Annotated in this window: 396 protein-coding genes, 9 tRNA genes and 1 pseudogene (2 of these 406 running past the window's edge); 156 read left to right on the top strand and 250 right to left on the bottom strand. The window is 43.7% G+C overall.

Translation table 11 applies throughout. The annotated features are described in order from the left end of the window. Positions 1 to 1,024: the 3' portion of an MBL fold metallo-hydrolase gene (locus E2R65_RS08120; RefSeq protein WP_134335978.1), read on the top strand. Its footprint begins 311 nt before the window's first position; the window shows 1,024 of its 1,335 coding nt (coding positions 312–1,335); its start codon lies off the left edge, out of view; its stop codon occupies positions 1,022 to 1,024. Positions 1,025 to 1,076: 52 nt separating this feature from the next. Here the strand turns inward: E2R65_RS08120 and E2R65_RS08115 are convergent, their stop codons facing one another. Then, a complete protein-coding gene (locus E2R65_RS08115) occupies positions 1,077 to 1,412 on the bottom strand; it encodes a hypothetical protein (protein ID WP_134335977.1) in 336 nt (111 codons plus the stop codon). A 183-nt stretch (positions 1,413 to 1,595) separates the two neighbouring features. Between E2R65_RS08115 and E2R65_RS08110 the strand changes: the two genes are divergently transcribed. Further along, positions 1,596 to 2,891, top strand: coding sequence for a hypothetical protein (locus E2R65_RS08110; protein WP_134335976.1), 1,296 nt, complete (start codon positions 1,596 to 1,598; stop codon positions 2,889 to 2,891). A gap of 241 nt (positions 2,892 to 3,132) precedes the next feature. Here the strand turns inward: E2R65_RS08110 and E2R65_RS08105 are convergent, their stop codons facing one another. The 4 genes from E2R65_RS08105 to E2R65_RS08090 all read right to left on the bottom strand — a co-directional run bounded on the left by E2R65_RS08105 (position 3,133) and on the right by E2R65_RS08090 (position 11,392). Then, positions 3,133 to 6,393 (bottom strand): TonB-dependent receptor, encoded by a 3,261-nt coding sequence (locus E2R65_RS08105; RefSeq protein WP_134335975.1) that lies wholly within the window; start codon positions 6,391 to 6,393, stop codon positions 3,133 to 3,135. Positions 6,394 to 6,579: 186 nt separating this feature from the next. Further along, positions 6,580 to 8,028, bottom strand: a complete 1,449-nt coding sequence (locus E2R65_RS08100) for a hypothetical protein (RefSeq protein ID WP_134335974.1) — start codon at positions 8,026 to 8,028, stop codon at positions 6,580 to 6,582. Positions 8,029 to 8,122: 94 nt separating this feature from the next. Next, a complete protein-coding gene (locus E2R65_RS08095) occupies positions 8,123 to 10,912 on the bottom strand; it encodes a TonB-dependent receptor (protein ID WP_229704658.1) in 2,790 nt (929 codons plus the stop codon). Positions 10,913 to 11,029: 117 nt separating this feature from the next. Next, positions 11,030 to 11,392, bottom strand: a complete 363-nt coding sequence (locus E2R65_RS08090; protein ID WP_134335972.1) for a helix-turn-helix domain-containing protein — start codon at positions 11,390 to 11,392, stop codon at positions 11,030 to 11,032. A gap of 312 nt (positions 11,393 to 11,704) precedes the next feature. Here E2R65_RS08090 and pruA point away from each other — a divergent pair, with 312 nt between their 5' ends. Continuing rightward, positions 11,705 to 13,342, top strand: coding sequence for an L-glutamate gamma-semialdehyde dehydrogenase (gene pruA / locus E2R65_RS08085; RefSeq protein ID WP_134335971.1), 1,638 nt, complete (start codon positions 11,705 to 11,707; stop codon positions 13,340 to 13,342). Between the two features lie 129 nt (positions 13,343 to 13,471). Here pruA and E2R65_RS08080 read toward each other — a convergent pair whose 3' ends face one another. The 4 genes from E2R65_RS08080 to E2R65_RS08065 form a co-directional block, all read right to left on the bottom strand. Next, entirely contained in the window at positions 13,472 to 14,146 is a 675-nt protein-coding gene (locus E2R65_RS08080) for a carbonic anhydrase (RefSeq protein ID WP_134335970.1), read from the bottom strand. A 28-nt stretch (positions 14,147 to 14,174) separates the two neighbouring features. Further along, a complete protein-coding gene (locus tag E2R65_RS08075) occupies positions 14,175 to 14,918 on the bottom strand; it encodes a YoaK family protein (RefSeq protein WP_134335969.1) in 744 nt (247 codons plus the stop codon). Between the two features lie 182 nt (positions 14,919 to 15,100). Further along, positions 15,101 to 16,705, bottom strand: coding sequence for a SulP family inorganic anion transporter (locus tag E2R65_RS08070; RefSeq protein WP_134335968.1), 1,605 nt, complete (start codon positions 16,703 to 16,705; stop codon positions 15,101 to 15,103). A gap of 147 nt (positions 16,706 to 16,852) precedes the next feature. Beyond that, positions 16,853 to 17,188, bottom strand: a complete 336-nt coding sequence (locus E2R65_RS08065; RefSeq protein WP_134335967.1) for a hypothetical protein — start codon at positions 17,186 to 17,188, stop codon at positions 16,853 to 16,855. Positions 17,189 to 17,295: 107 nt separating this feature from the next. On the opposite strand from E2R65_RS08065, the gene E2R65_RS08060 reads away from it, so the two are divergent. The 6 genes from E2R65_RS08060 to E2R65_RS08035 all read left to right on the top strand — a co-directional run bounded on the left by E2R65_RS08060 (position 17,296) and on the right by E2R65_RS08035 (position 23,250). Further along, entirely contained in the window at positions 17,296 to 18,837 is a 1,542-nt protein-coding gene (locus tag E2R65_RS08060; protein ID WP_134335966.1) for an acyl-CoA carboxylase subunit beta, read from the top strand. Between the two features lie 92 nt (positions 18,838 to 18,929). Beyond that, positions 18,930 to 19,295: a hypothetical protein gene (locus E2R65_RS08055; RefSeq protein ID WP_134335965.1), complete on the top strand. Its 366-nt coding sequence runs from the start codon at positions 18,930 to 18,932 to the stop codon at positions 19,293 to 19,295. Positions 19,296 to 19,485: 190 nt separating this feature from the next. Beyond that, a complete protein-coding gene (locus E2R65_RS08050; protein WP_134335964.1) occupies positions 19,486 to 19,905 on the top strand; it encodes a GNAT family N-acetyltransferase in 420 nt (139 codons plus the stop codon). Positions 19,906 to 20,119: 214 nt separating this feature from the next. Continuing rightward, positions 20,120 to 21,235: a M42 family metallopeptidase gene (locus E2R65_RS08045; protein ID WP_134335963.1), complete on the top strand. Its 1,116-nt coding sequence runs from the start codon at positions 20,120 to 20,122 to the stop codon at positions 21,233 to 21,235. 65 nt (positions 21,236 to 21,300) lie between these two features. Next, on the top strand, positions 21,301 to 22,203 hold the full coding sequence (locus E2R65_RS08040) for a nucleotidyltransferase family protein (RefSeq protein WP_134335962.1): 903 nt from the start codon (positions 21,301 to 21,303) through the stop codon (positions 22,201 to 22,203). Positions 22,204 to 22,875: 672 nt separating this feature from the next. Next, the gene (locus tag E2R65_RS08035; RefSeq protein WP_134335961.1) at positions 22,876 to 23,250 is read left to right on the top strand and encodes a response regulator; all 375 of its coding nucleotides are present in this window, start codon (positions 22,876 to 22,878) and stop codon (positions 23,248 to 23,250) included. Here E2R65_RS08035 and E2R65_RS08030 read toward each other — a convergent pair. Beyond that, positions 23,247 to 24,362, bottom strand: a complete 1,116-nt coding sequence (locus E2R65_RS08030) for a hypothetical protein (protein ID WP_134335960.1) — start codon at positions 24,360 to 24,362, stop codon at positions 23,247 to 23,249. The two genes, E2R65_RS08035 and E2R65_RS08030, sit on opposite strands and share 4 nt — an antisense overlap. 218 nt (positions 24,363 to 24,580) lie before the next feature. On the opposite strand from E2R65_RS08030, the gene E2R65_RS08025 reads away from it, so the two are divergent. From E2R65_RS08025 to E2R65_RS07995, 7 genes are all read left to right on the top strand, one after another. Continuing rightward, positions 24,581 to 27,748: a tetratricopeptide repeat protein gene (locus E2R65_RS08025; protein WP_134335959.1), complete on the top strand. Its 3,168-nt coding sequence runs from the start codon at positions 24,581 to 24,583 to the stop codon at positions 27,746 to 27,748. A 13-nt stretch (positions 27,749 to 27,761) separates the two neighbouring features. Further along, complete coding sequence (locus E2R65_RS08020) at positions 27,762 to 29,609, top strand: TonB-dependent receptor domain-containing protein (RefSeq protein ID WP_134335958.1); 1,848 nt, start codon at positions 27,762 to 27,764, stop codon at positions 29,607 to 29,609. Between the two features lie 38 nt (positions 29,610 to 29,647). After that, positions 29,648 to 30,766, top strand: coding sequence for an HU domain-containing protein (locus tag E2R65_RS08015; protein ID WP_134335957.1), 1,119 nt, complete (start codon positions 29,648 to 29,650; stop codon positions 30,764 to 30,766). A 44-nt stretch (positions 30,767 to 30,810) separates the two neighbouring features. Further along, positions 30,811 to 31,527 (top strand): MotA/TolQ/ExbB proton channel family protein, encoded by a 717-nt coding sequence (locus E2R65_RS08010; RefSeq protein ID WP_134335956.1) that lies wholly within the window; start codon positions 30,811 to 30,813, stop codon positions 31,525 to 31,527. Further along, positions 31,524 to 31,925 carry an ExbD/TolR family protein gene (locus E2R65_RS08005; protein ID WP_134335955.1) on the top strand — a complete coding sequence of 134 codons (402 nt, stop codon included), beginning with the start codon at positions 31,524 to 31,526 and terminating at the stop codon, positions 31,923 to 31,925. Before E2R65_RS08010 ends, E2R65_RS08005 begins: the two co-directional genes overlap by 4 nt. 93 nt (positions 31,926 to 32,018) lie before the next feature. Continuing rightward, positions 32,019 to 32,834 (top strand): TonB C-terminal domain-containing protein, encoded by an 816-nt coding sequence (locus tag E2R65_RS08000; protein WP_134335954.1) that lies wholly within the window; start codon positions 32,019 to 32,021, stop codon positions 32,832 to 32,834. Positions 32,835 to 32,931: 97 nt separating this feature from the next. Then, positions 32,932 to 34,236 carry a bifunctional folylpolyglutamate synthase/dihydrofolate synthase gene (locus E2R65_RS07995; RefSeq protein WP_134335953.1) on the top strand — a complete coding sequence of 435 codons (1,305 nt, stop codon included), beginning with the start codon at positions 32,932 to 32,934 and terminating at the stop codon, positions 34,234 to 34,236. Between the two features lie 373 nt (positions 34,237 to 34,609). Here the strand turns inward: E2R65_RS07995 and E2R65_RS07990 are convergent, their stop codons facing one another. The 6 genes from E2R65_RS07990 to E2R65_RS07965 all read right to left on the bottom strand — a co-directional run bounded on the left by E2R65_RS07990 (position 34,610) and on the right by E2R65_RS07965 (position 41,737). Beyond that, the gene (locus tag E2R65_RS07990; protein WP_134335952.1) at positions 34,610 to 37,015 is read right to left on the bottom strand and encodes an ABC transporter permease; all 2,406 of its coding nucleotides are present in this window, start codon (positions 37,013 to 37,015) and stop codon (positions 34,610 to 34,612) included. An 85-nt stretch (positions 37,016 to 37,100) separates the two neighbouring features. Beyond that, on the bottom strand, positions 37,101 to 38,303 hold the full coding sequence (locus tag E2R65_RS07985; RefSeq protein WP_134335951.1) for an RsmB/NOP family class I SAM-dependent RNA methyltransferase: 1,203 nt from the start codon (positions 38,301 to 38,303) through the stop codon (positions 37,101 to 37,103). After that, positions 38,300 to 39,487, bottom strand: a complete 1,188-nt coding sequence (locus E2R65_RS07980) for an ABC transporter substrate-binding protein (protein ID WP_158285239.1) — start codon at positions 39,485 to 39,487, stop codon at positions 38,300 to 38,302. Before E2R65_RS07980 ends, E2R65_RS07985 begins: the two co-directional genes overlap by 4 nt. Before the next feature lie 31 nt (positions 39,488 to 39,518). Continuing rightward, positions 39,519 to 41,048, bottom strand: coding sequence for a glutamine-hydrolyzing GMP synthase (guaA, locus tag E2R65_RS07975; RefSeq protein ID WP_134335949.1), 1,530 nt, complete (start codon positions 41,046 to 41,048; stop codon positions 39,519 to 39,521). A 124-nt stretch (positions 41,049 to 41,172) separates the two neighbouring features. After that, entirely contained in the window at positions 41,173 to 41,571 is a 399-nt protein-coding gene (locus E2R65_RS07970; RefSeq protein WP_134335948.1) for a type II toxin-antitoxin system VapC family toxin, read from the bottom strand. Continuing rightward, entirely contained in the window at positions 41,546 to 41,737 is a 192-nt protein-coding gene (locus tag E2R65_RS07965) for a hypothetical protein (RefSeq protein WP_134335947.1), read from the bottom strand. Before E2R65_RS07965 ends, E2R65_RS07970 begins: the two co-directional genes overlap by 26 nt. 138 nt (positions 41,738 to 41,875) lie before the next feature. On the opposite strand from E2R65_RS07965, the gene E2R65_RS07960 reads away from it, so the two are divergent. Continuing rightward, on the top strand, positions 41,876 to 42,310 hold the full coding sequence (locus E2R65_RS07960) for a nucleotidyltransferase substrate binding protein (protein ID WP_134335946.1): 435 nt from the start codon (positions 41,876 to 41,878) through the stop codon (positions 42,308 to 42,310). Next, a complete protein-coding gene (locus tag E2R65_RS07955; protein WP_134335945.1) occupies positions 42,307 to 42,627 on the top strand; it encodes a nucleotidyltransferase domain-containing protein in 321 nt (106 codons plus the stop codon). The genes E2R65_RS07960 and E2R65_RS07955 overlap by 4 nt, the downstream gene beginning before the upstream one ends. On the opposite strand, the gene E2R65_RS07950 is transcribed toward E2R65_RS07955, so the two are convergent. The 9 genes from E2R65_RS07950 to E2R65_RS07910 all read right to left on the bottom strand — a co-directional run bounded on the left by E2R65_RS07950 (position 42,624) and on the right by E2R65_RS07910 (position 54,651). Continuing rightward, on the bottom strand, positions 42,624 to 45,083 hold the full coding sequence (locus E2R65_RS07950; RefSeq protein ID WP_134335944.1) for a DUF5686 and carboxypeptidase regulatory-like domain-containing protein: 2,460 nt from the start codon (positions 45,081 to 45,083) through the stop codon (positions 42,624 to 42,626). The two genes, E2R65_RS07955 and E2R65_RS07950, sit on opposite strands and share 4 nt — an antisense overlap. A 117-nt stretch (positions 45,084 to 45,200) precedes the next feature. Beyond that, complete coding sequence (mgrA, locus tag E2R65_RS07945; protein ID WP_134335943.1) at positions 45,201 to 46,190, bottom strand: L-glyceraldehyde 3-phosphate reductase; 990 nt, start codon at positions 46,188 to 46,190, stop codon at positions 45,201 to 45,203. Between the two features lie 233 nt (positions 46,191 to 46,423). After that, on the bottom strand, positions 46,424 to 46,996 hold the full coding sequence (locus E2R65_RS07940; RefSeq protein ID WP_134335942.1) for a MarC family protein: 573 nt from the start codon (positions 46,994 to 46,996) through the stop codon (positions 46,424 to 46,426). A gap of 4 nt (positions 46,997 to 47,000) precedes the next feature. Beyond that, positions 47,001 to 48,173, bottom strand: a complete 1,173-nt coding sequence (locus tag E2R65_RS07935) for an MFS transporter (RefSeq protein WP_134335941.1) — start codon at positions 48,171 to 48,173, stop codon at positions 47,001 to 47,003. A gap of 73 nt (positions 48,174 to 48,246) precedes the next feature. After that, positions 48,247 to 49,767: an amino acid permease gene (locus tag E2R65_RS07930; protein WP_134335940.1), complete on the bottom strand. Its 1,521-nt coding sequence runs from the start codon at positions 49,765 to 49,767 to the stop codon at positions 48,247 to 48,249. Between the two features lie 310 nt (positions 49,768 to 50,077). Continuing rightward, the gene (locus tag E2R65_RS07925) at positions 50,078 to 50,335 is read right to left on the bottom strand and encodes a type II toxin-antitoxin system RelE family toxin (protein WP_134335939.1); all 258 of its coding nucleotides are present in this window, start codon (positions 50,333 to 50,335) and stop codon (positions 50,078 to 50,080) included. After that, positions 50,328 to 50,534 (bottom strand): hypothetical protein, encoded by a 207-nt coding sequence (locus E2R65_RS07920; RefSeq protein WP_134335938.1) that lies wholly within the window; start codon positions 50,532 to 50,534, stop codon positions 50,328 to 50,330. The genes E2R65_RS07925 and E2R65_RS07920 overlap by 8 nt, the downstream gene beginning before the upstream one ends. A 56-nt stretch (positions 50,535 to 50,590) precedes the next feature. After that, positions 50,591 to 50,872, bottom strand: coding sequence for a hypothetical protein (locus tag E2R65_RS07915; protein WP_134335937.1), 282 nt, complete (start codon positions 50,870 to 50,872; stop codon positions 50,591 to 50,593). Positions 50,873 to 50,901: 29 nt separating this feature from the next. Next, positions 50,902 to 54,651, bottom strand: coding sequence for a S8/S53 family peptidase (locus E2R65_RS07910; RefSeq protein ID WP_134335936.1), 3,750 nt, complete (start codon positions 54,649 to 54,651; stop codon positions 50,902 to 50,904). 412 nt (positions 54,652 to 55,063) lie between these two features. Between E2R65_RS07910 and E2R65_RS07905 the strand changes: the two genes are divergently transcribed. Both E2R65_RS07905 and E2R65_RS07900 read left to right on the top strand, forming a co-directional pair. Then, positions 55,064 to 61,423, top strand: coding sequence for a DUF2341 domain-containing protein (locus E2R65_RS07905; protein ID WP_134335935.1), 6,360 nt, complete (start codon positions 55,064 to 55,066; stop codon positions 61,421 to 61,423). A 10-nt stretch (positions 61,424 to 61,433) separates the two neighbouring features. Further along, positions 61,434 to 61,670, top strand: a complete 237-nt coding sequence (locus E2R65_RS07900; protein ID WP_134335934.1) for a hypothetical protein — start codon at positions 61,434 to 61,436, stop codon at positions 61,668 to 61,670. 84 nt (positions 61,671 to 61,754) lie between these two features. Here E2R65_RS07900 and E2R65_RS07895 read toward each other — a convergent pair whose 3' ends face one another. After that, entirely contained in the window at positions 61,755 to 62,381 is a 627-nt protein-coding gene (locus E2R65_RS07895; RefSeq protein ID WP_134335933.1) for a DUF4136 domain-containing protein, read from the bottom strand. Between the two features lie 118 nt (positions 62,382 to 62,499). Then, complete coding sequence (locus tag E2R65_RS07890; RefSeq protein WP_134335932.1) at positions 62,500 to 64,149, bottom strand: NAD+ synthase; 1,650 nt, start codon at positions 64,147 to 64,149, stop codon at positions 62,500 to 62,502. Between the two features lie 146 nt (positions 64,150 to 64,295). Between E2R65_RS07890 and gldB the strand changes: the two genes are divergently transcribed. Continuing rightward, a complete protein-coding gene (gene gldB, locus E2R65_RS07885) occupies positions 64,296 to 65,345 on the top strand; it encodes a gliding motility lipoprotein GldB (protein ID WP_308472298.1) in 1,050 nt (349 codons plus the stop codon). Between the two features lie 218 nt (positions 65,346 to 65,563). On the opposite strand, the gene E2R65_RS07880 is transcribed toward gldB, so the two are convergent. The 4 genes from E2R65_RS07880 to E2R65_RS07865 all read right to left on the bottom strand — a co-directional run bounded on the left by E2R65_RS07880 (position 65,564) and on the right by E2R65_RS07865 (position 69,416). Beyond that, positions 65,564 to 66,142, bottom strand: a complete 579-nt coding sequence (locus E2R65_RS07880; protein ID WP_134335931.1) for a dihydrofolate reductase family protein — start codon at positions 66,140 to 66,142, stop codon at positions 65,564 to 65,566. 200 nt (positions 66,143 to 66,342) lie between these two features. Beyond that, positions 66,343 to 66,531: a hypothetical protein gene (locus E2R65_RS07875; RefSeq protein WP_134335930.1), complete on the bottom strand. Its 189-nt coding sequence runs from the start codon at positions 66,529 to 66,531 to the stop codon at positions 66,343 to 66,345. Between the two features lie 64 nt (positions 66,532 to 66,595). Next, positions 66,596 to 67,603 carry an NAD-dependent epimerase/dehydratase family protein gene (locus E2R65_RS07870; RefSeq protein WP_134335929.1) on the bottom strand — a complete coding sequence of 336 codons (1,008 nt, stop codon included), beginning with the start codon at positions 67,601 to 67,603 and terminating at the stop codon, positions 66,596 to 66,598. Positions 67,604 to 67,931: 328 nt separating this feature from the next. Next, on the bottom strand, positions 67,932 to 69,416 hold the full coding sequence (locus tag E2R65_RS07865; RefSeq protein ID WP_134335928.1) for an alpha-amylase: 1,485 nt from the start codon (positions 69,414 to 69,416) through the stop codon (positions 67,932 to 67,934). Positions 69,417 to 69,572: 156 nt separating this feature from the next. Between E2R65_RS07865 and E2R65_RS07860 the strand changes: the two genes are divergently transcribed. Together E2R65_RS07860 and E2R65_RS07855 are read left to right on the top strand one after the other, a co-directional pair. Continuing rightward, positions 69,573 to 69,893: an MmcQ/YjbR family DNA-binding protein gene (locus E2R65_RS07860; protein WP_158285238.1), complete on the top strand. Its 321-nt coding sequence runs from the start codon at positions 69,573 to 69,575 to the stop codon at positions 69,891 to 69,893. 69 nt (positions 69,894 to 69,962) lie between these two features. Further along, positions 69,963 to 70,166, top strand: coding sequence for a YtxH domain-containing protein (locus E2R65_RS07855; protein ID WP_134335926.1), 204 nt, complete (start codon positions 69,963 to 69,965; stop codon positions 70,164 to 70,166). 85 nt (positions 70,167 to 70,251) lie between these two features. On the opposite strand, the gene E2R65_RS07850 is transcribed toward E2R65_RS07855, so the two are convergent. Genes E2R65_RS07850 through E2R65_RS07835 form a run of 4 tightly spaced genes read right to left on the bottom strand, consistent with a single transcriptional unit; the run spans position 70,252 to position 81,545 of the window. Further along, positions 70,252 to 70,587 carry a hypothetical protein gene (locus tag E2R65_RS07850; protein ID WP_134335925.1) on the bottom strand — a complete coding sequence of 112 codons (336 nt, stop codon included), beginning with the start codon at positions 70,585 to 70,587 and terminating at the stop codon, positions 70,252 to 70,254. 17 nt (positions 70,588 to 70,604) lie between these two features. Beyond that, entirely contained in the window at positions 70,605 to 72,581 is a 1,977-nt protein-coding gene (locus tag E2R65_RS07845) for an OmpA family protein (protein ID WP_134335924.1), read from the bottom strand. Between the two features lie 11 nt (positions 72,582 to 72,592). After that, positions 72,593 to 73,597 (bottom strand): PorP/SprF family type IX secretion system membrane protein, encoded by a 1,005-nt coding sequence (locus E2R65_RS07840; protein ID WP_134335923.1) that lies wholly within the window; start codon positions 73,595 to 73,597, stop codon positions 72,593 to 72,595. A gap of 46 nt (positions 73,598 to 73,643) precedes the next feature. Further along, positions 73,644 to 81,545, bottom strand: coding sequence for a gliding motility-associated C-terminal domain-containing protein (locus E2R65_RS07835; protein WP_134335922.1), 7,902 nt, complete (start codon positions 81,543 to 81,545; stop codon positions 73,644 to 73,646). 310 nt (positions 81,546 to 81,855) lie between these two features. Here E2R65_RS07835 and E2R65_RS07830 point away from each other — a divergent pair, with 310 nt between their 5' ends. From E2R65_RS07830 to E2R65_RS07800, 7 genes are all read left to right on the top strand, one after another. Continuing rightward, positions 81,856 to 82,233, top strand: coding sequence for a hypothetical protein (locus tag E2R65_RS07830; protein WP_134335921.1), 378 nt, complete (start codon positions 81,856 to 81,858; stop codon positions 82,231 to 82,233). 64 nt (positions 82,234 to 82,297) lie between these two features. Beyond that, positions 82,298 to 82,954, top strand: coding sequence for a hypothetical protein (locus tag E2R65_RS07825; protein WP_134335920.1), 657 nt, complete (start codon positions 82,298 to 82,300; stop codon positions 82,952 to 82,954). After that, positions 82,921 to 83,718: a sensor histidine kinase gene (locus tag E2R65_RS07820; RefSeq protein ID WP_134335919.1), complete on the top strand. Its 798-nt coding sequence runs from the start codon at positions 82,921 to 82,923 to the stop codon at positions 83,716 to 83,718. The genes E2R65_RS07825 and E2R65_RS07820 overlap by 34 nt, the downstream gene beginning before the upstream one ends. A 7-nt stretch (positions 83,719 to 83,725) precedes the next feature. Beyond that, positions 83,726 to 84,394: a response regulator transcription factor gene (locus E2R65_RS07815; protein WP_158285237.1), complete on the top strand. Its 669-nt coding sequence runs from the start codon at positions 83,726 to 83,728 to the stop codon at positions 84,392 to 84,394. Between the two features lie 240 nt (positions 84,395 to 84,634). Continuing rightward, positions 84,635 to 84,895 carry a hypothetical protein gene (locus tag E2R65_RS07810; protein ID WP_134335917.1) on the top strand — a complete coding sequence of 87 codons (261 nt, stop codon included), beginning with the start codon at positions 84,635 to 84,637 and terminating at the stop codon, positions 84,893 to 84,895. A 39-nt stretch (positions 84,896 to 84,934) separates the two neighbouring features. Then, positions 84,935 to 87,490, top strand: a complete 2,556-nt coding sequence (locus E2R65_RS07805; protein WP_134335916.1) for an NACHT domain-containing protein — start codon at positions 84,935 to 84,937, stop codon at positions 87,488 to 87,490. Between the two features lie 755 nt (positions 87,491 to 88,245). Continuing rightward, positions 88,246 to 88,319, top strand: a tRNA-Ala gene (locus E2R65_RS07800). A gap of 73 nt (positions 88,320 to 88,392) precedes the next feature. Here the strand turns inward: E2R65_RS07800 and E2R65_RS07795 are convergent. Then, the gene (locus E2R65_RS07795) at positions 88,393 to 90,633 is read right to left on the bottom strand and encodes a sodium-translocating pyrophosphatase (RefSeq protein WP_134335915.1); all 2,241 of its coding nucleotides are present in this window, start codon (positions 90,631 to 90,633) and stop codon (positions 88,393 to 88,395) included. Between the two features lie 148 nt (positions 90,634 to 90,781). Between E2R65_RS07795 and E2R65_RS07790 the strand changes: the two genes are divergently transcribed. The 4 genes from E2R65_RS07790 (at position 90,782) to E2R65_RS07775 (ending at position 95,328) form a co-directional block, all read left to right on the top strand. Next, the gene (locus E2R65_RS07790) at positions 90,782 to 92,218 is read left to right on the top strand and encodes an APC family permease (protein WP_134335914.1); all 1,437 of its coding nucleotides are present in this window, start codon (positions 90,782 to 90,784) and stop codon (positions 92,216 to 92,218) included. Further along, entirely contained in the window at positions 92,190 to 93,605 is a 1,416-nt protein-coding gene (gene dacB / locus E2R65_RS07785) for a D-alanyl-D-alanine carboxypeptidase/D-alanyl-D-alanine endopeptidase (RefSeq protein ID WP_134335913.1), read from the top strand. Before E2R65_RS07790 ends, dacB begins: the two co-directional genes overlap by 29 nt. 178 nt (positions 93,606 to 93,783) lie before the next feature. Continuing rightward, a complete protein-coding gene (locus E2R65_RS07780) occupies positions 93,784 to 94,623 on the top strand; it encodes a bifunctional helix-turn-helix domain-containing protein/methylated-DNA--[protein]-cysteine S-methyltransferase (RefSeq protein ID WP_134335912.1) in 840 nt (279 codons plus the stop codon). A gap of 108 nt (positions 94,624 to 94,731) precedes the next feature. After that, a complete protein-coding gene (locus E2R65_RS07775) occupies positions 94,732 to 95,328 on the top strand; it encodes a tetratricopeptide repeat protein (RefSeq protein WP_134335911.1) in 597 nt (198 codons plus the stop codon). 51 nt (positions 95,329 to 95,379) lie between these two features. Here E2R65_RS07775 and E2R65_RS07770 read toward each other — a convergent pair whose 3' ends face one another. Next, positions 95,380 to 96,336: an MBL fold metallo-hydrolase gene (locus tag E2R65_RS07770; protein ID WP_134335910.1), complete on the bottom strand. Its 957-nt coding sequence runs from the start codon at positions 96,334 to 96,336 to the stop codon at positions 95,380 to 95,382. A gap of 28 nt (positions 96,337 to 96,364) precedes the next feature. Here E2R65_RS07770 and E2R65_RS07765 point away from each other — a divergent pair, with 28 nt between their 5' ends. Continuing rightward, positions 96,365 to 96,670, top strand: a complete 306-nt coding sequence (locus E2R65_RS07765) for a hypothetical protein (protein ID WP_134335909.1) — start codon at positions 96,365 to 96,367, stop codon at positions 96,668 to 96,670. A 3-nt stretch (positions 96,671 to 96,673) separates the two neighbouring features. Here E2R65_RS07765 and E2R65_RS07760 read toward each other — a convergent pair whose 3' ends face one another. Then, positions 96,674 to 97,768: an AI-2E family transporter gene (locus E2R65_RS07760; protein ID WP_134335908.1), complete on the bottom strand. Its 1,095-nt coding sequence runs from the start codon at positions 97,766 to 97,768 to the stop codon at positions 96,674 to 96,676. Positions 97,769 to 98,000: 232 nt separating this feature from the next. Here E2R65_RS07760 and E2R65_RS19960 point away from each other — a divergent pair, with 232 nt between their 5' ends. Together E2R65_RS19960 and E2R65_RS19715 are read left to right on the top strand one after the other, a co-directional pair. Beyond that, positions 98,001 to 98,645: a CatB-related O-acetyltransferase gene (locus E2R65_RS19960; RefSeq protein WP_134335907.1), complete on the top strand. Its 645-nt coding sequence runs from the start codon at positions 98,001 to 98,003 to the stop codon at positions 98,643 to 98,645. 53 nt (positions 98,646 to 98,698) lie between these two features. Beyond that, positions 98,699 to 98,875, top strand: coding sequence for a DUF6496 domain-containing protein (locus E2R65_RS19715; protein WP_183500321.1), 177 nt, complete (start codon positions 98,699 to 98,701; stop codon positions 98,873 to 98,875). A 43-nt stretch (positions 98,876 to 98,918) separates the two neighbouring features. On the opposite strand, the gene E2R65_RS07750 is transcribed toward E2R65_RS19715, so the two are convergent. The 14 genes from E2R65_RS07750 to sucD all read right to left on the bottom strand — a co-directional run bounded on the left by E2R65_RS07750 (position 98,919) and on the right by sucD (position 115,626). Beyond that, positions 98,919 to 99,431: a hypothetical protein gene (locus E2R65_RS07750; RefSeq protein WP_134335906.1), complete on the bottom strand. Its 513-nt coding sequence runs from the start codon at positions 99,429 to 99,431 to the stop codon at positions 98,919 to 98,921. 26 nt (positions 99,432 to 99,457) lie between these two features. After that, positions 99,458 to 100,438 carry a Gfo/Idh/MocA family protein gene (locus E2R65_RS07745; RefSeq protein ID WP_134335905.1) on the bottom strand — a complete coding sequence of 327 codons (981 nt, stop codon included), beginning with the start codon at positions 100,436 to 100,438 and terminating at the stop codon, positions 99,458 to 99,460. Between the two features lie 14 nt (positions 100,439 to 100,452). Further along, positions 100,453 to 102,468: an NAD-dependent DNA ligase LigA gene (ligA, locus tag E2R65_RS07740; protein WP_134336012.1), complete on the bottom strand. Its 2,016-nt coding sequence runs from the start codon at positions 102,466 to 102,468 to the stop codon at positions 100,453 to 100,455. A 94-nt stretch (positions 102,469 to 102,562) separates the two neighbouring features. Continuing rightward, positions 102,563 to 103,399, bottom strand: a complete 837-nt coding sequence (locus tag E2R65_RS07735; RefSeq protein WP_134335904.1) for an endonuclease/exonuclease/phosphatase family protein — start codon at positions 103,397 to 103,399, stop codon at positions 102,563 to 102,565. 153 nt (positions 103,400 to 103,552) lie between these two features. Further along, entirely contained in the window at positions 103,553 to 105,622 is a 2,070-nt protein-coding gene (locus tag E2R65_RS07730; protein ID WP_134335903.1) for a vWA domain-containing protein, read from the bottom strand. Positions 105,623 to 105,704: 82 nt separating this feature from the next. Beyond that, the gene (locus E2R65_RS07725; RefSeq protein ID WP_134335902.1) at positions 105,705 to 105,947 is read right to left on the bottom strand and encodes a DUF3253 domain-containing protein; all 243 of its coding nucleotides are present in this window, start codon (positions 105,945 to 105,947) and stop codon (positions 105,705 to 105,707) included. Between the two features lie 159 nt (positions 105,948 to 106,106). Next, complete coding sequence (gene fabG / locus E2R65_RS07720; RefSeq protein WP_134335901.1) at positions 106,107 to 106,850, bottom strand: 3-oxoacyl-[acyl-carrier-protein] reductase; 744 nt, start codon at positions 106,848 to 106,850, stop codon at positions 106,107 to 106,109. A gap of 91 nt (positions 106,851 to 106,941) precedes the next feature. Continuing rightward, on the bottom strand, positions 106,942 to 107,691 hold the full coding sequence (locus E2R65_RS07715; protein WP_134335900.1) for a hypothetical protein: 750 nt from the start codon (positions 107,689 to 107,691) through the stop codon (positions 106,942 to 106,944). A gap of 99 nt (positions 107,692 to 107,790) precedes the next feature. Beyond that, positions 107,791 to 107,997, bottom strand: coding sequence for a cysteine-rich CWC family protein (locus tag E2R65_RS07710; protein ID WP_134335899.1), 207 nt, complete (start codon positions 107,995 to 107,997; stop codon positions 107,791 to 107,793). Between the two features lie 163 nt (positions 107,998 to 108,160). Next, positions 108,161 to 110,536 carry a ribonucleoside-diphosphate reductase subunit alpha gene (locus E2R65_RS07705; protein ID WP_134335898.1) on the bottom strand — a complete coding sequence of 792 codons (2,376 nt, stop codon included), beginning with the start codon at positions 110,534 to 110,536 and terminating at the stop codon, positions 108,161 to 108,163. Between the two features lie 157 nt (positions 110,537 to 110,693). After that, on the bottom strand, positions 110,694 to 111,668 hold the full coding sequence (locus E2R65_RS07700) for a ribonucleoside-diphosphate reductase small subunit (RefSeq protein ID WP_134335897.1): 975 nt from the start codon (positions 111,666 to 111,668) through the stop codon (positions 110,694 to 110,696). A gap of 681 nt (positions 111,669 to 112,349) precedes the next feature. Next, the gene (locus E2R65_RS07695; RefSeq protein WP_134335896.1) at positions 112,350 to 112,724 is read right to left on the bottom strand and encodes a methionine-R-sulfoxide reductase; all 375 of its coding nucleotides are present in this window, start codon (positions 112,722 to 112,724) and stop codon (positions 112,350 to 112,352) included. A gap of 313 nt (positions 112,725 to 113,037) precedes the next feature. Next, positions 113,038 to 114,510 (bottom strand): serine hydrolase domain-containing protein, encoded by a 1,473-nt coding sequence (locus E2R65_RS07690; RefSeq protein ID WP_204986290.1) that lies wholly within the window; start codon positions 114,508 to 114,510, stop codon positions 113,038 to 113,040. 237 nt (positions 114,511 to 114,747) lie between these two features. Next, entirely contained in the window at positions 114,748 to 115,626 is an 879-nt protein-coding gene (gene sucD / locus E2R65_RS07685) for a succinate--CoA ligase subunit alpha (RefSeq protein WP_134335895.1), read from the bottom strand. A gap of 181 nt (positions 115,627 to 115,807) precedes the next feature. Between sucD and E2R65_RS07680 the strand changes: the two genes are divergently transcribed. Together E2R65_RS07680 and E2R65_RS07675 are read left to right on the top strand one after the other, a co-directional pair. After that, complete coding sequence (locus E2R65_RS07680; RefSeq protein WP_134335894.1) at positions 115,808 to 116,593, top strand: carboxypeptidase-like regulatory domain-containing protein; 786 nt, start codon at positions 115,808 to 115,810, stop codon at positions 116,591 to 116,593. 192 nt (positions 116,594 to 116,785) lie between these two features. Next, complete coding sequence (locus E2R65_RS07675; RefSeq protein WP_134335893.1) at positions 116,786 to 117,286, top strand: hypothetical protein; 501 nt, start codon at positions 116,786 to 116,788, stop codon at positions 117,284 to 117,286. A 79-nt stretch (positions 117,287 to 117,365) separates the two neighbouring features. On the opposite strand, the gene dctA is transcribed toward E2R65_RS07675, so the two are convergent. The 3 genes from dctA to E2R65_RS07660 all read right to left on the bottom strand — a co-directional run bounded on the left by dctA (position 117,366) and on the right by E2R65_RS07660 (position 120,090). Then, entirely contained in the window at positions 117,366 to 118,598 is a 1,233-nt protein-coding gene (gene dctA / locus E2R65_RS07670; protein ID WP_134335892.1) for a C4-dicarboxylate transporter DctA, read from the bottom strand. A gap of 107 nt (positions 118,599 to 118,705) precedes the next feature. After that, entirely contained in the window at positions 118,706 to 119,545 is an 840-nt protein-coding gene (locus E2R65_RS07665; protein WP_134335891.1) for a sulfite exporter TauE/SafE family protein, read from the bottom strand. A gap of 92 nt (positions 119,546 to 119,637) precedes the next feature. Then, positions 119,638 to 120,090: a DoxX family protein gene (locus E2R65_RS07660; RefSeq protein ID WP_134335890.1), complete on the bottom strand. Its 453-nt coding sequence runs from the start codon at positions 120,088 to 120,090 to the stop codon at positions 119,638 to 119,640. Between the two features lie 50 nt (positions 120,091 to 120,140). Here E2R65_RS07660 and E2R65_RS07655 point away from each other — a divergent pair, with 50 nt between their 5' ends. Continuing rightward, entirely contained in the window at positions 120,141 to 121,979 is a 1,839-nt protein-coding gene (locus E2R65_RS07655; RefSeq protein ID WP_134335889.1) for a UbiD family decarboxylase, read from the top strand. 262 nt (positions 121,980 to 122,241) lie between these two features. After that, on the top strand, positions 122,242 to 123,120 hold the full coding sequence (gene dapA / locus E2R65_RS07650) for a 4-hydroxy-tetrahydrodipicolinate synthase (protein WP_134335888.1): 879 nt from the start codon (positions 122,242 to 122,244) through the stop codon (positions 123,118 to 123,120). Positions 123,121 to 123,921: 801 nt separating this feature from the next. Here the strand turns inward: dapA and E2R65_RS07645 are convergent. The 16 genes from E2R65_RS07645 to mraZ all read right to left on the bottom strand — a co-directional run bounded on the left by E2R65_RS07645 (position 123,922) and on the right by mraZ (position 142,313). Beyond that, complete coding sequence (locus E2R65_RS07645; protein ID WP_022830046.1) at positions 123,922 to 124,101, bottom strand: histone H1-like protein; 180 nt, start codon at positions 124,099 to 124,101, stop codon at positions 123,922 to 123,924. Positions 124,102 to 124,409: 308 nt separating this feature from the next. Then, the gene (locus E2R65_RS07640; RefSeq protein ID WP_134335887.1) at positions 124,410 to 125,654 is read right to left on the bottom strand and encodes an aminotransferase class I/II-fold pyridoxal phosphate-dependent enzyme; all 1,245 of its coding nucleotides are present in this window, start codon (positions 125,652 to 125,654) and stop codon (positions 124,410 to 124,412) included. A 140-nt stretch (positions 125,655 to 125,794) separates the two neighbouring features. Continuing rightward, complete coding sequence (gene ftsZ / locus E2R65_RS07635) at positions 125,795 to 127,399, bottom strand: cell division protein FtsZ (RefSeq protein ID WP_134335886.1); 1,605 nt, start codon at positions 127,397 to 127,399, stop codon at positions 125,795 to 125,797. A gap of 203 nt (positions 127,400 to 127,602) precedes the next feature. Then, a complete protein-coding gene (gene ftsA, locus E2R65_RS07630) occupies positions 127,603 to 128,952 on the bottom strand; it encodes a cell division protein FtsA (protein ID WP_183500323.1) in 1,350 nt (449 codons plus the stop codon). 5 nt (positions 128,953 to 128,957) lie between these two features. After that, positions 128,958 to 129,884 carry a cell division protein FtsQ/DivIB gene (locus E2R65_RS07625; RefSeq protein ID WP_134335884.1) on the bottom strand — a complete coding sequence of 309 codons (927 nt, stop codon included), beginning with the start codon at positions 129,882 to 129,884 and terminating at the stop codon, positions 128,958 to 128,960. Further along, complete coding sequence (gene murC / locus E2R65_RS07620; RefSeq protein WP_134335883.1) at positions 129,877 to 131,232, bottom strand: UDP-N-acetylmuramate--L-alanine ligase; 1,356 nt, start codon at positions 131,230 to 131,232, stop codon at positions 129,877 to 129,879. Before murC ends, E2R65_RS07625 begins: the two co-directional genes overlap by 8 nt. Positions 131,233 to 131,406: 174 nt before the next feature. Continuing rightward, entirely contained in the window at positions 131,407 to 132,510 is a 1,104-nt protein-coding gene (gene murG / locus E2R65_RS07615) for an undecaprenyldiphospho-muramoylpentapeptide beta-N-acetylglucosaminyltransferase (protein WP_134335882.1), read from the bottom strand. Between the two features lie 105 nt (positions 132,511 to 132,615). Next, positions 132,616 to 133,764: an FtsW/RodA/SpoVE family cell cycle protein gene (locus tag E2R65_RS07610; protein WP_134335881.1), complete on the bottom strand. Its 1,149-nt coding sequence runs from the start codon at positions 133,762 to 133,764 to the stop codon at positions 132,616 to 132,618. A 51-nt stretch (positions 133,765 to 133,815) separates the two neighbouring features. Then, entirely contained in the window at positions 133,816 to 134,157 is a 342-nt protein-coding gene (locus E2R65_RS07605) for a four helix bundle protein (RefSeq protein ID WP_134335880.1), read from the bottom strand. 54 nt (positions 134,158 to 134,211) lie between these two features. Next, positions 134,212 to 135,597, bottom strand: coding sequence for a UDP-N-acetylmuramoyl-L-alanine--D-glutamate ligase (gene murD / locus E2R65_RS07600; RefSeq protein ID WP_134335879.1), 1,386 nt, complete (start codon positions 135,595 to 135,597; stop codon positions 134,212 to 134,214). A gap of 63 nt (positions 135,598 to 135,660) precedes the next feature. Further along, positions 135,661 to 136,902, bottom strand: coding sequence for a phospho-N-acetylmuramoyl-pentapeptide-transferase (gene mraY, locus E2R65_RS07595; RefSeq protein ID WP_134335878.1), 1,242 nt, complete (start codon positions 136,900 to 136,902; stop codon positions 135,661 to 135,663). 106 nt (positions 136,903 to 137,008) lie between these two features. Continuing rightward, entirely contained in the window at positions 137,009 to 138,460 is a 1,452-nt protein-coding gene (locus E2R65_RS07590) for a UDP-N-acetylmuramoyl-L-alanyl-D-glutamate--2,6-diaminopimelate ligase (protein ID WP_134335877.1), read from the bottom strand. Continuing rightward, on the bottom strand, positions 138,457 to 140,547 hold the full coding sequence (locus tag E2R65_RS07585; protein ID WP_134335876.1) for a penicillin-binding protein: 2,091 nt from the start codon (positions 140,545 to 140,547) through the stop codon (positions 138,457 to 138,459). Before E2R65_RS07585 ends, E2R65_RS07590 begins: the two co-directional genes overlap by 4 nt. Further along, complete coding sequence (locus E2R65_RS07580; protein WP_134335875.1) at positions 140,544 to 140,957, bottom strand: FtsL-like putative cell division protein; 414 nt, start codon at positions 140,955 to 140,957, stop codon at positions 140,544 to 140,546. The genes E2R65_RS07585 and E2R65_RS07580 overlap by 4 nt, the downstream gene beginning before the upstream one ends. Then, complete coding sequence (rsmH, locus tag E2R65_RS07575) at positions 140,954 to 141,856, bottom strand: 16S rRNA (cytosine(1402)-N(4))-methyltransferase RsmH (protein WP_134335874.1); 903 nt, start codon at positions 141,854 to 141,856, stop codon at positions 140,954 to 140,956. The genes E2R65_RS07580 and rsmH overlap by 4 nt, the downstream gene beginning before the upstream one ends. Continuing rightward, entirely contained in the window at positions 141,849 to 142,313 is a 465-nt protein-coding gene (mraZ, locus tag E2R65_RS07570) for a division/cell wall cluster transcriptional repressor MraZ (protein WP_134335873.1), read from the bottom strand. The genes rsmH and mraZ overlap by 8 nt, the downstream gene beginning before the upstream one ends. A gap of 159 nt (positions 142,314 to 142,472) precedes the next feature. Here mraZ and purU point away from each other — a divergent pair, with 159 nt between their 5' ends. Beyond that, positions 142,473 to 143,297 carry a formyltetrahydrofolate deformylase gene (gene purU, locus E2R65_RS07565; RefSeq protein WP_134335872.1) on the top strand — a complete coding sequence of 275 codons (825 nt, stop codon included), beginning with the start codon at positions 142,473 to 142,475 and terminating at the stop codon, positions 143,295 to 143,297. A 151-nt stretch (positions 143,298 to 143,448) separates the two neighbouring features. On the opposite strand, the gene E2R65_RS07560 is transcribed toward purU, so the two are convergent. From E2R65_RS07560 to E2R65_RS07535, 6 genes are all read right to left on the bottom strand, one after another. Beyond that, positions 143,449 to 144,969 carry a glycoside hydrolase family 32 protein gene (locus tag E2R65_RS07560; RefSeq protein ID WP_134335871.1) on the bottom strand — a complete coding sequence of 507 codons (1,521 nt, stop codon included), beginning with the start codon at positions 144,967 to 144,969 and terminating at the stop codon, positions 143,449 to 143,451. A gap of 208 nt (positions 144,970 to 145,177) precedes the next feature. Beyond that, entirely contained in the window at positions 145,178 to 145,609 is a 432-nt protein-coding gene (locus E2R65_RS07555; RefSeq protein WP_134335870.1) for a tail fiber domain-containing protein, read from the bottom strand. Positions 145,610 to 145,673: 64 nt separating this feature from the next. After that, positions 145,674 to 146,000 carry a hypothetical protein gene (locus E2R65_RS07550; protein ID WP_134335869.1) on the bottom strand — a complete coding sequence of 109 codons (327 nt, stop codon included), beginning with the start codon at positions 145,998 to 146,000 and terminating at the stop codon, positions 145,674 to 145,676. A gap of 83 nt (positions 146,001 to 146,083) precedes the next feature. Beyond that, a complete protein-coding gene (locus tag E2R65_RS07545; RefSeq protein ID WP_134335868.1) occupies positions 146,084 to 146,497 on the bottom strand; it encodes a VOC family protein in 414 nt (137 codons plus the stop codon). Between the two features lie 430 nt (positions 146,498 to 146,927). Next, positions 146,928 to 147,170 carry a hypothetical protein gene (locus tag E2R65_RS07540; RefSeq protein ID WP_134335867.1) on the bottom strand — a complete coding sequence of 81 codons (243 nt, stop codon included), beginning with the start codon at positions 147,168 to 147,170 and terminating at the stop codon, positions 146,928 to 146,930. A 378-nt stretch (positions 147,171 to 147,548) separates the two neighbouring features. After that, complete coding sequence (locus E2R65_RS07535) at positions 147,549 to 149,405, bottom strand: CocE/NonD family hydrolase (RefSeq protein ID WP_134335866.1); 1,857 nt, start codon at positions 149,403 to 149,405, stop codon at positions 147,549 to 147,551. A 251-nt stretch (positions 149,406 to 149,656) separates the two neighbouring features. On the opposite strand from E2R65_RS07535, the gene E2R65_RS07530 reads away from it, so the two are divergent. Beyond that, positions 149,657 to 150,892: an endo-beta-N-acetylglucosaminidase H gene (locus tag E2R65_RS07530; protein ID WP_204986289.1), complete on the top strand. Its 1,236-nt coding sequence runs from the start codon at positions 149,657 to 149,659 to the stop codon at positions 150,890 to 150,892. 67 nt (positions 150,893 to 150,959) lie between these two features. On the opposite strand, the gene E2R65_RS07525 is transcribed toward E2R65_RS07530, so the two are convergent. The 6 genes from E2R65_RS07525 to E2R65_RS07500 form a co-directional block, all read right to left on the bottom strand. Continuing rightward, positions 150,960 to 151,421: a DUF2314 domain-containing protein gene (locus E2R65_RS07525; RefSeq protein ID WP_134335865.1), complete on the bottom strand. Its 462-nt coding sequence runs from the start codon at positions 151,419 to 151,421 to the stop codon at positions 150,960 to 150,962. Between the two features lie 63 nt (positions 151,422 to 151,484). Beyond that, complete coding sequence (locus E2R65_RS07520) at positions 151,485 to 152,678, bottom strand: phosphoglycerate kinase (RefSeq protein ID WP_134335864.1); 1,194 nt, start codon at positions 152,676 to 152,678, stop codon at positions 151,485 to 151,487. 96 nt (positions 152,679 to 152,774) lie between these two features. Beyond that, positions 152,775 to 153,209 carry a GNAT family N-acetyltransferase gene (locus E2R65_RS07515; RefSeq protein WP_134335863.1) on the bottom strand — a complete coding sequence of 145 codons (435 nt, stop codon included), beginning with the start codon at positions 153,207 to 153,209 and terminating at the stop codon, positions 152,775 to 152,777. Further along, positions 153,206 to 154,204 (bottom strand): type I glyceraldehyde-3-phosphate dehydrogenase, encoded by a 999-nt coding sequence (gap, locus tag E2R65_RS07510; RefSeq protein ID WP_134335862.1) that lies wholly within the window; start codon positions 154,202 to 154,204, stop codon positions 153,206 to 153,208. Before gap ends, E2R65_RS07515 begins: the two co-directional genes overlap by 4 nt. Before the next feature lie 53 nt (positions 154,205 to 154,257). Continuing rightward, entirely contained in the window at positions 154,258 to 155,361 is a 1,104-nt protein-coding gene (locus tag E2R65_RS07505; RefSeq protein WP_134335861.1) for an MraY family glycosyltransferase, read from the bottom strand. Between the two features lie 56 nt (positions 155,362 to 155,417). Next, complete coding sequence (locus E2R65_RS07500) at positions 155,418 to 156,179, bottom strand: glycosyltransferase family 2 protein (protein ID WP_183500325.1); 762 nt, start codon at positions 156,177 to 156,179, stop codon at positions 155,418 to 155,420. A gap of 75 nt (positions 156,180 to 156,254) precedes the next feature. On the opposite strand from E2R65_RS07500, the gene E2R65_RS07495 reads away from it, so the two are divergent. The 36 genes and pseudogenes from E2R65_RS07495 to E2R65_RS07315 all read left to right on the top strand — a co-directional run bounded on the left by E2R65_RS07495 (position 156,255) and on the right by E2R65_RS07315 (position 194,735). Further along, positions 156,255 to 157,031, top strand: coding sequence for a polysaccharide biosynthesis/export family protein (locus E2R65_RS07495; RefSeq protein ID WP_134335860.1), 777 nt, complete (start codon positions 156,255 to 156,257; stop codon positions 157,029 to 157,031). Further along, positions 157,031 to 159,448, top strand: coding sequence for a GumC family protein (locus E2R65_RS07490; RefSeq protein ID WP_134335859.1), 2,418 nt, complete (start codon positions 157,031 to 157,033; stop codon positions 159,446 to 159,448). Before E2R65_RS07495 ends, E2R65_RS07490 begins: the two co-directional genes overlap by 1 nt. Before the next feature lie 15 nt (positions 159,449 to 159,463). Then, on the top strand, positions 159,464 to 159,979 hold the full coding sequence (locus E2R65_RS07485) for a UpxY family transcription antiterminator (protein WP_134335858.1): 516 nt from the start codon (positions 159,464 to 159,466) through the stop codon (positions 159,977 to 159,979). 129 nt (positions 159,980 to 160,108) lie between these two features. Next, entirely contained in the window at positions 160,109 to 161,890 is a 1,782-nt protein-coding gene (asnB, locus tag E2R65_RS07480; protein ID WP_134335857.1) for an asparagine synthase (glutamine-hydrolyzing), read from the top strand. Next, entirely contained in the window at positions 161,883 to 163,004 is a 1,122-nt protein-coding gene (locus E2R65_RS07475; protein WP_158285236.1) for a glycosyltransferase family 4 protein, read from the top strand. The genes asnB and E2R65_RS07475 overlap by 8 nt, the downstream gene beginning before the upstream one ends. After that, on the top strand, positions 162,997 to 163,857 hold the full coding sequence (locus E2R65_RS07470; RefSeq protein WP_134335855.1) for an ABC transporter permease: 861 nt from the start codon (positions 162,997 to 162,999) through the stop codon (positions 163,855 to 163,857). The genes E2R65_RS07475 and E2R65_RS07470 overlap by 8 nt, the downstream gene beginning before the upstream one ends. Further along, positions 163,857 to 165,110, top strand: coding sequence for an ABC transporter ATP-binding protein (locus E2R65_RS19810; RefSeq protein ID WP_134335854.1), 1,254 nt, complete (start codon positions 163,857 to 163,859; stop codon positions 165,108 to 165,110). Before E2R65_RS07470 ends, E2R65_RS19810 begins: the two co-directional genes overlap by 1 nt. Beyond that, complete coding sequence (locus E2R65_RS07460; RefSeq protein WP_134335853.1) at positions 165,111 to 166,148, top strand: class I SAM-dependent methyltransferase; 1,038 nt, start codon at positions 165,111 to 165,113, stop codon at positions 166,146 to 166,148. Continuing rightward, a complete protein-coding gene (locus E2R65_RS07455; RefSeq protein WP_134335852.1) occupies positions 166,145 to 166,957 on the top strand; it encodes an alpha-1,2-fucosyltransferase in 813 nt (270 codons plus the stop codon). Before E2R65_RS07460 ends, E2R65_RS07455 begins: the two co-directional genes overlap by 4 nt. A 9-nt stretch (positions 166,958 to 166,966) precedes the next feature. After that, positions 166,967 to 167,878, top strand: coding sequence for an exostosin domain-containing protein (locus E2R65_RS07450; protein WP_134335851.1), 912 nt, complete (start codon positions 166,967 to 166,969; stop codon positions 167,876 to 167,878). Beyond that, a complete protein-coding gene (locus E2R65_RS07445) occupies positions 167,868 to 169,043 on the top strand; it encodes an acyltransferase family protein (protein ID WP_134335850.1) in 1,176 nt (391 codons plus the stop codon). The genes E2R65_RS07450 and E2R65_RS07445 overlap by 11 nt, the downstream gene beginning before the upstream one ends. Before the next feature lie 4 nt (positions 169,044 to 169,047). Next, the gene (locus E2R65_RS07440) at positions 169,048 to 169,974 is read left to right on the top strand and encodes a glycosyltransferase family 2 protein (protein ID WP_134335849.1); all 927 of its coding nucleotides are present in this window, start codon (positions 169,048 to 169,050) and stop codon (positions 169,972 to 169,974) included. Beyond that, positions 169,974 to 170,843, top strand: a complete 870-nt coding sequence (locus tag E2R65_RS07435; protein WP_134335848.1) for an alpha-1,2-fucosyltransferase — start codon at positions 169,974 to 169,976, stop codon at positions 170,841 to 170,843. The genes E2R65_RS07440 and E2R65_RS07435 overlap by 1 nt, the downstream gene beginning before the upstream one ends. Further along, the gene (locus E2R65_RS07430; RefSeq protein ID WP_134335847.1) at positions 170,818 to 171,573 is read left to right on the top strand and encodes a class I SAM-dependent methyltransferase; all 756 of its coding nucleotides are present in this window, start codon (positions 170,818 to 170,820) and stop codon (positions 171,571 to 171,573) included. The genes E2R65_RS07435 and E2R65_RS07430 overlap by 26 nt, the downstream gene beginning before the upstream one ends. Further along, on the top strand, positions 171,567 to 172,577 hold the full coding sequence (locus tag E2R65_RS07425) for a glycosyltransferase family 2 protein (protein ID WP_134335846.1): 1,011 nt from the start codon (positions 171,567 to 171,569) through the stop codon (positions 172,575 to 172,577). The genes E2R65_RS07430 and E2R65_RS07425 overlap by 7 nt, the downstream gene beginning before the upstream one ends. Next, positions 172,574 to 173,464 carry a glycosyltransferase gene (locus E2R65_RS07420; protein ID WP_134335845.1) on the top strand — a complete coding sequence of 297 codons (891 nt, stop codon included), beginning with the start codon at positions 172,574 to 172,576 and terminating at the stop codon, positions 173,462 to 173,464. The genes E2R65_RS07425 and E2R65_RS07420 overlap by 4 nt, the downstream gene beginning before the upstream one ends. After that, positions 173,461 to 174,513, top strand: a complete 1,053-nt coding sequence (locus tag E2R65_RS07415) for an acyltransferase family protein (RefSeq protein ID WP_158285234.1) — start codon at positions 173,461 to 173,463, stop codon at positions 174,511 to 174,513. Before E2R65_RS07420 ends, E2R65_RS07415 begins: the two co-directional genes overlap by 4 nt. Beyond that, complete coding sequence (locus E2R65_RS07410; RefSeq protein WP_134335843.1) at positions 174,506 to 175,525, top strand: glycosyltransferase family 10 domain-containing protein; 1,020 nt, start codon at positions 174,506 to 174,508, stop codon at positions 175,523 to 175,525. The genes E2R65_RS07415 and E2R65_RS07410 overlap by 8 nt, the downstream gene beginning before the upstream one ends. Continuing rightward, positions 175,522 to 176,505 (top strand): glycosyltransferase family 2 protein, encoded by a 984-nt coding sequence (locus tag E2R65_RS07405; protein WP_134335842.1) that lies wholly within the window; start codon positions 175,522 to 175,524, stop codon positions 176,503 to 176,505. The genes E2R65_RS07410 and E2R65_RS07405 overlap by 4 nt, the downstream gene beginning before the upstream one ends. A 62-nt stretch (positions 176,506 to 176,567) precedes the next feature. Beyond that, a complete protein-coding gene (locus E2R65_RS07400) occupies positions 176,568 to 177,647 on the top strand; it encodes a glycosyltransferase family 61 protein (RefSeq protein ID WP_158285233.1) in 1,080 nt (359 codons plus the stop codon). Positions 177,648 to 177,693: 46 nt separating this feature from the next. Then, positions 177,694 to 178,671, top strand: coding sequence for a hypothetical protein (locus tag E2R65_RS07395; protein WP_134335840.1), 978 nt, complete (start codon positions 177,694 to 177,696; stop codon positions 178,669 to 178,671). A 2-nt stretch (positions 178,672 to 178,673) separates the two neighbouring features. Next, positions 178,674 to 179,585, top strand: a complete 912-nt coding sequence (locus E2R65_RS07390) for a glycosyltransferase family 2 protein (RefSeq protein ID WP_158285232.1) — start codon at positions 178,674 to 178,676, stop codon at positions 179,583 to 179,585. Positions 179,586 to 179,593: 8 nt separating this feature from the next. Continuing rightward, entirely contained in the window at positions 179,594 to 180,592 is a 999-nt protein-coding gene (locus E2R65_RS07385) for a glycosyltransferase (RefSeq protein ID WP_134335838.1), read from the top strand. Next, positions 180,589 to 181,611 (top strand): glycosyltransferase, encoded by a 1,023-nt coding sequence (locus E2R65_RS07380; RefSeq protein WP_134335837.1) that lies wholly within the window; start codon positions 180,589 to 180,591, stop codon positions 181,609 to 181,611. The genes E2R65_RS07385 and E2R65_RS07380 overlap by 4 nt, the downstream gene beginning before the upstream one ends. Next, the gene (locus tag E2R65_RS07375; protein ID WP_134335836.1) at positions 181,604 to 182,824 is read left to right on the top strand and encodes a glycosyltransferase family protein; all 1,221 of its coding nucleotides are present in this window, start codon (positions 181,604 to 181,606) and stop codon (positions 182,822 to 182,824) included. The genes E2R65_RS07380 and E2R65_RS07375 overlap by 8 nt, the downstream gene beginning before the upstream one ends. Next, complete coding sequence (locus E2R65_RS07370; RefSeq protein ID WP_134335835.1) at positions 182,824 to 183,846, top strand: acyltransferase family protein; 1,023 nt, start codon at positions 182,824 to 182,826, stop codon at positions 183,844 to 183,846. The genes E2R65_RS07375 and E2R65_RS07370 overlap by 1 nt, the downstream gene beginning before the upstream one ends. 2 nt (positions 183,847 to 183,848) lie before the next feature. Next, complete coding sequence (locus E2R65_RS07365) at positions 183,849 to 185,132, top strand: glycosyltransferase (RefSeq protein WP_229704655.1); 1,284 nt, start codon at positions 183,849 to 183,851, stop codon at positions 185,130 to 185,132. After that, positions 185,129 to 185,755: a class I SAM-dependent methyltransferase gene (locus E2R65_RS07360; RefSeq protein WP_134335834.1), complete on the top strand. Its 627-nt coding sequence runs from the start codon at positions 185,129 to 185,131 to the stop codon at positions 185,753 to 185,755. The genes E2R65_RS07365 and E2R65_RS07360 overlap by 4 nt, the downstream gene beginning before the upstream one ends. After that, on the top strand, positions 185,703 to 186,893 hold the full coding sequence (locus E2R65_RS07355) for an acyltransferase family protein (RefSeq protein ID WP_158285231.1): 1,191 nt from the start codon (positions 185,703 to 185,705) through the stop codon (positions 186,891 to 186,893). The genes E2R65_RS07360 and E2R65_RS07355 overlap by 53 nt, the downstream gene beginning before the upstream one ends. Beyond that, positions 186,890 to 188,050, top strand: coding sequence for a glycosyltransferase family 4 protein (locus tag E2R65_RS07350; RefSeq protein ID WP_134335832.1), 1,161 nt, complete (start codon positions 186,890 to 186,892; stop codon positions 188,048 to 188,050). The genes E2R65_RS07355 and E2R65_RS07350 overlap by 4 nt, the downstream gene beginning before the upstream one ends. Next, positions 188,040 to 189,434: an exosortase Y-associated Wzy-like protein gene (locus E2R65_RS07345; RefSeq protein ID WP_134335831.1), complete on the top strand. Its 1,395-nt coding sequence runs from the start codon at positions 188,040 to 188,042 to the stop codon at positions 189,432 to 189,434. The genes E2R65_RS07350 and E2R65_RS07345 overlap by 11 nt, the downstream gene beginning before the upstream one ends. Beyond that, positions 189,431 to 190,570, top strand: a complete 1,140-nt coding sequence (locus E2R65_RS07340; RefSeq protein ID WP_134335830.1) for an XrtY-associated glycosyltransferase XYAG1 — start codon at positions 189,431 to 189,433, stop codon at positions 190,568 to 190,570. The genes E2R65_RS07345 and E2R65_RS07340 overlap by 4 nt, the downstream gene beginning before the upstream one ends. Beyond that, positions 190,567 to 191,187: a class I SAM-dependent methyltransferase gene (locus tag E2R65_RS07335; RefSeq protein WP_134335829.1), complete on the top strand. Its 621-nt coding sequence runs from the start codon at positions 190,567 to 190,569 to the stop codon at positions 191,185 to 191,187. Before E2R65_RS07340 ends, E2R65_RS07335 begins: the two co-directional genes overlap by 4 nt. Further along, positions 191,184 to 192,609 (top strand): annotated as a pseudogene (xrtY, locus tag E2R65_RS20040) (exosortase Y). Before E2R65_RS07335 ends, xrtY begins: the two are co-directional and overlap by 4 nt. Then, the gene (locus E2R65_RS07320; RefSeq protein ID WP_134335826.1) at positions 192,596 to 193,147 is read left to right on the top strand and encodes a WcaF family extracellular polysaccharide biosynthesis acetyltransferase; all 552 of its coding nucleotides are present in this window, start codon (positions 192,596 to 192,598) and stop codon (positions 193,145 to 193,147) included. Before xrtY ends, E2R65_RS07320 begins: the two are co-directional and overlap by 14 nt. 7 nt (positions 193,148 to 193,154) lie before the next feature. After that, on the top strand, positions 193,155 to 194,735 hold the full coding sequence (locus E2R65_RS07315; RefSeq protein ID WP_134335825.1) for a hypothetical protein: 1,581 nt from the start codon (positions 193,155 to 193,157) through the stop codon (positions 194,733 to 194,735). Here the strand turns inward: E2R65_RS07315 and obgE are convergent. From obgE to E2R65_RS07295, 4 genes are all read right to left on the bottom strand, one after another. Continuing rightward, positions 194,719 to 195,735, bottom strand: coding sequence for a GTPase ObgE (gene obgE / locus E2R65_RS07310; RefSeq protein ID WP_134335824.1), 1,017 nt, complete (start codon positions 195,733 to 195,735; stop codon positions 194,719 to 194,721). The two genes, E2R65_RS07315 and obgE, sit on opposite strands and share 17 nt — an antisense overlap. 114 nt (positions 195,736 to 195,849) lie before the next feature. Beyond that, positions 195,850 to 196,422 carry an adenylate kinase gene (locus tag E2R65_RS07305; protein ID WP_134335823.1) on the bottom strand — a complete coding sequence of 191 codons (573 nt, stop codon included), beginning with the start codon at positions 196,420 to 196,422 and terminating at the stop codon, positions 195,850 to 195,852. A gap of 59 nt (positions 196,423 to 196,481) precedes the next feature. Then, positions 196,482 to 196,555, bottom strand: a tRNA-Arg gene (locus E2R65_RS07300). Positions 196,556 to 196,657: 102 nt separating this feature from the next. After that, positions 196,658 to 197,119, bottom strand: a complete 462-nt coding sequence (locus E2R65_RS07295; protein ID WP_134335822.1) for a redoxin domain-containing protein — start codon at positions 197,117 to 197,119, stop codon at positions 196,658 to 196,660. Between the two features lie 144 nt (positions 197,120 to 197,263). Between E2R65_RS07295 and E2R65_RS07290 the strand changes: the two genes are divergently transcribed. From E2R65_RS07290 to atpC, 3 genes are all read left to right on the top strand, one after another. Further along, complete coding sequence (locus E2R65_RS07290; protein ID WP_134335821.1) at positions 197,264 to 198,256, top strand: NAD(P)H-quinone oxidoreductase; 993 nt, start codon at positions 197,264 to 197,266, stop codon at positions 198,254 to 198,256. Between the two features lie 219 nt (positions 198,257 to 198,475). Beyond that, positions 198,476 to 199,981, top strand: a complete 1,506-nt coding sequence (gene atpD, locus E2R65_RS07285) for a F0F1 ATP synthase subunit beta (RefSeq protein ID WP_134335820.1) — start codon at positions 198,476 to 198,478, stop codon at positions 199,979 to 199,981. 145 nt (positions 199,982 to 200,126) lie between these two features. Continuing rightward, the gene (gene atpC, locus E2R65_RS07280; RefSeq protein WP_134335819.1) at positions 200,127 to 200,372 is read left to right on the top strand and encodes an ATP synthase F1 subunit epsilon; all 246 of its coding nucleotides are present in this window, start codon (positions 200,127 to 200,129) and stop codon (positions 200,370 to 200,372) included. An 86-nt stretch (positions 200,373 to 200,458) separates the two neighbouring features. On the opposite strand, the gene E2R65_RS07275 is transcribed toward atpC, so the two are convergent. Further along, positions 200,459 to 201,382: a DUF6263 family protein gene (locus E2R65_RS07275; protein ID WP_134335818.1), complete on the bottom strand. Its 924-nt coding sequence runs from the start codon at positions 201,380 to 201,382 to the stop codon at positions 200,459 to 200,461. A gap of 380 nt (positions 201,383 to 201,762) precedes the next feature. On the opposite strand from E2R65_RS07275, the gene ilvD reads away from it, so the two are divergent. The 12 genes from ilvD to ilvA all read left to right on the top strand — a co-directional run bounded on the left by ilvD (position 201,763) and on the right by ilvA (position 215,185). Continuing rightward, positions 201,763 to 203,472 (top strand): dihydroxy-acid dehydratase, encoded by a 1,710-nt coding sequence (ilvD, locus tag E2R65_RS07270; RefSeq protein WP_134335817.1) that lies wholly within the window; start codon positions 201,763 to 201,765, stop codon positions 203,470 to 203,472. Between the two features lie 96 nt (positions 203,473 to 203,568). After that, positions 203,569 to 205,323, top strand: coding sequence for a biosynthetic-type acetolactate synthase large subunit (ilvB, locus tag E2R65_RS07265; RefSeq protein WP_134335816.1), 1,755 nt, complete (start codon positions 203,569 to 203,571; stop codon positions 205,321 to 205,323). Positions 205,324 to 205,366: 43 nt separating this feature from the next. Next, a complete protein-coding gene (ilvN, locus tag E2R65_RS07260; protein ID WP_121246094.1) occupies positions 205,367 to 205,972 on the top strand; it encodes an acetolactate synthase small subunit in 606 nt (201 codons plus the stop codon). Between the two features lie 150 nt (positions 205,973 to 206,122). Next, positions 206,123 to 207,181 carry a ketol-acid reductoisomerase gene (gene ilvC, locus E2R65_RS07255; RefSeq protein ID WP_134335815.1) on the top strand — a complete coding sequence of 353 codons (1,059 nt, stop codon included), beginning with the start codon at positions 206,123 to 206,125 and terminating at the stop codon, positions 207,179 to 207,181. A 90-nt stretch (positions 207,182 to 207,271) separates the two neighbouring features. Continuing rightward, a complete protein-coding gene (gene leuC, locus E2R65_RS07250) occupies positions 207,272 to 208,684 on the top strand; it encodes a 3-isopropylmalate dehydratase large subunit (RefSeq protein WP_134335814.1) in 1,413 nt (470 codons plus the stop codon). Positions 208,685 to 208,717: 33 nt separating this feature from the next. Then, positions 208,718 to 209,149 carry a GxxExxY protein gene (locus E2R65_RS07245; protein WP_134335813.1) on the top strand — a complete coding sequence of 144 codons (432 nt, stop codon included), beginning with the start codon at positions 208,718 to 208,720 and terminating at the stop codon, positions 209,147 to 209,149. A 58-nt stretch (positions 209,150 to 209,207) separates the two neighbouring features. Next, the gene (gene leuD / locus E2R65_RS07240) at positions 209,208 to 209,798 is read left to right on the top strand and encodes a 3-isopropylmalate dehydratase small subunit (protein WP_134335812.1); all 591 of its coding nucleotides are present in this window, start codon (positions 209,208 to 209,210) and stop codon (positions 209,796 to 209,798) included. A gap of 79 nt (positions 209,799 to 209,877) precedes the next feature. Next, positions 209,878 to 210,663, top strand: a complete 786-nt coding sequence (locus E2R65_RS07235) for a methyltransferase domain-containing protein (protein WP_134335811.1) — start codon at positions 209,878 to 209,880, stop codon at positions 210,661 to 210,663. A gap of 45 nt (positions 210,664 to 210,708) precedes the next feature. Continuing rightward, a complete protein-coding gene (gene leuB / locus E2R65_RS07230) occupies positions 210,709 to 211,785 on the top strand; it encodes a 3-isopropylmalate dehydrogenase (protein WP_134335810.1) in 1,077 nt (358 codons plus the stop codon). An 83-nt stretch (positions 211,786 to 211,868) separates the two neighbouring features. Further along, positions 211,869 to 212,627 carry a class I SAM-dependent methyltransferase gene (locus tag E2R65_RS07225; RefSeq protein WP_134335809.1) on the top strand — a complete coding sequence of 253 codons (759 nt, stop codon included), beginning with the start codon at positions 211,869 to 211,871 and terminating at the stop codon, positions 212,625 to 212,627. 137 nt (positions 212,628 to 212,764) lie between these two features. Next, the gene (locus tag E2R65_RS07220; RefSeq protein ID WP_134335808.1) at positions 212,765 to 213,931 is read left to right on the top strand and encodes a 2-isopropylmalate synthase; all 1,167 of its coding nucleotides are present in this window, start codon (positions 212,765 to 212,767) and stop codon (positions 213,929 to 213,931) included. Positions 213,932 to 213,934: 3 nt separating this feature from the next. Then, positions 213,935 to 215,185 (top strand): threonine ammonia-lyase IlvA, encoded by a 1,251-nt coding sequence (gene ilvA / locus E2R65_RS07215; protein ID WP_134335807.1) that lies wholly within the window; start codon positions 213,935 to 213,937, stop codon positions 215,183 to 215,185. Positions 215,186 to 215,381: 196 nt separating this feature from the next. On the opposite strand, the gene E2R65_RS07210 is transcribed toward ilvA, so the two are convergent. Then, positions 215,382 to 216,896 carry a phytoene desaturase family protein gene (locus tag E2R65_RS07210; RefSeq protein WP_240043113.1) on the bottom strand — a complete coding sequence of 505 codons (1,515 nt, stop codon included), beginning with the start codon at positions 216,894 to 216,896 and terminating at the stop codon, positions 215,382 to 215,384. 132 nt (positions 216,897 to 217,028) lie between these two features. On the opposite strand from E2R65_RS07210, the gene E2R65_RS07205 reads away from it, so the two are divergent. Genes E2R65_RS07205 through E2R65_RS07190 form a run of 4 tightly spaced genes read left to right on the top strand, consistent with a single transcriptional unit; the run spans position 217,029 to position 219,379 of the window. Continuing rightward, entirely contained in the window at positions 217,029 to 217,862 is an 834-nt protein-coding gene (locus E2R65_RS07205) for a phytoene/squalene synthase family protein (protein ID WP_134335805.1), read from the top strand. Positions 217,863 to 217,887: 25 nt separating this feature from the next. Beyond that, entirely contained in the window at positions 217,888 to 218,457 is a 570-nt protein-coding gene (locus tag E2R65_RS07200) for a hypothetical protein (RefSeq protein WP_134335804.1), read from the top strand. A 2-nt stretch (positions 218,458 to 218,459) separates the two neighbouring features. Further along, complete coding sequence (locus E2R65_RS07195) at positions 218,460 to 219,143, top strand: lycopene cyclase domain-containing protein (protein ID WP_134335803.1); 684 nt, start codon at positions 218,460 to 218,462, stop codon at positions 219,141 to 219,143. Further along, on the top strand, positions 219,143 to 219,379 hold the full coding sequence (locus E2R65_RS07190) for a cytochrome b5 domain-containing protein (RefSeq protein ID WP_134335802.1): 237 nt from the start codon (positions 219,143 to 219,145) through the stop codon (positions 219,377 to 219,379). The genes E2R65_RS07195 and E2R65_RS07190 overlap by 1 nt, the downstream gene beginning before the upstream one ends. A gap of 204 nt (positions 219,380 to 219,583) precedes the next feature. On the opposite strand, the gene E2R65_RS07185 is transcribed toward E2R65_RS07190, so the two are convergent. Then, positions 219,584 to 220,120, bottom strand: a complete 537-nt coding sequence (locus tag E2R65_RS07185) for an RNA polymerase sigma factor (protein ID WP_134335801.1) — start codon at positions 220,118 to 220,120, stop codon at positions 219,584 to 219,586. 271 nt (positions 220,121 to 220,391) lie between these two features. Beyond that, complete coding sequence (gene murB, locus E2R65_RS07180; RefSeq protein ID WP_134335800.1) at positions 220,392 to 221,411, bottom strand: UDP-N-acetylmuramate dehydrogenase; 1,020 nt, start codon at positions 221,409 to 221,411, stop codon at positions 220,392 to 220,394. A gap of 509 nt (positions 221,412 to 221,920) precedes the next feature. On the opposite strand from murB, the gene E2R65_RS07175 reads away from it, so the two are divergent. The 3 genes from E2R65_RS07175 (at position 221,921) to E2R65_RS07165 (ending at position 223,991) form a co-directional block, all read left to right on the top strand. Continuing rightward, a complete protein-coding gene (locus E2R65_RS07175; RefSeq protein ID WP_134335799.1) occupies positions 221,921 to 223,243 on the top strand; it encodes a sugar MFS transporter in 1,323 nt (440 codons plus the stop codon). Between the two features lie 123 nt (positions 223,244 to 223,366). Then, positions 223,367 to 223,579, top strand: a complete 213-nt coding sequence (locus tag E2R65_RS07170; protein ID WP_134335798.1) for a hypothetical protein — start codon at positions 223,367 to 223,369, stop codon at positions 223,577 to 223,579. Continuing rightward, positions 223,569 to 223,991, top strand: a complete 423-nt coding sequence (locus E2R65_RS07165) for a putative toxin-antitoxin system toxin component, PIN family (RefSeq protein ID WP_134335797.1) — start codon at positions 223,569 to 223,571, stop codon at positions 223,989 to 223,991. Before E2R65_RS07170 ends, E2R65_RS07165 begins: the two co-directional genes overlap by 11 nt. On the opposite strand, the gene E2R65_RS07160 is transcribed toward E2R65_RS07165, so the two are convergent. The 5 genes from E2R65_RS07160 to E2R65_RS07140 all read right to left on the bottom strand — a co-directional run bounded on the left by E2R65_RS07160 (position 223,981) and on the right by E2R65_RS07140 (position 228,685). Next, positions 223,981 to 224,421: a sterol desaturase family protein gene (locus tag E2R65_RS07160; protein WP_134335796.1), complete on the bottom strand. Its 441-nt coding sequence runs from the start codon at positions 224,419 to 224,421 to the stop codon at positions 223,981 to 223,983. The genes E2R65_RS07165 and E2R65_RS07160 overlap by 11 nt on opposite strands. A 114-nt stretch (positions 224,422 to 224,535) precedes the next feature. Then, on the bottom strand, positions 224,536 to 225,939 hold the full coding sequence (lpdA, locus tag E2R65_RS07155) for a dihydrolipoyl dehydrogenase (RefSeq protein WP_134335795.1): 1,404 nt from the start codon (positions 225,937 to 225,939) through the stop codon (positions 224,536 to 224,538). A 177-nt stretch (positions 225,940 to 226,116) separates the two neighbouring features. Further along, positions 226,117 to 227,172 carry an alpha/beta hydrolase gene (locus E2R65_RS07150; protein ID WP_134335794.1) on the bottom strand — a complete coding sequence of 352 codons (1,056 nt, stop codon included), beginning with the start codon at positions 227,170 to 227,172 and terminating at the stop codon, positions 226,117 to 226,119. Positions 227,173 to 227,309: 137 nt separating this feature from the next. After that, the gene (locus E2R65_RS07145; RefSeq protein WP_240043112.1) at positions 227,310 to 228,086 is read right to left on the bottom strand and encodes a helix-turn-helix domain-containing protein; all 777 of its coding nucleotides are present in this window, start codon (positions 228,084 to 228,086) and stop codon (positions 227,310 to 227,312) included. Positions 228,087 to 228,220: 134 nt separating this feature from the next. Next, positions 228,221 to 228,685 (bottom strand): hypothetical protein, encoded by a 465-nt coding sequence (locus E2R65_RS07140; protein ID WP_134335792.1) that lies wholly within the window; start codon positions 228,683 to 228,685, stop codon positions 228,221 to 228,223. A 615-nt stretch (positions 228,686 to 229,300) separates the two neighbouring features. On the opposite strand from E2R65_RS07140, the gene E2R65_RS07135 reads away from it, so the two are divergent. The 3 genes from E2R65_RS07135 to E2R65_RS07125 all read left to right on the top strand — a co-directional run bounded on the left by E2R65_RS07135 (position 229,301) and on the right by E2R65_RS07125 (position 234,472). Continuing rightward, on the top strand, positions 229,301 to 231,163 hold the full coding sequence (locus E2R65_RS07135) for a CocE/NonD family hydrolase (RefSeq protein ID WP_134335791.1): 1,863 nt from the start codon (positions 229,301 to 229,303) through the stop codon (positions 231,161 to 231,163). Between the two features lie 711 nt (positions 231,164 to 231,874). Next, complete coding sequence (locus E2R65_RS07130) at positions 231,875 to 233,539, top strand: M1 family metallopeptidase (RefSeq protein ID WP_134335790.1); 1,665 nt, start codon at positions 231,875 to 231,877, stop codon at positions 233,537 to 233,539. 234 nt (positions 233,540 to 233,773) lie between these two features. Then, a complete protein-coding gene (locus tag E2R65_RS07125; RefSeq protein ID WP_134335789.1) occupies positions 233,774 to 234,472 on the top strand; it encodes a head GIN domain-containing protein in 699 nt (232 codons plus the stop codon). Positions 234,473 to 234,583: 111 nt separating this feature from the next. On the opposite strand, the gene trxA is transcribed toward E2R65_RS07125, so the two are convergent. Next, positions 234,584 to 234,904, bottom strand: a complete 321-nt coding sequence (trxA, locus tag E2R65_RS07120) for a thioredoxin (protein ID WP_134335788.1) — start codon at positions 234,902 to 234,904, stop codon at positions 234,584 to 234,586. A 440-nt stretch (positions 234,905 to 235,344) separates the two neighbouring features. Between trxA and E2R65_RS07115 the strand changes: the two genes are divergently transcribed. After that, entirely contained in the window at positions 235,345 to 236,316 is a 972-nt protein-coding gene (locus E2R65_RS07115) for a cellulase family glycosylhydrolase (RefSeq protein WP_134335787.1), read from the top strand. 146 nt (positions 236,317 to 236,462) lie between these two features. On the opposite strand, the gene dnaE is transcribed toward E2R65_RS07115, so the two are convergent. Then, positions 236,463 to 240,053 carry a DNA polymerase III subunit alpha gene (gene dnaE / locus E2R65_RS07110; protein ID WP_134335786.1) on the bottom strand — a complete coding sequence of 1,197 codons (3,591 nt, stop codon included), beginning with the start codon at positions 240,051 to 240,053 and terminating at the stop codon, positions 236,463 to 236,465. 273 nt (positions 240,054 to 240,326) lie between these two features. Here dnaE and E2R65_RS07105 point away from each other — a divergent pair, with 273 nt between their 5' ends. The 3 genes from E2R65_RS07105 to E2R65_RS07095 are packed head-to-tail and all read left to right on the top strand — an operon-like array spanning position 240,327 to position 248,182. Next, on the top strand, positions 240,327 to 245,444 hold the full coding sequence (locus E2R65_RS07105) for a translocation/assembly module TamB domain-containing protein (RefSeq protein ID WP_134335785.1): 5,118 nt from the start codon (positions 240,327 to 240,329) through the stop codon (positions 245,442 to 245,444). Next, on the top strand, positions 245,441 to 247,693 hold the full coding sequence (gene tamL, locus E2R65_RS07100) for a translocation and assembly module lipoprotein TamL (RefSeq protein WP_134335784.1): 2,253 nt from the start codon (positions 245,441 to 245,443) through the stop codon (positions 247,691 to 247,693). The genes E2R65_RS07105 and tamL overlap by 4 nt, the downstream gene beginning before the upstream one ends. A gap of 57 nt (positions 247,694 to 247,750) precedes the next feature. Then, the gene (locus E2R65_RS07095) at positions 247,751 to 248,182 is read left to right on the top strand and encodes an aspartyl protease family protein (protein ID WP_134335783.1); all 432 of its coding nucleotides are present in this window, start codon (positions 247,751 to 247,753) and stop codon (positions 248,180 to 248,182) included. An 85-nt stretch (positions 248,183 to 248,267) separates the two neighbouring features. On the opposite strand, the gene gyrB is transcribed toward E2R65_RS07095, so the two are convergent. After that, positions 248,268 to 250,226 (bottom strand): DNA topoisomerase (ATP-hydrolyzing) subunit B, encoded by a 1,959-nt coding sequence (gene gyrB, locus E2R65_RS07090; protein ID WP_134335782.1) that lies wholly within the window; start codon positions 250,224 to 250,226, stop codon positions 248,268 to 248,270. Between the two features lie 181 nt (positions 250,227 to 250,407). Here gyrB and E2R65_RS07085 point away from each other — a divergent pair, with 181 nt between their 5' ends. After that, complete coding sequence (locus E2R65_RS07085; protein ID WP_183500330.1) at positions 250,408 to 251,004, top strand: OmpH family outer membrane protein; 597 nt, start codon at positions 250,408 to 250,410, stop codon at positions 251,002 to 251,004. 97 nt (positions 251,005 to 251,101) lie between these two features. Beyond that, positions 251,102 to 251,581, top strand: coding sequence for a nucleoside deaminase (locus E2R65_RS07080; RefSeq protein WP_134335781.1), 480 nt, complete (start codon positions 251,102 to 251,104; stop codon positions 251,579 to 251,581). Between the two features lie 21 nt (positions 251,582 to 251,602). Here E2R65_RS07080 and E2R65_RS07075 read toward each other — a convergent pair whose 3' ends face one another. The 31 genes from E2R65_RS07075 to E2R65_RS06925 form a co-directional block, all read right to left on the bottom strand. Beyond that, complete coding sequence (locus E2R65_RS07075) at positions 251,603 to 251,947, bottom strand: DUF6122 family protein (RefSeq protein ID WP_134335780.1); 345 nt, start codon at positions 251,945 to 251,947, stop codon at positions 251,603 to 251,605. Between the two features lie 27 nt (positions 251,948 to 251,974). After that, positions 251,975 to 252,754: a 3-deoxy-8-phosphooctulonate synthase gene (kdsA, locus tag E2R65_RS07070; protein WP_134335779.1), complete on the bottom strand. Its 780-nt coding sequence runs from the start codon at positions 252,752 to 252,754 to the stop codon at positions 251,975 to 251,977. Beyond that, the gene (kdsB, locus tag E2R65_RS07065; protein ID WP_134335778.1) at positions 252,741 to 253,481 is read right to left on the bottom strand and encodes a 3-deoxy-manno-octulosonate cytidylyltransferase; all 741 of its coding nucleotides are present in this window, start codon (positions 253,479 to 253,481) and stop codon (positions 252,741 to 252,743) included. The genes kdsA and kdsB overlap by 14 nt, the downstream gene beginning before the upstream one ends. A 4-nt stretch (positions 253,482 to 253,485) precedes the next feature. Further along, the gene (locus tag E2R65_RS07060) at positions 253,486 to 254,421 is read right to left on the bottom strand and encodes a KpsF/GutQ family sugar-phosphate isomerase (RefSeq protein WP_134335777.1); all 936 of its coding nucleotides are present in this window, start codon (positions 254,419 to 254,421) and stop codon (positions 253,486 to 253,488) included. Positions 254,422 to 254,544: 123 nt separating this feature from the next. Next, positions 254,545 to 256,491, bottom strand: a complete 1,947-nt coding sequence (locus tag E2R65_RS07055) for a polysaccharide biosynthesis protein (RefSeq protein ID WP_134335776.1) — start codon at positions 256,489 to 256,491, stop codon at positions 254,545 to 254,547. A 346-nt stretch (positions 256,492 to 256,837) separates the two neighbouring features. Beyond that, the gene (locus E2R65_RS07050; protein ID WP_134335775.1) at positions 256,838 to 257,803 is read right to left on the bottom strand and encodes an NAD(P)-dependent oxidoreductase; all 966 of its coding nucleotides are present in this window, start codon (positions 257,801 to 257,803) and stop codon (positions 256,838 to 256,840) included. 26 nt (positions 257,804 to 257,829) lie between these two features. Next, positions 257,830 to 258,663 (bottom strand): aldolase/citrate lyase family protein, encoded by an 834-nt coding sequence (locus E2R65_RS07045; protein ID WP_134335774.1) that lies wholly within the window; start codon positions 258,661 to 258,663, stop codon positions 257,830 to 257,832. Beyond that, positions 258,651 to 259,277 (bottom strand): sugar transferase, encoded by a 627-nt coding sequence (locus tag E2R65_RS07040; protein ID WP_134335773.1) that lies wholly within the window; start codon positions 259,275 to 259,277, stop codon positions 258,651 to 258,653. The genes E2R65_RS07045 and E2R65_RS07040 overlap by 13 nt, the downstream gene beginning before the upstream one ends. Positions 259,278 to 259,307: 30 nt before the next feature. Then, entirely contained in the window at positions 259,308 to 260,510 is a 1,203-nt protein-coding gene (locus tag E2R65_RS07035; protein ID WP_134335772.1) for a glycosyltransferase family 4 protein, read from the bottom strand. A gap of 28 nt (positions 260,511 to 260,538) precedes the next feature. Then, a complete protein-coding gene (locus E2R65_RS07030; protein WP_134335771.1) occupies positions 260,539 to 261,558 on the bottom strand; it encodes a glycosyltransferase family 4 protein in 1,020 nt (339 codons plus the stop codon). A 36-nt stretch (positions 261,559 to 261,594) separates the two neighbouring features. After that, positions 261,595 to 262,707: a glycosyltransferase gene (locus E2R65_RS07025; RefSeq protein WP_134335770.1), complete on the bottom strand. Its 1,113-nt coding sequence runs from the start codon at positions 262,705 to 262,707 to the stop codon at positions 261,595 to 261,597. A gap of 1 nt (position 262,708) precedes the next feature. Continuing rightward, positions 262,709 to 263,968, bottom strand: coding sequence for an O-antigen ligase family protein (locus E2R65_RS07020; protein WP_134335769.1), 1,260 nt, complete (start codon positions 263,966 to 263,968; stop codon positions 262,709 to 262,711). Then, a complete protein-coding gene (locus tag E2R65_RS07015) occupies positions 263,965 to 264,882 on the bottom strand; it encodes a glycosyltransferase family 2 protein (RefSeq protein WP_134335768.1) in 918 nt (305 codons plus the stop codon). Before E2R65_RS07015 ends, E2R65_RS07020 begins: the two co-directional genes overlap by 4 nt. Next, on the bottom strand, positions 264,883 to 265,437 hold the full coding sequence (locus E2R65_RS07010; protein WP_134335767.1) for an acyltransferase: 555 nt from the start codon (positions 265,435 to 265,437) through the stop codon (positions 264,883 to 264,885). Between the two features lie 11 nt (positions 265,438 to 265,448). Next, on the bottom strand, positions 265,449 to 266,072 hold the full coding sequence (locus E2R65_RS07005) for a CatB-related O-acetyltransferase (RefSeq protein ID WP_134335766.1): 624 nt from the start codon (positions 266,070 to 266,072) through the stop codon (positions 265,449 to 265,451). After that, a complete protein-coding gene (locus E2R65_RS07000; protein ID WP_134335765.1) occupies positions 266,056 to 267,384 on the bottom strand; it encodes a hypothetical protein in 1,329 nt (442 codons plus the stop codon). Before E2R65_RS07000 ends, E2R65_RS07005 begins: the two co-directional genes overlap by 17 nt. Beyond that, positions 267,368 to 268,648 (bottom strand): lipopolysaccharide biosynthesis protein, encoded by a 1,281-nt coding sequence (locus tag E2R65_RS06995; protein ID WP_134335764.1) that lies wholly within the window; start codon positions 268,646 to 268,648, stop codon positions 267,368 to 267,370. The genes E2R65_RS07000 and E2R65_RS06995 overlap by 17 nt, the downstream gene beginning before the upstream one ends. Positions 268,649 to 268,682: 34 nt before the next feature. After that, positions 268,683 to 269,762 (bottom strand): pseudaminic acid synthase, encoded by a 1,080-nt coding sequence (gene pseI, locus E2R65_RS06990; RefSeq protein WP_134335763.1) that lies wholly within the window; start codon positions 269,760 to 269,762, stop codon positions 268,683 to 268,685. A gap of 4 nt (positions 269,763 to 269,766) precedes the next feature. Continuing rightward, on the bottom strand, positions 269,767 to 270,714 hold the full coding sequence (locus E2R65_RS06985) for an ATP-grasp domain-containing protein (protein ID WP_134335762.1): 948 nt from the start codon (positions 270,712 to 270,714) through the stop codon (positions 269,767 to 269,769). After that, positions 270,711 to 271,409 carry a metallophosphoesterase family protein gene (locus E2R65_RS06980; RefSeq protein WP_134335761.1) on the bottom strand — a complete coding sequence of 233 codons (699 nt, stop codon included), beginning with the start codon at positions 271,407 to 271,409 and terminating at the stop codon, positions 270,711 to 270,713. Before E2R65_RS06980 ends, E2R65_RS06985 begins: the two co-directional genes overlap by 4 nt. Further along, positions 271,406 to 272,092 carry an SDR family NAD(P)-dependent oxidoreductase gene (locus E2R65_RS06975; protein WP_134335760.1) on the bottom strand — a complete coding sequence of 229 codons (687 nt, stop codon included), beginning with the start codon at positions 272,090 to 272,092 and terminating at the stop codon, positions 271,406 to 271,408. Before E2R65_RS06975 ends, E2R65_RS06980 begins: the two co-directional genes overlap by 4 nt. A gap of 2 nt (positions 272,093 to 272,094) precedes the next feature. Continuing rightward, positions 272,095 to 272,739, bottom strand: a complete 645-nt coding sequence (locus tag E2R65_RS06970; RefSeq protein WP_134335759.1) for an acetyltransferase — start codon at positions 272,737 to 272,739, stop codon at positions 272,095 to 272,097. Continuing rightward, entirely contained in the window at positions 272,732 to 273,700 is a 969-nt protein-coding gene (pseG, locus tag E2R65_RS06965) for a UDP-2,4-diacetamido-2,4,6-trideoxy-beta-L-altropyranose hydrolase (protein ID WP_134335758.1), read from the bottom strand. Before pseG ends, E2R65_RS06970 begins: the two co-directional genes overlap by 8 nt. Before the next feature lie 25 nt (positions 273,701 to 273,725). Continuing rightward, positions 273,726 to 275,501, bottom strand: a complete 1,776-nt coding sequence (locus E2R65_RS06960; RefSeq protein ID WP_134335757.1) for a cytidylyltransferase domain-containing protein — start codon at positions 275,499 to 275,501, stop codon at positions 273,726 to 273,728. 4 nt (positions 275,502 to 275,505) lie between these two features. Further along, on the bottom strand, positions 275,506 to 276,699 hold the full coding sequence (gene pseC / locus E2R65_RS06955) for a UDP-4-amino-4,6-dideoxy-N-acetyl-beta-L-altrosamine transaminase (RefSeq protein ID WP_134335756.1): 1,194 nt from the start codon (positions 276,697 to 276,699) through the stop codon (positions 275,506 to 275,508). A 3-nt stretch (positions 276,700 to 276,702) separates the two neighbouring features. Continuing rightward, on the bottom strand, positions 276,703 to 277,713 hold the full coding sequence (pseB, locus tag E2R65_RS06950; RefSeq protein WP_134335755.1) for a UDP-N-acetylglucosamine 4,6-dehydratase (inverting): 1,011 nt from the start codon (positions 277,711 to 277,713) through the stop codon (positions 276,703 to 276,705). Between the two features lie 30 nt (positions 277,714 to 277,743). After that, positions 277,744 to 278,736 carry an SDR family oxidoreductase gene (locus E2R65_RS06945; protein ID WP_204986287.1) on the bottom strand — a complete coding sequence of 331 codons (993 nt, stop codon included), beginning with the start codon at positions 278,734 to 278,736 and terminating at the stop codon, positions 277,744 to 277,746. A gap of 1 nt (position 278,737) precedes the next feature. Further along, the gene (locus E2R65_RS06940) at positions 278,738 to 280,060 is read right to left on the bottom strand and encodes a nucleotide sugar dehydrogenase (RefSeq protein WP_134335753.1); all 1,323 of its coding nucleotides are present in this window, start codon (positions 280,058 to 280,060) and stop codon (positions 278,738 to 278,740) included. A gap of 60 nt (positions 280,061 to 280,120) precedes the next feature. Continuing rightward, a complete protein-coding gene (locus E2R65_RS06935; protein WP_134335752.1) occupies positions 280,121 to 282,496 on the bottom strand; it encodes a GumC family protein in 2,376 nt (791 codons plus the stop codon). A 19-nt stretch (positions 282,497 to 282,515) separates the two neighbouring features. Further along, positions 282,516 to 283,295, bottom strand: a complete 780-nt coding sequence (locus tag E2R65_RS06930) for a polysaccharide biosynthesis/export family protein (protein WP_158285230.1) — start codon at positions 283,293 to 283,295, stop codon at positions 282,516 to 282,518. Positions 283,296 to 283,551: 256 nt separating this feature from the next. After that, positions 283,552 to 283,944 carry an RNA-binding S4 domain-containing protein gene (locus E2R65_RS06925; RefSeq protein ID WP_134335750.1) on the bottom strand — a complete coding sequence of 131 codons (393 nt, stop codon included), beginning with the start codon at positions 283,942 to 283,944 and terminating at the stop codon, positions 283,552 to 283,554. An 80-nt stretch (positions 283,945 to 284,024) separates the two neighbouring features. On the opposite strand from E2R65_RS06925, the gene E2R65_RS06920 reads away from it, so the two are divergent. The 6 genes from E2R65_RS06920 (at position 284,025) to miaA (ending at position 289,695) form a co-directional block, all read left to right on the top strand. Then, positions 284,025 to 284,840, top strand: coding sequence for a 2,3,4,5-tetrahydropyridine-2,6-dicarboxylate N-succinyltransferase (locus E2R65_RS06920; RefSeq protein WP_134335749.1), 816 nt, complete (start codon positions 284,025 to 284,027; stop codon positions 284,838 to 284,840). Positions 284,841 to 284,948: 108 nt separating this feature from the next. Further along, positions 284,949 to 285,935 carry a glycosyltransferase family 9 protein gene (locus E2R65_RS06915; RefSeq protein WP_134335748.1) on the top strand — a complete coding sequence of 329 codons (987 nt, stop codon included), beginning with the start codon at positions 284,949 to 284,951 and terminating at the stop codon, positions 285,933 to 285,935. Then, positions 285,928 to 286,494, top strand: a complete 567-nt coding sequence (locus tag E2R65_RS06910) for an L-threonylcarbamoyladenylate synthase (protein WP_134335747.1) — start codon at positions 285,928 to 285,930, stop codon at positions 286,492 to 286,494. Before E2R65_RS06915 ends, E2R65_RS06910 begins: the two co-directional genes overlap by 8 nt. A gap of 52 nt (positions 286,495 to 286,546) precedes the next feature. Beyond that, on the top strand, positions 286,547 to 287,959 hold the full coding sequence (locus E2R65_RS06905) for a CCA tRNA nucleotidyltransferase (RefSeq protein ID WP_134335746.1): 1,413 nt from the start codon (positions 286,547 to 286,549) through the stop codon (positions 287,957 to 287,959). Between the two features lie 38 nt (positions 287,960 to 287,997). Further along, positions 287,998 to 288,642, top strand: coding sequence for an IS1096 element passenger TnpR family protein (locus E2R65_RS06900; RefSeq protein WP_134335745.1), 645 nt, complete (start codon positions 287,998 to 288,000; stop codon positions 288,640 to 288,642). Between the two features lie 132 nt (positions 288,643 to 288,774). Then, a complete protein-coding gene (miaA, locus tag E2R65_RS06895; protein WP_134335744.1) occupies positions 288,775 to 289,695 on the top strand; it encodes a tRNA (adenosine(37)-N6)-dimethylallyltransferase MiaA in 921 nt (306 codons plus the stop codon). A 399-nt stretch (positions 289,696 to 290,094) separates the two neighbouring features. On the opposite strand, the gene rfbA is transcribed toward miaA, so the two are convergent. From rfbA to E2R65_RS06755, 28 genes are all read right to left on the bottom strand, one after another. Next, positions 290,095 to 290,961 carry a glucose-1-phosphate thymidylyltransferase RfbA gene (gene rfbA, locus E2R65_RS06890; RefSeq protein WP_134335743.1) on the bottom strand — a complete coding sequence of 289 codons (867 nt, stop codon included), beginning with the start codon at positions 290,959 to 290,961 and terminating at the stop codon, positions 290,095 to 290,097. A 128-nt stretch (positions 290,962 to 291,089) separates the two neighbouring features. Continuing rightward, positions 291,090 to 291,947 carry a dTDP-4-dehydrorhamnose reductase gene (gene rfbD, locus E2R65_RS06885; RefSeq protein ID WP_134335742.1) on the bottom strand — a complete coding sequence of 286 codons (858 nt, stop codon included), beginning with the start codon at positions 291,945 to 291,947 and terminating at the stop codon, positions 291,090 to 291,092. A gap of 50 nt (positions 291,948 to 291,997) precedes the next feature. Beyond that, a complete protein-coding gene (fcl, locus tag E2R65_RS06880; protein ID WP_134335741.1) occupies positions 291,998 to 292,933 on the bottom strand; it encodes a GDP-L-fucose synthase in 936 nt (311 codons plus the stop codon). Between the two features lie 112 nt (positions 292,934 to 293,045). Then, positions 293,046 to 293,357: a DUF3467 domain-containing protein gene (locus tag E2R65_RS06875; RefSeq protein ID WP_183500332.1), complete on the bottom strand. Its 312-nt coding sequence runs from the start codon at positions 293,355 to 293,357 to the stop codon at positions 293,046 to 293,048. Positions 293,358 to 293,425: 68 nt separating this feature from the next. Further along, positions 293,426 to 297,712 (bottom strand): DNA-directed RNA polymerase subunit beta', encoded by a 4,287-nt coding sequence (gene rpoC / locus E2R65_RS06870; RefSeq protein WP_134335739.1) that lies wholly within the window; start codon positions 297,710 to 297,712, stop codon positions 293,426 to 293,428. Between the two features lie 137 nt (positions 297,713 to 297,849). Further along, positions 297,850 to 301,653: a DNA-directed RNA polymerase subunit beta gene (gene rpoB, locus E2R65_RS06865; RefSeq protein ID WP_134335738.1), complete on the bottom strand. Its 3,804-nt coding sequence runs from the start codon at positions 301,651 to 301,653 to the stop codon at positions 297,850 to 297,852. Positions 301,654 to 301,866: 213 nt separating this feature from the next. Then, entirely contained in the window at positions 301,867 to 302,250 is a 384-nt protein-coding gene (gene rplL / locus E2R65_RS06860; protein WP_067061371.1) for a 50S ribosomal protein L7/L12, read from the bottom strand. 57 nt (positions 302,251 to 302,307) lie between these two features. Then, a complete protein-coding gene (gene rplJ / locus E2R65_RS06855) occupies positions 302,308 to 302,826 on the bottom strand; it encodes a 50S ribosomal protein L10 (protein WP_134335737.1) in 519 nt (172 codons plus the stop codon). A gap of 2 nt (positions 302,827 to 302,828) precedes the next feature. After that, on the bottom strand, positions 302,829 to 303,527 hold the full coding sequence (gene rplA / locus E2R65_RS06850; RefSeq protein ID WP_134335736.1) for a 50S ribosomal protein L1: 699 nt from the start codon (positions 303,525 to 303,527) through the stop codon (positions 302,829 to 302,831). Positions 303,528 to 303,550: 23 nt separating this feature from the next. Further along, positions 303,551 to 303,994 (bottom strand): 50S ribosomal protein L11, encoded by a 444-nt coding sequence (rplK, locus tag E2R65_RS06845; protein WP_134335735.1) that lies wholly within the window; start codon positions 303,992 to 303,994, stop codon positions 303,551 to 303,553. 200 nt (positions 303,995 to 304,194) lie between these two features. After that, on the bottom strand, positions 304,195 to 304,737 hold the full coding sequence (gene nusG, locus E2R65_RS06840) for a transcription termination/antitermination protein NusG (protein WP_134335734.1): 543 nt from the start codon (positions 304,735 to 304,737) through the stop codon (positions 304,195 to 304,197). 14 nt (positions 304,738 to 304,751) lie between these two features. Continuing rightward, the gene (secE, locus tag E2R65_RS06835) at positions 304,752 to 304,946 is read right to left on the bottom strand and encodes a preprotein translocase subunit SecE (RefSeq protein ID WP_134335733.1); all 195 of its coding nucleotides are present in this window, start codon (positions 304,944 to 304,946) and stop codon (positions 304,752 to 304,754) included. A 17-nt stretch (positions 304,947 to 304,963) separates the two neighbouring features. Further along, positions 304,964 to 305,034: transfer RNA gene (locus tag E2R65_RS06830), tRNA-Trp, on the bottom strand. A gap of 119 nt (positions 305,035 to 305,153) precedes the next feature. Beyond that, the gene (gene tuf / locus E2R65_RS06825; protein ID WP_134335732.1) at positions 305,154 to 306,341 is read right to left on the bottom strand and encodes an elongation factor Tu; all 1,188 of its coding nucleotides are present in this window, start codon (positions 306,339 to 306,341) and stop codon (positions 305,154 to 305,156) included. A 62-nt stretch (positions 306,342 to 306,403) separates the two neighbouring features. Further along, positions 306,404 to 306,475 (bottom strand) — tRNA-Thr (locus tag E2R65_RS06820). A 94-nt stretch (positions 306,476 to 306,569) separates the two neighbouring features. After that, a tRNA-Gly gene (locus E2R65_RS06815) sits at positions 306,570 to 306,642 on the bottom strand. Between the two features lie 82 nt (positions 306,643 to 306,724). After that, positions 306,725 to 306,805, bottom strand: a tRNA-Tyr gene (locus tag E2R65_RS06810). Between the two features lie 65 nt (positions 306,806 to 306,870). Next, a tRNA-Thr gene (locus tag E2R65_RS06805) sits at positions 306,871 to 306,943 on the bottom strand. Positions 306,944 to 307,187: 244 nt separating this feature from the next. Next, positions 307,188 to 307,535, bottom strand: coding sequence for a ribosome hibernation-promoting factor, HPF/YfiA family (gene hpf / locus E2R65_RS06800; protein WP_134335731.1), 348 nt, complete (start codon positions 307,533 to 307,535; stop codon positions 307,188 to 307,190). A 12-nt stretch (positions 307,536 to 307,547) separates the two neighbouring features. Continuing rightward, positions 307,548 to 308,462, bottom strand: a complete 915-nt coding sequence (locus E2R65_RS06795; RefSeq protein ID WP_134335730.1) for a tyrosine-type recombinase/integrase — start codon at positions 308,460 to 308,462, stop codon at positions 307,548 to 307,550. Between the two features lie 88 nt (positions 308,463 to 308,550). Continuing rightward, the gene (gene rpsU / locus E2R65_RS06790) at positions 308,551 to 308,745 is read right to left on the bottom strand and encodes a 30S ribosomal protein S21 (RefSeq protein WP_121246023.1); all 195 of its coding nucleotides are present in this window, start codon (positions 308,743 to 308,745) and stop codon (positions 308,551 to 308,553) included. A 95-nt stretch (positions 308,746 to 308,840) separates the two neighbouring features. Further along, positions 308,841 to 309,524 (bottom strand): peptidase associated/transthyretin-like domain-containing protein, encoded by a 684-nt coding sequence (locus E2R65_RS06785; protein ID WP_134335729.1) that lies wholly within the window; start codon positions 309,522 to 309,524, stop codon positions 308,841 to 308,843. A 109-nt stretch (positions 309,525 to 309,633) separates the two neighbouring features. Beyond that, the gene (locus E2R65_RS06780; RefSeq protein WP_134335728.1) at positions 309,634 to 311,595 is read right to left on the bottom strand and encodes a M1 family metallopeptidase; all 1,962 of its coding nucleotides are present in this window, start codon (positions 311,593 to 311,595) and stop codon (positions 309,634 to 309,636) included. A gap of 135 nt (positions 311,596 to 311,730) precedes the next feature. Beyond that, a complete protein-coding gene (locus E2R65_RS06775; protein ID WP_134335727.1) occupies positions 311,731 to 312,075 on the bottom strand; it encodes a Spx/MgsR family RNA polymerase-binding regulatory protein in 345 nt (114 codons plus the stop codon). 45 nt (positions 312,076 to 312,120) lie between these two features. Then, on the bottom strand, positions 312,121 to 312,402 hold the full coding sequence (locus tag E2R65_RS06770; protein WP_134335726.1) for a Txe/YoeB family addiction module toxin: 282 nt from the start codon (positions 312,400 to 312,402) through the stop codon (positions 312,121 to 312,123). Further along, positions 312,378 to 312,575 (bottom strand): DUF2683 family protein, encoded by a 198-nt coding sequence (locus E2R65_RS06765; protein ID WP_134335725.1) that lies wholly within the window; start codon positions 312,573 to 312,575, stop codon positions 312,378 to 312,380. The genes E2R65_RS06770 and E2R65_RS06765 overlap by 25 nt, the downstream gene beginning before the upstream one ends. Before the next feature lie 83 nt (positions 312,576 to 312,658). Then, positions 312,659 to 313,219 (bottom strand): aminoacyl-tRNA hydrolase, encoded by a 561-nt coding sequence (gene pth / locus E2R65_RS06760; RefSeq protein WP_134335724.1) that lies wholly within the window; start codon positions 313,217 to 313,219, stop codon positions 312,659 to 312,661. Between the two features lie 42 nt (positions 313,220 to 313,261). Next, entirely contained in the window at positions 313,262 to 313,705 is a 444-nt protein-coding gene (locus E2R65_RS06755) for a hypothetical protein (RefSeq protein WP_134335723.1), read from the bottom strand. 992 nt (positions 313,706 to 314,697) lie between these two features. Between E2R65_RS06755 and E2R65_RS06750 the strand changes: the two genes are divergently transcribed. From E2R65_RS06750 to E2R65_RS06740, 3 genes are all read left to right on the top strand, one after another. Next, a complete protein-coding gene (locus E2R65_RS06750; protein WP_134335722.1) occupies positions 314,698 to 316,449 on the top strand; it encodes a family 43 glycosylhydrolase in 1,752 nt (583 codons plus the stop codon). A 143-nt stretch (positions 316,450 to 316,592) separates the two neighbouring features. Continuing rightward, entirely contained in the window at positions 316,593 to 317,093 is a 501-nt protein-coding gene (locus E2R65_RS06745) for a hypothetical protein (RefSeq protein WP_134335721.1), read from the top strand. Positions 317,094 to 317,143: 50 nt separating this feature from the next. After that, positions 317,144 to 318,100, top strand: coding sequence for an acetyl-CoA carboxylase carboxyltransferase subunit alpha (locus E2R65_RS06740; protein WP_134335720.1), 957 nt, complete (start codon positions 317,144 to 317,146; stop codon positions 318,098 to 318,100). A 235-nt stretch (positions 318,101 to 318,335) separates the two neighbouring features. On the opposite strand, the gene E2R65_RS06735 is transcribed toward E2R65_RS06740, so the two are convergent. Next, positions 318,336 to 321,476, bottom strand: coding sequence for a glycosyltransferase family 117 protein (locus tag E2R65_RS06735; protein ID WP_134335719.1), 3,141 nt, complete (start codon positions 321,474 to 321,476; stop codon positions 318,336 to 318,338). Between the two features lie 213 nt (positions 321,477 to 321,689). Here E2R65_RS06735 and E2R65_RS06730 point away from each other — a divergent pair. From E2R65_RS06730 to E2R65_RS06715, 4 genes are all read left to right on the top strand, one after another. Further along, positions 321,690 to 321,760 (top strand) — tRNA-Gln (locus E2R65_RS06730). A 153-nt stretch (positions 321,761 to 321,913) separates the two neighbouring features. Next, a complete protein-coding gene (locus tag E2R65_RS06725) occupies positions 321,914 to 322,858 on the top strand; it encodes a ribose-phosphate pyrophosphokinase (RefSeq protein WP_134335718.1) in 945 nt (314 codons plus the stop codon). A gap of 145 nt (positions 322,859 to 323,003) precedes the next feature. Further along, the gene (locus E2R65_RS06720; RefSeq protein WP_134335717.1) at positions 323,004 to 323,588 is read left to right on the top strand and encodes a 50S ribosomal protein L25/general stress protein Ctc; all 585 of its coding nucleotides are present in this window, start codon (positions 323,004 to 323,006) and stop codon (positions 323,586 to 323,588) included. A 143-nt stretch (positions 323,589 to 323,731) separates the two neighbouring features. Then, a complete protein-coding gene (locus E2R65_RS06715; RefSeq protein ID WP_134335716.1) occupies positions 323,732 to 324,121 on the top strand; it encodes a transmembrane 220 family protein in 390 nt (129 codons plus the stop codon). Between the two features lie 36 nt (positions 324,122 to 324,157). On the opposite strand, the gene E2R65_RS06710 is transcribed toward E2R65_RS06715, so the two are convergent. Beyond that, entirely contained in the window at positions 324,158 to 326,587 is a 2,430-nt protein-coding gene (locus E2R65_RS06710) for an AsmA family protein (RefSeq protein WP_134335715.1), read from the bottom strand. A 115-nt stretch (positions 326,588 to 326,702) separates the two neighbouring features. On the opposite strand from E2R65_RS06710, the gene E2R65_RS06705 reads away from it, so the two are divergent. From E2R65_RS06705 to E2R65_RS06695, 3 genes are all read left to right on the top strand, one after another. Then, complete coding sequence (locus E2R65_RS06705; RefSeq protein WP_240043111.1) at positions 326,703 to 327,326, top strand: YdeI/OmpD-associated family protein; 624 nt, start codon at positions 326,703 to 326,705, stop codon at positions 327,324 to 327,326. 80 nt (positions 327,327 to 327,406) lie between these two features. Further along, complete coding sequence (locus tag E2R65_RS06700; protein ID WP_134335713.1) at positions 327,407 to 328,201, top strand: HipA family kinase; 795 nt, start codon at positions 327,407 to 327,409, stop codon at positions 328,199 to 328,201. Then, positions 328,179 to 328,565 (top strand): DUF3037 domain-containing protein, encoded by a 387-nt coding sequence (locus tag E2R65_RS06695; RefSeq protein WP_134335712.1) that lies wholly within the window; start codon positions 328,179 to 328,181, stop codon positions 328,563 to 328,565. The genes E2R65_RS06700 and E2R65_RS06695 overlap by 23 nt, the downstream gene beginning before the upstream one ends. Before the next feature lie 2 nt (positions 328,566 to 328,567). On the opposite strand, the gene E2R65_RS06690 is transcribed toward E2R65_RS06695, so the two are convergent. Beyond that, positions 328,568 to 329,293 carry a hypothetical protein gene (locus tag E2R65_RS06690; protein WP_134335711.1) on the bottom strand — a complete coding sequence of 242 codons (726 nt, stop codon included), beginning with the start codon at positions 329,291 to 329,293 and terminating at the stop codon, positions 328,568 to 328,570. A 184-nt stretch (positions 329,294 to 329,477) separates the two neighbouring features. Between E2R65_RS06690 and E2R65_RS06685 the strand changes: the two genes are divergently transcribed. Beyond that, positions 329,478 to 330,317: a ThuA domain-containing protein gene (locus E2R65_RS06685; RefSeq protein WP_134335710.1), complete on the top strand. Its 840-nt coding sequence runs from the start codon at positions 329,478 to 329,480 to the stop codon at positions 330,315 to 330,317. Between the two features lie 5 nt (positions 330,318 to 330,322). Here the strand turns inward: E2R65_RS06685 and E2R65_RS06680 are convergent, their stop codons facing one another. Next, positions 330,323 to 330,547 (bottom strand): DUF4287 domain-containing protein, encoded by a 225-nt coding sequence (locus tag E2R65_RS06680; RefSeq protein WP_134335709.1) that lies wholly within the window; start codon positions 330,545 to 330,547, stop codon positions 330,323 to 330,325. 156 nt (positions 330,548 to 330,703) lie between these two features. Continuing rightward, a complete protein-coding gene (locus E2R65_RS06675; RefSeq protein ID WP_134335708.1) occupies positions 330,704 to 331,396 on the bottom strand; it encodes a hypothetical protein in 693 nt (230 codons plus the stop codon). Positions 331,397 to 331,547: 151 nt separating this feature from the next. Here E2R65_RS06675 and E2R65_RS06670 point away from each other — a divergent pair, with 151 nt between their 5' ends. Together E2R65_RS06670 and E2R65_RS06665 are read left to right on the top strand one after the other, a co-directional pair. Next, on the top strand, positions 331,548 to 332,135 hold the full coding sequence (locus tag E2R65_RS06670) for a TetR/AcrR family transcriptional regulator (RefSeq protein ID WP_134335707.1): 588 nt from the start codon (positions 331,548 to 331,550) through the stop codon (positions 332,133 to 332,135). Positions 332,136 to 332,206: 71 nt separating this feature from the next. Continuing rightward, entirely contained in the window at positions 332,207 to 332,947 is a 741-nt protein-coding gene (locus tag E2R65_RS06665) for an SDR family oxidoreductase (protein WP_134335706.1), read from the top strand. Positions 332,948 to 332,998: 51 nt separating this feature from the next. On the opposite strand, the gene E2R65_RS06660 is transcribed toward E2R65_RS06665, so the two are convergent. Together E2R65_RS06660 and E2R65_RS06655 are read right to left on the bottom strand one after the other, a co-directional pair. After that, the gene (locus E2R65_RS06660; protein WP_134335705.1) at positions 332,999 to 334,045 is read right to left on the bottom strand and encodes an endonuclease/exonuclease/phosphatase family protein; all 1,047 of its coding nucleotides are present in this window, start codon (positions 334,043 to 334,045) and stop codon (positions 332,999 to 333,001) included. Between the two features lie 67 nt (positions 334,046 to 334,112). Next, positions 334,113 to 334,862 (bottom strand): DUF72 domain-containing protein, encoded by a 750-nt coding sequence (locus tag E2R65_RS06655; RefSeq protein WP_134335704.1) that lies wholly within the window; start codon positions 334,860 to 334,862, stop codon positions 334,113 to 334,115. A 90-nt stretch (positions 334,863 to 334,952) separates the two neighbouring features. Here E2R65_RS06655 and E2R65_RS06650 point away from each other — a divergent pair, with 90 nt between their 5' ends. Continuing rightward, the gene (locus E2R65_RS06650; RefSeq protein ID WP_134335703.1) at positions 334,953 to 335,417 is read left to right on the top strand and encodes a hypothetical protein; all 465 of its coding nucleotides are present in this window, start codon (positions 334,953 to 334,955) and stop codon (positions 335,415 to 335,417) included. A gap of 141 nt (positions 335,418 to 335,558) precedes the next feature. On the opposite strand, the gene E2R65_RS06645 is transcribed toward E2R65_RS06650, so the two are convergent. The 10 genes from E2R65_RS06645 to E2R65_RS06600 all read right to left on the bottom strand — a co-directional run bounded on the left by E2R65_RS06645 (position 335,559) and on the right by E2R65_RS06600 (position 346,469). Then, positions 335,559 to 336,908 carry a Gfo/Idh/MocA family protein gene (locus E2R65_RS06645; RefSeq protein ID WP_134335702.1) on the bottom strand — a complete coding sequence of 450 codons (1,350 nt, stop codon included), beginning with the start codon at positions 336,906 to 336,908 and terminating at the stop codon, positions 335,559 to 335,561. A 15-nt stretch (positions 336,909 to 336,923) separates the two neighbouring features. Next, the gene (locus E2R65_RS06640) at positions 336,924 to 337,619 is read right to left on the bottom strand and encodes a carbohydrate-binding family 9-like protein (protein WP_134335701.1); all 696 of its coding nucleotides are present in this window, start codon (positions 337,617 to 337,619) and stop codon (positions 336,924 to 336,926) included. Next, a complete protein-coding gene (locus tag E2R65_RS06635) occupies positions 337,619 to 338,743 on the bottom strand; it encodes a phosphotransferase enzyme family protein (protein WP_134335700.1) in 1,125 nt (374 codons plus the stop codon). The genes E2R65_RS06640 and E2R65_RS06635 overlap by 1 nt, the downstream gene beginning before the upstream one ends. A 210-nt stretch (positions 338,744 to 338,953) precedes the next feature. Continuing rightward, positions 338,954 to 339,988, bottom strand: a complete 1,035-nt coding sequence (locus E2R65_RS06630; protein ID WP_134335699.1) for a LacI family DNA-binding transcriptional regulator — start codon at positions 339,986 to 339,988, stop codon at positions 338,954 to 338,956. Between the two features lie 135 nt (positions 339,989 to 340,123). Then, on the bottom strand, positions 340,124 to 340,663 hold the full coding sequence (locus E2R65_RS06625; RefSeq protein WP_134335698.1) for an ankyrin repeat domain-containing protein: 540 nt from the start codon (positions 340,661 to 340,663) through the stop codon (positions 340,124 to 340,126). A 313-nt stretch (positions 340,664 to 340,976) separates the two neighbouring features. Further along, positions 340,977 to 342,167 carry an FISUMP domain-containing protein gene (locus tag E2R65_RS06620; protein ID WP_134335697.1) on the bottom strand — a complete coding sequence of 397 codons (1,191 nt, stop codon included), beginning with the start codon at positions 342,165 to 342,167 and terminating at the stop codon, positions 340,977 to 340,979. A 144-nt stretch (positions 342,168 to 342,311) separates the two neighbouring features. Continuing rightward, complete coding sequence (locus tag E2R65_RS06615) at positions 342,312 to 343,706, bottom strand: di-heme oxidoreductase family protein (protein WP_134335696.1); 1,395 nt, start codon at positions 343,704 to 343,706, stop codon at positions 342,312 to 342,314. 28 nt (positions 343,707 to 343,734) lie between these two features. Continuing rightward, positions 343,735 to 344,799 (bottom strand): imelysin family protein, encoded by a 1,065-nt coding sequence (locus tag E2R65_RS06610; RefSeq protein ID WP_134335695.1) that lies wholly within the window; start codon positions 344,797 to 344,799, stop codon positions 343,735 to 343,737. A gap of 5 nt (positions 344,800 to 344,804) precedes the next feature. Then, a complete protein-coding gene (locus E2R65_RS06605; RefSeq protein ID WP_134335694.1) occupies positions 344,805 to 345,230 on the bottom strand; it encodes a QcrA and Rieske domain-containing protein in 426 nt (141 codons plus the stop codon). A gap of 3 nt (positions 345,231 to 345,233) precedes the next feature. Further along, positions 345,234 to 346,469 carry a hypothetical protein gene (locus E2R65_RS06600; RefSeq protein WP_134335693.1) on the bottom strand — a complete coding sequence of 412 codons (1,236 nt, stop codon included), beginning with the start codon at positions 346,467 to 346,469 and terminating at the stop codon, positions 345,234 to 345,236. A gap of 132 nt (positions 346,470 to 346,601) precedes the next feature. On the opposite strand from E2R65_RS06600, the gene E2R65_RS06595 reads away from it, so the two are divergent. Beyond that, positions 346,602 to 347,204 carry a DUF1684 domain-containing protein gene (locus E2R65_RS06595; RefSeq protein ID WP_134335692.1) on the top strand — a complete coding sequence of 201 codons (603 nt, stop codon included), beginning with the start codon at positions 346,602 to 346,604 and terminating at the stop codon, positions 347,202 to 347,204. A gap of 28 nt (positions 347,205 to 347,232) precedes the next feature. Here E2R65_RS06595 and E2R65_RS06590 read toward each other — a convergent pair whose 3' ends face one another. Next, positions 347,233 to 348,195: a hypothetical protein gene (locus E2R65_RS06590; protein WP_134335691.1), complete on the bottom strand. Its 963-nt coding sequence runs from the start codon at positions 348,193 to 348,195 to the stop codon at positions 347,233 to 347,235. Positions 348,196 to 348,273: 78 nt separating this feature from the next. Here E2R65_RS06590 and E2R65_RS06585 point away from each other — a divergent pair, with 78 nt between their 5' ends. After that, a complete protein-coding gene (locus E2R65_RS06585) occupies positions 348,274 to 349,518 on the top strand; it encodes a Na+/H+ antiporter (RefSeq protein ID WP_134335690.1) in 1,245 nt (414 codons plus the stop codon). Positions 349,519 to 349,634: 116 nt separating this feature from the next. On the opposite strand, the gene E2R65_RS06580 is transcribed toward E2R65_RS06585, so the two are convergent. From E2R65_RS06580 to E2R65_RS06515, 14 genes are all read right to left on the bottom strand, one after another. Further along, positions 349,635 to 351,044 (bottom strand): efflux transporter outer membrane subunit, encoded by a 1,410-nt coding sequence (locus E2R65_RS06580; protein ID WP_134335689.1) that lies wholly within the window; start codon positions 351,042 to 351,044, stop codon positions 349,635 to 349,637. 12 nt (positions 351,045 to 351,056) lie between these two features. Next, positions 351,057 to 354,212 carry an efflux RND transporter permease subunit gene (locus E2R65_RS06575; RefSeq protein WP_134335688.1) on the bottom strand — a complete coding sequence of 1,052 codons (3,156 nt, stop codon included), beginning with the start codon at positions 354,210 to 354,212 and terminating at the stop codon, positions 351,057 to 351,059. A gap of 31 nt (positions 354,213 to 354,243) precedes the next feature. Further along, entirely contained in the window at positions 354,244 to 355,422 is a 1,179-nt protein-coding gene (locus E2R65_RS06570; protein ID WP_134335687.1) for an efflux RND transporter periplasmic adaptor subunit, read from the bottom strand. 92 nt (positions 355,423 to 355,514) lie between these two features. After that, positions 355,515 to 356,102, bottom strand: coding sequence for a TetR/AcrR family transcriptional regulator (locus E2R65_RS06565; RefSeq protein WP_134335686.1), 588 nt, complete (start codon positions 356,100 to 356,102; stop codon positions 355,515 to 355,517). An 82-nt stretch (positions 356,103 to 356,184) separates the two neighbouring features. Further along, the gene (locus E2R65_RS06560) at positions 356,185 to 358,593 is read right to left on the bottom strand and encodes an alpha-L-rhamnosidase-related protein (RefSeq protein WP_134335685.1); all 2,409 of its coding nucleotides are present in this window, start codon (positions 358,591 to 358,593) and stop codon (positions 356,185 to 356,187) included. 186 nt (positions 358,594 to 358,779) lie between these two features. Beyond that, positions 358,780 to 359,742 carry an LLM class flavin-dependent oxidoreductase gene (locus E2R65_RS06555; protein ID WP_158285229.1) on the bottom strand — a complete coding sequence of 321 codons (963 nt, stop codon included), beginning with the start codon at positions 359,740 to 359,742 and terminating at the stop codon, positions 358,780 to 358,782. Beyond that, complete coding sequence (locus E2R65_RS06550) at positions 359,732 to 360,766, bottom strand: pyridoxal-phosphate dependent enzyme (protein WP_134335683.1); 1,035 nt, start codon at positions 360,764 to 360,766, stop codon at positions 359,732 to 359,734. Before E2R65_RS06550 ends, E2R65_RS06555 begins: the two co-directional genes overlap by 11 nt. Before the next feature lie 5 nt (positions 360,767 to 360,771). After that, positions 360,772 to 362,007, bottom strand: coding sequence for a hypothetical protein (locus E2R65_RS06545; protein WP_134335682.1), 1,236 nt, complete (start codon positions 362,005 to 362,007; stop codon positions 360,772 to 360,774). Further along, a complete protein-coding gene (locus E2R65_RS06540; RefSeq protein ID WP_134335681.1) occupies positions 361,991 to 366,625 on the bottom strand; it encodes a non-ribosomal peptide synthetase in 4,635 nt (1,544 codons plus the stop codon). Before E2R65_RS06540 ends, E2R65_RS06545 begins: the two co-directional genes overlap by 17 nt. Then, on the bottom strand, positions 366,618 to 370,451 hold the full coding sequence (locus tag E2R65_RS06535) for a non-ribosomal peptide synthetase (protein WP_134335680.1): 3,834 nt from the start codon (positions 370,449 to 370,451) through the stop codon (positions 366,618 to 366,620). Before E2R65_RS06535 ends, E2R65_RS06540 begins: the two co-directional genes overlap by 8 nt. Positions 370,452 to 370,458: 7 nt before the next feature. Beyond that, the gene (locus E2R65_RS06530) at positions 370,459 to 371,463 is read right to left on the bottom strand and encodes a TauD/TfdA family dioxygenase (RefSeq protein ID WP_134335679.1); all 1,005 of its coding nucleotides are present in this window, start codon (positions 371,461 to 371,463) and stop codon (positions 370,459 to 370,461) included. After that, positions 371,460 to 380,534, bottom strand: coding sequence for a non-ribosomal peptide synthetase/type I polyketide synthase (locus E2R65_RS06525; RefSeq protein ID WP_134335678.1), 9,075 nt, complete (start codon positions 380,532 to 380,534; stop codon positions 371,460 to 371,462). The genes E2R65_RS06530 and E2R65_RS06525 overlap by 4 nt, the downstream gene beginning before the upstream one ends. A gap of 8 nt (positions 380,535 to 380,542) precedes the next feature. Continuing rightward, entirely contained in the window at positions 380,543 to 380,860 is a 318-nt protein-coding gene (locus tag E2R65_RS06520; protein ID WP_134335677.1) for an acyl carrier protein, read from the bottom strand. Positions 380,861 to 380,940: 80 nt separating this feature from the next. Continuing rightward, a complete protein-coding gene (locus E2R65_RS06515) occupies positions 380,941 to 381,210 on the bottom strand; it encodes a hypothetical protein (RefSeq protein ID WP_134335676.1) in 270 nt (89 codons plus the stop codon). Between the two features lie 473 nt (positions 381,211 to 381,683). Between E2R65_RS06515 and E2R65_RS06510 the strand changes: the two genes are divergently transcribed. Beyond that, entirely contained in the window at positions 381,684 to 383,501 is a 1,818-nt protein-coding gene (locus E2R65_RS06510) for a fatty acyl-AMP ligase (protein WP_134335675.1), read from the top strand. Then, entirely contained in the window at positions 383,488 to 383,664 is a 177-nt protein-coding gene (locus E2R65_RS06505) for an MbtH family protein (RefSeq protein ID WP_134335674.1), read from the top strand. The genes E2R65_RS06510 and E2R65_RS06505 overlap by 14 nt, the downstream gene beginning before the upstream one ends. 27 nt (positions 383,665 to 383,691) lie before the next feature. Here E2R65_RS06505 and E2R65_RS06500 read toward each other — a convergent pair whose 3' ends face one another. The 7 genes from E2R65_RS06500 to E2R65_RS06470 form a co-directional block, all read right to left on the bottom strand. Further along, positions 383,692 to 384,489, bottom strand: a complete 798-nt coding sequence (locus E2R65_RS06500; protein WP_134335673.1) for a Fic family protein — start codon at positions 384,487 to 384,489, stop codon at positions 383,692 to 383,694. A 188-nt stretch (positions 384,490 to 384,677) separates the two neighbouring features. Continuing rightward, positions 384,678 to 385,688, bottom strand: a complete 1,011-nt coding sequence (locus E2R65_RS06495; protein WP_134335672.1) for a Kelch repeat-containing protein — start codon at positions 385,686 to 385,688, stop codon at positions 384,678 to 384,680. 54 nt (positions 385,689 to 385,742) lie between these two features. Next, positions 385,743 to 387,110, bottom strand: coding sequence for a DUF4270 family protein (locus E2R65_RS06490; RefSeq protein ID WP_134335671.1), 1,368 nt, complete (start codon positions 387,108 to 387,110; stop codon positions 385,743 to 385,745). A 229-nt stretch (positions 387,111 to 387,339) separates the two neighbouring features. Further along, positions 387,340 to 388,518 carry an outer membrane beta-barrel protein gene (locus tag E2R65_RS06485; RefSeq protein ID WP_134335670.1) on the bottom strand — a complete coding sequence of 393 codons (1,179 nt, stop codon included), beginning with the start codon at positions 388,516 to 388,518 and terminating at the stop codon, positions 387,340 to 387,342. A gap of 254 nt (positions 388,519 to 388,772) precedes the next feature. Next, positions 388,773 to 389,483 (bottom strand): LytR/AlgR family response regulator transcription factor, encoded by a 711-nt coding sequence (locus E2R65_RS06480; protein WP_134335669.1) that lies wholly within the window; start codon positions 389,481 to 389,483, stop codon positions 388,773 to 388,775. Positions 389,484 to 389,645: 162 nt separating this feature from the next. After that, a complete protein-coding gene (locus tag E2R65_RS06475; RefSeq protein ID WP_134335668.1) occupies positions 389,646 to 390,368 on the bottom strand; it encodes a LytR/AlgR family response regulator transcription factor in 723 nt (240 codons plus the stop codon). Next, positions 390,365 to 391,420, bottom strand: coding sequence for a sensor histidine kinase (locus tag E2R65_RS06470; protein ID WP_134335667.1), 1,056 nt, complete (start codon positions 391,418 to 391,420; stop codon positions 390,365 to 390,367). Before E2R65_RS06470 ends, E2R65_RS06475 begins: the two co-directional genes overlap by 4 nt. A 209-nt stretch (positions 391,421 to 391,629) precedes the next feature. On the opposite strand from E2R65_RS06470, the gene E2R65_RS06465 reads away from it, so the two are divergent. Together E2R65_RS06465 and E2R65_RS06460 are read left to right on the top strand one after the other, a co-directional pair. Next, positions 391,630 to 393,954: a TonB-dependent receptor gene (locus E2R65_RS06465; RefSeq protein ID WP_134335666.1), complete on the top strand. Its 2,325-nt coding sequence runs from the start codon at positions 391,630 to 391,632 to the stop codon at positions 393,952 to 393,954. An 11-nt stretch (positions 393,955 to 393,965) separates the two neighbouring features. Continuing rightward, positions 393,966 to 394,772, top strand: coding sequence for a DUF4249 domain-containing protein (locus tag E2R65_RS06460; protein WP_229704653.1), 807 nt, complete (start codon positions 393,966 to 393,968; stop codon positions 394,770 to 394,772). A gap of 68 nt (positions 394,773 to 394,840) precedes the next feature. Here the strand turns inward: E2R65_RS06460 and E2R65_RS06455 are convergent, their stop codons facing one another. From E2R65_RS06455 to E2R65_RS06440, 4 genes are all read right to left on the bottom strand, one after another. Continuing rightward, positions 394,841 to 396,535: an IPT/TIG domain-containing protein gene (locus tag E2R65_RS06455; RefSeq protein ID WP_134335665.1), complete on the bottom strand. Its 1,695-nt coding sequence runs from the start codon at positions 396,533 to 396,535 to the stop codon at positions 394,841 to 394,843. Between the two features lie 107 nt (positions 396,536 to 396,642). Beyond that, positions 396,643 to 397,833, bottom strand: a complete 1,191-nt coding sequence (locus E2R65_RS06450) for a DUF1624 domain-containing protein (protein ID WP_134335664.1) — start codon at positions 397,831 to 397,833, stop codon at positions 396,643 to 396,645. A 66-nt stretch (positions 397,834 to 397,899) separates the two neighbouring features. Continuing rightward, positions 397,900 to 398,565, bottom strand: coding sequence for a phosphatase PAP2 family protein (locus tag E2R65_RS06445; RefSeq protein WP_134335663.1), 666 nt, complete (start codon positions 398,563 to 398,565; stop codon positions 397,900 to 397,902). A gap of 4 nt (positions 398,566 to 398,569) precedes the next feature. Continuing rightward, complete coding sequence (locus E2R65_RS06440; protein WP_134335662.1) at positions 398,570 to 400,306, bottom strand: thiamine pyrophosphate-dependent enzyme; 1,737 nt, start codon at positions 400,304 to 400,306, stop codon at positions 398,570 to 398,572. Positions 400,307 to 400,492: 186 nt separating this feature from the next. On the opposite strand from E2R65_RS06440, the gene E2R65_RS06435 reads away from it, so the two are divergent. Beyond that, entirely contained in the window at positions 400,493 to 401,878 is a 1,386-nt protein-coding gene (locus E2R65_RS06435) for an amidohydrolase family protein (protein ID WP_134335661.1), read from the top strand. A gap of 78 nt (positions 401,879 to 401,956) precedes the next feature. Here the strand turns inward: E2R65_RS06435 and rplQ are convergent, their stop codons facing one another. The 29 genes from rplQ to rplC all read right to left on the bottom strand — a co-directional run bounded on the left by rplQ (position 401,957) and on the right by rplC (position 417,408). Next, entirely contained in the window at positions 401,957 to 402,523 is a 567-nt protein-coding gene (gene rplQ / locus E2R65_RS06430) for a 50S ribosomal protein L17 (protein WP_134335660.1), read from the bottom strand. A 199-nt stretch (positions 402,524 to 402,722) separates the two neighbouring features. Then, positions 402,723 to 403,715, bottom strand: coding sequence for a DNA-directed RNA polymerase subunit alpha (locus E2R65_RS06425; RefSeq protein WP_134335659.1), 993 nt, complete (start codon positions 403,713 to 403,715; stop codon positions 402,723 to 402,725). 162 nt (positions 403,716 to 403,877) lie between these two features. Continuing rightward, positions 403,878 to 404,486, bottom strand: a complete 609-nt coding sequence (gene rpsD / locus E2R65_RS06420; protein ID WP_134335658.1) for a 30S ribosomal protein S4 — start codon at positions 404,484 to 404,486, stop codon at positions 403,878 to 403,880. 66 nt (positions 404,487 to 404,552) lie between these two features. Beyond that, entirely contained in the window at positions 404,553 to 404,942 is a 390-nt protein-coding gene (rpsK, locus tag E2R65_RS06415) for a 30S ribosomal protein S11 (RefSeq protein WP_134335657.1), read from the bottom strand. Between the two features lie 131 nt (positions 404,943 to 405,073). After that, positions 405,074 to 405,451: a 30S ribosomal protein S13 gene (gene rpsM / locus E2R65_RS06410; RefSeq protein ID WP_134335656.1), complete on the bottom strand. Its 378-nt coding sequence runs from the start codon at positions 405,449 to 405,451 to the stop codon at positions 405,074 to 405,076. Positions 405,452 to 405,522: 71 nt separating this feature from the next. Further along, the gene (rpmJ, locus tag E2R65_RS06405) at positions 405,523 to 405,639 is read right to left on the bottom strand and encodes a 50S ribosomal protein L36 (protein ID WP_082855993.1); all 117 of its coding nucleotides are present in this window, start codon (positions 405,637 to 405,639) and stop codon (positions 405,523 to 405,525) included. 8 nt (positions 405,640 to 405,647) lie between these two features. Further along, positions 405,648 to 405,866, bottom strand: a complete 219-nt coding sequence (infA, locus tag E2R65_RS06400; protein WP_022833270.1) for a translation initiation factor IF-1 — start codon at positions 405,864 to 405,866, stop codon at positions 405,648 to 405,650. Positions 405,867 to 405,929: 63 nt separating this feature from the next. Continuing rightward, positions 405,930 to 406,721: a type I methionyl aminopeptidase gene (gene map / locus E2R65_RS06395; protein WP_134335655.1), complete on the bottom strand. Its 792-nt coding sequence runs from the start codon at positions 406,719 to 406,721 to the stop codon at positions 405,930 to 405,932. A 6-nt stretch (positions 406,722 to 406,727) separates the two neighbouring features. Then, positions 406,728 to 408,071 carry a preprotein translocase subunit SecY gene (gene secY / locus E2R65_RS06390; RefSeq protein WP_134335654.1) on the bottom strand — a complete coding sequence of 448 codons (1,344 nt, stop codon included), beginning with the start codon at positions 408,069 to 408,071 and terminating at the stop codon, positions 406,728 to 406,730. A 5-nt stretch (positions 408,072 to 408,076) separates the two neighbouring features. After that, the gene (gene rplO / locus E2R65_RS06385) at positions 408,077 to 408,523 is read right to left on the bottom strand and encodes a 50S ribosomal protein L15 (protein WP_134335653.1); all 447 of its coding nucleotides are present in this window, start codon (positions 408,521 to 408,523) and stop codon (positions 408,077 to 408,079) included. Positions 408,524 to 408,528: 5 nt separating this feature from the next. Continuing rightward, positions 408,529 to 408,708 carry a 50S ribosomal protein L30 gene (rpmD, locus tag E2R65_RS06380; protein ID WP_067059736.1) on the bottom strand — a complete coding sequence of 60 codons (180 nt, stop codon included), beginning with the start codon at positions 408,706 to 408,708 and terminating at the stop codon, positions 408,529 to 408,531. Positions 408,709 to 408,714: 6 nt separating this feature from the next. Beyond that, complete coding sequence (rpsE, locus tag E2R65_RS06375) at positions 408,715 to 409,233, bottom strand: 30S ribosomal protein S5 (protein ID WP_134335652.1); 519 nt, start codon at positions 409,231 to 409,233, stop codon at positions 408,715 to 408,717. 12 nt (positions 409,234 to 409,245) lie between these two features. Further along, on the bottom strand, positions 409,246 to 409,590 hold the full coding sequence (gene rplR, locus E2R65_RS06370) for a 50S ribosomal protein L18 (RefSeq protein ID WP_121245921.1): 345 nt from the start codon (positions 409,588 to 409,590) through the stop codon (positions 409,246 to 409,248). A gap of 5 nt (positions 409,591 to 409,595) precedes the next feature. Beyond that, positions 409,596 to 410,153 (bottom strand): 50S ribosomal protein L6, encoded by a 558-nt coding sequence (gene rplF / locus E2R65_RS06365; protein WP_134335651.1) that lies wholly within the window; start codon positions 410,151 to 410,153, stop codon positions 409,596 to 409,598. Between the two features lie 19 nt (positions 410,154 to 410,172). Next, on the bottom strand, positions 410,173 to 410,571 hold the full coding sequence (rpsH, locus tag E2R65_RS06360) for a 30S ribosomal protein S8 (protein WP_129876202.1): 399 nt from the start codon (positions 410,569 to 410,571) through the stop codon (positions 410,173 to 410,175). 156 nt (positions 410,572 to 410,727) lie between these two features. After that, complete coding sequence (rpsN, locus tag E2R65_RS06355) at positions 410,728 to 410,997, bottom strand: 30S ribosomal protein S14 (RefSeq protein ID WP_067059741.1); 270 nt, start codon at positions 410,995 to 410,997, stop codon at positions 410,728 to 410,730. Further along, positions 410,990 to 411,559 (bottom strand): 50S ribosomal protein L5, encoded by a 570-nt coding sequence (gene rplE, locus E2R65_RS06350; RefSeq protein WP_121245918.1) that lies wholly within the window; start codon positions 411,557 to 411,559, stop codon positions 410,990 to 410,992. The genes rpsN and rplE overlap by 8 nt, the downstream gene beginning before the upstream one ends. Beyond that, positions 411,559 to 411,903, bottom strand: a complete 345-nt coding sequence (gene rplX, locus E2R65_RS06345; protein WP_121245917.1) for a 50S ribosomal protein L24 — start codon at positions 411,901 to 411,903, stop codon at positions 411,559 to 411,561. The genes rplE and rplX overlap by 1 nt, the downstream gene beginning before the upstream one ends. A 1-nt stretch (position 411,904) precedes the next feature. Next, on the bottom strand, positions 411,905 to 412,273 hold the full coding sequence (gene rplN / locus E2R65_RS06340; protein ID WP_073405786.1) for a 50S ribosomal protein L14: 369 nt from the start codon (positions 412,271 to 412,273) through the stop codon (positions 411,905 to 411,907). Position 412,274: 1 nt separating this feature from the next. After that, positions 412,275 to 412,529: a 30S ribosomal protein S17 gene (gene rpsQ / locus E2R65_RS06335; RefSeq protein ID WP_134335650.1), complete on the bottom strand. Its 255-nt coding sequence runs from the start codon at positions 412,527 to 412,529 to the stop codon at positions 412,275 to 412,277. Positions 412,530 to 412,549: 20 nt separating this feature from the next. Then, positions 412,550 to 412,759, bottom strand: coding sequence for a 50S ribosomal protein L29 (gene rpmC, locus E2R65_RS06330; RefSeq protein ID WP_134335649.1), 210 nt, complete (start codon positions 412,757 to 412,759; stop codon positions 412,550 to 412,552). Between the two features lie 111 nt (positions 412,760 to 412,870). Then, on the bottom strand, positions 412,871 to 413,293 hold the full coding sequence (gene rplP / locus E2R65_RS06325; protein WP_134335648.1) for a 50S ribosomal protein L16: 423 nt from the start codon (positions 413,291 to 413,293) through the stop codon (positions 412,871 to 412,873). A 164-nt stretch (positions 413,294 to 413,457) separates the two neighbouring features. Continuing rightward, positions 413,458 to 414,321 (bottom strand): 30S ribosomal protein S3, encoded by an 864-nt coding sequence (gene rpsC, locus E2R65_RS06320; RefSeq protein WP_134335647.1) that lies wholly within the window; start codon positions 414,319 to 414,321, stop codon positions 413,458 to 413,460. Between the two features lie 6 nt (positions 414,322 to 414,327). Then, on the bottom strand, positions 414,328 to 414,756 hold the full coding sequence (gene rplV / locus E2R65_RS06315; RefSeq protein ID WP_134335646.1) for a 50S ribosomal protein L22: 429 nt from the start codon (positions 414,754 to 414,756) through the stop codon (positions 414,328 to 414,330). 3 nt (positions 414,757 to 414,759) lie between these two features. Beyond that, entirely contained in the window at positions 414,760 to 415,026 is a 267-nt protein-coding gene (gene rpsS / locus E2R65_RS06310) for a 30S ribosomal protein S19 (protein WP_067059750.1), read from the bottom strand. Positions 415,027 to 415,028: 2 nt separating this feature from the next. After that, a complete protein-coding gene (gene rplB, locus E2R65_RS06305; RefSeq protein ID WP_134335645.1) occupies positions 415,029 to 415,856 on the bottom strand; it encodes a 50S ribosomal protein L2 in 828 nt (275 codons plus the stop codon). Positions 415,857 to 415,864: 8 nt separating this feature from the next. Further along, positions 415,865 to 416,155 carry a 50S ribosomal protein L23 gene (rplW, locus tag E2R65_RS06300; protein ID WP_121245911.1) on the bottom strand — a complete coding sequence of 97 codons (291 nt, stop codon included), beginning with the start codon at positions 416,153 to 416,155 and terminating at the stop codon, positions 415,865 to 415,867. A gap of 1 nt (position 416,156) precedes the next feature. After that, positions 416,157 to 416,789, bottom strand: a complete 633-nt coding sequence (gene rplD / locus E2R65_RS06295) for a 50S ribosomal protein L4 (RefSeq protein ID WP_129876194.1) — start codon at positions 416,787 to 416,789, stop codon at positions 416,157 to 416,159. A 1-nt stretch (position 416,790) separates the two neighbouring features. Continuing rightward, the gene (gene rplC / locus E2R65_RS06290) at positions 416,791 to 417,408 is read right to left on the bottom strand and encodes a 50S ribosomal protein L3 (RefSeq protein ID WP_121246354.1); all 618 of its coding nucleotides are present in this window, start codon (positions 417,406 to 417,408) and stop codon (positions 416,791 to 416,793) included. A 234-nt stretch (positions 417,409 to 417,642) separates the two neighbouring features. Between rplC and E2R65_RS06285 the strand changes: the two genes are divergently transcribed. Then, complete coding sequence (locus tag E2R65_RS06285; protein WP_134335644.1) at positions 417,643 to 419,166, top strand: rhomboid family intramembrane serine protease; 1,524 nt, start codon at positions 417,643 to 417,645, stop codon at positions 419,164 to 419,166. Positions 419,167 to 419,181: 15 nt separating this feature from the next. On the opposite strand, the gene E2R65_RS06280 is transcribed toward E2R65_RS06285, so the two are convergent. Continuing rightward, complete coding sequence (locus E2R65_RS06280; RefSeq protein ID WP_134335643.1) at positions 419,182 to 420,441, bottom strand: prephenate dehydrogenase; 1,260 nt, start codon at positions 420,439 to 420,441, stop codon at positions 419,182 to 419,184. Between the two features lie 223 nt (positions 420,442 to 420,664). Here E2R65_RS06280 and E2R65_RS06275 point away from each other — a divergent pair, with 223 nt between their 5' ends. From E2R65_RS06275 to E2R65_RS06265, 3 genes are all read left to right on the top strand, one after another. Further along, positions 420,665 to 421,399: a hypothetical protein gene (locus tag E2R65_RS06275; RefSeq protein WP_134335642.1), complete on the top strand. Its 735-nt coding sequence runs from the start codon at positions 420,665 to 420,667 to the stop codon at positions 421,397 to 421,399. 6 nt (positions 421,400 to 421,405) lie between these two features. Continuing rightward, positions 421,406 to 421,852 (top strand): EVE domain-containing protein, encoded by a 447-nt coding sequence (locus tag E2R65_RS06270; RefSeq protein ID WP_134335641.1) that lies wholly within the window; start codon positions 421,406 to 421,408, stop codon positions 421,850 to 421,852. A gap of 99 nt (positions 421,853 to 421,951) precedes the next feature. Continuing rightward, positions 421,952 to 422,362: a VOC family protein gene (locus E2R65_RS06265; protein WP_134335640.1), complete on the top strand. Its 411-nt coding sequence runs from the start codon at positions 421,952 to 421,954 to the stop codon at positions 422,360 to 422,362. A 197-nt stretch (positions 422,363 to 422,559) separates the two neighbouring features. Here E2R65_RS06265 and rpsJ read toward each other — a convergent pair whose 3' ends face one another. From rpsJ to rpsL, 4 genes are all read right to left on the bottom strand, one after another. Continuing rightward, positions 422,560 to 422,865: a 30S ribosomal protein S10 gene (gene rpsJ / locus E2R65_RS06260; RefSeq protein WP_022830652.1), complete on the bottom strand. Its 306-nt coding sequence runs from the start codon at positions 422,863 to 422,865 to the stop codon at positions 422,560 to 422,562. 139 nt (positions 422,866 to 423,004) lie between these two features. Continuing rightward, positions 423,005 to 425,119 carry an elongation factor G gene (gene fusA, locus E2R65_RS06255; protein ID WP_134335639.1) on the bottom strand — a complete coding sequence of 705 codons (2,115 nt, stop codon included), beginning with the start codon at positions 425,117 to 425,119 and terminating at the stop codon, positions 423,005 to 423,007. Positions 425,120 to 425,220: 101 nt separating this feature from the next. After that, entirely contained in the window at positions 425,221 to 425,688 is a 468-nt protein-coding gene (gene rpsG, locus E2R65_RS06250; protein WP_134335638.1) for a 30S ribosomal protein S7, read from the bottom strand. A gap of 19 nt (positions 425,689 to 425,707) precedes the next feature. Continuing rightward, positions 425,708 to 426,121, bottom strand: a complete 414-nt coding sequence (rpsL, locus tag E2R65_RS06245; RefSeq protein WP_100340149.1) for a 30S ribosomal protein S12 — start codon at positions 426,119 to 426,121, stop codon at positions 425,708 to 425,710. A gap of 651 nt (positions 426,122 to 426,772) precedes the next feature. Here rpsL and E2R65_RS06240 point away from each other — a divergent pair. Beyond that, positions 426,773 to 426,848 (top strand) — tRNA-Gly (locus E2R65_RS06240). 85 nt (positions 426,849 to 426,933) lie between these two features. Continuing rightward, positions 426,934 to 427,185 (top strand): hypothetical protein, encoded by a 252-nt coding sequence (locus tag E2R65_RS06235; RefSeq protein ID WP_134335637.1) that lies wholly within the window; start codon positions 426,934 to 426,936, stop codon positions 427,183 to 427,185. Positions 427,186 to 427,243: 58 nt separating this feature from the next. On the opposite strand, the gene E2R65_RS06230 is transcribed toward E2R65_RS06235, so the two are convergent. After that, positions 427,244 to 428,416 (bottom strand): acyl-CoA dehydrogenase, encoded by a 1,173-nt coding sequence (locus E2R65_RS06230; RefSeq protein ID WP_134335636.1) that lies wholly within the window; start codon positions 428,414 to 428,416, stop codon positions 427,244 to 427,246. A 406-nt stretch (positions 428,417 to 428,822) separates the two neighbouring features. Between E2R65_RS06230 and E2R65_RS06225 the strand changes: the two genes are divergently transcribed. Continuing rightward, the gene (locus E2R65_RS06225; RefSeq protein ID WP_134335635.1) at positions 428,823 to 432,050 is read left to right on the top strand and encodes a SusC/RagA family TonB-linked outer membrane protein; all 3,228 of its coding nucleotides are present in this window, start codon (positions 428,823 to 428,825) and stop codon (positions 432,048 to 432,050) included. A 20-nt stretch (positions 432,051 to 432,070) separates the two neighbouring features. Further along, the gene (locus E2R65_RS06220) at positions 432,071 to 433,717 is read left to right on the top strand and encodes a RagB/SusD family nutrient uptake outer membrane protein (protein ID WP_134335634.1); all 1,647 of its coding nucleotides are present in this window, start codon (positions 432,071 to 432,073) and stop codon (positions 433,715 to 433,717) included. A 224-nt stretch (positions 433,718 to 433,941) separates the two neighbouring features. On the opposite strand, the gene E2R65_RS06215 is transcribed toward E2R65_RS06220, so the two are convergent. Both E2R65_RS06215 and E2R65_RS06210 read right to left on the bottom strand, forming a co-directional pair. Then, positions 433,942 to 435,243 (bottom strand): alpha-L-fucosidase, encoded by a 1,302-nt coding sequence (locus E2R65_RS06215; RefSeq protein WP_134335633.1) that lies wholly within the window; start codon positions 435,241 to 435,243, stop codon positions 433,942 to 433,944. 19 nt (positions 435,244 to 435,262) lie between these two features. Continuing rightward, a complete protein-coding gene (locus E2R65_RS06210) occupies positions 435,263 to 435,592 on the bottom strand; it encodes an L-rhamnose mutarotase (RefSeq protein WP_134335632.1) in 330 nt (109 codons plus the stop codon). A 131-nt stretch (positions 435,593 to 435,723) separates the two neighbouring features. Between E2R65_RS06210 and E2R65_RS06205 the strand changes: the two genes are divergently transcribed. Both E2R65_RS06205 and E2R65_RS06200 read left to right on the top strand, forming a co-directional pair. Then, positions 435,724 to 436,239, top strand: a complete 516-nt coding sequence (locus E2R65_RS06205) for a GNAT family N-acetyltransferase (RefSeq protein WP_134335631.1) — start codon at positions 435,724 to 435,726, stop codon at positions 436,237 to 436,239. A 62-nt stretch (positions 436,240 to 436,301) separates the two neighbouring features. Beyond that, positions 436,302 to 438,863, top strand: a complete 2,562-nt coding sequence (locus E2R65_RS06200; RefSeq protein ID WP_134335630.1) for a phosphocholine-specific phospholipase C — start codon at positions 436,302 to 436,304, stop codon at positions 438,861 to 438,863. Here E2R65_RS06200 and E2R65_RS06195 read toward each other — a convergent pair. Beyond that, positions 438,856 to 440,526: an ArnT family glycosyltransferase gene (locus tag E2R65_RS06195; protein ID WP_134335629.1), complete on the bottom strand. Its 1,671-nt coding sequence runs from the start codon at positions 440,524 to 440,526 to the stop codon at positions 438,856 to 438,858. The two genes, E2R65_RS06200 and E2R65_RS06195, sit on opposite strands and share 8 nt — an antisense overlap. Before the next feature lie 151 nt (positions 440,527 to 440,677). Between E2R65_RS06195 and E2R65_RS06190 the strand changes: the two genes are divergently transcribed. Beyond that, a complete protein-coding gene (locus E2R65_RS06190) occupies positions 440,678 to 441,409 on the top strand; it encodes a hypothetical protein (protein ID WP_134335628.1) in 732 nt (243 codons plus the stop codon). Positions 441,410 to 441,421: 12 nt separating this feature from the next. Here E2R65_RS06190 and E2R65_RS06185 read toward each other — a convergent pair whose 3' ends face one another. The 3 genes from E2R65_RS06185 to E2R65_RS06175 all read right to left on the bottom strand — a co-directional run bounded on the left by E2R65_RS06185 (position 441,422) and on the right by E2R65_RS06175 (position 444,092). Then, on the bottom strand, positions 441,422 to 441,907 hold the full coding sequence (locus E2R65_RS06185) for a hypothetical protein (RefSeq protein ID WP_134335627.1): 486 nt from the start codon (positions 441,905 to 441,907) through the stop codon (positions 441,422 to 441,424). Positions 441,908 to 442,381: 474 nt separating this feature from the next. After that, positions 442,382 to 443,464, bottom strand: a complete 1,083-nt coding sequence (locus E2R65_RS06180; protein WP_134335626.1) for a DUF3810 domain-containing protein — start codon at positions 443,462 to 443,464, stop codon at positions 442,382 to 442,384. Between the two features lie 112 nt (positions 443,465 to 443,576). Continuing rightward, entirely contained in the window at positions 443,577 to 444,092 is a 516-nt protein-coding gene (locus tag E2R65_RS06175) for a DUF2911 domain-containing protein (RefSeq protein WP_134335625.1), read from the bottom strand. A gap of 265 nt (positions 444,093 to 444,357) precedes the next feature. On the opposite strand from E2R65_RS06175, the gene E2R65_RS06170 reads away from it, so the two are divergent. Then, the gene (locus E2R65_RS06170; RefSeq protein ID WP_134335624.1) at positions 444,358 to 446,010 is read left to right on the top strand and encodes an ArnT family glycosyltransferase; all 1,653 of its coding nucleotides are present in this window, start codon (positions 444,358 to 444,360) and stop codon (positions 446,008 to 446,010) included. Positions 446,011 to 446,034: 24 nt separating this feature from the next. Here E2R65_RS06170 and E2R65_RS06165 read toward each other — a convergent pair whose 3' ends face one another. Beyond that, positions 446,035 to 446,226: a hypothetical protein gene (locus E2R65_RS06165; protein ID WP_134335623.1), complete on the bottom strand. Its 192-nt coding sequence runs from the start codon at positions 446,224 to 446,226 to the stop codon at positions 446,035 to 446,037. A 60-nt stretch (positions 446,227 to 446,286) separates the two neighbouring features. Beyond that, entirely contained in the window at positions 446,287 to 448,752 is a 2,466-nt protein-coding gene (locus E2R65_RS06160) for a TonB-dependent receptor (RefSeq protein ID WP_134335622.1), read from the bottom strand. A gap of 351 nt (positions 448,753 to 449,103) precedes the next feature. Between E2R65_RS06160 and E2R65_RS06155 the strand changes: the two genes are divergently transcribed. Both E2R65_RS06155 and E2R65_RS06150 read left to right on the top strand, forming a co-directional pair. Further along, positions 449,104 to 450,132, top strand: a complete 1,029-nt coding sequence (locus E2R65_RS06155; protein ID WP_134335621.1) for a fatty acid desaturase — start codon at positions 449,104 to 449,106, stop codon at positions 450,130 to 450,132. A 68-nt stretch (positions 450,133 to 450,200) separates the two neighbouring features. Next, the gene (locus E2R65_RS06150; RefSeq protein WP_134335620.1) at positions 450,201 to 451,103 is read left to right on the top strand and encodes a hypothetical protein; all 903 of its coding nucleotides are present in this window, start codon (positions 450,201 to 450,203) and stop codon (positions 451,101 to 451,103) included. Here E2R65_RS06150 and E2R65_RS06145 read toward each other — a convergent pair. Both E2R65_RS06145 and E2R65_RS06140 read right to left on the bottom strand, forming a co-directional pair. Continuing rightward, on the bottom strand, positions 451,100 to 451,831 hold the full coding sequence (locus E2R65_RS06145; RefSeq protein WP_134335619.1) for a hypothetical protein: 732 nt from the start codon (positions 451,829 to 451,831) through the stop codon (positions 451,100 to 451,102). The genes E2R65_RS06150 and E2R65_RS06145 overlap by 4 nt on opposite strands. A 22-nt stretch (positions 451,832 to 451,853) precedes the next feature. Beyond that, positions 451,854 to 452,741, bottom strand: coding sequence for an AraC family transcriptional regulator (locus E2R65_RS06140; RefSeq protein WP_134335618.1), 888 nt, complete (start codon positions 452,739 to 452,741; stop codon positions 451,854 to 451,856). Positions 452,742 to 452,914: 173 nt separating this feature from the next. Between E2R65_RS06140 and E2R65_RS06135 the strand changes: the two genes are divergently transcribed. From E2R65_RS06135 to E2R65_RS06115, 5 genes are read left to right on the top strand one after another with little or no spacing between them, the layout of a single operon-like run. Next, on the top strand, positions 452,915 to 453,601 hold the full coding sequence (locus E2R65_RS06135) for an RNA polymerase sigma factor (protein ID WP_229704652.1): 687 nt from the start codon (positions 452,915 to 452,917) through the stop codon (positions 453,599 to 453,601). Next, positions 453,598 to 454,881, top strand: coding sequence for a hypothetical protein (locus tag E2R65_RS06130; protein WP_134335617.1), 1,284 nt, complete (start codon positions 453,598 to 453,600; stop codon positions 454,879 to 454,881). Before E2R65_RS06135 ends, E2R65_RS06130 begins: the two co-directional genes overlap by 4 nt. 7 nt (positions 454,882 to 454,888) lie before the next feature. Beyond that, the gene (locus tag E2R65_RS06125; protein ID WP_134335616.1) at positions 454,889 to 455,431 is read left to right on the top strand and encodes a YceI family protein; all 543 of its coding nucleotides are present in this window, start codon (positions 454,889 to 454,891) and stop codon (positions 455,429 to 455,431) included. A gap of 11 nt (positions 455,432 to 455,442) precedes the next feature. Continuing rightward, positions 455,443 to 456,390 carry a DUF5777 family beta-barrel protein gene (locus E2R65_RS06120; protein ID WP_134335615.1) on the top strand — a complete coding sequence of 316 codons (948 nt, stop codon included), beginning with the start codon at positions 455,443 to 455,445 and terminating at the stop codon, positions 456,388 to 456,390. A gap of 11 nt (positions 456,391 to 456,401) precedes the next feature. Further along, complete coding sequence (locus tag E2R65_RS06115; protein WP_134335614.1) at positions 456,402 to 456,848, top strand: QcrA and Rieske domain-containing protein; 447 nt, start codon at positions 456,402 to 456,404, stop codon at positions 456,846 to 456,848. Positions 456,849 to 456,909: 61 nt separating this feature from the next. Here the strand turns inward: E2R65_RS06115 and E2R65_RS06110 are convergent, their stop codons facing one another. The 4 genes from E2R65_RS06110 to E2R65_RS06095 form a co-directional block, all read right to left on the bottom strand. After that, positions 456,910 to 458,157: an NAD(P)/FAD-dependent oxidoreductase gene (locus E2R65_RS06110; protein WP_134335613.1), complete on the bottom strand. Its 1,248-nt coding sequence runs from the start codon at positions 458,155 to 458,157 to the stop codon at positions 456,910 to 456,912. Positions 458,158 to 458,259: 102 nt separating this feature from the next. Then, entirely contained in the window at positions 458,260 to 459,261 is a 1,002-nt protein-coding gene (locus E2R65_RS06105) for a 4-hydroxyproline epimerase (RefSeq protein WP_134335612.1), read from the bottom strand. Positions 459,262 to 459,341: 80 nt separating this feature from the next. Next, a complete protein-coding gene (locus E2R65_RS06100; RefSeq protein ID WP_134335611.1) occupies positions 459,342 to 460,913 on the bottom strand; it encodes an aldehyde dehydrogenase (NADP(+)) in 1,572 nt (523 codons plus the stop codon). A gap of 90 nt (positions 460,914 to 461,003) precedes the next feature. After that, a protein-coding gene (locus E2R65_RS06095; protein ID WP_134335610.1) for a dihydrodipicolinate synthase family protein crosses the window boundary here: on the bottom strand, positions 461,004 to 461,373 show its 3' portion. Its footprint extends 578 nt past the window's final position; the window shows 370 of its 948 coding nt (coding positions 579–948); its start codon lies off the right edge, out of view — the gene reads right to left on this strand; it ends in the stop codon at positions 461,004 to 461,006.

Below are 461,373 nucleotides of genomic sequence, written 5' to 3'. Positions count from 1 at the left end.
CATAAATACCCCCGGCCACTCGCCCGATTCTATTTGTGTGTTATTAGAAGATGAGACCGGCCGCCATTGCGCCGTATTTACCGGCGACACCCTGTTTGCAGGCGATGTTGGCCGCCCCGATCTGCGCGAAAACGCCGGCAATATTACCGCCAAAAAAGAGGAACTGGCCCGCCAGATGTACCACAGTACCCGCGATAAGCTGATGGTTTTACCCGCAGATGTTACGGTTTACCCGGCACATGGCCCCGGCTCGCTTTGCGGTAAAAGCATGAGCCCCGATCTGCAAACCACCATTGGTAAAGAATTGAGGGATAATTATGCCCTGCAACTGATGAACGAGCTGGATTTTGTGAAAGTACTTACTGCCGACCAGCCCTTTATGCCCAAATACTTTGGTTATGATGTAGAAATGAATAAAAACGGCGCGCCAAATTTTGAGGAAAGCATAGGCATGGTTAACCGCCCATCTGCAGGTATTATATTTGAAAAGGATGCTCTCATCATTGATACACGTATTAAAGAGGCTTACCGGAACGGGCATGTAAACCATTCTATCAATTTGCAGGACGGCGAAAAATTTGAGACCTGGCTGGGCTCTGTTATTGGCCCTGATGAGCCATTTTACCTGATAGCCGCTACTGATGAAGAACTGGAGATCATCATTAAAAAAACGGCAAAAATAGGTTACGAGCAAAACATTACCGCAGCCATACTTACCCCTGTAAATGCAACGGAACGATCACCTAATATTGACTACGCCGATTTTAAAGCCCATACAAACCACTATACAATTATCGACGTGCGGAACTGGGCGGAGATAAAAAGCGGCAAGATCTTCAGTAATTCCTTGACTATCCCATTACCCGAATTGCGCGAACGCGTTGGCGAAATACCTGCCGATAAACCTATAATAGTGCATTGCGCTGCCGGCTACCGCTCGGCTGCTGCTGTGGGGATCATTGCTTCGGCCATAAACAACGTACCAGTTTATGATTTAAGCGATGCGATAAACGAGTGGAAATAAAGCCCGGTTTTGTTTCTTAATGCTGCTGTTTACAGCCTGTTAGGCGCCCCTATTAAATACTCCATAACCCCGGCTGATCGCGGTAATGGCTTATGTTTTCAATAATTTCTTCCACTTCATGCGATGTCAGTTCTTCGTAGCCGTCGGCAGTGTAAGTAAATAATTTTCCGGGGTCTTCAAACGTAATAAAGCCCAGATAGGTTGGGTCGGTTTTTGTTTCGAGTAAAAGTTCACTTTCCTGGCGGTGCTCCTGTTCTTCGTTCAGTTCACCATTATTATATATATTATAAGTGTAAGTTAACACGGGGTGCCCGTTTACCTCTGCCTGGGTATTAGGTATAACCTTTATAGCTCTATCGTTTCCAACGGTAAAAAATATAGGCGTCATAATAATTAAATCTCCTTATAAATTACAACTCTTAATTTAAAAGGTTTGCCGGATACGGTTGATTTTAAAATATAAAAAAGACGAAAACAGCTGAAAAAGAAAAATTATTGATCTATAAAAATTTAAACGCTTTAAAAATAAACCGTTTATTTATTATTTTAGGGCTACACTAACCCTGATACAATGACCACCACCACCGTTGCCGAACCTGCCTACTGGTCGCCCGGGCGCAAAATAGCCCTGCGCTTTTTCTTTATCTTTTTTATCCAGTACATTATTTTTAACCCCAACGGCGTACTCCCTAATATAGATAAGCTATATGAAATATATATCGAGCCTATCCACAAATTAATTGTTTGGATAGGTGCGCACATACTCCGCTTAGATAAACCTATAACCGTATTTACCAACGGCAGCGGCGATACCACTTATGATAACGTGCTGCTGCTGTTCGGCTTCTTTTTAGCTGTTGCCGGTAGCCTGATATGGACCCTTGCCGACCGTAAAGCGCGTAATTACAACAACTTGTTTTATTGGCTAACTGTAATTGTTCGTTATTATGTGGCCATTACCATGGTAACCTATGGCTGTGTAAAAATAATTAAACTACAATTCCCCGGCCCCACGCCCGACAAGTTGCTGCAGCCTTTTGGTAATGCATCGCCCATGGGTTTAGCCTGGACATATATGGGCTACTCTACCGGGTTTAACTACTTTACAGGTATGGCCGAATTTTTATGCGGCATATTATTATTCTTCCGACGCACGGCTACATTGGGTGCCATCATCGGGTTGGTAGTGGCCGGCAATATTATGGCTATAAATTATTGTTTTGATGTGCCGGTTAAGCTGCTATCTACCATGCTGGTTGTGATGTGCGCCTACATCCTGAGCAAGGATTTCATCAGGCTGCTAAACTTTTTCATTTTGAATAAACCCGCCCAGCCCGCCAATCTGGGTCGCCATCAGTATAAAAAACGCTGGAAAAACATTACCCTAACCACTGTAAAATATATACTGGTTATTTATACTGTTGCCATGAGTTTTTATGGGGATGTGCAAGCCAGGACCCAATACGGCGACCTTGCTCAAAAGCCGCCTTTGTATGGCATCTACAACGTGCAAAGTTTTATCCGGAATAAAGACACTATCCCGCCGCTTAAAACCGATACCACGCGCTGGGATAAACTGGTAGTAAGTTACGAAGGCAGGGCAAAAGTAATTATGAGCGACGACACCAGCCGTACGCATGATTTTAAAATAGACACTGTTAAGCATACTATTGCCATGTATAGCTACTCGGATACTTCGGCTAAATCCTTTTACAAGTACAGCCAACCAAACAAAGACCTCTTAGTACTGAAAGGCACCCTAAAAAAAGATTCGGTAACCATCAATCTTAAAAAATTCGACATCAATAAATTCAGACTGATCAATCGGGGTTTCCATTGGATAAACGAGTATCCGTATAACCGGTAATATCAAATATTGGCTCATCAGGGTGTTCACGTTCACGGCGTGAACACTCAACAATATCAGCAAACAACTCATTATCAAATATCTAAAAAATAGTGTGCTGCGAATATAGCGCCACCAAAACATGTAAACAAAAAGCGGGTAACATAAGGCATTCTAATCCCAGGTAAAAAACAAGAACGCCTGCCGGTTACCCGGCAGGCGTTTTGATTAAATATAAAGAACGAGTGAAAAAGAATTTCCGTTAGAATGCGTAGCGCAAACCAAATTGCATTTGCCAGCGCGATGCGAACAGATCGACTGAATACGGCACACCCGGATCTGCAAAGGTGTATTTAGGATAAGTTGTTGCTGCCGAACCAAATGACGGTGTTGTTTTTGGCGTTAAGCCAACACTTGCAGTTGAATTGAACGTATTAGCCGAGAAATAATACTGGCCCCAGTTTTTGTTCAACAAATTGGTTAGGTTAATAATATCATAGGTAAAGGTTAGTACCTGCTTGCGTTTACCGCTGCCAAACTTAAAGTCCTGCGCAAAGCGGAAATCGAGGTTATTGTTCCACGGGGTGAAGGCGGAGTTACGCTGGGTAAACTCACCGCGGCGCGTTTTCAGGTATTTATCCTTATCTATAAAGTTATCAAATGCGGCTGCCTGCTGTACTGCTGTTGCACCGCCTGCAATGTCGCTAAAAAAGTTTACGGTTTCGCCTACTTTAGGGATGTAAGCTAAACTAACCTGCTGCCCGGTACCGTCAATCGCTTTTGGATAGATCCCGTAGCTGTATGGGTTACCTGTTTGTGCGCTCAGGAAGAAAGTAAAGTTAGCCGTGTATTTTTTTTCTCTATCCCAGTTAAGCACATAATTAATGTTTGATACAATGCGGCTGCGGATATCAAAGTTTGAATTAGCCAGGCCGGGGTTATTGGGATTAAGCGCCTGGTTTAGCTGCCAGTTAGATTCCATAGAGTTACGGATACCGTTGGTAACATCTTTAGAATGCCCGTAAGTATAAGCTACAGATGCGTTTAACCCAAACGGGAAGGATTTGGCAACCTGTGCTGTTAAGCTGTAACGGTACCCCTGGTTGGTATTTGATAACAGGTAAGCATTGGTATAAGATGTATTAACTTTTTGATTAACAAATATCGGCTGCTGTTTATTGGCATCATAAGGATAATAAGTAACACTATCCTTGGTATTTACCTGCTGAAACTTAAGATCGTGAATCACTTTGGTATAAATGGCCTCTACGGTAAACTTCCATCTGTCGGCAGTGGTATAATCATACGCTAAATTTGTGCGCCATACCTGCGGCATTTTAAAATGGTTGTCAATCAAATCTACCTGTGTTGGGCCTGTTGCGCTTGTATTGGCAGCGGGGTTTGTTTGCTGGTTAACATAGCCTAAACCACCATTGGCAGGTGCCTGTACCGGGTTTGTACCCGGTGTAATTGGCGCTGCAGTTGTTGGGCTGCGGTCATAAGCGCCATAGGTATTACCGTTGTTGTAAAACGCATAACCAAACCATGCAAAGGGCACACGGCCGGTAAATAAGCCGCTACCACCACGCAGTATGGCTGTTTGGTCGCCATTGATATCGTAGTTAAAAGATACGCGGGGGTTTATTTCTACGTTGTTTAAATAATTGTTTTTAATATCTGCAGGTTTGGTATAGGTAAAGGTGTTGCCGTAATTAAGGTCAACCGGGGCGTTGATGGTTTTGGTACTTAAGGGTTGTTTGTTAGGTACACCCGCATAATCAAAACGTACACCGGCGGTAAGTTTAAAATTATCGCTCAACTGGATCTCGTCCTGCCCGTAAAAGCTCATTAAGTTTACTTTAAACTGCGCTGAAGGGTTAGCTAAAATATAATCGCGCGTGTTATTAGTATAGTTATAATTAGCACGTGTACGCGATGGGTTATTGGCTAAAAAGTTGGCCACGCTGCTGTAGGCGATACGCCCGTTCCAGGCGTTTACAAAGTTGTAGGTAATGTCATAAAACTCATTATGCGTACCAAATGTCCAGGTGTTTTTGCCCGATGTAAGGGTTAAGTTATCCGTAAATTCGGTAGTTTTTTGGCGCATATCAAATATGGCGGCTTCCCTGTCGGTGCCTAAAAATATGGTTGTACCCGGGGTGTTACCGGTTATTTCTATCTGCGGCAGGGCCGGGTTTGAGTTTGGTGTACGGAAATCATGCACGTTAGAGTAACCTACAACCAAACTGTTGTTTAATGAATTACTTAACCTTGATTTTAATTCGGCTACGGTAGAGCTGCTGTTGTTATGCGATGTGTAATCGATATCGCTGAAACGGAAGTTTTGCTGGTCGCGTTCCAGGTTTGTAGCGGTAGACGAGATGGTGTTATTGCGAATGGTTAACTGGTTTTTATCGTTGATGTTCCAATCTAAACGGTTAAAGTATTTGTTTGACCGTGAGAAGATGGAGGTGTTGCCATAAGTACCGGCATCAAAACCATAATCGGCCATTTTGTTTTTAATATTGATGGCATCCTGCAGGGTAAGGATCTTGGCAGAAGCTGCCGTGCCGGCTGCTGCAATAACAGGGTCTTGCCGGCGGGCAATTTCTTCGTTGGTAAAAAAGAATAGTTTGTTTTTTAGGATGGGGAAGCCCAAACGGATGCCTGTTTGATAATCATGAAAAGTTGACGGCAGGCTTGAACCATCGCCGCCGGATGCTGCCTTGGCGTTATTGGGCCCTACCAGGAAAGCGCCGCGGCCATAACCGTAAACCGACCCGGTAACGTCATTTGTACCGCTGCGGGTTACTGCGTTGATACTACCACCAAGCACGTTGCCTATTTTAATATCATAAGGCGCAACCAGCACCTGGATATCCTGTATAGCATCTAACGATACCGGGCTGGTACGGGTACTGCTGCCCACCTGCCCCGATGCATTGTTTTGCCCACCTAATGACGGACTGAAGCCGATAGCATCGTTATTGATTGCACCATCAAGTGTTACGTTGTTGTAACGGTAATTGGTACCCTGAAAAGAATTGTTATTGCTTTGCGGGGTTGCACGGGTAAGATCTTGCAGGCTACGATTGATAGACGGCATATTTTTGATTTGGTTTTGGCTGATGCGTGTGCTGGCGCCTGTTTTGGTGCCGCCTGCATTACCTACAATACGCACTTCTTTTAACGTAGTGGTTTCATCGGCCAGAATAAAATTATAGGTTGCACTGCCTAAAGATAGCGTAACATCGGCATGCTCATCTTTTTTATAGCCCACAAAACTGGCACTTAAAGTATAAGGGCCACCTGGGTTAACATTAGGTATGGTATAGCGGCCATCGGCATTCGTTTGCGACCCGTAGCGGGTGCCGGTGCTGTTGTTTAAAACAGATATGGTTACGCCCGGCATGGTTATACCTTTGGCATCAACAACCTTGCCGCTGATAACAGCCGTTGTGATCTGCGCTTTAACACCAGCTGTTATCAGCAGGGCTAAAATGATCAGGTAAAATTTTTTCATTTTTTTGAAGGGGTTTTATTTCCGTCAAAAGTGCCCCGGTAATATTACGCGCCTGTTAAGCAAGCATTAGAATGGCATTAGAATAGCTTAAGCAATGTTAAATTAATGTTTACTGAATTTAACTGCAAACCACAAAAAAAGCGGCTACCCGTTTGGATAGCCGCTTTTGAATAGTATAGTTTTTAATTAATTTACAGCACCTGGTGTAGTGTATGGTAACACTTGCGGGTTGTAGTTAGCCCAGCCAGCGCTCCAGTCATCAGTACCAAAAGCACCGCGGTAAGCTACTTTATCAAAGAAAGTATCGGCAATTTTTGTATCGCTATAAATTGCACCTGTTGCAGCAATTGAACCTGTTTTAACAGTAAATACAGGTGTGCCGGGCAATGCAAAATCTGATGAGAATTTAAAAGGATCGTTGATCAAAGCATCAGCATATTTAGCGGCATCAAAAACATTGTTAAGCCTTAAAGTTGCTTCAAATAATGATTTGTTTTCGCCCTTTACTTCATTGCTTTTTTTATTGCAACCATAAATAATGTTGTTGGCAAAACCTATACGGCCGGCTACAAAGTTTGCAGATGTTGCACCGGCTGTGGTTACTTTAGAATCATCAATGTAAATACCTTCCTGGAAACCAGAGAATACAGAGTTAAAGATGCTTTCTGAAGAGTTACGACGGATCTGTGCTGCATGCTGGTGGTTAGCATTTACCGTAGGTAAAGTTGCACCTGCAGTTGAAGGCAATACCGGGCCTAACAGCGTCATGTTTGAAAATATAGCCGTAGTTTGCGGTGTTTTGTTTGAACCGTCTTTATCATTGTCAGATTCGAATGCGTTTGAACCGGATACATCGGCAATTGTTGGGTAACGTTGTGCTAAACCAAACTGCACTTTACCAGAGAAACCGTTGTCCGTATCAAAATCATCATCTAAGCTGCCGATAGCTAACAGGTGTTTTGCGTTTACAGAACCACCAAACCACTCGTAAGCGTCATCGCCAGAACGATAAACTTCTACGTACTCAATAGTAGTACCAGAACCTACGCCGCCAAAAGTGATACCGTTAATTTCGTTATCAGGAGAAAAAGGTACACCTGCATACTCAACACGTACATATTTAATAGTACCCGAGTTGTCGTTAGCTACAGTACCACCGTACTGAATGTATTTGGCAGCATTGCCTTTAGCATCTAAACCACCTTCGATGTTTACGTTATCACCAGAGTTTACAGGTGCTTTACCTAAAAGGATTAAACCGCCCCAGTCGCCTGCGGCACGTGTGCCGGCAGCAAATGATGAAGTAAATACTATAGGCTTGCTGGCTGTACCAACTGCCATGATCTTAGCACCCCTGGTAATAATTAAAGTACCTTTGGTTGCTTTGTCGCCTTTAACAATTGTACCCGGCTCAATGGTAAGTGTAGCGCCTTCTGTAACGTACACAAAGCCTTTAAGGGTATAAATTTTGTCTGCTGTCCAGGTAGTGTTGGTAGCAATATCACCACTAACCTCAACCGAAGTGCTGGTTTGTACGGGTGGTACAACAACCGGATCAATAGTAGCTTCCTTTTTAGAGCAAGAACTTGCCAGGATAACTGCGCTTAGCGCTAAAAATAATAATGGTTTTTTCATGTTTGCTTATTGTTCGATTTTTATCAAATTTCGGCTACTTGTATTAAGCCTGCATTAAGCGGCGTTTAACAAATAACTTATTGTAAACTATTTCTTAAAATGTGTAATTAAATGACAGTGCGTAGTTTGAACCTATGTTATAGTTTCTGAAGATGTTGCCCTGGCCGGATGGAACGTATGGTTTGCCATCAAGCTCATAGGTAAAATTGTAGTTGTTATGCAAAATATCGCTGCCGCTGAATTTGATCTCGCCGCGGTTTTTGATCACCTTGTAACCCACCTGAAAATCTAACACATTACGCGGGCTTTCATACACGCTTGAGTAGGTTTGGCCACCGGCGTAAAAAATTCTTTTACCAAGGCGGTTAAACAATAGGTTTAAGGATAATTTGTTATCTAATTCGGTGTGGGATATACCGGCATTGATCACATAAGGCGATTGGCCTACCAGCGGGCGTTTCTTTTCTAAACGCTCATCTTTTGCCGATACAACATCGGGGTTGGTAACCTGCGATTTGTTGAAAGAAAAGTTAGCATACGCTGTGGTATTTTTAAAGAACTTGCTGTCGTTAACAAAATCAAGTGCTTTGCGGGCCTCCAGTTCAAAGCCATAAACATAGGCAGATTTTGAGTTAAAGTAACTGATGGTGGTTGATGAGTTTTGATCATCTATATAAGGCTCGATAGCATTCTGAAACCTTTTGTAGAAGGCCGATACCGAAAATATCTGGCCTGCCGACGGGTAAAATTCGTACCTTAAATCGGCATTATCAATGCTTGTTCTTTTCAAAGCAGGTTCGCCCTGTACGGTTGCCAGCAACTCATAATCATAGTAGGCAAAATTTGCAAGCTCCCTAAACTCGGGGCGGGCAATAGTGCGTGCGTATGATGCCCTAAAGTTTGCTTTAGGCGTTAAAGCGTAGGTAAAGTTTACAGAGGGCAAAAAGTCAAGATTATCTAAGTTAACCTTTGCTTTGGTTTTGTCGGCACTCTCCAGGTTAAGGTCAAACTTTTCTACACGCAAGCCATAAACTATACGTACTTTTTCACCAATCTTGCTGTCTAACATAGCATAGGTTGCATTGGTTAAACTATTAGCGGTGTACCTGTCTGTAGGGTTTGATAATTCATCCAGGTTGTATAAACCTGCATTAATGGCGTTTTGGCCAAACAGGGTTTCAATAGGCCTGGTTAAAATATCGCTGGCATTTGGATAGTTAGGGTTGTTGGTATTAAGCACCAAACCTAAAAACCTTGCACCAAATGTCCTGTCGCGGTATTGCGAGTTAAGGCCCACTTTAAGCGTACTTTGTTTAAACAGATTTACCGGCAGGCTGTAATCAACCTTACCCGAGTAAATATTCTCGTTCAGGTGCGAAAAGAAACGGGCGTTCTCTTTTTGTAAACCTGTAACCTGGGCAACGTAATCGCCGCCGTTAAGGCTTTTGTAGTTTACTTTTCTTTGATCGGGCTGGTCGTTCACAATATTGCTGTAACCCAGGTTCCATTTAATTTTTGAATTTTTTTCGCCCAGGGCATGCTCACCTTCTACTGTTGATTTGAACAAGGCTTTAGTAAGCAAATCATAAGCGTAAAAACGGTTATCGCTTGATGTGCTTAAGTTTGTACCCGTACGGTAAGTAAACTGATCATCTAAAATACGGTTGTATAAGTTTTTAAAGGTGATCTTGTTTTTACCGAAGCTGTAGGCAAAATTTGCTAAAGCACCAACGTTGGTAGAGAACTTATATAAACTGTTATGATAATCATAATCATTAAACCGCTGGATCAGATCAGGTGTAATGTTTTGCGAATTACGGTAGGTTAAAGCTACTGTAGTACCAAAACGGTTTTTGTTTGCGCCTATCTCTTTTACGTTACCAATGGTTAACTGGTAATTTTGTGTAGGCAGCGCTTTGTTTGTATAAACGCTAAAATCGTTATTAAGGCTGTTGATGGATTGTATATTACGTGTACCGGTTACCTGTTTATTAACAATCTGTTCGGTACTTGGGAAATTTGCAACCAGTTTACGGCTGCCATCGTCAAAAGCAAAATAATCGCTTGTGCTGCGGTAACCGCTTTTAAAATCTTTAAATGTACTTAAGGTATTATAGCCCGCGCCAACGCCAATGGTAACAAAATTTTGGTCGGGAATATCTTTGGTCATAATCTGCACGTTACCGCCTGCAAAGTCGCCTGCTATATCAGGGCTTGCTGTTTTACTGATAACGATGTTATCAATAAGGTTTGACGGTACAATGTCAAAAGAGAAAGCTTTGCGGTTAGGCTCGGTACTTGGCAGCGGTGCGCCATCAAGCGATGCGGTGTTGTAGCGGTCGCTCAAACCACGTACAACCACAAACTTATTGTCTTGTATGGTTGTGCCGCTTACACGCTTAAGTACATCGCTGGTATTCCTGTCTGGTGATTTACGGATCAGTTCTGAAGATATCCCATCAGATATAGATACACTGTTTTTTTGAATGGCATACAGCGCACCTACTGATTCCTGACGGTATGTGGCTTTGATCACCACCTCATTCAGGGCTTTTGACTCGGCCTGGCCAACGGTTATATCAAGCGGGGTATTGCCGCCCGCCTTAACTTCAATATCAGAAATGGTTTTACTTTGATAGCCAATGTATCTTACCAGTATGGTGTATCTGCCGGGCTCAAGGCCGCTTATTACATAATGGCCCTCAACATCGGTAGCGGCAGCTTTTGTGGTGCCTTGTATGTTAACGGTTGCCCCTATTAAGGTTTCGCTGGTTTTTTGATCGATAACCTTACCAGAGATGCGGCCTGTGGTTTGGGCAAATAAATTGCCCGCACTTAGTGCTAAAACGAATAGAACGATGATTGCGGATAAAACTTTTTTCACGTGTATTAATTTAATACCGCAAAACTATTACCGCGATGTTAGTTGAATGTTATGCGTTTATTACCATAAACGCCACTTCATATTATCCCAATGTTAACGAGGGGCTTAAACACGCTGTTAACCAGCTTTTTGCTTATCAGTTAAGTTATGCTGCTTCAATTCCTGCAGCTCAATTTCGTAGGCCCGCATACGGGCGTGCAAAATATCTACCTCGGTGCGCATCATCTGGATTTCGGTAATGAGTTTGGCCGAGTCCTGCTTATGGATCATTTTATCACCGGTACCCAATATGAGCCACTCGGGCGAGTATTTTAACTGGAAACACAATTTACGGATAAGATAGTAACTGATATCCTGTTTCTGATTGATCACCTTACTGATAAAACCCTGGTCTACCCCAATCGTATTAGCCAATGCCAACTGACCGCCATGCTCTTTCACAATAACCTTTATCCGTTTTACAACTGCTTCGTCAGACATGATACAATTATAAACATTTTTGGTAAAGTAGGCACGTTTGCTTAAAACTTGTAAAAAAGATTGCACCTACTGTTCATATTCACGCGCATGAACATCGTGAACATTTGTAACATATTGATAATAAAAACTTTAAATAAAATAAGCTTTTCTTAAAAACCAATCTACCTGAATTAGATTATTTCATATATCATATCGTAATTAACGGCTTTAATATTTTCATATCAATCTCACGTCACAATTTTAATTTGCCTGGCTGCCTATTGGCACATCTGCGCCTAAACCCCTATCTTTGCGCTCTCAAATAAATCATCTATGTTAAAAGGATTTTTTAATGTTCCGGCGCCTGTAAACGAGCCTGTTTTAAACTACGGCCCGCGCAGTGTAGAACGTGCAGCGCTTAAAGCGGCTTTAACCGAAGCCCGTGCCCAGCAAATTGATATACCCATGTACATTGGCGGTAAAGAAGTGCGTACCGGTAAACTGGTAGAACTGCGCCCGCCGCATGATCATAAGCACCTGTTAGGCACCTTCCATTACGGCGATAAAAGCCATGTTACCGCCGCTATTGATGCTGCCCTGGCTGCTAAGGCAGATTGGGAAAACCTGCCATGGGAACAGCGTGCCGCCATATTTTTAAAAGCTGCCGAACTGATTGCCGGCCCATACCGCTACAAAATAAATGCGGCTACCATGCTTGGCCAAAGCAAAAACGCTTACCAGGCCGAAATTGATGCCGCCTGTGAATTTATTGACTTTTTGCGCTTTAACGTGCAATACATGACCGAAATTTACCAGCAGCAACCACCCGTATCGGGCAAAGGGGTATGGAACCGTTTAGAGCAACGCCCTTTAGAAGGTTTTGTGTTTGCTTTAACGCCTTTTAACTTTACCGCTATTGCAGGAAACCTGCCGGCATCTGCCGCCATGATGGGTAACGTAGTAGTTTGGAAACCTGCGGATACGCAGGTTTATGCTGCCAACGTAATTATGCAGGTATTAATTGAAGCAGGCCTGCCTGCCGGTGTAATTAACCTGATATATGCAGACGGACCAGAGGTTGGCGATGTGGTATTTAACCACCCGGATTTTGCAGGGATCCACTTTACAGGCTCTACCAAGGTATTTCAGCACATCTGGCAAACTATTGGCACCAATATTCATAAATATAAAACCTACCCGCGTATTGTAGGCGAAACCGGTGGTAAGGATTTTGTGCTTGCCCACCCAAGCGCCAATGCTGATGCCGTTGCCGTAGCCTTGTTAAGGGGCGCTTTTGAATATCAGGGGCAGAAGTGTTCGGCTGCCTCACGTGCTTACATCCCGGCAAGCCTTTGGCCAGCGGTGCAGGAGCACACGGTACGCGAAATGGCTACCTTTAAAATGGGCCCTACCGAAGATTTTGAGAACTTTATTAATGCGGTTATCAGCGAGGTATCGTTTGATAAACTGGCCAAATACATTGATGCTGCCAAAGCAGATAAAGATGTTGAGATTATTGCAGGTGGTAATTACGATAAAAGCCAGGGCTGGTTTATACAGCCAACCGTTTTAAAGGTTAACGACCCTTATTATGTTACCATGTGCGAAGAGTTATTTGGCCCCGTACTTACCGTTTATGTTTACGAGGACAGCGAGTGGGACAAGATTCTGGATATTGTAGATAAAACATCTATTTATGCATTAACAGGTGCTATTTTATCGCAAGACCGCTATGCTATTGCAGAGGCTACACAACGCCTGCGTAACGCTGCAGGTAACTTCTACATTAACGATAAACCAACCGGTGCGGTTGTAGGCCAGCAGCCATTTGGCGGCGCGCGCGGATCTGGCACTAACGATAAGGCCGGTTCTATGATTAACCTGCTGCGCTGGGTATCGCCGCGTACCATCAAAGAAACCTTTGATTCGCCTAAAGATTACAGATATCCGTTTTTAGAGAAAGAGAATTAACAGAAATAAAAACTGTTAAAAACTAAACCAGATAATCATCTGGAAAACAAAACAGGCCGGAAAAATTTCCGGCCTGTTTTGTTTTAGGCATTTGCTTGCCCTGGATCAGGTTATCCTGATCGCTGATCTTTATTTAGATTCGAATCTGAAGATCTCGTCCATTTGCGAGTTATTGCTGGCACTTACCTCCATATCTTTAATGATACCGGTAGACAAGGCATATACCCAACCGTGGATGCTTAATTCCTGGCCGTTTTGCCACGCATTCTGCACGATTGAATTTCTGCAAAGGTTGCTCACATTTTCAATTACATTCAACTCAACCAAACGGTTTCCGCGCTGGGTATTATCCTCAATCGCGTTCAACTCATCGGCGTGTAAGCGGTAAACATCTTTTATGTTTCTTAACCAGTTGTCAATCAAACCAAATTGTTTGCTGCTCATGGCTGCCAGCACACCACCACAACCATAGTGGCCGGTAACAATTACATGCTTAACTTTTAATACGTTTATGGCATAATCCAGTACACTCAGCATGCTCATATCTGTATGGATAACCATGTTGGCTATGTTGCGGTGCACAAATATTTCGCCGGGGTTAGTGCGGGTGATCTGGTTGGCAGGTACACGGCTGTCAGAACATCCTATCCATAATATTGGTGGTTTTTGGCCATTTGCCAGGGTTTTAAAATAATTAGGGTCTATCTTCAGGGTGTCTTCAACAAATCTTTTGTTCCCTTCCAGCAAACCTTCGTAAGTAATATTGCTGGTATCGTGTATTAATTCACTTTCTTTTGCACACATAATTTTTTCTTTTTAATTTGATAAGTACTTAAATATTATTTTTTTGCGGGTATATCAATTGATACGTTTTGTGGTAAAATATGGGCAACAGGTCATAAAACAAAATAGTAAGCAGTATAACAGGCACTACATAAAAAACTTTAAACTCGTACAGGTTAAAGAAATAGCCGCCTAACAACCCGCCAAAAATAAAAAATCCAAGTATAGTTAATCTTACAACTATTTTATTTTTCACTTCCTGGCTTTCTTCTGTTTTAGGATGCATCCAATCGGCCAGTTCGCTTCCTAAATCTGTAAACAAGCCTGTTAAATGCGTTGATTTTACCAACCCGCCTGATACATTTGAGGCAACGCTGTTTTGCAAGCCCATGGCAAAAAGCAAAGCGCCTATTACTATCTGCCGCTCCTGCTGCGTTTCGCGATAAAAATTATTACCATATACCGCTACAAAAAAAAGTATAAATATCTCTATAACAATAGGGATAGAATGCGCTTTGTAGCTGCTGATATGCATAACCGATTTCATGATAAAATTGGATACAAATGCACCCAGCATAAACATCAGCATCCATATACCGAATATGATAATAGAATCAAAATCGCGCTCCACAATGTTTTTTGCAAAACTGGCCACATGCCCGGTAACATTTGATGTAAATGCCAGGAAGGCAAGTAAGCTGCACACATCAATTATACCAGCTACAAATGCTGTAGATGATGCCAGCATCAGGTTTTGTTTTAAGGTTCGCTTGTCTTTTATTTGCCTCAGCATAATTTATTTATGTAAATTCTTAACAGCTGTGTTAACACTTATTTGCATCTACTGTTTTACATTACCACAAAAGCTGTGCTTTAATTAAAAGGCCGCGGCTACTATCAAATTTATTTGCGGTAACTCTGCCAGTTGAACAAGCCTGCTGCCCTTTATTGTTATCGTATTCACAGCTATTTTAACTATTCGGGTTTGTAAACCAGGTCTTTTAAAGGCGGGATATCATACCGTTCTTTAATTTCATGCAGCTGCACAATAATGCCTTTGGTGTAAGCATTATGCCTGTAATTGTTAATAATTTCCAGCACATCCGGGTCAATATAGCGCGAGTTGGAACCATCTATAACCACATCGCTGCCTTTTGGCAAGCCGGTTAGGGTTATTTGTATGGCCGCTTTGTTAAGAAAAGACACCTCTTCGGCCAGTTTTATGCGGATGGTGTTTTTATCGCCGTTACGGCCAATGGTGTAAAAGTAGGGGTTACGCATATTAGTACGTAAAATATAAAACACACCTACCAACATCCCAATGCCCACACCTATCAGCAAATCGGTAAGCACAACGGCTACAATCGTGATCACAAACGGAATAAACTGATCAAGCCCTTTATGCCACATGTGTTTAAATAAGCCTATCCTTGCCAGTTTATAACCTACTGTTAACAGTATGGCTGCTAAACATGACAATGGGATTTTATTTAATACAGATGGTATGGCCAGCAGGCAAACCAGGAGTAAAACACCATGAAAAACAGCGCTTACCTTGGTACGCGCACCCGCATTTACATTTGCTGATGAGCGTACGATAACGGCTGTCATGGGTAAACCACCAAGCAAGCCGCTTACCAGGTTACCTGCACCCTGGGCCACCAATTCGCGGTTTGTGGGCGAGATCCGTTTAATAGGATCTATCTTATCAACCGCCTCTAAACTCAGCAGGGTTTCCAGGCTGGCTACAATGGCAATGGTAGCCGCGGTTATCCAAACCTGCTTATTGCTTAATCCGCTAAAATCCGGCGATTTAAACAAACCAAAAAACTCATTTGTGCTGTGCACCAAAGGTATTTGTACAAACTGTTTATCTAAAAGCGCAAGGCTGGTGCCTGCAAAAACCGAAGCCAGTACTGTGCCCAGTACCACAACCAGTAAAGGCGCAGGTATCATAGCAAGCTTTTTAACTTTAGGCCAGTATATCATTATCGCTAAAGAAACCAATGCAATAATTACCGCCCCGGAGTTTATTTTACTAAAGGCGCTAAAAATGCCCGAAAACGTATTCTCGGTATCCATCTGGCTAAAACCCTCGTCGCCCTCATAATCTTTATCATAGCCAACAGCATGCGGAAACTGCTTCATGATCAGGATGATACCGATTGCAGCAAGCATCCCCTCGATAACCGATGATGGAAAGTAGTTGGCAATGGTGCCTGCCTTAACCAGGCCGAGTATGATCTGCATGGCACCCGCAATGGCAACACAAAGCAAAAAAGATTCGAACGAGCCAAGTTTGGTGATGGAGTTTAATACAATAACCGTTAAACCGGCCGCCGGGCCCGCTACACTTAGCTGCGAACCACTGATGGTACCTACTACTATCCCGCCAATGATACCCGCCAGAATACCCGAAAAAAGCGGGGCGCCGGATGCCAGGGCTATCCCTAAACACAGGGGCAGGGCTACTAAAAAAACTACTAAACCTGCAGGCAGATCTTTCTTTAAATTTTTAGCCAGAAAATACTTCTTCAGGTTAAGGTCGCCGGCGGTAACACCGCCTTGCTTGATTTGCATAAAACAATGATTTTTTATAATGAAACTTTAGTAAACAGCTTGTATGCCAACACCAACCCGGCAAACAGCACATTGCATGCTACTGAATTAAAAAAACAGCAGTATGCATTTAAATCACCGGATACAAAAAATATCCGGCTATCACAATTAAACGTTTGGAGGCGGCGTTGGTACCACAGGGTGATACACCTGCCGGTACAAAGAGTTCTCTTGATTGTGCAGGATATTGGTTTCAACAATAAAAGGCCTGTACACAATCAGGTGAGTAAAAAAATTCTCGTCATAAAACTTCTTTTCTTTAAAGGCATCCTTTTCCGGATCTTCCTTCTCGTTCTTGGTTTCATGCTCCAACTGCATGATCACCGCACGAACAGTTTTATTATCAAGGCATAAAAAAACAGGCGTAACAGATATGGCCATCTTTACAACAAAGATACCCAGGAACAAAGCCGCAATTGCGTTTTTGAAAATTCTGCTTTTCATGCACTACAAAGATATAATTTTTTAGAATTACAAAGCATCATTACATCGTTTAAAGCTATTCTTACAATATAATTACTAATTTTATCGCTTTACCAATTAACCGTATCGTGAACAAAAAGCTGGATATTTTACAAAAAAAGCGCGAGCAGGCGCTGCAGGGCGGCGGCGCAGTACGCATTGAAGGGCAGCACAAAAAAGGCAAATTAACCGCCCGCGAAAGGCTGCACTTTTTGCTTGACGAAGGGTCTTTTCAGGAGATAGGCATGCTGGTTTCGCACCGCAGTACCGATTTTGGGATGGAGAAAGAAAAATATCCCGGCGATGGCGTTGTTACCGGTTATGGTACGGTTAACGGCCGCTTGGTGTATGTTTTCTCGCAGGATTTTACCGTTTTTGGCGGTTCCTTATCAGAAACACATGCCGAAAAGATCTGTAAAATAATGGATCTGGCCATGAAGAACGGAGCCCCCGTAATTGGCCTGAACGATTCTGGTGGTGCACGCATCCAGGAGGGTGTGGTATCTTTAGGCGGCTACGCCGATATATTTTACCGCAATACCATGGCCAGCGGGGTAGTGCCGCAAATATCGGCTATTATGGGGCCCTGCGCGGGTGGTGCCGTGTACTCCCCTGCCATTACCGATTTTATTTTGATGGTAGAGCATACCAGCTACATGTTTGTTACCGGCCCTAATGTGGTAAAAACGGTAACACACGAGGTGGTAACGTCAGAAGAATTGGGCGGCGCCAATACCCACGCTACCAAAAGCGGCGTTACCCATTTTGCCTGCGCTAACGAAATAGAGGCCATTAACCATGTAAAAAAGCTGCTGAGTTACATGCCGCAAAACTGCGAGGACCGTGCCCCTGCCCTGCTTTACGAGGTTAAGAACGAGGAACGCCCCGCATTGACAGATATATTGCCTGAGAACGTATCGCAGCCTTATGATATCCGCGAGGTGATTGAGCAGGTGATAGACGACGGATCTTTTCTGGAAGTGCACAAAGATTTTGCCGAAAACATTGTGGTAGGCTTTGCGCGCCTGGCAGGCCGCAGCATTGGTATCGTGGCCAATCAGCCGGCGTTTTTGGCTGGTGTGCTGGATATCAATTCATCAACCAAAGGTGCACGCTTTGTGCGTTTCTGCGATAGCTTTAATATCCCGCTGCTGGTATTTGAAGATGTACCGGGCTTTTTACCGGGCACAGATCAGGAGTGGAATGCCATTATCACCAATGGCGCCAAATTGCTTTACGCTTTCTGCGAGGCTACGGTTCCGCGCATTACGGTAATTACCCGCAAGGCTTATGGCGGTGCGTATGATGTAATGAACTCCAAACACATTGGCGCAGATATGAATTACGCCTGGCCAAGTGCCGAGATCGCCGTAATGGGTGCCAAAGGCGCTGCCGAGATCATTTTTAAACGCGAAATAACCACCGCCGAAGACCCGGAAGCCAAATGGCGCGAAAAGGAAGAGCAATATGCCACCATCTTCGCTAACCCCTACCGCGCCGCCGAGCGTGGTTTTATTGACGAAGTGATTGCCCCGGCAGAAACGCGCATCAAGCTCATCCACGCCTTTAAAATGCTGGAAAATAAAGTGGTGAATAATCCGAAAAAAAAGCATGGGAATATTCCGTTGTAATTGCGGATGTTTAACTTCGAATCTAATAATAATTGATTGTAATAATCAATTATTTACACCATCGTCTATTTAAATAGAAAATATAAAAAAACATGGAAGATAGCCTTGATAAGTTTGGAAAATTTCTGGTTGAAAACTTTCGAGATAAGGGAATATATTATGCGGAATCATTGTTGGCTGGAATTTGGAAAGCACCATCTTTACAAGATATCCAAACGGGTCTTAGCCACTTATCTATAACACAAAAGGAAGCTGTCAAAAAAGCTATTATCTCAACTTTGGATTCAGCAATGCATGATTTCCTATTTGCCTTGCAAGTGCAGGCAGAATATAAAAATGAGATTCAAATCACAGTTGACAAAAATAACATCGTTGACTTAAGTGATGGTATTCATGGAGAAGCTTATTCTGACGACGGCTGGTATGCAAAATATAGCAAATATGAAGTGATTGAATAATTCATTGCCCCGCTTTTAAGGCATAGATCAAAAAATCACCAAATGGCTTTAGCCTAAAATTTGGCTGAAGCCATTATTATTTGTGGGCTATCCGTTGGCTAAAGCCAACGGCAATGATACATTTCACTTCCGCATTTGAAATTCAACAATTGATGTTCGATATTAAAAAACCTTTACCTTTATTATACCTATGCTTTCCATCGAACAAATAACTCCTCATCTTACCTGGCAATTACGCCGCGACGTGCTTTACCCGGGCGAGTATAAGCATGATATGGAGATGGAAGAAGATAACCACGGTTACCATTTCGGGGCTTTTACAAATAATAAATTGGTGGCCGTTGTTTCGCTGTTCCAAAACGGCACCGATTGGCAATTCCGCAAGTTTGCTGTTGATGCAGGCTTACAAGGGCAGGGTGTTGGCAGGCAGCTGTTAAATTACATTACCAATTTTGTGCTGCAAGAACACGGCAAAAGGCTTTGGTGCAACGCGCGGTTAAGCGCAACCGGGTTTTATTCCAAATTCGGGTTCACACAAACGGGGCAAAATTTTATCAAAAAAGGTATCGGGTATGTGGTTATGGAAAAAAACCTGCAGCCCCTTAAATAAGTAAAGATCAGCAGGCCTTGCGCCAACTGATCTTTATAACTAACTAATGTAACTGATCTTATTATTTACGCTGCAAAGGTGGGCTTACAGTATAAAGTGTGTGTTAACTAATAAATAAGGTTGCATTGCTTTTTACAGATATTGCTTCATTACCAACAGCTTTATTATATTTGCCCAAAGGCTATCCCTACAGGCCCAATCATATATACTTATAATGGCAAAAAAAAAACCAGAAGCTGAACAGCAAGCAGCTGTAGTAAACGACGCATCATTAGCATTTTTCGAAAAATATATCAATAACCCATCCCCAACCGGCTTTGAATGGAAAGGACAAGAAATTTGGCTGGATTATTTAAAACCATACATCGACGATCACTTTGTTGACAATTACGGCACCGCTGTTGGGGTAATTAACCCACAGGCCGAATACAAGGTTGTGATAGAGGCCCATGCCGATGAGATCTCGTGGTTTGTAAACTATATTACTAACGATGGGCTGATCTATGTGATCCGTAATGGCGGCAGCGATCATCAGATAGCGCCATCAAAACGGGTAAATATCCACACCGATAAGGGTATCGTAAAGGCCGTATTCGGCTGGCCTGCTATCCACACCCGCCTGGGCGGCGAAAAGGAAGAAGCGCCCACACTTAAAAATATTTTTTTAGATTGCGGCTGCACCAGCAAAGATGAAGTTGAAGCCCTGGGCATCCATGTAGGTTGTGTAATTACCTACGAGGATGAATTTATGGTACTTAATAACCGTTATTATGTAGGCCGTGCATTAGATAACCGTGCCGGTGGTTTTATGATAGCCGAAGTTGCACGTTTATTAAAGCAAAACAACGTTACCCTGCCATTCGGCCTGTATATTGTAAATGCTGTGCAGGAAGAGATTGGCCTGCGCGGTGCCGAAATGATAGCCCACCGCATCAAACCAAACGTAGCCATTGTTACCGATGTTACGCATGATACCGGCACGCCAATGATCAATAAAATAACCCAGGGCGACCTGGCCTGCGGTAAGGGGCCTGTTATTTCTTACGCCCCCGCGGTACAAAACAACCTGAATAAATTACTGATAGAATCGGCACAAAAAGCGGGCATACCGTTCCAGCGCCAGGCGTCAAGCCGTTCTACCGGTACCGATACCGATGCTTTTGCATACTCTAACGATGGGGTACCATCGGCCCTGATCTCTCTACCGTTACGCTACATGCACACCACGGTAGAGATGATCCACAAAGATGATGTGGATAACGTGATCCGTTTGATCTATGAATCGTTACTGAACATTAAAAACGGGCAGGATTTTAGATACATTAAATAACAGGGCGAGTTTAAGCCCTGACAAATCATTAATTCAATAACACACTAAATCAATAATTATTTAGGATGAAACCAACATTATTAATTTTGGCCGCTGGTATGGCCAGCCGCTATGGCAGCATGAAACAGGTTGACGGCTTCGGCCCAAACGGCGAAACCATTATAGACTACTCTATATACGATGCTATAAAAGCAGGCTTTGGTAAAGTGAGCTTTATCATCCGCGAGGAATTTGCAGAGCCGTTTAAAGCGATATTTGAGCCTAAATTAGCAGGACGCATTGAAACTGATTACGTTTTCCAAACTTTTGATCTGGAGCCCTTTGGCATTACCGAAAAAATTGAGCGTGCAAAACCCTGGGGTACTGCACATGCTGTACTGGCTGCCCGCAACCAGGTAAACGAGCCTTTTTGCGTTATTAATGCCGATGATTACTATGGCTATGATGCATTTGAAAAAATGGCTGCTTTTCTTAATACCGAAGTGGCCGACGATAAATACGCCATTATTGGTTACCAGATAGACAAAACACTGTCAGACCACGGCACGGTATCACGCGGGGTTTGTGCAGTTGATGATAACGGTAACATGACCGAGGTAAACGAGCGTACAGAAGTTTATTTTAAAGAAGACGGCACCGTGGCTTATAAAGATGCAACCGGCGAACATGCTTTAGCCAATGACACACGGGTATCCATGAATTTTTGGGGCTTTACACCGGCTGTTTTTAAACAAAGCGAAGACCTGTTCAAAAAATTTGTGGAAGCCAACAAAAATAACCCTAAATCAGAATTTTTTATTCCGCTGGTGGCAGATGAACTGATCAAAAACGGAACGGCATCATTTAAAGTGATCCCTACCGCTACCAAATGGTTTGGTGTAACTTATAAAGAAGATAAACCAATTGTTCAAAACTCCATATCAGAACTGGTTACCAACGGCACATACCCAACCAATCTTTGGGATTAAACTAAAAAGGTTAAGTATTTTTAAAATCCCGCTCATAAGGCGGGATTTTTATTTACAAATACATTTAGCTTACAATCAATTTAACATTTTAAAACACGGCCTTATTAATACAAACTAAAAAAACACAATCGCAAAATTACCTTACAATCTTATTTTTTTAATTAAAAATATAGTTGTTAAATTTTATTTTAAGCTTGTATATTTTAATATTAATTTAACATCGCAAGCAATAAGCAGCAATCTTAAACTAACCCCTAACTGAACAAAATGGTTACAAAAGCATTTTGCAAATTGGCTTATATTTGGATGCTTAAATTAAAAATAGCTTTACTATAGCATAACATTGTTGTAACATAGGTTACCTATTGCAAACTGCTGAGTAATTAAATACGTATATAAAACACATTATAGTACACACACTTTGAGCCATATAGCTAAATCACCCAGCACACATTGCCCAAAATGCGGTAATTTATTTCACCACCAGCTACACCGAAGCTGGCTTGTTAAAAATCTGCTCTTTTTCGTCCCTTTAAAAAAATACTTCTGCGCCAACTGCAAAACAGCCCGGTATATTTTAAAAAAGCAAGATTAACCGCCATATAATTTGTTTTGGTATAAGTATTGCTTGTGTATAAATATTATATACACAGATACTTATAGAGATAGGCAATGAGACGGATTTTAGCTGTAGACGATGATCATGATATACTGGAAGTACTACAATTTATACTTGAGGATTCGGGTTATAAAGTAGACACTCTTTCCGATGGTCATAAATTAATGGATACTATACGGGACAAACACCCCGACCTGATACTGCTTGATATTATGCTGGGCAATATGGATGGCCGCGAACTTTGCAAAACAGTAAAAAAGCAAACCGAAACCCATAATATTCCAATCATCATGATATCGGCAAGCCACAATATCAGCAGCACCCTCAATCAGGATGGTGCACCAAATGATTTTGTAGCTAAACCATTTGATATTAATACACTTCTTAATTCTATCAAAAAACAGCTTTCATCAAAAAACGCGGCTTAAAGCGCTTTAGTTTTGATTTTAAGCTCTGCCAGCTCTTTATCAATGCGATTGTTCCACATTTGCTGCTGATAACTGTTTATGCTGTGTGCAGTTTCGTTATCATATAGCTTCTGCATCTTGTTCATTTCGCGCAGGGCATCCAGATAACCCATACTTATAATAGCATCGTAACTGTCGGGTGTTGGGTTTTGTGCTAATATCTCTTTTTTATAATGCTCGGCAACCAGCTTGGCAATGTCAAAATGCCGCTGCTCGTGGTTAAGGTTGTAGGGTGTTAATGTGCCCGGGCTTACCCAGCAAGCACTTTTTGGCGCATATACCTTCATTGCGAAAGTGAGATATATCGTGGCGTTTTCAACTTTCTTTTCTTCCTCATACCCTATCCCTGCAAATATCTCGGCACCATGCCTGCTATCTGTCTGCATTTTACCTTTAAAGTCATCCCACTTTAAAGGCCTGTTGGTAGCATAATATATGGTATCACCTTCCGCAGGTTCGTTGTAATCTTTAAACGTGATCTTAAAGCTCCTGGCTAACTTGATATTACCCGGCGCCTGTGCATTCATCCAATTATTTAAATAAGATAGGCTGTTGTTTAAAGCACTTCTTAACAAAGGTTCTATTTGCTGTGCAGGCCCCGCTTTACGCCGGTAACTGGTTGTAGTATGATAATCAACCAGGTGTATGGGGTCCTCTCCTTTTTGCAGATAAAATGCCATACTTAGTTTAATCTCTCCTTTTACCACACCCGGGGCAGCAATTACTTCACTTACATTTAAATCATTCAGCTTTATGATCACCGGTCGCAGGCTTTTATCAGTCGTCATACTGGTGATTATAAAATTTTTAATGGCGGCCATGCCATCTTTTATATCAACAGGGTATGCTTCGGGTGGTTTACCGGGGGCTAAGGTATAAGATTGCAGAGCGCCAATAGCGGTGTTATCCTTTCGGCCATCTTCTACAGCGGCTACATAAAACTCTTTAGGCGTAATTTGTAAAGGCTGCTTTTGCAGGGTAATGCAGGCCACGGGCAGGCTGCCGGTTTTAAATGCAGTTGCCCAAAACGTAAAACCCAATAAAGTTATTACAAACAGAAACTTTTTAAGCATATACCAGTTAAACGTTTCAAGTTTTTTATTATTCTCAGGTTCAGTAATCTGAATAAATAATGACAATTACTTACTCTATCTAAATTTTAAAGTTTTCCACAGGCATACCATCGGCAAATGGCTATCGTTTAAAAAAAGTGCTTATCCACATTTGTTAATTACTAATGTGGATTGCATTTTTGCGTTTAGCTAATTTAGCAACATCATTACTGCGCTTTATGATTAAACTTAAATACATTACCCTTATTGCACCGGTATTTTTAGCATTACCATCGCTGGCGCAACAAAACCCATCGTTCCAAACCAACCGCGTTTATCAAAATGCAAACAACCTGCTGGCAATGGGCAAATATGCAGCTGCTGCCGAGCAATACCGCCTGGTTGAACAAACAAAGTTAAAAACCAGCCAGCAATCAAAGTTCGAGTCGGAGCTTTCCCTGCTGAAAGAAAATGCACAATACTATGAAGCCCTTTGTGCTTTAGAATTAGGTAATGATGATGCCGAAAGTATGTTTACCCGCTTTATTAAAGAGCACCCGGAAAACCCGCTGGCCAAGCAGGCCTATTTCCAGGTAGGCAGATCATATTTTAAACAGGGCAAGTATAACGAGGCCCTGACTTGGTTTAATAAAGTTGATGCAGGCGACCTTACCGGCAGCCAAAACACCGAATACAAATTCAGAAAAGGTTATGCCTATTTTGTAACCAACGATTATAAAAACGCCCAGCTTTTATTTGGCGAAGTAAAAAATAAGCGTTCGCCTTTTACAGATGATGCCACTTATTACTTTGCCTACATAGCTTATCTGAATAAGGATTACCACCTGGCATTGCTAAATTTCGAAAAGCTTAAAAATTCTAAAAAATACGAAAGCAGCTACCCATATTACATAACTGCCGTTTACTTTTTAGATAAGCGGTATGATGATGTGATCAATTACGCTATCCCTATCATCAACACCACCAAACAGCAAAACGAAACCGAGATGCTGCGTATTATTGGTGCATCGTATTTTGCAAAAGGCAATTATGATAAAGCAGTTGAATATTATAGCCGTTTTGAGGATGCCGACCAGGGCCGTACGCAAAACACGCAGGATAGCTACCAGATAGGTTACGCTTATTATAAAGTAGGCAACTATGGCAAAGCTGCCAGTGTGTTAGAAAAACTGGTTACCCAAAATGATAATTATACCCAAAACGGCAGCTACACCCTGGGCGATGTGTTCCTGAAAATGAACAACAAACAAAGCGCCCGTAATGCTTTTATGGTAGCATCAAGGTTAAATTACGATAAGCAGCTGCAGGAAGACGCACTTTACCAGTATGCCAAATTATCTTACGAGCTTGATTTTAATAACGAAGCGCTGATAGCAACCCGTGCGTATTTAAAGAATTACCCCAGATCTACCCGTAACGATGAGGTAAAGATACTTTTGGGCGAGGCTTTGCTGAACTCTAAAAATTACAAAGAAGCTGTTGAGATACTGGAACCGATACCAAATAAATCTCAAAGCGCACAAATAGCCTACCAAAAAGTTACTTATTACCGCGGTTTAGAGTTTTATAATGAACGCGCTTTTGAGAATGCCATTGGTATCTTTTTGCGCTCGCTGCAAAACCCGGTAGATAGCAAGGTAAAGGCTTTAACGCTGTACTGGATGGCCGAATCTATGTACGAGGTGCGTAAATACACCGAATCTGTAGAGAATTTTGAGGAGTTTTTGGCCATGCCTGAATCTAAGGAAACAGAAGTAGCCAACTTTGCCAATTATGCCCTTGCCTATGCCGCTTTTTATGATGAGCAGTATAAAAAAGCCGCTACCTATTTTGAGAAATTTTTACGTGGTGATGTAAAGGACCAGGCGACAGAAAACGATGCCATCAGCCGTTTGGGCGATAGCTACTTTGCTATTAAAAGTTATGGCAGCGCTTTAACCAATTACGACAAAATTATTGTCCGCCACAGCCAAGGGCAGGAATATGCCCTGTTTCAGCGCGGTATCATCCAGGGGCTGCAGGGTAACCCCGATGCCAAGATCAGTACGCTTAATAACCTGTTAAGCCAGTTCCCAAATTCAGATTATGCAGATGATGCGGCTTTTGAAATAGCTTACGCCTACTTCCTTAAAAATGACGGAGACCGCGCCAAGGCCGATCTGAATGCCATGATACAAAAGTATCCGCGCAGCAGTTACATTCCGCGTGCCTTAACCACAATTGGGCTGATAGATTATAACGCCGGTAACGATGACGAAGCTACCAACTCGTTTAAACGCGTGGTAGCCGAATATTCATCAAGCGATGAAGCCAAACAAGCCCTTAAACAGGTGGAGAAGATCTATACGGATAAAGGCGACGCGCAAACGTTTATTAATTATGCAGGCACAACCGGCATTGGCAACTATACCGCCGCCGAGCAGGAAAGCATTATGATAACTGCCGCCAACAACCTGTATTTAAAAGGCGACTGGCAGGGTACCGTAAACGCTGTTAACGCCTACTTTGATAAATTCCCAACTAAACAGATTTACGAGAAACAGGCCAGGTTTATCCGCGCACAGGGCTTAAGTAACCTGGGCAAGGCAGATGAAGCCGTGGTAGATTATAACGTTATCCTGAACGACTGGACAAGCGCCTACAGCGAAAAAGCGCTGATCAGCATGGCTAAACTATACATCAGCCAGAAAAAATATAACGATGCCATCGTATTCCTGAAAAGGCTGGAAACCAACTCAGAATACAAAGCCGATTACAGCTTTGCTATCAATAACCTGCTGTTAAGCTACTCGCAGATAAACATGCCGGATGATGTGCTAAAATACGTTAAGCTGGTACGCGATTACGAAAAAACATCGCAGGAAGATAAATACAAAACAGGTTTGTACGCAGGCAAGGCCTACCTGCAGCGTGGCGACACTACAGCCGCTGTTAAGGAGTTTAATTACACCGTAACCAATACTAAAACAATTGCCGCGGCCGAGGCAAAGTATAACATTGCTTATGTAGAATATCTGCAGGGTAAATATAAAACATCGCAAAAAACCTGTTTCGACCTGGTAAAAGACCTGCCGAATTACGATTACTGGGTGGCTAAAACCTACATCCTTTTAGCTGACAATTATGTAGGGCTTAAGGATAATTTCCAGGCCAAGGCTACGCTAAACAGCATCATAGATAATTATAAAGGCGATGATGATATTTTGCCGATAGCCCGCCAGAAAATGGCCCAGCTTGACCCCAAAGCTAAACAGGAGAAACCGGCAGAAGAAAAACCGGCAGAAACGCCGCCGCCGGCAGAACAAACACCGCCGGTTACTACAGAGCCTGCCAATACAACTCCGGCTACACCGGAACCAACTAAACAGGAAAACAAAGAACAATAGAAAAAGACAAGCAATGAACCAAAGACACACCATAACACTGCTTACCTTATTAACGGTATTTTTCTTTGTTCCGGCCAGCGCACAAACAAAGAAAACAACAGATAAAAAACAACCTGCCAAAACTACGGCAAAGCCTGCTGCAAAAGCAAAAGCACCTGCTAAAAGCACTACGGTGGCTAAAGCCGGCGCTAAAAACTTAGGCGAAGCAGCCTCAAAAGTACCTGCTGCCGATACCACCAAAAAAGGCGGGCAAGCCGGCAATACGCCTAATAACGGCAGCAGCCTGGCCGAAGAAATTGTGGTAACCACATCTTACAAACCGGTATTAGCCGAGGCGGTAAAAATTCGCCGCAACCCCGATCTGGAGGATAAAACACCCTACAAGGCGCCTTTAAGCTACAAGCCTATTGATAAAAAGCTATCGCAAGATAATAACATACGCCAGCTGGAAGCCATGAAAAGGCCTGCCGAACAAGATTCTGTTCAGCTGAACAACTTTGTTAAGGCAGGTATTGGAAGCATGAAAACCACCTTTGCCGAAGGTTATTTTGGCAACGGCAAGGATGAGGCCCTGCAGGTTGGCGGATACTTTAAACACTTTGCCCAATCAGGCAGCTCATTAGATAAACAAAACGATAGCCGCCAGGAAGTAGGCGTGTTTGGCAAAAGCATCAATACAGAAAACACACTTACAGGCCGTTTAACTTACAAACGCCGCCAAACTTATTTTTACGGGATAGATGAAGATAACCCGCCTGCCAGCTTCGTTCCGGCCAAGCAAACTTTTAGCACGTTTGGCGCCGAAGGCGAGATAGCCAAAAACTTTAAAGACGAAGAGAACGCATTTACCTACGCGGCCAAATTTAAAGGCTACGTTTTCAGCAACGCCTTTAGCGCCCGCGAAAACAATGTAGTGGTGAGCGGCTTTTTAAACAAAACGGTTAAGCAATTTTATGCCGGCTTAAGTGCATCTTTAGACCTGGCTACCCAAAAAGACCTGGCCTATTCCAACAACAACAGCATCGTAAGGGCCAATCCTTATATTAAATTCCAGGGAGATAATTATAAGATAGATGCGGGCGTTAATATTGCCAAAGAATTTGGCGTATCATCCCGCTTTTTCATCTTCCCTGCTGCTAAGATAGAGTTTCAGGTGGTGCCAAAATATGTGCGCCTTTTTGCAGAAGCCAAAGGCGATGTAAACCGGGCGTCTATTAAAGATTTTACCGAGATCAATCCATTCCTGGGCGAGAACATTAACCTGGTAAATTCGGTAGATAAGCTGGATATATCTGTTGGTTTAAAAGGCACGCTTGCACCGGGCCTGGGCTTTAAAGCAGCGGTGTACCGCAACAGTATTAAAAATCTGCCGTTATTTGTAAACAACTTTGCTGCAACATTTAATAAATACCAGGTTATTTATGATAATGGCGATGCGCGCGTAAGCGGCTTTAACGGCGAACTTGATTTTAAAGCCAGTGAAGATGTAAATGTTTACGGCAGGGTTGAATTTAAGGATTACAAAATGGCCAGCGAAGCACAGCCCTGGAACCTGCCTAAATTTATCCTGACGGCGGGTACCAGCATCCATATTAACGATAAGGTAGATATTAACGGATCCCTGATGTTCCGCGGCAGCACGCAAGATCCGTTAGTAGTGGCCGGCAGCGCGCCGGGCACACCCGTTTATACCAACGTACCATCATTTGCAGATCTAAGCGGCGGTGTTACCTATAAAATAAACAAACAGTTTTCGGCATTTGCACAGGCAAATAACATCCTGAATGCAAGCAGCAAAACATGGGTTTATTATCCAAACTATGGGTTTAATATATTTGGCGGGGTAGGCTATGCATTTTAAGCTTTTTGATGTTTTATAATTATCCGTACTTTTAGCGAATGGATGTAGGCAATTTTATAAGCGAACTGCTGGCGCAACAAGGCGAAGTGAATGTACCGGGTTTGGGTTATTTTGCGCATACCCGTAATAATGGCCACTACAACGAGCAGCAGGCGATACTTTATCCGCCTGCTTACCACGTGCAGTTCGATCCGGAATTTACGGACGATCAGATACTGGCACAACACATTGCAGACCGGAAGAACATATCGCTGGCATCATCAAAGTACTTTACCGAAAAATACATTAACAATATAAAGCTGCAGGCACAGGATGCAGAAATACCAATGGCCGACCTGGGTTGGTTTTATACCGAAGATGACCAGCTATATTTCAGAGCCAATACAAGTACCAATACCGATCCTGATTTTTTTGGTTATCAGCCAATAACATTGCCCAAACTGGGCGCTGCCCGCGCAGAAGAAACACCCGCTGCATATGAACCGGCACAGGAATATGCTGCACCGGTTGCCATTCCGCAGCCACAAAAACAGCAGGAACAACCGCCCGAAGGTTACCGTTACGAAACGGATGAAGAGCACGAGGAGCATTTAATAAGATTGGTGCGCAAGCGTAAAATAACATCAACCCTGGTATTTGTAACATTAACTTTACTGCTTACAGCTTTGGTTATTTACCTGGTAAACCGTTACGACCCTACAATATTTAACCGGGATACCAATAAAGTAAAAGTAACCAAAACAGAACCGGTGATTAATGCCAAAGTAACCCCCATAGAAATAGAGGATACAACAGCAAAAGATACCGTAAAAACAGCCGTTAATACAGATAGCCTGACAGTTGCTGCTAAAGCAGCGCCGGTAACAGATACCGCAGCTAAAATAAAAGCACCTGTAAATAATACCATAACAGGGCCGCGTTATGAAATTTTAGCCGGCGCCTTTTACACGGCAGCAAAGGCAAAACTGGAGATACAGAAATATGAAAAAATGGGATTTGAAGCCTATATAGCAGATGGCGTACCGGGTAAAAAAGTAAATGTATCCTTGGGTACGTTTAAAACCAAGGCCGAAGCCAATGCTGCTTTTGATAAAATAATTAAAACCGGTAAAATAAAACCTAAAGACGTTTACGTTTTACCTGTAAATATTAGATAAACGCCCGCAGGGTAATACTTTAAATTAAGAATTAATCAAAAACTATGATGTTATTATTGCAGGTTGCAGCAGACACCACCGCAAAATTAATTGATACCGCAAACCACGCCGCAACCCAACAACTGGCAAAAATACCCGAAGAAGAATTACGTTTTGGCGATTTGCTGATAAAAGGCGGCTGGGTAATGATACCGATAGGCGTATTAGCCGTATTGGGCCTCGTAATATTTTTTGAACGTTTTTTCACTATCCGCAAGGCATCAAAAGACGAATCGCACTTAATGAGCCAGGTTCGCAGCAGCATCCACTCCGGCGATCTGCAGTCGGCTATTGCTATTTGCCGCAACAGCAATTCGCCGCTTGGCCGGATGCTGCAAAAAGGCCTGCTGCGTATTGGCCGCCCTATTAAAGATATTGAGGGCGCTATTGAAAACGTGGGGAAACTGGAAGTATCCAAACTGGAAAAAAATATTGGCATCATCGGTATCGTGGCCGGTATTGCGCCCATGTTTGGTTTCCTGGGTACCATTGCCGGGGTGATCAAGATCTTTTACGATATCTCTAAAACAGATAATATCAGCATGGGGGTTATCTCCGGCGGTTTATATGTAAAAATGGTTACATCGGCAGCGGGTTTGTTTGTAGGGATCATTGCTTACGTATGCTACCATATTTTAAATATGATGGTTGATAAGGTGATACTGAAGCTGGAAACGGACGCTATTGAGTTTATTGACCTGTTAGAAGAACCAAGCAAATGAATTTAAGAAAAAGACATAAAGGCGCATCAGCAGAAGTGCATACTTCGGCCATGAACGATATCATGTTCTTCCTGCTTTTGTTCTTCCTGATTGCGTCAACGGTAACCAACCCCAACGTAATTAAACTGATGCTGCCCAAATCATCCAGCGGGCAATCGGTATCCAAAAAAACCATCAATGTATCTATAGATAAAGATCTGAAGTACACCATTGATAAAAAAGAAGTACCGGTAGATCAATTACAGCCTACATTACAAAGCTACAAAGCGCTGGCATCAGAATTAACAATTGTATTGTATGTAGACCGTACCGTAGCTATACAGGATGTGGTACAGGTAATGGATATTGCACAAAAACTAAATATAAAACTGGTACTGGCAACAGAACCGAAGGGATAAACAGAGGGGTAAAAGTTAAAGCTGAAAGGTTGAGAGTAGCTTGTATGCCATTACCTTTAATGCTTAACCTTTCGCCTTTAACCTCAAAAATAAATGGACTACAGGGAAGAAAATAATTATCCGAAGGCATTCCTGGCAACAGGTATCATACTTGGCGTGGTGATGGCCCTGTGCTACTTTATTGTTTTCCAGATGCCGCAGCCGCATGAGGAAGGCACAGGTGGGATCCTGGTAAACTATGGTACTGTTGACGAAGGCATGGGTAATGATTATATGAGCATTGAAGAACCATCCGTTGCCGAAAAAGCTAACAATACCAAGCCGGATAAGGTAACCCCCACCCCGCCAACCGAAGAGAAACAGCAGGTTGATAATAGTGATAAGAATGTAGTTACCCAAACTACCGAAGATGCGCCCGAAGTTACGGCAAACAGCAAAGCGCCAAGCAAAACGGTAGCTACGCAGCCTACCACCAAAACAGTTGCTAAACCAACCGTTAACCAAAACGCGCTATATAAAGGTAAAACCAATAATGGTACCGGCGAGGGCGATGGTACAGGCAGCACACCGGGTAACCAGGGTAAAACCACAGGCACCACGCTTACCAATAATTACAACGGCACAGGATCTGGCAATGGAGGGAATTTAAACCTTACACAGCGCAGTTTTGTAAGTGCCCCAAAAGTTGATGCAGGTAACCGTTATACAGGTAAGGTAATAGTAGATATTATTGTGGATAGGAATGGCAATGTGATACAAGCCACAGCAGGTGGGCGTGGCACAACTATTACAGATGCGGGATTATTGCAAAAATGCGAAGACGCCGTAAAACGCTCACGCTTCAACACCTCTGATACAGCCCCCGAAAGCCAGAAAGGCACGCTTACCTTTGTGTTTAAAGTGAATTAAAAATTTAGTCCGTAAACCGATGGACGGCAGGCCATAGCCATAATTATTTATAATTTTGCATACTAAGCCATAGCCATAAACCTATGGACTATGGACTATGGACTACAACGCCACCCTCAACTATCTTTACACCCAGCTACCCGTTTTTACCCGTGTAGGCGCATCTGCTTACAAGGCAGACCTGACCAATACCATTGCTTTACTTAATATACTGAATAACCCCGAACATAAATTCAGGAGCATCCATACAGGGGGTACAAATGGTAAAGGATCAACATCGCACATGCTGGCGGCCATATTACAGGTGGCGGGTTATAAAACCGGCTTGTACACATCACCGCATCTTAAAGACTTCCGCGAGCGCATCCGCATTAACGGAGAAATGATCAGCGAGCAAACAGTTATTGATTTTGTAGCTAAACATCAGCCGGACTTTGAGCAGATTAAACCATCTTTTTTTGAGATGACGGTTGCACTGGCCTTTGATGTTTTTGCAAAGGAGCAAGTGGATATTGCCGTGATAGAAGTTGGTTTAGGCGGCCGGCTGGATTCTACCAACGTTATCCATCCCCTCCTATCCGTTATCACTAACATCGGCTGGGATCACATGAACTTACTGGGCGATACCTTACCTAAAATAGCCGCCGAAAAAGCAGGGATCATCAAACCCTTAACACCTGTAATTATAGGCGAACACCAGCCTGAAGTGGCAGATGTATTTATCAATAAAGCCGAAAAAGAGAACGCGCCGTTAACCTTTGCATCAAAAACCTGGAGAATAGAACTGCTAAAAGGGCAAATTCGCCAAGAGGAACAAGCCGAAATACTGGAGGTTGAAACTACTTACGTTTCTACCGGTGCAAGCCATGTTATTCAACTTGATCTTAACGGTTCCTATCAAACAAAAAATCTTAAAACGGTGCTTTCCGCTGTGGAAGAACTGCGTATGCAAGGTTTCAACATTACCGGCGAACATATTACCACGGCACTTAAACAGGTAAAAAAACTGACCGGCCTGCACGGTCGTTGGGAAACTATCAACCAAAATCCGCTAACCATCTGCGATACCGGCCACAACCCCGAAGGTATTGCGGAAGTACTTAAAAATATTGCATCTGTCCGGTACGATCAGCTGCATTTTGTGATAGGTATGGTAAATGATAAAGATATCAGCAAGGTGCTATCTATGCTGCCAGCCGATGCAACCTACTATTTTTGCCGGCCGGATATCCCCAGAGGGCTGGAAGCGGAAGCCATTAAAGAAAAAGCCGCCGGTTTTGGATTGATGGGTGAAGCTTACCCATCCGTAAAAGAAGCCCTGCAAGCAGCACAAACCCATGCAACCGATAAAGACCTGGTATTTGTTGGGGGCAGTACTTTTGTGGTGGCAGAGGTAGTTTAATCATCGCCTGAATCAAAATTTACAGGATTTTTAAATGAACAGAATTGCTATCTCTCATTTTGGAAATTCTAAATTCCCCTTACTGGTATAGGTTTAGCGTAGCGTAACCTGTACCTAAAACCTGGTAAGCTTTCAGCTTACGCAAGCAGAATGCTTGCCTTGTTTTTGGTAGAAGTTTAAAACTTCGACCAGTAGCGGCTCGTACGTGCCATAGATACAAAAAAACGGCCCGCGCGTCATTGCGAGGTACGAAGCAATCTCTTGAAGCAAATCCTTCATGCAAGGTGTTTAATTATCCTAAAGAGATTGCCATGCTATCGCTCGCAATGACACAGGGGAATCAAAAACTCCCTCTTCAGGGGGCTTGGGGGGGCTACTCCGCCCTTAAACTCTTTACCGGGTTAGCCAATGCCGCCTTAACCGTTTGCAAGCTTATCAGTATAGAGGTGACTATGATCAAAGCCGCTACGGCTACAGCAAATGGCACTGCCGTTAAACTGATCTTATAGGCATACCCGTTTAACCATTTGCTCATCATCCAATAAGCCAGCGGGCAGGCTATCAGCCCGGCTATGATCACCGTACCCAAAAAATCTTTCAGGAAAAGCAGTATTACATCCTTAACAGACGAGCCCAGTACCTTGCGGATGCCAATCTCTTTAGTGCGTTTTTGGATGCTGAGAGAGATGAGCCCCAGTACGCCCAATAATACAATAACGATGGCGAGGCCGGTTGCCAGGTACGATGCCTTTTTGAGTTGTAATTCGGTTTTATACATTTTGGCGAGGGCATCATCCATAAAGGCATATTCAAACGGTGCGCCGGGCAAAACTTCGGCCCATTTTTTTTGGAGGGCAGCCAGGCTATTTTCAATATTGCCGGGCTTTAGCCTGATAGAAAAGTACCTGTAAAAGGGCGTTTGGTTGATATTGATAAAAGTCATCGGCTGGATCCGGCCAGACATGCCGCCGAAAATAAAATCGCCCACTACACCACAAATAGTTAGCGGCGCCATCCCTGCCGCGTTAAACTGCTGCCCGATAGCATCTTTGGCTTGCTTGTAACCCAGTGCTTTTAACTGCGTTTGGTTGATCACCACCTTGCCCGAATCTGCCTGCATATACTGCGGTTTAAAAAATTCCCCAGCTTTAATATCGAGGCCATACGTAGCGGCAAACTGGTTATCGGTTAGTAATAACTGCGATGAAAACGCTTGTGCAGGGGCATCCGTTAATTTGTAGGCCTGCAGGTTGCCGCTATTGCCGCCATCCATGATCTCCCAGGATAACGATACCGAACTTACCTGCGGCAACTGTGCCAGGCGGTACCGCTTATCCTCCATTTTTTGAACGCCGGGCTTGCTCCAATCGCGCGGCAACTGGGCGTAAACCACATAGTCTTTATTATACCCCAGGCTTTTACTGAAGAAGAGGTTGATCTGTTTGGAGATAACCAAAGCGCAGATCAGCACCACCGCAGCCGTACCAAACTGAAAAGCAATAAGCGATTTACGGAACATTACGTTATCTTTCACCCTGTCTAACTTCCCTTTCAGCGAATCGATTGATTTTAACGAGGATAGCACCAATGCCGGGTAAATACCCGCCAGCAAGCCAATTATCAAAGCAAGTGTAACGGGGATCAGGTAAAAATAGATCGGGAAGGATAACAGTCCGTTAATATCGGTAGCTAACAGGTTGGCAAAGAAGGGCCTTGCCAGGGCATACATCCCCAAAGCTATCAGGGTGGCAATCAGCACCATTAATACCGATTCGGTGAGGAACTGCCAGATGAGTTGTTTGCGCAAGCCACCTAAAACCTTGCGAATCCCCATTTCCTTCATCCGCTGCGACGAGCGGCTGATACAGATGTTCACAAAGTTGATAACCGCCATCAGCAGGATGAACAGCGCAATGGCCGATAGCGTGTACAGCATTTTTTTAATAGTGCCGCCACTATCATTGATGTAAAAGGATTTTAACGATACCAGGTAAGGTGTAAGGTTCTCTGCTATCTGCGGCGGAGCATTGCGTTTGATAAGGCTCTTCATGGGGGCCGTCAAAGCTTCGGGCTTAACGCCTTTTTGTAATTGTAACAGGCCAACAATGGCGGTGTTGTTCCAGCCGTCCAAACTGCGGCCCAAAAATTTGGCGGCAGCGGCTGGCAAAAAGAAATTGCTGTTGCTGGCATCGTTAATTTGGGTAACCGAATTTTTGCCCAACTTTTTCAATACCCCGGTGATGGTAAAATCGTGCCGGGTACCGGTGAAACTTTCGATGGTTACGGCCTGCCCAACCACATCTGTTTTGCCAAAATATTTGATGGCGGTTGCCTGCGTTATCACGGTCGAAAAAGGGTCATTTAAGGCCGTTTCAGGGTCGCCAAAAAGTAGTTCAAAACCATACATTTTAAGGAATGTGCTGTCCCCCACCTGCAGGCTTTCGCGGAAGTGTTTATCACCTTTAGATACGTTGGAGCTTACCCCATCCCAATGGTAATAATTGGCAACCAGGTTTGGGTATTCCTCTTTCAGTGCTTTAGGCATTGCTGCAAGGGCGGTAAGGGTATAACCCATATTTGGGTCTCTCCACCGGCTTTGTATAATATATTGGTTATCAGAGTTTTTAAGATCGGAATTAACATTTATTTCATGCCATACGTAGGCGGCAATCAGCAAGGTGAACGCAATGCCAACCGATAGGCCGAAGATATTGATGAGCGAGAATAGCTTATGTTTCCAGATGTTTCTCCAGGCAATGGTAAAGTAGTTTTGCAGCATAACGACGGGTTTGTATGCTCTAAAATAGGCCTTAACTACCAATAAATGAAAAGATTAACATTTTTTAACTCATGAAGCCAGGAACTTATTCTCCCGCCTCCTGAGTCTTATCTTCCTGCTTCCCTTCCTTAGCTATCATCCGGGCTACAAACATCGTGTCCGCCTTGTGCTCGTAGCCGGTAAGTACTTTCATCTCCTCAAGCTGCAGGCCCAAGTCTTTGATAATATAATTCACAACGTCCTCATTCTCTGCCTTAAAGGCCGAGCAGGTGATATAAATAAGTGGTTTGCCGGGCTTTAAATGCTTGGCTACGTTGGTTACGATAGCCTGCTGCAGGCGCTTAAAAAAGTCGGTTTTGGCAATCTCGAACTGGCTGATCATCTCTGGCGTACGCCCCCAGGTACCCGATCCGCTGCACGGTGCATCCAGTATAATGCCGTCGAATGCATAGTTATATAGTAGCTGCTCGTTGTTTTCGGTCAGGTCCATTACCTTTTTCTGGTACTTACGCAGGCCGGCATTCTGGAAACGTTCATCCAGATTGGATAGTACAGACTCGCGAATATCTGATACAACTAACTTAATATCTGGCTGTAAGCTATTGAGCAATAATGATTTACCGCCGGATGCTGCACAGGCGTCCCACCAGCTATCCCATTTTTGGGGCTTAAAGTAATTGGCTGTTTGCTGCGAGGAAAGGTCCTGCACTTCAAACCAATGCTGTTTCGGGAAGATGGTTTCCAGCCGGGTACCGTTAGGCATCGACAGGCAGTTATTACCTTCATCCTTAAAACTAACAGCGGCTTTGGTCAATTCAGCTTTTACCTGTGCCTCAAAGCCCTTGGCTATCCGGATAAACAGATCTGGCTGGATAAAAAACGATTTCAGGAAGGCATCCCTGTCAATTCCTGCAGAAAGCTTTGGCACCCAGGGGAATACATCTTCCAACTTAAAATCGGGATAAGTTGTTTTGATCAGATTAATCTTTTCATCAATACCAAAACCAATACATGCCGCCCAGTCGGGCTTAAAATGCTGTAAAAACGAATTGGATTGGGTGTTGCACAAAAATTCGGCTACCATTAAACGGTCTTCGGCTGGTAAGTTGGGTAGTGCGCGGCCTAAACGAAAGTAGTTGTATATCAACCTGCCGGCAACGCGCCTGTCGGTAGATCCCATTTGTTTATTCTGACGATAAAAGCCGGGTAAAAATTTACTTAAAGGCGTATCGGCAGGGTATTCGCCCAATATTCGCTGAAACGTCTTTAACTGGTTTATGGCTTTCATTGCACTTTCTTTAGATCGAAGTTTTGATATTTTAAGATATCTACATGTGTATTTATCCAGCCCAGGCCCGGCTTTTTTACAAAATGGAAGCTATTGTGCAAACCGGTAAAATCTTTTAATTCGGGTTTGTTCATATCCTCGCCTTCGGCTAAAAGCTGCCCAAAGTAAAGGCCCTGGTCAAAGCCTTTTATAGCAAAATCGGTAGGTTCGGTATGATAAGTGCGGCGATAATTGCGTAAAAACGTATTGGTTTCGGCACTCTTGTAATCTACTTTATCAGATGAAGTAATGTGCGTATTAAGGCGTTGCAGCAGCGCGGCTTTCAGGAAAGCGAACTTTTCCCAGTTTGGGTGCCCAAATACCGTTACCGGGAACTTGTTAGACAAGGTATCTAAAGAGCGCAGTGTAACCATCAAAAACGACTGCTTGGTTGATGGTATTACAAATACATTTTGCACCTTATTATTTAATTGTTTAGCTAAAGGTGTGAGGTTGCCACGCACAACGGTGAGGATAATAACCTGTATCTTTCGTTTGCTGAGGCTATCTAATGTGTGCTTAAAAGGCGCAGCATATAGCTTTTCTTCGCTAAAGCCGGATGTTAGTATAAATACTTTTTGGGGTTTCAGTGATTTAGCAACATAAGTAGCTGCCCCCATAGCATGATACTCCAGCGGGGGCGTCATGGTGATCAGGTTAGGATTTCTGAACGTAGCTGGTGCTGCCGGCGATAGCGGCGATATAACGGGCTTACGCGGCTTAGTAAGCATCGCTGTAAAAGCTTTTACATCATCGGGAAAAATAGGTCCAACTATCAGCTCCGCATTTTTTACCTGCGGGTTTAAACCCAGGCTATGTGCCTGTGCCGCATTGCCCTTACTATCAAATATCTGTATTTTAAAGTTTGCCCCATCGGCAGTTGCAGAATCCAGGCCAAGTTTAAAACCCTGGTAATAATCAACCGACATGTTAGCTGCGTTTAAATTTGCAGAGGTGTAGCTTTGGCCTGTAGCGGCGTGGTCAAGGTTCAAGGGCAGTACAAGCGATATGGGTGATACCCTGGCCTCCGGTGTTTTTACCGGAGGCTTGTCAGCAGGTTTATCTTTTTTAACTACGGGGTTTTCAGTTGTTGTTTTTACAGTGTTTGAAGGTACAGTTCGTACCTTAGGCGAACATGCACCCATTATCAGCGCCGTTAAAACAAATATTAACCACTTATTCCCACTCAATGGTGGCCGGTGGTTTCGAACTGATGTCATATACTACCCGGTTAATTCCTTTAACGTTGTTAATGATCTCGTTAGAGATCTTGGCCAGCAGATCATAAGGCAGGTGGCACCAATCTGCCGTCATGCCGTCTAATGATTCTACTGCGCGCAGGCAAATTACATTCTCATAAGTACGCTCATCGCCCATTACACCTACCGATTGTACCGGTAAATAAATGGCGCCCGCCTGCCAAACTTTATCATAAACACCGGCCGAGCGTAAATTGTTGATATAAATCGCATCTGCCTGTTGTAAAATGTCAACTTTCTCGGGCGTAATATCGCCTAAGATCCTGATAGCCAAGCCCGGACCGGGAAAAGGGTGGCGGCCAAGTATGTTAGGATCTATACCTAAAGCGGTACCCACACGGCGCACTTCATCCTTAAACAGCGTGTTTAAAGGCTCTACAACCTTCAGCTTCATAAAATCTGGCAACCCGCCTACATTATGATGCGATTTGATAGTTGCTGACGGCCCCTTTACTGAAACAGACTCGATAACATCCGGGTAGATGGTACCCTGGCCTAACCAGCTTACACCCTGTACCTCATGTGCGGCATCATCAAATACCTCGATGAACACGCGGCCAATGGCTTTCCGTTTTTTCTCGGGATCAGTTAAGCCGGATAAGGCATCGTAAAAACGTTGTTTAGCATCTATTCCCTTTATATTAAGGCCCATGTGCTGGTACGAATCCAATACCGATTGGTACTCGTCCTTACGCAATAAGCCGTTATCAACAAATATACAATGCAGGTTTTTACCAATGGCCTGGTGCAGCAATACCGCCGCCACAGAAGAATCTACACCGCCTGAAAGACCTAAAACTACCTTATCATCGCCCAATTTCGCCTTCAGTTCGGCAATGGTGGTTTCGATAAACGAGTCCGGGGTCCAATCCTGGCTGCAACCGCAAATGTCTACCAAAAAGTTTTGCAGCAATTGTTTGCCATCGATACTGTGGGTAACCTCGGGATGAAACTGGATGCCGTAAGTTTCGGTACCGGTGATATGGTAGGCTGCAACTTTTACACTATCCGTACTGGCAATCACCTCAAAATCATCTGCAATGCGGGCAATGGTATCCCCATGCGACATCCACACCTGCGAGCCAAGCGGTACATCCTTAAACAGGATGGTATCCGGCTTAATAAAATCCAGATTAGCGCGGCCATATTCGCGAGTGCTTGATGCTAAAACCTCGCCGCCATGAAAATGAGCTACGTATTGCGCACCATAGCAAACGCCCAAAATAGGCAGGGTTTTATGGTGTTTGGCAAATTCAAAATGAGGGGCATCGTCCTGGCGTACAGAATACGGGCTGCCCGAAAGGATAATACCTTTTACGCTTGCGTCAACTTCAGGAACTTTATTAAAGGGATGGATTTCACAGTAAATATTGAGCTCCCTGACACGGCGCGCGATAAGCTGGGTGAACTGCGAACCGAAGTCAAGAATGAGGATTTTTTCTTGCATGGGCAAAGATAGGATTGCAAAGGCAAAATTCAAAAGTAAAAAGTCAAAACTTAGCGTTATAGTTACGGGATATCTGTATAAGCCCGTTAAAGACTATAATATTTTGATTAACTTTTTATTTATCCTATTTTTTAGAAGCCGTAAGGTTAATTCCGTCATGATAAAGGACAAGGTTTATATCATTAATCTTTTGGAAGCCCTTATCAGCAGTTATAAATGGTATGTTTAAAGTTAACGATGTTGCAGCTATTAAAGCATCTGGTAACTCAATTTTGTATTTTCTTGTTAAGCCAATATAATTTTCTTTGATTGCATTACTCATTTGAATTATAGAGCAATCATTTAAAAAATTAAGTAGTTCAGCCTCGTGTTTTTGTGTAATCGATTTATAACCTAACAATTCCAGTTCAGATATAAATGATATATATAATTCTTTTCCTTGTAAGTAGTCTTGTAGCTCTTGACTTCCTCTTAAGAGGTAAATTACAATATTGGTATCAATCAATATCTCTTTTCCACTCATTTCTCATTTTTTTTTGAGCTTCCATACCGTCTTCCAAATCAGGAATTATACCATTATATTTTTTCGCATCGAATCCGCCTTTACTTTTTTCTTTGTAAAGAATTTTATCTATCGCTTCAATGTCTTCTTTACTGGCGCCCTTTTTTAATACTAATACCATGGCCATGTTTTGTTGTTAAACAAATTTAACGAAAAGTTTTATGCTTTGTTACGATTAATTGTGGTATGCGTTTTAAAAAATAGTTTAAACCAAGTCAGCTTATTAGTTTATAGTGTAAATTAGCACATTGTATAATTATAAGTTATGACTTCAAAAAAAGATATTCGCTGGATTCAAAGATTTTCTAATTACCGTAAAGCATTAAACCAGTTAGAAAAATTTATTTTGAAGGGGGATCTATCAGAACTTGAAGAGCAAGGGTTAATAAAAGCTTTTGAATACACTTATGAATTAGCCTGGAATACGCTTAAAGATTATTTAGAATATCAAGGTATAACAAATATAATCGGATCGAGAGATGTGATAAGAGAAGCCTTTAAATCTGAATTAATAGTTAATGGGGATAGTTGGATGCAGATGTTGCAAAGCAGGAATTTAACTTCGCATTCTTACAATGAAGATACAGCCGATGAGATTGTTTCTGCCATATTGAATAATTATTTTGACGAATTCAAAACTTTGGAATCAAAATTAGAAAGTCTTAGGTCGGGTACCCAGAATGATTTATTTAAAGCATGAAGTACGGGTTATCAAGTAAGAATTTGACCAGTATAACTAAGGTTTTGAGGCAATTCCCTGCTATAAAAGCTGCATATTTATATGGATCAAGAGCGAAAGGCAATTATAAATCATCATCTGATATTGATATCATGCTTAAAGGAAATGAACTTGATCTGTATCATCTAACACAAATAATGAATGAATTAGATGATCTCCTTCTGCCTTATCAGTTTGATGTTGCTATATACCATCATGTAACTAATAAAGATATACTTAGCCATTTGGATAGGGTTGGAGTAGACTTATTTACTTCGGTTCCTTATTCATCGCCCTAAAAACTCATCCCAATCCTTATCGCCTGGTTAACCCCGCCAAATTTGTTGTTGAACGATGTACCGTACATCACCCTAAGCCCGATATTGGTTTGGAAGCCTACGCCCAGTTCGGTGTAGTTTTTTAGGGTTGGGGTGCTGAGGTAATTTATATTGATGATTTCCTGTAATTTGAGGTTACGGATAAGCGGGATCATGTTGGTGAGCAACCCGCTAAAGTTATGCTCTAAGTGACCTTCCAGATACTTATCGCCGGTGCTGAACTGATAGTAATCTAACAGCAGGAACTTGCTGAGGCCGCCCTGGTAAAACAGTACCTGATTGCCGCTAAAATGCCTGTAATCGGTGTAGTAAATATTTTTGGTATTGAAGAATTTACCCGCGCCAATGTAAAACGAGGTTTTACCGTAAAAGCCCATCGGGATCTCGGATTTAGACAGATCTGCAGATAACAGGTTATAATCGGCATCAGAACCAAATACATTTTTAACCGCCTTTACAAACGTTAACCCCAAGGTTGGGTATTTGGAAGGGATGTAGCGCCTGCCGGTAGGGTAAGTTTCATAACGGTTACTAAAATCATAAGTAGTGCGCACGCTCAGTTTAAACGATTGATTCTCGGGGAACAAGGGTGCATCCACATTGGGCGAAAGCGGGTTGTTGGTAGTGAACTGGTGCCTTTTAGGATGAAAGAAACTGTAATCTGTTGTATTAGAAAGGTATTTGCGGTTTGCCCATTCGGCGCCAGCACTTGCCTGCCAGCCGCCATAAATGCGTTTAGATATGGTAGCCGAAGCATATTGCTTTTGATAAAACTTCTCGAAATTTTGCCTGTTTAAAAGCGTGTAGGCGGTGTTCATGAACGCGCTGATCGGTTCGTGGTTGTTCAGGTCAATCACATCACTTCCGCCTGCCAGGCTCAACGTGGCAGATCCTAAAGGCATAGTGATACCGCCTGTGGCATTAAATAGTTTATTAGAAAAACCATAGCGCACCTTGCCGTAAACATTGAAATAACGGTTATTTAAACTGTCTATCTGCTTGGTGAACGAGCCGCCGTAGCCCAAAGCCAAGCCTTCTACCGTGTTATAAGTAACCGAACTTAAAAGCGAATTGAAGTTGTAATATTCGTGATCGAACCGGTTGCGATGGCGGTAGCCGCCCAACAGGAATTTGCCAATACTAAATTGATTATTCACCTTATCCAGCGAATCCAGATAGGGCTTTGATTCGCGTTTGGCAGCCAGTACGGCCTTCTTTTGATAGTCGGTTTTTTCCTCCGCTGTCAGTGGGATGGGCCTTTGCTGTTCCCAGTAGGCCGAATCTTTTTTGTTTACACCCCGGGTAATGCGCAGTACCTCTTTAAACTGGTTTTTATCCAGTTTGGGCTCAATATCATAGTCTTTATAAATAGATATGAAGTAACCGCCAAATTTAAAGCCGAACAGGCCGCCGGTAAATTCAAATTTGAGGGAAGCGGGCATCCAGGCCTTATCGCTTACAGGGAAAAACTGCTGGTTAACTTTCAGGGTATCTACAAAGTTGATGTTTGATTTTTTGGTGATGTACAGCCCCAGGCTTTGCATGCGCCAGCTATCATCCATAATATAAATGTAGCCGCTAAAACATGGGGCGTAAGGGTTGCGGGGTATCACCTGGATCTTGTTGATCGTTTCGCCATTTTCAACGGTAAAACCTAAATATTTGTATTGGTAATAAGCTAACGCATTATCTGCAATGGGCGATATCAGCGGGCGATTGCTAAGGCCTTCCCATACCTGCAGGTTTTCATAAAAATTTACCCGCATATCAGATACACGGTTAAAACTGAATGCCCGGTTACTACCCGAAAACTTAGACGAGATCATTTCCTCATGTACTTTATCCGGCCGTTCAAAACTGAATTTAGACTGCGATTCCGACAGGTAGATGATCCCCCTGCGGTTGGAATCGAGACCGTTTTCGCGGGCCATTTTTTGTACATCAAAGCCCAGGAATTTTTTTGGGGCACCCAGCAGCTTTTGCAAGCCCTTAATATACACCTCGCAGGTGTAGGCGTTAACCTCGTTCAGATAGGTTTTACGCTTTTTTATCGCCTTGCGGATGATGGCATAAGCAGGGTCTTCGGCGCCCGCGCGGATGGCCACTTCTTTTAATTGATAATCTTCGGCATTTAATACAACATTGATAGTTTGGTCGTTCTTCAATTCAACCTTGCGGTTTTGCTGTTTATAGCCCATTGCCCGATACTGCACATCATACTGGCCGGTTTTTAAAGTTAAGGTGTAGCCTCCCTCGCTGTTGGCAGATGTACCCCTGCTGCTGTTTTTAACATAAACCGTAGCAAACGGAACGGCATGGCCTGCAGCATCTATTATTTTACCGCTAATAATAATATCCTGGGCAAAAAGCGTTGATGTAATGAGCAGAAATAAGGCAAACAGGAGAAATGGCTTCATGCAAACGGATTTGGGCAAAAGATAAATAAAGATTTTAGATACCGATGTTAATGTTTGTTAAACAAAAAGGCATATTTATTTCTAAATACGCCTTTTTGATAGTTAAGCGGCAGATACTTATTTCAGGATCTGCTCTATTTTTTCTAATTCCTCTGATGAAAAATTAAGATTATTTAAAGCTTTTAGAGAATCAGCCAGTTGCTCGGGTTTACTCGCACCAATCAGCACCGAGGTTACCCGGTTATCTTTAAGCAGCCACGCCAGGGCCATTTGGGCAAGTGTTTGGCTGCGCTGTTCGGCCAGGGTATTTAGTTTTTTGATCTTGCCGATAACTTCCTCAGTTACCTGGCTTTCCTGTAAAAAGCCGGTTGATTTTGCCGCGCGGGAATCCTGCGGGATGCCATGTAAATATTTATTGGTTAACAGGCCTTGTGCCAATGGCGAGAACGGGATGCAACCTACGCCGTCTTTTTCCAGCACATCCAGCAAACCGGCTTCGGCATCGCGCACAAACATCGAGTATTTAGGCTGATGGATCAAACAAGGTGTACCCAGTTGCTTTAATATAGCAATAGCTGCATCTGCCTGCGGTGCGTTGTAGTTAGACAGGCCTACATATAAGGCCTTACCTTGCCGAACGATCAGGTCTAATGCGCTCATGGTTTCTTCCAGCGGCGTTTCCGGGTCCGGGCGGTGATGGTAAAATATATCCACATAATCCAGCCCCATGCGTTTAAGGCTTTGATCCAGACTGGATACCAGGTATTTTTTAGATCCCCAGTCGCCATAGGGGCCATCCCACATAGTATAACCGGCTTTGCTGCTGATGATCATTTCATCGCGGTAGCCGGCAAAATCTTCCTTTAGGATCTTACCAAAATTAGTTTCGGCGCTGCCCGGCGGGGGGCCGTAATTATTCGCCAGATCAAAGTGGGTAATGCCGCTGTCAAACGCCAGGTGCAGGATCTTGCGATAGTTTTCCATCACATCCACATGGCCAAAGTTGTGCCACAGGCCCAGTGAAATAGCCGGTAATTTTACACCGCTTTTTCCGCAGCGGCGATATTGCATTTTATCATATCTTCCAGAAGATGGCAGGTAGGTCATTGGTTTTTAGTTTATTTGCTAAAATACTATTTTGATCAGAATTTGTAGAATTTAAGAATTTTCAGAATAAGAGATAGCAATTCTGTTAATTCAAACATCTGCTGCCGCGAGATTAGCGTAGCGTATCTCGTGGTATGGCATGGGCAAGCATTCTGCTTGCGTAAGCTGAAAGCTTACCTGATTACCGGTCCAGGTTACGCTATGCTAAACCTGGACCAGTAATTGGACGCTACCTACAAACCCGAATTACTCCTAAACAACTTTATTGCGATAGCTAACAAAATAACCCCGAAAGCTTTACGCAGGATGTGCAGGCCGGTTTTACCCAATAGTTTTTCCAGCCATTTTACATTTTTAAGCACCAGGTAAACAAATGAAGTATTTAGGATAATGCCTACGATGATGTTTTGGGTTTGATATTGTGATTTAAGTGATAATAGGGTTGTCATGGTGCCGGCACCGGCTATCAGCGGGAATGCCAACGGCACAATAGAGGCCGCCTGAGGCATTTCTTCTTCTTTAAAAAAGCTCACTCCCAATATCATTTCCAATGCGATGATAAATATTACAATAGAACCCGCTATAGCGAATGACGAGATGTCCAAGCCTATCACAGCCAATAATTCATCCCCTGCAAACAAGAAACCTATCATTAAAACCAATACCGCTATACTGGCCTTCTCCGATTCGATATGCCCTACCTTTTGGCGTAGCTGTATAATCACCGGGATGGCGCCGAGAATATCGATAATGGCAAAAAGGATCATCGTTACGGATAATACCTCTTTAAAGATCAGTGGATGCATAAGCTTAGGATTGTTTTTCTTTACTTATTAAACGAATACTAAACAAAAGTGCAATTAAAATATATAAAGATGATAAAAAGAAAATACTATGTATAGATATAGCCGTTATTAAGCCCGCAGTAACCGGCCCAAAGGTTTGCCCGATGGATGCGTACGATTGGTTTACACCCATCACCTCGCCTTTTTCGTTCCCCTCGTTATGGTCGGCTATTATAGCATTCAGCATGGGGTTGCGCAAGCCGTTGAACAAGCCATAGATGCCTATCGAAACCGCAAACAGCACCAGCCCGGTGGCAAAGCCGGCCAGTATCATCATCCCCAGGCAGCAAATGGTAGATATCAACAATATTACGGCCTGCGATGAGATCACCTTTTTAACCGCCGGCACCAGCATCTGCATTAAAATACCGGTAATGCCAAAGCCGCCATAAAACAGGCCTATCTGCGTTGGGGTAAGCTTTAATTCATCCACACCAAATGTTTGGAAACCGATGATCATGGTAAACTGCGCCATGGTAAGCAAAAAACCGGTAAAAATTGCGGTGCCGATAACCGGCTTTTTTAACACGGTATATAAAGCCTTAAAGCTGAATTTATGATCCTGATCTGTTTTGCCGGCGCCCTTATTTTGGTTGGTTTCCTTTAAAAAGAACAGGGTTAATAGCACCCCTATCATGGCAATACCAGCCGCAAAAAAGAACGGCACCTGCATACCAAACCTGCTGAGTAAACCGCCTACGGCAGGCCCTATTACAAAGCCAAACCCAAATGCCGAGCCCAGTATCCCAAAGTTTTTGGCCCTTTCCTGCGGCGATGAGATATCAGAGATCATAGCCTGGGCTACAGAGATGTTACCTCCGGTTAAACCATCCAGTATGCGCGCAATAAAAAGTACAATTATGCTATTCGCAAGGCCGAAAATAATGAACGATGCGCAGGTGCCGATGAGGCTGATAACCAGAATGGGTTTACGCCCGAACTTATCTGACAGCGACCCTAAAACCGGCGTGGCAAAAAACTGTGCAATGGAAAATGCAGCGGTAAGCAGGCCGATGGTATGCTGGGTAACGCCAAACTTTTTACCATAAGGATACAGCAGGGGTATAATAATACCAAACCCCATAGAGTTGATGATGGCAATTACAACAAGTACCCAAATTATCCGGTTCACTTTCATCCCACTACAAAAGGCTTTAAACCAAAAAAGGTTCTGCAAATGCAGAACCTTTTTTAATATGGTAACGATTAAATTACTGTTTTTCGAAATCAGATGCCTTTGGCAATATATCTGATACGTTGCCCAGTTTACTGTGTTTTTTACTGTAACCAAAGTAAATAAGTAAACCTGCTACCATCCAGATCAACGCGCTTATCTGCGTTTCGTGTGGTAAACCAACGATCATACCGGCACATACAATGATACCCAGAATTGGCACTAATGGCACAAGCGGGGTTTTAAACGGACGAGGCAGGTTAGGGTCGGTTTTGCGCAATAATATCACACCCACACAAACCAGGATGAAAGCGAACAAGGTACCTATAGAAGTTAGATCGCCCGCTACGCTACCCGGTACAAATGCAGCAAATGCGCCCACAAATATAAAAAGGATCATGTTGCTTTTGTATGGCGTACGGAATTTTGGGTGAAGATCTGAAAACACTTTAGGCAATAAACCATCTGTAGACATGGTGTAGAACACCCTCGACTGGCCCATTAACATCACCAAAATAACTGATGAAAAACCTGCCAGGATAGCTACGGTAACCATAGTTGATAACCAGCCGTAACCGTGCATGTAGTTACTGATAGCGTAAGCTACAGAAGCCTCTTTACCAGATTTCATAAAATCTGTATAAGGTGCAACACCCGTTAACACCCACGAAAACAGGATGTATAGGATGGTACAAACCACTAACGAACCTAAAATACCGATAGGCATATCGCGTTTTGGGTTTTTAGCCTCTTGTGCCGCAGTTGATACCGCATCAAAACCAATGAATGCAAAAAATACCACACCGGCACCACTGATGATACCACCCCAACCATGGTTGAAGAATGGCGCATAAGAATACGGTTTGCCATTTTGCTGGATAATATCCGGTGCGTTAGCAGGTATAAGATAAGGCGTATGGTTAGCCGGGTTAATAAACTGCCAGCCTATAGCTATAAACACCAATACGATAGCTACTTTAATAAATACGATGATACCGTTTACAGTAGCAGATTCCTGCGTACCTTTTATCAATAAAAGCGATAAGATAACCAATATCAATAAGGCAGGCAGGTTAGCAATACCGTGTACGCTTTGCCCGTTTACCATAACAGATTCCATTGGAGAGTGGCACCACTCATAAGGTATGCTGCCCCCGAGGAGCTTATTGGCATACTCGCTCCAGCTGATGGATACAGTTGCCGCGCCCAGTGCGTATTCTAATATTAACGCCCAACCTATGATCCAGGCAACAATTTCGCCCATGGTAGCATAAGCGTAGGTGTAAGCGCTACCTGCAATAGGGATAATAGAAGCAAATTCTGCATAGCAAAGGCCCGCGAAAGCGCAACCTATAGCAGCCACAATAAATGACAAGGTTACCGCAGAACCGGCGTGCTCGCCGGCAGCAGCGGCCGTTCTTACAAACAGCCCGGCACCAATAATTGCACCGATACCCAACGCAATAAGGCTACCTGCCCCAAGCGTACGCTTCAGGCTTCCTTCGGCGTCAACCGCGTTGGTTAGTTGTTCAATAGATTTTTTTACAAATACCTTCATGTTTTAGTTTAATAATAAGATTCAGTTTTAATATCTTGAAATCAGTTGTCCAAACGTACTTAAATTTATTGAAAACTTAAAGTGCAGAATGTAACAAGGGTATGGTAGTTTTTTACAGAATTAAAGGCTGTGAGTGTGAATGGATTGATGATAGTTTTTGCCCCAATAAATTATGCTGTTGAAAACACTAAGGCCTGCATTTGTCAAGATAAAAATGCCGGCAAGGTAATAGCGGGGCGTGGAGTGTAGCACATATTTACATCAACATAGGTTGATTTTTAAAATCGCCAATAGCAGATGTAAATTTGTTTTATCTATAAATATCTTTTCGATGCCCCAAAGTAATAATGCTGATAATTAGCTCGTCATCAATTATGTTATAAATGATGCGATAGTTACCAACCCTGATGCGATATCCTTCTCTACCTGTTAGCTTTTTATATCCCTGAGGCCTTGGGGCTTGCCCTAATGATGCAATAGCATCAAAAATAGGTACAGCAAAAGCATCCGGAATTTTGTCTAATTGCTTCTGAGCTTTTTTAGATAAAACAATAGTATAATCAGGCATTACTTTTTTTCCTGGTCTTTAGGTATTCAGAAAATAAAATGCGCTCTCCGGTATCATTTTTTATAGCCTCATCGTAAAGTTTAACATCCTCCAGGTCTTCTAATTCTTCCATAATTGAATTAAACTCACTAACAGGAAGTACAACTAACGATTCGTTACCATTACTATCTTTAATATATTGCGGATGCACTGTAAGCATAATAGCGTATTTATGTTACACAAATTTACAAATCACAATAGTCATTAACAATAGTATTATCCCGGCAGGGCCCTTAAAATAAACCAGGGTGTAAGTATAAAGTTCATCAGCATCATGGTTATACCCAGAGCTTTGTTAAACCTGCCATCTGTCCGTATCAGCAAAACGCCGATAACTATTCCTCCCGAAAGTAGCATTGCCGCATCAAAGTACAGCAGGTAGTCGGTAGTGGGTGGCTCTATATCCAGTTTTAGCACGTCGAAAAGATCCGGCAAATACAGGTAAATATCGTACAGGCAAAGGATGTAAAGGATATAACTTGGCAGTGGTTTCTTCATCAGTACCTATATATATAAACTTACCCCCTTTAGTTAGGCTCAACAATAACCACCTTGCGGGCATATACCTTATTACCAACATTTATTTTTACCATGTAAACGCCTGGCTGCATGTTAACCGTTGGTATAACGGCGCTAAAATTACCCGCCTCCGTTTTTTGCTTATTTTGATACACCACCTGCCCCAGGGTATTTACCATTGCCAGCGCTACATCACCCGCTTGTTTGGCTTCAAAAACCACGTTGATATATGTTGTGGCAGGCACCGGAAATATGGTTAGGCCGATATCAGTTGTTTTATCGGGATTTTTGGCCACGATGGCATAATTAAATTCGTCTGCCAACGCCGTACAGCCATTGGTAAGCGTTACCTGCGTTTGGTATTTACCGCTAACCGGCGGCGTATATTTGGTATCTGTTGCACCGGCTATAAGTACGCCGTTTAAAAGCCATTGGTTGCCCGCTGCGATACTTGAAATAAGCGCATCGCCGCTTTGTGTAATAACCGGTTTGGTAACCGTAACAGCAACCCTCCCTGCCGATGCGCAACCCGGACTGCGCACCTGCATATCATACAGGTAATAATAAAAATTCTTATAATACGCAGTATCGGCTTCATTAGTGCCGGATATGGCCTGGTTACCCGCAATACTAAAAACGTCGCCAATTTTAAAAGGGTACCCCGTTACCCCGCTGTTACTGCGAAACAGGGTAGCGCCGTTTTCATAAGTGGGGGTAATTACATAATTACCAGCGGCAGGCAATAATAAATTAAGCTTGTAAACTTTGCCCTGGTCTGCCGGGTCGTCGGGCTGCGCATTGGGCTGTGCTGTAGTGCGCGTGGCTGTTACGTTTAGCGTTACCGATGCCACTACCTCCCCATTATCATTTGTAGCTGTAAAAATAACGCGGCCGGGGTTGCCAACATACAGGCGCGCGCTTTCTATATTAACCGGTATCTGGGTATTTACGATGATCCCCGGCGTAAACTGGTTGTAGCTGCCTGATGTAAAAACAGCTTTGGTAGCAGGGCCTGCCTTACCGCTAAAATCATTTAAGCCGGCGTAATAGGTGTTGTTTACAGGTGCATCGGTAACGTTTGCCGGCGAGCCATACCCTACCGGGATAGCATCTGATGCCGTTTTATACCAAAGCAGCTGGCCGTCGCCCTGGCCGGTTAACTGGTATGTTTTGGTGTTGACGCAATAATAAGCCAGCAGATCTGCAGCACCCGGCGCCGAACCGATCACAATAGTGCCGGTTGTTTTGTTATTGGCCGCTATCGGGTCGCCATTAAGCTTTGTTTCTACGGTGATGCTGTAGGTTGCACCCACCACCGTATTAAATTTACTGCTTAGGGTAAAATCGGTTTCCTCTTCTGGGCTTAAGGTGCCGGTATAAGTTTCATTATAGGTGCTCACCGTGTTATCCGGGGCTGTAACGGTTACGGTAACCGGCACGTTGCTAATGCTTGCACTGCCAAAGTTTTTAAGCCTTACGGTAACCGCTACGGCCGGTTCGCAGGTAACATTTGAATTGACGATGGCAATTGCCCCGGCATCAATAGCCGGTTTTGTAAACTGGATGCGGTAATCCTGTGTTTCGCCTTTAGCATAGGTGCCGCATGCGGTAATTGATGCAGGGTCGGTAGTTTCGTTCAGTATAATGCGCAGCAGGCTGATGTTGCCCGGTATAACCGATGCAGGCACGGCTATATTACCGGTTAGCGTGCCTGTGCTGCCCATCACAGCGGTGGTGGCAGCCAGTTCACCGGCATCAAATGTGCCGTTACCGTTCCAGTCGGCAAATATTTTTGCGGCTTTGTTAAAGTTTGCCCCGCAGGTGCCCAGCGTAATACTGAACGGATAGGTTTTACCTTCTTCTAACTGGATGGTTTGGCTGGTATGGTCGGTGTAACCGGTGCATCCGGCAGGCTCCGTAGCGTTTATGTTCGACAGCGAGAAAGCGGTAACCTTTGCATCCGCCGTTGATAACGGCGCCGATGCACAGTAGGGATTACCACCCGCCCCGGTAACAATAACCGAATAAGGCTGGCTGCCCGATCGCAGCGTACCTTTATGCGATATGGTGATAGTATATTTTTTACCCGGTATAGCGCCGGCAATGTACACCTGCTCTATATTATCCCTGATGTTATCGCCATTGGTCGCCGCTGCCGGGGGGTTATCGGGCATAAGCACCCAGGGGGTGTAGGTGGTTGCGCCATCGGCTATACGCAGATCAAGGTCATTCACCAGTTTTGGGGTGCGGTCGTTGATGGTGGTGCCTGTAGTTGGGGTACCTTCCGGGTCTGTCCAAGATATGCTGACAGACAGCGGCCCATCGCCCGAGGCAACCACATCCAGCGTGCGGGTTTGCCCCTGCGCCAGGGTATTTTCGTTGATCATACTTTTTACGCCGTTATCTGTAATGGCCTGTGCGGCTTTTTTCATATCCAGCACCCCCCATCCGTAAATATAATCGGGGCCAACATTGCCGGCATCAAAGGCTGTGTGGCAGGCCAGGCCCTTTAATGTGGCAGCCCGCATAAACGCACCGTTATTTTTTTGCGCATAATACTCCTGCAATAAGTATAAAGAACCCGTAATATTTGGCGCCGACATAGAGGTGCCCGACAAGGTGAGGTATGAACTGGCACTTTGTGTACCGGTAGATACAATATTTTCGCCATCGCCAACCAGGTCGGGCTTAATACGGCCGTCATCCGTGGGGCCCCAGCTGCTAAAGAAAGAGATAGCCACATCTGCGCGGTTTACCGGGCCGTTGGGCAGCGCCCCTACCGAGCCTACCGTGAGGATATTTTTGGCATTACCGGTGGTAGTGATAATATCATAACCGTTGTTATTACTGATGTTTGCCGGCCTTGCCCCTTTGTTTACAAAGGTTGGGTTTGTGCGGCTGGTAAACCCGTAATAAGTATCGCCTATGGCCGGCCCGTTGCTTGACCGGCTGTTACCGGCCGACTCTACAATTAAATAATAGGGCGCATTGTAGGCTATCTTATCCCACGATTGCACGCGCAAATCGTAAAAGCCAAAGTTATAATCTTCATTATCGCCGGGCAGGCCATACCATTCCCATCGGTTATCGGCGCTGTTAAAATCCCAGCCGCCAACGTCGCCGTAGGAGTGATTGGAAAGCAGCAGGCCGGATGCCGCCGCGCTCATTTCGGTAACATCGTCATCAAAATCCCAGGACGACAGCGTGGCCGCGTCAAACGCCATCCCCTTTACCGGAGCGTAAACGCCTTTAGCTATCATAGTACCTGCCACATGGGTGGCATGGTCTATTACACTTGCTGTATTTTTAAGGCTGATGGCTTTGCCTGCAAACTCGCGGTGGGCCGCATATACGCTGCCGCCATCCCAAATGCCCAGTTTATTACTGAGGAAGGCGCTGCTGCCACTCAGGTTTAAGCCCAGTGTGCCGCCGGGCTGCACCGTATTGGTGCCGGTGGTAGCTGCGGCAATGGTATTGTTATGTGTAATAAGATATACCGGGAAACCATAGCGGTTGATGCTTTGTAATGATACCACGTTACCGGCCCTTGTTACACGCCAGATTGGCCAGCCCCTTGAAGGCGCCAGCAATAAGGCTTTTTGATGGCCTGTATTAAAGCTATCGCGCGAGCGGGCAGACAGTATCTCCAGTTGTTTTTGCTTAATGGCGTTAACAGGTATTTGCTGCTGGCTAAACCCCGGCAACCACAAAAACAATAAAAATGTATAAAGCAAAAAGCCCAGGTATTTTTTACCCATATATTAATTTGATACTGGTTATAAAAATATAGTTTTAAATATGATCCTTATTAAAAATAAAGGCATTTTTTTCACCGGAGTAATGTTTGATCTTAATTAAAAACCTTTCTTTTGAATTACGTTTTTCTCGCTCAATTAAACCTTTTGCCAAATAAACATGTGTTAATAATTACATAGTTAAATTGTAGAATAACCTACCCAAAACGCGCATATATTTCTACAAAAGTATTTTGGGCTTATGGCTGTATTTGCAGCTTTAAAGCAAACCTTTTTAGCAACTTATACGTACATAGCCAAATAAACGCATTATTTATTATAACGCGTATTAAAGTGTTGTTTTTGTTTCATTTGCACTATTATTGCATTACGCGCGCACAGATTGATTTAAACGATTGATTAAACTCCTAAAGATTTGAAAAAATTACTACTTAGATATTTCCTGGCCATCGGTTTCATCTGCTTATCTGTATCATTAAGGGCACAGGTATTATTTACCTCTTTGCAGGGCAATGCCCCTACTTATGTAAGGGGGGTATCTAATGCGGTTGTTTATGGCCTTTCAGTGTTTGTACCGGCAGGTAGCACATTTACCGGCGGACCTGCTAATATTGCCTCATCTCAAGGTTTAAATGGAGGACAGGTAACATCTGTAAGTTTAAGACAAACTGCATCTGCAAATCCAAACCTTGCTGCTTCTGCACCACTTAATACTTATAGTGCAAACCCTGGTGGTCTTGGAATACAACTTGGAGGATGGCCGAGTTTAACCGGCGCAGCAGGAACCGGCTCTACTTTTTATTTTTATATCTTAATTAACTTTTCAACTACAACTAATGCATTATCGCCATTTAATTTCTCTTTACCTTCTGCGGCACAAATAACTCAAAACGGCTTTTCGGGTGGTATAACGGTAAATAATACCAATTCCCAAACTTATAATTTTAGTACACCGCCCTTAAATCCTGTTTTTTCTTACGCTACACCCCAAACCTTTACCGTGGGTACTGCTATTACCGCGCTTGCACCAACCCATAGCGGCGGGGCAGTAGGTACATATTCCCCTCAAGTATTTTCGAGCACTATTGCCGGTCCATCAGGCGTGGATGTGAGCCCTGTTACGGGCAATATTGTTGCGCTAAGTAATTTTTCTAACACACTAAGTTATTTTTCACCAACAGGTACCATTATTGCCACAAACCCATATTTAACAGGAACTTATACTTTAGTCAATCCAAAGCAACTTATATTTGATGGTAATGCTAATTTATACATATCCGACTATGGGAACAACAGGATTGTTAAAGTTACTCCTGGCGGGGTGGTCAGTTACATTACCGGTATAAGCCAGCCACTCGGCCTGGCTGTAGATGCATCAAATAATATTTATGTAGCCAGTTCTAATACAGGCAATGTTTATCGGATAGCTGCAGGTGCCACAACATCCACCATCTTTAAATCAGGCTTTACAGCGCCATCGGCGGTGGCTATTAACAGCGCAGGCGATCTGTTTGTAGGGCAAAATGGTGTAGTTAACAAAGTAGTATCGGGCACAACCACCATTGTGAGTTTTGCTACCGGCTTTAGTGGCAGCCCAAGTACTTTAGATTTCGATCCGGGAGGTAATTTAACAGTGGTTGATGGCGGGAATAATGCTATCAAAAAAGTAACGCCATATGGAACGGTAACTACCGTTTTAACAGGCTTAAACGGGCCCAGCGGTGTTGCTTATGATGCTGCGGGTAATATATTGGTAACCAATTACAATTCCACCAATGTGCAAAAATACACTGGCAGTTATTATAGTATTAGCCCCGCTTTGCCCGCCGGGTTAACCCTTAACCCTGTAACCGGTATAATCACCGGCACGCCAACTGCAGCCACCACGGCTACAAGTTACACAGTAACGGGTACAAATGCTAATGGTAGCGGTACTGCGATAATAAATATCACTGTTAACCCGCTTCCACCAACAATTTCTTATGTATCGCCGCAAACTTACACGGTTAATACGGCTATAACCGCATTAAACCCAACCACTACCAACAGCCCAACCAGCTTTACAACAACAGGCTTACCTGCAGGCCTAAGCTTAAACCCTACTACCGGGCAAATTACGGGTACCCCAACTACCATTAGCACAGCAACCAGCTATGCCATTACTGCTACTAATATAAGCGGAAGCGCTACCTTTAATTTATCTATAACGGTAAACCCGCCGGCGCCGGCATTAAGCTATGCAACGCCGCAGTTTTATACGGTAGGCACAACCATAACGCCTTTGGCACCTACACTTACAGGTGGCGATGTAGGCGCTTACGGGGCGCCTGCTACTTTTGTTAATATTACACAAAGCAACGGGGTAGCTGTAAACCCTGCAACAGGTTATGTATATGTAACCAGCACCAATAATAATGCTACCTATATTTACAATGCTACAGGCACACTTCTTTTTACCCAAAATGCGGCAAAATATGGTTATAACAGCCCTGCCGGGGTAGTTGTAGATGCAGCAGGTACTACCTATGTGGCTAACAGGGGTACAGGTACCATTGTTAAAACAACATCGGCCAACTACGTAACTATTTTAACCGGCTTTACCGAACCTACAGGGGTAAGCCTTGATGCTGCCGGGAATTTATATGTTGTAGACAGAAACTCGGCGGTAGCTAACGGCGGTAAAGTTTATAAAGTAGCTACCAGTGCCATTACCAGTGCAACCGACGGAGGAACAATAGCTGTTGGTGCACCTTATATTGCTACCGGTTTAAATTCGCCCTGGGGTGTAACGGTAAACAGCGCGGGTGATATTTACGTATCAGAGCCCGGCCCCGGTAACAGCAGCAACAAAATCTACAAGTATGCATCGGGCACTACCACACAAACCACATTTGTATCAACCGGCCTGAGCTCGCCAAGGAGTATGGATATTGATGATGCCGGAAACATTTATGAAGCAGAAGCAGGTATTGCAGCCGGCGACCGCTCTATTAATATGATAAGCCCCGCAGGTGTTGTTACCAAATTATTCACCACCGGAGATTCGCCTACTGCTGTAGCCGTGGATGCATCCGGCAATCTGTATTTTACAGGTTACAATTTTGGCAGTATATTAAAGTCTACCGCATCCGGCTATGCTATCAGCCCTACGCTACCAGCAGGTTTAATTTTTAATAATTATACTGGTGTTATCAGCGGTACGCCAACTGCTGCAAGTGCTGCAGCTAACTACACGGTTACCGCTACAAACGCGGCAGGTAATGCCACTGCGGTGGTAAACATTACAGTTAACCCCAATACCTTTTTAACCGGTTATGCTTACCGCCTGCCACTTACCCTGAATACCACCGGCTTAGGCATAAATGCCAACCTAACCAGGTTCCCGGTGTTATTAAAAATTGTTGATCCCGGCCTTATTATTACAACCGGCGGATGCAGCAACCGGGTACAATTCCCTAACGGCCCGGCCTATGATTTTGCCTTTACAGACCCCAGCGCACCGCTAACCGAGCTGCCTTACCAGATAGAATCTTACGACCAAACCACGGGCACCATATTTGTTTGGGTACAAATACCAACCATTTACCGCACAAATAATAACAGCCTTAACTTTTTTTACGGCAATGTTACGGCCCCGGCCACACATACCACTGCATTTTACCAAAACACCTGGAAAACCGTTAACACTACTTCATCAAACTACAAAGCGGTTTGGCACTTTGGCGAGGTACCCTCTACCACTACTGCAACGCTTATAGATGCAACCGGCTCGGGTAACGACCTTACGGCAAGTGCTACAAACATTACCCGGTCAAACGCCCAGATACTAACCGGCACAACGCTTAACGGGGGTACCGTATCCAAAACTACGGCAGCTGGCCTAACCGCCCTAAACACGCCGATAACCATGTCTACCTGGATGTATTATGGCGCTTACCCGGCTTATGCTGCGAATGCCATGGTATTACAAAACGGCACATCTTATTCACAAATTGCTTTCAGGGGTACCGCTAATTCATCCATAAGTAACAACTCAAATGGCGGCGCCATTGTGGTAAGCAGTGATCTTACCCCGGCCTCGGGCGCCTGGCATTATGTGGTTTACAGCTATAACGGCACTACAAACTCCATTTATATAGATGGCGCCCTTGCTAAAACAAGTACTACAGGCACTAACATAGGCACACCCAATACCATTGTATTTGGCAGCTACAACGTTGGCGGTAATGAGAACTTTACAGGAACGATAGATGAATCGCGGGTGATCAGCACCGCCCTATCTGCAGACTGGGTAAAGGCCGAGTTCAATAACCAGTCGGACCCCGGCGGCTTTACCATTGAAGGCACCACCACTGCCGACCCTGTAAACGTTACTACCATACCGGGCGGCGTTACCTATACTTATAATGGCAGCACTTATCAATCTAACATAACGGGCGCATCGGCCACACCATCGTTTAACGGTAAAGAGAATTTTATCATATCCGGTGCAACTACCCTTACATCGGCCATGACCTTATACGGGCTGACTGTTAACAGTGGCATCAGCCTTGGCGTTAACGGGCAAACCTTAAATGTAGGGTGTAACATCGTTAACAATGGTGCCATAACCTACGGCAGCACCAATTCAGCCATCAACTTTAACGGTTCGTTAGCCGCACAAACCTATACTGCTGCTGCAACAGGCAATACCACGTCTATCGGCAGTTTAACCATCAATAACTCTGCGGCAGGTACCATTACCCTAAGCGGCGGCCCAGTTGATATTTACAATGCACTCACCCTGCCATCGGGTAAACTGGTTATCGACCCAACAACAATCTTCACCTTAAAATCTACCGCTACAGCTACGGCTTATGTAGGCACATTGCCGGCCGCATCTACCATAACAGGTACGGTAAGTGTTGAGCGATATATTACAGGGGGTACCATTAATTACAGAGGTTACCGTTTAATATCGTCGCCGGTTTATGCAGCCACAGTTGGCGGCAACAGGGTAACCAGCGTTAATTACTTAAAAAACACATCTTACCTTACCGGCACTACAGATGTGGGCACAAACGGCTTCGATCTGGCCGGCAACCCAACCCTGTACCTGTTTAGGGAAGACAGGGTACCGCTAACAACCTCGTTTACCAACGGCAGTTATCGCGGCATCAATACCATCAGCACCACTCCAAATTATAATATTGATATTGATGGCGGCCCTATTAATATCCCGGTTGGTAACGGTGTGCAATTCTTTTACAGGGGCGATAGAAATGTGGCTACCATTACAGCGCAAAGAAATGTAAATTATGTGCCAACCAGCGCCGTAATAACGGCAACAGGCACTTTAAACACCGGGCAGATCACGGTAAAAAACTGGTACACGCCAAATTCAGCTAACCTGGGTTATACCACTACCACTACTACCGTAAGGGGCTACAACCTGGTTGGTAACCCCTACGCCAGCACTATTGATTGGGATACGTTTAACACTACCACATCTACCAGCGGTATTTATGGCGTTAACATAGGCAACACCATTTATGAGCTTAACCCGCGTACCAAAAACTTTGCCACCTATCAAAAAGGTGTTACACCGGGTACAGGGACAGGCACAAATAACGGCAGCCGGTATATTGTAAGCGGCCAGGGCTTTTTTGTGGTGGCAACTTCTGCAGCGGCACAGCTTATCTTTAACGAGTCGGCAAAATCTACGGTGCAAAATACGGTTAACACTACCCTGCTGATGGCAGATAAAGCAACCGTTAGAAGCGTAGCAGCAGCCAACACCGACCCGGACACGCACGTGCGCTTACAGTTGCTTAAAGATACCGTGAACAATGATGACATTTACATTGGCTTTCAAAGCAACGCAACCCCGGCTTATACTTTTGATGAAGACGCTGCTTACCGCCCGGGTATCGGGGTGATCAGTTTATCAAGCCTATCTGCAGATAACGTTTCGTTAAGTATCAACAGGCTGCCGCTGCTGCAAAAAAATCAAAAAATACGTTTAAAGGTAAACGCTACCGAAAGCGGCGTGTACCAATTGAATTTAACCGAGCAAAAAAACATCCCCGATCTGTATGATATCTGGCTGATGGACAGCTTCAAAAAGGATTCATTGAATATCCGCCTGTATAAATCTTACAGTTTTAATATCGAAAGAGCCGACACCAACACTTACAGCTCGGCGCGTTTTAGCCTTATTATCAGGCAAAACCCTGATAAAGGCTTAAGATTGCTTAACTTTACCGGCACCAAGGCTAAAGCAGGCGCGCAATTGCTATGGGTTACCGAAAACGAAAGCAACTACACCAACTTTACGGTAGAAAAAAGCATAGATGGCGGTAAAACATTTAACGTAGTTGGCGGCTTGCTTTCATCAGGCATTGGCAGGTACACCTTAACAGATCCTTCGCCGATAACGGGTGTAAACCAGTATCGGTTAAAGCAGGATGATGTTAACGGTAGCATCAGCTACTCTAAAAGCATTAATATTATATATGCCAACGTTAACGATATTACCGAGAACAAAAACTTTATGGTGTTCCCTAACCCGGTAAGCAGCACCATTAATTTAAGCGTGGTGGGGCAGCAAAGCAATAGCACGTCATACACCATCGTTATATCTAACAGTAATGGCGAAATTGTAAAATCGGTTACGTCGCCACAGCCCAACTGGCAGGATAACGTGGGTAATTTAATACCGGGCAGCTATTTTATAAGGGTTACCAATAATAAAACAAAAACAGATTTAGGCATTGCAAAATTTATTAAGTTATAAGATTAAAGGGATGATGAGAATAATTAAGAAGGGATTAGTGCTGTTATGCCTTTTAACCATTAATATGGCAGCGTTTGCGCAAACAGCTACAGACCCACCTGTTGGCAATTGCAACGGAAGTGATATTGATGATGTTTGTGAAATACCGCTTGATACCTGGGTGTACCTGCTGGTTGCCATTACCGTTATTTACGGGGCTTATAAGATGCATCAAAAACAAAAAGCGTTAAATGCTATACAACTATAATATTTGTGAGCATAAAAGCGCTTACAAGGTTGCCTATATTTTATAAAATATAATAGACACCTGCTTTTAGAACGTTGGTAACGTTTATGATCTTGTTAATGGCGGGGCAAGGTCTAATTGTTTAATAATACCTTCAACAATTTTGGGTATATCATTCATGGTTTGTTTTGGGTTGCGCAATTCGCCAACACCATAACCGCGCCATACGATGCGCTGGGTTTTACTATCTACCAGATCTATAATAATGGTACCTTCTTTATAATGTACTTTTTGTGCATAAGTAGGGCCGTAACCACCCCACGGGCCACCCCAGCCGCCGTATCCAAAGCCCCATCCCCACGGGCGGTACCATCCGCCGCCCCACCCCCAGCCGCCATAAAAGCCGCCGTAGTAAGGGGTATAAAATTCCATTTTAGAGCCGCGGCCGGTAACTGTTGCATAGTGCACCAGCAAATCGGGGTTTTGCTGCGCCATCACCAGGCCCTTGCTTGTTAAAGCCTGTTCTGTGGCCTTCTGTATCTTGCCGTTGCCAATTTCATCCAGCGGGCGCCATTGCTTGTTACGGCTGGTTGTTGGGCCTGCCAGGGCAAACGTACGATAAGCAGATAAATTAGTTTTGTTTTGGGCTGCAGTATAATAATTATAACTGCTGCAGGCCGACAGGGCAGACATACAAGCCACCGCCAGCATTAAGTGAATATATTTTTTCATGGCCTTACCAAATATTTATATTGCTTTAGACTAATAAGTAAACAAAGGTTTAACAGTTTTATTGCAAATCAAAAAATAATTATTCTCAGTAATCCTCTACCCCGTTTTTAGCGTGTAGTTACATCAAATATTTGCCTACTATCGGCATACGCCTGCCCATGCCAAATGCCTTGGGCGATACCCTTAATATTGGCGGCGTTTGGTAACGCTTATGCTCGGCCAGGTTAACCAGGCGCAGCACTTTATGCACTACGGCATTATCAAAACCCTGCTTTATGATTTCTGCGGATGAACAGCGGCGCTCTACATATTGCACCAGTATGGCATCCAGTATATCATACTCCGGTAACGAATCGGTATCCTTTTGGTCGGGCCTTAGCTCTGCCGATGGTGGTTTTACGATGGTATTCTCCGGGATGATCTCCCGCTGGCGGTTAATATAACGGGCCAGCTGAAAAACCTGCGTTTTAAACACATCGCCAATAACAGAAATTCCGCCGCACATATCGCCATAAAGCGTACCATAACCTACGGCAGCCTCGCTTTTGTTGGAAGTATTGAGCAGAATGTAGCCAAACTTATTACACATAGCCATCAGCAGTACCGCCCTGCTGCGCGATTGGATGTTCTCTTCGGCAATGTTAAACGGCAGATTTTGGAATTGCGGGTGCAGCGAGTTTTCAAACGCATCCGTAATTTTTTCTATAGCGATGGTTTCAGATTTGCAGCCCAGGTTAGCCACCAGGTCTTCGGCATCCTTTAAAGAATGATCGCTGGAGAATTTGGAAGGCAGCAAAACAGCCATTACATTTTGCGGCCCAAGCGCCTCGGCAGCCAGCGCGCACACCACGGCAGAATCTATCCCGCCGGATAACCCCAGAATGGCCTGCTTAAAGCCCGACTTATAAAAATAATCCTGTATGCCTAAAATAAGCCCCTGGTATATCTGCTCTATATCGCTTGCGCGGTTGGCCTTTTGGGTAGTTTGATGTTCAAAGCTGATGCTTCCGTCATCATGTAAATTGTAATAGGTTACAGCTTCCGAAAAATAAGGTAGCTCATCGGCTATTTTGCCATTTTTATCAAACACTAAAGATCCGCCGTCAAAAATCAGTTCGGTTTGTGCGCCAACGTGGTTTACATAAAAAAGGGGCAGGTTATACCGCCCGGCATTATCGCTTAGTATGGCAATTCGCTCTTCATCATGGTTATAAGCAAAAGGCGATGCCGCAATATTGATCATCACATCCGGCTTTTGCTTAATCAGCGTATCCATGGGGCGGGTAATGTACAGCGGGTTCTCAATAGTGTTCCAAAGGTCCTCGCAAATGGTCAGTGCAATACGCTTACCTTTAAAATCTATGCAATTAAATGTGGTTGATGGTTCAAAATACCTGTACTCGTCAAAAATATCGTAGTTGGGCAAAAGGGCCTTGTTTACAACAGCCTTTATCTCGCCGTTATCTATAAAATAGGCCGAGTTGTTCAGATCTTTACCTTCGGGATTATGGTTGGGTGTTGGCAGGCCAATGATGCAGGCTATCCCGGTACAGGCTGCAGCTATTTGGTGGGCGGCGGCATCACACAGGCTTATAAATTCATTAAACTCCAAAAAATCACGCGCAGGATAACCACATACGCATAACTCGGCAAAAACAACCAGGTCGGCCCCGTTCTGTTTTGCTTCCCGGATGCTGGTAATTATTTTCTGGGTGTTAGATTCAAAGTTACCAATATGATAATTAAGCTGGGCTAATGCTATTTTCATGTTATTAATGAGTGGTAATTGGTGGGTGGCGAGTGGGTGAAAGGTCTAATCAGAAACGGTTAACCATTTACTGATCATTACTTAACTACTCACTATTCTCCCCCTTTAATGCAAATAAAAAAATTATTTTTGCTAAAACGTTATTTATGATGTCTAATTCATGTAAAACAACAGTTATATACTTAAGTTTTTTACTGTGCCTTATTTTTACGGCCTGCAAGCGCAATAAAAAAGTTGATGTAAGCAACATACCGGTAAATGTTAAGATAGAACGCTTTGACAAAGATTTTGACCAATTGCGTACCCACCCGCTCACACCTCAAATAACCCTGCTGCAAAATAAATACGGCTTGTTTTACCAGGATTTTATTGAACGTATAATTAAAGCGGGCAGTACGGCAGATACCAACTATTATAAAAACCTGCGCGATATTTTTGCAGGCCAGGCTTATACCGATCTTAAGCATGATGTTGACGCCGTTTATCCCGACATGGATAAGCAGGATGCAGAACTAACGGATGCCTTCCGCAGGATAAAATACTATTACCCGCAAAAGCGTTTGCCAAAGGTATATGCCTACCTATCGGGTTTTAGGGCGCAAACCACTATTGGCGATGGTTATTTTGGTATTGGTTTAGACCTTTTTTTGGGTGCCGATTCGCGATTTTACCCGGCGCTGATAGAGAATTTTCCGCATTATATATCGCGCAGGTTTACGCCCGATAACATTACCCCGCGTGTAGTAGAAGGAATTGCCCGCGAAGATATGTTCCCCGAGGATGACCGGGACAACTCCCTGCTGGCAAAAATGATCTACAACGGCAAGATATTGTACTTTATGGATCAAACCCTGCCCGATGTAGCCGATTCTACCAAAATTGGATACACTGCGCAACAGATAAAATGGTGCGACGACTTTAAGGCCAACATCTGGGGATTTTTTTTAGAAGAGAACCTGCTTTACGAAACCGATTTCCAGAAAATTCAAAAGTACCTGAATGAGGCCCCCTTTACCCCCGGCCTCGGCGACAAGAACGATTCGGCCCCCAAACTGGCCGTATGGACCGGCTGGCAGATTGTAAAACAATATATGGACAAGCACCCCGATATTACCCTGCAGCAGCTTATGGCCAACAGGGATGCCCAAAAGATCCTGAACGAATCAAAATACCGCCCTAAAAATGCCGAGGAATAATTGTATAGACGCGATGCATCGCGTCTATGGCAGACTCGGTTATGATATTCAATTAAGCAGGTTATAATGCTATTTAAAGGCGCGAAGTATCGCGCCTCTACGGTCATGTTCAACAACATTAATAACCACAATTGTAAAGGCGCGATACTTCGCGCCTCCGGCAGTACGGTTATGGATTTTTAATTAACATGGGTTATAACGCGGTTAAGAAAAGCGATCTATAGTGCCTGTGCAGGTAAGTATTTGCTTATCGTTTTACCGCTTTTGAACGAGATGGTGCTCTCCAGATTGAGGATCTTTCTTTCCTTAAAAATAGAAAGGCCCTTACCAATAGCAACCGGGTTCCTGATAATGTAATACTCATCAATAAGATCCAGGTCAACCAGCGATCTTACAAAATCAGCACCGCCATAAACCAAAATATCTTTACCCTCTTTTTGCTTTAGTTGTTTCACCGCTGTAGCCAGGTCGCTATGCTCTGTTTCTAAATTCCTGCCAATAATATTCTTTTCTGTGCGGCTAAAAACGATTTTGCGCATGTTTACCATGGTTTGTGCAAAAGAATGCATGGGGCTATCGGGCTGATTGTCTGCCACATTTTCCCAATAATCAATAAACTCACGGGTCATTTTACGGCCTAATAAAATAATGTCGCTACTTTCAGCAATATCTATCACCGTTTTAAAGCTATTAGGGTCTGGTGCAGCACCCGGAAGAAATTGCCAGTCTAACTCACCTTTGGGACCGGCTACAAAACCATCAATGGTCATTTGTATCTGTAACTTTAACTTCCTCATAAATTAATTTTAATGCTATAATTGCTTGTCTATATCCAAATATCAGTAAACAATATAAGCATCTTGCGGTACGATCGCGACAAAAACAGGGCGTGCTTTACTTACCTGGGCTATCTTTTCAGAAAAATGACGAAAGAGCGTACAAACAAAAAAAGCGCTGCCAAAACTGGCAGCGCTTTAATTATATCATGATGCATTACTTATTTAAGAATCCCAAAAACTGCTTTTAAGCATAAGCCGGAAGCTACTAACAAGATCAGGTTAGAGATCAGCGTAGCGTGAGGAAACTCTACAAAGCGTAAGTAAACACCTACTAAACCAATAACAACCGTCAGAACTAAGAATTTATAGTGACTTACTGAATTTGCGTTTTCTGTTGAATTTTGCATTTGCTTAATTATTTGGCACAAAAATATAAATGTTTACCGAAAAACCGATAATCTTTTTCAGGAATTAAACAGCCATTGATTTCTTGCTCCAGCCCTGCGGCAGATTTTCTTCTATCTCTATGTTGTCAAACTCGGCGCTGGCCCTGGAGCCAACCACTTTTGCCCAGGCGGCCATTTTGGCTATCCCTTCTTCCAGGCTTACATTTTTACTGTTGCCAAATACACCGGCTGCTTTTGAATGTTCGCTGTGGGCATGCATAACTTCTTTACGTGCTTCCAGATGGGTAACTTTGGGTTCCACACCCAGCTCTTTGGCAACTACCTGTACCAGTTCGTTCACCGTGTAGGGCTTATCGGCACCAACGTTAAATACCTGGTTATACGCAGCAGGTACATTTACACAGTTGGCAATATGCGGGGCAACATCGTCAATATAGCTGAATGCGCGGGTTTGTTCGCCATCACCAAATATGGTCATGGGTTTTTGCTGCATTATCTGGTTCATAAAAATACCGATAACGTTACGGTATTTATCGCCGATATTTTGGTTCTCGCCATAAACATTATGCGGGCGAAAGATCACCGAATTTAAACCGAACATGTGTTTAGCCGCCTTCAAATCCATCTCTACTGCGTATTTGGCTACACCGTATGGGTCTTCGGGCTGTGGCACCATGCTCTCTAACATGGGCAGTTGCCCTGCACCATACACCGCTATTGACGAGGTAAACACAAAACATTTAATCTTGTATAAAACTGACAGGTTGATAAGATTAACAGAACCGATAAGGTTATTATTATAATTAAACCTGCGGATAAAGTGCGACAAGCCTTCGGCAGCGTAGGCAGCCAGATGGTAAACATAATCAAACCGGTGCTTCTCAAACAAGGCCTCCAGCAGTTCAACATCGTTGATAGAGCCTTCCATAAACTCTACGCCTTGCGGTACATGGTCTTCAAAACCACCGCTAAGATCATCCAGCACAATCACTTTGTGCCCAAGGTTTAAACAATGTTTTGCTACATGTGAGCCAATAAAGCCGGCCCCGCCTGTTACCAATGAAGTAATCATAATTTAGATATCTGTTTAGTATAAATCGGTTATAGGGTAATAAAAGCGCTAACCCTTTATGCTGCTATAGTGGCAAAAACCAGGCCGCATACCTTATTTTTTTTATCAGCAACCAGTTAAAAAATCGCTTATCCGAATTTTTGACTGCAAATGGCGATTTAATGTTGTTTGCAATGGCGAAACTATGTTAACCCCTGCTATATGACGGCTATTATTTTACTAACAACTGCCGCTATAAACCACGCGTTGTTTAAGCATAACACTTGTTGTTGATTTTATTCCCCAAATATGTGTTCGGCGGGGCCTGTAAAAGCTATTACAACTAATACTAATTTTTAACCGCCCAAACGCATACCGAGCCTGCCCTTACCAAAAAATCGGCCCAGCCATCGTCGCCAATGGTTATTTCGGCATCGTGCTTGCCCAGGTAATCTACAAAAGTTTTACCGGCATGGCGCTGGCCAACTTCCATTGTTTTGTTGCCCTCTTCGCCGTTTGATATTACTACAGCGCAGCCAGAGTTTTGATGCTCGTCGTCGCCCTCGCGGGTCCAGCCTATGCAATTCGGGTGGTCAAAATAATCGCGCTGCTGGCCATAGGCAACATACTTGCGAATGTGCAGCAGGCTTTCCAGTTCGGCTACGGGTGCCAGTATAATTTCGTGCTCGTTGCCATCGTCGCCCTTATCGGTGTATTTAGATCCGTAAAGATCCGGGTAAAACAGGCAGGGGTAGCCGCCTTCGCGCAACAATATCAGCGCATAGCCTATGGGCTTAAACCAAAAATCTACCGGCTGGGTAAGCGATTGCAGGGGTTGGGTATCATGGTTTTCTACCAGTGTTACCGCTTTATCCGGTTTAAGCGCAACCAGTGTGTTATCAAATATGGTTGTCAGATCATAACTACTGCCCTGTACAGAAGCCTCATGCAGATTATTATGCAAAGGCGCATCAAACAGCGACATGCGGCCGCCCGTTGCCTCCAAATATTCTTCTAACAGGCCTACTTCATAACTCCAGTATTCGCCAACGGTAAATAGTTCCTGCCCGGTTTGGCTGCGCATATGGTCAAGCCAGTCATTATAAAAATCAAACGAAATATGTTTAATGGCATCCAGGCGCATCCCGTTAAAGCCAATGGTATCATGGTACCATTTTCCCCAGCGCTTCAGTTCATCGCGCACGGCGGGGTTGCGGGTATCAATATCATCCATCATCAGGTAATCAAAGTTACCGTTCTCATCCCCTACTACATCTTCCCACGCCTCGCCATACTGGTTCTGGATGCTAAAGATGGCGGTCTCTTGTGTGCTGCTGTCAAAATCCACACCGGTAAAGCATTGCCAGTCCCACACAAACTGCGAATATTGACCCTGCCTGCCCGGAAAAGTAAATTTGGTGAACGATTCTATCTCGTAAGGTTCGCTTATAAATTCGTTACGATTATCGGGATTTACTTTACGCACGGTAAAGCGTTCGGCTTCATCGGCGCCACCCATGTGGTTAAGTACCACATCAACGTAAACATTAAGGCCTGCTTCTTTAGCAGCATTCACGGCATCAAGCAACTGTTGCTTTGTACCGTATTTGGTACGTACAGATCCTTTTTGGTCAAATTCGCCCAGGTCATAAATATCGTAAACATCATACCCTACCGAGTAACCGCCCGCCGCACCTTTTTGCGCCGGCGGCAGCCAAACGGCATCTATCCCTATATTTTTTAAACGGCCCGATTCATTTTTTAAATGATCCCAAAGGGTGCCATCGCCCGGGGAATACCATTCAAAAAACTGCAGCATTGTAAAATTTTCCATGTATCTAATTTTATGTCCCTACAACCTTAATATGGCCTTTAAGTTTTAATCTGCCGCAAATTTGCCCTGATATGCTTAAAGCAATAATTTTTTTCGATGTGATTAAGTTTGCTTAACTTGCCTTATGGCAACGGATGCCTTTTATTTCTGCAATTTTTGCGTAGCACGCTGCTGCACCTGCCTGGGGTTACCGAGAAACTATATTTTGGCACCCCCGCATTTTATGTAAACAAAAAAATATTTGCACGCATTAAAGAAGACGGGGAAAACCTGGTTTTAGGCACACTTGATCGCGACAAATGGATGCATGCCAAGCCGGATGTTTACCACATTACCGCCCATTACCTTAACTATAATTATATGCTGGTACGTTTAGCACATGCCGACCCACAAGAATTAAAAGAACTGCTGCTAACCGCCTGGCGCAACAGGGCTACTAAAAAGTTGATAGAAGCGTATCAAAAAAATATAACGTAACAAAGCCCTCCCTTTGGCATCATACTTGCAAATGAATTAGTACAAACATTTACTTAAATTAACAACATCATGGGCTTATTAAGATTTATAGCAGTTGGCGCAGCCATTGGGTATGGGATAAACTATATTACTAAAAAAGGCCCTAACGGCCGCTCTATCCTTGATGATATTACCGAGGATGCACCGGAATGGTTTGAAAAAGCCAAAACCTACGCTACCGAAAAGGTAGAGCAGGCTGTACAACAGGCCAAGCCTGATAACCGTGGTTATTAAGGCAATTATTACTTTTTATGAAACAACAAGCCATCCCAATATTAAAAAAATGGGACGGCTTGTTTATTATTAAGGGAAAAGGTTGTTATTCGTTGCCTTCGTAAAAACCAGGGGCTATGGCTACAGACAACAGAGTGCTCATGTGCTTATCAAATAATTTCTTCCACCAAAACTGGTAGTTCCGGGGATAAATAATTCGGTCTGAGTGATCTTTACGGCATAGCTCTTCAAAAGCAAGTAGTTTATACATCACCTTGCGGGAATGATCAACCACCGCGTGCGAGCGTTTGGTATAACCCAGCATACTGTTGATTTCCCGATTGGTTTTACCACGCAGTATCCAGTTAAAAATATCAATGTGATGCGTAGAAAATCCTTTGGTTTTAAGCGTTGGCCGGGTAATGGCAATTGCGTTTTTCATAGTTTGTTCCTCTCCTTCTATTCTAATTTTAACACTTTAAATTCTGTTCGCCTGTTTAGCTGCCTTCCATCGGGGTTATCTTTGCCATTGGGCAATATATTGGGGGCAATCGGCCTGCTTTCGCCATAGCCTTTGGCGTAAATACGCCCTTCGGGAATGCCCAGGCTAACAATATAATCTACACAAGCCTGCGCACGGCGCTGCGATAAGCCCATGTTATACTTGTCAGATCCCTTTGAATCTGTATGTGCAGCCAGTTCAATACTTATTTTGGGGTTATCTTTCATGATGGTGGCCAACTCGTTCAGTACGGTTTTTGATTCGGGCCTTAGGGTGGCCATATTATAATCATACAGCACATTTTTAATTACGATGGGCTTATCAACCTTAAAGGCCTGCAGGCAGATCTCTGGATTGAACAACGTATCGCCGCTCATCTTGCCAGACGATGGTACCGGAAGCACCTTGGTAAAGTACCCCTGTTTTTCGAGCACCAGCGTATATGGCCTGGTATTTTTCACATCAAAACTATAGCGGGCGGTGTTATCTGTAACTATTTGTTTAACGGTTTGCCTGGTCAGCGAATCAACAAAGCTTACCTTAACCCCGGCCAGCGCGGTACGGGTATCGCAATCTAATACCAAACCGGTAAGCAGGTGGCGTTTATCCGTCACCTCGAACAAATTCAGGCAGCAATCCGACTCGCGATCGCTGCTGATATAAAATTTATTTTGGTCGACGTTATCAGGTACGTAATACAGATCATCCTTGGCCGAATTCATGGGGTAGCCCATGTTTGCAGGTGCTGTCCATTTACCATCAGCATCGTAGCTTTCAAAAAAATCAAATCCACCCAAGCCTAAAAACCCTTTAGAACTGTAGATAAGCCTTTTACTTTGCGCATCGTAATAAGGCGCCTGCTCATCCATACCGGTGTTAATATCGCTGCCCAGGTTGGTTGAGTTGGTTGGGTTACCATCGCTGCCCAGATCGGCCACCCAAATATCGTCGCCACCCTGCCCGCCGGGTTTGGTAGATACAAAATACAGGCGTTTACCATCTGCCGTTACAAATGGCTGTATGGCATTAAAGCCATCTGCATTAACATTGGAGTTAAGCTTTAGTGGCGTGCTCCATTCTGTACCGGTTAACGTGCTGGTGTAAATACCATAAGTGCTTTTGCTGCCCGCCTTATACCAGCGGGTAAAATACATACGCTGCCCGTTCGGAGAAAATGCCGGCGTTCCATATTCCAGGTCCTTAATATTATCATCACTTTTAAATTTAATGATCTGCGGCTGCCCGCCATCTTTATTTGGCAGCATGTAAATGCGGTTGATGTGCGTTTTCTCGTCCTTTACAAACCGCGATGAGGTAAAATAGCTGTTGCCATCGCGCTGCCACATGGCGTAATCAGATCCATCTGAATTCCAGGAGCCTTTGCGTTTAACAGCCTCGGCCATAATGGGATATTTATACTGATCCTTTGCAAAATTACAGGTTTGGATCTCCTTTTCGGCGATGGTTTTATATTTGGCATCGCCATTATAAGCCATATTAAACTGGCTCAACTGCTTTATGGCCTCATCAAAATGCTGATTGGCACGTAAGCATACGCCATACCAAAGCCTGCTTAGAGGGTATTTTGCTTCGTTATTTTCGGTGATCACCCGGTAATACCAGGGCTCGGCTTCCAGGTAGTTCTCGTATCCGCGGTAAGCTTCGCCCAGGCGATAGCAAATGTAAGCGCGGTCTGTAGTTTTGCTCATTTTGGCACCATCTTTTGCCGCTTTGCCACCGCCGCTGTAAGGGATAGACTGGCGGGTAACCAGGCTCATACCTTCGGCTGCCTTGCGGTAATAATAGGCGGCTTCGTACCAATCTTTATTATTAAAGGCCTTATCGCCCAGGGCGCGCGGGTTATCTTTGCTATACTGGGCATTGGCCGCAACACCCAGAATAAGTATTAACAGGGTAAATAATATTTTTTTCATATTGATAGGGTTTATAGCCTTGGGCAAATTGGTTCGGGTTCCTGGATCCGCTTGCGGAAAACATAACTTAAAGACAGTTCTAACCCGCCCTGCCCAAAGGTTGCACGGTTAAGCGATGAGGTATTAAAATCATAACTGGCCCCTATAATAAGGCTGTTTACACGATACCCCACATTTGCTACAGCCGCATCTTTAAAACGGTACATCCCCCCTATAATAAACCCCTTATCGTTATTCATTTTAAATTCAGAATAAGCGCCAACGGCTTTTTCTTCGGCCTTTTGCTGCCGCATATACACGGCATGCGGTATAAAATCAAAAAAATCTGATGCTTTGATGCGTACCCCGGCATGGGCTGTCCACCGGATAGGCAGTATAGCCGCTGTGCCGCTGTTGGTTGCTATAGGGTCTTTAGACCGTGTTAGGTGTGATGCGCTTAAGCCGCCAAAAATGTTTGCACTGTGCAAAGGGTCACCGTCGTAATAAAAAACACCCGCACCTGCATCAAAAATGGTTGCATTAGAGTTGAGGAAGTTTTCGTTACTGGGCAGTGTAGGGTCAAACCCGCTGCTGGGATTATACTGGCTGCCATACTGCGCTTTGCTGGGGTCGAAACCGCGGTTTATTAATCCCGCCTGCACACCAAAACTCAACTTTTTAAAGCCATCGTTTGATACTGCAACAGCATAACCGAACGAGCCGTAAGCTGCAAAGTAATTATAGCCAACATCGCCGGCGGCCTGGTTAATTACGTTAAAACCCAGCCCCACCTTATCTGTAGGCCGGTAATCTACTGATAGGGCACCGGTTTGGTAAGCATTATTGATATTAGCATACTGGTTTTTAAAATTGGCATTAATACGCAAATCACCATTCATTACCCCCGTAAGTGCGGGGTTAAGATAAAGCGGGTAGGCGTAGTATTGCGAAAAGTGAGGATCTATCTGGGCTATCAGGCGGTTGGCTGCCCCAAACTGGAGCAGCGCCGCTATCATCATGATCGTTAATTTTTTCATGTGCAGGTATATATTAGGTGATGTATTATCTAATGAGTTAATCCGGTTATCGTATCAGGGTAACGGTGCCTTTCTTCTTTACTACCTGGCCACTATTGAGCGTTATTTCCACATAGTACACGTACACACCCACCGGCTGTGCCTTGCCCTTGTAAGTACCGTCCCATCCGCTGTTCAGGTTGGTAGACCTGAACTGCTGCTCACCCCATTGGTCGTAAACCGAGAAGCTGAGTTTTTGAATGGTGTTGCCATACACATAAAGGATATCGTTATTGCCATCCCCGTTTGGCGTAAAGGCATTCGGTACAAATATGCCATCACCAAACGGATTGCTTGCCGTACCCGTTACTGCTATGGAGTTTGCACCTAGCAGACAAGGCAGATCGCCCAAAGCACGTACAATAATGGTTACCGATTGATTGGGATTTAAGCCTGTAACGGTATGGCTTAACCCTGCCGCACCCGAGCTTGGGGTGATAAAGGTTAAACCGTTATCTAAACTCACCTCATAACCTGTAGCATTAGGTACCGCTGTGTAAGCAAATGTTACGCTTGATGTGGTAGTGGTTAACACACTCACCGTTGTAGCAGGCAGCGGGCCAAGAATGGTAACCGTAACCGGTGTGCGGGTTAGGGATGCGCAACTGGTAACACTGCTAACCGCCTCTGCATAATAGGTAGTAGTAGCACTTAATACCGGCGTGGTAAAGCTGGCACCCGTAAATAACGCGGTACCGCCCGTTGCTGCAGCATACCATTTTATGGTAGTATTTGCAGCTGCCGTTGCCAGCAATGTTGTACTGCTGTTAGGGCATATCTGCGTGCCGTTGCTACTTACAGCCGGTGCCGCAGGCGCCTGATTAACCGTTACCGTTACCATAGTGCGCGTAGTTGAAGGGCAGCCGCCATCATTAACAGCTTCTACATAATAGGTTGTAGTATTGCTTAACAACGGTGTAGCGAAGCTGGCGCCTGTAAAGGTTGGTGTACCACCGGTTGCTACCGTATAAAAATTATAGGTGTAACCTGCCTGCGCATCGGTAACGGTTAAGGTTGCTGATGCACCCTGGCAAGTGCTAACCGGGTTGCCGTTTGCTACTACCGGGGCTGCCGGCGATGGACGGGTGTTAACCTGCATCTGGGCCAGGTTGGAACTGCTACAACCTGCCGAATTAAATGCCGCTACATAGAAGTTTGTTGTAGCTGTTACAGGGCCGGTAACATAGGTGGCGCCTGTAAACAGCACGGTAGTTTGCCCAGGCGAATCATACCACCTGTAAGTGATACCTGCCTGAGGCGAGGTAACACTTAGAGTGGCGCTGCTGCCAGGACAAACACTCACGTTTGGCGAGCCTACAGTTGGGTCGGCAGGTAACGGGCTAACCGTTACAGATACCGGGGTACGGGCCGATGGGTTGCAAGCACCTGCACTTGCGGCTTCTACATAAAATGTAGTATTTACCATGATAGATGCCGTAAACTGGGTGCCGGTATATAATAAGGTACCGCCTGTTGGCGCATTATACCAGCGATAAACCAAATCTGGCTGCGGGCTGGCAATGCTGATGGTAAAGTCGGCACCTTCGCAGGCCACCAGGCCGCCTGCCGGCGCTTGTACCTGCGGTGGATTTGGCGCAGCTGTTACGGTAATATCTGTACGGGTGCGGGTTGCGCTGATACAGGTACCGTTTGATGCTTCAACAAAGTAAGAGGCATCTGCTGTAATATTATTAATGGTATAGCTGGTGCCTGTAAACACAGGTGTACCGCCTGTTGCAGCTGTATAAAAACTATACTGCTGGCCGGCAACCGGGTTATTAACGCTAATTGTTACACTGCCGCCAGCGCAAACCTGCGTTGTTACAGCATTTAATATTGGTGCGCTGATCTGTGCGGTTACCGTAACATTAACCGGGGTACGGCCGCCGTTGTTGGTGCATCCGCCGGTGGTGCTTACTGCTTCTACATAAAAAGTAGTATTCTGTGTAATCGGGTCTGTAGTAACGGCTGCACCGGTGTAGGCTATGGTTCCGCCTGTTGCTGCGGTGTACCAGTTATAAGTAACACCGGCTTCGGGGTTTTGTACAGTAAGATTTGCCGGGCTGCCGCTGCATACGGTTAAGTTAGCTGCCGACACCCCCGGCTTGGCAGGGCGCGGGTTTACGGTTACCGTTGCTGTGGTACGTGCCGGGCTGGTACAGCTGCTATTGGTTAATTCGGCATAATAGCTGGTATTGTTAACCGGCGATACGGTGTAGCTTGGGCCTGTAAACAGCAGTGTGCCGTTGGTTTGGGCATTATACCACCTTACAATTGCTGTACCGGCGTTGGTAACGGTAAAGGTTACGTTATCGCCTGCGCAAATTGTAGCGGTGGTTTGGTTTAATACAGGGTTAACCGGCGTAGGTGTAACATTTGCAGTTACTGCCACACGGTTAGGGTTGGCACAGCCGTTTGATGTGCGGCTGCTGCCTACATAATAAGTTTGTGTATTATTTAATATACCGGTTGTAAAAGTTGTGCCGGTGCCTGCAACCGTATTGCCTGTGGCAGTGGTATAAAATGTATAAGTAACACCCGGCCTTGGGTTACTCACAGTAAACGTTGCTTTACCGCCCGAACATATGTTTACCGTAGATGCCGCCACTGTTGGTGCATCTACCTGTTTGCTGGCATAATAGATACTAAAGGTGTTTAAGGCCGCTAAAGCGCTGTTAAACCGCACTTCTATCCTATCGTAAGCGGCACCCGGTGCAAAGCGGATCACCGCTATGGTATTACCGGCCAGTAAACGCAGCCTGATAGCGCTGCTGCTGATACTGGTGCGGTCGCCATTGTAGGTAGCGCCGTTATAAGATGCTACCTGGATGCGACTAAGTATCCCGGCAGACAGCAGGCTGGATGCACCGCCTATTTTGATCGTAACGCTATCCCCTGCCAAACCGCCATCGCTAAATATCAGTGTTTGGCCAACGTATGAACCTACAGCCACCGGCAGGTTGATCTGGCTGGCGCTTGTAGTATCCGCGTCAACTGCCTGGTTAGGATTGGTTACGCTGCAACCGATACAGGCCAGGCCTGCATTTACATCAAATGTTTGGGTTGATGCAAAATCGCACGAAGTGGAAAATATTGGGTTTACAGTAACCGTAACAGGTGTGCGGCTTGGGCTGGTACAGCCGGATGCTGCCAGCACACTTTCTACATAATAAGTAGTAGTTGAGGTTAATACCGGCGTAGTAAAACTACTGCCCGTAAATATAGCGGTACCGCCGCTGGCTGATGTGTACCATCTGAATGTTGCGCCTGCAGTGGTTGATGTTGCCGTTAACGTAGCGGTTTGGCCAGAAGTGACCTGGCCGCCGGCAGGGTTAATGGTTACTGTTGGGGCAACCGGTGTTGGGTTAACCACTACATCTGCCTTGGCCCTGGTGCTGCTTGTGCAGGCACCCAGTGTAGCATCTACATAATAAGATGTATTGGCAGTTAAAGCAGGTGTGGTAAAGGTTGCACCTGTAAATACAGGCGTGCCGCCCGTAGCTGCGGTGTACCAGTTAAAGATAACGCCCGGCTGGGTTGATGTTGCGGTTAGCACGGCTGATGTACCCGCACAGGTTTGCGTTGGGTTTTGTGATACAACCGGCACCAGTGGAGTGGCAGTTACATTAGCTGTTACTTGCGTGCGGGTAGAACTGCCGCACTGGCCCGCGCCTTGCGCCTGTACATAATAAATTGCCGTGGCAGTAAGCGGCCCTGTAATAAAGGGATTGCCTGTAAATACCGGCGTGCCGCCTGTTGGCGTGGTGTACCAGGCAAAAGTTACACCCGCAACTGCATTTGCAGTAAAAGTAGCCGGCTGGCCGGAGCACACGGTAACTGCAGGTGTATTCACTACTGGCGGCGCAGGTGTTGGGGTAACATTAACCGTTACCGGCGTGCGGGTGGTTTGGGTACAGCCATCGGCAGTCCTGCTGGCTTCTGCATAATACGTTGTGCTGGCGTTTAATACCGGCGTGTTAAAGGTTGCGCCTGTAGCAATTGGCGAACCGCCCTGTGCAGTGGTGTACCATTTTACGGTTACATGGGCAGGCACGGTAGCCGTAAGGGTAGTTTGTGTGCCCTGGCAAGCTGTTACGCCTGGTGCGGCAACAACCGGTGCAGGCACAACCTGTGCGGCATCATAAATATTAAGCGCGCTTAATACCCCGGCCACCCCAGAGTTTAGCCTGATCTCTATCCTGTCGAAATCGGCGTTAGCTTTAAAAGCTACGCGGAAACGGCTTGTACCGCTTAAAAGATTTACCGTTATTAGTGCGCCGTTTAAATTGGCACGGTCGTTATTAAAAGTAGCGCCATTATAGGTTGCCAGGCTTATTTGAGATAATACGCCCACACTAGCCAAAGCACCCGGAACACCTAATTCCACTATTACGCTGTCGCCGCTGCGGCCTGTATTGGCAAAACGGAGGATCTGCTCGGCATAACCGCCTACCAAACCAACAGGTACATTTAGCTGGGTAAAGGTATTGCGGTTATCATCTATAGATCCGTTGGGGTTGCTGATACCGCAAAGCACGCAAAGCAAACCGCTGGTGTTATTAGTTTGGCTGATGGCAGCATCGCAGGGAACGGGATTATTTGATACCGAATTTAGTGTGATAGCACCCGGCGCCCTGGTAGCAGATTTTACTCCGGTTGCCGTAACCACAGCTTCGGCATAGTAAGTAGTTGGTGTAAGCACCGGCGGTGTATTAAAGGTTGCACCGGTATAAACTATGCTGCCGCCAGTTGGGGCAGTGTACCAGTTAAAGGTAACTCCCGGCGTGGTTGATGATGCGGTAAGCGTGGCAGATGTACCGGGGTCAACCGCTTGTGTGGGCGGCGTAACAGTTACATTGGGCACTATTACCGGTGTAACGGTAACGGGCACAACAGTCCTGTCTGGTGATGGGCAGCTGCCCAATACGGCCTCGGCATAATAAGTTTTATTGGCAGATAGTACCGGGGTGATAAAGGTATTGCCTGTAAACACCGGCATACCTCCTGTTGGCGCTTCGTACCAGTTTACGGTAGCGCCTGTAGCTGCCGTTGCTTTAAACGTAGCTGTTTGCCCTGCTATAATGGTTGCATTTGGCGGTATTACGGTTGGCTTTGCGGGCGGATCGTTCACGGTTACCGTAATAGGCGAACGTGTTGGACTAACGCATGTGCCCCTGCTGTATTCGGCATAATAAGTAGTAGTGGTGCTAAGGTTACCGGTGGTATAAGTTATACCTGTAGCAACAGCGGTGCCGCCTACCGGGCTGGTGTACCATTTAATAGTACCGTTGGCAGGTGAACTTACCGTTAATGTTGCCGGGCTTCCGCTACAGATCTGCGGCGACCCGTTGGCAAATACCGGGGTTGGATATTGTTGTGCCGCATAATAAACATTCAGCGAGGTTAACAGCGTAGCTACACCGGATGCCAAGCGGATCTCGGCCCTGTCATAAGCGGCAGTTGCAGGCACAAAAACAGCATAACGGTTGCCGCCGCCCAAAAGGCTTATTTTTATTAAAGCGTTATTAAGCGGGTACCTGCCTACTAAGGTAGCACCATTGTAAAGCGCTATGCTGATCTGGCCAAGTACGCTGGCATCAGCTAAACCAACAGGGGTGCTTAATACCAGTTTTACGGTATCGCCCGCAAAACCAGCCTGCGGAAACTGCAGTGTTTGCTGTGCGTAGCCACCGGTAAGCCCGGCCAGTACCGTTATGGTTGATGCCGTTGTGGTATCGGCATCTGTTGCCAGTGCAGCATTGGTAATGCTGCAGCCTATGCATAAACCATTAACAGCCGGTACCTGCACGCTGGCAAAAGTACAAGGTGTGTTATTGTTGATAGTAACATTAATAGTAACAGCTGTACGGTTTACCGATTGGCATCCCGCGGCATTAAAACCGGCTACATAATAAGTAGTGTTGGTATATAATTGCGGGGTAATGTAGCTGTTGCCGGTAAAAACAGGCGTAGCTGCATTTGCCGATGTGTACCAGCGATAGGTAACCCCGGTTTGCGCATTAGTTACATTAATGGTGGCCGTTTGCCCTGCAGCTACCGTTAAATTATTAGCAGCCAATACAGGGTCGGCTGGTTTTGGGGATACGGTTACATTAGCCTGTACCCTTGTGCTGCTTCCACAGCCGGTAACATTTACAGCTTCAGCATAGTAAATGGCGTTGCTGGTTAGCGCCGGCGTGGTAAAATTAACGCCGGTGTATAACGACGTACCACCTGTTGCAGTGCTATACCAGTTATAGGTTTGCCCCGCCACCGGAGAGGCTATCGACAATATGGCTACATCGCCGGTACAAATGGTAACATTATTTGCAGTTAGGGCTGGTGTTGCCGGTAAAGTACTTAATGTTGCCGTAACCACAGTACGGGTTGGGCTTGGGCAGGTGCCGCCTGTTACAGCTTCGGCATAAAAGCTGGTAGTTGCGTTAATGGCACCTGTTGTAAAACTGTTGCCTGTGGCTACAGGCGTACCGCCGGTTGCTGCAGCATACCAGTTTATGGTAACACCCGATACCGGCTGCGCTGTAAAAGTTACCGTACCGCCGGGGCACACACTGCTATTGCTATTGGTAATAACCGGTGCGGCAGGTATTGGGTTTACAGTAACGGTAACGGCTGTGCGCTCAGATGCATCGGTACAGCCCGCACGGGTTGCAGATACATAATAGGTTGTGGTTGCCGCTAATACACCCGGCGAAAAGGTAGCGCCTGTAAATACAGGTGTACCGCCCGTAGCGGCAGTGTACCAGTTAAAGGTAGTATTAGGTACAGCTGTTGCCGTAAGTGTAACCGTACTGCCCGCACATACATTAGCGTTATTGGTAACTACATTATTAAATTTTATAATGGGGCGTGGTATCAGCTTTTCGGCCTCAAAAAGGTTTAAGGTTGATAGCACATTGGCTACACCGCCACCCAGGCGCAGCTGCACCCTGTCATACGTTTTAGTGGGCGCATAGGTAACGGTAAGCTTACGCCGGCCCGCAGCCAGATCAAGCAGCCGCACGTTTAATAACGCCGAGTTAAAGGCCACAGCATCATTATTGCTGGTATTGCCGTTAAACGTAGTTATAGATATATTAGTGAGCACACCCGCATCTATCAATGCCTGTGGTAAAGAAAGTGTCATCCGGATAGAATCACCCAAAACTGAAAGCCTTTCGTAAATAATGGTTTGCTGTGCATAAGCGCCTACTGCTGCAACACCCGCATTTAAGGTTGATGCCGTATTGATATTACCATCTATTGCATTGGCAGGGTTAGCCACCCCGCCTACGTTAACACCTAAATTTAATAGGGCCGATGATATACCGTGCAATTCATCATAAGCATTGTTACAGGCAACGTTTGCCGGGCCGTTGTAAAAAGCCTCATACAAATAAATACTGCTTAAAGCGCCAACAAGCCCGCCGTTTAGGGTAACCCTTACCCTATCATAAGTTTGGGTGGGCGTTATGGTAAGTTGTACCTGGTTATTGTTGCTTACCGCGCTAACCAGTGTACCTGCCGATATAGCACCGCCAACGGGGTTATTACCGTTATAAGCCCTGATGCTGATGCCGCCAAGGGCTGTAAGATCAAGCAGGTTATCGCCCGACCCCAGTTTGAGGGTTACCGGTGTGTTGGCCGCAACTTTTGCCGCCCCCGGAAAGATCAGCTCCTGGTATGTAACGGCAGCAACGCCCAGCGTTACATTTAAGGTGGAGTAGGTTTGCAGGTTGCCGTCAATAGCGCTGCCCTGATTGTTAACCACGCAGCCCAGGCACAGCAAACTTGCGGCACTGCTTTGCTGTGTAGTTGCAAAATTACGCTGGGCATAAATATTTATTGATGTGAATAACAGCAGCAGTAGCGAGGCTAAATATCTGCTAAAAAAGGTAGAGGTTTTCATGCATATAGTGTTAGGTAATGTAATACAGTACCCTAATTACGCTATAAGCTTAAAATTTATCTGAAAACACTTTGTTCAGTTGTGAACGTAACACTCCACCCCGTTCAGCCGTTTAATAAGTTGTTCATTTTATTCATTAATTTTTAACTTACCTATCACTTCTGCCAATTTGGTAAATTGCCTAAGCATTTTTTCAAATACCTTGCTTCAGTACTATAAAATTTCTTTAAACAGTGTTGTTCTTATTACGCATCAAAAATTGCACCATTTTACATTTTTAACAATTTAATAACTTAAACCTTAACACTTTATGAGCACTACAAACGATCCGGACGGAACAATACCCGTAACAACCGCAAAAGAATGGGCAGCAAACTGGCGAGATTACCTGAAAACGGCAAACCCCGATTTTATTACCCGTTCATTTGTTATCCCTATTGTGGATTTTAAGAACATTTTACTTTACAACCCCGATGCTGAAGCGGTAAAGGCCTTTATCGGGCTGGAATTTGCGGGCGATGCACTTAGCGCAAAACTAATGCTGGTACCGGTTAATGGTGGAGAAGAGGTATTATACAAACATCTTACAGATGAGAAGGTTGGCAACCCGCCAAGCAATGTATATGACCTTACTACGGCATGCCCGCCAACATGCGGACCGGGCACGGGAGAATCTTTAGACGCATAATTTTCAATTTATTTCCGGTTATGTTTATAAGCTTTGATATATTTAAGGCTTATAAACATAACTTATGTCTGACATGTACCTGATATACGTATGGTATATTGTGCCGGCAACTATACTTATTCCGGTTTTCAGCGCCATCTTAAATTACCCGGCCCTTACCCGGCCACTTAAAATCATTTTTGGGTTTCTGATCTTTTCTGGCATAATCAATCTGGTTAATATAATTGCCAGTAAAAACGGGTTTAACAGTATAGCGTTAATTAACCTTTACACCATTTTTGAGTTTATTTTTCTGGCATCTTTTTACAGTAAGTTTTTTGAAAAAAAAGGGCGGCGTGTTATTGCCGTACTAATGGCTGTATTTACATTATTGTGTATTGTAAATTATCTGTTCATTCAAAATAAAATTGAATACAACACTTACACCAGGCCACTGGATGCAATCATACTTATCGTATTTAGCCTGTTATTTATTGCAAAACAAAACGAAGACGACGAAAGCTGGACAGCTAACAAGTATAATTGGATAAACGGCGGCATATTGCTTTACTATGCAAGCTGCCTGTTTATGTTTATTTTTTCGAACTATTTATTGGTAGTAAGTAAAACAGTTACCCAAATTGTTTGGAGCATACACGATACGATACTGATATTTGAATATATTTTATTTGCCGTTGGATTTAGTAAATGCAGAACACAACAGATAACATCTACATATTAGTTTTTTTAGCGATGGGCGGCACATTTTTGCTCGTTGCATCTTTCATCTTTTTTTCCATCCGCAATCAAAACAGGTTGTTAAAACAGCGGCAGCAGTTTCAACAAGCCCAGATAGCGCATCAAAAAGAATTACTTAAGGCCGTCATCGAATCGCAGGAGGCAGAACGTAAACGCATAGGGCAAGATCTGCATGATGATGTAGGCACCACCGCATCCGGCCTGAGGCTGCTGATAGAAATGTTTAAACCAACAGGCGGCGAAGATAAAAACCACCAGGATTTTAAACAATCCAGTAAAACCATTATTGATAAAATAGTAAAGGACGTACGTAATATATCGCATAACCTATCCCCAACAACATTACGTTATTATGGGCTGATTGCGGCTGTTACCGAGCATTGTACCATTATCAACCAGTCGGGCAAATTAGAAATATCGCTAACAAATAACGCAGAAAGGGAATTAGACCAATTGCACCTTAACACAGCTACGGCGCTTTATCGTGTTTTAGAAGAACTTTTAAATAATACCATTAAGCATTCGGGGGCAAGCAAGGCCAATATAGGGCTTGTTACAGATACGCAAAACTTGCATATAACTTATGCCGATAACGGCAAAGGCCTGCCAACTGATACCGAAACGGTAAAAAAAGGTATGGGTATGCAAAACATCGAAAGCCGGTTGTTAAATATCAATGCCACCTACTCGCTCGAACCCTACTCGGGGAAGGGGTTCCGTATAAAAATTGAATGTCCCTTAAACTGATATGCGCATGAGCCAGATCAATATAGCTATAGTTGATGACCAGAACCTTTTTAGGCAGAGCCTGGCTTTGCTGATAAATTCTATCGAAAATTTCAGCCTTGTTGCAGAATGCTCGGGCGGGCAAGTTTTTATCAATGCGCTTAATAAGTTTAACATGGCTGTAGATGTAGCCATTATTGATATGGATATGCCCGGTATGAATGGCATCGAACTCAATAAATATCTGCAGGCAAATTATCCTAAAATAAAAGTAATTGTACTAACCGTACATGCCAGCGAAACCCTTATCACGCAAATGATTGGTTGCGGCGCATCTGGTTACCTGGCTAAAAATTGCGACAGGGACGAATTGCTGCTGGCTGTTAACACCGTACATAAAACAGGGTTTTATTTTAATGCCGAAGTAATTAAGGCCCTGCGTACCACCGCCGGCCATCGCTTACCTGTGCAGGATAATTTAAACGGCTTGCGGGTAAGCCTGTCTAAACGCGAGCGACAGATCTTAACCCTGATTTGCCAGGAGTTTAATAATGCCGAAATTGCTACCGAACTTAACGTAAGCATCCGCACAGTAGAGGGGCACAAAAAAAGCCTGATAGATAAAGCTAACTGCCGCAATATTGCCGGGTTAGTGCTGTTTGCATTAAAATATAGGCTGTTTGAATCCCCTTTATAAAACCACGTATAATTACGTGATTTTAAAATCACGTAATTACCACACAACTGTTAATCTACAATACTTTAAATTAATAATTTAATTTAAGCATAAAAAAGTACACATTGAATTTAAATTCGCCTTTTTTATTTCCTTTTAAGCAAATATTGAATTACTGATAAATTTCATACATACTTTTTTAAGTAACCGAATGATTACATTTACGTATAAATTAAAGTATTTCTGAAAACTTCTACCGAAATGGATCTTGTATTTATTAGTAATCAAATAAAGTATGACATATTAAATATTTGCGGTTTGCCGGTGAAGAACTCTTATAACCTTTTGACAGACACCCCTTTAATGTCTATGGGTTATGATAAAGATGAAGAACTGTGCAGAAAGCTCGAAGAGAAGCTTTGCCGCGTAGCAGAAGAATATAACACAGGTAAAAAAGTTGCAAAAGGGGATGTATCAAAAAACTTAACCGTACGGCAATGTATTCAGCTTGTTATAGCATAACAGAACTTATTAAGATAAGCAGATTAATAATTGTTGCGTATGACTTCATTATTACCTCAATACATTGAAGTACTAAAAACAGCGGTTCTTGAAAAATCCGGGTTTAGTACAATAACCCCATGTGATTGTAAGGCTATATCCAACCTGATATACAATCAAACCAAATTCAGCATTAGCGAAACTACCCTCAAAAGGATCTACGGGTTTGCTTACAGTAAGTTTAAACCATCCTTATTTACTATAAATGTAATGGCCAAATACTGCGGCTATCAGGGTTGGGATGATTTTTGCCACCAGCAGGAACAAACCCCGCAAACTTCTGCAACAAACAACGCCAGTTGGGAAAGGCTTAAAATAAACGCCAGCAAGATCACCAATTTTACCCTGCAGGTTTTACGCAATAAGGCAGGGATACCATACAACTTAACTATTAAAAGGCAGCATGTAAATCATCATTTTGATGAATTTTTAGCAGGCGATTACACAGCTACCCTACTTGCCGCACCGGCCGGGCATGGCAAAACCATTGCACTCTGCCACTGGCTTGAAGAGCGAATAAATTTAAACGCGCAGGGTAACTCAGACGATGTTATCCTATTTTTTAGCACAAGCGCTTTAATGAGCGCATTTTTAAGCGGGCGCGATCTTAACCAATGGCTATTAGCATTACTGGGATACTCTGCAGACGAAAATATAACCGCTTTATTTGACGATCAGCAAAAAAAAGGAGGAGATTTCTTCCTGGTGATTGACGATCTGGATGAACACAATTATAAACCCGAGCAGTTTAAACTTTTACTTAGCCAGCTAACAGATATATTTTCGCTGTACCAGTCGTACCCGTGGTTTAAACTGATTGTCACTATGCGTTCAGACACCTGGATAAATAACAGGCATGATGTAGATAATGGCAGTAATAAATGGTTTAAGGGCTTCATTGGCAATGCAAACTGGGCCACTAATGTACCGCTGTTTAGTGTACAGGAGATAAAAGAACTTTCGCATACTATAAACCCGGGGGCCAAAAGCGGCTTATCTGCCGATATAGCAACCGATCTTAATCACCCCTTATATTTTCAGTTTTATTATAAGGAACATAAAGATAATTTTTCGTTAAGCGATATAGATCATGTTTGCATTTATGAACTGATATCTACCTTTATACTCAATAAGGTTTACCTCGGCCATTACTCTGCCGAAAAGATTTTATTGCTTAAGGGCCTTATCGAACGTATGGATTTTGTTAACCAGAATTATGATGTAACAAAAACCAGCGTTAACGCGCTGATAAAGCAATACCCGCAAGCCTATAACGAACTTACAGGCGTAGGCTTTATCAGAGAGCTGAATAATAGCACCGATCTGCAGTATCAGACCAACATCGAATTCAGTAATCATAATTTTTTAGAGTATGCTATCTCAAAAACACTTTTGCAAGCCAATAACTTTGTTTTTGACACCCACTTAATAAAAGCGATAAACACACAATTTGAGGAAAGCAAACATAAGTTACCCGTATTAAAATGGTGCCTGCTGTATGCCATCAGAACAGATCAGCAGCTTGGTTTTGACGTGCTGTCACAAACCAAGCTCTCCCTCAAAGAAAAATCAGACCTGATCATTTTTCTGGGCGATATGCTCGACAAGCAATGGGCCTCTGCAAACCGGTCAGAATCGTTAACACAATACTTTAAAAAAGATTGCAGCCCGGCGCTTTTCAACTACTTTTTTGGGATAGAGTTTATTAACCTCAACTATAAAAAAACACTACACAGCCTGCTTAAGTTCGGCCTTTCTAACCGCAAACGCATCCTGGTATATACAATGCTGGCTTCATCGGCAGTAATGCGGCTGGATATGAACGACCTGGAGTTATACCTGGCAAAATTAAAAGCCATACCAGCAGAAGAATATAACAGGTTTGCGATTAATCCGCTTAAATGCCTGGATACACTTTATGCCTTTTTTAAGTACGGCGAATTTAAAAAAGAGGTATTTGCCGAAATCACCCACTTTTACTTTAACCCACCCAAAGAAGGTAATTATTTTGAGGACAATGCCTCAAATGATATGATATATCTGCTGGGAGCCTATACATCCTTAATTGCACAGGCCCCTTTAAAAACGTTGCGTTATATCAACATTTTAGAGAAGAACTATAAAAAGATCAACCTGCAAAAAATAGATAGTTATACCTATTTTTTAGGTGTGGTTATGGGCAACTGCTATTTCCGCCTGGGCCAAATTCAAAAAACAGAAGAATTGTATGCCGCTTTTAACACCGTTTACAAACGCAATAACGATTCTTTTACAAATTACATGAAAAATATGTTTTATGCCTTAAGGCTTAAAACCAACTTGCTGTTAAAAAAATACGCCCATATTATCGAAGATACCACATCGCATATGCAGGTAGCAGGAGAGAACAGGCTATCAAAATTGTTTATGCTGGCTATTATCATTAATAACAAGGATATAGAAGAGGTTTATCCGCAGTTTCATAAACAATGCCTTTACGAGCATGGTAAATTGCTGCGAGAAACTAACGTAACAACAATTTTGGCGCTTAAAAGTACACCCGCTTACAATACTTAATATCCAATCCAATCACAATTGCAAAAGGCGCCTTACAAATGTAAGCGCCTTTGTTTTTTAATGACTGATTTTGCTAATAGCTTACAAAGTTCTATCTATTAAAACCATATCAAAAGTGCTGAACAATTAAATATGATACACCTTATTTAGTTTCAATACTTTAAGTATAAAATTTATCTATATAAAAGTATTTTATTAAACATATTGAATTAAATCGGCCTAATTACTACTTATATGCACCAAAATCAATCAAACAATCATGCAAAACCATAAAAATTTCTTTCTTTCGACCATAAAAAATTCAAAATGGAAAGCATTCATTAAATTCCAAGCAGAATAAAGATAATTAACAAAATTTAACATTTAAATTAACATTAATTTAAACATTTATTAAATAGATTATGTTATAATTGCAAATGCAATAAAGGAATTCAAGCATAGAATTAAAAGTTACAAAAAAATTACAAATTAATTCTTTGCAATTAAAAAGTTAGTGTTACTTTTACACTATTAAAAATAATAAAATAGTCTTCTCATAATTTAGGTTTATAATTGGTTAGTAAAGGCCCCTGCCCATCAGGGGCTTTACTTTTTTACAATATTTCCATTACCCTATTAACGCAGAAAACGTAATCCTTTTATTTCTTACGAAAAAGCATACCATGCTATAGTATTAATATCAAAAATATAATTCAAAAAAAGTTGCACTTGAGTTTTAAGTTACTATTGTAAATGATATATTTGCAGCCCGCAACGGGGGATTAGCTCAGCTGGCTAGAGCGCTTGCATGGCATGCAAGAGGTCATCGGTTCGACTCCGATATTCTCCACAAGCAATAGAGGCCGTATCATAAAAATGATACGGCCTCTGTATTTTAACCCTGCCGGATTTTAGTGATAATATTAGATCTTTTTATCTGCATGGATCTGGTGCACATTCATCGATTGCACCTTTTCTTGCTTCTGCATCATTTTATTGGTAGCATCCGCCGTGTTTAAGTGCGGCGCAATAACCAAGGATACAATAGACATCAGCTTGATCAGGATATTCATAGACGGGCCAGAAGTATCCTTGAACGGATCGCCCACGGTATCGCCTGTTACCGATGCTTTGTGCGGTTCAGATTTTTTGTAATAGATCTCGCCATTGATCTCCACCCCTTTCTCAAATGATTTTTTGGCGTTATCCCAGGCACCACCTGCGTTGCTTTGGAAGATGCCCATTAACACACCCGATACGGTAACACCAGCCAGCAAACCGCCCAATACCTCGGGGCCGAACAAGAAGCCGATAACAATAGGCGTGATCAAAGCGATGAGGCCAGGGGCAACCATCTCGCGGATAGAGGCTTTGGTAGAGATTTCCACGCATTTTTCATACTCGGGGCGGGCTTTGTATTCCATAATACCCGGGATCTCGCGGAACTGACGGCGAACTTCCTCAACCATGGCCATAGCCGCACGGCCCACTGCCGAGATACACAATGCCGAGAAAATGAACGGGATCATCCCCCCCACAAATAAACCTGCCAACACGTTGGCTTTATAAATATCAATGTGCTCGATACCAGCCACACCCACAAAGGCTGCAAATAAGGCCAGTGAGGTTAACGCAGCAGATGCAATGGCAAAGCCTTTGCCTGTTGCCGCAGTAGTGTTACCTACCGCATCTAAATTATCTGTACGGCCGCGTACTTCTTCGGGTAGGCGGCTCATTTCGGCTATACCACCGGCGTTATCCGCAATAGGTCCGAAGGCATCAATAGCTAATTGCATAGCGGTGGTTGCCATCATACCGGCGGCTGCAATAGCTACACCGTATAATCCCGCAAAAAAGTAAGACCCGTAAATACCTGCTGCCAGCACAATAATAGGCAGTACGGTAGATTCCATACCTACAGCTAAACCGCCAATAATATTGGTTGCATGCCCCGTAGCCGATTGCCTGATGATGCTCATTACCGGGCGTTTACCCATAGCGGTATAATATTCGGTAATGATAGACATGAGTGTGCCCACTACTAAACCTACCAGGATAGAACCAAATACACCGTTTTTAGTAAACACTAACGAACCGGCTTTAATGGCACCCGAGGCATCTTCGTCACGCACCATGTGGAAACTATCGGCAGGCAACATCCATTGCACCAAAAAATAAGTAGCAATTGCTGTTAAAATGATAGATGCCCAATTACCTAAATTCAGGGCGGCCTGTACGCTATCGGTTTCTTTTTTAATTTTCACCAATGATGCACCCACGATAGAAAATATCAAACCTAAACCGGCAATAACCATCGGCAGTAAAACCGGGGCAATACCACCAAAGTTATCATGAGATACAATTTCGCGGCCCAGTACCATGGTAGCCAGCATCGTAGCCACATAAGAACCGAACAAATCGGCGCCCATACCGGCAACGTCGCCTACATTATCACCCACGTTATCTGCAATGGTAGCAGGGTTACGCACGTCATCTTCCGGGATACCTGCTTCAACCTTACCTACTAAATCGGCACCTACGTCGGCTGCTTTGGTGTAGATACCGCCGCCAACACGCGCAAATAAAGCGATAGACTCGGCACCTAACGAAAAGCCTGCCAATACATCCAATGCTTTAGCCATAGCTTCTCCGTTAACATTTTCGCCTTTGCTGGTTACATACATAGTGTAAAACACAATGAATAATGAGCCTAAGCCGATAATAGCCAAACCTGCAACGCCCAAACCCATCACCGTACCGCCCGTAAACGACACTTTTAGGGCCTGCGCCAGGCTTGTTTTAGCCGCCTGCGTGGTACGCACATTTGATTTTGTAGCGATGCGCATCCCCAGGTAACCTGCAAATGCAGAAAGAAAAGCGCCGATCACAAATGATATCACGATAACCGGGCTTGATTTGTCCCCAACCGTTGTACCGCTCCATGCTAATAATATACCTGCCACCACTACAAAGTAGCTTAGTATTTTCCATTCTGCGCGCAAAAACGCCATTGCCCCATCTGCAATGTAGCCCGCCAGTTGGTTCATAGAGGCATCGCCTGTTTCCTGTTTGGTAACCCATGCCGATTTGATGGCCATCACGACGATCCCTACCAGTCCGAAAACAGGGATCAGATAAATTAAGTAAGTGTTCAAAAGATCCATAAGCTATAATTAGTTGTTTATAAGTGTGCGGTACTGCTGCGCAAAGCGCTGTTTATAATTTGGTTGTCGCAAAATAGTAAATTAATTTCTTTACAATAGCCTGTCAATTTAAAGTTTTTGATAGTTTAGTAGTTTAAACTAAACCCTAATGTTAAAAGACACTGCTCAACCCAAATTAAAACACGAATTAAGCCTGCTCGACGGCACCATGCTGGTATCAGGTTCTATGATAGGCTCCGGTATATTTATTGTAAGTGCCGATATAACCCGCAACGTGGGTTCGGCCGGCTGGCTGATAGCCGTTTGGATCATCACCGGCTTTATGACACTTACTGCAGCCCTAAGCTATGGCGAATTAAGCGCTATGTTCCCTAAGGCGGGCGGCCAGTATGTTTATCTTAAAGAGGCGTACAATAAATTAATAGCCTTTTTATACGGTTGGAGCTTTTTTGCCGTGATACAAACCGGCACTATAGCGGCTGTTGGTGTCGCCTTCTCTAAGTTTACCGCTTATATGATACCGGCAGTAAGCGAAGATAATATTTTATTCGATGCGGGTTTTACCAAGATAAGCGCAGCACAGGTAGTATCCATTGTACTGATTGTTTTACTAACCTACATTAACACCAGGGGGGTAAAGGGTGGCAAGCTGATCCAAACTACTTTTACCATGACCAAACTGATCAGTCTTTTTGGTTTGATAGGTTTTGGCTTTTTGGCCTTTAAAGGCGATATCTGGACTGCCAACTGGACCAACGCCTGGGATTTACATAACCTGAACAAAGACGGCAGCGTAACCGCCCTAACTGCAGGTACAGCCCTGGGGGCTATTGCAGCAGCCATGGTAGGTTCTATCTTCAGTAGTGATGCCTGGAACAGCGTAACCTTTGTAGCCGGCGAAATGAAAAATCCTAAACGCGATGTGGCCTTAAGCATGATGTTTGGTACCATTATCGTAACGCTGATATATGTATTGGCCAATGTGGTGTACACCGGCGTACTGTCCCTGCATGAAATTACCATTGCCGATAAAGACCGTGTGGCCGTAGCAGCATCGCATGTTATTTTTGGCAATGTGGGTACGTATATTATTGCGGTGATGATCATGATCTCGACCTTTGGTTGTAATAACGGGCTGATACTATCAGGCGCACGTGTGTATTACACCATGGCTAAGGATGGCGTGTTCTTTAAAAAGACAGGTACCTTAAACCGATATGGCGTACCGCAGTTTGGCTTATGGATCCAGGCGGGTGTTGCATCGTTATTATGCCTAAGCGGCCGCTACGGCGACCTGCTGGATATGATATCATTTGTAGTGGTGATATTTTACATGCTTACCATTGCCGGTATTTTTATTTTACGTGCTAAACGCCCGGATGCAGAAAGGCCCTATAAAGCAATAGGTTATCCCATCCTACCTGCTATCTATATCGTTATGGGTATTGCATTTTGCATTTTGCTATGCATCTATAAATGGCAATATCCCGTTTACGGTTTAGTTATTGTTTTAGTAGGCATACCGCTTTATTATATATCACAACGCAACGTTACGCATGAGGATAAGCCCGAAGTACTTAGTTAGTTTTTTATTTATAGCCAACATTGCGGGCGCGCAAAGCCTGCAGCAAAACCTACAAAAAGCGTTTACCCGCCTGCAGCAAGATAGCCAGTGCCGGTATGCATCGGTATCCTTAACAGTGCTGGATGCCAAAACCGGCGAACAGGTTTTTGCCGCCAATCCGGATATGGGCCTGGCTCCCGGCTCTACCTTAAAAACGGTTACCAGTATCACTGCTTTTAATGTTTTAGGGAAAGATTACCAGTACCAAACGCAATTAGGTTATACCGGCACCTTGGGTGCAGATGGTACATTGAATGGCAATATCATCATCAAAGGCAGCGGCGATCCTACCCTGGGCAGCTGGCGCTGGGCCACCACACGCGAGGGTGTGGTTTTAAATACCATGGTTACCGCGCTTAAAAAAGCGGGCATCAAAAAAATAAACGGACGTGTTATTGGCAATAACGGTAATTTTAAAAGCCAGTCTGTTCCCGATGGATGGATCTGGCAGGATCTGGGCACTTATTATGGCGCAGGTATTGCCGGGCTTTGCTGGCGCGAAAACCAGTTTGATATTCTGCTGCGCACAGGTGCTATGGGTAACACGATTGGCATAGCCGGTACCTATCCCGAAACCAACTACCTCCAGTATAAAAGCGAATTAACCAACGGCGCCGCCAAAACCGGCGACCTGGCTTATCCCTACTTGCCCGCTTACGGCAGCAAGGTAATGTACCTGCGCGGCACCTACGCTATCGACCAGACCAAGAAACGCGTTGCAGCCGCCATCCCTGATCCTGCTTATGATGCCGCCCTGCGCCTGAATAATACATTGAAACGGATTGGCATTACCGTAAGCACCGAGCCTACATCATCGGTTATGCTGGCAGATAAAGGGCAAACTGTAACAGCGGCTACTACCAATGTTACCAGTATTTTATCGCCCGAGTTAAGCAAGATAGTTTACTGGCTTAACCAAAAAAGCGTAAACCTGTATGCCGAGCAGCTATTGGCAACCATGGCGGGCAAGGCAGGCAAATCCGTCTCCACAAATGATGGTGTTGATGCGATGAAAGATTTTTGGCAAGCAAAGGGTATCGACAAACGTTCGATGAACATATTTGATGGCAGCGGCCTTTCTCCCGAGGACAGGATCACTACTTCTACCATGGCGCGCATCCTGCAATCTGCACACGGGGCAGCTTGGTTTAATGATTTTTACGAGAGCCTGCCCGTTTATAACGATATGAAAATGAAAAGCGGCAGCATCAACAGCGTGCAGGCCTACGCCGGTTTCCAAACACATGATGGCCGCCAGCTTTGTTTCTCTATCATGGTGAACAACTATTACGGCCCGGGCAGCGGTATCAGGGCTAAGATGTTTAAGGTATTGGATGAGTTGAAATAAGAGCCCCCTAACCCCCTGAAGAGGGAACAGAAAATAGCCACGTCATTGCGAAGTACCTCGCAATGACGTGGCTATTTAATTCTGCTCATCCTTAAATCCCTTAATCGTGTCCAATTCCGCAACTTTCGGGTTTTATGGGCTAAATCACCAACCTACATTTGTGTTATAATCAACAATTATGGAAACACAAAACAATATCAATTATGATCGTATTGCCGAGGCGATAGACTACATAAAACTCAACTTTAAAGCCCAGCCCAACCTGGATGAAGTGGCCGAAAAGGTAAACCTTAGCCCTTTCCATTTCCAGCGTATGTTTACCGATTGGGCCGGCATCAGCCCAAAAAAGTTCCTGCAATACCTCAGCTTAGAATACGCCAAAGGCATCCTGAAAGAACAGGCCACCCTGTTTGATGCCGCGTTTGAAACGGGCTTGTCGGGTACCGGCCGCCTGCACGATCTGTTCATTAACATTGAGGGAATGACACCAGCCGAATACAAAAATGGCGGCAAAGCATTATCTATCAACTTTAGCTATGCCGAAACACCCTTTGGCAATATCCTTGTGGCATCCACCTTAAAAGGTATTTGCTATATGGCTTTCGCTGATGATAAAGACGCCGCCTTTAACGAATTGTATGCGCAGTTCCCCAATGCCAGTTATTACCAGGTGGTAGATCTGGCACAGCAAAACGCCCTACTCTTTTTCAAAAAGGACTGGTCTCAGTTATCCAACATCAAGTTGCACTTAAAGGGTACCAGTTTTCAGTTGAAGGTTTGGGAAGCACTGTTAAAAATCCCGTTGGGTGAGTTGAACACCTACTCCATCGTGGCCAATACGGTACAAATGCCAACCGCCAGCCGTGCCGTGGGCAGCGCGATTGGCGCCAACCCGGTTGCGTTTTTGATACCCTGCCACAGGGTAATTAAATCTACCGGCGAATTTGGGCAATACCATTGGGGCAGCAACCGCAAAACTGCTATAATAGGCTGGGAAGCGGCTCAAACACAATCCTGACTGGAATTTAAACTAATCGGCAATAAACAGGTCCTACCTAAAAACAGCTGTCATTATTTCATTATTCTTGATCCATAATCCGATATTCGCTTTTTTATAAAACAGATCATGTTAAAAAAAATCGTAGTCTTATTTTCTATTTTGCTGGCTGCCGTAACCACCCAGGCCCAAACCGCCGACGAGGTTTATAACAAATACTTCGATTTTAACAAGGCGCGGATGGATCAAAATTCAGACCTTGCCCTTACACTTGGGCAGGATATCATCCCCAATGCGGATAAACTAAAGGCCAATACGCGTTTAAATTTTTACTATGCTATAGGGAATTTGTTTGAGAACGACGGCCAATCTGTAAAGGCCATAGAATTTTACCAAAAAGTTGCCGCCGCCATGCCCGACTATTATGTGGCACAGCGTGCCCTTGGCTATTTATACCTGAAAGATGTACAAGACATCGGCGCAAAGCTGAACGCAGCTCAATCGGATATAAACGAAAATAAAAGGCTAACCCGCTTATACACCATTGCGGCCAAAAAAGCACTCCCTTATTTAAAAAAAGCCCAGGCTTGCGACCCTACCGACGAAACTTTATCTATTATCAAATCACTCTACAAAAATATGGGAGATACGCAGGGGGCAGCAACCTTAAATGCCCGGCTAAAAGTATTATCAAAAAACTGTGTGGACCTGTTAGACGATAAATAAGCCCTCTCCTACTTGTAAAGGATTTAGGTGAGGGTTAACAAGTATCAGCACTTACAGGTTTAAAGCCCGGCCCTGCTGCGGATAGATCAAATTTAATTGAAATTTATTACCGGCTTTTAGCTGCTGCTTTATTTTAATGATACTTTTATGAGGTGGTTTTAGGTGGGTAACTACCATATTAAGCCCTTTTAAAGATGTGCCGCTAAGTGCTTCCAGCTCCTGCATCTCGTTCATCAGCAAATGCGGGGTAAGGTGCCCAAACAGGCTTTTATCCGGCTGCTCGTTAGGGAATGATACTTCTATCATAATAGCCTTAAGGCTTTTGGCCTTTACCAATGGTGCAACAGCCGCCCAAAGGTTATGCAGGTTTTGGCTTTTTTCAACAGCATCGGCGCCGGTATCGCCCAGGTACAACACATAGCTATCCTTACTTTTAATTAAAAACGCAGTACTGGTTAAGTTTGCATGCGCCAGCGGGAATACCTGCACCTGCATATCGGTATTTTCAATAGTGGTTTCCGTACCCGGCTCCAGGGCCTTGTAATGATACTTTTTAAGTTGTGGTGCACCGCCGTCGTCAGCAAAATTCGCCCAGCTTTCCCAGGTAAAATAATGGGTTTTGATGGTTTCGAGCGTGCTTTTTAAACCATAAATATTTTTGGTAGTATCTTCGGGCGAGTTCATGATCATTCCCGCCAAATGATCCAGGTGGGCGTGGGAAATAAAATAACCTTTGATATATCTCCTTAACACCACGCTTTCAGATACTAAAAAAGCTTTGTTGGCCACTGCTTTAGCTATGCCTGCATGGATAGTACCGGCGTCTAAACAGATATAGTTAGCTGACCCTGCAGGAGCCAGCATATAAGCCGAAAGGTTGCTTTCATCGGCACCGCCTAATACCCCCAAAGGCACTATACGGAAGGACGCTACCGGCTTAACCTGCGCCAGCGCAAAAACGGGTAACAGTAAAAATATAAGGATGGATAGTTTGCGATGATTATACATTACGCCAAATTTACTAATTTGCCAGCGAATGAAAACAAGCCAGATAGCCGCTAAAATTGTAACCCGTTTATTCTTCTTTTTACTGCTGATAGCGCTTATACCATTCCTGCAAGGCGACACTGCTAAATTACAGCACCTTTACCTTACCCCCATACATGTATGGACACTGGCATTCCCCATATTACTCATATTGGGTTTTATTGCCTTGCTGGTGATATGCTCTATTAAAAAATTTAGCAAAACAGATCTTAACTGGCTGCTGGTACTTAATACCTTGGTATTAATGGCTTATGCCGTTACTTTATACATCCGCATTTATCAGCTGATTAGTTAATACTTACTCGGTCTTCATTTTTTTCCGTGCCGAATCCTTGTATTCATAATCGCCGCCAAGCAGATAACCCCATGGCTTCAGGCTCTCTATCCGGTCAAATATGATTTTAATAATGGCCATAACCGGGATAGACAGGAACATGCCCGATAATCCCCACACCATTTCACCAATAATAATACCGATGAATGATATCAGTGCATTTAAACGCACTTTTGAACCCACCACAGCAGGCAGCAAAAAGTTAGCATCAACAGCATGTATGCCTATAACACTTACAGCTACGGTAACAGCCTGGCTAAGTGTGCCGGTTGCAAAAGTAACTATGGTACTTAGCAGCAATGCCGTAAAAATACCTATGTAAGGGATGATGTTAAACACACCTACAATAATGCCCAGCAAGGCCGCATATTTAATCCCTATAATATAAAACACCGTAATAGCCATACCCGATACGATCACCATCTCTATCAGCAGGCCTAAAATATATTGGCGTAATATCTTCTGCACGTTCTCTACAATATCAACCACAATGGTTTTATGCTCTTCGCTAAAAACCCAGGTAATAAAACGGAACAGCAAGCGCCTGTAAAACAGTATAAAAAAGGTAAAGATCAGGATAAAAACATAAAACAACAGCAGCGATGATACCGCACCGAAAGTTGTACCCAGCACCGCTGTGCCCGATTCCATAATTTTATCGGCCGTGCTGTTAACATAAGTTAATTGCTTATGTGTATTGATGTGATATGTGTTTTGCACCCAGTCTGACAGGTTGTTGATAGATTGGGTTACCTGTTTTTGCAGCATTGGCCAATCGTTGGCAAGGCTTGATACCTGCGAGCCAATTAAATAAAGCACCCCACCTACAAAACCAACCAGCAATAATATAGATACGAATGATGATGCACTACGCGGCAGCCTGCATTTTTTTTCTAAAAAGTTAGAAACGGGCAACAGCAGTACGGCAAATAAAAAACCGAACATCATAGGGTCGAGAATTTCTTTACCGATTATAATCAGATAAAAAAGCGTACAAAGGCCGATAAGAACAAGGGCTAAACGCTCATAAAAGGGTGCAATCAATTTTTTTACAGACATTGGGGGTATATTTTATTTAGATGCATCAACATTAAGTTTATATATATGTTTTATGCACCTGCATAAATGTTGATTTATTAATGACAAGGAATTATATATTTGCATTATTAATTAATAATTACAACAATGATAGTGTAACCGGCCTGTCAGCTTAATGCTTCTCTAATCTTTACCCCTAAAGACGCGGGCCCGGTGTTGTTAATTATTTCTTTCATTCCATAATTTCACTACGATGCTTAACGGACCAGATCCTGCTGTGCTATACCCTTTAGAACCGCACACAAACCTAGTATTTTTAAAAAACCAGGTAAATAATCCCAACATAATTATAGGCGACTATACCTATTATGCTGACTTTACCGATGCCAGCAACTTCGAAAAAAACGTTTTATACCATTTTGATTTTATTGGTGATAAACTCATCGTAGGTAACTTTTGCGCCATCGCATCTGGTGTTAAATTTATCATGAACGGCGCCAATCACCAAACGCAACCTATCTCTACCTTCCCGTTTGGTGTTTTTGGCAAAGGCTGGGAAAAGGTAAATAATGATGCCGATGTGCGCGCTAAATACCCTAATAAAGGCGATATGATAATTGGCAACGATGTTTGGATAGGTTACGATGCCACCCTGATGCCCGGTGTAAAAATAGGCAACGGCGCTATTATTGCCGCCAAAGCAGTTGTAACTAAAAATGTACCCGCTTATGCCGTAGTAGGTGGCAACCCTGCCAGAATTATCCGGATGCGTTATAATGACCGCCAGGTAGCCCGCCTTAATAAAATTGCCTGGTGGAACTGGAATGCCGAAAAAATAACCAGGCACTTACTGCTCATAAACGCCACAGATATTGATGCCTTAGAGCAGGTATCCTAATAGTTTGGCAAATACTTTGCTCCAAATTGAGTATAAACTTAATTTATACGATCATGACAAAATATTCAGAAAAAGCAGGCGAAAAAGTGGAAAAAACCATGCACGAAATGAAAGAAGGGAAACTAAAGAGCGGCAGTGGTAAAAAAGTTACCAGCAAAAAACAAGCTGTTGCCATAGGCCTGTCTGAATCACGTAAAGAGGGTGCAAAGGTGCCCAAAAAGAAAGATTGATTTTTTAATTAATAACAAGCCCTGTAATAAGCAGGGTTTGTTATTAATTAAAGGCAAATTCATTTTCTATCCAGTATTCCAGCTTACTCTGCTTATCCAGCTGTATAAGTTGTTCAACGTCCTTATCCGGGTTATGGGTAGGCTCGGCTATGTATTTGGCCATAACAGCCTTTAATGCGGCCATATTGGCACTGATCTTATCAAAATTATTTTTATGCTGAATGGTATATTTAGAGTATTGCGCCATGTAAACAAAACCCAGCTGCGGGTTAGCATCCGATAGATCCATAATGGCTTGTTTTAATTCTATCAGCACTACGGGCGAACCTTGCGCCCAGTCTAAAACAAACTGGTTAGCCTTTTCGGCCCTTGCACCTTGTACAGCCCACGGAGTTTGCTGCAGCCAGTCGGCCGTTTTAACGATATCCTGTTCATACTTTTCAAAGTCCTGATTATTGGCAAAATGATAGGATTTAAGAGGCTCGTAACTTTGGGCCGATGCTTTTACACCCGCCGCCAAAGTAAATAATAAAGCTGCCCGGATTACCCTTTTCATTTTTTATTATGCTGATGCTAAATTAATTATATTTTTTGAGCGATGGTAAACGAATCCATTATTTTCATTAATACCACAGCTTCATCAATAGTGCAGGGATTGGGCCCTTCGCCTTTAAAGTAGGCCACTATTTTGGTGATCATCGGCTGTTGGATGTGTTCGGGATGTACAAAGCTAACCGTATTTTCACCCTCTTCATTCTTACAGGTTACAAATGTACCAAAAAATGGAAACGTGATCTTCCCTTTAGTGCCGATGATCTCGCAGCTATCAACAGCCTCGCTTTGGGCAACGTTAAAACACCAGGAGCCGTTTACCACAACCTTATTTTTAAACAGTATCTGCCCGCAAACATGGTCGTCTGCCGGGCTAAAACCACCCTGGTTTAAACTAAAGCCGGCAGATTGTTGCGGTTCGCCAAAATAGTAAAGCATCAGGTCCAGCTGATGCGGGGCCAGGTCATGAAAATAGCCGCCGCCAGAAAATTCCGGCTGAAGGCGCCAGTTATTTACATCGGCCTGCGCATCCGGGTTGGGGTATTTCCACATTCTTATCTGCACGGTGCGAATTTCGCCTATGGCGCCGCTATCTATCAAATTTTTAACGTGCAAAAACATAGGCAGCGCACGGCGATAATGGGCAACTGTTAATTTGGCCCCGCTTTCGCGCACGGCTTCAGCTATGGCCTGCGCTTCCTGCGCGTTGCGGGTAACGGGTTTCTCCACATAAATATTCAGGCCCTTTTTAATCGCGCGCAAAGCATAATCCAGGTGCGAGGCAGGCGGCGTAGCTATCGAAACGGAGTTAACCTGCACATCGTTCATCAGGTCTTCGGCATCGCTGTACCATTTATCAACGTGATGGCGTTGGGCGTAATCCGCTGCCTTTTCGGCATCGCGGCGCATCACGGCAACCAGTTTACTATCTGCTATTTTATTATAAGCTTGCCCGCTCTTTTTTTCGGTTACGTTGCCGCATCCTATAATGCCCCATTGTATCATGCTCATATCCTTTATTGTGATTAACCTAACATCGCCAGCAATTCTTCATCGCTAATGATAGAGATCTTTAATTTAGTGGCTTTTTCTAATTTGGCAGGCCCCATGTTATCCCCTGCTACCAGGTAATTTAATTTAGCCGATATGCTGCTTAGTATCTTGCCGCCATTTTGTTCAATAATATCCTTCAGCTCATCGCGCGAGTATTTTTCGAACACGCCCGATATAATGAAACTCTGGCCGGAGAATTTGTCGCTGGCAAGTGTAACTTTCTTTTCTTCGACTATAAACTGCAGGCCTGCTGCCTTTAGCTTTTCTATTTCTTCGCGATGCTTATCATCTGCAAAATATTCGGTAATACTTTCGGCTATGCGGCCGCCAATCTCTTCGGCAGCGGTCAGTTCCTCTGCCGTGGCCTTCATGAGGTTATCAATCGTTTTAAAATGTGCTACCAGCTTCCTGGCAACAGTTTCGCCCACGTAGCGGATGCCCAGGCCAAACAATACTTTCTCAAACGGCTGCTGTTTAGATCTTTCTATACCATCCAGCATGTTGTTGATAGATTTTTCGCCGAAGCGGCCCAACTGTTTCAGGTCACCGGCCCGTTCGTGCAGATGATAAATATCACTAATGTGCTTAATAAATTCCTGACGGTAAAGGGTTTCGATGGTTTCGTCGCCCAGGCCGTCTATATTCATCGCTTTGCGGCCAATGTAATGCTGCATTTTGCCAACTATCTGCGGCGGGCAACCTTCATCATTGGGGCAATACCAGGCCGCTTCGCCTTCGGTACGCAATAGTGCTGTATCGCACGCCGGGCAATGGGTAATGTAGGCAATGGCCTTTGCACCGGGCCGGCGCTTATCCAGGTTTACGCTGATGATTTTAGGGATGATCTCGCCACCTTTTTCTACAAAAACAGTATCATGTTGGTGCAGTTTAAGGCGTTCTGTTATTTCATCTGCATTATGCAGCGTGGCACGTTTTACGGTTGTACCTGCCAATAGCACAGGTTTTAAATTAGCAACTGGCGTAACGGCGCCTGTGCGGCCCACCTGGTAACTAACTTCTAAAAGTTCGGTTTCTACCCGTTCGGCCTTAAATTTATAGGATATGGCCCAGCGCGGCGATTTAGCCGTAAAGCCTAGTTCCTGTTGCTGCGAATAGTTGTTTACTTTAATAACGATGCCATCGATATCATAACTCAAGTTATGCCTCTCGGTATCCCAGTGGTTAATAAATTCCATCACTCCGTTGATATCGCTTACCAAACGGCTATGGTTATCTACGTGGAAGCCCCAGCTTTTTACGGCCTCCAGGCTTTCCCAATGGGTTTTAAACAGAGTTTTTTCGGTGTACAGGCCGTACAGAAAACAATCCAGCGGGCGGCGGGCCACCTCGGCCGAGTCCTGCAGTTTCATGGTGCCCGATGCAAAATTGCGGGGGTTAGCATAAGGCACCTCACCGTTATCTGTACGTTCTTTATTTAAACGTTCAAAGGCTTTAAGATGCATAAATACCTCACCACGAATCTCGAACAGATCGGGATAATTACCGGCATTCAGTTTTTTGGGGATGTTGTGGATAGTACGCACATTGGTAGTTACCTCATCGCCTTGTGTGCCATCGCCGCGGGTTACGGCACGGGCCAGCTTACCGTTCTCATAAGTTAAACTCATGGATAAACCATCAAATTTCAACTCGCACACGTACTCAAAATTATCGCCAATTGCTTTACGGATGCGCTGATCAAAATCTATTAGTTCCTGCTCGTTATAGGTATTCCCTAACGATAGCATGGGCCAACGGTGCTTAACCGTAACAAACTCCTTAGTGATATCGCCGCCTACTACTTGCGTGGGCGATTCGGGGTTTAAAAATTCCGGGAATTGTTTTTCCAGTTTGCCTAACTGCTCCAGCTTCTGGTCAAAATCATAATCGGATATGGTAGGCATAGCCAGCACATAATAGTTGTAGGTATGCTGTTTCAGTTCGGCAGTAAGGGCCTCAATTTTTTCTTTAGCTTCGTTAGGCGACATGATAGCGAAGATAGTTTTTTTAGTTAATAGTCGATAGTCCATAGGCCATAGTAAAATACGCTTTAGCTATGGACCATCATCTATGGGCCATGGGCTAATATCCCATAATTGCTACCACCGGGTAATGGTCTGACGGGGTACGGCCGTGGTAAGTATTGGTTAAAATAGCATAGCGTTTTACCTTAAACTGTTTGGTTACAAATATATGGTCGATACGTTTATCACCGGCTGTGTTGGCATCAAAATCGTTAAAGGTATCGCTTGGCGCCAGCTTAACAGGCGACAGCATATAGCTATCTTTCAGCACACCAGAATTGTTTATTACCGCATAGCTATCTGATGTTTGGTCTACATTAAAATCGCCGGTTAAAATAGTTGGCGTGGCGCCTGCCATCTGCCTGATCTTTTGCAGCACCAGTTTAGCGCTTTCCCTGCGGGCAATAACGCCGATATGATCCATATGCAGGTTAAAAAAGTAAAAGGTAAAGCCTGTTTTCACTTCCCTGAACTGCGCCCAGGTACAGATGCGTGGCAGTGCGGCATCCCAGCCCTTGTTGGGTTTATCGGTTATAGCCGACATCCAGAAATTGCCTGTTTTTAACAGTTTAAACCTTCCGGCCTTGTAAAATATGGCCGAATGTTCGCCGCCGTGTTTACCATCGTCGCGCCCTGCCCCTATCCACCTGTAACCGGGCAGGCTATCGGTTAATTCGGTTAACTGGTGGTACTTGGCTTCCTGCGTACCAAAAATATCCAGATCCTGAAACCGGATGATCTTAGCTATCCAGGGAAAGCGCTGCCCCCAGCCGTTACCAGCGGTAGAATCTTCCCCATTAGAATAACGAAGATTATAAGTACCAATATTGAGTTGCTGGCTAAAAGCAGTACTTGCTGTAAACAATAGCAGGATGAGCGTTAGTTTGATTTTCATATCATGTACAGAATTGTATTCAAAGATAAAATTCATTACCCTCTTGTTGATTAAGCGAATAATAATTTTACAATATGTGCCAACTATGATTTTGGCTAAAGCCCCTGGCTATAATATAACTATTCACCAAACGCTAATCTCTGATCACCACTCCTAAACCTCCCCTTCGCGCTTTCTTAAAAACCATTCGGCACTAAGCAGTAATAAGATCAGTACAAAAACCCATTTCACATCTATCAGGTCGCTGTATCGTTTATCCTCATAAACAACGGTTTTGATGTTTTCGTTCTTGCGGATCAGGCCGGCCAGTTGATCTATTTGCGAAGGCAGCAGCATTTGCCCGCCCGATTGTGCAGCTATATTGCGCAGCAGTTGATGGTCAGCGGTACTTTGGCGGGTTTCCAGGTTAAGCTGTTTGATGGTTAATTGCCCGTTTGCCGTAAACGCCTGTTTGCCATTGCTTGTTGTGGCCGAGTAAGTGTATTCGCCAACCGGCAGTGTGCCTGCATTCAACTGGTAACTTTGCCCGCTGCGGGTAAACAAAAAGCTGTAGCTTTTGCCTGCCCGACTCTTCAGGTTTATTTTCACATCCGGGGTATTGATCAGTTCAAGCGCTTCATTGTAAAGCTCCGCATTCAGCAAAACATTCTCGCCCTCATCAAAAACATTTTTGGATGAATAAACCCTAAAACGCTGCCGGTTTGCGTTTGCGGTTAAGTATTGCACGGTTTGGCTTAACAATTCCTCTACTGCGTGGTGGTTACCAAACTCGCGGTACTCGGCCAATTGCCAGCGCCAAAGCCCTTCGCCGGTTAATACAGCCTGTTTGCGGCCTGCATCATCGTTAAAAGCCAGCAACGGGTAATTAGTTTCTACATTACCAATCTTTTGTTTTAACAAAACAGATGCTGTGCCTGCTGCCGTGTAATTACCGAAAGCAGCCAATAAAGGCGGCAGCTTGCTCAGTTTATTTTGCGAAGAATCTGTAAGTGTAAAAGCAGAAAACGTAGGTACGGGCTGGGCAAAGGCCTCCTGCACCTCTGGGCTGCTGCTATTTATTTTAACAGCGCTTTGTGCGTTGTTAAAGGCCGGCAAGTTAGTTTGGGTGCCTGCAATATGCCACAATGGCGTTTTACTTTGCTGCAGGCCCTGCAGTTTACTGTAACTGCCTGCCGATAGCTGGTAAAAAATAGCCATGCTATAATCAGTAAGTTTTATCGTGCTCAGATCGCTGACCAGGCTGGTTTTTACCTCAAAGTTCTTATTGCTTTCGATGCCTTGCTTAATCACGGCAAGGTCTGGGTGAGGCGCATCATACAGTAACAGGATCTTTTGGCGTGCATCCAGCACATCTATATAAATGGTTTCGCTATTGTTTTGTACCGATAGCTCATTTTTAACCGGGGCCAGCTCAATAGTAAACTTGCGGATGCCTTTTTTACCGGCATTCAGCTTCACCGGGATAACTTTTTTAAATGCGGCGGATGTAACAGCGATGTTTTGCTGGTGTACCTGCCTGCCATCTTCGGTAATGGTTAGGCGCATACTTTCGCCTGCGCTTTGGTAAGCTTCGGCCAAAATCTCTACCTCAAAATCATTACCCAAAAAAGCCGTTTTATTGTAATTTACATTGCTGATAAGCAGATCGCGGCGGGGAATGGTATCGCCCAGGGCAACGGTATAGATGTTGGTTTTGATATTACTTGCTTCATACTGCGGGTCGGCACCAAGATTGTACAATCCGTCGGTAGCTAATACCAGCGCGCCGATGTTTCGGTTTACAAAGCGCTCGTTTAGCTGGTGCAGCGCGTTGGCAATATCGGTTTGGCGGCCATCATACGTATCCGAAACGCTATCTTTAAGATCCTTATCGAAATGAAATTCGTGCACTTCGTAGCCGTCGCCGAGCTGTTTTTTGAGGGCATCGGCCCAACCTTTTCTAAGTGAAAAGGCACTTTTGCTGAACAGCTTCACCGACTGCGAATTATCCTGCGCTATCAAAATTACAGGTTTCTGCGGCTGATAAGTGGTAGACTTAACCAGCGGAGATACGATCAATAAGGCCAAAAAACTAACCACCAGCGCCCGGAAAGCAAAAAGAGCATTGCGCATACTTTTTACTAACTGTACCGGCTTACGATACATGAGCCAGGCATACAGCAGGCCCAGCACAATGCAAGCAGGCAGCCACCATCCCGAAACAGATCCCCAGTTAAACGACATTGGTGGTACGTAGTGAATAATGAGTGGTAAATTGGCCCATAACATCCATACCCGCAAAATGCGAATTTATTGTGGAATGGGTTTAATTAATTTTTATACGGATTGGGCCTTTAATCTGATCAACATCTACCGGTTGGCCTTTTTGTATTATCGTCACTTTGCCTGCTTTTTGTAACTCAATGGCTGCATTCCTTACCTCTGGCATGTATTTACGCCAGTTTACAGGGAATAACGCGCGCGCTATTTCTGATGGACAAACGGTTTTATCCGGGCCGCGGTCGGTTGTCATAGTGAGGATGGTTTGGGAGATAGGGTTATGAAACATATATTACATAACAAAAGCGGCAGGATTATGCTTGCCGCTTTTGTTAATATATACATCGTAAATCCTCTTTGGTTGTCAATCTGACCCTATCGAAGACTTAGCAGATTCGTTAATGGTTCCACAGGCTCACCAGGACATGGTAATATGTTCAGCTTAAACCTACAACATCCCGCCGTCAACAGGAATAACCTGGCCGGTAATGTATGCTGCCATGTCTGATGCCAGGAATACGCAGGTATTGGCTACGTCTTCGGGTTCGCCGGCACGTTTCAACGGGATATCTGCTTCCCAGCCTTCAACCACTTTAGGGTCTAACACGTCGGTCATTTCCGTACGGATGAAGCCCGGTGCTACCACATTGGTGCGGATATTGCGCGAGCCTAATTCTTTTGCTATCGATTTAGAGAAACCGATAATACCCGCTTTTGAGGCGGCATAGTTGGACTGACCTGCATTCCCCTGTACACCTACTACCGAGCTCATGTTAATAAAAACACCCCTTCGGGCTTTCAACATCACTTTTGAAGCTGCTTTAGTAACGTTGAATATCGATTTTAAGTTTACGTTTAAAACCTCGTCCCACTGTTCTTCGGTCATGCGCATCAGCAGTCCGTCTTTGGTGATTCCGGCGTTGTTCACCACAATATCCAATGCGCCAAAATCGGCAACAATATCGTTTATCAGTTTTTCGGCTTCGTTAAATTTGGAGGCATCGCTGCGGTAACCTTTTACCTGTGTGCCAAAGACCTGTAGTTCCTGCTCCAATGCCTGGCCCTTTTCTACAGATGATAAATAGGTAAAGGCAACTTTTGCACCGTGCTCGGCAAATTTCTCTGCTATTTTACGGCCTATGCCTTTTGATGCACCCGTTATCAGTGCGATTTTTCCTTCTAATAATTTCATAATTTAAGTATGAGTTTTCGAGTGGGTGAAGGTAAGGAATTACTGCGAAAGACAAAAGCGGGTTACCGGCCTAACCAGTGCACCGCTTTAATTAAAAGCTATGGATCAAAAATACATTCCCAGCGTAGGAATTAAAGCCCGGCGTAACCGTGCCGCCCTCACGGCTATTATAATTGGCGCCAACGGTCCCCAGGCTATACCTGGCCTCTAAGCCGATACTCATACTATTACTTACTGCAAAGTTAAATCCAAGCTTAGGTGCAATGTAGGTAACACTGCTACCTGCTGATTCTGTTGAACCGTCTATTCCGTCGCCTTGTATGGTCATTTTAAAACTCGCAATAATGTATCCACCGTTTATACCGCCATACATCGTTGCCGAACTACCCAAAGGCAGTTCATACGCAACACCGGCGTATAAACCTATGCCCGAATAATTACCATACGTTGCCGTATAAGAATATAAATCATCGGTATAGCTGATGTTGCTTTGGATGGGCTTGTAAACGCGGTAATCAACCGTGCCCGTATATACTAAACTACCCATACGCTTGCCAACCGTTACCCCAAATGTAGGGGCGCCTTTATAGATCTCTTTCATATCGCCCAGGGGAGATTCGTACCCTAAGTTGAGGGCTATTAACCAGCCATCCTGCGCTATATAACCACCGCTATTGTGGCTGCTGCCGCTTAACACATCCCCATCGGCATTTATACCTGCCGAACCACGGTGCTGTGCGTTTGCAGGCAACCAGATAATAATCAGTAAAACAACAAGTAAAGTGTAAACCCGGCGAATGGAGTTTTTGATAAAATTAGGGAACATTGTAAAATAAGGCATAGTTTAAGCCATCTAATTTACAGAATTTATTTTACGCGGAAAGAAAAAAATCAGTATAAAAAGGTAAGCGTATCTAAAGCAAAAGATCAACGTAACGCTTTACAAACCCTCCTGATATTCTTTCTGCAACTCCAATAAACAATTGGCGCACAGGCATCCATCATATAGTTCGCTTACGTATTGCACCTCGTTGATGCTTAACTGCACGGTACTACACTGGCACTTGGTGAATGAATTGGCTTTACATTCAAAAGGTGCGCTGCAGCGGTCGCAGTGGAGTATTTCGTGTTTCGCGGATATGATCATTGTAAAGTCCGGAAGTCGGTAAGACCGAAAGTCCGGGAAGCTATTATTTGTAATTAAAAAAGTCCGAAAGCAAAGATGATAAAACATCTTTTAACTTTCGGACTTATGCGGACTTTCTGACTTTCCGACTACTTATATGTGTATATATAGAGTATTAGGCTAATTATGCAGAGCAGGTAACGCAGCCTTCTTCCATAGAGCAAGATGGGCCGGCCGGCATTTCTTGTTCGCTGCTGTCTGCAACAACTTCCGGTATAACGGCTTCCATGTTTTTGCCGCCCTGGTTCTCTACGGTAAATTTAACCGCTTGCGATGCTGCCTGGGTACGCAGGTAGTACATACCTGTTTTAAGGCCTTTTTTCCATGCATAAAAGTGCATTGAAGTCAGTTTAGATGCGTTTGGCGAGTTAATAAACAGGTTAAGCGACTGCGACTGGCAGATATAAGCGCCCCTATCGGCAGCCATATCGATGATGTTACGCATCTTGATCTCCCAAACGGTTTTATAAAGTTCCTTGATATCGGCAGGGATCTCTGCAATATCCTGGATAGAACCGTTCGCGGTAATGATCCTGTCTTTCATGCCGTTGTTCCACAAGCCACGGTCAACCAGGTCGCGCAGCAGGTGTTTGTTCACAATCACAAACTCACCGCTTAATACCCGGCGGGTGTATATGTTTGAGGTATATGGTTCAAAGCACTCGTTATTACCCAATATCTGTGATGTTGATGCAGTTGGCATAGGTGCTACTAACAGGGAGTTACGCACACCATGGTTCATTACATCAAGGCGCAAGTTATCCCAATCCCAACGGGTGCTGGCCGGTTTAACATCCCAAAGATCAAACTGGAACTTACCTTCAGATAAAGGCGAGCCTTTAAACGTTTGGTAAGCACCGTCTTTTATAGCCAGGTCTTTAGACGCCGTCATGGCAGCAAAGTAAATGGTTTCAAAGATCTCTTTGTTCAATTGTTTAGCTTCTTCGCTTTCAAACGGCAAACGCAACAGGATAAAGGCATCGGCCAAGCCTTGCACACCTAATCCAATTGGGCGGTGGCGCAGGTTAGAGTATTCAGCCTCAACAACCGGATAATAATTATTGTCGATGATCTTGTTCAGGTTTAAAGTAGCCTGATAAGTTACTTCGTATAATTTAGCATGGTCAAACTCACCGTTGATCACATAACGTGGCAATGCTAACGAAGCCAGGTTACATACTGCAACTTCTTTATCAGAAGTGTACTCCATGATCTCGGTACATAAGTTGGAGCTTTTGATAGTACCCAGGTTTTGCTGGTTAGATTTTAAGTTAGCAGCATCCTTGTATAACAGGTACGGTGTACCGGTTTCTACCTGTGCATCCAACACAGCAAACCAAAGCTCTTGCGCTTTAATGGTTTTACGACCGCGGCCTTCTTTCTCGTAACGCTCGTAAAGGGCTTCAAACTCCTTGCCGTGGCAATCTGCCAGGCCCGGTGCTTCATGCGGGCAAAACAATGTCCACTCTTCGTTAGCCTCTACACGGCGCATAAACAGGTCAGATACCCAAAGGGCGTAGAACAGATCGCGGGCGCGCATTTCTTCTTTACCATGGTTTTTGCGCAGGTCTAAAAATTCAAATATATCTGCATGCCATGGCTCCAGGTAAATAGCGAAAGCGCCTTTACGCTTGCCACCACCCTGGTCTACATAACGCGCGGTATCGTTAAACACCTTCAGCATCGGGATAATACCATTGCTGGTACCGTTTGTACCGCTGATGTATGAACCTGTTGCACGCACATTGTGGATGCTTAGGCCTATACCGCCCGCACTTTGCGAGATTTTGGCCGTTTGTTTAAGTGTATCGTAAATACCCTCGATGCTGTCATCCTTCATGGTTAGCAGGAAGCACGACGACATTTGAGGTTTTGGTGTACCGGCATTAAATAAGGTTGGTGTAGCGTGGGTAAACCAGCGCTCGCTCATCAGGTTGTAGGTTTTGATAGCACTTTCGATATCCTCTTTATGGATACCCACAGATACGCGCATGAAAAGGTGCTGCGGACGCTCGGCAATTTTACCGTCTATTTTTAACAGGTATGATTTTTCTAAAGTTTTAAAGCCAAAGTAATCAAAACCAAAATCGCGGTCGTAAATAATGCTGCTATCCAGTATCTCGGCATTATCGCGAATGATGGCGTAAACGTCATCGGCTAATAGGGCGGCATTTTTACCTGTTTTTTTGTCAACGTACTCGTACATACGTTTCATGGTTTCAGAGAACGACTTGGTGGTGTTTTTGTGGAGGTTAGACACCGCTATACGTGAGGCAAGCAAGGCATAATCCGGGTGTTTGGTGGTTAGCGATGCTGCCGTCTCAGCTGCAAGGTTATCCAGTTCGGAGGTGGTAACACCATCAAACAAGCCTTCAATCACTTTCTTCGCTACATCTATCGGGTCAACCAATTTAAACCCATAGCACAGCTTTTCTATACGCGCTGTGATCTTGTCGAACTTAACCGACTCTTTTCTTCCGTCTCTTTTTAATACAAACATTTTATTGCCACCTCCTTATTCCCTGCCAACCCGACAGGGGTAATTATTTAATTAGTTTATTGTTTTCTTTTTGTTGATTTCACCGACCGGAGAATGACCTCACTGATTCTGATCAGCTTTAAACTAATCTCTATCTCCGGTCACTAATCGCCAACCCCTAAAAATCCTCGTCCAGTGAAAATGCTTTGCTTTCTGCACTGCTGTTCATTACGCCGCTTTTTTGGTAATCGCCAACACGTTTTTCAAAAAAGTTGGTTTTACCCTGCAGGCTTATCATCTCCATAAAATCAAACGGACAAGATACATTGTACACTTTAGGATAGCCCAACTCGTCTAACCATCTGTCGGCCACAAATTCAATATACTGGCTCATCAGTTTGGCATTCATTCCTATCAGGCTTACCGGTAAGGCATCGTTCACAAACTCTTTCTCAATCTCTACCGCATCTGTAATAATTTTAGTTACAGCCTCTGTAGACAGTTTATTATCCAGCATTTTGTAAAGCATACAGGCGAACTCGCAATGCGAACCTTCATCACGGGAGATCAGCTCATTGCTAAAGGTTAAGCCCGGCATTAAGCCACGTTTCTTTAACCAAAAGATAGAGCAGAAACTACCGCTAAAAAAGATCCCTTCTACAGCTGCAAATGCTACCAAACGTTCGGCAAAACTACCGTTGTTTATCCAGCGAAGTGCCCACTCTGCCTTTTTACCCACACATGGTACGGTATCAATAGCATGGAAAAGGCGGTCTTTTTCGGCCGGGTCTTTTATATAAGTATCAATGAGTAAGGCGTAGGTTTCTGAATGGATGTTTTCCATCATGATCTGGAAACCGTAAAAACAACGCGCCTCTGGCAACTGTACCTCGCTCATAAAATTGATGGCCAGGTTTTCGTTCACGATGCCATCGCTTGCGGCAAAAAATGCCAGGATGTGCGATATAAAATGCTTCTCGCCCGGGTTAAGATTTTCCCAGTGCTTTAAATCGTCAGACAGGTCGATCTCTTCGGCCGTCCAAAAGCTGGCTTCGGCTTTTTTATACATTTCCCAGATAGCGGGATATTTAATCGGGAGGATCACAAAGCGATCTTTATTTTCCTTTAATAATAATTCTGTTTCCTCTGCCATATCAACAATTTCCTTATATTATTTATTAAAATTCTTTCACCGCCTAACAACACCATTTTACCCTGCTTTTGTACCGGGCCGACAACAGACACGAATGCCATGTGAGTATTTAACTAAACGCTTTAAATTGCTTTTTTGCGTTTATTTACTCACCTTTCACAACCCGCACTAATCGTTTCTAAAATATTTTTAGCAGCACATTAGCCCATGTAAGCATGGTCTTTTCTTTTCTGTATCAATAGAACTATCGACAACATCAGACAGCGTTAAAAGAACTTGTAATTCAAAGATAGGCTATGATGCCATTTAACGTTAGTCTAAGTTTTAAACATCACCTATAAGTTGTCCACACTTTGCTCAGTCGCATTAAAATTATTGTTGATGACAAGAAATTTAAGCAGTTATAAAACAGCAGGTTAACGCAACCCGATTATCGGTTTTAGGTTATGAAAAATAAAAAATCAGAAAAATTTGCAGGATATAAACATTTACTTAACACCCTTAAAGGCGAGGCAGGTAGCTAAGGTAAACTACCCTGAAAAGGCGGTTTTACCACGCCGAAATCTGTTAAAACAACAGCCTGTTTTTAAACAAAACACATTGTGGAAAAAGAAAAAATCCCAGCCAAAAAATCGGCGGGGATTATAAATTGTTCGACGGCTGTTAAGCTTTTTTACTTGCTTATTTTTTCAATTCGTCGACAGGTACAAATTTCATGGATAATGAATTTACGCAGTGCCTGGTATTTTTAGGCGTAAGGTATTCGCCCTGAAAAACGTGGCCTAAATGAGCGCCGCAGTTATTACAAAGTATTTCGGTACGGCGGCCGTCGGCATCTGTTATCCGCTTAACGGCACCGGGTATCTCATCATCAAAACTTGGCCAGCCGCAATGCGACTCGAATTTAGACTCAGATGTGTATAACGGTGTATCGCAGCGTTTACAAACATAAACGCCTTCAGCTTTATTATCCAGCAATTCGCCGGTAAACGGGCGCTCGGTCCCTTTATGTAAAATAATATATTCTTCTTCGGGTGTTAATTGATTGTATGCCATGTTTATTTAGTGAATTAGTGATTGATCGAATTAGTGATTTGAGCGTCTGCTTTCATAATCCATCTACATAAATATACGACAAATAGTGCGCAAATTTTGTTTGCAAAGCGGATGTTTACATGGTTTTGACTGTTCAAAATCCGCTGCATGAGCTTTCAACTCATGGTACAGCATGGCTTCGGCTTTCAGCTGAATATAAGCTGAAAGCTTACCCGGTGCAACCCACGAGTTTCGCTGCGCTAAACTCGCGGGAGCGTAAAACAGATGCTTTACTATTGTTCAGCATGACAAAAAGGGTTTCCCTTTCAGGGGATTAGGGGTTTATGCCAATATGATACTCCTGTATCAACGCCGGGTTCTCTGGTGTTAGGGTAAAATTCACACGTACATCCGCTTTCTCGCCTTTTAGGATAAAATAACCGCGCAGGTTATTCTCGGGCATCACCTCGCCTATGCTTACTATTTTACCTGCCCTGGCATATACATCAGTTGCTTCGGCTTTTAGTTTATCGGTAAAGTAATCCATAAAAAAGTTAACGGCAAAAATGCCCGAGGTTTTGGCGTTATTCCAGTTGGGTAACAGTTTCACCAACTCGTCGCGGCGCTGCGTCAGGATTTGCGAGGCCGGCAATTTGCGGGGCTCTATATGCGATAGCGACAATAAAGTATCTAAAGCTATATTATTTATCCTCCCTGCATTCGCATAGGTAAGATTGGCAAAACATATCACACCAATCCCGTAATCGGGCATAATATTCCAGTTACTGCCAAAGCCGGGTAAACCACCACTATGGCCTACATAAACGTGGTTATCGCAATCCTTTGCCCAGCGCAGGCCATAACCATACGCCGATACCGTTGGGCAGAGCCGGCCATTTGGTGTTTTTGCATTTGCTGTAAGATAATTTACATTCCATGGGTATTGCATCTCGCGGACAGAGCTGCGTTTTACCGGGCTGGTTTCGGCATCATCCCTAGCAGGCCAGGCGTTTTGGTGTACAGCTATGTATTTGCTAAAATCTTCTATCGTGGTTATCAATCCGCCCATAGCACCGTAGGCCCCATCGTGCAGCAAGGGCTGTTCAACCCATTTATTATCCAGCCAGCGGTAACCGTGGGCAAGCTGCTCCTTTGGCACCTCGCTGTATTCCCAGTAGGTATGTATCATGCCCAGGGGGGTTAAAATATTGTCGGTAATATATTGCTCGTAGGTTTTGCCCGATACCTTTTTAATAATATAACCCAACGTAGCAAAACCCAGGTTGCTATACTCGTACCCCTGCCCGGGGTTGTTAGAAAACGAAACGCCTTTTTTGTAAATGGCTATTAACTGTGCATCAGATACGGCCAGCTGCCTGTCGCCCCAGGGGTTATCTTCCGGAAAACCGGCCGAATGGGTAAGCAAGTGGCGGATAGTTATCGGTGTGGCATCTTTAGTAAGATACTTATTGTTTTTCATCTCGGGGATGTAGAGGTAGGCCGGGTCGTCAAGCTTTAGTTTACCTGCATCGCGCAGCTTCAGGATGGCCATAGCGGTGAGGCTCTTGGTCATAGATGCTATCCGGAAATCTGATTTAGAGGTAACGGGGGTTTTGTTATCGATATCTGTATAACCGGTATTGCCCGTGTACACCAGTTTACCATCTACCACAATACCAAAAGCCATACCCGGCCAATGGTTATCTGCCGCGTATTGCTTGTACAGCTTATCGATAACCGGGAAAGTTGCTTCTATTTTTTTTGAGCCTGTCCGGGTCGGTAAAGGCGGCGGGTTTGTATTGGGCAAAGGTGGCGGTAGATGCTAACAGGAATAAGGCGAGATATTTTCTCATGGTGATAATTTGTCTGAACCTGAATTTACCGAATGTAAGAATTTTTAGAATATTCTATAACTGTCACTAAGCAGTATGAGATGCTAAAAACAAGTATGCAACGAATAGATTAAACACAAAAAATCCCAGCCAAAATTGGCCGGGATTTCTCTATACCTTGAATCTTAATTCTTACTTCTTGATTCTATTAGTTATACTAATTTAGCCAGTTCTTCTGCCATAGCAGCGCCAATTTCAGCAGGCGATTCTACTACACGGATACCGCACTCACTCATGATCTTCATTTTAGCCGCAGCTGTATCATCGGCACCGCCAACAATAGCACCTGCGTGGCCCATGCGGCGGCCCGGAGGCGCAGTTTGGCCGGCAATAAAGCCAACAACCGGTTTTGTACCAAATTCTTTGATCCAGCGGGCAGCTTCAGCTTCCATACCGCCGCCAATCTCACCAATCATAATGATACCGTGGGTTTCCGGGTCGTTCATTAAAAACTCAACAGCCTCTTTGGTTGGGGTGCCTATAATAGGGTCGCCGCCAATACCAATAGCCGTGGTAATACCTAAACCGGCTTTAACAACCTGGTCAACCGCCTCATAAGTAAGCGTACCTGATTTTGATACCACACCTACATTACCTTTTTTAAAGATAAAGCCCGGCATAATACCGATCTTAGCTTCATCAGCCGTAATGATACCGGGGCAGTTAGGGCCAATCAGGCGGCTGTCTTTATCGGCTAAATATTCTTTTACCGCAATCATATCCTTTGTAGGGATACCTTCGGTGATACATACAATAACTTTAATACCTGCTTCGGCAGCTTCCATAATGGCATCGGCACCAAAAGCGGGCGGTACAAAAATGATAGATACATCGGCGCCGGTTTGGTCAACCGCATCTTTAACCGTGTTAAAAACAGGCCTGTCTAAATGGCTTTGGCCACCTTTACCCGGTGTAACACCACCAACTAACTGTGTACCGTAAGCAATCATCTGCTCGGCATGGTAAGAACCTTCTTTACCGGTAAAACCCTGTACTATAACTTTAGAATTTTTATTTACGAGAACGCTCATCGGCTTTTTAGTTTTTGTATGGCAAAGCTAAAAAAAAAATCGCCCCTCCACCCTTTAATGGGTTAATTTTTCAAAAATTACATTTTTGCTATAGTCAACCGGTAATTAATGATGTTAAAATGTGTTAAACGCTGGTGTTTATAAAATATAGCACGTAAATTTATAGCACAACCTTATACTTATGAAACAACTGCTGTTTGCCCTGTTACTGCTTTTTAGCATTGATGCCAGCGCACAACTGGTTAGCGGAATAGTTATAGATAAAAAAACGCGTAAACCGCTCGAATATATTGTGGTAAGCGCATCAAACACCAATGTACTCACCAGCGAGCAGGGCAGCTTTACCCTCAGGATCACCAAAGTAACCGATACCCTTAAAATTAAAACGATGGGGTATAAAACCTATACCCGGGTGATAAGCCCCTGGAGCGGCAGGTTAAAGATGATCGAGCTGGAGCAGCAATCCATCCGTTTAAATGAAGTGGCTATTATGGCTAAACGCAATTTTATCCGCGATAGCGTAAATAACCGTAAGCAGTTTGCCAAAGAGTTTGCTTTTAAAGGCCCGGCTTTTACCGAGATCATGAGGCCTACGGCCACTAATGTGCCTTTTGCCTGGGCAACGGTAGATCTGCTCTCGCTGTTTAAATCTATCAATAAAAAGAACACCAGGCAATACCACCTGCAGCAAACCATGCTGCGTTACGAACGCGAAGACCATACCAGCCAGCGCTTTAACCGCAACCTGATTGCGCGCATTACCCGGTTACAGGGCGATACGCTGGACGATTTTATTACCGAGTACCGCCCTACCCCTGCACAGATAGACATGATGACCGATTATAACCTGGTATTTTACATTAAAGACAGCTTAAGAAGATTCAAAGAAAAGCCTAATGATACTAATAAACCAACCAAACCGGAGTTTAAAGCAGACACAATTAAAGTTGATGCCTATAAAAAATAATGTATATTTATACTTGTAAAATAAAACATGATGATGAAATCAGTTAAAAAATTTAAAACATTCGAAAAACTGAAATCCCATGAAAGGAATACAATAGACTATTCGTTGAGTTTAGAAAAACATAATGCATTTGAAGAATTTATTAAATCTGTCCGAATTCAATGGAAGATCAGTAAGTCTAAGTAACTAAATGTGAAGGAAAACTTTAAAAATAGTTTATTAGCAGTCTGTAAAACGCTGGAAACTTACAACGTTAAATATATGCTTGTTGGAGGAACTGCTGTTGCCCTCAATGGTTACTATAGACTCTCTACAAATACAAATGGAGAAATTACAGATAAACCAGACATAGATGTTTGGTATAACCCAACTTATGAAAATTATTATAATATTTTAAAAGTTATAAAAGACTTAGGTGAAGATGTTACCGAGTTTGAAAAAGAGCAGAATCCAGATCCAAAAAGATCATTTTTCAAGTACGAACTTGACGATTTTACTCTTGATATTTTACCCGAAATTAAAGCAAAAATTAAGTTTTCCGATGCGAACAGAAGTAAAGAGACCGTTGAAGTTGAAGGAACTCAAATTCATTTTATGGATTACTATAATTTAATGAAAGACAAAGAGGCAACTGCTCGAAAAAAAGATTTGGAAGACATTCAACATTTAAAAAGAATCAGGGATGATGAATAAAAATCACTCGCTGCAAATCGATTCTGAATTTGCTTTTTTATCTCAGATATGCATACTGTAAATCCTTATTAACTATCACTTATCCGCAAGCTGGCGTTGTAAACTCTTTCTCGCTTTTAGCCACTACAATGGTTGCTATGCCATTGCCTATTACGTTGGTAATGGCGCGTGCCTCGCTCATAAAGCGGTCAACCCCAAGCAGGATAGCCACCCCTTCTACCGGGATAACTTTGATAGCGGCCAGTGTAGAGGTAAGCACAATAAAACCGCTGCCGGTAACCCCTGCTGCGCCTTTGGAGGTGATCATGAGGATCCCGATAATGGTAAGCTGCTGTTCTATAGAAAGATCTATTTTAAACACCTGCGCCAAAAATATTACCGACATAGACAGGTAGATAGTGGTACCATCCAGGTTAAACGAATATCCTGTTGGGATAACCAGACCCACTACCGATTTTGAGCAGCCAAATTTCTCCAGCTTTTCCATCATCCCCGGCAGGGCCGATTCTGATGAGGAGGTACCCAGTACGATCAGGATCTCTTCTTTAATATATTTAAGATATTGCCACAGGCTGAATTTGAACAGATAGGCAATAAAGTTTAGCACCACAAATACAAACAGGAACATCGTGAGATATACCGACCCCATTAGCATGGCCAATGGTTTAAGCGTGGCCAGGCCGTAGGTGCTGATGGTGTAGGCCATACCGCCGAATGCACCAACAGGCGCCACCTTCATCACGATCTTCATGATATTGAAAAACACTTTAGATAGCTTATCAAAAGTAGCGATAACGGATTGCCCAGCCTCGCCCATCCGGCTTAAGCCAAAACCGAACAATATGGCAAAGAAAAGTACCTGTAGGATATCGCCTTTGGCAAAAGCCTCAAAAGCGTTAGATGGTACGATATGCGTGATAAAATCGCCCCATTTCATCTCGGTAGCAGCCTTTTCATAGGCGGCAAGTTTGGCGGTATCTACCTTAACATGGTTATTAATAAAATTGGCCCCCGGTTTAAGTATATTGGCCACCGTAACGCCAATTACCAATGCCAGCGTGGTAACCAGCTCAAAATACAACAGGGCTTTACCGCCCACACGGCCTACCTTTTTCATATCGCTCATGCCGGCAATACCCAGCACAATGGTTAAAAATATGATAGGCGCTATCAGCATCGTAATTAAACTGATAAAGATTTTGCTGATCATCTGCGCAGTTGGCGCAAAACCTTTAAAATACAGGCCCACAAATATGCCCAGTATAATAGCTATAATAACCTGAAAGGTGAGATTGCTGAAAAGGCGTTTCATTTGGTTGGTGAGTGGTGAATGGTTTACTGGTGAGTAGTTACCTTTTTAAATTAAAGTTCTAAATATAATATTTTGAAACCACTCTCCAATCACTAATCAATTACTCCCTAAATCTTCCCCGTAATGCCGTTATAGATCATCTGGCTGGCTAAAAAAGTAACCACAACGGCAAATACCCAGCGTAACCATCGGGATGATTTGGTGTGTACCAGTATCTTAGAACCTGTCATGGCGCCGAATAGCACACCTATTACTACAGGCATAGCAATCCCCGGCTCTATGTAACCGCGTTGCAGGTAAACCACCGCGCTGGCTGCTGCGGTTACGCCTATCATAAAATTACTGGTGGTGGTTGATACTTTAAAAGGGATCCGCATAATGGTATCCATCGCCAGCACCTTTAACGCGCCCGACCCAATACCCAGCAGCCCGGATATGGTGCCTGCAAAAAGCATCATAAAAAAGCCGCCGCTTACACGGGTTACACCATAATTTATCTGCGCGCCATTCCCATCGGGGTAACTGCCGTAAAGTTTTAACCGGGCTGCCAGGTAAGTTGGTTCGGTCAGGATATTTTCGGCCTTTTTACGTAATGACATTAATGCCGAAAAGATCAATATCACCCCAAACAAAATCGCAATGTATTGTACAGGGATATAAACGGCTATTAATGCACCAAACAATGCACCAATTGTGGTAGCGATCTCTAAAAACATACCAAGCCGTATGTTTGTAATACCTTCTTTAACATAAGCTGCTGCCGAGCCGGATGATGTTGCAATTACCGATATTAATGAGGCACCAATGGCATAATGGATATCAACATCCAATACAAGGGTAAGCAGAGGGATGATAACTACGCCACCGCCAAGCCCGGTTAACGAACCCAGCAAGCCGGCAAAATAGGCCCCGATAAGTATAATTACAGTAAAAATAAGTACCGACATGTGCTGGTATAATTGAGACGGTAAAAGTAAGATAACTTTTTTAATGATAAAAAGGAAGTAAATCTATCGTCTAACTTATTTTCAAATCTATCTTAATGCATCACCCCAAAGTAATACACCCAGGCAATAAAAAACACCTGCAGCGGTATGCGAAACCAAAGGTAACTTAAGCCGTTGCCGCAGTGATCTGCTTTTTGCAGGTTTACTTTATTTTGCGCAGCATAAATATTGGCAGGCAGCAGCAGCACCAAAAATATGATTACAAACCAGGCAACCGGCTCGCGCACGGCCTTAACCAGCAGGCCTATCCCGGCCAAAACCTCGATATACCCGGTTACATAAACAACCTTATTTTTATACGGAATAAGCGGTGGTACCATCAGCGCCATTCCTTTGGTGTACTTAAAGTGGGCTGTGGCTGCAAAGATCAGCATAACGCCCATGGCCAGCCTTCCGCAGAAATAATAATCGGCGGGATGGCCGGCAATAAAACTTGCCAGGCTGCTTACACCAAACACAGCCAATAACACGATAAGCGGTTTCATGACGTAAATATCACTAAAATCAGCAAATTGTATAATATATTTGGCCTTAAATGGGATACAATAGTTTACAGGCCTGCATAACCGACCTTGAAAAGAACGGCCACCTCATCCGCATAAAAGAAGAGGTTGACTCTTACCTGCAAATGGCAGCCATACACCTGCGTGTTTTTGAACACAAAGGCCCCGCCATTTTATTTGAGAATGTAAAGGGGAGCAAGTTCCCTGCGGTATCTAATTTATTTGGCACGCTGGATAGGTCGCGCTTTATTTTCAGGGATACGCTGGATAAGATCAAGACCCTTATTGAACTTAAAAACGACCCCATAAAGGCCTTAAAATACCCCTTTATGTACGCCAATACGGCGCTTACCGCACTATCTGCCCTGCCCATGAAAGTGCATAAGGATGCACCCATCAATTTTGCCCGTACCCTGATCAGCGAGCTACCACAGATAGTGAACTGGCCCAAAGACGGCGGCCCCTTTGTTACCATGCCGCAGGTGTACACCGAGGACGCCGATATGCCCGGTATTATGCATGCCAACCTGGGCATGTACCGCATCCAGCTGGGCGGTAACGATTATGTGCAGGATAAAGAGATTGGCCTGCATTACCAGTTGCACCGCGGCATTGGAGTGCATCAAACCAAAGCCAATGCAAAAGGGCAGCCCCTAAAGGTGAGCATATTTGTAGGCGGCCCGCCCGCGCACCCCGTGGCTGCGGTAATGCCCCTGCCCGAGGGCCTTTCTGAAATGACCTTTGGCGGCGCTTTGGCTAACCGCCGGTTTAGATATTTTTATGACGACGAAGGCTTTTGTATCTCTGCAGATGCCGACTTTGTGATAACCGGTACCGTGATGCCGATGGAAAACAAACCCGAAGGCCCGTTTGGCGACCACTTGGGTTATTACAGCCTGGCGCATCCCTTCCCATTAATGAAAGTGCATAACGTTTATCATAAAAAGGATGCGATCTGGTCGTTCACGGTAGTTGGCCGCCCGCCGCAGGAGGATACCAGCTTTGGCGCCTTGATCCATGACATAACCGGCAGCGCCATCCCTAAAGAGGTACCCGGCCTGCATGCCGTAAACGCTGTTGATGCGGCAGGTGTACACCCGCTTTTATTTGCCATTGGCAGCGAACGTTACACGCCATACGTAAAAGAGCGCTACCCGCAAGAGATCATTACCATTGCCAATCATATTTTAGGTAAAGGGCAGTTAAGCCTGGCCAAATACCTGTTCATCGCCGCCAAAGAGGATAACCCTGCATTGGATGTGAATGATATCGGCGCATTTTTGAAACATATTCTGCAACGGATTGACCTGACCCGCGATCTGCATTTTCATACCCGAACCACCATAGATACGCTTGACTACAGCGGCGACGGCTTAAACAGCGGCAGCAAGGTTGCCTTTACCGTTGCGGGCGAGATCAAACGGGAACTCTGGAACGAATTACCATCAACCTTTATGTTGCCACGCCCCTTTGTAAACTATAAAATGGTGATGCCAGGTGTATTGGCTGTAGAGGTGCCCAAAAACATCCGCACCAGCGATATGCCCCTGATGCTGGAGATTTTGCAGGAGCATTTAGCCGAAGCAGAACTAAGCGGCCTGCCCTTAATGGTTTTATGTGATGACGCCGCCTTTACCGCGCAAACCATCAATAATTTTGTATGGGTAACTTTTACCCGCAGCAACCCAAGCCACGATATTTACGGCATCAACAGCTTTACCGAACACAAGCACTGGGGCTGCAACGGCCCGCTGATGATTGATGCCCGTATTAAACCACACCACGCCCCGGTACTGGAACGCGACCCTGAAGTAGAAAAACTGGTGGATAAGATGGGCGAAAAAGGCGGCATTTTGCACGGGGTGATATAGGCTTTGAATTAAAAAGAAAAAGACACGAAGCATCGTGCCTCTACATTTAACATTATCACTATCGCGAGATTAAGCGCAGCGTATCCCGTAATGCGGCATAGTGCAAGCTGACAGCTTGCGTCAGCCGAAAGCTGATCTTGTGCGCAGTACGAGCCGAAAGCTCGCACCAGCGTTCCACGGTACTCTGTAAAAATCTAATCACTAAACGCCATCCTCTAATCTCTAAATTACTATCTTAGCGCACTTATAACATTTCGAGCACATGAACAAATTTCACGGGACAGGAGTTGCGATGATCACTCCTTTTCAGGCAGATGGACAGGTAGACTATGATGCTTTACAAAAGCTGATAGGCCACCTGATTGACGGCGGGGTAGAATACCTGGTGTCACTTGGTACAACCGGCGAAAGCGCCACATTGAGTAAAGAAGAGAAGAAACAGGTTTTCGCCTTTACTGCCAGGGCCGTGAATAAACGTGTGTTGTTAGTTGCAGGCATTGCAGGTAACAACACCCTGGAAACCGTTGCAGAAATACAAGCTTTTGATACCACCGGCTACGATGCTATACTATCGGCAAGCCCACACTATAACAAACCCACACAAGAGGGTATTTACCAGCATTACAAGGCTATTGCCGAGGCTGCGCCTCTGCCTGTTATTTTGTATAACGTACCCAGCCGCACAGGCACATCTGTAAGTGCGCAAACAACTGTTAGGCTGGCCAATGATTTTAAGAATATCATCGGTATTAAAGAAGCATCTGGTAATTTTGAACTATTGAACCAGCTGATGCGCGATAAGCCCGAAGACTTTTTAGTGATATCCGGCGACGACCCCATCAGCCTGCAAATGATAGCCATGGGTGGCGTTGGGGTAATATCCGTAGTAGGTAATGCCCTGCCTAAGCAGTTTAGCAGCATGATCAGAAAATGCCTTGCAGGTGATTTTAAGGAAGCGCAGGCTTCGCATTACAGCATGATAGAGTTTACCCGCCTGATGTTTGCCGAAGGCAGCCCTGCGGGTGTAAAATCAGCCCTGAAAACCTTGGGAGTTTGCGGCGATACACTACGTTTACCTTTGCTACCGGTTAGCGCTGATGCGGCAGAGCAGATAAAAGAGCAATTAGCGGTGGTGAAATAGGCACTGCCGGTTAGCATATCAAATCATTACCATTTCTGCAAGTCCTTCGACAAGCTCAGGATGACATTGTGGGGCCTGTCATGGTGAGCCTGTCGAACCATTGGCGGACTATTCCCTCCGCGCGTCCTTCGACAAGCTCAGGATGACATTGTGGGGCCTGTCATGGTGAGCCTGTCGAACCATTAGCGGACTATTCCCTCCGCGCGTCCTTCGACAAGCTCAGGATGATATTGTGGGGCCCGTCATGGTGAACCTGTCGAACCAGTAGCGGACTATCCCTCCACGCCTCCTTCGACAAGCTCAGGATGACATGTGGAGCCTGTCATGGTGTGCCTGTCGAACCATTAGCGGACTATTCCCTCCGAGCGTCCTTCGACAAGCTCAGGATGACATGTGGAGCCTGTCATGGTGAGCCTGTCAACCTATTAGCGGACTTATCCCTCCGCGCGTCCTTCGACAAGCTCAGGATGACATGTGGGGCCTGTCATGGTGAGCCTGTCGAACCATTAGCGGACTATTCCCTCCGCGCGTCCTTCGACAAGCTCAGGATGATATTGTGGGGCCTGTCATGGTGAGCCTGTCGAACCATTGGCGGACTTATCCCTCCGCGCGTCCTTCGACAAGCTCAGGATGATATTGTGGGGCCTGTCATGGTGAGTCTGTCGAACCAGTAACGGATTATCCCTCCGCGTGTCCTTCGACAAGCTCAGGATGACATCCTAACCCATTAATAAAAAATCCGGGTAGCTTGTAGCTACCCGGATTTTTTATGTTAAAGTAAAATAAGCTTTCGACTATTTATTACGCCTCTTTGTTTTTAGCTTCCTGAACTTCCAGACGAATAGCCTGAGCTAAATTTTTCAGGTCTTGCATGCCTTTACGCACGCGGGTACCAGCCGCGCTGTTACCTTTGTTATAAAATTTGTCGGCATCCGCTTCTAACGATGCAACCAGTTCTTTTACTTCAGTAAATTTTTTCATTGTGAATACTCCTTTTAATTTTGAGGTTTATTGTTTTAATTAAAGCTAATCTAATGTGTTTTTTAATAAAAAAAAACTTTTTGCCCTACAAAATAGTGCCTTAAAAGCGGTTTTTTTCCACATTTTTAGTCCGTAAGCCCCCAAAATAAGCTTCTTTTACAGCATCAGATTTTGATGGTTTACTATTCCAACAGGCTTTATTATTAAATTATTTAAAAAGCACCCATAATTTTAATTTCTAACTAAAAAAACACAGTTATTATTACTAAAAGCGAATTTATGCATTAGCAAGAATGTATCGGGCGCATTTATGCAATACTAAGAGTGTTTGTTTTGTATTTACCCTCGGTCAATTTAGCCGAAACCGCGCTAAAGGCTTCCAGCGTATGCTGTACATCATCCAGCGTGTGCATGGCAGTTGGGATCAGCCTTAGTATAATTAAGCCCTTAGGAATAACCGGATAAACCACAATAGAACAAAACACACCATGCTTCTCCCTCAATTCCATGGTAAGGCTGGTCGCCTCTGTCAGGTCGCCTTTTAAAAACACCGGGGTAACCATAGTGTTGGTAACGCCTATATCAAAGCCATGCTGTATAAGGCCATACTGCAATGCGCGGGCAATTGTCCAAAGTTTTTCGCGCAGCTGAGGGTTAGATCTGAGTAGTTCCAAACGCTTTTTTAGGCCTAACACCATAGGTATGGGTAATGCCTTGGCAAACGTTTGCGACCGCATGTTGTAGCGCAGGTAATTGATGATGTGGCTGCCTGCGGCTATAAAAGCGCCGATACCTGCCATTGATTTGGCAAAGGTGCCGAAATAAAGGTCTACCCCATCCACACAATCCTGCGCCTCGTGCGTGCCGGCGCCGGTAAGGCCCATAGTACCAAAGCCATGCGCATCATCAACCAGTAAACGGAAGGTGTATTTATTTTTCAGCGCGATGATCTCTTTCAGTTTACCCTGCGCGCCCGACATGCCGAAAACTCCCTCGGTTATCACCAGGATGCCACCGCCGGTTTTTTCAACAATACGCTGCGCATGATCCAGCTGCTTTTCAAAGCTTTCCATATCATTATGCCGGTACACATAGCGTTTGCCCATGTGCAGGCGTACGCCATCAACAATACAGGCATGCGACTCGGCATCATAAACAATTACGTCGTTACGGTCAACCAGCGCGTCAATAACAGATACCATTCCCTGGTAGCCGTAGTTAAGCAGGTAAGCGGCCTCTTTACCTACGAATACGGCCAGGCTATCTTCCAGTTCCTCGTGATGTTTGGTATTGCCAGACATCATCCTGGCGCCCATAGGGTAAGCCATGCCATAATCTGCAGCTGCCCGGGCATCTGCCTCGCGCACCTCGGGGTGGTTGGCCAGGCCCAGGTAGTTATTCAGGCTCCAAACCAAATGTTTTTTACCGTTGAACATCATGTGCGGATGGATCTCTCCCTCCAGATGCGGGTAGGAAAAATAACCATGCGACCACTTTTGGTGCTGCCCGATAGGGCCACCTATATTTTTATTTATCTTATCAAACAGATCCAAAACCTAATGCTAATTAATGTAAATGTGCCGCAAATATAGCAGCTTAATAAAAACGCCGTTTAAACTTTTTATTACCTGATAAGGTAACAAAAAAGCCCCTGCATTGTTGCGAGGGGCTTTGATATATTGGGTTTAATCAATTAGTCGACATTATCATGCAGGAATGAATTGTTGTTCCTGATCTCTGTTTTACCTTCGCTATCGGGCAATAAAGAGAACCTGGATACCTGGCTCTCATCAGACGCGGGAGTTTGCTGTAAAGCGATCTCTTTGCGTTTGTAAGCAGGGATGTTCTCCAGCTCCTGAATGTTGCCGTTGCGCAGCTTCATGCTCAGATCCTTTAAGCGCATAATACGCTCGCGCGATTTGCGTAATTGCTCCTCTATCGATTCGTCTGTTTTATTATCGTCGGCATTAACCACTTCGGGCTCAGGTTCCGGCTCGGGCGCCTGTACCCTGGCAACAGCAGGCTCAAAGTTCATTACCGTTTCGGTTACCTTAAAGGTAAATTCAGAGGCTTCGTTTTCTTCGGCCGCGGGCTTTTCTTCATGCAGGTTATACTTAACAATATCGCTGTCTGCAGCATCCTGCTCTTCGGCGCGGGCAAACAGGTCAAACAAACCGGTTTGTTTGGGCTCGTCCTTCAGTTTCATAAAGGGCTGGGTATCCATTTCTGCATTTGCTTTAACCGGGGTAATAAATTCATTTACCGGTTTCACCAATGGCTCGCTCTCTGGCACCAGCATCGATACTACTTTTTTGTTGCTGTTTTCTTTCTCGCGTTCGTCCTTAGTTTGGAAACCGGTTGCGATGATGGTAACAGATAGTTTTTCGCCCAGGTTTTCGTCTACACAGTTACCCCATATCAGGTCTGCAGCCAGGCCGGCTTCTTCCTGTATATAATCAGTTATGATGCTTACCTCATCCATTGTAACCTCTTTAAGGCCCGAACTGATATTCAGTAAGATATAACGTGCACCTTCGATCTCATTATCTTTTAACAGCGGGGATGATAATGCGCCTTCTACTGCTTTTAGAGCACGGTTCTCACCTTCGGCGGTGCAGCTGCCCATGATAGATACGCCGCTGTCTTTCATCACCGTGCGCACATCCTTAAAATCCACGTTAATATAACCCGGCAGGGTAATAATTTCGGCAATACCTTTGGCTGCAGTGGTTAAGATATCATCGGCCTGGCCAAAAGCAGAGCTCATGGTTAGGTTACCGAAGATCTGGCGCAGCCTGTCGTTAGAGATCACCAGGAAAGAATCTACATATTTTTTCAACTCTTCCATACCGGCGTCAGCCTGCATTTTACGGCGTTTGCCTTCAAAAGAGAAAGGTGTGGTGATAATACCTACCGTAAGGATATCCATTTCGCGCGCTGCCTTGGCAATGATAGGGCTTGCGCCTGTACCGGTACCACCACCCATACCTGCCGTAATAAACAGCATTTTGGTGTTTGAACCCAGCATTTGCTTAATATCGTCGATGTTTTCGATAGCGGAGTTTTTACCCACTTCGGGTATAGAACCTGCGCCCATACCCTCGGTTAAGCTTGCGCCTAACTGTACCTTATTGGGGATAGGGCTTAGTTCAAGCGCCTGGGCATCGGTGTTACAAATAATGAAATCAACACCGGTGATTCCTTGCCTGTACATATGGTTTACCGCGTTACCGCCGCCGCCGCCTACACCAATTACCTTGATGATAGACGATTTTTCCTTTAACATCTCAAACTGCATAATCCTTATTTTCAGCTATATGTATTCTGGTGAACAGATAGATTTTCTTATTGTAATATTATGACTTTTTCCACAAGGTTTATCCACAAATGTGCACAATGTGGAAAAGTATTTTGATGTGAATAAAAATGAGTGGTGTATTGGTGAGTAGTTAATAATTATTGGAATGCAACTACTCACCATTCACCTAATCAACCATACTCTTATTTTAAAAAGTCTTCGTCTTTTATATCGTCCTTAATAAATTTTTTGCCCGATTCCAGGATCTTGCCTAATAAACCAAACTTCCTGTCGTCGGTATATTTGGTTTTTTCGGTTTTAACAGCTGTTGCAGCAGGCGCCTGGGTTAAGCCGTTGTATTCCATTTTCTGGATCCCTTTTATCAGCAGGCCGATACCCGTGGCAAAGGTTGGGCTTTGCAATTCTTCATAAGTACCTTTTGGCAATACTTCGTTTTTGGCCAGATGCTCGTTAGGATAACCTACGCGGCAATCCAGGCCGGTGACATATTCTATTAACTGGGTTAGGTGCTTTAACTGCGCACCGCCGCCGGTTACCACAATACCTGCTATCAGTTTCTTTTCGTAGCCGGATGATTTGATCTCGTAGTACACGTGTTCTACAATTTCTTCCATCCGCGCCTGGATCACAAAGGCCAGGTTTTTAACCGAGATCTCTTTGGGCTCGCGGCCACGTAAGCCGGGTACGCAAACAATCTCGTTCTCTTTGTTCTCTTCTGCCAGTGCCGAACCGAACCTTACCTTCAACTGCTCGGCAATGTTGCGCATTACCGAACAGCCCTCGCGGATGTCTTCGGTTACGCTGTTACCGCCAAATGGGATAACCGCAGTATGGCGGATGATACCTTCGTGAAAGATGGCCACATCTGTTGTGCCGCCGCCAATATCTACTAAAACTACACCGGCTTCTTTTTCTTCGTCGCTCAACACAGATTCTGACGATGCCAAAGGCTCCAGGATCAACTCCTGGCTTTCCAGCTGGGCTTTGTTAACACACTTAACAATATTTTTAATGGCCGTAACCTGCCCGGATATAATGTGGAAATTGGCCTCTAAACGCACGCCTGCCATACCAATCGGGTCTTTTACGCCCGGCTCGTTATCTACCGTAAACTCCTGCGGCAATACGTGGATGATCTCTTCGCCCGGGGGCATCACCAAGTTGTACATATCCTCAACCAGTTTATCAATATCCTTGCGGCTTATTTCAGAACTTAGATCCTTGCGGGTGATTAACCCCCTATGCTGCAAACTTTTTATATGCTGACCGGCTATGCCTACATTAACTATCCTGATCTCGACGTTAGACTGCGTACCGGCAATATCAACCGCTGCGGTGATGCCCTGCACCGTTTTATCGATATTGGATACCATACCGCGCGTTACACCTGCCGACTCCGCCTTGCCTATACCTAATACCTCTATCTTGCCGTTTTTGCTTCTGCGGCCAACTATCGCACAAATTTTAGTGGTTCCTATATCCAGGCCTACTACAATTGGCGAACTTTTTTCTTGTGTTGAACTCTTGTCCATATAAATTAGTTTTTAATAGATGTCTTCTCTTTTATGTTCTCTAACACCGGCGCAGCATCGCCCCTGCCGGTGGTATCCTGTTTAAATGCTGCAATGGTTGCCTTTTTTACTGAGTCTGCCATAAACTCTTTTCGGCGTTTGATAGAATCGAGCAAAGTTTCGTTCCTTACGCCGATTACCTGATTAAAATACTTAATATTGATAAGCTTATAGGCATCCCAGCCCACCAGTGGCAGCGCCTGCTTGTAAAACACTTTTAAATTATTAAACTTAACGCTTAACGAATCGGCATTACCCAGCAATATACGCTGGTTGCCTACACGCGGCACCAGTTCTATCTCGTGGTTCTCGTTCACATACATCTGTGCTATCTGCGCATCCCAAAGCGAATCTTTATGTATAAAATCTGCCGTTTTAAAAATCTCTTTAGCCAGTGCAGTATGCAAAGAATCTACCTTATTGGCAAACATCTCATCAATAAAGCCATTTACCACCAACACCCTGGCGGTGAAGTTTTGCGATAGCGGCATTTTTAAACCATGCTCGTCCACATAAAAATCCTGGTCAAACCGGTTCATGATACGTAGTATAGGCTGGCGCTGGCTTACTTCAACCTGTATAGTGCCATCCATATCCAGATAAACCTTTGCAAACTCAACAAAGGGATTATGCCGCAATTTGTTTTCCAGCGCATGGATATCAATATTCTTCAACCTACGCCCAATAAGCGAATGGCTGGTGGTTTGCAATATGTTATCAATCTCCTGCCTGTCTAAAAAATACTGGTTACCGGGGATGTAAACATTTACCTTTTTGCAAACCAGTTCTTCCTTCTTAATCTCGATAAAACTCATAAGCACCACCAGGCCGGCCAGGCTAACCAGCCAGCCAAAACCAATAAACAGCGGTTTCCAGATGCGTTTTTTAAACATTTTGCAATACTTGTTTTAGGGGCAACACCAATGTATCAATATCACCTGCGCCTACTGTTAAAAGTAGTTCAGGTTTTTCAATCCGCACCATATTAACAGCTTCTTGTTTTCCACATTTGCGTTTATTCAACATTTTCATCCTGCTGAGTATCATATCGCTATCTACTCCCTCTATGGGCAGTTCGCGGGCCGGGTAAATGTCCAGCATCAGCAGTTCATCGGCCAGATCCAGCACTTCGGCAAAGCCATCGGCAAAATCGCGGGTGCGGGTAAATAAATGCGGCTGAAACATCACCGTCAGCTTTTTATCCGGGTATAGTTTTTTTACCGATGCTATGGCCGCCCGCAACTCTTCCGGGTGGTGGGCATAATCATCAATATAGATGTGATGATCGGTTTTTACAACGTACTCAAAACGCCTTTTAACGCCTTTAAAAGACCCTAAAGCGCGATGTATCGCATCTGCAGGTACATTTACAAGCAAAGCAGCTTGTATGGCAGCAACAGCATTTTCTATATTATGCAAACCGGCAATACCCATTTTAATATCGGAGATATTGACTGCTTCATTGTTAAAATCAAAATAAAAATCACCATCCTGGATGCGCACATTGGTGGCCATGGCCTGCGCCTGGTTATCCATTGCATAAGTTACCCCATTACCCAGTGGAAGCCCATTATGGTAAATTAATGTACCACGCTGTTTTAACTGTGAGGCAAACAGCTTGAACGATTCTTCCAACTGGGAGTGGTCGCCGTAGATATCCAAGTGATCTGCATCCATTGAGGTGATAATGGCCACATCTGGGTGCAGGGTTAAAAATGATCTGTCGTATTCATCCGCCTCAACAACCACAATATTGTTATTGCCATACAAAACGTTTGTATTATAGTTGGATGAGATACCCCCCAAAAATGCCGAGCAATCCTTACCCGAATCTTTCAGGATATGCGCAATCATGCAGGATGTGGTGGTTTTGCCATGCGTACCGGCCACTGCTATAGTGTACATGCTTTTACTGATCAGCCCCAACACCTGCGAACGCTTCTGCAGTTCGAACCCCTTGCGCTTAAAAAAGTTAAGCACCTGCGAATCTTTAGGGATGGCCGGGGTATAAATAATTAATGTACCCTCATCCAACTCCTGAAAATTCATCGGGATCAGATCGGCCTTATCTTCAAACAGCATACAAATCCCCTCGTTGTGCAGGGCATCTGTTAGTGGGGTGCTGGTTTTATCATACCCGCAAACAACACAGCCTAAATGGTGGAAATAGCGCGCAAGGCCGCTCATGCCTATGCCGCCTATGCCTACCAAATAAACTCTTTTGATGTTGTTTAATTCCATGTGTTTGGTGAATGGTTGATTAGGTTAAGTGGTGAGTGGTTTCACTTTACACCTTTCCTGTCAACACTATTTTACTTATCTATTAATCGATATTTAACTAATCTCTAATCCTAAATACTCTCTAATAACTAATTACCATTTAAAAGCCCCCTGCCCAAAGGCAGGGGCTTTTATTTAATTGTTGTTTGTTATTTGGATAACCTCTTTTGCAATCACCTCATCGGCATCGGGCAGGGCCAGTTTACCAATATTGTTGCTTAATGTTTTTTGCAATTCCTTATCATTTAAAAGCGCAAGAGCCTTATCTATTAATTTTGCTTCGGCATCCCTGTCGGCTACAAAAATAGCGGCATTATCCTGCACTAAAGCCAGCGCATTCTTGGTTTGGTGGTCTTCGGCCACGTTTGGCGAAGGCACCAGTATCACCGGTTTTTTGATCACACACAGTTCGGCAATGGTGCCGGCGCCTGCACGCGAGATAATGATATCTGCGGCGGCATAAGCCAGGTCCATCCGGTTTAAAAACTCTACCACGCAAATGTCCGGGTGCCTGTTTGGGCCTAATTGTTCGGTAATGGTTTTATAATAAAACTTACCCGTTTGCCAGATCACCTGTACATCAGCAGCAATCAACTTATCAATACCGGCCAGTATGCTGTTATTTAAAGTACGCGCACCCAGGCTGCCACCGGTTATCAGTATCGTTTTTTTGAACGACGACAGTTTGTACAGTTCCAGCGCCTGCATGTGCTTACCCGCTATATTTACCGATTCCCTGCGGATAGGATTACCGGTTTTGATGATCTTATCAAACGGGAAGAATTTTTCCATCCCGTCAAAAGCCACACATATCTTTTTGGCTTTTGCACCTAACCACTTATTAGTGATGCCGGCATAAGAGTTTTGCTCCTGTATCAATGTTGGGATGCCCCTTAAAGATGCCGCGTACAACAGCGGGCCGGAAGCATAGCCACCTACGCCAACAGCGGCATCGGGCTTAAAATCTTTAATAATTTTGATGGCCTTGCGCACACTGTTTATGAGCTTAACCGGGAACATCACGTTCTTCCAGACAGAATTACGTTGGATGCCCTGGATCTCCAACCCAATAATTTTGTAACCCGCGGCAGGCACTTTCTCCATTTCCATACGGCCGCTGGCACCCACAAATAAGATCTCGGTACCGGGGTCAAGCTTTTTCAAAGCGTTGGCAATAGCAATAGCCGGGAAGATGTGCCCCCCTGTACCGCCGCCGCTTATGATGATACGTTTACCCATGGCGAAGCCCCCCAGCCCCCTGAAAGGGGAGTTTTTGAAAGTCTTTATGGTTACTTGATATCTTCATACTTTTATCTGATCCTATTCCTTTTTATTGGGTAGGGGTTATTGTGCTACGCTTATCTCTCCCACCACAACTTTTTTGGGTTCATCAATATCCCGGCTTACCGATAGGATAATACCGAAGGCTACGCTGGTGAACAAAATAGATGTACCACCCATGCTTACCAGCGGCAGGGGCACCCCTGTTACCGGGCCAAGGCCTACGGCAACCGCCATATTGGCAAACGCCTGTATGGTTAGGCTAAAACTTAAACCGCAGGCCAGTAAGGCACCAAACGCCTTTGGCGCTTTGGTTACAATTTTAATACAGCGATATAATAAAAACAGGTAAATGCCTACCAGTGCAAACCCGCCTATTAAACCATACTCTTCTACGATGGTTGCATAAATAAAATCTGAATATGGGTGCGGCAGGTAATTACGCTCGGTACTGTTGCCGGGGCCTTTACCAAACACCCCGCCGGTAGCAATGGCTATCTTAGAGTGGTCGGACTGGAACGACTTATCGGCGTTTGCCAGTTCGGGGTGCATAAACGCATGGATACGCGATACGTAAGTAGCACGGCGCGGACCTAAAAAGATCACCCCTGCCAGCAACACCGCCCCTGCCAAACACACTACCGAGATCTGCTTGATACTGATCCGGCCTATGATCAACAATAAGATGCTTACTCCAAACAGCATCAGTGCGGTAGAAAGGTTAGCCAGTGCAATCAATATAAATACCACACAAACCGAGCCCATGATAGGGATAAAGGAATTTTTAACATCCTTAATGTTTTCCTGCTTGCGCGATAGGGTACGTGCCAGATAGGTGATGAGTGCCAGTTTAGCTAAATCCGACGTTTGAAAGGTTAACCCTGTACCGGGTATAGCTATCCAGCGGCTGGCATCATTTACGTGGTTACCAAACAGTAAGGTGTACAGCAATAACGGAATGGTAATTACCATCAGGATTTTAGAGATACCTGCATAATAACGGTAATCTATCCGGTGCGAGATATACATCAGCGCAATACCGCCAAACAGCATAGCCATATGCTTAACCAGTATAAATTCTGTAGCCTTACCTTGCTTGTAAGCCAACGTACCGGTTGAACTATACACAGCCAGCAATGACAATACCGACAGCAGGATGACGATCAGCCAGATCCAGCGGTCCCCTTTTACGTTACTGAGTATTTGATTCATGTGATTAATGTATGTGCAAATATGCGAATGTGCAGATGTGCAGATATTTTTTTAATGTGTTGATGAAATTATTTTTCCTAATACTTTTATTATCGATTTTATATAATCATAAAGTTCTTCTTCAAACGGGTAATTCTCTGCATGCTTGCATAGTGTTAACCAATACTCTGTTTCTTGTGTTTCTTTATACGCTATCTTACATTTATGCCGAAAGTCAACTTTACTTTCTGCGCCTTGTGCTTCTCTAACATTTGCCCCTATTGATGTACCACTTCTAAACGACTGATTAGCCAGATTATATCTTTTTTGTGATTCCAGCACTTCGGTAAATGCTATTATTTTCAAAGAAAAGTTAAAGGTTAAGTCAACTATTAAATTTGGTTTTTCATTCATTTATTCCATCAATATAATCCGCACATTTGCATATCCGCACATTTGCACATCTAACTATAGTTCTTTCACCGCATCTTTAAACTGCTTGCCCCTATCCTCATAGTTCTTAAACAGATCAAAACTTGCGCAGGCGGGTGATAATAATACCGTATCGCCTTTCTCTGCCAGGTGATAAGCTACCTGTGCTGCTTCTGCTGCCGACATGGTGTTTACAATCACCTCTACATCGTCTTCAAAAGCATCGTGGATGCGCTTGTTATCCTTGCCTAAGCATACTATGGCTTTTACCTTTTGCTTAACCAGTTGCTTAAGCATACTGTAATCATTCCCTTTATCTACCCCTCCTAATATCAAAACCACGTCGCTGGTCATGCTTTCCAGCGCGTACCAGGTAGAATTGACGTTGGTTGCTTTAGAATCATTGATGAAACTAATGCCGGAGATTTTACCAACCGATTCAAGCCTGTGCTCAATATTGCGGAAGCTACCCATGCTCTCTCTCATCGTTTCGTTGCGCAGCTCCAACACCTTGGCAACTATACCAGATGCCATAGAGTTGTAGATATTGTGCTTCCCCTGCAGGGCCAGTTCGTTTATTGACATTTGAAAATGTTGTTGGTGTACGTTTATAATTAGGTTATCCTTATCGAGATATGCTCCCGTTTCAATAGTTTTTTCTATACTAAATGGCAGTTGCCGGGCTGCTATTGTTTTGCCTTCCATCACCTTTATTGTTTCCGCATCATCTGCGCAATAAATAAAATGATCGGCGCCGGTTTGGTTCTGCGTGATCCTGAATTTGGATGCCGCGTAATTCTCCAGTTTGTATTCGTAACGGTCCAGGTGATCTGGCGTGATGTTTAACAGCACCGCTATATCCGCCCTAAACTTATACATGCTATCCAGCATAAAGCTGCTTATCTCCAGCACATAGTGGTCAAACTTTTCGGTAGCTACCTGGTAGGCAAAGCTTTTGCCGATATTCCCTGCAAGGCCCACATTTAAGCCGCCGTTCTTCAGGATATGATAGGTAAGGCTGGCAGTAGTTGTTTTACCGTTAGAGCCTGTTATACAGATCATTTTAGCATCGGTGTAACGGCCGGCAAACTCAATCTCGGATATTACAGGGGTACCCTGCTCAACCAGTTTCTTTACCATGGGTGCACCATCCGGGATGCCGGGGCTTTTCACCACCTCTACGGCGTTCAATATTTCTGCTTCGGTGTGGCCGTTCTCTTCAAAACGGATCTTCCAATCCTGCAGCTGTTTTTTGTAATGATCTGCTATAGCACCAAAATCCGATACAAAAACATCATACCCCTGCTGTTGGGCAAGGTATGCCGCCCCAACACCGCTTTCGCCGGCGCCAAGAATAGCTATTAGCCCCCCAGCCCCCTGAAGGGGGAGCTTTTGATTGGGTATGTTGTTAGAAATACTCACTTTGTTTGTCTTTTATACTCTATTTTTTATCCTACTCCCCTTCAGGAGGCCGGGGGGCTTCTTTTATCTCAGTTTCAACGTTATCACCGTGATGATCGCCAGGAAGATGCAGATGATCCAGAACCGGGTTACGATCTTGGATTCATGGAAACCTTTCTTTTGATAGTGGTGATGCAGCGGCGCCATCAGGAAGATCCTGCGGCCTTCGCCAAAACGTTTTTTGGTATATTTAAACCAGCCTACCTGCATCATTACCGATACATTCTCTACCAGGAAAACACCGCATAATACCGGCACCAATAATTCCTTACGGATGATGATGGCAAATACCGCGATGATACCGCCGATAGCCAAACTGCCCGTATCGCCCATAAATACCTGGGCGGGGTAGGAATTGTACCATAAGAACCCCACACATGCCCCAACAAATGCACCGGCAAAAATCACCAGCTCGCCCGAGTTGGGGATGTACATAATGTTCAGGTAATCGGCTATCATGGTGTTACCGGATACATAAGCTAATATGGCCAGCGTTAACCCGATAATAGCCGATGTGCCGGTTGCCAGCCCGTCTATACCATCGGTAATATTAGCACCATTTGATACTGCCGTAATAATCACGATCACAAAAAGCATAAACACCAGCAGGGCATAATGCTCGTAACCCTTACCCAAAAACTTCAGCACCTTGGCGTAATCAAACTCGTTATTTTTGTAGAACGGCATGGTGGTTTTGGTAGATTTTACATCCTGCGTTAAAACCTGTTTATCGCCGCGCATATGAAAATCAACCGGTACATCGTACTTAACGGGCAGCTTCACTTCCTGCCTTATGGTGATATTGGTATGGAAATACATGGTCCACCCGATGATGAGCGCCAAACCAACCTGCCCCGTAATTTTGAATTTACCTGCAAGCCCTTCCTTGTTCTTTTTAAATACCTTAATGTAATCGTCCAGGAAACCAATTAAGCCCAGCCAGATGGTTGTAACCAGCATCATAATGATGTAGATATTATCCAGCTTGGCAAACAACAGCGTTGGGATCAGGATACCCAGGATGATGATGATACCACCCATTGTTGGCGTGCCTGATTTTTGCATCTGCCCTTCTAAGCCCAGGTTACGCACGGTTTCGCCAACCTGTTTAAAACGCAGATAATCAATTAACCGGCGGCCATAAACCGTGGTTACCAACAACGATACAATCACCGCCATAGCCATCCGGAACGTGATGTACTGAAATACACCTATCCCGGGGATACTGTAATTTTTACTCAGATAGCTAAACAGGTAATATAACATTCGCTTCGCTTTGATATGCAGATATGCTGATGTGCAGATATGCAGTTATTGTTTAATTATTTAATTGTTAGTAATGTGTTCATCTGCACATCTGAAATCTGCACATTTATTTAAATACCTCTTTCAATTCTTCCATATCATCAAAATGATTTTTTACGCCATTTATCTCCTGATACTTTTCGTGGCCTTTACCGGCAAGCAATATAATATCGCCCGGTTGTGCCAGCATAAAGGCTGTTTTAATGGCCTCGCGCCTATCAGCAATACTCAACGTATGGCGCTTAAATGCAGGGTCGACACCGGCTTCCATATCTTTAATGATCTGGGCAGGGTCTTCCGTCCGTGGGTTATCTGATGTCAGGATCACCTTGTCGCTCCACTCGCAGGCCACTTTAGCCATAATGGGGCGTTTGGTTTTATCCCTGTCGCCGCCGCAACCCAAAACGGTTATTACCTTTTCGTTCCCCTTGCGGATATCATGAATGGTGCTTAACACGTTCTGCACCGCATCCGGCGTGTGGGCATAATCTACAATACCTATTACCTTGTTTGGGGCAACCAGGTATTCAAACCTGCCCTCGGCACCTGTAAGCTTGCTCAGGCTAACCAGCACTTTAGATCCATCCTGCTCCAGTAACATCGCGGCAGCATATACCGCCAGCAGGTTATAAGCGTTAAACGTACCTACCAGTTTAAACCACACCTCTTCACCATCAATATTCAGCAGCAGGCCGCCAAACTGGTTTTCAATGATGCGCGCCTTATAATCGGCCATGCTTTTTAAGCCGTACGATTTTTTGTGGGCCGCTGTATTCTGCAGCATTACATTGCCATTCTTATCGTCGCCGTTGGTTAGGGCGAATGCGCTTTTGGGCAGCTTATCAAAAAATGTTTTCTTGGCCTTCAGGTAGCTGTCGAATGTTTTATGGTAATCTAAATGATCATGCGTTAGGTTAGAGAATATGCCGCCGGAGAATGTAAGTCCCTCTATCCGGTGCTGAGATATAGCGTGTGAGCTAACCTCCATAAAGCAGTAATCGCAGCCTTCATATACCATATCGGCCAGCAGCTTGTTCAAAGCAACCGGATCTGGCGTGGTATGGGTTGACGGGACAATGCGGCCGTTAACCTGGTTCTCTACGGTAGAGAGCAGGCCGCATTTGTAGCCCATATCTATAAACAGCTTATATAAAAGCGTGGCAATGGTAGTTTTACCATTGGTACCGGTAACCCCAACCAGCTTTAGGTTTGACGAAGGATTTTCGTAAAAATTAGCCGCAATAATTGCCAATGCTTTGGCAGAATCGGCAACCATTAAAAAGTCAACCTCTGTTGCGGTGTGGGCAGGCAGTTCCTCGCAAATAACCACTATGGCACCGTCTTTAATAGCCTGGTCTATATAATCGTGACCATCTACAGCGGTACCTTTTACCGCTACAAACATACAGCCCGGTACCACCTTACGCGAATCGAACACAATGGCAGAGATCTCTACATCGGCACTTCCCTGTAATTCGGTAAATGCTACTCCTTCTATTATATCGCTTAAATATCTCATTGCAGTTCTATCGTTATTTTTGAACCCTTTGGTATCATACTGCCCCCGGTTACCGATTGTGTGGTTACCGAGCCACTTCCCTTTACAGCTACCTTATACCCGGCATTACCCAGTGCATAAAGCGCATCGCTTAAGCCCATACCGGTAACATTTGGCACCGTGCCTGTTTTATATTTATTATCCTCTGATGCTATACCGTTGCTGGTATCCAAACCTGTTGGCGTGGCAGATGCATACAATGGTTTTACCCCCAGTTTTTCATACACCTTTTTTAGTGCCTTTAAATTGCCCTGTTTAAATTTAGGCAGGGTGGTATTACCTATTAAGTGCGCAGGCGTTTGGTTTACTTCCATATCGCTGGCGTAAACCTTATCTGCTATCTCCCTGAAAACCGGGCCCGCCACCGAAGCGGCGTAATATCCGTTCTTAGGATCATTGATAACTACGATTAACGAATACTTTGGCTTATCTGCCGGGAAATACCCGCAAAATGATGCCTGGTATTGTTTTTTAGCCTTGTAACCTTTATTAGCATCTGCCACCTGGGCGGTACCTGTTTTACCTGCTATTTTAAATAGCGGACTATAAACGTATTCTTTACCGCTACCCTCGTTCACTACGCCTTCCAGCATTTCCTGCATTTTTTTCAGGGTAACATCCGAGCATATTTTTTCGTTAAGCGTGCGGGTGTGGAAACGTTCTACCGTGTTGCCCAATCGCCTGATCTCTCTAACAAAAACAGGCGTTACCATTTTACCGCCATTAGCTACCGCGTTGTAAAAACTCAGCATTTTTAAAGGCGTAAGCTGCATTTCGTAACCATAGGCCATTTGCGGCAGGGTCATGTTTTTATTCCAGCTTTTGTTGTTCGGGTTTTTTACCACGGGTTGTGCTTCACCGGGAATCTGTAAGCCCATTTTCTCGTTCAGGTGCCAATCGTATAAATGATCGGTAAATTTCGACTGGTTATCTTTATAGCTGGTATTGATAAGATAAGCTACCGCAGCATTTGATGATTTTTCAAATGCTTTTTTTACCGATACCCGCCCGATGCTTCCGTGCGAATCTTTGATGGTATGTCCCGGTATAGGGTATTCGCCGGTATTTACCATGGTGCCGGTATCTACCTTATGATCTTCCAGTAGGGCCATATATGAGGCCAGCTTAAACGTTGACCCCGGATCCTGATTACCGGCTATCGCGTAATTGAATTTTTCTTTAAATGAGCCGTCAGGCATGCGGGTATAGTTGGCCACCGCCCTTACCTCGCCGGTGGCAACTTCCATTAAAATAACAGCACCGTGATCTGCCTTGGTGTAAATCAGTTGTTTTTCCAGCGCGGTTTGTGCCACATCCTGAAAGTTCACATCAATGGTCGACATGATATCGGCACCTTCTTTAGGTGCTATCTCGTCATCATCGTTAATAGGCATCCAAACACCGCCTGCCATACGGCGCTCTAAACGCTTACCGCTTTCACCATTAATGTAGCTGGCATAAGCACCCTCAAGCCCTACCGCATTTTTTACGTTATCATTTTTATAACCAATGGTACGCGCTGCTAACGAACGGAAAGGTAAAATGCGCTTATTTTGCTGAACCACAATTAAACCGCCTTTGTATTTACCCATATTAAAAATAGGGAACTTGCGAATATCTTTTAACTCGTGGTAGGTAACCTTGCGCCTCACTAACTGGTAACGCGAGCTGTCTTTACGTGCATCGCGGAAGATCCTGGTATATTCACGGGCAGATTTATCGCCAAAATAAGCCGACATTTTCATGGCCAGCGAATCTATCTTCTCATTAAACACCTTGTCGTTCTCGATACCACCGGCAAGCATATCCATACGCAATTCATACTCGGGTACAGATGTAGCCAGCAGGCTGCCATCAACAGAGAAGATATTGCCCCTGGCGGCCTCAATGTTTTTATAGCGCGTAGATTGCACCTTTGACATGTTTTGCCATTTTTTACCCTGTACAAATTGCACACGGCAAAGCTGGAATACCACCGCTGCCGCAAAAAGCAGGATCAACCCAAACGCAAGGTAAACCCTTAACAGTATGTTGGTTCTGATACTCATTCCTGTATATCCTCCTTTACCGTAATTTTTTGTGGCGGCTGGTTAGATTCCTTAACCCCCAGGGTATCTGCACGCTTGGCCACCTCGGTCAATGTGCTTTTAAAGGCCAGGTCGGCCTTGGTGCTTTTATATTCCCAGCTTAACTCTTTAACTTCTTTGCTTATTTTGTCAATATCGCGGATGTTGTTTTCAGACAGGTGCCTGTTACCTATATAGATCATGCCTAAAAAGGCGATGTAAAAAATAAATGGCAAAGCACTGGTAGCATCATCCGTAGTGATCACTCCATTTCTTAAAAACTGGGTAAAAAAGTTATCGGGAATGCCTTTTTTTACAGGGCGCTCCTCCACAATAAGCTCTTGTTCTTCCAGTTCTTCTTCCTGAATTTCTGTACGTAAACGATTGGTCATTTTTTTACAGCTATCCTTAATTTAGCACTGCGTGCCCTGTTATTATTAATTATCTCTTCGCCGGTAGCTACTATAGCCCCACGGCTAACCGCATCAAACGGGCGGTTGTTGTTTCCGTAAAAGTCCTTCTCTACCTCACCGCTGAATTTGCCTTTGGCGATGAAGTTTTTCACCAGCCTATCTTCCAGCGAATGGTAAGACATCACCACCAGCCTGCCGCCCGGCTTAAGCACCTCTGCAGATTGCATTAAAAAATCTTTCAGCGCCTCCAGTTCCTGGTTCACCTCTATCCTTAATGCCTGAAAAACCTGCGCCAGGTACTTATTTTCTTTACCCCGGGGGATGATGTTGCTTATTGCGTTCTTCAGATCAGCTACCGTATTTATCGGGCCGTTAAGCCTTGCCGTTACCAACGTTTTGGCCAATGATTTGGCATTCTGCACTTCGCCGTACATGCCAAAAATGCGGTGCAGATCGGCTTCGGTATAACTATTCACTACCTCTTTGGCGCTCAGGTCTGATGCCTGGTTCATGCGCATATCCAGCTCGGCATCAAAACGGATCGAAAAACCACGCTCGGCCTGGTCAAACTGGTAAGATGATACACCAAGATCGGCCAGTATCCCATCAACCGGGATAGCATCATGCAAACGGGTAAAATTTTTCAGGTACCTAAAATTCTGATCAATAAAAGTAAACCGCTCGTCATCAATTACATTTTGCTGCGCATCGGCATCCTGGTCAAAACCCAGCAACCTGCCGCCTTCGCCCAAATGCTTCATGATCTCGCGCGAGTGGCCGCCGCCGCCAAAAGTTACATCAACGTAAGTACCGTTCGGTTGTATATTTAATGCATCAATGCATTCGGCCAGCATAACCGGTACATGGTAATTACTCATCGCGCCCCTTTCCCTTATTGCCCATCACCTCTTCGGCCAGTTCGGCAAAGTTCTCGGGCTCGTTGCTTATCATTTTCTCGTGCGCTTTTTTATCCCAAACCTCTACCTTGTTAAGCATGCAGGTTAAAACAACCTCGCTGGTAATGCCCGCATAATCCAGCAAATTCTTCGGCAGGTTAACCCTTCCGGTGCCATCAGGCTGCAAATTTGTTGCGCCGGCGGTAAAATATCTTACAAACTGAATGGCTTTTCTATCATATTCGTTAAGTTTGCTCAGTTCGTCAAGCTTTTTGTCCCATTCCCGTTTAGTGTAAATTACCAGATAGTTTTCCAGGCCGCGATTGATCACAAGGCCCTCTTTTTCAGCTTCAGGAAGCTGTTTTTTGAGGTCCGAAGGGATCATCATCCGCCCTTTGGCATCCAGTTTACAATTAAATTCTCCGGTTAAATAGGACATTCTTTACGGTCAACAATATTTGTAACGTAAAAGTATATTACTTTTACCACTTTATGACACTTTTTACCACCAAAAAGTTTTCAACATTTTTGGTGCTTTTCCGGCTATGTAATCTTCTTAATAATTATAGCTTTGAAACCATAATTTATCCCCTGAAAGATGATCATTGTTATACAATGTACCGACCGTGTAGGCCTGGTTGCAGCTATATCCGGCCTGTTGGCCCAAAAACAATTTAACATCATTAGCATGCACGAGCATGTAGATAATACCGCCAACCTGTTTTTTATGCGCCTGGAGGTAGATAAAACCATTGATGATGAGCGGATTGAAGACGACCTGCGCGATATTTTACCCAATAACGCGATCATCAAAATAAACCCGGCTGCCCAAAAAAAGATTATTGTACTGGTTACTAAAGAGTATCATTGCCTGGCCGATATACTGGTGCGCAATTACTTTAACACACTGGGGGCCAGCGTACAATGTGTAATTGGCAATCATGAAACACTGCAGGATATCTGCAAGCGTTTTGATGTGCCATTCTTTTATGTAGAGGCAGGGAACGACAAAGCTGAGTTTGAGCAACAGGTAATAAACACCATCCAAAACCACGATTATGATTACCTGGTGCTGGCCAAATTTATGCGCATTTTATCGCATGATTTTGTGAGCCGTTTCCCGATGCAGATCATCAATATCCATCACTCCTTTTTACCGGCATTTGCAGGCGCCAGCCCCTACCGCCAGGCTTACGAGCGCGGGGTAAAATTAATAGGCGCCACCGCCCATTATGTAACCGACGAACTGGACGAAGGCCCCATCATCGCACAGCAGATCATACCCGCCAACCACTCCCTTACCGTAGCCGATATGGTAAAAGCCGGAAAAGAAATTGAAACCGCTGTTTTAGCCAAAGCCCTTAAACTGGTGTTTGATGACCGGGTGTTTGTTTATAAGAATAAAACAGTGGTGTTGGAATAGCGGTTAGTTGCATACAAACACATAGCCGCACATCAGGTTGCAGGGCACATATATGTGACCCTGCGAGGACATAATAAAATGCTTAATACCTCATTATAAATAAGTTAAAAATGTTCATAGTGTTCATTACTCGTGAACGTGAACACCTGTTTTACCAGATAGATCTTAAAGGCTTTAATTCCAGGCCTTCTATTTCCATACCATTGTTTACGATACTTAAACGGGTGTAGGGCTTTTTAGGGAAGAATACGCCCGTTAGGTTACTTAAGCCCCCATCGGCAAACAGCTCTATAGATGAGGCGTCTACAATAAGTTCCATATCGGATGTAAGCGATGCAGATACCCTGGGCACGTAAGACCGGGTTGCAAATTGCTTGCTAAAGCCATGCTGTCCCGCTTTGGTACGGTCGATATAATAACGGGTATTTTTGGCATCATAGCCTATTATCAATTGCTCGCCCGTGGCGTTTGAAAGCATTACCGAATAATCTTTAACTGCCTGTGTATTAAACTCCAGGACATACTGAGCCGGTGTTTGTTTAATAACCGAAAAGATGTTGTTGTTTTTAGCGAGTAAAGCCGCATCAACCTTAATGGTTTTGGCAACTATCTTATCCAATTCTTTCACCGGGTTAGAAGTTAGGTAGATATCGCCGGCTGTCAGCTTTAAATCTAATTCGCGGGGCACGGTCATAGCGTTGCGCCATTTTACGGTAGGCACCTGGTTAGCATATAACCAGTTACCCATCCATCCTAAAAACACCTTGCGGTTACCGGTATTACCAAAAGTAACGCCTGCGTAATTGTCAGGGCCATAATCTATCCATTTAGTTTGGGTGCTGGTTGGGGTAAATGTTTTACCATCAAAATGGCCCACAAAGTATTGCGTTGCCGAGCCTTTGTTTGGCCCGCCTGGGTTAATGCTCACCAGCAATACCCAATACTCTTTACCGTTTAGTTTTAGCGGGAACAGGTCCGGGCATTCCCAAACACCGCCGTGCGCGCCAAGCATCTGCCCAAAATCACTTTCTTTTTTCCAGTTCTTTAAGTTGGGCGATGAATAAAAGGTGATCCTGTCTTTAGTGGCCAGGCTCATTAACCACTTGTTACCCTTATCGTACCAAAAAACTTTAGGGTCCCTGAAATCTTTGATGCCGGGATTTTTAAGCACCGGGTTACCACTATATTTTTTCCAGGTAAGCCCTTCATCCAAACTATAGGCCAGGCTTTGGTTTTGATATTTGGACAAGCCCGCCTTCTCGCCTTTTGGGTCGTGATGGGTAAAAATGGCTACCATGGCCGGTTTATCTTTGGTACCCAGGCCGGATGTGTTGTTCTCATCTACCACTACGCTGCCGCTGAAGATGTAGCCCAGCTTATCGGGGTACAGGGCAATGGGCAACTGTTTCCAGTGGATCATGTCTTTACTTACGGCATGCCCCCAGTGCATCGGCCCCCAAATGGTAGCATCCGGGTAATACTGAAAAAACAGGTGGTAGGTACCTTTATAATATACCATCCCGTTAGGGTCGTTCGTCCAGTGCGCTTTGGGCGAAAAATGTGCCTGCAAGCGGTATTGCTCATGATATGGTGTTGAGGCTGTTTTTTGCGCCTGCGATGATAAAGCGGCTATTAAAAAACTACCTATCAGTAAACTCTTTTTGATATTCATGGGTGCTTGTTTCAGTTAATGTATGCCTTTGCATCATAATTGGTACGCTAAACTAAGCACTATAAACCAAAATGCAACAACAGGATCTTAAATTTTAATGGAACATAACGATATCCGGCGCGGATATTTGGTTTACGTAGCAGTTAACGATCATAAAAGTGCTGCAAATAAAAACAGGGCGATGATGCCACCGCCCTGTTTACTTAGGCTATTTGCCTTGCTTAAGCTGCTGCACTTCGTGCTTTAGCTTATCAATTTCGGCCTGCTGCTCTTTTATGGCACCCACTAACAGGGGCACTAATTTCTGCAGGTCAACCTCGGCTGTGGTTATTGCACGCTGGTTACCTTTGCCTGCATTATACCAATTATTGTGTGTAGTGATAGCCCAGGGCGCCACTTGTTTGGCATCACTGGCTATAAACCCGTATTGCGTACCGGCCGGCAGGTTTAATTGCCTGTATTCGCTTTGGTTGTATTGGTAAGTTACCGGCTGCAGCCTGGTAATGTAACTAAGCGAATTGGTAACCGGGCTGGTATTTGTTTTTATACTGGAATCGCTAACCTGCTGTGCAGATGCAGTAATTACAGATGCTGCCAATACAGCCATAAATGATAATATAAATCGAAAACGAGTTTTCATGATGATATAGTTTAATATAAAATAATTGCCGGGCCATTAAGGCAGGCATGTAAAAAAAGGGGAATTAAACTATACCGTTGGGCGGGGGCGTAGGCACCGGCGGCACCCATGCCAGGTGAGCGGTGTGCTGCTCATGAGGGTAAAAAACTTTTTTAAAACTGATATATATTAAAGGGATCTTAAAATCAAGATCAGCTGCCCATAACTCTTTCATCCTGTTCTCTTTGGTTTCATTGCGCTCACTTGTGCCTTCGTCGTCATTTGCAGGCTGGCAATCTGTTTGGCAAATTGTATTTTTAGTAAGCAGCGAAAGCACAGAAATACCGGTGCTTTCCATTATCGAGAACAGGCAAACAAAAACAAGTAAATATTTAAGCTTTTTAAATGGCATGAGCTATAATTACTATGCAAACATAGTAAATTACAATAGATTTTAAAATTATAAACCACATTTTTACGGGCCAAAATTATGGCCTAAAGCATCTGGTTAAACTCCAGCCGTTCGCCATCGGGCCCGGTAATGTTAAAGTATTTACAGCCTTTGGCCCAAAATTGCAGGAATACCGGTTCAGGTTCGATGATATGGAAACCTGCTTGCTTAACCGTGGCAAAAGCATCATCAATGTCGGGCACATTAAAAGCTACATGATCTATATGCCCGTTACCGCGGCTGCGGATCTCTGCCAGGCCAGCTTCCGGCAGTTGGTATAGTTCTATTACCATTTCTCCGCGCTGCATCATTACACAGGTGCCAGGTTGGCCCTTTTCGTCAAAGGTGGCCTGCATTACATTCGTAAAACCCAGGCGCTCGTAAAAGGCCTGCGAGGCTATTAAGTTAGTTACCGGGATGCCGATGTGCTGAATGGCGGTGATGTTGATATTTTGCATAATGGTAAATGTTAGCAGGTGTTCATGTTCACGGCGTGAACACTCGTGAACATTAACTAATCATTGATAATCAATAAGTTATTTAAAATTGCTGACAAAACAAATACCAGCACGAGTAATTGTATTTAGGGTTTGGCTTATGTTGATATTATAGAGATAATTTTGCCGGATCTTGACGATTGTCCCAAAACAACAATAACTCAATGGTGTCGGAATTAAACCTATAAAACAAACTGACTTGCTTTATTAAAACACACCTGTGGATATCGGCTTTGGCAGACTTTATATATAAAAGCGGATTATTTGAAATAAAATTCAAAGCCTCTTCTGTCCTATCAATAAAGTTATTTATTTCGATGTAAGTCCAATTTCGTCTAAGTATTCAAGAATTTGGTAGTAAGTGCTTTTAGCCTTTGGCGACCAAATAATATCACACGCCATTACTTTTCTGAAAGCGGGATTTAACGTCAGCCATTACCTGCGCATGGGCAATACCTTCGCCCCTATCCAATTCTTCTTTTGCTTCACCTATGGCTTTCTTAATATTTTCGGGGATATCATCCCAAAAATCAGGTTCCGGTACGTTCAATAATGTTTGTATCTGATTCAGAATATAATCATCGCTACTCTGAATTATCTTCTCTACTATTTTATACTTTAACGCGATATCCATATCATTAAAATTAAACCTAAAGATAATGCTTTATAAATAAATATGCTTTGGTCTTGTTTTTATTATCCCTAACAACGGCATTAAAAAGGCGCGAAGTATCGCGCCTCTACAATAACAAATCTATCCTGTAGAGACGCGATACTTCGCGTCTTAATAAAGATGCTTACAACACCCTTACCTTCAAATAGCGACAAAAAGGCGCAAAGTATCGCGCCTCTATAATAACAAATCTATCCTGTAGAGAACGCGATACTTCGCGTCTTAATAAAAATGCTTACAACATCCTTACCTTCAAATAATGACAAAAGGCGCGAAGTATCGCGCATCTACAATAAAAACCTATCCGTAGAGACGCGATACTTCGCATCTTAATATTTTTTACAACACCCTCACCTTTAAATAACTCGGATGCAGTTTTGAGCTATACACCTTATGCGTTGCTTTCTTAAAATCTGTGTCCTTGGCTTTCATAATATCCTGAAACTGCTGGGTATTCCTGTCTATCAGCGGGAACCAGGTGCTTTGGATCTGTACCATAATACGGTGGCCTTTTTTAAACGTATGCAATACATCCTGCAGCTCGAAATTTACCGGGGTTACTTTGCCCGGCACAAATGGCTCGGGTTTGCTAAAGCTATTGCGAAACTTGCCGCGCATGGCCTCGCTGCGTACCATTTGCTCATAACCTGCCATCTGTACATCCTTGCCGGTAAATTTATTGGCGGTAGCGGTATCCGGGTAAACATCCAGCACTTTCACAATCCAATCGGCATCGGTGCCGGTGGTGCTTACCTTTAGGTTTGCCCAGATATTGCCGGCAAGGGTGATATCCTTTTCCAGCACCTCTGTTTGGTAGGTTAATACATCCGGGCGTTTTTCGGCAAAGCGCTGGTCGGCGGTCATGTATTCGCGGGTCATATCAAAATCGGAACCGGCTATAAATGGCACCGGGTTCATCGGGTCTGATACAAATTCCTTAAAGTTGTTTTTAGCAGCAGTTGGCGCCGTGAACGACAGTTTACCGCCCGGCAGCAGGTATAGGTTTTTCTCCTGCGCCTCAACAGGCGGCCATTGTTTGTAGGTTTTCCATTGATTTACACCAGTTTCAAAGGTGTTCACTTTGGCTATATCCAGCGGTGTACCTTTCAAATAATGGCTAAAGAAGGCAAATTCTACTTTCTCCCGGTAAAACGGACCGGTTGCCCCGCCAAAGCTCACATCGCCCAGGTGGTCGCCGTTGCCCCGCGCCCAGCCGCCATGCACCCAGGGGCCCATAGCAAAGTAAACGGGCGTTGCGGGGTTGTTTTTAGCCAAAACTTTATAAGTATTGATAGCGCCATACAGGTCTTCGGCATCGTACCAGCCGCCAGTAACTAACACGGCTGTTTTAATATCGTGCAGGTGGGTTAAAACGTTGCGGTCTTTCCAGTGCTGGTCGTAATTGGGGTGGTCCATCATTTCGTTCCACAGGCGGATGGTATCTTTATAATACTTTACGTTGGAGTTGCGCATGCTCCCCATATCCAAAAAGAATTTGTAACCATCGTTAGTGCCGGGATTAAAGCCCTTGGCACGGCGCTGGGTAGGTTTATCGTCCTGGCGGTTGGTAAAGCCGGGGTAAAAGCCAAAGTTGGCTACCAGCATAAACGCACCGTTATGAAACGCATCATCACGATACAGATCTGCAATGGGTGCCTGCGGCGATGCGGCAACCAGCGCCGGATGACGGCTCAACAAAGCTGTGGTGGTATAAAAACCCGGATAAGAGATACCCCACACCCCTACCTTACCATTGTTGTTCGGCAGGTTTTTCAACAACCAGTCGATGGTATCGTAAGTATCTGTGCCTTCATCAACATCCTGGTTGGTTTTGTGCACTTCCAGCTCGGGCGTCATTTCTTCATAGATACCCTCGCTCATCCAGCGGCCGCGTACATCCTGGTAAACAAATATGTAACCATCGTGCACAAATTGGGTAGAAGGGCCTAAGCCGCCTTTATATTTTTCGGTTCCGTAAGGGGCCACGCTGTAGGGCGTGCGGTCCATCATGATGGGGTATTTTTTGGTTTGATCTTTTGGTACATATATCGATGTAAACAGCTTTTTGCCATCGCGCATGGGTACCTGGTATTCAAACTTGGTATAGTTATCCTTAATATAGGCGGCATCGCTTTGCGCGGATAAGCCTAAAGCAGAAAGGATAAAGCAGAACGTTATTAATAAGGTCTTTTTCATGAATGCAGGGTTGATGCTTTAAAAGTAATGAATAAAACAAAAAAGCACCTAATTATTAGTGCCATCCACAAAATCGTTACTAAAAAACCTTTGCTGCTGTTAAATTTTTCCACCCCTACTTAAATATTTATTGTTTAAGTAACTTATTACATCGCCCTGCCGTTTAACATTAATACCCAATTAGTTAAAGCCTGCCTCACCAATTATCAAGCTTTAAAACCAATTCAAATTTATAAACCAATAAAACCATTATGAAAACAACCATTAAATTGCCATTGGCCCAAATTTTTGCCGGCCTGCTGCTTATGTTTACAGCTGCCTGTAAAAAGGATGTTGCGCCGCAAACAGCCACCGGCGAACCGGCAACAATTGCAACCCGTAAAAGCACCGATGCCATTGGCGTAACAGGCCCCAAAGGCGTATGCTATGTAGAGGTAAATAATAACGACATCCGCAATGTGGGTAACTACACCTTATCGGGCGGGCAGCAACTTTTTGATATTGCCATTATTTTTGCAGCCAATATTAATTACAACACTACTACCCAAAAAGCCGAGCTATTTTATAACACCCAAGTAACAAACGTTTTAAACAACAAAGCAACTTATATCCAAAGCCTGCAGGCTAAAGGCATTAAGGTGCTGCTATCTGTATTGGGTAACCATCAAGGCGCGGGGATCAGCAATTTCCCTACCCAGGCTGCCGCGCAGGATTTTGCCCAGCAATTGAGTAATGCCGTCACTGCTTACGGGCTGGATGGTATCGACTTTGACGACGAGTATGCCGACTACGGCACCAACGGAACCGGGCAGCCCAACTCCAGCTCGTTTGTGTACCTGGTTACTGCCTTGCGCCAACTGATGCCTACTAAAATTATCTCTTTTTATTTTTATGGCCCGGCATCATCCAGGTTAAGCTTTAACGGCGTTACCGTAGGCTCTAAAGTTGATTACAGCTGGAATGCTGTTTATGGCAGCTACTCGGTACCCAACGTACCCGGCCTGGCCAAAAGCAACTTAGGCCCGGCGGCTATTGATATCCAAAGCACCAGTGCTTCAACGGCAGCTTCGCTTGCTACGCAAACTGTAAATAACGCGTACGGTATTTATTTGTATTACAATTTGCCTAATACGGATGTGCATACGTATTTATCCAGCGTATCTAACGCCCTGTATGGTAGCCCAACCGTTTACACGGGCGGCGGTACCACACCGGCAGCAGGGGTTAATTTTTATCAGGATATCAATTACACCGGTACAGCTACCAGCAGTATCCCTAAAGGGAATTATACAACGGCACAGCTGCAGGCTTATGGCTTTGTTGATAACTGGGCGTCGTCCTTAAAGGTACCCACCGGGTGGACGGTTACCATGTACAGCAGTAATAATTTCACAGGCACATCATGGGTACGCACGGCCAACACCGCCAACTTTACCACTTTATCGCCGAATGCTAATGATGTAGTATCATCTGTTAAGATCCAATAACCAGGCTTATTTCAATTAAATAACAAAGGCGCTGGTAAATCAGCGCCTTTGTTTAGTTATACATTGACTACTTACCCTGCTTACTGCGCAGATACTTGTCAGAAAAATTGCCCATATCTGTGTTGCGCTTATAATCGTACATCGCCCAATCTTCTACATCTTTTTGGTTGATGGATACCGGGTCGCCCATTTTTATATTTTTAAGGTAGATGGCCGAGTCGGCAAAGATGCCGGTAAATTTACCACCTGCATATTTATAAACTACGCTCCACATATGTTCGTGGTTCTTGCCTTCTACAAAATCAGATTTTACCAGGAAACGATAATTACTGTCTAAAGCATGCGGCTTAAGGCTATCTAAAAACACAGGCAGTTTAGCCTGTGCCGTATCTTTCAATGCCAAAAATTTTTGGTCGTCTGTTTTTAAGCTAACTACTTCAACACTGCCGGCTTTACTTTCTTTTTTATCCTTACAAGCACTCCAAAAAACAAGCATTACTGCTGATACCCATAACCAGTTTTTTACCATACCGCAATTATTAAAATGAAAAAGGCAACCATTTACATGATTGCCTTACTTAAGTAACTTTTATTAAGCCTCGTTGATCGCTTTAACGCCGGGCAATTCTTTACCTTCCATATATTCCAGTAAAGCGCCGCCACCTGTAGATACGTAACTTACATCATCGGTCATATCAAATTTGGCAACTGCAGCGGCAGAGTCGCCGCCGCCAATTAAGGAGAATGCACCGTTATCGGTAGCTTTGGCAACTGCCTCGGCAATGGCTTTGGTACCTACCAGAAACTTTTCCATTTCAAATACACCCATAGGGCCATTCCACAGGATAGTTTTTGATTCTTCCACCACCTTGCTAAACAGCTTAACCGTTTCGGGGCCAATGTCCAGTCCCATCCAGTTATCAGGGATCTCGCCGGTTTTGGCTACATCGGTATGAGCATCGTTGCCAAATTTATCGGCTATAACGTTATCAACCGGTAACAGCAGGTTAACACCTTTCTCTTTTGCCTTTTTAACCAGGCTAAGGGCCAGGTCCAGTTTATCTGCCTCAACCAATGATGTACCTATAGTACCACCATCTGCCTTGGCAAATGTGTAGGCCATACCACCACCGATGATGAGGTTATCCACCTTATCCAGCAATTTTTCGATCAGTTCTATCTTGTCGGATACCTTTGAACCACCCATAATAGCGGTAAAAGGCTTTGCAGCGCCGTTCAATATTTTTTCGGCATTATTTAACTCAGCGGCCATCAGGTAACCAAAATATTTGGCATCCGGGAAGAACTGGGCTATCACAGCGGTTGAAGCATGTGCACGGTGAGCAGTACCAAAGGCATCGTTCACATACACATCGCCCAATTTAGAAAGTTTTTCGGCAAATGCCTTGTCGCCTTTTTCTTCTTCTTTATAAAAGCGCAGGTTCTCTAACAAAAGCACCTCACCTTTTTCAAGCTCTTTTGATTTTTGTACGGCTTCTTCGCCAATGCAGTCATCCGCAAATTCTACCTGCTGGCCCAACAGGTCAGCCAGGTGGGGTACAATGTGTTTTAAGCTGTATTTTTCGGTCGGGCCATCTTTGGGCCTGCCCAAATGCGACATTAAGATAACGGCGCCGCCATCTTTTAAAATCTTTTTTATAGTGGGCAGGGCCGCGGTCATACGGTTATCATCGGTAATGTTGTAATCCTCATCCAAAGGCACATTAAAATCTACACGGATAAGGGCACGTTTACCGTTAAAACTGATCTGATCTATTGTCTTCATATTGATGTTTAAAATTTATGAACGGGGGCAAGTTGTCAATTTTTATTCTAATACCCAACGCAAAAATCAAAAAGGTGTTTAATTTTCATTAAAATTTCATTGTATCTTAACATACATTACATAATGCGGGCCGATGCCCGGCACCTCAAATTCGGGCGATACCACTTCAAAACCAACCCCTAAATAAAACTTTACAGCCACTTTGCGGGCGTTGCACCATATATAGTTAACTTTTTGGCCGCGCAGATAAGTAATGGCAAAATTAACCAGCATATTGCCGTAACCTTTACCACGATATGGCTCTGTAGTGGCCATACCACGTAACTGGTAAGCCTTGCCTTCAAATTTTTCGTACCCCTGGGGGTGGAAGGATGCGATACATGCCAGTTCACCGTCTATATAATATCCTAAATGGAACGCCCCCTCCTGCTCATCATTCGGGAAACGGCATTCATCAAGTGTTAGTTTACCTTCGCGCAAAACCTCGTTACGGATAGGCAGCACATCATCGGCGGTTATAAACTTTATCATGCGGGTAATTGGCTTATTTCTTCAACCAGGTCTGCCAGGCGGCTGCTGTAACCCATTTCGTTATCATACCAACCTACCACTTTTACCAGGCCGCCAACTATCGAAGTGAGCTGCGCATCAAAAATGCAGCTATGCGGGTTATCTAATATATCGGTGGATACGATAGGGTCTTCGGTGTATTCCAGTACGTTCTTCATGGGGCCGTCGGCAGCAGCCTTAAATGCTGCGTTTATTTCGGCAACGGTGGGCAGCCGCTCTAAACTACAGGTAAAATCGGTAAGCGACCCATTCAGCACCGGCACCCGGATACCGGCACCACCTAAACGGCCCTCCAGGTGCGGGAATATATTGGTGATGGCCTTTGCCGCGCCGGTTGTTGTTGGGATGATAGATGCAGATGCGGCCCTGGCCCTGCGCAGATCTTTATGCGGGGCATCGTGCAGGTTCTGGTCGCCTGTCATGGAGTGTACGGTGGTAATGTAACCATCTTTAATACCCCAGTTCTCGTCCAGTATCTTTACCATGGCGGCCACGTTGTTGGTGGTGCATGATGCGTTAGATAATATCGGCGACCGTAAGTCGACTGTACCATCGTTAACTGCCAATACTACCGTAGGTACGCTTTTATCGCCTGCCGGGGCAGATATAATAACTTGTTTAGCGCCCGCGGTTAAATGTTTGGAAGCACCTGCTTCGGTAATGAATTTCCCGGTAGATTCTATCACCAAATCAATATCCAGCTCTTTCCAGGGCAGCAATTCGGGATTGGCTTGTTGCAGTACTTTTATGGGTGTGCCGTTAACAAACAGGTTATCGGCATCATGGGTAACCGTGCCTTTAAACCCGCGGTGTACCGAATCGTATTTAAACAGGTGTGCAAGCGTATCGGTGTCGGCCTGGTCGTTCAGGGCCACAACTTCAATGCCCGGCCGGGTAAGAATTGTTCTTAAAAATATACGGCCTATACGGCCAAAACCGTTTATAGCGATCCTCATTTGATATCAAAATTAAGGATGCAAAACTAATAAAATTAAGCAGGAGGACGGGGCTATATAAACAGGTTTCGTAAGGATAGGTTCTCTCGTTCTTTAGAGCGCAGGCAAAACGTAATACCCCAGTTAAACAGCATAGATACCAGCAGTATGAACACTATAAGGGTAAAATTGCCCAAATTTGCAAACCTGAACACCAGTATAATTAGCAGCACATTAACACCTGTTAATATAAACGTAGTTTGCAGGTGCGTATAACCCAGCCTGAGTATGCGGTGGTGGATGTGATTACGATCTGCCGTGAACGGCGATTTACCGTTTACAATGCGCAAGGTAAAAACCCGCAGGGTATCAAATATAGGCCCCATTAATATAGCAAAGGTTATGGCCGGCGCCGATACGATCTCGGGCGTATTTAGGGCCGTAAACTTGTTCAGCTCAATAAACTTAACAGCCATTATAGCCGATATAAGGCCGATAAGTAACGACCCAGCATCACCCATAAATATCTTTGCAGGTGTTAAGTTATACCGCAAAAACCCGCAAACAGCACCCACAATGGTAATGGATACCGCAGCAAGTTCAAAGTGCTTTAAATACATAAACAGCACCGTAAACGCCCCGTTGGCTACAATACAGGTTGTTGCAGCAAGGCCGTCGATACCATCTATCAAATTAAAGGCATTAATCACCAGAATAATAAACAGGATGGAGATCACTACACTAAAAATGTAAGAAATATCATACATGCCAAATATACCGTACATACTGCTCAGGCGTATATCCCCTAAAATTACCAGGATGGCCGCAACAACAAATTGAATTAAAAACTTGGTACTGGAATTAACGCCCGACAGATCATCCTTAATGCCCATAATAAACAGGATGATGCTTGCCGTTAGAATGTAACTTACAGGTATATTTTTATCAATAATACTAAACAGTAAAAGTGTGATCGTAAAACTTACAAAGATGGCTACGCCGCCCAAACGGGGGATACCATGATCATGCTGCTTGCGAAAATGGCCTACATCATCATATAAATGCCGGGTACGGGCAACATGTAAAATAGAGGGGATGGAAAGCAACGTTATCAAAACCGAAAACGTTACCATTAACAAATAGTATAAAAAATAATACTCGTTTAAATTATCAGGCATTATATAAATTGTAAGGGGCAATTATATGCCGCAAATGTATAATTTTTATTTTTCAATTAAAAAAACTGGCTTAACTTTCTTAAGGGCTTAATCATCAGCACAATAGGCGGAAAAATTATATTATTATTATACATCGCTTTCATATCAAAAAATAAAGCTTTGATACGATTTTTGATGCTGCTGTTACTTACGCCGCCCACAGTCATCTTCACCAGTACCCTTTGTACGTAATAAACCGATAAATGGTTCAGGTGAATAAATCTCAGCATCAGTTCATAATCGGCAGCAGTGCCATATTGAAGGCTGTAGTGGCCAAACTTTTTAAACAAATTTGTTTTGCAGTAAAATGTAGGGTGCGGCGGCATCCAGCCTGCATTAAACATCCCCTTTTTATATCTGCCGCTTCGCCATTTACGCACAACGGTACCATCGGGCCTTACGTAATCCAAATCGCCATATACAATATCGGGATCCTGATTTTTAAACGCTTCGGCAACAACTGTTAAAACATCATCGGCAGCAAAAAAATCATCGGCATTCAGTATGCCCGTAACATCGCCGGTGGCAAGCGCTATACCCTTGTTCATGGCATCGTATATCCCTTTATCAGGTTCGGATACGATGATTTGAATATGATTTTTGTACTTTTCTGCTATAGAAACGGTGCCGTCGGATGATTTGCCATCAATAATTATGTATTCGATATTGTTGTACTGCTGCCTTATTACAGACCGGATGCACTGTTCGATGGTAAGGCGGGCGTTGTAAGAAACAGTAATTACAGATATTTTTGGGGGATGCACAGCGGAAAAATACATTTATTTAGGTGCAAAATATGTATTTTTGAAATCGCTGCATAATTTATTAGTAACATTAAGCGGTAATTATTTTATATGCGTGCTTTATACTTTATTTGTTTAGTTGGTATCATTGCGTTTTGCAGTTCGTGTTCATACAAACAAAACCAGATACTTTTTGAGAAAAAATCATCTGCAGCGGCAGATACGGCAGCCCGGCCGGCAGCCCCGGTTAGCTACCACATACAGCCCCAGGATATATTGCAGATAAGAAACCTGCAAAACATCCGGTATATTGTGGACGAAGTGCCCACCTCTGCCACAAGCAGCGGCGGCGGAACTGCCGGGACAGGCCAAACTTACCAGGTAGACGAAGATGGCACCGTAGCCCTGCCAACACTTGGCCATATACAGGTTGCCGGCCTTACCCGCCCGCAGGCTACAAAACTTATTGAAGACCTTTACCGTAAAAACCTGCTGAAAGACCCCATTATTGAATTGAAGGTGATTAATTTAAGAGTGATTTTATTTGGAGAAGTAAAAAGCCCCGGCAACATTCCTTTGATAAAAGATAATACCACTTTGGTAGATGTTATTGGCCAGGCAGGCGGTTTAACCCCTGCGGCAAACGAAAAAAACATCAAAATTATCCGCGGGAAGGGCAAAACCCAAAGCGTTACCCAAATTGACCTGAGCGACCTCAGTTCATTATCAGATACAAGGATCAATCTGCAAAACGGGGATATTATTTACGTAGCCCAAAATAAGCGCGCTATCCGTACAGAGAATTTGCAAAACTTTAATACCTGGGTGCAGCCCGCCCTGCTGTTGCTAAATACGGCGCTGATAATCTTTACCCTGAGCAGGCAGTAATGGAAGAAGTTAAAACGATTAAAAAACTCCCCAACCAGGAAGTTGATTATTTTAAGTTAGGGAAGATATTAGTAAGCCGGTGGTATTGGATAGCCGGTTCGCTTTTAATTTTCATGCTGTGGTCATACATATATTTATGGTACACCCCAAAAACCTATGCCACGGCAGGTACCATGAAACTGGAAGAAAAAAAGTCGGAGATATCTGACATGGCAAACGCAATTACCACATCAGACAGGGGGCCATCAAAAATACAAAGCGAAACATCAGTAATACAAAGCCCTACGGTAATTTTAGCTGCTATTAAAGATCTGAATTACCCCATCAGTTTTTACATTGAAGGCCGCGTACGCACCAGCGAGCTTTATCCCGAAAAGCCGCTTGATATACAACCCCTGCAGTTTGACAGCCTTAACTTTTTCAGAGAGATCATCACATTTAAGGCCATCAATAAAAATAGCTTTACCCTGTCATACAAAGCAGGCGCTAAAGAAATTATAAATACTTATGCCTACAACAACCCAATAACCATGGGGGCAACTACTTTTTTGATCAAAAACCCCAATGAGGTGGCTATCAATGGCGTTTACCTGTTTAAATTTAACATCCCCGAAGATTTTATGGGCCGCGTTAGGGGCGGCTTGCGTACAAGCGAAACGGTTAAAAACTCCAACATTCTTTTGCTGCAGCAAACAGATGCCAACCCCAGGTTTGCAGCTGATATACTAAATGCGATAATGAAAGAGTATTTAATATATGATCGTAACCGCAAAACGCAATCGGCCACACAAATGATAGCCTTTATTAACGATCAGCTGGAATACCTGTCGGGCAAGGTGAAGGGTTCAGAAAAATCCATCCTGGAGTTTAAGCAAAAAAACAAGCTGATGGAGGTTAGCTCATCAGCAGAGAACGCCCTGACCAAAGCAAAGGATATCGAATCGCAGCAGGCGATACTTAAACTGCAGCTGATTGCGCTTGACCAGCTCAGGGAGCAGATAGACAAAGAAAAGAACAACGTTAACCTTAACTTTAATGCCGGTAACGGTGTAGACCCTGCCCTGAATGCGCTGATAGAGAAGCTTGACGGTTTGCTTAATCAGCGTTATGAGTTATTAAAAACCTACAACTACAATTCGCAGCCTATACAGGATATTAACCGCTCTGTTCTGCAGATCAAAAAAGATGCTTTGGCAAGCGTTAATACAACCTATGCCTCCGTAAAGCGCAATCTTGATTATTTATCATCACAGTTAGCAGTGGTTAACAAGCAGATCTCTGTTTTCCCGGTGGCCGAACGCGACCTGATCGCGCTGAACCGCCCCTATGAAGTAAACGAAAAGGTATTATCTTATTTAGAAGAAAAAAAGCTGTCGGCACAAATAAGTCGCGCCGGTATCTTGCCGGGGGCAACCATAATAGAACAGGCACAGCCAAACTTTTCGCCCGTATCGCCGGATGAGCACGGCATACACCGCTCGGCAATAATATTTGGTGTTATCTGCGGCCTTGGCTTAATTGTTTTAATAAGGCTGCTAAACCCCTACATCTACGATAAAGAGACTGTGGAAAGCCTGACATCGATACCTATTATTGGCGTTATCAGGCAGTTTCCTGATAAAATTGATGAGGATAACTCGCAGATACTTGCTGTAAGCAAACCCAAAACCATGTTTGCCGAATCGGTAAGATCGGTGCGTACCAACTTAAACTTCCTATCATCAGAAAAATCCAGTAAGGTGATCTGTATCACATCAGAGGTAGCCGGCGAAGGGAAATCATTTGTGGCGGTAAACCTGTCGAGCACGCTGGGGCTAATTGATAAAAAAGTAATACTGATAGGGGCCGATCTGCGGCGTTCTAAACTGCATAAAACTTTTAAAGTACCCAACGATGTTGGTTTAAGTACTTACTTATCGCGCCAGTCTACTTTAGACGAGATCATACTTAAAACCGGACAGCAAAATCTCGACCTTGTTATTTCGGGACCGGTACCCCCTAACCCATCCGAACTTTTACATAGCGAAAGGATGGATGAGATGATTAAGGTATTAAAAGAGCGATACGATGTGATTATGATAGATACCGCGCCTATAGGCCTGGTATCAGATGCTATCCCGCTTATCCGCGTAAGCGATATCAATATGTTTGTGATACGGTCTGGCAAATCAAAATATTATGCAGCCACCATCCCGCAGCGTATTGCACAGGAATATCATTTAGATAATACGGTGATTGTACTTAACGCGTTTGCCGAAGACCTGCTGCACTCCAGGTACTATACAACCCGGTTTAGCGGCGAGAATTACGGTACGTATTATTACTACTCTGACTATAGCGGCTATGAAAGTTCCGGCTATTATGTAGATAACGATAAAAAGAAGTGGTGGGATCTTAGGCGTTGGTTCAAATTTTAAGTGTTCTTTTACAGTATGGCTTCAACGGTAAATAATAGTAACCTTAAATGGTACCCTGTTTACACCCACCCACGTGCAGAAAAAAAAGCGTACAGCGCTTTAACAGAAAAAGGCGTTGAAGCATACCTGCCATTGCACCGCCGTTTAAAACAATGGAGCGACCGCAAAAAGTGGGTAGAAGAACCGCTGATAAAATCATACCTGTTTGTACGTATTGCAGATAACAACCAAACCGAAGTGCTCATGACTAAGGGTATTGCCAGGTTTATATATTTTTCTGGGAAGATAACAGCCATGCCCGACAGGCAAATAGATGAACTTAAGTTACTGATGGCAAGCTCGCTGGAACTTGAGGTAACCGAAGAAGATTTAAAACCCGGCGAAAAAATAAAGATAAAAGCAGGGCCTTTAAAAGGTATTGCCGGAGAAATAATAGCTTATAAATCGCAAAAGCAGCTATTATTACGGTTAGAAAATTTAGGATGCTCCATAATAGTTAATGTTGCGGCATCATTAATAAACAGGCTTTAGCTAATGCTATATATTAGTTAAAACCTTGTAAAAATACATCAGCGCATCAATACAAAAAATGCTGATTTTTAATAAGTTACATAAAATTATTGTGACTTACGGGGCGAAGCTACGTATAATCGAAAAAGTATGTGCAGGATAGCAGGGCTGGTTACTAACAGGTTAAAAAACGCAGAATTAATGCATGCTGTAAATGTAATGTGCAATACATTACAGCATGGCGGGCCGGATGATGCCGGTTTTTATTGCAATGATGATGCGGGGATAGCGTTTGGGCATCGCAGGCTTTCTATTATCGACCTGAGCGAAAAGGGCCATCAGCCTATGGCAGATGTTAGCCGCAAAGCCTGGATAACCTTTAACGGCGAAATATATAACTACCCGGAACTAAAGGCCGAATTGCAAAAACTTGGCGCTGCATTTACAAGCGGTACAGATACCGAAGTAATTATACAGGCCTATTTATACTGGGGCACCGCTGCCTTTGGCAGGTTACGCGGCATGTTTGCCTTTGCCCTGCATGATACCACCACAGGGGCGGTTTATTTGGTGCGTGATACCACCGGGATAAAGCCGCTGTATTATTGCACCAGTGATGATCAGCTTGCATTTGCATCAGAAATTAGGGCATTTAAAGCCGCCGGTATCGCTACTGCCGGCGATACCCGCTGGCCAATATGGCTGCTGGCATTTGGCCACATACCAGAGCCTTTCACCACCTTAAAAGATGTACTGAGCCTGCCTAAGGGTTATTTTTTATGCCGGGATAAAACCGGCAAGCATACCCTTACAAGTTACACCCCTGCCCCGGCGGCAGGTTACATTACCGATGCAAAAACAGCCTGTGCGGGCATTCGCCACCATTTGGCAACGGCTATAAACAGGCAGCTGATTGCCGATGCGCCAATAGGGGTGTTTTTAAGCGGGGGCATTGATTCCAGCCTGCTGGCCCTGCTGGCCAATCAGCAACGCAGGCAGCTAAAAACCATATCGATATTTTTTGATGAGAAAAAGTACGATGAGCGCCAGTATCAAAATGTGGTTGCAAGTAAAATTACCGGCCAAAACTTTACCCACCTGGTAAAGCAGCAGGATTTTGAAGAGCATCTTCCGCAAATTTTAAATGCCATGGATATGCCCACAACCGATGGCATTAACAGCTGGTTTATTAGTAAGTATGCCCGCCAGGATGGTTTAAAAACGGTACTATCCGGCGTTGGCGCCGACGAGCTGTTTGGCGGCTATCCATCATTTAACCGGATAGGATACCTGGGGTACCTGAGAACCCTGCCGCCCTTTTTGTTTTCGGCCTTTGGTTTACTAAATGGCAGCAAGTTTAAAAGATTAGCTTATTTAAAAGATAATAACTCAATAGCCGATTACCTTTTTTTACGCGGGCTGTTTACCCCTGCAGATATTGCAAAATTAATTGACACTACAGAAGCAGACATCAAAAATGCTTTGTTTGCAGATATAAAGGATGCAAGCCCAAGCAATTATAACAAATTGCAGGCAGCCTGGCTGGAAACCAACCTGTACATGCAAAATCAACTGCTGCGCGATACCGATATTATGAGCATGAGCCACGGCCTGGAAGTAAGGGTGCCGTTTTTAGACGAAGATTTTCAGCAATATGTATCGCAAATAGATCCGTCTGTAAGGTTTGATCAGCATCAGCCCAAAAAAATACTGATAGATACTTTTAAAGATATTTTACCCGGTAACATCTGGAACAGGCCTAAAATGGGTTTCACCTTCCCGCTGCAGCAATGGATGAAAACTAACCAGGCTATCAGCAACCCGGCCATGTATAATGGCAAGGCAGCTAAACAGCTTATCAACAAATTTAACAACGGACAATTGCACTGGTCAAGGGCATTTGCACTTTACCAGGTACAGGGGCATGTTTAAAAATATTACTCTTTTTTCGCTGCAAACATTTTGCACAACCGGCGGCATCCAAAAAATGACCCGCACGCTGGCGCATTCCCTAAATTATATTTGCCAGGAAAACAACGGCAGCTTTAAGCTGGTATCGTTATATGATACCGATAACGACCTGATGCCGCAGTACCTGCCGCCCGATAAATTCAGAGGGTTTGGCGGAATGCGGATAAGCTTTATTTTAAAAAACCTGTTTACCAAACAAAAGCCCGATGTAATTATACTTAGCCATATTAACCTGGCATTGATAGGCTTGCTGATAAAGCTGATTCGCCCTAAAACACAGCTATGGCTTATTGCCCACGGTATTGAGGTATGGCGCCCCATATCCTTACATAAAAAACAGTTATTAAAACGCTGCGATAAGGTACTTTGCGTAAGCAGCTACACCAAAGCGCAAATGCACAAATGGCATCAGGTAGCGCCCGGTAAGTGTGTGGTTTTGAACAATGCGCTTGATCCGTTCATGAAAATACCCGTGCACTTTGAAAAACCCGCCTATCTGCTGGAGCGTTACGGGCTTTCGGGCAAGCAACCTGTAATATTTACCCTTACCCGCCTGGCCGCTACCGAACAGTATAAGGGGCACGACAGGGCCATTAGAGCCATTGCCGCATTAAAAGATAAATTCCCGGATATAAAGTACATTTTAGCCGGTAAGTATGATGAAGCGGAGGGCACGCGGGTAAAACAGCTTATTGCCGCCCTGGGTGTTACTAAGCAGGTTATCTTAACCGGCTTTATAAACGAAGATGAATTACCCGACCATTTTTTGCTGGCAGATATATTTGTATTACCAAGCCGTAAAGAAGGTTTCGGGATAGTATTTATTGAGGCCCTTGCCTGCGGCCTGCCTGTTATTTGCGGCAATGCCGACGGCAGCACTGATGCCATTCGGAACGGCGAATTAGGCAAAGCCATTGATGCAGATGACGGGCATGAACTGGAATATTGTATTACCAGCCATTTAAACGCACCCTTAACTTTAGATAGCCGCAAGCATCTGAAAGATAAATGCCTGCAATATTTTAATGAAGAAACTTACATTAACACCCTGCAAAAAATGCTGAATAATGACTAACCCGGAAGAACACTGGGACCTGGAAATTAAACCGGCAAACACCCTGCTGGATCTGAAGCTGAAGGACGTTTGGCAATACCGCGATTTGCTGTTTTTATTTGTCCGGCGGGATTTTGTATCCTTTTACAAGCAAACCATTCTGGGCCCGCTGTGGTTTTTTGTGCAGCCCATTATAACCATACTGGTTTATAACCTTATCTTCAGCAGCCTGGCCGGTATAAAAACTGATGATGTGCCTGCCCCGCTGTTTTACCTGGCCGGCACCATTATATGGAATTACTTTGCCGATTGCCTTATCAAAACATCAACCGTGTTTAAAGATAATGCCGCTATGCTGGGCAAGGTATATTTCCCCAGGCTAATTATGCCCCTTAGCATCGTGTGCTCTAACCTCATCAGGTTTGGGGTACAGTTTATACTGTTTATAGTTTTACTGCTGTACTATGTACTGGCGGGTTACCATATTTCGCCAAACGCCGGCCTGCTATTGCTGCCATTTTTAATACTGATGATAGCAGCGCTTGGTTTAGGTTTTGGGATGATCATATCGGCTGTAACCACCAAGTACCGTGATCTGTCGTTTGTGGTATCATTTGGGGTGCCCCTGCTAATGTACACTACAACCGTAATTTACCCATTATCAGAGGTGGTTAAAAAATACAGCAGCTATTCGTGGGTTATAAAGTACAACCCCCTTACTGCAATTATAGAAACCTGCCGCTATGCTTTTTTAGGCAAGGGCAGCTTTACCTGGGATTTGCTGCTTTACAGCGCCGTATTTACAGTTATCATATTGTTTACAGGCATTGTAATATTTAATAAAGTAGAAAAAACATTTGTTGATACCGTATAATGGCTAAAGCAATAAAGGCAGAAGGCATATCTAAAGCTTACCAGTTGGGTGATTTTGGCACGGGCACCGTCTCGCGCGATCTGGAACGCTACTGGGCCAGGCTTAGAGGCAAAGAAGACCCCTTCTTAAAAATAGGCGAAACAAATGACCGTACCTTAAAAGGCGAAAGCGATATCGTATGGAGCCTTAAAGATATTAATTTTGAGATTGAGCAAGGCGATGCCGTAGGTATCATTGGCCGTAACGGCGCCGGCAAAAGCACCCTGCTTAAAATATTAAGCAGGGTAACTGCCCCCACCACCGGATCTGTAAAAGTTAAGGGGCGTATAGCAAGTTTACTGGAAGTGGGCACCGGTTTCCACCCGGAACTTAGCGGCCGCGAAAATATCTATTTAAACGGCGCCATACTGGGCATGCGCAAAGCCGAAATTAAACGCAAGTTTGATGAAATAGTGACCTTTGCAGGGGTAGAACGCTATATAGATACCCCCGTTAAGCGATACTCATCCGGCATGTATGTAAGGCTGGCCTTTGCCGTTGCCGCCCATCTGGAATCAGAGATCCTGGTGATTGACGAAGTGCTTGCCGTGGGCGATGCCGAATTCCAGAAAAAATGTCTGGGCAAAATGAATGACGTAAGCAAAGGCGAAGGCAGGACAGTGTTGTTCGTTAGTCATAACCTTGGCAGTATCAGGCAATTATGCAGCAGCGCCATGCTATTAAGCAATGGCAATTTACTTACGTCTGGCCCTGTGGAAGACACCTTGTCGCAATATTTAAAATCCAGCATCACCAACGGATCGCTTGACAATTATAAATATCAGGGTACAATGGTTAATAACGTAAAGTTTGTCGAGTTTTCAATAAACAATGTTATAGATAAAGAAGCTGTATTTTCGCCATCAGAAACATTGACCATACGTGTTAAATACAACTGCATAACCTATTTACCTAAATTCAGGGTGTCGATAAATTTTTATAAAGATTCGATATTAATATCCACCATACATGATAAATCATGGCCTGCTGAATTAAAAGAGGGTGAGTATTCGGCTACCTTTTCGATAGTCGGAAATTTTTTACGGCCGGGGAATTATACTATAGGTTTAGGGGGCCACGATGGAGACCCCATAAGCGAGGGAAAAGACTGGCTTTATCTTGATGAAGTTTACTCATTTACCATTACAAATGAATGGAGCGAGTTGAATGACTTTTCGGGCAGGGGCCTTGTAAATATTCCTAAGATCATTTAAATGAAATATCGATATACATCATATACTGCCCCATGCCCGGTTTGCGGCAATACAGATAACGAACTTTTATATAAAATAAGTGCTGATGAGGCGGCGAAACAATTTCTGATAAACCAAACGCCGCCCGATAAAAACAACGAGATGGATGTACTCTCTATCGTCAAAAAAAATATATCAAAACTATGGAATGCAAATAGCGCGGCAATTGTAAATTGTAAAAAATGTGGGTTTGGTTTTGCTGACCCGTATGTTGGCGGCGACAAAGAATTTTACAACCTTATTAGCCACGCACCAAACGAACCAACGGCAGAAGATGAACCTAAACCATATTGGAAGTGGGAATTTGATAAAGCGTACAATAAAATAGCCGATTTAGCCAAAACCAACAGCAATTTACAGTTATTAGAAATTGGGGCAAGTACAGGTAATTTTGTTAAAAGGGTTTCAAATATCATCCCCAAAAAAAACATCTTGTGCCTGGAGTATTCGTCTATCGGTGTGGATAGTATAAAAAAAGCAGGTATTACGGCGCAATCATGGCATTTTCACGGCCTTGCCTCAAAACCAGAATTCTTAGCGAAGTTTGATGTTATTTGCCTTTTTCAGGTGTTAGAACATCTGGACGACCTGGAAGCTACCTTTGATACTTTTAATGCCATAATTAAGCCTGGCGGGCATTTATTTATAGGTGTGCCCAATGGCAAAAAAATAAAATTCAATGAATTGAACGGCGCATTGCTTGATCTGCCGCCTAATCATATCGGCCGCTATAATAAACGCAGCTTTGAAATTTTAGCCGGCAAGTATCAATGGGAAGTAGCCGAGTTTGCTATCGAAACTTATACCCCATTAGATGTAATGAAAACGGTGATGTATTCGCAGTCACTTAAAAAAGCCCAATATCCGCCCGCTATACGTACTTTAAAATACAGGCTGAAAGAGTATATGAATATTAAGCGGCTACGCTTACAAGCACAGTTTAAACATAAAAACCTGGGCGAATGTATTTATGTACATTATAAAAAAGCACTTAAATGATCACCATTATGCCTTCCGGAAATTTAGGTAATCATTTATTTCAGTTTGCATTTGGCTGGAGCATCTCAAAAAAATTAAATACCGACTTTGTTTTTAACACAACTGAAATTGAAAAATACTTTGAGTTAAAACCCTATAATAATATATTCTTAAAAAAATCAAGGCTATGGCATTATATGCTATCGCTTAAATTTAACACTTATACCCAGGCTGACTTAAGCCAGGACGTTGAACCGCAAAACATAATTGATGCGGTTAAAAATCACACGGTAATATATGGCTATTTCCAGTCTGACTTTTTTTTTAAAGGTTATGAGGGCGCTATAAAAAAGGCTTTTAAATTAAAAGACGAGATACTTAAAACTTACATGGCAAGCTACTCCGGCCTGTTTAACAAACAGGTGGTTTGCGTTGGGGTTAGGATGTCTGAATATAAGGACTGGCATATTAAAGAATTAGATTACAATTCGCCATACATTGAACCTGAATACTATAAAAAAGCCATTAAGCTGATCAAAAACATCGAATCAAAAACATTGATCTTTGTCTCAGAAGATATTGAAACTGTAAAACAAGTTTTTAAATATGATAATGCAGTGTATATGAACACTGTTACAGACTGTTTGGCATCACTGTTACTGGCAGATGAGCTCATTATTTCTAACAGCAGCTTTTTGTGGTGGGGCGCATGGCTAAATAATAAACCCGATAAAATTGTTTACGCCCCCAGGTACTGGCTGGGGCATAAAGTGCAACGGGAATTTCCCAAAAATATCATCCCAAAAACCTGGGTCCAATTAGAGGTTTAGCTATATTATTTGAAAATTTTTATATTAAATACCCCACTGCCGCTTAGGCCTGTATCGCAGCTATATGCTTACCCTGCCCATAACAAGGATTATGGTATTGAACAGGATTTTTTAATATGGTTAAACAAGCAACATAACCTTTTAACCAATAACCCGGCAGAAGCCGACTGGCATTACCTGCCAGTGTATTGGACACGCTGGCACATCAATCATAACTTTGCAGCTAATGGTGAGGGGCTTGCAGAATTGCAGGCGGCAGTTGGCCAGGTTATTATTGATGATAAAAAAACCTTTACCATAACCCAATTTGATGGCGGTACCCTTTTAAATCTGGGCAATACGGTTGAATTTACCGGCGCCCGAACCATTAATAAAGGTATTGATGTACCTATACTTTGCAGCCCGCACCGTAAACCGCCGGTACCTTTTAAAAAAAAATACCTGGCAACATTCAACGGCTCGTTTGATACACACCCTATCCGTAAAGAAATGCAGCAGCAATACCAGCAAAGCATGCAAGTGCTTATACAGGGTGGGTTACCTACGCGTTTTTATAAAAGGTGGTTCTGGGCCAAAAATTACAATATCAGAACGATGGAATCATACATAGCGCTGTGCCCAAGGGGCACAAGCTGTAATTCGTTCCGTTTTTTTGAGGCCATGCAATTAGGCACCGCACCCTGCCTTATAGGCGATGTAGATGCCCGGCCTTTTAAAAAATTCATTCCATGGGATAACATAAGCTACTATGCGGCAACAATTGAGGAATTAGATAACCTACTTGCCGGTATAGATAAAAAACAAGCCCTAAAAAAAGGCATGGATGCTTATCAATACTGGAAAAACGAACTTTTTTATCAAAAGTGGTGCAAATATGTAATTATGGAGTTAGAAGATATAACAATATCAAATGCTAAGTAAGATCTGGAAGGCCTTAGGTTTGCATCTGTATATAGATACGAACAGAGTATATGGGCTGGATATTTTAAGAGCTTTTGCCATACTATCTGTTGTGGTGATACATCAGATGATTTATACCCCAAGTACATTAAATAAAATAATTGAGGCAACTTATTTAGATGGTGTATCGATATTTTTTGTTTTGAGCGGCTTTTTAATTGGCAGCATCCTTATAAAGCTGTTAAATAGCCCAAACATTACTTTTTATACACTGCTAAATTTTTGGTGGCGAAGATGGTTAAGAACAATCCCCGCGTACTATGTTACACTATCAGCACTAATTATCGCTTACAATTACAACAAGCCCCCGGGGCCTACTTTTAAACGTTTTTATATTTTTACACAAAATTTGTTTACGCCTCATCCGGGCTTTTTTCTGGAAGCCTGGAGCCTGTCTGTAGAAGAATGGTTTTATTTAACAATTCCCTTTGCACTTTTTATATTAGTTAAGATCCTTAAAATAAAAGTGCCGGCATCTGTTATCATTATATCAATAACAATAATTGCATTCTCTACTATTTTAAGGATAGAAAGATATTTTGACAACCTCAGCCCAATACATCTAAAAGACCCCTTTTTATTCAGGCAGGTTGTTACCCGTTTAGATAGTATTATGTACGGTATGCTGGCTGCTTATATAGCATATTATAAAAACGATAACTGGTTAAAAAACAAAAGATATAAGCTAATAACAGGCATTTTAATATTGATGATAAACAAGGTACTTACACAACTATTCCAAACACAATATTTACTATTTTACAATACCGCTCTCCGTTTTACTTTTGATGCTATAGGCACTGCTTTAATGTTACCTTATTTAAGCACCTACCGGCATCATGGTAAAGGTGTGATATTTAAAATAATTACGTACATAAGTTTAATATCGTACTCTATGTACCTTATTAATTTTACGCCCATGCAAGAGTATATTATTCCATTCATTAACCGGCATTTGCTTGGCTTTATTACGGATAAAGGCATACTTAAAAATGTAAACATGGTACTATCGTACCTGCTTATTATACCACTATCCATCTATTCTTACAAACTTATCGAAAGCCCGTTTATCAAATTACGCAATAGCATTAACTTTGGTAAAAAGTTACCTGCGCCCGTTGCTTAACCGTATGATGAATATTACTTTTTTTATACCTGCATATAATTGCGCCCAAACCATCACAGAGGCGGTAAAATCGGTTATGGATAATGCCGTTGCCGGCGACGAACTGGTAATTGTTAACGATTGCTCTACAGATGATACCGCTGCCATACTCGCCCATATAAGCAAAAACAACCCTGTTGTTAAAATCATAACCCATAAGCATAATAAAGGCGGTGCCGCCGCCCGTAACACCGCAGTTGAAAACGCAGAGCACGATCTGCTGTTTTGCCTGGATGCGGACAATGTGCTTGTACCCAAAAGCATCGATGCTTTAAAAAAATATTTAACTGATCAACAAGCCGATGTGGCCTCGTTTCAGTATCAGCACTTTTTTACTACAGATAAACTTGCCCCTGCCTATGTGTGGGAATTACCGGCCGGCCAATATGATATAACCCGTTATCTAAAGGGTGAAAATGCACCCGGCCAGCATGGTAATTATTTGTTTACCAAACAAAGCTGGATAAATGCCAAAGGATACGCCGAAGGTGCGGGCGCGCTGGATACCTGGACGTTTGGGTTAAGGCAGGCTATCAGCGGGGCTAAAATAGTTGTACTTAAAGATACTTACTACTACCACCGGCTAAATCATGATACTTCCTACTGGATGCGCGATGCCGAATTAAGCCTGTGGTCATCATCGGTAAAAGCCACTTATGCCCTTTTCCCATTTTTTGATCTGATAGATGAAAAGTTTTTGAACTACATGCTTGGCAAAGGGCGTTATAAATGGTTTTACACACTAAAAAAAAAACCCCTTAAGCTGGTAAGTAAAGGTGCAAAAGATAACTTTTACGCCGCCCTTCATATAAAGCTTAATAAGTATCTTTACCCAAAAGCCACACTTGCTGCCCGGGCTATCAACAAAATTAAAAAAACCTATAAGCAGTAATGATAGCCGTTAGATTAGAAGGACGCCTCGGTAATCAGCTATTTCAATATGCCTTTATTTATTCGGCTGCCAAAAGGTTAAATACATCTTACTACATAGATCAATACACTACTTCTTCCAGTGTCGACAAATATTTCGATACTAATATGCAATTACCAGGGCCATTAGTAGCAAAAGTTTTCTCGATAAAAAGCTTTAAAAACATTTTTAACTTTCACCTGCGCAGGCTGTACTATAAAAGATTGGCTCAATTTCATCGCCTAACCATAAACCAGTTTACGATAAGCGATTCTTTTAACGATGTAGCTCTAATAGATAATTGTATCTATAGCGGCTATTTTCAATCAGAAATATTCTTTAAAAATTTTGAACCCCAAATACACCAATGGTTCACCTTAAAGCCTGAGCATAAAAATGCTTTCCATTTAAAATACAACCATTTATACCAAAACAACCGTATTGTAACGATACATGTGCGCAGAACAGATTATCAAAATTTACAGCATTTAAATTTAGGGAACGCGGATCTTACCTTACCGCTTGGCTATTATCAAAATGCTATTTCAAATTTAAATGACGAGAATACACACTTTGTTTTTATAACAGACGACGTACCTTTTGTTACCCATAACTTCCGTTTTTTAACAAACAAAACAATTTCTGCCGATACAGAGATCTTAGATTTTCAACACATGATGAATGCCGATGTGTGCATAATATCTAACAGTACTTTTAGCTGGTGGGGCGCATGGTTGAATAGTAATAAGAATAAAACAGTGTATTGTCCCCAATATTATCTTGGTTATCATTTAAAAAAAGATTTTCCGCCTAATATTTATCCAGATGATTGGAAACAAATTGCCTATTGATACTGCTATGTATAAGCATTATCCTGCTATTCATAATTTTAATTCGGCTCGCCAGGTATTGCCCTATTTATTACAACTAACTACAATCAATAGCATTTTAGATGTAGGTTGTGGTACCGGTACATGGTTATATGTTGCCGCCGAATTAGGTGTAAAAAACATAAAAGGAATTGATGGAGCCAAACTACAGAGCGATGAACTTAAAATACCGGCAAAGGATTATTTACATCAGGATTTAACTGAAGCTTTAAGTTTAAATCAAAAATATGATCTGGTTATATGTTTAGAAGTAGCCGAGCATTTACCACCTCATGCTGCAAACACATTAATAAACTCATTAACTACACATAGCGATCTTATCTTATTTTCTGCGGCTATACCCGGGCAGGATGGCCAAAACCACCTTAATGAACAGTGGCCGGATTATTGGCAAACTTTATTTAAAAGTAAAGGCTTTTTCCCTTCTGTACTTATTAAAGAAGAATTTTGGGATAATGAGAATGTAGATTGGTGGTATCGTCAAAATATGCTTTTATTCGGCACCAAAGCAGTATTAGATTCGCTGGGCTTACCAATTGTAAAAAATATTCAATCTGTTATCCATCCAAGGCTATTTGATCAAAAAAATGAAAAAATAAACGAGCTTAATGATTTGATCAAAACTCAGATATGGCATCCTACATTAAAAAACGGACTAAAAACTTTTTTACGTTCTATTTTTAAATGGTAAATAAACCGGGGGTTTCAGTTATTATTTGTTGTTACAATAGTTCTTTGCTTTTAGAACAAACCCTGTTGCACATTATAACACAAAAAACGGATGAGGATGTAAACTATGAGGTTATAATAGTAGATAATGCATCAACCGATGGTACACAGCAAAAAGCAAAAGAAATATGGTATAAAAATAATCAGGGCAATATTAACCTGAATGTGATATTTGAACCAACCCCTGGTTTGGCCAACGCGCGGCAAAGGGGTATTAACGAAGCTAAATATGAGTACCTTGTTTTTTGTGATGACGATAACCGGCTTGATGAATATTATTTAAGCAACGTGGTAAAGCTTTTTAACACTCATGCCAATGCAGCCGTTTTGGGCGGTAACGGCACGGCCGATTTTGCTAAGGGCTTCGTACAACCCACCTGGTTTAAAGCTTTTTACCAAAGCTATGCTACGGGGGCATTAGCCGCCAATGAAGGTGTGGTAAGCAGTGTTTATGGTGCGGGGATGGCTGTGCGTAAATCGGTATTAAAGCAATTAGCGGGCATGTGCCCCATGTTACTGGCCGACCGTAAGCAAAAGCAGCTTACCTCGGGCGGCGATACCGAAATATGCCTGAGGGCAAGGCTTGCCGGCTATCAAATACTGTATTCACCTGAATTAACGTTTAAACATTTTTTGGTGCCGCAACGCCTTACCTGGCCCTATTTAAAGAAACTGCATATTGGCCTGGCTAAAAGCTACATGGTTATCAATTTGTATGAACTGGCATTAAATAATCTGCCTGCAAAATTGCCGCCTTTTTATTGGCTAAAAAAAACGATATATTACTGGGGTATATTTTTTAAGTACTGGCCAAAGCACTTTGCAGCTTACAAAAAAAAAGAAGGGGCCATTGAGGAGATTCGTCACCTGATGTGGAAGCACATTGCCTTAGTTTATATGGCATCTAATTTTAAAACCATAGCTATATACCGCCAGATTATTGAATTAAAAAATAATTTAAAGTGATCACCCTCTCCTACATCATTGCCACCCGCAACCGCCTGCCATTTTTAAAGATCACTTTAGAAAATTTAATGGCAGGCCTGCAGCCCGACGAGGAAATTGTAGTGGTTGACGGGGCGAGTACCGATGATACTGTTGCCTATCTTCAGGAGCTTTTTGATACCGGCAAGATCCACCGGTTTATTTCTGAACCGGATAAAAACCAGGCGCACGGGTGGAACAAAGCCATGCTGCTGGCAAAAGGCACCCTGATAAAAAAGATAATTGACGATGATGTTTTTTGTTACGCCGCCATACGCCAATGCAAAACTTATATGCTTAATAACCCACAGGTTGATGTGGTGATATCAAACGATCTGGGTAGCTCGTTATCTAATTATCAACAGGTTGATCATTACTCGCGGTTGCCGCAGTTTAAGCAGTGGGCAGAAGGCTTAACACCATCTTTTACCTTTGGCGATGTACACATGCTGGTTAGGCGCAGTTCGTTGGCATACATCGGGCTGTATAACACATCCTATATCATGATGGATTGGGAATATGCCTTGCGCATCAGTTATTTAAAGGCCAATATTGCTTATTACACCGGCTACAACGCGCTTAGTGTTGCGCATCCGCAAACCATCACCTCGCAAAAAAACAACAGCCTGATAACCCAACAAGGTAAAAAAGCACAGCAGTTTTATGATTATGCCGGTGATAGTGCAGCGATAAGCAATTGGTCTAAACTTAAAATTATGGCAGGCAAGGCCATTTACAGGGCAAACCAAACCGGCCCCAACAGCAATAGCCCCATCAATGCCGATATCCAATTGATATACAGCTACTACTACCAATACATTAACAGCCTTAACAACCAGGCATCTTTTACATTCATACCCGGCAGTTGAAACGCATACCTTCTTTAGACGGATTTAGGGCGATAGCGATATTATTAGTGTTGTTTAGCCATTCCCGGTACTCATCCGGGTTTCCGGCCGGCTGGGCAGATGTTGCCAGGCACGGCGGCATCGGGGTGAATGTATTTTTTGTGATCAGCGGCTTTTTGATCACTACTTTGTTATTAAACGAAGAACAAAAAAACGGGTTTATCAATTTAGGTGCTTTTTACATCAGGCGCGCCATCAGGATCCTTCCTGTATTTTTTCTGTACACATGCTTTATCCTGGTCTGGCAAAATTTCGAACCACTTAACCTCACCAAAAGCAATTTGGTACACGTTTTTACCTTCACCGTAAATTTCGATAAAGGCAGAAACTGGTTCCTGGGGCATTACTGGTCGCTCTCTGTCGAAGAACAATTTTATCTGCTATGGCCGCTAGTAATGGTTTTTTGCAGAAAATATATTAAGCCATTCCTGCTGCTATCCATCGTTTATTCATGCGCAGCACACATCATTGATTTTAAATTCCCGGCGTATAGCAACATCACCCTATCCCCTTTCTTTAATTATGCCGATGCTATCCTGATCGGGGCGGCGGGCGGCCTGCTTTACTTTGAAAACCCCGGCATCTTAAACCGTAAAATGTTTAACTCCTACCCGCTTCAGTTTGCAGCCCTGGGGGTATTCGTACTGTTCATTTACTTATCCGGTTACGGTAAACTGGCCATTATATCGCTGCCCTTTAGCGGCTTTTTTATAGCTGCAGCTATATTGTACCTTATTTTAAGCTACATCAGGCCCGGCGGTAACCTGGTTTACAGGCTGCTTAACAGCCGGGTGATGGTCCATATCGGCGTGTTGTCTTACAGTATTTATATCTGGCAGCAATTTTTTTTTGTAGGCCAGATAGATTTTGCCTGGCGGCATTCACCCCCAAACATTTTGTTGATCTATTTTGCCGGGCTTGCCTCCTATTATTTATGGGAAAAACCCTTTTTAAAGTTAAAACAACTGTTTGCAGCTAAACAATTGCAGGCAGCAAAACAACATGGCTAAACCGGTTATCAAACTTCAGTTTAAAAACGGCTTACAGCTGCAAACCTTTAAAAAAGAGGTTTTTGATGTTAACGGCGTATCCGGATTGTATGATTTTGAAGAATCGGCCGAGCCTGATTTTATCATCTTTGGCCCTTATGGTAACGATATTCCTCAGAAAGGTAATTATACGCGCATAGGCTACTTTTGCGAGAATGTGAAACCGGATATGGCTATTTGCGATTGGGCGTTCGGCATCCCCGCTGAAGATAATATTGGCCATAGCCGCTACAAAAGGATCCAATGGCATGGCACCGATCCGCAGCAGCTGGTAAAACCACCTAACTTTGATGCCGAAAAAGGCGCCGCCGGTAAAACGCATTTCTGCAATTTTTTGTATTCGCACCGGGTAGCTTACCGCGAGGAGTTTTTCAGGCAGTTATCAAGCTATAAAAAGGTTGATGCACCGGGCAGATCGATGAAAAACATGGCCGGTATTGATGAGCAGTACACCGGCGATATCTGGGAGCGTAAAAGGCAATTTTTGCAGGGTTATAAATTTACCATCGCTTTTGAAAACTATGTTTACCCCGGCTACCAAACCGAAAAACTGTACGATGCTATGTTTACCAACAGCATCCCCATTTACTTTGGCGACCCGCACATTGGTAAAATATTTAATACCGCAAGCTTTATCAACGCGGCAGATTACATCAGCATTAAAAATAAAAAACTGCTGCACTGGCTGGAAAATGTAAGCCAGCCCAACTTTGTTGACCTGCGGCCCGCCTTTTATAAAAGCCCCTTAAACAGGTTACAGCGCAAACTTAAAGCCTGGGGCCGCGGTGTAAAAATGCAGCTGCTGTTTAAAAGCATCAACTTTACCCCGCTTATTAACCGCATTATAGCGTTAGACAGCAACCCGCAACTATACACGGATATGCTTAAGCAACCCTGGCTAATAAATAACCAACCGCCCTTAAACACGCTGCTGAAAAGCCGGTGGGTGGAAATTTTTGAAAGCAAACGTTGACTATCCCTTTAGTTTCTATCATTATACCCGTTTACAATGCAGAGGGCTATTTAGCCCCGGCAATTCAATCGGCGCTTAACCAAACGTGGCCCAGTAAGCAGATCATTGTGGTTGATGATGGGTCGACAGACGGGTCGTTAGCTGTTGCGCGGTCTTTTGATAACGGGATGATCACTGTGCTTTCGCAGCCCAATAAAGGTGCAGCCGCTGCCCGCAACCATGGTTTAAAACATGCCACAGGGCAATACATTCAGTTTTTAGACGCCGACGATCTGCTGTCGCCAGATAAGATCTCGGCGCAAATGGCTGTATTAAATAACCGTACCGAACATTTAGCGGTTTGCAGCACCATCCATTTTAAAGATGGCGATGCGTATAAAAATATCCAATTAACAACCGAATGGTTTGCCGAAGGATCTGACGACCCTGTTGATTTTATGCTGAAGCTTTATGCCGGTAATGAGGTATTGCCCGGTTATGGCGGGATGATAGCCTTGCATGCGTGGCTCACGCCAAAAAATTTAATTGACAAAGCCGGTGGATGGAATGAGCAATTAAGCCTGGATGACGACGGCGAGTTTTTTTGCCGCGTAGCTTTGCTTGCTGCAGGGATAAAATTTAGCCCTGCAGGGCTTGTTTATTATCGCAAATTCGATCATAACCGCTCTTTATCGGCACAAAAAAACCAAAAAAGCCTGGAAAGTGCCATAGCCGCAACCGATCTGAAATTTGGCTACCTGGATGCAAAAACAGGTAATTCGCTTATTAAACCCATTTTTGCCCGGCATTACTGGTGGATGGGGGTATTGGCCTATCCGCAATTTAAAACGCTGTATCAATACTGCATCAATAAAGCAAAGCAACTTGGCTACAATGGCCCCAAATACGTGGGCGGCCCCGCCGGGCACCTGCTTACCAAATATGCCGGCTGGAAAATAGCAAGGCGCATAGCTTACTACAAACAATCATTAAAAAAGTGATGCGTATCAGGTCCGGAATAAAAAACTTTATCAGGCAGTTTCCTTTTATCTATCCCGCGGGTATGATAAGCTCTTGCGCCAGGTGGATAGACCGTGAAAATACCAAAAGCGGCATTTATGCAGGCGTGCGTAAACATTCTTATAAGTTTTTACAACCCGCCGAACATCAAACGCATCAATTACCGTTGTTGGATCAGGAGCTGGACGCCAAACAATTTAACGCCAATACCTTTTACCAAACGGCACCTGCCTATTTGTATAATTTAAAAGATTGCTATCTGTATAAACAGATGGGCCTGGTACTAAACAAACACCATGCGCTTTTTAAAGAATTTACACATCACTTTGGCATCAGCACCTTATCAAAATTTTTGTTTAAGCGCCCATTTTTTACCTACTCGGCCAGGGTTAACCACAAAGCCGGGATCGGGGCTGTTTTGGTATCGCCGCAAAGCCATAACTATTACCACTGGTTGTTTGATGTATTGCCGCGGATCAAACTCTACCAATCGGTGGCCGGCCAGATCAATCATTTTTGTGTTTCGGCTGCTGTACCGCAAAAGTTTTTAGAGATCCTGCCCCAATTTGGCATCCCGACAGATCAGTTACTTTTAATTAACGACACTCAAAAATTCCATTTCGAAAGTTTGTTTATCGGCTCACTACCCGGTAGCGAAGGCCGTTCGCCCCAGTGGGCGATAGATTATGTACGATCAGTATTAATAAAAGAAACCTCGACATCTGCCGCCAAAAAGATTTATTTTAAACGCGGTGACAGCGCTGGCCGTAAGATTATTAACGAAGATGAGGTTATCATAATGCTGAGATCACAAGGCTTTGAGATCATTAATCCTGATGCTTTAAGTATAGCCGGCCAGATTGCTATTGTGCAGCAGGCAACGGTAATTATTGGTGCGCACGGCGCAGCGCTGGCCAATTTAATGTTCGCCAAAACCGGTACCGCTGTCATAGAAATATTCTCGCCCGATTATTTCAGGACAGATTGCTATTTTACCCTGGCGCGAATGCTTGCTTTAAACTACCAATACCTGCAGGGCACAAAGCCCGATCATGCAGCCTGGGGTGATATTTGGGTAGACGAAGCCTTACTTACCCGTAAATTGCAGCAAATTAGCGCCTGATAAAAAAATTTATTACAACAACGCAATCCTAAAACAACAGCATTTATTGAACCAGCCGCTTAACATCATTACAATTGCCACCGGCAAAAAGCTGTACGTTGATATGGCTGCAAACCTGGTTCGCTCTTTTATTTTGTGGAATAAAGATAGCGGCATTCGCTTTTACCTGGCTACAGATCTGCCGCAATACCTACCGGCAGATGTAAGCTCATATATCGAAGTGATAAACTTACAGCCAAATGAATTAGGTAAAGGCTTTTCGCCCAAGCTGCATTTAGATAAAATTGCCCCGGCTGGCAAAACTTTGTTTATTGATAGCGACTGCCTGGTGTATGGCAGCTTACTACCCGTTTTTGAGCAGTTTAACGGGCATCAGGTATCTGTTGTGGGTAACTACGCTGCTGACGGAGAATGGTTTGGTGATATTGCAGCAGTTTGCAGGCAATTCCATATACCGCAATTACCTAAATTTAACGGTGGCATCTATTACCTGGAAAACGGCCCCGAGGCAGCAAAAGTATATGCAAAAGCCCGTGAGTTAGAAGCACGCTATGACGAGATAGGCTTTGTACGCCTGCGCGGCCGCCCCAACGATGAAGTTTTGATGGCCCTGGCTATGCAGCTGCACGCACAGTACCCAATAGAAGATGACGGGCTTATACTGGCTGAATTTGTAAATTTCAAATCAGGCATTAAATCTGATATACTAAAAGGCACAGCCGAATTATATAACGATTCCAAACATCCTCTTTATCAAAAAAACTGGCACTTAACCATAGCAAAGCCGCTTATTGTGCACTTTTTGGGGCATTACAATCAACTATTGCCATATACGGCCGAAGTTAAAAAATTGAAATATATCTCAGAAGATCGTTACACCCAATCATGGGCCACATTACTAAGTTATTTAAAGGTAACTTTACCAACCACTATAGGTAATTTAATTAAAGATATGTTTAGGCCCGTGTATCGTGTGGTTATTGGCACGCGCAGCATTAAACCTTCCGAAAGAATCATCGAATAATTTTGGACATTAGCATCATTATACCAAGTTACAATCGTTTGTGGAGCTTGCCAAAAGCAATAAGCAGCTGCCACGAAACCGCTTTGAATATTGAGGTGATTGTGATTGACGACGGCAGTACCGATGGCACCTGGAATTGGTTGGCCAAACAGCAAAACATCGTTGCGCTCCGGCAGGATAATATGGGTAAAGATTGGGCCGTAAATAAAGGATTTTCCATTGCAAAAGGCAAATACATTCGTTTCCTGGATTCTGACGACTGGTTACTACCGGGATCCTCTCTTTCCTTATTTACTTTGTCAGAAAAAAATCAGCTTGATATTGCTTGCGCGGGTTACCAGTTATTTGATGAACAAGAGCAATTTATTAAAGAGATTAGCTGGACAATATGCGACGATTTCCTGGCGCAGCAGCTTGGTGAATGCGAGTCATCACATTATAGTGCTTATCTTTTTAAAAAAGAATTTATACAAGCAATACCTCACCGCCAGGAATTTGGCGCGTTAGACGATAGGCAATTTGTAATAGAAGCCGCTCTAAACCAACCAAAAACAGATTTTATACCAATGCCCACGCTGGCCCATCGTGTGCATCAAAAGCAAAGGCTACAAAATGCCACCGGTTTACAGATATCTGCAAATCACCTGGCGCAACTAACTATTTATAAAAGAAGCATAGCCCGGTTATCTACAAAAGGTATATTAACGCAACGCTATAAAAATGCAGTTTGTAACACATTATGGCATCTATCCCATTGGATTGCCAAAACACATTTGGCAGATGGGCGTGAAGTATATGATTGGGTTTACGAATTGAACCCTAATTTTAAGCCTACCGAAAACCTGGGAATAGCACGTCTATATAAACATTTTGGTTTTACAATGTCCGAAAAATTGTTAAAATTAAGACGGTAATTTAACATATGCGCTATAGTAAACCCTTAAACATTTTTTACGCCGAACCGGACTCTGACAGGTGGATTAAGTTTGACCGTTACCCGCGCCGGCTCATTAGGTATTTGGTACGGGGCAGGCAAAGGCCCGGCGGCGTAATGATGGTTGCTTTAAATCTTATGCTCGGGTTAGATAAAATTGGCATTCCCTACCGCTTGAATAATTACCGGTATATAAAAAACCATCCTGAAGAGATAGCCTGCATTATTGGGAAACCGCATTTAATAGATCAAAAGCAATGGCGCAATCCTATCATTTTTGGTGCAGGTGTGTATTCGCACCCTGTTGATTACCCTAACTTGTTTGAAAAGCATCCTAACATACAGAGGTTGTTAGTACCTGGGCCATGGATGAAAAAAATGTGCGAACCTTTTTATGGTAATAAAGTAGAGGCATGGCCAGTAGGGATCAGCATGGAAGATTGGGCACCCTTTAATAATATAAAGGACACCGATTTTTTAATATATGATAAAATAAATATAGCACGTAAAGCACATACCGGGGATGTACTTGAAACAATATTAAAAGTATTTAACCGGCATGATCTATCTTACTTATATATTAAATATGGGCAATATACACACGCCGAACTTAAACAAAAATTAAGCCGGGTAAATGCAGTTGTTTTTTTATCAGAAAATGAAACGCAGGGACTGGCCTATCAGCAAATGCTGGCCACCAATACCCCGGTATTGGCATGGGACAGGGGCGGCTACTGGCAAGACCCCAATTATTATCCTCACCGGGTAAAATATCAGCCGGTAAGTTCGGTGCCTTACTGGGATGAACGCTGTGGTTTAAAATTTACCGGCGCGGGTGATTTCGAAGACGTTTTAGGGCGTTTTAAAAGTGATTTAGGGCGTTTTTGTCCGCGTGATTTCATCAGGGAAAACCTGACTTTGGAAATCTGCGCCCAAAAATATCTCGACCTATATCAACAGGTACAAAAGGAGCTGGACACGGAATGAGGATACTATTGATCATGGATCCGGGGATACCTGTACCACCCGAAGCTTACGGCGGCCACGAACGCCTCGTTTACCTTTTTGCTGAAGAATACCAAAAGCTTGGCCACCAGGTAACCCTGCTTGCCGGGCCAGATTCGCACTGCAGCGGCACAACAGTGGCCTTTGGGGTCAACAATCTTAACCGTAGCGTATTACAAAAAAATAAAGAGGTAATATTTGCCTGGCAATACCTTTACCGCAACCTCCATAATTTCGATCTGGTACATAACTTTGGCAGGCTGATATACCTGTTGCCGGTATTAAACAGCCCGGTAAAAAAAATAATGACCTACGGCAGGCCGGTATCTACAAAAGGCATTAGGCTGCTTGTTAAATTACCACATAAAAACCTGATATTCAGTGCATGTAGCGATTACTGCGTATCCACAGGTAATGTGGCCGGGCATTGGGAAACGGTTTATAACACCATTGATTTTTCTAAATATCAGCTTAATCAACATATTGCAGAGGATGCCCCGCTGATGTTTTTAGGCCGCCTGGATAAAATAAAGGGTGCCCATACAGCCATTAAGGTGGCCAAAGCAACCCATCATAAACTGATCCTGGCCGGCAACATACCCACCACGCCGGATAACCTGCACTACTACAAAACCGAGATAGAACCGCTGATAGATAACGACCGGATTACGTATGTTGGTGCCCTTAACGACAGGGAAAAAAACACTTATTTACAGCAGGCCAAAGCCCTCCTTTTCCCGATAGAATGGGATGAACCCTTCGGGATGGTGATGATAGAAGCTATGGCTTGCGGCACCCCGGTTATAGCCTTTAAGCGTGGCTCGGTGCCCGAGGTTGTGCAGGAGGGTATAAATGGTTTTGTAGTGAAAGATGCCTCAGCAATGGCAGCAAAACTGGCTGTAATAAGCGCTATCGACAGAAAGCAGTGCCGCGAAAGCGCAAAGCAACGCTTTGATGTGGATATCATAGCTAAACAATATCTCAGTTTGTTTAATGGCTAAAAAAGTGGTTTTGGTATCATCCGGCCAGCCCACCTTAAACCCGAGGCTGGTAAAAGAAGCGGATGCTTTAAGCAACGCAGGTTATAAGGTAACCGTTATTTACGCTTATTGGAACGATTGGGGAACCAAACATGACGAGCAATTATTACCTGCAAAAAAATGGCAGGCAGTACGCGTTGCAGGGGCGCCCGTTGATGCTAAAACAACTTACTTTTTAAGCAGGTTAATAAACTTTGCGGGCAGGCTGGCAGTCAACAGATCGTTAGACAGGTTTGCAGAATATGCGATATCACGCAGTACCTTTTTTTTATTAAAAGAAGCTAAAAAGCATAAAGCTGATCTTTATATCGCCCATAACTTAGGGGCCTTGCCCGCAGTAGTACAGGCCGCAAAAGCCAACAATAGCCTTTGCGGGTTTGATGCAGAAGACTTTCACCGCCACGAGATAAGCGATGATCTGAACAACCCGGATGTAAGGCTAAAAGGCTATATAGAAGATAAATATCTGCCGCAAACAAACTATTTTACTACCAGCAGCGAACAAATTGCCGAGGCCTACCGGCAAATTTACCCGAAACTAAAGCCGGTTGTATTGCTGAATGTTTTCCCCAAAGGTGATGTAAGGGCTATCAAAATAAATTATCATCAGCCTGTAAAACTACTTTGGTTTTCGCAGGCTATCGGGGCTAATCGTGGGTTAGATGACATTGTTGACGCACTGCAAAGGTTAGATCCGGCCGATTATGAACTTCACCTGCTTGGCAGCACAATGGGTAACGAAGCCTTTGCCGACAGGTTAAATAACAGCGGGATCAACATCAAATTCCATCATACGATGCCTGCAGATGAGTTATCCCTTTTTGCAGCAAAGTTTGATATCGGGCTGGCATTAGAACCTGGCTTCAGCATCAATAACAACCTGGCCTTAAGTAATAAATTATTTACCTACATGCAGGCCGGGCTGGCTATTATTGCCAGTGATACAGCAGCACAGCAACATTTTATGAACAAGTATCCGCACGTTGGCCGCAGTTATTCAAAAGGTAATGCAGCACAACTGGCAACTATACTTACCGCTTTTAATACCAACCGCAGCATGCTTGATGCCTGTAAATCCGAAGCGTTGAGGCTTGCCCATGAGCAATATAACTGGGAAATGGAAAGCCTGAAGTTTTTAGACGTTGTAAAAAACACCTTATCCACAAAAAATTAATGCAGCAACAGCGGCCCCAAAAATGGTTTTACGGCGTAGACAGCATCCGGTTTATACTGGCTTTAGTTGTCATGCTATCGCACTTTGATAATGTTTATGCCGTTGCACTTAAAAGTTCGGCGTTGCTGCCGGTAAAGACGGCGGGTGTATTTTTAGCTAATGCGTTTGATGGTACATCAGCTGTGGTCGCATTCTTTATTATATCAGGTTTTGTGATCCATTATCCATCTAAAAAAGGCATTGCCAACGTACCGCAGTTTTGGGTAAGGCGCTTTTTACGGATCCTGATCCCGTTGGTAATAATTATCATTGCAGGCGCCTGGTTCGGTCATCCCGAACAAACGGTTACCTGGAGTTTGTTTTGCGAACTCATCTATTATGCCATTTATCCGGCTCTTTTAAAGATCAGAATCAGTTGGAAAACAAAATTTACAGCAGCCTGGGTTATGGCAGCAGTATTTATAGCTATAGGCGCTTATTCGGATGTGCGGGCTTTTATCCATCAAACAAATACCAACTATCATGGCTATTACTGGCAGTTTGGCAATTATCTTACCTGGATAGTTGGCCTGCCCTGCTGGCTGCTGGGTGTTTTAATAGCCGAGCATATTGATGAACCGCGATTGGTAAACACACGTACTGTAATATTATACAGGCTTGGGGTATTTGCCATCAGCTGCTTTTGCTGCTTTGCTAAATTTCACCTGCATTTAAGTTACATATTAAGCATGAATGTATTTGCCCTATTGCTATACAAGTGGATACAAACCGAGATAGTTTATTATAAAAGCCAACAGCCAATATCGGGTTTAGAGAAAATGGGTAAATTTTCTTACTCCTTATACCTTTGCCATCCTATTATATTTTTATTGTTAAAGCGGGTGATCATATTCAATGGCTTTACCTATCCGCTGTTTATCGGTTTAACTATTTTGGCAGCTTACCTGTTTTATTTACTGATAGAGCGGCCTGCACACCGGTTGGCGCGTAGCATCAACCGCAGATATTTTACCGCCGCATAATTTTGAACCGCGTACTCATCATTTCGCCATACTTTGCGCCATCTAACACAGCCGATATGCAGCGTGTGCGCATGAGCCTGCCCTATTTTGAGCAAAATGGCTGGCTGGCAGAAGTGGTAACCGTAGATGACGCTTACTCGGATGCGCAAAGGGATGAACTGCTGCTTGCAAGTATTCCGGCCGGTATAAAGGTGCATACCGTAAGGGCTTTATCTAAAAAGTACACCTCAAAATTGGGGTTTGGGAATATTGCTTACCGTGCTTACTTTTTTTTCCGGAGGAAGGTAAATGAGCTGCTGATCCGGAATAAATATGATCTTATCTATTTCTCTACCACCCAGTTCCCGATATGTGTGTTGGGTGCTTACTGGAAAAAGAAATTTGGGGTGCCTTATGTGATAGATATGCAGGATCCCTGGCATTCCGAGTATTACCGTGATAAACCCAAAGAACAGCAGCCGCCAAAATACTGGTTATCTTACCGGCTAAATAAATTATCAGAGCCCATGGCCTTAAAACAGGTTAGCGGTTTAATCAGCGTATCCCCAGATTATATTACCGACCTGAAGGCCAGATATCCGCAAATAAAGGCAGTGCCTGCGGCAACTATTACATTTGGCAGTTTTGCGCCGGATGTGGCCATAGCTTTGCAAAATAAGGATAGTTTTACCAACCTGCTTACATCCGGTTATAAAAACATAGTATATATTGGCCGTGGCGGTATAGATATGCACCGGGCCATCGCCCCGGTTTTTGAGGCGTTTAAAAAAGCACTGGTTCAAAACAGCGGGTTCTGCAACAACATCCGTTTTTACTTTATCGGCACCAGTTATGCCGGGCAAGGCCGGGGCATACCAACTATACTGCCCCTGGCCAGGCAATATGGTATAGCAGATCATGTAACGGAGATAACAGACAGGATAAGCTATTTCCATACGCTTGCCACGCTGCAGCAGGCGGATGCATTGTTCATCCCCGGCTCTGACGACCCCAAATACACCGCATCAAAAATTTATCCCTACCTGCTAACCAATAAGCCGCTATTAACCGTGTTTAATTCAAAAAGCCCGGCTAATGCTGTTTTAACAGCATGCGGCGCTGCTTATGCATTAAATTATGATGCTATAGATATAGCAGCACGCATCAGCCATTTTTTACAACTGCTGGCAACTGATGATTTACCTTTGCCTGAATATAACCGGCAATGCCTGCTTAAATATGATGCAGCAAACATAACCAAACAACAAACCGATCTGTTTGACCGGGTTTTAAACGAAACGATATGAAAAGATATATACAATACGGTTGCGGATTTTCGGCCCCTGATGGTTGGGTAAATTACGATGCATCGCCTACCCTGCGGTTTGAAAGACTACCTGTATTAGGTAAATTGTACACCCGTAATATACAGCGCTTTCCGGATAATGTAAAATATGGCGACATTGTAAGCGGCCTGCCCGAACAGCAGGATAGCTGCGATGGATTATACTGCTCGCACATCTTAGAGCATCTCTCCTATAACGATTTCGCAACGGCCTTAAAAAACAGCTATCGCATACTAAAACCGGGCGGTGTATTTCGCGGTGTAGTGCCCGACCTTAAGATTGCAGCACTGCAATACCTCCATTCCTTTGATAATCTGGATGCACCGGCAAACGAATTTATGAGAAGCACCATGCTGGGGATAGAAAGCCGGGGCAAAGGGATCTTATCAGGCTTAAAAGGCTTGTATGGCAATTCCAAGCATTTATGGATGTGGGATTATCAATCGCTGCAGGCCGAATTAACCAGGGCAGGGTTCAAAGAGATCCGCCCGGCACTATTCAATGATTCGGCCGACAGCCATTTTACATCGGTTGAAGAAGAAAGCAGGTTTTACAACGCTGCAGCTTTTGAGTGTACCAAATAATCCCAAATCTGTATTGAATAAAATAGAATTAAATTCAGCTGCTTCAGCAAAACCCAATAACAGGTTTGTGGCTTTAGATGGGTTAAGGGCATTAGCCGCATTAGGCGTGTTATGGATACATACCTGGGCAATATATGGCAGCCCCCGTTTATGGATAGGCCCTTTAGATATTACGTCGATCTTAGCCTTAGGGGGCAACGGGGTCGATCTGTTTTTTGTGATCAGCGGCTTTTGTATGTATTACTTTTATGCAAAAAACAAAGTATTTGTATATAAGGATTTTGGGGCGTTCATCAAAAACCGGTGGGCGCGGCTATCACCGGCCTTTTACACCATCTGTGCTATATATATTGTTATCAGGGTAACAGAAAACCATCAGTATGCTTATATAAAAACAGCAATAACAAGCTTAATTTATTTTAACGGCATATTGCCTGAATACAGCCCCGAAAGCATCTTTTGGTCGCTGACAGCCGAGTGGGAATTTTATCTCATCATTCCGTTTTTATTAATTTATCAAAACCGGTTAGGATTCAAAAAAACGTTTTTCATCATCAGTATCACCATCATAGTAATTGCCCTTACTGGCATTGTTTTTTTAAGATCAGGGTCGGATGATTTACTGGGCCATATCATATTCAGGTATTTTGAATTTATGTGGGGGATATTGGCTGGCAAACTACTGCTGGCATATCCGCGGATGCAATTAAAAAACCGCTGGCTTTATTTAATATTTTTCATCATTATCACCTACACAGGCAGGCTAATGATATCCAAACCTGTTTTAAGCTTAATTGCCGATTATTATAACTTATTTAAACTTATAGGCTTTACCCTTATGGGCCTGGGGTTTGGCGGGATAACTTATCTGGCCATCACATCAACAAAATATTTAAAATTTATTCTGGGGAATAAAGTATTAAGCTACATTGGTAAAATTTCTTTTAGTTTTTACCTTTACCATGGCTTGGTGCATCAGCTAACAGGTAATTATCTTATTGCAAAATTCCCCAATTTTAAAGGCATACTTGCACCCATAACAACATTTTTTATAAGTGCTGCCATACTTATCCCTATTGCAACCCTAAGCTTTATTGTTTTAGAAAAACCATTTATGGCCCGTAGTAAAAAGAGATGAAAAAACTGGCCATTATTGTAACCCACCCTATACAGTATTACGCGCCCGTATTTAAATTATTGGCGCAAACGGTAGAGTTGATGGTGTTTTATACCTGGGGCGAAGCTTCGCTAAACAAGCACGACCCCGGTTTTGGCAAAACTATTCAATGGGATATCAACCTGCTGGATGGATACTGTTACACCTGGGTAATAAACACGGCTGCTGATGCGGGCTCGCATCATTCAAAAGGTATTATTAACCCCGGCCTCATCAGCCAGATAGAATTATGGGGGCCCGATACCCTATTGGTTTACGGCTGGTGGTATCACAGCCATTTAAAGGTACTGCGCTATTTTAAAAACAAGGTACCGGTACTTTTCAGGGGCGACTCTACCCTGCTTGATGAAAAACCCGGCGTTAAAAATATCCTTAAATGTTTTTATCTGCGCTGGGTTTACAGCCATGTAGATTATGCCCTGTACACAGGTACAAATAATAAGGCCTACTTTAAAAAATATGGCTTAAAACATCAGCAAATGGTTTTTGCCCCGCATGCGGTGGATAATAACCGCTATGCCATCAGCCACCATAAGGCAGTAGAAAAGATAAGGCAGGATCTAAACCTTGCCGGCGATGATATACTGATACTTTTTGCAGGTAAATTTGAGGCCAAAAAAGATCCGATGCTTTTGCTGCAGGCTTTTATTAACTTAAATTTACAAGGCGCACATCTGCTATTTGTTGGCAATGGCGTTTTAGAGCCCGAATTAAAAAAAGCAGGCACCCGGCACAGCAATATCCACTTTATGAATTTTGTGAACCAAAGTGCCATGCCTGCCATTTACCAGGCCAGTGACATATTTTGCTTACCATCCAAAGGGCCCGGAGAAACCTGGGGGTTGGCCATTAACGAAGCGATGGCCTGCGGCAAGGCAGTTTTGGTTTCTGATAAAACAGGTTGTGCTGCCGATCTGGTTAAAGATGACAATAATGGCTACCAACATAAGGCAGGTTCGTTAGCAGATATCAGTAAAAAGTTGGCTATGTTAGCAGGCAAACAAAAAAACGGATTGGCCATCATGGGCGAAGCATCAAAAGCAATTATTAAAAACTGGAGTTTTGAACTACAGGCCGATCACATTACTAATTATCAGCATCAGTTAAATGCCAAATAAAGCCGAAAGGTACCTGATACTTTATTTGCCCTGGGTATTGTCTGTTATGTGTAATTCCATACCTGCAGTATCTTACCTGGTGGCCTGGGTGGGGTCGTTATTTATATTTTATATTTGCTATAGCGGGCATCTTAAACCTATGCCGGCAGACCGTAACATTACCGAACAGATAATGCGCCCCGTTTTTTTGGTGCAGGTTATTTTTATAGGCTATATGGCCTGTAGTTCTATATTTTATTTTTTTAACCTTTTAGGCTTTGGTAATCTCGACCAAACCGGCGACCTTTTTGATATGGCGGAAGAAAAAATTCCGCTTTTAGCCCAGTGCCAGCGTTATTATGTTTTGGGCCATGCCGCATTTGTTACCGGGATGCTCTGGTTCATGAAATACCCCATCGAACAAAAATACACTTATGACAGCGACAGGTTGGCCAACCTGCTGTTTCTGGTAGCTATATTTTGCCTCCCCTTAACTGTCCTGTCAACCAAAATACCGGGGCTTACACAATTTTATTTTCAATTCAGTTCATTAAGTTTTATTTCAGGTACACTGGCGCTTGCTTTTGCAATCCCGCTAAAAAAGATCGGTTATACGGCTATCTGCGGTTTTTTATACTTAACAAATTTTTATCAGGCGCTAACATCCGGGTTTAAAGAACCTATCATTATCAGTGTACTGGTGCTGGGTATCTTTTTATATCCAAGCTATAAAGCCGTAGTAAACCTTGTTTTTATACCTGTACTTATATTACTGTTTATGTACCTGCCTACTTACAACCAGGTTTTCAGGCAAAACGCCTGGGCAGATAATGTAAGCAGCGATGAAGCTTATGAATTAGCACTTGATGCAACTCTTAACCCGGATGAGGAGATCAGTAACTGGGGCTTTTTGGTTTTCAGGTTGAGCGAGGTGGATATGTTTACCAATTTCATCCAATCCACGCCCGATAAAGTCGACTACTATGGCTTACAACTGGTGGGGCAATCTGCAATGGCTGTTATACCCCGCATTTTTTGGCCGGGTAAACCTATAACCGAAGACCTGATCATGGAGCGGGTATATGATGCCGGTGTAATTTTGCGCGGCTCAAACGTATCTGCCAAACCCGCTTATATTGTTGATGGCTATCTATCCGGCGGTGTAATAGGTATATTTATATCCCTGTTTATTTATGGCGCTGCTGTACAACTCATATCACAAAAAGCCGAGCAGTTGTTTGGGGGCTATATTTTAGGTACCGCCCTCATATTCTGCGGTTTGTTCCAGATCTTTTGGCGGGGGTCAAGCTTTGAATTTATTGCCAATTCAGTTTTCTGGAGTTATATTACCATGCTGCTTGTGCACAAAATATTTGTGTGGACTAATTTTTTGAAACCGATTTGAAAGTACTGCACATTATTGCTGCTTATAAACCGGCCTATATCTACGGGGGGCCAACCATGTCGGCAAGTATGCTTTGCGAGCAGCTTAACCAGGCAGGCACCGCAGTTGAAGTATTCGCAACCACCGCAAACGGCGCCGGGGAGTTACCTGTTACAGCAAACTTACCGGTTAAAGTAGATGGCGTAACGGTTACTTATTTTAAAAGGATCACTAAAGACCATACCCACTTTTCGCCGGCTTTATTCAATGATTTGCGCAAAAGGGCCCACGAGTTCGATCTGATCCACATCCATGCCTGGTGGAACCTGGTATCTGTATTTTCGGCGGTTATCGCACAAAGTAAGGGCATACCCTTAATCATATCACCCAGAGGCACTTTAAGCGATTATTCCTTCTTAAACAAAAATTCGGGTGTAAAAGGGCTCATCCACAAACTGCTGGGTAAAAAGCTGCTGGCCAAAAGCCATATACATGTTACCTCAAAAAGAGAAGAAGAATCTATTAAAAAACTGGTTAAGCCTTTAAGCATTATCAGCATCCCAAATTTTGTAAAACCGGGTAATACCTTAATCAAAAAACAGCCCGCAGGCGGGCTATTAAAGCTGCTGTTCTTTTCACGCATCGAGCCCAAAAAAGGGCTTGATATTTTGCTGCATGCTTTAGCATTTGTAACCATCCCTTTTCATTTAACGATTGCCGGCGATGGCGATAAAGAATACACAGATGCTTTAAAAGCATTGGTTACCAACCCGGCATTATCCAGCAAAATTACCTGGGCAGGTTTTTATGGTGATGATAAGTTTGACCTGCTGGCTGCGCATCACCTGCTTGTGCTGCCATCGCACGATGAAAATTTTGGTAACGTGGTGATAGAAAGCCTAAGTGTTGGCACAGCCGTACTGGTAAGCGAAAACGTGGGCCTTGCCGGTTATGTAGATAAATTAAAACTGGGCTGGGTGTGCCAAACCAACGCGCCTGCTGTAAGTAATGCTATAAACACTATTGGCGCTCAATTAAAACAGGATCTGCAAACTATACGGGATACCGCACCGGCTATTGTGCGCGACGATTTTACAGGCAATAAACTGGTACAGCAATACATTCAATATTATAACAATACGATAACAAGGGCATGAGCGACTACAAAGATTACGGTTTCAACAATAATTCCATGACCCATAACTTTAACTACATACTGCAGCCTTTGCTGGGTATGCTTGCTAAAGATAAAAATCAATGCATATTAGACCTGGGCTGCGGTAACGGCTACCTGGTTAATCATTTAATATCCTTAGGCTACAATGCTTACGGTACGGATGCTTCCGAAAAAGGGATCAGGATAGCTCAACAAACCCACCCTGACCGCTTTTTTGTGCAGGACCTGTCAACAGGTAAACTCCCGGCCAAGCTACAGGGACTGCCATTTGATACCATTATCTCTACCGAAGTTATTGAGCACCTTTATGATCCGGCAGCGTTTATAGATTTTTGCAAGCAGGCGCTGCATAATCATGGTGACATTATATTATCAACACCTTATCATGGTTATTTAAAAAACCTGGTATTAAGCTTGTTTAATAAGTGGGATAGCCATATCAGCCCTTTATGGCTTGGCGGGCACATCAAAATGTGGTCGGCAAAAACACTTGGTAATTTATTAACTGGCAAAGGCTTTAAAGTTACTGCCTTTACAGGTTGTGGCCGGATACCGTATCTTTGGAAATCTATGTTAATTAAAGCGCGTTTAAATTGAACAGTCAGTTCTCTTTCATCATTCTTACCTATAACGAAGAGAGGCATCTTCCGCGGCTGCTCAACTCTATTACCGGCTTAAATGCCGAAACCTTTGTTTTAGATTCGGGCAGTACCGATGGTACGATAGTAATTGCCGAAAATGCAGGGGCAGTAATTGCACAGCATGCCTTTATTAACCATCCCCGGCAATGGGATTTTGCCCTTAAAAATTTTGAGGTTAAAACGCCCTGGGTAATCTGCCTTGATGCCGACCAGATAGTAACGCCCGAACTTTTTGTACTGCTGCAAAATTTTAGGGATACAGATTACCAAAGCATTAACGGCATTTACTTTAACCGTAAAAATTTTTTTAAAGGCCGGTGGATAAGGCACGGCGGTTATTATCCTTTTTACCTGCTTAAAATGATCCGTTTCGGTATAGGGTTTTCAGATACTAATGAAAATATGGACCACCGCCTGGTTGTGCAGGGCAATACGCTGATCTGGAAGAACGGCCACATCCTGGAAGAAAACCTGAAAGAGAATAAAATTAGTTTTTGGATAGCCAAACACAATAAATACAGTGATCTTTTGGCTCATGAAGAGATCGAACGCATGCAAAGCATCAGGCTGCAAACCGTTAAACCAAAATTCTGGGGGTCGCCGGATGAGCGTACCGCCTGGCTTAAACAACGCTGGTGGAAACTGCCGCGCTACGCAAGGCCTATGCTGTATTTTTTATACCGGATCATATTTAAATTGGGTATATTAGATGGGCGTACGGGCCTCATATTCCATTTTATGCAGGCTTTTTGGTTTAGGCTGGTAGTAGATATTAAAATAGATGAGCTTTTAAAGCAACAGCAAAGCGATGGGCAATAAATCAAAAATAACCCCCGCAGTACTTTTTGTTATCCGCTTTTTGTGCCTGTTTGCGCTGCTTTATGGCTTTTACATCGGTTACCTTAGCCTTACATCGCCGGGGGGCAAAGTTTACGCTGCCTTTTTAGATCATCACCTTAATTTCATCAGCGGTTTAAGATATATACTTATCGAGTGCAGTTCGGCTATATTAACTATTTTAGGGTTTGAAACCAAAACGAGTGTTTACCAGATGCTGGTTGTTGGCCACAACATTATCCATGTTGGGTACGATTGCCTGGGCTTTGGGGTGATGTGCTTTTTTGCAGCGTTTGTAATTGCTTATCCGGCTTCCTTAAAATCAAAATTATATTTTGGGGGCTTTGGGTTACTGGCCATACAAATACTCAATGTATCGCGTTTTATAGTATTGTCCCTTTACTGGCGGCCTGTAAAAAACGTTTATATATCAGATCATCACACTATGTTTAATATACTGGTATATATTATTATAGCCGCAAGCTTATACTTTTACATCCGTTATCAGGATAAAGCCCTTGTTAAAAATGCCGCAAACTAACTTGTCTGCCTATAATAATTCGGCTTACAGCCCGGGTGGCAATGCCCTAAAGCGGGTGTTATGGTATTACATTAATGCTGTCTTTTTTAAATCGTACTGGCTGCCGGTAAACGGCGTAAAAATATTTTTGCTGCGTTTATTTGGTGCACAAATTGGCAAAGGGGTGGTTATAAAACCGGGGGTAAACATAAAATACGCCTGGAATTTGCAAATTGGCAACAATACCTGGATAGGCGAGCGCGTTTGGATAGATAACCTGGTTAAAGTTGTGATAGGCGGCAATGCCTGCATATCGCAGGGGGCCATGTTGCAAACCGGCAGCCATAATTACAAAAAAGCCGCCTTTGATCTGATAACCGGGCAGATCATACTTGAGGACGGGGTTTGGATAGGCTGCGGTGCCATTATTAACCAGGGTATTACCGCAGCAAGCCATGCCGTGTTAGCCAGTGGTTCGGTAGCATCTAAAAACCTCAAGCCTTTTACCATTTACCAGGGTAACCCTGCTGTAGCAGTACGTGCCCGTGTTATTGAATAGATATACAATGTTTGATCCTGTAATATCAATAAACCGGATAGTGCTTTTAATTGTACTTGTAATAGTTTTTAGCCTGGGTTTAATGGTTGTGCTAACTCCACCTGCCATTTTTCCGGATGCCAGTTGGGGGTTCCAGGTGTTAAGGTGTATGCAATTGGGCGGCGATTTCAACATGCTTACCAAACCCAACCCGGCAGATCTTTCTAAAAACACAAGCGAATTTATATCCTGGTGGTCGCCGGGGCAGTATCTGGTTCCCTACTTTTTTAAGGTATTACTGGGTTTAAATACCGGCCATGCTGCTGCGGTTACTACCATGCTTTGCCAGCTTTTTGGGCTTGCAGGTTTTTATCAGTTTTTTAAAAAGGCAGGGTTTACACCGGTAATAAGTGCCTTAAGCTTACTGGTAATTGTTTGCCAGCAGGCGTTTTTTATCCCCTATATTTTTTATATAGGTGGCGAAACTTTACTTTTCGCTTTTGCAGGATGGTTTTTGTACGGCTGTTTGGTGTTTGATAAGCCCGGCTTAAAGCTGGTACTGTTTGTGTTACTTGCCGGCTGGATAGGCTTTATCTGCAAATCATCCTTTATATGGATCTATGCCGGCGGTTTACTATTTCTTTGGATCCGGCTATCGGCAGGTAACAAAAACGTTAAACACTGGCTTTTTAAAGGCTTTTGGGTAGGCGTACCGGCCCTGATATCGGTAGCCGTTATCTCGTGGTTGTATCTGTCAAAGGGCCTTAATCCCTCATCGGGTTCAAACGGTATCGACCTGAGCTGGCCAACCTTAACCTTCCCTGTTGCCTCACCCCTGCTGGCAGGCTTCTCTGCAGACGATCTGGTGAACGGCTTTATTTTCCATAATGATGTACCCATATTATCCGCCCCATGGGTAATGGTGGTATTAGTTGCGCTGGCTGTATTAAGTGCGCTGCTGGTTTACGCCATCTGCAAAAACGTACCAAACAAAAATTACAAATTGCTGCTCATCATTATTTATGGCATATCCATTCTGTTTTTCGGCTCGGCATTTATGCGTAAACTAAGCATCTCTTACGAGTCGAGGCATTTCAGGATCGTCGGCTTGCTCATCATCCCCGGCACTTTATACCTGTTTAGCCGATATAAAATGGTTTATCGGGCAGCTTTGGCGCTGGCAGTTTTAATTATTGCCATCTTTTCGGTTAAGTTTTATATCAACGGGCAAAAGGGGCTGCATGAATACACCGCTTACGGCACATCCGGCATTGGACAGCAGTTTATAGATCAGCCGAGCCTTAACTATATTAAAATGCTTGATGACAGGCACAGGGACGCCATATTTGTTTTTTTTAGTGCAGACCTGGGGCTGGAAATTCGGCATAACCGTATCATTACGCTTGATGCACTCAACAGTAACCTTAATATTAACCAGGATGATTACCTGCATAAAGGCCACGCAGGCCCATTATATATTGTTATGCCCGCTTATTACACCGGCATCCGGGCAAACATTATTTTAAAATCTTTCCCCGGATATAAGGGCTTTTCGTTAAAAGAGTTGAGCGATAATTACGTGCTTTACTTTGCTACCGGGGCCCGGTAATATCTTTGTTGATCTCTTTCCAGAGCAGGTCCTTCAGTTCGGTGATATTTTTCTGGGCTACCGATGATATAAATACATACGGTATATCTGCCGGCACTTCCTTTTCCATCTCTTCCTGTAACTCGGTATCAAGCATATCCGCTTTGGTTATGGCTAAAACCCGCGGCTTGTGCATCAGTTCGGGGTTGTACTCGTTCAATTCTTTTAGCAGAATACTATATTCCTCCCTTATGCTGCGGTTAGTATCGGCCGGCACCATAAACAGCAGCACCGAATTACGTTCGATGTGGCGCAGAAAACGAATCCCCAGGCCCTTGCCTTGCGAAGCACCCTCTATAATACCCGGTATATCGGCCATAACAAACGATTTGTTGTTGCGGTAACCCACAATACCCAAATTGGGTACAAGCGTTGTAAAGGCATAATCGGCAATCTCCGGCTTGGCGGCAGATACCACCGAAAGCAGGGTTGATTTGCCCGCATTAGGGAAACCTACCAAACCAACATCGGCCAGTAATTTCAGTTCCAGAATATTCCAGTCTTCCTCACCGTCTTCGCCGGGTTGGGCAAAACGCGGCGTTTGCTGGGTAGGCGTTTTAAAGTGCCAGTTGCCTAAGCCGCCACGGCCGCCTTTGGCTAAAATTTTGGTTTCCCCATCGGCGTTTATCTCAAAAAGCACCTCGCCTGTTTCGGCATTTTTGGCAATAGTACCCAAAGGCACTTCCAATATTTCATCCCGGCCGGTTTTACCAGATCGTAACGAACTGCCGCCCGAGTCGCCGTCGCCGGCAATAACGTGCTTACGGAATTTAAGGTGAAGCAGGGTCCACAACTGGGCGTTACCCTTTACAATCACATGGCCGCCGCGGCCGCCATCGCCACCATCAGGGCCGCCCTTAGAGGTTAAAATATCACGATGCAGGTGCGAAGAACCCGCACCACCATGTCCCGAACGGCAACAGATCTTTACGTAATCAACAAAATTTGAGCCTTGAGACATCCTTTTCTATTTTAAAGTCGGGAAAGCCCGAAAGACAATAAAGTCCGAAAGTAAAGAAATATATACTTCCTTCTTCCGGACTTTACCGTCTTGCCGACTTTCGGACTGTATGAATTAATAAGAAGCTATAACCGTATTGATGGAAGCGAAGATATCTTCTACCGCGCCTATACCATTAATGCTTGTAAATTTGTTTTGATTTTTATAAAAGCCTGCAACCGGTGCAGTTTTATCATTATATTCTTTAATACGCTTGCGGATAACTTCGGGGTTGGCGTCATCCGGCCTGCCCGAGCTTTTACCGCGCAGCAATAAACGCTGCTCTAACTCGGCATCGGTAACCTCCAGCGCTATCATGCCGGATATGGCCGAATCTTTTGATCTAAGCAATTGATCCAGCGCTTCGGCCTGTGCAACCGTACGCGGGAAACCGTCAAAAATAAAACCCTTTGCATCTTTATTGGCATCAAGCTTATTGCTGATCATCCCTATCACTACGCTATCGGGCACCAGCATACCTTCGTCCATCAGTTTTTTTGCTTCCAGGCCAAGTTCGGTACCCTGTGAAATTTCGCCACGTAATAAATCACCCGTTGAAAGGTGGATGAGGCCAAATTTTTCGATAAGATTTTGTGATTGAGTACCCTTCCCTGCGCCGGGCGGACCAAACAGTACTAAGTTAAGCATCCCTTTGTGATTAAAGTTAAAAGCCTTTCCGTTGCATACAGAAAGGCTTAAAGTTATTGTGCACTTGTAGGGATTCGAACCCCAAACCTTCTCATCCGTAGTGAGATGCTCTATCCAATTGAGCTACAAGTGCATTTCCCGGATTAAGTTTTTGATGCTTAAAATAACATCAGACCCTTTTTTTACGGACTGCAAAAATAGAATTTTCTTCTATTTGTTGCAAACTTTTTATCAATTACTTTACTTTTTCTGCAATTGCCTCAAAATCGGGCAAGTCGCCGGCATTCTCCAGCACCTCTGCATAAATCACATTTTGCTGCTCATCTATCACAAAGGCAGCACGTTTGCTCACGCCTTTCATACCAAATGCAAATGATTCGTACAGCGCGCCATAAGCCTCAGATGCATCCTTATTAAAATCAGAAAGCAGCGGAAACTGGTAAGCATTCTCTTCTTTAAACTTAGCCAGGGTAAAAGGCGAGTCGACAGAAATGCCTAAGATCTGTGCGTTTAAGCCGTCATAATAGCCAAAGCTATCGCGCATGGTGCAAAGCTGTGTAGTGCAAACACCTGTAAATGCTAACGGAAAAAAATGGATCACTACCTTTTTACCTTTAAGATCGGCTAATGAAACTTCTTTAAGATCTGACGAGGTTAATGTAAACTGCGGTGCCGCCTGGCCTGTTTGTATCGACATATTATTGGTTTTATCCTGCAAATAAAATGATAATTACCATAATGATTATCACCGGTGTGTTATTAAACAAAAAGTAAAAAATAATTCGGCTTAAAGCGCAAAAGGCACACAAACATATCCATCCTAAAAGCTATTATTAACGGTATGAAAGCCATCATCATTACCCAACCCGGCGTGCCGGAAGTTTTGCAAATTGCTGAAAGGCCCATCCCTGCCGTTAAACCCGATGAAGTATTGATAAAGGTAATGGCCGCCGGCATTAACCGCCCGGATGTGGCGCAGCGCAAAGGCAATTATCCGCCGCCTGCGGGTGCACCTGTTGATATACCGGGGCTGGAAATAGCCGGCACAGTGGCCGAAATGGGTAAAGATGTTACCCGTTGGAAGGTTGGTGATAAAGTTTGCGCCCTGGTAATTGGCGGCGGCTATGCCGGGTATTGCAATGCACCAGAGGGGCAATGCCTGCCCGTGCCGGATAACCTGTCGTTTGCAGAGGCGGCATCCCTGCCCGAAACCTTTTTTACCGTTTGGAGCAATGTGTTTGATCGCGGCCAATTAAAACCCGGCGAAAGCTTGCTGGTGCATGGTGGCAGCAGCGGCATTGGCGTGGCTGCTATACAAATGGCTGCTGCATTAGGCAATACCGTTTATGTTACCGCAGGCAGTGATGACAAATGCCAATTTTGCGAAGGCCTGGGCGCCGCAAAAGCTATTAATTATAACACCACAAAGTTTGACGAAGAGATCCTGCGGCTTACCGGTAGCAAAGGTGTTGATGTGATACTGGATATGATAGGCGGCGATTACACGCCTTTAAACATTAAATGCCTGGCTACCGAAGGCCGTTTGGTGCACATTAACAGCATGAAGGGCAAAAATGTAACTATAGATCTGGCCGAAGTAATGCGGAAGCGCATCAACATTACAGGATCTATGTTACGCTCGCGCGATGTGGAGTTTAAAAGTGCCATCGCCCAAAAGCTCGAACAAAATGTATGGCCGCTACTTAAATCGGGCAAAATAAAACCTATTATTTACAAAGTATTTACTGCCGATGAAGCCGCCAAAGCGCACGAACTAATGGAAAGCAGCGCACATATGGGGAAGATAGTATTACAGTTTACAGATAATTTGTAGTTGTACATGCCTTTAAACCTGCTGTTGCGGCCGTTAACCGCACATCCTTAAACCGCCTGTTATCTGTTATGAGACGGCATTTTAAAAAATCATTGAAATTTCTTCGCTCAGGTATTTAAATATTTAGCAATAAACCTTAACTTTGCGCCTCTGAAATAGGACCGTTTTGTATTACAGGTATCTGTTTCATTATAAATTCTTTAAAACACCAGGTTATATATGCCAAACATTGGAAAAATATCACGGATCATCGGTCCGGTAGTTGACGTAAGTTTCGCTGATGATGCACATCTTCCTAAGATTTATGATGCACTTGAGATAACAAAAGACAACGGACAGAAAATCATTTTAGAAGTTCAGCAACATTTGGGTGAAGACCGTGTGCGCGCAATCGCCATGGACTCGACCGACGGTTTGCTGCGCGGTATGAAAGTTTTAGATACCGAAAATGCTATTAAAATGCCGGTTGGCGAAAGCATTAAAGGCCGTGTATTTAACGTAGTTGGCGATGCTATAGATGGTATTGAGGATTTAGATAAAACCAATGGCCGCCCTATCCACGCTACCCCGCCGCGCTTTGAAGACCTGTCTACCGAAACTGAGGCTTTGTTTACAGGTATAAAAGTAATTGACCTTTTAGAGCCTTACGTAAAAGGTGGTAAAATTGGTTTATTTGGTGGTGCCGGTGTTGGTAAAACGGTATTAATTCAGGAATTGATCAACAATATCGCGAAAGCTTACGCAGGTTTATCTGTATTTGCAGGTGTAGGCGAGCGTACCCGTGAAGGTAACGATTTACTGCGCGAGATGCTGGAATCAGGCATTATAAAATACGGTGATGCATTTATGCATTCTATGGAAGAAGGCGGCTGGGACCTGTCTAAGATAGATACCGAAGCTTTAAAAGAATCAAAAGCAACATTCGTTTTCGGACAAATGAACGAGCCTCCTGGTGCGCGTGCACGTGTGGCACTTTCCGGTTTAACCCTGGCAGAGTATTTCCGCGATGGTGACGAAGAAGGTAAAGGCCGTGATATCTTATTCTTTATTGATAACATCTTCCGTTTTACGCAAGCGGGTTCTGAGGTATCGGCACTATTGGGCCGTATGCCATCGGCGGTAGGTTATCAGCCAACTTTGGCAACAGAGATGGGTACCATGCAAGAGCGTATCACGTCAACAAAACGTGGTTCAATTACATCTGTACAGGCCGTTTACGTACCTGCGGATGACTTGACCGACCCTGCACCGGCAACAACCTTCGCCCACTTAGATGCTACAACCGTACTTTCACGTAAAATTGCCGAGCTGGGTATTTATCCTGCGGTGGATCCGTTGGATTCTACCTCACGTATCCTTAGCGCAGCTATCTTAGGCGACGAGCATTACAATACCGCTCAACGTGTTAAAGAAACTTTACAACGTTACAAAGAGTTACAGGATATCATCGCTATCTTAGGTATGGATGAGCTTTCTGAAGAAGATAAATTAGTGGTATCACGCGCCCGTCGTGTGCAGCGTTTCCTTTCACAGCCATTCTTTGTTGCCGAGCAGTTCACCGGTTTAAAAGGTGTATTGGTTGATATTAAAGACACCATCAAAGGCTTTAACATGATCATGGATGGTGAGGTTGATGAATACCCGGAAGCAGCCTTTAACCTGGTAGGCAGCATTGAAGATGCTATTGAAAAAGGTAAAAAGCTTTTGGCTGAAGCCAACAACTAAGATTTGAGATGTGAGATATTAGATTTGAGATAAATACATTCAAATCTAATATCTCACCTTTTATAATATACAATACAGGTATAAGATTAAAGATCAGGAGCTTCATCTCATATCTAAAATCTCATATCTCCCATCTAAAAACAGAATGACATTAGAAATTCTTACACCCGATAAAAAAGTTTTTGAAGGCGAGGCTACCTCGGTTACCTTACCTGGTACATTAGGTTTTTTCGAGATCCTGAACAACCACGCTCCTATCATTTCTACTTTAAATGATGGCAAGCTTACCATACGTGGCGCTCAGGAAGATGTATTTTTTATACAGGGTGGTGTTGTAGAAGCCTTAAACAACAAGATAACTGTGTTGGCAGAAGGTATTATTCACAAATAGGAACTTTTTATACTGATAGTAGGAAGTCCGGTCAGTATTGGCCGGACTTTTTTTGTGTTTAATTTTTTCGTTCTTTGAAATTTTTATTAATTACCGGTAGTGCTTAAATCACCATCAATTACCATGGGGTAAGTAATTAAAATAGGGCCATCTAAAGTTTGTTTTAATTCAACATCGCCTTTGATATGCTTTTTTACGTTTGACTGCATGATCCAGCCGGTCTTTTTATTGATCTTAACTTTGGTAACATTGTCACCGGCTATGTTAAGCAAACGAATGAAAAACTTATTTGAGTTTTTAAACTCAGGGACTTTATCTGCCATGATAACAGCAGTACCACTTATTTCATAAGCATCATCCGTAACACCGTCTAAAGTAAAAGTGGTTTTAGTTTTGGCTGAAATTGCCGCGGCCTCCAAAAAAGTTTGGTTTGTCCAATTTGATTTAACATCTACCTGGACTTTTGGAAAGATCACAAACGATTCCTGTAAGTTGCCTTTGATGGATTTATCACCAAATGATTGTTGCAACTGTGCCATTAATTGAGTCTTCTTTTGCTCATCTATTGCCGGGAAGCCCTTAAATATGCCGGCGAACAATCGTTCGGTATTCTTTACAGTTACGATCTGCCCTCTTTTACTCATCATTATAGTAAACGAATTGCCTATCATATTACGCATAGCTTTAGACATGATATTGGTTGTATCATTATCCTGGCTATTGAAGTTAATGGTTTTACCACCCAACTCCATATTCATCACAAGGCTTTTATAAGTAACGTCCATATCATAAAGGGTATCCTGTATAGATATAACCTTGTGCGACATTACCCCTGTAATAGTAGTTTTTACAATTTGATGTGCGCCCTGTATCAACTGATCAATATCCATTTTGGCATTCATCGTAATAGTGTAAGTACTATCTTTTTGAAGATTAAGCTGTAATTTAATTTTTTGGGAATAACCTGTGGCAGCTATCAATAAGATTAAAAGGGTAAATGTTAATTTCATATTATTTAGTTAAGTAGTAAAGATGCTGATAGTTTTCAGGGATAACAAATGATGTTCTATCAAAGTAGATTTTAGAAATATTTTAGCCTTAGCAACTGCATTTCACGCCGAATTTTGACATTTTACTATGCATGCATAAAACACATACCGAATACCGTTTTAAACTTTGGTATAAATTAATAAAAATTAAATTCTAATAAATTATATATTTACAAACTATAATATTGAATTAATTATAAAAATAAAATTATATACTTATTTTAAAAATAATTTTATTGCCTTGCTAATCAATATAGCTATATCTAACTTACAAATATCTTATAACACAAACGCTGGCAACAACCATTTGGATGTAGCCGCATACAAAAACGCCGACAAAAATGAGTTCATCATCAGATACAAATAACACTGTTGAAATAAACAAATACAGTAAAACCTTTACTCAGGATGAAACCCAGCCTGCGGCAAAAGCTATGCTGTATGGTATTGGCCTTACCGATGATGACATGCAAAAAGCGCAGGTAGGTGTAGCAAGCATGGGTTATGATGGCAACACCTGTAACATGCACCTTAACGATCTGGCCCAGTTGGTTAAACAAGGTATTTGGGATGAGGATATGGTAGGCCTCATCTTCCACACTATTGGTGTAAGTGATGGCATGAGCAACGGTACCGAAGGTATGCGCTACTCGTTAATGAGCCGTGATATCATTGCCGATTCTATTGAAGCTGTTACCGGTGCACAATATTATGATGGATTGATCACCCTGCCGGGATGCGACAAAAATATGCCGGGTTCTATTATGGCAATGGGCAGGTTAAACCGCCCTTCTATCATGGTATATGGCGGTACCATTAAGCCCGGCCACTATAAAGGCGAAGACCTGAACATCGTATCGGCATTTGAAGCTTTAGGTAAAAAAATAGCGGGGCAAATCACCCCCGAAGATTTTATAGGTGTGATAAAAAATGCCTGCCCAAGCGCGGGTGCATGCGGTGGTATTTATACGGCAAATACTATGGCTGCTGCTATAGAAGCTTTGGGTATGAGCTTGCCTTACTCCTCATCAAACCCTGCGTTAAGTGATGATAAAAAAGCGGAGTGTTTGGCCGCGGGCAGGGCGATAAAGGTTTTGTTAGAAAAAGATATTAAACCATCAGATATCATGACCCGTGCTGCTTTCGAGAACGCGATAGTGATCATCATGGTTTTGGGCGGCAGTACCAATGCCGTACTGCACCTGATAGCAATGGCTAAAAGCGTTGGCGTAAAGGTAACCCAGGATGATTTCCAGACCGTGAGCAACCGCATCCCGGTTTTGGCCGATATGAAGCCAAGCGGTAAATACATGATGGAGGACCTGCATAACATTGGCGGTGTGCCTGCGGTAATGAAGTATTGCCTTGCACAAGGCTGGCTTGATGGCAGCTGCCTTACCGTAACCGGCAAAACTATTGCAGAAAACCTGGAATCGGTACCTGAATTAAACTTCGATACACAAAAAATCATACTGCCGGTAGAAAACGCTATTAAAGCGACCGGCCACTTACAAATATTATACGGGAACCTGGCCACCGGTGGCAGCGTAGCTAAAATTACCGGCAAAGAAGGTACCAGCTTTGAAGGCCCGGCACGTGTGTTTGATGGTGAGTTTGAATTGATCCACGGCATCCAAAGCGGTTTGGTAAAACAAGGCGACGTGGTGGTGATCCGTAACGTTGGCCCTAAAGGCGCACCCGGCATGCCCGAGATGTTGAAACCAACTTCGGCCATATTTGGTGCAGGGTTGGGTAGTTCGGTAGCGTTAATAACTGATGGCCGTTTTAGTGGCGGCACACACGGTTTTGTGGTAGGCCACATCACGCCAGAGGCTTATGACGGCGGTGGTATTGCCTTTGTAAAAGATGAGGACCGGATATTTATTGATGCCATAAACCGCACCATTAACGTAATGATAAGCGATGAAGAGTTTGCGGCACGGAAAGCAGCATGGCAACAACCGGCTTTAAAAGTGAGCAAAGGGCTTTTATACCGCTACGCAAAAACGGTAAGCAACGCTGCCGAAGGTTGCGTAACAGATGAAATGTAGCCCCCTAACCCCCTAAAGGGGAAACAAAGGAGCTTAAATATAACAAAGAAATTAATCAAAAAACACTCCCCATTTAGGGAGTTGGGGGCTAAATAAATGGAAACACAAACAATCACACAAGAAGTAAGTGAAAAAGCAGCAGAACCTGCAAAATCACCAACCGTAGAACTTTCAGGATCAGAAGCGTTATTGGAAGCCCTGATTGTGGAAGGTGTGGATACTATTTTTGGTTACCCCGGTGGCGCAATTATGCCTATTTACGATGCCTTGTATGACTATAGCGACAAGCTGACCCACATCCTGGTTCGCCACGAGCAGGGCGGCATTCATGCCGGCCAGGGTTATGCGCGTACATCGGGTAAGGTAGGTGTAGTGTTTGCTACCAGTGGCCCGGGCGCTACTAACCTGGTTACGGGTTTAGCGGATGCACAAATTGATAGTACGCCGTTAGTATGTATAACAGGCCAGGTTTTCGCGCACCTTTTAGGTACCGATGCCTTCCAGGAAACAGATGTAATAAACATCACCACCCCGGTTACCAAATGGAACTACCAGGTAACTGATGCTACCGAGATACCCGAGGTGATTGCCAAGGCGTTTTACATTGCCAAAAGCGGCAGGCCCGGCCCGGTTTTAATAGATATTACCAAAAACGCACAGATCCAGAAGTTTGATTACGAAGGTTATATTAAATGTAACCATATCCGCAGCTACAGGCCAAAACCTATCGTTCGCCCGCAGTATATACAAGAAGCTGCCGAGCTGATCAATTCTGCCAAAAAACCATTTATTTTATGGGGACAGGGTGTAATATTAGGCAGTGCCGAGCAGGAGTTTAAAGCTTTTGTTGAGAAAAGCGGTATCCCCGCAGCATGGACCATATTGGGCGCAGGTGCAATCCCAACAGATCATCCGCAAAACGTAGGGATGCTGGGCATGCATGGTAACTACGGGCCAAACGTTTTAACCAACGATTGCGATGTATTGATCGCGATAGGTATGCGTTTTGATGATCGTGTAACCGGCCGTTTAGACAAATACGCCAAACAGGCCAAAGTTATTCACCTGGATATTGACCCTGCCGAGATCGATAAGAATGTAAAATCAACCGTACCTGTTTGGGGCGATTGCAAAGAAACTCTACCGATGCTGACCGCATTGGTAGCAGAAAAACAACATACCGAATGGCTGGCCAAATTCAACGATTATACCCGCCAGGAAGTGGAACAGGTTATACATAACGAACTTAACCCTACCACGGACGAAATGACCATGGGCGAGGTTATCAAACAACTGAACGAGATCACGAAAGGTGAAGCCGTTATTGTGACCGACGTTGGCCAGCACCAGATGGTAGCCTGCCGTTATGCGCAGTTTAACAACACCCGCAGCAACGTTACCAGCGGTGGTTTAGGCACAATGGGCTTTGCCCTGCCTGCAGCCATAGGTGCTAAGTTTGGTGCGCAAGACCGAACCGTGGTGGCTATTATTGGCGATGGTGGTTTCCAGATGACCTGCCAGGAGTTGGGTACCATTATGCAAAGCGGCATCGATGTAAAGATCATCATCCTGAATAACCGTTTCCTGGGCATGGTTCGCCAGTGGCAGGAATTGTTTAACCGCCGCCGTTATTCGTTTGTAGATATCCAGAGCCCGGATTTTGTGGCACTGGCAGCAGCTTACCGCATCCCCGGCAAAATGATAGACGACCGTAAGGACCTGCCTACAGCGTTGAACGAGATGCTGAACAACCCCGGTTCGTTCCTTTTAGAAGTAATGGTAACCAAAGAGAATAATGTATTCCCGATGGTACCGCAAGGTTGCAGTGTAAGCGAGATCAGGTTAAAATAAGAAGCCCCCTAACCCCCTGAAGGGGGAATTGAAAAAAGAAAAGATGGAAAATCAGGATAACGAGAAGCAGGAATTTAACATAACGGTTTACACCGAAAACCAGATAGGTTTATTAAACCGGATTGCTATAATATTTACCCGCCGTAAGATCAACATAGATAGTTTAAACACCTCTCCGTCTGAGATAGAGAGCATCCACCGTTTTAACATCGTGATAACCGAATCTGAAGAAGTGGTGCGTAAGCTAACCCGCCAGATAGAAAAACAGGTGGAAGTGTTAAAGGTGTATTATCATACCAATGCCGATGTTATTTGGCAGGAACTGGCGTTATACAAGGTATCTACCGATGTGATTGCCGAAAAGGTAAGCGTAGAGCGTTTACTGCGCGAAAACGGCGCACGTGTGGTGGTATTGCGTAAAGACTATACCGTGTTTGAAACTACCGGCCATCGCGAAGAAACCGATAACCTGATCAGCATATTACAGCCCTACGGCCTGATAGAATTTGTACGAAGCGCACGCGTGGCCATTATTAAAGATAGCGAAGGCTTTAACAGCAAACTGCGCGAGTTTGAAAGACTGGAGCCGGGCGAAGACGTGATAGAAAACGAATACCTTAACCAGGGGCAAAAAGTGTTTACGATGTAGGTATTAGTGATTGGAGAGTGGTGAATAGAGAGTAGTTTCTAATCGGTGAAATCAACAATCAATCAGTGTAATCATAAATAGTAATTATAAATCACAATAAAAATCAACATCATCGGTGCAATCGGTGAGATCAAAGTAAAAACAAAAACAATGGCAAAACTAAATTTCGGCGGTAGTGAAGAAAATGTAGTAACCCGCGACGAGTTCCCTTTAGCAAAAGCTCAGGAAGTATTAAAAGACGAAGTTGTAGCAGTAATTGGCTACGGCGTTCAGGGCCCGGGCCAGGCACTTAATCAAAAAGACAATGGCATTAACGTAATTGTTGGCCAGCGTAAAGGCACAAAAACCTGGGATAAAGCTGTAAACGATGGCTTTGTACCCGGCGAAACCCTTTTTGAAATTGAAGAAGCCTTAGAAAGAGGAACCGTTATTTGCTATTTATTGAGCGATGCAGCACAGATAGCTTTATGGCCAACTGTTAAAAAACACCTAACCCCGGGCAAAGCACTTTACTTCTCTCATGGTTTTGGTATCACTTTTAACGAGCAAACCGGCATTATCCCTCCTGCAGATGTGGATGTATTTTTGGTTGCACCTAAAGGTTCGGGTACGTCATTACGCCGTATGTTTTTGCAAGGCCGCGGCTTAAACTCAAGCTACGCTATCTTCCAGGATGCTACAGGTAAAGCTTTTGAGCGTGTTATCGCTTTAGGTATTGCTGTAGGCAGTGGTTACCTGTTCGAAACAGATTTTAAGAAAGAAGTATATAGCGATCTAACCGGCGAACGTGGTACGCTGATGGGTTGTATCCAGGGTATTTTTGCTGCACAGTACGAAGTGTTGCGTTCAAACGGTCACTCACCATCTGAGTCGTTTAACGAAACGGTTGAAGAATTAACCCAATCGTTAATGCCATTAGTTGCAGAAAACGGTATGGACTGGATGTACGCCAATTGCTCTACTACTGCACAACGTGGTGCATTAGACTGGTGGAAAAAATTCCGTGATGCTACCAAGCCTGTATTCGAAGACCTATACAAAAGTGTTGCTACCGGTGTAGAATCACAACGTTCTATAGATTCTAACAGCAAAACCGATTACCGCGAGAAATTAGATGCTGAATTAGCAGAACTACGCGACAGCGAATTATGGCAGGCAGGCAAAACTGTACGCAGTTTACGCCCCGAGAACCAGGCTGTAGAAGCATAAGGAAGTTTAAGGTTAAAAGTGTAAAGTTTAAAGCCACAAGCTTCCTCTTTACACTTTTAACTTTCCACTTTTGACTTTATACTTAAAAACATGGGACAAACATTATTTGACAAAATTTGGGATGCACACGTCGTCAGTAGCAACGAGGGTTTTCCTGATATTTTATACATCGATACACATTTTATACACGAGGTAACCAGTCCGCAGGCATTTGATGGTTTGCGTGCAAGAGGGTTACCGGTTTTCAGGCCACAACAAACCGTTGCCACGGCCGATCACAACGTCCCAACCTGGGACCAGCACCTCCCCATTAAAGAAGAACTTTCCCGATACCAGGTGGATATGCTTACCAAAAACTGCGCAGAGTTCGGCATCGAGCTTTACGGTTTGGGGCATCCATTCCAGGGTATCGTCCACGTTATAGGCCCCGAGCTGGGCATCACCCGTCCGGGTGGTACTTATGTTTGCGGCGACAGCCATACCTCTACACACGGCGCCTTTGGTGCCATAGCGTTTGGTATAGGTACGTCACAAGTAGAGCAGGTTATGGCAACCCAGTGTTTGCTGCAATCGCGCCCAAAAAGAATGAAGATAGAAGTTAACGGCCGGTTGCAAAAAGGCGTTGGCGCAAAAGATATCATCCTGTACATCATTTCACAAATTTCTGCAGCAGGCGGTACAGGCTATGCGGTAGAGTATGCCGGAGATACCATCCGTGCATTAAGCATGGAAGGCCGCATGACCATCTGTAATATGAGCATCGAAATGGGTGCCCGTTGCGGATTGATAGCGCCTGATGAAACAACCATCAACTACGTTAAAGGACGCGAATTTGCCCCTAAAGGCGAAGAGTGGGACAAGGCCGTAGCTTACTGGCAAACTTTGTACTCTGATGAAGATGCGGAGTTTGACAGCATATTAAGCTTTAAAGCTGAAGATATTGAGCCGATGATCACCTACGGAACCAATCCTGGAATGGGTATCGGCGTTACACAGCATGTGCCGGAAACGGCTTCTTTTGAGCAAAAGGAACAAGGCTCTTACAAAAAAGCCCTCGATTACATGGGCCTGCATGACGACCAGCAATTGTTGGGCAAACCTATCGACTACGTTTTTATCGGCAGTTGCACCAACAGCCGTATAGAAGACCTGCGCGAAGTTGCCCAATTTGTAAAAGGCAAACACAAGGCCGAAAATGTAACGGTTTGGGTAGTTCCCGGCTCTAAGCAAGTACAAGAGCAAGCCATCCGAGAAGGTCTGGATAAGATCTTTGATGCGGCAGGTTTCCCTTTACGCGAACCGGGCTGCAGCGCATGCCTGGGTATGAATGAAGATAAGATCCCGGCAGGTAAATACTGTGTATCTACCTCTAACAGGAACTTCGAAGGCAGGCAAGGCCCTAATTCACGCACCTTCCTGGCAAGCCCGTTAACCGCGGCAGCAAGCGCCATTACAGGTAAGGTTACTGATATCAGGGAATTTTTGTCTGAGGAAGTTGTCTGAACTCGAATTAAACGAATTGATTGAATTAACAGAATGGAAATAAAAAGAACACCCGAACAGTTTGGTGATTGCACAAGCAAGATCATAGGTTGTGCTATGCGCGTTCATTCAGTTTTGGGTAATGGTTTCCAGGAAGTAATTTATCAAAGAGCTTTAGAAATTGAGTTAGCATCAGAAAGTTTAAGATTTATAAGAGAGATGGAAATGCCTATCCATTACAAAGGAGAGCAAATTGGCACACGCCGGGTTGATTTTTTTGTTGAGGGCGAAATAATGGTTGAGCTTAAAGCTATAATAACATTAGAAGATGTGCATCTCGCGCAAGGTATAAACTACCTTGAAGCTTATAATATAAGAACTGGATTATTAATAAATTTCGGAAGTCAGAGCCTTCAATTCAAAAGGTTACTAAATAAAAAAATACAGTCTAAATTCGAATTAAACTACTGCTTGAAAACAGAATAGTAAATTCCAAAAATTCATTAATTCAATAAATTCGAGTTCAGACAAAAATCTAATTAAGATGAGTACCAAAATTTTCAAACACATCCAAACCAGCGTGGTGCCTTTACCTATCGAGAACATCGATACGGACCAGATCATCCCTGCTCGTTTTTTAAAGGCCACTACCCGCGAGGGTTTTGGCAATAACCTGTTTCGCGACTGGCGTTTTGATAACGACGGTAACCCGAAACCTGATTTTGTACTGAACCATCCTATCTACAGCGGTAAAATACTGGTTGCGGGTAAAAACTTTGGTTGTGGCAGCAGCCGCGAGCATGCCGCCTGGGCCATTGCCGATTATGGCTTTGATGCCGTAGTAAGCAGCTTTTTTGCCGATATTTTTAAAGGGAATGCCCTAAACAATGGTTTACTACCGGTACAGGTAAGCGACGATTTCCTAAAGAGATTATTCGAGGTGATAGACGCAGATCCGCACGCTGAGGTGGAAATTGACCTGGTAGACCAATTCATTAAAATTGTAAAAACAGGCGAGCAGGAAAGCTTTGAGGTTAACCCCTACAAAAAGGCCTGCATGACCAACGGCTACGATGACATTGACTATATCCTGAGCAAAAAGGAATTGGTAGAGGAATTTGAAGCTGCGCGGTAAATGGTGAATAGGGAGTAGTGAATGGTTAGGCTACAAACTATCCACCAATGAACTATTGAACAAATGAACCAGTGAACTAATGAACAAAGAGATAAAACGGGAAGGCGCAGGTACTGCAAAGTTATTTGACGAACGCAGCCTGGAAGCCGATTATGCTACACTACCACCCCTGCTAAAGCAAGGCTGGCGCGTGCTGGATATCGGTTGCGGTACCGGGGCTATCTCTAAGGGCATTGCCCAAATAGTTGGTTCAACAGGCCACGTAACCGGGATAGACAATACAGCCTACTTTATTGAAAGCGGTAAAGAAACCTATGCCGATATAGCTAACCTGGAACTGATCCATGCCGACCTGTTCACTTACGAACCTACAGAAAAGTTCGACCTGATCGTAGCCGCAAGGGTACTGCAATGGTTAAGCAACCCACAGGAAGCTGTGGCAAAATTGAAAAGTATGCTTAAGCCGGGTGGTATATTATCTGTGTTAGATTATAACCACGAAGCTTTAGAATGGCAGCCCGAACCACCGGCAAGTATGCGCCAGTTTTACGCCACCTTTTTAAGATGGCGTGGCGATGCGGCTATGAACAACCATATAGCCGAAGACCTGCCCGGTTACTTTACCGAAGCCGGTTTAGCAAATGTGGAGGTTTTAGATGCCAACGAATATTACAAAAAAGGCGAGCCAAACTTTCTGTCTAAGATCGGGATCTGGTCGTCGGTAGCAAGATCTACCCAGATGGTGGAGGAAGGCTACATTGATGATGCCGACCGCTTAAAAGCCATCGAAGATTATAACAAATGGATAGCAAGCAACGCGCAACTGATGGTGATGAAACTAAAAGAAGTACGCGGCGTAAATTAAAATATAACACATTAAAAAAATCCCTCTTTAAGGGGGTATGGGGGCATGGGAGTTAAAAAACACATATTAGTAATATCCGGTGATGGTATTGGCCCCGAGGTGACCACCTGGGGTAAAGCCGTATTAGAAAAAATTGGTGCCGATTTTGGCCACGAGTTCACTTTCGACGAAGCCCTGATGGGCCACGCCGGCATTGAGGCTACAGGCGAGCCACTGCCTGACGAAACTTTAGCAAAAGCAAAAGCCAGTGATGCCATCCTTTTTGGCGCTATCGGTCACATCAAATACGATAACGACCCATCTGCCAAAGTACGCCCGGAGCAGGGTTTATTGAAGATCCGTAAGGAATTGGGTTTGTACGCCAACCTGCGCCCTATCATGCTTTTTGATGAATTGCTGGATGCATCAAGCTTAAAGCCCGAGATCTTAAAAGGAACAGATATCTTATTCTTCCGCGAATTGACGGGTGATGTTTACTTCGGTGAGAAAAAACGCAGCGAAGATGGCAACACCGCGTCGGACCTGATGATCTACCACCGTTACGAGGTGGAGCGCATTGCCACTAAAGCATTTGAAGCTGCCCGTGTACGTGGCAAAAGGCTATGTTCGGTTGATAAGGCCAACGTGCTGGAATCATCCCGCCTGTGGCGCGAGGTAGTGCAGGAGCTGGCCAAACAATACCCGGATGTAGAAACCGAACACATGTTTATTGATAATGCCGCTATGCAACTGGTTAAAAACCCTAAAAAGTTTGATGTGGTATTAACCGCCAACCTGTTTGGTGATATCCTTACGGATGAAGCTTCGCAAATTGCAGGTTCTATGGGGATGCTGGCATCTGCTTCAATTGGTGATGGTACAGGTTTCTTCGAGCCTATCCACGGTTCGGCACATGATATTGCCGGGCAGGATAAAGCTAATCCGCTAGCCTCTATCCTATCTGTAGCGCTGATGCTGGAAATTAGCTTTGGACTGAAAGATGAAGCTAAAAAGATAACCGACGCTATCGACAAAACTTTAAAAGACGGCTACCGCACCGGCGACATTGCCGACGCGCATACCGACAAAAGCAAGATATTAGGCACAAAAGCCATGGGGCAAAAGGTATTAGAATACTTGTAAGTCCCCCTGCCCCCTAAAGGGGGAGCAGGAGGTAATTAATAATAGAATTAAATTCCCCCTTTAAGGGGGTTAGGGGGCTCAACATGAAATGGAACGCTGAATTATATGACGACAAACATTCCTTCGTATTTCAATACGGCGAGAATGTATTGGAATTGCTTAACACAAAACCGGGCGAGCGGATCCTTGACTTGGGTTGCGGTACGGGCTATTTAACCAGCGAGATCCAAAAGCTGGGTGCTGTAGCAACTGGTATTGATGCATCACCGGAGATGATAGCCAAAGCAAGCGAAACCTACAGTAATGTTGATTTTTTTGTTGCCGATGGTGCTGACTTCCATTTTGATGACAAGTTTGATGCGGTGTTTTCAAACGCAGCACTGCATTGGATAAAGAATGCCGATGGGGCTATCCGGTCTGTTTACGAAGCCTTAAAACCCGGCGGCCGTTTTGTGGCCGAAATGGGTGGTAAAGGCAATGTACAGCAACTGGTTGCTGCTACTAAAAAAGTATTAAGCAAATATGGGTATGATAAGGTAGATGAAAACAACCCGTGGTACTTCCCGTCAACGGCACAATATGCCGGCAAACTGGAAGCGGCAGGTTTCCGGGTAACATTTACGGCCCATTTCGACCGCAAAACATTACTACAAGATGGCCGCCAGGGTGTTGCCAAATGGTTAACCATGTTTGGCCCTTCGTTTTTTGCAGGGATACCGGAAAATGAATTACCACAAATACTAAATGAAATAACCGACGAGCTGGAGCCCTATTATAACGATAACGGCGAATGGTACGCAGATTATAAAAGATTAAGATTTACAGCAATAAAGGAGATGTGAGAATTGAGATATGAAGCGTGAGATACATGCTTGATCTTCATTTTTCACTAAATAAAAAAGAATTAAAAAATCGAATAATCCGATGAAAGGTGTGAGTCTCAAATCTCAAATCCAACATCTCAAATCTAAATAAGAATATGTTACACGACCCTAACCGCGTTTATGTTTTTGATACCACGCTTCGCGATGGCGAACAGGTACCGGGCTGCCAGCTGACAACCCCCGAAAAGATCGATATAGCCCGCGAACTGGAAGCGCTGGGCGTGGATATTATAGAAGCAGGCTTCCCGGTTTCAAGTCCGGGTGATTTTCAAAGCGTTGTAGAGATTTCCAAGGCCGTTAAAGAACCTACCGTTTGTGCGCTTACCCGCGCCAACAAAGGCGATATTGATGCCGCTATCGAATCCCTGCAATACGCCAAACATCCGCGTATCCATACGGGTATTGGCTCGTCAGATCAGCATATCAAACATAAATTCAACAGTACCCGCAAAGAAATTTTAGAGCGTGCAGTTGAAGCTGTAAAGTATGCTAAAAAAGCCGTGGAAGACATCGAGTTTTACGCGGAGGATGCCGGCCGTGCCGATGTGGTATTCCTGGCGCAGATGGTAGAAGCTGTGATTGCTGCCGGTGCAACTGTAGTGAACATACCGGATACCAATGGCTATTGCCTGCCGGACCAGTACGGCGCCAAGATCAAATTCCTCAAAGAGAACGTTAAGAATATCGATAAAGCTATTATTTCGGTGCACTGCCACAACGACCTGGGGTTGGCTACGGCTAACTCCATAGCCGGTTTGCAGAACGGTGCCCGCCAGATAGAAGGTACCATTAACGGTATAGGCGAACGTGCAGGCAACACTTCTATTGAAGAAGTGGTGATGATCCTGAAAACCCATTCGGCGCTTGGTTTACATACCAATGTAAACAGCAAGAATTTTTACGAAATGAGCCGCATGATCAGCAGCCAGATGCGCATGCCGGTACAGCCCAACAAAGCCATAGTAGGCAGCAATGCCTTCGCACATAGCAGCGGCATCCATCAGGACGGCTTTTTAAAGAACCGCGAGAACTACGAGATCATTCGCCCGGAAGATGTAGGCTTCCCCAGCGCCAGCATTGTGCTGACCGCCCGCAGCGGCCGCCATGCGCTTAAATTCCACCTGGAAAGATTGGGCCACACGCTGGATAAGGATGAACTATTTGAAGTGTATAAACGCTTTTTAACGCTTGCTGATGCCAAGCTGGATATAAATGACGACGACTTGCAGAGCTTAGTGGCCTACAAGCTGGTAAAGAACTAAGTGATGGATACAGCAACGGAAGTGCATTTGGATTTTGAAACGGCTTACGAGCGGCTGAAACCCGTAGTAAGGCATACCCCCCTGGAATATAACGAAGGCCTTTCTGCAAAATATGAGTGCCACATATATTTAAAACGCGAAGACATGCAAATTGTACGCTCCTATAAATTAAGGGGCGCATACAATATGATAGCACAATTAAGCGATGAGCAACTAAGCCGCGGCGTAGTATGCGCCAGCGCAGGCAACCATGCGCAGGGTGTGGCTTATTCGTGTAAAAAAAGAGGTATTAAAGGCGTAATATTTATGCCCGAGATCACCCCAAAACAAAAAGTAAAACAAACAGAAATGTTTGGCAATGGCAACGTAGAACTGGTTTTAACCGGCGATACCTTTGACGATTGCCTGCGTGAAGCATTGATCTACACACAAGAGCACAACATGGTGTTCATCCCGCCGTTTGATGACCACCGGGTGATTGAAGGCCAGGGAACAGTTGGCGTAGAAGTGCTGCAGGACCTGCCCCATATAGACGTAGCCATAATGCCCGTTGGCGGTGGCGGTTTATCTGCAGGTATGGGTACTTATTTAAAACAACAGCTGCCCGGCGTTACCCTGATAGGTGTTGAACCCGAAGGCGCACCATCAATGCTTACCTCGCTTACCAACAAACAGAATACCGCATTAACCACCATAGACCGCTTTGTAGATGGCGCCGCCGTAAAACGCGTGGGCGATAAAACCTTTGCCATTTGCCGCGAGATATTGGATGAGATGCTTACTGTACCGGAAGGCAAAGTTTGTACTACCATCCTAAAATTATATAATGAGGACGCCATTGTAGTTGAACCTGCGGGGGCTCTTTCTGTTACCGCTTTGGATGCTGTTAAAGAACAAATAAAAGGCAAAACCGTAGTTTGTGTGATAAGCGGTGGTAACAATGACATCGACCGTATGGCCGAGATCAAAGAAAAATCGTTGCTTTACGAAGGGCTTAAACATTATTTTATTGTCCGCTTTCCGCAACGCCCCGGTGCGTTAAAACTCTTCGTAACCGAAGTTTTAGGCCCCGGCGATGATATCACCCGTTTTGAATTCATCAAGAAAAACTCTAAAGAGAACGGCCCGGCCCTGGTTGGTATCGAGCTAAAAAACGCCGAGGATTACCCTGCCCTGCTCCAACGCATGGCCGAAGAACGCTTTGAAGTAATTGAGCTGAACAAGGATGAAACTTTGTTTGAGTATTTAGTGTAATATAATTAAGACACTAAAGTAAAGAAGCCGTTCAGCAAATGCTGAACGGCTTCTTTATTCCAGAGTGAAAGGCCTTGTGCGATTCCCTCCCAACGGGAGCGTGCAGGGAGGGGTTTCGGCATTAAGCAAGGCGAACATACCCCTCCCTGCCGCTCCGCATCCCTACGCACCCCTCCCCAGGGAGGGAATCATTTTTTTATTTCCCCTCCAACACCTTCATCGCCTCTAATGCCGCTATCTGCCCGGATATCAGTGCTGGCGGCACGCCGGGGCCGGGTACGGTCAACTGGCCTGTAAACAGTAAATTTTCGATGTGCTTTGCCCGCATGCTCGGTTTAAAGAATGCAGTTTGGGCAAGCGTGTTGGCCAGGCCGTAAGCATTCCCTTTAAAGGAATGATAATCTGCCTTAAAATCTTTTAGGGCGTAGCTGCGTTTCACCACTATCGCATCGCGGATGCTTTGGCCGGTAATATTTTCAAAGCGGTCGATCATGATATCAAAATACTTTTCGCGGGTGGCTTCGTCATCGTTCAATCCGGGTGCTATAGGCATCAGGAAGAAAATGTTTTCACCACCTTCGGGCGCGGCATCCGGGTCGGTTTTGGAGGTGCAGCAAACGTAGAATAACGGCTTGCTTGGCCATTGCGGATCTTTATAGATCTCTTTGGCGTGCAGCTCAAAATCCTCATCAAAAAATAAGTTGTGATGCTGCATATCCGCTATCTTTTTATTGGTACCGATGTAATAAAGTAAGCTGGATGGCGACATGGTGCGCTTATCCCAATATTTTTCAGTATAATTCCTGTCCGGCTGTGCTAACACATGCTGATCGATGTGTTCGTAATCGGCCCCGGCAATCACAAAATCGGCCTGGTAGGTACCGTTGTTGGTTTGGATGCTTTTTGCCTGCTTACCGGCCACATCAATTTTGGTAACCTCTGTATTTAGTTTGATATCTACCCCATAGCTTTCGGCAACGCTCACCATGGCTTTCACAATCTCGTTCATCCCGCCCATGGGGTACCAGGTACCCAGTGCCAGATCGGCATGGTTCATCATGCTGTACATGGCGGGTGTATCCTGCGGGGTTGCTCCCAAAAACAACACCGGGAACTCCAGTAATTTGATCAGCTTAGGGTTTTTAAAGTACTGCCTTACATGGCTGCTCATGCTGGTAAGCAATTGCATACTAAAGCTTTTACGGATCAGGTTAAGATCAATAAACTCCGTAATGGAATGCGAAGGGCGAAAAACATACTCACCCATACCTACTTTGTATTTATACGCCGCCTGCTCTAAAAACTTACGAAGGCCGGCACTACTGCCCGGCTCAATCTCGTCAAAAAGTGCTTCCAATTCACCCATATTGGCAGGCACATCCAGCACATCGTCTTTACCATAGTAAACACGATAGCCGGGGTCAAGGCGTTTCAGGTCATAAAAATCTGATGGCTTTTTACCGAAGATGGCAAAGAAATTCTCGAATACGTCCGGCATCCAGTACCAGCTTGGGCCCATATCAAACTTAAACCCATCCTTTTCCCAAACGCGCGCACGGCCGCCGGGCTGGTCGTTTTTTTCTAAAACAGTTACTTTGTACCCTTCTTTAGCCAGTACACAGGCAGATGCCAGGCCTGCAAAACCCGCCCCAATTACGATGATCTTTTTATTTTTATCCATCAGCAGCCAAATTACGCAAAAAAGCCTCATCCCGCCCCTTCTCCTTTAGCGAAGGGTTGAAGAAAGAAAAATATGATGATTATGGCTGGCAAGTTTGCTCCTTTGGGGAGGATTTAGCTGAGGCTTTAAAACAATCCAACATTCATTTTGTACTTTTGGGTGATGAACTTATTTGACGAAACCTGTTTTGAATGCAGTAAGCTGATTACCACCAAATACAGTACTTCTTTTAGTACCGGTATCAAGGCGTTCGATAAACGTTTCAGATACCCTGTTTATGCCATTTATGGTTTTGTGCGCTACGCCGACGAAATTGTAGATACTTTTTATGACCACGACCAGCGCCAGCTGATAGACGACTTTAAGGAAGAAACGTTTAAAGCGATAGACCGTGGCATTAGCACCAACCCGGTATTGCAATCGTTTCAGCAGGTGGTAAACAAATATAACATCGAAAAAGATCTGATAGAGGCTTTCCTGACCTCTATGAAGATGGACCTGGATAAAACCGCCTATGATGACGACGGATATAAAACCTATATCTACGGCTCGGCCGAAGTAGTAGGCCTGATGTGCCTGCGGATATTTTGTGAAAACGATGCCCCCCTGTACGATAAGCTGGTGCCCAAGGCGCGCAGCCTGGGTTCGGCGTTCCAAAAGATCAATTTTTTACGGGATATCAAATCCGACTATGAAGACCGCGGACGGACGTATTTCCCCGAGGTTGATTTTACCAACTTTACCGAGGCAGATAAGCAACTGATAGAAACCGACATTAAAAAGGATTTTGATGATGCGCTTGAAGGGATAAAACAGCTGCCTGCGGGTAGCAGGCTGGGCGTTTATGTTGCCTATGTATATTACCTGCAGCTGTTTAAAAAAATAAAGGCCACAACAGCTTTAACCATTATGCAAAAAAGGATCAGGGTTTCTGATACGCAAAAGTTAAGTTTATACTTTAAAGCCAGGCTGCACCAAAAACTCAACATAATTTAAGATTATCCATATCGTTATATAGCTAATGCTGCTTAAATTCAAATACCTGTTTCTATCATTGCTGTTATTGTTGCTGATGCCGGTAACCTATACCAACGCAACAGCCATAACCGATGATGTTGCCGAGCCTAACCTGCATGTGATACGTAAATTATTGCTTACGGCCATTAACAGCAGCAAAACTACCGATTCGCTTTACCGCAACCTGGGCGCTATTAAAAAACCAACCGGGCTTATTACCGGCTATATTGGCACCCTGGAAGCGCTAAAAGCCAAGCACGCCTGGAACCCCTATTTTAAGATCAAGTATCTGAACGATGCGGAAAAAAGCTTTAAAGGTGCTGTAACCCGCGATCCTGCCAATATCGAGATACGCTTTATGCGGTTTTCGGTAGAACATAATGTGCCCGGCTTTTTAGGGTTTAACAAAAACCTGGCGGCCGACCGTACCGAGATCATCAAACAGATAGACCGTAAGCACTACGCATCTGCAGATGCGGCACTGGTAAAAACCATTATTAATTTTTTGATCGAATCTAAACGTTGCACCCCTGCCGAACATCTTAACCTTACCCGGCATTTAGCCGCCTTATAAGAGTGAAATACACCTATCTGCTCATCAATGTGCTCACTATTTTTTTCCCGGTTGTGCTATCGTTCGATAAGCGCGTGGCCTTTGCTAAAACCTGGAAATTCATCTGGCCGGGCATGGCTATCACGGGGCTGCTGTTTTTATTTTGGGATGTTTTGTTCACCATTTATGGCGTATGGTCCTTTAACGACCGGTACATTATCGGCCTGAAATTTATTGGCCTGCCGCTGGAGGAGATCTTGTTTTTTTTAACCGTGCCCTTTGCCTGCATATTTATATATGCCTGTTTAAACTACTATGTTAACTGGCAGCCTAATAATGATGTATCGCGCAGTATTTCGGGCTTACTGGCATTGGCATCGGCCTTTATTTTGCTGGATAATTTTGATAAGCTTTATACAGCCGTTACATTCGCCTTATTAGCCGTTATATTGCTTCTTTTACTTTTTGTGTTTAAAGCGCAGTGGCTGGGCAGGTTTTATATGGCATATTTGGTTTCGCTTATCCCCTTTTACCTGGTAAACGGCCTGCTTACCGGTATCCCTGTTGTTTTGTATAACAACCACCAAAACCTGGGCCTGCGGGCAGGTACCATCCCCTTTGAAGATCATTTTTACAGCATGGCCCTCCTGTTAATGAACATCGGCTTTTTTGAATATTTTAAGAACCGTAAAAATCCCGCTGTATAATGGCCGAGGTACCTGTGTACAGCAAATCGCAGCTTGCCCTGCGCAACGGGCAGGATAAGCCGCAGATATGGGTGGCTTATAAAGGTATCATATACGATGTTACCGAAAGCCGCCTTTGGCGCAATGGTAAACATTATGAGCACTGGGCCGGGCAGGATCTTACAGCCGAGTTAGCCGATGCGCCGCATACCCAAACGGTTTTTGAGAAATTTGATGTGGTTGGTCGATTATCTTAGGCCAACTCTATTTAATATCATAAACCTCATTACAAGGAGCAATAGCGACGTGGTAATCCTCTACACGCATGTTGTTAACTATTCTATATAAGATTGCCACGCTACGCTTGCAATGACGTGTCTGTGTGTATCGATGTTATCAAACCAAAAAACCTGCCTTTATGGGGCAGGTTTTTCTATATATATGTTGAGTTTATTTGCTGATTAATTTTCGGCGAAGATTGGTTTTGCAACACCGTTATCATAAGCCTTTAAATTCTTTTTAAGCAATTTACGGGCTACGTGGATACGGGTTTTAACCGTACCGATAGGAATATCCAGATGATCGGCGATCTCATGATATTTATGGCCTTCAAAATACATGGTGAACGGCACATAGTAATCTGATGGTAAGCGGTCTAAAGCACGTTTGATATCATCCATCACAAATTTTGCTTCACCCTGATTTTTAGTTGAACTGAACACCAGGTTCGGAGAAGATATTTCATCACTCTTAGTTACAAAAGTGCTCATTTTAACAACACGGCGATAATTGTTGATAAAAGTGTTTTTCATGATGGTATATAACCAGCCTTTAAGGTTGGTGCCTTCTTTAAACTTATTGTAATAAGTTATGGCTTTCAACATTGTATCCTGAACAAGGTCGTTAGCATCGTCTGCATCATGAGTAAAATGTAAGGCGTATGACCTTAATGAACTTGCTTGACGTAATACCAGGGTGTTAAACTCAATCTTTGTCATTCTGTTAATGTTTTATATTGAGTATTAAACAAACATGGTACCACTTTATGAAAAGTACATGAAATTGAACAGGTGACTGTTTTAGTAGCATTTACCAAACAAAATTGCCCAAAAACCATTTAAAGCAACACAAATAGCTATAAACAAGGCATTTATGGCTATTTATCACCCAATTGTATTATTAACAGGTTATTAGCAAATAGTTAAAACAATTAATTGTTTAACTAACTGTAGGCAAGGATGGTATAGAATTAAATTATAATTAAGTTAATTAACTTATAATATTAACCTCTCGTTGTAGCATAACGCCAAATTTAGTGTACACACTGTCTATGATTTGCGACGAAAGACTGTACACTTCTTCGCCCGTTGCGCCGCCGTGGTTCACCAATACAAGGGCCTGGTTCTTCCAGGTGCCGGTATTGCCAACTGTTTTGCCTTTCCAGCCGCATTGTTCAATCAGCCAGCCGGCAGCCAGTTTGTATTGCCCCTCGCCTGCCGGGTAGTTCACTACATCCGGGAACTGCCCCTGCAGCAGCCGGAATTGCACCTCGCCGATCACCGGGTTTTTAAAAAAGCTGCCTGCGTTACCAATGGTAGACGGATCTGGCAGTTTAGATACCCGGATAGAGGATACCACCTTTGACACATCTTCAATCGAAGGCCGGGTGATACCTCGGTTTATTAATTCCTGCTCTATGGCGCCATATTTTAAATTGATAGCCGGCCTTAACGATAAATGAAACTTTACCGATACGATAATATACTGCCCGGCAAGTTCAGTTTTAAAAACGCTTTCGCGGTAGCCAAATTTGCAATCTTCTTTGCTAAAGGTGCGGAACGTACCGGTAGCTATTTCAAAAGCACGGCAGCTGGCAAATACATCCTTTAACTCCACACCATAAGCGCCTATATTCTGGATGGGCGATGCACCTACCGAACCGGGGATCAGGCTCAGGTTTTCCATACCGGCGTAATTGCGGTCTACACAAAAATTCACCAGATCGTTCCACACTTCGCCGGCGCCAACATCTACAAAAACGTCATCATGGCTAATGCGGTGCTCTATCCCACGAATATTTATACGGATAGCCAGGCCCTCAAAATCTTTCACCAGCAGCATATTGCTGCCACCGCCCAATACCAGGCGGTTTATGTTTAGCCATTGGGGGTCGGCAAAAAGTTCGGCCAGCTCGTCTTCGTGGCTTATCTCTGCAAAGTAACGGGCATTGGCATCAATACCAAAAGTGTTGAATTTTTTAAGCGATACGTTCTCCTGTATTTGCAGCATAACATGATAATTTTGAATGTGGCGAATTTCGGAATTTTATTTTGGATGATAAGCGGGCCTTTATCACATCTGTATTAAATGTATTTATAATGTTAAAGATGATGATAAGTTAAAACAGGGATCATCATCAGTAGTGTAATTAAAGTGAGTCGGTATATGAGTATGATTTAACAATGCTTATGATAAACATCCGTTAAAACCTTACCTAAATCCTCTCCAAAGAAGAGGACTTGCCTGGCAAAGTCGTCTTGTTTTCCTTTCCTTAAACCTTTCTACTTTGCAGAAGGCTTTAGTAAGCGTATCTCTTCGAACTCACGTAATTCACCAAACAGGTAATGATAATATAAATCAATAAGATGATTGATTTTATTGAATAATTCTCATATTTTTAATGTGCAAGCGTTTATTTATCAGTAATTTCAAAAATAAATGCGGAATAATATCATTTTTTAAACTTTTTAAATTATTTTAGAAACTTCAAAGACTTAAACAGATAATTTAAATAGAAAATGGCAGCTTCAGCAACAATTCCACAATCAAAATCAACCCTCGGGCCTACATTAATTATAGGCGTGCTGTTTTTTATATTTGGTTTTGTTACCTGGCTTAATTCCGTACTTATTCCGTACCTCAAAATAGCCTGCGAGCTGAATACCTTCCAATCCTATTTTGTTACCAGCGCATTTTATATAGCTTATTTATTAATGGCCAAACCATCGGCATGGCTGCTAAATATATTTGGCTTTAAGAATGGCATGTCGGTTGGTTTAATATTAATTGCAGCAGGCGCACTGCTTTTTATCCCTGCGGCCCTAACCCGAACCTACGGTGTGTTTTTAATTGGCCTGTTTGTACAGGGCAGCGGCCTGGCGGTATTGCAATCCGCATCAAACCCATACATTACAATATTGGGCCCGCCAGAAAGCGCTGCAAAGCGCATCAGCATTATGGGTATTTTTAATAAATGCGCCGGTGTACTGGCCCCGCTTGCTTTGGGTGCAGTAGTACTAAAAGATATTGACGGTTTTACCGAAAAGCTTACAAGCCTTAACGCAGCACAAAAAATAGCCGAACTAAACGAACTTGCCGCAAGGGTGATACTGCCTTATGTAATTATTGTAGTGGTACTGGTTATTCTGGCCGTACTGATCTATTTTTCGGGCCTGCCCGAAATTGATACTGATAAAGAGGACGAAGCAGTAGCCGCAGCAAACTCCAACAAAACCAGTATTACCCAGTTTCCGCATTTAATATTAGGCGTGGTTGCCCTGTTTGTTTACGTTGGTGCAGAAGTTATAGCCGGCGACTCTATCATCGGTTACGGCGGCGCGCACGATATCCCGCTGTCTACCTCCAAATATTTTGCATCGGGTACGCTGGCCTGTATGGTTATCGGTTACATAGCGGGTATCCTGTTCATCCCCAAATATATCTCGCAGCAAAAGGCCCTGGTTTATTCGGCCATATTGGGCGCTGTTTTAACTATTATTGCTTTGTTTACCCCTAAATACGTATCCATAGCCTGTATTGCACTGTTAGGTTTAGCCAATTCGTTAATGTGGCCTGCACTTTGGCCATTAGCTTTGGCAGGCCTGGGCAGGTTCACCAAAATAGGCTCATCGTTACTGGTAATGGGTATTGCAGGTGCGGCTGTGTTCCCGCCAATATACGGCCTGCTGGTAGACATGACCAAAAAAACTGCCGGCCTGGCCGAAGCGTCACAGATCTCTTACTGGATACTGGTGCCCATCTACCTGTTTATTTTGTATTATGCCCTTGCCGGTTATAAAGCAGGGAAAGCGGTAGTAGTAAACAAAACAATAACAGTTTAACGATCATATTGCCGCTATAATTTTTTAAGTATGCTAACAATTTATTAAAGCACCTTATAATCAAAGGCAAACAACAATAATTTTTATTAAATAATTGTTGTTTGCCTTTGATTATATTTGTGTATGGACACACTAAAAATCAATATCATAAACCCCAAAGCTTTAAAATTATTAAATGATTTGGCCGACATGAACCTGATCTCTATTCAGGATAGTCCTAAAAATGGCTTTGAAGATTTATTAAATAGCTTACGCGCTAAAAGCGACCAGGCACCAACGCTGGATGAAATAACAAAAGAAGTAGAAGCAGTGCGTGCCGGGCGTTATGCAAAATAAACCTGCCCATATTATTCTGGATACTAATCTTTGGATCAGCTTTCTAATCAGAAAAGACTATTCTGCTTTAAGTTCCCTCCTTTTTTCCGGCAGGGTTAAGTTGATGTTCAGCACAGAACTATTATCCGAATTTATTGAGGTAACCCAACGCCAAAAATTCGAAAAATACTTTTCAAAAAAGGATATAACCGCATTGACAGAGGTTATTGATAGTTATGCTGAATTTATTGCCGTAACTACAATTATCAACATCTGCCGTGATAAAAAAGATAATTTTCTACTTTCGTTAGCGGTAGACGGTAATGCCGACTATCTGATAACCGGGGATGCCGATTTGTTAGAGTTGAATCCTCAGGGAAAAACAAGGATTATCACCATTTCTAATTTCTTTAAAGAATTCATTACCTCTTAAACCACTTCTTATTCGCAATCAACAATCCAAACTCTTCCGATGGGTTTTTCTCTGTTGATTTATGGTGGATCTTGTGTGCGCGGCGGATGCCCATCAGGTAGCGGTTGTTGCTTTTAAAGGCTTTAAACCGGTTATGGATAAACCAATCATGAAAGATGAAATAAATAGTACCATAGGCACTAATGCCGGTACCTATCCAAAAGCGGTAATCTAAAGTAACATGCCCGGCCCACATCAGCCATAGGGCCAGCGCAGCAAAGCCGATACTAAACAGATCGTTCAACTCAAACCAGCCATGGCGCTGCTGGTGGTGCGTTTTGTGGATAAACCAAAGCGGCCCGTGAAAAAGGTATTTATGCATCGCCCAGGACGCGAGTTCCATTACAGCTATAGTGAGTAAAACAATCCCTGCGTTTATCAAGATATTCATTTAGTTGGCAGTATTAAGTTGGCAGTTGGCACCTTCATCATTGGAAATTCAACATTCGGTGTTCGATATTGTTCAAATCCATGTAACCTGCCTACTGCCAGCTGAAACTATCTCTTAAATATGTATCGCCCTGTTCTCCGTCGCCGCTAAACAGGCTTCCCTCATGGCTTCTGTATAGGTTGGGTGGGCATGGCTGGCGCGGGTTACATCCTCTGCAGATGCACGGAACTCCATGGCAATAACGGCTTCGGCTATCATATCCGCAGCACGCGGGCCTATCATATGTACACCTAAGATCTCGTCGGTTGTAGCATCGGCCAATACCTTCACAAAGCCGTCCAGATCGCCGCTGGCACGGGCACGACCGCTTGCTTTGAACGGGAACGAGCCTACCTTGTATTTGGTACCGGCTTCTTTCAGCTGCTCTTCGGTAAAACCTACCGCGGCAACTTCCGGCCAGGTGTAAACCACACCCGGTATCAGGTTATAGTTGATGTGCGGTTTTTGGCCTGCAATCAGTTCGGCAACAAAAGTACCTTCATCCTCTGCCTTGTGGGCCAGCATGGCACCTTTAATTACATCGCCTATAGCGTAAACACCTTTAACGCTGGTTTCCAGGTGCTCGTCAACCGTTATCTTACGTCCGCGCTCTTCAACAGTGATGCCTATTTTATCCAGGCCTAAACCATCGGTATAGGCTACTCGGCCAACGGCTACCATACAGTAGTCGCCTTTAAGTTCCTGCTTTTCGCCTTTTGCATTGTCAAAAGTAACGGTAACTTCTTTGCCTTTGACGGTTGCGCCGGTAACCTTGTGGTTAAGGTAAAACTCCATGCCTATCTTTTTCAGCACCTTTTGCAATTCGCGGCCCAGGGCTTTATCCATCGTTGGGATAATACCGTCCATAAATTCAATTACAGATACTTTGGCGCCCAAACGTGCATAAACTGATCCCAGCTCTAAACCGATAACACCACCGCCTATCAATATCAGGTGCTTGGGCACTTCGGATAGCTTTAAAGCTTCGGTAGAAGTAATGATGCGTTTTTTATCTATTTGCAGGAAAGGCAGGCTTGATGGTTTAGACCCTGTGGCGATGATCACCTTTTCGGTGGTCAGTTCGGCAGCGGTGCCGTCATCTTTGGTTACGATGATAGTATTTTTATCTTTAAAAGAACCTACACCTACATGTACGTCTATCTTGTTTTTCTTCATCAGGTAGGTGATACCACTGGTATTGGCATCAACCACTTCCTGCTTGCGTTTGATCATCTGGCCAAAATCGATGCCCAGGTTATCCAGCTTGATACCATGCGTGGTGAAGGTATGCGCAGCGTTATGGTAATGTTCGGACGAATCCAGCAGCGCTTTAGACGGGATACAGCCCACATTTAAGCACGTACCGCCAAGGGTGTTATATTTTTCGATAATTGCGGTTTTTAACCCCAGTTGGGCACAGCGTATTGCGGCTACATAACCACCCGGACCCGAACCTATAACGATCACATCATATTGCATAGTAGTGTATTTTGGTGGTCAAAGTTAAGGATTTTGAATTGGGATTAAACGGATTTATGTGATTTTGAAAATTTGTATCTGCCGGGCTCACTCCAAATGCTTTGCTGCACCGGTAACAACAAAACGGGGAACAGCATTTAGCTATTCCCCCGTTTTGTTTACAAGGTTTTATACGGCTTATTTGGCAAGCGCTTTTTTAAGCTCGGTAGCGGCTTGCAGCATGGCTGCCTGGGTGCCGGGTACGGTAGCAAGCGGGTTTAATAAGCCCCAATCATGTATCATGCCGTTATACCTTACCTGGGTAACTTTAACGCCTGCTTCATCCAGCTTGCGGGCATAGGCTTCGCCTTCATCGCGCAGTACATCATTCTCTGCTGTTTGTACCAGTGCGGCTGGCAAACCCTTTAATTGTGCTGTAGTGGCCTGCAAAGGCGATGCGTAGATCTCTTTTCGTTTGTCAGGATCGATTGTATAATTATCCCAAAACCATTTCATCATATTTTTGGTCAGGAAACGGCCTGTTGCAAACTGGTTGTATGATTGGGTTTCGAAGTTAGCATCGGTAACTGGCCATAACAAAACCTGCAGCTTAATTTCGGGGCCTTTTTTGTCTTTAGCCATTAAGGATACCACCGCGGCCATGTTACCACCTACACTGTTACCGGCAACGGCCAAACGCTTGCCATCTACCCCAAACTCGGCACCGTGTTCTGCTACGTATTTAGTAGCGGCATATGCCTGGTTGATAGCTGTTGGGTATTGCGCCTCTGGTGATGGGGTATAATTTACAAATATGGCGGCTGCGCCAGAACCTATCACCAGGTCATGAACCAAACGCTGGTGGGTAGGGAAATCGCCCAGCACCCAGCCACCGCCGTGGAAAAACATAAACACCGGCAGCGTACCCGTTGCATTTGCAGGCTTTACAATATTTAATACGATAGACTGGCCATCGGCTTTGATGGTTTTTTCGGTAACCGTAATATCGCTATAGTCAAACTTTACCGATTCTTGCGCGCCCGTTAGCACCGCACGGGCATCTTTGGGCGAAAGCTGTTCTAATGGTTTGCCGTTGCCCGAGTTAAGCACATTTAAAAACGCCTTAACATGGCTTTCTATCTGCGGATCGGTAGCCGGGTTAACCGGTTGTACATTTTGTGCAACAGACGAACCGCTTATCAGGGTTGCAATAATGGCTGCAGATAATTTTTTAGAGGTAGATGGAGTTTTCATATGCGTTGTAATTGTTTGTGTGTTTTTGATTTGATTATTGAACACAGCAAAGGTATGCCGCCGGCCAGGGCCACTCAATGCACGTTTGTAGACACGTATAGCACTTTTTACCCCCTGCAAAGGATACAAGACAATATTTATGCAGGTAAAAGCTGGTATTGCTGCCTGAAACTTAACGGAGAAATGCCCGACTGGCTGGTAAACAACCTTACAAAATAGTTTGGGTCATCGTAGCCTAATTTATAGCCCACCTCTTTTACAGATAGAGGGGTATGGGCAAGCAGGCGCTTTGCCTCCAGCATGATGCGGTTCTTGATGATCTCGTTGGGTGTGGCGCTGCTATAGCGGGTAATACGTTTGTTTAAAGCCTTGGGGGTGATATTCAGCATATCGGCATATTCTGCAACGGTGTGGCACCTGCTGTAATGCACATCAACCATTTTGCTGAAGGTGCGCAAAAACTCCACTTCGGCCCGGGCATCCTCGCCGGCTATGTGGTGCTCCTGTTTCCAGATCCGCGTAGAGCGAATGATGATCTGTTTAAGCAATAAACGCAGCATTTCTTCTACACTGCTATCGCCTATTTCAATCTCCAGCTTTATTTCTGCAAAAACGCTTTGCATCATAGCAGATGCATCACTATTAAGCCATACTACCGGAATTTCATAAACATTACGGAACAATATACCATCGCAGGCCACCTCTTTATCATGCATCTCCACACAGTAAAAATCGCGGTTATAATAAAGCATGGTACCTGTGCAGCTTTCATTCAACTTAAAAAACTGGCCTTCGTTTATAAAAAAAACGGAGTCGTGTTCAAGTACATAATCTTTAAAATCAACCGTTACCTGCCCGCCTGTCTTCACATACAGCACTTTAACATACTGGCCATGATCTGCTGTTGATGGCATACTATCCGCAGCAAGATTTAGGTACCCGAATTTTTTTATGTTGAATTGTTTAAAACCAGCCATGCTGCAAACCTATCAAAAAACTAAATAAGGCATGCAGGAAGCAAGCAGGTAATCCGGGCATGCATCATTTGCTATTGGCAAATTTTTGCCTCGAACCTGCCTTTGATCGAGTTATTTTCCAATTTGGCATCAACCGTACCGGTAACTTTATCAGCCGTTATAGAAGTGATCTCTATCACGCTGTCTGATGAAAATAAAGCGCCTTCTTCAGAATTGGGGTCGTCTATCAGTACATAGATATCGTTCTCTCTAAATTTACCTATCTTTTTTGGTACGCTTAACCGTACCGAAAAATTCTTTACATCTGCACTGCAATCATCACCCTTATTAGCCGATAAATAGATGGCAAACAGATCTTCGGGCTTATAATTCTGATAGCTGAAATTTACATTCTTCACTACAGCGTTTTGCGCGGTAAAGTTGGAAGTGTAGATTCTGCCGGTTACAGGGCCTTCAACCTGGGGCTGCGGGGTGTCCTTTTTACTGCACGACAACATTAAAACCAAAATGGGCAACAGGTAAAATTTATTTTTCATAGATCTTGAATAAACAATGGTCAGCCTTGTAACCACCCTTACCCTAAATTGTTTATGATATGCGTTAAATTATCGATGTCATCATGTAAAGACACGATACTTGGTGTCTTTATCCGGTTAGCGATAATCTATCTGCAAAGAGACGCGAAGTATCGTGCCTCCATAAAATGCCTTTATGTAGAGACACGATACTTCGTGTCTTTATCTGGTTGGCGATAATTTACCTCAAGGAGACGCGAAGTATCGCGCCTCTACGATGCCATCTTATAGAGACACGATAATTCCCGTCTAACTTAACATTCCCTCCCCGGGGAGGGGTGCGTAGGGGTGTGATTTGGCAGGGAGGGGTTTGTTCGCCCTGATTTATGCCGAAACCCCTCCCTGCACCCTCCCGTGGGGAGGGAATCGCATGGGGCATATCTACAAGGAGACGGGAAGTATCACGCCTCTACGATACCATGAATACTGCCGCGACACTGTGCGTTTAAATCCCGCCTCATCCATATACTACCCCATAACACCTATATCTTACCCTTTTATTGTAACAGTATGGTCACGCTTCGTATATTTCTTAATTACTTAGTAAATTACGCTCACTAATAAAAAACTGATCTCATGAAAAAACTTTCCGCATTATTGTTTCTTGTGGTTGCTGCCTTCGGCGCTTTTGCACAAAGCAATTACGTTAAAGAGCATTATACCAAAAAAGATGTGTACATCACCATGCGCGATGGGGTAAAACTCTTTACCTCTGTTTACACCCCTAATGAAGCCTCCAAGGATAAAAAATATCCCATTATGATGCAGCGTACCTGCTACAGCATTGCCCCTTACGGCGAAACTAAATACCCCGGCCAGCTCGGCCCATCAAAATACATGATGCAGGAAGGTTTTATTTTTGTGTACCAGGATGTGCGCGGCCGCTACAAAAGCGAAGGCACCTGGACCAACATGACCCCGGTTATCGACAATAAAAAAAGCAAAAAAGATGTGGATGAAGGATCTGATACCTACGACACCATCGACTGGCTGATCAAGAACCTGCCGGGCAATAACGGCAAGGTTGGGCAATGGGGCATCAGCTACCCGGGTTTTTATACCGCCGCCGGCATTTTATCTAACCACCCGGCTTTAAAGGCTTCGTCGCCGCAGGCCCCTATCTCCGATTTCTTTTTTGATGATTTCCATCATAACGGCGCGTTTATAGAAAGTTATTTTTTCACCTTCCCGGTATTTGGCGTTCAAAAAACAGATACCACTACCAAAGCCTGGTACCAAAATACCATGTTTAACCCCGGCACCAGGGACGGTTACCAGTTTCTGCTGGATCTGGGCCCGTTGAGCAATGCCGACAAATATTATAAAGACAACTTTTTTTGGCAGGAAACCATTAATCACCCCAGCTATGATGAGTTTTGGCAAAAACGCGGTTTGCTTAAACACTATAACAAGGTAAAACCTGCGGTGATGCTGGTTGGCGGCTGGTTTGATGCCGAGGACCTTACCGGCCCGCTGGCGATTTATAAAACCATTGAGAAGAAAGACCCAAGCGCTTACAATACCATTGTGATGGGGCCGTTTGGGCACGGCCGGTGGTCGCGCGAGACGGGGCACACCATGCACAGCAACATTTACTTTGGCGATAGCATTGCCACCTTTTATCAAAAAAATATCGAGCAAAAATTCTTCGATCACTTTTTGAAAGGTAACGGCGATAAAAACTCCGGCCTGCCGGATGCCTATATGTTTAATACCGGCAAAAACGAATGGGCCAAGTTTGATAAATGGCCTTCGCCTGCGGCAACACATGTAAAATTTTACCTGAACAGCGATGGTAAACTGGCAGATGCGGCACCGGCTGCAACAGGCAGCACCACCTTTGTAAGCGACCCGCTGAAACCGGTGCCTTACACCGAGGATAATACCACCACTATGGGCTTTACCCCGCATAACTACATGAGCGAAGACCAGCGCTTTGCCGGCCGCCGTACAGATGTGCTGGTTTTCCAGACGGATGTTTTGGCTGATGACATGACCCTGGGCGGCGAAATTATGGCCAACCTTAAAGTGGCAACCACCGGTACTGATGCCGACTGGATTGTAAAACTGATTGATGTTTACCCGCCGGATGAGCCAAACAATCCCTACATGCCCAACAAAAACATCATCCTGAGCAATTACTGGCAAATGGTGCGTTCGCAGATTATGCCGGCACGTTTCCGCGATGGGTTCGAGAAAGCTGTGCCGATGACAGCCAACCAAAAAACGGATGTGAACTTCCACCTGAATGATGTGCTGCACACCTTTAAAAAAGGCCACCGTATCATGATACAGGTACAAAGCACCTCGTTCCCGCTGTATGCGCGTAACCCGCAAAAATTTGTAGAGAACCCATACAAAGCCGCAGCAAGCGATTATCAAAAAGCAACCCACACGGTGTTTAACGATAGCTTTATTGATGTGGAGGTATTGAAATAGGGTTTAAGAGATTAGAGAATGGTGACTGGTTGCGCTATTTGATGATAAGCTTGTTGTTATTCTGAACCTGTATGTCAGTCTGAGCTTGTATGTCAGTCTGAGCTTGTCGAAGACTTAGTAAAGCGGCTAATGGTTCGACAGGCTCACCATGACAAGCTAAACAATATGTCAGTCTGAGCTTATATGTCAGTCTGAGCTTGTCGAAGACTTAGTAAGGCGACTAATGGTTCGACAGGCTCACCATGACAAGCTAAACAATATGTTATTCTGAACCTGTATGTCAGTCTGAGCTTGTCGAAGACCTGGTAAGGCGACTAATGGTTCGACAGGCTCACCATGACAAGCTAAACAATATGTTAGTCTAAGTCTGTATGTCAGTCTGAGCTTGTCGAAGACTTAGTAAAGCGGCTAATGGTTCGACAGGCTCACCATGACAAGCTAAACAATATGTTAGTCTGAGCTTGTCGAAGACCTGGTAAGGCGACTAATGGTTCGACAGGCTCACCATGACAAGCTAAACAATATGTTAGTCTGAGCTTGTATGTCAGTCTGAGCTTGTCGAAGACTTAGTAAAGCGGCTAATGGTTCGACAGGCTCACCATGACAAGCTAAAACAATATGTTAGTCTAAGCTTGTATGTCAGTCTGGGCTTGTCGAAGACTTGGTAAGGCAATAAAGGGCAGCAAATTAGATTAGGTAAATAATTATAATATGAAAATTAAAAGATCAATATACGTCATTATCCTCTTAGCAGGATTAATATCATCCGCTGCTAAGGCCCAGCTCGGCAACCATAAGGAAACTTTCACCCGTGCGGATACCCTGCGGGGCATGCTTACGCCCTTGCGTACCTGTTACGATATCAATTACTATCACCTGGATGTGAAGTTTGATATTGATAATAAATTCATTAGCGGTAATGTGCTTTTTAAATATACCGCCACGCAGGATTTTACCAAACTGCAGTTCGATCTGTTTTCGAACATGAAAGTTGAAAAGGTAGTTTATAAAGGTAAGGAAGTGCCTTACACCCGCGAGTTTAACGCAGTGTTTGTAACCTTCCCGCAAACGATAAAAAACGGCAGCAAGGATGAGTTTACGGTATTTTACTCGGGCAACCCAACCATTGCCAAACGCGCCCCCTGGGATGGTGGTGTGGAATACAATGTAGATTCGTTGGGGCATAAATGGGTATCTACCGCCTGCCAGGGTATGGGTGCCAGCGTGTGGTGGCCCACTAAAGACCACCAGGCCGATGAGGTGGATAGCGCCCTCATCAGCATCAGCGTACCTAACGGTTTAAAGGATGTAAGTAACGGCCGCCTGCGCAAGGTTACCAAACTAAAGGATGGTTACACCCGTTTCGATTGGTTTGTGGCTAACCCCATCAACAACTACAACATCGAAGCCAACATTGGCGACTATGTACATTATACCGATACCTACATGGGCGAAAAAGGCAAGCTAACCCTCGATTTTTGGCCATTGAGCTATAACCTGGAAAAAGCCAAAAAACAATGGGGCGCTAATACCAAACCCATGATCAAAGCTTTTGAACACTGGTTTGGCCCCTACCCTTTTTATGAAGATGGCTACAAACTGGTAGAGACCCATCACCTGGGTATGGAACACCAAAGCGGTACGGCCTATGGCAACCATTACCAAAACGGTTACCTGGGCCGCGACTTATCCGGCACGGGCTGGGGCTTAAAATGGGACTTTATTGTCATACATGAAAGCGGGCACGAGTGGTTCGCCAACAACATCACCTCTAAAGATCTGGCAGATATGTGGATCCACGAGAGTTTCACCAATTACAGCGAGTCCTTATTCATAGAAGATAACTGGGGCAAACAGGCCGGGCAGGAATATGTGCACGGCACCCGCCTGGGTATCCAAAATGACGGCCCCATCATCGGCCCGTACAATGTAAATAAGGAAGGATCGGGAGATATGTATTACAAAGGCGGCAACCTGCTCAATATGGTCCGTACCATCATCAATGATGATGAAAAATGGCGCGGCATCCTGCGCGGGCTAAACAAAACGTTTTATCACCAAACCGTTACCACAGAGCAGATAGTAGGTTACATTAATGAGCAAAGTGGCAAAAACCTAACCCCGGTTTTTGACCAGTACCTGAGGCACGCCAACATCCCAACATTAGAATTTATGACCATAAGCGGCAAATTAATGGTGAGATGGATAGCTGACGAAAGGGCGTTTAACATGCCGGTAAAAGTCCGTTTAAAGGGCGGCGAGTACCAGTTCATCACCCCAAAAACACGCTTTATGCCGCTTAATATAGAAGGCGCAACTAAAGATAACATAGAGGTAGATACCTTTAATTATTATATAGGTGTGTTGATGGATTAAGAGATACATATTTCCATATAATAAGCAAGGCCTTTCTTTTTGGAAAGGCCTTGCTTATATACCACCACGTCATTGAGGTACGAAGCAATCTCTTCACATGCAAAGCGGCATAACAAGTCGGGAGATGGCCTTAACCCCCCGCAATAACGTTTTTAATTTATTTTATATTTCATGCAACTAACCCCTATAAGGTGGCGTCTAATAACTAAACAAACACTATATAATAAACCCATCATGAAAACACTAAAAACATTTTTAATGGCTACTGTAATGATAGCTGCCACCGCCTTAGCCAAAGCCGATACCCAGGACCGCCATCTTACCGGCTTTAATGCCGTTAGCGTTGCCGGCTCGTACGACGTATTTATTACCCAGGGTTCCACAGAATCTGTAAAGGTGGATGCCCCTGCAAACGTTATCGATAAGATCTTAACCGAAGTGCAGGGTGGTGTATTAAGGATCTATACCAAAGAAGGCACCAACTGGAACTGGAACACCGGCAACAAAAAAATGATTATTTATGTATCTATTAAAGATATCAAATCGGTTAGCCTTGCCGGCTCGGGCGATGTGGTATTTAAGGATGGTTTACGTGCACCTTCATTAAAGATCAAGTTAACCGGCTCGGGCGATATCAGCGGCAAGGTTGAGGTTAAAAACCTGGAAAGCAGCATCGGTGGTTCGGGCGATATCACCTTATCCGGCCGTGCAGATAACTCTGTGGTTAGCGTAGTGGGTTCGGGCGATTTTACCGGTGAAAATTTAGTGACCGTTAACACCCAGGTTAAGGTTGCGGGTTCGGGCGATGCAACTGTTAATGCCAATGATAAGATCGATGCTTCGGTAGTAGGCTCGGGCGATGTACGTTATACCGGCGCTGCCAAAAACGTTTCCAGCTCAAAAGCAGGCAGTGGCAGTGTGAGCAGGATGTAAACCCTTTCAGGGTGAAAAAAGGGCGAAAAAAAGTAGTTTAAGGGCGATTTTTGCCCCACAAAAAAGGCTTCGGAAATCCCGAAGCCTTTTCCTTTTTTATATAGGTCAGCGTTATGCTAATTGTGTATCTAATTTACCGGCAAGTACTGATTTTGGTACAGCACCAATTTGTTTGTCAACAATTTCGCCGCCTTTAAAGTATAACAAAGCCGGGATGTTACGGATGCCGTACTTGGTTGATATACCCGGGTTATTGTCTACATTTACTTTACCTACAACGGCTTTGCCGTCGTATTCTTTAGCAATCTCTTCTACAACAGGGCCTACCATTCTACAAGGGCCACACCATTCTGCCCAAAAGTCTACCAGTACAGGTTTATCTGATTTAAGAACAAGTTCTTCGAAGTTTGCATCCGTTATTTCTAAAGCCATGATTTCTATTATTTAAATTTTGATGTACAAATATATACTATTCAAATAGCTTGCCACAAGTAGCTGCATGACAATGTGACAATTATATTATCAACATCTGCCTAATTACAAACGCATTATATTATTAATCACACGAAATTATTTTTAGTGCATATAAGCTTAGAGGTGCATTTGTAAGCCAATTACACCAAATACACACAAATTATGCTTAAAACAGATATGCCAAGGTTAAAAGAATATTAACATTCCGCAGATTTGACTAATATGCAATTTCATAACTACATATTAACTATTATGAAATGATAAAATTGTATTACATAATTATATATCACTTATTATATATTTGATTATACATAAACTTAATATTATCAGCCAATTAGCAAACTGCAGGATGTTAACGCGCAGATAAATCACCATTTACCAATTTTAACTTAAAAAAAATGAAAACAAACTTTAACCCCAAACATGGTTTGCGGATTGCAGCCTACATATGCGCAGTTTTTGCTGCAACCCTATTAAACAGTTGCCGTAAAGACAATGTTAGCCCACCAGAAAATGAAGATAGCAACGCTACGGATCGTAATCGTGTATCTGTTGAATCAACCGCAGGTTTTGGGAACGGAACCAACCTGCAGCCCTCTTATTATAACAATGGCAATCCAAATTTTGGGTGGTCGCTTATGAAGCAGCAAACCAAGATAAAAACCCTTAGAATTGAGATAGACCCAAGCCGGGTAAGCACAAGCACAGCCAAAGGCTGGATCACTCAGGCAAAAAGTAACGGCTACACATCCATCATCTGTACGTATCATAATTTTGGCGGATCTGACAATCTGAACGACCTGCTTACCGCTGCTAACTGGTGGAAAAACAATTATAACACCCTGGGCGGCGGGTTTACCATTAACTTGTGTAATGAGTGGGGCAGCCACAATATCAGCGCATCCACCTATGCCAGTTATTATAACCAGGCCATAGCAGTTGTACGCCAGGTTTACAGCGGCAATATCATTATTGATATCCCCGGTTACGGGCAGGAAACGCTTACTGCTTACAATGCCATTAAAACAAGCAGCCCTAAAATCACGGATGCCAAGATCATCCTGTCTACCCATATTTATCCGGGTAATTACAACCAGGGCCGCGGCCGTACTTTTCAGAAATCTGATCTGGACGACTTATCAAACACGGGTAAACCTGTTATAGTTGGTGAATTTGGTACCGGATCCGGCAGCTGCGACTGGTCGGGCTGCGTTGATTATGCAAAATCAAAAGGGTGGACAGTTTTATCCTGGTGCTGGAATGGGGATGGCAATAATCTTAATATGGTAAACCCATCATGGGCAACCAACCCTACCGCCACATCGTTTACAACAAACGCTTATTTTAATACCGTTTACGCTAAACTGTAAGCAGTACTACTTAATGCCGCCTAAACGAATCGTTTAGGCGGCATTTTTATGGTAACACATTAAATACTTAGCTTTACCATGCTGTGGAAATGAAATAAAATATCCAGAACAGTAATTGACTAAATACTCAATAAGTTGCACTACTCTTACACCAGCATCGCCGGTGCGTTCGTCAAGTTCAAGATCTCGGCCATCAGTTCATCACTTGGGCTTACTTTGTGTGTTTTGGATAACAGATCTACCTGCATCAATTCTTCACCACATTTTACCTTAAATTTCAACGAACAGTTTTTTGTTGGATATTGCTCGTTATTGGTACTGATGATCTGCTCCAGCCGCTCTACCAACTGCGTGTTAACCGCTTTCAGGTCAAGGCTAACGATGATGGATTTGGTAAGTTTGTCGCGCATTTCAGATAACAGGTCCATTACGGTAATGCGCAGGTCCCAGTTATCTTTCTGGCGAAATTTCTCTTCTATGGTTCCCTTAATATGCAGAAAATACCCATCTACCATCATATTGCGGAATTTCACATAGTCCTCGCCAAAAAATGCAAACTCGTAAGATTCGTTGTAATCCTCCAGCACAAAGGTACCGAACGGTTTCCCCATCTTGGTCATTTTATGCTGAACGTTGGCTACTAATCCCCCAATGCGGATCTCGCCGCGTTTACGCAGGTTAGCCAGGTTATTCATCACCTCCTCTCCTCCCTCGCCCGAACGTGCCTTCTGGATATCTTTCAGTTCGGAAATGGTAGTATTGCAATACCTTTCCATTTCCAGCTTAAAATTATCGAGCGGGTGGCCGGTAAGGTAAATACCTATCACTTCCTTTTCGTACTTCAGCTTCTCTATCAACGGCCATTCCTCTGCATCGGGCATGGCAGGTTCGGGTATGTAAGAAGCTACCGAACTGCCGAACAGCGAAGATTGCGAGCTGTTTTGCGTATTCTGATAATCGTTACCATATTTTATCAGGCGTTCTACCCCGCTTAAAATACCGTTTTCCGTTTTGGCAAAGAATTGCGCACGGTTTAATCCAAACCCGTCAAAAGCACCGCCATAAACCAAGTTTTCATAAGCCTTACGATTAACCGAACGCGTGTTGGAGCGCTGTGCAAAATCATAAACGGTTTTATAAGGCCCGCGTTCTTTACGTTCCTCAATAATACTTTCTACCGCTTTTTCGCCTACACCCTTCACTCCGGCCATCCCAAAGCGGATAACGCCCTTTTTGTTAGCGGTAAAGGCCATATCGCTTTCATTAATATCCGGCCCTAAAACCTCAACACCCATGCGGCGGCATTCCTCCATAAAAAAGGTTATCTTCTCCATGTTGTTTTGGTTGTTCAAAACCGCTGCCATATATTCTGCCGGGTAATGTGCTTTTAAATAGGCCGTTTGGTAAGCCACAAAAGCATAACAGGTAGAGTGCGATTTATTGAACGCGTACTGTGCAAAGGCTTTCCAGTCGGTCCATATTTTAGTCAGCTTATCTTTGGGGTGGCCTTTGGCTATGGCCCCATCCATAAACTGGGCTTCCATTTTATTCAGTACCTCTATCTGCTTTTTACCCATTGCCTTACGCAAAACGTCGGCATCACCTTTACTAAAGCCCGCCAGCTTTTGCGATAGAAGCATCACCTGCTCCTGGTACACGGTAATACCATAGGTTTCGCCCAGGTATTCTTCCATGTCGGCAAGGTCAAACACAATAGGCTCTAACCCGTGCTTACGTTTAATAAAGTTAGGGATATACTCTATCGGGCCAGGGCGGTACAGGGCATTCATGGCGATTAAGTCCTCAAACTTATCGGGTTTAAGATCGCGCAGGTACATTTGCATCCCATCACTTTCAAACTGGAAGGTACCGTTGGTATCGCCGCGCTGGTAAAGCTCATAAGTTTGCAAATCATCCAGCGGGATGTAATCTATATCGATATGTACATCATGGTTTTGCTTGATCAAGCGCAGGGCATCCTTAATAATAGTGAGCGTTTTTAGGCCCAAAAAGTCCATTTTTATAACGCCGGCATCCTCAATTACGCGCCCATCGTACTGGGTGACCAACAGGTCCGAATCCTTTGCCGTAGCAACAGGTACAATTTCTGTCAGATCGTACGGGGCAATAATGATACCCGCGGCATGCACACCCGTATTACGTACAGATCCTTCCAGCTTTTCGGCCTCGCGCAGTACCACGCCTTTCAAATCGGTAGACTTGTAGATGGTTTGCAGCTCGGGCACCTGCTCAATAGCCGTTTTCAAATTGATGCCCAGTGTATCGGGCACCAGCTTTTTCATGGCATTTACATCAGATAAAGGCATATCCAACACACGGCCCACATCCTGAATGCTGGTACGGGCAGCCATAGAGCCATAGGTAATGATCTGCGCTACCTGGTTTTTACCATATTTATCAACCACGTAATCAATCACCTTCTGGCGGCCGGCGTCGTCAAAATCCGTATCGATATCGGGCATGCTCTTCCTGTCGGGGTTCAGGAAACGCTCAAACAGCAGGTTATACTTTAGCGGATCGATATTGGTGATACCCGTACAATAAGCCACTACAGATCCCGCAGCCGAACCACGGCCCGGGCCTATAAATACCCCCATATCTCGGCCAGCCCGTATAAAATCGGCCACGATCAAAAAGTACCCCGCAAACCCCATGGTACGGATGGTGAACAGCTCGAAGTTGATACGTTCTTCCGCCTCGGGGCTGATATCTTTGTAACGCTCTTTGGCACCCATAAAGGTAAGGTGTTTCAGATATTCCCATTGGTTAAGGGTATCTGCATCGGGCGTCATGTCACTGTGGATCTTAAATTCCGGCGGGATAACGTAGTTAGGCAGTAGAATATCGCGCTTTAGTTTAAGCACATCTACCTTGTCAACAATCTCCTGCGTATTATCTAACGACTCAGGGATGTCATGGAACAGCTTGCCCATTTCCGCCTGCGTTTTAAAGTAAAACTGGTCGTTAGTAAAGCCAAAACGGTAACCTTTACCACCTTCTTCATCGGTAGCTATGGGGGTGCTTTGCAAATCGCCGGTGTTTACACACAGCAAAATATCGTGCGCGTTACTATCCTGCTGGTCTACATAGTGCGAATCGTTAGAACAGATAAATTTTACATTATACTTTTTGGCAAACTTCATCAGCACCGCATTTACCGTGTTTTGCTCGGGGATATCATGGCGCTGCATTTCTATATAGAAATCCTCACCAAAAAGGTCCAGCCACCATTTAAATTCAATTTCGGCGGCGGCCTCGCCATCCCGTAAAATTGCCTGCGGCACCGATGCGCCCAGGCAGCAAGTGGTAGCTATAATACCTTTATGATATTTTAGAATTAGTTCTTTATCTATACGCGGCCATTTACTGTAAAGCCCTTCCATATAACCTAACGAGCATAGCTTTATCAGGTTTTTATAGCCCTCGGCGTTTTTGGCCAGCATCAACTGGTGGTAACGCTTATCCTTTTTCTCTTTGGTAAACTGTTTAATGTGCCGGTCATCAACCACATAAAACTCGCAGCCTACAATAGGTTTTACATTATGTTTACCGGCCTCGGCCACAAATTTAAAAGCACCAAACATGTTACCATGGTCGGTAATAGCCAGGGCCTTCATCCCGTCAGCAGCTGCCTTTTTATATAACTTGGATATATCAGCGGCGCCGTCAAGTAACGAAAATTGGGTATGTACGTGTAAGTGCGAAAATTCGGGCATGGTAAAATCTGTATCAACTAATCCGGTGGATTACAAATTTATTAAAAAACAAAGTTGGAGCGTAGCAATGTTAATAAGTTATGGTTGCGGGATTGTCAAATAAAACAATTTGTAAATTTTGTATTACATCAAGTAAACAAGACTAATTTAAAGCCGTTTTTCCTAATAAGAAAAAACAATACTGCGCCAAAAAGTGTTACTTCGTTAGTATAAATAGGCTAAAATGATAGTTTATCATAAAACTATAAGTTGTAACCCTTAACCTCTACAAATTTGGAACGATTTGGACGTATAGCTCTTAAAACAATACTTTGGATAATTGCAAGCATCATATTTTTGGTGTTACTTGTGGTTATTTTAATACAGGTACCTGCCGTGCAAAATTTTGCGAAGGACAAGGCTGTTACCTTTCTGCAAAACAAGATCCACACCAAAGTAGAGATAGGCCACATTAGCCTGGGCCTGCCCAAATTGCTTGTGCTTGAGGATGTTTATTTTGAAGACCAAAAGAAAGATACCCTGATAGCCGGCGACAAACTGAAGGTAGATATTACGCTGATGAAACTACTTAAAAACAAAGTAGAGATCAACGAAATAAATCTGGAGGGTATTACCGCCAATGTTAGCCGCGGGCCGGATAGCCTTTTTAATTTCGATTACATTATTAAGGCCTTTGCAGGCGAGCAGAAAAAAGAAGTTAAGCCCGAGGACACCACTTCTACCATGAAATTTTCGGTAGATAAGATCATACTGGACAGGATCAATATCAAGTATAAAGACGCAAGTACCGGCAACGATGTTAAATTTTTGCTGGGCCATTTTGATACCCGCATTACAGATTTTGATTTGGATAAGATGAAATTCACTATCCCTAAAATTAATTTGAGCGGGGTAAATGCAAAGATCCTTCAAACCCCTGCAGGTTCTTCTATCCAACAAGCCGCAACAATTGATACGGCCACCAAGCCATTAAACATGGACCTGAGCCTGGGCGAAATAAACGTAGATAAGGTTAAGGTAGATTACAAAAGTACCGAAATGGCCGCCAAGGTAAACTTGGGCAAGTTTGTGGTGAACATGGATAAGATAGACATGAAAAACCAGCATGTAGGCGTTAAATCCATTGTATTAGATAACACCGATGCGGGCTTAACCTTTGCCAAACCAACTACTGTAGCCAAAGCTGTAGATAAAACCATTAAAAAGATAGACACCCTTACCTCTGCCACACAGGCTAAAGGGTGGACAGCCAGCTTGGGTAAGATCACCTTAACTAACGATAATATTAAATTTGATAACGATGCGCAAAAGCCAATTGCCCGCGGGTTAGATTTTGCGCACATGAACATTAAAAACCTGAATGCCGATGTTCAGGACCTTTCTTACACGCCGGATAGCTTATCAGGTAAAGTAAATGCATTCACGTTTGCAGAAAAAAGCGGTTTAAAGATCAATAAGTTCCACACGGCATTTTTCTATGGCCCTAAAAACGCTTACCTCAAGAACCTGCTGGTAGAAACACCCACATCTGTTATTCAAAAAGATCTGCAGGTGGGCTATCCGTCTATAGAATCGTTAACCAAAAACCTGGGCAAACTCAGCATCAACGCCAATTTAGATGGCAGCAGGTTAGGCCTACGCGATGTACTATTGCTGATGCCGGCAATGGCATCTATGGAGCCGTTTAAATCATCGCCAAACGCTATTATTAAAATAAATGGCAGGGTTAACGGTACGGTTGATAACCTACGTATCCCTAATATCGAGATAAGCGGTTTTGGTAATACCTATGTTAAAGCTTCTGCCAGTATGCGCGGGATGCCCGATGTAGAAAAAGCTTATTTTGACCTTAATATAAACGATTTCCGTACTACACGTAATGATATTGCCCGCCTGGTTCCGAAAGGCACCATTCCGCCAAATGTGAGCATTCCGGAAAACATGAACCTGAAAGGCACTTTTAAAGGGGGCATCAAAACCTTTAATACCAACATGGCCCTGCGCAGCAGCTATGGCGCGGTTGACCTGGTAGCAGCCATGAAGAGCGGCAAACATAAAGGCAGCGAAACCTATACAGCCAATATCAAAGCCAACAACCTGAATGTGGGTGCATTAACCAAACAACCACAGATGGTTGGCTTTGTAACCATGCGTGCTAACATCAGCGGTACCGGGCTCGACCCTAAAACCGCCAGCCTTAAATTTAACGGCGATGTTACAAGCGCTAATGTTAAGGGTTACACCTACCGCAATCTGATAATGAATGGTACTGCCCGCAACGGTGCCTACGTAGCCAAAGCCCGGATGAAAGACCCTAACATCAACTTTACGCTGGATGCAAAGGCTAACATGAATAAAAAGTATCCATCGGTTAACGCAACGCTTTTGGTGGATAGTATTGATCTGCAAAAACTGAATTTCAGTAAAGACCCCATGCGTTTTCACGGCAAGATAGTTGCCGATGTACCAACTGCCGACCCGGATTATCTGAACGCCAACATACTGGCAACCGACCTGCTGGTAGTTAATAAGGGCGACCGTATTGCATTAGATAGCGTAAACCTCATCTCAACCGCCACTGCCGACAGCAGCACCCTGCGTTTAAAAACACCTATGTTTTATGCGCACATGGCAGGTAAATACAAGCTAACCCAAATTGCACCCGCCATACAGGATGTGATCAACAAATATTACGATATGAATTTGGCAGCAGGCACTAAAGCCGGGCCAAAGGTTAAATACTCGCCGCAGCATTTTACGTTTGATGCCCGATTTGTTAAAACGCCGTTGGTTAGCAAATTTGCCCCCGACCTGAAACAGCTTGACCCTGTTATATTTAACGGTCGGTTTAACAGTGAGGCCGGCGAGTTGGTTGTTAACGGCTCTTCGCCACGTATTATTTATGGCACCAATACGGTTAACAATTTTAAACTGGCCATTAATACAGGCAATAATTCGCTTAACTATGCCTTAACTGTCGACGAGATCAAAGTAGGTTCTTCGCTCGATCTGTTGTTCCCAAGTGTTACAGGGGCGGCCCAAAACAATAAGCTGGGCATTAACCTGCAGGTACGCGATAAATTAAGAAAGGAACGTTACCGCATAGCCGGCGAATTTAGCGCCCTCCCCGGCGAATACCAGTTCAGTTTTCTGCAAAACGGCTTGCTGCTTGATTATACCCCGTGGTCGGTTAGTGCAGACAATGCCCTGCAATTTGGCACTAAAGGTATCCTTGCCCGCAACTTTGCCATTACAAACAGCAACCAGGTGCTTAGTGCCAATAGTTCGGGCGGTATGAATTCCCCCATCACTGTTGATTTTAAAAACTTTAAGATAGAAACACTAACCAAACTGGCCAAACAGGATTCTTTACTTATAGGCGGCACTATTAACGGTAATGCGGTGGTTAGCAATTTCCAGAAATCGCCGGTATTTACCTCGGCTATCAACGTAAGCGATTTTAGCTTTAGAGGCGACACCGTGGGTAACATAGCTGTAAAGGTAAATAACCAAACCGCAAATGCCTATGCAGCCGAAATGAGCATTACCGGCCGTGGTAACCAGGTAGATCTGAACGGCTTTTATTACACATCACCATCCAGCAGGTTTGATATGAACCTGAATATTGTTAAACTAAGCATGCAAAGCATCCAGGGCTTCAGCTTTGGCTCTATCCGCAACGCTACCGGAGACATTACCGGCCAGTTAAAAATAACCGGCACAACGGCTGCACCGGCCATCAGGGGTAATATAAACTTTAACAAGGTAGGCTTTAACGTATCTATGCTTAACTCTTACTTTACTATGCCGCAGGAAAGTATTACGTTTAATGACGAGGGGATCCGTTTTAACGATTTCACGCTGGTGGATTCTACCAACAGCAAAGCAATTATCACAGGATCTATCTATACTAAAACCTACACCGATTTTAAATTCGGCATGAACATCCGTGCAGATAATTTCAGGATGATCAATTCTACCAAGGCAGATAACCAATTATTTTATGGCAAGCTGTTTATGGATGCCAATATTAAAATACGGGGCGACATGGCCAAGCCGGTTGTGGATGCAACCCTCACCGTAAACGAAAAAACAGATATGACCTTTGTACTGCCAACTGCAGACCCGGGTGTGGAAGACCGCAAAGGCGTGGTAGAATTTTATGATGCCAGCGCACCGAAAATGGATTCGATATTGCTGGCAAAACAGCTGGACTCGTTGAAACAATCAGAAATTACCGGCCTGGATGTAAACGCCACTGTAAATATCGATAAGAATGCCAACTTTACCATTGTAGTTGATGAACGTAACGGCGATGTTGTACACCTGAAAGGCGAGGCACATTTAAGCGGTGGCATAGACCCAAGCGGCAAAACCAGCCTTACCGGTACCTATATAGTAAACCAGGGCTCGTACAACTTATCCTATGCCACGGTATCGCGTAAATTCAACTTTAAACAAGGTAGCACCATCACCTGGACAGGCGACCCTACCAGTGCTAATATAGATCTTACCGCTATTTACGTAGCCAATGTACCACCGATAGACCTGGTTGCTAACCAGCTTACCGATCAAAACTCTACCCAGTACAAGCAAAAGCTGCCGTTTAACGTGAACCTGAACTTACGGAACGAACTGCTTAAACCAAACATCAGTTTTGATATTACCCTGCCGGATAGTAACTATAACGTGGCTGCCGAAGTAACTAACACCGTTGAAGCGCGCCTTGCCCAGGTTAGGCAGGATCCTAACGAACTGAACAAACAGGTACTGGGCGTTTTAGTACTGGGCCACTTTATTGGCGATAACCCGCTGCAAAGCCAGGGCGGTAATGCAGGTGTGGAAGGCGCTATCCGTAACAGCGTAAGCGGCTTGCTTACCGATCAGCTGAATAACCTGGCCGGCGACCTGATAACCGGGGTAGACCTTAACTTTGGCGTTACATCCGGCGAAGATTATTCATCCGGCACGGCAACCAACCGGACAGACCTGAATATAGGGCTCTCCAAACGATTCCTGAACGACAGGCTGACCGTTAGCGTAGGCAATAACTTTAATATCGAAGGTGCACAGGCCGGGCAAAAAACATCAAACATTGCGGGTAACGTATCGGTTAATTACAAACTGAGTAAAGACGGCCGCTACACCCTGCGCGCATACCGTAAAGACGAATTTGTGGTGATACAGGGCCAGATAGTGGAAACCGGCGTTGGTTTTGCGCTAACGGTAGACTATAACCGCTTCCGCGAGATCTTCCGCAAACGTACCGAAGAAGAAAAAGCCATGCGTAAACGCTACCGGGAAGAGCAAAAGCGGAAAGAAGAACAGGAAAAAGCGTCGCAGCAAAAAGAAAAAGAGGAAAGAACCAAGACCCAGACCACAACTTTATGATCAAACGTATAATATATTTATTGTTACTTGCGGTATTGTTAAATGCCTGCAGCACTACTAAATACCTTGCCCCCGGCCAAAAGCTATATACCGGCGGCACTGTTAAAGTTGATGATAAAGTGATATCCAAAGGCGATGCTAAAGCCTTAAGTTCTGAACTTAAAACCTATATCAGGCCAAAGCCCAACTCGTCTTTACTGGGCATGAGGATAAAGCTGTGGCTGTACTACAAAACTAAAGCCCGTAAAGGCTTCATTCAAAAATTCCTGAGTAAGTATGGCGAGCCACCGGTATTGGTTAGCCAGGTAAACCTGGCCAAAAACAGCGAGATCATGCAAAACCGGTTGCAGAACATCAGCTATTTTCAGGCTACCGTAAGCGGTGATACCATTGGTAAAGAAAAAACTGCCAAAGCGGTATTTACTGCGTTACCCGGCCCGTCATATACCATCCGTAACATCACATTTCCGGGTGCTACAGATAACAGCCTGGATACCGCCGTTAAAGGTACCATGAAACAAACCCTGCTTAAAAAAGGTGACAAATATAATCTGGATGTGATCAAAAACGAACGCATCCGCATAGATACCCGTTTAAAGGAAGAAGGCTTTTTTTACTTTGCGCCCGAGCAGCTGATCGTAAGGGTTGACAGTACCATTGAAAACCACCAGGTGGATATGACGGTAAGGATAAAACCTGAAACGCCGGACAGGGCACGCGAAATTTATACCGTGCGTAATATTTATGTGTATCCAAACTATTCGTTAAGAGATACCTCGCTAAAGTTAGACCAGGCGGCCCCCTACCGCTGGTATAATATTATCGACCCCAGAAAAACCGTAAGGCCTTATCTTTTTGCCAATACTGTTTTACTGCACCCGAATGATGCTTACAGCCGCACCATACACAATAACTCGTTGAACAGGTTTATTAATTTGGGCCCCTACAGATATGTAAAAACCAAGTTTGAAGATGTAACCCCCGATTCGCCCAAGCTGGATATTTACTACTTTTTAACCCCATACAAGCGCAAATCTTTACAGGCAGAGATTATTGGCCGTACCACATCGGCCAACTATACCGGTACGCAATTAAATTTAAGCTGGCGAAACAGAAATGCCTTTAAAGGCGGTGAATTGCTTACCGTTACCTTATTTGGTAGCACAGATATACAGGTAGGTGGCCAAAATAATGGCTTTAACGTTTACCAATATGGTGTACAAACCAGCCTGTCGTGGCCGCGGCTGATCCCATTCAATATCAAATCATCCAATGCTTATATCCCCCGTACGGTTTTAACATTAGGCTATACCTCTGTAGTAAGAGAAAAGCTGTATTCGTTAAACTCCTTCAACGGGTCATTCGGTTACCAGTTTAAAAGCGATGAGCATAAACTGCACGAGTTAAATATACTGGAAGCTATGTTTGTTAAGCCCCGTAACGTACAACAGCTTTATACAGATAGTATTAAAAAATCCTCAAATCCATCACTTAAACACGTAATTGACCCACAATTTACTTTGGGCCCAAGCTATGCATACACTTATGATAATACTACCGAAGATTACCGCACCAACAGCCTTTACTTTCGAGGTAAACTAAGTTTATCAAATAATCTTTATGGTTTATTAAGCGGTGCAGATACGCTTGGCGGCAAGGCAAAAACTTTGTTCGGTACAATTTTCAATCAGTATATTAAAGCAGAGAGCGAGATTAGGCTTTTCCATAAACTGAGTGCCAATACCAAAATTGCCACGCGTTTACTGGCAGGTGTGGGTTTACCTTACGGCAACTCTACCATTTTACCCTATAACCAGCAGTTTTTTATTGGTGGGCCTAATAGTTTAAGGGGCTTCAGGCCACGCTCGATTGGCCCGGGCACGGTTGACCCTACCCCATTAAGCGGTAACGGTTTTATTGCCGACCAAAGCGGTGACATTAAACTGGAAGCTAACATAGAGTTGCGCCAAAAGCTGTTCAGCATTGTTTACGGTGCTTTGTTTGCCGATGCCGGTAACATCTGGAACGCTAAACCGCACCAGCCGGGCGGTACTTTTGGCCCCAATTTTTTAACCCAGATGGCAGTAGATGCGGGCTTTGGTTTAAGGTTTGATGCTTCGATACTGGTGTTACGTACCGATTTGGGTTTCCCGCTTATTAAACCATATACACCTGCCGGCGGTACCAGATCTATCACCCCGAGCTTTAAAAATGCCATTTTTAACATTGCTATCGGTTACCCGTTTTAATAGTAGTTTATTTATTTTGTACTCGTATTACGCAATGCCATCGGGTTGCCCCAAAAAATGACTAAAAGAACTATAACCGTTCCGCTCCATATTATTGATCTGCATGGCGATGGCTTTCATCCTGTACTGGATATCATGGTGTTTGGCAAACCGTTTAAGGTGGTGCTGGATACCGGCGCATCGCGCACCGCATTTGACCATGATCTGTTGGTACAGGCTAATGAGCAAGCTGCAATAGTAGCAAGCGAGCGGCTTTCTACCGGGCTGGGCACCAATACAATGCAGTCGTCAACCGCTGTAATCGAAAACATCCGCATGGGCGAAATGCTGATCCCGGAACTGGAAGTTGCCGTGCTTGACCTATCCACCATCAATATTGCCTATCGTGAAATGGGCCACCCCGAGGTATTAGGTGTTTTAGGCAGCGATATATTAATGAAATATAACGCTGTAATAGATTTTGGAAAGAAGGTTTTAAAGTTAAAGTAAACAAAAAACCCTGCTTATTCAGCAGGGCTATATTGAAATTAAAACATACATCTACATATTTAAAATACGCAAATCCGTACATCAATTATGTGTCTATCCGCGCATAACGTGCATTTTTCTCAATAAACTCACGGCGTGGGGCAACCTCATCACCCATCAGCATAGAGAAGGTATGGTCGCATTCGGCAGCATTATCAATGCTTACCTTTTTAAGGGTGCGGTTAGCCGGGTTCATAGTGGTTTCCCATAATTGCTCGGCGTTCATCTCTCCCAAACCTTTGTAACGCTGTATATGCACACTATCTTCTTTACCGGCACCTTTTAAGCGCTGCACGGCAACATCACGCTGCTCATCGTTCCAGCAATACTCAAATTCTTTACCTTTTTTAACCTGATACAGTGGCGGCGATGCAATATAAACATAACCAAACTCTACCAGCTCTTTCATATAACGGAAGAAGAAGGTAAGGATAAGCGTAGTAATGTGCGACCCATCCACATCGGCATCCGTCATAATCACAATTTTGTGGTAGCGCAGTTTGGTAAGATTTAAGGCCTTGGCATCTTCGGGCGTGCCGATGCTTACACCTAAACCGGTAAACATATTCTTTATTTCTTCATTCTCGTAGATCTTATGCTCCATGGCTTTTTCCACGTTCAGGATCTTACCACGTAGTGGTAGGATAGCCTGAAACTCGCGGTCGCGGCCCTGCTTGGCGGTACCACCCGCCGAGTCGCCCTCTACCAGGTACAATTCGCATAATTTGGGATCGCTGTTGGCACAATCAGACAGTTTACCCGGCAAACCCGAACCGCTCATGACGCTTTTACGCTGTACCATTTCGCGCGCTTTACGTGCAGCAGCGCGGGCAGTAGCAGCCAATATAACCTTCTGAACGATCATCTTAGCCTCTCTTGGGTTTTCTTCCAGGTAATTACCTAAAATCTCGCCTACGGCAACGTTAACCGCGCCACTTACCTCGCTGTTACCCAGTTTGGTTTTGGTTTGGCCTTCAAACTGCGGCTCCTGCACTTTTACAGATATTACAGCCGTTAAACCTTCGCGGAAGTCATCCCCGGTTACATCAACCTTAACATTTTTTAGCAGACCCTCTTTATCGGCATAAGCTTTAAGCGTACGGGTTAAACCCATCCTAAAACCGGCTACGTGCGTACCGCCTTCTATGGTATTAATGTTGTTTACATACGAGTGCACATTCTCTGAATACGTATCGTTATACTGAAAAGCCAGCTCGACTGGGATCCCCTGTTTAATTCCCTCTAAATATATCGGATCCGAGATAATCGCTACACGGGTGCCATCCAGGTATTTAACAAATTCACGCAATCCGCCTTCAGAGAAAAACTCTTCTACGATAAATGAGCCATCGTCATTTGTCTCGCGCTCATCTGTTAAGGTTAAACGGATGCCTTTATTTAAAAATGCCAGTTCGCGTAAGCGGGTAGCCAGGGTTTCAAACTTATACTCGGTAGTGGTAGTAAAGATCTCCGCATCCGGCTGAAAAGTTTGGATAGTACCCGTTTGGTCAGACACCCCGATCTCTTTTACCGGGAACAGGGGTTTACCACGTTCATATTCTTGTGTAAAGATCTTTCCCTCGCGGTGTACAACGGTTTTAACATGTATAGATAGTGCATTAACACAACTTACCCCCACACCGTGCAAACCACCGGATACCTTGTAGGTATCCTTATCAAATTTACCGCCTGCGTGCAGCACGGTCATTACAATTTCTAATGCTGATTTTTGCTCTTTGGTGTTGATACCCGTTGGGATACCACGGCCGTTATCTTTAACCGTGATAGAATTGCCTTTATGGATCGTGACATTGATGGTATCGCAATACCCGGCAAGCGCCTCATCTATGGAGTTGTCAACCACCTCGTAAACCAGGTGATGGAGGCCTTTAACGCCTGTATCACCAATGTACATGGAAGGCCTTTTCCTTACAGCTTCCAGGCCTTCTAAAACCTGAATATTATCTGCTGAATAATTTGATTTATCCTGAATTTCTTCGCTCATAATTGATTAAAACAATAACCCTCAAATTTACGTTTTTTGCGCCATATTAAGCTTAACAATGTGCAACATAAGTACAATTGTGGATAAATATGACCCGTAATAAACATCCTTAATTAATGGTTAGGAAACTTGTGACGAAAGATTATATTTGTCAAAATTTTTTAAGATAAACACAATTAAAATGAAGGCATCAATTGTTACAAAATCAGTATTGGCATTATTAATTGCTGCAGGTGTATCTGCTTGTAACCAAAATAAAACAGAAACCAAACCGGCTGCTGCTGCAAGCACCGCAGGTACCACTGCCGCTACCCCCGAAATTGTTTACATTAACCAGGACTCGTTAGTAAGCAAGTACGATTATATTAAGGATATGGACAAACGCCTGGGAGATAAAAGCAAAGCTGCGCAAAGTGATGTACAAACGCGCCAGCAGGCTATACAACGCGAGGTTGCAGAATACCAGAAAGGTGCCGCTACTATGAGTGCCGACCAGCGCCAGGCTACCGAGCAACGTTTACAGCGTAAAGGACAGGAGTTTCAGCAATATCAGCAAAATGCAGGTGCGCAGGTGCAAAGCGACCAGATGAACGAGCAAACCAAACTTTACGAAAAACTGGTAGATTTTACCAAAGCTTACGCTAAAGAAAAGGGTTACAAAATGATACTTACCTACCAAAAAGGTAACGCAACCGTACTTTACGGCGACCCAAGCCTTGATGTAACGAATGATGTGATTAAAAGATTAAACGACGCTTACACTAAAGACAAAAAATAATATATTAATGTGCTGATGCGTATATGCTGATGTGCAGACTTAGTATTATTAAAAAAACCCCTGCTTAGTAGCTGGGGTTTTTTTAATTTAGAACGATATGGAAAATAAAGGAACTGAAAAATTCATGCAAATGGCAATTGAGTTGTCTGAATACAATGTTAAACAGGGTTTGGGTGGCCCTTTTGGGGCGGTAATTGTTAAAGGTGGTATGGTGATAGCCCGTAGCGCCAACCGCGTTGTACCTACAAATGACCCAACCGCGCATGCCGAAGTATCTGTTATTAGGTTGGCTTGCCAGGAACTGGGCACCTACAACCTGGAGGGATGCGAAATTTACACCAGCTGCGAACCCTGCCCTATGTGCCTGGGCGCCATATACTGGGCACGAATAGATAAAATATATTTTGCCAATACCAAAAAGGATGCTGCTGATATTGGTTTCGACGATCATTTTATTTATGATGAACTTGCACTGCCTATGGAAAAACGCAAACTTCCATTTGTACAAATGATGCATAACGAAGCCTTTGCTATATTTAAGCAATGGGAAATATCAGACGAGAAAGATAATTATTAAACTACAAAACCATTTTATCTTTCATCCTACCAGTCCTATCCACTGGCAGTCCTCAAAATCGGTAAGCATGTGGAATAACAGGCCGACACCCAGTATCCTTGTTTTAGGGAAAAACAATAACACTACATACACGCCTACAGCATAATATGAGTGTAAAGGATGGAAACCCACACTACACCGCATAGGATCAAATATAGGTTTAGCTAACAGGTGGTCGGCATCAACTAACATGGTAGCTATCATTATCAGCCATGCTTTTTGCCACCTGTCTCTAAAAAAAATATAAGCCAGCAAGCCCGGCGCAGCAAAGTGCAGCCCGTAATGCAATACGGGCCGCAGCGCCGTTAAAAAGGCAAAATTTTGCATTGATGATAAAAGCTTGCCGATACTACTTTAGTTGATGAGTGATTTGATCAGCTCTTCCAGATCTTTTAAGTAAAGCATATTAGGGCCGTCGCTAAGGGCATTGTCCGGGTCTGGATGTGTTTCTATAAAATAGCCGCTGGCGCCAAATGCTTTGGCAGCATGTGCCATATTAGGCACAAATTTACGGTCGCCCCCGGTTTTGCCTCCTGCACCTCCCGGCCGTTGTACCGAATGGGTGCAATCCATACATACCGGGTAACCAAATTCTTTCATGTCATAAATATTCCTGAAATCGACCACCAGGTTGTTATAACCGAAAGAATTGCCACGCTCGGTAAGTATTACCTGGTTGTTACCTGCATCTTTAACCTTTTGCGCCGGATAAAACATATCCTGCCCGGATAAGAACTGGGCCTTTTTAACATTAACTATCTTGCCTGTTTCGGCTGCGGCAATCAGCAAGTCTGTCTGCCTGCATAAAAATGCCGGGATCTGTAAAATATCCACCACTTCGGCACAAGCCGCCGCCTGGAATGGCTCATGGATATCTGTAGTAACGGGCAGGCTGAATTTTTCTTTAACCTTGTTCAGCATCTCCATCCCCTTGGCTAAACCGGGGCCACGGTATGCATGTGCGCTGGTACGGTTAGCCTTATCAAACGATGATTTAAATACTACGGTTACCGGGTATCTACTGCCAATTTCGGCAACCTTTTCGGCCACGGTGTAAAGCAGTTCCTGGTTCTCCATAACGCATGGGCCAACAATAAAAAAAGGTTTTTGGGTAATATCATTATATAGTGCCATTCTGTTCTATTTTTTTCCGTGCAAGCAGTAAGTCTTCCGGGGTATCTATTCCCTTCTCTATACCTTTTACTTCAATCATTTTAATTTTATATCCGTTCTCTATCGCTCTTAACTGCTCCAGTTTTTCTGTACTTTCTAAAAAAGAAACGGGCATCGTGATAAACTTTTTAAGGAAAGATGCCCTATAGGCATAAACGCCCATATGCTTTTTATAAGCTGATGTTTCTTCCACCTCTGCATCCCGAGAAAAGGGAATGGCGTATCTGGAAAAGTAAATAGCATTACTATTTACATCTGTAACCACCTTTACCAGGTTGGGGTTATTTAATTCCCCGTTGTTTTGTACCGGCGCGCAAACACTGGCCATAACGGCATCACTTTGCTGTAGTGCAGTTATCAGGCGGTCAATAATCCCGGCATCAAAGAATGGCTCATCGCCCTGCACATTTATTACCATATCGCAGGCAATAGTTTCAATCACCTCGGCAATACGGTCGGTACCGCTGGGATGCTCTTCTTTGGTCATGATAACGTTTGGGGTAAAAGCCTTGCACACATCAAAAACCTCATTGCTGTCTGCAGCTATCCAGATCTGGTGATGGAGGGTAGCTTTTTGGCAAGCCTCATAAACACGCTGTATCACCGGTTTACCGCCCAAATCTAAAAGCACCTTACGCGGCAGCCGGGTAGATTTTAAACGTGCGGGTATAACAATAATTACCTTCATTTTGCTACGCCTGATTAAAGATCTGATAAACGCCTGTAAGTACCTTGGCATCATTATGTACCAGCAAGGTGGTTATTTTATGCTTCATCATCAGTTCCTCGGCATCGTAAACCAATTCATGCTCATTAATACTCATAGGGTTAGGGTTCATCAGGCTGGTAATTGGCAGGTGATAAATGTCATCGTACTTCACCAGGCCGCGGCGCAGGTCACCATCTGTTATGATACCGTGTACCTTGCCGGATGTACCTACAATAACCATCCCTAATTTACCTTCGCTCATTTGCAGTACCAGCTGTGTGAATGTGGCATCGGTATCAATAAACGGAAGCTTATCTGTACGCATCAGATCCTTAACCCTTACCAGCAGCTTGCGGCCAAGCCTGCCGCCGGGGTGGAAACGGGCAAAATCTGCCGGAGAAAAATCTCTTGCAGTCATTAACGCCACGGCAAGCGCATCACCCATAACCAGCGTAGCTGTGGTAGACGATGTAGGGGCTAACTCTAAAGGGCATGCCTCCTGCTTAACGCAAACGCTTAAATGATAGGTTGCATTTTTGGCCAGCGTAGACAGCGGGTTGCCGGTGATTGCTATAAAAGTATTTTTATTGTATTGTAGATACGGGACTATTTTAAGCACTTCTTCGGTCTCGCCGGAATAAGACACCAATAGTACCACATCACTGGCGCTTATCATACCCAGGTCTCCGTGAAAAGCTTCGGCAGGGTGCATAAAAAAGCTGGGGGTACCGGTGCTGGTGAATGTAGCCGAGATCTTTTTAGCGATATGGCCGGATTTACCCATACCACAAACCACCAGCTTACCAGCTGATCTTAATATGGCATCAACGGCAAGGCTAAATTCATCATCAATCATCAATGCCACATACTGCAAGGATGCAATCTCTATATCAAATACTTTTTGGGCAATACTCTTCATAAGCTGCAAAAGCTCGGGCCATTATTTGGTATTGCAATAATAGGCAATAAAATCAGATAAGATAAATGACCTGTATGTGCTGAAACCACAAACATCAGGCAAAAGCGGTTATTAGTGTATTTACTAATCCTGCAGCACCCGTAACTTTTTCGTATCTATCTTTATACTTTCTAAACGTTTACCGTCCAGATTTTCAAATTTTGAATTTTTACTGATAAACTCGGGTACAATGGCTTTCATCTTATGAACAACAGCTGTTTCATTGTCCTTTTCATTTAAGGATATCAACTCCTTAATATCATCGGCAACCTGTTTATAAGCATAAGTTATTACCTGCGATATTTTAATTTTTTCGTGATGGGTAGCCATAGTGCTTTCACCATCGTTAAGCAACTCTTCGTATAACTTTTCGCCCGGGCGCAGTCCGCTGTAAACTATCTTAATATCCCTGTCTGGCTGTAAACCGGCCAGTTTAATCATTTTAAGCGCCAGGTCAACTATACGTACAGGTTCGCCCATGTCAAAAATAAATATTTCGCCGCCGCTGCCCATTGTACCCGCTTCTAACACCAGATGCACGGCCTCGGGTATGGTCATAAAATACCGGGTAATCTCCGGGTGGGTTACCGTTATAGGGCCGCCTTTTTGAATCTGCGCCCTAAAACGCGGTATAACCGAACCGTTAGACCCTAATACGTTACCAAAGCGGGTGGTAATAAAGCAGGTATGCTTATTCTCGGGGCTGTTTTTAAGCGATTGGATGTAGATCTCGGCAATACGCTTGGTTGCGCCCATAATATTTGTAGGGTTTACAGCCTTATCTGTTGATACCATTACAAACTTATTTGCACCGAATGCAAGGGATAGGTCGGCAATATTTTTTGTGCCCAGCACATTAGCTCTTATTGCTTCTGAAGGGTTTTCTTCCATCATTGGCACATGCTTATAGGCAGCGGCATGATACACAACTTCGGGCCGGTAATCTGCAAATAATTTATGCATGCGATGGTAGTTACGAATATCGCCAATAAATATTTTAATGGGTATTTGCGCATATTTTTCTTCCACCTCTAAACGAATCTCATGCAGCGGAGATTCGGCCTGGTCGCAAAGTATAACCATTGCAGGATTATACTGCAATACTTGCTGAACGATTTCGGACCCGATAGACCCGGCAGCGCCTGTAACCAAAACCCGTTTGCCCTGCAGATCCTGAGAAATGCGGGTAGTATCAATCTGGATGGTTTTACGTTGCAGCAGGTCTTCTATTTTAAGATCTTTTATTTGCTGCATGTTTAGCTTACCGTATATCCACTGATCTGACGGCGGCACGGTAAGTACCTGTATGCCTAATGCAAGGCATGCCTCAAGCGCCGTTTTTTTAGATTGCTCATCCAGATGATGGTTCATGATGATCATCTTATCAATAGAGCGTTTTTGTTTCAGTTTGGCAAGTTTATTTATATCATATACCCGTACTTGCTGTATCTCTTTATTTATCTTGCTGTTATCGGCATCAACAAAGCCAACTATAACAAAATTAGTTTTAGCGCTTGCCTCTAAAGCCTGCTTAACCAACACCGCGCTGGTATCTGACCCATAGATAAGCACCGATGTTTTTTTGGAACTGGAATAATTGTTAAGATAGTTAAAAGCACTTTTTACGGCGCTTCGCAGCAAAATAAGCAACGTGCTCGACAGGGAGAAATTTACCAGTAATACCAGATCAATAGTGGCAGCATTAATGTGCAAATTTGGCCTTATCCACAATGTAATAACAATTAAATATGCCAAACTACTTATAAATACCGAGCCGAAAATACGCAGCACATCGCGGGTATTTGAGTAGCGGATAAGCCCTGTATGGATACGCATCAGGTACATAACTATTGCAGTTATGATACAATATACCCCTGTATAAATAAAAAAGTACCCTCTTAATATATTGGCAAATTCAAAACGATTTACAATAAGGTATGATGATGCAAAAGACCATGTTACAATTACAAAGTCTAATAACATGATTATCCACCTGGGTACTACCTTACTAAAAAGTAAATATTTTTTCATGGGCATTTGATGTAAGCAGATGACGCAAAGCTAAATTTTTCAACTTTTACTGATATGCCTGGTTTGGGGGCATACTTACATCGTTAAATTACAATGTATGTATCAGTTATCATTTCTGTTTATAATTCAATAACATTGATGACAACAGGCTAATCATTATGCCTGTAATCTTCATTTTATTATACTTTAATTACCATGCTGATGTAAATGCACAGTAACTAAACGTCACAACACAATCGGGGGAAATTTGTTATTAACCTTACAAATATAATAATTACTGTTAAAATTAAAATAGATATTTCTATGTATTTTGATAGCTAAAAAAGATATCTTACTAATAATGAAATTAATAGCCTCTATTTACCAATACTTGCATATGGTTTGGTATGCCAGATGACAGGTAACACTTTAGCAGGTCATTTAATTTTTTCATCCCCAGTTCCATCCCGTTATTGGTATAGCCAGAAATGTGGGGTGTTAAAAACAATCCTTGTTTACCCCATAGTCCCGATTCTGCAGGCAATGGTTCAGTATCATGAACATCCAGAATGGCAGCTCTTATTACACCGTTATCCAATGCTAATAAAAGAGCATTCATATCCACCATTTCTGCACGGGAAATATTGATCAGAACCGGCTTTTGAGTAAACAGGTTAAAAAAGTCACTGTTAAGTGTTTTACGCGTTTTGGCAGTTAGCGGTGCTGATACAATTATATAATCTGCAGCGGCAGCGTATTGCTGTACCTGTTCAAAGACAATAGTTTTAATGCTCGTATCTTCTTGTTTACTTTGGTTTACCACACCAATTACCTGCATGCCTAATGTACGGGCAAGTTTCCCGATAGAACGCCCTACACTACCGTAGCCATAAACAAGTATTGTTTTGTTTACCAATGATACCGACTGCCTGCGCACCCAGGCATTTGCCTTTTGATTATCGTAATTAAACAGCAAATTCTGTGCATCACCCAATATCCACGAGAAAACGTAATTACGGATACACTCTTCGTGTATGCCGCTAACGTTTGTTACAACCAGCCCATTTTGTGGCTTTTTAGCAATTTCTTCCAGCGCCTTATCTACACCGGCGCTCATAAAATGAATCCATTTGAGCTGATTAGGCCCTTGATAATATTCAAATACCCAATTATATTGGTTGGTAATTAAAACCTCCGGAGACAAGGCTATCAAGGCTTCTTTATCTGATACAAAATGAAAAGATGTATCTGTACTTTCATCAAGATATTCATTTACCAGAGCAGTAAACTGCGGCAGCCTGTCTTCAGGAAATGCAAATGCTATTTTAATCACAAGCCAAACTATTATTAGGTGTAATACTATGATTTTTTGAGTTTACTGATAGCCGCTTTCAGTAACTGTCTGTTTTGCAAAAGTGTAGATGAATTAACCTGGCTATATTTAATACAGGTATCCTGCAACAAGTCTATTTCCTTCTTCAGATCTATTTTGTTTTTCAGATCATCCAGAGACCTGGCATTATGATGGAACGTGCGCGAAAGGATAACCATTTCTGAACCCAAACGAATATGCTCGCTTAATATTAATTCTGCCGGGATAGCGCCGCCGCCAATACAGGCAATGCCTCCGAAACCAAATATCAACCCTTTTGCCTTAACGGCACCCGCAACATACTCAACCAAACCACCCGACAGCAATTCAAACATAAAATCAAGCTGCATAGCCAGGTGCAGGTCGTTCAGCCCCAGATGGATCTCATCCAGATCTGCCGCCCTTTCCAAAATGCTGTCTAAGCGTGCCAAAGCCTGCGGCGTTTCTAATAATAAACAAATGCGGGCACGTTTATTTACCAGCCCAACAAGGGTATCAATCTCTGCTACTGTTTTAAACATGGGCAGCATAATTACATCCGCACCGGCTTTAATAACATCCTCCACTTCATTAGCAGTTCCATCATAAATAGGGTTTATGCGTACCATAACCTCTGCTTTTTGCAAAACGCCCTTTACTCTTTTTACATCTGCCGGGGTATGTTTGGCCTTATGCGTATCTAAATGCCCCTGCCTTTCATCTTTGCCTATATATTCCATATCAACAAAAATGCGCTGTACACCACAGCTTTCTGCATAAGTGGCAATATGCGGGTCGTTAGTAATGTACATTAATTTCATAGGCCTGTTTATTTTTTCCATTCTTCGCGGTATAAGCGCCAGTTTTTACCTTCGGCACCGTAAATATCTTTTTTAGAAAACACTACCGCAACCGTTCTGATCATGATATAGATATCCAGTTTAAAGCTTTTTCTGTCAGCATATTCGCAATCAAATATCAGCTGGTCTTCCCAGCTCAGGCTACGACGGCCTTTTACCTGCGCCAGCCCGGAGATACCCGGATATACCGAAAACCGTTTTTGGTACTGCGGGGGTACCACTTCTTTTTGCTCGGGTAAAATTGGCCTTGGGCCAATAAACGTCATGCTGCCTAAAAGTACGTTGATGAGTTGCGGCAATTCATCTAAACTGCTGGCGCGCAAGTAAGCGCCAAGCTTAGTTATACGGCTGTCGTTCCCTTTGATAACGCCTTCTTTTAACTGATCTATTTCGTGTGGTTTACGATTGATCATGGTACGGAACTTTAAGATCTGGAAAGGCAGCCCCAAATGCCCGATCCTGATCTGTTTAAAAAGTACCGGGCCGGCCGAATCAAGTTTTATCAGGATGGCTACAATAATTAAAACAGGCAATAAGATAATTAACAGCACTGCTGATATGATCATATCAATAAGCCTTTTTATAATGGAATACATTTTTTGAACGTAACTGATTTTAAATTAATATTAAGCTGTTTTGCCAACCGGCAAACTTTTTACCACTTCGCAAAACTGCTTGCATAATATTGATTTATCAAGTTTTGTTTCGGCAAGTTTGCGGGACTGTGTACCCATATCGGCTATAATTTGCGGCGATCTCGACAATTCCAGCAAGCGGTCTACCAATTCTTGCGGCTTGTTGGGGTTAACGTAATATCCGCATTGGTTTTGTTCTACCAGGTCTTTTGTCCACCCGGCCGAATTCACAATAATTGGTTTACCTGCCGATAATGAATCGAATAATTTGTTTGGCGAATTAGTGTACAGGATAGGCAGATCCATAAAACTTACAATAGATACATCGCAAAAGTTAACGATCTCTGACATGATTTTCATCGGAAATTTGCCCAGGAAGTGTACATTAGTAAGGCCAGCTTCCACACAGCGGCTTTCCAAAACATCTTTTGTGGAGCCGCCGCCTACAAACAGGATATCAATATCCGGGTTATTGTTCAATAAAATTGCACTGTCTACAATCGTATTGGCGCCATTTGCCAGGCCTAATGACCCGAAATGAATCAGTTTGAATGACTCTGGCCTTAAACCAAGATCTTTACACAACTGTTCGTTTCTTTCGCGTGGCCAAAACTCATCAATTTTAGACATATTGGGGATCATGGTCACCTTACTGTCTGCAACACCGGCGCTTTTAACTCCATCAGCCATTCCGGGTGATAAGGCTATTATGTGTGTAGCGTGTTTGTAGATGGCTCTTTCAAAAGCCACCGCCATTTTAATGATCAGCGGATTTTTTATCCCTCCCATTTGAATAGGCACTTCAGGCCAAAGGTCGCGCACTTCAAACAGATAGGGCAATTTCTTAAACCTTTTTAACATCAGCGCCGGGAAACCGATTGTTAAAGGCGTTGAAGTAGCGATAACCAGATCGACGTTTTTTTCTTTAAACGCCAGCATGGTGGACCTGAACATAAACTTAAGGAACGCTATTAACCGTTTTAACATCCCCATTTTATTATCGTAAGGTATTTTTAGATAGATGACATCAATGCCTTCAATATCCCTTCTATGGCTTTTTTCTATCGAACTATTGGTGGTAAGCATCGTTACTTTATGCCCCTGCTTTATCAATTCCTTACAAACCCAGTAAGAACGGGTAGGGCCGGGTTCGGCTGGTGTTCTAAAATATTGATGGATGTAAAGTATATTCATTAAAGTAAATTTTACGGCGATGTACAAATTAAACCATTCCGGCCTTTTCCAGTATTTTTTTAATAGCAGGCACGGCGTATTTTTCGCGGCTTAAGTACGAGCCTTGTTTTAATTTTTCCAACAAAGGCTTATTGTTAAGTAATTGCGTTATGTGTGCATAAGCCTGCTCCCATTCCTGATGGTTAAACAACAAACCGTTAGTCTCATCAATAAATTCTGTAGCATAGTTCCATTTAGATGCAACAACCGGGATACCTGCAATAAAGGCATCTAATATTACACCCGGGAAACCCTCGGTCATATAATGTGTCGGAAACAGAAATACATCATATTTGCCCATTACCGGGTGTACATCATCAGGCTGCACCAAGCCCAGGTATTGTAAACTGCTATAATTTTTAACGATCTCATGCAGGTATCCCTCATCTGCCTTAGCCATCGGCCCGTATATATCAATGGTTACAGGCACGTTATCTGCTTCTATACGGCGGGCCAGGTTTTCGAGCGTATCCAAACCCTTTTCGCGCATAACGCGCGACATAAAGATCACCTTAAGATCATTAGACACAACTGGTAACGGCCGTTCAAAATCATGAAACTTAAAATTAGGCAGAATGGTTACGTTGGCAATACCCATAGCCTCCAGTTTTTCCTTCAAATCGTTAGTTTGCACAAACAAATGATTAAGCCTTTTCAGAAAAAACTTTAAGTAGGTGTTTTTTTGAACCAAACCTGCAAGCCAGCCGCCTATAGCAACAAAATAAACTTTTTTGAACCACAGCTTACTGTACAAAACGATTACGGGCATTAAAAATTTAACATTACGATGGGCAGGTAATATCACTACTTTTTTATGCAATGGGATCGAAAACAGCAGGCTAAAGATCCCTAAGGGGTTTTTACGAAAAGCTTGGGTATCATAATAAGATGTATTAAAGCCAAACTCCTGCGTAAGTAGCTTTTTGATATTACGGCTGCGCACGGTTTGCCCGTCTATCTGGTTTGTTATATATCCAAAGAAGCCTATGATCAAAAAATCTTTTTTCATTATGCCATTAAAACACCGGATTTTAGACTGGTGATGTTATAATTGTTTAAAATAATTTATATATGCCTTGGCAGAATTAACATCGTTAAAATCCATGCTCCTGGTTTTTAAATATTCAGGATCTTTTGGATTTGCCGACGCGTTATTTATAGCCTGAGCCATAGCCTCAAAATCGCCAACCGGTACTAAAGTGCCATATTTATCGCCTTGTAATATTTCTGCCGGGCCATTTTTACAATCGGTACTTACACATTGGCACCCGCAGGCAAGCGCCTGTATCAGTACACCAGGCATCCCCTCATATAAAGATGATAAAACAAAAACATCCGCTTTTGATAAGTAGGCAAACGGATTGGCAACAAATCCCGGAAAGCTTACATCAGCCTGTAAGCCCAATTCATTTACCAAGCCCTGCAGCTTTTCATACTCTGACGGATTGGTTGTAATATCTCCTAAAATTATCAGTTTGGCCGGGGTATTTTTTTTAAGTTCGGCCAATGCCTTTAGCAGCGTACCAAAATCCTTAACCTTACTTATCCTGCCAACACCCATAATAGTAATATGCTTGCGATGCGTGAACAAAAAGGGATGATCAGCAGGCGCCTTTGCAAGTGTATCCATACTGGCTGTAACAACAGGGTTGTTAATAACCACCGCATTTTGCGGCTTAAGGGAATAATAAGGAATCATATCGGCCCTAACCCCTTCAGATACTGCAACAAAACCATTCGCTTTATTGTATAGCTGCTTTATTAAAAACGAAACTATCTTTGATTTAATCCCGCCCTTACGCCTAGACGCCTCTGAAGGTGTGGTTGCTTCCCTGATGATCAGCTTAGTGCTGCTTTGGCCAGATAATTTATGGGCAAGCACGGCACACGCGCTTACGTGGCTTTGTGTAGTAAGGAGATAATCGGGTTGGTTACTTTTTAAATAACTGCGAAGGTCTTTTACGGCAGCAAATGCCCCTTTCTTTTTAAAATCATACACAGTAACATCGTTAGCAACCTCGGCACAATATGGGCCGGAGAAATCTGCACACAGCAGGGAGGTTTCATTACCTAATGCAGCAAAGCTATTGGCTAAATTAACCATCATTCTTTCTGCGCCACCACCCTGCAGGTTACCTACAAATAAAGCCACCTTCATGCTATTGATTTAAAATATTTTTAACACCATTAGCCTTTATATAACTGTTAACACTGTTTAGCAGGGCAAACATCATGATATATAGTTTAACGTAGAATATATTATGCGATGCAAAAGATGCGATCATCAAAACAGTAATGATGCCTAAACATAAAAATGAGTAGGAATTGGGCCTTAGTCTGAATGAAGCCCACCAGAGGCCAAAGTAATACAAAAGCAATATAAATAAGCCTACAACACCTATTTCTCCCAGTATCAGTAAATAAGTATCGTGGGTACCAAGGCCGCCCAATTCTGGTATAGCATGGAATGAGCCCAAGCCCCTGCCCATAAAAGCATCGTTTTCCATCAGCGATATAGCAGTTCCGCCAATTTTCGATCTGTTGGTTGTGGTTTCTGCACTTACCTCCCCACCCAATAAACGGGTAAATTGATCTATCCTCTGTGTTTGATTTTTTGAGTACTCGCGGTTGCTGAACATTTGTTTAAAAGCAAATGCACCTGCTATAATAATACAAATCAATAATAAATACTGTGTCACTTTGCTGTTAACAGCTTTTTTATCGGCTTTAAATGTCTGGAAATACAAGAAGCCCACGCCAATTACGATGGAGTATAAAAATGCACCTTTTGAGAATGTAAGAACAGCTGCTGATAAACTGACAAAGTACATCGTATAGTACATGATCTTACGGATAGGTTTTACTTCTATCAGTACAAAAAACAAGCAAAATATTTGTGCAAAGGACGATACTACTCCCGCCTGATTAACGCTATCAAACAAGCCACCAATACGGTCATCACTTCCCCTGTCCGTATTCACGATGGATATCACATAACCAAGGCTGGTTAAGGTAATTACAATAGAGTTTAATACAAGCGCGAATGTTATTATCCGCATCAGGTTTAAAAACTTGCCCTCCTTAAAAAATCTGGTAAACATTAATGATACCGAAAACAGGTACAAAATAGATGGCAGATAATACCTGAAACGATCTGTAGTATGCTCAAAACCTTGAGGCCTGCCAATATTTAATATAGAGCCGTATGTAAACCATAAGCCGAATAGTATCAGTAAAGTTTTGGTGTGCTTATCCACCTTAATATTGTACTTAAAAGAATAGTATAAAAATATTATCAGTAACCCGATAAACACCGGCGACAAAAAACCTGCTGATTTATTGGCGATACTTAACAGGTTGTTAAGATCGGTAGTTACAGAAAATATAAATACACAAAATAAAATGTAACTCGCTTTCATATGCCGGTAAGCTTTTTAAAAAGCGATGAATTCAATTTATATTCCGCTTCGTTTTTACCAAATAGTTTAGATCTGATAAAGTAGTAAAAGACATCAACAGGTATTTTAATGCCCATTAATAAACCCCAAAACACCCATGCAGCACCCACGCCAGAGTTTTGTTTAAAATACTGGTAGCTGCTTTTATGTGTTTTAAACATAACTTTAAGCAAATCTTGCTTACTGCTTTGTCCGGCCAAATGTATCAATGAACTTTCTGGATTATAAATAATATCGGCGCCGCTTTCCACTACCCTTTTGCAAAGATCTATATCTTCACCAGTATGCAGATATATCTCATCAAAACCCTTCAATTGCTTTAATAAGGCTCCTCTTATCAATATTGCTGCGCCGGATATGGCTTCAACACTTTGAATCTGGTCATATTTATAAGGATATTTCATCCAATGATTTAAAACCTTACTTTTTACCTTTTTTAACCTAAGCACTTCCATTATAAAAAAACTGCCCACCGTTGGCAACCTGCGCGCGCAGGATTTTTGTATTACGCCGTTGCCATAAAATATCTTTGGCCCAACGGCACCGCATTGAGGGTTTTCATCTAAATAACGGCCCATTATTTGCAAAGCCTCATAAGTACAAATAGTATCAGGGTTCAGTATAAAAACATATTCGCCTGTCGCCATTTCAAAACCCTGGTTGTTACCGCCTGCAAAGCCAAGATTGACCTTATTATCTACCACTGTTACCTCCGGAAATTGGGAACGCACAGCCTCTACGCTATCATCGTTTGAGTTATTATCAATAATAATAATTTCAACATCGCTACGGTTTACAAAATCACTTATCGATTGTATCAGTAAGTCTCTTACATTCCAGCTAACAATAACTATAGAGTATTTTTTTAGCACCATTTATAAACTTTTCTTTAAAACATTGCTTTTTACCTGGTTTATCCTGTCCTGATAAGCAAGGCTTTTATTAATATCAGCATCAGATACCCAGGATTGTAAAGCCCTGTCTTTTAAATCACTGAATTTACCTATGATCTTAGCGGGTGTACCGCCTACTATTGCATCATCGGGTATTGAATTTACAACTACAGAACCTGCAGCTATAATTACATTATTACCAATTTTTACGCCTGGCAATATAATACTGCGATAGCCAATAAAAACATTGTTGCCTATCTCCACCGGAGCGTACAAATACCGGCGCCCTTTGTCATCATTAAATAAAATACCCGCACCATCATGTGTAATAAAAGCAGTACCACCCGTTACGGTTACATTATTACCTATGGTTATCAAAAAAGGCTCGGAACCAAAACTACGGGTATATATGCGGCAATTTTGGCCAACCATTACGCCACATGCCCTTGCATAGGCAACACCGCCCTTAAAAAAGTAGATGAATACCCTGCCAGAGTGTTTAATTAACGTGATCAGCTTTTTAAAGGCTTTCTTCATTATCTATTTGTTTAAGCCTTTGCCTTTTTTACCGCCTCTAAAAAATCATTTACCTGGTTACTGCTTAATAACGGCACAAATTTTAGAATTTCGTTATCAGGCATATCCCACCATTTTAATTTAAGCAAAGCATTAACTGTATCGTTATCAAAACGTTGTTTTATAGGTTTAGCAGGGTTACCGCCTACAACTGTATAGGGTGCAACACTTTTTGTAACCATACTGTTAGAGGCTATAATGGCACCGCTACCAATGGTAATACCTGATAGTACAGTTACACCAGAGCCTATCCAAACATCGTTCTCTATGATGATATCTCCTTTTGTCGACGGCATCCCGTCATGATATTTCCCCTCCATATTCCACTTTACGCGAAATGGGTATGTTGATACCCAATCTCCGGGGTGTATACCGCCGGTTATAATAAGCAAATTAGGGCCAATTGAACAAAATTTACCAATGTTAACTTTTGCTTCGCTGCCTTTGTAACTGTGTATAGTTAAATGGTTAATACCATAAGTATTTGCACCAACAGTAAGCATACCGCTTTTAATGTGCCTGCTTATCTCTCTTGACCTTACAGCTTTTGTTAACTTTACAAAGTTATCAATAACTTTATTACTTAGCCACCCCATCAATATAGTTGTTAATTAGTTTAATTGTTGCCAAACGGGCCTCATTACCGGTTTGCTGGTAGATATTTTTACTTACATAATCAGTTTCTGAAGCAAGCACCTCCTGATAATTCTCCTGTATGCTCAAGATCTGCTGTTTAAGTTTACTGCCGGATATTAACTCCGGGAATGAACCTTCCGTTATCATCATATCATCGTTCCCTATACTACCTGCCTGCCTTTTTACAGCTACGGGCACATTTGCAAGTACCGCCTCATAACCTAACCCACTGTTAGAAATAACAAGCAGGTCTATCCGGCTAAGAAAATCAGGGTTAGACATTTCTGCCGCATTTACAATTTTTGCCTTGCTGCCAAATATTTTAAGCACTTCGTCATTAACCTTCATCGATGGATGAAGCTTAACAATTACCTCATATCCAAGATCAGTTAATTCAACAGTTAGTTGGCTCCATAAGGCAAAATTGTGGTAAAAGCCTATTGGGTTGGGCCCTATACCAATTGTTTTAATACGGGCAGATTTGTGGTTAGGAAAGTGCTCTGCAATGGTAGATCCTACAATCTGTATATTTGAGGCCGGTACATTCATTGCCACCAGGCTTTTTTTCCAGGTATTACCCCAAACCCAAATTTCATTTGCGATGAGCGGCACGTAACCGTAAGGAGGATTGATAGCACCGTGCTGAAAACTTACAGTTTTAATGTTCAATGCATTCGCAGCCAACACCAGGGCCGAAAACGTGCTACGGTCATAATCTACCACCACCAGTTTTAAACCGGCTATGCTTTGCAGGTATGCCATTGCAGCCTCAAATTTTATAAGCTGGCCTGTTAAGTTGGTGATTAATTTACTTTGATAGGGAATAAGGCCATAGTTGGTTAATTTCTTTTTTGCCGATTTATATGCAAAGGGCAATTTTTTTAGTACGTTAAAAAATATTTTTATCCTTTTGCTTAAAGGCAATAAGGCTATTGCATTTTTATATCCCTTATCAAAAAGCATTGATTCGCTTTTGTACTCGTCTTCCAGGTAATCTACTAACCGGTGGTGGTGATGCTTTTGGCCTGATCTGCCAAAAATTACTTTTATGCCGCCATTAATATTTGCAGGCTTGCTACTCTTAGCTAAAAATTTAAACAAGAGTTTTATGGCCCCCAATAATTCACCGGAGATACTTTCTTTATTTTTTTTAGCCTGGTTTAAGAATACATAACGCAGATGATCTGCAATTAAAGACCCCAGGAAATAAACCTTAATTTCCTTGTTCAACTCATGCTCAACGTTTATTAACTTTTTAGCCAGCTCTTTCATTACTAAATTCTGGTAAGTGGACTAATTTATTGATAGCGAACATGCACATTCCTTGTTGAATAATTGCACCTACTATTAATCCCTGCGGAAAGAACACCAGGTTAAAAGTGCCAAGTTTAAGACGGATTAATATATATATTGTACCGCCTATAGCACCGGCAATTAATGATAAAAAATACCAGGTTTGTTTTTTAGCAACATTAAACAAGTTGTTCATCAAACTTAGCGATTGCACTGCAGGCACAAACATCATCCACTGGGCGGCGGCTATACCGTTTACGTACTTCGGCAACAGCGGCGGGATAACCCAGGGTATAATAAATGTACCTATTACAGCTATACCAAATATAAAAACCGATTGTAAATAAGCCGCTTTACGGAATGAATAATATATTGTTTTAAGCGATTTTCCCTCGCCATACATCCTGGACATTTTGGGGTATAACACCTGGCTAAAAGCGTTTGGTATAATGCCAATTGTAGCCTGCGTGATAGAGCATAATGCAAAATATCCAAAGTTTAAAGCCCCGCCAAACGAGAACAACAGGGTGTTCATGATGTTAGTCCATTGCGGGTTTACCTGCCCTACAAAAAATATAGGCAAACCGGTTTTAAAAAGTTTTTTGAGGTCTTCTTTGTTCCATTCAAATTTTAACTTGTATGGTTTAAAATAATTTAACAACGATGTTTCAAAAACAATAAGGATTATACCGCGTACACACAAGCCCATTAAGCCCCAATACCAAACCATTACAACGGTAACAACATTTGCTATACTTACCGCAATGTTTATTTTAGATTCTTTCTTAAAATCTTTATTAGTACGGTAAAGTACGGGTAAAAAGTGCTTATTCATTAACACCAGCGCTGCCGAAACAGAATAGGTGAACAACACTATTGCAGCATCCCGGTGATGATGATAAGCTTCTACAGACCCCCATATAATAAATGCACTTGCAGCAATTGCACCTAATATGGTCATTACCACAAACACAGAGTTTGCCAGTTTGCCTGCATATGCATCATTACCGCGGCCCATCTCATAAGGCAACTCGCGGCTTAGGCCGTTTGATAAGCCTAACGGCCCCAATAGTATGTACCCAAGGTAAACACCGTATCCTGTAAAAATTCCGTATATCTGCGGCTCAATTAACCTTACGGTTAAAAAGCCCGATATTAAGCGAAACATGTTACCGACTAATTGCGATGCTGCATAGTGAAGCATCGTTTTAAAAAAGTTATTGTCTTTAAATTTAGCCAGCATTAAATATTAAAATTACTCATAGTGTATCTGCGCATTATCTATAACTGTTCACAGCGTCGAAATCGCTAACCAGGTTAAAGGTTAGCGGTGTGCCCCTTTCAATATCCCCGGTAGCTTTTTTACCTAAAACATCAGCATAAAATTTAGGGTGCATACCATTGCCCGGCCTTATAGACCGTACATTCTTTTCTGTAAAAATTTCGCCTGCTTTTACATCCTCCACTACAAACAATGAGCGTGATGCTAATTGAGATAAGCCGGATATTTTTGATTCTACCTTATATTTTACCGTACCGATAGCCTGTTCAGCATCTCTTACAGAATTCACCATCTGTGTAAATTCTTCCGGGTCTAAAGAAAACGAAGCATCAGCGCCGCCAATAGCTTTATCCAATATAAAATGCTTCTCGATAACCTTGGCACCAAGGGCCACTGCTACGGTTGGCGCGACAATACCCAGCGTATGGTCTGACAGGCCGCCAATGGCATCAAATGTTTCTACCAGGTTGGCTATCGTTTTAAGATTAGCCTGATCTAAACGGGCAGGGTAAGCCGTAGTGCACTGCAGCAAAATTATTTGGTTGTTGCCTGCTTTTCTGCAAGCCTGTGTGGCCAAATTAATATCTGCCAGGGTTGCTATACCTGTACTGATGATAATTGGTTTACCGGTTCTTGCGCACTTCTCTATTAACGGGATATCAATTATCTCTGGCGATGCAATTTTATAGGCCGGTGCACCCAACTCCTCCAGCAGGTCAACTGCTGTAAAATCAAATGGGGATGAAAAGCACACTAAGCCTTCTTCTTTAGCTACCGCAAATAATTCTGCATGCCACTCCCAGGGAAGAGTGGTTTCTTTGTACAGATCATACAAATATTGCCCATCCCAGATAGTGCCATGATCTATTAAAAACTCTTTTCTTTTAGAATCGAGCGTAATGGTATCGGGCGTAAATGTTTGTAGCTTAATAGCATCGGCGCCGGTTTTTTTTGCCGCTCTGATGGTTTCTTTTGCGATATTTATATCGCCGCCATGGTTGGCAGATAATTCTGCAATGATAAAACACGGGGCATCGCCACCTATTTTTCTATCTCCAATATAAAACTCGTTCATACTATCAGGATATGTATTCGTTAAACCCTTTATAAAACTTTTTACCTACAGCCGTTTCCTGGTAAGGCGCCACTCCCCAATCCAGCGTGTCTTCAATACACCAGAGCAAGTCGGCAAAGCCAAACATGTGCCTAAACAGCACCGTGCTGGAAAACCTCGGGTTTATTTCAAAAACAACTGCACCTTTAGCGGTTAGCCTTAACTGTACGTTTATACTGCCAATTAAGTTAATATCTGCAGCAATAGCATTTAAAAGCGACTCTATTTCATTATTCTTAATTACTTCGCCATAGCCACTGTAACCACCTGTTAAGGTCCTTTTTAAAATGATGTTCCTTACCTCTCCGCTTTTGCTTCTGAATACACCACAGGTGTATTCTTCATTATCGCCCGGCAGGTATTCCTGAACTATAAAATCCGGATTATGTTTTTTAAGAAACTCAAATTCTTCCTGCTCTTTAACAACGCTCACTGTAGCACTGCCAGACCCCGTGCGCGACTTAAGTATCACCGGAAAGGCAGAAACCTGATCTACCGTGTTTATTAACTGCGTTACCGGAAAAGGCAGGTTGTGTACTTCTAAAAATTGCGCCGTTTTTAACTTATCAAACCCAACTTCCATTGCTTCCGGCGAAGCCAGTATTAATTTTGCCTTACCTATGGTATCCACAACGCCTTTCTGCGACAGAAACCTTAATTCCGGCTCGGCAATAGGTATAATAATATCAATATCTTTTTCGGCAACTATGCGTTCCAGGTTTGCCAGATAAGCCGGATCGGTACATTTTAGCCCTATAAAAAAATCAGAGAATATGAACCTTGCTGCGTTTTTATCAGAAATATCACAACCGCTTAAATTATTTACATAAGCGCTTTCGTTTAATATTTTACCAATGCTCTGGCCGATATCGCCGCCACAACCTGTAACCAATACATTTACTTTCTTATTCATTCTCTTGTTAATATTTTATAGGAGTATCCACTCTCCGGATCAAACGTTTTAACGTCATTTAATAATGCGGTTGTATCATATGCCGTAACCTGCATTTCTAAACTTTTATCATCGGTATCAATAACCGACCAATAAGCGGCCCCACCTTTTTGCCTCGACTGCCCTACTGAACCACTATTTACCAGCAGGCTATGCCTGCATTGATAGGTAAAGGCATAATGCGAGTGGCCTATCAGCACAAAATCATGCTCGTTAGAATTGCAGCTTTCTAATATCTCGGTATCCGTGTCAGGATATAAATATTCATCTATACTACGCGGACTGCCATGGTTGAGCTGAAAAGTGGTATCATTTACCTTTACCGAAAGCTGTGTTGGCAGGTTAAACAAATATTGCTGCTGTTGCTCTGTTAAACGCCATAATGCCTGCTCATGCCCGCTTGCATACTTTTTCTTTAACTCTTCTGCATCTAACAACCCTTTTTTTAGGTTTAGCAGAATATCTTCGTGATTACCCCTTACAAATTGATGCGGCCATTCGGCAAGCATTTCTAATATCAAATCCGGCCTGTAATAGTATCCTACAATATCACCCAACACAAAAATCTGCTCCACACCTATTTTACGGGCGGAACTTAACACTGCCTGCAAGGCGTAATGGTTTCCATGTATGTCTGATATTACGCCTATCTTCATACCAACGGATAATTTATTTCTGTAAGTATATTTTGGGCGGCCGCTTGTGGCGCCACTAATTGGTTATTATCTTTAAGTGTAGTAAAGTAATCTTTTGCAGGGAAGCTGCTGTCCCTTATTTGCTGCTGCATGCCGGTATCCATGGTACCGGGGTCAATACTGTAAAATTTATAGTTTTCGTTTTCTTTATACTCCTGCTCCAATGTTTTAAAAAACATTAGCATATATGCTTTTGAAGAACAATATGTAGCCCAGTTTTCAATTGGCCTGCTGCCTGCACCAGATGTGATGTTTACAAAAGTAATTTGATTGTGGCTATAATTACTAATAATATAGTTAATTAAACTTACCGGGTAAGTAATATTAATCGCAACCGAATCGGCTATGCTTCCGGCTGTAAATGCACCAACTTTGTTTAACGGTTGTATATTACCTGCATTGTTAAATAACCAAACCGGCTGCTTGTTTATAATATTACCAATCTGCGTCAATGCTTCCCCGTTAAAGGAAGCGGACAGATCTGTTTTAATAAATAAAAATTTATCGGTGCTTAACCCCTCATGGTCGGAATGTACAGAACGCGACAGGGATATAACTATGGTATCACCTGCCTGCAGCATTATATCTGCAAGTGCCTTACCAAGCCCCCTGTTTACCCCTGTAATAATCGCTACCATTTTCATCCTTAATACAATTTAATGTTTTGTTTTATTTGGAATGGGTTGCCAATCACACAGGCATCATCCGGTATCGATTTAGTTAAACAAGTGCCCATTGCAACTGTACAGTTCTTGCCTAAAGTAATATTGTTGGCTATTACCGCGCCCGAACCAATAAAAGATAATTCGCCAATATTGATAAACCCGCTCATACAAACCCCGGGCGCTACATACACGCACTTGCCCACATAGGTATCATGTGCTACGATAGAGGAATTTAAAATGATGGCACCATCATCAATTACAGCACCCTGATCTATATTACACAAAGGGTATATGATTACCCCACGCCCAATTTTTGCGTTTGTACTTACAAAAGCTGTTGGGTGTATAAAGGTGAATATGTGGTAATTATTATCAATTAAGTAATTAAGCAGCTGGTATTTAATATGTTTGCTAAGATACCCCATAGTGGGTATAAAATGGATGTCCCTAAATTTATCCAGCTTAAAATCATTTAGAGGGTACCTGCGGTCGGCATCGCTAAAAGCATGGTCATCTGCGTATATGTAGATCTGCTCATCGGCATAGCCGTTTTCTAACAACACGTTATACAGCTGCTTACCAACACTGCCAAAACCAATAAGCCCTATCTTAATATTTTCAGACATTGTAGAATATGTTTTTAAGGTTGTCCCCTTGTTGGTAATGATATGCTTCACGCTGATTATCTACCAGGTAATCTGCAGTTAAGGCCGCTTTGTAAGTGCTTGCAAACTGCTCAAATGTAGCATCCCTGTAATCATTTAAGCCAAGCGCCAGCTTATTGTCTACAAAATAATTGTAGGGCATCACCTGGTTATCGGCAAAATAACCGATAATAAGCTTGCTGCTAACGGCAGCGGCCTCATTTAACAAACTGCTTGCCGGTACTATACACACGTTTGATTGTGCTATTAAGTTAGCAACCTGGGCTGCACTTATATTTTTATAGATATTTAAGTTACTAAACTCCTGCAAATCATCAAAATGCTTATAGGCATCACCTATCAGCAAGTTTATTTTAAGCGTTGCATCTACCTCGTTTAGCCACTTAATAAAACGTGGCGACAGGTTAAAAATATCGCTACCGCCAAATGCTAAAAAAGCCTCATTTATATTCGGCTTAATTGTGCGTAATTCTTTATTTAAAAACTCACTGCGCAACAAAGCGTAATCTGTACCTAAGTATAGCCTGGTGTAATCAGCTGTTTTAAAACTATCTGCTGCAAAACCCGGTATATTGTTTATCAGCACATCGCAAACGTATTGCTTATCATTATGGTCATCAATATAAACCACTTTGCAGCCTTTAGCTTTTACGGCCAACTGGAATTCGGCAGTTGAGTTATAATCATCAATTACCACTATTTCATCACCCACAAGGCACGATAAAAAATCGTTATTATCAGGTACCTGTATAAGCTTGCAAACTGCATTAATTTCTGCCACCTGGTAAGGGGTAGGCGATATGGTAGCGTAAGCACAATCAAAATCATCTTTTATAAGGCCTGCAATACCCAAACATCTGATAAAGTGCCCATACCCTATTTTATGACTGCCATCTGCCCTGAAAACAACTTTCCTTTTCATGATATAAGGATTTAAGCCCAATAGGTTATACCCCTTTGATCTTTGTAGCCTTATTTAAAGTATCTATTAAAACGGGGTCGGTTTTATACTTTAATGTTAAGTGCGAGTTTATATTAGCTATCTGCGGATTAGCATCAAGATACTTGAACAAATCTGTAATAGTTGGCTGTGCGTTGGTTTCATCCCGGTGGGCCTGGATATGGTTAAACATATCCAAATCTTCCTGGTAATCAAGCGTTAACCTATAATTGCGCACTAATTCATCAGGCAGGTTAACATAGTTTAACTTAAAGTATTCCGGATTGCTTAAAAAATACCAGGTCATGTATTCAGAGTACTGCGCATTCGGGAAATGATCTTTAATGGTATTTAAAGCCGATACGTTAATGATCTCTGTTGACGTACCAACTGCTGCCGCTACCGACGTGGTATAATCTGCACCTGTTTCAAAGTGCGATTTCAATAAAACACTTACAATTTCGTTAGATACAAAGGGCATATCTGCTGTAATACGTACAATCACATCAATTTTTAATTTTGATGTAATGCCCAGGTATCTTCTAATCACATCCTCTGGGTCACCTTTGTGAAATATTACCGATGGATCATAAGTATAATGCTCCAATTCGGCATCGCTATCCAGATCTGACGTGGCCAGTACAGTATAATTGGTGTTATCAAAATTAAGGCAGCTTTGGATGCAATGCTCAACCGAGGTAAGATCGCCAATTTTAAGCAGGGCTTTCTTTTCTAACCGGGTAGATTTTAAGCGGCAGGCAATAATTGTTGCAATTGTAGCCTTTTTAAAGTCTTCGCGCTTAAAGGTTTTACCGGCAGGTACATCTTTAGCCAGTATATGCATATTATTTTGCAATTCTTTTATTTGCAATGTGTTTAACCCGCTTAAGCCCGACCTTTTGAACTCCAGGTCTGTTTTTAACGACAACAAGCTACCCGCTTTAACATCATGCTTACTTACCGGGATCTGTATGCCGGTAGCCAGGTAAGTACGTTCGCGCTGGTTAATAAACGGCATACTTTTTAGCGCGATGTAGTTATTAAGCCTTTCTATAAAAGTGCGGTATTTATTAACATCGATACTCGAAAAATGATCATATTTAGTTTCGAGCGTTGAATGAAGAATGTGTTTTTCAATAATATCGGCACCATTCATTGCTGCAAATATGGGCAGCCAAACGGTATCCTCACCTTTACCATCGGCATGGTCTGCAAATACAACTTTCTTGTTAAACTCTTTCTTAACCAAGTCTATCTTCACATAACCGCAATCCTGTAATTCGGTAGGGTATGATTGGAAACCTACCTCAATCCAAATCTCTAATGGATTAAGCCTTTCTTCCAGCGATTTTAAACGCTCATGAATCTCGTGGATCTCTAATCCGCTTACGTTGATAATAAGCAAATGCCCGCTAATGTTCTCCTGCTCTAAAGCAGTTAAAACAGCTTCGTTATATAAAATAGATGGTTGTAGTTTTAACCCTTTAACCAAAGGTTTATTCTGAGCGAATATTTCTACACCATAGGTGTCAAACAGATCTAACCAGATCTCTTTAGTTTCCTGAGCTTTGGCTATAATAGTTTTCCACTCATCCTCGCTAAACAAAAGCTCTTCGTAGACATTATACCACGGAAAATCTTTTGTAGCTATCTTATCCGGATGAAGCGGCTGAAATTTAATGCCGTATCCTTTAAATTCGTTGAACTCATTAATTAATGAGATTAAATAATCCAGGTTACCACCATGGGTATTGGCTATTTCAAGAATTTGATAGGGATGCATTGTATTATTGTTTATAGTAACTATCTATTGTATTAATTACAAAATTCAGCTCATCATCTGTTAAAGTAGGGTACATCGGCAAGCTGATGCATTTTTTGTAATACTCCTCAGATAACGGCATGTCGCCTTCTTTCCAGCCAAACTCGCGGTAGTAAGGCATCAGATGGCAGGGTATATAATGGATTTGTGCATAGATGCCTTGCTTGCGCAGGTATTTATACAAACCAAGGCGATCTGTTGCTTCAATAATATATAAATGATAAGCATGCCCTTCAATAGCGCCGGATTGCCCTTCTATATATGCTTTGCCTGTGAAGGCATCTTCATAAGTTTTTGCGATATTTCTTCTACGTGCTATGCCCTCGTTTGCCCGTGTAAGTTGGCTTGTACCCAAAGCGGCCTGGAAATCTGTTAAACGATAATTGTAACCCAAGGTTTGCATTTCCATATACCATGCCGGGTAGCTATCGTCCTGTACGCCACCTGTAGCAAAGGTTATATCGTTTGTATATTGGTCTTCATTTTTTGTAATACCGTGGGTGCGCAGCTTTAACAGCTTTTTGTATAAGTCCTCGTCATTTGTGGTGATCATACCGCCTTCGCCACACGCAATGTGTTTCACCGGGTGGAATGAAAATATAGCCAGATCGGCAAAGTTACCGTTTCCGCAAAATTGCTGTTCGCCTTTGCTATCTACAAAATAACCGCCGGGTGCATGGCAGGCATCTTCAATTATCCACAAGCCAAACTCATCGGCAAGTTTCCTGTATTCTTCCAGATTAACTGCCCTGCCGGCAAAATCAACCGGAACAATACCCTTATAGGTACCTTTTGGCGAACTTTCTAATAACGCTCTCACATTATTAATATCCAGTAAATAGGTATCAGCATCTATATCCGCAAAAACAACTTCGCCGCCGCAGTATCTAACACAATTGGCAGATGCCGCAAAAGTTATAGGTGTTGTAATTACTTTATCCCCTTCGGTAACGTCAAGCGCCAAGGTACATAAATGCAATGCCGCCGTTCCGTTAGCTACAGCAACCGCATATTTACAGCCAATATATTTGGCAAAAGCTTCTTCAAATTCAACAATTTTAGGGCCTTGGGTTAAATAGTCGGACTTTAACGTTTCTATTACAGCGGTTATATCTTCCTCTGTAATATGCTGGCGACCGTAAGGAATAACAGTACTCATAACTTATACTTCAAAAGTTGGGTCAACGTGTTCTTTTATCAACTCTCTTAAACCCTCGATGGTTTCCCATTCGGTGTTTTCTTCAGAGTTATATTTAAAGCCGTAAGGCACTTGCACTGCATTAAATTGGGTGATAAATTCGTCCAGTTTCCAGCGGTGTGTTGCAGGTAAAATGGTGTAATATTTACCCAGGTCATAAGTATAATATGAATCTGAAGAAGTGATCATTTCTTCGTGAATCTTTTCTCCCGGCCTGATACCGATCACTACTTTTTCGCACTCCGGCCCTACAGCCTCGGCAACATCAGTAACTTTGTATGATGGTATCTTAGGTACAAATATTTCACCGCCCCAGGCATGTTCAAGGGCATGCATTACCATATCCACGCCACCCTGTAAAGAGATGTTGAACCTGGTCATGGTAGCATCGGTAATAGGCAGTACGCCCGTTTTTTTCTTTTTCATGAAAAAAGGGATCACAGAACCGTTAGAGCCCATCACGTTACCGTACCTCACTACAGAAAATTTGATCGGGTTCCAGCCGGTGATGTTATTTGCAGCAACAAACAACTTGTCTGATGCCAGTTTGGTTGCACCGTATAAATTAACCGGGGCTGCTGCCTTATCTGTAGATAACGCCACAACTCTTTCAACAGAGGTTTCTAAACATGCATTAATGATATTTTCGGCACCCATTATATTGGTTTTAACACACTCCATTGGGTTATATTCCGCAATTGGTACGTGTTTCATAGCGGCGGCATGTATAACGTAATCAATTCCTTTAAGGGCTCTTTTCACACGCTCAAAATCTCTCACATCGCCAATAAAAAATCTAATTTGAGGGTATTTGTCGTGCGGGTACTCCTGTGCCATCTCAAATTGCTTCTGCTCATCTCTTGAAAAGATAACAAGCTTTTTAACATTTGGATATTTTGTTAAGATATGCTTTGTTAAAGCCTTACCTAATGAGCCAGTACCGCCCGTTATTAAAATTGATTTATCTGCTAACATCTTATTTTTTTTTAATCGCTTATCGATTCGTTATTGATTGTCTTTATACCATTCGTAAACAAGCTTTAAACCTTCCTTAAATTTAATGGTAGGATTATAGTTTATAGCGGTTTTAATTTTTGTAATATCTGCTTTTGAATGCTTTACGTCGCCAGATCTTTCCGGGCCATAATTTGCTTCCATATTGTTACCGCTTATCTGGCCCAGCATTTCAACCATTTCATTTAATGTTGTCTGCTCGCCGCAGGCCATATTAAATACCTCGTGCTTTTGAACATTTGAGCCCAATAAGGCCCTGATGTTTGCCTGCACAGCGTTCTCTACAAATGTAAAGTCGCGGCTGGTTTTGCCATCACCATTAATAAGTGGTTGTTTACCCTCTAAAAATGCTTTACAAAAAATTGGTATAACAGCGGCATAGGGGTTATTGGCATTTTGCCTTGGCCCAAATACGTTAAAATAACGTAGGCCGATAGCGCTTAAACCATATACTTTGCTAAATACATCGGCATATAACTCATTAACCAGTTTGGTTACGGCGTAAGGTGATAGCGGGTTGCCCTCGTTACCTTCTACTTTTGGCAAAATAGGGCTATCACCATAGGTAGATGATGATGCCGCATATACCATTTGCTTTACACCAGCTGCATCTTTAACAGCAGTTAGCATATTTAAAAAGCCGGAAATATTGGTTTCGTTAGTGGTAATAGGATCTGCAATAGAACGTGGTACAGAACCTAAAGCGGCCTGGTGAGTAACATAGCTGATGCCTTCCAGTGCTTTCTTGCAGGTATCAATATCCCTGATATCTCCTTTTATAAATTCAAAGTTCGGCAAGCCGATGTACGGTTCGATATTTTCATAATACCCGTTAGACAGGTTATCTAAAACCCTTACCTTTTTAGCATTATATTTTAACAGGTACTCCACTATGTTTGAACCTATAAAGCCGGCACCGCCTGTAACCAAAAACGTTTTTTCGCTCAGGTCGCCATCATGATATTTGTTTTCGTACATCGCCATCTTATAACCTCGAATCTACTTCTGCCTTATTAAAAAATGCCTTAACATCATATACCACGCAGCTATCGCATTTAAAGCTGTTCAGGTCAAACTTTTTAAACTCATCGTGGCTAACTGCCAATACAACCGCATCGTATTTTTTACCTTTTATCTCCTCAAAATTATTGGATGCAACCAGGTTGTACTCATGTAAAACTGTAGCCGGTTTTACCCATGGGTCATAAATGGTAACGTTGGTGTTGTAGGTTTGCAATTCGTTAATAATATCAATCACCTTGGTATTGCGCACATCAGGGCAATTCTCTTTAAAGGTAATACCCAGCACTAATATGTTAGAACCCTTAACGGCAATATCTTTTTTTACCATCAGTTTAATGATCTCATGCGCAATGTATTCGCCCATGCCGTCATTTAAGCGGCGGCCGGCAAGTATAATTTCGGGGTGGTAACCAAGTTCCTGTGCTTTTTGCGCCAGGTAGTAAGGGTCAACACCAATACAGTGCCCGCCAACCAAGCCTGGCTTAAACTTTAAAAAGTTCCATTTTGTACCGGCAGCTTCAAGTACTTCATGGGTATCGATGCCCATTTTGTTAAATATTTTACTTAGTTCGTTTACAAAGGCAATGTTAATATCGCGCTGCGAATTTTCAATAACCTTGGCAGCCTCGGCTACTTTAATACAGCTGGCCTTATGTGTACCGGCAATAATTACCGATCTGTAAAGCTGATCTATATATTCAGCAGCCTCGGGTGTTGAGCCCGATGTAACCTTAAGTATTTTAGATACGGTGTGCTCTTTATCGCCCGGATTGATCCGTTCTGGTGAATACCCTACAAAAAAATCAACGTTAAATTTAAGGCCCGATATTTTTTCAAGCACCGGTACGCACTCGTCTTCGGTTACGCCAGGGTAAACGGTAGATTCATATATAACAATGTTACCGGCTTTTAACACCTTGCCAACAGTTTCGCTGGCTTTATAAAGCGGTGTAAGATCTGGCCTGTTGTTTTTATCAACCGGGGTAGGCACCGTAATTACATAAACATCACTATCGGCAATATCATCAAGTTTGTAGCTGCAAAGCAAACCCGTATCTTTTGCTTTATCACCGGCGGTTACGTTTGCCAAAAGCTCATCCTCCACCTCAAAGGTGTTATCGTGCCCTTCGTTTAACTCCTGTATGCGTTTCTGGTTAATGTCAAACCCGGTTACCTTGAATTTTTTTGCAAATTCTACGGCAAGCGGCAGGCCAACATAACCCAACCCAATAACAGTAATACCCGGTTTTGGGGTATCAGCAAAGTCTTTATTTAATGATAACATTATATAAGCAATATTAATTTATAAGAATTAAAAAGAAAGGCTACAGCCTAAAGCGCTGTATTAACTTTTCTTCTTTTTTAATAATTTAGTTAAACCGGATCTTTTCGAGGAAGCGTCTTCCTGATAATAACCTCCATAGCCGTAACCGTAGCCGTAACCATAGCCATAGCCGTAACCATAACCGCCTTCTGTTTTAATAGAGTTGATTACAATATTCAGGTTTTTAAACTTACGGGTTCTGGAAAAATTCTCGATAGAATTAATGTGCGCCTTAGCCGTATAGTTATGGCGTACAATAAATAAAGTAGTATCAGAAAACTCTGCAAGTATTTGCGCATCTGTTACCAAACCTACCGGTGGTGCATCCAATATCACAAAGTCGAATTCTTTTTTCAACTCTTCTATCAGCGCGCCTATTTTTCCATTAACTAATAACTCAGCCGGGTTCGGGGGGATCGGCCCGCTGGTTAATATATAATAATTTTCTTGTTGCGGAATGCTTTTTAAGATCTGGGCCGTAGTAACCTCGCCAATCAGGTAATTTGATATACCCTGTGCGTTCTCTAACTCTAAACCGGCATGCAGCTTAGGTTTGCGCAAGTCTAACTCCATGATCACTACCTTTTTGCCAGACATGGCCAAACTTGCACCCAGGTTTAACGATATAAATGATTTACCCTCGCCGCTTATGCTGGATGTAAATAATATAACCTTTTGATCTGGCTTGGGTATAACAAAGTTAAGATTGGTACGCAGGGCCCTTAACTGCTCTGCCACCATTGAGCGCGGCTTGCTTGATACCAATAAAGACGACGAGTCATCTGAGTGCGATACCTCTGCCAGGATAGGCACCTTGGTAAACCGTTCAACATCGCCGCGTTTTGATATTTTATAATTTAAAATGTCCTTAAAGTAAATAACAGCTGCAGGTATAACCAGCCCTAATAAAAAGAAAGCTAAATAGGTTGCCTTTTTTACCGGTTTAATAGGCACCCTGCTACTCCTGGCTTCGTCAATAATACGGCTGTCTGCAGCGGTTGATGCTAAAGATATTTCGGTTTCTTCGCGCTTTTGCAGCAGGTAGGTAAATAAATTGTTTTTTATTTCCTGCTGGCGCATCACATCAAGCAAACCGCGTTCTTTTGAAGGCACCTTACTAATAACCGACTCAAACTGCGCATTTTTCCTGTCTAACTGCTTCTTAGTTGTTTCCAAACCATTTCTCAGGTTGTTAACAGATTGATCGATGGCTGATCTTAAAGCATTTATCTGGTCGTTAAACGATGTTACAATAGGGTTAGTTTCTGGCACAGTTTGCAGCAGGCTTTGCTTTTTAAGCAGCGCTTCGCCTAACTGCGTTACCAGCCCTAACAAGGTTGGGTCATCAATACCCAGCATTGAAGGTAACTGTGCCGGCGAGTTTTTAGCACTTCGCAAATAATTTTCAATGTTTTTTAAGATGCCTAACTGTATGTTTACCTTGTTCAACTCAACATCGTTAGTTTGTACGCTTTGCAAAAATATTTGCGATTGGGAAGTGATATCAGTTATTTTATTGCCCGATTTATATTGTTCAACCTTTTTTTCGGCACTGCCAAGTTCTTCCTGCAGCTTGTTCAATCTATCGGTTATAAAGGTTAACGTGGTAGATGTTACCTTATTTTTATCCTCAACGGCAGCTTTGTTATATTCATAAATAAGCCTGTTTAAAACGTCTTTACCGCGCTGTGGTATAGCATCTTCCAAAGTTATAATTAGTACGGTACCCTGTTTACTTACGGGTGTAACATTAATACCAAAGCTGTAAGCATCAACCACATCTCTCAGGTCGTTAAACTTTACATTTAATGCCCTTAATTTCATATTAGCATCTACCTGTGGGTTGGTTGTGATCTGGATAAGACCCGGCTCGGCTTGTATAGGTGTGTTAACAGGGTATTTTTTACCGTTAATGTCAGCTTCTTTATCATTAACCAGGCGTATGGTGTACAAAGTGCTCATATCTACACCTGCCGCCGGTTTCAGCATTTCTATTTTATAAGGCAGATCACTATAAACACCGTGCTGCCTTACACCCTCTGTAGTAAAATAAGATGTTTGGAGGTTTAAGGCCTTAACCGTTTTTTCGATGATCGTATTTGATTTTAAGATCTCTATCTCATTATCAATAATTTTATCAGAAGAGAACAGATCAAGATCTTTCAGCAGGTCATCCTGGCCGCCCAGGTTACCTTTATTATCTTTTATAAGCAGGTCTGTTTCAATTTTATAAAGCGGTACAGTAAGTTTCACAAAAACGTATCCCAAACACAGGAATACCAGAGCAGATATTACAAACCATTTCCATTGAATAATATATTTATGCAGGATATCCCTTAGGTTAATCTCATTATTTTCCTGTACTTCAATATTATTTATTTCGTTATTGGGTATCATAGGGTGGTTTAAAAGAATGCTATTTTCTGGTTAAAAATACTACAAGAATGGATATTGCGCTTAAAGCAATTGGTAAAATACGGTAAACCATATCTGTTTGTGCAGATTTATTTTTACCCTGTTCTACATAGATCAGATCACCAGAATGCAGATAATAGTACGGGGAATTAAAAACCTCCCGGGTATTTAAATTCACCCTGCCAAACTCTTTTTTCCCATTGTTATCCCTTACGATCAGAATGTTATCTTTTTTAGCAAAAACGGTCAGGTCGCCCGCCATACTCAGTGCCTCAGGCAGCGTTATACGCTCGTTAGGTACTACGTAAACAGACGGGCGCATAACCTCGCCCATAATAGATATTTTATAATTTAGGAAACGGACATTAACGGTAGCCTCTTTTAAATAAGGCTGTAATTTATTCCTGATGGTATCACGTACTTCTGAAGAGGTTAAGCCAACTACCTTTATAGCACCTAAAAGCGGAAACTGGATAATACCATTCGGATCCACTAAAAAACCGTTAGACTGCTGCGAAATGGGCAAAGTGGTAGTAGTTGATGCATTACCGCTGTTATCAATACTTGTTGATGGCGGCGAATATAAAAGCGGATTAAAAAAGCTGCTTGCTGCCGGGTTTAATGAACTTACCAGAATTGTGAGGATATCTCCCGGCTGTATTTTTGGAATATACGCTTTAGCAACACCAATGGTATCTGTTTCGTTAGCGCTTTTTTGAAAATAAACTACTTTTTTTTGATTGATACAAGATGACAATACGGTTAGAACTGAAAAAAGCAAAAAAATATTAAGGTAGATATTTTTTTTTATCATAAAGAATAAATTGGGTATTTGCCGCAAAAATATACATATTTATGGAATAAACCAATGAAAATTAATGACTTCAGGTTGTAAAGGCATTGAAGTAATTAAAATAATACAGATGTACCACCCCCGGTATATTAACTAATTTTCAAAAAAAAGGCTTAAAAACGCCTGTTTTCTTAATATTTAGCGCATCGTAATCTGCGGGTGCAGTTGCTTGAAATTATTTTTCTTAATTAAAAAAATCGTCTTTCAGGTCGTCTATTTCGCGGCGATCGCGCTTGGTAGGGCGGCCGGTACCACGGTCGCGGGTGAGCACCGGCGCATGAAACATCGATTTAAATGCGGTGGTTTCTTCTACCGGGGTCATATCCTCATAAAACATTACCGCTGTTTTGGCATCGGTGCGGCTCTCCAGCAAACCGGTTACCTTTAGCACCCTTTTATCCGGCCCTTTCGAAACTGTGTAAACTTCACCTACCTTAACCTCGTGCGATGGTTTTATGTTATTGCCCCCCAGTTTTACGCGCCCTGCCTTGCAGGCATCAGATGCCAGCGTGCGGGTTTTAAACGCACGTATCGACCATAAATACTTATCAATTCTTAACTTTTCTTTCTCAGCCATACCGCTCTCTATATTCTTAACAATACAATTAAACAAATCTCCTTAAAATTCCTTTAATTTGGCAAAATTTATATTTTGTAATGATCGATCTTAAAAAAATGATTGAGGATGCCTGGGATAACCGCACCCTTTTAAGTGAAAACGACTATATTAATGCCATAAACACCGTTATAGAACGCCTTGACAAAGGCGAGATACGTGTTGCTGAACTGATTGGCACCCGCTGGCATACAAACGACTGGATCAAAAAAGCGGTTATACTATACTTCCCTACCCGCAGTATGGAAGAAATTAAAACCGGCCCTTTTGTGTTTCATGATAAAATGAAACTGAAAACCAATTATAAAGAACTGGGTGTGCGCGTAGTACCACATGCCATTGCCCGTTACGGCGCTTATTTAGCCAAAGGCGTTATCATGATGCCATCTTATGTAAATATTGGCGCTTATGTTGACGAAGGCACCATGGTTGATACCTGGGCTACCGTAGGCTCATGCGCGCAAATAGGCAAACATGTACACTTAAGCGGCGGTGTTGGTATTGGCGGTGTGTTAGAGCCTGTACAGGCAGCCCCCGTAATTATCGAGGATAACTGTTTCCTTGGTTCGCGCGCCATTGTGGTTGAAGGTGTTCACGTAGAGAGCGAAGCCGTTTTAGGCGCTAACGTGGTTTTAACCGCATCTACCAAAATTATTGATGTAACCGGCCCCGAACCTGTTGAATATAAAGGCCTTGTACCGGCCCGTTCGGTAGTGATACCCGGCTCATACACCAAAAAATTCCCGGCGGGTGATTTCCAGGTGCCATGTGCCCTGATCATCGGCAAACGCAAGGAATCTACCGATAAAAAAACATCGTTAAACGATGCTTTAAGAGAGAATAACGTAGCAGTGTAAGTATAGATATGAGATGTTAGCTATGAGATTTGAGATACATTTTTGCACAACCCGCAAACAAATTTCTCCGATCTCATATCTAAAATCTCACATCTCATATCTATCAATATGAAAATATTGATAAGATTGCCCAACTGGCTTGGCGATGTGGTGATGAGTACCGCATTTATCTATGCGGTAAGGCAGGTTTATCCTGATGCCATAATTGATGTTATCATCAAAAAAGAACTGGGCGGGATTGCTTCTCTCATCCCCGGCATCAATAACATTCATCTTTTTTCTAAACAAGATCATAAAGGTTTAGGCGGCGTTTACCGGTTCGGCAAATCCTTACGCGCGCATCAGTACGCTATCTTTTTTAACCTGCCCCATTCCCTTTCATCCTTTATAATGGCTTGGGCAAGCGGTGCAAAGCAGCGCATAGGTTTTAATAAAGAGGGCGGCCGTTTTTTGCTGACGCGATCTTTCACAAAGCCGGCCAACCTGCACCGGGTTGACGAATACGTTTACCTGCTGGAAAAATTTTCGGGCAAAATTATAGCTAACAAACAGGTAAGTTTAGCAGCCGAAAAACCAATTTGTGCTAACCATACGGTCATCATCAACTTTAACTCCGAGGCACCATCCCGCAGGATGCCGCTGGATAAGGGCCGCAATATTATTAACACGCTTACAAACAAGTTTAAACATGTAAATTTTCTGTTTATAGGTTCGCCAAAAGAAGCCCGCTTTATTGACGAATTGCTTGTTGGCTTAAACCATGCCGGCAGGCTGCAAAATAGGGCGGGTAAAACAAATTTACAAGATTTAACCAGCCTGATGGCCGGCAGCAAAGCTGTTTTAACAACAGATTCGGGCCCGGCACACCTGGCTAATGCGTTGGGAATACCAACTGTAGTTTTGTTTGGTGCAGGTAACGAAAACAACACCGCTCCGTATAATAAAAACGGGCTGCAAATTATACGCTACGGGCAGTTAACGTGCGAGCCCTGTGTGCGTAATACCTGCAAATTATACGGCATACCAAAATGCATGCAAATGTTAGATGAAAATAAAATAATAAAAGCCTTAAGTTTGCACCTGAAAGATGCTTAAAGACGAAGTAAACAAGGCGCTGAAAGTTGTACAGGATGGCGGCATCATCCTATACCCTACCGATACCATCTGGGGTGTTGGCTGCGATGCTACCAATACCGAAGCTGTTAAAAAAATCTATGCCCTTAAACAGCGCGAGGAAAGTAAAAGTATGATCATTTTGCTGGATATTGACAACAAACTGCAAAGCTACATCAGTGAAGTGCCCGATATTGCTTACGACCTGATAGAATATGCCGAAAACCCCTTAACGCTGGTAATGCCGGGGGCCAAAAACATCTCGCCTGCCCTGATAGCAGCCGACGGAAGTATTGGTGTACGCATAAGCAGCCACCCGTTTTGCCAGCAGCTGATACAGCGTTTACGCAAGCCGTTGGTATCAACATCGGCTAATATCAGCGGCAAGCCATCGCCCGAATACTTTGGCAAAATAGACCCGGAAATTATTGACGGGGTAGACTATGTGGTTGACATTGACCAGTATAGCACCGAAATAAAAAAACCGTCAACCATCATGAGGCTGTCACCGGGCGGCGCTTTTGAATTTATTCGCCGTTAGTTTAATAATCATTAAATTTGCGGCGCAATACAAGCCTGTTCGCAGCCTACTTATGAAACAACACCTGCAACATCCGGTATTTTCTATTATTTCTAAACTTGCTGCCGAACATGGTGTACAGGCCTATGCAATAGGCGGTTACGTACGTGATATTTTCCTGAACCGCCCATCCAAAGATATTGATATTGTGGTACTTGGCAATGGCATTGCCTTTGCCGAAGCTGTTGCTGCCAAACTTAACGTTAAGGTATCGGTGTTTAAAAATTTTGGCACGGCTATGCTGCGTTACCAGGATGTAGAAGTGGAATTTGTAGGCGCCCGCAAAGAAAGTTACCGCTCAGATTCGCGTAAGCCGATTGTGGAGAACGGCACCCTGGAGGACGATCAAAAACGACGCGATTTCACCATAAATGCACTCGCAATCGCCCTTCATTCGCCCCAGTTTGGCGAATTGACAGACCCTTTTAGCGGAATTGCAGATCTGGAAGCAAAACTCATCCGCACGCCCCTGAACCCCGTCGAAACTTTTTCTGACGACCCGTTAAGGATGATGCGGGCTATCCGTTTTGCCAGCCAGCTTAACTTCCGGATAGACGAGGAAGCCCTTGCGGCCATCAAAAGCAATCTGCAGCGCATCAAGATCGTATCGCAGGAACGCATTACCGATGAGCTGAACAAGATCATCCTGTCGGCAAAGCCATCTATCGGTTTTAACTACCTTTTTGATACCGGTTTGCTACACATCATCTTCCCGCAAATGGCAACACTTTACGGTGTAGATATCATCAACGGCAAGGGGCATAAAGATAACTTTTACCACACCCTGCAGGTGCTGGATAACATTTGCGAAACCACCGGCGACCTGTGGCTGCGCTGGGCTGCCATTTTGCATGATATTGCCAAACCGCCAACCAAAAGGTTTGAGCCCGGCCACGGGTGGACGTTTCACGGGCACGAAGATAAGGGCGCGCGTATGGTACCCAAGATCTTCGCGCAGTTAAAGCTGCCCCTTAACGAGAAGATGAAACTGGTGCAAAAGCTGGTGCAGCTGCACCTGCGCCCTATAGTGCTTTCGCAATCCATTGTAACAGACTCGGCCGTGCGCAGGCTGCTGTTTGAGGCCGGCGAGGATATAGAAGCGCTGATGCTGCTATGCAAGGCCGATGTAACCACCAAAAATGAATACAAGGTTAAAAAATACCGCAACAACTTTGAACTGGTACAGCAAAAACTAAAAGATGTGGAAGAGCGCGATAACATCCGCAACTGGCAGCCGCCGGTAACGGGGATGGATATCATGCAGCTTTTTGGCATAGGCGAAGGCCGCGAGGTGGGGATCATCAAAAATAAGATCCGCGAAGCGATACTGGAAGGCGAGATCCCGAACGAACGCGAAGCAGCAATTAACTTCACAATTGAAAAAGGTAAAGAAATTGGCTTGAAAGTTGTTGCAAACACAAATTAAAATAACATTACTATTTTTGACAAAAAACTACTTATACAATGGCACTATACAGGTTCAGGGTAACTTTTGAGGATTATGACGACGTTTCCCGGGATATTGATGTAAAATCTAACCAAACATTTGAAGATCTTCATAAGGCTATACACCAAAGCACCGGTTATAACCCCGAATATCCGTCTTCTTTTTATATCAGTAACGACCAGTGGATGAAGGGGGAAGAGATCACCTACATGCCCAACCAAAAACGGATAGACCGCAAAATACCGCTGATGGAAAAAATAAAACTGAGCAGTTTTATTGACGATCCGCACCAGAAATTCTATTATACCTTTAATTTCGACCGGCCATTTGATTTCCATGTGGAACTGATGAAGATCATCCTGGATGAAGCGCCGGGCACTACCTACCCTGCGGTTGTACGGTCGGTAGGCGAAGCGCCGAAACAATTTGGCAATGTGTTTAACCCGGCCATTGCTGCTACCGCAGATACGCCCGATGAGGATTTTGACTTTTTAAATGAAATGGCCTACAACCACGATGATGCCGACGATTTTTCTGAAGTGAGCGAAACCGGCGTAGAGGAAGAAAAGAAAGCAGACGACGAAGAGGAAGAAGACGAATTTGGCTTTGGCGACGACGAAGGCTTTGAGGACGACGAAAAACCCGGCCGCGACGACTATTAATAATCAGTCCATAGACCATAGTCGATGGTAAATAGTAGCTGCAATAATCAGTCCATAGACCATAGTTGATGGTAAATAGCAGCTGCAATAATCAGTAAAGCATATTATTCTATGGACTATTGACCATCGACTATGGACTTCAAAAATAAAACCCTTATTGTAATTGCCGGCCCAACGGCATCGGGCAAAACAGCCGCAGCCATTGGCCTGGCCCAACATTATCACACGGTTGTAGTTTCTGCCGATTCCAGGCAATTTTTCAGGGAGATGTCTATCGGTACGGCAAAACCAAGCGATGAAGAACTGGCGGCTGCAACACATTATTTTATCGACTCGCACAGCATAACGCAACCATTTTCTGTTGGCGACTTTGAGCGCGAATGCCTTGCTTTGCTTAACCAACTTTTTACAAAGCATCATGTTGTGGTAATGGCCGGCGGATCGGGCTTGTACATCCGCGCGGTTACCGAAGGTTTTGATGAACTGCCTACTGCCGACCCCGGCATTCGCGACCGCTTGAATACCGAGCTGGCCATCAACGGCCTTAAAGCTCTGCAGGAGCGACTTAAACAAGCCGACCCCGTGTATTACAAGGAAGCGGATATTAATAACCCACAGCGCGTTATCAGGGCGCTGGAGGTATATGAGGCTACCGGCAACCCCATATCATCATACAGAACGGCTAAAGTTAACCAGCGCCCGTTCAATATCATTAAGCTTGGCCTGGATATGCCCCGCGAACAATTATACAGCCGTATTAACCGCCGGGTAGATATAATGGTTAACGATGGCTTATTAGAGGAAGTTGCGTCCCTAAAACCCTATCGCCAATACAATGCCCTAAATACCGTAGGCTACTCGGAACTGTTCGATTTTTTTGATGGTAAAACCGACAGGGATACCGCTATCGACAAGATCAAACAAAATACCCGCCGCTTTGCCAAAAGGCAACTTACCTGGTTCCGCAAGGATAAACAAATCACCTGGATGGATGCCGGCGATGAAAAGCTGGTAGAGAATATGATAGCTGAGATAGATAAGCAAAATATTTAAATCATTGATAACCAGCAATGTTCACGTTCACGCATGAACATGTAAGGCATTTATCACATATTGCTGATTATCAGCAATATGCCTTTTAAAGCTAAATTCAAATACTGGTATCAGTTTGATTATAAAAGAGTTGATTAAATGCTCGTTCAATTACCTCCGCATGCATCAGGGAAATTGTGAGCATCTACGCTCACCTAATATTATTATCAGGTATTTTCAGCGTAGACGCTAAATCACTATAAAGTCAAGCGTGGACGCTTGACTTAGCAGATACTATTTAAATATAACCCGATAAGCATCAAAGATAACGCTATAAACAGGCCTACAAACCATTTAATCATATCAGTTTTGGCATTTGCCAAATCCTCTTTTGAAGCTAAATGTATGGTTTTGTCTACTTTACCCGTTATCCAACACGGATTGTATATAAACCCCGTAGCCGCTTTTGATGTATTTATTGGCTAACAATTGTAACTGCGGGGCATCAATGTAACCCATCAGGTAGGCTACTTCTTCTATACAGCCAATTTTTTTGGCCTGGCGTTTTTCAATTACGCGTACAAATTCGGTAGCATCGCTCAGGGAATCAAAGGTACCGGTATCCAGCCAGGCGGTGCCCCTGTCCATTACACCTACATGCAGGTTGCCTTGCTCCAGGTACACACGGTTCACATCGGTTATCTCGTACTCGCCACGCGGGGATGGCTGTATGTTTTTGGCAATCTCTACCACGCTGTTATCATAAAAATAAAGGCCCGGCACCGCGTATTTAGATTTTGGCTGCTCCGGCTTTTCTTCAATTGATACCGCTTTAAAGTTTTGGTCAAATTCTACCACGCCGTAACGCTCGGGGTCGGCAACCGGGTAGGCAAATATGGCTGCGCCATCAACATCATTAAAACTTTGTATCAGTTTGCTAAAGCCCGATCCGTAAAAGATGTTATCGCCCAATACCAGCGCAACTTTATCATCACCAATAAATTTTTCGCCAATAACAAAGGCCTGTGCCAGTCCGTTTGGTTTTTCTTGTATGGCATACTCAAAACGGCAGCCAATCTCTTCGCCGGTGCCTAAAAGGCGCACAAAGCCCGGGTTATCCTCGGCAGTGGTGATGATCAGGATCTCGTTGATCCCGGCAAGCATTAAAACAGATAGCGGGTAATAGATCATGGGCTTATCATAAATAGGCATTAACTGCTTACTTATGGCTTTGGTGATAGGATAAAGCCTGGTGCCCGATCCGCCTGCTAATATGATACCTTTCATGGATGATGAGTGATTTATTGAATGTGTAATTTAGTGATTTATTGAAAGCCTTAAAGGCTTTCAATAATCAGCTTATATAATAAATAGTGTTTTATGCTCTTTTGTATTCGTTCCCTAAATTAATTAATTTATTGGGTAAGTTTACTTAAACAAACCCTTAAACTGTCCTTCCAATCCGCAATTGTGATAGTAAGCGCCTGTTTAATTTTCGATTTATCCATCACTGAATAAACGGGGCGCTTTGCCGGGGTTGGATATTCAGAAGTGGGTATGGGCAGTACGGTTACACCGGTGCCGGCTATTTGATGGATTGCAGTTGCAAAATCAAACCAGGTTGCCGTACCTTCATTGGCATAATGGTAAAGGCCGTATTTGTTGCTACCCGATCCGATGATCTGTGTAATAGCAGCGGCCAGGTCCATGGCATAAGTTGGTGTGCCGATCTGGTCGTTAATAACTTTGATCTCGCCGCGTTCTTTACCTATACGCAAAATAGTTTTTACAAAGTTATTGCCATATTCGGAATAGAGCCAGCCTGTACGTAATATAAAATACTTATTAAGCACAGTAGGAATAACCCGTTCGCCGGCAAGTTTGCTTTCGCCATAGATGCTCAATGGCCTGGTTGCAGACAATTCGTTCAGCGGCATATCGGCGGTACCGCCAAAAACAAAATCTGTAGAGATATGCACCAGCACCACGTTGTATGCGCTGCACAGATCTGCCAGGTTCTCTGCCCCGGTTTTGTTTATGGCAAAGGCTGTTTGCTCATCACTTTCGGCCTTATCAACTGCGGTATAAGCAGCACAGTTGATACAATAGGCAGGGTTATATTTTTTAAATAATGCCTCTATGGCTGCTACATTCAGGATATCGGCTTCTGCCCTATCCGGGAAAATATATCCATCGAGGCTATGATCTTCCACAACCTTTTTTAAACATTGCCCCAACTGGCCCGAAGCGCCAAATACGATCGTTTTACTCATTTATCTATTTGTTATACAAGCTTATTGTAATTAGCTACAGCACTAAACAATTAACGCTCTACATGTTTTACCAAAAAATCATGATAAGCCAGTTTAATACCTTCTTCTAATTCGGTTTTATACGCCCAGCCCATTTGGGCCAGTTTGGTTACATCCATCAGCTTGCGTGGGGTACCATCGGGCTTGGTGGCATCAAAGGTTAATTCGCCCTCGTAACCTACTATTTTTTTGATCAGCAGGGCCAGATCTTTTATCGTGATCTCTTTACCACTGCCTATGTTTACAAAGCCTGCGTCGCTAAAATGCTGCATCAGGTAAACGCAGGCATCAGCCAGGTCATCGGCAAACAAAAACTCGCGCAATGGCGAGCCGCTGCCCCAAATGGCAACCTCTGGTGTACCATTCACCTTAGCTTCATGAAACCGGCGGATCAATGCGGGCAGCACATGCGAGTTTTGCGGGTGATAGTTATCATTATAACCATACAGATTAGTAGGCATTACCGATATAAAATCGCAGCCGTATTGCATGCGGTAAGCATCGCACATTTTTATGCCGGCTATTTTGGCAATAGCGTAGGGCTCGTTAGTAGGCTCTAATAGGCCGGTTAGCAGGGCATCTTCCTTTAAGGGCTGTGGTGCCAGTTTTGGATAGATACAGCTTGACCCTAAAAACATCAGTTTTTTTACACCGTTAAGATGCGCCGAATGGATAACATTATTCTGGATCTGCAGGTTATCGTACAAAAACTCGGCACGGTAGGTGTTGTTGGCTACAATACCCCCTACTTTGGCTGCGGCCAAAAAAACATAATCGGGTTTTTCCTGCTCAAAAAAAGCAGCAACGGCCTGCTGGTTGCGCAAGTCGAGCTCGGCCGAAACGCGGGTAACAAAGTTTGTAAACCCATCTGCCTGCAGCCTGCGCATAATGGCAGAACCCACCATACCACGATGGCCGGCAATGTATATTTTTTCTTCTTTTTTCATTATTTGTCAATAGTCAATGGCCCATAAACCATAGTAAAACACTCGCATAACCATGGACTATCGACCATGGACTATCGACCATGGACCATGGACTATGGACTTAATACTTAACCTACGCCTGCCCCATTGTACCGCCAAAATTCATCGGGAAGCCGGTGGGGTCGTTCTGGATCTTGATGCGGCCGTTTGCGGCTTCAAACTTCTCTACATTATCTTCTAAAGCGGCTAATAAACGCTTGGCATGCTCTGGTGTTAACACCACGCGCGATTTAACCTTTGCCTTTGGTACACCCGGCATCACGCGGATAAAATCGAGCACAAATTCTGAGCTGGAGTGGGTGATAACGGCCAGGTTGGCGTAAACGCCTTCGGCCACTTCTTCAGAAAGTTCAATGCTGATCTGGTTTTCGTTTTGTTCTTCCATAATCGTATAAAAATAACAAAGCCTTCTATTTTCATAGAAGGCTTTGCAAAAGTATTTAAAAAATCTGATTAAGCTTCCACTTCCTCAGTTTTTGAAGCCATCAGGCGATCAAATTCTTCCTGAGAACCTACACGGATATTTTCGTATTCGCGTAAACCGGTTCCTGACGGAATTAAGTGACCTACAATAACGTTTTCTTTCAAACCAAGCATTAAATCTTTTTTACCTGCTATGGCTGCTTCGTTCAGTACTTTGGTAGTTTCCTGGAACGATGCTGCTGAAATGAACGATTTGGTACCTAATGATGCCCTGGTAATACCTTGTAACATCGGGCTGGAAGTTGCTGCGATAGCATCCCTTACCTCAACCAATTTTAAATCTTTACGTTTTAAGATCGAGTTTTCGTCCCTTAGTTTCCTTAATGATATGATCTGGCCTGCTTTTAAGTTTGCTGAATCGCCTGGCTCAACAACAACTTTCTTATCAAACATCTCATCATTTTCGGTCATGAAATCCCAGCTGTCCACTGCTTCTCTTTCTAAGAAACGGGTATCGCCGGCATCTTCAATGGCAACCTTTTGCATCATCTGGTGAACAATCACCTCAAAGTGCTTATCGTTAATCTTTACACCCTGTAAGCGGTAAACTTCCTGGATACCGTTAACCAGGTACTCCTGCACGGCAGCAGGGCCTTTAATGGCCAGGATATCTGCCGGAGAGATAGAACCATCAGACAATGGCATACCTGCTTTAACAAAGTCGTTATCCTGTACCAGGATGTGTTTAGATAATGGCACCAGGTATTTTTTAACCTGTCCGTCTTTACTTTCGATAGTGATCTCGCGGTTACCACGTTTAACACCACCTAAGGTTACCACACCATCAATTTCGGTTACTACAGCCGGGTTAGATGGGTTACGTGCCTCAAATAACTCGGTTACACGTGGTAAACCACCTGTAATATCCCGGGTTTTACCGGTAGAACGAGGAATTTTGGCAATAACCTGCCCGGTTTGCAGTTTCTCACCTTCTTCAACAGAAATGTGGGCGCCTACCGGGATGTTGTATCCTTTTATGATGTTACCTTTAGTATCAGCTATCTGGATAGCAGGGTTTTTGGTTTTATCCCTGGTATCGATGATCACCTTTTCGCGGTGACCTGTTTGCTCGTCGCTTTCTTCGCGGAATGTAATACCTTCCAATACGGCCTCAAAGGTTGTGATACCGGCAAATTCAGAGATAATTACCGCATTGTACGGATCCCATGAACAGATACGGTCGCCTTTAGAGATCTTGGCACCATCCTTAACATACAGGTATGAACCGTATGGGATGTTGTTGGTTACAATAACCTTGTTGGTACCTGCCTCGATGATACGGAACTCGCCCGAACGGCCCAAAACCACATCAACAGTTTCTTCATCTGTTTTGTATTCAACGGTACGTACGTTCTCAAATTCAATAACACCATCAAACTTGGCATTGATCTGTGACTCGGCCGCGATGTTTGATGCGGTACCACCCACGTGGAATGTACGCAGGGTTAACTGTGTACCCGGCTCACCTATCGACTGTGCTGCAATTACACCAACAGCCTCGCCCATCTGCACGCGTTTACCGCTTGCCAGGTTACGGCCATAGCATAAGGCACATACGCCGCGTTTGCTTTCGCACGTTAATACCGAACGGATCTCGATACCTTCTAAAGGTGAATTTTCTACCTTTTTAGCAATCTCCTCGGTAATATCTTCACCGGCAGTAACTAACAATTCGTTGGTGATCGGGTCGTGCACATCGTGCAGGGTTGTACGGCCTAAAATACGGTCGTATAACGGCTCCACAACATCCTCGTTATCTTTTAATGCAGTTGTATAGATACCACGTAGCGTACCGCAATCAACTTCGCCTACAATCATATCCTGGGCAACATCATGCAGCCTACGGGTTAAGTAACCGGCATCGGCCGTTTTTAACGCCGTATCCGCCAAACCTTTACGCGCACCGTGGGTAGATATAAAGTACTCTAATACCGACAAACCTTCTTTAAAGTTTGAAAGGATAGGGTTTTCGATGATCTCGCCGCCCGAGCCTGATTTTTGAGGCTTGGCCATCAAACCACGCATACCTGCCAGCTGACGGATCTGCTCTTTAGAACCACGCGCACCAGAATCCAGCATCATGTAAACCGAGTTGAAGCCCTGATTATCGTTGCTCAGGATGTTCATCACATTCGCGGTTAAGCGGTTGTTGATACGTGTCCAGATATCGATGATCTGGTTATAACGCTCGTTATTGGTAATGAAACCCATGTTATAGTTACCCATAACATCTTCCACTTCTTTAGAAGCCTGGGCAATCAAAGTAACTTTTTCTTCAGGGATATTGATATCCTTTAAGTTAAATGATAAACCACCCTGAAATGCCATACGGAAACCTAACTCCTTAATATCATCCAGAAACTGGGCGGCGCGTGCCATACCGGTCATCTTAACAACCTCGCCAATAATGTCACGCAGTGATTTTTTGGTCAACAGTTCGTTAATATAACCTACTTCTTCGGGCACGTGCTGGTTAAATAACACACGGCCTACAGTAGTTTCAATTATTTTAGATACGATAACACCGTCACGATCTTTAATTTTTCCTTTTACTTTGATAAAGGCGTGCAGGTCGATCTTTTTCTCGTTGTAAGCGATAATCACTTCTTCCGCAGAATAGAAAGTTAAATCCTGGCCTTTTACCACACGTCCTTCATCTGTTTTACGGCCCTTGGTTATGTAGTACAAACCAAGCACCATGTCTTGCGATGGTACTGTAATTGGGGTACCGTTGGCAGGGTTTAAGATGTTGTGTGATGCAAGCATTAATACCTGGGCTTCCAAAATTGCTGCGTTACCAAGCGGTACGTGCACAGCCATCTGGTCACCGTCAAAATCCGCGTTGAAGGCGGTACAGGTTAACGGGTGCAATTGTATAGCCTTGCCTTCTACCAGTTTTGGCTGGAAGGCCTGGATACCCAACCTGTGCAGCGTAGGCGCACGGTTTAATAATACAGGGTGGCCTTTTAATACGTTTTCCAGAATGTCCCAAACTAATGGGTCTTTACGGTCAACAATCTTTTTGGCAGATTTTACTGTTTTAACCACACCACGCTCAATCATCTTGCGGATGATAAATGGTTTGAATAACTCAGCTGCCATATCTTTTGGTAAGCCGCACTCGTGTAATTTAAGGTTTGGCCCTACAACAATTACCGAACGTGCCGAATAATCCACACGTTTACCTAATAAGTTTTGGCGGAAACGACCTTGTTTACCTTTCAGGATATCTGAAAGTGATTTAAGGGCACGGTTACCTTCGGTTTTTACCGCATTAACTTTACGCGAGTTATCAAATAACGAATCTACAGCTTCCTGTAACATACGTTTTTCGTTACGTAAAATAACTTCCGGTGCTTTGATCTCGATCAAACGTTTTAAACGGTTGTTACGGATAATTACACGGCGGTATAAATCGTTCAGATCGGAAGTAGCGAAACGGCCACCTTCCAACGGTACCAACGGGCGCAATTCCGGCGGGATAACCGGCACGATCTTAACGATCATCCATGACGGGTTATTCTCTATCCTGGTAGCTGCACCACGGAAAGCCTCAACAACCTGTAAGCGTTTTAACGCCTCGTTTTTACGTTGCTGAGAAGTTTCGTTAGCTGCCTGGTGACGAAGATTATATGACAACTCATCTAAATCGATGCGGCGTAATAATTCTTCAAGCGCCTCGGCACCCATTTTAGCCACAAATTTTTGCGGGTCTTTATCATCCAGGTACTGGTTTTCTTTTGGTAAAGTATCCAATACATCCAGGTATTCTTCTTCTGTCAGGAAATCCATTTTAGAGATCCCGTCAGCTTCTTTGATCCCCGGCTGAATAACTACATATCTTTCGTAATAGATGATCAGGTCTAACCGTTTGGTAGGCAGGCCCAGCAGGTAACCAATTTTATTTGGCAACGAGCGGAAATACCAGATATGCGCAACAGGCACCACCAAATTGATGTGGCCCATACGCTCGCGGCGTACCTTTTTCTCCGTTACTTCCACACCGCAACGGTCGCAAACGATACCCTTGTAACGGATACGTTTGTATTTACCGCAATGGCATTCGTAATCTTTAACCGGGCCAAAAATACGCTCGCAGAACAAGCCGTCACGCTCGGGCTTGTAGGTGCGATAATTAATGGTCTCAGGCTTTAAAACCTCACCGCTTGAACGCTCAAGGATAGATTCCGGAGAAGCTAAACTGATGGTAATGGTGGTGAAATTACTCTTGATTTTATTATCCTTTTTGTAAGACATAGTCTCCCTTTTTTTTAATTGTTGAATTAGCGATTTAGTGAATTAGTGAATTGAATCACCTGCTTTACTATAATTGAATTAGTGAGCGAATGAACGGATCCTGAAATCACTAATTCACTCACTCACTAAATCACTAATTATTCTAACGTGATATCCAAACCTAAACCTCTTAATTCATGAACCAATACGTTGAATGATTCCGGAACCGAAGGTGTAGGTAAGTTTTCACCTTTAACAATGGCTTCGTAAGTTTTAGCACGGCCGATAACATCATCCGATTTAACGGTTAATATCTCCTGCAGGATGTTTGATGCACCAAATGCTTCCAGTGCCCAAACCTCCATCTCACCAAAACGCTGACCACCAAACTGGGCTTTACCACCCAATGGCTGCTGCGTAATTAATGAGTATGGCCCGATAGAACGCGCGTGCATCTTATCGTCAACCATGTGGCCCAGTTTAAGCATGTAGATAATACCTACAGTTGTTTGCTGGTCAAAACGGTCGCCTGTTAAACCATTGTATAAATAGGTACGGCCAGATTCCGGTAAGCCTGCTTTTTTAATCCACTCCTCTACTTCGGTATGGCTTGCACCATCAAAAATAGGGGTAGCGAATTTTACGCCAAGCTCTTTACCTGCCCAACCTAATACGGTTTCATAGATCTGGCCAAGGTTCATACGTGAAGGTACACCCAGCGGGTTCAACACAATATCAACCGGGGTACCGTCTTCTAAGAAAGGCATATCCTCGTCACGTACAATACGTGCAACAATACCTTTGTTACCGTGGCGGCCAGCCATTTTATCACCCACTTTAAGCTTACGCTTTTTAGCGATGTAAACTTTAGCCATTTGTACGATACCTGATGGCAACTCGTCACCTACGCTGATGGCAAACTTATCGCGGCGGTAAGCGCCCAGTTCTTCGTTCACTTTAATGTTATAGTTGTGAAGCAAAGTTTTGATCTGGTCGTTCTTATCGTCATCAGTTGTCCATTTTGTTGGGTTGATGCTTTCGTAGTTTAATTCAGCCAGAATTTTCTGGGTAAATTTAACGCCTTTAGCTACAAACAGCTCTTTGTAAACATTGTAAACACCTTGTGATGTTTTGCCGTTAACAATCTCAAATAACTTCTCTATCAAAGTGTTTTTAAGATCCTTTACAGCTTTATCATGTTTAGCATCCAGTTTTTCTATCTGTGCTTTCTCTTCTGCCTTGGTGGTTTTTTTAGCACGGCTGAAAAGTTTGGTATCAATAACCACACCCGCGATAGACGGCGGAGTTTTTAAAGATGCATCCTTAACATCACCTGCCTTGTCACCAAATATGGCACGTAACAATTTTTCTTCCGGTGAAGGGTCTGATTCGCCTTTTGGAGTGATCTTACCGATCAGAATATCGCCTTCTTTAACCTCTGCACCTACACGGATGATACCGTCTTCGTCCAGGTCTTTAGTAGCTTCTTCTGATACGTTAGGAATATCCGGTGTCAACTCCTCTTCGCCGCGTTTGGTATCACGCACTTCCAGTTCAAATTCTTCAACGTGAAGCGATGTGAATATATCCTGAGATACTACACGCTCAGATATTACGATCGCATCCTCAAAGTTATAACCCTGCCAAGGCATGAATGCCACTTTAAGGTTACGGCCCAAGGCAAGCTCGCCATTCTGGGTAGCATAGCCCTCGCAAAGTACCTCACCTTTGGTAACCCTTTGGCCTTTTTTAACAATCGGCTTTAAGTTGATGGTGGTGCTTTGGTTGGTCTTTTTAAATTTAGTTAACAGGTAGCTCCTGGTATCACCGTCAAAAGAGATCAAACGATCCAGTTCGTTACGGTCATACTTAATTTTGATCTCGTTAGCATCCACATACTCTACCACACCATCGCCTTCGGCGTTGATCAGGGTACGAGAATCTTTTGCTACGCGGCCTTCCAAACCTGTACCTACAATCGGCGCCTCGGGGCGTAATAATGGCACAGCCTGGCGCTGCATATTAGATCCCATCAGGGCACGGTTAGCATCATCATGCTCTAAAAACGGAATCAATGATGCCGCGATAGAGGTGATCTGGTTTGGAGCGATATCCATTAGATCCAGTCTTTCCGGCTCGATGATCGGGAAGTCACCCTCAAAACGTGCTTTAACACGCGGCGTGGCAAATTCACCTTTATCATCATAAACAGCGTTAGCCTGGCCAATGGTTTTACCATCCTCATCCTCTGCAGATAAGTAGATAACCGGCTCATCAACCTGTACCTTACCTTCTACCACACGTTTGTATGGCGTTTCGATAAAGCCTAAGTTGTTAATTTTTGCGTGTACGCAAAGTGATGAGATCAAACCAATGTTTGGTCCTTCCGGTGTTTCGATAGTACACAACCTGCCGTAGTGGGTGTAGTGTACGTCACGAACCTCGAAACCTGCACGCTCACGAGACAGACCGCCGGGCCCAAGGGCTGACAGACGACGCTTGTGCGTGATCTCTGCCAGTGGATTGGTTTGGTCCATAAACTGTGATAACTGGTTGGTCCCGAAGAACGAGTTGATCACAGATGAAAGCGTACGTGCATTGATCAGGTCGGTTGGTGTGAACACCTCGTTATCACGAATGTTCATACGCTCGCGGATGGTACGGGCCATACGCGCTAAACCAACACCAAATTGTGCGTAAAGCTGCTCGCCAACAGTACGAACACGACGGTTAGACAAGTGATCAATATCATCCACCTCGGCTTTTGAGTTGATTAATTTGATCAGGTATTTAACAATCGCAATAATATCCTGCTTGGTTAATACTTTTGTTTCGTCAGAAGTATTCAGCTTCAATTTACGGTTGATGCGGTACCTGCCCACATCACCCAGATCATATCTTTTATCAGAGAAGAATAACCTGTCGATGATACCGCGTGCGGTTTCCTCATCAGGTGGTTCGGCGTTACGCAGCTGGCGATAGATATGCTCCACCGCTTCTTTCTCTGAGTTTGAAGTATCCTTTTGTAAGGTATTATATATAATAGTATAATCACCGCTGGTGGCAGCATCTTCCTTGTTCAGGATGATAGTTTTTACACCGGCATCAATGATCATATCAATATGGTCGTCTTCCAGTACGGTTTCGCGCTCAAGGATGATCTCGTTACGGTCGATAGATACCACTTCACCGGTATCCTCATCCACGAAATCTTCTACCCATTTTTTAAGCACCCTTGCAGCAAGCTTGCGGCCGATGAATTTCTTCAGGCCTGATTTGCTCACCTTTACCTCGTCTGCCAGTTCAAATAACTCCAATATATCTTTATCAGAATCATAACCTATGGCACGAAGAAGCGTAGTAACCGGGAATTTCTTTTTACGGTCGATATAAGCATACATCACGTTATTAACGTCTGTAGCAAACTCAATCCACGATCCTTTGAAAGGGATAACACGGGCCGAGTATAATTTGGTACCGTTGGTGTGGCGGCTTTGGCCGAAGAACACACCCGGCGAACGGTGTAACTGCGATACAATTACACGCTCGGCGCCATTAATAACAAAGGTACCTTTAGGCGTCATGTAAGGGATGGTACCCAGGTACACGTCCTGTACAATTGTTTCAAAATCTTCGTGCTCGGCATCGTTACATGATAAGCGAAGTTTTGCTTTTAATGGCACACTGTAAGTTAACCCGCGCTCGATACACTCGCGTATATCATAACGTGGCGGATCAATAAAATAATCAAGAAACTCTAAAACGAAGATGTTCCTTGAATCTGAAATAGGAAAGTTTTCGGCAAATACTTTAAACAACCCCTCTTTGTAGCGGTTGTCTGACGTGGTTTCCAATTGAAAAAATTCCTGGAAAGATTGTAACTGTACATCCAGGAAATCCGGGTAATCAAGTACCTTTCTGCTGGTTGCAAAGTTTACTCTTTGGTTATTATTGTTTGCCAAGGTGTTATAATTTAATTTATTAAACCTGTATGAGATGTGAGAACTGAGATAGGAGATTGGAGACTTAAATTGAAACCTGCTTTGATTATTTGATTACCAAGGTGGTCTCAAAATCTCAGATCTAATGTCTCTAATCTTTAGTAAAGTATATAAACAGCAATAGACCCCGACCAAAAATGGTCGGAGTCTGATGCTATTTGGTGTGGGGTTAAATTATTTAACCTCAACTACTGCTCCGGCTTCCTCTAATTGAGTTTTCAAAGATTGAGCTTCTTCTTTAGTTACACCGGTTTTAACCTCTTTAGGTGCACCGTCAACTAAATCTTTAGCTTCTTTCAAACCTAAGCCAGTTAAGTCTTTCACTAATTTAACAACTGCTAATTTTGAACCACCTGCTTCTTTCAGGATTACGTCAAATGCAGTTTGCTCTGCAGCAGCAGCAGGGGCGTCATCGCCACCACCAGCAGCAGGTGCAGCAGCAACAGCTGCAGCAGCAGGCTCAATGCCATACTCATCTTTCAAGATCTGAGCTAATTCGTTTACTTCCTTTACTGTTAAGTTTACCAACTGTTCAGCAAACGCTTTTAAATCCGCCATTTTATTTTATTTTTTTACTTAATTCTTTTTGTTTAAATCGAACTTTAAAGGTGTTCGTTAACCTCTTTCTTGTAATGTTTTTACAACACCTGCTAATATATTTCCGCCTGATTGTAATGCAGAAATAACGTTCTTGGCTGGTGATTGCAGTAAGCCTACTATCTCGCCGATCAATTGTTCTTTTGACTTTAATTTGGTCAAAGTATCCAGTTGATTATCGCCGATAAATACCGCTGAATCAATGTATGCTGCTTTTAAAACCGGTTTGTCACCTTTTTTCCTTAAAGCCTTGATCAGTTTTGCCGGGGCAGTTGCTGATTTGGAGAAAAGGATTGATGAAGAACCTTTTAATACATCATATATCGGGCTAAAATCGCCGCCGGCTGCTTCCATAGCTTTTTTGATCAAGCTGTTTTTTGCTACCTGCATGGTGATATCGGCCTCGAAGCATTGACGACGGATATTGTTTACTTTTGCAACCGATAGATCAGCCGTATCGGTAATATAAAAATTACCGTACTCTTTAATCTGATCAGCAAGGGCAAGAACAAGGTCGTGTTTTTCTTCTTTATTCATGATTAGATCCCCGCTACTGATTTAGTTTCAATTGTAATTCCCGGCGACATGGTTGAAGAGATATGTATGCTCTTAAAATATGTGCCTTTAGCTGCAGATGGTTTTAATTTAGAGATAGTTTGCAATACTTCTAATGCATTCTCGTAAATTTTATCTGCAGAGAAAGATGCTTTTCCTATTGAAGTGTGGATGATACCGGTTTTATCAACCTTGAAATCGATCTTACCACCTTTTACCTCAGTTACAGCTTTACCAACTTCTGGTGTTACTGTTCCTGATTTAGGGTTAGGCATCAGGTTACGCGGGCCTAATATTCTGCCCAAACGACCTACCTTAGCCATAACGCTTGGCATAGTGATGATAATATCAACATCAGTCCATCCGCTTTCAATCTTGGCAATATAATCATCCAAACCAACGAAATCCGCACCTGCATCTTTTGCTTCTTGTTCCTTATCAGGAGTACAAAGCACCAATACACGTACAGTTTTGCCGGTTCCATGAGGCAATGTTGCTATACCGCGCACCATTTGATTGGCTTTACGGGGGTCAACACCTAAACGTACATCAATATCAACAGATGAATCAAATTTGGTATTGGTTAATTCCTTTACCAGGGATGATGCATCCTGTAATGTGTATGATTTATTAGCCTCAATTTTGGAGAGTGCCGCTTTTTGATTTTTTGTTAATCTAGCCACTGTCTTTAACTGATTTGTATTAATTAATTATTCCAGGGAGCCGTACCTGATACGGTTATTCCCATACTGCGGGCAGTACCTGCCACCATTCTCATGGCTGATTCTACTGTAAATGCATTCAAATCAGTCATTTTATCTTTGGCTATTACCTCTACCTGTTCCCAATTTACATTGGCAACTTTTTTACGGTTTGGCTCGGCCGAACCACTCTTTAAGCCAGTTACTTCTAAAAGCTGTATAGCTACCGGAGGGGTTTTGATGATAAAATCGAAAGACTTGTCGACATAAACAGTAATAACTACAGGTAACACTTTACCAGGTTTATCCTGGGTACGTGCGTTGAACTGCTTGCAAAACTCCATAATGTTCACACCCTTTGCACCCAATGCAGGGCCAATTGGTGGAGATGGGTTTGCAGCGCCGCCCTTCACTTGTAGCTTTACCATCGCACCGACTTCTTTTGCCATTTTGATTTGTTTTAATTATAACTCAATGTTAGTAAGTGGAAGCTAAGTAACATTTAAGATCGTTAGATTTGAGATATTAGATTTGAGATTTAAGACTCTAACCAGGTTAATCAAACCTTTATTTTTTTATATTATTATTTAGTAATTTTTATATGACCTTTAGATGTTTCTCACTTCTAAAATCTCACTACTCACCAAACTTATTCTTTCTCTACCTGCATGTAATTCAATTCAAGCGGCGTACGGCGCCCAAATATCTTTACCATTACCTTCAGTTTCTTTTTCTCTTCGTTCACCTCTTCTATCACGCCGCTAAAGCCGTTGAATGGGCCATCCATTACTTTAACGTTTTCGCCAACGTAATATGGCACGTTCATGGTTTCGCCCTGTGCGCTCATCTCATCAACCTTACCTAAAATACGGTTAACTTCGGCCTGGCGTAAAGGGATGGCATTGCCTGCTTTATCACCTAAAAAACCAATAACGCTGTTAATGTTTTTGATGATGTGCTCCAGCTCGCCGTCAAGGGCGGCTTCCATCAGTACATAGCCCGGAAAATAGTTACGCTCTTTGGCAATTTTTTTGCCGTCGCGCATCTGGTAATATTTTTCGGTAGGTATCAGTACCTGTGGTACCAGGTGTGTTATACCTAACCTGCTTACTTCAGCATCTATATATTGCTTTACCTTTTTTTCTTTACCACTGATGGCCCTAACTACGTACCATTTTGTTTGCTCACTCATCTATTTATATATAATTAGGTTAGTGATGTATAAAACTGATTAAGCAAATAGCCGATGATCTGGTCCATACCAAAAATTACCATAGCGATAATCATTGCAGCAACCAACACTAAAATAGCGCTGTTTTGCAACTCTCTCCAGGTTGGCCAGGTTACTTTCTCGGTCAACTCGATGTATGATTCTTTAATATATTCAGCTACGCCTGCCATTTTATCAATTGCTTATGCACGGGAACAAGGATTCGAACCCTGATCAAAGGTTTTGGAGACCTCTATTCTACCGTTGAACTATTCCCGTGTACATTATTCCGGTAAAGGAAATTGTATTGTTTGCTTATTGTGAATAAAGTACCGAGACATTTGCCCCGGTACTTTACACAAAATTAACCGTTTGCTACCCATTTAAGGGTAAAGTAATTATGCTAATATCTCAGTTACCTGGCCAGCACCTACTGTTCTGCCACCTTCACGGATAGCGAAACGTAAGCCTTTTTCCATAGCGATAGCGTTGATCAGCTTTACAGTGATGGTAACGTTGTCACCCGGCATAACCATTTCTACACCTTCTGCTAAGGTGATTTCACCTGTAACGTCTGTTGTACGGAAATAGAACTGAGGGCGGTATTTGTTAAAGAACGGCGTATGACGGCCACCTTCTGCTTTTGATAATACGTAAACCTCTGCTTTAAAGTCAGTGTGTGGGTTTACCGAACCTGGTTTGCAAATAACCATACCACGGCGGATATCAGTTTTTTCAATACCACGTAATAATAAACCTACGTTGTCACCAGCTTCGCCACGGTCAAGGATCTTACGGAACATCTCAACACCTGTTACGGTTGATTTTAAGTTCTCGGCACCCATACCTAATATATCAACCTGCTCACCAGAGTTGATCACACCACGCTCGATACGGCCTGTTGCAACAGTACCACGACCGGTGATCGAGAATACGTCCTCAACCGGCATCAGGAATGGAAGGTCAGTTAAACGCGGAGGAATTGGGATGTAGCTATCTACAGCATCCATTAACTCCATAATTTTTGCAACCCAGGTAGCATCGCCGTTAAGACCGCCTAATGCAGAACCTTGGATAACAGGAATATCATCACCAGGGAAATCGTAGAATGATAATAATTCGCGGATCTCCATTTCAACTAATTCTAATAATTCAGGATCATCAACCATATCCACTTTGTTCATGAATACAACCAATGAAGGTACACCTACCTGGCGTGCAAGCAGGATGTGCTCACGAGTTTGAGGCATCGGGCCATCTGTAGCAGCAACCACAATGATTGCACCGTCCATCTGGGCAGCACCTGTAACCATGTTTTTCACATAATCCGCGTGACCCGGGCAGTCAACGTGTGCATAGTGACGGTTTGCAGTTGAATACTCAACGTGAGCGGTATTAATGGTAATACCACGCTCTTTTTCTTCAGGAGCAGAGTCAATTGAATCAAATGAACGCGCTTCTGATAAACCAGCGTCAGCCAATACTTTAGTTATAGCTGCGGTAAGGGTTGTTTTACCGTGGTCAACGTGACCGATTGTACCGATGTTTAAGTGCGGTTTACTGCGGTCAAACTTTTCTTTTGCCATGATTATTTTTTTATTTGTAGGTTAATTTATTTAAACGTATAGTACTTTGTTAAAAGTATCTGAGCCAACAATGGGATTTGAACCCATGACCTCTTCCTTACCAAGGAAGTGCTCTACCCCTGAGCTACGTCGGCTTATATTGTTCATTGGTTCACTCGTTGCTTTGTTCACTGGTATTTTCGGCTTTCATTAATGAACAAATGAACTAACCTACTAATGAACCAACCGAGCGGAAGACGAGGTTCGAACTCGCGACCTATAGCTTGGAAGGCTATCGCTCTACCAACTGAGCTACTTCCGCATCTTTTTAAACTCTAAAACACTAAACTCTAAACCCTAAAACAATTTTTAGAATTTAGAATTTAGCAATTAGTATTTAAAAGTGGGGGGAGAAGGATTCGAACCTTCGTAGCCGAAGCAACGGATTTACAGTCCGTCCCATTTGACCGCTCTGGTATCCCCCCAATTGTTGATTTCGGATCTGTTATGCTTAATTGGAAGCTAAACACACCATTTCCGAAATTAACAGAGCCTCCTATCGGGATCGAACCAATGACCTACTGATTACAAGTCAGTCGCTCTACCAGCTGAGCTAAGGAGGCTTAAATTGTTTACCACTACCTTGTTACCTTTACAGGCTGATGGGTTTTGGCTGCAAATTAATTTGCGCTGTTATTTTTCTTTTTAAAGAACCACCCCTTTCTTTGTTTGTGAGATGTGATTAAGACCTCTCCGAAAGGGATTGCAAATCTACAAAAATTTAAACCTCTTCAAAATTTTTTTACAAAAAAAATCGGCAGGCTTTAAACCTGCCGATCCCGGCTTTAAATTAACCGCCGTATATGCTTAAAAATCATCCTCTTCCGAAACAAGGGCTGCTTTTTTAGCAGCTTCGGCAGCAATAGATTTTTTTGTTTTGTGCTTTTCAATTTGCTTGCGCAGGCTCTCAACCACCAAATCTGTGGCCTCTTCAAATGTTTTACACTTCTCTTTTGCAAAAATTTGATTGCCCGGCAGCAGTAGTTTTATCTCTGATATTTTGTTGGCCTCATCCTCTACGTTCTCCAGCTTCAGATAAACCTCACCGCTGATGATGTGGTCATAAAACGTCTCCAGCTTGTCTACCTTCTTTTGTATAAAATCCAGCAACTTCTTGTCTGCAGTAAAGTGAATAGATTGCACTGTAATTTTCATTTTTCCTCCTTTTTATCCCTTTGGATGGGCTTGTTTATAAATAGATTTAAGTCGTTCTACTGAATTGTGCGTGTAAATTTGTGTGGCGCTAAGGTTAGCATGGCCAAGCAATTCTTTTATTGAATTTAAATCGGCCCCGTTATTGAGCAGGCTGGTTGCAAACGTATGCCTTAACACATGCGGGCTTTTTTTATCCTGGGTTGATATGTTTGAAAGGTATTTTTGCACAGTTAAATATATAAGCTTCGGATATGCATCTGCTCCTTTATCTGTAACGAGTAATGTTAAAGAATTGTTATTAAAATTTTCACTTTTCTTTGCCTCCATGTATCGCTTTAACAGTTGTACAAGCTCGGTATTAAGGGGTATTATCCTCTGTTTGTTGCGTTTACCTAAAACTTTTATGGTGCCTTCGTAAAAATTAATATCCCCCTCTTTAAGGCCGGTAATTTCGGCAAGCCGCATCCCGGTGCCAAAAAGCATCTCGATGATCAGCTTATCGCGCAGGCCGGCAAAGTTTTCTGCAAAAACAGGTTCGTTCTCTTTATCCAGCTTACCATCCAGCATACCGGTTAGTTTATCGCCGCTAATAACTGTTGGCAGGCTTTTAGGCACCTTTGGGGCGCTGATGCGCGATGCGGGGTTGGCCGTAACGATCGCTTCCTGCAATAAAAATTTAAAATACTTGCGCAGGGTGGCAACCTTGCGGTTTACAGAACGCGCCAGCAGCTTGTTATCCATCAGTGTGGCCATCCAGTTGCGGATATCATGATGGGTAATTTGTGAAGGGTGTGAAAATTGCGGGGCGGTGCCGGGCGGGTTTAAAAAGAGCATAAACTGCTCCAGATCGCTCTCATAGGCTGATACCGTATGGGGCGAATAGCGTTTCTCGTGCCTGATGTATTGTATAAACCTGTCTGAAAACATAAAAACTATTTGAACACCCAATGAATTGAATGTACAAATAGTTTTTTTATGGTGACAAGAAAATATGTAAAATTCTTTTTAGCCAGAATTATACAGTAGTTTCCAGATTCATGTTCTGCTTGTAGATAGCGTGTTTAATTTCGTGCCTACGAGATACAGATTTTTTTTCGAAAGCCTGGCGACTGCGCAGTTCTCTTAAAACACCTGTTTTTTCAAATTTCTTTTTAAAGCGTTTTAATGCTTTATCCAATGATTCGCCGTCTTTTACGTTGATAATGATCATAATCCCAAATACCTCCTTTCAGGGACGTCAAAGGTAAGAAAATACTTTTAATTCTGAAATACAATATTTTATAATTTTTTATACCGGTTAAAGTATTATGGCTTAAGCGGCTGCGGCGCACGTTTATCTGGCGGCAGGGCGATGTACTTTTTGTAGCTATCATTTATATAGGCCACTATAGATTCGCGGTTGTTGCTGCGCAGAAAGGCATAGTTGGGGCGATACAGCGTCATAAAGTTTTCCAGCTCGGTGCCTTTTAGGGGTACCAGGCTGCCTACATAAGCCGGGCTAAACGCTGCATCAATGGCGCGCTGCTCAGACTCGCGCTGAAAGTACTTTTTTAAACGGCGGGCTTTTTTACCCTCGCCGCTAAACCAGGTAGATGGCGAAAAAACATACACCTTGCTCTTCTCATACACTTCGGGATATTCTGCCCTGGGGTTAAAGGCCGTGCGGGTGGCCGTAATGTTTACAGCCCTCAGCGCAATGGTTTGTGTAGCCAGCATGATCTTTTTCGGCATCAGATCGATCAGGTACAGCGTATCCGACTGGTAGCCGGGGGAGTTGAATATCAGCGTATGCCCTACCGCCGCCCGGATGGTAAAGTTTCCGTTTTTATCGGTAATGCTTACCTGCCTGCTGTTATTATCGCGTATAAAAACATCACTAAGGCGGGTATTGGTGCCCTCTTCGTAAACGGTGCCTTTAAAGGTTGTTTGCGCGGCAGCTACCGATACGATAAACGATAGTATCAAGATAACGGAAAGTATTTTTTTCATGGCTGATGTTTTAGCTGAATAGTTTAACCCGCTTGGGTTGTTAAAGGTTTCAATTTTAACATTAAATGCAACAAAAAACCCGGCCTAAACCGGGTTTTTATTAATCATGTTACTTTTTCCAAACGTTATTGTCGGGGTTATAGTCGGGCAATACCTTGTCAGGGTCATAAGTTACCGATTGAATTTCTTCTGTAGACGGGTACTTAACTGTAAAGCTGGTATTACGCTCCCAGATCTCTACAGGCAGTTTAAGGCGTTCCACCTTGCCGCTTACGGTCTTAATTTCCAGTATGGCAGGCATTACCAGTTTATCCAGGTTATCAAGGGTTATCAACGCACCTTTGGCAGGGTCGTTATTAACGTATTTAACACCGCTTACACCAACATCCAGTCGCCAGTTGTTTACAAACCAGCCTCTCCAAAACCAGTTCAGGTTTTCGCCGGCTGCATTTTCTATCGTACGGAAAAAATCATCGGGTGTTGGGTGCTTAAACGCCCAGCGCGCAATATAAGTACGGAATGCAAAATCAAAACGCTCGGGGCCTAAGATCTGCTCGCGTAATAAAGTTAAGCCCATACCCGGCTTAAAATATAACAGCCATCCGGTGTTAGCTTCTTTCAGGTTTTCGGGAGTGCTTAAAACAGGCTCAAGTTCGGGCCTGGTAAGGTATGCGCCAACCTGCTGCATATCGCGTTTTTTGCTGGCATACTCACCTTTATTAAAATCGGCGGTAGTTAGGGTGTTGATGAACGTATTAAAACCTTCGTCCATCCAGCCGTACAAACGCTCGTTAGAGCCTACGATCATCGGGAACCAGGTATGGCCAAACTCGTGGTCGTTAACCCCCCATAGCTGATCTTTTTTTGCCTTATACCCACAAAATACTATACCGGGGTACTCCATTCCACCCACAACACCTGCAACTGCGGTGGCGGCAGGATAAGGATATTCGAACCATTTTTGCGAGTTAAATTCGATCGATTTTTTAACATACTCGGTAGAGCGGCCCCATGCGCTGTTGCCATCGCTTTCTACCGGGTAGGCAGATATAGCAGTAGACTTTTTACCGCTTGGCAAATTCATTTTTGCGGCATCTACAATAAATGATGCTGATGACCCCCAGGCGGCATCACGTGCATTTTTTATTTTAAAGTGCCAGGTAAGCTCTTTTTTACCGGCCGGGCGTGATGACGCTTCGGTAACCTCGCTTGCAGAACGGATAACTACCGTTTGCTCGCTTTTTTCGGCCTGTGCCCAACGCTTCAACTGCTCGGGCGTATAAACATCCTGCGGGTTCTGCAACTCGCCGGATGCAACCACGATATGGTTTGCAGGGGCGGTAATGCTCAGGTCGAAATCACCGTATTCCAGGTAAAACTCGGCAGGGCCGGTATAGGGCACCGCATTCCATCCCATAATATCATCATAAACATACATGCGCGGATACCACTGGGCCACGGTGTAAATTTTACCGTTTTTGGTGTTCAGGATGCCGGTACGGTCAGACCCATACTCGGGCACCACGAATGAATATTCGATATTCAGTTTTACCTGGCCGCCGTTGGGGTTAACAGCCGATGGTAAAAAGATCTGCATCCGGGTATCTTCGATCAAAAATTTAACCGGGGTATCCCCTACCTTAACAGATTTGATCTTGTAACCTGCATTGGGGTTTGCTGCCCGCCCGCCGGTGCCGTTACGGCTGCCGCTTGGGGGGATGATAGCCGATCCGCGCGAATCCGACTTAAACAAGTTCTGATCTAACTGCATCCACAAAAAATCCAGTTTCTGCGGGCTGTTATTGGTATAGGTTAATGCTTCGGCACCGGTTACCTCGTTAGTTTGGTCGTTCAGGGTTGCTGATAGCTGGTAATCGGCCCGGTTTTGCCAGTATCTTGGCCCAGGCTGCCCATCCGCCGCGCGAAACTCCGAACCATTTTTGGTGTAGAAGAACGGGGCAAATGCTTCGTGATAGTTATAGTTGCTAACCGGTGGCTGCTGCTGGGCCTGGCTTATGTTGCCAATAGCCACAATGGCCAGCGTAAAACCGGCAATCAATCTCAATTTCATAATTTTATAATGATTTGGTAAAAACAGGGCAATAATACAAATTATAGCTTTGAGTATCTCAGCAAATTATAAACTGTAATAATTAAGTTACGGGTTAATAATTAACGGGTTACCGGTAATTATTATTGATGCGCGCTATTTTAAATGAGCCTGGTATATGCTTTCATCAAACCCAAAGAACAAAAAATCGCCGTTTTCGATAACCGGGCGTTTGATCATGCTGGTTTTTTGCTGCAGCATCTGCAGGGCATCATCTTTGGTTTTAAGGCCTTCTTTCACTGCTGGGTCCAGCTGTTTATAGGTAAGCCCCTGCTTGTTCATGAATTTTTCGTAACCGGCTTTGCTATCCCACTCCTGCAATTTTTGTGGGCTGATGCCCAGTTTTTTAAAATCGTGAAATTCGTAAGCTACATTGTTAGCCTTTAACCAGTCGAGTGCTTTTTTTACTGTATTACAATTGGTGATGCCGTAAACTTTCATTGGGAGTATTTATTTTTTTTAGGATTGAGCAGCCGCGAGAAATAACTATTTACTATGATAATGCCCCATTGCAGAAACGACAAATACAGTTACAATACCTTCTTCAACTTTATAAATAAGCCTATCCTTTTGATTGATGCGCCTTGACCAAAATCCGGTAAGTTCATATTTCAATTGTTCGGGACTACCGGTGCCTGTGTATGGAGTCTGCGAAAGCTCGAGTAGTATTTTTTCGATCTTTTTAATGTTTCCTTTATCGCCCGATCTATAATGTTGCTTTAAGTGCTTTTGGGCAAGCTCTTCTATTTTAAGTTTAAACTGCCCCATACATCATTTGGATCAACTTCTGTATAATTGCCGTTTTTGTTAGCTTTTTTCACCATTGCCACAAAATCAGGATCATAAGGACTTGTTTCTACACTAATTTTTAATGCTTTTGCCACTGCCTTTAAAGCTGTTAGTTGCTCTTTATTTTGAGGATGCATTATCAATGTTGTCATATTCAAATTTAATCAATTATATCCAGAGCTAAAAGCGCCAAAATAGATGATACAAAAAATTCTTCTCAGAATGATTGGCTGCACTATTTATTAAATTTTGTCATGGTCAACTCTGTACCAATGGTGGCAAAGCTTTTGATCATTTCTATCGACCTATCTATCAATGCAGGCAACTCTGGCTTTTCGTCGTCATCAAAACCACTCAGTACATAATCTACCTGGCGGCCTTTGGGGTAATTATCGCTCACGCCAAAACGCAGGCGTGCATATTCGTTATTGCCTAAGGTGGCTTCGATATGTTTTAAACCGTTATGGCCTGCGGCGCTGCCCTTAGGCTTCAGGCGCAGGGTACCCAATGGCAGGGCAATATCATCTACTATCACCAGTACATTCTGCACCGGGATCTTTAGTTCCTTCATCCAGTGGTTTAAGGCCTTGCCGCTCAGGTTCATGTAGGTGGTAGGTTTAATTAAGCAAAGGGTGCGGCTTTTATAAGTAACCTCGGTGTAATAAGCCAGGCGCATGTTATAAAACTTTGCCCCCTCCTGCTTTGCCAGCTCATCAAGCACCATAAAACCAATGTTATGCCGCGTATCGGCATACTCGGGCCCAATATTTCCTAAACCAACAATCAGATATTTCATACGCGTGTGTGGGGCAAATATAAATTACTTTTAAATAAGCACCTATAAGATCCTTTTGCACCTGGCAACCAATATGCCCTTATCATACAAAAGCAGGTGGCCTTCTTTATCAATTTTATAGCTTTCGTCCGGCCTTTCCACACTCACATAACCGTCGCCATCCTTCCTGATCTCGGATGCGGCCGGGGTGATCGGCGGGGTATCGTTCAGAATTAAATTTTTGCCTGTAAAAGTTATAGCCTGTATATATACCTTGTGCCCGCTGCTGATCACTTCATAAGCTATCTCTTCGCCTTTGTCGGTTTTAATGGCTTCATCGTGCCAGGCGCCAACCAGTTTGCCCGAATCAACCGCCGCAGGTTTAGCGGCAGGCAATTTAGCAATGGTATCGGTAGCTTTAGTATCGGTTTTGGCAGATCTGTTGCAGGAGGATAAACCTAATGCTGCAATGATAACGATGGCTAAACGGCTTAAATAAGTATGCATGATAAATATTATTTTGAAGCGGCGAAGATACAAAATACCTGAGCAGTCAATTCTGTTTAGCGTGTAAGTTTATAAACCGATGATGTTGTAATATGATTTATAAAAATTATGCAAGCAGCATGGCCGAAGCGAAAAGCAGGAGGGTTGGGGGGAGTAAGGTCGCCCGCTTTGTAAGTTTACTCACCCCGACTACGCTGCGCTGGTCGACCCTCTCTCCGCTGGCGAAGAGAGGGTGAAAAAGTTTCTCCCCAAAAATCTTAAAAAAGCAGGCGTTAAATTTTTCACCCTCTTTCCGCCAAAGGCGAAGAGAGGATGAAAAAGTTTCTCCCAAAAAATCTTAAAAAAGCAGGCGTTAAATTTTTTACCTTCTTTCCGCCGAAGGCGAAGAGAGGGCGGTCGAGCGAAGCGATGACCGGGTGAGTAAATCGCCCGCTTTGTAAGTTTACTCACCCCGACTACGCTGCGCTGGTCGACCCTCTCTCCGCTGGCGCAGAGAGGGTGAAAAAGTTTCTCCCCAAAAATCTTAAAAAAGCAGGCGTTAAATTTTTTACCCTCTTTCTGCCGAAGGCGAAGAGAGGGCGGTCGAGCGAAGCGATGACCAGGTGAGTAAATCGCCCGCTTTGTAAGTTTACTCACCCCGACTACGCTGCGCTGGTCGACCCTCTCTCCGCTGGCGCAGAGAGGGTAAAAAAGTTTCTCCCCAAAAATCTTAAAAAAGCAGGCGTTAAATTTTTTACCCTCTTTCCGCCGAAGGCGAAGAGAGGGCGGTCGAGCGAAGCAATGACCGGGTGAGTAAATCGCCGCATGTGCCGCCAGTGCAAGCGCAGACGCTTGAACTGGCGTAAAGTAGTTCTACCCTCTTTCCGCCGAAGGCGAAGAGAGGGTGGTCGAGCGCAGCGATGACCGGGTGAGTAAATCGCCGACCGTCCGGTTGTTTCTTTTCTCCTCACAAAAGCAGATATTTGAAGCGCTAACCAATTACACTACCTGTTATGAAGTTTCGCAAATTATCGGCAATCCTTGTATTATGCTGTGCAATATCCGCATCGGCACAAACCAAACGTTTAACTTATTGTAACCCGCTTAATCTTGATTATGGTTACACCCCTTTCGAAAACTTTGCAGCCTGGGGCAAGCACCGCGCCACGGCCGACCCAACCGTTACCTTGTTTAAAGGCAATTACTATTTGTTTAGCACCAACCAGTTTGGCTACTGGTGGAGCAGCGATATGCTGAACTGGAAATTTGTATCGCGTAAGTTTGTACGCCCCTACAACGAGGTAAAGGGCGATGAGCTTTGCGCCCCCGGCACTTTGGTTTTGGGCGATACGTTGCTGGTAATTGGGTCTACCTATAACAAAGATTTTACCTTGTGGATGAGCACCGACCCGCGCACCGATACCTGGAAAGCCGCTAAGGACTACTTTAAGGTGGGCGCCTGGGACCCGGGATTGTTTGCCGACGACGATGGCCGCGTGTATATTTATCATGGCAGCAGCAACACCCTGCCCATGTACGAACAGGAGATTGACCGAAAAACCTTTGAGCCCATTGGCCCTAAAAAGGAAATGATCAAACTGGATTGGAAAGAACACGGCTGGGAACGCTTTGGCGAGAATAATGATAACGTATTCCTGACCGGTTTTATGGAAGGCGGCTGGATGAACAAGCACAACGGTAAATACTACCTGCAATATGCAGCCCCCGGTACCGAAGGCCGGGGCTATGGCGACGGCGTTTACGTGGGCGATAAGCCGCTTGGCCCCTTCACTTATCAAAAACATAACCCCTTTAGTTATAAGCCGGGCGGTTTTGCCAAAGGGGCAGGCCACGGGGCCACCTGGGCAGATAAGTATGGCAACTATTGGCACATCAGCACTATGGTGATCAATGTAAAAAACAACTTTGAACGCCGTAACGGCTTTTGGCCGGCGGGTTTTGATCAAGATGGCGTATTATACACCAATACCGCTTACGGCGATTACCCAACTTATTTGGCTACAGGAAAGGAAGACCACCTGAAGAGTAGTTTTACCGGCTGGATGCTGCTGAACTATAATAAACCGGTACAGGTATCGTCAACCCTGGGCGCTTATGTGGCAAATTTGTCGGTTGATGAGGATATTAAAACTTACTGGAGCGCCAAAACGGCTAATAAAGGCGAGTGGCTGCAAACGGACCTGGGCGAGGTAAGTACGGTAAAGGCCATCCAGGTTAACTATGCCGACCAGGATGCTACATTTATGGGTAAATCATTAGGGGTGTACCACCGGTATGTAATCACATCATCTACCGACGGCAAAAACTGGAAGACACTGGTGGATAAAAGTAAAAACAAAACCGATGTACCGCACGATTATATCGAGCTGAAAACCCCGGCAAAAGCCCGCTATTTAAAAATAACCAATCTGCACATGCCAACAGGTAAATTTGCCTTATCGGGCTTTAGGGTGTTTGGTAAAGGGGCGGGTGCCGTACCGGATACCGTAAGGAATTTGATCGTGCTTCGCGGCGATGCCGAGCGCCGCAACTCCTGGATCCGCTGGCGCCAAACCGATAGCGCCGTGGGTTACACCATATACTTTGGCACCGATCCGGATAAATTGTACAACAACATTATGGTGTACAACGTTACTGAGTATTACTTTAACGGAATGGAAAAAGGCCTGCCCTACTACTTCCAGATAGAAGCCTTTAACGAGAATGGGATAAGCAAGCGGACGAAGGTGGTAAAGGTGGACTAAAAAGCGTAGGCACGTGCGATTCCTTCCCCCGGGAAGGAGGAGGAAGGGGTTGTTAAAGCGATAACCCCCTCCCTGCCCTGCCGTTGGGGGGAATAAAAGCTTTGGCTTAAAAATTGTGCGTTTTACAACTCAAACATACAAGCATGCTTAAACTATTATCTGCCTTTATTTTTATCCTGATTATCAGCTTTAATGTTAAAGCCCAAACGCCCGATAGCATCCTAAAGCCATCGCCTGTAAAAACCTTAAGCGATGTACAGTATAATGCTTTATTAAAAGGCGATGACCTGTATAATATGAATGCGGTTGCCGATCTGAACAAATACCCAACGGCAGAACAGGCGCTGGAATATAAAAAGGAGATAGACCTGAGTCCGCAGCAGGTAAAGGCCCTAACCGCGCTTGATACCGAATTGAAGCGTAAAAAGATAGAGATGGGCAACTTTATTGTTGCCAACGAAGTGAAGTTGGATGCCCTTTTCCGCACTAAAAAAATAAACGAAAGCGACCTGATCTTTTATACCAACCGTTATGGGTTATACCAGGGCGAACTGAGGAACGCTATTTTAAAAGCAGCCCTCGCGGCTTATCATTTACTGTCGCCACAGCAGATCACAAAACTCAATAAATTCAAAAAATCATAAATAAACAATATGCCAATTGAATTATTTAATTTAGCGGCCAATAAAATTGTATGAAGATTACATTTGATTTTGAAAAACCACTGGCAGAATTGCAGGGGCAGATAGAAAAGGTGAAGCAGGTTGAAGAGAAGAACAAGCTCGACATGTCGGCCACCGTTGCAGAACTGGAAGCCAAGATGGAAACCATCAAGAAAGAGATTTATGCCAACCTAACCGGATGGCAGAAAGTACAGATCTCCCGCCATCCTGAGCGCCCTTATACCTTGCAGTACCTGGAGCTGATGTGCGATGATTTTATAGAATTACACGGCGACCGCACTGTGGGTGACGACAAGGCGATTATAGGTGGTTTTGGGACGTTAAATGGTCAAACGGTGATGTTCATCGGCCACCAAAAAGGCCGTAATACCAAAGAGCGCCAATACCGCAATTTTGGCATGGCCAACCCCGAAGGTTACCGCAAAGCTTTAAGGCTGATGAAAATGGCCGAGAAGTTTGGCAAGCCCGTAGTTACCCTGATTGATACCCCCGGCGCATTCCCCGGCCTGGAAGCCGAAGAGCGCGGACAGGGCGAAGCCATTGCCCGTAACCTGCTGGAAATGTCGGTACTTAAGGTGCCTGTTATTTGCGTGGTGATAGGCGAAGGTGCATCAGGCGGTGCTTTGGGTATAGGCATTGGCGATAAAGTGCTGATGCTGGATAACTCCTGGTACTCGGTTATTTCCCCGGAAAACTGCTCTACCATCCTGTTCAAAACCTGGGAGCAGAAAGAGCGCGCCGCCGAAATGCTGAAGCTAACCTCGACAGAGATGCTGAAGAACAAACTGATTGACGGTGTGATCAAAGAACCGCTTGGCGGCGCCCATCAAGACCCGGTTGCGATGGCTGCAACGCTTAAAAAACAACTGATAAAAGACCTTAAAATATTGGGCGAACGCAATGTAGACGAACTGGTTGCCGAACGCATCGAAAAATTCTGCAACATGGGCGTTGTAGAAGAAGATTGATCTTTTATCAATAAAAGATAACTGGAAAGCGGCTGATGGCCGCTTTTTTTATGCCGTATTCACGCGTTATTTTGGTTAAATACCTCTATATAAAAAACATGAACATCTGATTATAAACAGATTACAAAATATTCATGGTGTTCACACACGTGAACGTGAACACTTGCCAGCCAAACGGAGCGGAAAGTAAGAAAGCGGCTCATGGCCGCTTTCTTACACTATCAGTTAAGTAATATTATTGCTGTGGTTGCTGCATACCGCCAAACTTGGTACCGTATTCCTTTAGCTGTGCGCTAACCTTGGCGCTCAGGGCATCCTGTTTAAAGTCTTTGGTAAGGGTGATCATACCGTTTAACAACGAAAGCGAAAGCTGCACATCGCGTGTGTTTACACCGGCATCGCTCTTTTGGAAAAGTACGTAGTTAAATTTCAACTGGTCAACCAGGTAATCATCAATCTGTTTAAACAGATCATTGGCCAGCTTGGTTTCGCCCAGGCGGTAAAGGCTTTCTAACATATAATATTTCCTTACAGCCAACTCCGATGATATGATATAACCGGGCATCTCGGCATCATACTTTTTCAGGGTATTTTTTGCCAGGTCCTGGTGGCCTTCTTTTAAAAGATTGTCTGCCAGGGTAGAGAATAAGCGGGTTACCAGCGGGTAAAACAGCGTTAACGATTCATGATCTAAATACTTGGCGGTTTTATAATTGCCGTATTTGTATTTATTGATCATGTTATTATACATCACCAGGGTATTGCTGGCTTCGCCCGGGTTAACCGTGGTATCCGGTTTAAACGGCATCAGGCGCGATGTAAGGCCCTCACTATATAAGTATTTATCAAGGCCCAGCATGTTATCGCTTGGCACGGTGGTGGCAAAATATACCGGGCGTTTCCAGTTGTTATGCGCCAGTATATCCATCATGGCCAGGTTATCTTTGGTTACATATTTGCCGGGATAGGTCCAGTCCATTTCGGGCACTATCAGGTTTCTTTTATCGGCAGATACGGTGCCTCCCTTAATTACATCGTCTGCATTTACCGTTAGCTTAAAGTTTTTGGTTGGCAGGTAATTGGCGCTTTCGCCGCTTTGGTACTGTACCATCGCTTCTTTATTATCTGATGTTAAAAAGTCAAATAATTCCTTCAGTTCGATAGGGCCTGCAACTTTTGCATCGTTATAGTAGATCACATCGCGGATACCTGCTTTAAATTTATCATTCGGCATGCTGATAGGCAGCGGTGCAGACTCATTCATTTTCTGCTTCATCTGGCGGATATACCAATCGGTACCCAGCAAACTTAAATTCACGATACGCACATCCGGGCGAACGCCCTCCACTTCCTGAATGTACCAAAGCGGGTAAGTATCGTTATCGGCGTAAGTAAATAAAATAGCATTTGGCGCGCAGGAGTTTAAATAATCGTAAGCCAGATCATGCGGGGTAAGCTTGGTAGAGCGGTCGTGGTCGTCCCATTCCTGGCTGGCCATTAATACCGGCGCAGCAAGCAGGCAGGCAACCGTTGCTACAATTGCACCTGTTTTAGCATTGATCTTTTTACTCAGCAGGTCGGCAATAAACAGTACGCCCAAACCTATCCAGATGGCAAAGGCGTAGAACGAGCCGGCATAAGCATAATCACGCTCGCGTGGCTGCAGGGGGTCCTGGTTAAGATAAAGCACAATAGCTAAACCGGTAAAAAAGAAGAGTACCACCACTACGCCGGCATCGCGCTGGTTACGTTTAAAGTGATATATCATTCCCAATAAACCAATTATCAGCGGTAAAAAGTATAACCTGTTGTATGATTTGCTTTGGGTAACCGTAGCCGGCAATTCTTTACCAAAGTTAAAACCGCTTAACCAGCTGCCGTCTGCACCCTGCGCAGTTTGCCCGTCCATTTCATTGGCGCGGCCAACAAAATTCCATAAAAAGTAGCGGGTGTACATTTGGGTAACCTGCCAGCTGGTAAAAAAACCGATGTTGGTGGCCATGGTAGGGTGTTCTTCGGGGCCAAGCTGCGACCACATCCTGTAAAACTCGGGGTGACTTGGCTTTTGGCTAAACATCCGCGGGAACAGGGTGTTACGATCATAAACCGTATTTAGCTTTCTGCCGGCAATCTCATAATTCTTATCACCACGGCGGTAAATAGGTGCGCCCTGGGTTTGGTCTATAGCCTGCGAATCAAAATACTCGCCATACATTAAAGGGGTATCGCCGTACTGGTCGCGGTTTAAATAGCTGTTAAGCGCAAAAGCGTCCTGCGGGTCGCTGTTATTTAAATTGGTACCGGCTTTTGCCCGGATAACGATCATCACAAAAGAACTGTAGCCGAACAATATAAATACCGCGCAAATTAAAACACGGTTAAGTGCGGCGCGCCTTTCGCGCACTTTTAAAACATACTCGCATAAGGCCAGTATAGCCACACCGGCTACAAAACCAATAATACCTGCACTGATGGTTAACAGCACAATAAAGCATGCTACAGCTACGCCTAATAATAAGGTAGATGGCTTTATAGTATAATAAATACCGGCAGCCAAAGCCCCGGCTACTAATAAAAAGAATACGATAGCGCCGCTGTCAAAGCCCATACCCAGGGTATTCACAAAAAACAGATCGGAAAAGGCTGCGCCTTTAACCGTAAATTGGATAACACCCCATAATATTAAACCAACGGTAATTACCCCTAATATAAACGACCATAAAGTGCCCGCTGTAGTAACGGCTTTTGCCCTGCGGAAATAAATAATTAAAGCAATAGCCGGGATAACCAGCAGGTTTAACAGGTGGATGCCTATGGACAGGCCCATTACATAGGCAATAAAGATGATCCATTTATCGGCACGGGGCTCATCTGCATGGGCTTCCCATTTTAAGATGGCCCAAAATACAATAGCGGTACAAAGCGATGATTGCGCATAAACTTCCGACTCGACAGCCGAAAACCAGAACGTATCCGACCAGGTATAGGCAAGCGCACCTACCAGGCCCGACCCGATGATGAGGATCAGGTTGGTTTGCGAAATCTCTTCACCTGCCTTAACTACCAGCTTTTTAGCCAGTGCGGTTATCGTCCAGAATAAAAACAGGATGGTTGCACCGCTGGCCAGGGCCGATGCCATGTTGGTAAAGTAGGCCACCTTCATATTGTTACCAAAAGACAACAGCGAAAATACCTTGCCTATCATGGTAAATAAAGGTGCACCCGGCTGGTGGGCTACCTGCATGCGGTAGATACAGGCAATAAATTCGCCGCAATCCCAAAAACTGGTGGAGGGTTCGAGCGTTAAAATGTAGGTTATAGAAGCAATAATGCCGGCTGCCCAGCCAAAAATATTGTTTATTTTATTGTAGTTCATGCTGTTTTTTACAAGCTAAATCAGGTTTACGCAGCCGAAATTAATAAAAACATTACGATGTTGATGTTTTAAACTACAAACCTTAACACTTTTTAACGCATGTTTTGGCTGTAAAAATATTTTAAAACACTTTTTTTATTTTTGCTTTTGAGTTCCGGAAAATCGTCCTATATTTGCATTCCTTTTCGGGATGGCTTACAAACCAAAGGAGATTGCCTGATAGTATAATGGTAGTACGACGGTTTTTGGTACCGTTTGTCTAGGTTCGAATCCTGGTCGGGCAACATAAAAATTTCGGATTTCGAATTTTCAATTTCGGATTTAGTTCTGATAGAAAAATTGAGATCCGATTGTTTTTTATAGGGGTTGATGTACTGGACTAACGATAATGGATCTGATGATCTAAAAATCGTAAATCGTAAATCCAAAATAAGAAGATGCCTTTACAGTTTAATACGGTTAAGCTATTTGCAGGATCGGGTTCTAAAGAACTATCGCAACACATTGCTACATCATACGGGCAGCAGCTTGGCGATGTAGTTTTATCGCGTTTTAGCGATGGCGAATTTCAGCCGCATTTTAATGAAAGTATCCGTGGCTGCGATGTATTTTTGATACAAAGCACCCATCAGCCTACCGATAACCTGATGGAGCTGCTGATGATGATAGATGCCGCACGCCGTGCATCTGCCCATTACATCATCGCAGTTATCCCCTATTTCGGCTTGGCCCGTCAGGATAGGAAGGATAAGCCACGTGTGGCCATCGGTTCAAAACTGGTAGCAAACTTACTGGTAGCCGCAGGCATTAACCGTATTATGACGATGGACCTGCATGCGGCACAGATCCAGGCGTTTTTTGACGTGCCGGTAGATCACCTGGATGCATCCATCATATTTGTACCTTATATTAAAAGCCTTGGTTTAGGTAACTTAACCATTGCATCGCCGGATATGGGCGGCTCTTACCGGGCACGCAGCTTTGCCAAGTTTTTTAATGCCGAAGTTGTTATTTGCGATAAACGCCGCAAGCGCGCAAACGAGATTGAAAGCATGACCATTATTGGTGATGTAACCGACCAGGATATTGTACTGATAGATGATATTTGCGATACGGCCGGTACCCTTGCAAAAGCTGCAGGCCTGATTATGGAGCGTGGCGCACGCAGCGTACGCGCCGTTTGTACGCACCCGGTTTTATCAGGGAAGGCATACGAAACTATCGAGAACTCGGCACTGACCGAACTGATTGTGACAGACACCATACCTTTGAAACAGGCCAGCCCTAAAATAAAGGTACTAACCACTGCCGACCTGTTTGCAAAAGCAATAAGCAACGTAAACGAACATGGCTCGATAAGCCAGTTGTTTAAGGTAGATTAAAGAGTTGATAGTCTATGGCCGATAGTCCATAGATAATAAAGACAATAAGTAGCTTCTTTAAGCCCCTCTCTTTTGGAGAGAGGTTGGGGAGAGGCCTTAAAAATATCCATACCATGTTGGTGTGGCTTTGAATAATAAATACATAATGAAATCAATTGCTATTAGCGGTTCTCCAAGAGAGAACGTAGGGAAAAGAGACGCTAAAGAACTGCGTTACCAGGGCTTAGTGCCGGCAGTACTTTATGGTGGGCCTACACAAACCCACTTTGCAGTGTCCGCAGCTGATTTGAGAGCCGTAGTTTATACTCCGGTTGTTCATTTCATCGACATTGACGTTGCTGGTGTTAAATCACAGGCTATTATTAAAGATATGCAGTTCCACCCGTTAACGGAACAACTTATCCACATCGACTTTTTATTGTTAGATGAAAACAAACCGGTAACTATCGAGATCCCTGTAAAATTAACAGGTACCTCTCCGGGTGTTAAAGTGGGTGGTAAATTAGTTCAGAAACTAAGGAAACTGCGTGTTAAAGCATTGCCAAAAGATCACCTGGATAACATCGAAGTGAGCATCGAGGCGCTTGAAGTTGGTAAATCAGTAAAGGTTAACGAAATTAAATTGCCAAACCTTACCATTACCAATGCACAGGAAGATACCATCGTATCTGTAACTACCTCACGTGCGTTACGCCAGGCAGAGCAAGAAGCTGCTTCAGGTAAAAAATAATTTGTAGTAATACCGGTTATGGTGTAATTACACTCATTACAGCGATAGGTTTTCCTATCGCTGTTTTTTTGTGATAAAATTTTGATGTGAAACGATAAAGAATATTTTTGAACGTATTCAATTCATGTTCATAAATAACTGCTATGAAAGCTTTTAACCTCATCTTCGCCGTTTTATTTATTGCATTTGCCGCATTACAATATAACGACCCCGACCCTTATATCTGGATGCCTATTTACCTGTATAGCGCGGCCCTGTGTTACATGGCATTTAAAGGCAGGTTTTACCCAAAAGCTTACCTGTTCGGTATAGCTATTTATTCGGCATACGCAGCTTACCTGTTTTTTGATAAAACCGGTGTACTTAGCTGGCTAACGCAGCACCATGCCGAAAGTATGGTACAAACCATGCAGGCTCAAAAACCCTGGATAGAAGAAAGCCGGGAGTTTTTTGGGCTGGTGATACTTATAGCTGTATTAACGATAAATCACGTTTATGATAGCCGGCGCGTCAAAAACAGCAGGCAACTATAATCAGTAACCATTAACGTATATCTATACGGCTAACCGTTATTTGTGATTCTTGTTCCAGCCTATCTTCATTTTGCCGTTCTCTTCGTGTGCGCGGATGTGCAGTACAATACCCTTGTAACGTTTTTTAGCTAATTCGGCTTTATCAGTTATCAGGCTATCCTTGCCCGGGTTGCGCAGCGGTATATCCAATGCAATATCAGTGCCTTTGGTTAAGCCATAAACACCAGCCACATCAATATTTAACACGCTGCTGCTTATCTCCAAAGGTTTTATAGTGATCATATCGCCATTAACAACAAAGTGCCCGTCCAGCTTGGGGATAGATATGTTTTTTACATCCCTGAAAGGGAACGCAAACCTGCCCACATTCACCAATGGTTTAAAATCAATTAAAGCAGCGTTACGCAGGCTAAGGTCTAAATTTCCATTCAGGGAGCGCGGCACCAGGTCGCCGGCATCGGTTACACCACCGGTTATACTTGTTTTGGCAGACAGATACCCTTTTAAGTTTTCGTAAGTAAAATCTTTTAAACCAAAATTGTTAAAAGCCATAAAAAACTCGCGCATGTTTACATTGCTTACCACCGTATTTAAAGCAAACCTGTTTAACGAATTTCCCTGCATCATTTTACCGTTCATCTTCAAATATCCGTTTGCATGCTTTAAACCAACGTTCTGTATAATAATACCATCATCCGTTGTCAGCAGGTCGGCAGTGGCATCTGTAGCCAAAAATTTGCGGTAATACACCTTATTTACTTTCAAATGCATTTCGGCTTTGCCGCGTGCCAGCACATTGCTCAATTGGTCTACCACGTTGCCGCTGTTAGCCTGGCTTTTTTTGGCAGGCGCAGTTTTACGCTGTGCTAAAAAGCCCAAAAACTCTGCTAAATGCAATTCGGGGCTGCGTATCTGCCAGGTAAGTAAGATCTTTTCGGGGGCGTTATAATACAGGTTCAAAAAATTGTTTACCCTCCCCTCCATATTAACGATGCTTTGCCCGGTTTGCAGCCTAATGTTATTCAGCACCAGGTCATTCCCCACAAAGTTTAAGGATATGGAGTTGTTTTTAAGTTTAAGGTTACGCGGCAGGTAATATATGTCGGTATTTTTTAAATGGATGGCCCCTTTGATTACCGGTTTATTTATTTTGTAATTAACCACATCGGCCGTGTATCTTACATTAATATCCGCCTCGCCGTTACTGAATTTGGCTACATCATCCTGCAAAAAATAGTTAAGATCTGCCGCCGGGAAGTTTGATTTAAAATTACCCGTGGCAATAGGCTTTTCCAGGTTTATGATACTGCCGGTATCAATAGTAAACGGCAAATGGTTGTAGGTACCCTTTAGCCCTATCAGCTTTATGGCCGAATTATCATCCCCAAAGCCTTTATCTTTTATATAATTATTAGTAAACACACCATTAAAGCTGCAACTATCCAGTTCGGCACCCGGAATGGTTATTTTGCTATCTTTTACTTTGGCTGTTACATACAATTTGGGCCCGCCATCGGTACCGCCAAAGCTACCGTCGATATTACAGGTAACATCCATTGGTTTGCTGATGTTAAACTGGTTTAGCACGGTAGTGATATTAGGCGCAAGCAATGCCGAAGCCCTGCGCCACATGATCTGGTCGGCAACAATATTGATGGTAAAATGCGGTGACGGTTTATCAGCAGTGGCAAAAACAGCGTTGATCTTAAACGGATCTTTGCCGATATTTAAAGGCAGTACCGATATATTTACCTTACCGGTTTTTTCATTATAACCGGCAACAAAATCGCCTTCCAGCTGCTGGTTTTTAATAAAACTACCGCGCAGGCTGTTAAAGGCCATACTTTTTGCCAGCACATCCAGGTGGAAATTTGCCCGCCAGCCGCTATCCGGGTAGGTCATCTTCCCCTTAAGCTCATTTACTGCAAAGTTAAAAAGCTTGTGTGCCTTGCGGTCGTCAACCGTAAAGGTAACATTGCTCAGGCTAAACTTTTTTAATTGGGTAGATGAACTGCTTTCTGACGGATTATCCTTTACTTTCTTATTATCCTTTTTAAAAACCGCCGTGTTACTGTACCCGGTACTATCTGTAAACAGATCTATCGCAGCGCTGCGGATATCGATATGGTTAATATCTATCGTGCCTTTAAAAAGGGCCATGGTATTGATAGATACGCTAAAATCTTTTGCATTTAGTAAGGTATGCTGATGGCGGCTATATTGCTTATCGCGCACAATAACATCTTGCAGCGTAAGCGATACATCCGGGAAACCCCTAAAAAAGTTTGGCTTCATATCGCCAATAACCAGGGTGCCGTCTACACTTTTGTCAAGCTGTTCGTTCACCATTTTAAGCACTTTGGCTTTATTAAAAGTGATGTATAAAGTAGCACCAACCAATATCAGTACAATGAGTAGTACAAGACCGGCAAATATCTTCAGAGAAATTTTTAACCACTTAGGCATATCAACAGTTTACAGGTAAATACTTAAACTACTTATTTTGTTTGCTTTGTAAAAAATTGATTGCTTTTAGAGTTGCATCGCTGTTAACCGAAACGTATTTTGGCATTTAATTTCATTGGATAAAAAAACCATTTTATTACCCCAACAAGCAGCCGCCATGAACCCGAAGGTTGATTTTTATTTTAATAAAGCCCAAAAATGGCAGCAAGAGATTGCGCAATTAAGAACAATTGTACTTGCCTGCGGGCTTACCGAAGAATTGAAGTGGGGCTGCCCCTGCTACACCCATGCACAAAGTAATATTGTACTGATACATGTATTTAAAGATTACTGCGCGCTTTTATTTTTTAAAGGTGCGCTGTTAAATAATACCAACGGGATACTGGTGCAACAAACAGAAAATGTACAGGCCGCCCGCCAGATAAGGTTTACCGGTATTGAAGAAATAACTGAAAGAAAAGCCATGCTTAAAGCCCATATTTTTGAAGCTGTTGAGGTGGAAAAAGCAGGGTTAAAAGTAGCAATGAAAAATACCGCGGCGTTTAGCATACCCGAAGAATTTAAGCATAAGCTGGATGAAATGCCCACCCTTAAAACCGCATTTGAAGCTTTAACACCGGGGCGGCAAAGGGCATATCTGTTGCATTTTGCTACTCCCAAGCAATCTAAAACCCGCCAGGAAAGAATTGCAAAACAGATTCCCCGGATACTGCATGGCAAAGGGTTAAATGATGCGTAATGATGTTTACCGGCTTGTAACTGTTTAAATAGCATCCTCCCCCTCAACAGATAAATCCCTATATTAGCCAACAAATAACCATGGCTGATACCGCCCCCATATTACGTACTGTTAACGTTACCCGCTATGTTACCCCATTGCGCGAGGGCGGCTCGCTGCCTGCCATTGCCGAAGCCGATGACGGTTTTTTGTACGTACTTAAATTCAGGGGTGCCGGGCAGGGGCCAAAAGCGCTTATTGCCGACCTGATAGGTGGCGAGATAGCCCTGAAACTTGGCTTTAAGGTACCCGAACTGGTATTTGCCAACCTGGACGAAGCCTTTGGCCGCACCGAACCCGACGAAGAGATACAAGACCTGCTTAAATTTAGCGTAGGCCTTAACCTGGCGCTGCATTACCTTTCGGGCTCTATTACGTTCGACCCTACCGTTACTTTTGTAACCACAGAAACGGCATCGCAGATAGTTTGGCTGGACGCCCTGCTGATGAATGTAGACCGCACCGCCCGTAACACCAATATGCTAATGTTTAACCGCGAGCTTTGGCTGATAGACCACGGCGCTGCTCTGTATTTTCACCACAGCATGGAGAACTGGGAAGAACAGGCCAAGCGCCCTTTTGTACAGATAAAAGACCATGTACTGCTGCGCAAAGCAATCGAACTGGAGGCCGCCGATCAGAAGTTCAAAGCCCTGTTAACCCCCGGATTTATACAAGATGTTGTTAACCTGATACCCGATGCCTGGTTAACCGACCGCTCTTTTGAAACAGAAGATGAACAGCGGCAGATCTACGCCAAATTTCTGAACACCCGATTAGCTAACTCGAATATTTTTGTAACCGAAGCGCAAAATGCAAGACAAGCACTTATTTGAGTACGCCGTAATACGCGTTGTGCCCAGGGTAGAGCGCGAGGAGTTTCTGAACGTAGGGGTGATACTGCTATGCAGCAAACAAAAATTTTTAAAGATGCTGTATCATCTTGACAGGGAACGCCTGCAGGTATTCGCCAAAGAACTGGATATGGAGGCGTTGGAAGAAAACCTGCGCTCGTTTCAGCGGATAGCCCTTGGCGGTATAGATGCCGGGCCAATAGGCGAGCTGGATGCTGCATCGCGTTTCAGGTGGTTAACGGCTACACGCAGTACGGTAGTGCAAACCTCAAAAGTGCATCCTGGTTTTTGCGGTAATGGCGATGATACGCTTGGCCGCTTATATAATCAATTGGTTTTGCAGTAACATCAGTGTGCGCCATTCAACGTTGATATCACTTCGCCTTTTTCGCCCAGGGTTTGTATTAAGGGCCGGTTTAAGCTATCGATAAATATTTTTAAACGTAACCTACCTTTGCCGTCGCTTAAAAATAAGCCTGTTTGCCCTGCTTTATTTCTGCCTAAAAACAATCGTTCGGTACCCAGGTAGCCTTTGGCCTTTAATCGGGCTACTTCTTCGCGGTATGCTTTTGTGCCCTCTTTCATATTCAACGAATCAAAGTGACTGATCAATCTGCCTGCTGTAAAGTCGTCGCTCCGGTCCCAAAGTTTAAACCCGTAACTCTTGCTCTTTTTATCTTCGTTATCCTGGCTATACTGCAACTGCATAATCTGGTCGTTCTTAAATTGGTCTACAGAGTAAGCCATACCGGCTTCTTTTTTATTACCGCTATAGATCAGGCCGCCGCATTCGTCCCCGTCATCGTTAAAAAATATCATCCCGGCGTCGCGCTCTCTTTTAGAAAGGGTTTTACCGTCAATAATTCCCGGATGCTGCTTTTGTTTATTGCTGATAACCATGCGCAGCTTGCCGTTACCATCAACAATATTTAACCTTTGCAAGGTTAGCTCCGTAGCGGTGCTTTCTCCTGTGTTGAATAACTTTATCCCAAAAATTACAATTATTACAATCAACACGCCTAAAATTATTTTCAGGGTTTTAATTTGCTTTGCAAGTTGCTCTGTTGTAGCCATATATAAATCAGTTATGGAAATAATCACTTATTTATATCAGACAATATAAAACAGAACTTGTTTATGCCTTATGCAATTTAGAGTTTATATTAACCATTTATGTGGCAATAGCAAATTACAACGGGGCGTATAAAATTCAAATCATATCTATAAATTAGCCTTACCCAATTATAAATCCATCCTTATGTTTTATTTTACCAGCCTAAAAACATTTGTATTTTGCCTTGTATGCCTCTATTTTACACAAGCGGCATCAGCACAAAATGCTTCTGCACCTCAATTTAAAGTGATCGCTTTTTATACCGGTAAGGAAGACCAGGCCCATATCAGCTTTGTGCAAGAGGCGGGTAAATGGTTCCCGGCAATGGCCAAAAAGTATAATTTTACTTATGATGCTACCAATAACTGGGGCAACCTTAACACTAATTACCTGGCAAACTATCAAGTGGTGATATTTTTAGATACCCGCCCGGAAGATCCCTTACAACGCGCGGCATTTGAAAAATACATGAAGAGCGGCGGCGCCTGGATGGGGTTCCACTTTGCGGCGTTTGCCTTAAATCAATCTGCCGTGCCGCAAAACTGGGATTGGTACCATAATACCTTTTTGGGTTCTGGCCAATATGGCAGCAACACCTGGCGGCCTACATCAGCCGTTTTAAAGGTAGAAAACAGTGCTCACCCAGCCATGAAAGGGCAGGCAGCAACCTTTAAGGCATCGCCAAATGAATGGTACCGCTGGGAAAAAGATTTAACCAAGAATCCCGATATCCAAATCATGGCATCGATAGACCCGGCAAGCTTTCCATTAGGTACAGGCCCCAAGCAAAGCGAGATCTGGCATAGCGGTTATTACCCGGTGGTTTGGACCAACAAAAACTACAAAATGATCTACTTTAACATGGGCCATAACGATATTGACTACGAGCACCACACTAATAAAGATCTGTCGCACACCTTTGGTAACCCCGCAGAAGATAAACTCATCTTAAATGCCCTGCTATGGCTGGGCGGCTCAAAGTAACTATATTATACGCTATCCTCATTTTTGATGCCTTTTAGCAGGGCATAAATAGCCATAGCATGGCCGTGGCCTAATTCAAAATCTGTTTTAAGCCAGTTGGTGATATCGCTGGCTTTAACAGCCAGTTCGCCATTTTTGGTGAAACCCTTTTCGGCAGCCATAGCCCTAAAATCTGCCGGGCCTTTACCCGTTTTTTGTTTGATGGTTGTTAAGTATGCCTGGAATGACATCGTGCTATTTTTTAATGGTATAAACAAATTTACATCATTGATGAAACCTAATGAAGTATATAAACGACTATTTAAGGGCTATTAGCGACATACCGCAAAAAAAAACGGGCAACCATAAATGGCCACCCGTTTCATCACTCAATCACTCACAAAAAATTATCCGGCAGTTGGGGCTTTAGGGCCTCTCCTGTTCTTCATCTTTTCTTTCATCTGGGCTTTAAGCTCCGTATAGTTCTTTAACTGGTCTGCAGTAAAAACTGCTTTCAATTCACCGTCTGTTTGCGTTAATATAGCTTTACGGCTCTGGTGGTTTGCTTTACGGTCGGTTGTTGATCGGTTTGCTTTTAAGCTATCCATCTGCGTAGCACGTTTTAATAAAATCGTGTTCACCTTAGCATACTGGTCCTCAGATAAGCTTAATTTTTGCTGCAACACTTTCGACATCCGCTGTGCTTTTTGCGCCGGTGCTACCGCTTTACGGTCGCCGCGGTTACCATGCATCCTGCCTTTAAAATTTGCTTTTAAAGCTGCGTACTTTGTTTGCTGGTCGGCATTCAATACTGTTTTTAAGCCGGCATCAGTATTGGCCATAATAGCTTTGCGGCTTTGCATGGTTGCTTTACGGTCTGTGCCTTTAGTTGCTTTCAGGCTATCCATACTGGCAGCACTTTTAGCGAAAATGGCCTTTACTTTTGCAGACTGATCTGCAGACAGCGCCAGGTTCTTAGTTAACATCGCTGTTCTATGCTCGGCTTTCTGCTCTGGAGTTTTGTGTACCCTTTGGGTTTGTGCCTGGGCAAATACCGCTGTACCTGCCAGGAAGGTTATCATCAATAATATCTTTTTCATGTTTTAATTTATTTTGATGGTATGACAGCAATTACGCCCGCAGGGTTTAACCGAGCGCTCCGTCACATTGTCATTACATTAACATTTATATTAAAGCGACTTGCATTTAAGACCGTTCGGTCTATATTTGCAGTGTCGAAACAATCAGGCTATGACAAAAGCAGAAAGAACCCGTCAATTTATTATAGAGCAAGCAGCCCCGCTGTTTAACACCAAAGGTGTTGCGGGCACGGCCATGAGCGATATTATGGAAGCCACCAAAATGGCTAAAGGCGGTTTATACGGCCATTTTGAAAGTAAGGAAGCGTTAGCCCATGCCGTGGTTGATTATTGCCTGAATACATTAGGTGATAAAATAACAGCTGCCGTAAGCAAGCATAAAACAGCCAAAGGCAAACTGTTTGCCTACCTGGATTTTTTGAGCAGCCCGGAAAACCCACCCCTGAAAGGCGGCTGCCCCATGATAAATTTTGGTACCGAAGCGGATGATACCAATTCCATCATTAATCAAAAAGTAAAAAAGGGGATGGAATGGTCGGTTAACCGGATTACCAACATCATTACAGAGGGTGTTGGCAATGGTGAGTTTCATGCTTCGTGGAATGCCAAAGAATTTGCTATAAAACTATTTACCATGATAGAAGGCGCTGTGTTGATTGCCCGCGTTATGGGTAATAATGATCATTTACATACCATAATTAAAATGCTTAAAACAGAAATTGAGGCACAAGTGATCTGAAGCCTTTTTTTATAAAATAAAATAGACCGAACGGTCTATAATAAACAAACAAAAACAACAAATACAAAACAATGAAAAATCAAAAAATAGCGCTGATAACAGGTGCTAACCGTGGCTTAGGCTTAGAAACCGCTAAACAATTAGGCGAAAAGGGTATCACTGTAATTTTAACTGCACGCAGCATAGAAGCTGCAAATAAAGCTGCAGACAGCTTAAAAGAACATGGCATTGATGCCTATGGCGTTAAACTGGAAGTAACCGATGCCAACGACCGCAAAGCAGTGGCAAAATATATGGAGGAAAAATTTGGCAGGCTGGATATCCTGATCAATAATGCCGGTGTTACCCCCAATAACAGGGAAGGCTTTACGAATACCTCATTAGATACCGAGCCGGAAGAATTTGAATATGTATTCAATACCAACCTGTTTAGCCTGGTATCGCTTACCAATTTGCTGCTGCCCCTCATCAGGAAGAGTGATGCAGGGCGCATTGTAAATTTATCAAGCATATTAGGCTCGTTAACTATTCACTCGCTGGCAGAAAGCCCTATCGCATCTGCTAAAACCCTGTCTTACGATGCATCAAAAGCTGCATTAAACATTTATACCAACCACCTGGCCTTTGCACTGGCCGGTACCAATATCAAGGTAAATTCTGCACACCCGGGCTGGGTTAAAACAGAACTGGGTACGGCAGCTGCCGAAATGGAAATTCCGGATGGCGCTAAAACAAGCGTGGCCCTCGCCTTATTGGGCGAAGATGGCCCTACAGGCAGGTTCATCCACATGGGCCAGGAATTGCCCTGGTAAATTCACATCATCGGTAAATACAGCCGGCCTTATGCATAACGGCCGGCTGTATTATATTTTAGCCTTTTTTTCTTCGGCCTCTTCCCTGTCATTCGCATCGGCCTCCATACAAAACTGCTGGCGCGATGCCTTTTCTTCGTATTGCAGGCTTATAAAAATCGGGAAATGGTCTGAATTAAAATTAGACAGCCGCCTGATCTTTTTCAGTTTAAAATCTGTAGATATAAAGGCATGGTCTAAGGGGAAGCGCATAATGGGATAATGCGCATGGAAAGAATTGAAGAAGCCCCTGCCCCTGCGCGGATCTAACAAACCGCTCATTTTTAAAAAAAGTTCGGTAGTGTAACTCCAGGCTACATCGTTCAGGTCGCCAATAACAATAACCGGTATTGTGCTGGCTTTGGCCATATCTGCAACCAGTAAAAGCTCCTTATCCCGCTCGGTAGACCGCGGGTTTTCATTAGGTACAGGCGGTGTAGGATGCACGGCAAATAATTGTACCTGCATGCCATTTTTAAGGTTAATTTTTGTGTGGATGGATGGGATATCTTCTTCTATCAGGTATTTTACCTGTGTATCATCCAGCTTAAGTTTAGAGTAAAGCAGCATACCGTAAGTGTTTTCTAACGGTACCTTTACAAAATGCGGATAATGCTGCTGCAATTCGGCGGTATCAATATACCAGCGGTTGTTGGTTTCCAGCAGTAATACAATATCCGGATTGGTTTTATAGATCACCTTAAGGCAGCCTGCCGAATTGGTGTTATCCTGATAAACATTGGCTATCATAACACTCAGGCTTTGCTCTGCAATGTGCCTGCTTGCTTTTAAAACCTGCTTTTTGCCTAAAAAGGTAAAGGGCGCAATTAAGCAGAACAAAAACACCACATTGGCAGCCATGCCAAGTGTAAGCACCCAAAACAGAATGCTTTGCCTGTCGAAAAACACAAGCAGCAGCAACAGGCAAATTACCGACGCTACAAACTTTTGGATGCGGGGATAATCAAACACCCGGAATGTCCAGTAATCGTGCCTGATCAAAGAAAGCACAGAGAAAACGAGCAGAAGTATAGAAATAACAGCTAAAAAAACGTTCATTGCAGCGAAAAGGTTAGTGCCCAAATTGTAACCAAGTTGTACCGGATAAGTTTTAAAATATACTTATCTAAAGTACATAGCTGTTTAAAGTCATCAAATTATTTACGGCATCGCCCATGGTATTGTTAAAATAAGCATACACACGCTTACCATCTGCCAGCCATTCCTGAATGTATTGGGCATATTCATATAAAAAAGCATCGGTGTAGCTGCCGCGATAACCGCCATTGGGGCCATGGAAACGCAGGTAAATAAAATTGGTTGCCATATCAACCATCGGTGTAAGTGATTTAGGCATATCCTGTATCACCATTCCTGCTTGGTAATTATCCAGCAGTTCGTAAACTTCGTGTTTATACCAGCTGCTGTTCCTAAATTCTACAGCGATATCCCAACCACTCAACTGCGTATCCTTAATGTTAATCAACAGTTTCTCTAACTGCCGGATGTTGGATACCTCATTGCTCCCCGGAAACTGTATCAGCAGGCTACCCTTTTTATCGCCTGCGGCATCTATCACCTGCATAAAGCGGTCAACATCTTCGGTTTTAAACAATAACTGTTTGTTATGCGTAATGTCGCGCCAAAGCTTATAAGTGAATTTAAAACACTCAGGCACTTCATTGGTCCATTTTTTTACGGTAGATGCCTGCGGGAGTTTGTAAAACGAACTATTGATCTCGATGGTGTTAAACAACGAGCCGTAATAAGTTAACCTTGATTTATCCTGAAACTCGGGCGGATATAATGATTTATTGGGCACCGGCAATACCAGCCCGCTTGTGCCCGAATAAAAATTTTGCTTGCTGTTTTGCATACTACAGTTTAACACGCTTGCATTTACTATTGTTGCGCTTATATTAGCGTTTAATTAATCCTGTAAAGCATCTAAACATATCTCACACGCATGAAACGTACCGCAATGTTTGCTCTCTCGGCATTAGCCCTGGCAGCCTGCCAAACCAAACCAACGGATAATGTGGCCGAAGTACCGCTTACGCCTATAACAGGCACCTGGAAACTGGTATCTGCCGTAACCATAACTAAAGGTGATACCATTAAAGATTACCCGGTGCCTAACCAGGAAATGCTGAAAATTTTAAATGACACCCATTTTGCCTTTATGCGGCACGACCTGAGTAAAGGGAAGGGTAAAAATGCCGCATACACCGCAGGCGGCGGCACCTATGATTTGAAAGGCGATAAATATACCGAACACCTGGCTTACTTAAATGCCCGTGAATGGGAAGGACGCGATTTTGTTTTCACCGTTCAGTTTAAGCATGATACGCTGATACAAAAAGGCATCGAAAAAATTGATAGCCTGAACATCAATCACGAGATCATCGAAACTTATGTAAAAATAAAATAGCTTTAATGCTGCAGCATAGCTTTAACATAAGCAAATGGTTTACCAAACAGCATGCAAAAAAAGCGGACAACCTTTCGGTTATCCGCTTTGCAATTATAAAAGGGGGGATCTGATTAAGATTTGCGGTGCAAAAACGCTTATTTAAAACCCGCTATCATCTAAAGCGAAGGTGTTTTTGCGTTCCTTCCATTTACCTTTTGTAAAATCGGGGAAAGCCTGGGGGGCGTTACCTTCTTTTATAGATTTTTCTGAAAGCGGGGTGATCACACTCATCGTTAACGAATCGTAGATGTCTATAGGGGTTTGTTTCTTCTGCTTTACAGATTCCACAAAAGCGTTAAATACAAACCAGTCCATACCGCCGTGTCCTGCGCCTTCGGCAAACTTTTCGTACTTTTTCCAAAGCGGGTGGTCGTATTTATCAAACCAAACGCTGGCTTTGTCCCACTGGTCGTATTTGGCAGATTTTCCCTCAATATATACCGAATCGGCAACATCCATCCAGATACCCTCGGTGCCCTGTACCCTAAAAGCTAATGAATATGGCCTTGGCAAGTGGGTATCATGGCTTAAGGTAACGGTTTCGCCATTGGCACAACTCAATGTAGTGGTGGTTACATCGCCATTCTTAAATTTAATTTTCGAGTTTTTATTCCCCGGTGATACCTTGTCGATATAAGCATTCAACCCGCGCGATTTGGAGGAGAACGATACCAGGTTGGTAAAACGGTTACCGCGGTTAATATCAATATAGTTCATTACCGGGCCGGCACCGTGTGTTGGGTATATATCACCGTCGCGGTCAATATTCCACTGCGTGCGCCATTGCGATTCGCCCATAGTATTGGGGCCATACTCGCCGCCTTTGCCATAAAAGCTTTTACCATCATTAAAAAATATACCGCGCAGATCATGCTGATAACCGCCTTCCAGGTGTATCAGTTCGCCAAACAGGTTCTGGCGTACCATGTTTAAGGCTGCCATCACATCGCGGCGGTAACAAACATTCTCCAGCGTCATGTAAGGTACTTTGGTTTCTTCATATACCTTCAGAATATCCCAGTGATCCTTCTCGGTGATACCCGCAATAACCTCGCAGCCAACATATTTACCGGCGCGCATGGCCGCTATGGCCTGGTCTTTATGAAACTGCCAGGGGGTAGCAATAATTACCCCGTCAATATCCTTACGGTCGAGCAGTTTTTTATAGGCATCCAGGCCGCCGGTGTATTCAACAGGCAGTTTCTTCTTTGCCTTTACAAATAGTTCGCGGCAAAACTTCAGCGAGCTCTCCTGAATGTCGCAAATTGCTACGATCTCTACATCATCGCGAAGCAAACCCTCGCCTATATGGTTACGGCCGCGCAGGCCTACACCTATATAGCCCAGCCGCACTTTGTCTGCATTTTTTGCAAATAATAAGCCCGAGGGCAAAATTGTTAAACCTGCCAATCCGATAGCCGTATTTGTAACAAATTGTCTGCGATCCATAATTTTTAGTTTTATTTATTGATGATATAATTGTTCTGTTTTAGTGATTGCACCGTTAACCTGCGGACTAAAGGTTACCTCTTTAAAAAAACCGCTCAGGTGAAACTCGGGTGTTGGGGCTGCTATATTGTTCCAGCATAAAAAGTGCGGATTGGGCAGGCTGTCGCCGCATTTAAAAAAGTTAACCCTGGCGCTGCTCCCGGCAAATACCAACCCCGTATGATACTTAAAAACCTTCAGCGGGATGCATAAAGTAAGTTGCCAATGTATGCTGCCGGTATCGTTACTTTTAATCAGCGTTTGGTATTTAATGGTTTTCAGCAAGCTTACCGGTAAAAAAGTACGCCCGGTTTTGTGTTGGCCGTATTGTACCCGGCAGGTACCTATGCAATTAAACTCCAGGTTGTAATAGCAGGCATCGTTACCAAACGCAATAAAAAATTCAACACAGCTGTCTTGATACACCGGGTCGTTAATATTGCTGTATGCGGCCTTTATGTTCTCCTCGGTTACATCATATTTAAGATAGATAGCATCAGCATCATAAGCTATTACAAACGATACCAATGGCTGCGCGGTATCCTTAGCCCAGGGTGCATATTGCAAATGCTGTGGCAAATGGCCGTTTAGCGCTTCAGCAATATCTGCTATAGTGGTCAGCTCCTTAAAACTGGCCAGATAAGGTATGCTTATATCCATTGCTGCATCCATTAATATTTTGCTGTTTTATAGCTGTTCATCTCGTTTACTATTATTTGGTGCATGGCACCGGCATTTGCATCCAGCATTTGCATCAGCCGTAATTGTGCCCTTGCGCGCTGCAGGTTGTGGCCTTCAAACTTTATTTTAAAGTAGATATCGCCGTTAATATGATCTGTTAAAAAACGTACGGCCTGCATGTAGGGCAGCAATAAGGCGCCTTTCATCAATGAATTCACCTCCGTATCCGTCAGGAATTTTGAAGCTTCTTTAAAGTAGCCCTGTACATAGGCATTAAACAGCGGCATATTCAGCTTTATCCTGCTCAGATCAGCCTCGTCCTCGGTTGTGGTATTGATGATGGTACGGATAGCATCCCCAAAATCATAGGCTACATAACCATCCATTACCGTTTCCAGGTCTATCACGCATTGGGCTTCGTCGTTACTGTTCAGCAATACATTGTTAAACTTGGTATCGTTATGGATAACCCGTTTGGGCAATACTGCTGCCTGCCCCGGCTGCTGAAAATATTGCATGTCTTCTGCATACTTTTCCACCATCTGCAATTCAGCGCTTACATACTGCACGCGTTTGCAGGTATCTTTGCTAACCGCTTCAGTTAAATACTGTAAGCGTTTCTGGATGTTGTGAAAATCGGGGATCACCTCAAATAGCTGCCCTGCCGGGATATCCGACAGCATATACTGAAACTTGCCGAAAGCCTTGCCCCCTTCATAAGCCTGCTTGGGGGTTTGCACCACATCATAACTTTTGGTATCGCTTAAAAAGTAAAACATGCGCCAGTAATCGCCGGTGCTGTCCTGATAAAAAAACCGGTTGCTATCGGTCGGGATCAGCGTCATTACCTCCTTTAGGGGGTCGCCTGTGCCATGTTCCCTTATTTTATATTTAAGATGCTCGGTTACCCTGCGCATATTATCGGTAAGCCGCTCTACATCCGAAAATATGTTATGGTTGATGCGCTGCAACAAATAATCCGGACCAGCAGCTGACACATTTTTTAGCAGGAAAGTATCATTGATATGCCCCGACCCATAGGCTTTACACGAGTTAGCATCTGCCGCACATTTAAAATGCGATACAACTTCGGCTGTGTTATCGATACCTGGCACTACTGTTATTGTTAAAATTTGATGTATTATTTAATGCACCGGCGCCGGTAAATACCTGTTACAGCCGGGTGCTTATTGTAAAAGTGCCTTAAAATTATGGTTATCTGAAAGGCTAACCAGGCAAATATTAAAAATAACGTAGCGCAAACGTTTGCGCAAGGCACGCAAACGTTTGCGCTATTTTTTATGATGGGATAACTTACTGGTAAACTATCCGGCAATGGTGTAATCTATCATCTCCGAATCGATAATGTGCTGCAAAAAGGGGGGCTCTGTTACGTTGGGCGTGGCTGCGCTGTTGATAAGCTGCAGCAAAAAGCCAGCCGCCATAGATGATTGCCTGCCGGCAAATTGCTCTATCGACGCCAGGGGCACGCTCTCCATATACTCCCAGATGGGCAGGTTGGCAAAACTGATAAAGCTGATATCCTTATTCACCACCAGGCCCGCCGCCTTAACCGCTGCAATGCAATCCAGCAAAACATAATCATTAAATACAATGACTGCAGCAGGCGGCTCGTTCAAAGACAGAAGCTGATCTATCGCCTTGCGGTTATCGGCCTTGGCCAGTGTTGTAGATACAATGATATCCTGGTTTAACGGCAAATGATGCTGCTTAAGGCATTGGATATAAATTTCCAGCCGTTGCAGGGTAGCGGCCAGTTTTGCAGGCCCGTTAATTAAACCAATGCGGCTATGCCCCATGTTTACCAGTTTGGTAATAGCCTGCAGCATGCCCGATACCAGGTTACAGGCTACATAATTAATATCCTGCCGGTTAGGCACGCGGTCAAAAAAAACAACGGGGATATTGTATTTTTTCAGGCTGTCGAAATGCGCGTAGGTGGATGTTTCTTTGGTGAGCGATACCAGCACACCGTCTACACGGTGGTTCTTCATATTCTCTACGATCTTCTTCTCGCGCTCAAAATTATCAAGCGATTGCCCGATGATGACGTTATAATTGCTGGCTTCGGCCGCATCTTCTATCCCGGTTAAGGCCGATGAAAAAAATGGTTCGGACAGATCGGGGATAATAACGCCAATTGTATAGGTTTTACGCTCTTTAAAATAGATGGCCGTTTTATTGGCCTCATAACCCAGCTCCTGGGCCACTTTATGCACCCGCATGGTAGTTACCAAACCAATGCTGGGATGATGATGCAGCGCACGGGATACCGTGGATGCCGATACATTAAGCCGCCTGGCTATTTCTTTAATGGTAGGTAACTTATTGTTATACATTTAACGCGCCGGCTGCAATTACCGGTTAGCTAAATTACAATATAATTACAAGGCGGCCAATTGTGTAAAAAAACAAACGACCTTGCAATTGCAAGGCCGTTCTAATTTATATAAGTAGGGATTAGGGCTATTTATTTACTGCACAGCGGCAGTAACATTGCTGTTCAGCAGGGTAATCAGTTCGGCATTGTTTATACCTGTTGCATAATCAATAGCCGTTTTGCGCCGGCCATCTTTTGCTTTGGCATCGGCACCATTTCTTAACAGGATTAAGGCCGTTTCGGTATTACCGGCTTGTATGGCGGTTATCAGCGCTGTTGTACCGGCGCTGTTCTTTACATCAAGCTTTGGATAATGGGTTAATAAAAGATCTGTAATGCGGGTGTTTTTTACAGCTGCCGCTAATATCAGCGCAGTATTGCCCGCTTTATCTTTCGTATCAACATCCGGGTTTCTTTGCAATAGCAACAACACGGCACGGTCGCTGCCGTTTTTTACTGCTGCCATTAAAGGCGAATTGCCCTGCTCATTTTTAGCATTTACATTGATGCCCTTTTCTAACAGGTATTTTACAGCCGGGATATCATTTTCCTGAATGGCCGTAAAGATATTTTGCGCAAAGGTAGAGAGCGATAATAAGGAGAATAGGCTTAGTAGGGTAAGCGTTTTTTTCATCTAACAAGTGTTTTATGGCATACGCCAGTTAATATTTTTACGGAAATTACGTATAAATAACTGGTTTGGCTTTAAGGTAATTTACATTCATTCACCTATAAAAGCATAAATTACCCTTTAAGAAAAATTAATTTTAAAGAAACCTTTTTAAAAAGTTACATAAAGACATTGTAATGATAGAAAAATCATTCGCAAGCAGCACTACTGTTAATTTATAGTTTATAAAGGCATTCATGTATAAATGTTTTTTTGACACTTTAATGACATAACTGTAAGTATTACATTTAAAACCTTTAAGAATAATGGATAGGATTTAATCTTTAATGCACCTTACCGATAAACCGTAAACTTTGCTGCCCTCGTTAAACATAAAATAACCTTTAACATATAGCGCTATGTAAGAAGAGTTGGCTGCCGTTTTTTGGGTACCGCTCCACCAATAGGCATAATAGCCAAAATCATCAAACATGCCGTTGCTGCTAAATACAGCCCCGCCGCCGCCAAGCCCGGTAAACTTGGTTTCATTTTTTATGTTAGCTTCAGCTACCCAGTGTGTTAAGCCGCCTTCGCGAATTTGCGAACCATTTTCTCTTATACCGCCAATATAGCTGTACAAGGCCTGCCATTCCGCATCTGTTGGGATATGCCAGCCTTTTGGGGCTAACTTGCGGGCATCATTTACAGTGTACCAATTATAAAGCAAGCCGTATGTTTTTGCATTTGCAGCACTATTATTATAACTACAGTACGCGCCTGTTGTTAGCAACCGCCATTGGCCGCTATCTGTAATATTTGCAATTGCACTCCCATCCTGATAATGGGTAACCTTCAGGTTTTCCATCATCCAGGTTTGGCTGCCTATTTTTATGGCATGGTAAACATTGCCGTCAACATCAGTTACACTACCAGTGGCCGGCTTTACATCGGTTACGGTCAGTATCGCCTTACTGCTACCAGAAGCGTACATACCTGCGGCTTGCTGTGTAGCTGTAATTTCTGTATTGCCTGCGCCTTTAATGGTAACTGTACTGCCACTAATTGTAGCTACTGCGGTGTTACTGCTGCTATAAGTAAAAGCGCCGGTACTATTACTTGCAGGGGCCACTAAGGTAAAAGGGGCATCGGTTACTAATTTTGCAGCAACAGTAAAGCCGCTTTGTGTTGGTATGGCGGCGCCAACGGTAAATGTAGCCTTAACAGAATCGGCTGTAAACTTATCCGAAGCCTCCTGATAGGCCGTAATAATAGCTGTGCCCACGCCTTTGATACTAATGGTTATGCCGGATATAACAGCAACCTTACTATTACTGCTTTTGTATTTTATGGGCACCGTGCTATTGCTTTTGGGTGCAGTTATATTAAAATCTAAATCGCCGTATGCCTTATCAGGGATATTGAAATTGCTGATAACCGTTTGGCTTTGCTTATACTCTACTGTTTTTTGGCAGGCCGCACTGATCATGCCTATCACAGCCAGCAAGGCTATCTTAAAAGTTTGTTTCATAAATGGGGACTATACAGCCTATATACCAATACTTTAAGGCCGCGCAAAGATAAGCTATAATTGCGCTCATCCATCTGCCCTAAACAAAAACACGCTGAAACAAAAAAGCCGGGCAATTGCCCGGCCTAAAGTTTTTTAATAGTACTACAGCGATTCTACAAACGCAATTAAAGCATCGCGCTCGGTTTTACTCATATTACTCACCTTATTTTTGGCTGATAAGGCTTCGCCGCCATGCCACATCACGGCTTCCATCAGGTTACGGGCGCGTCCGTCATGTAAAAAGTTGGTGTGCCCGTTCACTTTTTGTGTAAGGCCGATGCCCCAAAGCGGTGCAGTGCGCCATTCGCTGCCACCGGCTAAAAAGTCGGGGCGGTTATCGGCAAGGCCGGTACCCATATCATGCACCAGCAGATCTGTATAGGGGTGTATCAGCTGGTTGCTTAACTGCGGCAGGCTTACATCAACCCCGGTGCGCACATCTGCCTTATGGCATTTTACACAACCGGCGGCCATAAACAACCCTTTGCCTTTTACAATTTGCGCCGCATTGGCATTACGCCTTACAGGCACCGCCAAGGTGCGCACATAAAATTGCACACTATATAGCAGGCTATCTGATAACTCGTACGCTTTGCTGTTAGGGTCGCTGTCAAACTGGGTTTGCCCGTCACTGCTTTCTTTGGGAAACAGCAGGTTGGTAATACCTATATCGCCGTTATAGGCTGCGCTTACCTGCTGCAACAGGTTTGGCTGGTTAGCTTTCCAGCCAAAACGGCCCAATACCTTTTGGCTTTTAAGCACATCCCAAACCATATTGGCTTTACCGCTGATGCCGTCGCCGTCTGTATCATCCGGATCGGCGTTTGCTAAAATATCCTTATCGCTGATAGCCTCTAACAAGCCCAGGCCAAATACAGGGGCTGCTACACGCGGCGATAACATTACATTACCGGGCATGGCCATATACAAAGCGGTAAAGGTATAGGTTGGTGTACGTAACGAATAAGTGGTGCCATCGGCAAACTTAAAGGTATTATCTGTATAGGTTATGGTTACATCGCCTTCGCGCTGCTTGTTTAACAAGGCACGGTTTTGCAGCTGATCGCCATAACCCGGTACCGGCACGGGGTTGCCATGCTCTCCCTCGCCGGGGATACTTAACCTGAACAGCATATTTGCTGCCGACTCGCCCAGGCCGGGCACCTTGCCCCGCCCGTCAGACACGTGGCACGACCCGCAGGATACGTTGTTAAATATAGGCCCCAGCCCCGGGTTTAACGGCGCCGGTGCAGATACAAATGTGGCGCCGAACTGCCCGTCGCCAATTTCATGCACCCGCAGTAAATTGGCCGGCAAGCCCGTAAATGCATGCGAAAACGCCCCGCTGCCCTGGTCAAACGCGGTTTGGCTGCCACCGCTTAACCACTCGCTATCCGGGTTATCATCGGGCGCTATACTATCCGCCTTTCTGCACGCTACCTGCAAAGCAACCATCGTTACCAGAATAAATAATATAGCTGTAGTAGTTTTTCTCATGCCGGGTTTATCCTTTCTCTGTATGTTATTACTTGGTGTATTGTATCAGAAATGGCTTTAACTTCTCGTCAATAACGGTAGCCAGCTCGCCAATTTTGGTCATGGCATTCTGCACCTTCGATTGCTCTGATACAATGGCTTCGCCAAACGGTTTATCAATTGCCTGTAAGGCTGCTATCGCAGCCGCATGTTTGCTTTTTATCTCTGCATCTAACGATAGGTTGTTGGCACGTACCACATCCTCTATCCCTTTGCCATCAACCGCAAAACGGCCCTGGTAAATAGCCAGGATACCCTGTATGTTGTTTGTAAAATCGGTAATGGAATTTTTAGCGAAGGGGCTTTCTTCAAGCGACGGATTTTGCGCATCAAACGGCTCTTTTATCTTGGCATCACCTACTTCACCGGCTATGCCGGCCATGGCATCTGCAATTTGGATATAGGCAGCCTGCTGGGTAGCAAACTCGGTAGATCCGGTTCCGGCTTTGGCCAGCTGGTCTTTATAACCATCCGTCCATACATCCTTTACCTCTTTGCTTAATTTAACCAGGTTTTGGGTAAGCGCTGCCAAAAATTCTTTTTCGCGCGGTTTAAACTGTGCAGCGGTTTTTGTTCCGTTTTGGCCCCAAAGTATATACTCGATCGGGTGGAAACCCTTTAATGCATCATCCAGGCCGTCTACGTAGGCCTCGTTAAGTGTACTGTTACCATTCAATATGGCTTCAAGGGCGTTAAAATCTACCGGCCAGGTATCGATGCGCGGGTCGATGTTGTTTGATTCCACCGGGCCGAACAACCACGCTTCCGTTTGCTCCCAGGTGGTGCGGATAGCTTTCCATTTGGTGCGCGCCGCTGCCAGGTTGGCATCTGTTGTAGTAGTGTTTAAGGTAGTAACCGCAGCCTGCAATTCCTGGGTTTTGGCATACATATCTTCATAAGATGATGTACAAACGTTGGTTGATATATTGGCTAAAACTTCTGCCTTAAGCGTAGTATTGCCGGTATCGCTAACCGGGTCTTTTTTTGAGCATGATAAGCCAAGCAAAGTTAACGGCAGCACCAAAGCGAGTGATTTTTTAATAGATATATGCATAATATTTAACTTAAGTGTATGATGATTTGATTATTGATAACTTCTGTTGGATAGGTTTGAAGCGGGCGCAGTGCCGGCTCCTTTACCACCTTGCCATCCAGATCGAAAACGCTGCCATGCGCGCTGCAGAATATTTTGTTGGCGGCAGGCGTAAGGCCCACCCCCTCGTGTGTGCATCTTAAATAAAGCGCCTTATAAGCATCGCCGTTTTTAATCAGCAGAATATCACACTCCAGCTGTTTGGTGCGCACTACCAGCATGTTGCCGGCCGTAAAGCTGTTTGCAGCTACTTCTACCACACCGGCTTTTGCCCCTGCTGCTTTAACCAAAGGCAAAGGCGATGAGCACGATTCTAAAAACGACGCGCCGGATGCAGCCAGCACACAGGCCGCGCATCCCGATTTGATAAAGTTTCTTCTGCTGGTGGCCATGGGTTAAAAGTTATAGGCAATGCCCAGGTTTACAAAGCCGTTATCCTTAAAATAAGGCACCTGCTGCGGGAATGGCGTAACAATAAGCGCCTGGTTAAATTCGCCCGTCATGCGGCGCACATAGTCGCCCTTAATGGCAATACCACGGATGGGCTTATAGGTAAACCCGCCCACGATGTAATGCTTTTCGTTCGCCTTATTCTCTAACCCGTTTGATGGTATTTTGGCGTTAAGGTTAAGGTATTCATACCGGCCAAATATTACAAAGGCCTTTTCGCCCTTATTGGTGGGGTATAATATATCGTAGCCCAGTTCGGCGTAACCGCCATACATGGTTTGAGGGGTATTGTTGGCAAAGGCCCGGTTAATATCGGCCGCATTTTTAATATTTACAATAGTGGCAATGGCCCGCACGCTTATACCCGATTTATTGTACTGCGCGTTTATTTCGCCCAGCGTAACCGGGTTGCCAAATGCGCCCGAGTTGAGCTGCAGGCTATCGGCCACGCGCTGTTCTTTAGCGGTAGAACCACCAATATAGCCCGATGCCTGGATCCTGAAATCGTTAATATAATAAAGCAATGCCGCATTCAGCCCCAGGTTTAGGCCGTTGGCAGCCTGCCCCAGCTGCCTGCCGCCGCCAATGCCGGTTGCGCTGTTAAACCCTTCAGAATTTAAGCCGTTTGTTAAGGCCACACTATAGTTTAAGCCCGGTATGCGGGTAAACTGCCCGTAAAGGCCCACACCAACTTCCCGCCAGGTAGACGGGATGATCTGCTCTTCCAGAAAAGGCCTGTCTACCCCGTTAAAGGTGGTAGGTAAATGGTTCTCGTTGATAAAGCCTATCCTGGGTACAAATAAACCGGCTACCAGGTAGGTATTTGGGTTAAGGTTAAACTTTAAAAACGCCTGTTCCATCGAAATTTCGCCCAGGCCGCTGCTGTTGCCGCCATTGGCTACCAGGGCATCTTCTACCTCTAACTCGGTAAACAGGGATATTTTGTTGCTGAATTTATGGCCCAGAAATAATACCACACGCTTTAAACTGGCCTCGGCGCTTTTACGTTTAGTATCTATACCGTATTTGGCTTCGCCATACCCCGATATTACTGTTGCCTGTTGCTTGTAGATGAGCCCGGCCGCAAGCGAATCTTCCTGGGTTAATACCTGTGCGGATACCCTGGAAACGTAAAAGCCTGATAATAAAACTATAAGGAGCGTAAAATTTTTTAATTGCATAGCCTGAATTTGCCCGCAAATATATGTTCTTATTTAGATTAAATATGATTAAAGATAAAAATCATTAGAAATTTATTAGAAACAGGGAATGATCCTTACAGATAATGTGAACCGGGATGCTTATTATTGGACATGAAACATGCCGCATTGATATTGCTATTATTATTTACGTTAAAGGGTTATACGCAAACTTACAGCAGCCAGCTGGCGGCGTACCGCGAACAGTACAAAGCCGATTTTTTAAGTGACAGCCACTCGCCCCTTAAAGAAGCAGACCTGAAAAATCTGCAATTTTTTGATGCCGACAGCACCTATCGTGTAACTGCCCGGATGGAACTGCTGATGAACGAAAGTACCTTCCAGATGCCTACCTTTAGCGGCGCCAAAAAAGAATACATCAGGTTTGCCAGAATAACCTTCAAACTATCGGGCAAGCCGCAGCAGTTATATATCTACAGAAATATATCTTTATTTAAACGCCCCGGATTTGAAGATTATTTGTTTTTGCCATTTACAGATGACACCAACGGCACCGAAACCTATGGCGGCGGCCGTTACCTGGACCTGAAAGTTACCGACATCAAAAACGGCACGATCGTGATAGATTTCAATAAAGCTTACAATCCCTACTGCGCTTACAGCGAAGGCTACCAATGCCCTATGCCGCCTCCAGAAAACAACTTAGAGGGGCGAATAAGGGTCGGCGAAAAGTCTTTTAAGGGCGAAAAAAGGTGATTATTTGTCTACGTTTTTAACCGATAGATCAGACCCTTGTTGCCTCAAAAATAAACCAGGCATTAAGTATAATGTAAGTGCCCAACAACACCTGGGCGGCTATAAAATCAAATCGTTTGGCCTTGTCCACCTTATCGCGCTTAATAAGCCTTAACGAGTAGGATGTACCGATGATAACCGAAAGGATAAACAATAGTGTGAGCCCGTGCAGGGTATCTACCAGGGTAAATGTGGTAGATTCGGGCAGTGCCGAATCTACGATGTACTTGTTACCAATAACAGCAAACAAGGCACCCACGCTTAGGCCAAAACGCGAGTCGATGCTATCTGTATGGATGTAAAAACACATGTAGGCTATCAAAAAGGCCACATACATCCCTAAAAACATTTTCCAAAACAGGCCCATGGCATTCCGGTTAATGGTTAGCCAAACTTTAAAATTGCTGTATTCGGTGTGTGGTTTGGCCATACTTTCGTCGCCAAAGGCCGTTTCATATTTTTTGATACCCGTTGATATATCCAGGCTGTCTATATTCCATCCCCGCAGGGTAAAACGCGGGTCGAAATGTTTGCCCAGGGTATCCGCAGCAAATACCAGCGATTTAGAATCGAACTGCGAATTTTCGATAGAGAACCGGAGCTTTTGCTGATCGAACGGAAAGTTATCTATCGCCCAGGAGTCCTTCATCACGCATTGCAGCTTCATCAATATATAGATCCTGTTATCGCTCGAATCAACCGTAGAGTAAGATTGGGTAACCGTTTTTGCCTGCGGCACTTCCAGGTTGTGCAAAAAATCAAACTTTTTATTCTTGTACTTTAGCCACAACCAAAGGCTAACGGTGTATTCTTTATCCTTAAAATTAATATCGTGTATGCTGGTAATGTAAATGCCGGCGCGCACAGTATCCGGCTTTTTTGCCTGTGCATTTGCTGCCTGCGTAAACAGGATGGCGATAAAAGTAAATGCTAAATATAAACGTTTAACCATGTGCATGCCTTGTGTGATATTTGATAAACGAGTTAAAAATAAACATTTTGTTTGAATAGTATTACTTTAGCCCAGCCGATGGAAAACTACAGCGTTGTTATATTTATGCTTATTGTAATGATAGGCCTTTCGGCTGTTGCCGACAAGATAAAACTGCCCTATCCTGTTTTACTTATTATGGGCGGCATCGGCGTGGGTTTTATCCCTTCTATGCCAAAAATTGAGCTGAATCCCGAGATCATCTTCCTGATATTTTTGCCACCGCTGCTGTATGATGCCGCTTTTAACATTTCTTTTAAAACATTTAAAACCAACATCAGCACTATCGGCACTTTGGCTGTTACACTGGTATTTTTAACCGCAACGGGCATTGCCGTGTTTGCGCGTTACGTTATCCCGGGCATGACCTGGCCGCTGGCCTTTGTGCTGGGTGCCATTTTATCTGCAACAGATGCTGTAGCCGCCATGAGCATTACCAAGGGGCTTGGCCTCTCGCACAATACCAACACCATACTGGAGGGCGAAAGCCTGGTGAACGATGCATCGGCACTGGTAGCTTATCGTTTAGCGGTTGCCGCAGTAACCGGTACTGCCTTTGTATTGTGGAAAGCAACCCTGCAATTTGCCATACTGATGGCAGGCGGCATGCTGGTTGGTTTTGTAATGGGCAAGATCCTATCATGGATAATAGCCCGTATTCATCAAAACAGCATGGGCACTATTAGCTTTATGCTGCTGATGCCCTTTGTAACCTACCTGCTGGCCGAAGATCTGCATGTATCTGGTGTTATTGCGGTAGTGATACTGGGCTTAAGCATCGCCCGTTTCAGCCAGAATATCTTTCCTGAAGATCTAAAAAAGCAATCCAAATCTATCTGGGATATTATCATTTTTATGCTAAACGGATTGATATTTATTTTGATAGGCCTGCAGTTTCCGTTTGTTCTTAAACACATCCAAAGCAACCTGATATGGCCTTATATAGGTTATGCCTTCGGCATTACCGTTATTGCGTTGCTGCTGCGCATGGCGCGCGTTTTTTTGCAAAAGTTTAACTTACAGCAGGCTTTTAACAAAGGCAGGCATAAAGTAACACAGGAAGCGCTGCTTGATTTTAAAAACAGTTTGATCATCGGCTGGTCGGGTATGCGGGGCATTGTATCGTTAGCTATCGCGATAGGCTTACCTGTAACACTTGCAGATGGCAGTCCCTTCCCGCAGCGTAATGCCATTATCTTTATTTCGGTAGTGGTGGTACTGTTCACCCTGATAGGCCAGGGATTGAGCCTGCCCTGGCTGGTGAAGAAACTTAAACAGGATTAACAAGGGCCAAATAATTCATTCTTAAGCTTTATGATAAAATTCATTTCATGACAAAGCCCCGCATTTTTACGGAGCTTTGTCATGATTTATGGATATTGGAACCGATCGATCTGATACTATCGCCAGCCACCACCTAATGCTTTGTATAAATTAACGGCAGCCTGCAGTTGCTGCAAACGGTCGCTAACGCCGCTTAACTGGGCGGCAAGTAAGCTTTGCTCGGATGTTAAAACATCGGTGTAGTTGGTAGACGAGTTATAACGCAGTAATTCATTGGTATAACTTACCGATTTTTCTAACGCTGCAATTTGTTTGGCCCTCAGATCATGCTTGGCAACTGCGGTTTGGTAAGCATATAAGGCGTTAGATACCTCCTGCCCTGCGGTTAGCAGCTTTTGCTGAAATGTATTAAAGGCCTCCAGCTGCTGTGCCTGCGCAATACGGTAACGGGCTTTATTTTGCCCTTTGTTAAATATTGGCTGCGTTAGCCCGCCCACCAGGTTATAAAAAACAGAGTTATTAAAAAAGTTTTTTAGCTGTAAGCTTGATAAACCGCCGCTTGCAGTAATACTAAACGTTGGGTAAAAGTAAGAGTGCGCCACATTGGTGTTTTCAAATGCAGACCGAAACGCATACTCTGATTCCTGCACATCCGGGCGGTTGCTTAACAGCTGGGCAGAAAGCCCGGTGCTTAATTGGGTTACCGGCACCTGGCCGGCAAGCGTAGCCCTTTTGATTGGGCCGGGCGCGCGGGCCAGCAATATGCATAAAGCGTTTTCTGTTTCGCGGATACTTTGTTTAAGATCGGGGATAGACACTTCTGCTGCGTAGCGATTGGCTTCACTTTGTACTACCGCTGCACCGTTAACAATAGCACCTTCCTTAAGGTCTTTCATGGTGGCTACGTCCTTTATCCTGTTTTTTACCGTTTCTTCGGTTATCTGCAATTGCTGATCATACGAGAGCAGGTTATAGTAATTGTTGGCAATATCAGCTATCAGCTGTGTTTGCACGGCACGTTTAGCTGCGTCGCTTTGTAAAAAATTGGCTAATGCCTGGCGCTTTAAACTGCTTAACTGCCCCCAAACGTTTACCTCCCAGCTTGCATTTAACGATGCCTGGTAAGTAACGGTATTTAAGTTGATACCTATACCTGCAGGGAAATTTAAAGCCGCCTGCGATGATTTGGCTTTTGTGGCCTGTAAACTTACATCAAGAGATGGCAGATAAGCCATTTTACTGGATTGCAGGGTAGCTGCCGATTCTGCTATTTTAAGTACGGCTGTTTTCAGGTCGAGATTATTGTTGATACCTTCCTGTATCAAACCCTGTAAAATAGTATCTGCAAACAGCGTTCTCCAGGGCAGGCTGGCCATAGTTGTGGTATCTGCCCCTGAGCTGTCGCGATACAAGCTTCCGGCTTTTAAATTATCCGGGCGTTTATAGGTTTGGGTTACTTTGCAGGATGCCAGGGCTAACAAGCCGGCTAATCCTAAAGTGATATATGCTTTATTTATTGTTTTCATGATTGATCTATATTAGGTGGTTGGCTGGCCTGTAACTTCGCTCTCGGCATCTGTTGGCTTCCCGGTTACTTTTTCTTGCAGGGCCTGGAAAATGACGAACAATACCGGGATCACGAACACCCCGAACAAGGTGCCTATCAGCATCCCACCAACGGCGCCCGTACCAATAGACCGGTTGCCTATGGCACCCGCGCCCGATGCAAACATCAGTGGCATCAAACCCAGAATAAATGCGAAGGAAGTCATTAAAATAGGCCTTAAACGGGCAATCGCCCCTTCAATGGCAGCTTCTATTATGCCCAGGCCGTGCTTGCGCCTGGCAACCGCAAATTCTACTATCAGGATGGCATTTTTGGCCAGTAAGCCGAGTAGCATAATCAGGGTGATCTGTAAATAGATGTTGTTTTGCACCCCGAATATTTTGGCAAAAATGAATGCACCGGCCAAACCTATCGGCAGCGAAAGCAATACGGCAAAAGGCAGAATATAGCTCTCGTACTGTGCACTTAATAAAAAGTAAACAAATATTAAGCACAGCATAAATATATAAATGGTTTGGCTGCCGCTGGATAACTCTTCGCGGGTTAGGCCCGAATATTCGTAGCTGTAGCCTGCCGGTAAAGTTTGTGCCGCCACCTCGTCAATTGCCTTAATGGCATCACCAGAGCTGTAGCCAGGCTTTGGCGAACCCTGCACGGCTATAGCTGTAAACAGGTTAAAACGGTTGATCGCTTCGGGGCCGTAAACCCGTTTAAGGCTTACAAATTCAGATATCGGGGCCATCGTGTTGCCGGCATTCCTTACATAAATATTGTTCAGGCTTTCGGGTGTTGCCCGGTAGCTATTATCGGCCTGTATCATTACCCTGTATTGTTTGCCAAACTCGTTAAAATTTGAGGCATACAAACCGCCATAATAGCCCTGCAGTGTGCCCAACACGGTATTTACACTTAAACCGGCCGCCTTGGTTTTGGCCACGTCAACATCAACCTGGTATTGCGGAAAATTGGTATTGAACGAAGTAGCTGCATACAAAACTTCGGGCCGCTGATTTAGTGCCGCCAAAAACTTACCGCTCACCGCACTAAATTTACTGACATCGCCACCCGTTTTATCCTGTAATTGAAATTCAAAGCCACTGCTGGTACCAAAGCCCTGCAAAGTTGGCGGTGCAAAGAAAATTATCTGTGCGTTTTTGATGCCGGCTGTCATCCCGAAAAGTTTCCCGGTAAGGCTGTTCAGGTCCTGCCCTTTGCCGCCACGCTTGTCCCAGGGCTTTAGTTTAACCACGATCATGCCGTAGGAGCCGCCCGCACCTGCAATAAAATTTTGGCCGGTAATACGTAAAGTGGTTTGCACTTCGGGCAGTTTACGAATAATGGCATCTACCTCTTCGGTTACTACTGCTGTGCGCTCTAATGATGAGCCGGCAGGCAAGCTGATGTTACCAAACAGTACGCCCTGGTCCTCATTAGGTACAAAGCTTGTTGCAGTAGTTTTTAACAGGAAATAAAATATGGCAGCAAAAACAACAATACCCAAACCGGCCAGCCATTTTTTACCAATTAAAAAACTAACCGATCTTTTGTATTTATGGGTTACGGTTTCAAACGAGGTGTTAAAGGCATCGTAAAAACGCTGCAGGTAGGTAGTTTTATGCTTCTCATCTGTTACGTGGGGTTTTAAAAACAACGCACATAAAGCAGGGCTTAATGTTAATGCATTAACTGCCGATATAATAATTGCTATAGCCAGTGTTAAACCAAATTGCTTGTAGAACACCCCTGCCGAACCGCTGATAAACGATACCGGGACAAACACCGCCGCCATTACCAGGGTAATAGAAACGATGGCCCCGCTGATATCATTCATGGCTTCTATCGTTGCGCCCTTGGCAGATTTGGCACCTGCATCCAGCTTGGCGTGCACGGCCTCTACTACTACAATGGCATCATCTACCACAATACCAATGGCCAGCACCAGGGCAAACAGTGTAAGCAGGTTAATTGTAAACCCAAACAGGTTTAAAAAGAAGAAAGTGCCCACAATGGCTACCGGCACGGCAATGGCCGGGATAAGGGTGGATCTGAAATCCTGCAAGAAGATAAACACCACAATAAATACCAGGATAAAAGCTTCTATCAGGGTGTGGATCACTTTTTCGATAGAAGCATCCAAAAAGTCGTTTGCATTGAGCAGGGATGTGTATTTTACGCCCGGAGGAAAGTTTTTAGATGAAGCCTCGATGGTTTTTTCCAGTTGTTTGATCAGTTCGTTGGCGTTTGAGCCTGCGGTTTGATAAATGGAGATACCGATAGATGCCTTACCATTTGTTTTACTGCTGCCCGAGTAAGTTTGCGAGCCCAACTCCACACGGGCTACATCTTTTAAACGCAAAACCTGCCCGCCGGTGGTAGCCCGGATAACGATGTTATTAAACTCGGTAACCGATTTAAGGCGGCCCTTATACTTGATAGTGTACTGAAAAGACTGGCCGCTGTTTTCGCCAAATTTACCGGGAGCTGCCTCCACGTTCTGCTCGGCCAGAGCTGTATTAATATCATCCGGAATAAGGCCGTAAGTGGCCATTACATCGGGCTTTAACCAGATGCGCATAGAGTAATCGCGTGTGCCAAATACGCTGGCATCACCTACACCGCTAATACGCTTTATTTGCGGCAGCAGGTTTATATTGGCATAGTTTTGCAGAAAGGTCTGGTCGAATGATTTGTTATCACTGTAGATAGAAAATATCATTGCCATACTGCTTTGGCGCTTACTGGTAGTAACACCCGCCTTGGTTACCTCGGCCGGCAACAGGCTGTTAGCTTTTGATACCCGGTTTTGTACGTTCACCGCTGCCAGATCGGGGTCGGTACCCAGTTTAAAATAAACGGTAATAGATGCTGTACCGTCGTTATTTGCGGTAGAGGTCATGTAGGTCATGTTCTCTACGCCGTTTATCTGCTCTTCCAGCGGCACAATTACGCTGCTCATCACCACATCGGCATTGGCACCCTGGTACGAAGCAGATACTTGTACAGTTGGGGGTGCAATTTCGGGGTATTGAGAGATAGGCAGCGAGGTAAGCCCCAGCACACCCAGTATAACTATTATGACCGATATAACGGTTGAGAGAACCGGCCGTTCTATGAATTTACGTAACATAATGTTGGTTGTTGTGAATGTTAAAATATCGTTACTTCAGGTCCTCGTAAACTTTATCGGCGGCCATGGCTTCAGGCTTTATTTTGGCAGCATCCTTAAGAGAAATATTGCCATCGTAAACCACGCGGTCGCCAACTTTAAGTCCGCCCGTTACTACGTAGTACTGCCCGGCGGCAAGCTCCATAATTTTCACTTCCACGCTTTTAACCACGTCGGTTTTATCAACTACGTAAACAAAATGCTTACCCTGCAATTCATAGGCAGAACGCTGCGGAATTAATATACCATCCTTAACCTGCTGCGGGATGCGCACGGTAGCGCTGCCCCCGCTGCGCAGTAAGCCTACAGGGTTTGGGAAAGCGGCACGGAAACTGGCCGAACCAGTTTCGGTATCAATTAAGCCCGCGATGGTTTCGATCCTGCCTTGTTCCGAATATGCAGATCCGTCTGACAGGATAAGCGACACGGCAGGTGTATTGGCTATTTTTTGTTTAATCGTATTCCCCTTTACCGTTCTGGAAAATTCCAGCAACTGTTTTTCATTCAACGAGAAATAAGCATACACTTTACCAATGTTTGATACCGTAGTTAGCGGGTTAGTAGTGGTACCGGTTACCAGGCTCCCTATTTTATAAGGTATGGAGCCGATAACACCGTTAACCGGGCTGGTAATGGTGGTATAACCTAAATTAGTTTTGGCATTTGCCAGGGTTGTACGTGCCTGGGCCAAAGCCGCTATCTTGGTGTTCAGTGTAAACACATCTGTTTCCAGTTCGTAATGGCTGATGATATCCTTTTCAACAAGGGGTTTGGTTTTATTAACCTGCAGGCGGGCGCTGTTTACATCGGCCTCGGCGCTGTTGATGGCAGCTGCTGCGTTGTTTACATCCTGCCGGTATTGCGGCGCATTCAGTTTAAAAAGCAATTGGCCTTTTTTCACTACCGAACCTTCATCTACGTAAATAGCTTCCACATAACCATCAACTTTCGGGCGGATCTCTATATTCTGTACGCCTTGTATGGTGGCCGGATAGTCGGTATTTAAGGTTGCATTTTGTGCCGATACAGTAAACACCGGATAGCCTGCCGGCGGTTGTGCAGCACCCGGCGCGCCAGGTGCCCCTGCCTGCTGTTGCGACCCGCCGCAAGCTGCCAGGAATAAAGTAAACGTACTTGCAATAGCAAGATATTTGGGGATTTGCGTTTTCATTTGTTATTGTTTTAATTGAGTTTTTGTAATTTGAATATATTTAATACTGACTTAAAAGTTTGACATAAGCGTCAGTTTTTGAGCAAAAAAATTTAAATGAACAGCAGTTCTAAAATCATTTTCTTCCGCTCCTGCATCAGCTGCTCAAACTTAGCATCAGGAATTTCCAGCATATGTTTAAACAAGGGGCGTGTAAGTAAAGGATAAGCTATTAATGAGAAAAGATTAAGTACAAAGTTAATGGGTAGCATTTTGCGTACTTCACCCATATCCATTGCCTGCTTTATTTCTTTAAAAAAAGGTTCGAGTGCTGCCGAATGCCTATCATCAGGCATAACAAAAGATTGTGAGTTGATCTCGCTGATCATAAATGATTCTTTGTAGGGATACTTGTTCAGTTCTATAAAAAAAACGTCTATAAATGTTACAACCTTTTTTTTAAAGGGCATTGAAGAAAGCAACACTTCATCCAGCCTGCGTTTCGTATCATCCATAGCTTCCTTAAAAACCAGTTTAAACAGGGCATCCTTAGACCGGAAATAATAATTGATAACCGTGCGCGCCACGCCGGCTGCATCGGCTATATCCTGGGTGGTGGCGTTAAATTTACCTTCGGCAAAAAATATACGCATAGCGGTATCTTTAATCAACTGCTCGGTACCTGTATCTCTGATAGCCATTTTAACTTACTTATTTGTTTGACATTTTAGTCAGACAAATATAAAGCCGAAATATTTAATTACTTGTCATACAAATAACATTTTAATGGATGTAGGTGATCTCTCCGGAATACTTACCGCTGTGTAGATCTGTTACATACCGGCCAGCTATTTTTTTAAGGTCTCCTTTTTCATTGTTTAAATAAAAATCAGCCAACTTATCTTCGGCATTTAATTTAAGCTGGGCGGTAACTCCTTTGGGCACATCTACAGTAAACTTCATCCCGGTTTTTGTTTTTACCCAGTTAACGGCAACTTTACCAAATTCTGTTATTACAACACCGTTAGCATACTTCAGGCTACCTAATCTGGGGTCAATTATTATCTTTTTATTCCACACCGGCCCGTCCGTCCTCACCCCTAAAACATACGAACTGAAAAAGTAAGCCGGTAATATCCCATAGATATGCACTTTACTTCCATCTTCATAATAATGTTCCCAGGCGGTTTGCCAGTCATGATCCAGCATAAGCTTCCACCTTTCGCGAATCATATCCAGGATCTTTTCATCTGTTTGATTACTCCCCTCTGCATACATCTGTTTAAAACTGTAGTAATAGGTCATAAAACAATACGGCTTGTCCCATTTACCATTCAAAAACCGCTTTACGCTATCTAAGCGCGCAGCCGGTACTACCTGCTGGTCAACAGCAAAAATGGCGGCCTCAAATGTTGGCTCGGCGTAACCGTTTGTAAAGCTTACCTGCTTTCGCTTGTCCGACAGAATTTTTTTCGCCAACAGTTTTTTAGCAGCATCCTCATCATCTACATAAGCGCTGTAATAGGTTCCGCTGGTTTTATCCCATAAATGTTTGTTAATCGCCGCCCTTAGTTTTTCAGCCTCACCCGCAAAAAATACCGCTTCTTTATTTTGCCCTATTTCTTTCCCAAGGTATGCAGCATCTGCAAGCGCTTTATATATAAATGAGTTTAAACCCGTGCCCTCGCAAACCAGGTAACATAAAGGGTTACTGGATACCTCCCACTCGCGGGCTTTAACTAATCCGCGCTCTGTACGGCGTGCCAAAAACCAGTTTAACTGCTTTGTTACGGGCAGCCATACTTCCTTAATAAAGGCTTTATCACCCGTGCTTTCATAATATCTTCTTACACCTTCAACCCAATCGCACGTACGGTCTTCCATGTAGCCGTGAATATCCCATCTGTCTGAGCAGGTATGGGCTTTAACCCGGCCATCAGGCTGCTGGCTTAATGCGGTACGGCGCAGCATTTCTTTTAACAAACGGGCGTCGGCATACATTTTTTTACCGTTAAGATCCGGGCCTTGCATCGTGGTACGGGTTACATCAAAGGCAGGCGGGTCGCAATCCATCCATTCCACGCGTTCGCGGTCGGCACAATCATCATAAGCATCTTCACTCAATATCTGTAACGACCGGGTAAGCCTGTCCCAAATTTTATTGAGCATCGGGTCGCTGCTTTCAAAGCTTCCTACGCGTTTAAAAGGGTACACCCTTTCAACCATTTTAAGCTGGTTTAACTTAATGTTGCCGCTTTCTGCGTATATAATAAAATGTTTTATGCCGTAAGTATCAAAACTTGTGTAATGCTGTACACCGCTGCGTGTGGTGTAAGAATTATTCAGTTCGCCATCTTTATCAAACATGCGTAAAACAGCCCCGGGCTCACTATCCAGATCTGCACTTACATAGGCCTGGGAATAATCAGGCAGGCTTACTTTAAGCGTATCGCCTTTTTTTATGGTTAACGGCAGCTGCCCGGCTGCAGGCTTACCATTAATGATCAAATTACCGATCACCGTTTCCTGCTGAAAGGGAAGCTCCTGCTTGTGGAGCGGTGCAAAATTCTGCAGGTTTTTAACCATAACCGCATTCGCCCATTTTTGATCGTTAAAAATGCCGGAAGTATATCCGGCAGGCATTTTACGGGCGTCTACATTCTCGCGGATAGAAGACCAGGCAAACGGGCGGGTTAAATAAGATTGTTCTGTGGCCGCCTTCCAACCGGCATCCGTTTTTATTTGCCTGCCTTTTGCACCGTCAGGTTCTATCAGCGCGGTAAAACCAGCCTCGTGGGCCATAATTTGCCCCGTGTGGTCAAACCGGTGTACAATAACAGCAATGGTATTATTACCTTTTTTTAAATAAGATGATATGTTGATGCTGGCATAGCCCGGCCCCTTATTTTCGAAACGTACAGGCCCGCGCATTAAATATTTACCATTAATAAAAACAGCGAAACGGTTATAGGCAAACATGTTAAGCGTTGCAGAAGCATTTATAGCAGCAAGCTTAAAGTTTTTCCTGAAAACTACATGCAGATCCCCCCTTTTTGTAGTATCCTGCACATTCCAGATATAGTTTTTATCAAGAATCCTTGACACCCTGTCTTGCGCGCCAGCAAACAGCGAAGCAGTGAGCAGCAATGACACTATGCCTGCATAGGCTACTCTGAAATTAGGTTTGTACATGCTTTTGTTTAAGTTGATGCTGTAGGTATCTGCTAATTATTCATCAAAAAACAATGCGGCGCGATGCAGATCTTAAGCTGATTATCAAAATCAAATATAAATCAGCATAAAGAAAAAAGCACGACTAAAATGACATATCACTTGTATAAAATGACATAAAAACAGGCAGTTAAGCGCACCAAACGATCAGGCAAATACCGCAGACCGGTTAATCTGCTGGTTATTCATTGCCTTTGCCAGCAGATCAATAGCCGCAAGTTTCTTCTCGAATAGATGCCACATCATAAAAACAACAACTTCGGTTGTTTTAAACTTTGCACAAAGCGCTGCTATTTGTAGCGCACAGCTTTGCGCATCGCCAAATACGTTGATCTGGAAATCTGACTGAACAGATTCTATCCATTCTTTTTGTGCCATAGCTTCCGCATGTGTTGCTGCACAAATTACCGAGATAGCAATGTTAGATAAAGCCTGCGTGCGCCCAATACCGGGTAAAAAAGATGAGCCATAGGCCAATGGCACCTCTGCATCCTGCAGGCTAAAGCGGTGAAATAACGAATAAGAGAACGCACAGCTATTTTTTGCGGCAAGCAGCGCCGAGTTTTTCCCGGTGCCCATTACCCAAGTTGTATTGCCCGGCTTTATTACCGGGGTTGCGCCTTTGCAAAAAATATCATTTTCGGCAAACTCATTATGAAGGTAGCTGTGCAGTTCTTTCAGTTTGGGTTCAAATCTTTGTGATATTTCTGCCATGGTTAGCTTTTCGCCATTAACTAAAGCATGCCTCATGGTATCTGATGCCGGGGATGCAGAGCAGATGCCATAATCAATACGGCCCGGAAAAATGGCTTCTAAAACGCGGTAGTCCTCGGCTATCTGCAATGCCGGATATAAACCTAATAATATGGCTGCGGTGCCCAACCTGATGTGGCTTGTTGCCGAACCCAAATAAGGAATAACCAGTGCAGGGCGGGTCCAGGCGTAGTGGGTATCATGGTGCTCGCTCAGCCAATACCTGGTGTAACCTGCGGCTTCTGCCTTTTGCACACAGTACCAAGTTTCGGTTAATATTTCGTGAGCGCTTTTGCCGGGCGTAATAAAGCCTGTATCTAAAATACCTAAAGTAATTGGCGAAGATCTATAATCCATAACCCGCCTCCAACTTTTCACCCGGATTGATGGCGCTATACGTATTCCAAAAAACAACACGCCTGCTGTGCAGCAAAGGGTTTTTAAAAACGGCCAGTGTTTTCCCGGTATAGGTGATCTCTGTTCTGAAACTGCCGTGCTGCTGCACATCACCCATCGCAGCCGATGCAAGCGGATTGATCTCGCCATAACCCGGCCCGGCATAATCATTCAGCCATAATAATTCGCCCCATTGCACCTCATCCTTAAACCCGGCCTTGCGCAAAAGTGCTAAACCTTTTTTGGCTGTTGTTTTAAGTTTAGCAGCACTTGTCCAGGTCATGGGCACCATTCTTACAGCAACCAGCCTCACCGGGAATTTAAGGATAGAAAAACCCAGATACAGGCCGGCAGCTGTGGCGCATGTACCGGTTGGCACAACAATATCCTGCGGCATCGGTAAAATACCTTCTTTTACCTGCCTCACAAATTCAAATGCGGCATCAACAAGGGCTATAACACCGTAGGCGCTGTTCCCGCCGGCCGGGATCCAATAGGGTAACTTACCGGGGAAACCATTTAACCGGGTTTTTAAATAAGCCGACGGTATGTTGATGTAATGCTTGCACCTGATGGTGCTTGCACCGGCCTGCTCATACATTTCTTTATAATGATCAATCTCTTGATGCGCGGGCTGGGGCGCAAGCACACCCAGGCTGCGATAGCCCAAAGCTTTTGCAAAAGCGCTTATCCCTAAAAACTGGTGACTAACATAGGGCCCCATGGATGCTACCGCATCTTTTTTTTGCGCCTGCGCACGTGCAAAAAAATATTCGAGCATCCGCGCCTTGCTCCCTCCATAAATATCGCAAACCAGGTCGTCTCTTTTCACATGAAGTGATTGAAGAGACCATAGGGCGGCTAATTCTTTTTCTTCTTTTACCGGGCTCGGAAGCTGCAGAATATCTAACGGCTGCACAATTGAGCTTAAGCCGGGCATATGCTTAAAAAGTGCCCTTTTGCCGGTTAATGTTTGCGTTTCCATATTTTTTATAATGATGTTCCGTTTGAGCCTGGTTTATTATGAGCAATATTGATGTCATGTTTAGGATAAAGCGCGCTGTACGTTTTATCCAGATCCTGGAACAGCGACTGCTGATCTAAAAATGCCGCCAACCTGGCATCCAATGTAATTTCCTGCTGGTACGACCGGAGGCTTTTGAACAGGCTGGTATAAACCAAAAATGTTGTATGAAGCATCATGACAGATGGGTTACGATACTCGGCAACCGGGTCTGCCAGCCTGCCTGCAAGAAACATTCTGATAGTATTGGAGAGATCGATGATGGCAGCCGATAGGGTTTCTGTAAACTCCTGCGCTGTGGAGATGTCTTCAAACTTTTTCATCGACCCTAAGTCTACAAAACCACCATCTACTACTGCATTCTGTGCTTCCAGGCAATGCCCTGCTCCTATGCTTTCTATACTGCCGGGCATCATTTTACAAACCAGCATCCGGGCTAAATTATCTACCCATGTATTAACTGCAGATGCAGGGTCGCAATTATCTTTTATCTTTTTTAGCCTGCCCTGGTAGTCGTTATCCGGCAGCTGCCATTCCAGATCGATATGGGCCACCCGGATGGGTAATTGCGGGTAGTAATATAACATACCGCCCAGCCCTTTTGAGGAAGCGTATTGCACTATCTGTGATGACCTGCCAGATAACAGGGGCAGCAAAATATTCATAAATGCCGCCTGCTGTGTTTCGGTCCATTTAAATATGGCAAGGGGCAGCGGGCAATGGGCCAGCTTTTTAAACAGCCGGATATGCTCTGATTGAAAAGCTAACGCATTCTCCATATCCTGCATGCATTCCTCTACGGTAACCGCCATCGGGATCTTTTGCTCCACAATTGGAAAATGCTCCAGCACCGAAAATAAAGACCTGCCGCGGGACGGATAATCTACGCGCAGTTGCTTCAGCATATTCAATTTTTTGGGTATGTGCTGATGAATGATCTCTGTACCCTTTACGGCGATAACACCCGATCCGTCCAAACGATCATACCAGGCCCGAAGGTGCCTTATCGGGCGAACAGATGATTTAGCCTTAAAAGGATCAAGCCCAACTTCTTCACCAATGGACTCCATCACCCGCTGGTAATGCTGCTTAATGCCGGGCAAAACAGCCTGCAGTTCATCCATCAAACCGGGCTTATTCTTGTTTAATTCCCAAATTACCTGCGGGCGTAGCTCTGATTCGTTTTTAATTGCGTTCGGCATTTCTGAGTGCTGATAATTTTAATAAACCTTCTCTTCTTTTTATCTGGTCGGTATTGCCGGAAGATGTTTCCATTATACTTTTTTTCAATTCTGAAAGTGTGATATCAGTGCGATCTGTAACTAAGCTTATAATACGCTTAAAATATCCCCACCAGCGCGCTATCAGTTGTTCATCATACAGGGCACGGTTATATTCCATATTAACCGTAAAGTTTTTGACTTCTTCAAATGTCACCAGCAGATCGTATTTAGAAGCTTCAGTAGCTACGTTCACCGGCTCGGCCTGCAATTCAGGCAGATCAAGCTCTGCAGCCAGGTTATTCTGCAAAACCAGCTTTACCTGAAAAAACGGCATTTGCCCCTCGTGCCGTTCGGGATTAAGGTATTGCACCAGTTTTTCAAAAGGCAGGTCCTGGTTTTGGTAAGCATCCAGCGTTACCTTACGCGCCTGCTTCAGCATGCTTTTAAACGAAGGGTTACCGGCAAGGTCACTCCGTAAAACTATCTGGTTCACAAAAAACCCGATAAGGTTTTCGGTATTTACATCTGTACGGCAGGCGATATCGGTACCTATCACAATATCCTCCTGATGGGTAATAAGATGCAGCGTAGCATTAAATATGGATAGTAAAGCCATAAATACGGTGCACCCGTTTGTAACGGCCAAGCTTTTTACAGCATCCGCTTCCTTAGTTTCGAGTATGGCCCTGAATACATTGCTGCCCGTTTGCGTAGCGCAGCAATGGGGAGATGCAGGTAATTTTAAAATGGCAAAGTCTTCAAGCTTATCCCGCCAGTAACTGATCTGCCCGCCCAGGCCGCCGCTTTCAAACAGCTGCCTTTGCCATACAGAAAAATCGGCATACTGATAGTTAAGCGGTATTGTTTTGGGGGTGATCTTTTCCAGGTGATTCCTGTAAAATTCGCCTACCTCCTGCGCAATAATGCCGATAGACCATCCATCTGATACGATATGGTGAAAAGTGAGCTGAAAATAATGCTCATCATCTTCTGTTTTAACAATTATCCCCCGCAGCACCTGGCCACTGCTTAGATCGAAAGGAAGCTTGCCCTGATCGTTCAAATTCTGCAATGCTTCACTTTCCGGATCATTTGTTGCCGACCGGTCTAAAAACAATAGAGGCACCGCTATAGCATCATGAACCTTTTGTTTGCCCTTTCCATCAATTAGGTGATAAGATGTTCTGAGGATATCATGGCGGGCTACCAGGCTGTTAACAGCGCCTTGCAGGGCCTTAATATTTAATTCCCCCTTCAGCTTAACGGTTAAAGGCACGTTATAGAAAGCACTGCCTGGTTTTAGCAGGTATAGAAACCATAAACGCTCCTGTGCAAAAGAAAGATCCAGATAATCGGTCGGGGTTACTTTTTCCCACTCCGGTTTGTTTACAATTGATTTTTTTGCCAATAGCTGCGTAATATTTTTGGCAAGATCTTCCAGCACCGGGTGATCAAAAACACTTTGTACCGGTATTTCTATGGCTAAGGGGATCCGGAGCCTGGCTATCAGCCTGGTTGCTAACAGGGAATGCCCGCCCGATTCAAAAAAGTCCGAACGGATGTCTGCCGGCGCTTTGCCCAACAGTTCTGTCCAGTTTTGCCACAACAGGTCTTCTACCATATTCAATTGCTTGCGGGTATTCGCAAAAGAGCCGGGATCTGTTTCGGGCATCGGCAGGGCATTTATATCCAGCTTGCCGTTGGCAGTAACCGGGAAAATAGGCAGATGCACAATATTTGCAGGCAGCATATACTCGGGCAGATAAGCCCTTAGCCATTCTTTAAAATCGGCAACAGATGTATGTACCCCGTTCTGAATAACGTAAGCTATGATCTGCTTTTGCCCGCTGCTATCCGTTTTAAGAACAGCGATGGCAGAAACCACTGTTTTGTATCTGGAGAGTGCCGTTTCTATCTCGCCCAATTCAATTCTATAACCTCTTACCTTTACCTGCTTATCTTTACGGCCCAAAAATTCAATGTTGCCATCCGGATAGAACCTGGCCATATCCCCTGTATCATACAGGCGGCTGCCCGGCGCTGTACTAAAGGGGTCGGGAATCAGTTTTTGTGCCGTTAACCGGGGCGAATTGGCATAATGCGAAAACAGGCAATCGCCGCCTATATATAAGTTACCCGGGATACCTATGGCACAAACGTTCAGTGCATGGTCAAGCACATAATACCTGGCATTTTGAATAGGTTTACCATAAGGTATGCTCTTCCATTTCGGGTTGATATGATCAACCACAAAATAATTAGACCATACCGTTGCTTCGGTGGCCCCGCCAAGTGAAACGAATTCAACTAAAGGAAAAGTCTGCCTGATCCTGTCGGGCAAATTAATGGGGATCCAGTCCCCGCTTTGAAAGATCAGCCTAAGCTTTGATTCGACCTTAAACTCCGGTAAAAACGGCACTAACTGGTTAAGCGCGGCCGGTGCCGAATCCCAAAAGGTTATCGGTTCGGCAGTTAAAATCTTTACCAGTTCTGCCGGTTCGCGGATAGCATCATCTGCAACCACCCTTACAGAAGCCCCTGCAGCTAAAAACCCGAAAATATCATAAACCGAAAGATCGAAACTTAACGAAGTAATAAATAATACCCTGTCGCTTGCTGTAATGTTAAATTTGTTATTTACCCATTCTATCAGGTTAATAACCGGTTTGTGGGTAACCGTTACCCCCTTGGGCGTACCGGTAGAACCCGAGGTGAAAATAACATAGGCTTCATCATCAGCGGATACAACTACATCCGGATTTACTTCGTTATCACATATCGTATCAAGCCTTTCATCTTCGGGCAAAATGATCTCCGCAAATTCATCCAGCAGGATCAAACGCTTGGCTGTAATGGCATCCGTTTTTAAAAGATATTCGCTATGCTTATGCTGTGTTATTATTAAATCAATATTTAAACTGGCAATAATGTGGGCAACGCGGTTTACAGGATTGCTCAGGTCGATGGGTACATAAGCCGCACCGGTTTTAAGTATGCCCAGTAAAGCCGGTATCATTTCTATACCCCGGCTAAAGTAAACGCCTATATATTTATTTTTACCAGCACCTTTTTTGATCAGCCTGTTTGCTATCCGGTTGGCAGCAATATTGGTTTGCAGGTAGCTTAACGCGCCTCTGCTCCCGGTAATGGCGATATTGTTAGGTGTTTTGTTTGCCTGGATCTCGAACAGGGTATGAATGCATTGTTGTTTATTGTATTCAAACTCCGTATGGTTCCATTCATACGCTATTTTTTTCCGGGTCAACTCATCAACCATCGGTATGTTGCCGATAAACGTTTGGTGCGCAAACTTGCCGGCAGCAACCACATGAGTTATTAACTGCACCAGGCTATGCAAAATCTGCTGCATATTTTTTTCGGGGATGCGGCCCGGCTGGAACAGTGCACGCAATACAAATTCATCCTCTCCCGGCTCTACTACCAAAGTTAAAGGATAGTTGGTACGCTCATGAATAACGGCTTTTTTTAGCTTGATACCGCCAAAGGCCTGTGCCTGCATAGCAGAAACCGGGTAATTCTCAAATACAAATAACGACTCGAACAAAGGCGAAGTAGCAGGCAATTGGCTGCACCTCTTGATCTCGCTGAGTGACGAATACCCAAACTCCTGAACCGAGTGTAAGTTTTGCTGAACCTGTTTTAGCCAGGCAGATAGCCGTTCGTTTGAATTGACGCCTATCCTTACAGGTACAGAGTTAATAAACAAACCAACCTTGCTTTCTATGCCCGGCAGGTCGGGATGACGGCCGGCCACGGTGATACCAAAGCTGATATCATCTGAAGCCGTGTAACGGCTTAACAGTAATGCCCAGCAGGAAAGCAGTAATACATTAACTGTAATCTCACTCTCCCTTGCAAACCGCTTTATATCATCCGTTAATGTATAGGGGATGTGATATGCTGTTTCTACAGGTGTTGTACCGGTATCTTTAAGGTCTTCGGGAAGCGGGGTTGCGCCCGACAGGCCCTTTAAATAACCGGCCCAGAATTTTTTTGCCTTTTCTTCATCAAGTGACGAAAGCCAGCTGATGTAGTTTTTATAGGGACGAACTACCGGTAACTTAGGCGTATCACCGGTAACCAGCGACTGATAGATCTGCTGAAACTCCTGAAAAATAATACCTGTAGACCAGCCATCTACCAAAAGGTGATGATGAGACCAGATCAGGTCGAAATGCACAGTATCAAGCTGAACAACCATAAGACGCATTAGCGGCGCTTGGTCGAGTTTAAAGGTTTTCTTTCTGTCGGTGGCAAGCAACTCTTCCATCGCATGCTGCTTGTCCGTTTCATTTTTATCAGTCCAGTCCATCACGGTTACAGGCACCTCTGCATGCTGCATGATCACCTGCATCGACTCTTTTTGCAACTCCCAGTAAAACGAAGACCGCAAAACTTCGTGCCTTTGCAGCAGTACCTTCCAGGCCTGTTTAATTATATCCGGATCCGCCTTACCCTCAAAACAACAATGTACCTGCTGAAAATACGCAGTTTGGTTTTCATCTATAATAGAATGAAAAAGCATCCCCTGTTGCATTGGGGTAAGCGGGAATATAGCTTCGATACTTTTATTCACGGTCGGCAGCGTTTAATAGGTTGTTAAGTTGGGCAGCAATAGTATGGATATGGGTTTCTGACAGCATATTTAAATGATGCCCCTCCGCAGGATGAACGGTAACGGCGCCACACTCCTGCCAGTTGTTTGCCGCCGTTGCACCCGCCCGGCGGAAAGCGGCATCGCTCAGGTTCTCAGGCACTCCTTCTTTTGGTTCAAACAAATGCATTTCAAACGGATGTGCTTTGCATTGGTATTCATTCATTGCATAAACATTCGCCCTGAAAACGTCAACAAGTGTTTCTACATCTTTTTCTGTGGCATTTGCAGCAAGTAATTTTACATCTATGGCAAGCTTTAATAACATGCTGAACGAACTGTTATTTTCATTCCTTGCGATCAATTCTTCAACATGCCTGCAAAGTGTTGTGCCGTTCATATCAGCCAGTAACTTTGCAATAGAAACCATCAGTTGGCCGTCATTAGGTTGCGGCTTTTTATCCAGGGGGGCATAACTGTCAAAACAAAATAAACGGGCTATTTCGGCTCCCTCGCCATGAAGTAAGCGGGCTATCTCCAGCGCCACAACCCCACCGAATGACCAGCCTCCTAATATATACGGCCCTTCTGCCTGTACCTTTTTTATATCTTCTGCATAGATCAAAGCTAATTCTTCGATAGTATGGTAAGCTGATCTTTTGCCCGACAGGCCGGGATCCTGCAAGGCATAAACGGGCCGGCCCAGCATGGTAGCAAGTTTGGTGTAGCAAAATACAAAGCCGCCGGTTGGATGAATAAAAAACACCGGCGTTAACAAGGCATCGCCTTTAGCCAGGCATACCATAGATGAAAATGCGGGTGCTGAATTGCGCTGAATTAATAATGCCTGCATTTTTATGGTAGGCGCTTCAAAAACTTCGCTCAATCTAAAGTCGCGGCCTAATTTATCATGAATAGCCGAGGCGAGGTTTACAGCCAGCAACGAATGCCCGCCTGCCTCAAAAAAATTATCGGTTACGCTTATCCTATCCCGTTTCAATAGATTTTTCCAGATCTCTAAAAGTTCTGATTCAACGTGATCAGCAGGAGGTACAATTGCTCTTTCGGCACCCAACCGGTTTAGATCCATCATAGCAAGCGCCTTGCGGTCGGCTTTTCCGTTTACCGTGCGCGGAATTTTAGTTAACTGTATAAATACAGAAGGCACCATATATGCAGGCAACCGCGATGAAGCAAGTTGGCGTAACTCCTGTTCGTTAACGCTATTATTTGCTGTGTAAAAACAGCAAAGCTGCTGCAGTTCATCCGTGCCGTTTATTACCGTGATAACTTTTGATAAAGCCACGTGTTTCCCTATTACTTCTTCAATCTCACCCAGTTCAATCCTGAAGCCACGCAGTTTCACCTGCTGATCTATCCGGCCAAAAAGTTCCAGGTTACCATCCTGCGTCCAGGCAGCCAGATCACCGGTTTTATACATTATCGCCCCGCTATCAGAGGCAAACGGGTCGGGAACGAATGAAGACGCCGTTAACACAGGCTGATAGAGGTAGCCCCGTGAAACTGCCGCACCCGAAATATAGAGCTCTCCTTTTACGCCTGCCGGTTGTAATTGCAAACTTTCGTTCAGCACATATAGCCTCACGCCGTGTATAGGTTTACCTATGGGCACAGTATCCGTACCCACATCTTTGGTGCAATCAAAATGGCTTACCTGTATGGTACATTCTGTAGGGCCGTATAGGTTAATAAGTTTTGCCTGATGATTATGGACGAATGCTTTGCGCAAATTCAATGGTAAAGGCTCCCCACCGCAAAACATGTAACGCAGCGATGAAAAGGAAACGCCCCCTGCGGCTTGCAATAACCCTGAGAGCAAAGACGGCACTGCCTGCAATACTGTTATCTTTTCCTGAATAATATGCCCAACGATAGCCTGAAGATTCTGCTGGTCTTCTGCCGGCATTAACACCAGTGTAGAACCGGCTATCAGGGGTGAAAAGATCTCCCATACCGAAGCATCAAAACCGAATGGTGTGCGTTGCAGAAAAATATCATGTTTATTAAACTGATACTCTTTTTGCATCCATATCATGTGGTTTACCAGCTGGCGGTGCTCAACCACCACACCTTTGGGTTGGCCGGTAGAGCCGGACGTGTATAGCACATACGCTGCTAATGCCGGATTGATAATCCTCTTAACAGGTGCTTTAGCCCCCGATAATTCATCTGTTGCTATCGGCATCGTTTTAACACGATGCGGTAACCAGCTTAACGTATTAATTTCAGAAGAAACCAAAATAGTTTTCAATCTGCTATGCTCCGCAATGTAAGATAATCTGCCTTCGGGGTACGACGGGTCGAGCGGCACGTAAGCCGCACCGGCCTTAAGCACAGCAAGCATCGCTATAACCATCTCTACCCCTCTTTCACAATAAATACCAACGTAAGATTCATCGGATGAAATTAAATGCGAGAGCCGGTTGGCTGCTTCATTAAGCTGCCCGTAGGTAAGCTGCCTGTTTTTGCATTTAAGCGCTATACCTTGCGGGTTATTGCTTGCCTGTAATTCAAATAGCCCGTGCAGGCTTTGGGGTGTTTCGGCAGTTACTGTAGCTATGGCACCACTACCCAGGCGGAGCAGCATTTGCTCCTCCTGACCGGTTGTTATTTTTATATTTTTCAGCTGCTGATCCGGGAACCGCAGTGCATTATCCAGCATGATCATGTAACGGTCGAGCAGGCGGTTGGCCGCTGTTGCTGATAAAGCAGAACTAAGCTGTATCTCAAACCCTTCTGCCAACTTAAAAACAGAAATTACCGGGCGGTCTGATAACTCATTTATCGACTGCCCGATGATAGGCCAGCTGTTTGAATTGTTATTAGCAACATACCTGAAACCAGGGAAATGCACGGCCTGCTTTTCTAAGTATTCCGGTATGTCATGTTCCCATTGTTGATCTTCGGTTAAATTTTCGTGTACCTTAAGCACTGTATTAACCAGGCTTGCCTCAAGCCCCTGTGTAATTACAGGGATCTTTTTTTCCAGTGCGCCAAGGGCATGCTGCAATTCGGGCAAATTCCTGCCTGTACTATAAAAAAAGCACCACTTTTCATCAGGATCCAGCCGGCACAACAAGCTTTGCCAAACGGTAAACAGTAAAAGGTCCTTACCGCAATTAATAAAGTTATTATCCAATCGTTTGGCTACATGGATAGGTAAATGAAGGCTTACCACACACGCGGTATGCTCTTTTTTGTACAAAGACTTTTCAGCAAACAGCGCTCTTTTTTGCCAGTAATCGTTCTTCTCTTCTAAAATCTCATTCAACCAGCCGGATAGGTCGGCATATTGTATCTCAACGTTTGCTTCATCCGGAGATTCGTATTGTTTGCACAATTCATCAACTATCATTCCGGCTGCGGTTGCATCAGCTAATAATGATGATATTTCCAGCAAAAGCACCATACCGTTCACATCCGTTTGAAACAGCCTGAACCGCCAGCCACAACCCTCATCAGCCCACAGATCGTTTAACTGATCCTCTGCTAAAAACGATCTGATAGCGGCAAGATCCCTGAACCTGGTATCAACAACAGGCATCAACGGTATATGAGCGGGATCTTCCTCTATCATCTGCACCGGAAATTCCATTCCGGGGATCTTTTCAAAATATGTTCTTAATATTTCGTATTTGCGCACCAGGGCAACCAGGGCAGTTTCCAACCTTTCGGGGTCGGGCCTTCCAGGAACGGCAGCGAAACAACGATGATAAACGCCGCCGCTTGTAAAATTTGCTTTTTGCTGAGGGCTTAAGGGATACCCTGCTATTTTACTTGTTTCCATTTTAATCTCATTTAAAAGCTTGCCCCATTGCTACCAGTATTTTTCTTTGCCCTTCAAAGGCATTACGGCCATGCGCTGTCAGCATATTATCCAGCAGCAGCAGGTCGCCTTGTTGCCAGGGCCCGGCAATGGTCTCTGTATCAATTGCATCCTTAATGATCCGGATCACCTCATCATCTATTTTTCCGCCGTCGCCATAAGTAGTATTATAAGGCAGATCATCAATCTCAAAGTTTTTCAAAAAATTCTCTTTAATCCGTGCATCTAATGTGGAGGGGTGCCAAAACACAACATGGTTAAACCAGATCTTCTCGCCTGTTACCGGGTGGGTGTGTACAGCATCCCTTACACAGCTTGTTTTTAATACCGCATCATTTTTCCAGGTAAATTCCAGATCGGCCTTTTTGCAATAAGCTTCCACCTCGGCCCGGGTATTTAAACCGAAAGATTTTTGCCAGGTAAGGCTGAAATTAGGGTCGTAGTTGCGGATAAGTTTCCATTTTCGTTTTTCAAACTCGTCTCTTATTTCCTTTGGGATCCTTTGATAAACCTTCCGCATATCGGCAATAGTTGTTTCGCCGCCCTCAACCGGGGGTGTTTCGCAGAAAAAACAGATCTTCATCGGCCAGGAAAGCACGTAAGAAAGTTCGTTATGCAACTGTATGGTATATTCACTCGGGAATTCTGTAGCGGTGTACACTTTATCTGTAAGGGCTGTCCGTGGCGTAGCGCCCTCTACATATTTCATCAGCGGGATATCCAGAGCCGAAAGCATATCATGAAATTCTACCTGCCCCGGTAGCGAAAAACCACGAAACAGCAAACCGCCGTTCTCTAAAAGCTTTTGGTTAATGAATGACCGCTGTGTATTCAGCCATTCCTTTAAATTAACACCGGGCAGGTTGGGCGAAATAACCATGGGCAAACTTCTGCCCTGTAATGTGGCTATTTTTACCAGGTCTGCTGATTCTATTAAAACCGGCTTCCGTTTCAGATTAATAAGCTCTCTCATTTGTTTGCTGTTAAATTGCTATACAAATCGGTTAATTCTTCTTTTTCCAGCGCCACCAGCGAAACATCCAATGGTGCCCCGGTTGCTAAAAATTCAAGCAAATAGCTTTTCATACTATCGGCCAGATCTGTTATTTGCTGTTTGGTATGCTGTTCTGATGAATAATGCCAGTTAACCTCCAATTCTCCGTTGAGAATTAATGCCTCAAGCTCCAGTTTATGCAGCCTTGGCGATTCGGGTGCGCGTTCATTCATACATTTGTATTGGTTGATACGGATGAGGCCGTCCTCGGGCAAAACAGCATCTAATTGCCCGATGTAGTTAAATGAAACATCCGGGTGCGGCAAAGCCATCGTTTCCTGGCCCATATACTCTATTACATTAGCCGAAAACCCTTTATTGGGCACCCCGTTAATTTGTCCGCTGATATCGTTCAGCGCATCTGAAACGGTTTGCGCGCCGGTTGCCAAAAACACAGGATAATGGGACGTAAACCACCCTACGGTGCGTGTAACATCCAGGTTTGTAAAAAAGCTTTCCCTGCCATGCCCTTCAAGCTGCACCAGCAATATCCCGTCTTCGCTGTACGAAGTGATGGTTAGCGTGAGCGCTGCAAGCAGGATATTTTGAATACTTGCTGACCTTGAGCCACTTGTTGCAGTTAATAATTGCTGTGTTTGATGACGATCCAGGGTAAACTTTATCATCCGTTCGTCGGCTACATTATTACTTCCCGAACCATTGACCGGAAATGGCCATGCAACAGCAGGGATCTCGCTCATGGTGTACCAGTATTCACGCTCCTGTTTTAGTAATGGAGAGCGCGAAAAAGCAATTATTTCTTGCGCCCACTCTGCATACGAATTTGTTTTTGCCTGCAGCACAAACGGCCTGCCGCTGATGGCCTGTTGGATCAGGGCCTGCAGATCAGACAATAAAATACGCAGGGAAACACCATCTACAAGTAAGTGATGCACAATAACCAGCAATTGCGCATTTTTATCTTTTGCGGCAAACCACGTTAACCGGATGGGCTCATGGCCAATATTAACGGATGCCTGCTCATTGCGGATAATGCCCTGCTGTTTAGCCAGGTAATCCACAGGCCCATCTGTATCAATAACCGCCAGCGTAAAGCTGTATTTATTCTCTGCTTCGCAACTTTGCGCCCATTCGTTTTCGGCAAATTTATAATGTGTCCTCAGCATATCATGATGAGCCATCAACTGCTCCAAAGCACCTTTAACAATCTCTGGTGTTATGCTTTGATCCAGATCTAACAATAGCGACATGTTCCAGTGATCGCTCCACTGCTCAAAATGCTTAAAAAAACGCTGCTGCACAGGCGTCATCGGCACCTTACCGGTGATTTTTTGAGCCGGAAGATCTGTTCTGTTTGTTAAAGCTAAATTTTGGGATAGCTGCGCTATTGTTGGGTTTTTAAAAATATCGGCCGGTTTGCAGTTAAACCCGGCTTCCTTAATTCGGCTGGCTATCTGGATGATCTGGATCGAGTCGCCCCCGATAGAAAAATAGTTATCATTCACCGATAATTCCGGTATCCGAAGCACCGATTTCCAAATATTGCTGATCGCTGTTTCTGTATCTGTCAGCGGGGCTTTTTTTGTCTCGTCAGAAGCTTTTGCCACCGGTAAAGGCAGTGCGCCCTTATCCAGCTTACCGTTGGCTGTTATAGGGAATCTGTCTAAAAACACCCAATGCGCCGGAACCATGTGCACAGGCAGCAGCCCGGTAAGGTAAGTGGTTAGTATATCCGCATTTAAACCGGGTTTGCCCGTAACATATGCCGCCAGCGAGGGGTTTTCTGAATCAATAGGTAAAACTACCGCCTGGCTTACATCCGGGTATGCTGCTATTTTTTTTTCAATTTCGCCGGGTTCTATCCGGTATCCGCGTATTTTAACCTGCAGATCATTGCGGGCTATCCATTGTAATTTACCATTAGGCAACAGGCGCACCTTATCGCCGGTATTGTAAAGTTTGGCATTAGGCAAATCATCAAAAGGGTTGGGTATAAAAAGCTTCGAGGTCAGTTCGGCATTTCCGATATAACCATCAGACAAGTTTTTGCCTCCTATATAGAGTTGGCCTGCGCTTCCCCTTGTTACCGGTTTAAGATCCTTATCCAGCACATATACTTCATTATTTGGCAGCACCGTATCTAACGTAAGCGTCCCTGTTTCGGCATTATCAGCCTTAAACTCACCAACTAAAATCCCTATGGTTGTTTCTGTTGGCCCATAATGGTTAAATATGCTGCAATCCGGTGCCAATTCTTTAAGCCTGGCGGCAAAGGCCATGTCGCAACTTTCGCCACCCAATACCAGCAATTTTGCAGGTAGAATTTGCTCCGGCTGTTGCGTGTTAAGCAAGGCCTTAAGATGCGAAGGAACGATCTTTAGGCAGTCTATCGGGTTTGCAGTAAAGTATTGCTTAATACCGTAAGCATCCAGCGTTAATTCAGGGTCGATAATGTGCAGGCATCCACCTTTAGCCAGCGAAGGGAAGATCATGGTATAACCTAAGTCGGCCGAAAAGGTTGAAATTTGTGCGTAATGCCCCTTTGCAGGCATGGGCAATACCTGCATAATGCCGTGCACATAATTAGCCAAGGCACCATGTGCTACGGCTACAGCTTTGGGCACACCGGTAGAACCTGATGTGAATAACAGATAAGCCGTATCAGTTTCAATAACGGCCGGAAGATCAACTTTTAAATGCGGTAGCTTTTCCGGCACATCAAAACTTAAATAACTGATGCTGCCGTTAAATTGGGTGATAAAAGATTGGGTAACTTTTGCTTCAGTTGTCAGCATAAACCGGCATTCTGCAATTTTCAGGATCTCAATTATCCTTTGCTCCGGGTAATTTTCAATCGGTATAAAACTGCCCCCCGCTTTCATTACAGCCAGCATAGCAACAAGCATCTGCGAGGATCTTGGGAACCACAATGCAACCCTGGGCGAGGTACAATTAAATTCAGCGGCAATTTGCAACGCCATCTTTGTGCTCAAATAATCTAACTGCTGGTAGGTATAGGTCAGCTCCAGATCTTTTACCGCCGGATAATGAGGGAAGCCGGTTACACTTGCTTTAAAAAGATCCGTAAATAACAAAGCCCTTGTCGACGCTTTATCATAATCTCTGAACAAAGAAAGCACCTTTGCCTCTTCTTTTACCGATTGTAACGGCAATTCCCGAACAGGGGTTTGCGGCAATTGGATAGCAGCCGATAACAAAGCCTCGTACTGATCCATAAAACACTTTACTTCCTCCTCATCAAACAACTCTGCATTAAAATCCATACTGGCGGTAAGTTCACCGGCATCTTCCGTCATATTCAGGCTCAGATCAAATTTTGAAAATCTGATGGGTGGATTAATGGTTTTAAACGCCATGTCGGGCAAATCGAACGAACTTTGGATCCTATCCAGGTTAAACGTCACTTCTACCGGGGAATGCAGGTTTTGAGAGCCATTGCACTCTTGCAGCATGGCCGAAAAAGGAAAGTTAGGATGCTGAAACGCATTCAGCAGTGAGTTTTTGGTTTGTGCAAGTATATGCGCAAAGTCGCCATCTTCTGCGTCCGGAAAAAAGCGGATGGGCAGCAAATGCGTACAATAAGCAACCAATGGCCCCTCATCGTTAAAGTTTCGGCCGCTGGATGGGATGCCCACAAAAAAATCATGGCTTTCAGACACCCGTTTAACCCAGGCCCCGAATGCTGATAACAATACCATAAACGGTGTTACCGCATGCTGTTTGGAGAATTTACTAACCGCCTCCCAAATGGCAGGCGCAAAAGTGCGTTTGTAACTACCGCCTGCAAACCGCGTTTGCAGGGGCCTGCTGCGATATATGGGTAAATTAACCGGCCGGATGTTTTCAAACTGCGTACGCCAATATTCGCGTTCGCCTATCCATTCAGCGCTTTGCCTGATGGTGCTTTGCCAATCTGCCCAAAAGTCAAGTTTTTTAGGTTCTGGTAAAAATGCTGTTTCGCCTTGATCCTGGTAAATTTTAAATAACTCATCCAAGATGATCTGCACCGAAAAGCCATCTGCGATAATGTGATGGATCAGAAAAAGGAGCCGGTATTTATTATCCAGTTTATATAAAACGCATCTAAAAAGCGGGCCATCAGTCAATGCAAACGGTGTGGTCAGCTCTTCACTTATCTGTTTATCCAATTCCGGCTCAGACTTTACCTGGATGATGCTGATCTTGGCATTGATTTCATCAACTATATTCAGGCAGCTACCGCCCGCATCCACAAAGGCCCTCAGCGCCTGGTGGCGTGATACCACTACATCAAAACAATGCTGCAGCAATTCAACATCAACCTGTCCAGCTAATTCGATGGTTGTAGGGATGGTATATGCCGCGTTACCGGTTTCAGATAGTTGCGCCAATCGCCAAAGCTGTTCCTGGGCTTGTGTTAAAGGGATTTGCCGGATAGCCTTTTCTTTTAAACTTAAAAACCCACTGGATGCAAGCGCCTCAATGCTTTTTTTAACCGCCTTATAAATGCTGTCCAGATCCTCTTCGCTGTGTTCGGTAGATAGAAAACAATTTCGGCCTTCCCAGATATAAATGCCGTTCTCTAACAAATGGTAAAAGAAAAGATCCTGGTTGCCCGTAAACTCAAAACGGAACAACGAACCGAAATGATTTACTTTAAACGGCGCCTCAACCTGCTTAAAATATTGGTTGAGGCGAAATACCAGTCGCTGTGTTTTTTGATTCAGATCCCGGTACAGATCCGGCCCGGCAACATCAATTTTTTGCAGCACGGCCTTGCTGGCTGCAAGCGTAACCGGGTGCTTGCAAAAAGTGCCTGCAAAAAAAGTGGTATCAGCCTCCGGGAAAGACTGATCACCATATTGCCATTGGCCGCCATCTACCCCATCCATTATTGCCGCCTTACCGGCTACAATACCAACAGGCATTCCCCCGCCTACAATTTTACCATAAGTACCTATATCAGCCTTAATGCCAAACCAACCTTGTGCACCACTGCTGCTTGCACGGAAACCGGTGATCATTTCATCAATGATCAGGATAACCTGCTGCTCGGCGGTGATCCTGCGCAGGGTTATCAAAAAGTCGGCCGGCTGTAACTCGGGTTTACGGCTTTGCACCGGCTCAACAATAACTGCTGCAAGTTCATTATAATTATCCTGAATGTATTGCAAAGACTCAGCAGCGCCATATTCCAGCAGGATAATATCTTGTACCATACCCGGTAAAATGCCGGGGGCAACAGGCATGGTAGTATGCCCGGTATCAAAACCCGGCTCCCCAAGCGAGCCATCAAAATGCCCGTGATAGGAGTTTTTAAACATCACAATTTTTTCCTTTTTTCGCGAGGCCCTTGCCAGGCGCATGGCGATCATCACCGCCTCTGTACCGGAGTTGGCAAACATTACCCGCTCCATGCCGGTAATTTTTGCTACCAACTCCGCAGTTTCGCCAGAAAGTGAACTTTGTGGCCCCAGCCCCGAAAAATTGTCTATCTGCTGATGAACGGCTTCACGTATAAAATCAGGGTCGTGGCCAAAAAGGTGAACGCCAAACCCCATCGAAATGTCAATATATTGATTACCGTCGATATCCCACAGGTAAGCCCCCTTCGCCTTATTTGAAACAACAGGGTAAAGCATTTCTTTAGTAGAGAATCGGAACCCTGCCGAAGCCCTGTTATCTGCAAGGTGCTTACGGTGTTTAGCAGCGTATTCTTTTGATTTTGAAGTCCGTTGATTATATCTTATGATCAGCTCATCAAGGTGGTTTTGCTGCGCTTCGGATAAACTGCTTTTTGATTTTTGTTTTACGCCCCAGGATGGTAGTACGGCCTTTTGATTCTGATCTGCGGCATTAACCGCCTGTTTTACAAGCGGTTTATATGCTGAAACACCGGTTGCAGGCTGTATAATATGGGATGGATTGCCTTTTAGTAAAGCAATTTGCTGCTCCATCAGATCCAGTTGCCGGCTGATGATCAGATCTAAACTACTTTGGTTTTCGCGGGTGGCGGTATGGGGCAGTGACTGATCAACATGCTCAATATTTTCTTCCGGTTTGGCTTGTAAAACCGGAGAATTGACCAGCAGGTAAGATACCAGGCTTTCGATAGTACTCAGCTCTTCAAAAAACTGCCGCACCTTTAATTCAACCTTAAAATCCGACTCAATTTGCCGTACCGCGCTCACCAGCACTAAAGAATCGGCACCCATTTCCAAAAAGGAATCCTGTAATTGTACCTGTGTAGTTTTCACACGTAGCAAGCGTGCAATAGTGCCGCGTACCTGGTCGGCTGTTTTTTGCAGCATCTCAGATGATGGGGTATTGATAACCGGCATTAGTTTTTCTATATAAGTTTCTATATCCTGTTGGGCTGTTGTAAGCACCGGCGCTTTGTGCGCATAGGTATTTCCGTTTACTGCGGGATAATTTTCCAGGGGGGCATCAAGCCTGAATTCTTTTCGTTGAAAGGGATAGTTAGGCAAGGTTAAAAAGTTATGCTTTAACCCGGCAGGTGCGGCCTGGTTTATGCCGTATCCATCTAAAAACAACTGGCAAAGCGTATCATAAAACATACCGGCACCGGCATCCTTGCTGTGCAAAGTAGGTAAAAAGGCTATCCCCGTGGTTTCGGCGGTTAACTGGGCCAGGGTTGCAAGGATAGGTTTAGGGCCTATCTCTAAAGCATGCGTAATTTTTTGCCCGGCTAAAAGCTTAAGGCACTGATGGTATAAAACAGGTTTGCGGGTATGCTGCCGCCAATGGTTTGCACTAATCGTATTCCCTTTCAGGAACATCATCATACTGCAGGTAGAGAGCAGGGGCGTGTTTAGCGGACTGCTTTCTACGGATGAACAAAATGCTTCAAATTCATCCAGAACCGGGTCCATCAGGCAGGTATGGAATCCCGAGCTTACAGGCAGCTTTTTAACCTCGATATCGTTTTCTTTAACTACAGCAATAAACTCTTCGATCTCGTTTTTACCTCCTGCTAAAACAAAATGTTCGGGGCCGTTATACGCCGCAATTTCAATATGATGGCGGCCGGTTAACAGGGCTTTAAGCTGATCTTCTTTTACATGCAGCTCTATCATAGCACCTTGCTCCAGGTTTTGCATCAGCGTGCCCCTTTTTGCCACCAGCTTTAAAACATCTGCGCGCGTAATTGCCCCAGCCACGCAGGCTGCGGTATATTCGCCTAAACTATGGCCCATCACCAAATCGGGTACAATGCCGTATGATTGTAATAGGGCAGCTACAGCAAGCTCTACTGCAACAATGGCCGGTTGGGCATACCGGGTTTGGGTTAAAAGATGCTGCTCATCATCGTACAATATCCTGGTAAGTTTAACATCAAGATGCTTTGCAAGCAATTCTTCGCATTCATCAATCACTGTTTTAAAAACCGCATGCGTTTTATAAAGGCCTGCGCCCATTTGCGGGTATTGCGACCCTTGCCCGGTAAACATAAACACCATTTTTAAGGCGTTGCTTTTACGAGCTTTTGCCGCCTGGAAATCAACGGGCAGATCGGTCATGCAAGTTAATAGTTCAGGATTACCGGCACCATGAAAGGCTGCACGATAAGTAAATTGTGTACGCCCTGTGTTAGTTATACAGCAGATCCGGGCAACATCAGCTGATGTTTTTGAAGATAATAAGGTTTTGTATTGCGCAATGATATCCTTTAAAGCCGATTCTGATTTAGCACTTAAAAACAGTGTTAAATGATCGGTATCCGGGATATAAGGTGCATCCACTGTATCCGGCCGGGATGCAAGAATAATATGGCAGTTTGTGCCGCCAAAACCAAAGCCGCTAACCCCTGCAATGCGTTCGGCGGTATCCCAATCCTTTAATTGGGTTTGTACCATTATAGGCAGGTCATCAAAAGAAATATGCGGATTAGGCGTATTAAAATGCAAACTTGGCGGGATTGCCTTGTGCACAATACACAATAAGGTTTTAATGAAACCCGCTATACCTGCGGCAGCCTCTAAATGCCCGAAATTAGTTTTAACAGACCCTACGGCACATTTTTCGTGCGCTTTACGCCCTTCCTTTAAAACTTTTCCTAATGCTTTGGCTTCTACCGGGTCGCCTAATAACGTGCCGGTGCCGTGTAGCTCAACATACTGTAACCCGCCCGGCTCGATACCTGCTTTTTTACAGGCTACCCTTATCAGGTCTTCCTGGCTTTTTACATTGGGGGCGGTTAATCCGTTTGTAAAACCATCCTGATTTACAGCGCTTCCTTTGATAACTGCAAGTACCCGGTCGCCATCCCGCAGCGCATCTGCAAAACGTTTTAAAACAACCGCACCGGCCCCCTCGCCCCTTACATACCCATCAGCAGAAGCATCAAAAGTTTTACAACGGCCGTCTGCTGCCAGCATTTTAGCTTCTGTAAAGATCTGCGTTAGTTCGGGGCGCAATAGCGCATTGGTGCCACCTGCTACTGCAGTTTCGCATTCACCGTTAATTAAACTTTGGCAAGCCAGGTGAATAGCAACGAGAGAGGAAGAACACGCCGTATCAACGGCGATGCTTGGCCCTTTCCAGTTCATTAAATATGATAATCTGTTTGAAGCGATGCTGCCTGCATTGCCGGTGCCGCTATAAACAGTGATATTTTCTTTTACGTTTAAATTTAAGGCGTGGTCGGAAGTAGAAATTCCTGTAAAAACGCCTACCGATCTGTTATCCAGATGATTTTTAGTAAGGAATGCATTTTCTAAAGCCTGCCAAACAGCCTCATAGTAAATGCGATGCTGCGGATCTATAGACTGCGCCTCTAACTCCGAAATATTAAAAAACGAGGCATCGAAGCCGTAGATGTTATTTAGTAAACCTGCCCACTGTGTAGCAGGCTCGTTTACCTGCCAGCGGTGGCTGAAGTCTTTTGAGATCAGGTCTTTACCGTTAGAAAGCACATGCCAGAATTGTTCTAAATTCTCTGCTCCCGGGAAACGGCAACCCGCACCGATAACTGCAATTAGCTCTGGAGACCCTTGCTTCATCATCATTTTAATTATTAGGTCAACTCAATATCCATGTTGTTGAACAGCAGATGAAAACGATTAAATAACTGCAGGGGCACACCATCTCTGTTAGCCAAAAAATGTGCTATATCTGCAATAGTAGGATATTCATATAAAATTATTGGCGAAACCTTACATCCTACATATTCCTGCAATTCGCCTATTAACGATACAGAATGGATTGATGAAATAGCGTATGTTTCAGACACAGGCTCATCAATATCGATGTGCGAAACAGGAATTTGGGTGTATGCAGAAACTCTATGGATCAGCCAGTTGCGTATGGCCTCTTCATCATATATAGGCACCATAATAAGAAAAGAAATAAGGTTTAGGTTATATATAGAAGCAAATGCCTGTGATTGCTCACAAGCATTTGCGGGCAAAAGGCTTACGCTGAAAGGCTCAGATTAACCTGACCATGCCAGTTTACACCTGCGTTAGTAACATAAATAGTCATGTTACCACCGGCAGAAGTACCGTCCATGGTGATTTTGATGCCCACACCGTCATCAACTGCGATGCCATCACTTTTCAGTGTACCAATCGGATCGGCTACCATTTGCTTTAGGTAATCCGGGTTCTGAAAACATTTAACGATTGCCGGCAAATACGGGAAATGTGTTTTGCCATCCGCAGCTTTTAATGTAGTTGCTGTCATAATGAATAAGATTAAGGTTATAAAATATGTTTATTGAGGGCCAAGTTAGAATATTATTTTTATAATATTTCACTAAAATTAAAAATTAATTTAAAATACTTTTAGCACACCTTCTTAAATGCAAATTTTTATACCGATTGCTCTTTAGAATTTAGGTGATTAACTATTTTAAAATAATTGAAGATTTAAAGAACTATTTTTTATTAACTTTAATTAATTGTAAATAAGAATTTTACAATTAGTTTATTATACTATCGCATGCGAAACTCTGATATAATCATACTAACTGCAGACGATTTTTTAAATTAATAAAAATTAATTTATGATTTAACTATTAATAAATCAAGGGTGAAAAAAGCTTAAAAAAAGGGTAATTAAGGGGTATAAAAACCTTAAAAAAAGATATTTTTACTGGTATTAAATCAAAAAATAATAAATATTTTTCGTTTGGCAATATAACACCTATAACCATCATGATGAATAACCTAATAGAGCAGACGGCGAAGCTTGAGCAGGAAGAAACCCTGCCCGAAACCCCCGATTTCATTCGTAATTTTTATAAAAACTGCGCCTTTTTTGACCTTAAAACGGCCTTCGGTCGCCTCCAAAACGACCATGTAGAAGCCATAACCTACTCCGAACTGCACAAAAAAGCGATTGACTTTGCCGGGTACCTGCAAAATTTCACATCCAAAGGAGAGCGGGCGGCGATCCTTACAGAAACCGGGTTGGAATTTATTATCGCTTTTTATGGCTGCATTATCGCCGGCATAATCCCGGTGCCCTGCAGCATACCCAACCCTAAAAAGGCTGACGGCTTGCGCAACATTATTGACGATTGCGACGCCCGCATCATTATAGGTTTGAGCGGAACCCTTAAAAAATTCACACCTGTTTTAAACAGTAGCCTCATCGCCATTGCATCTGATAACATTCCTTCCGGGTATGCGTTTACGCCACCTGCCATCAAGGAAACCGATGTGGCCTTTCTGCAATATACCTCCGGCACCACATCCGACCCCAAGGGGGTAATGGTAACCTACAAAAACCTGCAGGCCAACCTAAAGATGATTAAAGACAGGTTTGAATTTACCCCCCAGCTGGTGATGGTAAGCTGGCTGCCCTTTTATCATGATATGGGGCTGGTGGGGATGATCCTCTCGCCTTTGCATGCCGGGGGCACGGGCTACTACCTGTCGCCTATGGAGTTTATTCTTAAACCTTTAGAATGGCTTAAGGCCATTACCACCCTTAAGGGCAATTGTACAGGTGTGCCTAATTTTGCTTTAGAGCATTGTGTAAGCCGGATTGCAGATGAGCAGGGCACCGGCCTGGATCTAACCGGCTTAAAAACCCTTTTTTGCGGATCGGAACCCATACGGCATCAAACCTTAAAAACCTTTAACGAAAAATTCCGGCAGTTTGGCCTTTCGCCCAACGCGCTGTACCCCTGTTATGGCATGGCCGAACTGGCCCTGTTTGCTACGGCGGGCAAAGTAGGGCAGCATTACAAGCAAAACTCATTTGATAGTGCTGCACTTTTTAATAAGCAGGTAAAAAAGGCAGCACCGGGGGCGGCAGGCGCAATAGACCTGATCGGCTGCGGGTTTGCTGCCCAAAACTCGCAGGTGATCATTGTTGACCCGCAAACCCAAACAGAAACACCACAAGGTATTGGCGAGATCTGGATAACCGGCCCGCACGTAAGTGCCGGCTACTGGGGCAAACCGCAAATAACGCAAAACACCTTTAAAGCCCGTTTAAATGAAAGCCCCGGCACCGATTACCTGCGCACGGGCGACCTGGGGTTTATTTTTGACGAGCAGCTGTACATCAGCGGGCGTATTAAGGATGTTATTATTATGAACGGGCGAAACATTTACCCTACCGATATCGAAATCTGTGTAAATAACAGCCACCAGGACCTGAACGAAGGGCGCTGCGCCGCTTTTTCTGTTTGGAGGGATACCGGCGAAGTTTTGATCATCGTTAAAGAAATTCATCGCTCGCATTATAAAATGATGGATGAATTTATTGCCAACGCAGGGCCCGACGGCGAAACTACGGGCAAACTGGTTGTTGATTATTGCAAAGCCATCCAAAAAAGTGTTGCAGATACGGTAGGGCTTGTGATTGATGATCTTATTGTTGTAGCCCAAAACCGGCTCCCGGTAACAACGAGCGGCAAAATACGCCGCGCCGCATGTAAAGACCTTTATTTAAACAATGAATTAAACGGCCATTCCTTAACCAGCTTATTAAAAAACATTTTACGCCATGACAGAGCATAACGAAATATTTAATGTGGTAAAAAACGCATCCGGGCAATACTCTATATACCCGGCATCTAAAGAACCACCCGCCGGCTGGGCTAAAACAGGTGTAACCGGTACCAAAGAAGAATGCCTTAATTATATTGAAGAGGTATGGGTAGATATGCGCCCCATAAAGTAAGTATTACCTATAGCGACGCTTAATTGCCTAAAACAGAGAATTGAAATCTTTTCCTTCGGGCGGGTTCTCCATTTCACGGTATTGGCGAATCCCTTCCTGAAGTAGATTGGTGTACTCCTTCAGCATAAATTCACGAAAGCAGTTAAGGTCCCCGGTTTCTTTGGTTTTGATGATCGCTTCGATATATGCTGCCTTGTTTTCACTTTTTACAATAGCTAAAGGTAAATTGTAAAGTGTTTGAAGGAAATTCATCAGCAGCCGGGAGGTTCTTCCATTCCCGTCATAAAAGGGGTGGATAGAAACTAAACGGTAATGCGCATCAAAAGACAAATTTAACTGCTCTTCTGTAGAATGGAGCGATTTAATTCCATTGCTGATCAGTTTCAACAACTCAGCAGTAAGCCTTTCAACTTTATCATAATTAGGGAAATAGGTGTTACCTGCAGAAACATTGCCTTTACGGAAAGCGCCGGTTGCAGCATCAATAGTGCCCAGCATTGTGTTATAAATCTTCCCTGTGGTTTTCATCACCAGGGCGTTTATTTGCTGTATCAGCCCGATATTTAATTCTTTGCCCTGCCTGGCTGCTTCCAGGGTAAAAAGCAAAGCGGCATGATGATCCTTCACCATCAGGCTATGCTCTAAAGGTTTACCGTTGGGTGTGCGGCCTTCCATGATCAGCACCTGAGTTTCTACCTCGGTAAGTGTAGATCCTTCAATTTTTGTGGAATGATGATCTATAGCAATAAGGTTGAATGTATCATGGTCTATCACATCCTCCAGATGAAGGCCCTTATATTGCGCTATCAGAGAACTAATATCCATTTTCTTACTTACAAAAATAAGCATTATATCTTATCTTAAGTATTGCTTACAGAAATTGATCAGGTAGCCCATGTTTGTAATACACAGCACTGTTAAAGATTTTTAAGCAGAATGGGCAAGCAGCTTTACAGCCCTTGCCCATTAATAAAACTGCACCTTGTACAGATCAGGTTGCGACCGCTACAGGGTTAATCATCATCCGAGCTGTTCGGGTCGAAAAGCCAGGTATCATCCAAACGGTTACTGCCGTTATTACCCGTGGTTACATAGCCCAGGCCCTTTAGGCTAAAGGCTACGCCGTATTCCCTGTTAGCTCCTTCAAAGGCATCTACCTCTGTCCACAAGTCTTTATTTACATCGTATCGCCAGGTATCATTTTTGGCTCCGCTGCTTTGGCCGCAGGTGATATAACCCTTATCGGCTATGGCAAATGCCATGGTGTTTTCGCGGCTGATGTTGTAGTCATCGTCATCGCTATCATCATCATTATCGTCGTCATCGGCCCGGTTCAAATCTTTTTTCTCTACCCATGCGCCGCTCTGCTGGTCAAACATATAAAACTCTGATGCGTAAGAGCCGTTATTGGTACCGCCCCCTACATAAGCTACGCCGTTGATAACCAGTGCAAACGCACCAGAGCGTTTGATGCCTATGCTATTGATTTTTTGCCACTGGTTGCTGCCGGCATCGTAACTGTAAAAATCCTGCTGATCTTTATCATCATTATCTTTACCTGTGCCAACGTAACCTTTGCTGCCTACCGCAAATGCTACAGCATCATACCGCCCCTGCGTTGTAGGGAAATCTGCAATTTGCCGCCAGGTATCTGTTGCCGGGTTATATTCCCAAAAATCTTTCAGCGCGTCATCGCCATCGTAACCACAGCCTACATACCCTTTGTCGTTGATAGAAAAGGCCACCGCGTTGCTCCTGGCCTTTCCCGGGAAATCTGCCAGTTTAAACCAGGTTTTTTTATCCGGGTCAAACTTCCACATATCCTTTAAACGGTCGTCGCCGTCATAACCGGTGCCTACATAGGCAAAATCACTTATCGTAAAACCTATTGCACCATTGCGGGGTACGCCTTCAAAATCGGTGCTTCTTGTCCAGTTACCAGACAGGTCGTCATCATCATCTTTTTTGCAGCCCAGTACCAGAACAGAAAACAGCAGGATCAAATAAAAATTTGTTTTTTTCATATACGTTTAATTATAAAATAGAATTAGTTAGAGAAGTTTTTTTAGCGGCGCCCATTAATCGGGCACCGTATATTTGGTGTATTTAATATTAAGTTTGATCTTGGTATCTGCATTGCCCGGCGACCCCGTAACCACCCGTTCTAACGATTTAAAAAGCCTATCGGTGGGTACGCTCAACAGCATCGATAGCTCGGTATTTTTATCGAGGGATTTATATTTACTTACAAACTCGGTAAGGTTAAAAACATAGCGGGTGTTGCCTATAATGTTGTTGCCATAGTTTTTTTGTAATATGGCGTATTGGTCGCTCTCCGAAAAAAAGTTGGCCACTACAGATTGGGGCCTGTTTTCTTTATTGGCAACAAACAAAACCAGGTTGGCCGGCAGTTCAAAAGGGCTGTCCTTTAGTTTAGGCACCTCAATAATCAGTTCGGCATAATTTACAGCAACAACCGATTGATTGAGGAAAGCAAGCAGCGTAGGGAATTGCAGCCGGGTAGCTATACCGGTACCGGCCTGTACAAAGCATTTATTTTCGGTTTGCTTGTAATCAAGTTTCCTGTTGTTATAGCTCAGGTCTTTCAGCAGCGTGTTTGACCTATCTGCCGAGATCTTGTTAAACTGCAGGGTAGAGTCGGTTCCGGAGATGTTAAACTCTATTTTTTTACTTTGCCGCTTGCCGTAACTATCATTTTCTGAGTAATAAAGCTGCAGCGCCGTTTTCCCTACCTTGTAATTGGTAACACAATTTTGTGCCTGCGTACCGGCTACCAGGGCAATTCCCTTAAAATACTTGCCAAAATTCTCGTTGGTGTTTATCCTTTCGTCCTTGTTCCTGATCAGGGTGTACAGGGATTCGCCCAAACTGTTATTCAGCCTGAACACTACAGAATCGGGGCTTTTGGGCCGGGGTTTAAAACTTACTGTGCCTAACAGGGCGGGGCTATATTTAACACTGCTGTTGTTATACAAGGCGCTGCCGCTGCTTACAAGCGATTGCTGGTAGTTTTTGTTATCTATCAGCTCCAGCTCGTTTGATAGCTGGAAAACATTGATGGTATTGGTTTGAGTGGTATCGCCGTAGCTGCTGCCGGTGTAGGCAAGCCTTATGGTAACAGAATCATACCTGGAAGATTTTATGTTCTGCAGATCGGGGTAAGATGTTTCGGGGATGCTTAAGGGGAAACAGGTGGATGCTTCGATGTCCCCAAAGTCCGGGTCGTTCAGTTTACCTATCATCAGTTCGCCGCGCCCGGAAGTGGGCAAAGAATCGAGCAGTAAGGTAGATGCATCTATCTTAAACGTATCCAGCGAACTGAACCCGTCGCTGGTATCCTCGCCTATATGTATGGTATTATCTTGTTTGCTGCATCCAAATAAAATAATACCGATGATGCACAGGGTAAAAATATTTTTTATCATATATCTGTTTTTATAAGCTGCGCTGCGGGTATTTTGGCAGCGGCTTTTTAAAAGCTGTGGTTTTTATATCTGTTGCTAAACTCTAAAAGATTTGTGTTAACAAATGTTAAATGCTACCAATGGCTATTGTTTTCAACACCAGCCCGGCTGTAATTGCGATGAATTATTTTGCACCTGCCAATTGCATTAAGCAATGCTTTACTTTGCGCACTGCTAAAAAAGCATGGGGCTACTTGCCTTTTTTGCTGTAGGTTTTAATTACATAGCCTACAGAAAAATTAACGTTCAGGCCGCGCACGGCATCTATCCTGCCCAGGTTGCTAAAAGCAGCAGAGTGCAGGTAACGCAGGTTTGACGCCAGGATGAACCGCGTGCCCAAATTAAGGGCTGCACCGGCACCCAATGTTACCTGTACCGGTAAACGGTAATCTGCATTAAGATTACGTACCTGCGATGTGGATGAACCGCTTGTTTGCTGCGACCCTTCTGCATGGGTATATACGGCGCCGGCGCCGGCTAAAACATAGGGCTGGATGCGCTTATTGGTAAAAAACCGGTATTTAAGCCCTGCGGTAAACGGTATTACCGTGCCGTTACCTGTTTTTGTTTCTATCCCGGTATCGCGCACCCTTTCGGTCACCGCTATCTTACTCACCTCGGCAAACCAGCCTAAGGGGTTGCTTATCCAGCGGGTAACATTAAGGCCCACAGCATATTTGGTATGGCTCAGATCGGCATTGGTAGCATCGCTGATACCGGTTTTAACCGATTTAAACATCCAGAAGATGCCCCCGGTTAAACTTACCTCCAATTGCCTTTTTGCCTGCGCATTTGCAGGCTCATCATGCGCAGCATCAACCGGATCAGACCATAGTTTGTATGTTTTGCCTGTGCGGCTGCTATCCGCCAGTATTTTATTAAACGCATCTTCAAAAGTTTCATCGGGTTTAAGTATGCTGCTGCCGGCTATCAGATCGGGGTATGCCTCCATAAATTTTTCGGCCAGGCATTTATTAGTGGTATCTGCCAAAATGAAAACCCGGTTACGGTCTATCTGGAAATTGTTGTATGAATCTGCAATAATGGCCTTCATTAAAGCGATATCGTTTTTTACAAAGCCTTCTTCGCAAGACCATTTGCCCCCTACCGCATCCGGAAAAATTAAATGCACGGGAGATGAAGTGGCTTTTTGTGTAGCTGCAGAAAAGGTTTTACCGGCATCGGCTTTATTGGGGTGCAAAACAATTATCAGGGGCTGGTTGGCCTTCACGGCGGCATTGCTGTGATACAAATAGCTTCTGTTTACCCAAAAGATCTTTTTGATGAAAGTGCGTTGCGCAAAAGCAGTTGTTTGGATAAGTGTGGCAAATAAAACCAGCAGGGCAACCTTTTTTAAAGTTAGTGTCATATCGTTAATTAATTAAGGGGATGTATATACAAGTGCTTTCTGATTGCTGTTGAGCAGCCGGAACCAAAAGTATATCAGGCGGATGTTAACAAATGTTAAACACGACGAACACCCTTGCTTTTTACTACCATTGCCGGGGTTTGGGCTATATTACAGGCCATGGTGCAAACCATTAATATGAATTAAACCGTAAGATGCACCGCAATTACGGGTGCCTGGAAGAGCGTAGCATATACCGGCAGGGGCTGCAGGTGCTATTGAAAATTATTAAGCGCTACATGATCCTGCAACGTTTTTTTGAAACCATCGCTTACCGGGATCTCCTGGCCGGCAACGATCACCTTTGTTTTCTGGATCATATCTATCTGATCTACAGCGATGATGAACGAGCGGTGGATGCGCATGAATTTTTTACAGTCTAACTTGTTTTCAATCCCCTTCATGGCCATCCGTGTAATTACGTTTCTGCTTTGGGTAAGGTTTATCTTAACATAATCCTTTAATCCCTCAATAAAGGTGATCTCATTCAGGTTAACGCGGATGAGCGAGTAACCGGTATTCACATAAAAAAAGGCAGGGCTGCTTGCGGCGGCGGGCAGGTTAGGCGCGTCGTGCCTGGATAGGTCACGGATATTTTGATGGATCTTTAAAAACTTAGGGAATACGGCCGCCTGTACAATGTAGTCTGCAAACTCCAGGTCGAAAGGCTCGGTAACATACGCTTGCTGTGCCGTAAGCAAAATAATAAGCGGCGGGTTGGCTACAGCTTTAATGGCATACAGATCCGGCTGCTGGGTGATATGGATATCGGTGATCAGCAGGTCTATCCGGTTATTGTTTAAACACTCCAGCACATCGGGCAGGTGCGGGCTAACCATTTCAATCTTCAGGAAGTTAAACTTGTTGATGCTTGCCTTCAGCATTTCTAAAAACGGCAGGTTATTGTATAATATTAAACAATTCATAGGCACGCATGGGGGAGAGTTACATCCATACAAATGTATTTGCACAACCTGTTTAACGGTTTGTTTTTATACAAAACAGGCTGCTAATTATACCAATTATGTTTTTATGTATAGCTATACCTAAACTGATGCGCCTGGTTATTGCCCGGAAGTTGGGGCAAACTACTTACTCAGCGTTTTTTTAATTACAAACTCCTCAAAAAAATGCGTGCGGTAGGTATTCCCTATCGGGATCTCGTGCTTACTGATGAGCACCGTATTGTTATCAAATGAATTGATGTGCTGCACATTAATAATATACGACCGGCTGATGCGTACAAAGATATTTTGAGGCAGCTGCTCATAAATTGTTTTAATATTCATGGCCGTGATAACCTTCTGGCTCTCGGTTTGCAGCACCACATAATCTTTAAGCCCCTCAATAAAAAGGATATCTTTAAAGTAGATCTTTACGTACATTCTTTCGGCCTTTACAAAAAAGTAGCCGTCGGCAAAGTTGCCAACCGGGTTATCCTTAACAGCGCCTTTTAGCAAAGCCTGGTATGCAGCAGCCTTATTAATTGCTTTGCCAAAGCGTTCTGTTTGTATGGGCTTGATGAGGTAATCAACTGCTTCTACCTCGTAACTGTCAAGCGCATACTCTGCGTAAGCGGTGGTAAAAATAACCAGCGTGTTTTTGGGTATGGTTTTAGAAAATTCTATCCCGTTCATTCCGGGCATCTCAATATCCAGAAACACCAGGTCGGCCGTATGATCCTTTAAAAACAACGCTGCGGAACCTGCGCTGCCAAAGCTTTGCAAAACCTCTAAGCCGGGTGTTTTATCAATCAGCAGCTGGATGGCTTCGCGGGCCAGGGGCTCATCGTCTACAATAATACATTTCATACGGTTAGTTTTAATTCCACGTTAAATATATCATCGCTATCGCTAATATTTAAAAAATGCCTGTTAGGATACAACAATTCTAACCTGCGCTGCACGTTTGCAAGGCCAAGCCCACCATTCATGCGCCGGGCGGTTGGTTTGGCCGGCTTGGAGTTTACACAGGTAAAAGCAAGCTTATCGCCGTTTTTGGTAAAATTAAGGTGAACGAAAGACAGGTTTTCTGCATCCATATTATGCTTAACGGCGTTCTCTACAAAAGTTATAAATAATAAGGGCGAAACCTGTACGCCGTTTAGATCGCCATGTGTATCTATTTTAAACTCAAAGTTATCCCGCCGGATGCTTTCTAAATTTAAAAAGTCTTTCAGAAAGCTGATATCTGATGTAAGCAGTACCTTGTTGCGGGTACTGTCATATAACTGGTATCTTAAAAGTTCGCTAAGTCGTATCAATACGCTTGATGCCTTCTCCGGGTCGGTTTGTGTAAGTACATTAACATTGTTAAGCATATTGAATAAAAAATGCGGATTGATCTGGTTCTTTAACTGCTCTAATTCGGTTTGCGTAGTAAGGTTCTCTAACTCGTACACCCGCTGGCTTACAATAACCGACTGCTGAAATAACTTTATGGCCGATGAAGCTGCTATAAAAACAATAATGCCGATACTAAGGGGCAGTACGCTGGGCGGCGGATGATGATTAAAGGGGCTTTTGAGATAAGGCCTTATATAACCTTCGCAAACGCTCATTGTAATAACCATGATACTGATAATGGTTACTACCCATATAAGGTAAGTAAGATACCGCCCCCCGAAGATCATTTTTGGTATCAGCCAGTATATGTTAAAATAAAATATGATGATCATAAAGCAAAATATACCTGTTTTTAAATAGGTGTTTGCAGGTTCTGTCAAAACGTCCTTCTGGCTAAAAAACACAGCCGAAAGAAACAGCAGCAACGCTGCATGCCTGTAAATACGGTACCTGCGGTGCGTAACAAATTGCAAAATGTAATCATTGGTCACCGTTGCGGGCTCATTTCGTAAGTCCATTGATCTGGTCTGTTTATAATCTTGTCAAATGTAAGTATTAGGGGTACAGATCGGGGATTTGTTTCTACCAACATGCTTAAAAATTATACTAATGCAGCTTTTAATGTTAGTATGTAGCAGAGCATCATTCATCTACTTTTTGGCTGCCTTTATATAATATGGTAAACGGCTATTAGTATGATAGATACATTTGCTTTAAATTACAGCGCATGGCCAAACATCTTCTGCTTATCCTGATGCTATTTAGCGGCATTAAATCATTTGCTCAAAACAAATTCACCATCAGCGGCACCATCCGCGACGAAGCTACCGGCGAATCTTTAATCGGCTCGTCTATCAGGATAAAGGAGCTTGCTGCCACGGGCACTGCCGCCAATACCTACGGCTTTTATTCGTTAAGCGCACCCGCCGGCGAATATACCCTGGTGGTAAGTTATATTGGTTATGATACCCGCGAGCAAAAAGTATCACTTGGTAAAAGCCTGGTGGTTAACATTTCTTTAACTGCAAAAAACAGCTTGCAGGAGGTGGTGATCCGGTCTAACAAACCGAACAACGACAATGTGGCTTCGCCCCAGATGGGGCTCGAAAAGCTGAGTATGGCGCAAATAAACAACGTGCCGGTTGTACTTGGCGAAAAGGATATTGTAAAAACCATCACCTTAATGCCCGGGGTAAAATCATCCGGCGAGGGTAATGGCGGGTTTTATGTAAGGGGCGGCGCGTCTGACCAGAACCTCATCCTGCTGGATGAAGCTACCGTTTACAATGCATCGCATTTGTTCGGCTTCTTTTCTACCTTTAATTCTGATGCGATAAAAGATGTAAGCCTGTATAAGGGCGGCATGCCGGCGCAGTATGGCGGCCGGTTATCATCTGTGCTGGATATTAAGATGAATGAGGGTAACAATAAGCAGTTTACCGTTCAGGGCGGCATTGGGCTGGTGGCATCGCGCCTTAAGGTAGAGGGGCCTATCGTAAAAAACAAGGGCTCCTTCATGATCAGTGCACGGCGCACCTACATCGATGCCTTTTTAAAGCTTTCTAAAGACTCTACCCTCAACGGCAGCTCCTTATATTTTTATGATATAAATGCCAAGGCCAACTACCATTTTAATGATAAGAACGCTATTTACCTTTCGGGATACTTTGGTAAGGATGTACTGGGCATAAAAGACCAGTTTGGCACCAATTGGGGAAACAGCACCGGTACCCTGCGCTTTAACCATTTATTTAGCAACAGGCTGTTTTCTAACACCTCGCTTATTTACAGCAATTATAACTATACCATTCAAAGCTTTAGCAGTAATGATGAGTTTAAAGCCGTATCTAAAATTACCGATTTTAACCTGAAGGAAGACCTGCAATACACCCTAAGCAACACTCATTCACTTAAATTCGGCTTTAACCTGCTGCATCACAACATTCAGCCGGGCAGCATCACCTCATCAGGTAATTCGAGCTTTAACAATGTAATTACCGAAAAACGCTACGGGCTGGAAAGCGCCCTTTACCTGAGCGATGAATGGAAGGCTACCGATAAGCTTACCCTGCTATATGGGCTGCGGCTAAGTAACATGGCCTTGTACGGGCCGGGTTCTTTTAATACTTATGATGCTGCCGGCAATATTACATCGTCTCAAAGCTACGGTTCGGGCGCTGCGGTAAAAAGCTATCTTAACCTTGAGCCACGCTTTTCGGCAAGCTACGCCACAAGCGATGCCGCATCTTTTAAGCTGTCGTATAACCGCAATACGCAAAACATTCATTTACTTACTACATCCAGCAGCTCGTCGCCTACAGACCTGTATGTGATGAGCAGTAATAACATAAAGCCCGAGATCTCTGACCAGGTATCAACAGGCTGGTTCAGAAACTTTAAAGATAACACGTATGAATTTTCTGCAGAGGTTTACTACAAATGGCTGCAAAACCAAATAGATTATAAAGACGGCGCACAGCTGATAGCCAACCAAAATGTAGAATCTCAGCTGGTGTATGGCACAGGCCGGGCCTACGGCCTGGAATTGTTTTTTAAGAAAAAATACGGGCGCTTTAACGGGTGGGTTGGCTATACCCTGTCTAAAACAGAACGTAAGTTTGATGCCATTAATAACGGCAACTATTACCCTGCAAGGCAAGACCGAACGCATGATGTATCTGTAGTAGGCATTTATCAGCTCAATAACCGCTGGACATTTTCGGGCACCTTCCTGTACGGCACGGGCAATGCGGTTACCTATCCAAACGGTAAATATAATATTGGCGGCCTTACTACCTATTCTTACTCGCAGCGCAACGGCTACCGCCAGCCGGCCACCACACGTATTGATATTGGCGCAACCCTGGAAGGTAAACAGCATAAAAGGTTCCACTCCAGCTGGACATTTGGTATCTATAACCTTTTGGGCTACGATAACCCATATAGCATTGCTTTCCGCGACAGCAAAACGATCCCCAATACTACCGAGGCCGTGCAAACCAGCATCTTCTCTACCCAGGTACCCTCAGTTACCTGGAACTTTAAATTCTAAGCTTAAAACACATGAAAATAAAAAACTACCTTCTGCCTGTAACAGCCTTTATGATGCTGCTGTTGCACACATCGTGCGAAAAGGTGATTGATGTTGATATTAAAGACGATACCGGCATTGTGGTTATTGAAGGGAATATTACCGATGTAACCGGCCTGCAAACGGTTAAAATAAGCCGCAATACCTCTTTCGATAACACCAATACCTACCCTGCAGTAAGCGGCGCAACCGTTAAATTAAATGACCAGGCCGGCAACGAATACCAGATGGCCGAAAGCCAACCGGGCACTTACACCTACGGCCCCCTGGCCGCTATCGCCGGCAGCACCTATACCCTTTCTGTATCGGTTGACGGAAAAACCTACACGGCCACATCAACCATGCCCGGTTTAGTGGCGCTTGATTCGCTCTCGTCCCGAAACAGGCCTACAGATGATCAGGAACGCCAGGTACTGGTACATTATAAAGACCAGGCCGGCATCAGCAATCAATACCGGTTTGTACTGTTTATAAACGGCGCACAAATTAAAAGTGTTTTTGCTGCCGATGATGACTTTACCGACGGGCGCGCTGTGAATACCATCCTGCGCATAGGATCAGACCTGGATGTGGATATATTACCGGGCGATACCGCCACGGTAGAGATGCAGTGTATCGATAAACCTGTTTATACCTATTGGTACAGCCTGATGCAGCAGCAAAGCAGCGGCGCTTTTGGCTCGGCTACGCCGGCCAACCCGCCAAGCAACCTTAATAACGGGGCGCTGGGCTATTTCAGCGCACACACCACGCAAACAAAAACCATTATTGTTAAATAAAAAGGGGATTGATCATTTGCCTGTTTATCGTTGCCTGCACAGGGCAATTACATGCTCCCCGTATGTTATTATGGCAGACTTATCGCTTCATACAGGTTATTCCTGAATTCGGAAGAATCATATGATAGCATGTAAATTTTACCCCCAACAGTAAAAGCAACATTTAATTCATCATCAAAGGGATTGATATCCACAGGTTCGTACGCCCAGTGATTAGCCGCCGGATCGAAACTGAATATATCCCGGTTAGAATTGCCCACGTTTTGTACCAGGAAACCTTTTATGGTGTAAATTTTGTTTTTATAAACCACTACCCCCGCCTGCCTGCGCGGTTCCATCATATTTTCTAAAGCTGTCCACTTATCATTAACCGGGTTATACTTATAATCATAAAACCAGCCGCCACATAACACATAAGCTTCGTTATTGATCACCACCGTTGCTGCAGAAGACATGGGGTAATTATCTTCATAACCCGTCCGCATATCTGCTATCCGCAACCAGCTGTTGGCCCCCGGCGTGTAAACATACCAGTCATCCAGCCCCTTCCGGTCATTCCCGATATAATGATATCCCGCCCCCAGGTAGATCTTACCACCCAGGCTGAACAGTGCCGATTCCCTGCGTGCAGGGCCCGAATAGTTTGCCCTGGCGATCCATGTACCATTGGATGGCTCACATTCATAAAAATTAGTTGCGGAAAGAGAGTTGTATAAGTAAATTTTACGGCCATTGGTACCTACACGGAAATCACCAGGATCCGGAAGCATATTGCCAACCCTTGTCCATGAAAAATCTGCCTGGTTAAAGCGCCACAGGTACACCCCTTCGCCGTTTGAGTTTTTGAGCGGGGCAACCAGATATACATTTGCACCTACCGTTAACGGCGTGGCGTAATAAGCAGAGAACGGAAGCCCCTCGTGCACCAGCACCCAGTTATTTTTGATCTTTATATCTACCGGGTAAGTAACCTCGTATTCAAGCAGCTTAACCTTAACCGTAGTTTTACGGCCCGGATAGGCCTGATAAGGTAATTTGAACGATATCGTCCCGTTATCAGTTACGCTTGCACCCGCAGGCTTCCCATCCAGCGTTACCGCAAACGGCCCCAAAGGATGAAAGTATTTCCCTTTGATCACGATCTCGTCACCAATAAATGCCTCGGGCGTAACACTGGTAATTACCGGCTTCAAAACCTCAAATTGCGGGTTGGATGCCACCACTGTTTGCACCTGCGAAGTTACGCTGATAGCAGAATGGATACTTTTGATCTCGTCGGGCACAAGTACTTTCAGCTGGCTTTTAGACCACGAAACCACCCTGGCATCTGCATTACCAAATTTAACCAGCAACCTAAAATAATTAAAATGCGCTCCCTTTATCACTACCGTATCCCCGATGGCCTGCGTAGGCGTAAAAGAAGTGATCACCGGCGCATTCAGGGTAACATAATCCTTTAGCCCCACCGTTTGGCCGTTATACTGCAGATAAACAGTGGTGGTGATACTATCAGCAATAGAAACAGGCACTATACAACGCAATTCTTTACCGTTATTTGAAACAACCACAGCGGTATTTTCACCAAACCTAACTTTTGTATCAGTCGGCAAATTATTACCCGTAATGGTAATGGTGTCTCCCCAGTCGGCCTTTACCGTACCCTGAACCGGGTTTACACTCGGTAATTTACTTTCCGGAGCATCTTTTTTACAGGCATTAACAAAAAATGCTACCGCAATAACAAATAGTAAACGTTTAAACATGTGATAAGGATTGATACATTATTCTGATTCTAAAGATAATCTTTTGAATTAAATAACGCTGCAATTTCAAAGCACGCGCAGATACGATGAGCAATACCAGCCGGGGCTTACAGATAACTTAACCACCATTGCTTATGCGTTTTTTTATAATTGGAGAACCATTTACAAGGGTAGTACAACGCCAGTATTATTGCCAGCCAGATCAGGTAAACCCAGCCCAGGCTAAACCCAAAGCCGGGTGGCTCAAAATTAAAGGGCATGTTTGGGGTAACTATCTGCGATGTTTTAAAGCCCTGCAAAAAGAAAACAACTACCGTGAGCATCCTGATAAGATAAAAGTGCAGCACATAGTAAAAGAATGGCACACTGCCGTAAACCTGTAAAAAGCGGGCCAGTTTGCCTGTAGCTGTTTCGGCAAGGGCCAGCACCAATATGGCCACAGACAAGGTAAGGCAGCAATAAATTAAAGATGGCGGATACTTGCTTACATTCATAAAAGACAAGAAGCTGTACACATCTGTTTTTTGGATAGACCAGGGCGCCGGGTCGCCGTAAAAATTGGTGAGCCTTAAAGCCAGAAACACCAGGAAAAAAAACAGCGAACTGTAGATCAGCAATACCTTCCTGTCAATATACCGGTATTTAGCTTGGTATAAAGCCCCAAAAACGTAGCCTAAAAGCATCACGCCTGTCCACGGGATCACGGCGTACAGGGCAAATACCAGGTGGGTTTTGTCGAGGAAGAAGAGAGCCCCGCGCGAGGTAAAGAACAGCTTCATCAGCACATCGCCGGCACCGTTTGCGGGCAATTTTATGGTATTTAACCAATCGTGCCCCGCTATGATCAGTATGGCTATTGCAGCTATTGCGGGCAGCGGCAACCATATCAGTAAGCCAAGCAATAGCATACTTATCCCTATGGCCCAGATCACCTGCAGGGCAATACCATGATAAAGCGGATCGAGCGTTAAGGCCAGCGAAATAATGGCTATCTCTACAAACACAAGCCACAAGCCACGTTTTATTAAAAACAGGCTCAACTCTTTTTTAGTGCGCCGCATACCGGCAAGGTAGGCCGACAGGCCACTTAAAAAAACAAAAGTGGGTGCGCAAAAATGGGTTATCCAGCGGGTAAAAAAAAGTATGGGCGTAGTGGTTGCAAGGTTGGTAGGGTCGCTCATCATGGCGCCTGTGTGAAAATACTCCCGCACATGGTCTATTGCCATTATCAGCATAATAACGCCCCGCAATATATCAATTGCCTGGATCCGTTGCTTGTTGGATAAGTTAGCGGTCATGCTTAAATCAGTTTAAACTTAGGTGAATAAATCTAAACAAAAATCTATTACCTGCAGCAGTTCAATTTATTCAGTTTCGGCAACAGGCGCTTCCTGCTTGCCGGCGCGTTTGCGCAGATACAGCCACGATAAAAGATACAAGCCGGGTACCCCCAGCAAAAAACCTCCAAAAACATCGGTAAACCAATGCGCCCCAAGGTAAATGCGCGAAAACGGTATAGCAAAAATAAGGAACCCGCTGACCAGCCCGACCACGTACCTGATCAACCTGGGGATATTTTCTAACTGAAACATCAGCAAGATCAAAAAGCCGAAGAAGATCACATAAAACATCATATGCCCGCTCGGGAAGCTCTGCTGGGTGGTTTTAAAAACTATCCTCACCAGTGATTCTGAAGGCCTGGGGCGGTTAACCAGCGCCTTTACCAAGGTACTTATTAAGCCCGATGCGCCGGTGCACAGTACAAAAAGCGCAGCCTTTTTATATTTAAATAAAAAAAATATCAAAGCCGTTGCAGCCACCATAATTACCGATTCGGGCATGTAGCCGGGCGTGCTGATCAGGTACATCAACTCATCTATAAAAGGGTTTTGACGCTCCTGGATCTCGTGCGAGATCTTCAGATCTATAGACATGGAAGGATACAGCACCACCAAAACAGACAGGCCAACAAATCCAACAACAATAAGGCTTAGTACTAACAGCAGTATATGCTGCCTGCGTATATTCATTAATTTATATCAGGTCTTTTAAATGTTTGTAGTTGGCTTTAATGGTATCCACCACTTCGTCCATCCGCCCGTTCAGCATCAGCTTGGTCATGGAAAGGGCCATGCCCTTTACCTGCCCCAGCTCGATCTTTGGCGGCATAGCCAGGGCGTTAGGGTCTGTAAATATATTAATTAAGGCCGGGCCTTTATACATTAAAGCTTCTATTAATCCTTGCCTGGCGTCATCCGGGTCGGTAATGGTGATGCCCTTCATGCCCATTGCTTTGGCCACCATGGCAAAATCGGGGTTGTGCATTTCGGTTTGCCAATCGGGCAGGCCGGCAACCTCCATCTCCAGTTTCACCATCCCTAACGACCGGTTGTTAAAAACAACGATCTTTATGGGCAGGTTATACTGCGTAATGGTAGCCAGGTCGCCCAGCAGCATAGAGATCCCCCCATCGCCGCATAAGGCAATCACCTGCCTGTCCGGGCAGGCCAGGGCCGCGCCGATGGCCTGCGGCATCGCATTGGCCATAGAGCCATGATTGAACGAGCCTATCATCTGCCGTTTACCGGTGGCATTAATATAGCGCGATCCCCATACGCACGACATGCCGGTATCCACCGTAAAAATAGCATTATCGGCAGCCAGTTCATCAATCAGGCTGGCAATATACTCGGGGTGGATATTATCCTTTTTACCGGCATCATCCACATAAATCTTCATGTTTTTTTTCACCTCGCCGTAAAACTCCAGTTGGGCCTTTAAAAAGCTATCGTCCGTATGCTGTTCTACCTGCGGTAACAGGGCGGCAAGGGTATCCTTTACCGTTCCGCTTAAACCTACATCAACATTGGCGCGGCGGCCTATGCGTTCGGGTTTAATATCCACCTGTACAATTTTGCAATCTGTAGGCATAAAAGGCGTGTACGGGAAATCGGTACCCAACAATATCAGCAGATCCGACTCATGCATACTGTGATATGCCGACGGCAGGCCCAAAAGGCCGGTCATCCCCACCTCGTTAGGGTTATTGTACTGGATATCCATTTTTGAGCGGAAAGAATAGGCCACCGGCGCATTAAGTTTTTGCGATAAGGCAACTACTTCATCATGCGCACCGGCGGCCCCTATACCACAAAAAATGGTAATTTTTTTATGCTGATTAACCAACGCGGCAAGCCTGGCAATATCTTCATCGTTGGGGCGGGTTAAGGCAACCGGGTTAAAATTTTGGGTAGATGTGGTGATCTCGGCGGCGTCCATGCTGGTCAGGTCGCCGGGCAGGCCAATTACCGATACCCCTTTGCGGTGCAGCGCCGCCTGGATACCCGCCTGCAGCATACGCGGCAGCTGCTTTGGCGTAGTAGCAACCTGGTTATAGTGGCTGCAATCGTCAAATAATTTTATGGTGTTTGTTTCCTGGAAGTATTCGGTACCATACTCAAAGCTGGCTACGGTTGATGCAATGGCAATTACCGGCGCGGCAGAACGGTGCGCGTCATACAGTCCGTTTATCAGGTGTACATGCCCCGGCCCGCTGCTGCCCGCGCAGCAAGCTAAATTGCCTGTTATCTGTGCCTCGGCCCCGGCGGCGTAAGCGCCGGCCTCTTCATGCCTTACGTGCACCCACTGAATGCTCCCCTCGCGCCTTACAGCATCGTTAACTTCATTTAAGCTATCGCCTGTTACAGCATAGATCCTTTTTATTCCCGCTTTCACCAGCATTTCAACCAGTTGGTCTGCTACGTTTGCCATATTGTAATGTTACTATATAATCTTAACCCAATTAGCAGGCGGGGGTTTTGAATATTTGGTGAAATCTTTTTGCTGTGACAAACATAACAGGGATTTAAATTCACTTGAATATATGCAGGTTTATCGCTTTTATCTATATTTAGATAGCTAATATCTAAACTGCTATCAAAACTTCTTTAAAGCCTTATGTATCACAAAAAATATGTTTTTTTTGCCTTAAGCATCGCTTTCGCCTCGTTAAACTGCACGGCATACAGCCAATCGGTTACTTATGATCTGGCTATAAAAAATGTAACACTTTATAACAGTAAAACCAAAAAGCTACAAAAACACCAATCGGTTTTAATAAATGCTGATACAATTGCAGCTATTATAAAAAGCTCGAAACCATTTAGTGCAAAAAAGATAATTGACGGGAACGACCGGCTCATCGTTCCGGGTTTTATTGACACACATACGCATTTGAAAAACGTATATGGCAAAATAAGTAACGACGAAAAAGCACCTGTTAACCTGGATAGAAAAAAGCTTGCGGATACTTACTTAAAATATGGAACAACTACCATTATAGATATGGGGCAACCAGAACAGTGGATGGATACATCCCTTAACTGGCAAAAAAATCCGTTACCTGCGTACCCTAACATTTACATATGCGGCGGGGCAATCGTTTCGGCAGAAAAGGGGAGAAAAACTTACATGAACCATGTAGTAGTAAACAACCCCGAAGATGCCAGATTAAAAGTTATTGCATACGCAAACAAAGGTTTAGAACACATTAAAATATACTGGCGGTTAAGAGAGCCCGAGATGAAAGCTGTTATTTTAGAAGGGAATAAACAGCATTTAACAATAAGCGCCCATATCGATAACAATGTAACCTCTATTTGGGATGCTATTGATTTAGGTGTAAAAAATATAGAACACATGCTTACCCTGCCACCTGCAGTGCTCAACCTAAAGGATAACTTTAAGGTTATTCAACAAAGGTATGGAGTTGGGGATGACGACAATGTCGACAAGTTTCTTGCAAGGATCCTGCTATTTTATGGATATATCAGTGAGAATCCTCAGTTAAATTCCAGGTTGGAAGCTTTGCTTGATAAGATGGCAAAAAATAAAGTAACCTTAAGTACTGCAATACATTTTATGGGTTCAATTGCCGGGAAAACCTATTTCAATACATCATTATCAGATCTGGATGCTCCCGACCTGTCCGGCTATACTACCGCGCAAAAGGATATGCTATCAAAGTGTTTTGATGTGATGATGAATTATCTAAAACAGGCCCATGATAAGGGTGTAAAAATACGCATAGGCACCGATTGCAAAGATGGCGGCAAAGCCTTTTTATCTGAGCTTTTGCTGTTACACGAAGCTAATTTTACAACCGCAGATATTTTACAGATTGCTACATTGAACGGTGCACAAGCTATGAATATTGACAGCAAATATGGTTCGATAGAAAAAGGTAAAAAAGCTGATCTGATTATATTTAGCAAGAGCCCTTATGATAATTACAAAAATTTCCTTTCTGAAAAATTGATCGTTAAAGGCGGTAAGATCTATTAGTAAGAACAGGCCTCGCAAACAAAAAAAGCCTCCGGACAGGTCCGGAGGCTTTTGTATCCTTTTAAAGGGTGTAATTAATTACTCGCCTTTTTCAGCATTTCCTTCTTTATCTGATGCTGCAGGAGCTTCAGTTGCAGGCGCTTCTTCAACAGCCGGTGCAGTTTCTGCTACTGGGGCAGCAGTTTCTGTTGCGGCGGCAGCTGGTTCTGCTTTAGCTTTAGAAGCACCACCACGGCGACGTGTTGATTTTTTCTCAGCCTTAGCTTCAACATCCTTACCGTAAACGGTATTGTAATCAACCAATTCAATGATGGCCATTTCGGCGTTATCGCCTAAACGGTTCTCTAACTTCACAATACGTGTGTAACCACCCGGGCGGTTAGCAATTTTTTCGGCAACTTCACGGAACAGGATGTTCACGGTATCTTTGTCTTGCAAATAGCTAAACACGGTACGGCGAGAGTGCGTAGTATCGTTTTTTGATTTAGTTAAAAGGGGCTCAACATAACCGCGCAGGGCTTTTGCTTTTGCCAATGTTGTTGTAATACGCTTGTGTAAAATAAGCGAAGATGCCATGTTAGCCATCATCGCTTTGCGATGGCTATCGGTACGGCCTAAATGGTTTACTTTTTTTCCGTGTCTCATTTGTTTGTTAATTTGTGCACGTGCATACCGTTGGGCGACTCTTCAATCAAGCCCGCGGAATTATGCCCTCGCCTATTATTAGTGATTAGAGGTTAATGATCAGAGATTAATTTCTAATCCTTCGCCCCATTTTCTTTATAAAGAATTAGCGATTAAAAGCACGAGAACTAATCTCAAACTTCTAATCGCTAATCTCTAATTATTCTTCGTCTAACTTAAATTTAGAAAGGTTCATACCAAAAGATAATCCTTTTGATTTAACCAGGTCCTGAATTTCGGTCAGTGATTTTTTACCAAAGTTTCTGAATTTTAACATATCAGCCACATCGTAAGAAACCAGGTCTGCCAGGCTGCGGATATCGGCCGCCTTTAAGCAATTTAATGCGCGAACAGAAAGGTCAAGATCAACCAACTCCGTTTTAAGGATCTTACGCATGTGTAAAATTTCCTCGTCAACTTCTTTAGTTTCTTCTTTAGCCTGCGCCTCTAACATCATGTTCTCGTCAGAGAACAGCATAAAGTGCTGGATAAGGATCTTGGCAGCTTGTTTCAAGGCATCTTCCGGATGGATAGAACCATCTGTAGAGATATCCAGGATCAGCTTCTCGTAATCTGTTTTCTGCTCAACACGATAGTTCTCTAAAGTGTATTTTACGTTTTTAATTGGCGTAAAGATAGAGTCGATAGCTATCACACCTACGTTAGCATCCGGATTTTTGTTTTCTTCGTTGCTGATGTAACCACGGCCTTTAGCAACAGTAAGCTCAACTTCAAGCGTTACTGATGAATCCATATTACAAATCACCAGATCAGGGTTTAATACGCTAAAGTTGTTTGAAAACTTGGTAATATCGCCTGCAGAAAAAGTATCCTGGCCGTTAATGATCACAAATATTTTCTCATTATCGCCCGATTCGCCTGTTTTCTTAAAACGAACCTGCTTTAAGTTCAGGATGATCTCGGTTACATCTTCAACCACACCTTTGATGGTCGAAAACTCGTGCATCACACCAGAAAAACGTACTGATGTAATAGCATAACCTTCTAATGAAGAAAGTAAGATACGACGCAGAGCATTACCAATGGTTACACCGAAGCCTGGTTCTAACGGACGAAACTCAAACGTGCCATCAAAATCATTTGATTTCTGCATGATAACCTTGTCTGGTTTTTGAAATGCTAAAATTGCCATTTATATCTTTTATTTATTGTTTATTAATAGATTTGAGATGTTAGATTGGAGATAGGAGATGAACATTTCTTATCTTAATTCTTTCACCGTTTTGATTTATCTTAAAATGCGAAATCTGCGACACGTATTTTGTCTCAGATCTCACATCTCAATTCTCATATCTTATTTAGAGTATAACTCGACGATCAGGTTCTCTTTGATATTCTCAGGGATTTCATCGCGGTTTGGATAGTTTAGGAATTTACCTGACAGTTCATCAGCGTTCCATTCTAACCAGCTATACTTATTTATTTTACGGCCAGCTACTGAGTTAGTAATGCTTTCCATTGTTTTTGATTTTTCGCGTACTGCAATAACGTCACCAGCTTTAAGTTGGTATGAAGCGATGTTTACAACGCTGGCATTAACAGTAATGTGCTTGTGGCCTACCAGTTGGCGTGCACCAGAACGTGTAGGTGCAATACCTAAACGGTAAACTGCATTATCTAAACGTGCTTCTAAAAACTTTAATAAGTTTTCGCCGGTGATACCTTCTTTAGCAGATGCTGTATGGAATAAGTTTTCGAACTGACGCTCTAACACACCGTAAGTGTATTTAACTTTTTGTTTTTCCATTAACTGTACTGCGTACTCAGATTGCTTTCCTCTTCTTTTAGAAGCGCCATGCATACCTGGTCCGTAGTTTTTTCTGTCCAATGCTTTATCCGGACCGAAGATCGGCTCGCGGAACCTACGCGCAATTTTTGATTTGGGGCCTGTATATCTTGCCATTATTTGTGTGTTTTAAAGTATCAAACAGCCCGCAGCTGCCGAATCTTAGCTTTAAACTTGGGTTAATTAAACTCTTCTTCTTTTTGATGGACGGCAACCGTTGTGCGGAAGCGGGGTGATGTCCTTAATAGTAGTTACTTCGATACCTGTTGTTTGCAGGGTACGGATGGCAGACTCGCGGCCTGAACCCGGACCTTTTACAAACACCTCTACCTTGCGCAGGCCTAAGTCATAAGCAACTTTACCGCAATCGGCAGCAGCCTGACCGGCAGCATAAGGGGTATTCTTTTTAGAACCTTTAAAACCCATTTTACCTGCAGATGACCATGAAATAGCCTGGCCACTTTTGTTGGTAAGGGTGATAATGATGTTGTTAAAAGTTGCATTGATGTGTGCTTCGCCAACCTGCTCAACAACAACAATACGCTTTTTGGTAACTTTTTTGCTTTTAGCCATTTTGTTTTTTAATTATTGATTTAGTGAATTACTGAGTTAATGATTTAACCCGGGCCCACCAATCGTTTTAATTTTATATTCCTGGCAAGCTTAAAGTATCAATTACTCACCGCTCACCAATCAACTATTTACTATTTAGTAGCTTTCTTTTTATTAGCAACTGTTTTACGCTTTCCTTTACGGGTACGTGAGTTGTTTTTGGTGCGCTGGCCACGTAACGGTAAACCTTTACGATGGCGGGTACCGCGGTAGCAACCAATATCCATTAAACGTTTGATGTTCAGCTGAACTTCTGAACGCAATGCACCTTCAACTTTTATCTGATCGTTGATGATGGTACGGATGGCAGTTAACTGCTCATCATTCCAATCCTGCACTTTAATGTTAAAGTCGATACCGGCTTCAGTTAAAATGTTTTGGGCGGTTGTACGGCCAATACCGTAAATATAGGTTAAGCCTATTTCGCCTCTTTTATTCTTTGGTAAATCAATACCGGAGATCCTTGCCATATTTGTTTGTTGTTTTAAGTAATACCGAACGGCGGGCCACCGTTGTGCGGTTTATTACAATTTCTTTTTAATTATCCCTGACGCTGTTTGAACTTAGGATTCTTTTTGTTGATCACATAAAGTTTCCCGTTACGGCGGATGATCTTGCAATCAACACTGCGTTTTTTAATGGATGCTCTAACTTTCATCTCGTTGCTTATTTATATCTGTAGGTTATTCTTCCTTTTGTTAAATCGTATGGGCTCATCTCCAGTTTAACCCTGTCGCCAGGTAAAATCTTGATGTAGTGCATACGCATTTTGCCGGATATGTGTGCAATAATCTCGTGGCCATTCTCCAGTTCAACTCTAAACATCGCATTAGATAATGCTTCGCGAATTGTACCATCTTGCTCAATCGAGGATTGTTTTGCCATATTTTACTGATTATTACTTGATTATCCGCCCTTAAAGCGGGATGCAAAATTAATAAAAATATTTTAATTTTTATTTTTTTCTTCTAAAACTTTATCAATGTATTCAAACGTCGATAAAACGTCTGGTTTGCCCTTTTTTACAGCTACCGTATGCTCGTAATGTGCCGATGGTTTTTTATCGGTGGTTGATACCGTCCAGCCATCATCCCAAAACTTAACACCGGCACGGCCCGCATTGATCATCGGCTCGATGGCAATTACCATTCCTTCCTCTAACTTAATGCCTGCGCCGCGTTTACCATAGTTTGGCACTTCGGGCTTCTCGTGCAGGCGTGTGCCTACCCCGTGCCCAACCAGCTCCTTTACTACGCCAAAACCGTTCTTCTCGGCATGCTCCTGCACTGCGTAGCCTATATCGCCTATGCGCATGCCTACAACAGCCTTCTCTACACCAAGGTTTAAACACTCGCGGGTTACGCGCATTAGTTTTTTTGTATTTTCGTCTACCTCGCCAATGGCAAAGGTAAAGGCCGAGTCGCCATAGTACTTGTTCAGTACCACACCGCAATCAACAGATACCAGATCTCCTTCTACCAAAACATGTTTGCCTGGGAAACCATGCACCACCTGATCGTTAAGCGAGATACATAAAGAGAAAGGGAAACCGTTATAATTTAAAAATGCCGGAACCCCTCCATTATCACGGATAAAGGTTTCGGCAAGTTTATTTAATTCTAAAGTAGTTATACCGGGGCCAATAACTTTAGCTATCTCCCCATGTGTTTTGGAAACAAGTAAAGAACTTTCTCTTATCAGTTCTATCTCTTCGACAGACTTATAAATGATCTTTGACATGTATTATTAAATAACCGGCGGGGTTGCACCCGTAGCTGTAGGGATACTTGCACGGCCCTTGATCCGGCCTGTTTTCATTAACCCGTCATAATGGCGCATTAACAAATGGCTCTCTACCTGCTGTAAAGTATCTAAAACTACACCCACAAGGATGATCAATGATGTACCGCCAAAAAATCTTGCAAATAAGCTACTTACACCTACCAAACTGGCCAGGGCCGGTACGATAGCGATAATAGCCAGGAAAATAGAACCCGGCAGGGTGATCTTAGAGATAACCCCGTCGATATAGTCGGCTGTAGATTTACCGGGCTTAACACCAGGTATAAAACCGCCGTTCTTTTTCATGTCATCAGCCATCTGATTAGGATTAACTGTAATAGCCGTATAGAAATAGGTAAACAGTATAATCAATACACCAAATAATACGTTATGCTGCCACGAGTTGTAATTTGATAAAGCAATTAACAAACCGTTTGCACTTGTAGACGGGAAGAACTGAGAAACCGTTGTAGGTATAAACATTAATGCCTGGGCAAAAATAATAGGCATTACACCGGCAGCATTTACCTTTAAAGGTATATACTGGCGCACACCGCCATATTGTTTGTTGCCTACAATACGTTTAGCGTATTGTACTGCAATTTTACGTGTACCCTGCACTATCAGTATGGTAAACATTACCACGCCAAGCAGCGCTACAATTTCTACAATAAAGGTAATTAAACCACCCGGGCCGCCCGTACGTGAGTTAAATTCAACAACAAAGGCACTTGGCAACTGGGCAATGATACCCACCATGATGATGAGGGAAATACCGTTACCGATACCCTTATCCGTTATCTTTTCGCCTAACCACATTACAAATAAGGTACCGGCTGTTAATACGCAGGTATTTAATATGGTAAAGTATGGGTTGGCAATCAGCATGGCATCGGCACTTATCTGCGATTTTAAGTAACCGATAGCTTGCGCTGCGGTTATGATGATCGTAAGATAGCGTGTCCACTGGTTTATTTTATTACGGCCGCTTTCGCCTTCTTTCTGAAGTTTAATAAAGTAAGGTACCGCAATACCCAACAATTGCACCACAATTGAAGCAGATATGTAAGGCATAACACCCAATGCCAAAATAGACGAACGTGAGAACGACCCGCCGGCAAACATGTTTAAAAGGCCTACAATTCCTTCTTTATTTTGTGAAGCATTCAGTGATGCCGCGTTTACACCCGGCAAAACAATAAACGAACCGACACGATATATCAAAAGAAATAAGAGTGTGTTTATGATACGCACTCTTAGATCTTCAATTTTCCAGATATTGGATAATGTGGTGAAAAATTTCTTCATCGAAATTATAACTTAACAATAGTTCCGCCGGCTGCTTCAATAGCTTTTTGTGCAGTAGCAGTAAATGCATGTGCCTGAACTTCTAATTTAGCTTTTAACTCGCCACGGCCAAGGATCTTCACAAGATCGTTACGAGAAACCAAACCATGCTCTTTTAAAGTTGCGAAATCAACTGTTGCCAGTGAATATTTCTCAACCAGTTGCTGAAGAACATCCAGGTTCACACCTGTATATTCAACACGGTTAGGGTTTTTAAAACCTACCTTAGGCACACGGCGCTGTAATGGCATCTGGCCACCTTCAAAACCTACCTTGGTAGATGTACCTGAACGTGAACCGGCACCTTTGTGGCCACGGGTTGACGTACCGCCACGGCCAGAACCTGTACCACGGCCAATTCTTTTCCTATTTTTAGTAGAACCTTCTGCAGGTTTAAGATTACTTAAATTCATGATTATTAAATATTTTCTACTGCTACCAGGTGGTTAACTTTTCTAACCATTCCTATAATAGCCGCAGTGGCTTCAACTTCCACGCTGTGGTTAATTTTTTTAAGGCCTAAGGCCTCAACGGTTTTTTTCTGGCGCTCGCTTCTGTCGATAACGCTTTTGATCTGTGTTATTTTGATTTTCGACATGACTGATTATCCGTTAAATACTTTACCTAAACTAATACCGCGTTGTTGCGCTACGGTAACGGCATCACGCAGTTGCGCCAATGCAGATACAGTTGCTTTAACCACGTTGTGCGGGTTTGATGATCCTTTTGATTTTGCCAGTACGTTATGTACACCAGCACTCTCTAACACTGCACGCATCGCACCACCGGCAATTACACCGGTACCGTTTGCTGCAGGTTTTAAGAATACAAAACCACCACTGAATTTACCTATTTGCTCATGAGGGATAGTGTTGTTGATAATCGGAACCTTTACCAGGTTCTTTTTAGCATCATCAATACCTTTTGCAATAGCCTCGGTAACCTCTTTTGCTTTACCCAAACCGTAACCTACAACACCGTTCTCATCGCCTACTACTACGATAGCAGAAAAACTGAATGTACGGCCACCTTTGGTTACTTTGGCTACACGTTGTATGCTAACCAAACGATCTTTTAATTCGATCTCGCTGGTTTTTACTCTTTTTATGTTGATTGTTGACATTTCTGTTTTCGATTAAAAGTTTAAACCACCTTCACGTGCACCTTCGGCCAGTGATTTAACACGGCCATGGTACAGGTAACCATTCCTGTCAAACACTACATCTTTAATACCTGCGGCAATAGCTTTCTCAGCTACTAATTTACCTACAGCTACCGATTGGTCTGACTTTGTACCATCTGATGTAAAATCTTTTGATAAAGATGATGCAGATACAATGGTTTTTCCTGTTACATCGTCAATAATTTGTGCATAGATGCCTTTGTTGCTTCTGAATACAGATAAACGCGGGCGTGCTGATGAACCTGAAAGGCGTTTTCTGATGCCTTTTTTAATCCTGTCTCTTCTTGATAATTTCATGACGATTATTTTTTAGATGCTGATTTACCTGCTTTTCTTCTCAATACTTCGCCAACAAACTTGATACCTTTACCTTTGTAAGGCTCTGGTGTACGTAACGAGCGTATTTTCGCCGCTACCTGACCGATCAATTGTTTATCGTTTGATTCCAGGATAATAGTTGGGTTTTTACCCTTCTCAGCAGTGGTTGAAACTTTAATTTCTTGTGGTAACTGGAATACATAGTGGTGAGAGTAACCCAACACTAAATCTAATGTATTGCCCTGGTTAGTAGCACGGTAACCCACACCTACTAATTCCTGCTCAATTTTGTAACCTGTAGTTACACCAACTACCATATTGTTTAAAAGCGACCGGTATAAACCGTGTAATGCTTTATGACGTTTTTGGTCTGAAGGGCGTTTAACCAGTAACTGGTCGCCTTCTTGCTCAATGATGATATCTCTATCAACTGCCTGTTGCAATTCGCCTTTTGGGCCTTTTACGGTAACAACATTTTCTGCTGATACGGTAACGGTAACGCCGCCGGTTAATGCGATAGGTGCTTTTCCTATTCTTGACATTGCTTAATTTCCTCCTCTATTAATAAACGTAGCATAAAACTTCGCCACCTACATTTTGCGCACGCGCCTCTTTATCGGTCATTACACCTTTAGATGTTGATAGGATAGCGATACCTAAACCATTTAATACACGTGGCATGGTATCCATACCGGCGTATTTCCTCAAACCTGGTTTACTAATACGTGCAATGCTGCGGATAGCAGAGATTTTAGTTATCGGGTGGTACTTCAAAGCAACTTTGATGCTGCCTTGAGGGCCGTTATCCTCAAACTTGTAATTAGCAATGTAACCTTTTTCGAAAAGCACTTTAGTGATTTCCTTTTTCAGATTTGATGCAGGAATTTCAACAACCCTATGGTTGGCTTTAATAGCATTCCTTACTCTTGTAAGATAATCTGCGATTGGATCTGTATTCATTATTGTTGTTTATGATAGTGGTTTCCTCCCGGTAACGTCCCGGCCGACCTGCTATCGGTTAATTCTTTTTAAAATTCGAGCCGCAAAATTACAAAAAAATTCAAAACATATGGTACTATGTTTTGAATTCTTAATTGCTTACGAATTATGTGGTTGTTACCAGCTTGCTTTTTTAACACCCGGTATTTTACCTGCCAGTGCCATATCACGGAATGTAACACGTGATATACCAAACTGGCGCATGTAACCACGCGGGCGGCCTGTTAATTTGCAACGGTTGTGCAATTTTACCGGTGATGAAGCTTTAGGTAATTTATCTAAACCTATGTAATCGCCAGCTGCTTTTAACGCTGCTCTTTTTTCAGCAAATTTTGCTACTAATTTGGCACGTTTTACTTCACGAGCCTTTACGCCTTCTTTAGCCATTGTTAGTTGGTGTTTGATTTTTAAATGGTAAACCAAATTGTTTCAGTAACTCCAATGCTTCAACATCGTTTGTTGCCGAGGTTACAAAGGTAATATCCATACCCTGGATCTTGTTGATCTTGTCAATGTTGATCTCCGGGAAGATGATCTGCTCAGATATACCTAAAGTATAGTTTCCTTTTCCGTCGAAACCTTTATCGTTGATACCTTTAAAGTCACGAATACGTGGCAGGGCAACAGCAATTAAGCGGTCTAAAAACTCATACATGGTATTGTCGCGCAAAGTAACACGTACGCCAATCGGCATACCTTTACGTAACTTAAAGTTCGAGATATCCTTTTTAGATTTTGATGCAACAGCTTGCTGGCCGGTAATAGTGGTTAACTCGGTGATGGTGTTTTCGATAAGTTTTTTATCGGTAGTAGCACCGCCAACACCCTGGTTGATCGCAATTTTTTGCAATTTAGGAACCTGCATTACGCTTTTGTAGGCAAATTTTTCCTTCAAAGCGGTGCGGATATCTTCCTTATATTTTGATTTTAATCTTGGTACGTAAGTCATTACTTAATTTCCTCCCCTGATTTTTTTGATACTCTAACCAATTTGCCGGCATCGTTTAATTTACGGCCAACGCGGGTTGTTTTACCTGTTGAAGGTTCAACCAGTGCCAGGTTAGATATGTGTATGGCAGCTTCCTGCTTTACAATACCGCCGTTAGGGTTGGCTGCATTAGGCTTGGTGTGTTTAGATACCATGTTGGCACCTTCTACAATAGCCCTGTTTTTATCAATGATAACTTCAACTATTTTACCTTGTGATCCTTTAGAGTCACCGGCAATTACCTTCACTAAATCACCCTTGCGGATTTTTAATTTAGCTGGTTTTGTGTTTTTCTTACTTTCCATATTACAATACCTCCGGTGCTAATGATACAATTTTCATAAATTGTTTTTCACGTAATTCTCTGGCAACAGGGCCGAAAATACGTGTGCCCCTTGGCTCATCCTGGTTGTTTAACAAAACGGCTGCGTTATCGTCAAAACGGATATATGAACCATCTTTCCTGCGAATCTCTTTCTTGGTTCTAACCACTACTGCTTTAGATACGGTACCTTTTTTTACGTTACCTGATGGTAAAGCGCTTTTTACGGTAACTACTATCTTATCGCCAATAGAGGCATATCTTTTACCGGTACCACCTAATACGCGTATTACTAAAACTTCTTTAGCACCGCTGTTATCAGCTACATTTAATCTTGATTCCTGTTGTACCATGTTATTTAGCCCTCTCTAAAATTTGAACTAATCTCCAGTTTTTGCTTTTGCTCAACGGACGGGTTTCCATAATCAATACGGTATCGCCTATACCACAGGTATTAGCTTCGTCATGAGCCATAAATTTGGTAGTCTTCTTTACGAATTTACCATAGATGGGGTGCTTCACCTTCCGCTCTACAGCAACCACAATAGATTTTTCCATCTTATTGCTTACTACCAGGCCGGTACGTGTTTTTCTTAAATTTCTTTCCATTGTTTTCCGACGCTTAAAAATTAATTCTGTTCAGAAGCTGACGCCGCCTTGCGTTTTGTTAGTTCAGTATTTAAACGAGCAATATCCTTGCGCACTTTTGTAATGCGGGTTGGGTTCTCTATGGCCGAAACTGCATGTGCAAATTTCAGTTTAGTAAGAGTTGTTTTTTCCTCGCTCAGTCTTGCTGACAATTCTTCGGTTGAAAGCTCTAAAATTTCTGAGTTCTTCATGTTCTTTATTGTTGTTGTAATGTTGGAAAAGTTTAAATGTTTAATGTTACCTGATGGCAGCTGCAATAACCTTACAACCTTTTCAACATTTACAACTTTTCAACCTTTTATTTATGCTTCTACGTAATCCCTACGTGTTACAAATCTGGTTTGCACTGGTAATTTTTGCGCTGCAAGGCGTAATGCCTCTTTTGCAACTTCTAAAGGTACACCTTCTGCTTCAAAAATCATGCGGCCCGGGCGTACAACTGCTACCCAGTATTCTGGGGCACCTTTACCTTTACCCATACGTACCTCTGCTGGTTTTTTGGTTACAGGTTTGTCAGGGAAAATCCTGATCCACACCTGGCCTTCACGTTTCATGAAACGTGTTACAGCAATACGTGCAGCCTCGATCTGGCGGCTGGTTATCCAGGCGGCTTCGAGTGATTTTATACCGAAAGATCCGAATGAAAGTTCAGCACCACGAGTGGCTAAACCTTTCATCCTGCCTTTTTGCATCTTTCTGAACTTCGTTCTTTTTGGCTGTAGCATTTTCTTAAGTATTGAGATATGAGATATGAGATGTGAGATATAACTTTTCAGTGTCTCTTATCAAAATATCTTCTATCTTATTTAATTGTTATCAATATACTGCGGACCGGAATGATGACAGATGAATTTCACATCTCACATCTCAAATCTCACATCTGTTACTATTATCTTCTTCCCGGGCCACCTGGACGGTTGCCACCACCTTGACCCGGACCACCCGGGCGGTTGTTACCACCACCTCTGCGATCGCCGCCTGGTTTGTTACGGTCGTTGCCTCTGCGTTCTCCGCCTCTTTCGCCGCCACGTGCATTATCACGTCCGCCGAAACCTGCTGAACCTTCCGGGCGACCACCTTTACCGCTTGCGCTGCTTGTGCCGCCAATGTTTGGAGACAGATCGCGTTTGCCGTAAACCTCACCTTTACAGATCCATACTTTAACACCTATTTTACCATAAGTAGTTAAGGCTTCTGCCAAAGCATAGTCAATATCGGCACGGAAAGTGTGCAAAGGAATTCTTCCTTCTTTATACTGCTCTGTACGTGCCATCTCAGCGCCACCTAAACGGCCTGATGTCATCACTTTGATTCCTTCTGCGCCCATTCTCATGGTAGAAGCAATTGTAGTTTTCATGGCACGACGGAAAGAGATACGTGCTTCAAGCTGTTTAGCAATACCTTCGGCAACTAACTGGGCATCAAGCTCAGGGCGTTTGATCTCGAAGATGTTGATCTGAACATCTTTTTTTGTTAATTTTTTTAACTCTTCCTTGATCTTATCAACCTCGGCACCGCCTTTACCAATCACAATACCCGGACGGGCAGTGTGGATAGTTACCGTGATGCGTTTTAAAGTACGTTCTATAACTACTTTAGATACACCACCTTTGTTGATACGTGCTGATAAGTATTTGCGGATCTTTTCGTCTTCAACTAATTTGTCGGAGTAGTTGTTTCCACCGAACCAATTAGAATCCCAACCGCGGATGATGCCTAACCTGTTACCTATTGGATGTGCTTTTTGTCCCATTTCAAATTAGTTGTTATCGTTTTTAGTATCCACAATCAAAGTTACGTGGTTAGAGCGCTTGCGAATGCGGAACCCTCTGCCTTGTGGTGCAGGGCGTAACCTTTTTAACTGACGGCCACCACCTACTGATATTTCTTTTACAAATAGGCCGCTATCTTCTACGCGTTTGCCTTCGTTTTTAGCTTCCCAGTTTTTGATGGCTGATAACAAAAGTTTCTCTACGCGGATTGCAGCTTCTTTGTTTGTAAATTTTAAGATGTATAACGCTTTCTCAACGTTCTCACCACGGATCAGATCAACCACCAAACGCATTTTACGTGGTGAAGTTGGACAGTTCTGTAGTTTAGCAACCGAAGCACCACCTACTACGAGTTTAGCAGCTTCTTTTTGTTGCCTGATCAATACAGACTTTTTGATTTTAGTTGTTGCTTCCATGCCTTATTTTTTCTTTTCTGCGTGACCGCGGAATGTGCGGGTTGGTGCAAATTCTCCCAACTTGTGACCAACCATGTTTTCTGTTACATACACCGGGATAAATTTATTACCGTTGTGTACTGCGAATGTATGACCAACGAAATCAGGAGAGATCATGGAACGACGTGACCATGTTTTTACAACTGATTTTTTACTTGCATCATTCAAGGTAAGAACTTTTCTTTCCAGGTTATGATCTATGTAAGGTCCTTTTTTAATTGAACGTGCCATTATTATTTCTTCCTTCTTTCAATGATGTAACGATCTGATCCTTTTTTCTTATCACGGGTTTTGTAGCCTTTAGCTAATAAACCTTTACGTGAACGTGGGTGACCACCTGATGAACGGCCTTCACCACCACCCATAGGGTGATCCACAGGGTTCATGGCAACACCACGAACGCGAGGGCGACGACCTAACCAGCGCTTACGGCCGGCTTTACCTAACACAGCATTTGCTTTTTCGCCATTTGAAACGGTACCGATAGTTGCCAAACAGGTTGACAATATCATACGTGTTTCGCCTGAAGGCAATTTGATGATGGCATATTTACCATCACGTGCTGATAACTGAGCGTAGGTACCGGCGCTGCGGGCAATAACACCACCCTGGCCAGGGTTTAACTCGATATTGTGGATGATAGAACCTAACGGGATGCTTTTCAAAGGCATGGTGTTACCAACCTCTGGTGCAGCGCTCTCGCCAGATACAACTACCGTTCCAACTGTTAAGCCTTCCGGAGCTATCATGTATCGTTTTTCACCATCAACAAAATGTAACAGCGCTATACGTGCAGATCTGTTTGGATCGTACTCGATAGTTGCAACTTTTGCAGGGATATCAAATTTATTGCGTTTAAAATCTATTAACCTGTATGCTTGTTTATGACCACCACCCAGGTAGCGCATCGTCATTTTACCGCTGTGGTTACGTCCGCCAGATCTTTTGTTAGATGATACAACCAACGACTTTTCTGGTACATTAGTTGTAATATCTGAATTAGATACATCAATTCTGAAGCGGGTACCCGGTGTAACCGGTTTAAATCTCTTTACTGCCATGTCTTATATTATATATTGCTGTAAAAATCTATTGTTTCACCATCCTTCAGCGTGATGATGGCCTTTTTGTATGTAGCCGCACGGCCAGACACTGCACCTGCTTTTGTGTTGCGGGTTTTAAGTTTACCTACATATTTCATTGTGTTAACAGCTGTAACGTTAACACCATACATAGCCTCAATAGCGCCTTTTATCTGAATTTTGTTAGCCCTGTGATCAACTTTGAACGCGTAGCGGTTAAGTTTCTCGGTTAGTTGAGCTACTTTTTCAGTAAGTAAGGGTTTCTTTAAAATTTCCATATTACTTAGCTAATGCTCCCTCCAAAGTTTTAACAGCGCCTGTTGTTAAGATCAGTTTACCGGCATTTAACACATCATAAGTATTTAACTGCTCAACGGTAATAACCTTAGTTTTTTTCAGGTTTCTGCTTGATAAATAAACATTGTTATTTTCAACACCTGCTAATACCAATAACGTTTTATCGTTAGTAACATTCAGGTCTGCTTCCATCTGGATGTAAGTTTTAGTCTTGATAGCATCAAAGCTAAAATCTTCTAATACCAAAATGTTGTTATCTTTTGCTTTGTATGATAAAGCTGAAGCACGGGCTAATGATTTAAGCTTTTTGTTTAATTTAAAGCTGTAATCACGTGGCTGCGGGCCGAAAACACGACCACCACCATTAAACAATGGTGATTTAATGCTACCTGCACGGGCGCCGCCTGTACCTTTTTGTTTATGTAATTTGCGGGTACTACCTGCAATTTCATTACGTTGTTTTGATTTGTGCGTACCCTGGCGTTGGTTAGCTAAGAACTGCTTTACATCTAAGTAAATAGCATGATCGTTAGGCTCTACTCCGAATACGGACTCAGGCAGCTGCACCTTGGCACCTGTTTCTTTACCTGATAGATTTAATACGTTGATTTCCATCTTATTTATCCACTATTACGAATGAACCCTTAGCTCCGGGGATTGAACCTTTAACTACAATCAGGTTTTGCTCTGCAAATACTTTAACTACTTCTAAGTTTTGTACTTTAACACGAACGTTACCTGTTTGACCCGCCATACGCATGCCTTTAAATACGCGAGATGGCCATGATGAAGCACCCAGTGAACCTGGTGCACGTAAACGATTGTGCTGACCGTGAGTTTGCATACCCACACCACCAAAACCGTGACGCTTTACAACACCCTGAAATCCTTTACCTTTTGAAGTACCTACTACATCAACGTAATCACCTGCGGCAAAAATCTCTACAGTAACAGTGTCACCAAGAGCTTTTTCGTCTTCGAATGTTTTAAATTCAACAAGTTTACGTTTTGGAGTAGTACCGGCTTTTTGGAAATGGCCTTTTAACGGGCCTGAGGTGTTTTTTTCCTTCTTCTCGCCATATGCTAACTGTACAGCTGCATATCCGTCTGTTTCTACAGACCTGATCTGGGTTACTACGCAAGGGCCAGCTTCGATTACAGTACAAGGAATGTTTTTCCCTGCTTCATCGAAAATGCTGGTCATTCCTACTTTTTTACCAATAATTCCTGACATTTTCTTTATTTTATTTGTGCCCATCGAAGCAGTAGGGCTTCGTTCAAGGCATATTATTTCCCCCTTAAGGGACGGCAAAGATAGAAACTTTACATTAATTTTCAAATAGTTATCAACTTATTTTTAAATAAATATTAATACAATGTTTTTAGCATTCAATTTAATGATACCCAGCCTTTAACTTGTGTATTGCTTTTGATAATGTATATTTATACCCTATACTAAACTTATATCATGAGCTGGGGCATATCTCCGCGGAAAACCGCTACCATTGCGCTGAACGAATACAACACCGATCATTATCTTACGCTGCTCTATCAGGCATTTAATAACCTTGGCTGGCATATCGGTTATTTTGATACTGATGGTATAATTGCCTACACTAATATATCCTGGGCATCGTATGCAGAAGAGGTTTCTGTCCAGGTCATCAATAAACAGGCTATTTTTAAAAGCGAATGCGTTGGCTACCAAGGCCTGTTTACAGATTATGGGAAAAATGAGCAGAACCTGGAATTGTTATATGCAGAGATTAGCTATGCAGAATATCATTTACAGCAAAACCTACACGAAACCACACAACAATTAATTGATAGCATACCCGACAGGCAATTTATAAGCCTTAATAACCCTCCACTGGGTTATAAACAAAAACTCCGTAACTTTTTATCTGCCTTTAACCCAAAGCCCGGTTATACCGTTACCCCCATACTGGTGCTGGCCAACATCGCCATCTATTTAATTACTGCAGTGGTAATAGCGGCTGTGTTTATAGTTATGGCTATGCAAGCCAAACAATCCGCACCAGGTAGTAACACCAAAAGCTTAGAAGATATTTATCTTTTACTTGGTTTCAGCGGGCGCAACCAGGTTTTAAAAGGGCAATTATGGCGATTGATAACCAATACATTCCTCCATTTTTCCGTATTGCATATTACAGGTAATATGGTGGTGCTTATTTACATCGGGTCGCTTATAGAAAATAAACTGGGCAAATGGAATTATCTGTTTATTTATCTGCTTACCGGTATCTGCGCCAGCATAACATCAGTAATATGGTATAAGGAAGGTGTATCGGCAGGTGCATCCGGGGCTATATTCGGGATGTTTGGTGTTTTGCTTGCCTTATTATCTACTGATTTTTATGAGAATAACGTACGCAGGGCACTATTAATAAGTACTACTATTTTTATAGCTTACAGTATTATTCCTATTGGGCGGCATGTAGACCATGCTGCACATTTTGGTGGTTTAATATCCGGCTATATTTTTGGATGGATAGCTTACTTAAGCTTAAAACAACAAAAACAAAACCTGGTAACGGCAAGTGCTTTAGCCATTACCATCATATATACCGGGTTATGTATTTGGCTTACCCCGGTTTACCAGTTAAAATATCTGCAACAACTAACCACTAAAACCGAAAATATATTTACTGATTTGAATAATGATTTTTATCATACAGATGATTTAACCCGCAGCCAGCGTTTAGCCATGTTAAATAGTAAAACCCTACGCAAGGTAGATACGCTTTCAGAAATCGGAAAGAGAATAAAAAGCCTTACGCTGCCGGCTAAAGAAAAGCAGATCGCCAATATAAAATCTCAGATCATTGCCTATGAATGCTCGCTTTATAAATTATTGTATCAAGAATTCCGGGATAATGATAAAGTTAAATATCGCAACAAAATAAACAGCACAACTCTTAAAATAAACGAGCTGCGCCTGCAATGGGGCAAGATAGAATATCCTGATTAGTCCCTTTGCTTATAATTACCCCATCATCAGCCTGCGTATCAACTCGGCGCTTTGCTTGTTGCCTTCTTCCAGTCGGCCTGCAAAAAAGGCCTGCACTTCGTTAAAGTGTTTCTTGTAGCCTTGCATGTCTCCGTACCCGATGATAGCGCTCCATTCGCGCACGGCCGAATGAAACTCCAGATCGTCGCCGCGGATGGTTTTATCATACAAGGCTGTTTCGATAGATTCTTCCAGCAGTTCTTCGTTCTTAAATAAATATTCGGCAATGCCCAGCCTCAGGCGGAATGGCGGCGTTTGGCAGATGAGGTTATCATAGGGGTTTACCCCCAGATGGTACCAGGCATCAACCATACTTAAAATGCTTAGATGTGAATTTGGCTTTTGATGCCCGGCGTGCTGCGCTAATGAAAATTCGCTCATCACAGCATCATTAAACATAATGGGCTTGCGGCTTTCATGAAAAACAAAATCACGGGCGCGGTATAGTCGCTGCCTAAACTCCTGCTCCTCTTCTTTGATCATCAGCTTAAACAGATCCGATTCTGATTCGGCATAGCGTTTTACCTGCTGGCGGGCATACGGATTTAGTATGGCCAGGCCTGCGTAAACGTGTGCTTTATAGCTAAAGATACGCAGGGTGGTCAGGATCTTTACATTATCAATACCACCAACATACGATGCGTTTTCCCAAGGGAAAAACCCGGCAGATTTCCAGGCGGTGCCCATACTCTCGAAGCCTACGTGGGTAACCGCCTGCGTGTCGGCTACTATCTTATCGTGCTCGTGATAATCCGGAATCTCTACGATGTCGGTTTCCACAGCAGTAAACAGTTCGAGCATGCGTTGGTAAGCATCCGGTTTGCTGCGATGGTTTATCAGGATCAGTTTTTGGCCTTTGGGTTCAAATCCCGGCCCGTGCATGGCATGGAAGGTGATGATCTGTGCAGCCGCAGGCAAGTATTTTTCAAATATGGCAATCTCGGGGTGTTTAACAGATGTTTGCCCGGCCACAATTGCGCCGTATTTAGTTGATGACCCGTACTGCCCTACCACCTGCTCCAGTTTATCTGCCTCTACAGAATAAATAATCAGGTCGCTTACGCGTGATACATCTTTGCCATCATCCATCAGGGTAATACCCAATGGGGATAATTCATTCTCCAGTTTCTCCCGGTTTTGGGGCATATCGCAACCGCAAACAGTGTACCCTGCTTTTGCAAAAGCTTTAGCATACAGCTTACCCATATCGCCCAAACCTATAATACCTATGCGCATAGTATAAATTAAAAGGCTAATATATGCTTTTGCGCATGATACAAAAGTTATAATATATAAACGTTTAGCAACTGTTTTTAAGGTTTAAACTATGAGTGTGATACAGCGTTTTGCATTTATCTGAACAATTATTTACAAACTTTAAATTAATTTGCTACGTTTAAGTAATTACAGCTTACGCTAAATAAACTAATCTTAAAAACACCGATACTACTATATCTATATGATCCAGCTTGTAAAAATTCGCTCACTTACGCTGTTAATTGTTTTTTTAACCATTGCGGGTTTCAGCAACGCGCAAGATTCTGCCCGGAGAGTTACCCCGGCCAAACCTGCAACCACTAAGGCTGTAGCCATACCCTATAAAAAAACGGCCACTAAAATAGCACAGGCACCGGGTACTATTGCTGCACCAGTACAGCAACGCCCGGTACAAACGCAACCGGCAGCACCTGCAGATAAAAGCCTGCGCGGGCAATACCAGTACCTGCTTACCAAGGTTTATAATTATCAGCAGCCATTGGTAGCCGCTTTATTTAAAAACTACAGTGACACTTTAAGTACTACCCGTAAGCAGTTAAAAGAAGCACAAAGCACTTTGGCATTGCAGGCAAAAACCATTGATACTTTAAAAACATCGGCAACAACTAAAGACCAGATGGTGGCCGAATCAAAAGCGAAAGTTGATGAAGTGGCGCTGCTGGGCATCCCGCTTGCAAAATCAACCTATAACTTAATTATGTGGGGCCTGGTAGTAGGCTTTGGCGTTATTGCAGCTATTGTAATAGCCCGGTCGGGCAGCCACAGTCGCGAGGCCAACTATCGCATTAAGCTTTATAACGAACTGGAAGAAGAATACAAAGCCTACAAAACAAAAGCCAACGAAAAAGAAAAGAAGCTGGCCCGTGAACTGCAAACCGAGCGCAATAAGAATGATGAGCTAATGGGCAACGGGTAATTTACCATGAAAGCTTTTTTATTTGGATGGAACCCCATTAAGTTTGCCTGGGATAATATCGACCACGATATTGAAAAGCTTAAGACCACGGGCGAACTAATAGATAACTGGAGCGTTGCCAGCCATAAAACCATTAAACCCGGCGACAGGGCATACATAGTGCGCCTGGGTGCCGAACCAAGGGGTATATTTGCGTCGGGTAGTATAAAATCCGAGCCCTATGTCGCCTTCAGAAAAGGCAGGCATTACCACCGTATAGAAATTGCACTGGATGTTTTGCTTAACCCGGATAAAGAGCACATCCTGACGTTTGATGTTTTAAAAACAGGCAACCTTGCCGAACAAACCTGGGCGCCACAGGCATCGGGCATATCCATACGCCCGCATCTGGTTGATGAGCTGGAGGGTGTTTGGCTGAATTTTTTAGCTGATACCTATTACGGACAAATCTAACCGGCGACCGATTGTCGCAAACGCCCCCTTAACTTGTCGTGTTACGCATTTGAAGTATTGTAGCCCCGGTGTACTTTTGATAAACAAACAAACTTAAATATGGCAACTCAAATTTTTTTAAACCTGCCGGTTAATGATCTTAACAAATCTATTGCGTTCTTCACTAAACTTGGCTATACGTTTAACCCGCAGTTTACCGACGAGAAGGCAACCTGCATGATCATCAGCGATACCATTTATGTAATGCTGCTCACCAAAGCTTTCTTCCAGACATTTACTAAAAAAAGGATCATAGACGCCCATACAGAGGCGGAATGTTCTATTTGCCTATCGGCCGAAAGCAAGGATGCCGTAAACGAAATGGTAGCTAAAGCAGAAGCTGCAGGCGCTGTTATCCCCAACCCAGCTACAGACTATGGTTTTATGTACCAACACAGCTTTGCAGATCTTGACGGCCATCACTGGGAAATTATGTGGATGGACCCTGCAGGGCCACCGCAACAGGGATAAATACATGTATAATTAACAAATGTATATCCAACCCTCAAGCGTTATTACAAGGTGCGAAGCAATCTGCTATAGTAGTCATACACCCTGCATGGCCGATTTGCTTAAAGAGATTACTTCGTACCTCGCAGATGATTGGGAAACTACAAAAAAAGCCATTCTTTTTCAAGAATGGCTTTTCTATAGATCTTCCGGTACAGTTACACTTTGATCTCAACTTCAACGCCGCTTGGCAATTCAAGCTTCATTAGCGCATCTACAGTTTTAGAGTTAGAGCTGTAGATATCCAATAAACGTTTATAAGAACATAACTGGAATTGCTCGCGTGCTTTTTTGTTTACGTGTGGTGAACGTAAAACAGTAAAAATTTTCTTTTCGGTTGGTAACGGAAGTGGTCCGCTAACTACAGCGCCTGTTGGCTTTACTGTTTTAACGATCTTCTCGGCTGATTTGTCAACCAAGTTGTAATCGTACGATTTTAATTTGATCCTGATTCTTTGGCTCATGTTATTTTTGTTTTAAACCACCCTAAGAGCTATTTATTAGGATGATTGGTTGTTTATATATGTGCGGATGTGTGTATATGCAAATGTGCGGGATGATATTTGCATATCTGCACATCTGCATATTTTCACATCAACTTATTTATGCGTTGCTACCAGCTGCTTTTCTGCCTTTTGCTTTAGCAACTATTTCATCCTGTACGTTACGTGGTGCTTCAGCATAGTGATCAAACTCCATGGTTGAAGTAGCACGGCCAGATGTAATAGTACGTAACTGGGTTACATAACCAAACATTTCTGAAAGTGGTACAGTTGCTTTAATTACCTGTGCACCTGCGCGGCTATCCATACCTAAAAGCTGGCCACGACGACGGTTCATGTCACCGATAACATCACCCATGTTTTCTTCAGGGGTTAAGATCTCAATTTTCATGATCGGCTCAAGTAATACCGGTTTACATTTTGGTAAAGCCTCGCGGTAGGCCATTTTAGCAGCTAACTCGAAAGATAGCGCATCTGAATCGACTGCGTGGAATGAACCATCAATTAACCTTACTTTTAAGCCTGTAAGCGGGTAACCTGCTAATACACCATTTGCTAAGGAAGCTGCGAAGCCTTTTTCAACAGATGGGATAAATTCACGCGGGATTGAACCACCAGAGATTTCGTTAACGAAAGTTAAACCTTCTTTACCTTCATCGTTTGGTGATAAAACCACCTGGATATCAGCAAATTTACCACGGCCACCGGTTTGTTTCTTGTAAGTTTCGCGGTGTTGTGTTGTACCTGTAATAGCTTCTTTGAAAGCTACTTGTGGCGCACCCTGGTTAACCTCAACCTTAAACTCGCGTTTAAGACGGTCCATAATGATATCTAAGTGAAGCTCGCCCATACCGCTAATTACGGTTTGGCCGGTTTCTTCGTCAGAGTTTACACGGAAGGTTGGATCCTCTTCAGATAATTTACCTAAAGCCATACCCAATTTATCAACGTCTGCCTGAGTTTTAGGCTCAATAGCTAAACCGATAACCGGGTCAGGGAAGTTCATCGACTCCAGAACGATAGGGTGTTTCTCATCACAAAGTGTATCACCTGTTTTAATATCTTTAAAGCCTACTACCGCAGCAATATCACCTGCACCTACGTTAGGGATAGGGTTTTGCTTGTTAGCATGCATCTGGAAGATACGGGAAATACGCTCTTTGTTATCTGAACGCATGTTGTGCACATATGAACCCGCTTCCAGGTTACCTGAGTAAACGCGGATAAAGCATAAACGACCTACGAAAGGATCGGTTGCGATTTTAAACGCCAATGCTGCAAATGGTTCTTTTTCTGATGGCTGGCGAACAATTTCTTCGCCGGTATCCGGGTTAGTACCCACAATACCGTCAACATCCATCGGTGAAGGAAGTAATTCCATCACATAATCAAGCATGGTTTGTACACCTTTGTTTTTGAAAGATGAACCGCAAACCATAGGCACAATTTTAGCATCTAACACTGCTTTACGCAATGCATCTAAAATTTCGCGCTCGGTGATCGATTCCGGATCGTCAAAGAATTTCTCCATCAGGCTCTCATCGTAATCAGCAACTGATTCCAACAATTTTTCTCTCCATTCGGTAGCTTCTTCGATCATATCCTCCGGGATAGGCACTTCAGTAAAGGTCATACCTTTATCATGCTCATTCCAAACAATACCTCTCCAGTTAATTAAATCAACAACACCTTTAAAGCTCTCTTCGGCGCCAATTGGCAATTGAAGCGGAACGGCGTTGCTGCCTAACATGCTTTTTACCTGCTTAACAACGTTTAAGAAATCGGCACCGCTACGGTCCATCTTATTAACGAAACCGATACGGGCAACGTTATAGTTGTTAGCAAGCCTCCAGTTGGTTTCTGATTGAGGTTCAACACCGTCAACCGCACTAAACAAGAAAACCAAACCATCTAATACACGTAAGCTGCGGTTTACCTCTACGGTAAAATCCACGTGGCCCGGGGTATCAATAATGTTGATGTGGTATTTCTGGCCTCTGTATTTCCAGTCGATAGTGGTAGCAGCAGATGTAATGGTAATACCACGTTCCTGCTCCTGCGCCATCCAGTCCATCGTAGCTGCACCCTCGTGTACCTCGCCAATTTTATGGCTCACACCCGAGTAATACAGAATACGCTCGGTAGTAGTGGTTTTACCGGCATCAATGTGCGCAGCAATACCTATGTTTCTTGTATATCTTAGATCTCTTGACATTTCAATTATTGATTTATTGAATTAGCGAATTAGTGATTTTTGAATTAGTAACATGTTACCAAATCAATAAATCACAAATTCGCTAAATCGCTAATTATTTTTTAGAATCTAAAGTGAGAGAACGCTTTGTTGGCTTCTGCCATTTTGTGCGTATCTTCTTTCTTCTTCACAGCAGCGCCTTCGCCTTTAGCAGCAGAGATGATCTCGCCAGCTAATTTCTCCATCATGGTTTTTTCACCACGACGGCGTGCATAGCTGATCAGCCATTTCATGCCTAAAGCTACTTTACGTTCCGGGCGAACTTCTGTAGGTACCTGGAAGTTAGCACCACCAACACGGCGGCTTTTTACTTCAACAGCAGGCATTACGTTATTTAAAGCTTTTTTCCAGCTATCTAAGCCGTTTTCGCTTGTTTTTTTCTCTACAATTTCAATTGCGTTGTAAAATATAGTGTAAGCGGTAGATTTTTTACCGTCGAACATCATATTGTTTACAAACCTGGTTACCAAAACATCATTGAATTTTGGATCAGGAAGAAGGATTCTCTTTTTCGGTTTTGACTTTCTCATTTTTACTATCCTCCTTTAATTATTTCTTTTTACCTTTTGTTGGGGCAGCAGCTGCTTGTCCTGGTTTAGGGCGTTTAGTACCGTATTTAGAACGGCGTTGGTTACGGCCGGCTACACCAGAAGTATCTAACGCACCACGGATGATGTGGTAACGTACACCCGGTAAATCCTTAACACGACCACCACGGATCAAAACAATAGAGTGTTCCTGTAAGTTGTGGCCTTCACCAGGGATGTAGGCGTTAACTTCTTTACCATTTGTAAGGCGCACACGTGCAACTTTACGCATTGCTGAGTTTGGTTTTTTAGGGGTAGTGGTGTACACACGGGTGCACACGCCTCTTCGCTGTGGACAGCTGTCCAACGCTGGCGACTTACTCTTGTCAACCAGAGCTACTCTACCTTTTCTAACTAATTGCTGAATAGTAGGCATTTTTGCTTTTTTGTATTTACAGTTTTATCCTTATTTTAAGGACTGCAAAGGTAGGTACTATTTTTTGATTTTCAAGGGCTTGGATGAAAAAGTTTTTTGTAATGGGTTGATTAGGTGGAGGGAGAGTAAAATAACAGCGGGTAATGCCACCCTGAGCTTGTCGAAGGGGTGCAGCGGGAATAGGCTGCTAATGGTTCGACAGGCTCACCATGACACCTTACTTTTTAATCTGTCATATAAATAATGATGCGGAAGAACTGAATTACGCGACAGGTAAAGCAATTGCTGTGCTGCTATCTCCCGCCAGCCCCGCTTTCCGCTCATACTGCACAGGCCTTAGGCGCCGGGTCGGTATCTGCTGCAATCGGGTTTAGTTGGCAATGCCTGTACCTCATCGGGGCTACCTCTTAGTAATTATACCAAAGAAAATGGTGACTATATTTTGCCAGTAGCTGAATTTAAAACAACTGATTATCAGCTATTTATTAAAGTTCACAGGTGTTCACGGCCGTGAACGTGAACACTTCCAGCCATAGATAACGCAGTACAGCAGATTTGACAACTTTTAAAAAGTTGTCAAATCTTAACAACAAACTATTTCAAAATATTTTTTTGCTATTTAAACTAAAATTATACTTTTGCCACCCCAACGCGAAAGTAGCTCAGTTGGTAGAGCACGACCTTGCCAAGGTCGGGGTCGCGAGTTCGAATCTCGTCTTTCGCTCCACAATCCTTCCTGTAACCAGGGAGGATTTTTTTATTTGCGGCCACTTGTTTAACGTTTGTTTTGTATCTTCAAGCAAAAAACATAGATGAAAACCGACCTGTACACCAAAATTATCCTAACCATTATTGCCGTAGCCCTAACCCTAAACCTGGTTAAAAGCACCATCACCCCCGCTATGGCCGATACCAAAAAATATGTAACCCTGCCGGTAAATGCCGATGGCAGCATCAATGTAAACATTACTAAAATGCTCGAAACGATGGACGTAAACATCAAAAATGTAGACCGCAGCGCCTTTTACTATGTTACGCCTATCCCGGTTAAGGTAAGCCAATAAAAAACCCGCAGCTGTTAAGCTGCGGGCATACTTAGGTTTATAATAGATCAGTTTAGTTTTACTTTAACACTTCCCGGCTGATCACGATCTTCTGGATCTCGGAAGTGCCTTCGCCTATAGTACAAAGTTTGGCATCGCGGTAGTATTTCTCTACCGGGAAATCTTTAGTATAACCATATCCACCGAAGATCTGTACCGCCTCATTTGCGCAGCGTACTGCCACTTCTGATGCATAGTATTTTGCCATAGCAGATTGCTTGGTAACCGGCAAATGGCGGTTCTTCAGATCGGCGGCCTGCATAATTAATAGTTCGGCAGCCTCTATCTCGGTAGCCATATCGGCCAGTTTAAAGGCGATCCCCTGAAAATTACTGATCGGCTGCCCAAACTGGTGGCGTTCTTTAGAGTAAGCAACCGCGGCTTCGAACGCGCCTTTAGCAATCCCTAATGATAGGGCTGCAATAGAAATTCGGCCACCATCCAAAACCTTCATCGCCTGCTTAAAACCATCACCTTCTGCGCCCAAAAGGTTCTCTTTTGGCACCCGGCAATTATCAAATATCATTTCGGTGGTTTCTGAGGCACGCATGCCCAGTTTGTTTTCTTTTTTACCTGCACTAAAGCCCGGGGTGCCGCGTTCAACAACCAAAGCCGATATTCCCTTACTATCGCCTTTTTCGCCTGTACGTACCATAACCACCGCAATGTTACCTGTTTTACCATGGGTTATCCAGTTTTTAGATCCGTTTACAATATAATGATCACCATCTAAAACTGCTGTGGTAGCCATCCGCATGGCATCGCTGCCGGTATTGGCTTCGGTTAAACCCCAGGCCCCTATCCATTCTGCAGTAGCCAGTTTGGGTAACCAGCGCTGTTTTTGCTCCTCATTGGCAAATGCCAGGATATGCCCCGTACACAAGGAATTATGCGCAGCAACTGATAAACCAATAGATCCGCATACTTTCGCTATCTCTGAAATTACGGTTACATATTCTGCATAACCAAAGCCCGAACCGCCGTATTCTTCTGGTACCAGCACTCCCATCATGCCGGTTTCGCCCAGTTGTTTAAACAAGTCTACCGGGAAATGCTGCGCCTCATCCCATTCCATTACGTTTGGTTTGATGTGTTTTTCGGCAAAATCTTTGGCCATGCGGCCTATCATTTTTTGATTCTCGCTGGTAGAAAAGTCGTAGCCGGCAGGACTATCGGTTAACAGATGATCCATATTTAAAAAGTAGATTTATAATTGGTTGCGGTAAATATAGCAATATTTACTATGCATGCATAGTAAATAAATTTTTATTTATCTCCCTCCAATTCACCCGCCCTCGTCAAAATAAAATTCATGCAATTCCGGTATTAGTTGTCATTCTAATAAATTTTTAATAAAAAGATCATTTTTTGTACATATCTAATTAAATACGGGCTAATTTTTAGATAAAATTTAGTTTTTCACCAGTATTTTTTATTAAATCATTAAATATCTAATACCATTTTAACAATTAACATATTTATTAAGCCTAATTGAAACAATAATTTAATAAAAAAGTAAAAATCATGCTTCAATTGTATTATAAATGTTACATACTTACCTTGCTTTAATTAACTTTTAACTATAACTGATCAAATTCATGAAAAAAAATTTACTCAAAATTTTTATTGGGATTGTTATGGCCTTTTCCGGCCTGCATGCACAATCTCAAACCCGAATTATTACCGGGACCGTAATTGCCCAGGATGATGGCTTACCAATCCCCGGGGTTAGCGTAGGTGTTAAAGGTACCGGCATTGGTACGCAAACATCTGCAGATGGTAAATATTCATTATCAGTACCCGCCGGGGCAGGTACATTATTTTTCAGCTTTATTGGTTACACCACTACAGAATTAGCTATAACCAGTAATGTTATTAATGTTAAACTGGCTATATCTAACCGCCAGCTTACAGAAGTAGTTGTTACCGGATCTGGGGTTGCCACAAGCAAAGCCAGACTGGGTATTTCGGTAGAAGCTGTTTCCTCTAAAAATCTGCCGCAAACTCCCACTGCTTCTATAGATCAGGCATTGGTAGGTAAAATTCCGGGGGCGCAAATATCCTCTGTTGACGGTACACCGGGCGCGCGTGCTAACATTGTGCTAAGAGGTATTAATACTATACAGCGGGGTACATACCCAATGATTCTGGTTGATGGGGTTGAATCGGGAGCTACCGATATCAGCCTGCTTGATTTAAGCAACGTAGACCGCATAGAAGTAGTACAGGGTGCTGCATCATCTACCATTTATGGTGCACAGGGTGCAAACGGTGTGATACAGGTATTTACTAAAAAAGGCCAAAAGGGCAAACCACAAATAAATATATCAAGCAGTGTTGCTGCAAACAGTATCATTAACAGCGGTAATGTACACCAGGCAAAGTTTAATAGCTTTAAAACAGATGCAAATGGTAATTTTATAGATAATAGCGGCAATATTATAGCATTAGACAGGGATGGAATATATCCGGGTGTAAGCTGGGCGTTCCCATCGGGTAATGGTAACCCAACAGCAATGTCTAACCCATTAAATATTGCTGATAAATCTTATGGTACAAACCTTAAGTATTATGACCATATAAAGCAACTTTTTAAAACGGCTTACACCACTAATAACAGTGTAAACATTTCAGGAGCTACCGAAAAAATTGATTACAATTTTGGTATAACCAATAATCATCAGCAAAGTACTATCCGCACAAACGGGTATAATGATCGTACCAACCTGATTACAAACTTGGGCATAGAACTTTTTAAAGGTTTTACGCTAAGATCCATAACCCAACTCATTTACACCCGCAATACACTTAACAGAAATTTAGGAATAGGTAATTCTGGTGGGATATTTAATGCATTGAATGCTTCTCCATTTTATGATTTCAATCAGAAACTTGCTGACGGCACCTATCCCTTTTCCTTAAACTCCGGCACGGTGAGTGTAAATGGCAATAACCCTTTTTACTACACCGAATATGGCCACACGCGTGATAACCGCATAGATATTTTGCAAAATTTACAGGCGGACTATAAAATAAACAAGTTTTTGGAACTGAACGCTAAATACGGATTAAACTACAGCAACCAGGAAGCTAATTACATTTATGAAAATCAGTCGGCCAACATCGCATCTCAGGACCTTAATACTTTCATTGGTAATTTTGCCGGGGATAACACGGGTGAGTTAAATAAAAATACGTATAAAACCACTTTTCAAAACTTTAACGGATCGGCAATCATCCGTACCGATTTTCAGAAAGATTTTCACATTAACGCCCCAATTACTACTGCAACCTTACTGCAATACGATTATAGGAATAGAAAATACCAGGAATTTGACACTTATGGTTTAGGTTTGCCAAGCTATCCCATTTACAACTTTAACCAAACGCAAACGCAGGCAGTTGCCTATGATTATACCGAACCATTTATCACCTACGGCTATGTTGTTAATCAAAAAATAGATGTTGGGGAGTTTGGTGGCGTGTCTGGCGGTTTCCGCAGCGATTATTCATCAGCTTACGGGCAAGGTTCAAAGCCGTTTACTTTCCCTAATGTCAATGCCTACATTCGGCTCTCTTCGTTCGATTTCTGGAAAAACAGTAGTTTAGGCCGCCGTGTATCTGAATTTAAACTACGTGCTGCTTATGGTAAAGCCGGGATACAGCCACAACCGTTTGACAGGTACCCAACATTAGTACCTCAAAATTTAGGCACAAACCTTGCGTTTGCGCTGCAAAATGCAAGTAAAAACCCCAATTTGTCGGTAGAGATATCAAAAGAAACCGAGTTTGGTACCGATTTTTCGGTAAACGGGTTAACAGGTAACTGGCTATCTTTATTCAATTTTAGCGCTACTTACTGGCGCCGCAAAGGGACGAATGTAATTTATGATGTAGCCGTACCGCCATCAACAGGTGCCGGTACTATCAAAACCAATGCGATTGATCTTTCATCTAACGGTTTCCAGGCTTCTTTAAATATCAATGTATTACACTCCAAAGATTTCAACTGGAGCTTTACGACCAACTTTAGCCGTCAAACATCCAAAATTGATGCTATAAACGGCCCTTCTATTATTTTGGCCAGTGCCGCAGGTAGTACACAGCTTACTTTAAACGCAGGCACCAAAATAGGCCAGATATATGGCTACAAAGCATTAACAAGCTTAACAGAAGTTAACCAAGCCGGTGTTAGATATATAGCTGATGCAGATTTAGGCAATTATGAAATAGTTAACGGAAGGGTGGTTAATAAAGCAACCAAAGGGGTGCAATTTACCAACGAGGCTTATTCGTTTGGCGACCCTAACCCAAAATTCAACATGTCGTTCATTAACAGCTTCAGCTACAAACAGCTAAGTTTGGGCTTCCAGTTCGATTGGGTGCATGGCAGCCACTTGTACAACCAAACTAAAGAATGGATGTATCGTGATGGTATCAGCAGCGATTATGATATACCGGTTACTATTGATGGTAAAACTGCGGCATATACCGCTTACTACCGTAGTATATATGCCGATTATTTTGGAGCACGTAACGGCCCTGCACGTAACGGTACAAAAGATTATTTTTACGAAGATGCGTCATTTGTACGCCTAAGAAACGTAAGCCTGTCATGGGATTTTGCGGGGTTAATCAAAAACAAGGTATTCAGAAAAGTGCAATTAACGTTTACCGGGCGTAACTTGCTAACCTTTACCAAATACACAGGCTTTGATCCTGAAATAAGCACGGGTACATCCAACTCAGCTTTTGACCGCGGTGTAGACAACAGCTCATCGCCCAACCTTAAATCTTATCAAGTAGGATTAAATCTTGGATTTTAATTGACCATAAATTTTTAGAAATGAAAAACTTCAAAATATTCTCAACCCTGCTTTTAACAACGGTTTTAATGGGGGCCTCGTCTTGTAAAAAAGAACTGGATGTTAAAAATCCAAACTCGCCTACCTTAGATCAGGGAAAAACCGAATCAGGTATTATTTCACTGGCTTCGGGCGGCGTTTATATTAGCGGCTTTAACGGCAGTAGCCCGTCTGTAACCAGCGGCTTAAACGCTTTAGGCGATAGTTATTTCTCTCAGGGTATTCAATTCCACGAATTACTTGGAGACAACATCGGAGCGGAAGCTTCAAACATCAATATCAATGTTGTAAACTTACCTGATTATGCCGTATTTGACGATGGCACTAAAGTATCTAACACCTCTCCTCAAAAATCGGTACTGCGTATCAGTAATACACGCGATAAGCGCCCCGCAAATGTATTTTACCTGGAGTGGACCTATATGTACGGATTAAATAATGCCTGTAACCAAGTTTTAGATCTTGTAGATGATATTACATTCAGCGGCGACGCGGATACCAAGAAAAACACCATTAAAGCCTGGTGCTACTGGTGGAAAGGTTTTGCCTACGCCAAATTAGGATCACTTTACTATGCAGGGATAATTAATAATACCGTAAACGGCGTTTCTGCTGCTTATGTAAATAGTGCCGCACTTATCACAGAATCTAATAAAAATCTTGATGCTGCATCAGCGTTACTAACCGGAATTACAAACGCAGGTGATTATGAGGCAGTGATGGGCAAACTGATTCCAAGTTTTGTGCAAACAGGAAATGGATCTGCCCCTACCCCGGCAATGTTTGTACATAGTATCAATTCGCTTAAAGCGCGTAATATTATAGCTAACAAAAAAGTTGCGGATATGACATCGGCAGATTGGGCTGCTGTACTTACTTTGGTAAACGCAGGTATAACCGCTTCCGATAATATATTTGCAGGCCGTACAGCCGTATCAAATGGTTTCTTTTCTGCAACCGGTGGTTCTGTTGCAGCCTTAAGTACCGGTACTCCTAAATCAAGTACATTTAAAATAAGCGAGCGCCTTATTCAAAGCTATCAAAGCGGCGACAAGCGTTTAAGCAACAATTTTAACGCCGTAACGCCTTACTTAAACCAGGTAGGTGGCTTTACTTTCAGCACCAGATGGCAATTGGTTGACGGAAGTAATAAGATGCCGGGCGTACAGGTGCTGAGTGACAGAACGCCGGGAAACTACCAGCTATACATTGGCCCTTCTTACGAGGAGAACGAACTGATGAAAGCCGAGGCGTTAATAAACACCGGCAATGTGGCTGCAGCTTTACAAAGTATAGATAATGTGCGTAACGCGCAGGGTGCAGGCCTATCGGCCTTGGCCGGCACAGGGTTAAACGCTGTGCAAGCAACAGCCCAGCTCAGAAGCGAACGCCGGGTTGCTTTAGTATTTAGGGGGCTGGCATTTTATGATGCCCGCCGGTATGGTATTACATACGATGTTTCTAAAGGCGGCGGCATAACCAAAGCTGTAGTTGTTAGCAGTACAGGTGTAGTAAACACAAATGCAACTATCAATTACAACTTTTTAGATTATTGGGATGTACCGGCTGATGAATTTGTACTAAACCCACCGGCTGCAGGTAGTGCTCCTATTAAAAACCCTGATTGATAACCCTATTTGTATCGTTCTTATATCAGTTAATATTTACACCCCAGGGCCGTGCACACAAATTGCACGGCCTTTTTATTTTGCATTTCCCACCTACGTATGAATGCCATTACCCGGCGGCTTATTTGAATTAACTTATAAATACTACACCATAATGCCTCAACGCATTACTTTACTTAATACGTTCAAAACAACACCTAAAGATCAACGTGATTGGTAACTGTTTACTTCACCGTTAGCTTAATAACCGTATCAACACCGTCCATAGCCAGCCCTGCGGTATAAATAAACACACCTTCTGGCTGCTGTTTAAACTTAACGGGGCTGCCGTTACTTAACAACACAGCATTAGTTACCTTATCTTTAAACTGCGGGATGAAGATGTATGGGCCACCCTGTGGCGTAGTAATGTGCACATACCTGTTTTTAGCCTTAACCGTTACCACGCCCCAGGATTGTGGCGACATGCTGCTACCACGGGTACCATAAATACTTTCGCCATTTTTTTTAACCCATGCACCTACAATAGCCATCGTATCTGTAAATTCCGGCTGGATCTTGCTGTTTGGCATCGGGCCGATGTTTAATAAAAAGTTTGCATTGCGCCCGGCAGCATTTACCAGGTAATGGATGATCTGTTTATACGATTTAAAATTACGATCGTTTATATTAAAGCCCCAGCTGTTATTGATGGTTTCGCAGGTTTCCAGCGGTAATGTGCCAATTTTTGATTCACCGCTGAAGCCCGTGGTGTTATTGCCCGGCAAATCCTTTTCAAACATCTGGAAATCCTCCCCATCCTTCGGCTCCAAATGGTGGTTATTACCTACCATTATAGCAGGGTTCAGTTTATGAATTAACCCGTAGATCTCATCGTAGTGCCAATTAGCGTTTACACGGTCCCAGCCGCCGTCAAACCAAATGCCTTTTACACCGGGGTACTTTGTGATCAGTTCTGTTAGCTGGTCTTTCATAAATTTAATATAGCCGTCCCAATCACCTTTTACCGGCTTGCTATCCACAACCGGGCTGCCAAAAGCATAATCGGGCCTGCCCCAATCCAGCAGCGAATAATAAAAATGCAGTTCGATATCTTCCTTTTCGCATTCTTTGGCCAGTTCCATTAGGGGGTCTTTGTGGTAAGGCGTAGCATCTACAATGTTATAAGGCGACATTTTGGTACTATACATGCTAAACCCATCATGATGGCGGGAGGTAATGGTAATATATTTCATCCCTGCCTGTTTGGCAAAGGCAACCCATTCTTTAGCATTAAACTCCTGCGGGTTAAAAAAGCCTGCTAACCGCTTATAACTGTCGTATGGGATCTTTTTATCATGCATCACCCACTCGCCATCGCCCAGGATACTATAGATACCCCAGTGGATAAACAGCCCGAACTTCATATCCTGAAATTTTTGCCTTTGCGCCAGGTTCTGCGCAGCCGGGGTGTAAGTACCCTGCGCAGATAAAGTGCCGGCAGTAACCGCCAACAGCAGGGTTAACAGTAAAAATTGTTTTCTCATAAAATCAGGTAAGCAGATGTTATAGTTGAAAGATCTTATCCATTAAAACCCATTTTTCGCCGGCAAGGGCGCCCTTAATAGGCTGCTGATATTTCCACATCAGGTCTTCCCACTCCTGCACTTTGGTATTACCGGCATCCATTGCGGCTTTTTTTGAAAAGCTAAAATCGGCATCGGCCTCTATGATCATAAACAACCTGGCACCCTGGCGGTAAATCTCCATATTGGTAATGCCCGAAGCTGTAATACTGTTCAAAATTTCCGGCCACACCGCTTTATGATGTTCTTCATATTCGGCAATCAGTTCTTCATTATCTTTAAGATCAAGGGTAAGGCAATACTTTTTCATAGGCAGGGGGTTAGGCAAGATATGTTTTACAATTTAAATTACAAGTAAGTAAATGTTTACGGTAAATACAAGCGCATAGTGTTCATTAATTGCTGTTTTGCCGGTTTGGTAAATTTCATAGCTTAGTAATAATGAAAATGATGCCTTTGCAAACACCTCATCTAACCATCCGCAGGATAACAAACGATGACAGCGCCTTTATTTTTGAACTGTTAAATACCCCCACCTGGAAAGAATTTATAGGCGACCGCAACATTAACAACCTTGATGATGCTTTAAATTACATTAAAAATGTGCCCCTTAGCATTTATGATAAGCATGGCTTTGGCCCCTGGCTGGCGGCACTTAAAGCAACCGGCGAACCTGTGGGTATCAGCGGGCTGTTTCAGCGGGTTTACCTGGATAAGCCCGACCTGGGCTTTGCCTTTATGCCCGGCTATGCCGGGCGCGGCCTGGCCTATGAAGCCGGCATGGCTGCCTTAAACTATGTAAAAGAGGCCTATAATGTTAACCAACTTTACGCTACTACATCTGATGCTAATTTACGTTCGCAGCGTTTGTTAGAAAAGTTAGGCTTTAAACACAATGGCAGGGTTACCACGCCAGAAAACGAAAACCTTTTGCTTTATACACTTAGTTTACAATAACATCATACAAACGTTACCTTGCATCAAAGCCCGGTTAACGCAGGTTTTTATAATTTTGCAGCATGTTAGATACGCGCAGGGATTTTCTTAAAAAAGCGGCCATGCTTGCCGGTACGGCAGGGTTAGCCAATATTTTACCGGCTTCTATCCAAAAGGCGATGGCCATAAACCCTTTGCCGGGTACCACTTGGGCCGATGCCGAGCATATCGTGCTGCTGATGCAGGAGAACCGGTCGTTCGACCATTGCTTTGGTACACTTAAAGGGGTACGGGGATTTAATGATCCGCGTGCTATTGACCTGCCCAACAGCAACCCGGTTTGGCTGCAATCTAACCAAAAAGGCGAAACTTACGCCCCTTTTCATCTGGATATCAAAAACACACGGTCTACCTGGATGAGTTCGCTGCCGCACAGCTGGAATAACCAGGTTAACGCACGCAACGACGGCAGGTTTGACCAATGGCTGAACGAAAAACGATCCGGCCATCAGGAGTATAAAAATATGCCCTTAACATTGGGCTTTCATAACCGTGGCGACCTGCCTTTTAACTATGCCCTGGCAGATGCCTTTACCGTTTGCGATCAAAACTTTTGCTCATCATTAACCGGCACAACACCCAACCGCCATTACTTTTGGACCGGCACCATCCGCAAGGAACAAAACGAATTATCCAGGCCAAATGTATGGAACGAGGATGCTGATTTTGAAACACTTAACTGGACCACCTTCCCCGAACGGCTGGAAGAAAACGGCATTTCCTGGAAATGTTACCAGAACGAGGTATCGGTAGGTGTTGGTTTTGAAGGCGAGGAAGATGCCTGGCTATCAAACTTTACCGATAATAATTTAGAGTTTTTTAAACAGTATAATGTAAAGCTGCACGATAAGCACATTACTTATCTTAAAAAGCAGCTGGTGTCCCTGCCTCAACAAATTACTGCAATACAAGCAAAATTAGATGGCCTGCAGGTAAATGACGCTAATGCAGTAAAGCTAAAAAAACAACTTAAACAGCTCAACAGCGAACTGGAAGGCATTAATAACAACAAAGCTATTTTAGAGCCGGGCGTATTTGATAAACTTAGCGATAAGGAAAAAAACCTGCATTTAAACGCTTTTACCACCAACAAAGCCGACCCTGATTACCACCGGTTAACTACGCTTAAGTATAATGACAACGGCGTAGCGCGCGAAATGCAGGTACCTAAAGGCGACGTATTATACCAATTTAGGCAGGATGTAAAAACGGGTAAGCTGCCAACCGTATCGTGGTTAACTGCGGGCGAGAATTTTTCTGACCATCCCGGCGCACCCTGGTACGGCGCCTGGTACACATCAGAAGTGTTAGACATTCTGACCCAAAACCCGGAGGTTTGGAAAAAAACCATCTTCATCCTTACCTACGATGAAAACGACGGATATTTTGACCATATACCACCTTTTACCGCCCCTCATTCGCACAAAAAAGGTACCGGAAAGGTATCTGATGGGATAGATACCCGCGTAGAGTTTGTAACCATGGAGCAGGAACAGGAACGCAAAAATTTCCCGAACAGTTACGAACGCGAAAGCCCGATTGGTTTAGGGTACCGGGTACCGATGGTAATCGCCTCGCCCTGGAGCCGCGGCGGGTATGTAAATTCTGAAGTTTTTGACCATACCTCTACCCTGCAATTTCTGGAAACTTTTCTGGCCAAAAAAACAGGCAAAAAAATAAAGGAACACAACATCAGCGACTGGCGGCGCACCGTTTGCGGCGACCTGACATCGGTGTTTCGCCCTTATAACGGCGAGAAATTTGCAAAGCCCGCCCCCTTAAAAAAGAACGATCTGCTGGAAGGCATCCATAAAGCGCAGTTTAAACAATTGCCATCCGGCTACAAAGCCTTTTCGGTAGATGAAGTTGCGGCTATTAAACAAAGCCCTGCTGCATCGCCCTACCTGCCTAAACAGGAACCGGGCACCAAACCAGCCTGCGCCCTGCCCTATGAGTTGTATGCCGATGGCAGCTTAAACGAGGATAAAACCGCATTCGAGGTAAAATTTAAAGCCGGTAATAAGGTTTTTGGCGACAAGGCAATTGGTGTACCGTTTAACGTTTATGCACCCGGCAGGTACGCCTCATTCAACGATCCGCAAAAAATGGAAGCCGTGCGTACCTGGAGCTACGCCGCCAAAGCAGGCGATACACTGACAGACGCATGGCCGCTTAATGAATTTGAAAACAGCAGCTACCACCTGCGCACCTACGGGCCAAACGGTTTTTACCGCGCATTTAAAGGCAACAGTAATGACCCCGGCCTGGGTATGGAATTTACGTATCAAACAGCGGGTAAAACACTAAACGGCAATGTAATGCTTAACTTTTGGCTTAAAGGCGGCAAAACGCCGCTAACGGTTGAGGTTACCGATAATTCTTACAAAACCGGCACTAAACAGTTAACAGTACAGCCGGAAAGCTTTGCACCGCAAACCATCCGGCTGGATCTGGGCAAGAGCCATAACTGGTACGATTTCAGCATCAAAGTAAAAGGTTTTGGCGATTTTGAAAAACGCTACGCCGGCCGGGTAGAAACCGGGCAGGCAGGCTTAACAGACCCGCTAATGGGCAGGGTTATTTAGTTACCCTGATTACTTCCATTTCCGTTACCTGCCTGCTGCGTGTAGCCTGGTTGAGGAAGGCAGGTTTTAAACGTGATACCCAATAACGCTGAAACGATGCCAGATGCGCTACCTGATAGCCTTTGGCGCTAAAAGATGCGGCTACTGTAGCAGTACCATAAAATATAAAAGGCGGTGCAGGCAGTTTACCGCTGCCATCTTCGGCAATTAGGTTTACAGGCTGGTTCAGGTAAAATTCCATAGGGTAATTGGCATCTTCCCAGCTTTGCACTACGGGCAGTTTTTGCGGGTTGTGCCCGTTTATCCAAACTGCGGCCTCGCTGCCTGCCTGGTACTTTAGTAACGACGGGTAGAAAACCAGGTTAAGATACAGGTTAACCACAAAGGCGGCAATCAATGTACGGAAGGCGGTTTGCCTGAAATCGGTACCGGCAAAGTTACCGGGTAAAAAAACCAACAAGCCCAGCCATATCAGCAGGGTAGCACCGTTATCCCATCTAAACTGGGTTGGCCTAAAAAAGTAATGTAAGGCTGCTATCACCAAAAGTAAAAGCACTACCAGGCCAATTTGTACAGCGCGTATCGTTTTGATGGTACGCCCCGGCTGTAGCCCAACCAGGTACTGCGCCGTTAGGATAGCAAAGAACGGGAACACGATATTGAGATAATGCGGCAGCTGAAACTTAGATGCCGAGAACAGCGCGAAGGTTAACAAAGCCCCGCTGATGCAAAGCCATTCGTGTTTTTGTACATTTTTAATACCTGTTTGAATAAAGTGCCATATAGCTGCAAACAGTATTAACGACCAGGGTAAAAAAGCCCAAAGAGTAGTATGCACAAAAAAGGACGGATCGCCATGCCCTTTAATGGGGCCGGTATTAAAAAAACGGCCAAACTGGCTATCCCAAAAAAAGAATTTGATGCCGGATACGCCCTGCCTGCCAAAAACAACTTTATCCGGATGCGCATCAAACTGTTGGTACAGGCAATAAATTTCGGGTAAAATAAAAATCAATATCAGCACGGCGGCCAGCAGCCAGCGCAGGTTAAAAAGCTGTTTCCATTGCCGGGTAATAACCAGGTGCCCGGCAATGGCGCCGCCTATGGGCACCAGCGCAAACATCCCCTTAGTCATGATAGCGCAGGCGGTAAAAAGGCATGCCAAAACAAGCTGCCCAAAATTGCCCCCGGTGTAAGCTTTATAAAAGTGATACACCGATGCTATAACAAGCCCGGTAAGATAAGGCTCAGCCCGTACATCATTATTTGATAGTATAATATGCTGCGCGGTAAGCAGTATCAATACCGACCATAGCGCAATTTGCCTGGTATAAAGCGCCTTTGCCAGCAAATAAGTGTATCCTGCGCCCATCAGCATAAACAAAATACCCGGCAGTTTATAAGCCCAGGTAGTAAAGCCAAAAAACTTAAAAAACATAGCCGTTACCCAAAACGGAAAGTGAGGCTTATCCAGCCAGTCGGCATTGTGTACAAACAGCTGCACATAATCGTTACGCTGCACCATGGTTTTGGCAATAACGGCATATAAGGTACCATCAGGCGCCAGTATGGGGATAAACAAGCCCGTAAAATTAAGCAGCACGGCCAAACCTATTAATAGATAAAGCCACTTAGTTTTTTGATCTGCCTGCTGCTGGTTCATTCGGGGGTAAAGTTAATGAGATAATTTGCGTGTAAAAGCAAATTATTAAAGTGGTTAAGCCCAATTAAAGCGCATGGGTTACGCCATAACAACATATTTTTTAAAATAGATTTAATATTTAAATTTATAGCAACTAATTAATATAGCTGCTATGAAGTACTTATTATCTATCATTACCTCTGTTATCACATTACTATCTGTATGGGGTTTTACTTTACCAAAGCAGTTAACATCTGCAGATATTATTAAAAAGATGTATGGCCGCTATCATAATAAATGGCATACATCCTTAACTTTTACCCAAACCACCGGCCGTTATCGTAACGATACTTTGGTAAAAACTGATGTTTGGCATGAGCGCATTGTTTACCCGGATATGCTGAGGATAGATTTTGACGATAAAAGTGGCAACGGGGTGATATACCGCGGAGATTCTTCTTACATCTTTCGTAACAACAAAGTGGTACGTGCCGCTAAAGACGAGAATGAACTGATATTTTTTTTAGGCGGGATGTATTTTAAACCCCTTGACCAGGTGATGACTCATTTTAACGAGTTACATTTTGACCTTTCTAAGGCGCATGAAAGTATGTGGAAAGGCAAACCTGTATATGTACTTGGTACGGCAACTGATGACGAAAAGCTAAACCAATTATGGATAGATAAGGATAAGCTTGTGGCCTTACGTTATTTTAAATTTGATACAAACGGCAAAATGGAAGCTACCTTTGAAGAGCACAAAATGATAGAAGGCGCCTGGAGCGAAACGCTTTGCAAATTTTACATGAACGACAAGCTTTTACAAACCGAAATTTACCATGATATACAGGCCAATAAACCTATAGCAAAAAGCGTGTTTAACCCGGCCATGATAGGTAAATAAACCGCGCTTTAGTTAATAACCCACAAATTCTTTTTGATGGATCACCACCTGGCCTTTGTTTTCGGTAGTGCTGATGGTCATGGTGATAAAGTAAAACTCGTTATCGAATTTGTAGATGTTATTAAGCTTATCCTGCCCCTGGAATTTCATAACCAGTTTAGCGCGCCGCGCCTGGGCTATCAGGTTAACAATATGCTGCGGATCGCGGGTATCATAGGTAACGGTACGCAAAACGGTACCGTTGGATAGGCGGGTACTCTCGCCAATGGTAATATTTTGCTCTTTAACCTTTGCAGATCTGGATCGGAAGTGCTCTATCTTTTTACCGTCTTTTTCTTCCAGGTACTGATGTTTAAAAACATCCCCCAGGGTAAGATAGGTATGCGCCTGTCCGTCGGTCAGGTTAGTCAGATTGGTCAGGTCAAAAAAAGAGATACTTTGCGCATGGGCACTTACAGCAAAGCAAAACAGTAAAACTATCAAACAAAACTTTTTCATTTATTACGTGGTAAACAAATATATATTATTTTTTGGTTTGAAACCGTTTATAGCAAGTTTGTGTTTGAATTTGCTGTAACAAATCATACAATATCCAGTCCATATATCAATAAAACATACGGTATTGTCGGCATTTAAAAAACTTCCGTTTTTTTCTGCGCTATCACAATATAGTTTTATGTTTTAAGTTGTTAGATGTATATTTGACAATTATTTACAGGTCGATGCCTTTTGTATTTAACTTACAGATAAATAACAGATTAGAAATAAAAACCGCAATGGTTATTATAAAGAGCTTGGATAAACAAACAGGTTATCTGAGGTTTAGTTGATCAGCATTATTTGAGAGATGATGTTGCTTGCGTTCCGGGGTGAGATACGGAACGCATTTTTTTTATCCGCATTACACTGATGATAATAGATATTACCGATGGTCTTTAAGCAATCAACCACTCACTATTCACCACTTACCACTCACTTCCCCCTATACATTGCCATCACCAGTAATACCATTCGGTTGTAGGTTTCAAGGCCCTGGGGCTGGTTATTCGCCTTTAAAAAGTAATCATAAAAAACACTGGTAATGGTATCTATCTTATTTTGGTAAGATAACCAGTACAGGCGCTCGGTTTTAAAATCGGCAAGCACGGCCGGAGAAATGCGCTGTTTAAGTTGTTTAAACATCACCGTATCTGTGTAGCGCGCGGTATGCATAAATTCATTCACGGCCAGGTTATACGCCGAGTAGCGCAGCAGCCTGTCGGTAGTACCGGTTGCGGCTAAAAAGCCCACAAAGTTGGCCTCATCTTCGGCACCGTACCCCATCTGGTGGCTCATTTCGTGGCAGGCCACAAAAGGGCGGTTAAACACAGGCATCTGGTAGTTCATTTGCGCTTCGCCGGTAAAAGGGTTGTAATAACCGGATGTACCAATGTAGTTTAGCAAAGGCGTAAGCAGCGAGGGTTTGATGCGCGGGCTGTAGGTACTAAAATCTTTTGACGTAGCCGAAAGTTTAACTACCGCTTTAAAGGCTGTGCCGTATATCGAATCGTTATTTTGCTTCAGATCGGCACCGGTTACCCTTGCGCGGGTGGCATTTGCGCTGTCGATAAGCAAATTGGTAACCCGTTGCAATTCGGCTTTGGTGTAGGTACTGTCGCGCAGGTTTAAACGCTCGCCTGCCGGGGGGCGAAAATAGTTTAATCCCCAAAAAAGATAAAATATAAAGATGCCGGCCATTACGCCTGTTATGATGCGGGCAGTAAAAATGCCGGCTCTTAAAAACTGTTTTTTAAAGCATAGCGATACCAGCCTTATCAGCGCGTAAATAAGATAACCGATTACAAGCAGGTAAGCAACATCGCCAAAACTAAAGGGCAGCCAATTAAAAGCGGGGTGCAGTATCTGGCAAATAACCGGGTAAAAACCCTGCGAGTAATATTTTTCTATCATCTGCGGATGATCAGAAAATACCAGTAACAAATTTATAGCCAGTATAATACCCAATATAATAAGGCACTGCCGGGCCAGGGTTTTTCTGATTTTTTGCTGCTGCATCACTGCGGTAAATATACTGTTTAAAGCAAATGCTGAAATTCCCTATCGCTAAATAAAACGCAACAAAAAACCCCGGCATAAACCGGGGTTCTAAACAAAAAGTTATTAAAAATTACTTTATCATAACCGGTACCGACAATGTATCCCAGTTTAAAGAAAAGCCTTTACTATTTATTTTGTAAACCAAACGCTCGCTCATTTTTGATTTTACTGCCTTTGCGGTTACCCTTAAAGCATCCTGCGCCTCATCATATTTATAAGCGCCCCATTGCTTGGCCACTTTGTTAAATATAATCGTCCAGCTGGTAGCAGTCGGGATCACAAAAAAACCGTAAGTACCTGCAGGTAGTTTTTTACCCTGTACCATAATATCTTTAGTTGTGGTAAATGTGGTAGCCTCGTTTGCACCGGCGCGCCATACTTTATCAAATGGCACTAATTCGCCATATACTTTACGGCCTTTAACAGCGGGGCTGCCGTAGTTTATAGTTACGGTTGAAGCGCCTATTTTTGCACTAACGCTATCGCGCGGGCTTGGTACAGGTTTATCCTGGGCAAAAGTAACGGCTGTAAACAGCATAGCAAATGCAAACAGCATTGCTGCCTTTAAATGAATTGTTTTTTTCATGATGATGGATATAAGATAGTTTATGGCAATAAAGATAGCCGATAAACTTACAACATCTAAAAAAATTATTATGCCGGCCGCAACTCATAAAACTTTCACCCATACAGCGTGTTATATAAGCTGAATTCACATTGCAGTTAGGAATAGACCGAGAGGTTTAAACAATTGTTGTGAGTTTTTGGCCTCTGCCCTTGCGGGCAGGGGTTTTTTTGTGCTTTGCAGCCATAAAATTTAGATACCATTAAAGCTATATTTGTGGCCAGTGATGACCAACAATTACAAACCTTTTTACCTGCTGATATTTGCACTGGCGCTGCTGGTTAGTTTTGCCGGCATCACAACCGATTTTTTTACCGACGACCAGGGCTTGTATGCTGCCATTGCCAAAAGCATGGTGCACCGCAATGACCTGCTGCAGCTTTTTAGCTATAACCGCGACTGGCTGGATAAGCCGCATTTCCCGTTTTGGACTACGGCTGTCAGCTTTAAGTTATTGGGCATTAGTGTTTGGGCATACAGGCTGCCTGCCCTGCTGTTTTTTTTGCTGGGCTTGCTTTATACCTACCTTTTTGCCCGCCGCTTTTACACCAAAGAAATTGCGCTTACCGCGGTTTTAATACTGATGACGGCACAGCACATCCTGCTATCAAACCTGGATGTACGGGCCGAGCCTTACCTGATGGCCTTAATTATCGGCAGCATTTATCATATCAGCCGCTATAGTGATAAAACTGCATTTAAACACCTGCTGCCGGCTGCGCTGCTTACCGCCTGCGCCATCATGACCAAAGGCGTGTTTGTAATTGTAGTGATATACGGCGGCTTGCTGGGCCAGCAGCTATTTCAAAAAAAGTTTTTACACCTGTTTTACGGTAAATGGCTGCTGCTGTATGTGCTCACCTTTATTTTTACCCTGCCGGAGTTTTACGCCCTTTACATTCAGTTTGACCTGCACCCCGAGAAGCTGGTTTTCGACAGACACCAGGTAAGCGGGATCCGCTGGTTTTTGTGGGATAGCCAGTTTGGGCGGTTTGCCAATAACGGCCCTATCAAGCAAAAGGCATCGGGCGATGTTTTCTTTTTTTTACATACCCTGCTGTGGGCGTTTTTGCCCTGGTGCCTGCTGTTTTACTACTCGGTTTATAAAAGCATTAAAAAGATATGGCATAAGGTTGCCCTGCCAGAGTATTATACCTTAAGCGGCGGCTTACTTTTACTGGCATTATTTTCCCTTTCGCGTTTTCAGCTGCCGTTTTATACCAACATCCTGTTCCCGCTGTTTGCCATTATTACGGCGCCATATTGTTTTGTGCAGTTAAGCCGCGCTGGCGAGATCTACAGGCGGGTGGCACTTTGGCTGTTTGTAATAACCTTGCCGATAGTGGTGATCATCATCCACATCTATTTAAAACCGGCATCGCCCCTATTATTTATTACTGATCTGGCCGTGTTTGGCCTGCTTGCGGCATTCATCATCATAAAAATAAAGCAAGCCGGCTACAGGGTATTTTTGTTAACCTGCTGTGCCGTGCTTTTTGCCAATTTCTATTTAAACACGGTGATGTTTCCCACCATTGCATCCTACAACGGGCAGGTAAGCGCGGGTAAATACATTAACCAACCGCAGTTTACAAATGCCCGTATTTATACGCTAAGGCCGTCAAATAACATCTTCCAGTTTTACTGTAACCAACCGGTTGATCTTGTAGCGATAGCCGATTTTGAAAAATTCCCGGCAAACAAGCAGGCAATCTTTTTTGCAAGCCAGGCGTCGCTGGATGAGCTGGCAAGCAACAAAGCCGGTTTCAGGATAATTAAAGCCTTTACTGATTATCCGCAAGAAAACATATTGCCTGCATTTATCAACAGCGCAACACGCAGCAAGGTATTGTCGCGGGTATATCTTATCAGCCGCTAAACAGCCGCGGCTAATTACAACCCGCTAATATTCCTTTAGCTCTTCCCAGTAAACGGTACCCTGGTAAATGCCGTTTTTTATGGCAACCTGGCATTTAATTTTATCCAGCTCGGCTTTCAGCTCTTCGGGAGTATGGGAGGCACTTAACGATGTGTAGTAAATTACATACCCAGTCTTACTGTTTATGAATTTATAGTGTTTGTCAGCAGTATTCATAACGATAATGCTTTTTGATATCATTATAATAATACTATATAACGCAGAATTGTTTTAAAATTACCTCCCGGCAGATTCGGCAGGCAGATTGCCATTTTCTTCGTGGCCTTCCTTCTCTTTTTCTTTAGAAAACTCCAGCTTACCAAACTTATAACTCAGCGTAATACCAAACGAACGGAACGGCAGCTGCCTGATGGTTGACTGGTTAAAGCCCGGCCCCCTGGTAACCGATTCCTGGTTAATATACCGGCTAAAGGCATTGTTGGCCACCAGGCCTATACTTGCCTTTTTATCCCAAAACTGTTTACGCACGGCCATGGTATAAAAAAAGAATTTTGGGCGGTTACCCTGCAACGTACGGGTTGATGAATTATAGTTGCCAAATGCCTCGGCCATAAAATTACCTGCAAACTGGTAGCTGGCATTTAAATTTACACGGTATTGCAAAGCCTTTATAGAATCTATCCCAGGCGCTTTATTGGTACGCTGCACTAAAAACATATTACTGCGCAAATTCAGTTTACTGGTAACCGGCACAGATATAAAAATGTTACCCCCCAAAGATGCCTGAATACCCAGGTTAGCCCGCTGTGTAAGCAGCACGTTGGTGTATTCCTTGCCGTTAATGTCCAGCTCATCATAACGGGCAGCAAATTGTTGTATATCATCCGTATTGTGCCTGTAAAAACTCCCGATATAAAAATTAGCCCCGCTGTTAAACGATCTGTTGTAACCCAACTCAAAGCTGTTACTTTTTTCGGGCTTCAGGTTTGGGTTACCGGTGCTGATGTTGTTTGGGTCGCTGATGTTGTAAAACGGGTTGATCTCGCCGTAATCCGGGCGCTCTATACGGTACGAGTAGCTTAACTTGATACTTTGCGTACCACCAATTTTATGTGATATAACCGCCGACGGCGCAAGCGTATTGTAACCGGGGATGGTAACGCCGCTAAAATCGGTACTGGTGGTGGTATATTCATTACGCAGGCCAAGTTTCACATCTAAAAACTTATTAAATAAGGATGATGAAGTAGAAAGGTAAGCCGCATAAATATTGCGTTTATAATTAAAGGTGTAGCTTTGGTCGGCGTTATTTACATAGTTGCCGCCTAACAAGGTATCGGTAACTGTAGTGTTCTTCAGATCTTCAATTACGGCTTTTGCGCCACCTTCAATCGTAAATGTTTTGGTGATGGGGTGCGTATAATCTATGGATATATTGGTTTCACGGTCGTTACCCGGGTTATTGCCCCTTATACCTGTTGTTTCCCTGGGGTCGTTTAAATAATCCTGTGTCTGCAGGTAATTAGCGGTGTTTTTACTGTTACTGGTGGTAACTAAAAAGTCCAGTTCCTGCCCTTCCTTTTTAAAGTTCTTTTTATAACTCAGGCTCAGATCTGTAGAGTAGGCGCTAAACCTGCTATCAGAATTGCGCAGGCTAATCAAATCTGATAATATGTCGCCTGATGTAAAATCTTTAAGCGTTTGCTGCTGGCTGGTAATGCCGTTGCTATGGTTGCCAAAATGGTCAAACCCTACAGAAGCGGTTAATTCATCCTTTGGCGTAATGCTCCAGTTAAAGTTTAAGCCCGATTGATAGCCGCTGCGCTTGGTATCTGCGCTGCCTTGCTGAAACAGGCGGGTAACATCGCCGTTGCTGCCGGTTGATGTACGGTTGTTGGTGTTTAAAACAGTGGTATTAAGCTGGGCATTCCCGCTAAAAAATGCATTAACCCCAAAGTTTCCCTTCCGCGCATTCAGGTTAAAAGAGCCATTCTCCTGGCGGGTGGCTGCGGTAAGGTTAACACTGCCGTTGATGCCCTGCACCTTGTTATCTTTTAAAATAATGTTGATGATTCCCCCTGTGCCTGCCGCATCATATTTAGCGCCGGGGCTGGTTATCACTTCAATACTTTTTATCTGGCTGCCGGGTATGGCCTGCAGGGCATCGGCAAGGCTTGCGCCAAAAATGCTGCTCGGTTTGCCGTTTATTAAAAACCGGATATTAGCGTTTCCCTGCAACTCTACATTACCATCAATATCAACCGTTACCTGGGGCACTTTTTTTAGCACATCAATGGCGGCACCACTTTGGGCGGTCAGGTCATTCTGGGCGTTGTAAACCATTTTATCAATACGGTTTTCAATAACCGGCGCTTTGGCAACAATTTCTACCCCCTTAAGCTGGTTTTGTACCGGCTGCAGTAAAATAATGCCCAGGGCCATCGTACCCCCATCGGTCACTATAACATGTTCTGCAGTGTAGCGCTTATAGCCCAAAAAGTCAATGGTAAGGCGGTAATCTCCGGCAGGTACGCTACCTATAATAAAGTCGCCCTTAGGGTCGGTGCTGATGCCGTTGAAAGGGCTGGTGCTGCCCTGCTTAAATAACGATACGGTAGCATAGTCTACCGGTTGCCTGGTGCCCGAGTCTGTAACCTTGCCGGTTATTTTACCTTTATCACCGGCCGTTTGTGCGTTACTGTTTAATGCGGCCAGTATCAGAATTATAAAAAAATATCGCATGGAATTACCTCGGTTATGATCAGAACGGCAAAGCTGCCCGAAAACTTTGAATTAACAGAACAGATTTCATAATTGTTACATTTACAGCATGTAACAATTGTGACGGTATAACCGGTAATACGAGTAAAGGTTGTATAGTAGATAGCTAAAATTACGGCGTATTTTATTCGAATGATTTAAATTACTACAAATTAAATTTATTATTACGATATTCGATTTAACAATCATCAAAAGAAATAAATTTCCCAATAGTTAACATCAATGGGTATTTCTATTAAGAATTTGATGAATTTTCACAATAAAACCAATTTTTTAACACGTTATTCTTATCTTCATCGTTTTAACCCTAATATGAAAAAAACGGATTTTGTTTATTCCAGCGAATCAGAGCCGCACCGTATCAGAACCAAAAAGATACTGAAGCAGTTTCCGCAGCTAAGGAATTTAATAGGAAAAAACCCAAAAACCATTTGGGCTATAATTGGCCTGGTGGCATTTCAGGTAGTACTGGCCTGGTTTCTGCGCGATCAGTCTTGGTGGCTGGTATTTGGTGCAGCCTATTTGTTAGGCGCATTTGCAGACCACGCACTGTTTGTAATGATCCACGAGTGTACCCATCAGCTGTTGTTTAAAAACCGCAACGCTAACAGATGGGCATCTATGTTTGCCAACCTGCCGCAAATACTGCCAAGCGCAATCTCTTTCGAAAAATATCATATCAAACACCACTCTTTTCAGGGAATCCATGAGCTGGATGCCGATCTGCCAAACCGTTGGGAGGCAAAGCTGATCAGCAATTCGTTCCTGGGTAAAGCTTTGTGGCTGCTGTTTTTCCCGGTGTTTCAGTTATTCCGCTTGTCGCGCCTGCGCGAGATCCATCCTTTTGACGGCTGGATCCTGACCAACTGGGTGCTGCAGATAGCCTTTACTGTTGTTATTTATCAATTTATGGGATGGCATGCCTTAGCTTTCCTGCTGTTAAGCTTCTCCTTCTCGGTAGGCTTGCACCCACTGGGCGCCCGCTGGATCCAGGAGCATTACTTAACCCACAGTGTTGAGCAGGAAACGTACAGCTATTACGGTAACTTTAATGCGGTTGCTTTTAACGTAGGTTTTCATAACGAGCATCATGATTTTCCTTCTATCCCCTGGAACAGGCTACCGGAGATAAAAAAGACAGCCCCCGAGTATTACGATACCTTATACTACCATACCTCGTGGACCAAGCTGTTCTTCCAGTTTTTGTTTGACAGGGAGATCTCGTTATTTAACCGGATACTGCGTAAAGAGCGTGGTAAAGTGGCTATTACCGATGTATCAAAACCTGATGCTGAAATGAGTTTTGCCAAAGACGGCCAGATGGCCCCGCAAAACGCATAATTGTCAGTTTAAAAGCATAAAAAAACGGCTCATAATAATATGGGCCGTTTTTTGTTTATAGGTAAGTTATGTTTAAAAGTAAGGCTTTAAAAATATTTGTACCCATATTATGCCTGGCATTCATAGCGGCCTATGCCAAGCACCGCTTAATTGATAGTAAGCACCTGCCCGAAAGCCATTTATACTCTAAAGAAATGGATGAAACATCGGGGTTGGCAGCATCGGCTATTAGCCCGGATATTTATTATGCCCATAACGACAGCGGCGACACCAGCCGTTTTTTTGCCATTACTGCCGATGGCAAGCTAAAATCTACCATCTACTTTGGCGGCGACCACATCAGGCCCGTGCGCGATTGCGAAGATATTGCCGTTGGCCCCGGCCCTGTTAAAGGCAAAAGTTATGTTTACATTGGCGATATTGGCGACAACGGCTCATCCAGAAGCTTTATAGTTGTTTATCGCGCCCAGGAAAACAAAAAATGGGCAACAGACAGCCTGATGCATATCCTGCCGGTGCAACTCAACGTAAAATATCCCGACGGCCCTAAAGATGCCGAGGCTATGGCTATAGACCCTATTCAGAAACTGCTTTACATTATTACCAAACGCCGTGATAGTGTTGGCGTATATACAACACCGCTTAATTATAAAGCCAATGATACTGTAACGCTTACGTTTAGGGCCAGGCTGTTTTTTAAAGGCTTAAAACCTTTTAAATGGATAACTGCGGCAGATATATCGCACGATGGGCAACAAATTCTGGTAAAAAGCTACGAGAAGGTTTATTATTGGAAACGGCAGGCAAATGAGCCTGTATGGCAAACCCTTCAACGCAGCCCGCGCGAGCTAACCTACAAACAGGAAAAGCAGGGCGAGGCTATTGCATTTACCCCGGATGGAAAAGGTTACTACACCACCAGCGAGGGTATTTACGCGCCCATATATTACTATCAGACCCCGGGCAATTAAAGCCCTTTGATCAGTTTTTTAAAGTTTACCTTTTCAAAATCAAATTCAAGGGTGCGTTCTGTTTTGCAATTGTTAACTATCATATCGTAACTGGCGGCATGTTCTTTGGCCACAAACAGCCGATACCTGTAATCTAAAGGTAAGGACCTGTCTTCCCAAACGGTTATCCAATTTTTAGGGTCGATAACATAAATAGTGATATTTGAAGACCGTACAAACTGGTAAAACGGCATTGATACCAGGTTATACTTACGATCGGTTTGCTTTTTAAAATCCAGTATCGGCTTTGGGTCGGGCCCATCGGCGTTATAATAGTTAAGCGTGCTATCGGTTAAGTGCCTTATACCTGCATTGCCCCAGTTACAGGGTGCATATAAATAATATTTGCCTTTATATAAATTAAGGGGCAACCAATCATTTGGCAAACCCTCCAGATCATATTTTTTAAGCGGCTTGCGGTTACGGATCTTGAGGACCCTGTAATTTGCCTTGTAAGCGACACTGTCGTTATGGTCATATTTAAAATCGAGTAACGCTTTATAAACCCTGGCATTTCTATCCTTCTCTATATAAACGGCATGGTAAAAATCCTTCCCCTTTTCTTTTACTATAAAAGCTGTATCAGCGGCTGCAGTTGTTTTTGCCGGTACTTTTAAAGCCGGGCCGGCTTTTTTATCGGGGCCTTTACAGGCAGCCAGCAATATCAGCAGGTATATAAGCTTCTTCATTCTTAAATATAGGTGTTTTTTGTTAATTATTTACCTTAACCGTACCGGTGTAATCGTTCAAATAATCGCGCGGGGCCTTGCCTACAATGTTTTTAAACACATAATTAAAATTGGTTATGCTGCTAAAGCCACAACTATAGGCAACATCGGCAATACTGTTTAGATCGCCATTGGCCAGCAGTTTGCAGGCATGGCCCACCCTAACCTTATTTACAAACGCAGTGAATGTAACGCGGGTATGCTTTTTAAAATACCGGCAAAAGGCATTAGGGGTTAAATGTGCCTGGCGGGCCACATCATCTAAAGTTAGTGTGCTGCCATAATTATGCATAATGTAATTATAAACCGATGCAATCCGCATACCCTCGGGGTCGGTCATATGTTGTACAAAATTTGCAGCCGATAGTTGCTGCATATCTTCTAAGGCAGCCATGGCGCCCAGCATCTCTACAAATGTTGCTATTTGCAGCGCACCTGTGCTATGCTGTATCTGTGCAATGTAGCGTATAAATGCGGCACTTAAACTAAGCGGTATTTTAAACCCGGCTTGCCCCTGGTTAAAAAACGATTTTACCAGGCCCATTTCGAGCAGGTTAAACATAGCTGCAAGCTCGCCTGCAGGGTCAAAAAAAACAGTCAGCGCTTCTGAGGTAAGTTGGCTGTTATCCTCAAAGTACTCGGGGCCGCTTTTAAATAAATGCGGCAGGTTTGCCCCCATTATAAAAATATCGCCGGCACTAAACGGGTGCATACTGTTCCCGGCCAGCAAGGTACCTTCTCCCTTTTTTATCCAGGTTATCTGTACCTCGGCATGGCGGTGCAGGTGCGGATAAAAATGCGGCAGCACTTCCTGCTGCACAATAATAGTTTTACCGGGCGGCACAGGAATGGTAAAAGGCAGTACTTTCATTTGGCACTTACTGTTTTATTGAATTATTGATTTATTGACAGACATTCGATTATATATATATATATCATTAATTATAATTAAATTTCTTCAGGATTTTAATCAATAACGCATTAAATCGATAATTAAATACTTTTTTTTGTTTGCGTGGCAACCTTTAGGCAACATCCATCGTGATGTATGCAGATAAGGTAAAATTTAAGGCAAACCGGCAACCCGATATGGGCGAAGAAGAACTACATCAACTGGTAAATGGCTGTTTAAAGGATGACAGGCTGAGTCAAAAGCTGCTGTATAAAGCGTTTTATGGGTTTGCTATGGGCATTTGTTTAAGATATGCTAACAACCGGTACGAGGCTTCGGAGATCATGAACCAGGGATTTTATAAGGTATTTAAAAACCTGGCCAAATTTGATACGGCCAAACCTTTTAAAGCCTGGCTTGGCCGCATTATGGTAAATACTGCCATAGATTATTACCGTGCTAACCTTAAAATTGCCTATACAGAAGAACTCGACAAAGCCGAACACATTAATGATAGCGAACATGCTGATAAAAATTTAGGTTACAACGAATTGCTGAATATGATAAATGAGTTACCCCGCGCCTACCGCACCATTTTTAACTTATTTGCGATTGAGGGTTACACGCATGAAGAGATAGGTAACATGCTTAACATTAGCCCCGGCACTTCAAAATCAAACCTGCATAAGGCACGCGAAAAACTAAAGCTTATGATAGCCGAAAGCAACCGGGTAACAGGCACCGCTAACCGGCAGGCAAATGATAATATCATATCTATAAACCAACACCATACCCCTAACCTGTCCGTATCGTTTATCAATAACGTAACCAAACGATGAAAGAGGAAAAAGAAGATAGTATTGATAAATTGTTTAGCCGCGGCCTTAGCGACCCCGGCGACAATGCATCATACCGTGAGCAGGATTGGGAAGCTATGGAGGCTATGCTTGACAGGGATAAGCCCAAAAGCATCGGGCGCAGTTTAATACCATTACTTTGTGCTGTTGCGGCTATGCTGTTGCTGGTTATTGGCTGGCTATATTTAAAGCCAAACACCATTCCCGGCAACTACACACAACAGGCGGCCAATAAAAAACAGCCGGTAAATAAAACCGCCGGTAAGTATAGCCTGCATGTGCAGCAACCGGCAGTATCTAAAAACAATGCGCTTTCGGTAAATAATAACAATGCGATAAGCGCGGGTAATATAGGCCGTAAAAACAATTCGTTATTCACCGTAACTGCTGCACCGGGCAGCCATATTGTTACAGGTACCCCTGGTTACCTGCCGCAGCATCCGCAAAAAAATAATGTACCCGATACAATTATTACCCCTACAGCCGCAAATACCATAGCTAAAGCAGATACCACCACTACTAATAGTACCACCATGCTGGCCGGTAATACAATAGATACTGCTGGCGTGGCTAAAAAACCTGCCCTGGTATCTGTGGTTGATGATGTTAAACCTGCATATAAAAAGCCCGGCAAGGCAAGTTTCCCGTCAACCGGGTATGCTTTCAGGCCAACGTTTGCATTAAGCTTAATAGCCTCGCCGGATATTAATAGTGTGCAGGGCTTTTCGCAAAACAAGGTGGGCACCAATGCGGGGCTTTTACTAACCGTGGGTGTATCGCGCAGGTTTACTGTTACCACAGGTGCCATATATGCCGACAAACCTTACATGACACCGTTTGCCAATTATGCAACGGCCTACAAGTTTGCTACCAACCCGCAAAGCGTTACTGCAAGCTGCACCGTGCTGGATATCCCCCTAAATATCGGCTACCAGGTTTACAGTAAGGGTGCTAATAAATTCAGCCTGGGCACAGGCCTCTCATCTTACTTTATGCTGCGCGAAAATTACATATACAACTATGCCGGCGGTTACCCGGACGGACCCGCAAGCTACAATATACGTAACCGTAATAAACACCTGTTAGGCGTGCTAAACCTTAACGCCACTTACCAGCGTGCCATAAGTTCAAAATTCGGGCTGGGTGTGCAGCCATATTTTAAACTGCCGCTTACTGGGATAGGCTACGGGCAGGTAAACTTAAAATCGGCAGGGGTTGCCGTAGGCGTATCATGGAATATTAATACAGGAATAAAACCTTAGCAAAAACATGAAATATATAGCAGTAATATTACTTGCCTGGTTCACGGTAAACCAGGCGGGGAAGGGTATCTATGTTTGTAAAAATGCAGCAGTAAGCCTTTATTCAAAGGCACCCATAGAGGATATTGATGCACGATCTGACATAGGCACATCGGTACTGAACATTGCAAACGGCGATGTAGCCTTTAGCGTTCCTATCCGCTCCTTTAAGTTTGATAAGGCCCTGATGCAGGAACATTTTAACGAAAATTATTTAGAGAGCGATAAATACCCGCAGGCCAGTTTTAAGGGTAAGCTTACAGAAAAACCCGACCTTACCAGGAACGGCACCTACCCCGTAACTGCAACCGGCGTATTTGAAGTGCATGGCGTAAAACAAAACCGCAGCATTACAGGCAAACTTATGGTAGCCAATGGCGCCATCAGCCTTACCTCAGAATTTATGGTAGCCTGTAAAGATCATCGGATAGAGATCCCTACCCTGGTATTCCAAAACATTGCAGAGAACATTAAAATTAAGGTTACCGCAGCTTATATCCCCTACAAATAACCATTTATCCCATGATCATGAAAAAATCTGTACTACTGATTGCACTATTATTTTCTGCAGGCCTTTTAAAGGCACAAACCGCCAAAACAGATTCGGCCACGAGCACCGATTCGCTGATGAAAATGCTGAACGTACCCCAGAAAGGCGAACCGGTTATTGCCACCTTTAAGGCTACCCGCCTGATATTATCGCAAACTACCGAAACCGTTAAAAAGAACGAACTCAACTTCTTAGTGATCCATCGTTTTGGCGATATTGGCGGCAGCAACGGCGGCGGTAAAACACTCTGGGGCTTAGATAACTCATCAGACATATACATTGGCTTTGAGTATGGCCTTATCGATAACCTGAACATTGATTTTGGCCGCAGTAAATTTGAACAGCTGCTGGAACTGGGCTTAAAATATAACATACTGCATCAAAAAACGGATGACAGCATGCCTGTAGCCGTTACCCTGATAGGCAAAACGGGGTTTAAGCCATACCATGTAAACACCACTGTTTTTGATTATTACGCCAACCGTTTCTCCTACCTGGCACAGGCGGTATTTGCGCGTAAATTTTCAAGGGCCCTATCGTTACAGGTATCCCCCATGTACCTGATAAATAATGTGCCCTACCCGTTCATAGCCGGTAACGAGAAAAATATTTTTGCGCTGTCGGCTGCCGGGCGGTTAAAGTTCAGCAAGCGAATGGGGCTGGTGTTAGATTATGTGCACCCCTTCTCCAGCTTCAGGAACAACAGCATTAATCCTAAATTTTATAACGGGCTTGGGGTAGGGATAGAGATAGAGACCGGCGGCCACGTTTTCACCATCAACTTTAGCAACGCGCAGGCTATATCAGAGTTTAACTACATCAACGATACCGAATCGAGCTGGGGCAAAGGGCAGTTCCGCCTGGGCTTTACCATCTCCAGGATCTTTGATTTTAACCGGAAACATAAATCTAACTACTAAATACGCTCACAATGGAAAGACAAGAATTTTTAGCCAAATTAGGCATCAGTATGGCAGCGGTTTGCGCCGGCTGCAGCATTATCGGTTGCGGATCTAAGGGCAGCGACCCGGCACCGGGAGATAGCGGCACAAAACCGCCTGTAACAGGCAGCGGCAGCGTATTCACTGCAGACCTGAACAGTGAATTGCAAACGGTGGGCAGTTCTAAAATATCAAACGGTGTCATACTGGTGCGCCTGGCAACAGGTGCGGTAGCAGGCTCGTTTACAGCGGTGCAGGTAGCCTGCACACATGAAGGTACCGGTATTAATTATAACACTAACCAGGGGGTATTCATTTGCCCTAATCATGGCAGCCAGTTTAATACATCCGGGGGCGTATTGCAGGGGCCGGCAACCGCTGCACTTAAAAAATATACGGTAACCGTAACCGGCAGCACCTTAACGGTAACAGCATAGCTGATGATTGAATTATTGATTTAGTGATTTATAAAAAATCACTAAATCAATAATTCGTTAATTAACTATAACGCCCTGCGGCAAACTGGCTGATCCCGGCTGACGGCGTTTCTTCGTTCAGCACCTCATCTATCAGTTTACCGGTTGCGGGTGCAAGGCTTAAACCCATCATGCCGTGCCCGGTGGCAACAGCCAGGTTCTTATATTTATCAGATACACCGATGTAGGGTAAACCATCAGGCGAGCATGGACGGAAACCAAACCAGATATCTTTTTGCTGTGGCAAGGCAGGTGCAAAGCCCGGGAAATACTTAGGGATAGATTCTACAATACCGGCAACCCGGTTCATATTAATTTGCTGGTTTATTTTACCTATCTCCATTGTACCGCCAAAACGGATCTGCCCGCTCATAGGCGTTACAGATACCCTTGCTTCGCAAAGCAGTGAGGGGATGGTCATGCGGCTTTGCGGTTCTTCTACCATAAAAGAATAGCCTTTGCCGGGCATCATCGGTACTTTTAAACCGGATAGCTTAGCTATGGCAGGTGTCCATGCACCCACAGCCAGTACATATTTATCGCCGGTAAAACTTTTATCCTTGCTTATGATCTGCGTTACCTTACCATCCGCATGTTCCATAGCAGTAACCGGTGTATTGCGGTGGATCTTTACCCCCGCTTTTTCTAAATGTTTAACCAGGCCCGGTATCAATTTATTAGGATGCAAATGCGCATCACAGTGATAGTGCACTGCGCCTAACACATCCAGTTCGATATCCGGCTGCAGCTTACGGCATTCATCAGCTGTAAGGTATTGCGCATCTAAACCCAAGTTAGTTGCTTTTTCGGCTGTATGGCGTTCTTCCTCCTCAAATTTCGGCGTTTTAAACAGCATCAGGATACCCTTATCGGCAAAGCCGAAATCAAAATCGGCATCATCCTCTAAATCCTGGTAAAGTTTTTTACTGAGTAAAGAAAGATCGCGCAGGGCACCTGCCGAACGCTCTACATGATGCTTGTTTGCCGCCTTCAGGAATTTAAATCCCCAGCCGATCAGCTCAGGATCTAAAGATGGTTTTACATAAAATGGACTTTTACTATTAAACATCCACCTGATGCCCTGCTCTATCATACCCGGTGCTGCCAGCGGGATAAAGTGGCTGGGTACGATCATCCCGGCATTGCCAAAGGATGCATTGTCGCTCAGGTCGCCCTGTTCCAGTATCTCTACTTCCCATCCAGATTTATTCAGGTAATAGGCCGAAAATAAACCTATGATACCACCACCAATTATTATTGCTTTACTCATACCCCCTGCCCCCCTGAAGGGGGAATTTTTGATTAATTACTTAATTATTTTCTATTTCTACTTTACTTTCTTACCCTACCATTCAGGGAAGGCCGGTGGGGTTTATATCACCTGAAACCCAAACGCATACGGGTCATCCTCATCATCAATCTTGATGGTATTGTAGCCGTAAACTTTTGCCCAGCCCTCTACACCGGGTACCATGGCAGGTTTACCGCCCAGCGTCAGTTCATCTTCTACCGTGCCGATGAACTGGCTGCCGATAATACTTTCGTGGATGAATTTATCGCCTTTCTTCAATTTGCCTTTAGCATGCCATTGCGCCATACGGGCAGATGTACCTGTGCCGCAGGGCGACCTATCTATCGCTTTATCACCATAAAAAACGGCGTTGCGGGCAGTAGCCTCCGGCGATAGGGTTGCGCCTGTCCACAAGATATGCGAACAGCCATTTATAGTAGGGTTTTCGGGATGAACGAAGGTATATTTTTCGTTTATCCGCTGGCGTAACACACGGCTCCAGGAGATCAGCTGATCTGCCGTGTGGTTCTCTAAACCCTTAAAGTTTTCCTGCGGATCTACAATGGCGTAAAAATTACCGCCATAGCTAACATCCACCGTTATCATACCCAGATCCGGGCATTCTACCTCCAGGTTTTCTGCAGCCAGGTAACTTGGTACATTTACCAACTTTACCGATTTAACTTTTTTACCTTCCTGCCGGTAGGTTATCAGCACCAGGCCCGCAGGCGCTTCCATACGTACCACGCCAGGCACCTTTGGGGTTATCAAACCTTCCTCAATAGCAATAGTAATGGTGCCGATGGTACCATGCCCGCACATGGGCAGGCAGCCGCTGGTCTCGATAAAAAGCACGGCCACATCATTCTCCGGGTTATGAGGCGGATACAAAATACTGCCCGACATCATATCATGCCCCCGTGGTTCAAACATCAGCCCCTTGCGGATCCAGTCGTACTCTTTTAAAAAGTGCTGGCGCTTTTCGCTCATGTTGTTCCCCACCAAATTGGGGCCGCCGCCTGCAACCAGCCTTACCGGGTTGCCGCAGGTATGCGCATCTATACAGAAAAATGTTTTATTCATTTGTTTTTTTGGAGTGGAGAGTGGGATAAAGAGGTGCGTAGTCTTACTTTTCGCACTTCGCTCCTCCCTCCCCGCGCTTTCTATTTAGCCATTTCACCATTAACCAACCGCCAGATGTTAAGCGGGTTGCCATCTTTCAATTCATCCGGAAGCAGATCGTTCTCCCAGTTTTGCCAGCATACGGGGCGCACAAAACGTTTGATAGCGCCTGTACCTACCGATGTAAACCGGCTATCGGATGTTGACGGATACGGGCCACCATGCTGTATGGCATTGCCTACCTCTACACCGGTTGGCGGTCCGTTCAATATCACCCTGCCAGATATTTTAGCCAGTTTATTAGTAATATTTTTATACTGTGCCAACTCCTCTTTCTCGGCCATTACAGATGCCGTTAGCTGGCCCTGTAATGAATTTACCACTGCTTCCAATTGCGCTTCATCGTCTGCAACAACCAGCATGGTGTATGGGCCAAAAACCTCTTCTTTAAATTTATCATCAGCTAAAAACGCAGCTGCACTTATTGCTGTAACCAGCGGTATTCCCTGGTTTTCTTTACTTGTATCCAGTTTATCAGATTTGGCAATAACGCTAACTGCTTTATCAGCCAGCATACCGGTTGACAGCTTGTTGAAATTGGCACAGATACCCGGCGTTAACATGGTAGATGAGTCTATAGCTGTTATAGCCGCAGCCAATGCCGCTTTAAACTTATCTAAGCCGGCAGATCTGATAGCCAGCAATAAGCCCGGCTGGGTACAAAACTGGCCAGCATTATTAGTTATAGCCGCGGCTAAATTAGCCAGCTCCTGCGTGCGGTTATCTAAAGCTTTGGGTAGTAACACAATAGGGTTGATGCTGCCCATTTCGGCAAATACCGGGATGGGCTCATCACGCTCCTGCGCCATTTTAACCAATGCCATACCGCCTTTAAACGACCCGGTAAAGGTTACAATTTTGGTATGCGGATGCTTTACCAGGGCTTCGCCAACGGTGTAACCATCATCATATAAAATAGAAAATACGCCTTGGGGCAGGCCGTTTGCTTCGGCTGCTTTTTTAATGGCTTCGGCCACTAAAGCGCTGGTACCCGGGTGTGCCGGATGCGCCTTAACTATTACCGGGCAGCCTGCTGCCAGGGCAGAACAGGTATCGCCACCGGCTACAGAAAATGCCAAAGGGAAATTACTTGCACCAAATACTACCGCCGGCCCAACAGGCACCATCATTTTGCGGATATCTGCACGCGGCAAAGGCTGGCGATCTGGTATGGCGGTGTCTATCACAGCCTCTACCCAGCTACCTTCCTCAATAAAGCCGGCATACATGTTCAGCTGGCCGGTTGTACGGCCGCGTTCGCCCAGTAAACGGGCGGCAGGCAGGCCGCTTTCGGCCATGGCCTGCTCTATCAGGGCATCGCCTATATTATTTATTTCGGCAGCAATACTGCGTAAAAAAGCCGCCTTTGTTTTAGGGTCGGTAAGGCTGTAGGTTTCAAATGCTTCAGCCGCTAATTGCATCGCTTTATCAGCATCAGCTGTGCTGGCAGCATTAAATTCGGTTTTGATCTCGGCACCTGTTGCAGGGTTTACCGCATGGAATGCCTTGCCGCCTTTGCTGTATTGATAACCAATTAAATTCCTTGTTTCCATCGTGTTTTTTTTGTTGCCAAAGGCCTGCAAATGCATTAACTGTTTAGCTATTCATCGGCAAGCCTTAAGTACAACGTATATAATATATGTTTAGCTTACGCCGGTTACATCAACTTCGGCTTCTACACCCCAGGTACCTGCAGGTAATTCCGGGCGGTTTTTTACAGCGTGGTTAATAATACCTAAAACCCTGTCGCGCTCATCGCCGGTAATCTTCATTCTTGGTAAACGCACGGTTTCGGTACCCAGGCCGGTAACAGATTCGGCCAGTTTAATATATTGTACCAGTTTTGGGTGGATATCCAGCTCCAGCACGGGTAAAAACCAACGGTAAATAGCCAATGCCTCTTGCATACGGCCTGCTTTTGCCAAACGGAAAATAGATACCGTTTCGCGCGGAAAAGCATCAACCAAACCAGCCACCCAACCGTGGGCGCCCATAAATAAGCTTTCTAAAGCC

It is taken from the genome of Mucilaginibacter phyllosphaerae (assembly GCF_004378255.1).
In the GTDB taxonomy this organism is placed as follows: domain Bacteria; phylum Bacteroidota; class Bacteroidia; order Sphingobacteriales; family Sphingobacteriaceae; genus Mucilaginibacter; species Mucilaginibacter phyllosphaerae.
The sequence above is the reverse complement of the archived record's forward strand: the minus strand, read 5'-3'. Positions and strand labels throughout refer to the sequence as shown.

Coding starts and splice junctions, on each gene's coding strand:
- E2R65_RS08115 (WP_134335977.1), bottom strand. CDS start 1,412: ATGACGCCTATATTTTTTACCGTTGGAAACGATAGAGCTATAAAGGTT.
- E2R65_RS08110 (WP_134335976.1), top strand. CDS start 1,596: ATGACCACCACCACCGTTGCCGAACCTGCCTACTGGTCGCCCGGGCGC.
- E2R65_RS08105 (WP_134335975.1), bottom strand. CDS start 6,393: ATGAAAAAATTTTACCTGATCATTTTAGCCCTGCTGATAACAGCTGGT.
- E2R65_RS08100 (WP_134335974.1), bottom strand. CDS start 8,028: ATGAAAAAACCATTATTATTTTTAGCGCTAAGCGCAGTTATCCTGGCA.
- E2R65_RS08090 (WP_134335972.1), bottom strand. CDS start 11,392: ATGTCTGACGAAGCAGTTGTAAAACGGATAAAGGTTATTGTGAAAGAG.
- pruA (WP_134335971.1), top strand. CDS start 11,705: ATGTTAAAAGGATTTTTTAATGTTCCGGCGCCTGTAAACGAGCCTGTT.
- E2R65_RS08080 (WP_134335970.1), bottom strand. CDS start 14,146: ATGTGTGCAAAAGAAAGTGAATTAATACACGATACCAGCAATATTACT.
- E2R65_RS08075 (WP_134335969.1), bottom strand. CDS start 14,918: ATGCTGAGGCAAATAAAAGACAAGCGAACCTTAAAACAAAACCTGATG.
- E2R65_RS08070 (WP_134335968.1), bottom strand. CDS start 16,705: ATGCAAATCAAGCAAGGCGGTGTTACCGCCGGCGACCTTAACCTGAAG.
- E2R65_RS08065 (WP_134335967.1), bottom strand. CDS start 17,188: ATGAAAAGCAGAATTTTCAAAAACGCAATTGCGGCTTTGTTCCTGGGT.
- E2R65_RS08055 (WP_134335965.1), top strand. CDS start 18,930: ATGGAAGATAGCCTTGATAAGTTTGGAAAATTTCTGGTTGAAAACTTT.
- E2R65_RS08050 (WP_134335964.1), top strand. CDS start 19,486: ATGCTTTCCATCGAACAAATAACTCCTCATCTTACCTGGCAATTACGC.
- E2R65_RS08045 (WP_134335963.1), top strand. CDS start 20,120: ATGGCAAAAAAAAAACCAGAAGCTGAACAGCAAGCAGCTGTAGTAAAC.
- E2R65_RS08040 (WP_134335962.1), top strand. CDS start 21,301: ATGAAACCAACATTATTAATTTTGGCCGCTGGTATGGCCAGCCGCTAT.
- E2R65_RS08035 (WP_134335961.1), top strand. CDS start 22,876: ATGAGACGGATTTTAGCTGTAGACGATGATCATGATATACTGGAAGTA.
- E2R65_RS08030 (WP_134335960.1), bottom strand. CDS start 24,362: ATGCTTAAAAAGTTTCTGTTTGTAATAACTTTATTGGGTTTTACGTTT.
- E2R65_RS08025 (WP_134335959.1), top strand. CDS start 24,581: ATGATTAAACTTAAATACATTACCCTTATTGCACCGGTATTTTTAGCA.
- E2R65_RS08020 (WP_134335958.1), top strand. CDS start 27,762: ATGAACCAAAGACACACCATAACACTGCTTACCTTATTAACGGTATTT.
- E2R65_RS08015 (WP_134335957.1), top strand. CDS start 29,648: ATGGATGTAGGCAATTTTATAAGCGAACTGCTGGCGCAACAAGGCGAA.
- E2R65_RS08010 (WP_134335956.1), top strand. CDS start 30,811: ATGATGTTATTATTGCAGGTTGCAGCAGACACCACCGCAAAATTAATT.
- E2R65_RS08005 (WP_134335955.1), top strand. CDS start 31,524: ATGAATTTAAGAAAAAGACATAAAGGCGCATCAGCAGAAGTGCATACT.
- E2R65_RS08000 (WP_134335954.1), top strand. CDS start 32,019: ATGGACTACAGGGAAGAAAATAATTATCCGAAGGCATTCCTGGCAACA.
- E2R65_RS07995 (WP_134335953.1), top strand. CDS start 32,932: ATGGACTACAACGCCACCCTCAACTATCTTTACACCCAGCTACCCGTT.
- E2R65_RS07990 (WP_134335952.1), bottom strand. CDS start 37,015: ATGCTGCAAAACTACTTTACCATTGCCTGGAGAAACATCTGGAAACAT.
- E2R65_RS07985 (WP_134335951.1), bottom strand. CDS start 38,303: ATGAAAGCCATAAACCAGTTAAAGACGTTTCAGCGAATATTGGGCGAA.
- E2R65_RS07980 (WP_158285239.1), bottom strand. CDS start 39,487: ATGGGTGCATGTTCGCCTAAGGTACGAACTGTACCTTCAAACACTGTA.
- guaA (WP_134335949.1), bottom strand. CDS start 41,048: ATGCAAGAAAAAATCCTCATTCTTGACTTCGGTTCGCAGTTCACCCAG.
- E2R65_RS07970 (WP_134335948.1), bottom strand. CDS start 41,571: ATGAGTGGAAAAGAGATATTGATTGATACCAATATTGTAATTTACCTC.
- E2R65_RS07965 (WP_134335947.1), bottom strand. CDS start 41,737: ATGGCCATGGTATTAGTATTAAAAAAGGGCGCCAGTAAAGAAGACATT.
- E2R65_RS07960 (WP_134335946.1), top strand. CDS start 41,876: ATGACTTCAAAAAAAGATATTCGCTGGATTCAAAGATTTTCTAATTAC.
- E2R65_RS07955 (WP_134335945.1), top strand. CDS start 42,307: ATGAAGTACGGGTTATCAAGTAAGAATTTGACCAGTATAACTAAGGTT.
- E2R65_RS07950 (WP_134335944.1), bottom strand. CDS start 45,083: ATGAAGCCATTTCTCCTGTTTGCCTTATTTCTGCTCATTACATCAACG.
- mgrA (WP_134335943.1), bottom strand. CDS start 46,190: ATGACCTACCTGCCATCTTCTGGAAGATATGATAAAATGCAATATCGC.
- E2R65_RS07940 (WP_134335942.1), bottom strand. CDS start 46,996: ATGCATCCACTGATCTTTAAAGAGGTATTATCCGTAACGATGATCCTT.
- E2R65_RS07935 (WP_134335941.1), bottom strand. CDS start 48,173: ATGAAAGTGAACCGGATAATTTGGGTACTTGTTGTAATTGCCATCATC.
- E2R65_RS07930 (WP_134335940.1), bottom strand. CDS start 49,767: ATGAAGGTATTTGTAAAAAAATCTATTGAACAACTAACCAACGCGGTT.
- E2R65_RS07925 (WP_134335939.1), bottom strand. CDS start 50,335: ATGCCTGATTATACTATTGTTTTATCTAAAAAAGCTCAGAAGCAATTA.
- E2R65_RS07920 (WP_134335938.1), bottom strand. CDS start 50,534: ATGCTTACAGTGCATCCGCAATATATTAAAGATAGTAATGGTAACGAA.
- E2R65_RS07915 (WP_134335937.1), bottom strand. CDS start 50,872: ATGAAGAAACCACTGCCAAGTTATATCCTTTACATCCTTTGCCTGTAC.
- E2R65_RS07910 (WP_134335936.1), bottom strand. CDS start 54,651: ATGGGTAAAAAATACCTGGGCTTTTTGCTTTATACATTTTTATTGTTT.
- E2R65_RS07900 (WP_134335934.1), top strand. CDS start 61,434: ATGATGAGAATAATTAAGAAGGGATTAGTGCTGTTATGCCTTTTAACC.
- E2R65_RS07895 (WP_134335933.1), bottom strand. CDS start 62,381: ATGAAAAAATATATTCACTTAATGCTGGCGGTGGCTTGTATGTCTGCC.
- E2R65_RS07890 (WP_134335932.1), bottom strand. CDS start 64,149: ATGAAAATAGCATTAGCCCAGCTTAATTATCATATTGGTAACTTTGAA.
- gldB (WP_308472298.1), top strand. CDS start 64,296: ATGATGTCTAATTCATGTAAAACAACAGTTATATACTTAAGTTTTTTA.
- E2R65_RS07880 (WP_134335931.1), bottom strand. CDS start 66,142: ATGAGGAAGTTAAAGTTACAGATACAAATGACCATTGATGGTTTTGTA.
- E2R65_RS07875 (WP_134335930.1), bottom strand. CDS start 66,531: ATGCAAAATTCAACAGAAAACGCAAATTCAGTAAGTCACTATAAATTC.
- E2R65_RS07870 (WP_134335929.1), bottom strand. CDS start 67,603: ATGATTACTTCATTGGTAACAGGCGGGGCCGGCTTTATTGGCTCACAT.
- E2R65_RS07865 (WP_134335928.1), bottom strand. CDS start 69,416: ATGGAAAATTTTACAATGCTGCAGTTTTTTGAATGGTATTCCCCGGGC.
- E2R65_RS07855 (WP_134335926.1), top strand. CDS start 69,963: ATGGGCTTATTAAGATTTATAGCAGTTGGCGCAGCCATTGGGTATGGG.
- E2R65_RS07850 (WP_134335925.1), bottom strand. CDS start 70,587: ATGAAAAACGCAATTGCCATTACCCGGCCAACGCTTAAAACCAAAGGA.
- E2R65_RS07845 (WP_134335924.1), bottom strand. CDS start 72,581: ATGAAAAAAATATTATTTACCCTGTTAATACTTATTCTGGGTGTTGCG.
- E2R65_RS07840 (WP_134335923.1), bottom strand. CDS start 73,597: ATGAAAAAATTAACGATCATGATGATAGCGGCGCTGCTCCAGTTTGGG.
- E2R65_RS07835 (WP_134335922.1), bottom strand. CDS start 81,545: ATGAAAACCTCTACCTTTTTTAGCAGATATTTAGCCTCGCTACTGCTG.
- E2R65_RS07830 (WP_134335921.1), top strand. CDS start 81,856: ATGAGCACTACAAACGATCCGGACGGAACAATACCCGTAACAACCGCA.
- E2R65_RS07825 (WP_134335920.1), top strand. CDS start 82,298: ATGTCTGACATGTACCTGATATACGTATGGTATATTGTGCCGGCAACT.
- E2R65_RS07820 (WP_134335919.1), top strand. CDS start 82,921: ATGCAGAACACAACAGATAACATCTACATATTAGTTTTTTTAGCGATG.
- E2R65_RS07815 (WP_158285237.1), top strand. CDS start 83,726: ATGAGCCAGATCAATATAGCTATAGTTGATGACCAGAACCTTTTTAGG.
- E2R65_RS07810 (WP_134335917.1), top strand. CDS start 84,635: ATGGATCTTGTATTTATTAGTAATCAAATAAAGTATGACATATTAAAT.
- E2R65_RS07805 (WP_134335916.1), top strand. CDS start 84,935: ATGACTTCATTATTACCTCAATACATTGAAGTACTAAAAACAGCGGTT.
- E2R65_RS07795 (WP_134335915.1), bottom strand. CDS start 90,633: ATGGATCTTTTGAACACTTACTTAATTTATCTGATCCCTGTTTTCGGA.
- E2R65_RS07790 (WP_134335914.1), top strand. CDS start 90,782: ATGTTAAAAGACACTGCTCAACCCAAATTAAAACACGAATTAAGCCTG.
- dacB (WP_134335913.1), top strand. CDS start 92,190: ATGAGGATAAGCCCGAAGTACTTAGTTAGTTTTTTATTTATAGCCAAC.
- E2R65_RS07780 (WP_134335912.1), top strand. CDS start 93,784: ATGGAAACACAAAACAATATCAATTATGATCGTATTGCCGAGGCGATA.
- E2R65_RS07775 (WP_134335911.1), top strand. CDS start 94,732: ATGTTAAAAAAAATCGTAGTCTTATTTTCTATTTTGCTGGCTGCCGTA.
- E2R65_RS07770 (WP_134335910.1), bottom strand. CDS start 96,336: ATGTATAATCATCGCAAACTATCCATCCTTATATTTTTACTGTTACCC.
- E2R65_RS07765 (WP_134335909.1), top strand. CDS start 96,365: ATGAAAACAAGCCAGATAGCCGCTAAAATTGTAACCCGTTTATTCTTC.
- E2R65_RS07760 (WP_134335908.1), bottom strand. CDS start 97,768: ATGTCTGTAAAAAAATTGATTGCACCCTTTTATGAGCGTTTAGCCCTT.
- E2R65_RS19960 (WP_134335907.1), top strand. CDS start 98,001: ATGCTTAACGGACCAGATCCTGCTGTGCTATACCCTTTAGAACCGCAC.
- E2R65_RS19715 (WP_183500321.1), top strand. CDS start 98,699: ATGACAAAATATTCAGAAAAAGCAGGCGAAAAAGTGGAAAAAACCATG.
- E2R65_RS07750 (WP_134335906.1), bottom strand. CDS start 99,431: ATGAAAAGGGTAATCCGGGCAGCTTTATTATTTACTTTGGCGGCGGGT.
- E2R65_RS07745 (WP_134335905.1), bottom strand. CDS start 100,438: ATGAGCATGATACAATGGGGCATTATAGGATGCGGCAACGTAACCGAA.
- ligA (WP_134336012.1), bottom strand. CDS start 102,468: ATGTCGCCTAACGAAGCTAAAGAAAAAATTGAGGCCCTTACTGCCGAA.
- E2R65_RS07735 (WP_134335904.1), bottom strand. CDS start 103,399: ATGAAAATCAAACTAACGCTCATCCTGCTATTGTTTACAGCAAGTACT.
- E2R65_RS07730 (WP_134335903.1), bottom strand. CDS start 105,622: ATGTCGTTTAACTGGGGATCTGTTTCGGGATGGTGGCTGCCTGCTTGC.
- E2R65_RS07725 (WP_134335902.1), bottom strand. CDS start 105,947: ATGTTTCATAACCCTATCTCCCAAACCATCCTCACTATGACAACCGAC.
- fabG (WP_134335901.1), bottom strand. CDS start 106,850: ATGAAATTATTAGAAGGAAAAATCGCACTGATAACGGGTGCATCAAAA.
- E2R65_RS07715 (WP_134335900.1), bottom strand. CDS start 107,691: ATGCCTTATTTTACAATGTTCCCTAATTTTATCAAAAACTCCATTCGC.
- E2R65_RS07710 (WP_134335899.1), bottom strand. CDS start 107,997: ATGATCATATCCGCGAAACACGAAATACTCCACTGCGACCGCTGCAGC.
- E2R65_RS07705 (WP_134335898.1), bottom strand. CDS start 110,536: ATGTTTGTATTAAAAAGAGACGGAAGAAAAGAGTCGGTTAAGTTCGAC.
- E2R65_RS07700 (WP_134335897.1), bottom strand. CDS start 111,668: ATGGCAGAGGAAACAGAATTATTATTAAAGGAAAATAAAGATCGCTTT.
- E2R65_RS07695 (WP_134335896.1), bottom strand. CDS start 112,724: ATGGCATACAATCAATTAACACCCGAAGAAGAATATATTATTTTACAT.
- sucD (WP_134335895.1), bottom strand. CDS start 115,626: ATGAGCGTTCTCGTAAATAAAAATTCTAAAGTTATAGTACAGGGTTTT.
- E2R65_RS07680 (WP_134335894.1), top strand. CDS start 115,808: ATGAAACAACTGCTGTTTGCCCTGTTACTGCTTTTTAGCATTGATGCC.
- dctA (WP_134335892.1), bottom strand. CDS start 118,598: ATGAAACGCCTTTTCAGCAATCTCACCTTTCAGGTTATTATAGCTATT.
- E2R65_RS07665 (WP_134335891.1), bottom strand. CDS start 119,545: ATGTCGGTACTTATTTTTACTGTAATTATACTTATCGGGGCCTATTTT.
- E2R65_RS07660 (WP_134335890.1), bottom strand. CDS start 120,090: ATGAAACCGCTTATCGTGTTATTGGCTGTGTTTGGTGTAAGCAGCCTG.
- E2R65_RS07655 (WP_134335889.1), top strand. CDS start 120,141: ATGGGATACAATAGTTTACAGGCCTGCATAACCGACCTTGAAAAGAAC.
- dapA (WP_134335888.1), top strand. CDS start 122,242: ATGAACAAATTTCACGGGACAGGAGTTGCGATGATCACTCCTTTTCAG.
- E2R65_RS07645 (WP_022830046.1), bottom strand. CDS start 124,101: ATGAAAAAATTTACTGAAGTAAAAGAACTGGTTGCATCGTTAGAAGCG.
- ftsZ (WP_134335886.1), bottom strand. CDS start 127,399: ATGCAGTTTGAGATGTTAAAGGAAAAATCGTCTATCATCAAGGTAATT.
- ftsA (WP_183500323.1), bottom strand. CDS start 128,952: ATGGACAAGAGTTCAACACAAGAAAAAAGTTCGCCAATTGTAGTAGGC.
- E2R65_RS07625 (WP_134335884.1), bottom strand. CDS start 129,884: ATGTTTAAAAAACGCATCTGGAAACCGCTGTTTATTGGTTTTGGCTGG.
- murC (WP_134335883.1), bottom strand. CDS start 131,232: ATGGAATTAAACAACATCAAAAGAGTTTATTTGGTAGGCATAGGCGGC.
- murG (WP_134335882.1), bottom strand. CDS start 132,510: ATGGGTAAACGTATCATCATAAGCGGCGGCGGTACAGGGGGGCACATC.
- E2R65_RS07610 (WP_134335881.1), bottom strand. CDS start 133,764: ATGAATCAAATACTCAGTAACGTAAAAGGGGACCGCTGGATCTGGCTG.
- E2R65_RS07605 (WP_134335880.1), bottom strand. CDS start 134,157: ATGAATGAAAAACCAAATTTAATAGTTGACTTAACCTTTAACTTTTCT.
- mraY (WP_134335878.1), bottom strand. CDS start 136,902: ATGTTATATTACCTGTTTAGCTATCTGAGTAAAAATTACAGTATCCCC.
- E2R65_RS07590 (WP_134335877.1), bottom strand. CDS start 138,460: ATGAGATATTTAAGCGATATAATAGAAGGAGTAGCATTTACCGAATTA.
- E2R65_RS07585 (WP_134335876.1), bottom strand. CDS start 140,547: ATGAGTATCAGAACCAACATACTGTTAAGGGTTTACCTTGCGTTTGGG.
- E2R65_RS07580 (WP_134335875.1), bottom strand. CDS start 140,957: ATGACCAATCGTTTACGTACAGAAATTCAGGAAGAAGAACTGGAAGAA.
- rsmH (WP_134335874.1), bottom strand. CDS start 141,856: ATGAGTAATTACCATGTACCGGTTATGCTGGCCGAATGCATTGATGCA.
- mraZ (WP_134335873.1), bottom strand. CDS start 142,313: ATGTCCTATTTAACCGGAGAATTTAATTGTAAACTGGATGCCAAAGGG.
- purU (WP_134335872.1), top strand. CDS start 142,473: ATGATCATTGTTATACAATGTACCGACCGTGTAGGCCTGGTTGCAGCT.
- E2R65_RS07560 (WP_134335871.1), bottom strand. CDS start 144,969: ATGAATATCAAAAAGAGTTTACTGATAGGTAGTTTTTTAATAGCCGCT.
- E2R65_RS07555 (WP_134335870.1), bottom strand. CDS start 145,609: ATGAAAACTCGTTTTCGATTTATATTATCATTTATGGCTGTATTGGCA.
- E2R65_RS07550 (WP_134335869.1), bottom strand. CDS start 146,000: ATGCCATTTAAAAAGCTTAAATATTTACTTGTTTTTGTTTGCCTGTTC.
- E2R65_RS07545 (WP_134335868.1), bottom strand. CDS start 146,497: ATGCAAAATATCAACATCACCGCCATTCAGCACATCGGCATCCCGGTA.
- E2R65_RS07540 (WP_134335867.1), bottom strand. CDS start 147,170: ATGGATATCGCGTTAAAGTATAAAATAGTAGAGAAGATAATTCAGAGT.
- E2R65_RS07535 (WP_134335866.1), bottom strand. CDS start 149,405: ATGAAAAAGACCTTATTAATAACGTTCTGCTTTATCCTTTCTGCTTTA.
- E2R65_RS07530 (WP_204986289.1), top strand. CDS start 149,657: ATGAAAACAACCATTAAATTGCCATTGGCCCAAATTTTTGCCGGCCTG.
- E2R65_RS07525 (WP_134335865.1), bottom strand. CDS start 151,421: ATGGTAAAAAACTGGTTATGGGTATCAGCAGTAATGCTTGTTTTTTGG.
- E2R65_RS07520 (WP_134335864.1), bottom strand. CDS start 152,678: ATGAAGACAATAGATCAGATCAGTTTTAACGGTAAACGTGCCCTTATC.
- E2R65_RS07515 (WP_134335863.1), bottom strand. CDS start 153,209: ATGATAAAGTTTATAACCGCCGATGATGTGCTGCCTATCCGTAACGAG.
- gap (WP_134335862.1), bottom strand. CDS start 154,204: ATGAGGATCGCTATAAACGGTTTTGGCCGTATAGGCCGTATATTTTTA.
- E2R65_RS07505 (WP_134335861.1), bottom strand. CDS start 155,361: ATGCCTGATAATTTAAACGAGTATTATTTTTTATACTATTTGTTAATG.
- E2R65_RS07500 (WP_183500325.1), bottom strand. CDS start 156,179: ATGTATTTTTCCGCTGTGCATCCCCCAAAAATATCTGTAATTACTGTT.
- E2R65_RS07495 (WP_134335860.1), top strand. CDS start 156,255: ATGCGTGCTTTATACTTTATTTGTTTAGTTGGTATCATTGCGTTTTGC.
- E2R65_RS07490 (WP_134335859.1), top strand. CDS start 157,031: ATGGAAGAAGTTAAAACGATTAAAAAACTCCCCAACCAGGAAGTTGAT.
- E2R65_RS07485 (WP_134335858.1), top strand. CDS start 159,464: ATGGCTTCAACGGTAAATAATAGTAACCTTAAATGGTACCCTGTTTAC.
- asnB (WP_134335857.1), top strand. CDS start 160,109: ATGTGCAGGATAGCAGGGCTGGTTACTAACAGGTTAAAAAACGCAGAA.
- E2R65_RS07475 (WP_158285236.1), top strand. CDS start 161,883: ATGTTTAAAAATATTACTCTTTTTTCGCTGCAAACATTTTGCACAACC.
- E2R65_RS07470 (WP_134335855.1), top strand. CDS start 162,997: ATGACTAACCCGGAAGAACACTGGGACCTGGAAATTAAACCGGCAAAC.
- E2R65_RS19810 (WP_134335854.1), top strand. CDS start 163,857: ATGGCTAAAGCAATAAAGGCAGAAGGCATATCTAAAGCTTACCAGTTG.
- E2R65_RS07460 (WP_134335853.1), top strand. CDS start 165,111: ATGAAATATCGATATACATCATATACTGCCCCATGCCCGGTTTGCGGC.
- E2R65_RS07455 (WP_134335852.1), top strand. CDS start 166,145: ATGATCACCATTATGCCTTCCGGAAATTTAGGTAATCATTTATTTCAG.
- E2R65_RS07445 (WP_134335850.1), top strand. CDS start 167,868: ATGCTAAGTAAGATCTGGAAGGCCTTAGGTTTGCATCTGTATATAGAT.
- E2R65_RS07440 (WP_134335849.1), top strand. CDS start 169,048: ATGATGAATATTACTTTTTTTATACCTGCATATAATTGCGCCCAAACC.
- E2R65_RS07435 (WP_134335848.1), top strand. CDS start 169,974: ATGATAGCCGTTAGATTAGAAGGACGCCTCGGTAATCAGCTATTTCAA.
- E2R65_RS07430 (WP_134335847.1), top strand. CDS start 170,818: ATGATTGGAAACAAATTGCCTATTGATACTGCTATGTATAAGCATTAT.
- E2R65_RS07425 (WP_134335846.1), top strand. CDS start 171,567: ATGGTAAATAAACCGGGGGTTTCAGTTATTATTTGTTGTTACAATAGT.
- E2R65_RS07410 (WP_134335843.1), top strand. CDS start 174,506: ATGGCTAAACCGGTTATCAAACTTCAGTTTAAAAACGGCTTACAGCTG.
- E2R65_RS07400 (WP_158285233.1), top strand. CDS start 176,568: ATGATAAGCTCTTGCGCCAGGTGGATAGACCGTGAAAATACCAAAAGC.
- E2R65_RS07385 (WP_134335838.1), top strand. CDS start 179,594: ATGCGCTATAGTAAACCCTTAAACATTTTTTACGCCGAACCGGACTCT.
- E2R65_RS07380 (WP_134335837.1), top strand. CDS start 180,589: ATGAGGATACTATTGATCATGGATCCGGGGATACCTGTACCACCCGAA.
- E2R65_RS07375 (WP_134335836.1), top strand. CDS start 181,604: ATGGCTAAAAAAGTGGTTTTGGTATCATCCGGCCAGCCCACCTTAAAC.
- E2R65_RS07370 (WP_134335835.1), top strand. CDS start 182,824: ATGCAGCAACAGCGGCCCCAAAAATGGTTTTACGGCGTAGACAGCATC.
- E2R65_RS07360 (WP_134335834.1), top strand. CDS start 185,129: ATGAAAAGATATATACAATACGGTTGCGGATTTTCGGCCCCTGATGGT.
- E2R65_RS07350 (WP_134335832.1), top strand. CDS start 186,890: ATGAAAAAACTGGCCATTATTGTAACCCACCCTATACAGTATTACGCG.
- E2R65_RS07345 (WP_134335831.1), top strand. CDS start 188,040: ATGCCAAATAAAGCCGAAAGGTACCTGATACTTTATTTGCCCTGGGTA.
- E2R65_RS07335 (WP_134335829.1), top strand. CDS start 190,567: ATGAGCGACTACAAAGATTACGGTTTCAACAATAATTCCATGACCCAT.
- E2R65_RS07320 (WP_134335826.1), top strand. CDS start 192,596: ATGCCGCAAACTAACTTGTCTGCCTATAATAATTCGGCTTACAGCCCG.
- E2R65_RS07315 (WP_134335825.1), top strand. CDS start 193,155: ATGTTTGATCCTGTAATATCAATAAACCGGATAGTGCTTTTAATTGTA.
- obgE (WP_134335824.1), bottom strand. CDS start 195,735: ATGTCTCAAGGCTCAAATTTTGTTGATTACGTAAAGATCTGTTGCCGT.
- E2R65_RS07305 (WP_134335823.1), bottom strand. CDS start 196,422: ATGCTTAACTTAGTACTGTTTGGTCCGCCCGGCGCAGGGAAGGGTACT.
- E2R65_RS07295 (WP_134335822.1), bottom strand. CDS start 197,119: ATGTCGATACAAACAGGCCAGGCGGCACCGCAGTTTACATTAACCTCG.
- E2R65_RS07290 (WP_134335821.1), top strand. CDS start 197,264: ATGAAAGCCATCATCATTACCCAACCCGGCGTGCCGGAAGTTTTGCAA.
- atpD (WP_134335820.1), top strand. CDS start 198,476: ATGCCAAACATTGGAAAAATATCACGGATCATCGGTCCGGTAGTTGAC.
- atpC (WP_134335819.1), top strand. CDS start 200,127: ATGACATTAGAAATTCTTACACCCGATAAAAAAGTTTTTGAAGGCGAG.
- E2R65_RS07275 (WP_134335818.1), bottom strand. CDS start 201,382: ATGAAATTAACATTTACCCTTTTAATCTTATTGATAGCTGCCACAGGT.
- ilvD (WP_134335817.1), top strand. CDS start 201,763: ATGAGTTCATCATCAGATACAAATAACACTGTTGAAATAAACAAATAC.
- ilvB (WP_134335816.1), top strand. CDS start 203,569: ATGGAAACACAAACAATCACACAAGAAGTAAGTGAAAAAGCAGCAGAA.
- ilvN (WP_121246094.1), top strand. CDS start 205,367: ATGGAAAATCAGGATAACGAGAAGCAGGAATTTAACATAACGGTTTAC.
- ilvC (WP_134335815.1), top strand. CDS start 206,123: ATGGCAAAACTAAATTTCGGCGGTAGTGAAGAAAATGTAGTAACCCGC.
- leuC (WP_134335814.1), top strand. CDS start 207,272: ATGGGACAAACATTATTTGACAAAATTTGGGATGCACACGTCGTCAGT.
- E2R65_RS07245 (WP_134335813.1), top strand. CDS start 208,718: ATGGAAATAAAAAGAACACCCGAACAGTTTGGTGATTGCACAAGCAAG.
- leuD (WP_134335812.1), top strand. CDS start 209,208: ATGAGTACCAAAATTTTCAAACACATCCAAACCAGCGTGGTGCCTTTA.
- E2R65_RS07235 (WP_134335811.1), top strand. CDS start 209,878: ATGAACAAAGAGATAAAACGGGAAGGCGCAGGTACTGCAAAGTTATTT.
- leuB (WP_134335810.1), top strand. CDS start 210,709: ATGGGAGTTAAAAAACACATATTAGTAATATCCGGTGATGGTATTGGC.
- E2R65_RS07225 (WP_134335809.1), top strand. CDS start 211,869: ATGAAATGGAACGCTGAATTATATGACGACAAACATTCCTTCGTATTT.
- E2R65_RS07220 (WP_134335808.1), top strand. CDS start 212,765: ATGTTACACGACCCTAACCGCGTTTATGTTTTTGATACCACGCTTCGC.
- ilvA (WP_134335807.1), top strand. CDS start 213,935: ATGGATACAGCAACGGAAGTGCATTTGGATTTTGAAACGGCTTACGAG.
- E2R65_RS07210 (WP_240043113.1), bottom strand. CDS start 216,896: ATGAGGCTTTTTTGCGTAATTTGGCTGCTGATGGATAAAAATAAAAAG.
- E2R65_RS07205 (WP_134335805.1), top strand. CDS start 217,029: ATGAACTTATTTGACGAAACCTGTTTTGAATGCAGTAAGCTGATTACC.
- E2R65_RS07200 (WP_134335804.1), top strand. CDS start 217,888: ATGCTGCTTAAATTCAAATACCTGTTTCTATCATTGCTGTTATTGTTG.
- E2R65_RS07190 (WP_134335802.1), top strand. CDS start 219,143: ATGGCCGAGGTACCTGTGTACAGCAAATCGCAGCTTGCCCTGCGCAAC.
- E2R65_RS07185 (WP_134335801.1), bottom strand. CDS start 220,120: ATGACAAAGATTGAGTTTAACACCCTGGTATTACGTCAAGCAAGTTCA.
- murB (WP_134335800.1), bottom strand. CDS start 221,411: ATGCTGCAAATACAGGAGAACGTATCGCTTAAAAAATTCAACACTTTT.
- E2R65_RS07175 (WP_134335799.1), top strand. CDS start 221,921: ATGGCAGCTTCAGCAACAATTCCACAATCAAAATCAACCCTCGGGCCT.
- E2R65_RS07170 (WP_134335798.1), top strand. CDS start 223,367: ATGGACACACTAAAAATCAATATCATAAACCCCAAAGCTTTAAAATTA.
- E2R65_RS07165 (WP_134335797.1), top strand. CDS start 223,569: ATGCAAAATAAACCTGCCCATATTATTCTGGATACTAATCTTTGGATC.
- E2R65_RS07160 (WP_134335796.1), bottom strand. CDS start 224,421: ATGAATATCTTGATAAACGCAGGGATTGTTTTACTCACTATAGCTGTA.
- lpdA (WP_134335795.1), bottom strand. CDS start 225,939: ATGCAATATGATGTGATCGTTATAGGTTCGGGTCCGGGTGGTTATGTA.
- E2R65_RS07150 (WP_134335794.1), bottom strand. CDS start 227,172: ATGAAAACTCCATCTACCTCTAAAAAATTATCTGCAGCCATTATTGCA.
- E2R65_RS07145 (WP_240043112.1), bottom strand. CDS start 228,086: ATGCCATCAACAGCAGATCATGGCCAGTATGTTAAAGTGCTGTATGTG.
- E2R65_RS07140 (WP_134335792.1), bottom strand. CDS start 228,685: ATGAAAAATAAATTTTACCTGTTGCCCATTTTGGTTTTAATGTTGTCG.
- E2R65_RS07135 (WP_134335791.1), top strand. CDS start 229,301: ATGAAAAAACTTTCCGCATTATTGTTTCTTGTGGTTGCTGCCTTCGGC.
- E2R65_RS07130 (WP_134335790.1), top strand. CDS start 231,875: ATGAAAATTAAAAGATCAATATACGTCATTATCCTCTTAGCAGGATTA.
- E2R65_RS07125 (WP_134335789.1), top strand. CDS start 233,774: ATGAAAACACTAAAAACATTTTTAATGGCTACTGTAATGATAGCTGCC.
- trxA (WP_134335788.1), bottom strand. CDS start 234,904: ATGGCTTTAGAAATAACGGATGCAAACTTCGAAGAACTTGTTCTTAAA.
- E2R65_RS07115 (WP_134335787.1), top strand. CDS start 235,345: ATGAAAACAAACTTTAACCCCAAACATGGTTTGCGGATTGCAGCCTAC.
- dnaE (WP_134335786.1), bottom strand. CDS start 240,053: ATGCCCGAATTTTCGCACTTACACGTACATACCCAATTTTCGTTACTT.
- tamL (WP_134335784.1), top strand. CDS start 245,441: ATGATCAAACGTATAATATATTTATTGTTACTTGCGGTATTGTTAAAT.
- E2R65_RS07095 (WP_134335783.1), top strand. CDS start 247,751: ATGACTAAAAGAACTATAACCGTTCCGCTCCATATTATTGATCTGCAT.
- gyrB (WP_134335782.1), bottom strand. CDS start 250,226: ATGAGCGAAGAAATTCAGGATAAATCAAATTATTCAGCAGATAATATT.
- E2R65_RS07085 (WP_183500330.1), top strand. CDS start 250,408: ATGAAGGCATCAATTGTTACAAAATCAGTATTGGCATTATTAATTGCT.
- E2R65_RS07080 (WP_134335781.1), top strand. CDS start 251,102: ATGGAAAATAAAGGAACTGAAAAATTCATGCAAATGGCAATTGAGTTG.
- E2R65_RS07075 (WP_134335780.1), bottom strand. CDS start 251,947: ATGCAAAATTTTGCCTTTTTAACGGCGCTGCGGCCCGTATTGCATTAC.
- kdsA (WP_134335779.1), bottom strand. CDS start 252,754: ATGGCACTATATAATGATATTACCCAAAAACCTTTTTTTATTGTTGGC.
- kdsB (WP_134335778.1), bottom strand. CDS start 253,481: ATGAAGGTAATTATTGTTATACCCGCACGTTTAAAATCTACCCGGCTG.
- E2R65_RS07060 (WP_134335777.1), bottom strand. CDS start 254,421: ATGAAGAGTATTGCCCAAAAAGTATTTGATATAGAGATTGCATCCTTG.
- E2R65_RS07055 (WP_134335776.1), bottom strand. CDS start 256,491: ATGAAAAAATATTTACTTTTTAGTAAGGTAGTACCCAGGTGGATAATC.
- E2R65_RS07045 (WP_134335774.1), bottom strand. CDS start 258,663: ATGGAAAAAATAAACAGGCCTATGAAATTAATGTACATTACTAACGAC.
- E2R65_RS07040 (WP_134335773.1), bottom strand. CDS start 259,277: ATGTATTCCATTATAAAAAGGCTTATTGATATGATCATATCAGCAGTG.
- E2R65_RS07035 (WP_134335772.1), bottom strand. CDS start 260,510: ATGAATATACTTTACATCCATCAATATTTTAGAACACCAGCCGAACCC.
- E2R65_RS07030 (WP_134335771.1), bottom strand. CDS start 261,558: ATGAAAAAAGATTTTTTGATCATAGGCTTCTTTGGATATATAACAAAC.
- E2R65_RS07025 (WP_134335770.1), bottom strand. CDS start 262,707: ATGAAGGTGGCTTTATTTGTAGGTAACCTGCAGGGTGGTGGCGCAGAA.
- E2R65_RS07020 (WP_134335769.1), bottom strand. CDS start 263,968: ATGAAAGCGAGTTACATTTTATTTTGTGTATTTATATTTTCTGTAACT.
- E2R65_RS07015 (WP_134335768.1), bottom strand. CDS start 264,882: ATGGTGCTAAAAAAATACTCTATAGTTATTGTTAGCTGGAATGTAAGA.
- E2R65_RS07010 (WP_134335767.1), bottom strand. CDS start 265,437: ATGAAGAAAGCCTTTAAAAAGCTGATCACGTTAATTAAACACTCTGGC.
- E2R65_RS07005 (WP_134335766.1), bottom strand. CDS start 266,072: ATGGGGTGGCTAAGTAATAAAGTTATTGATAACTTTGTAAAGTTAACA.
- E2R65_RS07000 (WP_134335765.1), bottom strand. CDS start 267,384: ATGAAAGAGCTGGCTAAAAAGTTAATAAACGTTGAGCATGAGTTGAAC.
- E2R65_RS06995 (WP_134335764.1), bottom strand. CDS start 268,648: ATGCTGGCTAAATTTAAAGACAATAACTTTTTTAAAACGATGCTTCAC.
- pseI (WP_134335763.1), bottom strand. CDS start 269,762: ATGAACGAGTTTTATATTGGAGATAGAAAAATAGGTGGCGATGCCCCG.
- E2R65_RS06985 (WP_134335762.1), bottom strand. CDS start 270,714: ATGAATAAGAAAGTAAATGTATTGGTTACAGGTTGTGGCGGCGATATC.
- E2R65_RS06980 (WP_134335761.1), bottom strand. CDS start 271,409: ATGAAGATAGGCGTAATATCAGACATACATGGAAACCATTACGCCTTG.
- E2R65_RS06975 (WP_134335760.1), bottom strand. CDS start 272,092: ATGAAAATGGTAGCGATTATTACAGGGGTAAACAGGGGGCTTGGTAAG.
- E2R65_RS06970 (WP_134335759.1), bottom strand. CDS start 272,739: ATGTCTGAAAATATTAAGATAGGGCTTATTGGTTTTGGCAGTGTTGGT.
- pseG (WP_134335758.1), bottom strand. CDS start 273,700: ATGAAAAGGAAAGTTGTTTTCAGGGCAGATGGCAGTCATAAAATAGGG.
- E2R65_RS06960 (WP_134335757.1), bottom strand. CDS start 275,501: ATGCATCCCTATCAAATTCTTGAAATAGCCAATACCCATGGTGGTAAC.
- pseC (WP_134335756.1), bottom strand. CDS start 276,699: ATGAGTACTGTTATTCCTTACGGTCGCCAGCATATTACAGAGGAAGAT.
- pseB (WP_134335755.1), bottom strand. CDS start 277,713: ATGTTAGCAGATAAATCAATTTTAATAACGGGCGGTACTGGCTCATTA.
- E2R65_RS06945 (WP_204986287.1), bottom strand. CDS start 278,736: ATGGCGATGTACGAAAACAAATATCATGATGGCGACCTGAGCGAAAAA.
- E2R65_RS06940 (WP_134335753.1), bottom strand. CDS start 280,060: ATGTTATCATTAAATAAAGACTTTGCTGATACCCCAAAACCGGGTATT.
- E2R65_RS06935 (WP_134335752.1), bottom strand. CDS start 282,496: ATGATACCCAATAACGAAATAAATAATATTGAAGTACAGGAAAATAAT.
- E2R65_RS06925 (WP_134335750.1), bottom strand. CDS start 283,944: ATGGCTGAGAAAGAAAAGTTAAGAATTGATAAGTATTTATGGTCGATA.
- E2R65_RS06920 (WP_134335749.1), top strand. CDS start 284,025: ATGATCGATCTTAAAAAAATGATTGAGGATGCCTGGGATAACCGCACC.
- E2R65_RS06915 (WP_134335748.1), top strand. CDS start 284,949: ATGAAAATATTGATAAGATTGCCCAACTGGCTTGGCGATGTGGTGATG.
- E2R65_RS06910 (WP_134335747.1), top strand. CDS start 285,928: ATGCTTAAAGACGAAGTAAACAAGGCGCTGAAAGTTGTACAGGATGGC.
- E2R65_RS06905 (WP_134335746.1), top strand. CDS start 286,547: ATGAAACAACACCTGCAACATCCGGTATTTTCTATTATTTCTAAACTT.
- E2R65_RS06900 (WP_134335745.1), top strand. CDS start 287,998: ATGGCACTATACAGGTTCAGGGTAACTTTTGAGGATTATGACGACGTT.
- miaA (WP_134335744.1), top strand. CDS start 288,775: ATGGACTTCAAAAATAAAACCCTTATTGTAATTGCCGGCCCAACGGCA.
- rfbA (WP_134335743.1), bottom strand. CDS start 290,961: ATGAAAGGTATCATATTAGCAGGCGGATCGGGCACCAGGCTTTATCCT.
- rfbD (WP_134335742.1), bottom strand. CDS start 291,947: ATGAGTAAAACGATCGTATTTGGCGCTTCGGGCCAGTTGGGGCAATGT.
- fcl (WP_134335741.1), bottom strand. CDS start 292,933: ATGAAAAAAGAAGAAAAAATATACATTGCCGGCCATCGTGGTATGGTG.
- E2R65_RS06875 (WP_183500332.1), bottom strand. CDS start 293,357: ATGGAAGAACAAAACGAAAACCAGATCAGCATTGAACTTTCTGAAGAA.
- rpoC (WP_134335739.1), bottom strand. CDS start 297,712: ATGTCTTACAAAAAGGATAATAAAATCAAGAGTAATTTCACCACCATT.
- rplL (WP_067061371.1), bottom strand. CDS start 302,250: ATGGCGGATTTAAAAGCGTTTGCTGAACAGTTGGTAAACTTAACAGTA.
- rplJ (WP_134335737.1), bottom strand. CDS start 302,826: ATGAATAAAGAAGAAAAACACGACCTTGTTCTTGCCCTTGCTGATCAG.
- rplK (WP_134335735.1), bottom strand. CDS start 303,994: ATGGCAAAAGAAGTCGGTGCGATGGTAAAGCTACAAGTGAAGGGCGGC.
- nusG (WP_134335734.1), bottom strand. CDS start 304,737: ATGAGTGAGCAAACAAAATGGTACGTAGTTAGGGCCATCAGTGGTAAA.
- secE (WP_134335733.1), bottom strand. CDS start 304,946: ATGGCAGGCGTAGCTGAATATATTAAAGAATCATACATCGAGTTGACC.
- tuf (WP_134335732.1), bottom strand. CDS start 306,341: ATGGCAAAAGAAAAGTTTGACCGCAGTAAACCGCACTTAAACATCGGT.
- hpf (WP_134335731.1), bottom strand. CDS start 307,535: ATGAAAATTACAGTGCAATCTATTCACTTTACTGCAGACAAGAAGTTG.
- E2R65_RS06795 (WP_134335730.1), bottom strand. CDS start 308,462: ATGTTTTCAGACAGGTTTATACAATACATCAGGCACGAGAAACGCTAT.
- rpsU (WP_121246023.1), bottom strand. CDS start 308,745: ATGATCATTATCAACGTAAAAGACGGCGAATCATTGGATAAAGCATTA.
- E2R65_RS06785 (WP_134335729.1), bottom strand. CDS start 309,524: ATGAAAAAAATACTTTCCGTTATCTTGATACTATCGTTTATCGTATCG.
- E2R65_RS06780 (WP_134335728.1), bottom strand. CDS start 311,595: ATGAAATTGAGATTGATTGCCGGTTTTACGCTGGCCATTGTGGCTATT.
- E2R65_RS06775 (WP_134335727.1), bottom strand. CDS start 312,075: ATGAAAGTTTACGGCATCACCAATTGTAATACAGTAAAAAAAGCACTC.
- E2R65_RS06770 (WP_134335726.1), bottom strand. CDS start 312,402: ATGGGGCAGTTTAAACTTAAAATAGAAGAGCTTGCCCAAAAGCACTTA.
- E2R65_RS06765 (WP_134335725.1), bottom strand. CDS start 312,575: ATGACAACATTGATAATGCATCCTCAAAATAAAGAGCAACTAACAGCT.
- pth (WP_134335724.1), bottom strand. CDS start 313,219: ATGAAATATCTGATTGTTGGTTTAGGAAATATTGGGCCCGAGTATGCC.
- E2R65_RS06755 (WP_134335723.1), bottom strand. CDS start 313,705: ATGCATACTTATTTAAGCCGTTTAGCCATCGTTATCATTGCAGCATTA.
- E2R65_RS06750 (WP_134335722.1), top strand. CDS start 314,698: ATGAAGTTTCGCAAATTATCGGCAATCCTTGTATTATGCTGTGCAATA.
- E2R65_RS06745 (WP_134335721.1), top strand. CDS start 316,593: ATGCTTAAACTATTATCTGCCTTTATTTTTATCCTGATTATCAGCTTT.
- E2R65_RS06740 (WP_134335720.1), top strand. CDS start 317,144: ATGAAGATTACATTTGATTTTGAAAAACCACTGGCAGAATTGCAGGGG.
- E2R65_RS06735 (WP_134335719.1), bottom strand. CDS start 321,476: ATGAACTACAATAAAATAAACAATATTTTTGGCTGGGCAGCCGGCATT.
- E2R65_RS06725 (WP_134335718.1), top strand. CDS start 321,914: ATGCCTTTACAGTTTAATACGGTTAAGCTATTTGCAGGATCGGGTTCT.
- E2R65_RS06720 (WP_134335717.1), top strand. CDS start 323,004: ATGAAATCAATTGCTATTAGCGGTTCTCCAAGAGAGAACGTAGGGAAA.
- E2R65_RS06715 (WP_134335716.1), top strand. CDS start 323,732: ATGAAAGCTTTTAACCTCATCTTCGCCGTTTTATTTATTGCATTTGCC.
- E2R65_RS06710 (WP_134335715.1), bottom strand. CDS start 326,587: ATGCCTAAGTGGTTAAAAATTTCTCTGAAGATATTTGCCGGTCTTGTA.
- E2R65_RS06700 (WP_134335713.1), top strand. CDS start 327,407: ATGGCTGATACCGCCCCCATATTACGTACTGTTAACGTTACCCGCTAT.
- E2R65_RS06695 (WP_134335712.1), top strand. CDS start 328,179: ATGCAAGACAAGCACTTATTTGAGTACGCCGTAATACGCGTTGTGCCC.
- E2R65_RS06690 (WP_134335711.1), bottom strand. CDS start 329,293: ATGGCTACAACAGAGCAACTTGCAAAGCAAATTAAAACCCTGAAAATA.
- E2R65_RS06685 (WP_134335710.1), top strand. CDS start 329,478: ATGTTTTATTTTACCAGCCTAAAAACATTTGTATTTTGCCTTGTATGC.
- E2R65_RS06680 (WP_134335709.1), bottom strand. CDS start 330,547: ATGTCATTCCAGGCATACTTAACAACCATCAAACAAAAAACGGGTAAA.
- E2R65_RS06675 (WP_134335708.1), bottom strand. CDS start 331,396: ATGAAAAAGATATTATTGATGATAACCTTCCTGGCAGGTACAGCGGTA.
- E2R65_RS06670 (WP_134335707.1), top strand. CDS start 331,548: ATGACAAAAGCAGAAAGAACCCGTCAATTTATTATAGAGCAAGCAGCC.
- E2R65_RS06665 (WP_134335706.1), top strand. CDS start 332,207: ATGAAAAATCAAAAAATAGCGCTGATAACAGGTGCTAACCGTGGCTTA.
- E2R65_RS06660 (WP_134335705.1), bottom strand. CDS start 334,045: ATGAACGTTTTTTTAGCTGTTATTTCTATACTTCTGCTCGTTTTCTCT.
- E2R65_RS06655 (WP_134335704.1), bottom strand. CDS start 334,862: ATGCAAAACAGCAAGCAAAATTTTTATTCGGGCACAAGCGGGCTGGTA.
- E2R65_RS06650 (WP_134335703.1), top strand. CDS start 334,953: ATGAAACGTACCGCAATGTTTGCTCTCTCGGCATTAGCCCTGGCAGCC.
- E2R65_RS06645 (WP_134335702.1), bottom strand. CDS start 336,908: ATGGATCGCAGACAATTTGTTACAAATACGGCTATCGGATTGGCAGGT.
- E2R65_RS06640 (WP_134335701.1), bottom strand. CDS start 337,619: ATGGATGCAGCAATGGATATAAGCATACCTTATCTGGCCAGTTTTAAG.
- E2R65_RS06630 (WP_134335699.1), bottom strand. CDS start 339,988: ATGTATAACAATAAGTTACCTACCATTAAAGAAATAGCCAGGCGGCTT.
- E2R65_RS06625 (WP_134335698.1), bottom strand. CDS start 340,663: ATGAAAAAAACGCTTACCCTACTAAGCCTATTCTCCTTATTATCGCTC.
- E2R65_RS06620 (WP_134335697.1), bottom strand. CDS start 342,167: ATGAAACAAACTTTTAAGATAGCCTTGCTGGCTGTGATAGGCATGATC.
- E2R65_RS06615 (WP_134335696.1), bottom strand. CDS start 343,706: ATGAGAAAAACTACTACAGCTATATTATTTATTCTGGTAACGATGGTT.
- E2R65_RS06610 (WP_134335695.1), bottom strand. CDS start 344,799: ATGCATATATCTATTAAAAAATCACTCGCTTTGGTGCTGCCGTTAACT.
- E2R65_RS06605 (WP_134335694.1), bottom strand. CDS start 345,230: ATGGCCACCAGCAGAAGAAACTTTATCAAATCGGGATGCGCGGCCTGT.
- E2R65_RS06600 (WP_134335693.1), bottom strand. CDS start 346,469: ATGCAATTAAAAAATTTTACGCTCCTTATAGTTTTATTATCAGGCTTT.
- E2R65_RS06595 (WP_134335692.1), top strand. CDS start 346,602: ATGAAACATGCCGCATTGATATTGCTATTATTATTTACGTTAAAGGGT.
- E2R65_RS06590 (WP_134335691.1), bottom strand. CDS start 348,195: ATGGTTAAACGTTTATATTTAGCATTTACTTTTATCGCCATCCTGTTT.
- E2R65_RS06585 (WP_134335690.1), top strand. CDS start 348,274: ATGGAAAACTACAGCGTTGTTATATTTATGCTTATTGTAATGATAGGC.
- E2R65_RS06580 (WP_134335689.1), bottom strand. CDS start 351,044: ATGAAAACAATAAATAAAGCATATATCACTTTAGGATTAGCCGGCTTG.
- E2R65_RS06575 (WP_134335688.1), bottom strand. CDS start 354,212: ATGTTACGTAAATTCATAGAACGGCCGGTTCTCTCAACCGTTATATCG.
- E2R65_RS06570 (WP_134335687.1), bottom strand. CDS start 355,422: ATGAAAACGCAAATCCCCAAATATCTTGCTATTGCAAGTACGTTTACT.
- E2R65_RS06565 (WP_134335686.1), bottom strand. CDS start 356,102: ATGGCTATCAGAGATACAGGTACCGAGCAGTTGATTAAAGATACCGCT.
- E2R65_RS06560 (WP_134335685.1), bottom strand. CDS start 358,593: ATGTACAAACCTAATTTCAGAGTAGCCTATGCAGGCATAGTGTCATTG.
- E2R65_RS06555 (WP_158285229.1), bottom strand. CDS start 359,742: ATGGATTATAGATCTTCGCCAATTACTTTAGGTATTTTAGATACAGGC.
- E2R65_RS06550 (WP_134335683.1), bottom strand. CDS start 360,766: ATGGAAACGCAAACATTAACCGGCAAAAGGGCACTTTTTAAGCATATG.
- E2R65_RS06545 (WP_134335682.1), bottom strand. CDS start 362,007: ATGCCGAACGCAATTAAAAACGAATCAGAGCTACGCCCGCAGGTAATT.
- E2R65_RS06535 (WP_134335680.1), bottom strand. CDS start 370,451: ATGGAAACAAGTAAAATAGCAGGGTATCCCTTAAGCCCTCAGCAAAAA.
- E2R65_RS06530 (WP_134335679.1), bottom strand. CDS start 371,463: ATGAGAGAGCTTATTAATCTGAAACGGAAGCCGGTTTTAATAGAATCA.
- E2R65_RS06525 (WP_134335678.1), bottom strand. CDS start 380,534: ATGATGATGAAGCAAGGGTCTCCAGAGCTAATTGCAGTTATCGGTGCG.
- E2R65_RS06520 (WP_134335677.1), bottom strand. CDS start 380,860: ATGGTGCCTATATATGATGAAGAGGCCATACGCAACTGGCTGATCCAT.
- E2R65_RS06515 (WP_134335676.1), bottom strand. CDS start 381,210: ATGACAGCAACTACATTAAAAGCTGCGGATGGCAAAACACATTTCCCG.
- E2R65_RS06510 (WP_134335675.1), top strand. CDS start 381,684: ATGATGAATAACCTAATAGAGCAGACGGCGAAGCTTGAGCAGGAAGAA.
- E2R65_RS06505 (WP_134335674.1), top strand. CDS start 383,488: ATGACAGAGCATAACGAAATATTTAATGTGGTAAAAAACGCATCCGGG.
- E2R65_RS06500 (WP_134335673.1), bottom strand. CDS start 384,489: ATGGATATTAGTTCTCTGATAGCGCAATATAAGGGCCTTCATCTGGAG.
- E2R65_RS06495 (WP_134335672.1), bottom strand. CDS start 385,688: ATGAAAAAAACAAATTTTTATTTGATCCTGCTGTTTTCTGTTCTGGTA.
- E2R65_RS06490 (WP_134335671.1), bottom strand. CDS start 387,110: ATGATAAAAAATATTTTTACCCTGTGCATCATCGGTATTATTTTATTT.
- E2R65_RS06485 (WP_134335670.1), bottom strand. CDS start 388,518: ATGACACTAACTTTAAAAAAGGTTGCCCTGCTGGTTTTATTTGCCACA.
- E2R65_RS06480 (WP_134335669.1), bottom strand. CDS start 389,483: ATGAATTGTTTAATATTATACAATAACCTGCCGTTTTTAGAAATGCTG.
- E2R65_RS06475 (WP_134335668.1), bottom strand. CDS start 390,368: ATGAAATGTATTATTGTAGACGATGAGCCCCTGGCCCGCGAAGCCATC.
- E2R65_RS06470 (WP_134335667.1), bottom strand. CDS start 391,420: ATGGACTTACGAAATGAGCCCGCAACGGTGACCAATGATTACATTTTG.
- E2R65_RS06465 (WP_134335666.1), top strand. CDS start 391,630: ATGGCCAAACATCTTCTGCTTATCCTGATGCTATTTAGCGGCATTAAA.
- E2R65_RS06460 (WP_229704653.1), top strand. CDS start 393,966: ATGAAAATAAAAAACTACCTTCTGCCTGTAACAGCCTTTATGATGCTG.
- E2R65_RS06455 (WP_134335665.1), bottom strand. CDS start 396,535: ATGTTTAAACGTTTACTATTTGTTATTGCGGTAGCATTTTTTGTTAAT.
- E2R65_RS06450 (WP_134335664.1), bottom strand. CDS start 397,833: ATGACCGCTAACTTATCCAACAAGCAACGGATCCAGGCAATTGATATA.
- E2R65_RS06445 (WP_134335663.1), bottom strand. CDS start 398,565: ATGAATATACGCAGGCAGCATATACTGCTGTTAGTACTAAGCCTTATT.
- E2R65_RS06440 (WP_134335662.1), bottom strand. CDS start 400,306: ATGGCAAACGTAGCAGACCAACTGGTTGAAATGCTGGTGAAAGCGGGA.
- E2R65_RS06435 (WP_134335661.1), top strand. CDS start 400,493: ATGTATCACAAAAAATATGTTTTTTTTGCCTTAAGCATCGCTTTCGCC.
- rplQ (WP_134335660.1), bottom strand. CDS start 402,523: ATGAGACACGGAAAAAAAGTAAACCATTTAGGCCGTACCGATAGCCAT.
- E2R65_RS06425 (WP_134335659.1), bottom strand. CDS start 403,715: ATGGCAATTTTAGCATTTCAAAAACCAGACAAGGTTATCATGCAGAAA.
- rpsD (WP_134335658.1), bottom strand. CDS start 404,486: ATGGCAAGATATACAGGCCCCAAATCAAAAATTGCGCGTAGGTTCCGC.
- rpsK (WP_134335657.1), bottom strand. CDS start 404,942: ATGGCTAAAAGCAAAAAAGTTACCAAAAAGCGTATTGTTGTTGTTGAG.
- rpsM (WP_134335656.1), bottom strand. CDS start 405,451: ATGGCAAGGATCTCCGGTATTGATTTACCAAAGAATAAAAGAGGCGAA.
- rpmJ (WP_082855993.1), bottom strand. CDS start 405,639: ATGAAAGTTAGAGCATCCATTAAAAAACGCAGTGTTGATTGCAAGATC.
- infA (WP_022833270.1), bottom strand. CDS start 405,866: ATGGCAAAACAATCCTCGATTGAGCAAGATGGTACAATTCGCGAAGCA.
- map (WP_134335655.1), bottom strand. CDS start 406,721: ATGTCAAAGATCATTTATAAGTCTGTCGAAGAGATAGAACTGATAAGA.
- secY (WP_134335654.1), bottom strand. CDS start 408,071: ATGAAGAAATTTTTCACCACATTATCCAATATCTGGAAAATTGAAGAT.
- rplO (WP_134335653.1), bottom strand. CDS start 408,523: ATGAATTTAAGTAATCTTAAACCTGCAGAAGGTTCTACTAAAAATAGG.
- rpmD (WP_067059736.1), bottom strand. CDS start 408,708: ATGTCGAAAATCAAAATAACACAGATCAAAAGCGTTATCGACAGAAGC.
- rpsE (WP_134335652.1), bottom strand. CDS start 409,233: ATGTCAACAATCAACATAAAAAGAGTAAAAACCAGCGAGATCGAATTA.
- rplR (WP_121245921.1), bottom strand. CDS start 409,590: ATGAAATTATCAAGAAGAGACAGGATTAAAAAAGGCATCAGAAAACGC.
- rplF (WP_134335651.1), bottom strand. CDS start 410,153: ATGTCAAGAATAGGAAAAGCACCTATCGCATTAACCGGCGGCGTTACC.
- rpsH (WP_129876202.1), bottom strand. CDS start 410,571: ATGAATACAGATCCAATCGCAGATTATCTTACAAGAGTAAGGAATGCT.
- rpsN (WP_067059741.1), bottom strand. CDS start 410,997: ATGGCTAAAGAAGGCGTAAAGGCTCGTGAAGTAAAACGTGCCAAATTA.
- rplE (WP_121245918.1), bottom strand. CDS start 411,559: ATGACTTACGTACCAAGATTAAAATCAAAATATAAGGAAGATATCCGC.
- rplX (WP_121245917.1), bottom strand. CDS start 411,903: ATGGAAAGTAAGAAAAACACAAAACCAGCTAAATTAAAAATCCGCAAG.
- rplN (WP_073405786.1), bottom strand. CDS start 412,273: ATGGTACAACAGGAATCAAGATTAAATGTAGCTGATAACAGCGGTGCT.
- rpsQ (WP_134335650.1), bottom strand. CDS start 412,529: ATGGAAAGAAATTTAAGAAAAACACGTACCGGCCTGGTAGTAAGCAAT.
- rpmC (WP_134335649.1), bottom strand. CDS start 412,759: ATGAAGAACTCAGAAATTTTAGAGCTTTCAACCGAAGAATTGTCAGCA.
- rplP (WP_134335648.1), bottom strand. CDS start 413,293: ATGCTACAGCCAAAAAGAACGAAGTTCAGAAAGATGCAAAAAGGCAGG.
- rpsC (WP_134335647.1), bottom strand. CDS start 414,321: ATGGGACAAAAAGCACATCCAATAGGTAACAGGTTAGGCATCATCCGC.
- rplV (WP_134335646.1), bottom strand. CDS start 414,756: ATGGAAGCAACAACTAAAATCAAAAAGTCTGTATTGATCAGGCAACAA.
- rpsS (WP_067059750.1), bottom strand. CDS start 415,026: ATGGCACGTTCAATTAAAAAAGGACCTTACATAGATCATAACCTGGAA.
- rplB (WP_134335645.1), bottom strand. CDS start 415,856: ATGGCAGTAAAGAGATTTAAACCGGTTACACCGGGTACCCGCTTCAGA.
- rplW (WP_121245911.1), bottom strand. CDS start 416,155: ATGGAAATTTTAAAGAAACCCTTACTTACTGAAAAAGTAGCTCAACTA.
- rplD (WP_129876194.1), bottom strand. CDS start 416,789: ATGGAAATCAACGTATTAAATCTATCAGGTAAAGAAACAGGTGCCAAG.
- rplC (WP_121246354.1), bottom strand. CDS start 417,408: ATGTCAGGAATTATTGGTAAAAAAGTAGGAATGACCAGCATTTTCGAT.
- E2R65_RS06285 (WP_134335644.1), top strand. CDS start 417,643: ATGAGCTGGGGCATATCTCCGCGGAAAACCGCTACCATTGCGCTGAAC.
- E2R65_RS06280 (WP_134335643.1), bottom strand. CDS start 420,441: ATGCGCATAGGTATTATAGGTTTGGGCGATATGGGTAAGCTGTATGCT.
- E2R65_RS06275 (WP_134335642.1), top strand. CDS start 420,665: ATGATCCAGCTTGTAAAAATTCGCTCACTTACGCTGTTAATTGTTTTT.
- E2R65_RS06270 (WP_134335641.1), top strand. CDS start 421,406: ATGAAAGCTTTTTTATTTGGATGGAACCCCATTAAGTTTGCCTGGGAT.
- E2R65_RS06265 (WP_134335640.1), top strand. CDS start 421,952: ATGGCAACTCAAATTTTTTTAAACCTGCCGGTTAATGATCTTAACAAA.
- rpsJ (WP_022830652.1), bottom strand. CDS start 422,865: ATGAGCCAAAGAATCAGGATCAAATTAAAATCGTACGATTACAACTTG.
- fusA (WP_134335639.1), bottom strand. CDS start 425,119: ATGTCAAGAGATCTAAGATATACAAGAAACATAGGTATTGCTGCGCAC.
- rpsG (WP_134335638.1), bottom strand. CDS start 425,688: ATGAGAAAGTCAAAACCGAAAAAGAGAATCCTTCTTCCTGATCCAAAA.
- rpsL (WP_100340149.1), bottom strand. CDS start 426,121: ATGCCTACTATTCAGCAATTAGTTAGAAAAGGTAGAGTAGCTCTGGTT.
- E2R65_RS06235 (WP_134335637.1), top strand. CDS start 426,934: ATGAAAACCGACCTGTACACCAAAATTATCCTAACCATTATTGCCGTA.
- E2R65_RS06230 (WP_134335636.1), bottom strand. CDS start 428,416: ATGGATCATCTGTTAACCGATAGTCCTGCCGGCTACGACTTTTCTACC.
- E2R65_RS06225 (WP_134335635.1), top strand. CDS start 428,823: ATGAAAAAAAATTTACTCAAAATTTTTATTGGGATTGTTATGGCCTTT.
- E2R65_RS06220 (WP_134335634.1), top strand. CDS start 432,071: ATGAAAAACTTCAAAATATTCTCAACCCTGCTTTTAACAACGGTTTTA.
- E2R65_RS06215 (WP_134335633.1), bottom strand. CDS start 435,243: ATGAGAAAACAATTTTTACTGTTAACCCTGCTGTTGGCGGTTACTGCC.
- E2R65_RS06210 (WP_134335632.1), bottom strand. CDS start 435,592: ATGAAAAAGTATTGCCTTACCCTTGATCTTAAAGATAATGAAGAACTG.
- E2R65_RS06205 (WP_134335631.1), top strand. CDS start 435,724: ATGAAAATGATGCCTTTGCAAACACCTCATCTAACCATCCGCAGGATA.
- E2R65_RS06200 (WP_134335630.1), top strand. CDS start 436,302: ATGTTAGATACGCGCAGGGATTTTCTTAAAAAAGCGGCCATGCTTGCC.
- E2R65_RS06195 (WP_134335629.1), bottom strand. CDS start 440,526: ATGAACCAGCAGCAGGCAGATCAAAAAACTAAGTGGCTTTATCTATTA.
- E2R65_RS06190 (WP_134335628.1), top strand. CDS start 440,678: ATGAAGTACTTATTATCTATCATTACCTCTGTTATCACATTACTATCT.
- E2R65_RS06185 (WP_134335627.1), bottom strand. CDS start 441,907: ATGAAAAAGTTTTGTTTGATAGTTTTACTGTTTTGCTTTGCTGTAAGT.
- E2R65_RS06180 (WP_134335626.1), bottom strand. CDS start 443,464: ATGCAGCAGCAAAAAATCAGAAAAACCCTGGCCCGGCAGTGCCTTATT.
- E2R65_RS06175 (WP_134335625.1), bottom strand. CDS start 444,092: ATGAAAAAAACAATTCATTTAAAGGCAGCAATGCTGTTTGCATTTGCT.
- E2R65_RS06170 (WP_134335624.1), top strand. CDS start 444,358: ATGACCAACAATTACAAACCTTTTTACCTGCTGATATTTGCACTGGCG.
- E2R65_RS06165 (WP_134335623.1), bottom strand. CDS start 446,226: ATGAATACTGCTGACAAACACTATAAATTCATAAACAGTAAGACTGGG.
- E2R65_RS06160 (WP_134335622.1), bottom strand. CDS start 448,752: ATGCGATATTTTTTTATAATTCTGATACTGGCCGCATTAAACAGTAAC.
- E2R65_RS06155 (WP_134335621.1), top strand. CDS start 449,104: ATGAAAAAAACGGATTTTGTTTATTCCAGCGAATCAGAGCCGCACCGT.
- E2R65_RS06150 (WP_134335620.1), top strand. CDS start 450,201: ATGTTTAAAAGTAAGGCTTTAAAAATATTTGTACCCATATTATGCCTG.
- E2R65_RS06145 (WP_134335619.1), bottom strand. CDS start 451,831: ATGAAGAAGCTTATATACCTGCTGATATTGCTGGCTGCCTGTAAAGGC.
- E2R65_RS06140 (WP_134335618.1), bottom strand. CDS start 452,741: ATGAAAGTACTGCCTTTTACCATTCCTGTGCCGCCCGGTAAAACTATT.
- E2R65_RS06135 (WP_229704652.1), top strand. CDS start 452,915: ATGTATGCAGATAAGGTAAAATTTAAGGCAAACCGGCAACCCGATATG.
- E2R65_RS06130 (WP_134335617.1), top strand. CDS start 453,598: ATGAAAGAGGAAAAAGAAGATAGTATTGATAAATTGTTTAGCCGCGGC.
- E2R65_RS06125 (WP_134335616.1), top strand. CDS start 454,889: ATGAAATATATAGCAGTAATATTACTTGCCTGGTTCACGGTAAACCAG.
- E2R65_RS06120 (WP_134335615.1), top strand. CDS start 455,443: ATGATCATGAAAAAATCTGTACTACTGATTGCACTATTATTTTCTGCA.
- E2R65_RS06115 (WP_134335614.1), top strand. CDS start 456,402: ATGGAAAGACAAGAATTTTTAGCCAAATTAGGCATCAGTATGGCAGCG.
- E2R65_RS06110 (WP_134335613.1), bottom strand. CDS start 458,157: ATGAGTAAAGCAATAATAATTGGTGGTGGTATCATAGGTTTATTTTCG.
- E2R65_RS06105 (WP_134335612.1), bottom strand. CDS start 459,261: ATGAATAAAACATTTTTCTGTATAGATGCGCATACCTGCGGCAACCCG.
- E2R65_RS06100 (WP_134335611.1), bottom strand. CDS start 460,913: ATGGAAACAAGGAATTTAATTGGTTATCAATACAGCAAAGGCGGCAAG.